Below are 461373 nucleotides of genomic sequence, written 5' to 3' on the forward strand. Positions count from 1 at the left end.
TTGCATCGCTCAGTAGATATCGGGCGCAGGCTAAGTAGGAGAGATCAGTGCTGGCTTTACGAGTGAAAAGTGGGTAACCACCTTCGCCGTTTTCCTGTCCCCACTTAAGCTCGCTGTCCCAATAGGCGCCTTTAACTAGGCGTACTGGGATCTCATCGCCTTGATCTTTAGATAGGCGAGTTAACCAACACAGCACTGGCAGCGCACGTTTTGAGTATGCCTGAACAACAATGCCAAGCACACCCCAGCCTTTTGCTGCTTGTGAGTTATATAGCTTCTGGAACAGCTTTAGAGATAGCTCAAGTCTATCCATCTCTTCAGCGTCGATAGAGATCCCAACATTGACACTACGGGCCTGCTGGATCAGTTTAACTAGCGTGTCGTATAGCTCAGTTAACGTTCTATCCTCATTGGCGACTTCATAACGTGGGTGAAGCGCTGAGAGCTTAATTGAGATCGTTGGACGAGGGGCTTCAGACTCATCATAGCTCTGCTCACCTAATGAGGCGATAGCGCTAGAGTAATCTTTAAAATACTGCTCGGCGTCTTTTTTCGTCAGTGCTGCTTCACCCAGCATGTCATAGCTGTGGGTATAGCCAAGCTTTCGCTTATCGACACTGTTTTTAAGTGCCTCTTTAACTGTGCGTCCGAGTACAAACTGCTTACCCATTATCTTCATCGCCGCAAGCATTGCTTGGCGGATAACAGGTTCGCCCATGCGATTAACAAGTTTGTTGAGCAAGCTGCTTGGCTTACCGTCAACATTGTGATCGAGTTTAACGATCTTTCCTGTGAGCATTAGCCCCCAAGTCGATGCGTTAACCAAAAGTGAATCACTCTTGCTGATATGAGCGTCCCATTTCGCACCAGATAGTTTGTCTTCTATCAGTGCATCGGCGGTGGCCGAGTCTGGAATACGTAGGAGTGCTTCTGCAAGACACATCAGGATAATACCCTCCTGCGTCTCTAAGCTATATTGTTGCAAGAAGGCATCAATACCGACCATCAGGCCTTTTTTATCGTATTGACGCACCTTTTTAACCATATCGTGGGCGCGATCAGTGACGCGCTTAATCTCCTCATCACTTGATGGTACAAGTTTGATGAGTTCAGAAAGATACTGCTCTTCATCGACAATATAGTTATTGGTGATGGCTTTAAAAAGCTCATCGAGGCTTGTTGAGTCATAGTGACCCATCAGAACTTCACTCGCTTTGAACATAGTTATCACTTCCATCTGAACCATAAAAGGGACAGTTTGCTTGAACAAGTACCTTAATCATTGCTCTTTTAAAATGAGAGGCCAATTAAGGGTATATAAGATGCATGTAATTTTTGTATACAATCTGGCATCTTTCCGCGGGATAATATCATCAAAATGTGACGAGGGACACTCTTGTGTGCGTTGGTGTGATCTTTGTTTGATCTTGTAGTGGGCAATGGCGTGCAAAGTCACGCTCTATAGGGCTTTGCTAATTTAGAAACAAAAAGCCAGCATTTTAAATGCTGGCTTTTTGTTGTGTTATTTAGGAGGTTACTTGCTGTTTACCAGTTACTTCTCTTTTTGCGTCTTGGTCTAGGTAGGTAGACTAAGATGATGCCCATAAGCAAACCGGCTGCGGCAATGATGCCACCCTCTTGCCACATCTGAAAACGCTCATTTTTCTGTATGTTGGCCAGCTCGCGAGTCGCTCTGTCGCGCTCAGTACTGGCTTGCTCGAGTGATTCCTCTGCACGAGCGAGCTGTGCCTTAACTTGACGAAGCTCTTGCACATTGCTGTCACTGGAGTTGACGACCTGTTCTAGCTCAGCTTTCGTTTTGGTGAGTTCTGCTTGTACTTCTGGTAACTGAACTCGTAAGCTTTTTTGAGCACTGATCATCTTAGTCTCAACCCAACCTTCACGGCCTTTGTGATCGATGATTTTAGAGTAGTTTCCCTGCTTCTCACCTAATACTGTGATCTCTTGCCCTGCTTCGACACTGCCTAAGATACGGAACTGCGTACCGGGACCACCATGTAGAAAGAGGTAAACTTCATCTGAGATATAACGGGTTTGGCCTGCAGCCAAAAGGCTTGGGGAGAGTAACATCAGTCCCACTAGAGCAAGGATTCTTAACACTATAAATACTCGTTAAAAAAATATAGCCACATGCTAGGGATTTGCTCGGCTTTTTGCAAGAGTTACTAACAAGAGTCGTCGTAATTGTTTTGTCGGTGGTTTGAGAAGGGGAGGATTATGCTTATTGAAAGTAAACAAAAAAGGGAAACCATCGCTTCCCTTTTAATTATTATCTCATCAACGTAAGCGCTGGCTTAGTTGAAGATTCCCTTAATCATGAAGAAGAACATGATTGAGAGACCTGCACCAGCAGGCAGAGTCACGACCCAAGAAACGACGATGTTTCTGACCACACCGATATTAATCGCTGCAATACCACGAGCCATACCTACACCTAATACAGCACCAACTAGTGTCTGTGTTGTTGAGATTGGCAGACCCGTTCCCGATGCAATCACAACGGTAGAGGCTGCTGCAAGCTCAGCGGCAAAGCCACGGCTAGGCGTCAGGTGAGTGATGTTCTTACCAATGGTTTGCATTACGCGCTTACCAAAGATGGCAAGACCCATAACGATACCAACAGCACCTAAAGGTAGGATCCACCAAACAAGCGGCGCTTTACTGCTGATCTCACCACCACTATGAACGACTGAAACAACCGCTGCTAGTGGACCAATCGCGTTAGCAACGTCGTTTGAACCGTGTGCGAATGCCATACAACAAGCTGTTAAAACCATTAAGATAGCGAAAACTTTCTCAACATTATCAAACTGGTTTTGACGACCCGCACCTGGATTCATCTTAAGACGTTTAATAGCGAAAATACCAATAAAGCCAACGATAAGCGCAATGACAGCCGCTAAGCCGTAGGCTTCTGCTGTACTGAAGTGCAGACCGATATGCTTAAGGCCTTTAGTGATTGTCACAAGTGACATCATAAAACCAGCTAGCGCCATATAGAAAGGCACGTAACGCTTAGCATTTTCAAGTGGATTATCGGTATCGAAGATAAGCTTCTGCACACTTTGGAATATCATAAAGGCGATAAAGCCTGATATTGCGGGTGTGACAACCCAAGAGCCAACAATACCACCGACTTTGCCCCACTCAACGGCCTCAGTACCCACACCGACGGCTGCGAAGCCTACGATAGCACCGATAATCGAATGAGTGGTAGAGACTGGCCAGCCAAGTGCTGAGGCGACAATCAACCAGATACCAGCAGCTAATAATGCTGAAATCATGCCGTAAACCAGTAGTTCTGGTGAATCAACAAAATATGCTGAATCGATGATCCCTTTACGGATCGTACTGGTGACTTCACCACCGGCAAGATATGCGCCAGCAAATTCAAAAATCATCGCGATGATGATCGCTTGTTTAATCGTAATAGCGTTAGAACCTACAGAGGTTCCCATTGCATTGGCTACGTCGTTTGCGCCAATACCCCATGCCATTAAAAAACCAAATGCAGCCGCAATTGCAATAAGCATTGGGCCATTGGTGACTAATACATCAACCATGTTGTAACCTTGATAACTTTGTTGTTAGACGCGAGCTAGCATTAGCTCTAAGCGGGAACCGACACGTTCAGCAAGATCTGCTAAATCACCAACCCACTCAATTATCTTATAAAGGAACATAACGTCGATCGGGTTCAAATCGTTTTCGATAGCGAACAGCTGACGACGAATACTGATTTGAAGATCATCCGTATCTTCTTCGATTTTATCGAGTTCGACAATCATTTTAGCGACCAAATCAACTTCACGACCACGGAAACCTGTTTCTAGCAGATCATCGAGTTCGTTAATTGCTTGTTTTGCTTGAGTTACTGCATCTAAGCAGCGCTGCAAGTACGCTTTAAATGGTTCTTGAATTGCTTCTGGGATCAGAAGCTCACGGCCGAGGATACGACCTGAAATGTCTTTCGCTTTATTAGCGATCTTATCTTGCTGGGTAAGTAGCTCCAGTAAGTCGGTTCGTTCGACAGGCATAAACAGGCCGCCGGGAAGAGTGAGACGTATTTCACGTTTTAGTGAATCCGCTTCCCTTTCCGTGACATTGATCTGCTGTCGTATTTCAGCAGCACCACTCCAGTCACCTGAAGCGGTAGCATCAAAAAATGGCACTAGAATCGATGCGCATTGGTGTACTTTATCTATATGCTCTTGTAGAGGCTTGATTGGCGATTTTGCAAACACGCCCAAAATAGAGTTTACTGGCATTGCCGTGTACCTATTTAGGTTATTCCACTGTTGGAAAAAGCGGGCGCATGTTAACCCAAGCGACCGCGTATTGAAACTGTGTTTTTTAAATTAAAACTAACAGTTTTTATTCTAAAGAGTTATATCTGAACTGCAAGCCGCAATCCTACGGTGAGTTTGTGACAGTATTATTACACTAAATGGATTCAATGAATTATTAATTAATTTTTAATGAATCTTTCATTACATCGATTAGGTACAACTCTGGTATTGTGCTTAACAATAGATAATAGAGCGAGCAATTGTCCGATGGACGCTGAGATAGAACTAAAATTATTTTTTCAATTAGAACAACAAGAAGCGTTAATTCAGTTACTCGATAATCTTCCTCATTCTGAGCCGCAATGGTGTCGAAACCTCACGAATGCCTACTTTGAAACTCCTGATTTACAGCTTAGACGTTGGGATATGGGATTACGAGTCAGAGGTTGTGATGGTGCGTTAGAACAGACGATAAAAACAGCAGGCAGTGTTATTGGTGGCATCCATTCCCGCCCAGAATTCAATGTTGATATCGATCAAAACTTTCCGATCCTTTCTCTTTTTCCTGAAAAAATATGGCCCGACAAGTCGATAATTTCATCAGTGCAATCTAAATTAACCTGCTTGTTTCATACTGATTTCACAAGGCGAACTTGGCATATTTATGTCGATAATAGCCTTATTGAGGTGGCACTGGATGTTGGGCAGATAGCTGTCGATGTGGCTGGTGAACAGCGAGTTGAACCCATTTGTGAGCTTGAGTTTGAGCTGATGGCTGGTGAAGCTCAAGCTTTGATAAAACTTGGCCGTCAGGTAGCTCAATCTCTGCCTGTTAGACTGGGTAAGGCGAGTAAAGCACAAAGAGGCTACCGCTTAGCTGCGCAGGCAAGCCCCCTTAGTTTAGAGGTGTTGGAGTTTATCACCCTCAAGCCTGAACAAGATCTTAAACAAACCTTGATTGATCTGTTGAGCACAGGCCTTGAGCGTTGGCAGTTACTGGAGGCGATGATATTAGAGTCTGACTCGGCGCTGGATAAGCAACTCCCTACACTCTGTTATCGCCTGCGAGCCTGCATAAGGCTACTGCGCTGTACTTTAGCTCAGTTTGAGCTGCTTAGTGCTGAGCTTACGAGTAAGTTTGACTGCATTGAGGCGCATCTGGAGTTTGTTGAGTCTAGTTTGAGCTGTGTCGAGATCTTAAAAGAGAGGAGCCTATTAATTTCCAAACTGCCTCAATCTAAAACATTAACAGAGCTGGTATCGATGCAACTCTTGCTGCTAAGTATTCCTCAGCGTGTGGGGAAGATGTTAGATGATCTCTGTTATGGCGGTTTGCAACTATCATTGGTTGAGCTTCTGTTTGCGTTTAAATCAGGTCAACAAACGCTGGATAGTGAGAGCTCTTTACAGGCATTTGCAGACAAGATGCAGGAAGCATCTTGGTTAAGAATTGTGAACTTGATGCCATCGGAGATGGATTTGAGTAGTACTGATTACCAAGATTTTGCCCGAGCGCTGGATGAGAGTGTGTTTGTTGGCGTTGCCTATGGTGGACTCTATTCGGCAAAGTCGAGGGATCTATTTCGATTACCCTGGCAAGATCTTGTTCTCGGGATCCGGACATTAGCCGCTTATCGCAAGTTAGCGGAGCTTAGCCAAGAAAATGGCATTGATATCTCACCATGGCTAACTAACAAAGAGGATAGCTTGCTGTTTGCTATGGAGCACTCTAGACGAACAGCGTTAAAAAATGAGCCCTATTGGCGCTAATCAACTAAAAGCTAAACGATAGGGCTTCTTTATCGTTTAGCTTGATTTACCAGAGCTACTTCGCTCCTGTTTGAGTTCTTGTTGTAGCTCATCTATCTGCTTGAGCAACATCCCTTGATTGGCCTCCATTCTCTCTAAAGCATCATGGAGTTCAGTGCGGATCTCTTTGCTCTGAGCTTCAATCTTTTCCGACTCATCGGGGGCGATAAAGAGCGAAGCCATGTAACCTGAGATCACACCGAAGAAGCTGACCCCACAGATGATCACAATGCCGCCAATTACATGTCCAGCCGTGGTCACTGGATAGTAATCACCGTATCCCACGGTAGATATGGTGACTAATGCCCACCAAATGGCGTTCTCAGCCGTTTGTATATTGGCATCAGGGACGCCACTCTCTACGATCAAAATCAAGACTGATGAGAAGGTTAATATGGTCACCATGGCAACGAGTAGGCTGGCTAGGGTCGCTTGTCTGCGCTGTTTAACCATAGGCACGATAAAGGACTGTGCCATGCGAATAAGGCGTATTACACGTAAGATCTGAAATAGCCTCGCAAACCTAAGTGGTTCAATGACCGGAATGCTGGCAACAAAGTCTATCCAGTTATGTTTAATATAATAGACTTTGTCATCGGCTCGGGCTAAGCCATAAAAGAAGTAAGTGAGGAAGATAATACAGATGCTGAAGTCAACGGCGGTGAGTAAGCGTTTTGTTTCTGGTTCTAACTTTGCAAAGCTCAGTACCAGCACCACGATGACAGAAAGGAGTGAAAGCGCCATCATGGCAAGCTGAAAAGGGGTCAGCTCCTCTTCTGTTTGGGGTAACCATTTTTTTCTTTCTGCCATGTTAACGTCCGCTTGTTTTATCTAGAATCATACCTTTAACTAGAGTCTACTTGTTTTCATCTCCAAAGTGGATCAAGTCATCCAAAACTCGCTTTTTAATTTCGAGTTGGTCTTGTGGGGATAGCTGATACTTTTCGGCCAGTTGTACATAATCTTCTGGACTGAGAGAGACGGTGAGTCTGGGACGTTTAGGACGCTTGGTGACTGATAGCCCGAGTATGGTGCGGATCTGATCTGAGGGACTAACACCTGAATCCAGTGCAGCTTTACGGATCGAATATTGGAACTGCTCATCAAGATCGAATGCTACTTGTGTAGCTTTAGCTGCTTTTTGGTTTTGTAACCATTGTTCTGGTAGAGGATGTTTCGGTTTAGTCATTCCGGTTACCTTTTTATTACTCTAATCTTGAAACTGAGGTTCCTAGGACCTAGGTTCTAGGAACACCAAAGTTTACTTTCCTGGCCAGTAGTCTCTGATATCAGAAAGAGAGCGGTAGAGGGTTAACATGACATCTGTTTCGCCACCCTCATAGACCTCAACGTCAATGGCAAACTTCTCCTCATCATCGAGTAGAAAGTAGGACTCAAAAGCATCGCCTCTGGCACCATTGTCATCTTGAGGTGGCTTTTTACCGCGGTAATCGGCTCGGTGGAAATAACCAAACTGGGCAAAATTAACCTGGTGATACTCTTTGCCTAACCAGTTTTCAAATTCGTTGGATAGCTCATTTGGCAAGGGTTGAGTGGTGAGCATGGCTTGCTCATCCTCTTCAAAAATAGCGCTAAACTGATCCAGATCGAAAATCTGTTCAACTTGACTACGGTTGACCTTAATAGAGAAAGCCAGATAGGTCTCGTCATCTTCATCAAGGGAGAGGAAAATAGTCTCCTGTCCATGACCTTTGAGTACCCACTCCGCTTTTTGACTGCGCTCAAACTCATAAGTGTTGACGGACTCGACCCTTAATTGTTGACCGCGAAGTTGAGCCGGCAGGGCAAAACTGTCATCGAGAGAGATCATATCTCCCTTCATCAGTTGAGAGGGGTGAGTGAGCTGACGTGCTGGCTCCTCTTTTTTACCGAATAGGCCTTTTAAAAATCCCATCATCGACTCCTTACAAAAAGAGCGCTTTTCTTAAAAATTAAGAAAAGCGCTTCATCTTTAGCTTGTATATTGGCAATAGAGGTAAGCCTTAAGCTTCTCTCTATCCTTAAGCTTTATATTTACTTACGCGCTTTTAGGCGATCGAGTACCGCGTTTGCGTTAGACTTCTGCTCACCAATACCAGCCTGAGCCAATTTATCATGTAGTGACTTGTCACTGTTTTCATCGGCAAGTTGCTCTGCGGCAACAAGGCGGTCATCAAACTGCTGCTGACGAGCCTTGATACGCTCCAGCGAATCTTTTGCGTTTAATAGCTTTGAGCTGCTGCCTGCAAAAGAGTCTGTGATGCTAGCAGTGGCTTTTTGAACACTTTCAGTGGTCTTAACCATGCTTAGCTGACGCTGGTAATCGGTCAGTTGACGCTCAGTTTTACGCACGAGCTCTTTAAGACGAGTCGCGTGAGCGGTAAAGTTAGCGTTTGCACTTTGCTGCTCAGCAAGCTCTTGGTCTAGTTGAGAGATCTTCTCTGCAACTTCCATTGCTAGTGCTTCATTCTCTTTCTCAAGAGCTTGAGTTGCATAACCTTCATGTTCGCTGATTGAACGCTTTAGGCGATCAACTTCACGGCTGGCTTGCATCTCTTTTGCCATGACGTCAGTTAGCTCACGCTTAGCTTTAGTTAAGTGGTTCTCTGCATCACGGATCTCCTGTTCGAAGATACGGGTTGAGTTAGCGTCAACTATGCTTTGGCCAACTTCAGTAGCACCACCACGGAAAGCAGTTATAATCTTGTTTAGTATGCCCATAATTGGCTCCTTATTGATAGTCGCGGCTGGTTGAGCCATGACTTAAAAATTCTGATAGTAAATTGTTTACTTACTTTAAGAAGTCGGCCATCTCATCGATGACTTCCAGACAGTTGTCGGAAAGAACTGAAAGCTCAAGTTCTATCTCCTGCATCTCTGACTGAACGGAAAGCGCGCCATAAACCACATATTTATCATCAATCTTTGCAAAAGATGACAGTGGCATAGGAATGTTGAGCTCTAGCATGGTCTCAAACATCTCTAGACGACGTTCCTGATTAACTTCATCTTCACCCCAAAGGTAACTGATGCAGAGAACTTGGTTTTCTGTCACCGATACGAATACAGGGATCTCTTCACGTCCAACGATATTGACTTGCAATACCTCGACCTCGCCATTGATTGGGTAGCAGTCAAACTGCAATCCAGTATGGCTCTTGTCACAAAGATCATTTAGGTGGTTGGCAATAGTGTGAATGTTCATATTTGTCCTTATGACATATTATGTCTGCGATTAAAGATAGCACTACGACATAATATGTCAAGCGCTATTTTTCAGAAAAATGATTCGTCCTGAATCCTGTTAATTTAACTCTTCATTCTATGTGAGATCAGAATAGTGTAACTCCCTGATTCTCAGACCAAGCTTGTTGGTGGTACTGGTATAACTGGGTGGAGCCAATTCGATTCGCTTCTATATTCTCTAACTCTTGATAGAAGTTGGCTGGGAACTCAAAAGACCCTTTTATCAGACCTGGGGTTAACCAGTCATCCTCAACTGATAGTTGGGTTATTTCGTTCAACCTTGCTCTAGCATTTTTACCAGATGCGGTGGCGATGCTCCAGCCCCACTCTCCAAAACTGGGGACGTTGTGATGATATTGATTCACATCGAAACCCGCTAGTGCTAAGGTTTTTCCAATTGAAATAAATGCCTTAGGTGCATGGTAAGGAGAGGTTGACTGTACGGTTAGAGCACCATCTGCACTCAAGAGTTCCTTTAATTTTTTATAAAAGAGATCTGAATATAGCTTGTTTAGATCAGGATGACTCGGGTCAGGCAGATCGACAATGATGGCATCAAACTTCTCACCTTTTCTAAGGAGTTTATCCACCCCATTAAAAGCATCATCGACAATCACATTGACTCTAGGATCGTTAAGGGCATCACCATTTAATCTCAGTAATGTGTCACTCAAACGCGCTGGCATATCGGCCTCATGGGAGGTGAAAAGCGCCAGCAGATCTTTGTCGAGATCCATTAAAGTTACAGAGTCAGGTTGCCACTTAAGCACCTGTTTTAGCCCTAGTCCGTCTCCGCCGCCAATGATCAATACCTTATTGTGACGAGCGCTGGCTTCCATGGTTGGGTGAACCAAAAAGGCGTGATAAATATGCTCATCTTCACTGGAGAACTGCAGGCGGCCATTAATATAGAGAGAATAAACAGGAGGGATACCGCTGCCTCTTAAACGTTCGGTGAACGTGAGTTGCTGAAAACGGGTCGATTTGGCGTAGATAACATTGTCTTTATAGAGCAAGTTATTGAAATTTTGCTCCCAGCTGGGTCCGTGCCAAGCCAGTAGTAGCAGTATACCTGAGGCGATAAAATGCCCCACAAGCAAGATTTTTACGAATCGAATTCGATCCCAGAAACGCCAGATAAAAATAAAGCCAGCTAGCAAGTTAAAGCTAGCGGTTAATGCCGCTGCCAACTGAATATCGATGGCAAGCATAAAGCTGACCCAGATAGCTGCCCCTATACCTGCACCTACATAGTCGGCGCCATATATGGTGCCCGCATTGTGCATCAGGTGCTCATCGCACAGGGATTGGCGAACACGAGCAATGAGAGGGATCTCCATGCCGATCATCAAACCCAATATTACGCCCCATACATAGGGAAGGTACTCACTGAGCTTTTGCAGTACACCAATAAAACCCCCTTCAGGTAGAAGATCTGGAGGCAGGCCCAAAGTGCTGGCGATGATAAGAGGAAGCTGTTGGCCGAAACCGATAATTGCGGCGGTGATCAAGATGGCCAGTGATCCACACAGGGCGACACTGAGCTCAAGTACTGCAAAACCTGTATAGGCGCAGCGAATCTTACGGGCAGCAAAAGCCCCAATCCCCATGGAGACGATCATCAAGCCTATCATGGTGTAGATGGCGGCTTCTAGTGCGCCGAGAATGCGCCCTGCATAATGGGAGAGTAGATACTCATAGATTAAGCCACACCCAGCCAGAACCGCCATAATGCCAAGTAGCAGCGTATCGTCAAACCAACTTAATTTTCTCTCTTTGGGGTTTCCAGCCAGTGCTGGTTCAGTTACTTCACTCACTGAGTACTCACGTTTCGCTATTTGCAGATAGTAAAATGGGCGACTACCCCCAAATTATGGATAGTCGCCCAAGGTGTTCAATCTTATTTGATTAAGCCATTAAACTGGTGAGGATCAAGGCGATGGCGACACTCAGTGCAAGCTCAACGGTCGCAACACCTATGTTGTGTTGCTTCTCGACCTCTTCAGCAAGGTTAATATTTACCATGACCAGTTTTTTCACTAACTTAATTAGCAGTGTCAGTGCGATAAGCATGATCACTGAGAAGACCATCCAGCCAGCGATGTTCGCTAGGTAGGCTTGGGGGCTATAGATAATGAAGTGGCTGGCGGCATTAAAGCTCAATGCCATGGCAAGCATGTACCCGCTGTGGCGGATTGCAACGGCTTTATGACCTTGCACTAAGGCTTCTTGCATAGAGGCGTTTTGATTACGTTTGGCATAGCGGTGCTCACGAAAACGTGTAAGCAGGACTAACATCAGCTGAGAGATTGCGAAGGCACTGAAGATAGCGATAAAGGTGTCTAAGGTAAGATCTTCAGCCCATAACAGCACCGAACGTATGATAATCGCGGTAGCAATGGCGGCACTGGCATCAACGATGGCAACGGAGATATTTCCTTTGAGGATCAGCTCGCTTTTGTTGAACTCATTTAGGGCTATTTTATCGTGAAGATAGCGGCCTAGCTTAATTAAGATAAGGCCAAATAAACCATAGGCGGTCATGCCAACGGCTTCCACTAGATAGGAGTGGGCTGCTTCGCCAGTGATAGCGCCAGTTAACACAATACCTAAACCGGCGATGGCACCAGCAGTGCTTATGCCGAATGCAAAGTTATCTTTTTCTGAGAGCTCAACCCGGCTATCGACTTTAATTGTCCAGCCCTGCAGGTAACGCATAAAGGTTAAAAGAATTATCGCTATAGTCAGATCAATGGCGAGAATGATAACCAGATCTTGTGTGATACCGAAGTCTTGAAATAATGTCATGTGGGTTCCTTACCTATTTTCCTCGGCGTACACCGCGAGTAGTGCGACTGTTAGAATTGCGGAAGTTACTGTTCTTAGAGTAGTTAGAACGGAACTTACTGCCACTTTTGCTACTGCTACCTGTTGAGCTAGCCTTAGGTGTACTTGTGCTTTGACGGGACAAACTTGTTGAGCCTGAACGCGATTTTGCGTAGGGGCTGTCAAATTTCTTCCCTTGGGAACTGAACTGTTTCTTGGTGCGCTCAAAGGTTTTGTTCTGTGCCCTAGCTTGCTTTGGTGAGGTGTAGCGGTAACGCCCTACATCATTGTAGTAGCTATAGTTTCTTCGGCTTGACCAACGATCGTAACCGATAGGCCCACGCATCACATTCGAGAACATGGAATACATGCCATACCAAGCCCAAAAAGACATACCATTAGAGCCAGTTTGCCAGCTGCCGTAACCTGGATTACCTACAAGTTGGCTGCCTGCACCAAAATCTTCCGCACCGTTGGCAAGTGCCGCAGCTTCACGGCTAATTGAGTTCACTCTTGCTAATGCGCCGTTAGACATATCGGCTACGACGTTAAGAGGATCTGACAGCATATCGTTAAAGAGGCTAGGATCGGCAGCCTGATAGATATTTTCAGCTTCAGCTAGCTGCTGATCGAGATCGACGAAGTTTTTGGCATCACCAAGCTCTTGATAGCGGCGGACCAAAGAGGTAAACATGGGTCCTTGCTGTGTCGCGTCTTTAGCGAGCTCATTAAAGAGGGGAGCCATATCCGGTTGCTGTTTCGCTAAAATACCACTGTACTGTTTAAGTAAAGTGGCGTTACGAATCTGGCCGTTATCGAGCATCTGCCCGAGGGAATCGATTCTCTGGCCTGCTAATTGCTGATATTTAGCAATTTGATCAGGCCTGTCATCGCCGCAACCGACTAAGGTCATTAGCAATGTTAGGGTGAGAACACGTATTAGCATCGCTGCCATGTTTTCTCCATTTTGATAGGGTAGAGGTTAATTATAAATATCTATTTTTAGCTATCTATTTCATAACTTAATATATCTAGATTTAAGTTATAGTAACCTCTAGATTGAATTAAAAAGTACTCTTTTTTTATTTAACTTGTGTCATAGGGCCTTTAGACCCATTTAACGTCACATTTCTGTTACCACAAAGACATATTATGTCCTAAATGATAATAAGTCGATTGTCATAATTGTTAGGGATTATTATTGCCATGGAAAACATCAGTAACAAGCCACTGTCTGCCATTATTTCTGAAGTTGCAGATCGTTACTGGCAACGCATTAACGACGTTTTCCCTGAACTTGCCAATGAGTTGACCAAGGAGCAGGGGGAGGAGCTTTATCGCATAATGGGTTTGAGTGATTTTATTGCCGATCAGTTATGCCGTCACCCTCAGTGGATACTCTCCCTTTTCAATGGTGAGCTCAATAACCTTTCACGTTCAGAGTTTGATAAAGATCTCCACGGCTTGTTAAGTGAGTGCCAGAGTGAAGATGAAGCTAACCGAGTTTTAAGATGCTATCGAAATAAGCAGATGGTGCGCCTAGCTTGGCGGGACTTTTTAGGTTATGCCTCATTAGAAAATTCATTACTGGATCTGTCTGCGCTAGCGGAAGCTCTGATTATCTCAGCCCGTGACTGGCTCTATATTCAGGCTTGTAAGCAGTATGGCACCCCAATGGACAGTGAGGGAAACCCTCAGCCTCTTATTATTCTAGGTATGGGGAAATTGGGAGGAAGGGAGCTGAACTTCTCCTCTGATATCGATCTTATCTTCACTTTTCCTGAGCATGGTGAGACTCAAGGGGGCCGAAGAGCGATTGAGAATCAGCAGTTCTTTATCCGTATGGGACAGCGTTTAGTTAATATGCTGCATCAAGTGACTGTGGACGGATTTGTCTACCGTGTTGATATGCGATTGCGCCCTTATGGTGAGAGTGGTCCCTTAGTTGTTAGCTTTAGTGGCCTTGAAGATTACTACCAAGAGCAAGGTAGAGATTGGGAGCGTTATGCCATGGTGAAAGCCAGAGCACTAGGGCCTTGGACCGCTTTCTCTGATGAGCTCCACTCTATGCTCAGGCCATTTGTCTATCGCCGCTATATCGATTTTTCGGCTATCGAGTCTCTGCGTAAGATGAAGCAGCTCATTACCCAAGAGGTGAGACGTCGCCAGCTCACCGATAACATTAAGTTGGGCGCGGGCGGGATCCGAGAAGTTGAGTTTGTGGTGCAAAGTTTTCAGCTTATTCGTGGAGGGCGTGAGCCTTCGTTGAGACAGCAGAGCTTGTTTGCTGCAATTGATACTTTATATCAGTTAGGCCAGTTAGAGTATTTGGCCGTTGATGAGCTTAAGCAGAGTTATTTGCTGCTGAGACGGGTTGAAAATCTGCTTCAGGGGATAGGGGATCAACAAACACAAACCTTGCCTGATAGTGGCTTGAACTGGTATCGATTATGCCACTGTATGGGCATGGCTTCTGAAGCTGAGTTGCGCACCCATATTGAATCGGCCATGAGTAAGATCCATCGTCACTTTATTGAGACTGTGGGTGGACGAACTCAAGACGAAGGAGCCGATCTTTGGACTCAGCAGTTGTGGATCGCCTATGAAGATGATGATGCGCAAACCTTGATTAAAGAGCAGATGATTGACGACCCAGAATTGTGGCCACAGCTCAAATCTTGGCGTGAGACGGTTGCTAATCGCAGTATCGGTCCAAGGGGCAGAGACACGCTGGACAAGCTGATGCCTTGGCTATTGAGAGAGTTTACTAATTTACCGACGCCCTCAGATGCACTCAACTCTGTTTCAAAAGTGATCGATCAGATCTTAACTCGTACGACCTACCTTGAGTTGCTCTATGAAAACCCTGGAGCGCGCCAACAGCTGGTGAGCCTGTGTTGTGCCAGTCCTTGGATTGCGGCTCAACTGGCTAAATTTCCCATGTTGCTCGATGAGCTTATCGATCCCACCCAGCTTTATGACACCACCTCTTTAGATGACTATGGCAGTGAGCTTAGGCAGTACCTTTTACGAGTGCCTGAGGAGGATATGGAACAGCAGATGGAAGCTTTGCGTCAATTTAAGCTGTCTCAGCAGTTAAAAATTGCCGCCGCAGATGTGACTGGTGTACTACCTGTGAGTCAGGTCAGCGATCATCTTACTCTTTTATCTGAGGCCATTATCGAACAGGTAGTGATGCAAGCTTGGCAACAGGTTACTGCCCGCCACGGTGTTCCCGCTTATTTAGAGGAGGGAGTCACCGGCTTCGCTGTGATTGGTTATGGTAAGGCGGGAGGGATAGAGCTGGGGTATGGCTCAGATCTCGATCTGGTTTTCCTGCATAGTTTTTCTCGGGAAAAATATCCAGATCAAGGGGAAACAGATGGTGATCGCCCCATTGAGGTTGGGCACTTCTATCTTAAATTGGCTCAGCGGATTCTTCATTTATTCTCAACTCGGACCACGTCGGGTGAGCTCTATGAGGTGGATATGCGACTAAGACCATCGGGGGCCTCAGGCTTATTGGTCAGTGAGATTGAGTACTTTGGTGAGTATCAACGTGAAGAGGCGTGGACATGGGAGCACCAGGCTCTGGTTCGTGCTCGCTTTATGTTTGGTAGTAATGGATTATCTAGCCGTTTTAGTGAGTTGAGATCTGAAGTGTTACAGCTTGCAAGAGATGGGTCTGACTTAGCTAAAGCAGTAAGGGATATGCGTACTAAGATGCGTGATCACCTGCTGAAAGTAAAAACTGGCCATTTTGATCTAAAACAGAGCGCTGGCGGGATAGCCGATATTGAGTTTATTGCTCAGTATCTGGTACTGGCCAATGCCAATCAACATAATGAGCTTTCATTTTGGTCAGATAACATTCGTATCTTTACTGGGTTAGGCGAGCTGGGAATATTGGCCCATGCAGATGTTGAGTCTCTCATACAAGCATACCTATTTCTTCGTGATGAGAGCCATAGGCAGACATTGCAACAAAAGCCCGGTGAGCTACCTTTAGACTTGGTTGCTGAACATGCTAATCGTGTAATGGATATCTATCAGAGGATCTTAGTAGATTAGAATTGTCACTCTTTTTTAGCTCAAGGAGGAGCAGAGTCATTTTGCCGCTTTACCCCTAAGTTTTAAGTATAACGCTTCGCATTATGCGGCATATTTTTGTCTTTTATATGAGGAACCCTCTTAAGGCATTGAAACTAATGTGGGTGTACTGGTTGGCTCGACTATTGCTGTGTACTTAGTACGTCAGCTTAGTTCTTGGAGTCGCCCATGAAACCCATTACAAATCGTTCTCAATGTGGAGCAATGGCTCCTGATTATCTGACCTTCAGTGTTATCTCTTTGCCTAAAAAGAGAGTTAAAGCTCCCTATTGCCTCCTTAAACCAGTGAAAGAGAAAACGGTTTTTCCCCTTTTTTGGTTGTGCCTATTGGCTTGTCTATTGTTGTGTAACACTGTGATGGCGGCCGATGTCAGTCGGGAGATTAGGGACTACTACCTTCAACAGATACTTGAGGGCAGTGATCATACTCAAGATGACGGCGCTACTCACTTAGGACTGGAGTTTCGAATTAAGGGGGAGGGAGATAAGTTTGAGATCGGTTACACCAGTCGCTCAAATTGGCAATTGGGGTTTGAACAGATCGCACTTGGCAGAGATAACTTTTTATTCTCTGAGCTGCCAGTGTTAGCGCTTAATGAGTGGAAAAGCTTAGCTCAGGAAGTTGGGGAGTATGAAGGTTGGGGAGCCAAATTGGGTTATCGTTATGAGCTAACTCCTCGATTATCAAGCTCCATCCATTTGGGAGGGTTTAATTGGAAGCAATACTCCCATGATAATCTGAATCAGTGGTATGGAGAGCAAAGCGGGATATCTCCCTATGGGGGAGTTGGTTTGGAGTACACGTTAAATGCTAATGCCAGCTTTCGATTCAATTGGCAGCACTTCGAGTTGAATAGTGACTGTTTTGATGATTTTGCTATCAGGCTCGATTATCGATTTTAGTGAAATATTTAATACTGATACGAATTGTTGCAGTTATTCATCAAGTTCAGATTTTACTGTATGACGTTTTGAATTATATTCCTATCAATGCCTCATGTTCTGTTAGGAAGCCTAAATGGCGATTGGAAATATTGCTGCATCGACCTCGATCAATGATCTAAGTCACCAAACACAACCTCAGCATCAAACTAAAGACCTTGTCTCTTCTAATATGGCAGAGGTGCCCTTAGCTAAAGTGAAGTTATCCCCTGCTGCACTTAGTTTAAGTGAGAGAGAGCAAAAGTTAGCTAATAATACTCAAAATAGCACTCAAGTTAGTACTCAAGTTGAGGCAAAAGAGGATGAAGCCAGCGGCGGAGTAAAGTCTTTTGCCTATGGTGCATTAGGTATGGATCATCCCGATAAGGTGGATCAAGCGGAGGATGACTCCTACACGGCAGGCCAGTTTCTAAAAGCGGCTGCGACAGTGGGCAGTGTTATAGCGCTGTTTGTTTAATCTACTATCTAGCTAATCTCTGTTTTTTTACCTGTTATTTATCTCGACTCCAGCGTGAAAGTAGTTATTTAAACTTTTACGGCTTATCATCAAAACTTCATTTGTTAATAATAAGTTTTTGAAAACTTGTCATGGAGTCATTATGAATGGAATCAAACTTTTTATCGCGTTTATCTTAAGTGGTCTCTGCGGTGCTTTTCTTTTCAGTTTAACTCTAGTGTCTGGTAACAGTAGCGTTAAGAGTTATTCAGATAAGGAGCTTAGAGTTACAAGGTCTGAATCCATAGAAAAAGATGCAGAATCTTTGGCTGAGCTTAACAGGAACCTTAGGGAAGAGGGAGAGATAGATAAAGCGAATATTGCAACTCTTGAATCTCGATTGGAGCAGATGACGGATGAGATAGATAGACTTAATGCACTTGTAGAGTCAAAGTCTGTAACCATAGAGGAGCTGACAGCCGAGTTGGAAGCTGGTTTGACTGAATATGCACAATCTCTCATAGAGAAGCAGTTGGAAGATAAAATACAGAATGAACTCGCACAGCACTCTGGTGTGGCTTCATCCAAAGGCATTAAAAGGTTAATTAATGCAGAACGTAGAGATGAACAGTGGGCCTATGATGTCGAGACTCGGCTTGCTGATTTTGTTCAGATGTCGGAAGCCAGTGGTGAACTCATTGTCAAAGGTGTGAATTGTCGAAGTCAAAGCTGTGAGTTTAGTTTTACTCATGATGACTCATTTGTTGGCTGGGATCAGTTTAGAGATGAACTTTATGCTCAGGAGTGGTGGCCATTTAATAATACGCATATATTCATAACGCAAAATGGTATAGAGGTATTGGCGACACAAACAGTCAAGCAGCAATAAAGTGGTGGATTTTTTTACTTATAAACTTAATAGATCACTCAATAAAGTTTGAAAATGAGCAGATAAGTTGAATGTCTAGATTTGCTTATCCCTTTGGTGACTCAATCTTAGCTGTTTTATCTTTATTAAACCTGTGTCAGTGATGCTCCTCTTAATGGACAGGGTTAAAGATATAGTGACTGAGACCGTTAAGGTCACAAAAATCGCCACCAGAATAATCAGCTGATATTTCACTGCTAACATGGGATCGCTTCCCCCTAAAATTTGTCCTGTCATCATACCCGGTAGGGTCACCAACCCCATACTGGTCATCGAGGCCAGTATAGGAGCCAAGGATTGAGATAGTGCAGATTGCAGAAAGGGGAAGGCCCCTTGGTAAGGTGTGCCTCCTAAAGCAAGTATCCCCTCATACTCCATCTTCTTCTCGTCAAGAGCATTAAATAAGCGTTGTAGGGCAACAATATTGCCGCTTAAGCAGTTACCTAACAACATACCTGCCAGTGGAATTAAGTATTGGGCACTATAGAGAGGTTGTGGTTTTAACAGTAGTAAAAGCAAGATCAGCATAAGAGGGGCGACCCCTATGACAAGACCTGTCAGCACAGGTAGATAAAGCGCTCGTTTGGGAAGTTTAGCCCCGGTGATAATAGCGCTGGCGCCGATAAGCACCATAATACTCAACCATAAACTATTGATGAATAGGCTGTTTAGAGAGAAAAGGAACTCTAGGTAGAGACCGACAAGGATAAGTTGAACCGTCATGCGGATCACGGCTATGGATATCTCCCGCCCTAGCTTTAGTTGCAGTTTAAGATTTATCGCTAGAGGGATAAGTAGCACTGACATAAAAGCAGTGAGTTGCCACCAGCCAATATCTATGCTCGATTCCATTGTTTTGGCTCTTAATTATGAGCTGAAAGATGAAGTGATTTTATGTGTGATCGTAAGAGAGGTCAAAGTGCTATCTACAACTTAGTTGCAGATAGCTGTCACAAGGCTTGGAATAGACTTTTTTAAACTGGAGTTAAGTTTGAAATTGTGCCACTTGTGATTGCAGGCGAACACTTATCTCTGCTAGTTCTTGACCCGCTTGAGCGGTTTGAGTCGCTCCGGTTGAGAGTTCGATAGACATATTGTGTATCTTATCTATATTGCGGTTTACCTCTTCTGAAACTGCACATTGCTCCTCTGAGGCCGAGGCGATTTGCGCGCTCATCTGATTGATGTTATCCATTGCTTGTGCAATTAAGCTAAGAGAATCCCCTGAGTGACTTGCCAAATCAACGGCTACTTTTGACTGTGCCTGACTTTGATCCATAACTGAAACGGCTTTGCTGGTACCAGACTGTAATTTACCAATTATCTCATTTATCTCTTCGGTAGATTGCTGGGTCCGAGTGGCAAGGGTTCTCACTTCATCGGCAACCACTGCAAAACCGCGTCCCTGTTCACCTGCACGGGCTGCCTCTATGGCTGCATTGAGTGCCAATAGGTTAGTTTGTTCGGCTATTCCCCTTATTACTTCTAACATCGAGGTGATGGCACTGCTTTGACTCTCTACTTCTCCGATAGCATGAGCCGATCCCTCTAATTGCTCGGCAAGTTCATTGATCTGCTCTATCACCTGCTCCACAACTTTTGTGCCTTTTACCGTTTGTTCTGAGACTTGAGTTGCGGAGTCGGCTGTTTGAGCTATGTTGTTGGCGACATCTCGGCTGGTGGTTGTTAGCTCATTCATGGCAGTGGCTACCTGAGCAGTCTCATCACGTTGTGCCTCTATCGTGGAGCTAGTTTGCGCCGTGACCACAGAGACCTCTTCGGCAGCGGTTGATAGTTGTACTGTCATCTCGGCGATGTCGGAGAAGAGAGTTAATAGCTTCTGTCTCATATCGTTCATGGCAGTTAAAAGCTCACCTATCTCATCTTTACTAGTCACTTCAATTTTTTGGCTTAGATCCCCTGATGCTGTGGTAATCGCAGCGCGGAGCCCATTAATAATGGTAGTGGTGGTGAACCAGCTGGTGATGATACCAAACAGAACACTAACTGCGGCTATGATGGTGAGCATAAAGATAGCATTGTGCTCGTAATTCTCTGCGTGCTTGGCACTGGTTTCTGTAAACTGACTGATTTCACTAAGTAGGATTTTAAGCTCGTTGTCTAATTTCTCTTCCTCAAGTGCTACTTGCTCTGCAAGGACCTCAGCCGCATGTCTCTGGCCTTGATTGAGTAAATCAAAGACTTCATGGGCGTGCTTAACAAAGCTTTTATGCTCGACATCTATTTTTTTAAGTCCAAGATTTAGAGATTCAAACTCAGCTAAGCTTGCTCCGGTAGCATTAATCATGGCATTTTTGCTCATGCTCTTGGCTAATGAGATTTCACTCTCTATCTCTTCATTTCCATGGTCAAACTGCTTGATTGCTTTTTGTAATTTGGCCGCAGCACTCTCCTCAAGTTGTAAAATACTGCCGTAATGCATGGCACGTTCAAACTGTATTGCTTGCTCAAGCTGGTGGGTGGTAATGGCCGCAAGCTTTTCAGTAAGAGGAATATCCTGCTCGGCAATGGCCTCAAGCTCAATACCAATTTTATTCATGGAGTAGATAGCGAACCCTGAGCTGAAAATGAGTAGGAATAACAGAAAACCAGCACTTCCTATTAATTTAGCCTTGAGTGAAAATTTATTCATCAATATTTCCTTATCTAGGTATGCTCTACTAACCACAAGGTGGTGAGACGGTTGAGTGTCTATCTTGTGCTTTTAACTTAGGTATTAAAGAGTGTATAAATAAGAATAACTTCTATTTACCCATTGTCCAGCAGATGTAATAGATAAGCATATGCGGAGAAAAGTTTTTACAGTAGTGCTTTTATCTCTTTATTAACCATGTATTTAGTAAGGTTAACGTTTAGGTCTCGGCGAGGAAAATAGAGGGTAAGAATGCCCTCTATGTGTAATCGGTTACTGCTCTATTCTCAGTGGTTCGTTGCCCGTTTGCTCTTTTAAATCTGTAGTGCTTTCTCGTGCTTGCAGACTTGGAGTTAATCCCATATTAGGTCTGGCGATGTCTCCTTGAGAGTAGTCACAGACGCCATCTGGGAAAATAGTTTCTAACTGCTTCTGGTAGGGCGACATAGAGACTGAGCCGTAAACCCCCTGTTTTATCGCTTGTGAGATTGAGATCTGTCCACATTTGAAGATACTGCCAGCCCAAGGACCACCAGCTTGCACTCGAATATTGCTGTAGATAGGGTAAACCTGACTGCAGGGGCCTGTAGGGCGGTTGTTCCATTCGCCATCCCAAACACTCTCCCCCTCATACAATACCTCTCCTTTGTTATTTAAGCAGGTATCACGCAGGGACTCAGGTTTAGCATTTACCGGATCTTTGTCATCTGAGTCGATGATGGTCATAAGCCAACGATCTAAATAGTCGACGCCTTCATCTATGGGAGTGTGCTCTTTGTGAGAAACCCAGATCACTTGGTTATCATTATGACCTTGATAATCTTGTATCCTCAAACGGCTCTCAAAGGAGGCTGAGGTATGGTGCATATTAAGGTCGTCCTCTAGGTAGTGACGGATCTCTAAAATAGGTAACTCAGCTTTACCGATAAACACTTGTCCATAGCGGTAACCGTTCACGATAGCCTTTGGATCGGCAGGTTTTCTTTTAGCCGTGTGGGGAGAGGGTTCTGTGATATTGTTTCGGCTCCAAAGGCTTAGCCAGAGTGGAAACCTCATGCCAAAAGGAGTGATAGCACTCTCTTTTTTCATCTTATTTTGTGGCACCCAAGAACCGATATATTGGTTAAGCTTGATAAACTCTTCGATGCTGATCTCACCCTTTCTTAAGGCGACCAGTCCATATTGCACCCCTTCATTGCCCCAAGTAGTGCGGGCAAAACCATGTTTATCGGTGCCATATATTTGAGCTAAGTCTTGCCAGTAGGTCCAGTTTACCTGCTCTTTTACCTCGTCAGAAAAGTAAGGTTTTACAAAGCCCTGTTTAGGGTTGTAGAAGAAGGTTGCTGCGATAAACCAGGAGTAAACACATTCGCTACTGCCATTTGGCATCGATGGCCAAGCACCAGCTATCATCTGATTGAGAGGGACCAAAAAGGTATAGGGATGGTCGAAATCATTGATGCCATTCATCCCCTCTATCTTCTCCCTCTGTTCCCAGTCCCGCCATTTCTCGTTACTGTTATCTGTGACATTAAAGTAGTGTTGGAGAAGGTCACAATCGAGTAGAAATATTGATTGTGACACCATGTCAGGGTAGCTATAGATAGGCATTAAGCCGTCGAGAATACCTGTGCTGTTTTGCGCGATTAGATATTGTGCCAGTGCACCACCAGAGCCACCAATGCCTAAGGTATAGAGGGGATCACCATAGAGTGAGGTAAACTGCTTCTTTACTCGTCTGGCAGTGTCCTCAGCAAGTAACATATTGTAGCTGTAACTGGTGTTGTTACCGCTAGAGCCAATGACGGCATAGCCTTGCCTTAACAGAGAGTGGCGACGGTTGATAAACCTATGAGCCCCCATTCGCCCCTGACGAAATCCGATACTGGCACCACCTTTAAATTGGTAGATTAGTTTTTGATTCCAATAATCCTTAGCCATTCTGTCCCCTATGCTGTTTTGGGGCACTAGCATCATCATGTAGTAGATGTAGCGGTTGATACTGCCTCTCTCAAGGCGAAAAATCTCCGGTACTTCAACCCCATTGATATTGGTTGTGGCTATTAGCTCTCTCGCTGGTGGATTGTTGATATCATAATCTTGAATGATATCTGTGCCAGTTTTTGCGTAGAAGTAATCGATCCGTGATGTGATTAAGCAATCTTTACTGAAGCCAATAGGCTGATTATTATCATCATAGATGGTGACACCATCCCCATTCTGGTTATCGACAATGGGTTGACCTAAACCCGCATCTATCGTCATGCAGTAAAAGGGGTATTGGCGTTCGCCAGCATATAAAGCATCAACGGGGCCTATACCTCCTAAAGGGATCGGGAAAGAGAAACTCTCCTCAGGCCTTGGTGTTAAGCTGATATGTTTCTCTACTGCTAGAATAGGCTTTTCACTGCCCATGGGGGCTATGCCTTTGACCTGGCGACGCACAAGAGGATCTGGCTCACATGCGGTTAGTAGTGTGCAGAATAACAAAAGAGATGTGAGGCTTTGTTTGATCATTTTTACCCTCCTAAAGCGTATTCCCCATCTATTAAGTTTTGTTCGATTCAGTGAAAATGCAAATGTTTTCGAACTGAAAAAAGCGACCTTGGCTTGTACTGCTGAAGTGCTATTTTTTTGGGGTATTTAATTGATTTATATCTGGTTTTATTTGTGAGGGTAGATAGGGATAGTTGATGTGGACTCTGGGTGGTTAAGAGAAATATTCCCTAAATTACAGGGTTTTAAAACTTAAATACTCAAGTGATTGCATCTCTGTTAAGCGGCTATAAGTTCGTCTAAATTCAAAGCTGAGTGCTCCACCAATATAGAGCTCCTCAAGTGCCACTGAGGCGCTAAGGTAGAGCGCGACTCCTTGATCGTAAAGCTCATCGACTAGGCTGATAAATCGCCTTGCAGGATCGTCGTTTACCGCATAATTGAGTTGCCTCTCACCCGTTTGAGTAGCTTGGCAACCATCCTCTGTGCCACGGGCACGGATCCAGCCTCTGGGTTCACCGCCAAGGGGGGGAATATCACTAAGCAGGATAACCTCAAAGCGGCTAGCTAGCTCGATATAATCTAGCTGTGAGCGTGGGCCATTACACAGGGCGTCAAAATCGAGCCAAGCCTGTTTTTGGTTGGCTTTAATAACCTCAATGGGCCTGCCTAAGATCATTAGTGGTTGCTTACTGCTAACAGAGTCTGAGCTTAATTGTTCGAACAGAGTGGAGAAATCTGACTTGGGTTCGAGAAAATAGGTTTGATGGTAGTTCAGATGCCTAAGTCGGTGATCATGCTCTCCATTAAGGTGTATCTCTTGAGTATGCTGCGCTAGCAATCTGATGGTGGGCTCAAATCTCTGTCTCTGTAGGCCATTTTCATACAGGCGTGCAATGGGGATATTTGAGGTTGCAACAAGTAGCACATCGAGCTCAAAAAGGGCGCTAAAGAGGGTACCTAAGATCATGGCATCACCAATATCTGAAACAAAAAACTCATCAAAGCAGATAAGCCTAGTTTCAGAGGCGATACGCTTAGCGATTCGCTTTAAGGGGTCTGTGTTGCCGGATTCCCGTATCATCTCCTTATGTATACGGGCCATAAAGCGGTGAAAGTGCAGCCTAAGAGGAGGCTGATCTAACAGTTCTACAGCTGCGTCACAGAAAAGGTCCATCAACATGGTTTTGCCGCGACCTACATCGCCCCAAAGATAGAGCCCCAAAGTTTTTTGAGAAGAGGGGACTTTAAGGGCTTGATAAAGAAGTTCTAGCTGAGTAACGCTATGACGCTGAACAGGATCATCGGCAAAGTCTGATTGAGTGAGCTTGTATTGATAGCGCTCAAGTGGCGAGAGACTCATGACCGAAAATAGACCTTGTTTGTTAGCATTAAGTGACAGTATACGCTATTTATTGTCAGAGTTTTCATCGGGTTCACTGCTGGAAAAGCAGCGCTTTATCCTGTAGCTTGTGTCTGATTATTGTGCAAAATTACTAAGGAAAGTTATTTTGATTAGATTAATGCTTATTTTACTACTCGTTACTTTTTCAACCATGAGTCTGGCTGTTGAGCCTAGGAATGTTGTTTTTGGCTTGTTGCTAGTCAGTGATAATGCTGCAGATAACAAATTAGCAGCGAAAGATCTGTACCATCTTCCTCCTGAAAGTCCAGAGCTTCTCGATCTTGCTGCATGGGTATTAATTAATAGTGAACTTGAAAATAACGGCGAGCAGGAGGATACATTAGCTTGGCTAGCAAAAGCCCTTGGAGCTTCTAAACAGGTAAGGTACAGGGAGTTGTTACTCGAGTTGCAAAGTAAAACAAGCTCTAAAAAGTTGAGACGTTATATTAAAGATGCGCTAAAAGAGATCGGTGATGGTCAGGGAGAGGCGGTTGATCTTACCGATTTTGATGCCGAACAAGTGAAAAAGGAGCTCACGGAGTTAGCGGCTAACGCTCAAGTTTCAAAAAAAGAGTTTTTACAGTTGAGCGTCGGGGCAAGCTTAGAGGATGTACTTACAGAGCTGGGCCAGCCTAACAGTGTTGGCCAATATGTACGCACTAGTTTTAGGCCGTTTCTTGGTAATGTTAGACTGCAAAACCTGCGAATTAGCTACCTCAACGCTGGTTCAATGGAGTTTAGTTTAGACAAGAATGTTTGGGTGCTTAAAAATGCTTATACCCAATCAGAAATCGATACTACAGATGTCGACCCCACTGAACTAGCTCTGGTGTCTCAACTGCTGAGCAGTGACTATAACTTGGTTCGTAAAAGTGCCCGTGAAGCGATAGCAACCAAACTGAGCAATACAGCGGCATTAGATCAAGTTGCACAGAGGATTTGGGAACTTAAAGATATCGAAGATAAAGGGATGGGGGATGCCATGGCTTGGTTATGTAAAGTTTTGGCTTCCAGTGGTAATGGTCGCTACCACGATGTGCTCAATAAAATATATGAACAAGCTGGCAATAAAAAAATTGCCAAATATGCTAAATCCTCAAAGAGAAAGCTTTCAAGAACAGAGCCTAGCTTCCAGGTGCAATAGCCTATTTACCAAGTACCTGTTGCTCAAAGTTTTATTGCTCAAGAACTATTGTCTAAGAGCTTAGGGAGAGGTTAACTTTCGGTTAGCCTCTCCCTTAATTTAGCTTATTGCTGATCGGATCTCAGTACCAATTCAACACGCCGATTAAGTTTTTGGCCCGCTTCATTGCTGTTGTTGGCAACGGGGGAGTATTCGCCCACTCCCTTACCCGTTAGCTGATCTTTAGGGATTTGATGTGCAGTTGTAAGCTGCTTTACAACCGCTTTTGCTCGTTTATCTGACAATAGCTGGTTGTAGCTCTGTTTACCTTGATCATCTGTGTGTCCGATAACATAAAAACGCTGTTTAGGGTGAGATTTAAGGTAACTTGCCACCACTTTTACAACAGCTTTGGCTTCGGGAAGCATCTTATCGCTGTCAAACTCAAACAGTAACCCATCGAGCGCTACATGGCCTGTTTCGGCCATTTTGTCTGTCAGGCCTTCAAGATCAATGGCGACTCTATCATCGATAAGTTGCGTTTCTTCAATCAGTTTTATCTCGCCCCATAATCCATCTTCAAAGCCGATGATATAAGTCATTGCATAAACATTACCCTGTGGACGTTCTAGTCTATAAAGGCTATAAAATTGACTCTCGTCCCTGCCGATATGCGCTAATGTTTTTATATTTTGATAAACCTTACTTTTTCCGCCACACTCCTTTCCTTGGCAGTTAAATAGTGGGGTAAAACCTAGTTGAGTTAGGGCTACTTTATAGTTTGCATTAACCTCATATTCTGAGTAGTTACGGGGGAGATCATAACTAATATCGGTGATTCGGCCCTCAAGGGTTTTAACTTGGTGCTTTTTCTTATTAATGCCTGTGATGACTTTGGTTTGGCCAAAGTCATACTGCTCATAATCCGTAATATAGGCACCAGGTAGACGCTTAATCATCGGATGGTCTTTACTGTTACGCTCATCTTTATTGGACCTGTCTTTAAATTGGGTTTGAGCTATTTCACTACCAAGATATGCTTGGTTAACTTCAATCAGATCCAGTGGCTCTGGGATGACTTCAACGGTATCGAGTTGCAAGCTCGTCCCCTTGTGCCAACTGGCGGCATAGAGTGATAGATACAACTGTTTTTTATCTAAGGTTAACTTAGCTGTGAGTAGGGCTGGCTGATTTTTAGGAATGGTATTCAGTGGGCGGATCTGTTTTTGTAATTTATCTTTCTTTCCACACTCCTTCCCTGTGCATTCAAAGAGCAGTGTACCGTCTAGTTTGATTATTTGAGTTTTATAGTTATTGACCACGTGAATTGGCTCAAAGCTAACAGGTAGTTCATAGGAGATACGAGAGAGCTTGCCGCTAACTTGCTCTGTCAAATACTTGCTCTTATCAAGGCCTGTGAGAAGTGGATAATGACTAAAGTGTCGATTAGCTTTTTCATCCACTTTTGCTTCAGCTAAAGGCTTGAAAAGTTGTGTTTCAGCTAAGGCTTGATAGCTGAAGATGACACTTGCTGCCAGTAGTAGGTTAAAACCAACACGTAACATAGGGTGAGACTCCACAAAAAGGGGGCTTTTTGCCCCCGTTAAAAATTTAATCATTAGCGACTAGGTAGCAGTGAGATAATATGTGCATAGATTCTCTGACTGAAACTCTCCTCTTCAGCATCATAGGTGAGTTGAAGGTAATCGTTCATATCATCGAAACTGTTCGCTGGGTTAATTTCGATCTCAATGATTTTATCGCCTTCAATCAGGTAATCATCCGGTAAGATGATGGCGTCTAACTCCTGAGGAACATCGACTTCAAGAATATGTATCACTGATAGGTCATTCGGGCTGGTTTGCAGTGACCACTCGAAGGTGCTTAAGTTGCCTAGTGTGAGTTCAACAGATAACCGTTGATTTTCCTCATCAATAACCACCTCATCAGGATAGAAAGCAGGCCAGAAAAGACGGGCGATATCGGCTGTTGTTAACTGCTCTGGGTCATTATGGATTGGCATATCCCAAGTTAGAAAGTCAGTTTCAACACGGCACATCACATCTTGTGTTTGTTCGATATGGTAACGATAGATATATTCCGGCCAAACAAGTTGATCTAGTTTTAATTCCTCAGGCGTTGCACTGATAATCGCTTGCCACTGTTCACTGTCTCTGTGATGTTTTTCAATACTAAAGTGTATCGGCACATTTGTACCGTCATAATGGGTAGTGAGCGTATTATTGTTAAACGCCAAAGCGTTGGGTTGGTAACCTTGATCATTCCGGTTGCCATTAATCCATTTTTCAAGTTGACCATTCCAGCACTCAAGTGGTGTTTCTTGTACACTGCTTGAGTCGGCAATGCTGGCTGTTATTTGATTATCATTGATAAAGCCCAAAAGGGTCAGATCTGGATTGCCATAGTCCAGTGAGAAGAAACTGTTAAGGTGGACGGGGGCTAAGGTAAATTTGTTTGGCGTTAAATCATCGTTCATTATATTGGTTTGAAGTACCTGCCAGTCCACTTCAGACATGATTTTTTCATCGAATGGTGTATCGATATAGCCCTGTGCTATCAAGGTATTATTGACTAAAAAGCGCACATCGATAGGATCGCTATTGAGGTAGCTTTCAAGAGAGAGGCCACTCTCCTCAGATAAGGCGATAAGCCCCGCTTTACTGCTTGAAAATAGCTCATCAATCCCCAGAATAGCAGTCAGATTATCGTTGATAAGTGCGGTGAGGTGAGAGTGTAACCTTTGGGTATCAACAAACTCTATAGCCTCGCTTTGCTCAGCTGAGACTTGATAAACATTACTACCAGAGTGGGGGTAAAGGGAGTCAAGGATCAGTGCTAGTTCCTGCTTTTTTAGCAAAATCTCGCTGCTCGATAGTGCCTGTTCAAGCATCATCTCATAGCGTTGGAATTCGATATGAGTTAACGCGTTAATTGCACCACTGTGATCTTGGAGTGAGAATAACTGACCTATGCCATTACCGATAACGGCATTTAGTCTTTGATGCTGCGTGTTATCATCGTCTGTGTTAGAACTTGAGAGGTTAAGCGCGTTAGCTTTGAACTGGCTTGCTAGTGGAGCTGGAGTAGCTAGTGTTGAGGTTTGTGTATCTGTCCAGTTAGCAATTAGGTAGTACTGTGGATTTTCAGTGTTGCTGTTCCAGTTTATCTGATAACTGCCGTCAGTTTCACTGCTTGATTGGGGCTCTGTTTCATCACAGCGCTTGTTCATATCTAAATCAACGCAGATATCAGCTCCTGCTACAGCGCCTAAATAGGCGATAGTACCTTCTATCTTATGTTCAAACTCAGTAGGCGTCGGCGCTGGTGGTGGAACGACTGGAGGTTCAACCTCTTCAGCGGGAGAGTCAGAGCCTCCACATCCACTTAGCAACAGGGATGAGAGCAGGAGAAGCTCAATTTTATGTTTGAACATATCTGTTTCCTTACAAATATAAGACCAAAAGTACGATCGCATCATTATCCTAAATTTTTACAGGTGAACTATTCCCCGAAAGTATGTATTCAAGACTAAAGTGCGACTATCAGTTGTTGGCCTGCTCATTTTGTTACGGCTTAGCACAGTCGGTTATAACCATGACAGTCTTTGCACCTGAGTCTACCTGCTCCATAGCATTAACTTGCTCAGTGGAGCTCATGTCTTTATATAAAACGGCAACATTGGAATGGCTAAATAGCGGTGTTAACTCGCTGCAGTTTTCAGGTTTATTGATTGAGAGGGGGTTGGCGCGAGTCTGCGCTAGCTTGCTCCAATCTTGAGTATCAATTTGATTAAGGTTGATTGAACCGCTAAACGAGGAGAGATCGCCAAACTCTTTTAGTTTTATGTCGCTTAGATAGAGCGTCTCAAGGGAGTCTAGTTTAGCAAGAGGTGCAAGGGACTCTATCGTTCCCCCTTTTAAGCTGATCATAGTTAATTGTTTGAAATTAATTAGGTCGTTAAGTTTAGTACTCGTCTCTCTGGGGAGTTCACAGCTTAACAGCTCCATTTGATGAGCCTGAGTAAACTGCGATATTTGCGCTGATTGTTCGATACAAGCTGCGATGTTTTTATCACTGAACTGTATCTTGGCTATGGATAAAACGGGGTTACGTTTGATGGTTATATTGAGCTGTGCAATATCATCTAGTGTCTCGACTCTTCCTGTTATGCTTGCACTGTAGAGTTGTTCATTATTTCCTGCGACGTTGGGGGGGAGCTGTAAATTTAGCGCTTGATCTATTTTTAGTCCATTGGAAAGTGTCAGGTGGCTAAGCTGAGAGAGTTTGTCGAAGTGGAGGTAAGTTAACTGATTAACGTTAACCATCTCACCAGCCATAAACTCATAGGTTGAGATGATCTCTGATTGATGCTTTAGCTCTGTCTGAATAAGATTATCGTCGACAAAAAATTCATCGTCTATTTCGTTATTGGGCGTAGCACCGTGTTGAATCGCCAGTTCTGTTAACTGAGTTTCCAGCGTATTGAACTGTTCACTGAGGGGAGCCACTGCCTCTGTGATGTAGCAGAGCTTAAACATCTCAAATAGATTTACCGTCATTGCAACTCGGGTTTGCTCGACATTGATCTCCATTAGCGCCGCAAAAGCACTCTCTTCATCTGGGGTTGAGGCCAGTGTCTGAATATTATCGACATAGTGTTGAAGCTCTATGAGTGTCAGCTCAAAGGTGTCAATCTGCTCGGGTTGATAACAGCTTGAGTCTTGACTGATGGAGTAGACAAAGGTTCGGTAGTAGCTCAAGTAGGCTTCGGTGAGCTGTAGCATCTGGGTTGCGTCTTGCTCAAGCTGCTTGATTAGATCGCTTTGTAGCACTGCAATCGCACTCTTGGTTTCCGCTAACATCTGGTTTAAACGTTCTAAATGGCCACCGTGTTGTCTATTGAGTTTACGTGCTTGTGTGAGTATCTCCTGAGTATCGTTCTGGAAGCTTTCTATTGCGCTTTGAGTCTCGTTTAGCTGAGCCGTGTGTTGAGTATTTGCGTAGGCGCTGAGGTGAATGAACAGGAGAAGATAGCTTAGCAGTAGAGGCAAACTTAATGACGTTTTCACTGATACTCTCCGTTATGTTCTCTACTTTTATACCCAAACAACTTCAAGATACAGGATTCAGCATGTCGAGAAGTGACAGAGTTCAAGGTCGTTAATTGCTCCTGCATTAACGACATTCCCGCCATCCATGGCGGTCTTCATGAAATAGTAGGAATAGTTATTCTCGGCTCTGGCATCCTCGGTAACTGCTCCTGCGTTACTCTATCTCCTGAATCCATTTAGTCGTGCTTCGCCCTACCTTCTGCATCTGACTTCCATGGAAAGGAAGAAATGTCTTATTTTGTATGGAACAAAATAGACCATGCAGTCGTAATTCAATATTTCATAACACAGAAAAATGTTGCGTCTCGCCATGCCCTTCGGGAGCTCTGAAACGAGCATCTTGAGGTCGCTTGGGTATACTTTAATCGCCTTCGAGCTTATCGTAATTTCAGGGTGTGAGGCACTATTCTTAGGTATGTATTTTTGTGAGGTTTTTTGCTTTCGGGTATACCCTCTCGTGTTATGTTAGAAAGGGCTTACCACAAAAGTGTGCAAGCTTTTGCCCGAGTCGATTCATATCAGCTTGGCTACCAAAATTAAACCTAAACGGCTTATCGTTATGGTTAGAGACGATGAGGAGGTTATAACGGTTAACTCGGGTTGGATCTGAGCTTAGGTTAAATGCTTTGATATCGGTTATTGAAATGACCTGTTTGGCGATAGGGTAGAGGGAGCTCACGTGGGTTGCGATCACTTGCTTGCTGAGATCTATCTCTACAGTGACTTTGGCAAAAAGTAGGTGCCAACTTAGTAGTGCGCCAATAGCCCAATAAAGAATCACAATCTCATCATGACGTCCAAGCCCTAAGCCGAGAATAAAGGTTATTAAGGCAAAGATAATTCCAATCACTTTACGGCTGATTGAGTTAAACCTTCTGTTTTTGATTGTGGCTCTGTCTGATGATATCTCTTTAAACAACATGGCTAACTTCCAAATAGCTTTAATACAAAGCCAAGAGTAATAAAAACAGGAAGTGGGAGCAGAAGCTTAAGCCAAGCTGTTGAGTTCCATAGTGGCTCAATGGGTTTGCTTGGTGCTTGGGCGTCGCTAGATATCTTGAGCTCACCCAGTGGCACTATCTCTGGGTACTGGCTAACTTGTTCAAAAGCGGGCAATTGAAAATGGCTTGAAATAAAGCGTAATGCTTGCTCTGTCTCAGCTAAATCGCCGATAACAAAGTGTTGTCCCTCTATGATGATCTGGTAGCTACTCTCCTTGTGTACGGAGGGACTAAGGGTGATTTCAGTCTTGGCTAAGGATTTGCTTTTCCACTGCTTTAATTTAATGCCAAATGTACGAAGCTCTAGATAAGCTTGAGTGTTGAGAGTATCTAACACTAGCTGATGTTTCGTTACCAGAAGAGTGATAACAGTCAAGGTGAACAGCAGGCTAGCGGATATAAAGAGGTTCTGCTCTGTACCATCTAGCCTTACTGCCATGAACAGTGAGCTGACAAGAGGGATGGTTAAGATAAAACCAAAAGCACGTATGAAAAGTAGGGTTTTAGTAGCTAGAGGCAGTCTATCGGGCAGATATTTATCATTGAAATGAATTTTGGCATTTTTTGATAGTGCAGAATAATTCAAGTAAAGCGCTCTCCTATTAAACCTGCTGAAGCCTAAAGGTTAAGGCAGTGAAGATAAAAACCAACCTTTCGGAGTTTTAATAAATTTACAGCTCATGGTTGAGCGGTAATTTTCACTGAGAATGAATAAGCCTACTTTTGCTTGTTGTTGTGCATGGTACTTTTCCTGTTTGATTTTTGATGGTGTTTGGTAGGTGACTTTTTGAGGCTCAATGCTGATTATTTTCTTCTTCACGAACCAACGCTCATGGGCTCTTTCCAACACTTTCATTGAACGCTTTTTCTCATGCTCTGACGGGGTTACTGGCATCTGAGCAATAAAAGTGGCGAGATCTTTTTTCTCTATAAAGTCAAATGTGTCTAAACAGCGTTGAGTTAATACCTGCTCCAGATTTTCTGAGGCCTCAGCTATGCTGGTACCTAACAAAAATAGCGGTATCAAAGCGAGATAACGTAACATTATTATTCCTTTTATAATGGGGGAGCGTGAAGCCCCCCATCTTATTCACTAACTACTCATGCTGTAAAGCGTTCAGTGGATTAACCTTATTGGTGACTTTTTGTTTTGTTGGGCCGACTTCAACTTGGAAAGTTTTAACACTGTCCTTGAGTAGATCGCGTCCCTCTAAGGCATCACCTGCCACCGAGATAACATTACCTTCAAACTGAATGTAATAGGTGCCAATTTCATCTTCAGCACGAATACCAACTAGCTTAACGTTATGTGAACCAGCATTTAATGGGATAGATATTGGCCCCACTTTCCGTTGTGGGCTTGAGCCATCTGTAATGACCTTATCATCTACAACTAACTTGAAGATATCATCATTAAAGTTACCATTGTCCCCAAAAGTCACATCTAAAATAAAGGGGATAGTAAATACTAGTCCGTTGCTGACTTCACTATTAACCTCTACCGTGACCTCTCCAGTAATAACGTTATTAGGTACTGTAACTGTTAGTTTTCCAGCCTCTGACTTTCTGACACTGGCAATGACCCTTTGACCATCTTTGCCTGCAAAGGTGACTCGGTTTTTCGATTTTAGTGGGCTAAAACCTATGCCTTCGATAATCACTGTATCGCCTGGTTGTCCAGAGTCAGCTTTAAGACGAGCGATCTCTAACCCATCTCCAATTTGAATTTTTACTGGAGAGTTCGCCTCTTCGCCCCTATGTTCGACGCGAACTGCGATTGGACCGACAGCATTTTCAAGTAACGTTCCTGGTACTGTGATATCTAATAAGGTTCCCTCTAGAGAGACGTTATCGTGTTCTCTTTCAACTTCTTGAGTCGATGCCCCCTCATCCTTTAGGAATGTGATAGGTTCTTCATCGAACCAATACCAGCGCTCATTAATTCCAAAGCCCGTACCTATAATGGATAAAGGTTTATCGACCGCTTCAGCTTTCATGATGCTAGGTTCAATATCTACAATGGTTAATCCCCACGTGACAGTAAAATCTGATTTTACTGGAACAAAGGCCATATCCTTAATTGTTTTAACTTGATCAATTAAGATGTCGGCAACTTGCGCACCGGTAATAATGGCTTCTACTTGGCCAACAAATGGAGTCCATTTTCTTAATGCTGCTCCCGCTGCCATCACGGCAATATCTTGAGGACTAACGCCTAACTCCTGCAGTACAGCTTTGGTGATGGGCCCAAGCTTTCCTGCGTTGGCAGGGTCGGCTAGAAGCTCAACTTCATTTTTATAAAACTCAATGGCTACCTGTTTTACAAACTCTTCAATATCTTCATTGGTAATATTCTCATCATTATATAGCTTCTCTGCTTCCTCCATGAGTTTGGGGGAGTACTGAATGATTAGCTTAGTGATAACAACAGGATCGAAACCTGTCGGTTCATAGCCTATTCCCGTTAGGATGAGGTCAAAAAACTTAAGTAAAATACCATCTATGATGGTTCTTATTGCTATGCTCTGCCGAGCTTGAATGATCGCTCGGTCATAGTCACTACTTGGTACATAGCTAAAAGGAGATGGGCCTAAAGGTGTGCCGACGCCGGGGGCGATGACTTGATATAAGCAGTTTTGGTAAGGACACTCGTTATAGTATTGATCTTTAGACCAAAACTCTAAACCTAGGAAGGTACCAGATTGTGGGCCTAAGATATTACCATCCCAGCCGTTTTTGATATGTTTCCTCAGAGGAGAGTCGAGTTGATCGGGATCGTACTCCCCATTTTCACCTAAGGGGATGATCATGGTGCTTAGGTATAGTTTGGTTCTGTTTTGTAGCTCGACACAACCATCATAACTTAACTTACTTTTTTGCTCGTCACTGATATCACTGTTATCTGGACAGCTTGGATCTGATGGTAGCCAATTATCAAGAAAGTTTGTTGCTTCAAGGGAGTAGTCAAAGTGATCTGTGCCGTAATTGACTATGGTTGGCTTAATACTGCCAGTGCTTTTCTGCTGACTTTGAGCTTGATAACTCAAAGGCTGACTCGCTTTTCCTGAGCTTTGTTGTACAGATTGCTTGCTATTGTATCTGTCAAAAATAGCATTACTGTTACTAATAAGTAGAGTCGTGGTCTCACTGCTTAGCTTATCTAATGCTGTTGGTGACAGCTCAAGTTGGTCACTTAAGTGGGCAGTTACCTCAGTAAATTCTGAATAACTTGATATCTCGGTCTTAAAGCTACTGAGTTGCTCATTGGGGATCTTATTGATCCCGATGAAATCTAAAATATACCTAAAACTAGTGCTGGTAATATCCAGTGAAAAGCTATCCTCTTCAGGTAACATATAGCCACTAAGATAGATTTTTCCGTCATTTTCATCTTGGGTTTCAAAGTAACTGGTGACAGGAGTCAGGCGGTTTTTGAACTGTTCAACACTAACTGCATTAGAGGCATCAAGCTCATATTGAGAACCTAGTAGGGTCTCAATTTTTAGTTCGCCAGCATCAACTGTTCCAACTTCAACTAACTGTAGATCAATCTGTTGGGTGATATAGTAGCTAACAGCGTTGCTTTGACCGATAGCGTTATTGATTTGCAGCTCTCCATCAGAGAGTGATGCTGGCGTTTTGACAGTCAGGGTTGAGCCAGTATTACTAATAATCTCTAATGGTGTGCCATTGGCTGTGATGGTCATATCATCTGAAAAATCAGCCCCGAGAAGTTGAGTCTGACTCTCCTCTTCTAGAAGTAGTGCGCCCGATGAACTGATGATTGGCGTCCCTTTTGGATGAAGAGTCACATTTCTAGTGTTGGTTTTATTTATCCCGTCAGAGATAAAAATACTATCTGTGCCTGCTGGAATATTGGCTTTAGCGATGCCGCTAGAGACAGAGATAGGAAGGTTAATAGGAGCTTGCCCTTTGCGTTTAAAGATCAGGTAATGCTGCTCAGCACTTAGAGGCTCATCAATGCTGACTTGTACCAGATCATCTTCACGAAGAAAGTTCACCGATATATTGTTGTGTGTGACGTAGGGAGCACCAATCAGTTTGCTTTGATCTTCCGCGATATCGATAAGTCTTTGCTGGTCGTGTATATCGAGTAATCCATCGTTATCATCATCGAGATCTAAATAGTTGGGAGTGGTATCTAAGTCGGTATCTAAAGGTTGGCTGGCATCGTCCCCATACTCCTGAAGGTCAAGTATGCTATTGCCATCTGAATCGTCGTCGAGAAAATTACCTATGCCATCATTATCACGATCATCAGCGCCTTCGCTCTTGTCTGATAATCCGTCGTCATCACTATCGGAATCGAGCCAGTTTGGTAATTCATCGTTATCAGGATTAAAACTAATTTGATCGGAATAGAATGGGTAAAGGAACTCCTCTGTATCGGCAATGGTATCCCCGTCGGTATCGTGGGTTAAGTTGCTTATCGCTAGAGCGGCTTCTTTGATATCATCTATGGCGTCTCCATCTTGATCGATAAAGATCTCCACATGGTAGGTAAAGCTCTCCTTGCCATCAAAGTTGATGTCATTAACACCTATATGATGCAGACCTGAATCTAATATCTCTACGTTAATCGCAAGGGTTTTTAAAGAAGGCTCAATATCGATGACACCGAAGTTTAATGCATCACCATTCTTATCAGAAAAATAGATGTTAGGTTTAAAATCAGGGTCTTGATATTTTAGCGTTAGTGTATAGAAATCACCCTCTTCGGCGTTAAACGAGAAGAGATCGCCATTATCTGATTTTTGTGAAATTGCACCACTCACTGCAAAAGGTGGTGCTAACTCAGTTTCCGTGGCAATAGAGGGGTTATCATTGGGCTCTAACTCAGTGATCAGTGCCATTGATTGCTTATCAAGGTTGAACGGATAAGCATCAAACTCATCTAATACCCCGTCACTATCTTCATCTTTGTTTTCCCAAGTCCCCACTAAATCAACTGGATCGGTTGGATCTGGGGTGGGGTCAGGAGTTGGATCGGGCGTGGGATCTGGGGTTGTTGGTGGCGTTGGATCTGGATTTTCTGGGCCTTCACCCTCTTCGAGATCTCCATTACAGCCAGCGATCCCCATGGTGGCGCTGAGTAATGCAGCCAACCAAAGCTTTTGAGTTAGCTTAAGAGTCTTGTATTTCATTCTTCATACTTCCCTATGTCAATTCCTGTCTTTCTGCCGCTTTAAGCTTATTGAGCTCATTGCTGCTTTTATTTGTTTACATTCGAAATGGTGTTTGCATCCGCATTAAGCCTTGCGAAGTGAGTGCTAAATATATGTCTCCGGTGGCCGCGCCAAGTGCGTTACAAGCCAATTGATCTTGAGTTGGCCTGACAAGCCAAGGGTTGGTGACAATCTCATTGATCACACGGTTGGCAAACGGGACGATTAATCTTTGGCACCAACGGATCTCTATCTGCAATAAGTTGGCATCTTGAATATTTAATCTGCGGTTATGGCTCCCACTTCCAACGTTTTCTGACCTTGTGTTTCGGTACATTAAGTTGTTGTTGGGGATCTCGTAAATAAAGCCACGAGGCGTTCGACTTCGGACTCTGAATTTGGTGAAAGTTCGGTTATCAGGGTTGAGAATACGTATCTGGCTCTGTAGCTGAGTGGCTATTGTGGATCTCACTACGGCAGTCACTGTATCTGTGGCTGCAGTGCCTTGGGCAAACAGAGGCATCATGCCTTGAGCAAGCCCCTTACGTATCTCTGCGACACTGCCATGATGCAAAGTACCGGCCCTTACCGCTTGAACTGTGGCGGCATCCAGTGTGCTTTTACTCGTGTAGATAAACCCCCACTGGACTATCATCATCATGGTGACGAGAATAATCGGCATTAGGAAAGGCAGAGTGGCGTGGAACTCAAACATACTCTGCCCCTTCTGCCATATGTGAGAGTTCTGGCTATTCATCGTGAAGCCTGCTCACTTGGCAAAACAGGTGCATGAGATTCACTCTGTATACTATTTAAAGCATGAAGTAGGGCTTTAATCTGTCTACCAACGGGGGTATTGGGGTTACCTTGTCGAGAGGCGGATGACAGTACTTGTGTCGACTGTTTTATTCTTACCAGACTCATGTTGTACCAAGCCTTTTGATTGGAGGGGTCAAGCTCTAAACAGCGCATGTAAGCGGAAACCGCAGCATCTTGTCGACCGGTTCTGGTATAGATGTTGCCAAGTCTGAACCAACCCGGCGCATAATTAGGGACACTGGTTAATACTTGTAGGTATAAACTTTCAGCTTGATCGAGTCGCGCCATCTTATAGGCTTGTTCGGCCTCAGATTGCAGAACCATTATTTGTTGATTCCCCTTTGGCTCTTTCTCTTGAGTAGAGGAGGCACAGCCAAATAGATGCATTAGACTTAGTATTAACAAAGCCTTAAAAATTAATCTTGCCATACAATGGTATCTCCCTGTTTTATATTCTTATTTTCACTATTACCAGCTGAGAGCTCTAATACTTGAGTCGCGCCACGGCATGCGCTACTACGCCAAGGCGCTAGGTTTGAAGTGATCTTAAGCACCTTATTTTTACTATTGAGGTAAACAATATCTAAGGGATAGCGCATCCCCATGGTGTGTACTGAATTACAGGGAGAGATAAGCATTCCCTGCTCAGTTGTCAGCTGTTTTCTACCCAGTAAACCACGCAGTCTTAGCCAAGGAGTGTTAGCAAGGTAGATATGTTCGATACGACTTCCCTTAGGGGTTGAAAGCTGTGTTTTTTTCATTTTATAGCTCATACATAAACTTCATTGCGATGGGGAAAGCCAAAATCATGAATGTCACCGGAAAGATAAATACGATGAGGGGAAAAACCAGTTTAACTGGCGCTTCTAGGGCTTTCTTTTCGGCACGTTGAAATCGTTCAATACGGCGCTGATCCGATTGAACTCTTAAGGTTTGGCCTAGACTGGCACCTGTTTTTTCTGCCTGAGCAAGTGCACTGACTAAGCTATTTATCTCGGTGATCTGTACTCGCTCTGCCATATTTCTAAATGATTGAGCACGGGACATACCAGCGCGCATATCTCGGATCACTTTTTCAAACTCGATCCTCAATGGGCCTGATGGACCACGCTCAACGGCTTGGCTGATTGCGCCTGTCATATTCAATCCCGCTTCAATAGACATGGTTAAATAATCGAGGTACACAGGTAGCGATTTTACGATGAGTGCTTGACGCTTTTTTCGCAGATCATTGAGGGTGATAACTGGCAAAATATAGCCAAATAATCCAGCTAAGATCAGATACTTGATACTGATATCGTCGAGTAGGAGACCGCAAATAGTTGCTAAACCTACAGCAAAAAGAGTACTGAGGATCCTGATCGCAAAATACTGTTCTGCGGTCATCATGTAGGAGACGCCGGAGATCTGCAGTTTCTTGGATATTCTCTCTAGATAATCAACACTTAAGTTTTCACTGACGTAAAACGCGAATAAGCGAACCAGTGGCCAGATGAGCTTTAAGCCCGGTGAAAGCGGATCCATAAATTCGCGATTGGCCTGTGGCACTTTGCGATAGATACGTATACTGCTTATCGTCAGGAAGATAAATGCTATGGTGAAAACAGTAACAATTAAATTAACCATGCAGCCTCCTAAACATCAATTGCAACGATTTTACGAATGGAGAGATAACCACTTGTCAGCATGATGAAGATCAGTGCCATCAAGGCCCAGCCCATAGGTTCGGTGAGGATCCTACCCATGGATTTAGGCTCCATATGGTAGAGTACAAAGCCGATAAAGAGTGGCAGCATGGTCATCACTATGCCCTGCATCTTTCCCTGTGAGGTGAGGGCATCTATCTTGCCCTCCATCTCTATCTTTCTTCTTAGGGTTGAGGAGAGTCTGAATAACACCTCGGCTAGGTTTCCACCTACCTCCCGTGAGATCTGCATACCTGCGGTGACGAGTTGAAACTCATCTTCTGGGATACGTTTATACATATTGTCGAGGGCGGTATTAAATTCGACCCCCAATCTCTGCTCCCTTTGAAATAGCTGAAACTCCTGCTTGATAGGAGCCTGCATCTCTTCAGACATAAATTCGATAGCTGTACTGACATTGGCACCAGATTGCATAGAGGAGGCGATCATGTTGAGGGCATCTGGAAGCTGATGGACAAATTTACGTCGGCGGCGTTTATGCAGGAATTTGTATGCAAACCTAGGAATGAAAGCCAGTACAATACTGATAATGATCCCCAAAGCCCAAGATCCTAAAAATATTCTGACAATAAAAGGAACCGAGAACAGGGTGATCATGTTGAGCATGAATAGCTGCTTAGGTTCGATAAAAAGGAACATATCGAACAGGTTCGTTTTTGCCGATGAAGTGAAGGTCTCCTGATACTTCTGGGCAAACTTTGCAGAAAGGTGTTTAAGGGACCACACCAAAATTGCTACGGCAAAAAAAGCAAATATTGCGGAGAATACGGCACTAGTCATCTCTTTTATCCTTATCGAAGATATCCAGTCTCACTTTTACACCTTGCTTGCGTAGCTGCTCATAAAACTCAGGCATAGTGCCTGTGGCAGTGTAGTAACCTTGGACCTTTCCTTCGCTATTGAAGCCAGTTTGTTCAAATTTAAAGATCTCTGACAGTTGGACAATCGAGCCCTCTAAACCTGTGATTTCACAGATGCTGGTGATCCGTCGGGAACCATCAGAAAAGCGTGACTGCTGCACTATGATATTGACGGCTGAGGTTATCTGTTCGCGAATAGCGGAGACGGGCAGATCCATCCCTGCCATCATCACCATCACCTCCAGACGTGAGATACAGTCCCGTGGTGAGTTAGAGTGTGCGGTTGTTAGCGAGCCGTCGTGACCTGTATTCATCGCCTGCAACATATCTAAAGCTTCACCGCCACGACACTCACCAATGACCACACGGTCTGGGCGCATCCTGAGGCAGTTTTTGACTAAATCTCTAATCTCAATGGCGCCTTTCCCCTCTTGGTTTGGTGGACGGGCTTCCAGTGAAACTAAGTTGGGCTGGTAGAGCTGAAGCTCAGCGGCATCCTCAACGGTGACGATACGTTCATTGTCGGGGATAAAGTTTGAGAGCACATTAAGCAGGGTTGTTTTACCTGAGCCTGTACCGCCAGAGATGATGATGTTCTTTTTCTGATTCACGGCAGTTTCAAGAAACCCTGCCATGGCTTGATTCATAGAGCCAAATTTGACTAAGTCATCGCAGCTTAGCCTTTGCTGCATAAATTTCCGGATAGTAATGCAGGGGCCTTTAAGGGCAAGGGGAGGAATAACCGCATTTACTCGAGAGCCATCTTTTAATCGCGCATCGACCATAGGAGAGCTCTCATCGATACGTCTGCCGATTGGGGTGACGATACGCTCAATTGCGCCTAAGACAGCTTGATCATCTGAAAAAGCGATATCTGAGAGGTAGAGATTACCGGCTTTCTCATAGAAGATCTGATCATGACTATTGACCATTATCTCTGTAACGTCGGGGTCGTCTATCAAGCCTTCTAGTGGGCCAAGTCCAATGGTTTCATCCAACACCTCCTTGGTGAGGGACTCGACCTCAATATCTTTTGGTAGATTAATACTGGTGATGATCTGATTGATAAGTGATTCACTCTGGGCTCTTAGCTCCACATCACTCATCTCGTTGACATTGACGCGCCTTAAGTCCATCAACTTAAGCAGTTCTGAGTGCACCTTTCTGCGCCATTCGTTTCGAGTTGCGATCTGCTTAAGCTGCTTATCGCTGAGAACTGGCTTCTCCTCCTGTTCCGGAGCATTATCAGCCTCTTTTGTTGGAGGAAGCTCCTCAGTTACTTCTTTGGTGACCTTGGTTTCAGCCTGCTCATATTGAGGCGCATCTTGGTATTGGGGATCTGTGCTGTGAACGCGAATCTGATAATCACCTACTTGGATCTTATCTGTCATAGAGAGCGGGCCATATTGGTCCCGCTTCTCATCATTGACTTTTAATCCGGTGCGGCTTTTATTATCGCGGATATAAATTCCATCATCACTCTGGGTTAAAATTGCGTGATGTTTGGATACTTTAAAGCCTCTTAATACGATAAGTTGCTCTGGATCTTTGCCAATTTTGCAGTGGGAGTGAATACACTGGAACTCACCCACCTTGGTGCCTTTAGTCGTGCTTACGATGACATTAAACATGTTGCACTCCTAATCCAGAATATAAAAAGCTTCAAGCTTATTGGTTTCTTCAGCCATCTCTAACCCGCGCTCTAGCTGCTTATCGTGGCTCTCCTCACCTGGGTATACGACAGTTGGGGTGACAAAGATAACCAGCTCACTCTTGTTATCCTTAAAGTCTCTGGACTTAAACAGTTCACCTAAAATGGGGATATCACCTAGCAGAGGGAACTTGTTGACGATTTTTGACATCTCACTGTTAACTAATCCCGAGATAACGATGGTTTCATTATTCTTAACGTTGATGACAGACTCAGTGCGCCTAGTGAGCATACCTGGGATACCGTCGACAGCGACTGAAGGGTCGATAGAGCTAACTTCGGCCATCACTCTACTGACAATATTGAGATCGTCATCGACTACAGGCTCGATATCGAGCTTGATGCCGTACTCTTTGTACTCAACATCAACTGCGCCAAGGCCGCTGACACTGCGAATAGGGAATTCACCACCGGCGAGAAAGTTAGCCGATTCACCACTGCGAGTGGTGAGGTTGGGTTCAGCCAGCATGCGGGCATCGCCCTTTTCTGATAGCAGCTGTATCTGCGAGCCTATGCCGGTCACTATGCCGAAATAGTTCCACCCTCGGGTATCTAAGACGCCAATGCTATCGGTGATTGCACTCGTTATTGTTTCTGAATACTGCCCCGGTGAGGATACGCTGAAGATGGGATTAGCGGAGAAAGCTTTAGCCGCGCCATATGCAGGCCCAGCCATGGATGATTCCCATTTGATACCTATGTTATTCAGGGTTGATTTATTAAACTCAACAATCTTAACCTGCATCTTAATCATGGGAGCCATAGTCTTGGCAAACTTAAGGTATTTGATTAAGGAGACCACATTTGGGTCGGCTTCTATTATTGTCTCTAACTGCTCCTTTTGGGAGAGGTCTGCCTCACCTTGAACTATGATCAAGCCATCATTTTCTGTGACCTTAATCGAAGGGAAAGCCGCCAACATCTTTTTTATGGTATCAGTGGTTTTCAGTGAGTTATCTGGCGTGACAGAGATGCTCAGCTTGATCAGCTTGCCATCTTTTTGCCACAGCTGTACGTCGGTATTTCCCGGAGACTCAGCGATCAGTAAAACACCTTTATCATCGATAACTTTAGCACTGAGTACTTTGCCGTTACCCACTACAATTCGTTCAACATTTTTGGCGTTATAAAGTTCTACAGCCCCCATGTAGAGCTTAAGTGGGGTGTTATTATGTGCGTAGCTAACAAGCGGGATGAAGATACATGCCCAAATAATTGCGATTAACTTTCTTGAGTTCATAGTGCTGTCTTATTCTTATATTGGCTAAGTTGTTCAAGTACTGATTCTGGAAGTGGGTAGGCTTGTACTGTGGTTTTCATACCACTGCCACCAACAATCATCTCGACCTCCTGATTTAAAAGATCATCAGCTTGTCCGAAAAGTTGTTGTTCATGAAGTGAGATAAAATCGAGAGCCAGACTTTCAGTCTGATTGCGTAAAAAGGTCACGAATTTGCCTTTCTCTTTCGCAAGAGTGACTCTAGCTGCATCGTGAACAGATAAAGCCAGTGTGACTGTGTTATAGGCGTTTGGATTGTCGTATAGGGTGTCAGCTAGTTCAGGATTAACATCAACACTTTGTCTTCCTGTGGCTAGAACTGTGACATTCTCAAGAAGCAGTTGAAGTTTTTTGCGTTCAATGTCGCCAGATTCCTCGTCAAATGAGAGCAGTAGATCGATATGATCCGATGGTACTAACATGCCTGCTGTTGAGTTGAGTTCATCAATATTGATGGTTACCGCTCGTTGGCCCTCTTTTAAAATATCTGAAAACTGCTCGGCTTTATGCCCAGGCAAGTAGGTGCCCATTAATGGGCGGCCAGGAGACATAGGCTCAAGCAACATCTGACCGACTATCTGATTAAAATCTTTAGGGTGAATGGCATCTAAAGGTAGGGTGTCCGCTTGGATCTTTCTAACAGACATATTGGCTTCTGAGATAATGTCGCCTTTTCTTAGCTCCTGTGTCGCAACGACAACTTGGGCCATCTTTATATTATCTTTTGATAGCTCTGCGATGAGCTCTTGCTCTTTCGTGATGAAGTAATTTTTGGTCGCCCAAGCTGCAATACTACCTAACACTATGGCTATGATGAGTAGTACCCAGTTGAAGTCGAATGATTTGATCTGCATGTTTTAACCTAAATTAGTTGGGTAAGACTGAAAGAGACTTGCTGTACGCAAAGGCGGTATACCACTCTCGTAAAGTTTCGATACAGAGGTCCATAACGTCGCTATTATTATCTATTGGTGTTAACAGGGCGGCGACTAACGCCGCACATACAACTAAGTACTCGACACTAGCTTGGCCTCTTATTTTTGATGTTTTAGGCATCCTTAAAGTCCTTCCTTGACCTGATTTGCAACAATGTATATGACTGATTTTTTTGTGTTAAAGCTGATATCTACTAGGTTAGAGCCTTGGCTCATCTGTAAGGCTGCTTTTCCCGATTGAGTGTCCAAAATGGCTGAGTTTTCAACCCACCCCCTTTGTTGAAAATGTCGCCTATAGAAGTGATAACTAGAGGCTAGGCTGTTAGGGGTTGACAGTATTAATGTGCGGCCCTGTTTGAATATATCGTTGGATTTGATATCTGAAATTAGTGTTGATCCATTTGGCTTAGGGAACTGGACCTGATTATTCTTCTCAAGCTGACGGTCTGTGACATTTTTGGTGACTCCCACATAGGTAATAACGCGGTCATACTCTTGATGAATACGTGCCGTCAGCAAGAAGGGAGGCTGCATGCTGTTAATTACATAGTCGCCGTTGAACATCTGGGCATCGAAGCGCTCACTCTTCTCCTCCCACTGCTTTTTAAAAAAACTGGCGATCATCATCTGGCTCTGCTCATCTTCCATCACCCAAGTTTTCATCGGGTAACCGTGATAGAGCATGGAGTCTGCAACCACCTGAACCTCGGCAGTATCGGGGAACTCAACTTCCGGCCAGTCGTCGGCGAACAGATATGGAGAGGTAAGAAGAAGTACTAATGCCAAATATTTTTTCATCTGTTAACCTCCACAGTTAGCCGTACCATAGGTACATAGTCGGTTAGCAGGAAGCACATCGGGGCTCACATGACCCAGTTTGAGACTACTTGGGCGAAGATCTTTACCGAAAGGGAGAATGCCCATTAAGCGCTGAGCTGTACGTATTACGCCATTGTCCATCACGTTAGTCAGTACCAGTTTTCGGGTTCGATTTTTCACATGATAGGGACCCGCTGCATTCCAGCCCGATGCGAGCAGGGCGCTTTGACTGTTAAAGTTCAGGTCTAACTCGTCAAAGGGTTCTATATAGAAGTTCTCAACTTGAGTACTAACGTTAGTGCGATAAAACTGATCTCTCTCTAATGAGAACCCCATAAAAGAGATAACGCCTAATGCTGTACTGGTGGCACCGTTTAAGACCCCAGGGAGCCGACTTCCATTGCTACTTCGAGTAAACCGGTCGAGCTCATCACTATTATTTGGGTTGTCTTGATTAGATTTAACTAAAGGTTGTAAATCCTGCGCAGCTCCCTGCTGCACCTGATGCTCAACTAAAGGGTGAACATGTTCGCTCCAGTCCCATTGTTCATTAGTAGAGCTAGCAATCTGGTTGCCATCTTGTTGGTAAAAGCGCCAAGGGATCTGCCTAGCAAGGTCGGCTTCGCTTTTTCTGGCCAGATAGATACCACTTCTGCGTGGTAGTTGGCTGGGTTGACGGTTTTTCCACACCGTTCTTTCCCATGCACTGTAGTGAGATGCCTGCTCAGCTCTATGTTGAATGCCTGTGAGCTTGGACATAAAGGGTAATAAGATAAGTAGAGGCACGATGACGTAGCTTAATCCAACTACTGACTCTACCATTGCTTGCCCCCGCTGCTTTGTATTAAACCTATTCATTACAAAAACCTAGTTATTGCTAAGACGGCACTGCGTTCAGTGTTTGTAGAATCGGATAGCCGGGTTTGCCAGTAAGGATTGTAGAGATTGCCATACTCATGGCGGCCATCGGCTCGACTCCAAGATGAGGTCCGGGCCATCAAGTCGTGTGGTCGTGAGTAGTAGACCTGCGCTGCAGAAAGGGCGGTCATTCTGTCACCTAGCATCTCCTCATTGGTGGCGGGGTTTGTGTGCTCTTCACCTGCCGTCACAGTGCTTGTTGTGCGCACACTGTTTTGAGGCTTGGAAACAACAACGGCGATATTCCGTCCGCTACTTCTGTTATTTCCTCTCTCAGATAGGCCATAGAAAGGTTGGATACCACTGTACCAGCCACGGGTTTCCTGATCGTAACCTGCATACCTTGCCGCGGTTCCATTGGTACGCCGGCTTGACCCCCAGTAATTTCTATTCCCTATTCTTCGGATATCGGCTCTGTTATCTGAGCGCGTGCCTCCCCAACCTAATGGGGTCTCTCTATAACCTCTCCAGCGACAACCTGACCAGCTACAGCGAAACTTTGAGAGGTGAAAACTGATGGTATCCATTGAGGTCCAAGTTTCCGCTTTGCTACTGTCTCTATCATTGTTTGAGATCAGCTCACTGCCGCCTGTTTTATAGGTTCTCCAACGGATTGGGAAAAAACTAAGCGACCAAGGAAACCCCAATTTATAGCTGCGTTTTTTCGCGAAGGGATCACGAGAGTTCATGGTTACCGTGATGAAATCTTTAAATTGCTTCGACTTGTTTCTGTGGGAGCCACGGGTATGGCGTTTTTGGAAATCAATCCAATGATCTTTTATATCCCCTAACATTTGAGGATTCTGAAGAAGATCTAATCTAGCATTGGGGTCATTTGCCTTTACTATCTTTCCAGCGGTATTAAATGAGCTAAGAAGTCCTGCATAGTGGATGATCTGCTGAGAGGTTGTGAGGGCATATAACATGGCGTTTTCAGCATAAATTAGTGCTTCGAAAACAGGTTGAGCGACTGTGTTAATCGCACCGACAGCACTTTTAATCCCAGAAAGTGCTTGTCCTAGATAGGGAACCCAGCAGAGGAAATTACAGGCATTTTCGGCAAATTTGTCGGTCATATTAAACCAAGACGAGAGTCCAACCATCTGGGCGACTGCAACCTGATTGGCAACAGATGCTCTGTTGGTGTATGCCTTAAAATTAAAGTCGCGGGCGGCGATGGTTGCCACACTGTAGGCGGTATTATCTGCTGTATTTTGTAACTTAGTGCCGTTTAAATTTAGCTGTGATGCATTAAAACTAAAAAGCACTACCATAAGTGCAAAAGACATAAGAATTAAGGACAGAACCATCGCCTGTCCCTTGTGTCGTGTCAGCATACGTCCATGCTCCATTGCTGGTTTTGTGCGATATCTACAATTCAGGTAAATATGATGAGGTTTAATGTTTTAGCTTTAGATTTCCGATACTCAATCGACACCTGTACCGCCACCTCCACCGCTTGCCCCATTGGCACCTTCGTTATAGTTACCTAAGTTGTAATCTTGATCGGCAACACCTGTTGCACTCGCTGAGGATTGCTGGGCTGCAGTGATTTGACCTTGGGAGTCTTGACCTGATACCTCAGAGGAGAGTCCGGAGACTTGATTGCGTACGGTCTGGCCAAAGAAGCTATATACGCCGATGGCTGACACAGCAATAAGCGCAACTATGATGATATATTCAGTCATTCCCTGACCGAGACTTTTAAATTTGGTCATAGGTTAAATTCCTTTTTACTAACGAGTAATATCATGAGTTAGCAGAGGGAGGGGGCTTCTGCTAACTCATCTCAGTTAGTTGCCTTGATCTGCACCTTCATTGTAATTGCCGAGGTTGTAATCTTCATCGGCATTAGTTGTTGCATCAGCAGCGGAGCCTTGAGCAGCAGTGATTTGAGCATTTGCATTTTGACCAGACATTTCAGACGATAGGCCTGCAACTTGATTTCGGATTGTTTGACCAAAAAAGCTGTATACGCCAATTGCAGAAACGGCAATCAGGGCTACAATGATAATATATTCAGTCATGCCTTGACCGCGTTGTTTGTTTTTTAACATTCCTTCTCTCCTTGAGAATATAATAATACAGTTATCCGTATATTATACTGAATGAAATGAGTCTCAATTATTAGAAAGGATAATATTAACATCGTGTATACATTCTTTCGGATAGGTTTTAATTAATCTCCATTCCTTGGTTATAGGCTAGTAATAAATGACTACGGTTTCTTATGTTGGTCTTTTTGTAAATATTTTGCATATGCATTTTTATTGTGTTAATCGAAACATTTAATTGATGGGCGACCTGCTCATTACTAAAACCATTGCAAACTAGGGATAATACCTCTTTCTCTTTTTTAGTTGTTGAGGTGATTAATAAGACCTGTCCTTCTGACAGAGTTTGTTTTTGATAGTTTAAAATGAATTTAGAGAGAGCTTCATTGCTAAAGTAAAGGTTACCTTTAAGGATCTTAGATATTGTTTCCAATAAAAGGTGAGCTGGAGCATCAGATGAGACAGATGCTCTAAAGCCAAGTTTTATAAGGGAAACTTCATCATCAATTGATAGCTTGTTACAGATGGCAATATGAAAACCATCGGAAAGCAGGCTCTTTTCAATATTTTGAATATCATTAGAAACAGAGCTCATAAAGTGCAATAAGATTTTTTGCTTCTCTTGGCAATTACTCCATGCGTTCACAAGATTCTTACTTTGATTTACTTTTAGGTTTAAAAAACCTGCCGTACTTTTCAATAAAAGTAAGTTGTTTTCTGTGAGTTTTGGAGTAAAAATTTCGCCATCAAACATCTCATTTCCTTATGACATCTAACTGATGTACCGCTGTAGTTACTAGTTCCTTGGTATTAGAAATATATTTTTCTATACCGCGAGAAGCTACTTTTTTCAGTTATTAGTGATTGTATATAAGTGTGTAACAATCGCAACAGTTAGTTAACCTGTGGTTGATCATTAGAGGAGGTGAAGTCTCTTTTTTGAGAAGAGAGGCCTTGGTTTATCATTGCTTTAGCTTGGAATTGGAGAGAAACATGACGTCATATTCAATTTCGATATTTACGTTTGGTATGGGTCGATGTTTATAAAAATGGAAATATAACCTGCTATATTCCCATAGTTATTTTATGGTTTTATTTGATTAATTGTCCACTCGGGTAACTTGTCTTCTAGGTCCTTAATTATAAGATCGACATCCCCACGTATTAATATAGTTGGAGGGGTAGAGAAAATAGTTTGAGCCATATTCTGCACAGTTTTGGCGCTGAGTTGATTTACTGTTTTCTCTTGTGATAAATCAGTGTTCTGTCTTCCCTGAGAAAGCTGTTTTATATAGCGAGAAAATGCTGCATTGATGGATTGTGATGCCAAAAGATATTTGCTCTTTTCATGTATCTTAAGAGCGGATAGTTCAGCGGCTTTTAGCTCTGACTCACTGGCGAGCGCTAAGTGATCGAGAATACCTGAGATAAAGGCGCCAGTATGTTGTCTTTGCGTGCTGCCATAAAATTTAAGCGTACGCGCTTGAGGGTTATCGAAACACCTACCATATATGCCATAGGTAAGGCCTCGCTTCTCCCTTAAATCATAATAGAGCCTGCCGGAAAAGCTCCGCCCTAGCCAGCTTGCCAACAGTTGGCAGCTAAGGGGATCGCTCTCATCTAGAGAGGGAGTGGTGTTCGTTAACTCATCATCGACTATGGGTAAACGATACCCCACTCTCACTTGAGTTTGGATGGCACCAGGAGCATCTATGATGTAGAGCTGCTTTTGCGGGTTTTGAGTAAAGACCTCCTGTAGCGGTTTGCGATAGGCGAGGTCGGCACTGACCTTCCGCTCTTTATTAACGCTGGTGGTCGGTAGGTTCAGAGTTAGCATCTTAGCTAATTCGGCCACCATGTCGTTTGTATTTGATGAAACAAGTAGATGCCAGCTGGAGCCTGCTAATAGCGCTTGTTGCTGCTCAATTAGCTCTTTTGGGCTGAGCTCATTTTGAAGGGCAGCATTATGTAAATTTAGATTATAGGGGTGGTGCTGGCCGAGTATTTTTTTTGCCCATACCTTGTCTATCTCACCGCCACTATAGGCATTGATATGTTTATTGAGTTTTAATTGCCGACGAACGGTATCGAGATCGATTGAATCGAAGGCGTCCGTTTGCCAGCTGCCCATCAATAGTGTCAGGGCCTGAACTGCTTCTATTTCTGGGCAGGCCAGTTGTAAGGCGATGCTGTGCATGCCAGCTTGCACTCGAAAGCTCTCGATACAGGAGAGTTTTGATGTCGCAGCTAGGGTGTAAGCTCTCTGATAGAGGGCGCTGCTGATCAGATCAATATTGTTAAATGGGTGCTTGGGATTAACAAGTACCAAACTGAGGTAGGTTAATTTTGATCGACTCGGCGGGTACTGATGTAGGGCGACACTCTTAGTGAGCTCATTCACCTTCCATACGTTATCATCTATCTGACCTAAGTTGACTTGGGGGGCACCATTAAGCCCTTTGAAATCAGATATAACAGGCTCTTTGGTGTCAGTGAATACTAACTTGGTCTGTTGGCAAGCTGACAGGCTAATTGTTAACAGTAAGCTGCAGATGAGTGCATTGGCCTTGGACAATATCAAAGTGCTTTGCTTCATAAAACACTCTCCTCAAGACTGTTACTCACGCTTTCTGGTAAAAACTCAAGCAGGGCTTTTGTCCATCTTATATACCAAGGAGGCAGAAGATCGAGTCTGACGTAACCTTGGTTAAAGTAAGTGTTTGCCACTGCTTGTATCTGCTCATTTGTGACTGCATTAATTCGCTCCCATGGGCCTGTTAATGGAACTAGTTTATCCCTTGCTTGGGTGGCAGAAAGATGACGGGCGAGTCTAGATGGTTGATCAAGTCGTCGAAGGCTTTGGTTAAGCCAGTTGGCTTTTAGCTGTTCAAGTGATGCGCTATCTATGCCCTGTTTGGCAATATTACTGATCATCTGCTGCACATTTTTTGTTAGTTGATCGAGCGAAGCTCTGGCTCTGGGAACCACCACTAGATTGCTCACCCCCATTAGCTCCATAGAGAGAGGAATAGAGTATGTGAGTAGTTGCTCTGGATCTGTCAGGCCGCTTTGTTTAATTAAGCTGGCGCGATTTTGAAACAGGTAAGCCTCCAGTAGTGTAACTGCTTCTGCGTCTTTGTCTTGTTGCCCTACAGTGTGCCAAGCGAGTAAAAGGGCGGGCCAAGGACCACGATCGTCGATGATCTCACCGTGGACGTATCGGTTTTCAAGTTTTATTGCAGCTTGTGAGTCTGCTGCTGTTTTTTCTGGGGGCTGGGAGAGAGGCTGCCACTGCCCAAATGCACTGTCTATCCAGCTATTTGTCTCCTGCGTGTAACCGCCGACTATGCTTATCTGCGCGGCATCGGGGCGGTAATGATGTTGATGAAAAAGAGTGAGCTGCTTGACCGTTGCCTTGCTTACATCCTCTTTACTGCCGATAACCGAATGGCCATAAGGTGTTCCCTTAGCCTGTGTCAGTAGAAACTCCATAGCATCACGCACATAAGCTTGATTATCTATGGTGGTCGCCATCTCCTCCAATACTGTAGCCTGCTGATTTTTAACGGTTTCAGGTGTCAGGTTTGGGCGAATAAAACGGTCGGCTTCGAGCCAAAGAGCAAGCTCCAAGGCTTCCGATGGGAGGGTGAGATAGTAGTTAGTAAAATCGAAGAAGGTTGAGGCGTTAAACTGCCCACTGAGGGCGCTCATGGTCTGAGCATAGCTGTCGCCGGGAGCATTTTCACTGCCCTTAAAGAGCATATGTTCAAACAGGTGAGCGTAGCCAGTTTGTCCAACTATCTCATCTCTGGATCCGATACTAAATTGGGTGGCAATGGAAACACTGCGACTAGATGGGATAGGCAGTAGCCTAAGCTGGAGACCGTTATCCAGTTCTCGGTAGGAGATAGTCTGCTCTAGGGAATAAAGAGGAGCTGCCATCTGCGCTAACTCGTGTCCATGGCTCTGGTTTGAGAGCAGTGCAGTTAAGCCAAATAGGAGGTACTTGTTCAGGGGAAGACTCCATCGCCATAGGTTATTCATATTTATATCAGCTTTACCGAAATAAGTACCAGATATTTAATGTAATTGCTTATATCCTCCCCCCAATTAGCTCTTTATCTCCAGTCGTTTCGCTAGTCTGTGTAGGTTGCCTGGGTCTACTTTCAGTGCACGAGCGGTTGCCGCCCACTGCCCATTGTGACCATTTAAAGTATGCAGAATAAAGTTGGCCTGAAACTCATCGGTGGCACGCTTTAAGCTAGTGGCTTCGCCTGTCTCATCTGGGCTAAATTTGTTGTTTTTGCCGAGTAAACTAGGGGGCTGAGGCAATGAGTTGGACTCGACAATATCAAAATGTTGTGGATGGATCTTTGTTAGGCCATCGCTGGTTTGTGCTTTGGCTAAAACGGCGGCGCGGTGCAGCGCATGTTCCAACTCCCGCACATTTCCCGGCCATTGGTACTGCTTAAGCAAGTGCAGACTGGCGGGGGTTAAGGTTAAACTTGTTATCCCTAGTTTTTGCCTACAACGCTCGACAAAATAACCACTTAAAAGAGAGATATCCTCGCCTCTGTCACGTAGCGCAGGCACCAGAAGAGGGAATACGCTGAGCCTATGGTAGAGATCAGCGCGAAAGTTTCCGGCTAAGATCTCCTGTTTTAGATCCTTGTTGGTTGCGGCGATAATTCTAACATCGACTTTACGACTGCGATCGTCGCCAATTTTTTGCAGATCGCCATATTGAAGCACCCTCAGCAGCTTTGCCTGTAGATTAAGTGGCAGCTCGCCTATCTCATCAAGAAATAGCGTGCCCTTATCTGCCAGTTCGAACTTACCGCTTCGATGGCTGATGGCCCCTGTGAATGCCCCTTTAACATGGCCAAAGAGTTCGCTTTCGGCAATCGACTCAGGTAGTGCTGCGCAGTTTAGGTAGACGAGGGATGACTTTTTACGCTCAGAACCTAAGTGAACGGCTTTAGCGACCAGCTCCTTTCCTGTCCCTGTTTCACCTAAGATGAGTACATTGAGATCGGTAGAGGCGACGACATTAATCTCATGGGTGAGAGCCTGCATATTGGCTGACTGGCCTATCATCTCTACATCGTCTGTCATGCTGACATTCATCACACTGTCTGAGTTTTGTGATTCCAGAGCTAGCTTCTCTAGCTTATCTATCATCAAGGCATTATTGAGTGATACCGAAGCGATTGCGCTTAGGTTGCGTAGTTCGCTATTGGTGAAGCGGTCAAACTGTTGAGGATCGAACCCGTCGATGGTGATGGCACCGATTAGTCGCTCATTGGCATATAAGGGGAGACCGATGCAAGCGTGTACTTTGAGTTCATCTCCTTGATTTGGGATCAAACCATCATAGGGATCGGGTAGCTCACTATCCGATGGAAACCTCACTATATCTCCAGCTCGTGCGATCGCTTCAAGCCTTGGATGCTCCTCGACTAAAAATCGTCTGCCTAATACATCTTCATTGAGGCCATTGATGGCAAGCGGGGTAAACTGCTGTCCCTGAAAGGCGAGGAGGGCGGCTGCATCACAGTTAAGGTTTTGCCTAATAATATCGAGAAGACGAGAGAAACGATCTCGATTTGATAAGCCTGAGGTGATATCCAGCGCGATTCGAGTTAACTCTGTTTGACTCAATGTCATCTTAGATCCCTGGGCATGCATGTCTGCTCTCCGGCTGATTGGTTTGAATATGACCATAGGTATAGTATGTCATTTTGACAATCATTGTGATGAGTTTTGACAAGGGTTAATCGGATGAAGGATTTTTGATTGAAGCTGCTTAAGGAGTCTAGTCCCTTAAGCAGCGAGTGATGTTAAAGGTTGGCCGATAGCCCCTCGGGATTTTGAGCCAGCTTGCGCTTACCTAATGCTTTCTTGATGATATCGAATAGGAAGTAGCCGAGCAGTATGCCGCCGATCCCAAACAGAATGTCACCAAACATACGCATCCAGACGAGTGTTTCAACCAGTGGGCTGTGGATCACTTCAGGGGAGCGAGCAAACCAATATCCATGCTCCAGTACAGCGAAGAACTGCACTATGCCGACCGGCAGTAGTGACATCACTATCATGGCTGCAAGTCCAATATTCAGTGTCCAGAACGCGCCTTTAAGCAGCTTCTCATTCCACTGCATCTGGCCTGATAAGCCTCTTAAGCAGAAGAGCATCAATCCGATACCCAACATGCCATAGACTCCCATAAAGGCACCGTGGGCATGAGTGGCTGTGGTGTTGAGCCCTTGGATAAAGTAGAGGGCAATGGGGGGATTAATTAAGAAGCCTAAGATCCCTGCGCCAACTAAATTCCAGAACGCGGTGGCCACAAAGAACATAATGGCCCACTTGTAGCGGCTCATCCAAGGCGCTGCTTTACGAAGGCGATAACTCTCCACCGCTTCGAAACCGATAATGGCCAGTGGAACCACTTCTAGCGCTGAGAATATGGCGCCCCAAGCGATAACAGAGGTGGGTGTACCGGTAAAGTAGAGGTGATGCAGGGTGCCAATTAAACCGCCTGTGAGGAAGATAACTGTCGCAAACAGGACGGCGGCATTAGCACTGCGGGTGCGGATAAGGCCGAGACGGACTAACATCAAAGCGATAACTGAGGTGGCGAAGGTCTCGAAGAAGCCCTCAACCCACAGATGTACCACCCACCAACGCCAGTACTCGGCAATGGCTAAGTTAGTGTGTTTGCCCATAAACAAGCCTGCTCCATAAAAGAGACCGATGGCAACACATGAGGCGTAGAGTACCCAGATCACTGGGCGCATCTCCCCCTCTGTTTTTAGGGCGGGTCGTATAGCGGCGGTAACAAGAGCCAGCCAGATAAGCAGTCCAGCTAATAGCATGATCTGCCAGACACGGCCTAGGTCAATATACTCATAACCTTGATGGCCGAAGAGGAAGTTCATATCCAGACTGAAATACTGCTGAACACCTATCCACTCACCTGCCATTGAGCCTAGTACCACAACAAGAAGCGCTACCCAGAGGATATTAACCCCTAAACGCTGAAATTTAGGTTCATGACCTGAGAGCGCTGGGGCGATATAGAGCCCAGTGCCGAGCCAAGCCGTGGCTATCCAGAAAACTGCGAGCTGGGTATGCCAAGTTCGTGTGACTGAGTAGGGGAGGATCTCAGCTAAGGGGAAGCCGTAAAACTCTTGCCCCTCTACGGCATAGTGAGCTGTGATCCCACCTAAAACAATCTGGAGTAAAAACAGCCCAATTGCGGTGACAAAGTATTTCCCTACCGCTTTTTGTGAAGGGGTTGGTTTGTTGAAAAAGAGTGGATCTTGCTCTGCTGGAGTTGGCAGAGGCTCATGCTTGCCACTGGCGTGATGCCAAACAAGAGCTCCGATGCCAGCAATTAAGGTGATAATGCTTAAAATAGACCAGACAATATTATCTGATGTCGGTAGGTTGCCTATTTGTGGATCATAAGGCCAGTTGTTGGTGTAGGTATAGCTTTGATCTGGACGCTCTGTTACTGCGGCCCAAGCTCCCCAAAAGAGAAAAGCATTAAGCTGCTCACGGCGCTTTAATTCGGGAATCGTTCCCTCTTTCATCGCATACTGTTCCCGTAAACTTGAGAGCTCAGGATCACTGCCGAAAAGAGACAAATAGTGAGCAGATACCTGTTTTATCGCTTGGATACGGGTTTGAGATAAGCTAATTGAGGTATAGCCATCGCTGGTTTCAACCACACTGTTATGGCGCATATCCTCTCTGAGGAGTTGCTCTAAGCCTGCCTTTGTTTCACTGTTTAGCGATGAGAAGCTTTGCTGATAGCGGTTATTTGCTGTGATATCTAGCCAAGCCTGTGCTTCCTTATGCAGCCAGTCGGCGGTCCAGTCGGGGGCGACATAGGCTCCATGACCCCAGATAGAACCGAGTTGGTGGCCTCCCATTGAGCGCCAAACAAGTTGACCTTGCTCTATGTCATCTTGGGTAAAAACAACCTCTGCGTTTGTGCCTGTAAACGCATTGGGGATAGGAGGTTTCTCACGGTATATCTCACTTCCTATACTCAAAAGTACAGTGAAGGATGCAATTAGCACAACAATGAGTGCTATTGCGGTCAATTTTTGCTTACTCATATTACCTCTTAGCCCAGTTCTCTATTTTGGTGATAATGAGTAATTACATTTATTGTGCCATTTATTAAGCTGTTGAATTTAAGTGTTTTGTTTTATTTGTGTGCATTTATAATGTGTCATTATGACTATGATTTTTATTGTAAAAATGACAGTTAGTGTCTAAATGACAGCTACCACTTTGAATATCAATATGACTGATAAGGGTATAAATGTGGGGTTGGTAATAAAACTGCATTAAATCCTGAGTAAAATTTAGTTAAGTGTCAGGTTTTTCTATATTAACCTTAGCTATTAATGACTTTGTTGTTTTATTTACCATTTGATTATTAATACATTTATTTTAATTTGTTGGTCTTGTGTTTGTATTTTAGTGTTTTCGTTAAGATTGACTAATTTTAATCTAATTGTCCACTCAAGGAGGGCTGATTAATGTATAATGCTTCGCGGTATCACAAAGCGTTTTAGGAGTACCCTGTCGGCTTTGGACACTGAGGATTAACAGATTTAGGGAGTTCATTATGAATGCAGAAACAATTAACCATCTCTTTTTGATCGGCGCATTCTTAGTTGCGGTGAGTGTACTGTTAAGTGCAGTTTCATCACGAGTCGGCATTCCTATTCTATTGGTGTTTCTTGGTGTAGGTATTCTTGCGGGGGAAGATGGCCCCGGTGGCATCCATTTCAATGATTACTCAGTCGCTTATCTGGTCAGTAATTTAGCCTTAGCGGTTATCTTGCTCGACGGCGGTATGCGCACCCGAGTGTCCAGTTTTCGTGTGGCGCTTTGGCCCGCACTCTCACTTGCTACCTTTGGGGTGGCGATTACAACAGGCTTAACTGGCTTAATGGCCGCTTGGCTGTTCGACTTGAACCTGCTTCAAGGTCTTCTCATTGGCGCTATTGTTGGTTCGACTGACGCCGCAGCGGTTTTCTCCCTGTTAAAAGGTAAGCGTTTAAACGAACGTGTTGGCGCGACACTTGAAATTGAGTCAGGCAGTAACGATCCTATGGCGGTCTTTCTCACTGTGACCTTGATTGCCATATTGGCCAGCGTGGGAGACGGGTTATCAGTCAGCTTTATGGCTATGAGCTTTATCAAGCAGTTCGGCATCGGCGCACTGATGGGAGCGGGAGGAGGTTGGCTGTTATGGCAGCTGATTAACCGTACTCAGCTAGCCGATGGCTTGTACCCTATTTTGGCCCTTAGTGGTGGTTTGATTGTCTTTGCCACATCAAACTATTTAGGCGGCAGTGGGATCTTATCTGTCTACCTTGTGGGGCTGCTTTTAGGAAACAAAGCCACCCGTGGTCGTCATGCAATATTAAATGTGCTCGATGGCATGACCTGGTTGAGCCAAATCGGCATGTTCCTCGTGCTGGGCTTGCTGTTAACACCGTCTGAGTTAACCAATGTGGCGATCCCCGCATTGGCCTTGGCTTTTGGTATGATCTTGTTTGCTAGACCTATCTCTGTGTGGCTAAGTCTGCTGCCCTTTAAGAGCTTTAGTGCAAAAGATCGCTGGTTTATCTCTTGGGTCGGTTTACGTGGGGCGGTGCCGATCATTCTGGCTGTGTTCCCTATGATGGCAGGTTTACCCAATGCCCAACTCTATTTCAATGTGGCCTTCTTTGTGGTTTTAGTCTCTTTGCTGGTTCAAGGTTGTTCGCTGGGCAGGGCGGCAAGACTAGCAAAGGTCGACCTGCCTCCTGTGCCTAGCCCGATCTCGCGTGCTGGATTGGAGATCTACCCTAAGAGTGAGTGGGAGCTGTTTGTTTATCACCTCAGCGAAAACAAATGGTGTGTCGGTGAGCCATTAAGAAAGCTCAATATGCCCAAAGGAACCCATATTGCCGCGCTATATCGTGGTAATGAGATGCTGCACCCATCAGGAAGCACCATATTAAGCACCGGAGATATACTCTGTGTGCTCGGTCATGAGGATGATCTCGATGCATTAGGCACGCTATTTAGTGAACCGCCAGTGACAAAAGCCTTGCCTCGATTTTTTGGTGACTTCTTCCTGAGTGTTGACATTGAGCTGTCGGCCCTTGCACCTATGTATGGACTCAAGCTGGATGAGAAAGTGGCCAAGATGTCAGTGGGTGAGCTCATCAATGAGCACTTGGTTGGCGAGCATGTGTTAGGGGATCAATTTGAGTGGCAATCTCTGCACTGGATCATCTGTGAGCTGGAGCAGGGCGAGGTGACCAAAGTGGGAATACGGCTCCCCTCAGAGATCACGACATAAATCCTATTCGCTAAATAGAGCTATTAAAACAGTCCCTAAGTAGAACACTTTACTGATATTTATTGGTATAACGTGTTGAGCTTGCTATCTTATGTCTATATCTCACGTTTTGGAAAAATGATGGATAGCGGAATTGTTACCCCTAAATATGTTAGTGATTTTAGCTGTATAGGTCCAGATTGCGAAGACAGCTGCTGTATCGGTTGGAATATCTATATTGATAAGCAGAGCTATAAAAAGACCATGGCTCATCGTGAGTTAAAGCCTTTGGCTAAAACTGCCATGAAAAAGATTAAAAAAAGTGATGAGCAGTGGGCCATAATTCGCTCAGACGCCCAAGGCGCCTGCCCCTTTTTAGATAGCAATCGTCTCTGTAAAATTCACGCTTTGGCGGGGGAGCAAACCCTCAGCGAAACCTGTAAAACCTATCCTAGAACCAGTTTAGTGAGAGAGGGCGATAAGTACCGCTCTCTCTCATTGTCATGCCCGGAAGCGGCGAGATTAATCCTCTTCAGCCCAGATGCCTTTATCTTTGAGCGCAAAGAGAGCGGCGCTAATATCATGTCAGAGTCAAGCCCACTTTGGGTGGCGAAAACCTACGATAACAGCATAGATCTGCTGCTCAATGAAAAGCTTAATTGGCAAGAGGCGTTACTCGCCATCGGCTTTTTAGTTAATACCGCCGATAAGGTGTGGGCCAACGAAGTGGGTGCTGAGCAGATAGATGTTCGTCTTGAACAGCTCATTCAGATGGCCGAAAAGGGGATGTTGCAGGAGCAGTATCAAACTCTGGCTTACGCCGATGAGCATCAAGTTCAAGCGTTTGCGAGTATTCATGGCATGTTTATCGACGAACACCCAAGGCGTGACGGTGTTAGGTTTAAAACGGTCAATGATGCCATCAGTACCCTGTTAAATGATGATAGAACCGTTGATGTCGACAAGATTAACCACGCGTGGAATACCATTGCATCTCCCGCACTGGAGGAGCATGGTGATATCTTTAAGCGTTATATTCTCTACTACATCTATCATGAATACTTCCCCATCACCTTAGGTGAGGCGCCCCAGTCAGCCTTTAGGTTGTTAGTACTCGATTGCTTTATGCTGCGCTGTTATTTAGCTGTGATAGCCCATAAAAATAATGGCTTGTCTGAGAGTGACGTGATCTTATGTTTTCAGGTATATCATGTGGTACGCCAGCATAAATCGACCTTTGTTAAAGGGGCGACAGCCATGATGGAGAAGTTTAATTTCTCCAATATTGCAGGGATTATAAGCCTTTTGAAAACAGGCTCTTAGAACTTGTCGGATAACAAGTTTCAAATATCTTTTTAAGTTGGGTTCATTGGGCGGTTTTTGTGTTTGATGGTTTGTAGGTAACCATGGCTTCAATCCAGTTAATTGCTTGGCAGCAGGTTTGGTGTAAAGACTTCAGGAAGTGTATAGATTAGCCTTACTTTATAAGCCTGAGTTGGAATCTGTTTAGTTTACTTCAGACCATTGCTACTATTTAATCAATAGCCTGCGGCTCGCGGAATGTGTGAACACTTCTGTGACTCGCCGCAAGCACAATCCCTGTGGGCTCTGCCGTGACATCCTTGTCACGGAAGGTCACAGCCGCATTCACACCTGGGTGTTGATTTCTTCGATTTAGCTAATGAGCTATGACCTCTTTGTCATTGGCGCTATAGTCTGTTGTTAAATGGATAATGCACCAACCTCTTTTAATAAAAAACTAGCATTTTCTTTTTTATCACTATTTTCTGCATAATCGAAGGCTGTTGACCCCTTAATATCTTTAGCCTTTATATCCGCCTGATTATTAATAAGTAAATTTAGCATATCAATATCTGAGTGTTGAGCTGCATGCATTAAAGGTGTTCTCCCCCATTGTTCTATTCCAGAACAACTCCATTTGTCTTCTTTTTCTTCTTGTTGGTAAGTGTGATTTACATTTGCCCCATAACTTAAGAGTAACTTAACTGAATCATGTTGATTAAATTGTATTGCATAGAACAAAGCTGTTTTCCCAAATTCATTTTGATGATCGATTGGGAAGTCTGAATCTAAAAGTGCTTTAACATTTAAAGGTTCTTTAATAGAGCTAGAAATAATAGATTCCGACCTTTTTGAAGGTGTTTTAGTCGCTATTGTTGAAGCTAACTTTTCAATAATTTTTGTTGGGGCTTGATGAGTTAAAAGGCGACGAAGGGAGTTGAGTTTTTGCGGTTCTGAAGAGCTCGATATTGAAGATAAAAAGTTAGTAAAATTGCCCTTAATAGCTTCTTCGGTGAAGGGAATCAGAGGTTCTGGTGTCCAATTATAAAAATAACTCCCAAAACCATAATTAGAAATACTCTGTAGGGCTATATCAGTGTATTTCTTAGCAACATCACGAGTAACATGGTGATTTTTAATATACCACTCTTCTAATTTAGGTTTTGCAGCCTCAACTTCTTTGATATAGGCGGTATAAATCTCTCTGTTGTATAAGCTTTGATAGCTCCATTCTTTAGAATATTCTATGCCGTGGGTTTTGCCATTCTTTTTAAAGCTAGAACCTTGTGGAAAATAACCAAGTTTTGCTAATGAAAAGTGGTAATAACGCCTTTGAGCATAAATAATTGTGCCAGTGCAATACTGAGGTAACCAGCTAGGTGATCTGATACTACCCGCTTGTGCTATGACTTTCTGCAGAAAACCTAACTGGTTTAAGCTTTTAGGGCAATAGTAATCTACTTCGTTCGGTGACCCTCTTCCCGAGCCAAGATCATTTAATTTAAAAACAAGTTCAGGGGAGGTCTCCATTTCCTCACAAGTAACCTTATTATCGGCCAAGGGGTCTTCATTGCTTAAAGAGTGACCAGAAAAAAATATCAAAAAAGTAATTATAAATCGCATTTGTTCAAATCCATTTAACATTTTATAGTGCGTATGCACGCATACTTAGAAGATGTATATGCATATTCAATAAACTTATTATCTAAGCCGATTCTTGGTAAAGCTATTGATTTATAAGTACTCTATCAGGCGGGAACAGGAAAAACGAGCAAACCTAATCGAAAATGTCGTAGAGGGGACCAGAACTCCTCTTAAACTTAATGGTTTTAGCTAGATTTTCTCTCTGATTGCTTCTCTTTGCTGTTGTTCTCTTAGTTTCTCTCCGTGTTCCTCTGTGTGCTCTGTGGTGAATCGCTTCTGTCTTGAAAAGGGGGCGAAAAAGAGGCATAGCAAATTCGCTAATGATTGAATTGGAAAGATAGCCTTTTGAAAATCAGCTAGTGCAGGTAGCACTTTTGGAGGGGAGGCCGGAAGTTTCAAAGGCTTAAATCTAGCTATTTACGCCATAGTCTTTTGGTATTCGAAAGATCAAACATTATCTAATCGCCATTTAGCTGCTGCTAACTCAGATTTCGTGAATAATGTGGCGTATTTCGGGGTTACCATTATACCTTCAACAGTTAGATGAAGCTTACCTAGTTTTTTAAGTTGCTTAAAACCTGACTGAAAATCACCAGAAATAACGAAAGACTTAGCGACATCTACCGGATGACTAATCGCTATCATTTCTTCAAATCTTGTAGGTCGATAGCCTAGTTCGTAGCATTGCCCAATAGCAACTCTAATTTCTGCACAAAATTCATCCTTGATGTTCAACTTAATTCTCCTTTTGTATAACTATTTGTATTGTGCGCATGCACGTATACTTGGAATAACTATTGATTCATAAGCACTATATCAGGGGCGATCAGAAAAAACGAGCACACAGTCGGAAGTGTTGTAAGGGAACTTGAGCTCTTTTCAAATTCAATGACTTTAGTTAGCTTTTCTCTCTGGTTGCTTCTCTGTTGTTGCTCTTTTAGTTCCTCTCTGTGTTCCTCCGTGTTCCTCTGTGATCCAACAACGTCCCTGTTTAACGGCCAGTTCGGCTCCTGCCTCCCGCTCATTAGCACATGGCTTTGCCATAATCGCCGTGGTGAATCGCTTCTATCTTGAAAATACTTGTCCTTGTTTATTTTCCTGTTAGTTTTGAGGAGTTTTTAACATGGCCACGCCTAACCAAGAAAACCATATGATTTGGCCTAAGCCAAATATTTCTGTCAGTATTTCAGCTGGATAGATAGTAAGAATACCAACAGAGCCAATAAATAATCCTAAATAGTGTAAGAGTTTAGGCAGCTCATTAATTTTTAAGCCAGCGATACTCAATAACAGGACCCATAAGCCTCCGACAACCTCGTTACCTCCGCCTAAACCTTCGACGATAGTGTTGACTACGACCAAAAGAGTCTTTGCTTGTTCTATGTTGCTAGTAGATAGATCGATTACAGCTGCTAGTCCTATATTTGCAATCATTCCACTTGCTATGACGAGCCCAACCCAAATGATACCGAAGACAGAAGCCAGTTGTGATAAAGCTGGGGCTTTGGTTTTCATTCGTTGATGGAGCGCTAAAACTAATATCGCTAAAAAAAGGCCGAAGACGACATACATAGTTAAATTAACTATCGATAAAATCAGCTGATTATTCGTTAGAAAAATAAACTTTTGTGCGTCACCCGCACTGCTAGGGTAATCCCAAAATGCTCCAAAAAAAACAAACGCTGCTATATAAATAGCGGCTTCAAAAAGTGCGGCAATGCCCCCTATTTTTTGTAGATTATTCACGGCTCTATCCTGGGAAAAGAAAAATTAAACTTAACACAGAAGAACCTTGTTAAGGATCTCTATATGTAACAAAAGCTAACGTCTTAGTTCAACAGTATTTTAGGCTTAATGGTTTTAGCTGGCTCTTCTCTCTGGTTACTTCTCTTTGCGGCAGTTCTTTTAGCTCCTCTGCGTGTTCCTCTGTGGTGAGAAACCTTTTGTCTTTAACTCTAAATAATTATGAAGGGGCTGCCTTTAACAGGCTGCCTTTAACAGCCGACCCAGACCTAATAAGCCAAATTAGAAAATGTCACTTACCTTCATTTGAAGGCAAGAATTAATCACATTTTCTTAAGATAAACATCTGGTAGCCGAACTGGCCAAGGTAGTTACGATAGATGTCGATCTCTTTGCTGATATTTTGCAGTGCTTGAGAGCCTTGCATCTCGCTCTTTAACTCTTCGGTGCGTGATATCAATGGTTCATAGTAGTTCTGCCAAGCTTGGTGACTGAGTGTAAAGTGCTCCAGTACTTCATAACCTGCCGCTTCTATCTGTTTGAGACGGGTCGCCACAGTTTGGATATCTGGGTATTCACCTTTCCAAAACTCAACTGCTGTGTCATCTGGTGTATCTGATAACCAAACGAGATCGCTTAACATCAAAATTCCATTTTTAGCCAGTAGCGGCCTCCACTGCGACAGTGCTTGTGGCACGCCCATGATGTAAGCGCTGCCCTCGGCCCACATCAGATCGAAACTGCCATTATCAAAAGGCAGTTCTGTCATGCTGGCACAAACAGTCTTCAGCCTAGCTCCCAAGCCTTCTGCTTTAAAGCGTTCGTTGACGCTTTCAAGTGCCGACTGCTCGTTATCAACGCTTGTAATAGAGGCCGTGGTATTTTTCGCTAGTAATCTGGTTGATAACCCTTTACCGCAACCTATCTCAAGGATCGTTTTTGGCTGTTTGGGTAGAAGTGATATCGCTTTTAGCGTTTCACTTTCACTACCTGGCGCCCAACGCTCAAGTGATTCAAAGACCTTCATAAAGTCAGCCATATATTGATCGTGTTCATTCATATCTTTTGATAACCATTTTAATCGCAGGGCTTCTTTTTCACTGAAACCTTGCTTCATTAACCAATCTAAGTGTGCATCCGGCGCTAATGTATCTAGGCTCTCATGCCATGTTTTTAACCCGCCTTCGCCCAGCATTGCGGCGAGAAGCTGTCGTGATTGCTGCTTTTGAGAAATCTCTTCATCCAGAGTTTGTAGGCGGTTTTGTAGAAGCTTGCGATCGACTTTAGCTTCCAAACAGGCCTTACACTCTTTAAGCGTTAAGCCTCCCGCCTGCAGTTTCTGAATTAAACGAATACGCTGGAGATCTTTGTCACTGTAGCTCCTATATCCGTTACTTAGCCTTTGGCCTTTTATCAGTTGCAGCTTCTCATAGTAGAGTAGGGCGGTACGTGATAAGCCCACTTCTATAGCAAGTTCAGTGATTCGATACACGGTTTAACCCCACTGCATTATTTGAATATGAGTACTTTAAACTATGAAGCTATAGACAGGTCAATCAAATTTTTACCAAAGAGTTCATAAATAGTACGAAGGGAAGCGTAGATACTCATGAAGGTATGATCTTCAAAACCTATTCAATACACACTTAGCTAAAAGCTCTAACCACGGAGTACACAGAGACCACGGAGAGGAGCGAAAGCCAAATCGAAGAGGTACTCTTGTTTCAAATCAGAGGCGCTTGCGGCGTCTCGTAGAACTTTCTCAAAATAAAGAGTGCACATACGTCGCTGGTAAGCGTAGATCCCCATGAATGATTGACCTTCAATATCCTATCCAATACAAACTTAGCTAAAAGCTTTTAACCACGGAGTACACAGAGACCACGGAGAGGAGCGAAAGCCAAATCGAAGAGGTACTCTTGTTTCAAATCAGAGGCGCTTGCGGCGTCTCGTAGAACTTTCTCAAAATAAAGAGTGCACATACGTCGCTGGTAAGCGTAGATCCCCATGAATGATTGACCTTCAACAGCCTATCCAATACACACTTAGCTAAAAGCTCTAACCACGGAGTACACAGAGACCACGGAGAGGAGCGAAAGCCAAATCGAAGAGATACTTTTGTTTCAAATCAGAGGTGCTTGCGGCGTCTCGTAGAACTTTCTCAAAATAAAGAGTGCACATACGTCGCTGGTAAGCGTAGATCCCCATGAATGATTGACCTTCAACAGCCTATCCAATACACACTTAGCTAAAAGCTCTAACCACGGAGTACACAGAGACCACGGAGAGGAGCGAAAGCCAAATCGAAGAGATACTCTTGTTTCAAATCAGAGGTGTAGATGCGGCTGCGAGCTTCCAAAACAGGGTGAGGTTTCACGGAGTGAAACTCTTCGAGCGAGAGATAGGGATATCGAACTGGCTGTTTAACAGGGAAGTTATTGGTTTTGGTAGAGCCCACAGGGATTGTGCTTGCGGCGTCTCGCAGAACTTTCTCAAAATAAAGAGTGCACATAGCTCGCTGGAGGCGATAGATACCAATGAAGGTTCGATTTAGAGCCACCCTCCAAACGCCAAACCTAGCCAAAAGTTAAAATTCAAATTAAGAAAATGTCATCAGCCTTCATTCGAAGGCTGGCTAACTTGAGTGGTAAAGAGAGTAAACTGTGGCGACTCACCAGTTAATAAACCGATGGGTCACTCTCATTAGGCCGTGTCTTAAATCGTCTGTGCAACCACATATATTGGGCGCGGTTTTTATTGATGATCTGCTCGATAATGCCATTACCGCGTTTAGCATCTTCCACCTCATCTTTAGTGGGGAAGCTATCCAGTGGCGCCATGATCTCAATGGTATAACCCTTATCATCGGTATTTCGCTCGACGCTAAAGGGGAGCACTTTGGCTTTGCCTAAACGAGCCAAGGTGGTTGCGCCTGTGATGGTGGCAGCATCGGGCATGGCGAAAAAGGGGATAAAGGTGGCACTTGAGCGGCCAAAATCTTGATCGGCTGTGTACCAGATAACATCTGGGCTACGTAGGCAGCGAACCATCTGGCGAATATCTCGCTTAGGCACCAATGCCTTGTTGGACCTTAGACGGCCTTTGACCTGAAGGTACTCCATCACTGGGTTGTTATGGGGGCGATAAACTCCAACTCCTGGTTGGAACTGCCCAAAAATTCTTGCGCCCATCTCTAAAGGTAAACAGTGTACGGCGAAAAGGATCACGCCATTGCCATCCTTGAGTGTTTGCTCAACATGCTCTTGACCTTTTATGGTCATATGGCGCTGAATTTTGTCATCTGACCACCACCAAGCGTTGATGGTATCAAAGATAGCTTTACCTGTTTCCTCGAAGTTTTTGTTCAGCAATACCTCCTGCTCTGCCTGTGGCATATCGGGGAAGCAGAGCTCAAGATTACGCTTGGCGGTATGAACACGGCTGCCGAGCAGCTTTTTTGCTAAACGTCCAAGCCCTGCCCCGATTTTCATCTGAGCCGATAATGGCAGCAGTTGGGTTAAGCGCATTAAGCCGACACCAAGCCAGAGTAGCCAAAATTTTGGATGAAAGAGATGATTTGAAAATTGCGCTTTTTCTACCACGATAAACTCGAAAGATTATGAACCTGAGGCGGTATTCTAACGCAATTTAGTTATAAATGGCTGGAAAAAGCTGGAAAATTACTGGTGTTCTTCGCTCCTATTAAGCACAAAATTAGGTACAATCAGTGATTAATTTTGAAAACAGATATGAGCGTTATGAAGGTTTCTCTGCCAGCATTTGAAAAAGCTAAGGTTTTAGTCGTCGGTGATGTCATGTTAGATCGCTACTGGACGGGCCCAACTGGTCGTATTTCACCGGAAGCCCCTGTACCTGTAGTGCAGATCAAACAGATCGAAGACAGACCCGGTGGTGCGGCAAACGTAGCCTTGAACGTGGCCACGTTAGGTGGACAAGTTTGTCTGGCTGGTATTGTCGGCAAAGATGAAACCGCTGAGGCGCTAACTCAAGGGATCCAGGCGTTAGGTGTTGAGCCTAAATGGCACTGTGTCGAAGATAAGCCTACCATCACTAAGCTTAGGGTGATGTCCAGAAACCAGCAGCTCATTCGTCTGGATTTTGAGGAGGCTTACCCTGTTGAGGAGAGTGTCTCTCTGTTTCAAAAGTCTGAAGCCCTGCTAGACAATGTTGGCGTGGTGGTATTATCTGATTACGCCAAAGGTGCGGTGACTGACCCCCAAGCGTTTATCAAGCTTGCAAAATCTAAAGGGGTCAAAGTGCTTGTAGACCCTAAAGGAAGTGACTTTTCCCGCTACCGTGGCGCCTCTTTGTTAACCCCAAATATGAGCGAGTTTGAAGGGGTGGTTGGCGCCGTTAGTTCAGAAGCGGATCTGGTGGCTAAGGCGCAAACCTTGCTAGCGAATTTTGAGATTGAAGCGATTTTGGTCACCCGCTCTGAAAAGGGGATGACCCTGATCACTTCTGAAGGACCTGAGCTGCATATTCCAACGGTTGCCCGTGAGGTGTATGACGTGACAGGCGCCGGTGATACGGTGATTTCGGCCTTAGCGACAGCTTTGGCTGCTGGCAGTGAGCTGCCTCAGGCTTGTGCCATTGCCAATACCGCTGCGGGTATTGTTGTGGCCAAGCTAGGCACATCAACAGTGAGCCGTATTGAGTTAATTGAGGCGCTCTCTTTGAATCAGGGCGAGTCAGGCTTTGGCTCTGTCAGTGAAGATCAACTCGTTTACGCATTAGAGCAAGCTAAGCTTCGAGGCGAGCGTGTGGTGATGACCAATGGCTGCTTCGATATTTTACATGCAGGCCATGTGAGTTACTTGAAGCAAGCTAAGGCCTTGGGTGATCGCTTGATTGTTGCTGTGAATGATGATGAATCGGTTAGGCGTTTGAAGGGTGATGGTCGCCCTGTGAATCAGGTTGATCGTCGCATGTCTGTGTTAGCTGGATTGGCTTCGGTGGATTGGGTGGTTCCTTTCACTGAGGATACCCCGCAGCGGATCATCTCTAGATTACTTCCCGATATGTTGGTTAAGGGCGGTGATTATAAGATTGAGGAGATCGCCGGCGGTGAAGAGGTGATTGCATCTGGCGGTACTGTGATGGTGCTGGGATTTGAAGATGGGATCTCGACGACTAAAATTATCGAAAATATCATGGCGAATCAGTGATCTGGACAGCGCTTGCGCTAACTACAGGCCTTTACCTTACTCAGGTTAATGATAAGCAGGTTCTCCTGTGTGAAACTGAGTTGCTCCAGCCCTGCTTGCAAGAGTTATCCCCTAATGCTCGCAGGCAGCTGCCTGCCATTGCCGCCGACGTTAACACGCTTTTAGGTGTGCGTGGCGCCATGGTGTTGCCCCTGCAAGATACCGACACTGCAGGGGTAATTTTACTGGATCGGGAGCAGTTACCCTATTCACTCTCTATCGAGCTTTCAGGCTCACTCCACTCTTTTACGTTAGCCCAGCAGTTGAAGGTGACCCTTTTGCATGAAATCGGTCATCTTGAGGCAATAGCACTTCTGGAGTCGGGGGCAATAGATGCGCTCTCTCCCTATCGACATGAATGGATTGCAGATTGCTATCTCATCTGGCGTCTTGCCAAAGAGGATAAGGGGCTAGGTTTAGCTTGGCAGCAGTATCATAGACGAAATGTAAATATGATGCAGAATGTTGAGAATATTAGCCACTGGACCGTGCCTATCATGGCTCAGGTTTTTAACCGTTATGATGTTGAGCAGCTGGTTAAATTTGATAGTTTCAATGAGTTTATGCAAGATGCTCTGCCTAGACTCTCAGAGGAGAGTCAAGACAGTCTAGATGAGTTCGCTAGTCTATTTCATCGTACGTTTAGTACCCAAGTGATGCACTTTTTACCTGATTATATGTTTTGGCGTAAACCTGTTTTAGGCCAATTACTGGAGCCGACACTGGTTACATTATTAGGTGAGCATGCCGCCCGAGAGTGGATGAAAAACCAAAAGTTACCCTCCAAAATGAGTCTTCAGCGGTTTTAAACTGAACCTTAGCTGAACACTTTTTCATTAGTCTATGGATCGGAGAAGTTACTAAAGAAATCCCTAAATTGGTTTGATAGCATCGGTGATGACTATTTAAAGCAATAATGATATTGAGTAGGGGGATGTTAAGGTGGCTAAGCGTTCGAAAGCGGAAACAGAGCAAACGATCAATCTAATTATGGATGAGGCGCTTAAACAGCTTCTGTCTTTAGGCTACGACTCCATGTCCTACACTACCTTGTCGACAGCAACCGGAATAAGTCGCACTGGGATAAGTCATCACTTCCCTCATAAGGCTAATTTCCTGATACGTTTAGATCCGCAAATTAGCAGACTTTTTCTGGAGGAGTTGGATTTTAGCAACTTGGGTACACTCGAAGAGTCATGGATTGAGTCGATAAAACACCCCACAGGACGCATGGTACTTAAACTGTTTTTCAGTCTGTGTGGCGATCACTGTGAAGATGTGATTCAGTTTAGGGCGATCCATTTAGCTAGAGAGAGGGCTTATGAGATGTTTGGTCTAGAGGGGGAGAAGTTAGTTACCGGATTAATCGGGAGAAGTGCCGTGATGCTTATGTCGCAATCGACACACATTAAAGTGCCTCAATTACAGGCCAATGAGTTGAAAACGCGAAACCGTGGGAACACAGAAAGTCGTTTAGCGATTCTCTCTGAGTATTAAAGTGGGGTTAAAGTTGATATCTCCCTCACTATCGATTGTTACTAGCTTATCATCTTGTCTAGCAACCGCTGTTTTTTCATGGCTAGACTGCCTGACAAAAAGTAGCTGATAACCTAGCTTTGCTAGCGTGTAGAATGCAAATCTTTGAGCCGTAGAAAGTCGGTGCCAGTGTTGATCTATATTAGGCTGTTCAAGCCTTCTGTCATCGAAACTTTCGGTTGAATTAATAGCGGCAACTTGCATCGTTAAACCCCTGCTAAATAATTTTGCAAAACTTGCTTTTGTTGCACTATATAAGCAGATGTTTATCTATCATGCAAGAGTTCGCCTAATAAATAACCGTTCGACTGATACTTATCGAAAAATAATGCCAGCTATTCCTTTCTATTTTCCTCATACATACTCCTCTGTTTAGTATATGTTTACTCCTCTTTTTACCCTTGGGCGCTGGCGAGATTATCTATGGTCGGGTATCATCCTCACAGCATAAAATATCATCAACAGATGGAATAACCTTGACTTTAAGGCCCAGCATAAAAAGGAGTAATGCAAAATATGGAGATCCAGTCTCAACCCCAAGCAAGTAGCGAACCCGTTAAACGCTTCCCTCAATTGGATAATCAAGAGCTGATTAAGTCGAGCTTTTGGATAAGCCAAGTTTTTATGATTATTGCTACTGTGACGGGGGTTTTCCTTGCCGCGCAGGAGGGACTTTCACAGGCAATAACTTTTGATACATTAACCAATAAGCAGAATAACTATTATCTGCGTCATGCGCTTTATGATGAGGTCAGCGATAACGTTCAACTGCTTAATGAATATAGGGAGAATATTGTTGGTAAACCCACTTCGACAATAAAGAACTTTCACCCAAATATGGCGACATTTGTCTGGGAAAATATGCGTTACTCTCAATACACATTAGAGACGCCTTCTGCGATTTTATCAGAAACTCGACGTTTCTATATGCAAGCTGAAGATATAGTGAATAAAATTGAGACCCGAGTGTATGGAGCTCAATACGGTGGTGGCTTATTGAAGGAGTTAACCGAGAAGGTATCGACTCAAACATTGCCAGCGTTAAAAGCTAATTACACAGAACTTGCTAACGAGTTAAAACGTAACGACATCATAGTCGAGTAAAAGGAATTGAATATGATTATGAGCTGTCCTGGCTGCAACAGCAGCAATATGAAGGTTTATGACTTCCACGGTGAGGAGGTAGATAGCTGCCAAAGTTGCGGTGGGCTTTGGTTTGAGAACGGCGAGCTTAATGCTGCACTTTCGAGCGCGGATAATGGCGATAGCTGTGTGCGAGTTGAGGAGAGTCTAGGCGAGCATTTGGGGGATTCTAAACGTCACTGTCACCACTGTGATGTGGGGATGCAACATTATCACTTGATGCAGGGCTATCAAATTGAGGTTGATGTTTGCCATAGCTGTAGTGGCTTATGGATTGATGAAGATGAGAGAGTCAAAGTTGTACAGTCTCCTTTAGTGAAGAGTCTGCTTGCTGATTTAGATGCAAAAATTAGCGCAAAAACCTGGTTCTTTCAGTTTTTATCCCAGATGCCAGTCGAGTTTAACTTAAAGCCTAAATCTCGCCCGGTTGTCACTTATCTCTTGCTGGCGTTGAATATTCTAATTTTTCTTGCATACGGTTTCGACATGTCGACTACCGATACTGTATTTGAAAACTTTGCCATGCGATCAAACGAGGTATTAGCGGGGCATCAGCCTTGGACTTTGGTGAGCCATATGTTCCTCCATGGTGACTTTATGCACCTAGTGGGCAATATGTACTTTCTCTATGTTGTTGGAGATAACTTAGAAGACGCTTTAGGGCGAGTGAAGTTTCTAGGTGTTTATCTTATTTGTGGCTTTGCCGCAGCGGCAGCACAGATAGCATCAGATCCGGGTTCTGGCATCTATATGGTCGGCGCCAGTGGTGCCATTGCAGGGCTGTTTGGTATGTACCTACTTTGGTTCCGCCATGCGAGTTTGACCTTTATGTTTGTGGTCTATCAGAAGAAATTAAGCCCAATGGCGTTTTTTGCTATCTGGCTAGGTTTCAATATTTTTGGCTTATTGATGGCGGGTCAAGGGGTGGCTTACTGGGCTCATATTGGTGGCTTTGTTGCTGGTTTAATTATCGGCGCGGCATTAAAAGATCGGGTGATGGAGTCTAACCCTATCCTTGCCATGCTGAATGAGCCTGAGGTGAAGGTAGCACGTTAATTTTTACGCTTGTACTGTAAACGTATTTAAAAAAGGCTGCAGTTGCAGCCTTTTTATTGCTTATTTTATGGTGCTTGGCATGGCTAAAAATGCCACTGGAGATAGACGCTTTGATAATTACTGCCACCGCCTATTCTGCCAAAGGCTGAGCTTTTCTCATAGATCCCAGATCTATGGTGAATGCTGTACCCAAGCCAGAGGTTACGCATATCATGGCGATTGAAGATATCCCCGAGATTGACGTCTAGAGAGAAGTCTAAATAGTTAAGTAACTTAGAGGGTTTATAGCCTTTCTCTTCTAGTTCAGTCCCTTCGATATGGCTCACCGAGCTGATATAAGATAGCCCCTCCGCAACGCCTAAGCGCCACTTTGGACCAAACTCAAAGGTGTAGAAGGCTTTTATCGCAATGACAGCCTCTGCAAGATCGCCCTGTACCTCTGAATCGTGGTGCCATACTGCGCCTGGAGTAAAATAGAGCTCGATAGGCAAGGTAAATAGGGTGTCGGTTAAACGGGTACCGTAAAAGAGTGAGGTGAGCTGATTATTATAGGGATCGGTTCTGGCACTTCCTGTCATGATCTCGTTGAGGTTTGAGGGGGTTGCCCAGCCGTGTGCCAAGCGAAGAAATTCACTGTCATCATCAGTCTCTGGTGAGCTTGATCTGACTGCCATCGACTCTCTGCTCTTTGCATCTGGGTAGAAAGCAAAGCCAAAATAGGACTCATACTGGTATTGGGTGTCCATGCTGGGTAGATGAGCGACCTCGTCTTCCAGTCGCCCCACACCAAACTGCCCTAATAGATAGAGATTACTGACGAGATGATAGCGCGCTTTAATGCCAGCATTAAACTCAACGCCAGCACCAACTTCATATTGATCTAAACCATAATAGTACTCATTGAAGTCGGCACTTTTCCAATGAAATTCAGCATAGGGATTGAGGTATAAGCCGCCTTTCTCCCAGTGGTATTGAGTACGGGTATAGCCGTAGCTGCGCTTGTTTGAATCAGATAAGAAAGCGGCGTCAGCCTCCCAAGGACCTTGTTGGAAGCGATACTGCAGGCCAAAGTCGAAAGCCTGTGATTGGCTTTCATTTTGTAACTCTTTAGGGATGTCGACAAACCTGAAACGGGTATAGGCATTGACCTGATGTTGCTCGTTTTTCCATAAATGGAGCCCAGCTTCCATACCATCGATAAAGAGATAGTCATTTCTGTACTTGAGCATAGGTAGTATGTCGTAGACCTCGTCATCCTCTGTTGCAAAAGGAATATCACCTCGTCTCATCCCCATGCCTAGACCCCAAATATCAGCTTGATATTGAGTTTCATAGATGACCTCATGTTGCGGCTCGCTATGAACACCATCTTGGACTTGTGAAGCTGTAGAGAGCTGAGTGAATGTTAGTGCAGCAAGGCCGGCTATGATGCCAATAGGGTTATTCATAGATCTCTTTGTGTTAGGTCAACTTGAAAGCATTATAGAGTGAAACGACTAAGTTAAAAATAAATTTATCAGGAGATAAACATCTTAACGATAAGTAGTTAACCTAAATGATTCCAAGTGTTTACATCAATCCATGCCTCTCTTTTGAATCTGTCTCTTTGGTGATGTTATATGCCGCTTAACGGTTAGTTGGTAGAGGTCTGCTCTTCCTTTTTTTGTTTATTTGGTGCGATTACCTATTGGCCCTGTTTGCTTTTTAAACGTTGGGACAACCTTGTATATTCCAAAAAGGTATTAAAAATCAGATTTTATTCTTTTTTGCTTTTCCTTATAGGGGCTAAGCTAACTGACATTACACTGATATAGGGCTGTTCCCATGTTGTTAAAAGAGCTTTCATCGTTCGCATCTCCTCTGTCTCAGGGGCAGGTAGAAAAGTTAAAGCAGCTCACTTCTGAGCTGAGTGCCGTTCAACTGGCTTGGGTGAGTGGTTACCTATCTGCAACGGCAGAGCAAGGTACCAGTCAGGCGAATGTTGAAGCTGAGCCAGCACAAACTGTCACCATTTTGTATGGCAGTCAAACCGGGAACGGTAGAGGCGTAGCTAGTGAGTTAGCGGCTAAAGCCAAGGCCCAGGGTTACGCGGTTAACCTTGCCTCTATGGGGGATTACAAGGTTCGTCAGCTTAAGCAGGAGACCCTACTGCTAGCGGTTGTCAGTACCCACGGTGAAGGTGAAGCGCCCGATGATGCGTTAGAGTTACATAAATTCCTAGCGTCTAAGCGAGCGCCCAAGCTAGATAATTTGCACTATTCAGTGTTGGCATTAGGGGATTCAAGTTATGAATTTTTCTGCCAAACAGGTAAAGATTTTGATGAGAGATTAACTGCTCTTGGCGCTAAAGCGATTCAACCACTTGTTGAGTGTGATGTTGATTATGAAGAAGCTGCGCAGCAGTGGCAGTCAGATCTTCTTGAGTCGATTAAACCATTGATTCAAACCTCAAGTGCCAGTGTTGTTTCCATCGGCTCATCGACAAATACAGGTGAGAGCCAGTTTACTAAGCAAAACCCTTTTGCTGCAGAGTTGCTTGTTAGCCAGAAGCTAACAGGTCGCGACTCTGATCGTGATGTGCGCCATGTTGAGATTGATTTGGGCGAGTCTGAACTTAGTTACCAAGCCGGTGATGCCTTAGGCGTTTGGTTTAGTAACAGTGAGGTGTTGGTTGAGGAGATCTTAACTCAGTTATCCCTTGATGGTGCTACTGAGGTGACGGTTGCAAAAGAGAGTTTGTCACTGAAGCAGGCGCTAATTGAGAAGAAGGAGCTGACGCAACTTTACCCTGGACTTGTGAAGGGCTGGGCGGAGTTAAGTGGCGATGAGATCTTGCTTAAGCTTGTTGAAGATAGGGAGCTGACACGTCAGTTTGTGCTTAATCATCAGCTTATCGACTTAGCGACAAAATATCAGGTAACGGTTACTCCTGTGCAGTTAATTGAGTTACTGCGCCCTATTACTCCACGTCTGTACTCCATTGCATCGAGTCAGTCAGAGGTTGAGTCAGAAGTTCACCTTACCGTTGCTCTTGTTGAAGATGAGCGCGATGGCGGAACTCGATTTGGTGGTGCATCCCAATTTTTGGCACAAGCTGAAGAGGGGGCGGAAGTTAAGGTTTATGTTGAGCCTAACAGCCACTTTAGATTGCCTGAAAACCCAGATACCCCTGTGATCATGGTGGGACCTGGAACGGGCGTGGCACCATTTCGTGCCTTTATGCAGGAGAGGGCAGCTCAAGGAGTTGAAAGTGACAGCTGGTTGTTTTTCGGTAACCCACATTTTGAGCAAGACTTCCTCTATCAAACTGAGTGGCAGCAGTATCTAAAAGATGGTTCGTTAACCCGTATCGATCTGGCTTTCTCCCGCGACCAAGCTCATAAGATCTACGTTCAAGATCGCATTGCCGAGCAGGGCGAAGAGGTGTGGAAGTGGCTAGAGGCTGGTGCTCATCTCTATATCTGTGGTGACGCAGAGCGTATGGCTAAAGATGTTCATCAAGCATTGCTGGATGTGGTGGTTAAATTTGGCGGTAAAACAGCCGAAGAGGCAGAGGCCTTTTTAGAGCAGTTACGCAGCGATAAGCGCTACCAGAAAGATGTCTACTAAGACTAATTAGATGGTTAGGTTTTAGTAAAAATTGATAAAGATGCAGCGCCATGATGCGCTGCACAGTAAAGAATTGAGTGAGGCTGCGGCTATGTCAGATGGTAAGAGTGTAGAGAAAGAAGAAGCGTTATCTGTAAATGAACACCTGAAAACAGACAGTGATTTTCTGCGTGGAACGATTCAAGAGGGGCTAGATACCGCGGTAACTGGCTCGTTTAGCGAAGGAGACCAGCAACTGATTAAGTTTCATGGTTTCTATCAACAAGACGATCGTGATCTGCGTAATGAGCGTAAAGAGCAGAAGCTTGAGCCTCTCTACAGCTTCATGTTGCGTGCACGTGTTGCTGGCGGTGTTTGTAGCCCTGAGCAGTGGCTGGGTGTTGATGAGATCTCATCAACATTGACCAGCTCAAACAGTATTCGTTTAACTACACGCCAGACATTTCAATATCACGGGATCTCTAAGCGTAATTTGAGAACGCTGATACAGGGGCTCGATAGTAAGGCGCTTGATTCTATCGCTGCCTGTGGTGACGTTAACCGTAATGTAATGTGTAATCCAAATCCTGTTGAGTCGCGTCTCCATGAGCAAGCATATTACTGGGCGAAACAGCTATCTGATCAGTACCTTCCTCGCACTAAAGCCTATGCGGAGATCTGGTTAGGTGATGATAAGGTTGCGACCAGTGAAGGGGATGATGTTGAGCCTGTATATGGTAAAACCTATCTGCCGCGTAAATTTAAGATGGCCGTTGCCGTGCCGCCAGATAACGATGTTGACGTTTACACCAATGACTTAGGTTTTGTTGCCGTTGCCGAAGAGGGTGAGTTGGTTGGTTTTAACTTAGTTGCCGGTGGTGGTATGGGCTCGACCCACGGTGAAGTACAAACTTTTCCCCGTCTAGCCGATGATTTTGGCTTTATTAAGGCTGAAGATACGCTGAAATTTGCCGAGGCTGTTTTGAAGGTGCAGCGTGACTGGGGTAACCGCTCTAATCGTAAACTTTCAAGGCTTAAATACACCATAGTTAAATATGGTTATGAAGCATTTAAAGCAGAAGTTGAGAAACGCGCTGGGGTGAAGTTTGAGCCTAAGCGTGATGTGGTGATCGGTGATCGCGGCGATCGCTATGGCTGGATAAAAGGGGTGGACAATAAGTGGCACCTGACCCTGTTTATTGAGGGCGGTCGAATTAAAGATCTGCCAGGTCAACCGCTGCAAACTGGATTAAGGGAGATTGCTAAAATCCATAAAGGCGATTTCCGTATGACCTCGAATCAAAACTTTATCATCGCCAGTGTGGCAGAGGAGGATAAAGCAGAGATCGAAGCCTTGGCGAGAAGTCATGGGTTGATGGGGAAGTTGATAACTGAAACCCGTGGTCGCTCTATCGCTTGTGTTGCCCTACCAACCTGCGCCCTTGCTATGGCTGAAGCCGAGCGTTATTTCCCAGACTTCCTCAGTAAGGTTGAGTCTCTGCAGGAGAAGCATGGCTTCCTTGACCAAGGAATTGTGATTCGTATGACAGGTTGTCCAAATGGTTGTGCGCGTCCTTTTGCTGCCGAGATTGGCTTAGTGGGTAAGGCGCCAGGTCGTTACAACTTGTACCTAGGTGCAAGCTTTGAAGGAACACGTTTAAACAAGTTATACCGTGAAAATATTCAAGAAGCTGAAATTTTATCTGAACTTGATAGCTTGTTTGCCCGCTATGTGGCTGAGCGAGAAGAGGGTGAGACTTTTGGTAACTTCACGGTACGCATTGGTGCAGTGAGTGCGGTAATCGATGCCGCTAAGGATTTCCATGAGCAGCACAATCATGCCTGAATCAAGCAGTATTGATTCCATCGTTTCAAGTGATGAGATATTAGCCCTCCTCAGTGCTCCTGAAGTGGAGCAAAAAGGCGAGCTTGAGCGGATCAATCAGTTTTTGGCTGAGCTTACTCCAGCTCAGCGTATCGCTTGGGCGCTTCAATATCTGCCGGGAAACCATGCGCTTTCCTCAAGCTTCGGTATTCAGGGCGCGGTAATGTTGCATCTGGTGAGCAGCCAAAAAGCGGATATTCCTGTGATATTAACCGATACTGGTTATCTTTTTCCTGAAACATACCGCTTTATTGATGAGTTAACAGAGCGTCTTAGCCTGAACCTTAAGATCTACTCGTCTAAGTATACACCTGCGTGGCAGGAAGCCAGATTTGGCCAGTTGTGGGAAAAAGGCTTAGATGGATTAGATCAATATAACCGTATGAATAAGGTTGAGCCTATGCAGCGGGCACTGACGGATAATGAAGTCGGCACTTGGTTTGCAGGTTTGCGTCGCTCACAATCGAGCACTCGTGAGGCACTGCCTATCTTAGCTATCCACGGTACACGATTTAAGATTTTGCCCATTTTGGAGTGGAGTAATAAAGAGGTTCATGAGTACCTGACAGAGCACGATCTTCCCTACCACCCACTATGGGATCAAGGTTATGTTTCTGTTGGTGATACGCATTCGAGCAAGCCGTTAGAGTTAGGAATGAGTGAAGAGGATACTCGTTTCAATGGTCTGAAACGTGAGTGTGGTCTCCACTTTGATATCTAGGTTTACCTGTATGACGACAAGATGAAAATGTGGATAACTGGTCAGATCTGACAGTGCTGTCATTGTCTGAACTGATATGGGCTTGATGAATAAATCGTAAACTTTAGACTTAAATTTACAAATATTTATACATTTTTACCCACAAAGTTATGCACATCTATTTTTGTGGTCTATAGTAGTTAGTTCCCGTAGATGGTTTTAGAATGCTGTTCTGTTTAGGGTCTCGGTGAGACCCACTACTGACAAGACCTTCCCGGTATCAATTGGCTCGATTTTGGCCTCTCTCTTTCATTAAATACGTTGTGAAAGAGTTTGAGACTGCCGATGGGTATCCTTGCTAGTAGATGCAGAGCCGTCAGCAAATATAGCCATGCTTATCGTATCGATAGGCTGAGTTTGATTGGCTTGTTAGCGCCTGCTTAATCAAAAGCTCGAACTCCTGAATAGTCCGAAGTGGCTATTCAGGGGCTACTTATTCTCCCCTTTATCTAAAAATACGTTGCTAATACGGCATCCAGCTACAGTATATTTCCTCTTTCTCCTTTTAATCGCCTGATATTGTATATTTCCTATTTCTCCCTTTTAATCGCTTGATATAGTATATTGAGCGGCTAATGTCTTTAGGAAAAAGCTAAAATCTACATAGATTTTAGCTATCAAAATTTAAATGGAGTTTGTTGGATGAAGAAAGTATTAATTGCTGCGGCTGTGGTCGCTGCTGGCGCTGCGGGTTATTGGGTGAGTCAAGATAAGGGAGCAAGTGGTGAGGCCGATCTTATTCTCGCTTCAGTGCCGTCCGATACGCCGCTTTTTTCCGCTCAATTGACCCCTTTTCCCATCAAGTCATATATCAACTCGGTTTCTCAAAATTATCAAGCGTACGGCGATGATATGTTTGCCGAGCTAGAAGAGTCTGAAGATACCAGGGCTAAATTTATGCTCAGTCTGACTCAAACCTATATGGAGAGTTTAGAGAGCGGCGAGAAGTTTGTTTCGACCTTTGGTTTGCCTGAAAAGATGCGTAGCTACTTTTACACCTTAGGTCTTCTGCCTGTTATTAAGTTAGAAATGGAAGAGCCAAAAGCTGTTTGGGCCGTGCTTGATAAAGCTGAAAAAGAGAGTGGCTTTACCCATGAAAAGAAAACGGTAAAAGGGGTTGAGTATCGCTCTTACTCCATGACCGATGTGGGTGAGACTGAGACGATAGACCTGTTGTTCGCCATTGCTGACGGCATCTTAACCGTGACATTTGATAGCTCCTTTAGCCAGCCAGAGACTCTAGAGACCGCACTTGGTCTTGCACCTGTGGCTAACTCCCTTGCTGACTCAGGAATTTTGAACGATATCATGAAAACCCATGGGTTTAGTGGTGACGGTATTGGATACCTTAATCATCAAGAGATTGTTCGTGCGATAACGACCAAAGATGGTAACCAGTTAGCGAGACAACTGACGGCATTTGCAGAGCAAGAGGGGGAGGATCCTTTTGCTATTGTTCGCTCTAACGAGTGTCATACTGAGCTATCAAGTATCGCTGCAAATTGGCCTCGTACTGTGTTTGGCGTCAATAACCTCTCTATTAGCGATACTAAAAGTCATATGGAGTTAGAGACAATAGTTGAGAGCAAAAACAAACTAGTGTTGGATGCGCTTTCATCGATGAGAGGTTTTATTCCTGATTATGTTAGTCAATCAAATAGTTCCGTTTTCTCTATGGGACTAGGTATAGACCTCAATGAATTAGTTCCCTCGTTGACATCCATCTGGGACGATATGCTAACTCCTCAATACCAGTGTCAGGTACTACAGGAGATGCAGGGCGAGATGTCAGGTCAAAGTCCGGCAATGCTAGGCATGTTCACGGGAATGGCCAATGGTGTGAAAGGTATTGCGGCTTCAGTTATCGATTATAAGTTTAGTGATGATCAAGATAATCCTGCACTTGAAAGTGTGGATGCGATCATCAGTTTATCCGCTGATAACCCAAGTATGCTGTTTAATATGGTGAAGCCTTTCGCCCCAGAACTTGCTGATATTGAGTTGAAAGATAATGGCGAGCCTGTCGATCTCTCCTATCTGCTTCCTCTTCCGCCTGAGTTTGGTGTTAAGCCTAAGATGGCAGTAAAAGGTAACCACTTAGTTATTTTTAGTGGAGAAGAGGGAGAGGCTAAGGCTGAAGAGCTTGCTGCTGAAACATTGAAGAGTAATGGCCTTTACACTGCAACTGTGGACTATGGCAAGATGATCACGCCTTTGGTTGCACTTGCAGAGCTAAGTGGAGAGCCGATGCCTGAAGAGTTAGCAATGATGAAAGATTATAATATGCAGCTAAAAATGTCGTTGGATATTAACCAACAGGGTATCGTTTTCGATTCCGTGGTGGATAATAAAGCGACCCCTGCTGGTCAATAATACTAAATTTGATAGTTGAGCCAGCTAAGCTGGCTCTTTTTTTTTAAGGGGCTGTTAAGTTATGCTAATAGCGGGTATGTTTTTAAAAGCCAATGAAGTGCGTATAGTGACGCTAGCGGGTTCTCGAGTGAGCCATCAACTGGTTGCACCTAAGGTTAATAAATTCACATTAGTGAAAAACCCAAGTCAGAGTGAAGTTGCTCAGTTCGGCGAAGCCATTGTTGCATACTGTGATGATCACAAGGTTGAGTTGATCGTATTAAACCGAAGAGCTACGTCGGGCCAAGGTGCTGGTGGCGCGGGAACCTTCTTAATGGAGGGGGTTATCTTAGCATTGGCAAGGATAAATGTTGAACTGGTACACCCTGCAACCGTTAGGGCAACAGATAAGAGAAACGCTGAGTTTAAAGATTTAAAGCCTAAAACGGTCGATCTTGGCAAAGCTTATGACTTAGCATTTGAATTTCTTACTTAATAATATGAGCTTATTGAAGTTTTCTTTTAGAGAAACGCCCAGTTTGTTCAGTTTAGGATCATTTTTATTTGATGATTGCAGGGTTTAATATTCCATCTATGCCTTAAGTAAGGTATAAGGGCGCTATGAAAATTCCGAAACGTATCCAGCCTCTCGTTGATGAAGGCTTAGTAGATGAAGTCCTTCGTCCATTGATGAGTGGCAAAGAAGCCGATGTCTTCGTTGTCCGCAGCGGTGGCGATGTTCGTTGTGCAAAAATTTATAAAGAAGCCGAAAAGCGTAGCTTTAAGCAGGCGGTTCAATATCGTGAAGGGCGTAAGAGTCGTAACAGTCGTCGCTCTCGTGCGATGGAGAAAGGCTCTAAATTTGGTCGCAGTGAGCAGGAATCTGCTTGGCAAAATGCTGAAGTGGATGCCCTCTATCGTTTAGCTCATGCCGGTGTTCGTGTTCCACAGCCTTACGGTTGTTTCGACGGTGTGCTCTTAATGGAGCTTATTACCGACGATGAAGGATTTGTGGCGCCACGTTTAAATGATGTCAGTTTGTCATCAGAGCAGGCGCTTGAGCAACACAAGGCTGTGATGAAAGATGTGCAGCGCATGTTATGTGCAGGCCTCATTCATGGCGACCTTTCAGAGTTTAATGTTCTGTTAGACAGCTCAGGGCCTGTGATTATCGACCTTCCCCAAGCGGTTGATGCGGCGGCCAATAACAACGCTAAGCGTATGTTAGAGCGTGATGTAAACAACATGACTCAGTACTATGGGCAATTTGCACCTGAGCTTTTGGGCAGTAAATACGCCAAAGAGATGTGGGCACTTTTTGAGTCTGGAAAGCTAACGCCTGATGTTGAGCTAACGGGTAAATTCAAAGAGAGCACTAAGGCTGCTGATGTGGACTCTGTACTTGCAGAGATTGAAGCGGCCTTTGATGAGGAGCAGGAACGTAAAGAGCGTATCCGTGAGGCTGCTGAAGGCTAAATTTAACAGGTTCTAGCTCCAAAGAGCTAGAACCTCATATCTAGCCGTTAGTCTGTGGCTAACTGCTTTTCTCTATCCCTAACTCTTTGAGGGTTGCCGCAATATCCTCTGCTGCCGTTTCGGCATTGATATCTTCATCTATCTTTAAAATCTTACCATCTTTGCCTATGTAAAAAGTGACTCTGCTTGCTACTCGAACAAAGTTGAGTACATCATAAGCTTTGGCTGTCTCTTTGGTTGGATCGCTTAACATGGGGAAGTCAGCTTTCTGTTTCTCAGCAAAATCTTGGTTGTCCTCTAAGTCATCGACACTTGCCATCATATATACCGCATTATATTCACGGATCAGGTGGCCCTTCTGCACTAGAGAGCGACACTCAAGGGTGCAGCCATGGGTATTTGCCATTGGATACCAGGCAAGCACCAATGTTTGTTTACCTAGGTAGTCGCTGAGTTGATAGAAGTGACCATTGGTGGATTGAAGCTTAAAGTTTGGCGCCATATCACCCACTTTTAGATCGCTCGCTATGGCACTTAATGGACTGGTAAATATTAAGACTAATATTAATTTTAGAAAAACTTTCATGTTAACTAGGCCTGTCAGTTTTAGTGGAATGTGATTAGATTAGCATATTTACCTCTTAAGGGATTACACCCCCAAGGGTAAGTTGTAAGTGAGGCTCTCCCTCTACCAGTGTGCTGAGCTGTTCACCGGATTCAATGGTAAGTTGCTGTTGAAGTGTTTTTATCGGATCAAACTGTTTAATGATTATTTCGCTATGAATCTGGATCAGTGTCTCTGAGATAACACTAGGGGTGAGTGTTATTGTAACTTGCTCATTGTCGAGTAGAAGAGCGGAGTCTGACAAACTTGATTTAGCCGCTTCGATTAAGCATTTGCCATCGAGCTCTAGCTTTATGGTCAACTCAAGTTTGAGCTTGTTATCTAGCTCAAATTGGTCGGCTTGTTTTCGGTATTGTGCGTTAAGGTAAAATCCGCCTATTGGGCTGCTCATTGAGATATTCCATTATGCTTAATTGGCTACTTTATATTGAAACAGCAATATCTGTTTTTACTAATATGTTCACCAGCTTACTATGCATTTTTGCTGTTTTCTAGTTCAATAAGAAAGTTTGCATAATTTATCCAGTCTATCACTAATGCTTTAATCAGCATCTGCGTACCGGGATCTGTCTGAGGGTTTAGCTCTCTTATTTTTAGTTGTTCAACCACACGCCTAACATCTAGTGGTTCTAAGTCTACCCTGAAGTTGTCTTTTGGGCTTGGGTTGTTATCCACTTGAGGATTGAGTGGTGCAAACATCTGATTCTGAACAAGGAGTGCTAACTTAGGGTTAGTATCTCTCAAAATAGCGACTGTCATGCGCAGTGCGCCGCGGTTAAAGGTATCGGCTTTGAGTATAAACTTTTCCTTTTTTGCCATGGTGAATGTTGCTCCTGATGATGGACGCGTATATACCCAAACAACTTCAAGATGCAGGATTCAGCATGTCGAGAAGTGACAGAGTTCAAGGCATGAAATAGTAGGACTAGTTATTCTAATTCAATATTTCATAACACAGAAAAATGTTGCTTCTCGCCATGCCCTTCGGGAGCTCCCGTAGAATCGCTGCACTGTGTTAGTGATATCAACAAGGGAATAACCATTATCCTCAATCACTGCCTTGTTCAGCTATCCTACGGGGGCTCTGAAACGAGCATCTTGAGGTAGCTTGGGTATATCTAATTGTTTTATGCCTATTGGTATATTTAGTGTAACTCAATTGCTTATGGCTGTGACAAAACTCTTAGGTGTTTGCTGTGTATTTTCTGGCGAAGCTTGGTTGTTAAGCTGAGTCACTAAGCTTTGCCAGTGAAGCGGTTCACTGTCGGTAAAGGTGATGTCTGGCTCAGTGCCAACTCCGGAGATTAAAGCACCTTGGAGGTTATAGTGAAGGCTGCTGGTTAGCGCGATATTGAGCTTACTGTTAGGCAGTGTAAAGCGGTAATGCTTACCCAGATCTCCTGATGTTTTTTCACCTATTAGTGTCACTCTAGGCCAGGCTTTTGTGAGGTAGGCTATCCATTCACACTCCTGTCTGCACTGAGGGCCGATAATCAATGCGAGTCTGTTTGAGCGTTGAGCTTCACGTGCTTGTGGACGACTTTTTCTGGCATAGAGTTGGCTAAAATTATCTGAATCTTGAGTTTCAAGTTTCACTTTTATCTCTGACAGTTGTACCTGTTCGAAGAAGTTTAACTCATTGAAAGGGTGAAGATAGTCTGCTCTTAAGTAATCACTCTTAAAGTTAGAAGCACGGCGATATCGAGCTAAGGTAAAAACTGGGTTCGCAGACTCTGGGAGAGAAGGGGAGAACTCATTTGTCAGTAAGCTTAATAGCTTATCACTGTATCCTTTGGCTTGCCTAAGATCCACCACTGTAAGCGGGTTTTCGAATGCTGTTTCTAGTTGAGAAAATAGCTTCCTGTTTGTGCTGAGTTTGTCTAGGTCTGTAATCTTAATCGGATTGGTGTCTTTATCTTGGCTTTCAATGACAAGCTCTTTATAGGGGGGCTTGGTTTGGGAGTGAACGGTCAAGGTTAGCTCTTTTTTTGACTCTTCATCATTGGTGACGGTGAGAGAGACTGTGTCGCCTAGAGGTAAGCCCATCTCAGCCCTTAAAAGATCTAAACGTGAAAGCCATGTTAAGGTGAGTGCCAGATCTTCTTGCTGAGAGCTGGAGATAAATTTTCTGGCTGTTTTGAGCCAATAAGTTAGAGCAACACCATCAATATGGCTGATAAAGGGATGCTCAAGGTCGAGAGGCGTTTCGGAGTCATCTAGTGCAAGCCAAAGTTGTCCCATGGGCTTTAATGAAAAAGGCAGTTGGCCTGTGGAGTAAGTGCTTGAAGAGAGCTTGATACCTGGGTCATTGAGTTGAGCAAGCAGCTTTGCTATTTCTGCGTGAAATCGACTTGAATCTATGCCTAGTGAGTAGAGGTAGCGAAGAGAGTCAACTCGATTTTCAATACTCTGCAGAAGTAGTGGGTCAAGGGCTGAAAAAGTCGAATGCTGGCTGACCTCTGCCACTAAGGTGTCGAGATCTTGTTGCATCTGCTGGGGATTTAGACTCATTTTTGTTGTGTTATCAATCACCAAAAAACGAGAGAGCTGCAGGATACTGAGCAGCAAGCAGATGCCAAATACATTCACTACATCTTTAAAGCTAAAGTTCATATCACTCCTTGATATGTCAGTCGTTAATGGCCAACGACACTGGTACCTAAAGCCACATCAGGATGCCCGTTTTAGAGCCCCGTATAATAGCTTAGCAAGGCAGTGATTGAGGATAATACTCATTCCCTTATTGATACTTGCCCACTCAATACACTATAGCTTATCTAACCTTGCTTGAATTTATAATATCCTCCATCGTGCTCTTTATGTCTATATTTATGCCTAACGATATTAGACATAGAGCATAAGGTGTTGTGGCTGGAAGATATTTACAGAATGTCGTTGATTGATACGCCTATCCCTATACGCTGAGTATGGGAGTTGTAGTCAATTAAACTCTCTCCGTAGCCATTAAAGTACTGAGTGTAGATCCGCAGCTGTCCTATGATGGGGTAGCTCCAAGTGGCTTCAATAGCCCCATAATTTGGGTTGGAGAAGTTGTTTCTAATCATCATGGTAAATCTATGTTCGTCGATACCATAGATACCTGTGAGCTCAAAATTACCCATATAATCTGTGATATCTGGGTTGTCATCACCCTCAGGGGAGGTGGGAGTCTCTTTTTCATCTTCAGGGATACGCCACCAAACTTTGGCACCAAGAGCAAAGGGACCGCTATCAAATACCATAGTGCCGTAAATTCTATTCCAGCTACGAGAAAAGCTGCCCGATTTTCCATTTGATTTGTGAACCGCTCCAACTCCCCAGAATGAGTTCCGCAGTGGACCGACTTGCCAGTCATTGTTGAACATCATAAATATCTCTGGCTCATGGTTAGTTTCACGAAACGGTGATGAGATATCCTTGTTGTAGACCTGCCAGTAGGATTGGTTTGTGTAGGCGACGAAGAGATGACCATTATCTCCGAAGACGTTATACATTAAGGGAAATTTAAAGCTTATCTGAAATTTTGCTTCCATATTATCCAGGTCGAAGGGGTGCTCTTTGGCTTCCTCCTCGAAAGGGGCCATGTTGGGGCTGGTGTTATAGGTTGCTGGCAAAATGTAGTTAACGTTATGGGGAGTCATCACGAAAGGAAGCTCCGAGGTTGCCAGTTCATCATGCACACGTTCATCAACTAATGAGTTATTGTGTTCTCTTTCAATGGTCTTTGTGTTGTCCTCTTTAGCCGTTGCTACAGTCTTTTCTTCATGATGGGTCTCATGGTTTTTCAGATCGTGGGCATACACAGATGACGAGATAAAAAATGTGGGAAGCAGAGCTAAGAGTGAGAGCGATAGATGTATTGTGCTTTGGCTTTTCATAAGTCATCCATGAAAAATTGAGGTGATCTTTTATAAAGGGAATGTTACCTCGCAAAAATGCTTTTTAACAGTGGGATAGACAATCATCTTGCAACTTAGCAACATGTTGAACTATAGCCATAGGCTTAAATTGACTGGGATAAAGCTCAGTAGTCACCACTTAAATAACTAAATGGAATAACAGTTAATAAATAACTATTTATTAAGTTATAAGTGGCGGGGTATATTTCATACTACAGAGTCGTGTGTGGGGCAGTGAGATGGATGTAGTAACGTTACCCGGTCAAAGAGCTGGTGGAAAAGTATGGTTAGTCGGAGCAGGGCCCGGTGATGTCGAGCTGTTAACGCTTAAGGCATATCGGATCTTAAAGAGTGCCGATGTGGTACTTTTTGATGCGCTCGTCAGTGATGAAATCATGAGTCTTGTCCCACAAGATGCTGAAAAAATTGCGGTGGGAAAGCGTGCGGGTAAACATAGCGCGGCTCAAGATGAGATCAATCAGCTGTTGGTCACTAAAGGCTTTACACGTAAAAATGTGGTGCGTTTAAAGGGAGGCGACCCCTTTATTTTTGGCCGTGGTGGTGAAGAACTACAGAGCTTGGTTGAAGCAGGTCTTGAGTTCGAAGTGGTTCCTGGAATCACTGCAGCGAGTGGTACATCTGCCTATGCTGGGATCCCGCTAACTCACAGAGATTATGCTCAAGGTGTCTCTTTTATTACTGGACACTGTCAGTTAGAGAGCCGACCTATGGATTGGAAGGGTTATGCTAATCCAAATAATACCTTGGTCATCTATATGGGCATTCTTAATGCGGGACTAATCAAGTCTGGATTAATGGAAGCGGGTCGTAACGCCAATACTCCCGTCGCTATTGTCTCTAAGGCTACAACTGCCCAGCAAAAACGTTTTATCGGCACATTAGGCGAGTTGGACCTGTTAGCCTCTGATCCAGAGCTTAAGATGCCCGCTTTGATGATCATCGGCGAAGTCGTTGAACTGGCTGACACTCTTAACTGGTTTGAGCCAAAAACGGAGAGCGAACCGTTAGCCATTGGCGTTGAACTTAAAGATAGGCGTTAATCTTAGCTTAGCTACTCAATCTTAAAATCCTTGGCAAACAGAGTGCGGACTGTCTTAGCGTATTCAGGATCTGGCTTGGGCTGAATGAGCTGAGTCAGCTCGTCACCTATCGGTGTTAAGCGGTAGTAGTTAAATAGCAGATGGCCGCTTTTAGGTGTCAGCTTCATGGTCTCTGAAAGCAGAGTAAAGTTGATGGGATTCTTACTATTTAGCAAGCCAGTCTCAAACTCTCCGCGATGGAGGACCCCTGCATCAACTAAGGTCAAAATGTTGGAGTAGGGCAGACCAAAATTAGATAAACCAATATTGATTGGCGCAGATTTACGAAATATCTGACCAAACCCTCCTGTATAGCGGTAACCATAGATCAGCTTTAATCTTGCTTCACCATTCACTTTTATCGCCATTCCCAAGGCTTTTTCTAATATCTGTGCCTCTTTGTGGGTCAGCTGCTTTAGTGTCGAGAGAGTACGTAGGCTAAAGTTACCAGGGTTGGTGATCTCATTGGCTAAGATGCGCCCCCATAACTCCTGCATTTTACGGTTATGGATCTGCTCTGCAAGCTGAAAAAATTGATGGGCCCAATCAGGGTCTAGATCAACTCCTGTGACATCTGATGGCGCATGGGTTAAGGCGATAGCGTAGATGGTCTCAAGGTTTGTTTGGTACTGGCTAAGCTGTTTACGCTGCCTGTGCTCCCCTCGCTCAGCAATAGATGCACTGCCTGGTCGATAATCATCTTCACTACTTAAGCCTAATTGTCGACCCAATAGGAGTGCTTTTTTACGGGCCGACACATCGGATTGAGCCGACTTTGTCTCGGTTACTTTTACTAATTCCGCCATACTCTTTACTCTAGCCTAATACTGTTATTGATATTAGCTTAGTCTGCTTACAGGATAGATATTTTATCTCTATTATTGTTATATCAATCACTCAGAGTCGATCGCTTTTTATGCTAATGGGAATTAGCCCCCAATTTACCTCATTTCCTTGAGCCGGTATCTCAGGTATGTTTCTTGCCAGAATTAATGAACAGAGGGCGAAGCCCGCACCGATATAAAATACAGCCTGAGGTGAGTGTAGCCAAAGTAGACCAAGAGCTGCAGGTATAACGACTGCTGCGATATGGTTGATGGTAAAGCTAACGGACATGGTTGCGGCGATATCTTTGTTATCTGCAATCTTCTGAAAGTAGGTTTTGATGGCGATAGCCATAGCAAAAAGCAGATGATCAATGACATAGAGAGCAGCCGCCATCTCTGATCTCTCTACAAGTGCGTAGCTGACAAATATGAGAATTAAGCCTATGTACTCAATCGTCAGTGCATTTCTCTCCCCTATACGCCCGATAAATCGACCGATTGCTGGGGCAAACAGCAAGTTGACTACATAGTTAATCAGGAATAAAGCGGTAATTTCAGAGACGCTGTATCCGAACTTTTCCACCATCATAAATCCGGCAAAAACCATGAATATTTGCCGTCTAGCGCCAGAGAAAAAGGTCAAAAGATAGTAGAGCCAGTAACGTTTTCTTAAGATCACCTTTTTATGCTGAACCTCTCCCACTTCAAACTTGGGGAAGTAGAGGGTAATCGTGATCACCATTAACAGTCCTAAGCACCCGATGATGGCATACATCCAGATATAGTCGAGTTTTAACCAGGTCATAATTAACCAGATGCTGGCATAACCTGATAGAGCTGCGGCCGAACGCCAAGCCAGTGCTTTACCTAAGAAGGCGGCTGTCTCTTTTTTCTCTACCCATTGTAAGGTCAAGGATTGATTGATGGTTTCGAAATAGTGGAACCCGATAGACATGAGTACAGTGGTTAAGTAGAGACCAAGGACATCGGGGTATAGACCTGTGATAGCCACCCCAACACACAGTATTGCCAGTGATAACAGGGCAAAGGATTGTTCTCTAATTAAGATGAGAATAAAGATGGCGGTAAATGCCAGAAAGCCTGGTACTTCACGCAGACTTTGCAACATGCCAATTTCGGCACCACTGAATTGAGCCCTTTCGATAACAAAGTTATTGAGCAATACCTGCCATACCGAGAATACCAACGACATGATAAAGGTCATCCAGAGAAGCAGTTTTTGTGGGCTTTTACTCATTGTTATCCATTTTATGAAAGTGGCGGCTAATTTAGCGATTGTATCACTAGTTTATCTGGATTTTCTTCATGCAATACACCTGTAACTCGTTTGTAATTTTCTTATAAAGATAAATGTAAATTTTAATGAAAACGATTCGCATTTAATGTAATTTGTTTCGCAAATTCAGGGGGAGCTGTTAATTCAGTACGGAAAAAATTTAATGAAGACCAAACTCAGTTTATTGGCTATATGTGTTGCAGGCTTTAATAGTCACTATGCTTTTGCTGCGCCGGATCCGGTGAAACTACAACAAGCTATTGCGAAGCAGGAGCTTGAGCTCAAACAGTTAAAAAAAGATTTAGCTGAACTTGCAGCTCAACAAAACGTACAGCGTGAAGAGCAAAAAAAACAAGCTAAAGTGATAGAAGTCGCTAAGCAGGAAGCGACTGAAAGCAAATTCAGTAAGTTCAGCTTTAAATCCTACGGTAGCGTTAATTACACCAGCGATGAATATTATCAGAATGTTCAGGACACCACTCCAGAGCGACGTGGTCGTTTCGATCTTGAACGTATCGTCACCGAATTTGGTTACCAGTTTAACGACGAATGGGACATGGAAGTTGAGATCGAATATGAGCATGGTGGTACAGGTGCAGCTCTTGAGTACGACGGATTCGATGAGTTTGGTGAGTTTGAATCTGAGATAGAGGCGGGTGGCGAAGTGATGATTGAGAAGGCTCAACTTCGCTATCGTCCAAGCGATGCTTTTGGGGTTAAGTTCGGTAATATTCATCTGCCTATCGGGCTCTCTAGTATCTTGCATAAACCAGATCAGTATTTGACTGTGCTGCGGCATAGAAGTGAAGCTGCTGTCTTGCCTGCAGTTTGGAATGAAACAGGTGTTGGCGTTTTTGGTGAAGTGGCTAATTTCCATTACCAGGCACAAGTTGTCAGCGGGCTAAACTCTGAGTATTTCAGAACTTATGACTGGGTGGCCTCTGGTCACCAGAAGCGGTTTGAGCACGTTAATGCCGACGATCTCGCGTATGCTGTGCGTCTTGATTACGGCAGCTTTAAAGAGGGAAGTGCGATAGGTGTCGCTTACTATTATGGTAACACCTCCGGAAACCGCCATAAGAGTAATAAGGTGAGTGGCGATGGTACTGTGAGCATTCTTGCGCTTTCTGGTGCTTATGTACAAGGTCCCTGGATTCTCCGTGGTCAATATCTAAATGGCACACTAAGTGACTCTGATGCCATTACTCAGGCAAATAAAACTACACCAGGTTTGAAGCCAGGTAACTTTGCTCAACTAGGCTCTAAATCTGAGGCTTTCTTTGTTGAAGCAGGCTTTGACCTAACCGATTTCACCTCCATCCCTTTAACCGTTTTTGCCAATATAGATTACTCAAATCCTCTAGCCGAAGTTGAAACGGGTACAGCGACTAAACGCTATGAAAACACCTGGACTAGTGTGGGAGTTAACTACTTCCCTATTCCTGAGATAGTCATTAAGGCTGAAGCTGGCAGACAGCAAGTGGCTGTGGCAGCGATACCTGACACTAACTTCTTCGCCCTAGGCGTGGGTTACCAATTCTCTCTATAGCAAGTCGACTTTTATTCACACGATGTTGATGGCTCCCATAAATAGCGGAGTTAGCTAACGCGTGTGGGATCTCGGCAACCAGAGTCGGGATTGCAGCATACAATTTTTGAATTTATACGGAGCTTTACATGAAACAACTTAAGTACTCAGCCATTGCCATTGCGCTTATTTCAACTTTAGCCGCGTGCGGTGGCTCGGGCAGCGATGACACAACTCCAACGCCAGTGGATGATAAGTTTGAGTTTGCGGCAACTGAGATGATCACCAATTTAACTGATGATGTCATTGTTAGTGGTTATGCATCTTTGGCGACTAAGGGTGAGGAGATGTTACTTGCCACGCAAACTTTGGTGTCGAATAAGACTCAGGCTAACTTACTTGCCGCACAGGAAGCGTGGAAAGCGGCGCGCCTGCCATGGGAGCAAGGTGAGTCACATATCTTTGGTCCAGTCGATTCGTTGGGTATTGATCCACATTTAGATAGCTGGCCACTCAACACTACTGATTTAACCACTGTACTTGCCAGTAACGCAGGTTTCGATGCTGAGACTATTAAAGGCTGGAACGATGATGTTCAAGGCTTCCATACAATGGAGTACCTACTATTTGGTGATGGTGTCGCAGATAACGAGAAAGCGATAGCTGAGCTAACTCAAGCGGAGAGTGAGTACCTGATGGGACTTGCAGAGGTCTTTCGTGATTACACTAAGACACTCGATGATGCTTGGCAAGTAAGCCATGACGGCAGCGGTAAAGCTTATGGTGAGTTAGTAAAAACGCCTGGCAGTGAAGGCAATACTTTCTACAGTTCTCAGGTCGGTGTGATTGAGGAGCTTATCAACGGCATGATCGGCATTGTCGATGAGGTGGGTAATGGAAAAATTGCCGATCCTTTCGGTACATCTGCAGCCACCGCCGACACCTCTAAAGTGGAGTCTCAGTATTCATGGAACTCTCTAACCGACTTTAGCGACAACATCATAGGTGTTCGTAATGTGTATCAAGGAGAGCTAACAGGCGCTGCTGATAAACAAGGGATCATCGATTTCGTTAAAGCTGCTGATGAAGTCTTAGCCCTGCGTGTAGGGAGTGAAATTGATGACGCCATTATTAAGATTAAGGCTATCTCAGGCTCGAATAACATGCCGTTTCGCCAGGCTATCTCAGATGCTGAGGGCCGCGTACGAGTGCAAACTGCAGTCGATGCCTTAACTAAGCTGCAGACAAGCCTTGAATCAGATGTACTTCCACTGCTGAGTAAGTGGAAAGTTTAAGCCTTAAGTTGAGGTTTAAATTTGATGGAGGCTGAGGATAGCCTCCATTTATTTGACTTAAAAACCATACAAAAAGAAAGGATTAGCTCAGGATAGAGCTGAGCTTTCGCTTTAAACCGTCGTGTGAGATGACAATGATAATGACCAATATAGATAAAATAAGCCTTAGGTTCTCTCCTAAGCCATTGAGCTTAACATTCGCTCTGTGTATAGGATTAACTGCTTGTGGTGGCTCAGGTGATGAAGTGGTGGAGCCTAAACCTGATGAGAAAGTGTATCCCGCTTATACCGACATAAAAGCGAGTGGCGGTGAGACAACTACATTCGATGCCTCTCAGTCTGGTCATGGCTTCTCGACTCCCGCACCTAATCTGGCAGATACAGAGCTTGAGCATCACTTAGAAGGCGATCTGAGTTTCGAAACAGCCTTTACCACTGCGCCTAATAGTGAGCACCCTGAGCTCGATGGTTTGGGCCCTGTATTTAATAATGCCGACTGTAACTCCTGTCATCAACGAGACGGTCGTAACTCAACTCCCATTGTACCAGCTGGTAAAACACGAATTAAGTTAGGCTCTGAAGCTGGACTGTTTCTGCGTATCAGCAAGGCAGCCGATGAGGTGTGCAGTGTTGGCACTGCGGCTAATGATTACTGCGCGCCAATTCCAGTTCCTAATTTTGGTGGTCAGTTATTCCATCGTGGTGTGTTAAAGGCACGTCCCGACTGGGAAGAAAACCTCTTCGGTGGTCAAGCTGATGTGTATCTCTCCTTTGAAACTAAAGAGGTTACCTACCCAGATGGCAGTGTCACTGTTTTGAAGAAGCCCCTATTTGCCGTTGAAAATCCCTATGATGCACCTGGTGAAACGGTTAACAGTGCTAACGTGACCTCAGATCTGCTTCAGGATGATGTCTTAATGGGCTGGCGCAATGGTATGCCTGTTTTTGGTCTAGGTCTGCTTGAGGCTATTCCTGAAGCGGATATTTTGGCATTAGTAGATGCTGATGATGCAAACGGTGACACTATCTCAGGTAGAGCTAACTTTGTGTTTGATGCGGTAAAAGCTAAAGCGGGTAACACTAACCCTGTGTCACTAGGACGTTTTGGCTGGAAGGCAAATACCCCAAGTGTCAGAGTGCAATCCTTGGGGGCGTTACGTGGAGATATTGGGATCACAAATCCGCTGTTCCCGGATGAGAGTATTGCGGGCACGGCGCTGCATGATAGTTACTTAACCCGCACTGGCTTTGTCGACACAGGCAGTGATGAAAATGGCGCACCAGAAGCAAGCGCTGAATTCAGTGACTCGGTGGTTTTTTACGCAGAGACACTCGCTGTTCCTGCTAGGCGAAATGTAGAGAGTCCAGATGTTCGTGAAGGTGCACGTCTATTTGAGCAGCTTAACTGTACAGGCTGTCATAAGGCGAGTTTTGTGACTCAATCATCTGGCGATATTGGTGGGGCACCTATGAGCGATGCCCTTAAGGGGCAAACTATCTATCCATTTACCGATATGCTGCTTCATGACATGGGTGAAGAGTTAGCCGATGGTCGTCCTGACTTCCTTGCTGATGGGAGTGAGTGGCGAACGCGTCCTCTTTGGGGAATAGGTTTAACTCAAACAGTGAACCCACAAGCTGGCTTTTTACATGATGGCCGGGCGGCAACAGTAGAGGAGGCGATTCTCTGGCATGGTGGAGAGGCGCAAAAGAGTCGTGATGAGTTTATGGCGTTAACCTTGGATGAGCGTAAGCAAGTTATCGCATTTTTGATGTCACTTTAAATTGAAACCCACATCTAAGTCTTAATCGTGAAAATGGCCACTCAGCTCAATTGAGTGGCCATTTTCTTTTTACTAAAGAAATTGTGATATAGGTAAGAGTAAGCCCTGTTTAGGAAATACTGCCCGTGATCTGTTTCAAGTAAATCTATGGATATATACCTTATTATAGGTAGGAGCATAGAAACATTTATTTGAGGTTCCGGTGAGTAATATTCTAATTATCTATTCGAGTGTGCATGGCCAGACCCGTAAGATCTGCGCTTATCTAGAGGATAAGTTTGTCGCCTTAGGTGATAAGGTCACCATGAGCAGTTTAGATCAGGTTCCCGATCTTAATGACTTCGATAAAGTGGTACTCGGAGCGAGCATTCGCCATGGAAAACATAATCCAAATGTTTACGATTTTATTTCCCAAAACCGCGGGATATTAGAGAAGAAAACCTCTAGTTTTTTCTCGGTCAACTTAGTGGCTCGAAAGCCCGCCAAAAATACTCCGCAAACAAACCCTTATATGTTGGCATTTATTGAGAAAAGTGAATGGAAACCGAATTTGCTACAGGTGTTTGCTGGTAGCTTAAATTATCAAGGCTACGGCATTGTCGATCGCAATATCATTCGCTTTATCATGTGGATGACTAAGGGCCCAACAGATGCCCAGACCAATATTGAATATACCGATTGGGCTAAAGTCGACCTTTTTTCCAGCGAGTTTCACGCCCTGTAGTCGGAGTTAGAAGAGATGGTGAGTATTTTTGCTAGGGTTCGTCACATTATTACGCGACTGAGTGCGTACCAACACCTGCTGCTTATTCTGCTCTCACTTTATCTGATCTTGACCAGCGGTTGGCTTATGATGGGGCGTAGCCTAAGGGCGAGTGCATCATTGTGGGATATGACCCACGTATACTTGGGGTTGTTTGCAACCTTGATTGCTTGTCTATTTCTCATATCAAATAGTACCGGTGGAAAATGGCGGCAGTATTTTCCTTGGCTGATAGGGGACGCGGGGCAGTTGCTTAGGGATCTTAAAGGACTGCTTAAAGGGAAGCTTCCTACAAGTGGTGGCCGCGGTCTCTTCAGTTGGGTTGAAGGGATAGGCATGTTGTTACTGGTAGCTGTCGGCATAACTGGTACCATGTGGTTTATCATGCAGGGTAGCAGTGATGCCCTAGTATGGCGCAGTTATCATATATTACTGGCCAAAGGCTTTATCGGTTTTATCTTGGTACATATCCTGTTTGCGTGTCTGCATCTATTAGATTTCGTTAGGAATTGATCTACACTCTGGTAATAATACACTTTAACAGAGGTGTTTTTTGCGGCCCAGAGTGCTCCACCTGATCGATGACTGTAAACTTGGAGGAGTCAATTTGGCTCTAAAGAGTTTGTGCGAGTCAAGATTGGCGGAGGATTTTGAGTTTTCCATTACTCATATTGATCTTGCAACCCACCGCATTAAGCGATTTGAGGCCGATATTATTGTGCTTCATACCTCATCTTCATGGAGAAAACTGCCAGGGTTTATCTCACTTTGCTTCAAAAACCGAGGCACACCTTTACTGCTTCAAGAGCACCATTATTGCGAAGGGTTTGTCGCCCATGAGTTGCCTAATAAGTGGCGTTTCTTTCTAATGCTTAAGCTGAGTTACACTCTGATGGACAGAGTGTTGGCCGTCTCTGTCGCCCAGGCTAAATGGTTACTTGATAATCGCTTGGTTAACGCAGATAAGCTGGTGGTACTCAAGCAGGCAAGACCCGTTAATACCTTACTCTCTTTGCCTGAAAAGGCGCTCTCGTTTCCTATTCAACTAGCAGCCTATGGTCGGTTTCATAAGCAGAAAGGGTTTGATCTCTTGCTTAAGGCGATGGAGAAGCTCCCCTCTGAAAAAGTGGAGTTAAGGCTCGCTGGAAGCGGTGAGATGTCACCACTTTTAGATTCGATGGCCGCGACTCTGGAAAACGTTACCTTGATTGGAGAGATTGAAGATGTCCCCCTATTTTTATCCTCCTGTGATGCAGTGGTTATCCCATCTCGTTGGGAGCCTTTTGGCTTGATATGCCAGGAGTCGATTGCAGCGGGAAAAATGATTGTGACAACCTCAGTAGATGGCTTATCGGAGCAGTTGGCAGAACTGTTAGCGACAAGAGGTGACGAGGAGCTATCTGTGCTGCTGACGGAGCAGAGCGTTAATGGTCTGGTTGATGCGCTGGAGTGCTTAATTTCTCAAGCTGAGCATAAGTTAGCGGTCGAGAAGGTGAGGTGTTTATCAAACTTAACCTATGAAGATAGATGTATAGCAGCAAAGTGTTGGCCAACACTCGTTGAAACTTGGAGAGAGCTACTTTTCTCTGAACAGCATAGAGCAAAAAGGCTCCAGTAGGAGCCTTATATACCCAATCGGATTTAAGACTTGTGGTCTAATGCCAAGTAGTTGATGAGATCAATCAGTTGCCCTAAAGAGCGGATCTCACCCATGTTGATGGCGTACTTATCGTTGACGATAAACGCTGGAACACTCTGAACGCGGAACTCTCTTTGTTGAACACGCCAAAGTGCTAGCTTGCTATCGACAACTTTGCTGTCTGCTAGCTCGTCATACTTTTTACCGTCGATACCATGTGCTGCGAAGACCTTTTTGATGTCATCACGGTTGTTTAATTCAGGCTTATCATGGGCGCTGTGATCATGGGCGTGGTCATGACTACCAGCCTCTTCTTCCCCTTGAATAGCGGCAAACATAGCGAGAGTTAGTTTATCTTTTTGACTTGCATCTAATGCTTGGATCACCCCAAGAGAGCGCATCACTTCGGTACCAATTTCACTGTTCATGAAATCAACATGCTTACTATCAAACTTGACCTTCTTATTTAGGTTAGCTTTGATGTCGCCTAGGTATTGAGTTTCCATGTTGTAACAGTTGTGGCAGTAAAATGAGTAGAACTCAGTCAATTTAGGTTGAGTGCTTGCTGCCTTGTTAGAGACCTGGGTAAAGTGCTTACCTTCAACAAACTGTGAGGCAAAGCTGCTCAATGGTGCTATGGCTAATGTTAGCGCTAATGCGATATGTTTAATCAATCTACTGTCCTCAAAATGATCGGAGTCGAGTTAAGGTTAAAATAGCTCGATAATCCGTTTAATTCAGCATAAAAGCTAAAGATTAATTATGACTGAATTTCACTGTGGAAACAGACTAGGGAGTGTGACTTAGGTTGAAGTTTGAGGCAATATTCGCCCAAATCATTTCAAAGGACTACAAATTCTCACGTAGAGTTTGCCAAGCCTCACACACTTTTCGAAATTGGACCGTGTTACCGTCAGGGCGGTCTGGATGCCACTGTAGTGCTAGTTTTCTCCAGCGACGGCGTACCTCTCTGTTTGTTGCATCATGATTGAGCTCAAAAACTTTGAGTGCTTGATCTTTATGCATCAGATTAGGATTAGTGCCAATGTACTCCTCGTAACGACTCCAGAATGACTCAAGCATCTCTCGGATGATATTGGGGCAAGTATCGTAGTTAACCCAGTTCAGATAATACTCCCTTAGTGCATCATCTTCTCGCAGGCTTGATTCAAGGTTAGTGGGGATAATGTTGAATATTTGAATCTCCATAGCTTTAACTTGCAGCCAATGCTCAGGCAGAAGAATATCTTGCAACTGAAAAAGGGCGTTCATTAGTAGAAAATTTCTTTTAAACAAGGCTTTATCCTGATCGTCGTCGAGGTCTTGCATCAAGCCTTTTGCCTGTAACTCAGTCGCTAATAGGTGTACCTTCCAACTGTGATTTGAGTTTTGTAGCAGACTAAAGAGAGGCCAGATAAGTGGATTATCTCCTTTTATATTTGTGACTCCCGCTTCAGGTTCGCAGGTGATAAGTGGCGATGTTTGTGCTGACCCCTTGGCAAATAGCATAGATTACATCCATCCTGAATTGGCTACTGCTCTTTAGCTTCAGAGCTTATTAAAATAGAACCCATTACAGTGACTATGACACAAGAGATCTGGAACGCAAGCTGACCTATAGATGAAAGCTGTCTTAGTGTGCGCTTGCTGCTGAGTCTTCCTTCGGAGAATAGTTGATTTTTACTAATCAGTAGCTAGTCTCAATGAAGGTGCACACTTTTTGTGTAAGTGTATATTTTTGTAAATTGAAGAGGTTAGATTTTTGCCTTTTATAGTCTCACTCTCTGTAAGGAAGATAGCTCTGTCTATTGATGCAATATCTCGGATGATATTGCATTTCCCTGTCGATGACACTTTGAAGAATGTACCAAGGTTAATGATAATTTTTCAACTTATTCATAGGCTAACAACGGCTATGATGCTTCTTTTTTTCTCTTCTAAATTATCCCGAGTAATAGTAAATGATGCCTGTTTATAAGGCTTTTTCTCGTCGATTTATTATCTTATCTATGCTGCTGGGATTATTACTGTCAGGGTTTTTTGGTGCCATGCTCTATCAAAAAGAGCTAGCAATTATAGAGACAGACTTTAAAAGAGATGTAGACGATAAAGCGATGGCGCTGGAGCGAGAGTTGCTGGCCAATTTGGAGGTGCTTTTTGCTATTAAAAGTTTATTTAACAGCTCTGAAGAGGTGACAGCCAACGAATTTGAAAATTTAGCCAGTGACTTTTTGGCTAGGCATCATGATATACAGGCTCTGGAGTGGGCGCCGAAGGTAACAGGTGATAATAGGGAGGCGTTTGAAGCAGCTCGAAGAGAGATCTATCCGGATTTTGAATTTACTGAGCGCGCATCTCAAGGGAGTATGACTAAAGCGGGTATACGTGATGTGTACTTCCCTGTTTATTTTGTCGAGCCGCTTAAGGGCAATGAGGTTGCATTTGGCTTTGATCTGGCATCGAATGAGAGTCGTCTTAGTATGATAAATAGAGCAATTGATAGAGATCTTACGCTTGCGACTAAAAGCATTACTTTAGTTCAGGAGGTGTTTGACCAAAAAGGCTTCCTTATTGTTATGCCTGTGTATGAAGGTGAGCCGAGTACTGTGAGTAAACGTCAGGAGAAGTTACAAGGCATCGTTCTAGGCGTTTACCGGATTGCCGATATTTTTGAATCGGCTGTGAAGCATACTGGTGCTACCGGGATTAGATTATTGTTGAAAGACAATACAGGCGCCGATGCAGAAGAGCTTTATGCTAACTATTCGAGCGATAAAGTGTTGGGAAGTCTACAAAAAAGTTTTAGCTATAGCAGATCGCTTAAACGAATAGGTGGTCGGCAATGGACCTTGATTGCAACCCCAAGCCAAGGATATATTGCTGAGCGCCAAAGTTTATTGCCTTTTTTCGTGTGTGCGTTTGGCTCTATTTTTGTTTTAGTCGGTGGTGGGTATATCTTTCTGGCTACTGAGCACTCCACTATGATTCGCGAAGAAGCTGTAGAGAGAAATAGAGAGTTAGATGAAGCTAAATTAGCGTTGGAGGAACTCTCTTTTACGGACGGTCTGACTGGAATTGCCAATCGGCAATGCTTTGATATTCGCTTCGAAGAGGAGTGGTTAAGGGCGTTACGGGATGGAACTTCACTGTCGCTAATCATGGTGGATCTGGATAATTTTAGGCTTTTCAATAACACCTATGGCTATATCGGTGGGGATCAGTGTTTACGTGATATTGCCAATAAACTCGCGCTGACCACGAACCGAACCACAGACTTGGTGGCACGCTACGATGCTGATCAATTTGTTATCTTGCTGCCCAATACCGATGAACCTGTGCTTTTGGCTGATAAGTGCCGCATCAATATTGAAAAGCTTCATATCCCTTATCAAGCCTCTTCGGTTTCAGATTATATGACTGTCAGTGTAGGGGTTGCGAGTATGATCCCGACTAAACATAGGTCACAGGCTGATTTTATGGCCAATGTTAAGGAGTTGCTGGCTCAAGCTAAAGAGCTAGGTAAAAATCGTGTGGGTATCGCCCGCGATATTTTAGCGGCGAATAGAGGAGATATACTTAAATTTCAATACTCTCAGGGTCGTTCAACTGAGTGATACTTTAGCGCTCATATGGAACATTTTACTGACATTCCATTCTAGTTATGATTAAATTTCAGCAACAAGCTGTCACACCTAACTCTATTTTCTTATGACTAATTGGTTCAAAAAATGGAATTGAGTAAAACAATCACCTCTAGCATTACTCTTATCTTAAGGGGCAACTTGCTCATCTTTATAAAGATAGTTAAGTCTTACCTATGAACTTTCTCTCTAAATATATCCTGCTGATCGCAGCTTGCTTTGTTGGAATTGGCTTCTCTGCTTATATGGGATTTAGTCTATATGAGAAGGAGAGCAAGGTGATTGAGCAGGACTTTAGAAAGGATGTCGATGATAAAGCCGCTGCATTAGAAAGAGAGATCTTGCTTAATATTGAGGTGCTCTACGCAATTAAAGGTTTGTTTGATAGTTCAAGTGAGGTCACCTCTCAAGAGTTTAGTCGTATTGCCCGTAGTTTTTTAGTGCGTCACCACGATATCCAAGCGTTAGAGTGGGTGCCTAAAGTGACCTCTGATCAAAGAGAGGCTTTTGAAGCCGCTCAACGTAGGGAGAGTCCTGGATTTGAGATCATTGAATCAGAAGTCGAAGGTATGATCTCTGCAAGCCAAAGAGAGAGTTATTTCCCTGTCTCCTATGTGGCACCTTTTATCGGTAATGAGCAGATCTTGGGCTACGATCTCGCTTCAAACGAGGAGAGGTTATGGATAATGGAGAGGGCGACCGATCTCGATAAGCCTCTGTCTACCTCAGGTGTTAGTTTAAGCTCTTACCAATCAAAACAGCGTGGTTTTATTATCTTTTTACCCACTTACCATGGTGAGCCAAGCACTCTGTTTAAACGTCGGGAGCAGCTAAGGGGGTTCGTTGTTGGTGTGTACCGCATCGATGATATGTTTGGCAGTGCAATTAAGCGTACCTCGGTTCAAGGCCTCTACTTCTCCTTAGAGGATAACACCTATGAAACTGTCTCTAACCTCTATTCAAACTTTCCTGAAGGTGGAACGACATTACTGTCACAAACGGCGTTTATCTATAAGAAATCGTTAACGGCATTCAGTGGGCGACAGTGGTCTATCACCGCGGTGCCCAGTGCAGGTTACGTGGCAGAGAGACGAGGCCGTCTACCCTATATTATTGCTATATTAGGCAGTTTATTAGTTCTGTTGGGTGCGCTCTATATTTATGCCTTGATGAGACGTTCTGCACTGATTGAGAGGGAAGTTAAGCAGAGAACTCATGATCTCAATGAGGCTAAGCAGAAGCTTGAAGCCCTGTCTCAAACCGATAGTCTAACGAAAATCTCCAATCGCCGCTGTTTTGATGAGAGCCTACAAGCATGTTGGCAACACGCTATTCGTGAGAAATCGAGCATAGGTTTAATCATGATAGATATTGATCATTTTAAGTTGTACAACGATACCTATGGTCATCTTGCGGGCGATCAATGTTTACGAGAGGTTGCGAGTGCCCTTAATCAGACACTGAATCGAAAAACGGATCTTGTGGCTCGCTACGGTGGCGAGGAGTTTGTGGTGCTATTGCCCCATACTCGAGATTGCATCTCTCCGGCTAAACGATGCCAAATTAACATTGAGCAACTGGCTCTGCCCCATGAGAGCTCACCCACCAGTGAGTATGTCACTGTGAGTGTGGGCGTCACAAGTATCTGCCCAGATAAGTGCTCTGATATGCAAGCTTTTACAGCTGAGGCAGATAGAGCTCTTTATCAGGCTAAAAAGTCTGGCCGTAATCGAGTTCAAGTGTTTGAACACGAGCGCACAGAGCAGGCAGTCGCTGTTGTTAACCAAGCTTAATTTACACTTGGGATTAGCTTATCTTGCTTTAAAATACGCTTCTCTACTTGGCCTGAAATAAGGAACATCAATAGGTATCCTGTCCCTAGCGCTAAGATCACCGCGACAACATTATCTGTTATCTGACTATAGATATAGTAGCTGGCTATTAATGCCACGATTCCACTTCCTCGTATCAGCAAGCTTTGGGTAAATAAACCATGGGCTTTAATAAAGGCTAACTGATATGCATTGAGCATCATAAATAGAAAGAACATCGAGAAATGCATCAATACTGGTGCCGATTTAGCATACTGCTCAGGAAAGACTAAGGCGACGATTTCATGACTAAACAGCAGCATTGAGATAAAAAAGAGGCTACTGATGATAAGTGACATCTTATATACCCAGTGTTTGATCTGTTTAATTTGTTGCCAATCTTGATTGCGCACACAAACAGCCAGCTCTGGAAATACAAATCGATAGATGGGAAAGACAAACAGTAAGGTTAGATAAGCGATTATGGGCCTGACAACCACTTGAAAGTCGCCTAGTTCATCGATACTGAAATGACCAATTGTAAGTAAGACAGTGATGTAGATCATTAAAATACTAGCCCCCGCCTCTAAAGAGGCTGTAAAGCTCTTCTTCATAAAGTTACGTAGGTTGGTGTCCATATTTACGGGCCCGATAGGCGTTGTTGCTATCTGTTTACGTCGATTGAAGAACATATAAACCGCGACAGTGGTTGAAGAGAGCATCAGGCTGAAAAAGAGTGATGATATTGGCGTCTGCTCTAGTAAGTAGAAACAGGTAAGGAACGTTAATATCTGTCCTAAAGGCTCAAGCCAAGTTACCCTGTTTGAGATCTCATACAGGCGGTACATGGCTATCTGATTGGTAAAATAGACCTTAAACCCCATTCCCAGAATGATGCCGACTAGGTGGAAATATTCCACATCGATATGGAGCTGATGTTTAATGTAGGGGAGCACAATTCCCCAAGTGAGCAGTACCACGGCAATCAAGCTATACCTAAATAGGTTAGTGATATCTTTATCGTTTTGAGTTTGTGAGTAACTCACTACCATAGAGGAGCGAAAGCCTGTCATTAAAATGAGTGACAGTGAGATGATATCGACAACCGTGTGATAAAGCGCAAGATCCTCTTTAGCCATCCACTGTGCTAACCAAACCTTGAAGCCAAAACCCAATGTAATACTTACAAGTGTTGCCCAGATCCCGGCAATAAAGGCCTGTTTTACACGTTCAATAGAGGTGACTTGCATAATATTCCAATAGCTGAAAAAGTAGGAGTAACACATCTGGTATAAAGGTTGGCAATATTACCGTGCAAAGCAGATATTCTATAGATTCAGAAGGTAAAGATGTGACTGATGTTCTCTCTTTACACTTTTAGGCTAGAGTGATGGGGTTGAGTGTAAAACTCCTCCTATGATCTGACTTCATTTGGTTATATTTGAAGCCTGCAATTGGTATATACTTAAATTATAACTTTCAGCTAGTTACTATTACCTATAAAAGGTTCCAAGCTTGCATAATCATTTGAAACAAGAGTCAGACACTGTTGAGTTGATTAAAGTCGCAACTTTTAACCTGTTCAACTTTATCGAGCCTCCTAGCGCTTATTACGATTTTGAAAATATCTATACTCAGGAGCAGTGGCAAAAAAAGCTAGCTTGGATAACTAGCTACCTTAATGAACACCAGCCTGATGTGATAGGTTTTCAAGAGGTCTTTAGTCCAGATGCTTTAGCAACTTTGACCCAAGCTTGTGGTTTAGATTATTTTGCTGTGCTCGATGAACCTGATGTGTTTGATGACTTTATCTACAGTAAACCTGTGGTTGCTATCGCCTCTCGCTATCCGATTATTGATGTTCACAGTGTTGAAGCTGATAGCCAGCTAGCCGAAATGGTTGGAATGCCTGCTAACTTTTCCTTCAGTCGTAAACCATTACGGGCAACGGTGTCGATTCCTAAGCTAGGCCCTTGCGATTGTTACGTGGTGCATTTTAAATCTAAACGCCCTCTTTTTGATGCTCAAACTGAATATCTTTCAGGTAAATCTCAAGTTAAATTGAAAACTGGTCAGCTACTGGCTGTCGAAGCTTTGGCGCAATGGGGAGCGAGTATTGTGCGAGGGTCTGAAGCTGCGCTGCTGCGTCATGCTATGGTAGAGAGGCGTGTTCAGACACAATACCCCATGATGTTGATGGGAGATTTTAATGATGGCTTAGAAGGTGGAGTGCTCGCATCATTAACATCGGTTGATACTCGTATTAAACCAGATAATGTTTTTGGTGATGTCACAGAGGAGCTGCAGGAGTATCAGCTTCAGGATTCATATGAGTTATATCAAAAAAGCCAATACAGTCTTAGTTCACAACAGCGTCCTGCCACCTATTACTATTTAGCCGCGGGCTCAGTGTTAGATTACATTCTGCTCTCGTGTGAGTTTGATGCTAAACACAGCCGGAGTCTGGCTGAGGTTGGTCGCTATGAAACCTACGACCGTCACCTTATTAATCCTAGCTTTGATCGGGATAGCCAAAGTACAGATCATGCTCCTGTGATGATAACCCTCTCCATTCGCCATTAGGCTCCTTAACCCAATTAAGAGTCGATATTATGCTTGATGCGATCTGTACCTTAGATAAATCCCAAGATGAACCCTATTCAGTCTTTAAGTTTCAGAAGCTAAGTCGTGATGAGATTGAAGAGTATCGTCAATTTTTACTCTGTCCTGTTTGTCGTCAAAAAGCCTTTTATCGTAAAGCGTCTAAAGACGGTAAGGCTGCTTGTTTTGGTTCTCGTTATCATAAACTCGATTGCAGTGAGTTTAAGCCGTCACAAGCTAAGTTAAGAGAGGAGCAAGATGCCCTTGAAGTTAATCAGCAGCTGGTGAATAGCGATGCCTTGGTCATCGACTTCTCAAAACCAGCAACGGTTAAAACTGCTGGGGATAAGCAGAGAGCTAAATCAAAGAAGGCCTCCAGCTCGAAGAGCACCCCCCCAGAAAAATTAGCTTGTGATGTAGATGAAGTGGCTGGCTCAGAACTGAGTGAGGGAGACCCTGTAATCCCCCAAAAGCGGGTAGCCACTCAAGGCTTAGAGAAGCTGCTCAACAGTCTGTTGCGTGGAAGCGACCTTGCCGATTCAGATTTATGGGTTTATACCGACGAAAAGTATCGCTGGCGAGCCAAGAACCTGTTTGTGAACTTTGCCGATGCAGAGCCGACAGAGAATGGAGCGCCGAGAATGTATTGGGGAACCATATCTCATAGCGATAAGAGCATGACGTGGCTTAACCCTGCTGATTGTCAGGATGTAGGTATACCGATAGATGAGTTTCAAAAGGCACTTTTTCATCAGTTTGCAATAAAGGAGCGTCGCGACATTGAGGGGGCTGGAATTATCATGTTTGGGAAGTGTTTCTGGAATAAAGGTAAGACACGTAAAATTATTCAACTTTGGGGCAAGGATACCAAGCGCATGTTTATCTCTAAGTCCGAAGACTAGTTTCAATAGCTAGTTTCAATAGCTAGTTTCAAGAGCCAGTTCCAAGCACTGATCCCAAGAGCTAAGCTAGTTCAGTGATAGAAGGTCAGTAGCAAAATGACAATAGATTTGAAAATGGATTGCAAAGTGAAAAGGAGATTTAGCGCTATAGAGGTCGTGCTAAGCCTAAGTGAACCATAAAATAGCGATAAGCATTGGCTTACTTGTTTTAATAACACCTTGGTTTAATTGATTCTCTACAAGAACCTCATACACTTTCACAAAACTTCTGAAGGGCTTGGCATGACAAATGCTTTTATTATGGTTAAGCACAGCCATTCGCATTAAGAGATTATTAAATGTGATGCATAATCAGAGGAAAGTCCTATGCCATATAGAACAAGAGATATCACCCCAAAATATGTTAATTTTACTGTTAACCAAGGCCTCTACCAAAGCTCAAGTAGCTATCGTTGTCGAGTCGATTTTGTCGTCAAGCTGCTGGGCAGTGAAACTATGGCCTCAAATGGCTTAGAGACAGATGGATTTACTGATGTGATCAATGAAGAGAAGGACTTTATTCTTGGCTACAATTAAAAGGTTATCCCCCTGTTGGTTAATTGACATAAGCTTGGTTTTGTTGGTATATCAGGCCAAGCTTAGTCACAAGGTTTTATTTACTGAATTCAGATTTCTCCCCTTCTCTTGAAAACCTATGTTACCTTCTACTTCTGTTTAAAATTAGCTATTAGTTCAATTCGTTAGCATTTTATACCGATTGGTATTAGCTAGTCTTAAATTTAACGCAGAGCAGTATGCTTTTATCATTTTAATCTAATCACTGAATTTTTATGGGCGGAGATGGTGTCGAATAAAGTTAACTATATTTTCTTGAGTGTAGGTTTAGTGGCATTTTTAGGTGTGTTGGGTAGCGTGCTCTATCTAAGTTTGAATAGCCGAGATGATAGCGCAGATCTACAACCTGTTGTCATGGGACTTTGGGTTAAAATGCCTGGTTTTTGCGAAGGTAAAGTGACTGAGGTAGAGAAGATGGAGCTATTAACTGCTAGCTCTCTTAGGATTGATGGACAGTTGATTACCATTTCAGGTTTTAATTTAAGCCAGACTTCACCCTTAAAGGTGCAATGTGAAACTTTAGGTGAGGGAAGCATGTATGCGCAAACTTCATTTCTAGGTAATCGATTCTCTCGTTTCTATATCGGTAATATCGGCGAGTATACCGTGTTAAAAGAGGTTACTCCTGGGGGAGCATTTTGGTTCAAACATGATCAAGTATTAGCGCAAAAACTGCAAACGATGAAAGGAGTGCCTAATATAAACCGAATTTAATCCTTCTTGTGTTGTTCTATCTTCTATTATGTGACAAATAAAAGTCACTTTTTTCTAGGTCATTTTTTTCCTCGACTACACTTGATTATGTATGATCTTTTTATATGGATAATAAGATGATAATGAAGGTGTTGTTAGTTTTCTCTATTCTCTTATCCTTGATATTTATTGGGATAGGAGTTGACCAGTATATTGAGTCTAAAGCTGTTTTAGAACAGCAGTCTACTCCAGTTAAAATAGCTGTATCTACTACCCCCTTAAGTGCCCCTTTTATCATTGCAGAGAAGTTATCTCTGTTTGAGAAATACAATGTTCTAGTCAACCTCTACCCCACAAGAGGAGGGCATCAGTGTTTTAAGATGTTGATGAATGGTGATGTGGATTTAGCAACCAGCTCTGAATCTGTGGTGATGTTTAATAGTTTCCTGCGCAGCGATTTTTCTGTGTTGGCTAGTTTTGCTGAATCTGATAATGATCTAAAGGTGCTCTCCTTAGAAAGTAGTTCAATATCAGAACCCCATCTACTCAAAGGGAAAAGTGTTGGCATGGTTAAGTCCAGTGCCAGTGAGTATTTTATCTATGCTTATATGATTATTACTGGCAATAATACGGTGGATTTTAACCATGTTTATATGGAGCCTAAGGATTTAGGTCCTGCATTGCTATCGGGAGAAGTTGATGCGATCTCTGTTTGGGAGCCATTTGGTTATCAGTTAAACAAGGAATATGGAGAGCAGATCAGGCAGTTTAATACCAAGGGGACTCATAATCTTTCTTTTAATTTAATAGCAAAAAAATCACTATTTGCTAATAGCTTAAAACAATATGTGAATGTGCTTGCTGCTATATCGGAAGCTGAAACTTTTATCACAAGTTACCCCGATGAAACTAAGGTGATGGTTAGCGATTACTTGAAGATACCTATGTCTGAGCTGGAGTGGGGCTGGGATGATTATATTTTTCGTCTCTCTTTAAGTAATGTTTTGCTCTCAAATTTACAGACTCAGGCGAGATGGGCGATTGCAAGCGGCGCGGTTAATAAGCAGGGGATGCCTGATTTTAGGTTACTCATCGATAGCCAAGCATTGGATATTCTTGAGCATGCTGATAAGGCTTTGTAGGTAAAAGATGAAAGTCACTAAGCGGTTAAAAATTTTACTGATTCTTGGGTTAATGCTAACCGGAGGAATACTTTTTTCGTTAGTGAGCCTAAATGACAATCAGGTGAGAACCAATCAGGAGCTACACCAAGTTATTGAGATTGAGCTTAAGATAAATGAACTTGGGACTCGGTTATGGCTACTCTTTCAATATAATGATCAAGATGCGTTAATACAGACACGATATGCTCATCAGGACTTAAAAGAGCTGCTTGAGCAGGAGCAGTTTAATAATGAAAGCAAGAACAGCATCATTGCCAACTTAATCAGGATGAACCTGAATATAGGCTCATTAATAGAGCTTTCACAAAAAGATATAGAGTCTAAGTTTCAACCTAGTATAACCACATCAGCGGGCATGCTATCTGCAAGATATAATATGACGCTGCAATCGATGAATGAAGATCTGACCAAGCTACAAAAGCTCGCCATGAGAGATGCGGAGCTCTCTCAACGTAAAATTCTTTATGCTGTGGTGATATTCCTGACCTTAGGTTCAGTTCTCGTATTGATATTAATCATAATGACACTGAGGACTTTTAAGGCAAATCTTAATGTACTGACCTTAGGCATCAAAGATCTGGAGAAGGGCAATTTAGGAAGTCGGCTTTTAGTCAGTGATACCGACGAACTGTCAGAACTTGCTGAGCAGTTTAATCTGATGAAACACTCTTTAGAGACGACTACAATTAAAAAAGAGCAGCTACAGGAGGAGGTAGACAGACAGACGGAAGAGTTGCAGAAGCAGCGGGCGGATTTTCAGCTCCTTGCGAATTATGACAGTTTAACTCAGCTCTATAGTCGCAGCGCTTTTGAATCTCAGATGAAGACTGCTATTGCCCGTTGTGGCCGTACTAAGCTTAATGGTGCGCTTCTTTTTATCGATCTGGACAGGTTCAAACCTATTAATGACAACTATGGCCATTCTGTGGGGGATATTGTCTTAATGCATGTATCTAAGATGCTTACTCAAGCTGTGCGGACATCGGACATTATTGCCAGAATTGGAGGGGATGAGTTTGTGATCTGGTTGGAGCCTATTGAGAATGCGCGCCAAGTGACTAAAGTGATAGAGAAGTTGCACTTAAGTTTATCAACTCCCTTTAAGTATGGGGATATTAGTGTGAGTGTAAGTGCGAGTATTGGAGTTAGTTTTTATCCTTTGGATGCAACTGATCTTAGTGGCTTACTGAGAGTTGCAGATGACAATATGTATAAAGCTAAAGCGACTCCTGATACGTATTATTACTTTACGCCAGAGGCAAATAGGCGATTTTCAATTACTAAGTTAGCTTAGTGTTTTATCTTGAGTGTTAGCTGATTGAGTTCAGTGATGAGCTGACAAGTTCAGCTGACGATTAGTGAATATATTGGATTGGGAGGATAGGAAGAGCTAATAAAAACAGCTGCCAAGAAAAAGGGGCATCGCCCTTTAGCATATGCCCCTTCTGTTTACGTTTGTACGAACCTTTGCCTTTTTTCGGCTTTTCCACCCGCATCTTAAATAATTCACTGGTTACAATGGCTTTTAAGGCGTTATCTTTGATTTTTCCTCGTCCGCTATCGTGTTCGATACTCGGCACTTGTTTAGGTCGTTTTGGCATGACTCCTCCTGTTTAAATCTCTTTGGCGACGAAACTATAATCACCCAATGAGAATAAGTAAACCTCCTCTTTATTAATAGCGCTGCTCTCTTTTAACACTTCATAATCGAGCTCCTCCCTACGCTAATCAATCTGGTAGGATTGACAACTCTACTGCGTACTCATTTTCTGAAATATTATCGACATGGTTTCGCGCTCTTAAAGGAACGCTTTAACAATAAATACAGTTGGCTCTTAAGATTTTTAAACTGATATTGAGTCTAACTTTAGCTCTTTGGGCTATTTTCCTTACTTTTTATAATGGTTTACTTCAGATAAAAATATTAACTAATTGTTTATCTTTCTTTGTTTTTTGGTATAAATGTAGTCGATTCCACTAAAGGATTGCCGGGGTTCATGTTAGGGAAACTTCTTATTTCATCTTTCTAAGGGTTAAATAATGCTCAAACTACAAATAAAACAAAAAATGACCTTAGGCTTATTAATTCCATTAGCTCTTTTAACCTGTATTAGTTTTCTTGCTGTCAACATGATGGGGAAGATTGAGGATGGCGTTGTCAGTATCTATTACGACAGAGTCGTTCCCCTTGAGGAGCTGAAAGTAATTGGTGATGACTATGCTGTGTATGTTATCGATGCGATAAATAAAGCCAATGCTGGCGCCTTTACTGCCGAGGAGGCAACTAGCGCTTTAGATAAGGCCAATAAGAGCATTAAAGAGAAGTGGCAAGCATTTATGTCAACTAACCATACCGAGGAGGAGGCTCGATTAAGCCGAGAGGCTAATCAACTCTTCTTGGCTGCAGACAGCGCCATTTCAAAACTTATGGATAAGCTTAACCAAACTCAAGGAAAGGTAGTTGGGGAGTTGAATGATGAAATCTTGCCTCTTTATGAGGTTATCGATCCAGTAAGCAGTAAGATTGGAGAGTTGGTTACTTTGCAATTAAGAGTCGCAGAAGAGGAGAAAAATAAAGTCAGTGATATCTATTCCTCATCGGTCACTGTGTTTATTATTCTGACAATTATTGCTGTTATCGCCAGTATTCTTATCGGCCTTTGGGTAAACAGAGCTGTTATGCTCCCCATCAATGATATCGTCAGTAAGTTGAGTACGATTCAGAAAGAGTCTGATCTTACGGTTACTTTTAATACATTTAATGATGACGAATTAGGGCAGATCTCCTCCAATCTAACTTTAGTGATTAATCATCTACGTGGCATTTTAGACTCCATCTATCAGGCATCGAATACTGTAGGAGATTCAACGGTTAAATTAAGTGAGTTCACCCGTAAAACCAGTGAGCGAATGTATGATCAGCAGTCGGAAACAGAGCAGACTGCAACTGCCATGAATCAGATGGTCGCAACGGTTAATGAGGTTGCGCTAAACACCACTGCAGCGGCTGTCTCAGCTAAAGATGCCGACACCAATGCAGCAAACGGTAATGAGATTGTTCAGCAGTCAATCACCAGCATGTCGATGCTATCTGAACAGATAACGCAAACTGCTAGCGTTATCACTAAACTCTCCGATGAGAGTCAAAGTATTGGAAGTGTCTTAGATGTGATTAAGGGAATTGCAGAGCAGACTAACCTGTTGGCACTGAATGCGGCGATTGAGGCTGCTAGGGCTGGAGAGCAGGGAAGAGGGTTTGCGGTGGTTGCCGATGAGGTGAGAACTTTAGCGCAAAGGACTCAGGAGTCTACTCAAGAGATTGAAACCATGATTGAACGCCTGCAGAAAGGGGTACAGGAAGCGGTAGCTTCTATGGAGGTTGGGATTAAGCAAGTTGATGATGCAAATAATAAGGCCAATATGGCTGGCCAAGCACTTAAGGATATCGTGTTGTCTGTAGATAATATCAGTCACATGAATACTCAAATAGCTACGGCAGCCGAGGAGCAAAGTAGTGTGGCAGAGAGTATTAATCAGAGCATTATCACCATCAGTGATATTGCTATGGAGTCCACCCAGGCCTCTCATGAACTGTCGAGTTCAGTCGAGGAGCTGACCACTTTGTCTGAGGATATGCGTTCTCAAGTTGGTCAGTTTAAGTTATAGGCTTCAGATAAGCGCTCGCCCTCATCATTTTTTCTGGTGGTGGGAGCGCTGAAATATCCTACGAATTTAATTCGCGCTAAACACCTCTTTTTCAGCCTGCTTGATTATTTTTTCAAGCTCACCATTTAGCTTCATCTGTTTGATTACACTATCCACTTCATCAACGAGTTGTGAGTGTTCTTGATGAACATAGTGATAGAGGCTGAGCTCATCTAGCGGTTCGCTTAAGCTTATGATATCGGTATAACCTCGGGCCTTAATCGCCAATAGGCCATCTATTGTGTTCGTGAGTGCGACTTGGACTCGACCTAACTCGAGTAGATCCATCATGGCGACTGTGGAGTCAACATCGTGAACGAATGGCATCCCTTGGGTGATATTATTGGTGTGTTTGACTCCGCGGACTTTGACAAGCTTATAGTGCTGAAGATCTTCCTTACGGTTGATTACAACGCCACTGCTTTTTTTATAAAAGGCCATGGTTTGTAGGGAATAATATGGGGTTGGAATACGTAAAGTATTTGGATGTTCCATGCCGTAAGTGAAGATACGCATAATCTCGCCATCCTTTTCTCCTACAGAGACGGTTGTTGACGCTCTCTTTCCTGGAAGAGGAGTGATGGTGATGCTATGACCCAGTTTTTTGTAAAAGTGTGGTAATACTTTTCGCCCCACCTCCTGCTCTATTAAGTTCTCTATTGAGACGAAGTGATACTCTTTAGCAAGGCTATCCCATGTAGAAAGTATTAATAGTATTGATAAAATGAGTCTCCCTTTCATTTTAAATCCCCATTATAGTGATTAGCGTATGGCTGTTGTATGACCTCTCTTTGATTAACCTACCCTATTAAGACCTACGTTGACGATATTTCTCTTTATTTTTTCGACCTATTTTATAGAGAAGTCCCCGTATTGCTTGGCGAAAGCGAGGAGAAAGATAGCCTAGGGTGGCAAGTTTACCGCTGAACCAAGGCATTGCAATTTCGGCATCTTGACTCTGTGAAAGTCTGATGACTGCATCTGCAACTTGTTCAGGCGTACTCATAGGTTGTGAGTAGACGATATCTTCAACTTCATCTATCTCATCCATAATAAAGCTGGTATCAATAGGCCCTGGAGATACCACTGCCACGTTAATTGAACTCTCTTTTAGCTCGTCGTGTAGGGCGTAAGTGAAGGCGCGTAATCCTGATTTAGTGCTGCTATATGTTGCTGCACCTTGAAGTGGTGCGCGGCCTGCTAAGGAGCCCACCATAACAATTGCGTTACAACAACCTTCTGCTGGGGAGGGCATATGGGGCAGCACAAGAGAGCTTAAGTAGAGAGGAGATTTTAGATTGAGATCGATCATGGCGGCTATCTGCTCAGGTGTGCGCTCAGCAAATGCGCCTCTATGATGCAAGCCTGCGTTATTGATTAGCACGTTAATTTGGCCAAACTTGGCTAGTGTTTGATCCACTAATGTCTGGCATGCCTGTAGATCGGCAATATCTGCTGTTAAGGTCAATATTTGGGCATTGGGGTATTGCACTAAGTCACTCTCTAAGGCTTGCAATGCAGCTAAACCTCTTGCAACAAGCACCAGTCTGACACCTGCAGGGTAGGCCTTAGCAAACCCATGAGCACAAGCGGCCCCTACACCTTTAGACGCCCCGGTAATGAGTATCGTGGGGAGAGGTTCTACTGCTTTATCTGTGTGAAGCTCATGACTCATCTATCTGCCTTAAATTTTTGGTTAGCTTTTGGCCACTATAACGTTTTTTCACTAGAGTTGGGTATTACAGGCTTCGAACTGGGTTTGGCAAAGCTGTAAAAAGGCGTCTGCTTGTGGTGATAGGTGACGCTCTATGGAGCGGAAGATCCCTATCTCTCGTTCAATAAAAGGTCGTTTTAAGGGGATCCAAACTAAGTTTTTGTTTTCTATGGGGAAGGCTAGTTTGGGGAGGGTGGTAACACCCACACCTAATTCGAGGACTGAAAATAGTGAAGTGATATTTTCAACGTCGTAGTTTGCTTGTTCGGCTAATACTGCAGCTGGTGTGGTGGCAAGCAGTCGACAGGTGCCATTTTTGATAAAAGGAAATGGAATGATATCGGTCCAATCGACCCCCTGATGCTTGCTGGCAAGTGGATGATCTTTTTGGCAAACGAGGCCTAGAGGGTCGGTAAACAGAGGTGAAAACTCAATTCGATGATCGCTAGCATGTAGGCAGTTTCCCAGTGCCAGATCAACCTCTCCGGCGAGCAACCTTTTTTCAATGCCTACCGCATTATCATCGATTAGCGATACTTGAACTTCCGGGTGATTATTGCAAAAAGCCGCCAACACCTTTGGTAGCAGTTTGGCTGCAACAGAGGGGACAGAGGCAATTTTTAAACGGCCAAACTCCCCTTTAGCCGCGGCTCTAAGGTCACTATCCAATGATTGGTATAGGTTTAAAAATTGATTAACCATAGGCAAACAGACTTCGCCATAGGGAGTTAGTTGCGCCTTATGACCCGTATCAAACAGGGCTTGTCCCAGTATCTTTTCTAACTCTTTTACTGAGGTAGACAGAGCCGCCTGAGAGCGATTTGCCGTATCCGATGCCGCCCTAAATCCCCCTTTTTCCGCCACGAGAGAGAAATACCTTAACTGCTGCAATTTAATATCCATAACGCCTTATTTGCCTTTATTTTTCTAATTAGTGTTGCTGGAACGGTTGATATTGGTGATAAAAAAAACTTATCAATCGTAAAAAATAAAGCGTTCGATTGATGACTTATTCTTGCGCATACTTTAGCCATTACGCAATAACAATTGTCAATAAAGGTTAAGTATGACTTCAAGGTTAATCAAACAAGCCGTGAAAACAGAGCTATTTGCATCTAAGGCTCCACTAGAGTGGGCGGTGGTTAATAACGGCACTCTCTATACGGCTCAGATCCCTATCAACGCATCTGGTGAGGTGGTTGCTGGTGGCATTAATGCCCAGTCAAAACAGGTGATGGATAACTTAATGCATACCTTAGAGGCGGCCGGTGTTAATTCCGACGCGGTACTGCAAGTGCTTATCTACGTCACTGATCGTAGCTATTTAGCCGAATTTAATAAGGTATACAGTCAATATTTTACCGCGCCTTTTCCCAATCGAGCCGCAATGGTTATTGCCGGATTGGCAAGAGAGGAGATGTTGGTCGAGCTCGTCGTTTATGCGGCAGTAAATTAATCAATCACCTAAAAATCAAATTAAAACAATGGGATTTCATATGACATTTTCTGCAGAAAAATCACTTTATATTAACGGTGAATGGCACACAGGTATTGGGACAAAAGCCAATATCAACCCCTCAGATATTTCTGAAAGCTTAGGTGAATTCTCACAGGCCAGTAAGCAGCAAGTTGTTGATGCTATTGAAGCGGCAAGAGGCGCACAACCTCAATGGGAACATACACCACTAGAGAAGAAACAGAGTGTTTTGCAAGCCATTGGCGATGAGTTGATTGCCCGTTGTGATGAACTAGGAAAGCTACTTGCCAGTGAAGAGGGTAAGCCTTTTGCAGAGGGAAGAGGAGAGATCTACCGTGCAGGACAGTTCTTCCAGTATTTTGCCGCCGAGGTGTTAAGGCAGATGGGTGACCTTGCTCAATCTGTGCGCCCAGGTGTCTCTGTTGAGGTTACGCGTGAAGCCTTAGGTGTGGTCGCAGTGATCTCTCCTTGGAATTTCCCAACGGCGACAGCGGCTTGGAAAATTGCTCCTGCATTGGCATTTGGCAATAGCGTTATCTGGAAACCTGCAAACCTAACGCCAGCAAGCGCCGTGGCACTGACTGAGATAATCCACAGACAGGGTCTACCTGCAGGGACGTTCAACTTAGTGCTAGGCAGTGGCGCTGAGGTGGGCAATACCTTGATCCACTCCCCAGATATCGATGGAGTTAGTTTTACTGGCTCAGTTGAAACAGGCCGTAAAGTGGCAACAGCGACAGCGGCTAACTTTGTGCGTTGTCAACTTGAGATGGGCAGTAAGAATGCACTTGTTATTGCCGATGACGCGGATATCGATATTGCAGTAGAGGCCACCATTATGGGCTCATTCTCAGGTGCAGGACAAAAGTGTACCGCCTCTTCGAGATTAGTGGTCTTTGATAGTGTCCATGATGCTTATGTCGACGCCCTGATAAAAAGGATGTCAGGGCTCAAGGTTGGTCATGCACTATCTGAAGGCGTGTTCATGGGGCCTGTTGTTGATAAAAATCAGTTGGATGCCAATTTTGACTGGCTGGAAAAGGCCAAGGCGGAAGGAGCATCAGTAGGATTTGGCGGTGAAAAGCTGACCCTAGAGCATGATGGTTACTATATGTCGCCAACCCTATTATTAGAGACTGATAACAGCTGGTCGGTGAATCAGGAGGAGGTGTTTGCTCCTATGGCTGGGATCATCAAGGTAAAAGATCTGGATGAAGCGATTGCCACGGTTAACGATACACGATTTGGTTTAACCGGTGGGATCATTACTCAAAGCTTACGTAATAGCGCTGTGTTTAAGCAGCAGGCTCAGACAGGTTGTGTGATGGTGAACTTACCGACAGCGGGTACCGATTACCATGTGCCTTTTGGTGGTCGTAAAGAGTCAAGTTTCGGTCCAAGGGAGCAGGGGCAATACGCCAAAGAGTTCTATACCGTGATCAAAACCACTTATCAGCGTCCCTACTAAGGAGATTCTATGTATCAGGATCAAATTATTATCGACGGCCTGCAGTATTGCAACTGGACCCGGGATTACTTTATCACCTTGAGAGAGAGCGGTATCACCGCTGTCCATGTGACCTTGGCCTACCACGAAGATGCCCGTCAAACCTTGACACAATTTGGACAATGGAACCGTTTGTTTGAGCAAAATAACGACCTGATCATGCCAGTCAATGGAGTGGAAGATATTGCGAGTGCAAAAGCATCTGGCCGTGTGGGGATCTTATTTGGAGCGCAAAACTGCTCACCCATCGATGATGAAATTGACCTGATTGAGGTGATGCGTAAGCAGGGCTTACTGATTATGCAGCTGACCTATAACAATCAAAGCTTACTGGCGACTGGGTGTTATGAAAGTGTCGATTCGGGTGTGACTCGCTTTGGTAAGCAGGTCATTAAAGAGATGAACCGAGTCGGCATGATCATCGATATGTCCCATAGTGCTGAGCGCTCAACATTGGAGACGATAGAGCTATCAGAGCGCCCTATCTGTATCAGCCACGCCAATCCAAGCTTTGCACATGATGCCCTGCGCAATAAATCCAACGAGGTGTTAACGGCATTGGGAGACTCTGGAGGGTTATTGGGATTTAGTTTGTACCCATTCCACCTGCCAAATGGAAGCCAATGTCAGCTGAACGATTTTTGCGAAATGGTGGCTAAAACTGCTGATTTAATTGGGGTTGACCGTTTGGCCATTGGCAGTGATCTGTGTTTGAACCAGCCTCAGTCGGTGCTGGAGTGGATGCGAAATGGACGCTGGTCTAAGTCAATGGATTATGGCGAAGGGTCCTCTTCAAACTCAGGTTGGCCAGCGGCTTTACCTTGGTTTGATGCTCAAAACGGGATGAAAAATATCTATAACGGCTTACTTGAACATGGTTTTAACCAAGAGGAAACCAACCAAATTATTGGGGGAAATTGGTTTAATTTCTTGGAGTTAAGTTTAAAAAAATAACAAAACCGAATGATGTCAACATCATTCATATTATTTAAGAGCGTGTGGTTATTAGTTCCTCTAATTAGCAGAATAAAATATAGGAGCTGATATGTGCAAAAAAAGCAGTCAAATGCTGGGGGACACTCAATGTCTAATATAACCGATAGCACAATGATGACGGATAAACCTGGATCCGTTTTAGAGAAATTAGGAGTCGATAATCCAGCTTTTTGGATGAGCGGTGGCTTTATCAGCCTGTTCGTTCTCTTAGCCCTTTTTGATAACCAACTTCTGTCAGAGATAGTTAACGCTGGTTTCGCCTGGTCAGTGAACTATTTTGGCCCATTTTGGCAAATTTTGATGTTAATGACCTTTGTGATTGCCATTGCATTGGCCTCTGCGAAAACGGGTAATGTTCGTTTAGGTAATCTGGATAAACCAGAAATTGATGGCTTCAAATGGATGGCGATCATCTTATGTACCTTATTAGCCGGTGGTGGCGTATTTTGGGCTGCAGCCGAGCCTATTGCACACTTTGTTTCTCCTCCACCACTCTATGGGGCTCAAGAGGATAAGATGCAGGGGGCATTTAATGCCTTGTCTCAATCTTTTATGCACTGGGGTTTTTTAGCCTGGGCGATTTTAGGTAGCTTAACCTCGATTGTCTTGATGCACCTTCATTACGATAAGGGCTTACCGCTGCAACCTCGAACCTTGCTTTACCCCATTTTAGGTGAGCGGGCATTGAAAGGCGCGACAGGAGCTTTGATTGATGCATGTTGTATCATTGCTGTGGCAGCTGGAACTATTGGCCCTATTGGATTTTTAGGCTTGCAGCTTAGTTTCGCGCTAAATGCCCTTTTTGGTATTCCCGATGGCTTTACCACACAACTTATTATTGTGATGTTGGCGATCGTTATCTATACCATCTCTGCCTTGAGTGGAGTCAACCGCGGGATCCAGATCCTTAGCCGTTATAACGTCATTTTAGCGGTTGGTTTGATTATCTATATTCTACTATTTGGTCCAACAAATTTTATCGTCAATAGCTACCTGCAAGGGGTTGGGACTATGATCGATAACTTTATCCCTATGGCGACCTATCGAGGTGATGAGGGCTGGTTAAGCTGGTGGACAGTATTCTTCTGGGGCTGGTTTATTGGTTATGGTCCTATGATGGCGATCTTTCTTGCCAAGATCTCTCGAGGTTACACCATTAGAAAGGTCGTTTTCTCAATCTGTATTATCGCACCACTGATCACCTGCTTCTGGTTTACTGTGGTTGGCGGCTCTGGCCTAGCATTTGAGATAGCCAATCCTGGTTCTGTCAGTAAGGCATTTGAAGGTTTTAATCTACCTGGTGCTTTATTAGCGGTCACTAATCAATTACCTTTCCCTATGGTGATCTCGATTCTATTCTTAATTCTGACCACCATTTTTATTGTCACAACCGGTGACTCAATGACTTACACCATTAGTGTTGTGATCAGTGGTTCAACAGAACCAAACGCTGTGATTAGGATTTTTTGGGGAATTATGATGGGTATTACCGCCATTATATTGATCTCACTAGGCTCTGGAGGGGTGACGGCATTGCAATCCTTTATCGTTATTACCGCGGTTCCTGTGTCGTTGATCCTCTTACCTTCCCTATGGAATGGGCCACAAATCGCCATGAAGATGGCAAAGGCTCAAGGTCTATAAACCGATAAGGTGCAGTGAGTTTACTGCACCATTTCCAGTTGAAAGGGGGAGTTATGTGTCGTGAGAGTGTAGAGGGAATGGTGTTGAATATGCCTGAAAGAGATGAGTTTCAATCAGATAGCTCCATGCGAGATCCAGCCATAGTGATGGATCCAATAAGATTAGGTGCGATGCACCAAACTCGTCTTAGTTTTGTAAGAAGCCTATTAAGGCGTATGTACCACAATAAGTGGCAGCTTGACCTTGCTCAATGGGAGATCTGTTCTAAAGGTTTTGGTGTGGTGATATATAAGCTAACGACACCGAATCAAGACTACCATCTGGTGATTTTTTCTAATGAGATCGATGATGAAGATCGCATCGACAGAGTTATCGCTGAAAAGTGGGATATTACTTTCGCTTTAGTTATTGGTGAGATAGACAAGAAGTTGCTGACACAACTGCAAAATAATGTGCCACTGCAGGAGGCGGGGCGAAACTCGACCCAAGTGATTGTATTGGCGCGTGCCAATAAAAGTGTGCGCGTATTTGAACACCTAGTCGATGCATTAGCGGCGGGCGAGCAACCAGAGCGTGAAATACTGGCTCAAGTTGGCTATATCTTAAGAACGACTGCTGTTTACGGTAACGGCAAGTTTGGTATTGCTGATTTCGAGATATTACAAAATAATCCAGACTTTAACCTCTCCTTTAGCGCGCAGATGTGTGCCGTTTATATTCTGAGGCAGTTTAGTCTCGACTGGGTTCACTATTTAGCGAAACAGCAAGGTGGCGAGCAAGCGGTGGAGCTTGATAAAGGTCTGCAACGCTACCTTGGTGTGGGAAATGCCACAGGTTTAGGCATGGCTCCCTATCTTATTAACCACCCTAGAGTTGTCGACCAATGGCTCTCTCAACGTGAGAAAGCGGTTGCGGTAGTCAGTGAGCAAGATATCGCTCAGGCAGATATCAAGTTATTGACGGAGTTACTTAACAGGGCGCGAACACACCTGCAGCAGGTGGTTACCATAGATGAATATCAACAGAGGTTGAATCATCAAGCTGTATTGGATCTCTATGAGATTATTAAGTTTATTGGCTATGCAAAGCATCAGAACCTGACGTGGCAAAGACAGATTGAATATAACCAGAGATTTAGTCTTGAATCCCAAGAGGTATTTCTAGCGTGTTTACTTGAATGCTACCCGCAGATTGTTGATCCCTTAGAGCAGGAGATGAACGCAGATGAGGTGCTGGCTATTCCGAGAGGAACCTCTATCCATCATATGCTTGAAGTGCTTAAGACGCGTTATCGGTGGGCTGTTGACATAGATTTCAGTCAAGAGGAGAACCAATATTGGTTCTGGTACCGTTCTGAAGATAAAGAGGAGCCCCGTTTAGGTGTCAGAGGGATTGAACCTGGCGATGACAAAGAGCTATCACTGGATATGGCCAGACAAGTCAATCAACTCTATCAAACCTTGGTTGCTGAGCCTGATAACAGAAGTTTGGCCGAGTTTCTGCTGGCATCGCCTCAATATGCAAGTATTGCACGAAGAGTCTGGTCTCTTGGTCATTGTCATATGGGTGACATTCAGATGAATGTGCTGGCCAAGCAAGCTCTCCCCATGAACCTGTTACGTTGCAAGTTAGCGGTATTTGGCGCGACAAAGTTTGATCCAAGATCCGATCGTTGGGTAAGAGTGACGCTATTTCAAGGAGCACCATTAATGGATGAGCTTCACCCAGATGAGTGGTTATTTCCAATTCTTCCTGAAATATCAAAAACGTAATTAAGTACTGTGGAGCAAGAAGTATGATTTTAGTCTCTCATAATGAGTTAGTGGGCGTAACCACTAAAGCCTTTCAAGGATTGAGATTACCTTATGGGGAAGCTGATCTTATTGCCAATATGGTTGCAGATTTAGAGATGGTTGGCTTACATGGTATTAAGCATTTTATTAATGCGCTTAATTATCTTGGAAATAAAAATAATAAGCCTTGTCATATCACTTTTGAATCGTCTGTTGAAATTAATATAGATCTAAATGATGAAAGTATTTTGTGTCATATTCCGACAATTCTTGGATATATCTCTGATAAGTTGATGGATGAAAATAGAGTTAAGTTAAATATTAATAATTGTTGTAATCGATGGTTAGCTTTTGGTGAACTCTGTAAGCTTTCAAAAAATGGTATTTCCATTAATGCTTGTTGGGATGATTTTTTTGAACCTATTGGTATTAAATATCTACTTAATTCCGGTGATGAACTGCCAGAAATATATATTAAAAGAGTAGAGGGGGAGAATAGTGAGTTGTCGAACGATAATAAGCGGAGGCTTACTATTGAGTTTAGTAATACACATTTTAAGCTGCCTAATTCAGATGAATATCAACAGCATCTATCATCGAGTCGCTTAAAGAGGTACCAAGAGGAGTCTTGGACCAAAGGGATCTCTGTACAGGTGAGTGATTGGGAAAAGCTGAAACAATCGTCACAAGCTATTTTAGTACCTTGCAAGAGTTAGTCTATTTTTAGCCTTATAATAAATATCAATAATTAAATAATGATAAGTTTTATTTATTAATTAATAAAAATTAACCGTTGGTAATATATTGGGGTGAATGTAAACATTTACATTGTCAGCTCGAATGATTTTTGTTGAATCTTAATTGTAGGTTTTCAATATCTGTTGGGAACTATCTGGTTAGTTGTGACTTCGAACATTAAATAGCATTCATACAGTTGGAATTTAAATCTATCAAATATTTTAATAAAGGTTTAGAAACTACTATGAAATATAATAACACTATAAGTTTAATTGCGATTTCAATTGTTTTATTCACCTCTAATAGCTCTGCTGGTGAGCTGTTTGATTGGTATGGGACGATTAGAGCACAAGTGCAAGATACTAATAATGGTGAACTAGAGTATAAGGATAACTATTCTCGCTTGGGGGCTGCGGGAGGTGCGGAGATTTTAGATGGCATAAAAGCCACTTACAACGTTGAGTTTAGATTGTTCACCAGTGACGGTTCTTTTGCTGGCAGCGATTCACGTGCTCGACTCGCTAACATTGGCTTAGAGAGCGAGTATGGCTCTCTACTCATAGGTAAGCAGTATTCTCCACAGTGGAATTACACCAACAATGCCATTGATATCTTTGCCGATGTTGACCAGTCTGCTGGTTGTACTAATGAGGCATCAGGGGTTATTTGTCACACTAGTCGTTATGGCTTATTTGGTTACGATCAAGCTGGGAATGGTCACTATGTTGAGGTGTTAAGGCCTGACAGGGCGGTCACCTATACCACGCCAGATCTTAATGGCTTTCAAGCTTCTGCGATGGCGATACTCAATGATGGTGATGTGAAAGCTAGTGCTGATGGCTCTGATAGTGAAACCTTAGTGGGCTATAACATAGCGGCAAAGTATAAGTGGCAAGATTTTACACTTTCTGCTGCGCGGTTTGAGGTTAGCTCGTTTGTTGAAGAAGCCAGTATTGATTCAGTTCAGCTGGTATATAACCATGACAAATTAAGTATCGCAGCTCATTATCAGATGTCAGAGGATCTCAGGTTTTATGAGGGATTACCCGCAGCTGGTGAGATGGTTGAAGAGCAGGTTTATGAGATCTACGCTGGATATAAGTTTAGCGAAGTGCAGATACAAGCCGCGTATTCAATTGTTGATATGACCTCTCCAAGTAATGTGAATGTCGATACTGACCATCTACTTATTGATGTTATCTATCCCCATAAATATGGTCGTTTTTATGCTGAATACAGCATTTGGGGGGATGAGGCCGAAGAGTTCTTCATTGCAGCTGATACTGTGATATTGGGTGTGCAGTTTGACTTCTAATTCATAACTACTCATTCACGGTTATTTTGTTCACGGCTATCTAAAGAGTAAAGCGTATCTATTTTAATGAGTTAGAACCTTGGCAGTTCGAAGGTGCCCGAGATGGTTTATGGGCACCTTTTCTTACTCTATTAAATTGATTGAAACGATTGCTTAGGTTGCTTATGTATCTTCTCACTTCTGGATGCAAGAAGTGAGAAGATACTCCATAGAAGGTTAGCCACTGCGCAAAGGATCAAAGGAGGAGTCCAACTACCTGAATATTCATGTATTGCGCCCATAATGATAGGACCTGTTGCAGCCAATAAATAACCTAGACACTGAGCCATGCCCGATAGCGTAGCTGCTTGGTGTATATCTGTAGTGCGTAAACTTATAAAAGCCAATGCAAGTATAAACCCACCCCCAGCACCAAAACCAAATAGCATGGCCCACAATATCGCAAGAGAAGGGGCTAAGATAAGCCCAATCACCGCGATCATACCTAAAAGGGTTAAACCTAAACTCAGCAGGCGTTTATCCTGAATCCTAGAGATAATAGGAATCAATACAATTGCTGGGACTGCTGTAAATAGCTGCAGTAAACCATGGATAACGCCAGCCTGCTCATGGCTGTAGCCCGTGTCGACTAAGATGGTGGGAAACCAGCTAATGAAGATATACATCAGAAATGAGTTAAGGGCTAAGAATAGTGTGATATGCCAAGCACTGGGAGAGCGCCATAGATAGCTGTGGCTATCTAGCTTACTGGTATTTTCTGCTGCAGGAGTGTGATTACGCATCTGAGGTAGCCAGATGAGAATCGCAATGATGGGGAAGAGTATGATACTCCCTAGGGAGAAAGCCCAGGTTGGGATCAGTTTTATGCTTAGGCTTTCGGCAACATGGGTCAAAGGGATCGCTAAACTGGCACTCAGAGCCGAGCCCACTCCCATCATTAGTACGTAGATTGAGGTGATAGTTGTGACTCTATTTGGAAAGTCTCGCTTCATTAAACTCGGAAGCAGTACATTGGCGATAGCAATCCCTGCTCCTATGATTAAGGTGCCGGTAAACAGGGAGATTGAAGAGCCTTGCGAGCGAATTGTGATGCCAGTTAACAGTAAAAATAATGAGATCATTAGGGCGTGTTCTAGCCCTTTCTTTTGCGCTAGTTTTGATGCAAGCGGAGAGAAAAATGCGAAAGCTAACAGGGGAAGCGTGGTTAACATACCTGCTTGCGTTGCTGATAAGTGAAGTTGCTCTCTGATGAGGTCGAGTAGAGGCCCTACACCTGTGATTGGGCTACGTAGGCTAATTGCGATTAATAGCACTCCAAGCAGTAGGTAAGCGGTACTGGTGAGCCGAGAGGTTTGAACTTGTGTCACTAAGGAGGTCCTAATATGGATGTTGGTGATTTAGTTATATTAAATGCTAACTCGATTACTTAATTGAGATATAGTGACTTCATATATCGAAAAACGGTCAATTCATGTCAGATAAATCCCCTAACTTTCCAGCTTTTGATTCTGATAGCTATCCGCAAAAAGTGGTCTCGTTGAGAGCCACTGGAGGAGATCATGAAGCGGAGACGCCATTTCATCAGCATCACAAGTGTCAGCTAGTACTGGCTTTGAATGGCTATGTGAAGTGTAAAATTGCTGATGCCATCTGGATGGTGCCAGCGTATTGTGCTGCGTGGATCCCAAGTCAAGTACCACACAGTAATCGTATCTCTAGTAATGCTGATGTGCGTATGTTGTTTGTCGACCCTGAGATAAGCGGAATGCCCGATAGAAGCTGTACTCTGTCGATATCTCCACTGCTGAGGGAGCTCATTGTCCATTTAACGGAACAGGATCAACACTATCTTGATGGGAGTGCCACAGCCAGATTAGTTGAGGTGTTAATAGAGCAGTTGCGAGATATGCCCACTGAACATTTCGATTTTCCAACACCCATTGAGTCTAGACTCAGTGCTATAGCTTCTCAACTCATGACGACACCGGATGACAGACGTAGTGTCGGTGAGTGGGCTAGGCAATATGCCATGAGTGAACGTACTTTGGCCAGGTTGACTAAGCAGGAAACGGGGCTGACATTTGGCCGTTGGAGAGGCCAGCTACATATTGTATTGGCATTACAGAAGCTTGCTTTAGGTGAATCGGTGCAGCGGATCGCGGAGGATTTAGGTTATGAGTCTGTAAGTGCCTTTATCACCTTTTTCAAAAAAACATTAGATAAGCCACCAAAACAATATATGAAGCTAAAAAACTGATGCTCCCATAACTGGGCGAGTTAATTTACTCGGTTAGATTTCCCGCTCCTATAAAGCGGGAGTATAGATTACAGTAGATTAGGAGGTTTCGGGAACCTTATCTTCTTTAGTGGAAATCTCCCTGTTAATTTAGAGCTGGCTTTATGAGATGCTTCATGAGCTTTCTCTTTATTAAGGTATCTGTCATAAAAGTGCAGTAGCTCATCTAACCCAACAGGCTGAGAATAGAGGTAACCTTGATGCAGATATACACCACGTTCACTGAGATAGTCAGCTTGAATTTGAGTTTCTACCCCCTCTGCTATCATCTCCATTTTTGACTCATGGCCAAAGGCAATAATAGATTTCAATACACCAGCTTTTAAATCGTCAGTACCAATGGTATCGATAAACATCTTATCTATCTTAATACAGTTAAATCCTAGTTTTTGCAGGTAACTGAACCCGCCAAATCCCGTCCCGAAATCATCAAGCTTAAAACCTTGGCATTGAAAAACAAGCCGCTCTATCTCAATGATGGCTTTGTCAAAATTCTCTATCGGTTTACGCTCTGTTAATTCAAAACATAACCTTTGAGTATCACAGCTTTCATTTCTATCAAGCCATTGACTCAGTAGCCCCTTTTCAAGGTGCTCGGCAACAATATTGACACTGATCCAGCCAAGTAGTTTGGGAATGTCTCGCTTGACCTGTGCTAGGGTTGATTCTGTAATGGGAATAATCAGCCCCGAATCCTCTGCGTAGGGGATAAATTGATTCGGCAACACCAAGTTACCATCACTTCTGCGCCAGCGAACCAGCATCTCCTGTCCCACAATTTGGTGGCTACGGGTGTCAATGATTGGCTGATAGAAAGGGGTAAACTCGCTGTTTTTTAACCCGTTGACTAGCATACTTTCCAAAGACACACGGCGCTGTTGCCATTGCCAGTAAAAGATAGCACCTAGAGATGACAGCACTAAGCTTAGGCAGACCAAGTTAAGCCAGATCTTGTCATAGAAGAGCTGATACATGGCATCGCCACTGTTCAATGTTTGAGTCAGATCCAGAGCGGGAATATAGTGACTAACACTCCTGCTATTTTTAGTGTTTGACACGGTTTGCTTACCCCGTGAAACGACAGGCAATCCATGGTATTGGATATCGACCTGATAGCAGTTAGGGCAGAGATCGGTGAGAAAGCTGTTGAATACCGTTCTATTAGTGATGGCAATTAAACTGTGGTTCCCCACTGGGAACTCAAAAATAAAATCTCGCAGAAAGGGGTTTTGATCCGCAGAGATACTAACCTCGATGTTAGATTGTGGGTACTTCTTGGTATTTTGAGCCATATGGTAGTAAGGCGAAGAGAGGTTTGAGCACTTCTCACCACTTGCTAGCTCCATTTGAACTAGGCGCACCATCTCAGGGCTAAACTCAGCGCTTTTTAATAGGGCAATATCGGCTTCATTACAGCTCCATGATAGCTGAGAGAAGCTCTCTTTCCCCTCGTCAGTTGCCAAGATAGTGGTCTGCTTAATCAGAGATTGTGCAAGAAAATCTAGATCTTCTTGCAGTTTGGATTCAAGCTCATATTGTGCTAATTGCGGATGAATTAATACCGCCAAGAGTAACGGAATAATAAAGATAAGCAGGGTATGAAACCAAGGTGCTTTGCACCAAGATGTTTGATGTGTGGTTTGCTTAGTTAGCAAGGTGGTATTCTCAAAGGGGACGTTGTCGCAAACGTGAAATATATCGGTCTAACGGTTCTGTATTCTGTATAGATTACGAACGGTTAAGGGGGCGCATTATCCACCTAATTGCGTTAGCTACTGTGAGCTAAAGCACAAATCATAAAAGCTTAATCTAAATAGTGGTAAAGTATGAGTCGATGGTAAGCTGGTGACAGGCTTTGTTTTTTCATTATTAATCACTTTTCTCATTAAGCTGTACTCTTTGAGGCGATCCTCTTTTGCTAGAGGGCTGACGGGATGTCTTTAAACACTGCTATTTTCAGAGGTGAAATTTTTTCTGATTAAATAGGGTCTATACCTAGTGTTGTTGATAGTGAAATGTTCACCTGTCAGCCTATTCCAACCGAGGAGATATTATTATGGCAGTAGAAAGAGCCATCTTAGCTGGTGGGTGCTTTTGGGGAATGCAGGATCTTATTCGTAAGCGTGAAGGTGTTATTGCAACGCGAGTGGGCTATACCGGCGGTGATGTGGTCGATGCCACTTATCGAAATCATGGTACCCACGCTGAAGGGATAGAGATCTTATTCGATAACACTCGGACTAGTTTCAATGAGATCCTCGCTTTTTTCTTTCAAATTCATGATCCGTCTACGCCTAATAGGCAGGGTAATGATAGAGGCTCATCTTATCGCTCAGCGATCTTTTATGATTCAAATGAGCAGAAAGAGCAGGCACAGAAGATGATTGTTCGTATGGATGCATCTGGGATCTGGCCTGGACCTGTTGTGACTGAATTGGTTCCTGCGGGTGATTTTTGGGAGGCGGAGCCTGAGCATCAAGATTATCTAGAGCTGAGGCCGAACGGGTATACCTGTCACTTCCCTAGGCCAGACTGGGTTTTGCCAAGTGAAGAGTGATAGCCGTTAAGGCTTCTCTTTTTACTAAACTTAGGGCCAGTCATATACTGGCCCTTTCTTTTGGCGACTGTTATAAAGTATTGGATAACAGTTATTAAGCAATTGGATATAAAGATGAGCAATAAAGAGATCGATCTGGGATTAACATTCGACAATAGTTATTTCGATAAGCTGGAAGGTTTTTATGTTGCTTGCTCTGGAGCGAAGGCGCCTGATCCTAAGCTAATAAAGCTCAATGGTGCACTGGCTAATAGAGTTGGTTTGACAAATGCCGACCCTACCTCACTTGCTCAGGTGCTATCGGGCACTATTGCACCTTCAGGTTCGTCGCCGTTAGCTCAAGTCTATGCTGGTCATCAGTTTGGCGGGTTTAGCCCGCAACTTGGAGATGGCCGTGCTTTGCTACTGGGTGAAGTGCTTGATAAAGACGGGATTCGTCTGGATATACAGCTTAAGGGGTCTGGCCGAACACCATTTTCACGGGGCGGAGATGGTAAGGCGGTTCTCGGTGCTGTACTGCGCGAATATATCGTCAGTGAGGCGATGTTTGCCCTTGATATCCCAACGACAAGAGCCTTGGCTGTGGTCACCTCTGGTGAGTCTGTGATGCGCAGCCAGTATCTGCCAGGGGCAGTGTTGACTCGGGTGGCATCCAGTCATCTTCGTGTGGGCACATTTCAGTTTTTTGCCTCACGTGGTGAAAATGACAAGGTTAAGCAGTTAGCCGATTATGCCATCGCTCGTCACTATCCTAAGGTAGAGGAGAGTGAGCAGCGCTATTTAGATTTTTTATGTGCAGTTAGAGATAAACAGGCTGAGCTTGTCGCTAAATGGCTACTGGTTGGCTTTATCCACGGTGTGATGAATACCGACAATATGACCATCAGCGGTGAAACCATAGACTATGGCCCCTGTGCTTTTATGGATGACTATGGTTCAGACACTGTATTTAGCTCAATCGATAGAGATGGTCGTTACTCCTATAATAATCAGCCTGTGATGGCTCAGTGGGATCTGGCGCGTTTGGCCGAAACGCTATTGCCGCTTATTCATGATGATCAAGATGAGGCGATTGCGCTTGCCACAACTGCTGTTACTGGTTTTTGGGAGGTGTTCCAGCAACACTGGACGGCTGGCATGAGACGTAAGCTTGGACTATCGGATCAAGAGGAGGGCGATTTTGCACTCGGCGAACAGCTGCTTGAGTCTATGTCCGGCGAAGAGGTTGATTTTACTCAACTGTTCCGTCAGCTTGCGTTAGATCTGCAAAGTGGTAGCCATGAGAGTCAAAAGCTGTTTAATAATGCAGATAAGTTTCTTGTATGGAAAGAGGAGTGGGAGACGCGTTTAGCTAAAGAGTCGTTAACTGTATCGAAGCGTATAGAGATGATGAACAGTGCTAACCCTATCTATATACCTAGAAACCATCAGGTTGAACGTGCTATTGAAGCCGCTGAGATGAGAGGTGATTATCAGCCTTTTGAGCAGCTTCTTGCTGTACTGGCGACGCCTTTTACGCTTCAAAAAGAGGCTCAGGAGTATGCAGAGCCTGCACCTGCTGATTTTGGTCCCTATACAACTTTCTGTGGGACTTAGCGCTTAATCTTGTTGGCGAAAAAGCATTACTGTTTTTTTGATGTGGTGCTTTTTTACTTTTATTTTTGAGTGTATGTAGAAATTTCATCTCCTTATCCGTCTTTAACACAACCAAGTGATTAGCTTGGTACTTGTGTCTTTTATAAAAAATTGTGTCATTAAGGAGATAGCGATGAAGTTTCTAGCATTAATCTACAGCCAGCCTAATAGTGAGCCTGAATATAATACGCCTGAGTGGGATGAGATGCTCAAGGATTACATGGCAATAACTGAAGAGTTTAAACGTGATGGGGTATTTATTGCTGGCGAAGGGCTACAGGATGTGAGTACTGCGACATCGGTTAAAGTTCGCGTTAATCAGGCTGAGTTGCATGATGGTCCTTTTGCTGAAACAAAAGAGCAACTGGGTGGCTTTTATCTGCTGGACTGCAAAGATCTCGATCAGGCTTTGCAGTACGCCGCCAAGATCCCTTCAGCTAAGTGGGGCACCGTTGAAGTACGCCCTGTGGCTGAGTATTAATCGCTCTGTTAACGTAGAAAGGTTGAGCTGATGATTGAGCTTATATCTGAACAACTAGAGAAGTTAGTTCGTGAGGATAGGGGGCGGATCATGGCAACCTTGATGGCTCAATTTGGTGATTTAGACCGTTGTGAGGAGGCATTTCAGGACGCTCAAGCCTTAGCGATGCGGGCATGGTGCAGAGGCATTCCTGATAATGCCAGAGCATGGATCTTAACAACAGCCCGTCGTCGAGCGATTGATGATATTCGCCGAGAGCAGTGCTTTCAACATGTCGTATCAGGCCTTGGTGAAGAACTTAGTAGTGAGCTCAGTTTGCCAACCTCAGAAGAGGAGCTTGATGAGATCTCACTGCCGGATGAGCGTTTAAAGCTCCTGTTGATCTGTTGTCACCCAGCTCTTGAGGAGAAAACCTCAGTGGTGTTATCTCTTCGATTTATTGCCGGTTTAACAACAATTGAGATCGCCCGAGCTTTCCTTGATAAACCAGCAACCATAGGCCAGAGGATCACTCGAGCCAAAAGCAAGATCCGCTTAAGTGGTATTCGGTATGGTTTGCCAACTCATGAGCAACTCGATGGCCGTATCGCAGCGGTCCTTAAGGTTATCTACTTTATTTTCAATGAGGGGTATGCCTGTCAGCAGGGAGATGAACAGTTACGATTAGATCTGTGTGAAGAGGCGCTTTTTTTGGCAGAGTTAGTATCTCAGTTGCAGCCTAACAATGCCGAGGTTCAGGGCTTATTAGCGCTGATGCAGCTCTCCTATGCCAGAAGCACCGCTAGGCAAAGTGCTGAAGGGCTGTTTATTCCGTTAGCACAACAAAACCGTGATTTATGGGATAGAGGGTTGATAGCGAATGCTTGCGAGCGTTTGGAGCGTGCACTGGAGTTGGGTCAGTTAGGTCCATATCAACTTCAGGCAAGCATTGGGGCCATACATTGTGAGGCGAAGGCGTTTAGCTGCACGGACTGGCCGCAAATAGTGATGATGTATCGGCTGCTGTTTAAATGCCAAACCAATGATGTGGTATTGCTTAATCTGTTTGTCGCTGAGTCCTATATTTATGGGGCGGAATATGGCTTACATAAAATTGAGCCCCTATCTCGCTCCTTGTCTGCTTATCAGCCATTTCATGCGGCACGAGCGGAACTCTTATCAAAGCTAACGCGTTTTGATGAGGCTGTGAAAGCGTATGGACAAGCGTCAGCTTTAACCTCTGTAGTCAGTGAAAAGCGATATCTACAGATGCAAAAAGAGCAGGTATTGAGGAGAAAGGAGGAGTCAAAAAAGGATTAGAGGGGCATCTGAGTTTTGATATGGGAGGAGCATGATGGGAAGTGAAAAACTGGGGTTGAGCGGCACCTGTTACTGGTGTACTGAGGCGATATTTCAGTCATTAATTGGAGTTGAAGCCGTTGAGCAAGGGTGGATATCCTCAATTGGCGAGGATGACTGGTTTTCTGAAGGGGTCATTGTCACTTTTAACCCTGAGCTTATCAGTCTAAAAAATCTCATCGACATACATCTGCATACCCATAGTAGTACTAGAAATCATTCGATGAGAGACAGATACCGAAGTGGTGTTTATGCTATTGAACCTCAGCAGCTGACTGAGATAGCAGATGCTTTAATGGTGCTGCAGAGTGAGTTTACTGAAAGGTTAATCACACAAGCTTACCAATTTAACCTGTTTAAGCCATCTGCTGATGAGATGCAAAATTATTATTATAAAGATACAGAGCGTCCATTTTGTCAAAATATAATAACCCCTAAATTAAACAAGTTACTTCATACTCATGGAGATTATATTAATAAAGAGAAGCTTAACCACTCTTTAAAGTAGATTTTTCATATTTCTATATTCAATTGCTAATTTAAACTTGCTTTACTACGCTTTTAACTAGCTTAAATCTGAAGGTTTTAGATTTAATAAACAGTAGCTAACAAGGGAATATTACAAGAATAAGGAATATTGAGCATGTTTATTGATAAGAAGACAAAGTTAACAATTCCATTTGGTATAAATGGTGAGCCATGGATCAGCCAGATCCCTGAGATGGCATTCTCAGTTGAGGGGGAGCTGATGATCACCCCACCTTCAGCCGACCCTGCGGTGATATACCAGATACAAAATAGGGAGTTTATGGGACAGCAGGAGCAGATTAAAGAGTGTTATGTTCAGCTTCCACCTCGTGGTCAACAGGAAAATCAAGTATCCAATCAACAGGTGTTACAGGGCTATCTTCAGCAGCAACAAGATAACTTTTTGGGTTATCAGCTAGTGGTGAATACTGAATATAGCGACCTGTTTCCTGCCATGAATACCATGATTAATAATCTAGGCGACCCCTTTACTAACGGTTATTACACCGTCAATAGCAAGCCTGCTGAACGTGCGGTCTTGGACTTTTATGCTTCTGTATGGCGCGCTAACTGGCCATCACAAAATACAGGAGACCCAGATAGTTACTGGGGTTATGTACTGAGTATGGGGAGCACAGAGGGCAACCTTTACGCTATGTTAAATGCTCGTGATTACCTGTCAGGAAGACGACTGGTTGTTGATCAAAATAATCACCATTTAGTGAAACCAAAACGCAGAAGCAGTAATAAAAACTACTATAAACCCATCGCTTTTTTCTCAGAAGATACCCATTACTCATTAACTAAGGCTATTCATGCCATGAGTATTCCCTCGTTTTATGAGATAGGGAGTGAATTTTACCCCTATGAATGCCCGTTAGGCGGGGACTGGCCTGAGCAGGTTCCCTCTGAACAACCTAGCATTGAAGAAGCAAATCTAGGGAAAATAGGCTCTGGCGCTATTGATATCGAGAAGCTTCGTCTGTTGGTCGAATTTTTTGCTAAAAAAGGCCACCCTATTTTAATTGTCTTAAACTACGGAACGACGTTTAAGGGGGCTTATGATGATATACCTGGGGTGTATCGAGCCTTAAAGGATATCTTCATAAAGTATGATCTGATTAACCGTGAAGTCTGTTTTGGTGATAATCATGATGTTGATGTAAGGCAGGGTTACTGGTTTCATATCGATGGAGCATTGGGTGCATCATTTATGCCTTTTATAAATATGGCGATGAAAACTGGTGAGTTGAATAGAGAAAATTGCAGTGAGTGTTCACTTAAATTTCCTGAATTTGATTTTAGCTTGCCTTATATCAACTCGATTGTGACCAGTGGCCATAAGTTTTTAGGTGCACCAACGCCTTGTGGCATCTACATGAGTAAACATAAGTATTTAGCGACAACCAATCATCCAAGTTATATCGGCGCTGTTGATTCTACTCTAGCAGGTTCAAGAAATGGTTTAGCCTCTTTGACACTATGGTCTTTATTGGGAAAAACCGGCTATAAGGAGCTGCAAGCTAGGGCGATTAAGTCTCTTTCGATGGCATTATCACTCCACGCCAGATTAAAAACTTTGGGGGATATGATCATGGAGCGTGATGGGATTGATATATGGCTACATAGATCGGATTTCTCTTTGAGTATTTTAATGCGTAAAACCAATAAAGATATCACGTTTAAATACTCATTATGTGAGGCTAAAGAGTTGGTGAGTAGAGAGGGGAGAAGTTATAGCAGACAGTACGTTCATCTCTATTGTTTATGGGATAGAAAAGAGTCTGCACTGGATAGCCTCATTGAAGATCTGTCACAGCCCGGTGCATTTGATATGAACTGTGAAACTGAGCTGGATAGCTCGTCGGAGCTATTATCTGCATCTGTTAATTGATAGTGGCTTGTTGTGATGGGGTGGGGCTAAATGAGTACTCCACCCACTCCATTTATACGCAGGCTCACTCTCTTGACTCCTTCCAACATACTTTGTTTCTTCCTTGGGCTTTAGCTTGGTATAGATGCTCATCTACAACTTTCAAAAATGACTCATGATCGGCATCTCTGCTGGGGATCGTTGATGCGCCACCAACGCTGATGGTTAAGTAGTGGGAGATTGATGATGAATCGTGTTCGACCTGTAGGTTTTCGACAGATCTGCAGATATTAGATAATAGGTTACGGGCACTTTCAGCATTCGTGTTTGGCAAAATTATCGCAAACTCCTCTCCACCGTAGCGTGCAATGACATCATGGGGACGTTTCAGCTGTTTTTTGATGTGACTGGCGACAAGGCGGAGGGCATTATCCCCACTTAGATGTCCGTAATCATCATTATAACTTTTGAAAAAGTCGATATCGATCATGGCGATAGATAGTTCAGTGTCGTTTCGATTACAGGCGCTCCACACCTTTCTAATATCTAACTCATAGAATCGGCGGTTATATACTTCAGTTAAGCTGTCAACGAGAGCGAGTTGCTCAAGTAGGTTCTTGTGACGCTGTCCCAGTAGATGATTACGTACCCTAGCTTGCACAATTGGGGGGTGAAAAGGCTTAGTGATATAGTCAACGGCACCAAGATCTAAGCCGATTTTCTCATCTTCAGTTGATATTTTCGAGGAGATGAAGATGACGGGGATGTCCATTGTCGATTCATCGCTTTTCAGGGATTTGATGACTTGATAACCATTGATGCCAGGCATGATCACATCTAACAAGATTAAATCTGGACTATGTTTACAGGCAAGATTAAGACCTTGTACGCCATCTTTAGCTAAAAGAACTTTATATTCAGGCATTAATAGCTCTGATAATAGTGCTCGATTGTCTCTAGCATCGTCAATAATTAAGATTTTATCTAGATCTTCCTTGATAACAAATTGAGGCTCATTGACATCTTTAATACTTAACCCTGTGTTGAGATATTCGTCCATGTGACTTGTTCCTTTATTAACCTATCTGTTGTGCCAATATTTTCAATTTCTTACTGGCACTGAAGTAATCTACGTCTTGAATCTCCAGTAAAATTGATTCAAGTGCGTCATTGTGGTCCTTGGTTGCACTTGTTGCTTTTAGCATATGAATGAGTTTTTCTGCGGCTGCATTATCGTCTTCTAATAGTTCATTTAGTTGATGAATGAGTTGTTTTACTCGTTTACTGTCATCCACGTCTGAACTTGTTATGGTCGAGCTCTCCTCTACTTGTAGCTGCGTTAGCGAAGCTAATGAATGATTGAACTGTGTGAAAAAGAGGGCAAGCTCCTGCTCTATTTTTTCATCCAACTCCTTGTCGACTGGCACAGCTAAATTGTGCATTAGCTTCTCAAGTGTAGATGCTAGTTCAGATAGTGTGGCTTCGCCTAAGCTAGCTGCAGAGGATTTAATGGTGTGGAAGAGTCTATGTAAGTAGGTAAAGTTACCTTGAGACTTCTCCTCTCGGATCTCCTGCTCGATATTGCGGTATTCCTTGTAGAATAAATTAAGCATTCTGAGGTAAAGATCCGCTTTATGATTATGACGTTTTAATCCTATCGATGTATCGAATCCTGGAAGCTCTATTGGGAAAGTATCTTCCTTCTCTGTGGAGGTTGGCTCACTGGTTTTATCCTGCTCGCTGAAGGAGAGGTAGCTATCTGGTTCATCAGCATCGAATTGATTGATGCTTGCGCTTGCATCTATCCAGCGGGTAATTGTGCGGTATAGAAGCTGGTGATCTATGGGTTTATTTAAATGGTCGTTCATGCCTGAATCTAAACTTCTCTTATAATCATCAGGAGACGCATGTGCGGTCATGGCAATGATAGGTAATTGTTTATACTGATTATCTTCCCTAATAATTTGAGTTGCCGTTAAACCATCCATCACTGGCATCTGTACATCCATCAGAACCAAGTCGTAATTGGCTTGTTTAATCATGCGAATTGCTTGCTCTCCGTTGGAGGCGGTGGACACCTTGATTCCTACATCCACAAGGAACTCCCTTGCCACTTCACGATTGAGCGCACTGTCATCAACGACTAAGATGCGGCTGTCACGCAGAACACTGAGATCTAAACTGCCTAATAGGTTGAGCTCTCTGTTGGTGCTTGTGGGGCGAGGTATCTTCTCCTGGAAGAAGATCTCAGCTAGGCTGTCATGGATCCCTGAGGCATCGACAGGCTTTGAGATTATTTTTTTAATATTGGCTTGATGGGCATCGGTCTCTACCCTGTCCACATCGTATGCGGTGACCATTAGCATGGCGACAGGCGGCTTGATATTAATATTGTTTTCAATCTTCTTGGCGGTTTCGACTCCATTGATTGCTGGGATATTCCAATCCAGAAAAACCACATCATAGGGGCTATCACTGCTGGTTGCAGATTCAAGCTCATCAAGTGCGGCGTAACCATCTGCAACCGTTGTCACCTCAATCCCTAAGGAGGAGAGAATATCGGCGAGCACCTCTCTGGCCATGGCATTGTCATCGACCACTAAGGCCTGCATCCCTTTTAATTTATTATATGAAGGCCAGCGCTGACTGTTACTGCCATTATTTGGCTTTATCTTGCAGGTAAAATGAAATTGGCTCCCCTTGTTTATCTCGCTATCGACCCAGATCCTGCCATTCATCAACTCAGTTAATTGGCGACAAATTGCTAGACCCAGTCCTGTTCCACCATATTTTCGGGTGATACTGGAGTCGATTTGAGTAAATGGAGAGAATAGCTGGTTGAGCCTGTGATGATCGATCCCTATTCCTGTATCAATGATGCTAAAGCGAAGAGTGCTCAACTGACCTTGTTGTTCTAGCAGCTTAACGCGAATAACCACTTCACCTTTTTCAGTAAACTTGACTGCATTACTGGCCAAGTTAATGAGGATCTGTCCTAGACGTGTCGGATCGCCTATCCAATGAAATGGCACCTTTTCGTCGACATCGAGAAGGAGTTCAACTCCTTTACTCTGGGCTTTATAGGCGCTGATATTGGTTACTCGGCGCAAGACATCCCTTAAATCGAATTGAAACTCATCGAGTGTGAGCTTATTGGCTTCTATTTTTGAGTAATCTAGAACATCATTAATCGTATTTAGCAATACATCTGAGGAGGAGAGAACTTTCTCCATAAAGTCACGTTGGCGCTTGTCCAAACTGGTTTTTAGCATTAACTGACTTAAGCCAATGATGGCATTCATCGGTGTTCGAACTTCATGGCTCATATGGGCTAGAAAGTTTGACTTTGCCTTGCTGGCGATTTCGGCTCTCTTGTGAGACTCCACCAGCTCTGAAGTACGCTCAGATACTTTTTGCTCAAGAGTGGTACTGTACTCAAAAATTCTACCAGCCATAGACTTAAACACATTGGCCAAGATGCCCATTTCATCTTTTCGATGGCTAGGTAGTTCCAGATCGCCGCGAGCAACGAGTTGGTAATTTGCCTGTCCTATCTCTGCCGATGCTCGGCCGAACATCTTTAGTGGATTGACGACTTTATTTAGCGTGACAAAGTAGAGCATTAACATCTCAACAATCAGAGACAGTAAGCCAATGATGAGTACAAAGTGCGCTGTGGAACGAGCGGCTGTGATCACTAACTTTTTGGGATATACGGTAACTAGAAGCCAATCTGGTCCATTAATCCGAGCGATCGCCATCCAGGCTTGCTCAGTTTCATCAAAATTAATGAGTACGTTTTCATCTGTCTGCTGACTTGCGGTGATTATCTTATTTATCATTGATTTGAGGTGAGGGTCGTTTTGGGTGCTGGTGGGCAGTTCATTCGCGCCACTTTTCATGATCTTTTCATCATTGGGGTGCACGATAATCTGTCCATCGACACTGACCAGAAAGTTGTAGGTGCCTTCTAGCTTGTCATGGATGATCCGGTCAATCACATCGACCAGTAAAATGTCATGTCCAATAGTAATTAGGTGCTGGGAGTTCAGATCGACAGGGGTTTCCAAAGAAACCATCCAATCCTTAGCGGTTTTATCAAAATATAGTCCTGTCCATACTGGGGAGCGTTGGGGATTGTTTTCCTGAGTGGCTATGGTGTACCACTGCTCTTTAGTGATATCTAGTTGGGGTTCTGCGTCCAACCCCCAAGGTAATTCTGGCCAGTAGAGTAGTGCGACATTTTCAGGCATGGCAACATAGAGACTTTCAAAGCGGTTGGTCCAAGCGGGACCATATTGAGCCAATAGATGGTAGGAGATATTGACTTTATTTCTGAAAGTTTGATCCTCAATAGGAGCTTGGCTCCCAATATATCCAGTTAGATTTTTAAGCTGATCACCTTGTGCAGTACTTAATCCATAAAATGCTTCAGCTTGTAATCTAGTGGTGCCATCTTGTTGAGTGATAAAGCGCTGAGTAAATTCGTTGTCAGATACATTTATATTACTGTTAAAAGCGTCGATAAAATTATTTTTAAATACTTGATGGTTTTCAGCTGCGAGCTCGAATATTAAACTTTCTTTATCGCTACGCTCTTTAATATACTTTTCAAGTGTTTCAACAACTTGAGTCTCATATATTGTTGTTATGTGCCAGTAAGTTGCTCCTGCGACTAATATCACGATAAAAGTAAGGCGGATCGCCATCTGTAATAACATTGAGGTTGTCAGACGATCTTTGAATTTTATGGCATCAAAATCGGAAACTAATTCCATTGTTTTCATGCGTCCCTGCATAATTATCCCTTAGTAATATTAACTAACCTTAAATTTGATAAATGTATCTTGTTCTATTTTTCTGTAAGGCAAGTTTAGTTTAAGAGGCTGCTATTTCAAGTAGATATAAATAATTATATCTTTGTTGATAATCGGTTTTGTTCTTTATGCTTAATTTACGTAAGCCGTGATATTGGCCTTATAAAAATCAATTAAAATGAGCTGCTTTATGAGGGGAGAGCGTAAAGAGTGTTAATGCTAAGAGGGGGAATAACGCTTGGGAGAGTGTATTGAGTGATAATATATGGGAGGTACGCTTAGTGGTCCTCCCTTAAGGTTTCATCTGGGTATTAGTCTTTGCGACCAAGTACTTTAACGCCAGCTCTAGAACCGTCTGAATTACCAAAGACCTCTAACTTTTTAACACAGCGCTTATAACCGAATCCGCGCCATTGTGTTTCTTGATCTTTTTTCAGATCGCGATAGAAGCTGATGGTTTTCGTGCTGCCGTTGTTGAAGGTGACAATAATCTTTTCAAGGTTCAGGTTGCGCTCGGCTCTGACCTTTAATGCATCTGCTTTACGGCAGATAAGTAATGGGATTTTTGCGCCGTGATCACCCGCACCCAATAAAATAGTACGACCTAAAGTGATCTGATCATCAGCTTGAGCTAGGCAAGCTGTGACAAGTAAGCTAGTGGTCACTAAAAGCTTAGCTACCAGTTGTTTTATGTTCATAATTAATACTAGTGAGTCAAAAGGGCGGCTACACTAGCCGCAAGCTCAAGACTGCGCTATCAAATGGTAACAATTATTCGATCCAGATATCATTTTATCTCTATTAAGTGCTGTTAAAAGCCGCAATAGCGGCGCTTTATGTGAGTTTTAGCTAAGGATGCAACATATATTCCCGTTCTCTAGCTATGGGTGGCCGGCTTCTAGCTTTCTTGGTGGTTTTGGATACAATAAAGGCAGTATTTATAGAGCTGAGAGTGTCTAAATGAAGCGAGCTAAAATATTGATAATTGATGATGACCCCGTTTGTACTGGGTTATTGCTTGCTGTGTTAGGTGATGATCATCAAGTTTTTACAGCTAACTCTGGTGATGGTGGAATAGATATTATTGATACCCAAACACCTGATCTTATCTTGCTCGATATCACCATGCCCCATGTTAACGGCTATCAAGTGTTAAAACACCTTAAGGCCGATCCCAGTAAAGCTGATATAGCAGTGATAGTGATCAGTAGTTTAGTTGAAACATCTGACAAAGATTTTGCATTAAAGTTAGGTGCTGATGATTATATGACTAAGCCCGTTTTACCTGCCGTTCTGCAAAATAAGGTAGAGATGTTTCTACAAAGATAAACTGTTCCCTCTCTTACTCTTCAGCGCTCCTCAGCCTTTTTCTAAAGGGCTCTTGCTCATCCCACATTAACTAAGATTAAAAGTCGCTGTTAGCTTATGTTGATATAATCGCACTAACGTTACTTCTTAACTTAAAGAGATGAAATCATGCAGTTTAAACGCCTTGTCGTACCCGCTCTATTTACGTTTGGTTTGGGAGGCTGTGGCTATTTTGATGGCGATGAAAAACAGCAGTTAGAGCAAGCTTGGTTAGCCCAAAATGCGCAGTTACAGCAAGTGATTGAACAGATCCGCAGTCAAGGCATTGAAGCGGTAGCAAACGGTGCCGAAGTGGGCAGTGTTGCCGCTTGTGTTGCCAGTAAACTGGAGATGGATCCCCTTGGTGAGCTGGTTAATGTAGAGGGCGCTTTAGTCGAGTCAGCCAAGATTGCAGAGCTTCTTAGTGAACTAGAAGGTTTAATGGAGCAAGATTTTAGTCTAGAAAATATCTCTGGTCTTTTACAAAAAGGTGCCGATGCGGCGGCTTATGCAAAACAGATCATTGCAGCTCAAGGATTAGAGAGAGGGCTGGAACATCTACAGCAGATGGCTGATTCGAGTCGAGAGTTTGCCAGCGAAGATTTAGGTGCTCACTTTCAACAGCTATTGAGTGAGTGTCAGTAATCACTGTGAGTATAGATAAGCTACCGACTCACAGTGGCTTTTGGCAAACTTATTCAAGGGGAAGGAGTGATGCAGAGGTATTCCCTGTTCTTTCTTCAGTGGCAAGGTTACCATAGTGTTAATGACTGAGTTGAGATAGAGGGAAATGGATGGGAGCATTGCTTTGCAATAGGGTGGCGGCGCAGCGCTTTCAGCGAGGGTTATCTGGGCTGAAGGTTTTGCTGATTATTCTGATCACGATTCTCCTCACCATGGGGATAACTATTTTTATTATTCGTACCTATGTTTTTCCCTCTGAATTAACACCTGTAGTGCTAAATGCTAAAGAGGAGTCGAAGTTAGACAAAAAGCTGAGTCAGCTTGGTTGGCAAGCCGATACTAGTTCTACATCGAAAGCGAGTTCGAATGGACAAGGAAGCAAGGAGAGCATTGCTAAGGAGAGAGTATCTGAAGTCGATGAGTTAATGCCTGAGCCATATCGAGAGTTAGATGGTGATCGTCAGGTGACCTTTAGTGAAAAGGAGGTCAACGCCATGATAGGAAATAATCCAGACTTCGCCCGTCGTGTCGCTATTGATTTCTCCGATGAACTTGCCAGCGCTAAGATTTTAGTCCCAATTCCTGAAGATTTCCCCATCATGCCTGGTCAGATACTGAGGGTTAATGCCGGTATCGATATCCACCTCGATGATACACGTCGACCAGTTGTTGCCTTAGTTGGGGTCAGCTTAATGGGTGTCCCTATTCCTAACGCTTGGCTTGGGAATATGAAAAATGTGAATCTAGTGGGGGAGTTCGGTGATAGTGGCTTTTGGAACAGTTTTGCCGACGGCGTGGAAGATCTTCAAGTGCGCGATGGAGAGCTGTATATCAAGCTACGGAAGTAATACCAGTTGATATCATTATAGCGCCCACTTACTATGCAGATCTCAAGCATAAACGCTAAAACAGATAGCAAGATTTATCTGTTTTAGCGGATTCTATATACTCTTATTATCTGTTATCAAGCGCTAAACATTGATACAGAGAGTCTTTTAACACAGCTCTATCATGCTTTAGTTGATGCATGGCCTCGTCATCGATGGGAGCCCCATTGAGTTCAAGTTCCCTGATCTCTTTATCGAGTGCATTGTATTGTTTAACACTATTTGCAAAAGTGTCACTGCTTTGAATAAGTTTCGCAATGGCATCTTTATACTCGGGAAACTCGTGGATAAGAGAGTGATCTTCACCTAACATAAAATCCCCTTAAAACTAGTTAAGAAATAACGAAATTAACCGCACAACCCATGCTAACCCCAAATCCTTTAAGCTTCAAATTTAAACAGATGGGTATAGAGTTATTCTAGTCGCTATATCGTTTTAGGTTTTAAATTTTAGGGGGGTGCATAGATTCAATTTTATTTTCGCCGCATTGATAGGCGTTAGCCATCATAGTAACGGAGCCTGTAAAGCCTAATGGGCGATAGAGGTAGATAGTATCAGCCCCCAATTTTGCGGCTTTTATGCGCATCTCATTGAGTGTTCCCCAGACCATATCTCTATCCGCATGAAGCCAGTAATCGTAAAAGTGTCCTTGAGAACCAATTACAGTACCTTTATGTTCACATTGGCTGATTGTTTCTGGGTCATCCCAAAGTACCTTTACTTGGTTGGAGTGATCGGTTGGAAAGGTAATACAACCGCTTAAACTTATTGAGATGATTAAGCCTGCTGCAATAGAGAGGAGTTTCATGCTGAGTTGAGTCGCTAAAATAAAAAAGTCGCTCATACTAATTTAAAAAGTATTTCTGGGTAAGCTTCTCTCGCAGACTTTGAGAACTAGGCGACATAATCATCAAAAATGGATTAGTAAATTAAGCTATCAGCTATTCTAAAAATAAATTAATCTGCGTTTAATCTTCTTAGTTAATGATTTTATCTTTATGTTTTAAAAGGATTTAATTTCAAGTTGTTTTGGTTTTTTAGATTGTTTGTTGAAAATCAATGGGTTTGATAAACAGTAGGGATTAACACATATTGCGGAAACAAAATATTGGTGGTGTAATCGTGCCACTATTAATTTTGGAGGTAACAAACCTAAATGGACGGCCCTGGTAGTCGACTTTACTTTTTAACTGGTTCCTTGTTCGAGGAGCTACTCCTACTATGTTAGAACTCTTCCTATTACCTGAAACCTGGGTTATTTTTGCTACCTTGTTTGCTTTAGAGGTGGTACTCGGTGTCGATAATGTGGTGTTTATCTCGGTTCTTTGTGAACGCTTACCCAAAGAGCAGAGAAAGCTGGCTCGAAATCTTGGGATCAGCTTAGCCGTTGTTGCCCGTATAGGTTTAGTGTTTTCAATTGCATGGATTATGTCACTAACTAAGCCCCTTATTGGGCTGGGAGAGGTGTCGTTTACCGGCAGTGATCTTATTATGATCTTCGGTGGTTTCTTCCTGTTGGCAAAGAGTTTGAAAGAGCTCTGGTCTTGGTTAACTGAATCGGAAACCAATCATTCGACCTACGCTCGAACTGGACTCATGGTGGTGTTACTGCAGATTGTAGCGGTCGATGCGGTTTTCTCCATGGATTCGGTGATCACTGCGGTGGGACTAACAAGTGAAGTTCCCATTATGGTTGCTGCGATACTGTCATCGGCGGTAGTGATGATTTTAGTGGCGGGCAGAATTAATAATTTGATAACCGATCACCCAGGATTTAAAACCTTAGCACTGCTATTTTTAGTCCTATTGGGTGGTTTATTAATGGCTGAAGGTTTTGATATTCACGTTAATAAAGGCTATGTCTATTTTGCCATGGCATTTGGTTTAATCATTGAACTTTGTCATCTTCAATTAAAGAGAAAACAGCGGTTAACAGTTAAGGGGTTAGCGCCTCAATTGTAATTATCTTCTCTATCTAATTAAATCTCATAAAGAGAACAGAGGCTTATGCAGTGATGCATAAGCCTTTTTATTTATTACTATTAAGGTTAAGTGTAATCGCATGTAATATTAATTGTCGTCTGACAGGGTTAATGTTTTATACCTCTTTATTTATAAGGAATATAAAATGAGTAACTTGTATAGACATCTATCACTGGCTAGCTTGTTGGTATTTAGTAGTTGTTTTTCACTGATTGCTTCGGCTGACACCTGGAACTGCCCAGTAGAAAAGAGTTGGTTGACAGCGCCCTCCTTACCAACAGAAGTTGATAAAAGTAATAAAGATAACACCTCAAACTTCTGTGATTTTTACCGCTTTTCAACCCAAGCTTACCTGTATCTGATGTCACCATCACTAGATAAACCTGGTAAACGAAACTTTCAGGTCAATGCTAATTACCCAGTGCTTGAATATAACGGAGATAATAGCCCTGGCAACTCCTGTGATAAAGAGATCACGGGCCATACACTGCTCACTAGTTTGGAGCAGTCCTCTATCTCAACTGGACAAGCTGGCGGTGATGCCACCATCTATGCTCAAGACGGCAATGTGGCTTACTATGATGTGAGGTTTAATAAAGCGCTCTGTGATCTGACTGGAAGCGCGACTGAGATGCAACAGCAAGGAATATATAATTTTCCGGGAGGAACGACAGAGTTAAAGTTTGCATGGAAAGTGTTGAGTGCCGCTGAAGTGAGATCGGGTCAGTTTGTTACTCAGGAGCAGTTAATCTCAGGAAAGATGAAAACGCTTGGCCTTTTAGGTATGCATATCGCCATTGCAACTGAAGATCACCCTGAGTTTGTCTGGGCAACTTATGAGCATAAGACTAACTCTCCAGATTGTGATGCATCGGCTGCGCAGAAAAAGCAGGCATGGATGTTTGCAGATAACACTTGCACTCAAGACCTACCAGGTTCTGCGGCAAAAGGGGATAAGTGTAACTTTAACCACCCTAAATCTGGGTTAACATCTCCTACTGGTACACCAACCAATATCTGCCGTGTTCATCCATATGGTACCGCTAAAGGTGATCGTGATGCCGCCGAAAACTTAGGTGATATTCTCAGTCAAAATCAAAGCTTACTTAATCAGTTGGCTGACAGTAGCACCCCAAGTGCGATGAAAGTGCTCACTAACTATTTTAATCTTGGAGCCATTTGGGTGAGTGATATTGCTCAAAGCTCTGGTGGTGTTGGAGTACCCAATGAGCGTGGCTCACTACGTCTAGCCAATAGCGTTGCAGAAACTGATTATCAAGATGTTAATCTCAACAGTCAGTTTGCTAGTAACTGTTTTGGTTGCCATAACTATCAGGGAACTGCAGAGACGCAAAAGAATAATATTACCACTCAGGCCCTGAGCCATACTTTTAAAGATATTAAGATTGGTCAAGGTCAACATATCGATGTGACAGCCTCAAGTTATATCGCCAGTAATGAACAAGCCGCTGGGATATGCGGCGTGACAGGTAAAAGCGACAAAGAGCAGGGAACCTGTAAAGGAACGGCCAGTTTCTTAAAATGGGATGGAAATTGGACTAATGTTAATCGGAGTGCGGGCTCTGTATGTGGCTGTGGTCCCGCTAAGTGAGCAATAATGGGAGGTGATACTGATTGGTATTACTTTTAAGCTCTTATTTTTAAATTATCCAGCGCTAATATTCGACAGCGCTGGATTTTTTATGTAAACAGATAGCTAGAGAGTAGTATTTTTATCCCAGAGAGAGGGTATGAAGGACTTTTTAGCTCGAACAGTGAATGAACTTGATTGGAATTCTGGCCCTGAACAGCTGATTTTTATGGGGCTACTCCTGTTATGGCTTTGGCTTATCTGGCCGTCTGATGAGTTTAAGGCACTGCTTACCGATAAGGCTAAACAGACACAGATTTTATTAGCATCGGTTGCTTTAAATGCCCTCTGGTTACTTAATGCCAATGTCACCCAAGGGATACATGTTCATTTTCTTGGTCTTGTGACCTTGATGCTGATGTACGGTTGGCGAATGGCAAGTGTGATATCTATCCTTCCAGTACTCTTCTTTACCATCTTTGTGATTAAAAGCCCGTTTGATTTTGCCATCTATGGCCTACTGGGTATCAACCTACCTCTGTTTCTCTGCTTTATAGTTTATAGCCAAATATTTAAATACTTACCGCATCATCTTTTTGTGTATATCTTTGGTGGAGCGTTTATTAATGCTTTCCTATCTATCGTATTTCATATCCTATTATGGGCAGCTTGGCTTTGGTTGAGCACAGATTATGACTGGGCTTTCTTAAGGGATAACTATTTACTGATTATCCCTCTGCTTGGGTTTCCTGAAGCCCTGCTTAATGGGATGGCCATTACTCTGTTGGTGGTCTATCGTCCGCAGTGGTTATATGATTACTCAGATAGCACCTATCTCAAGTGACTTTCACACGAGTGCTCACTAAAAAAACCATAACTGAAACCAACGGCGTTTAGCCCATGGTTCTTTTGCACTAGATCCGCGTTTGAGTAGTGGATAAATGAGGGGATGGAGGTGCTCCCCTCTGGTTAAGATTATTTAAGTTTATATAGCTCAAAGCGATTGACGCCGCTTTTTATCAAGTGAGAGTGCTGCTTGAAGGTTGAGGATTGCTGGAATTTAGCGATGCCATCAGGGGTATCCCACTCGACAAAAGTTAGCTGACCTGGAGCGATTAAGGGAGAAGCGTGCGCTTCAAAATTTGGATTATTCATCTTGTAGATAAACCGTCCCCCGAGTTCGTTAACAGACTCCTTTATGTTGTCCATATATTGAAGGTAGTCGTTGGGGTTTGTTGGGTTTAGCCAAGCAACAGCTAAGGTATAGTGTTTATCTGGTTTGAAGGTGAGGTGGAGATCGCGCTCTAGCTCCTGAGTATAGATCTTAATTTCATTCCAACCTTGAGGGCGACTCTGTTTCATTGATGGCCAGTCTTGATGTGAAATAAGTTTGTTTTCAGCAGCTTTACTTGGCCAAGAGTAAAAGATTAATCCGTCGGGACTAAAATTGCCTACTAAAGTGTCGTCAATCTGGAGTAGCGCTTCGCGCTTAAGGCCAAAGCTCTCACCAAGGGGCAAGACCTCTTTATAGTATTTTTGCCGCGCTTGCTCACCCGCTTCTCTTCTCTTTGGCATTACGAGGGAAAACAGTTGCCCCTTAGAAAGGTTAATGCTTGTTTCTTTATGTGTAACACCTGTTTGTGGGCTGCTTTTGGGGGAGGAAACATTATTTGTGCAGGCGAGTAACCCAAGGGATAAGGTTAATAGCATTGTATGGGGGATGAGGCTTTTATTATTAATTCTCATGGCGCATTAAAACCTTGCTAGTTGTTGAAGTTATATACAGCCTAACAGGGATTTTTGGTGCGGTATTGGATTTACTTTTCGAGTTAGTGGTGCGAATATGCACCAATGAAAGATTGGGATAACTACCGACTCATACTCGCTTTGCATCGTTCTGGCACCCTACGTGGTGCAGCTGAGCGCTTGAATGTTAATCACTCAACCATCTCCAGACGCTTGGTGTTGATGAATAAGGATGCTGGTGGGGAGCTGTTTGAGAAGACGACATTGGGCTACCGTTCAACTCCTTTAGGGGATGAGCTTATTAGCGCGGCGCTTCAAATCGAAGAGATCACCATCTCAAGCGAGAGACAAAAACGTGCCAGTGCAGAGGATATGTCTGGTGAGATTAACCTATCTGTTCCTCCGCCAATATTCCAATACCTGCTACTCGATGATTTTAAGCGATTTCAACAGCTCTACCCAAAAATACGCTTGAATATTAACGCCTCTTTTGAGCTCTTAAGTTTAGATAACTCCGATGCTGATATTGTAATTCGCGGCACAGATAATCCCCCTCAACACTTGGTTGGTCGCTGTATTGGTACCATTAGGTTGGGCTATTACGCCCAAAAAAACTATTTAACCAATACTCTTGAAAATGAACGTCGCTGGATTGGTCGAGATGCGCAGGAGGAGTCGCCCGAGTGGATAAAAGACTCTCCTTTTCCAACTCTCAAGATAGGTATACGTTCAGATGACATTATGACTCGCCACCTGATGGCTGTTGCTGGGTATGGCCTTACCCGTGGAGCCTGCTTTATGGCTGAACAGGAGCAAGAGTTAGTGCGGCTTTCAGAGCAATACACGGATTACTCTGCTCTTTGGGTGTTAACCCATCCAGATCTGAAAGAGACCCCGCGGATAAGGGTATTAGCTAAGTTCCTTATCGATTGTCTACTTGAGAAAAAAGGGATGATTGAGGGAAACGTGTAAGGCAAAATTTTAAGGTCTAATCCCCCTTAAGTTTGAATACATTATTCATTGCTTATTATTCACGGTTAAAGATGTTACTCTAATTACACTACTTTTATTAGGGTTAAAATTTTTTCGTGGGCGAGGTGGTAGTTAATTATGTTGCTAGGTCTTAGGGTTATTGCTTTTAGTCTTTTTTGTTTATTAGCTTTTGATTTACCTGCAAAAGAGCCTGCTTTACATTCAGTTGAATATGCGCATTCTGACGTATTGCAAAGCCAAGTACCTATTCTTAAATCGAGTGCTGACGCTTGCTCGAATAAGCATGCTGCCCCAAGGGTGATGGTTATAATGCCACTGGATAGAACCAGTACTTTTTGGGAAAACATCGTTAAGCATATGAAGTTAGCAGCAGAGCAGTTAACGATTAACCTAGATGTTCATTATTTAAAGCAATCGGACAGTAGGCGTTTTAATTATTCTGAATATTTAAATCGTGTTTTAGCGAGCAGTGAAAGGCCTGATTATTTAGTGACTCCATTTTTTAAGGGGTTAGAGAAGACGCTACTTGAGCTCACCTCCCAAGAGAAGATATCTCTATTTACCTTTAATGTGCCGCTCTCTGACGAAATGACTGCAACATTGGGCTTTCCAAGAGAGAGGTATCCCTATTGGATAGGGCATATTTCACCGGATGAGGTTGATGCCGGTTATCAGCTAGCCGATCGATTGATTCAGCTGGCCGCAAAAAACAGTACAGATGCCGTTAAGCTCATTGCTGTTAATGGTGATCGTACTGGGGTCGTAGGCCAATTAAGAGAGAAGGGGTTAATGCAGAGACTAGCATTAAGTCCAGATGTGGAGTTATTACAGCTAGTTGATGCTAAGTGGATGCCAGGTAAAGCCCAGTACATGGCGAGCAGGTTGGTAAGGCGTCATCAAGATATTGATCTATTTTGGGCTGCTAGTGACCATATTGCTATGGCTGTAGTAAATGCCTTAGCAGACTATGAAGCAACAATGGATAAGGCTATTGTCGGCAGTATTGATTGGACTAAAGAGATAGGATCATACATAGAGAATAGGAGTGTGGGTGTGAGCTTTGGAGGCCATATCTTCGAGGGCGCGTGGATTTTGCCTTTACTCTATGATCACTATAACCATCAAGACTTTGCTAAGGAGCTGACCTCGGTGATCAGCTATAAAATGCAGGGTATCACAGCTAAAAACAGTGTCTTGTTGAAAGCTAACAATATAAATAAAATCGACTTTAGTTATTTAAGTCAATGCTTTACTGGTAATGGTGGTGTTTATCATTTCTCCCCATTAAAGCAGTTAACTCAGTACGATGTTAAGTGAACCCTTTCATTGCTAACTCTATTCAAACGGCTTTTATTCAGTTCAGTCTAAAAGGATTTAAGGTGAATAGGGCCAGCTTAGTAACTTGGTTTCTCCGCTAACGATATTGTATTGGATTGTAAGGAGCCTATCATCAGGAAAGCCACTGAAACTGCCGTTATAAAAGCCGCCAGTGTAGACAAAGTGGCAGTAGTTATCTTGGGTCTCACCTAGCTGGGGGAGCACACCTGCATTTCGTGACCACTCACTTTTAACATGGCTACTCTGCCATCCGTTACTACCAGAGATAAAGTTTAGCGGCTCCTTATCTTCAACCATATCGTGCCAGATAAGGCTGCAATCACTTTCAAATGCTTCATCTAGGATATCGCCGCCGGCCGGGAATCCAAGTTCGCTGGGCGTACTTTGATAGATAGAGAAAGCTGTGCTTGGCTGTTGATCTATATTCCATTTACTGTGAAATAGGGTTTTGCCAGCAAGGATAGCGCTCATGTGTTGTTTGACCAGCGCAGAGTCGGCCTCTTTATTGAGATTGATAAATTTCGGAAGGGCGATAACGGCTAAGATCCCTAAAATAATAATCACAACCACGAGTTCGATTAAGGTAAAGCCTTTTTGTTTCTTTGAGCTTAAATACATCGAGGTAAAAATTTTCTTCCTATTAAGAGTGTGACTCACTCGCAGTTCTGGTTACGAATTGATACAGGTGAGAGCACATTAAAACACACTTGTTGTCATAAAGACCACGCTAAAGGAGGGGACTAGTCACTTTATGAGCGACTCTGCCAATGCCAACTGGGCGTGGTTAAGATATCTTGTCCGAGAATTTCAGTCTGACCTAACTGCTTATCCAGTTCAATTAAGTTGCAGTGTTCGAACTCATTAAGTGCATTGATAAGCCGATTGGCGTGGGAGACGACCCAGAGCTGACAATGCTCAGAGGCTTTGGCTATAAGACGTGAAAGCGCTGGCAACAGATATGGGTGTAAGCTGGTTTCTGGCTCATTTAAGACCATTAACTCTGGGGGTCTTGGGGTTAGTAGTGCTGCTACCAGCAATAGGTATCTTAAGGTGCCATCGGATAACTCTGCCGCGTTTAATGGCCTGAGTAATCCCTCTTGATGAAATTGAACCGTTAACATGCCATTGGATTCATATCCAATATGAACTCGGGCTCCAGGAAAGGCGTCGCTGACCGCTTCATTGAATCCCTGTTTATCACCTACCTCAAAGATGGTTTGAATCGCTGAAGCTAGATCGCGGCCGTCATGATGCAATACAGGTGTTCGGGTGCCCAGCTGAGCTTTACGTGCAGGGGCATCACTGTCACTACGAAAGTGATCGTAGAAGCGCCAGGCGCGAATACTATCACGCAGTTTTATCACCTCAGGTGTTCGCTCAGGATCTGCAAGCTCAGTAAAGATGCTATCACCGTGCTGCATATGCAGATTTAAGGTTTCCCAGCCAGCTTGCTTATTCTGTTCAGCGCGGCTTTTGACTAAGGGTCCACGCCTTTCAACTAATACCGATGCTGGGCGGTATCGATTGCCGACCCAGATAGCCTCACGTTTCACTTGCGGATCTAAACCAAACAGAGTGGTGGAGTCAGGTTTAGGCAAGCCAAGTTCAATAAGGTAACTGTACTCGTCACTGGCAAACCCCAGTTTTAAGCGCTTAGCGTGTTGGCGAACAGTCGGCTCAATTGGCGTCTCACCACTGCGCATCCCTTTGCTGATGGTCTCAGGCCCAGCCCAGAAACTGGAATCCAGTCCTCCCTCTAAAGCCAGTGCATTGACCACGCCCCCTTGTGCGGTTTGTGCAAGTAATCGAAGGGCTTTATAGAGGTTAGACTTACCGCTGCCATTGGCTCCTGTGACCAGATTGAGCCGCTCCAGTGGAACGCGGATCTCACGTAGGGAGCGGTAATTTTGAATGGCTAGAGTGGTCAGCATAACTCAGTGGCTTCTCGCTGGCAGGTAACTGAGAGCCATAGTGCCAGCTTTTTTCTATATGAGCTATAAAGACCAGTTAAGTGACCAATACCCTATCTGTTATTGAATATGTTTACGGGCAAAGGCCAGACTTTTTTGGTAAAGCTCAACTCGATTATCAGTATTAACAAAGCCATGTCCCTCTTTAGCTTTATAGAGCCATTCATAGCTGATATTACGTTTGTCGAGTGCTTCTTGAAGGTGTAATGCGCTTTGTGGGGGAACCCGTTTGTCTCTGCCCCCAGTGACTATCATTAATGGGGTTTTTAGCTTGTCTATATAAGTCAGAGGTGACTCTTTTCGCCAGTGCTCCTCATTATCACCATACTTTTCCATCGCACCGATTGAGACTGAACTGCCATCCATATAGTCAGCATGTTTCATCTGATAAACCAGATCATAGGCACCATACATAGGGATAGAGCATCTGTAGAGTTCAGGCTCCATGAGCGCGGACATCAATGCAGAGTAGCCACCAAAACTGCCACCAGTGATACAAACTTTATCATCGCTAATGTTTTTTAAACCCAAAGCCCAGCGAGTACCATCGATAATATCATGTTGGATCGTTGTGCTCCGTTCTAAGTAAGTAGACTCTTTGAATCTTTTGCCATATCCACCCGAGCCTCTAAAGTTTATCTGCAGCACGGCAAATCCGTTGTTAGCCCACATTTGAGCGCCACTGTCGTAATGCCACTTATCCATAGGGCCGTAAGGACCACCATGAACATCGACAATGAGAGGGTGGGGTTTATCACTGGGCTTTGGTAAAGTCAGATAGCCATGGATTTTCTGGCCATCACGGGAATCGAAATGGATAAGCTTCCTGTTTTGCATCTGCTCTGGATAGATCCAGGGCTTGGCACTTAATAGGTAGTCTAGTGTCTTCTTTTTCTGGTTGAAGAGGTAGAAGTCACCAGGGTTCCTGTCTGTGATGATTTTTACTATCATCTCCTCATCATGAATACTGTTTGCCCTGATACTGATATCTGCTTGGGGAAAACTTGCTGCTATCTGTTGATGAATGAGTGCAAAAGGTGATTTGTCTAAGTAGTGGTATTTCATGCCGTCCATCATTGTTTCAACGGCAATAATATTTCTGCTATCGGGGGAGCGCACATAGGCGTTGATATCAACAACGGGATGATTGAAGAGCAACTTTACCTTTTTGGTTTCAAAGTTGTATTCATATAAGCCTGATGTCTCACCTTTCACGGCTTTACTCATGTAGAGCAGCTTTCCGTCATTGCTTAGTGATTTATATGAATAGCCTGAAAGAGGGCTATCTTTTGTTATCTCCTGCCAATCACCATTTTTGTAGGTGAAACGTTTAGTTTTTCCTTTTCTATCTTTACCTTTGGCAATAACAGGAATGCCATCACTATTGGTAACGACGCTGATATTACCTAGAGGCGTGGTAGCAATTCGAGTTCTTTTCTGATTGTAGATATTAATCTTATAGAGTTTATCTGGAGCGTCTCTGTCAGTGTTCCACTTTGAAGAACGGATTAGAATATGTTTGTCATCATTGGTGAGCATCTGGACAATATAGCCCCAGGCTCTTTCACCACGTTTAGAGGCTATCTCACCGCGCTTAGAGCTACCCTCACTTTTGCTGAAGCCATATAGCTGAGTGCGTTTACTACCATCAATATTGGCGGCAAATATCTCTCCTTTATAACCTTTTCTTTCATAACCTTGTTTTTTGTAACTTTTGGTATAAACCAAACGTTCATTATTGCCCCAGTAAAAGTCACCAATATATTCATTATGGCCAAAGCCATAGGCGATAAGTCTCTTATTACTCTTACGTTCAACAACAATAAGAGCATTGGTATTCTCTTTTGGTACTGTAGCTGCAAAGTACTTGCCGTTAGGGGAGAGCTTAATGCTAGTGAATTGTGCAGGCTTAGCAAAGTACTCTAGTGGCAGAATCTCTGCAAAGCCTTGAGTGGTGAAAAAACAAAGCAGAAAGATAATTGAACTAATTAATTTTTTCATTTCAACTCGATGCTATTTTAGGCTGTTTATAGATAAAATTAGAGTAACAATATGAGGTGAAACTAACAGTTCAAAAGCTAAAAACGATATTGAAACGAGAATAAATAGATAAAAAGTCTCCTAGCTCAATACCGCTTTTAGCACTCTTTGCCAGTTGCCGCCCATGATTTTGTCTCTGTCACTGCTGCTAAATCCTGTGTCCGCCAAGGCTGTATCGATACGCTCCATACGCTGGATATGGTTGAGTTCTGGGATCACCACATGGACAGGTTCTATCTCGTAACCAAGGACATTTTTAGCACGTAAGCTGTGCCACCAATCTAAGTACTGTTTGACCCCCTCGCTATTATCGTTATTGAGTTTGAGCAGGTTCTTCTGTCCCCGTAACGGATAGTCATTGGCGATGGCGACAGCATCTATGCCGCCAACTTTTGCCACATGCTTTAGATGTGCCATGTAGTGTTCAGTTGTTGGCACCTTGTCGTTGGTCAGCCAAAAACTCATCATAAACACACCGAACAGGCCGCCTGTGTCGCTAATGGCTTTTATCACCTCATCAGGTGAGCAGCGGGCATGATTGACGATGGCGCGAACGGCGCCATGACTTTGTACTATGGGGGCATTTGACAGTTTCGCTGTGTCTAAAGCGGATTGAGGACTCGAGTGGCTGACATCGATTAAGATCTGCTTCTGATTAAGCTTCTCGATTAACGCTTTACCTGCGCTCGTTAGTGGCTTGTTTAACCCTTGATTTACGCCGTCAGATGAAGGTGCGTTATCCAGTGCTCCGCCACTAAATAGGTTGCCATAGTGATGGGTGAGTTGTAGTGCCCGCAGACCCTTATCAAAAAATTCATCAACTTGATTGAGCCCTGACCCTATGCTCTCCTCGACGCAATCGGCCCCCTGAATTTGAAAGAAAACAGCGGTTTTTCCTGTGTGATGCGCTCGGGTAATATCGGCGGCACTCTCTCCTAAGATAAGCTTGTCTGGATTCTGTTTTACCCGAGTGAGCGCCTTATCGATACTCTTCATGCAGGCGTTATAGGTGCGTTTATAGTTGGTGGTGCCGTCGCTTTGCTTTATCGCTTCAATATCAGAGATATCACACAGGTAAGCATCGATTTTAGAGTCGGCTAAATCCGATAGTTCGTCGGGGAGAAAGCATAAACCGTCGACATAGAGGCGTTTAGGCGCTGCGGCAAATGTTGAGAAACTGCCAAGTTGGCTAAGTAGGCCCGTTGCGGCAAGTGCTTTAATCAGTTGGCGTCTATCGAGTGTTGTCTTGATCATTTCATCTCTCTGGCGTCGATTTATTATTCTTATAACTGGTCATATTAACCTATCTAAATAGACTATTCGATACCTTGACTTTGACCTGTCCTTAAGTGAATATCAGTGCGAAATTGAAGAATAAAACCACTAATAATTAAAGGTTTTTATTAAAAGCTATCAGTAATTGCTAATAAGAAAATATCCTACATCTTAAGGGGAAACCTATGTTTAATCGCATGTTTGCACTCACACTGTTGTTTGCTTTTTCGTCAGTTATCAGTGCCGAAAATTACTCTATCGGAACAGGTGGGCAGAGTGGGGTTTACTACCCATTTGGCGGTGCATTAGCTAAGGTTTGGTCTGAGCAGGTGCCCGATGTCAATGTGAAGGCTGAGGTGACCGCGGCGTCGGTAGAGAACACCATTAAGGTGGTACGTGGTGATATGATTGCAGGTATTGCCATGGGCAATGTGGTGTTAGATGCCTATAAGGGGGAGGGGAAGTTTAAGGGTAAGTTACCCGTAAAAACCCTGTTTGCACTGTACCCTAACTTGGTCCATGCCTTAACTCTAGATAAATCTGGCATTACCTCGCTGGCAGATCTTAAAGGTAAGCGTATCTCATTAGGCGCGCCTGCCAGTGGAACAGCGGTAACATCGGCGGCCCTGCTTGAGTCTATCGGTATCGATGTGAAAAAGGACATTGATGCTGTGTACCTTAACTACTCAGAAACCACCAACGCGTTAGCCAATGGCCAGATTGATGCGGGCTTTATCGTTGGCGGTCAAGGTGTTGGCGCCGTCACTCAGATAGCACTAACCCATAAGGTGAATATCCTACCTATCTCTGCAAAGGAGAGTGACGCTTTTATTGAAGCCTTCCCCGCTTATAGCAGTTACACCATTCCAGCTGATACCTACAATCATGTGGCTGCAGTGCCAACATTGAGTGTTTGGAATGTGTTAGTGGTGAATGCCAAGATGAGTGATGAGATGGCCTATAACCTAACGAAATCGGCATTTGAGAATATCGAACAGGTGCGCAAAGTGGTGAAGGCCGCTGAGATGACGACGCCGGCTAACGCCAATCGCCTCGAAGGTGTCCCACTGCATGCGGGTGCGCAAAAGTACTTAGATTCATTATAAAAAAATGAGCAAAGTTGACGTTTAGGCGTCAACTTTGCGCTATTACTCTTCTATTTTTAGCGCTCTCCACTTAGATAAAAACAACAAAAATAACAAAAATAAGAGGATAAAAAGATGGCTCCTCGTTCAGAACTACTTCCTGTGAGAGATCCCGATTTAATGGGGACTAAAGCCCATGTGATCACGCTATTGGGTTATCTTATCTTAATTATGGCGGTGGCACTGTCGGCGTTTCAGATCTGGCAAGGGATCACCTCGACCATCTCTGCAACCTATTTCAGGCCTGTGCATCTAAGCTGGGTGCTGGTGCTTATTTTCCTCCACTACCCTTTAGTTAAACATCAGCAGAGCCGCTTCTATCTCCCAGGCAGAGTGTTAGATGTGGCGCTTTGTGGATTAACCCTGTTTGCTGCCTATCGAATGTCGATATTTGACTATAACGATATCGACCACCTTCTTTATGGCTTAGGGACTGAAGATCTCGTGGCAGGGTGTCTATTACTAGCATTGTTGATGGAGGGCTGTCGCCGCACTGTTGGCTGGGTGATGGTATTGATTGCCGCGATATTTCTCTCCTATAGTGCCTTTGGCGATCTGCTGCCTAGTGGCTTTGCAACTAAGTCCTATTCGCTACAGGAGTTGATCCAGTTCCAGATCTATTCAGCCAATGGCGTATTTGGTTCAGCCTTAGGGATCGCGGCAACGACCGTGTTTATCTTTGTGCTATTCGGCGCCTTTTTAGAGGTGACAGGGGCGGGTAAGTTCTTTATCGATTTAGCGTTTTCCATTGCGGGTAAATATCGCGGCGGGCCGGCTAAAGCGTCAGTGTTAGCCTCGGCTGGGCTTGGCTCTATCTCAGGCTCTGCCATTGCCAATACGGTGACCACAGGCTCTGTGACCATCCCCATGATGAAGACGTTAGGCTATAAACCTGAGCAAGCGGCGGGGATTGAAGCGTCGGCATCGACAGGCGGGCAGATCATGCCGCCTATTATGGGCGCAGGTGCGTTTGTGATGGCGCAGTTTACCGGCGTTCCCTATAGCGAGATCATGCTGGCCTCTATCGCACCAGCGATCCTCTACTTTTTCTGTACCTTACTTTACGTGCACTTGATGGCGTGCAAGTTGAATTTGCAAGCGGTGAGTCGCACCGAAGCCGTTTTGGCTGTGATGAAACAGGGCGCTCACCACTTAATTCCGCTGGCGTTAATCACAACACTATTGATGATGGCCTACTCGCCACTCCTTGTTGGGGTTGCTGGCTGCGCAGCTATCATAGTGACGGCAGCGCTGCGTAAACACAGCCGTATTGGGCTCACTAAGTTTATGCTTGGGATGAAAAATGGCGCGCTGATGGCGCTGCCTATCTCGGTGGCTTGTGGCGCGGCGGGGATTATTGTCGGTGTGGTAGGGCAAACTGGCATAGGTTTGCAGTTCACCCAGTTTGTGATGGAGTTTTCCGGTGGCTACATGCTAGTAGCGCTGGGGCTTATCAGTATTGTGGCGCTGATATTGGGGATGGGATTACCCGTTACCGCGGCCTATATTGTGCTTGCTGTGATGGCGGTGCCCATGCTGGGTGATTTTGGACTGCCGCTATTAACCGCTCATCTTATTGTGTTCTGGCTGTCGCAAACCTCCAATGTCACGCCACCCATTGCCCTTGCGGCATTTGCTGGGGCGGGGGTTGCTAACGCTAACCCGATGAGATCTTCAATAGAAGCGTTCAAACTCGCTGGTGGCCTGTTTATTATCCCCATCATGATGGCTTACACCGACCTGCTTAATCCGGAGGCCAGTGCGTTCGAGTTTGCCTTTGCCATCGCCCAAACAGCAGCAATTATTATCGCGATTGCAGTCTCTATCGAGGGCTACCTGTTGAGGCGTTTATCGAATATTGAGCGAGGCGTGGCCTTTATGACAGTGCCGCTTATTTTGCTTAATCCATTTGGGGCTGGGGCTATTGGAATATTACTGTTAGCGGGTTTGATCGCAGTGCAGTGGAAAGGGAGGTCAAGCTAAGAAGGGCGGGCTTTGCCCTGCTAGGGCGTTCGCAAGCTCACTGCGAGAGCGCTGCGCTTCGATAAATTCAAGAGATAGACGTTGTTGAGCTTCTCCGTGGTCTCCGTGTCCTCTGTGGTGAATCGCCTTTATCTTGTGATGTTTAAGGAAAGAGCAAAAGATGTTCTCACCACGGAGCGCTGCGCTACACGGAGGTAAAGATGGAGGAAGAGATTATGGCTTTTGGTTTTCTCCGTGGCCCTCTGTGTTCTCAGTGGTGAATGGCTTTTATCTTGGAAAGTGTAAAAGGACGGGCTTTGCCCTGCTAGGTTCTAGGGCGCTTCGCTTCGAGTTAAGGAAAGAGCAAAGGAAAGAGCAAAGGCAAGAGCAAAGGCAAGAGCACCTTTTACCACTGAGCGCTGCGCTTCACGGAGGTAAAGATGGAGGAAGAGATTATGGCTTTCAAATTTATGCGGATTAAACATGAGAGCTTTCACTGTGGTTCCCATACCTAATTATGATGTTATCGATTTATTTTTATGGGGTGTATAGATAACACATTGCATCCAGCCAATTATGGCAAGTGAAGTTAGTTAGGAGGAATTTGGATAATGAAGCAAGAGCAAGATTTAACAGAGGCTGAACTCATCAACATAGGTGAAATTCTGGAGCAATATCAGGGGAAGATGTTGAAGGAAATTGAGTCCGTAATAGAAAAGCATGTTCAAGCCGCCAGCTCCGAGCTGGTGAGCACTAACCCAGAACTGGCTAATTACGACTATTTTTCGGCAGTGGTTTTGGGAGAGTTATTCTCTAAACTGCACGGAGGGAACAAAGATACAGCCGAAATAATCATGCACAACCTTCAAGGGCAGGCAGGCTTGAACAATTGATCGTAAATCTGAGAAGGGCGGGCTTCGCCCTGCTAGGGCGGCACTGCGCGCCTGCTAGATCGCTGCGCTGCTAGTAAAAGCTGAGACGAATGTCGCTTGTGACTCATTTGAGTACAGAACGCGTTGCTCACGGAATAGCCTGCGGCTACAGGAACGCTTCGCTGACAGTAAAGCTAAACTGAGTGTTTGCATTGCCGTCATCCCGGGCTTGTTCCGGGATCCATTCTCCTTTGATGTTCTCCGTGGTCTTCGTGTTCTCAGTGGTGAATCGCTTTTATCTTGGTAAGCGAAGAAGAGCGGGCTTCGCTCTGCTAGGGCGGCACTGCGTGCCTGCTAGATTGCTACGCTGCTAGAAGCTTGGATGAATATCGCCTGCTGACGACTCATTTGAGTACAGAACGCGTTGCTCACGGAATAGCCTGCGGCTACAGGAACGCTACGCTGACAGTAAAGCTAAACTGAGTATTTATCATTGCCGTCATCCCGGGCTTGTTCCGGGATCCATTCTCCTTTGATGTTCTCCGTGGTCCTCTGTGTTCTCAGTGGTGAATCGCTTTTATCTTGGTAAGCGAAGAAGAGCGGGCTTCGCTCTGCTAGGGCGGCACTGCGTGCCTGCTAGATCGCTGCGCTGCTAGAAAAAGCTGAGATGAATATCGCCTGCTGACGACTCATTTGAGTACAGAACGCGTTGCTCACGGAATAGCCTGCGGCTACAGGAACGCTGCGCTGACAGTAAAAGCTAAACTGAGTATTTGCATTGCCGTCATCCCGGGTTTGTTCCGTGATCCATTTTCCTTTGATGTTCTCCGTGGTCCTCTGTGTTCTCAGTGGCGAATCGCTTTTATCTTGGTAAGCGAAGAAGGGCGGGCTTCGCAAGCTCACTGCGAGTTAAAAGCCTTAAGAAAAGAGAAATGTCTACGGAACTCCAGGATCCACTACCCCTTGTAAAAAACAAAGATATTTTGACTAGGTAGGAAAATGGAGGCAAATTAAATGGCTGGGGAGATAAAGATATGCTTGTCTGGCTATAATTTGTGTTAAGTTTCTTACTCTGGAAGACTATTACGCATAAAAAGGACCGATTACACACCTGTCGTAGTAGGTACTCAATGTCAAGAATTTCGATTTCTGTTGCTAATCCCGTGAACAATTTAGACGCGACTAAATTCCTCCATAAATTACTTGGAATATCGCTATTTACAGCAAAGACTTGTCTATCCAAAGGCAAAATGGGGTGTTATTCAGTGAAGTGCTTTTTTAAATGATAACAATTATATTACTGAAAAATATTAGAAAAATATTTTTACTTTTTGACATGATGAGTATTGACCTATTGATAGTTGAAATAGACAGTGATATGGATTGGAAATATGCCTTCAACGACTCAAATATAATTTCCAAATCAGTCATGTTGAATATTCTAGATGAGGTAAAGGGACGATACGAATGAGTCGGTTTACATCAATAATTTTGCAGCAGAAGGGTATTACCCTTCAACAATTCTTCGATAGGTTTAATGTCTCTTTTCAGGAAGAGCTACTTGAACTAATTGATACCATCAAACATGTTAACCTCAGGCCAGTCGAAGCACTCTGCATTTATAGTGCTGGAGGGTTTAGGAGTATTGGCTATGCAGTACGTGAAGAAGGTGATGTCGCGGCTACAGAAAGTTTTGATTTAAACTTTTTAGCCGCACTTAAAGGTCACGATGATTTAGAAGCGATGTTTAGCAATTCAGTATCAAGCGAAAGTGATTTATCTTTTCAAATCTGTGCAGATGAATGGCTGCACATTAACAAAATTGATTGTTTCTCCAAAACCAATGCCATAGTCGAGTCAAATCTAGATCAACTTTACGATGCTGGTTATGAGCAAAAGGTTATTCAAACTGAAATCCTAAATACAATCATTACCTCACTCGCTGAATTAACCTCTCAAGGGATGGCATCACCCCCCGAGTTTTCTTCTGACTCATTTTTCAGTGTGCAGTTTTCTGGTGGGGCGAACTCAAACATACTTTTTGAGTCCTCTAAACAGCTAAATAGTTCTCATTGGCATAAGAAAGTCGAACGATTTGTAAAAGAAAACTATTAAATGCTAGCGGTAGGAAGAAGGCTGGGCAGCCATCTCTTTTGTTTTCCTCTCACAAAGCTTGACAGAAAGTTTTCTGAATCAGACGTTGGAGCCAACTTCTCTGATAAGAATCAGGCATTTTGGTACATCGAAAAGATCACATTGTAAGTATCTGATAAAAAGGTTTAAAATTTTTATGGAAGAGGGTTCAAACACATATGCGAAAACCGTGTATAGAGGCAGTCTATGGGAAGAACAATCCCAGTATCATCCACATACATTCTCAGGGATGACTCACTTGCCTCATTGCGACTATCGTAATGTTAATCCTTCAACCTACACTGAAGATATGTATGATGTCATACATAGCAGTGAGGATGACTTAAATAATGAACACTGCTTAGAATCATTTGAATTTAATTCGAGAGTCATCAGGATAGTTACGTTTTCTAGAAGCTTTGCAATACCATTATTATTTTCATTAGGTGGGTTTTGCTTATGTCTATTTGGCGTAATGATGTTTGCGGCCAGATTAGTTCGCCTTTATTTCTCTGATAATTCGATTGAATTAACAATGGAAATCCTGCAGTTTCCGTTGTTAGCAATATTAGGATTGTTTTTATTTTGCATTCAATTCATGCCAGATCCTATTGTAAAAATTTTTTTTGGTGATGTTGTCCCTCATATTCAAGTGAGCCGTCAAACGGGCTTGGTAACGATTTGGCGATATATCCCCATCTTGGGTATTAAACGTAAAACCATTATTAAACCTTTCTCTGAGTTTATTCCCTACCTGCATCACCTTGTCACACCAACAGGAACTGGCGCTGGATGGAATGTCTTTCTCGCCCATAAAGATTCACGACGCATCAGTTTCGGTGCTATAGGAATGGCCAACCCTAAAAGTCGCGGAGATGCCTTGGCATTCTGGGATTTCTTGCAGCGCTACATGGATGTCGAACAACCTTTACCTGATTCTCCTGTCTTCGAGACGGTTAGGCACCTTGACCCCACAACGAAAGCTTACGACGAGATGGTTGGACGCCCAGCCAAGTATTGGAAAAGAATGACAAAAGCACAAATTGACCGACGCTCTAATGAAATGGCTATGTACATCGAGCGCTTAGCAAACGGCGAAGATCTCTCGCCCTTTGAGTTTGATTACGAGGCAATGTTAACGCCTCACGAACAGAAGCAGAGAAAGCGGGCGAAGAAAAACAGCCATGCTGAAGGCGTGTGAATCCTATTATGTGCTTTCCTTTCATTACATAGCCCTGCCAAATGATGAGTGCCAGTGTCGGCAGAATGGATTTCAAATTTGAGTCATGATGTCGTCATATTGGAAGCTGGCAAGTGCTTTGATAGGAATACTGAAAACGAACATGGTGATGCCTCTTTTTGGGTGGTTTGATTAGAAAAGTGTGTTGAATCCCTTAACTAAGGGAACTGCAAAGCTGAATCAACGGTGAAGGCTATTTACAGAGGCCCACGGCCATATCTACATGTGAGCCTGCTGCAGGCAATAATCGCCAATGAAGCATTGGTTAACTAGAGAGTTGTTAACATCTGGGCTGCTTGTAGCAAGGTATCATCCTCTTTGGCGAAGCATAAGCGGATGACTTTATCATTGGGAGCGCTTTGGTAAAACACGCTCAAAGGAATGGCGGCTACGCCCACCTCTTTAATCAGATACTCACAAAATGCCATGTCATCTAGCGGCGAGATCTCTGAATAATCGAGTAGTAAAAAGTAGGTGCCTTCGCTGGGGAGAATAGTAAAGCGGCTTTCTTGTAGGGCACTCACTAGCAGATCTCGCTTGTGCTGATAAAAGGGGGCGAGTGCGGTGATATGTTCACTCTCTTCGGCCAGCATATCGGTTAATGCCAGTTGCGCAGGAGTGAAGCTTGAAAAGGTGACATATTGGTGAATTTTTCTAAACTCTTGCGTCAGTGCCTCGGGCGCGATGCAGTAACCCATCTTCCAACCTGTACAGTGGAAGGTTTTACCAAAGCTGGCGATAACAAAAGCGCGGGAGAAAAGCTCAGGATCGCTTAATACGCTGATATGTGGTGTGCCTTCAAAGGCGATATGCTCGTAGACTTCATCACTTATCAGCAATAATTGGTGTTTGCTCACCAGCTTTTTTAATTCATCAAACTCAGCCTGTTTTAAGGTTTTTGCGCTGGGGTTATGGGGCGTATTAATAATGATCCCGCGGGTTCTATCTGTTATCGCTGCTGCGACGTGCTGCCAGTCGATGGCATAATCAGGAGCCTGCATGGCGATATGTACCGCATGGCCTCCAGCCAATTCAATCGCTGGTTTATAGGAGTCATAAGCTGGGTCGAAGATGATAATCTCATCGCCAGGATGGGTAATGGTTTGTATGGCGACAAACAGTGCTTCAGTCGCACCAGATGTTACTGTAACTGTGTCGAGTGGATTGATATTCGTGCCATATGTTCGCTCTGTGAGAGCGGCTATTTGAGCTTGAAGAGGCGCGATCCCACTTGAGGGCGCATACTGATTAAAGCCTTGATTGCAGTATTTGGCTAAGCCTTGTTTTAACCGTTCTGGAGCGTCAAATTCAGGGAAGCCTTGAGAGAGGTTAATGGCATTGTACTCATTGGCTAGCCCAGTCATAGTGGTAAAAATACTAGTGCCAAGGTGCGGTAATTTACTGCTATGAGTTAAGGTTTTCAATGGACTCTCTCTTGGTAAGTTTTCTCTATGGTAAATGCTCACTATTTAGTGAACTTTTTCATTTTTTCATGGCCTCATCATATTCTAAATTAACATGATTTCATATTAGGTGAAGCTGAGAAGGGCGGTGAAGCTAAGAAGGGCGGGCTTCGCCCTGCTAGGGCGGCACTGCGTGCCTGCTAGAGCGTTCGCAAGCTCACTGCGAGATCGCTTCGCTGCTAGAAAAAGCTGAGATGAATGTCGCTTGCGACTCATTTGAGTACAGAACGCGCTGCTCACGGAATAGCCTGCGGCTACAGGAACGCTTCGCTGACAGTAAAAGCAAACTGAGAGTTTGGCATTGCCGTCATCCCGGGCTTGTTCCGGGATCCATTGTTTGAAGCTGAGAAGGGCTTTGCCCTGCTAGGACGTTTGCAAGCTCACTGCGAGGGCGCTGCGAGTCAAAAACAAAGACTTAAGACAAAAACAAAAGATGTTCTCACCACGGAGCGCTGCGCTACACGGAGGTAAAGCTGGAGGAAGAGATTATGGCTTTTGATTTTCTCCGTGGCCCTCTGTGTCCTCCGTGGTGAATCGCTTTTATTTTGTGGATTTAAAGAAGCGAGAAAATGAGGAGGTAGTAATCTCTACTTTTTGATGGGAAATCGCTGTTAATGACTCTGCTTAGCTCTATTTAAAAGCTCCTAACACCACAAACCCTACCTAAATTGAAACTGATAGCTAGTTTAGGGTTCTCTTAACCTTATGATAATTAAGCTTAATCAGTGAAATTGCTGATAGACATATTGTATACGGAACGATATATTGCCTCACAAATAACAAGGATGAAGCCTAATGCAGGCAGTGCCGATATCGCACCATTAGCAACAGAGCATTAGCAGACACCTACATCAGGGACGATGTATCAATATTATGTGTTAACACCACAGCACCTTGATACCAATCACTACTACCTCCCTTATCAGCTGTACCTTCCTTGTTGTTAGTTTTAAAGCAATAGAGCTAGGTGAACGCTGCGCTCACGGTTAACGGAACGCTTCACTCACAGAATGCTGCGCTTACGGAGCACTGCACTCATGACAAAGCTTCTAGCTCTGGCTGGAATGACTAAAAACTCAGTATTTTAGTCGGTTATATGAAGTCCTAATCTTACGTTGTGGAGATAAAGCGACGAAGTGAGGGGGCATTATCCCATTTGGGATGGTTTTTAAGCTGTTAGGTTTCATTCTGTGTAGTGATACCTGAACCTGAAAATAAATAAGGAGATTGAACTTTGGAAAATAGAATAAGTGTTATCTCAGTTGATAAACTTTTTGGCTTTTTAAACCATAAAGTAGAAATAAAAGAAGAAGGCGTCACATTCATTCATGGACCTAATGGTTGTGGTAAAACAACTTTTCTGAAATTAATAGCAAGTTTTTTTGAGTGGGATATAGCTAATCTAAATGATACTAATTTTGAACAGATGTGTATTGAATTTCAAGATGAAAAGAAAATCACAATAGAGAAAACTATAAAAGTAAAGAAGTTTGAAAATGAAGAAGTAAAAACTCCTAACTTTATTTTTAGACTATTTAAGAATAATGAAAATATTGAACTATACGAGTTTCACCGAAATCCTAAAGAAATTAGAATACCTCCATCACAATTAGATGAATACTTACCATTTCTACATCAGATAGGACCTAGACGGTGGGTCGATGGAAGAACGGATGAGGTTCTTTCATACCATGAGGTAATCGAAAGGTTTTCACATAGACTTCCATTCACTGGCAGAAAGAAGAGGCCAGAATGGCTGCAATCCCTTCAAGAAAATGCCAAGTTACACTTTGTACAAACTCAAAGGTTATTGAAGGTCAATATTGAGAATAGAGCTCACAGAACAGAGAAAAATGTTACCAATGTAATTGAAATTTATTCAGATGAAATAAAAAACAAGATCTCAAGATTATTGGCTGAGTCATCTGCAGTCTCTCAATCAAAAGACAGGTCATTTCCACAAAGGTTGCTCTCTATGTATTCAATAGAAGCGCTCTCAGAAGACAAAATAAGGAAAGATTACGACGAAACTGAAGTCAAAATTGAGAAGTTGATGGAGGCTGGGTTGATTCAACAAGAGAAAAATCTTGCTTTACCTAGCAAGGCTTTTGAAGCAACAGAGAAGAAAGTATTAACACTCTACTTGCAAGATATAAATGAAAAACTAGCTGTTTTTGATGATTTGTTACTGAGGATAGAAACCTTTTTAAGCATAATAACTAAAAAGCTTAGAAATAAGAGTTTCAAAGTGAGTCAGCAGGATGGCTTTTTTATTGAAACAATTCAAGGTGAAAAACAAGTATTGAAACCAACTCAGCTATCTTCAGGCGAGCAACACGAGATTGTTCTGTTTTATGAGTTGATATTTAAAACAAGTGATAACTCTTTTTTCTTAATTGATGAACCTGAAATATCGTTACACATAGATTGGCAAAGACAATTCTTATCTGATATTTCAAAAATAGCTAGCTTAGGGCAGCACTCTTTTTTAGTAGCAACGCACTCACCACAAATTATTGGGACTAGAAGAGATCTTGCTGTTTCACTTGATGGAGGCATTTTGAATGACTAGTTGTTTAAGTCAAAGTGCTGAAGAGATTGTTACAGAAATTTCAATGTCAGAGTCAAAAAATCCTTGGCTAGTTGTTGAGGGAGATTCTGATGGAGTGTTCTTTTCAACTAAAAGACTTCATAAATCACCAAATACAATTGTCGCGCTAGGTTGGGAAAATGTCGTTGGTGTTATATCTCAAGTTATCGAGGAATCAATAACTAAGGCCGTTTTTGGGTTCATTGACCGTGACTATAGAGAGGAGTTAGGTGTTGTTGTTGATGAAAGCTATATTGTTACGACCGATTTTCGTGACTTAGAAATATCTCTTTTTGAATCATCATCTTTACATCGGTTAATTGTTGAATATGGCTCAAAATTCAAGCTTCCTTTAGATTCAAATGAAGAGGTAGATTTAGATGAAATTAAAGTAAAAATTTATTCTATAGCATCTAAAATGGGAAGGTTGAGGTATTTTAGTCTAAAGGAGGGGTATAACTATCCAATAAAAAAATTAGATTTTTCGAAGTTTATTGACCAAAAAACATTAGAGTTAGATGAGAGTAAATTAATAAACCAAATTAATGCTAAAAGTGAAAATAAAATCAACTCTGATTTATTAAATACAATTCTTTCAGCCAAGCTGCCCACGACACTTTGTGATGCTAAAAATATATGCAGTGGGCATGATGTAGTTGAGCTTCTAGGTTTAGCTCTAAAAAAAGTTTGGGGAACGAATAATTCAGGAGAAGTTGCTCGTGAAAAACTTGAATCTTCTTTCAGAATTGGCTATTCAAATGAAGAGTTCTCTCAAACTACTATGTATAAAAAATTAAATGCTTTGTTGAGTTAAGAGAAAGGAATAATATTTAGGTCAGAGTAAATATAACCTCAACAACTTAAAACTTAGCCTAAAGCTACAATAACTCCCCGTTGGAAGTTGCCGAAATACGTGACAAAAATGCCGTATAGCCATAATGGATGATGGCTAAGGCTCGGTGGGACATGGATGTCCCATCTGAGCTGTTAGGCTATTTTTGTTTAAGTATGAGGAATACAACTTCGTCGGGGCGGCAAGGGGAGATGCAAGAGGGGAATTGCTGTTGATCCCCTTATTGCCCTGGTGTGGAATGGAATTCCACGACGTTAGTTGTTAGACGTAGTCTAACAATGAAGATTCAAGCGAAGCTTGATGAATTAAAGAATATTTGAAACTTGTTATTCAACAAGTCAGCGTAAACTAAACAGCAAAAGCCTTTATAGCCTTAGCCAAGGCAAACAACCCATTAGTCCGTGAGGGACTCAGTTGCCCTGTTAGCCCTAACATATCGAAATAACCCTCTATATCAAACCTTGCTATCTCAGCTGTGATAAAGACAGGACAGCCATATCTTTTTTTTGGTTTTTTTATTACGGAGCTTTAATAAGTTATTTTAAAAGGAGATTTATATAGAAAGACAGGACAGCCATATCTTTTTGTCTTCTCGGTGATCCCTTACTAAGCTTTTAGTTATCTTGACTTAGTTTTTTATGGGGGAGTATTTATGACTTTAGCTCGCCGGACATTGATTGATGCAGAAACAACGCCTTTCTACCACGTAATTAATCGTTGTGTGAGAAGGGCTTACCTCTGCGGTAGTGATGAGCTGACAGGTAAGAGTTTTGAACATCGACGTGGCTGGATTGTCGATAAAATCAAGGTTCTTTCTTCCATATTTTGTATTGATGTTTGTGCTTATGCGGTGATGAGTAACCACTATCATCTAGTGTTAAAAATTGACTTGAATGAAGTTAATGCATTAAGTCATCGAGATGTAATTAGTCGCTGGCAGCAGTTGTTTCATGGTCATGAGGTTGCCACTAAATACATGAAAGGTGAGGAACTCATTGAGGGAGAGCAGATACTACTTGATGGACTGATTGCTGAGTGGCAGGAACGTTTAGCTAGTATTAGTTGGTTTATGCGTTGCCTTAATGAGGAGGTTGCACGAAAGGCCAATCGCGAAGATGAGTGTAAAGGTGCTTTCTGGGAGGGACGTTTTAAGTCACAAGCATTACTTGATGAGCAAGCACTTCTTGCATGTATGATGTATGTGGACTTAAACCCCATTAGAGCAGGGATTGCAGACTCGCTACAATCTTCCGATTTCACCTCAATTCAAGAGCGCATTTCTGAGCTAAATACAGCTGAGAATACTCAAGAAAAAGTACTAAAAATAGTAGATAAGAAAACAGTGTTCAAGACTGTTACGCCGTTAAAGCCCCTTGCTGAATTTGATGGAGCTACTCACCAGGTAACTCAACTAGGCATCCCATTTCACTTCTCTGATTACCTACAACTCATTGATTGGACTGGCAGAGCGATTAGGTATGATAAGAAAGGTTCTATTGATTCAAGCCGCCCTAAGTTACTTAGTGAATTAGGCATTTCATCAGCTGCCTGGTTAACCTCAACACGAGAGTTTCGTCGTCAATACAGCGGAGTTAGTGGCCGTTGGGATGCAATGTGTAAATTTAAAAAGAAACATCAGAGTGGGAAATGGTGCAAAGGCAAAGCTTCTAGCCAAGCACTTCATCCATCACCATAAAATGAGGAGAAGCCGAAAAAAGCAAAAGACAGACAAAAGACAGGACAATCACACCTTCTGCCTTTTGAGCTCCTCTCTTTTTCAAAGCAAAAGATGGTTTGCAGAGATAATCACAATACTTTGAGTTCAATGAAGCTTGGTAAATTCCGAGCACTGTTGCAACAGTATGCGTTGATGGCACGGATGCCATCGTCGAGCCCTCAGGGATGAGTTGATGGCGTCCTACTGAGGTAACAGTGCATAAGCCTGCGGCAAGCAATAGATACAAAAACACCTGCTGCCAATAAAGAATCAAAACAGGTATCTCATCTGCCTGCCGACGTAGCTTACCTAAATGGGAAGGGTCAGGTTATTCAGGGTTGAAAAAGACAGAAGAGCCATGCCTTCATTGCTACTTCAAATACCGACTAAGGCTATAAAAAACCACGACCTTAATCCAAACGAAGTTTGGAAAGCACTACCCAAGCCCCAAATCACATTGGGCATAATTGCCCATTTAACCTTCCCAATGACCCAATCAAAAATATTTGAAACTTGTTATTCAACAAGTCAGCGCAAACTAAACAGAAAAAGCCTTTATAGCCTTAGCCAAGGCAAACAAACCATTAGTGCGTGAGGGACTCAGCTGCCCCGTTAGCCCTAACATATCGAAATAACCCTCTATATCAAACCTTGCAATCTCAGCTGAGGTTTTACCCTGACAGGCGGTCAATAACAGGCCAATCAGTCCCTTCACAATGCGTGCATCGCTATCGGCGACAAAGTAGTGTTTATCCTCGATTACACTGTGATAGAGCCAAGCACTGCTCTCGCAGCCTCTGACCTGCGCTGATTCGACCCGAAAGGCCTCATCAAGCTTTGGTAGCGCTTTGCCGAGCAACATGATTTGACGATAGCGCTCCTGCCAGTTACTGGCTTGCTCAAACAACGGCAATATCTCACTGCTGTCGAGCTTAAGGGCTAAAAATGTTTCCTGTGAGGGTTGTGATACTTGACTCATACTCGACCTAATTTGAATGCTTACTCTATTAAAAATAAAACCGCGCTTTTTAGCTTTGTTGTCTTAGCCTTTTCTAGCACCTAGCACCTAGCACCTGCTTTCCCTAGGATCTTCTTTCAAACCTGTGACGGCATAAATGCCGACCTACAAAATCTATTTTTTTCGGCTTAGCCCTTCCTAGTACCTTCTTTTCCTAGGACCTTCTTTACCTAGAACCTAGAACCTAGAACCTAGAACCTTCTTTTACAACAACATCTCTTTCACCGATGCCATCGCTTCGATAAAACGGTCGATATCCTCTTTACTGGTATATACACCGAGTGAGGCGCGACAGCAGCCCTTGAGTCCCAAACTTTGCATTAACGGCATAGCGCAGTGATGGCCGCAGCGAACGGCAATGCCTTGCTGGTCGAGCAGTATTCCCACATCTTGATGATGCTCATCGGCAAGATTAAACGCCACTGCGCCGATATTGCTGGTGTTGGCACCATAGAGTGTGATGTCGCCCAGCTGTTTCAGCTGAGTTTGAAGGTAGCTAAGTAGCTCAGCTTCCTGCTTGGCAATGACCTCTCTTGGGAGTGCACTAAGAAAATCGATAGCGGCGCCTAAGCCTATCACCTCTGCAATAGGCGGCGTGCCCGGTTCGAGCCGGTTTGGCAGCTGGTTAAATTCGGTGGCTTCGAAACTTACGGTCTTTATCATCTCTCCACCTGTCATCAGTGGCATTAAGCTGTCCAGAATATCGAAGCGCCCGTAAAGCACGCCTACGCCTGTGGGGCCATACATTTTATGGCCGGAGAAGACATAAAAATCACAGCCTATTGCTTGGACATCGACATCTAGATGCGCGATAGCTTGAGCGCCATCGACTAAGGTGATGGCGCCAACCTGCTTTGCAAGCGCAACGAGCCGGTTAACGGGATTAAGCGTACCTAAGGCGTTGGATACATGGCTCAGGGCAACAATGAAAGGGTTTTCTTGCAGTAGATGCTCATAGGCGGTCTCATCGAGACGGCACTCACTGTCTAAGGGGATTGGCTTAATGATGGCACCAGTGCGTTTGGCCAGCTCCTGCCAAGGGACGATATTGGCGTGATGGGCTGCGGTGTCGATAAGGATGAGGTCTCCTGATTTTATCTGCCCAGTTAAGCCGTAGGCGACTAAGTTTATCGACTCTGTGGTGCCGTGGGTAAAGATGATCTCTTCACGCTGTTTAGCCTTGATAAAATGGCACACCTTATCGCGCACTGTCTCGTAATTACTGGTTGCGCGGGATGATAGCTGATGCGCTGCACGGTGGACGTTCGCGTTATCGTTTTCATAGTATCGGGCCATGGCGTTGAGCACTTGCTTAGGCTTTTGACTGGTGGCTGCGGTATCTAGGTAGCACAGTGGGTAACCAGCTAAAGTCTGCTCTAAGGTGGGGAATTGAGCGCGCAGGTGGTGAAAATCCATGGTTTGGGTCCGATATTTGGCTGAAAATAGAAAAGGCGATGAGATCATCAAAGATCTTATCGCCTAATGCAAGGAGCTTTTACCCTTAACTTAGAATTGAGTTTATGGGCAGGGCAGGCGGTAAACCTGGGCTAACTCATCGAGTCGCGCCATCAACTCAGGTGAGATGCTGGTGTTGATGCTGTCGATATTCTCCTTGAGCTGTTCAAGGTTGGTGGCCCCTATGATGTTTGAACCCACAAATTTACGAGAATTGACAAAAGCCAATGACATCTGCGCTGGACTGAGCTTGAACTCGCGGGCCAGCTCGACATAGGCTTTGGTGGCATCGAGAGCGACTTGTGAGCCAGTATAACGAGCAAAGCGTTTAAAGAGGGTGAGACGCGCCCCTTCTGGCCATTGGTCATCTAAATACTTACCACTGAGAGCACCGAATGCTAATGGTGAGTAGGCAAGTAGCGGCACCTCTTCACGGTGGCTTATCTCGGCCATTCCCACTTCAAAGCTGCGATTGAGCAAGTTATAGGGATTCTGTACTGAGACTACGCGGGGGAGGTTATGCTTCTCTGCAAGTTGCAGGTATTTCATTAGGCCCCAAGGCGTTTCGTTCGAGACACCGATATAGCGGATCTTGCCCTCTTTTTGCAATGCGGCTAGGGCTTCCAATGTATCTATGATGGGAGTGAGTTTCTCGTTCTCATCAATCTGCTGGTAGGAGAGCTCGCCGAAAAAGTTGGTGTTTCTGTCGGGCCAATGTACCTGATAGAGATCGATGGTATCTATCTGTAAGCGCTCAAGTGAGGAGTCGACCGCTTCATGGAGGTTACGCCAGTCTAGGGCCATATTGGGGCGTATATAGTCACCCTTTCCCCCTGGTGCAGCGACTTTAGTGGCGATGACTAAGTTATCGCGATTGCCTGCTTTTTTGAGGTAGTTACCTAAGATGCGCTCGGTGGCGCCTTGTGTTTCAGCTTTTGGTGGGACTGGATACATCTCGGCAGTATCAATAAAATTGATGCCTTGGCCGATGGCGTAGTCAAGCTGGGAAAATGCTTCTGATTGGGTGTTCTGCTCACCCCAAGTCATGGTGCCTAAACAGAGTTCGCTCACTTCAAGGTTGGAATGTGGTAGTCGACGATATTCCATAAGATCTCCACTGTGTGTTAAGGAATGCCTTTCCTATCTTTGAGGCTAGCAAGCTTTTATAGGAAAAACTAGATTTATTGGGGACCTAGAGCTTATTTAAGTGCTAACAGCATCGGCATTTCGCAGGCATCATGTCCTGTATCACCTAAATGTTGTGAGATGTGCTCAAAACCGAGGGATTCATACAATGAGATAGCTTCAGTAAGGCAGGCGGTGGTTTCAAGGTAACAGGTTTGGTATTTCTGTTCGCAAGCGTAATCCAGCGCCAGATAAGCCATACGCTTTGCAAATCCTTTGCCTCTGAGCTGTTTGCTAAAGTACATCTTCTGCAGTTCACACACTCCCTTTTCGCCACTTAATGGGGCGATACCTACGCCACCGAGCAGTTCACCGTCGAGTTCGATAACCCAGTAACATGCGCCTGTAGCTTGATACTGCTCGCTGGTGTTATCTAAGCTGGGATCGGCGACGCTAAAGCCTTTATCGGCGCTGAGTCCATACTCTGCCGATACCTCTCTTATCAGCTTGGCGATAGCCAGATCATCCTCATGTGTTACCTCTCTGATGGTATAGCCTTGTTGGGCTTGAGTGCGGCTGATGGCTTTATTGTACGTGGCCATGGCTGACTCGATAGTGGTCGCCTCTTCGGTTGAGAGTTGAGATAGGATCTGGTCGAACATGGTGTTTTGTTGTTGATGGAGCTTTTGCAGTAGTTTCTTCCCTTGAGGCGTTAAATGGGCCAGCAGGCTTCGAGTATCTTTAGGGTTACATTGCGTGTAGGCAAACCCTTTTTCTGTGAGATGGGTGACAGCGCGGCTGGCATTGGATTTATCGATATTGAGCCGCTGGGCCAGTTGCTTGATGGACACCGCTTCGTTACTGAGCTCAATGAGTGCATGGGCCTGAACTGGCGAGAGTGGCAGTTCGCCAAAGGCGGAGTTGAGCATGCCTAGTTGTCTGACAATGTGGCGTGAGACTGCTCTTAATCCTGCCCTTGCTCTAACTCTAGGGCAAGGCTCACTATCCAAATCTGTCACACTATTACTAAACGATGTCAATCTTATGCCCTCTGTTAAGGTTTTTGATGCGACTAACATCGATATTCTAAATCGCAAAGTATAACCTAGAGCGGTTTTAGATAAATTGCAAGTGGGGCAGAGGGCACAGAAGCTGTATTAACGCTGGTAAAGCTCCTCATTGAGTAGCGGGGCCATGGTTAAGATTAGGGCTTGGGTGTAGATACTCTCTCTTGTCGCCACGCCTTGAGTTAATAGCCCGATCGCGCCGCCTTTTTGTTTGATATTATCGGTGTTGAACAGCCTGTCCATCACATCGCCTAGCTCCTCACCGTCACTTAATGCTTTATAAACCACTGGCGGCAGTGGGAGTATGGCACTGCGGCCCACTAAACGCTGCTGTTTATCTGAGATCACTATGTAGGCAAACGTGGCTGGACCATAGCTGAAGTTATCGACACCACCCTCGATGGCAATAAACAGATCCGCTTCGCTGGTATCTGGCGCTGACTGGCAATGTTCAACCCTGTTAATTGCTCCTTTAAGGGTTTCATCTGCCGTCATAGGTTGCTCTGCCACACCTGAAGGGGCATGACAGCCAAGGCACTCTATTTCGGTATTAGGAAGCAGTTGATTGAGCGCATGCTGAGCGGCTTGAACTTTTACTGGGTTCTTGGAGCCGATAATGACTCGGATTTTTGCTAATTGGCTAATCTTTGACATCTGTTTTTCGCTTTTTTACTTTTTCACTGCATTTTATTTTAAACAGTGTGGCTCGTTTGCATTTAGGTTGCAATCCAATGAGGAGGGTAGATATAAAAATTATTGATGTTGTGGGGTTAACCATTGTTTACTATGGTTAAATGTTAAATCCCCCTCTGTTTTTCTTCTCTTTTCCTCTCAAAAAGTCGCGCGGCTAAAAAGTGAGTTGTGAATAAATTTAGTGTGTTTTGCCGAAAGAGGCTGGATACACAGTTTAATTGACTGTGACATGGTTCAAGTTTTTGCTTTGGCTTGTAAGTTAATGTCTCGTTAGTGCGTATTTTTGTGACGTTAATCGTTTTGGGCGAAATTACCGCGTGATTTTAAATATCAGCGTTTGGTAATTTATGTGATTATAATGTTGGGCTTTGGTTCGATCTCGTTATTCTCGTGGTGGTTTTATGAAAACTTATTACATAATAACTGAGAGGTGGATCACATTGCTGGCTTGTTCTGAAATTCGATTTCAAAACCCCGCGCTAGATCAACTTTTCAATGTACTAATTCTATATTCTGACCTCGAATTTTGCTCTGACTGCGGGGCTTACCCATAACGACACAGTCAATGCTTATACCTCGAAAACCAAAGGTGTCATTAGCACCTCTAAGGTAACTTTATGCAAGAAGAAGTGATGAATACCCAAGTAGAATCATCTAGCCGTCAAGGTTGGACACGTCAGGATACAACTTGGATGTTAAGTTTATTTGGTACAGCGGTCGGTGCCGGTATTCTTTTCCTACCTATCAACGCAGGGATGGGTGGTTTCTGGCCACTTGTAATGATGGCGATAATTATCGGTCCTATGACCTATTTAGCCCATCGCGGTTTATCTCGATTCGTGTGCTCTTCACAGAAGCAGAGCAGCGATATTACTCACGTGGTTGAGGAGTATTTTGGTGTTGGCGCTGGTAAGGCAATTACATTGCTCTACTTCTTTGCTATCTACCCGATTGTATTGATCTATGGTGTTGGTATCACAAACACTATCGATAGCTTCATTGTTAATCAGCTTGGCATGGCATCGCCACCACGTTGGTTGCTATCTGGTGTACTTATTCTTGCCATGATGTCTGTAATGGTATCGGGTGAGAAGCTAATGTTGAAGGTGACTCAGTTCCTGGTTTACCCGCTTGTGGCTATTTTGGCATTTATGTCTCTATACCTTATTCCAAGCTGGAAGATGGATGCACTGACTCAAATTCCTACAACAGGTGAGTTTTTAGGTACTGTTTGGTTAACCATTCCAGTATTGGTATTTGCTTTTAACCACTCACCAGCGATTTCACAGTTCTCAGTTTCATTGAAGCGTGAGCACGGTGTTAATGCGGCTAAGAAGGCGGATGTTATTCTTCGTAATACATCTATGATGTTAGTTGGTTTTGTTATGCTGTTTGTATTCTCTTGCGTGCTTTCATTAAGCCCAGCGCAACTTGCAGAATCTAAAGCGCAAAACTTGCCAATTCTTTCTTACTTAGCGAACGTACACGCCAGTGGTTTCGTTAGTTACTTTGGTCCTATCATTGCTGTGATTGCCATTGTATCTTCTTTCTTCGGTCACTACTTAGGTGCGACTGAAGGTCTGAAGGGAATTATTACTAAGCAGTTACGTAGCAGCAATAAAGAAGTATCTGACAAGAAAATTAATAAGTTTATTCTTGGCTTTATGTTCTTCACCATTTGGGGGGTTGCGATTATTAACCCAAGCATCTTAGGTATGATTGAAGCGTTAGGTGGTCCAATCATCGCTGCGATTCTTTACCTGATGCCAATGTACGCCGTTTATAAAGTGCCAGCTCTTAAGGCATACCGCGGTCGTATCAGCAACATCTTTGTGATTATTGCCGGCTTGTTAGCGATGACTGCTATCCTGTTCGGTATGATGTCTTAAGCAACACCGTTTTAAGATTGATAAGGGGATCAGCACTGAATTGGTGCTGGTCCTTTCTGCTTTTGAGGTAATTAATATGTTTAGCGCATTTGATATTTTTAAGATAGGTGTGGGTCCATCCAGCTCGCACACTGTCGGGCCGATGAAGGCCGCCAAAGAGTTTGTTGATGAGTTACGTCAACGTGGAGATATGACAAAAGTAACCCGTGTTAGTGTTGATATTTATGGTTCACTTTCACTCACTGGTAAAGGTCACCACACAGATACAGCTATCTTAATGGGATTAGGTGGAAACCTGCCTGAGAGTGTTGATATCGAGGCGATTCCTGAGTTTATCCGTCAGATTGAAACCACTGAAACCTTACCATTAGGAAAAGAGGCCAAAAGTGTTGCGTTTCCTACAGGTTCCGTGACCTTTCATGCTTACGCACTACCGCTACATGAAAACGGTATGTCTATCCATGCTTGGGATGGTGACACTAGCTTATTCTCTAAAACTTACTACTCAACCGGTGGTGGTTTTATTGTTGATGAGGAGCATTTTGGTTTAGAAGCGGCTAATGAGGTGATGGTTCCATATCCGTTTGCCTTTGCTGACGATCTGCTTGCTATCTGCAAAGAGACTGGCATGAGTATCAGTGCTGTTATGTTGGCCAATGAGAAGGCTTTTAATAGCGAAGCGGTGATCTATGAGCGTTTAGGTGCGATCTGGGACACCATGAAGTCAGGTATCGAGAGAGGCTGTCAGACTGAGGGGATCCTTGCCGGTCCACTACGTGTGCCGCGCCGCGCTCCTGCACTGTACCGCCAACTTGTTACTGGTGAGCGTCACTCATCTGATCCTATGGCTATTTTAGACTGGGTCAATATGTTTGCCTTAGCGGTAAGCGAAGAGAATGCTGCTGGCGGACGCGTGGTGACGTCACCAACTAACGGTGCTGCGGGCATTATTCCTGCTGTGATGGCTTATTACGATAAGTTCATTCAGCCAATGACTCAGTCTGAGTACACCCGTTTTTACATGGCAGCGTCTGCGATTGGTAATCTGTATAAGCGCAACGCGTCTATCTCTGGTGCCGAGGTTGGTTGTCAAGGGGAGGTCGGCGTGGCTTGCTCTATGGCGGCAGCTGGTTTAGCCGAGATTATGGGGGCTACACCATCTCAAGTCTGTATTGCGGCTGAGATCGGTATGGAGCATAACTTAGGACTGACTTGTGACCCGGTTGCAGGCCAAGTTCAAGTGCCATGTATCGAGCGTAATGCTATTGCGTCTGTTAAAGCGATTAACTCATCGCGCATGGCGATGCGTCGCAGCAGTGAGCCTACAGTGAGTTTAGATAAAGTTATCGAGACCATGTATGAAACTGGTAAAGATATGCACGTTAAGTACCGTGAAACCAGCCAAGGCGGTTTAGCGATTAAAGTGACCAGTATCTGCGCGTAAAGATAGTTTGGAGGGCGACCTTCGGTCTTTGAGAGCGGCTGAAAGCGCCTTCGAGAGCGTGACTTTGTCACTGCGAGGGCGGCCAGCGGCCTTGGAGAAAAAGCTAAGTCACAAGCGATAAGTTACTGCTTGCTTCTTAGCTTTTTCTCGCCGCGAAGCGCTCTAGCAGGGAACGTGTTCCCGTACTCGTAGTGAGCCTGCGAACGCCCTCGAAGTGTTCGCTCTCGCTATTTCTCTTCATACATCTGGTAGTAGCTTTTTTCCATCCCCAGCGCTGAATAGGTGCTTTGCGCTTTGGCGTTATCTTGCTCTACATAGAGCCTGAAACTTGCAGCGCCCCCATTTTGCTCCGCTATCTGTTTAACCTCGTGATAAAGTTTTGCGTAGATCCCTTGTCTGCGGTTTTGTGGGCGGATATAAACACTCTGGATCCAGTAGTAATCTTTAGCGCGCCAATCGCTCCATTCAAAGGTCACCATTAAGGAGCCAGCGATCTCTCCATCGACTTCGGCTACAAGGTAGAAGCCTTTTTCTGGGTTAGAGAGTAGGGTATTGACTCCTTGGGTGAGGACTGATTCATCTAAGGCAAGATCCTCAGTCTCCTTCGCCATGGCTAAGTTAAATTGAATCAAAGCATTAAGGTCTGATTTCTGGCCTTTTCTAATGTGCATTCTAGACTCCTTTTTTGAGGGTACTCTAGCATGTTACAACTGCCTTTGGCTGAAATATTATTCAAATTAAATATTCGACTAAAGTCTAACTCTGCTAAACTTTTTAATAGTAAAGGTGGAGGTGTCTATGGCGATGACTCATCATAAATTTCGTGTACGTAGATTATCAGCGAGTAAGGCTGTTAGTCAGGAGCCGGCTGAGCAGCATAAGTTGATCCACTTTTTGCTGACACTGGTTACTTTCGGTCTTTGGGGGTTGGTCTGGTGGTGGTTAATTTTAAAATCCGAAGGCAAGGCTGATCAACTTTTTAGGGGCTTTGATGATGCTTATTGGAGCTACTTGATTGAGCGAGAGCAGCCACCAGCAGCACTGCATAAGATGAAGGTTGATGCTGAACTGAAGAGGGGATACTTCGATGCTTAGGCATATACCAATAAAAAACCGCCAAAAGGCGGTTTTTTTATTGGCATAAATCTATTGCCTGCTTAATACGATTTGAGTCTTACCCGCTTCATCTTTTAAGAGTAACTTGCCTTTTGCAAGTACGGCATTGGTGATAGTAGGCATTGAAGACATTACTCTTTGCTCTTGAGCCATAAGTGCATCAACGCAAGCTTTCATGGTGTTACCAGCAGGCATAAGACGCACATTATCTCCATCGATAGAGTAACTTCCGAAGAAATTATTGCAGCTGTTGTTACCAGATAGTTCCCCTCCATCAGCGAAAATAAGCTGGGCTGGGCTATAGTCGATAACAGGTTTGTCGGCAACGACCTCTATGTTCCATGTACCAAGCAGTTCGATATCTTGAGTTTGGGGAGCGCTTGTACTTTGGCAAGCCGTTAAGCTGATTAAGGCTGCGGAGATAATGAGAGATTTAATAGACATGAGAGAGCCCTGAAATAATATAATGGCCATATTGTGACAATTATAATGCAAGATAAACAGTATTAAATCTGTCAAAAAGCGAGAAAGTGGGATGAAAGTGTTAAAAGTTGTTCGCGCTTCCCAGCTTATTTAGATTTAGATTGTCATTTGCTTGTTTTTTCATCGGCTCGAGGCTTATTTGAGTATCTGGGGTGAAGAAGCTTTGACCTGTATTGATGGTCAGTCCTGGGGCTTCTTTTGCTATCTGCTTTTTCAATCTTGAAACTAATGAGTCTAAATTGGCTTTATGGTCGATAAAACAGAGAATAATAAATTGGTTATGGCTGATCCTTGCAGAAACATCAGCATCTCTCATATTGTCATGGATAATGCGGGCTAGAAGTCGTCGTTTTTGAGCTTGAGAATCGCAGGTTAAGGCTGAGCTATTACTCTCCTCAATGTTCTCCTCAATATTTTCTTCAATTAGAATAATTCCTGCATGGGAGCCAAAGCGACGACTTAGGCTTAACTGCCTAGGAGCCATTAAGCTAAACCCATAGGGGTTTAGCATGCAGGTTTGATCATCTTGTACCGAGAGCATCTTAATTTGCTGCATTAAAAATAGGTGCTTTAGCTCAGCTTGAATAAAAGATTTACTGTTTTCAATTAGGGAGGATAGTGGTCCCGTCTGTTTATTCAGATCTGGGTCGCAGATTAGAATAGAGCCAAACAGCTCCCCGTCAGGCCAAAAAATAGGTTGGGTCAGCAGGTGTTTAAATTGATTCAAAGAGGAGGATAGATCTCTGCCGTCTGAGATTGTTGCCGTGTAACCGTTATGCTCCTCTATGATGGACTGTAAACCCGCATCTTCAAAATGGGTGCCACCAATCAACTGATACTTCTTACCTTTACGGGCACAAACAATCTGAAATGAGTTATTGATGAACTGCACAATGAGGCAAGTTTCTGCTTGATAACATTCGCCAAGTAGAGACAGTTGTTGCTGCCATTTAGGCCAGCTAATAGCAGGGTGGTCTTGCTCTCTTAGCCAAAGAAGATGGTGTTGACTTTGGGCTAGCATAATTCATGTCTCACTTAATGTTGGATTTATAGAGTCATTTAAACAGTCGTGTACTTAAATTTAGTACCTTACTATTTGTAATCATACTTGTTTTTTTAGGTTATCTAAATGTAATTATGCTATCAGAGAGAGAATAGAGAGTTTCACTTTTGAGGTTAAAAAGTAGCTGCTAATGGAGACTGAGTTTGAGAGCTCTATGAAAGCGTGTTGCTGGCCTCATCTCTGGTTTCCTGCTCCAATATTGCGAGCTGAGCTTCTTGCTTTTCCTGTTCCGATTTTAACCCTTTTTTAGACTCTTCAATCATGGGGGAGAGCTTTAGTGATGAATCGGGTGTAAAGAAGTTACAGCTAACATCAATTTTGAGGCTTTCATTCTGTTGATAGAGAAGTTTCTCAACACGTTGAGATATATGAAGAAGGTCGCGCTCTGAATCGATAAATACTAGCACCACAAATTGTGACTCATCGTAGTGAGCCGCAATATCTGCTGTGCGTATGGTATCTTGAATTATCTTGCCTAATAATCGGTTGTGATGTTCTTGAATTTGCTTGATTAACGGATCAGGCAGTAATTCAAAGAAAATAATCCCTGCATGAGCACCAAATCGTCTTCCTAGGCTCAATTGTCTGGGTGCCATCATGATAAACCCATACTCATTTAGCATGCCTGTATCCTTGTCTCTCATGGACAGAGACTCAATGCGTTGGGTCTGGCAGTAGAGTGAGAGCTCCTGTTGCAGTAGCACCTGAAATGGTTCAAGCATAAATGCATCCGTTTCGCTTTTAGTTGTTCTGGAGTTTAAAACACAGATACAGCCGAAATGGGTGCCGTCAGGCCACAATATGGGGCGGGTTAACATGCTGTTTGCTTCGTTAAAGTCTTTAGGTAAGTCTTGTGACTTTTGACTGGTTAGATCGATATATAACCCTTCCGGTGGTGTATGGACTAAACGTTGAAAAACAGGGGTCTCTTTTTCGAATAGGGTTCCAGTGGTAAAACACCTAGCTTCACTAATCGAGCTTACTATAATCTCAAACCCTTGACCTGTTTGCTGAATGACAAACACCACATCTGACTCATAGTAGCGATGCATTAATTCACATTGATGCATCCATCGAACTAAGTTTAACTGAGTATTATCACTTTCGAGCAGACTGATACTGGTATCAATATTTTCAGGAAGCATAGTAACCTAGGAAAGACTAATATTATTGACACTAATTGTGGTTGTCATATTGGTTTTTGGCAAATTTTTGCACAATCAAAGCTAATATTTTAGGGGATATTTCAATGGATTTGAGTATGTCTGTATAATACTAACTATCAAAAATATGGATCTGAAACGAGTTTTACAATGAAAACTAGGCTTGCCCTTAGTGGTGATGTTGAGGAGTTAGAAAAGCTTGAGCGACTTTATCAAAATGATGAGCTTGGTGATGCTTCACAAGCTGGTGGCTTTGATGGTCAGGTATTTGGCTCAAAAGATCTTAGGAATTTGATTGAGAAGGGGTGGATTGTTGTCGCCGAAGAGAAGCAAGTTATTCTTGGTTATGTGATTGCCGGCCCTTGGCCACTTTTTGAAACTGGGCCTGTTTACAGGCATATACTAGCGCGTCTACAAAGAGTTGAATTTGGTAGTGCTAAGTTAACTAAAACTAATTCGTGCCAATATGGGCCAATCTGGATCCACCCAGAGTATCGCGGGCAGGGCACTTTTGAACTCTTGGTAAGTACTTTGAAGGAGCATGTCAGAGCTAAATATCCGTTTATGATCACTTTTATCGCCGAAGATAATATGATCTCCTTCTCCGCTCATACGAATAAAGCATCGATGCAGGTGTTGGACTTTTTTACTTTCGATGACAGGGATTACTACCTGTTAGTTTTGCCAACTCAATAACACCCTTGCTAAGGATATCTATGTTATCTAAATCCCTTGCTTCAATCTTTGCTCCCTATTTAGGGCTTAATTTACCTGCTTTTGATAATCTGAAGTTGGTTGTTGCCGTATTAACTGCGCAGGGTGAAGAGTGTCATGGATTGGAGGCTGAACTCTGTTTCGATAATGAGCAGCAAAATGCCTATTTGGTGCGCTGGAAAAAGCACTTTATCTTTTGTGGCCGTACTAACTCCTATGGGAGTTCGATAGATGAAGTACTCAATTTAGATGATATTAATCCTATGTCGATTAAGGTGTTGCAGCCACCAGTCTTGTCTATGCAACAGGTCTCATTTATGTGTATGGAAAATGCCCATTTCGACCACTGTTAGGTATACTCACGTCCGTATGGGCATCACGCGACTTCGGTTAAAAATAGTTTCAACTTACTTTGGCAACTAAGATGGGGAATTAGCATTTTTTGTGAGTACCGCTATTGATTCGATTTCTGCAAGCAATGGTGATTCAGTATTAATACTGGCACCATAGAAACACTAATCTAGCATCAGAGCCTTGGTTTTTATCTTTAAATTTTTTCGAAGCTTCATGCTTCGCCTGGAAAACAACATATGAGTAGTACATCGACACATAAACCTCGGCCTATGGTTGACCTGTTAGTGAGTATCGTCATCCCCGCTTTTATTCTAATGAAGCTAAGTGGTGATGATCAGCTAGGGGCGAGTGGTGGATTAATGTTGGCGTTAAGTTTTCCGCTGGGATGGGGCATATTTGAGCTGATAAAATACAGGAAGTTTAATTTTATCGCCTTACTTGGCTTAGCTAATGTGATGTTAACTGGCGGCATTGGTTTACTGGAGCTTGACCTTAAATGGTTGGCAATTAAAGAAGCCGCGATCCCAGCCGCGATCGGCATTGCAGTGCTTATTTCGACCTTTACTTCTAAGCCACTAATCAAAGCCCTAGTCTTTAATCCAGCGGTGATGGACGTAGATAAGATCATGAAGCGCTTACAACAGAACAATTGTATGGCGGCGTTTGAGCAGCGACTCATGACGGCTACCTATTTGGTTGCAGGCTCGTTTGCGTTCTCCGCCACCATGAATTATGTGTTGGCTAAATGGCTAGTGACCAGCCCAACAGGTACCCCTGAGTTCAATGCAGAGTTGGGTGAATTGACCTTATACAGTTACCTGATGATAGCCTTGCCGTCGATGGTGATGATGATGGGGATTTTTTATTATTTATGGCGCACTATTCGTGATTTAACTGGGCTTAAGTTGGAAGAGGTTTTGGCCAATCAGTAAGGTTGTGTCAGGTTGCGGCTGACGGTTCGCTTTACAGCGGAAAGTAATCAAACTTCGTTTGATAAATCTATCAGGCTGCGCCTGAACTTTAAGTTAGACTGCGTCTAACAACTAACGTCGTGGGATTCCATCCCACACATTGAATCTTACAAGATCAGTTCGCTAAAGCGATCGACATTGAGTGGCTGGCTAAACAAAAAACCTTGATAAAGATGACATTGCTGCTTTTTAAGAAAGGCGAGTTGTACTCTATTTTCTACCCCCTCAGCGACAACGGTTAAACCCAAATGGTGAGCCATCACCATGGTGGTTTCAACAATGGCGGCATCGTAGCCATCATGGGGCAGACCCTGGACAAAGGATTGATCAATTTTAAGTGTGTTGATTGGTAGGTGTTTGAGGTAGGAGAGTGAGGAGTAGCCTGTGCCGAAGTCATCTAGGGCGATGCGAATACCTAGCTCTTGAAGTCTATCCATTTTTTTTATCGTTGAGGGGATATCATGAATGGCGACGCCTTCGGTTAATTCAAGCTCTATCTGTTCCCCGCTTATCTGATGTTTGATTAAACATATCTCAATAAACTCAATAAAGTCAGGGTGTTTAAATTGGTTAGCACTGACATTAATCGATAAACATAACTCATGTTTTCCTGCATTATGCCATACCTTTAGTTGGCGGCAGCTCTCCTCTAAAATCCACTTGCCGACGGGAATAATTAGGCCGTACTCTTCGAGATGAGGGATAAATTCATCGGGGTTGACGATTCCATGTCTAGGGTGTTGCCAGCGAAGCAGTACTTCGGCCTTTAGTATAGTTGTGCCCTCGGCATCGACTTGAGGTTGATAGTAGAGTAGGAACTCTTCATTTGTTATAGCTTGGCTTAGTTCATCTTCTAGTTGGTGACGACGTCGTTCACTTTGCTCTAGCTCCTCATCATAGAAACGGACTTGGTTTTTCCCTGTATTTTTTGAGTGATATAGCGCGGCATCGGCGTATTTAAAGATGTCACTGTGGCTCATGGTGGCGTGATCTAAAGTAACGACACCTATGCTGCTGGTTATCTGAATTTTCAATTTACCAAGCAGTACAGGTTCGCTCAGTTGTACCCGAATCTTCTCGGTTATCTGCACTAGCTTTTGAGTCACTAAAGCGGAGTTTTCTCCTAAGTTTGATAGAAAGAGAATAAATTCATCACCGCCCATTCGTGCAACAAGATCTTCCTCATCCTGGGCATACTCGCTGAGTACATCACTGACCTCACATAGGAGAAGGTCGCCTACCGTATGCCCATAATGATCGTTAACCTGTTTAAAATTATCTAGGTCGATATAGAGTAGGGCTGAGCAGTGCCCGCAGGGTTTTGTCAGCTCTTGAGCTAAGTGCTCCATCAGAAGGCGTCTATTTGCTACTCCAGTTAAGGCATCATGATATGCCATAAAAGTGATCTTATTTTCGGCTACAATCCGTTCAGTGATATCTGTGATTATGCCTGCAAAACCAGCAAACTGACCCGTTTCATCTTTGACCGCCCTGCAGGAGAGCTCAAATATTCGTTTATCATTATCGGCAGTATTAAAGGTTATCTCTTCACTCATCTCGGTTAACTGCTTGGTGAGAAGTGCTTGAAACCCCGCGGTGCATTTTTGAGTGTCTTGAGAGGAGAGGTTTTCAGCAAAATATTTGCCTAAGGAGTTTTCTATGGAGTAACCAGACATACCATGCCATGCCTGATTGAGAAATGTCCACTTGAGTGCTAAGTCGAGATGAAAGACTACATCACGTAGATGTCCCACTAAATCTTCGTAGCGTTTCTCTGATGCTTGCAGATGCTCAATCAACCTGTTTTGTGCCTGCGATAGGAGTTCGCTTGAGCTGGGTCCTTTCAAACCATCAGGCATCTATAGTCCTAAGGATTTTTCAATATCTTTTGATGACATCACGTTAGCGTAAAGAGGCATGATTTCATTGAGGTAGTACTCCTGCTCGAAGGTGGTTCTTGCCACCGTACAGTCGGATATTATGGTAACGCGATAGCCAAGGTCAGCTGCTTCTCGACCCGCAGTATCAATGCACAGAGAGGTGACAGCACCTGCGATAATGACATCTGTTATCTTATTCTCCTGCAACACCTTATGTAGCTCAGTATTGGAGAAACAGCTTAATCCCCGTTTACCCGGTAAGGTGATTATATCGGCTGACATAGACTCTACTTCGTCAATTGTTGCAGCACCTACGGTATTGGATCTGAATGCACCGTTATCTTTGATTATTTTTAAGATACCTATGGGATCGTTGAGTTCGGAATAATCGGGAGTGAATATGATAGGCGTGGCGGCGATGACGGCATCAGTCGGAAGTAAAGTTTTAATTAACTTCAGTGAATTAGATAATATTGTGCCGACTTGATCTGAGTTTTCCAGAGCACTGTGAAGAATACCGTCTTTGGCAAAATAGTCATTTTGATAGCCGATTAAGAGTAGAGCTGTATTTTGAATATTCATGACAATTCCCGCTATTTAACTGAACTTAAGTTTTGTTCATCTGCTTTGCTATTAAACATTACGGTTTACAGGGTCTTTATTAGTATAGTTAACTCTGATTTTTTATTGTTAAAAGGAGGGGCCTAGTAGCACTGTGTTACTTACTTTCGTTAGCAAATAATTAATAACTGAGTAAATATCTGGTTTGGTATGTGATTATAGTTCAGATTGTGGCTTTTTCATTTTTTTGTGCTTTTATTTTGATGTTTTGTGATTTTTTTATCTGGCTTTATGTCTTTTCTGTGAAAGCAATTAGGCAATTGGATTATCGTAATCGACATGGTGATAGGTATAAAAAAACCGCCAGAAGGCGGTTTTTTGTGGGCTAAAGCGTAAGGCTTTAAGCGGCGAAGATTAAAGACCAGCGTCTGCGCGCAGAGCTTCAACTTTGTCAGTCGCTTCCCATGGGAACTCTTCACGACCAAAGTGACCGTAAGCCGCTGTGGACTTGTAGATTGGGCGAGCTAGGTTCAACATCTCTGTTAAGCCATATGGGCGTAGATCGAAGTGGCGACGTACCAGATCAATCAGTAATTCTTCAGCAACTTTAGCAGTACCAAATGTTTCGATACTGATTGACGTTGGCTCCGCCACACCAATCGCGTAAGAGACTTGAAGCTCACAGCGATCAGCTAGACCTGCTGCAACTATGTTCTTAGCCACGTAACGTGCTGCGTATGCCGCACTACGGTCAACTTTTGATGGATCTTTACCAGAGAAAGCACCACCACCGTGACGTGCCATACCGCCGTATGTGTCAACGATGATCTTACGACCCGTTAGACCACAGTCACCTACTGGACCACCGATAACGAAACGGCCAGTTGGGTTGATGAAGTATTTAGTCTCTTTAGATAACCACTTAGCCGGTAATACTGGCTTGATGATTGACTCCATTACACCTTCAATAAGGTCTGCTTGAGTCACATCTTCACTGTGCTGTGTAGAGAGAACAACCGCGTCGATACCGGCAATACTGCCATCACTGTTATAAGCAAAAGTCACCTGACTCTTTGCATCTGGACGTAACCAAGGAAGTGTCTTGTCTTTACGTACTTCAGATTGACGCTTAACCAGCATGTGCGAGTAAGTGATAGGTGCAGGCATGAATACATCGGTTTCATTGTTGGCGTAACCAAACATTAGACCTTGGTCACCAGCGCCTTGCTCTTTAGGATCTGCGCGATCAACACCTTGGTTGATATCAGGAGATTGCTTACCAATAACGTTTAGTATGGCGCAAGAGTCTGCATCAAAGCCCATATCTGAGTGTGTGTAACCAATTTCGCGAACTGTATTACGGGTGATCTCTTCGATATCAACCCAAGCAGATGTTGTGACTTCACCACCTACCATGACCATGCCGGTCTTAACGTAAGTTTCACACGCAACACGAGCTTTTGGATCTTGCTCAAGTATTGCGTCTAATACCGCATCAGAAATCTGATCGGCTATTTTATCTGGATGACCTTCTGATACTGACTCAGAGGTGAACAAGTGCTTTGCCATGGTGGGAAATCTCGTCGTTGAACTATTTGAATGCATACCCAAGCTCTCAAGCCACATACATCGGGGGCGAACAGATCATCTGCTTAGAATAGAACTCAGCATCATGAAGCCGCTTGGGTATAGAAGTATTTACATCTAGACGGCTATAATAATCCATTATTGCCCTCTTATCACCCCCGATGATGAATTATTCCTCGAAATTGTGACATTAAGTCTATTCCCCTATCCGACCTGCTGTTACTTTATCTTTTATTATTATGTGGTTATATATTTTTGTTTTGCTTTCTATCTTTGGAAAAAATTTTGTTGTTAAGTGTAAATGTCGATTGATGGGCCATGAGTTGTTGGCGGCTATTTTGCTGATGAGGCAGTAAAATGCCCATTAGGGCAATAAACATTTGCGTCAAGGTGCTATGTAGGTGAAAATATGGCTCCCAAATTTGCCGTAGAGCATCGATGGTTAAATAAGTGCTGATCGATATAGTGCTCGTTGCTCTAGACCTCAAAAAATCAAGCAGGAGAGAGCATGTCATCTCGTAAAGAACTCGCAAACGCTATCCGTGCGTTAACCATGGATGCCGTTCAAAAAGCCAATTCAGGTCACCCAGGTGCACCAATGGGGATGGCTGACATCGCTGAAGTGCTTTGGAATGATTTCCTTAAGCATAACCCGAATAACCCTGAGTGGGTTGATCGTGACCGTTTTATCCTATCAAACGGCCATGGCTCTATGCTTATCTACTCTTTGCTTCATTTGACTGGCTATGCACTGCCTATCGAAGAGCTTAAAAACTTCCGTCAACTGCACTCAAAAACACCGGGTCACCCTGAATATGGTTACACGCCAGGTGTTGAAACTACGACAGGTCCATTAGGCGCTGGTATCAGTAATGCTGTGGGTATGGCGATTGCTGAAAAGACATTGGCTGCTCAGTTTAACCAGCCTGGCCACGATATCGTTGACCACTTCACATACTGCTTCCTAGGCGATGGTTGTTTGATGGAAGGTATCTCTCATGAAGCATGTTCACTAGCAGGGACCTTAGGTCTTGGTAAGCTAGTGGCGTTCTGGGATGACAACGGTATCTCTATCGATGGCCATGTAGAAGGTTGGTTCACCGACGATACACCTAAGCGTTTCGAATCATACGGCTGGCATGTAATTGCTAACGTTGATGGCCATGATAGCGATGCTATCCGTGCTGCTATCGAAGAAGCTAAGTCTGTGACAGACAAGCCAACAATGATCTGCTGCAAAACCACTATCGGTTTTGGTTCACCAAACAAGTCTGGCAGCCATGATTGTCACGGCGCACCATTAGGTGATGCTGAGATTGCTGCTGCACGTGAATTCCTTGGTTGGAACCACGATGCATTCGAGATCCCAGAAAACGTATACGCAGGTTGGGACGCTAAAGAAGCGGGCCAAGCGAATGAGTCAAACTGGAACGATAAGTTCGCGGCATATGAAGCGGCTTTCCCTGAGCTAGCAGCTGAATATAAGCGTCGTGTGATCACGGGCGAACTACCAGCTGACTTTGAAGAGAAGGCACAGGCTTTCATTCAAGAGTCTCAAGATAAAGCGGAAGGCATTGCTAGCCGTAAAGCATCACAAAATGCGATTGGTGCATTTGGTGCAATTCTACCTGAAATGCTAGGTGGCTCAGCAGACCTTGCTGGTTCTAACCTAACGCTTTGGTCTGGCTCTAAAGGTATTCAAGACGATCCTGCTGGTAACTACATCTACTACGGTGTACGTGAATTCGGCATGAGCGGTATCATGAACGGTGCATCACTTCACGGTGGTTTCATCAATTATGGTGCAACGTTCATGATGTTTATGGAGTACGCACGTAACGCAGTACGTATGTCTGCATTGATGGGTATCCAAAATATCTTCGTTTACACCCATGATTCAATCGGTCAAGGTGAAGATGGTCCAACTCACCAGCCAGTAGAGCAGCTTGCTAACCTACGTATGACACCAAACATGACTGTATGGCGTCCATGTGATGCGGCGGAAACTGCTGTATCTTGGAAGAGTGCAATCGAGCGCCGTACTGCGCCAACTTCGCTTATCTTTAGCCGTCAAGGTTTGAAAGCACAAGCGCGCACCGCTGAGCAGTTAGCAAATGTGGCTAAAGGTGGTTATGTACTGAGTGATTGCGCTGGTACGCCAGAGCTAATCCTTATTGCTACAGGCTCTGAAGTGCAACTGGCTCTTGATTCTGCTGCTGCACTGACAGAGCAAGGTAAGCAGGTTCGCGTTGTCTCTATGCCGTCAACTAACGAGTTCGACAAGCAAGATGCAGCTTATAAAGAGTCTGTACTGCCACGTAGCGTTACTAAGCGCGTTGCAATCGAAGCGGCTCACGTTGATTTCTGGCACAAGTATGTTGGTTTCGACGGCGCGGTTGTTGGTATGACAACCTTCGGCGAATCAGCACCAGGTGGTGATTTGATGAAGCACTTCGGTTTCACTGTTGAAAACGTCGTTGCTACAGTTAACGCTCTTTAAAAAGTCATTGGTTATTCTATCAATGGTTTTGTTTAGCTAGCGCATCAATTGGTTGCTCTATGATGCAAAATAATTGTTTAAGTGTTTTTTGCTTTAAGCATTTATGATACAACGGCTTACCTAATAAGGTAGGCCGTTGTTGTATCAATAAATGAGCTGTTAAAGGGAATAGAAAGCTTAATGATCAGAGTTGCCATCAATGGATATGGCCGTATCGGTCGCTCAATTCTTCGTGCTGTTTACGAAACAGGTAAACGTGCCCAAATTCAGATCGTTGCTATTAACGAGCTTGCCAAACCTGAAGCCATGCTTCATCTCACTCAGTACGATACTACCCATGGTCGCTTTCAATCTCAGGCTGAGTTAGATACTGACGGCAAGAAGCTCTTGATTGGTGATGATGCCATTACCTTACTGCATGAAAGCGATGCCAGTAAGCTTCCTTGGCATGAGATGGATATCGATATTGTCTATGAGGCTACCGGAGTCTTGTCTGACAGGGAAAGCTGTGAAGCTCATATCCAAGCGGGGGCTAAGCAGGTACTGATCAGCCACCCATCCTCCAGTGATGTAGACGCTACCATAGTGTATGGCGTCAATCATCACCTGCTTGAAGCCGACCATACTGTGGTTTCAAATGCTTCCTGTACAACTAACTGTATTGTGCCTGTCATCGAAGTGTTAGATAAACACTTTAAGGTGAAAAGTGGGGCCATTACCACGATACATTCGGCGATGAATGACCAGCAAGTGATTGATGCTTATCATGATGATCTTCGTCGTACCCGAGCCGCTGGCCAATCTATTATTCCGGTGGATACTAAATTAGCGCGGGGGATAGAGCGTATCCTACCTCAGATGAAAGATAAGTTTGAAGCTATCTCTGTGCGCGTGCCGACCATCAATGTGACGGCAATCGATGTCTCTGTGACGATTGACTCAAAAGTTGATATCGCCTTAGTAAATCAAGTGCTTTGTGATGCTTCTAAGGGACTTTATAAAGGTGTTTTAGGGTATACTAACGAGCCATTAGTCTCCTGTGATTTTAATCATGATCCCAGATCTAGCATAGTCGACGGCACCCAGACCCGTGTCAGTGATGGACACCTAGTGAAGCTACTTTTATGGTGTGATAACGAGTGGGGCTTTGCCAACCGTATGTTAGATACTAGCTTAGAGATGATTAGAGCAAGAAGGGCATAATAAGCTCACAAAGCTTCGAGCTAAATTTTTAAACCTGATGGCTTGGTGTTGTGTCCCAGCGTTCAGGTAACCGTTTACTTTATTTTTAACTTTAATTTTAAGCATTTAAGGAAACGTAATATGGCTATTATTAATATGTCAGAGTTGGATCTACAGGGTAAGCGCGTGCTTATTCGTGAAGATCTCAATGTGCCTGTGAGTGAAGGGGTTGTGACCAGTGATGCGCGTCTACGTGCAGCTTTGCCATCCATCAAGCTAGCACTAGAGAAGGGTGCTGCCGTGATGGTGATGTCACATTTAGGGCGTCCAACAGAAGGTGAATTTAACTCTGAGTTTTCACTTCAGCCAGTGGTTGATTACCTGACTAAAGCCCTCTCTTGCCCTGTGCGTTTAGCTAAAGATTACCTCGACGGTGTTGAAGCTAACGTCGGTGAAGTCGTGGTTTTCGAAAACGTCCGTTTTAATGTCGGTGAAAAGAAAAATGATGAAGCGCTAGCGAAGAAATTAGCGGCGCTTTGTGATGTCTATGTGATGGATGCTTTTGGTACGGCTCACCGTGCACAAGCTTCAACCCATGGTGTTGGTTTACATGCGCCTATCGCCTGTGCAGGTCCCCTACTTGCTGGTGAACTTGAGGCTTTAGGTAAGGCGATGGATAACCCTGCACGTCCACTTGTGGCGATTGTGGGTGGCTCAAAAGTATCGACTAAACTGACGGTATTAGAGTCTCTCTCTAAGATTGTTGATCAGCTGGTTGTCGGTGGTGGTATCGCTAACACCTTTATCGCGGCTGCTGGCCACGAAGTGGGTAAGTCACTTTATGAAGCTGACCTAATTGATGAAGCTAAGCGTCTTGCGGCAAACGCCCAGAGCCGCGGTGGTGATATCCCTGTGCCGACTGATGTTGTGGTTGCTGGTGAGTTTAGCCCAACTGCAGCTGCTACCCTTAAAGGGGTGAGTCAGGTGTCTGCTGATGAGATGATTTTTGATATTGGACCTGACAGCAGTGAGGCGCTAGCCGAGATCTTAAAAAATGCAGGTACGATTGTATGGAACGGTCCTGTCGGTGTATTTGAGTTTGATCAGTTCGGTGAAGGCACTAAACGTATCGCGGCGGCCATTGCAGACTCAAGCGCATTTTCTATCGCCGGCGGTGGAGACACTTTAGCGGCAGTGGATAAATATGGTATCGCTGACAAGGTCTCTTATATCTCTACGGGAGGCGGTGCTTTCCTTGAATTTTTAGAAGGTAAGGAACTTCCTGCGGTAGCTATGTTAGAATCTCGCGGAAAATAATGAACATCAGTCGATTTAGCGCCTAATAATTGAAAATATAATGATAAATAGGCGCTAGTGCGACATATAAAAGAAACCGTGTTTCGATTCAGGTGCTTTCATTGTCTATGATTAATGAATGAACTTGAATCGAGACATAAAAATCAATCCAAACGATAGCGACCTCGCTGGTGTGAACCAGCCTATTATTGGAGTAAAAAATGGCTTTAATTTCCCTACGTCAAATGCTTGATCATGCTGCAGAACATGGTTACGGCGTCCCAGCTTTTAACGTGAACAACCTTGAGCAGATGCGTGCGATTATGCAGGCTGCTGAAGCAACTGATAGTCCTGTGATCGTTCAGGCATCAGCTGGTGCACGTAAATATGCACGTCCTCAGTTCCTTAAGTACTTGATGGCCGCAGCACTTGAGCAGTATCCAGATATCCCTGTTTGTATTCATCAAGATCATGGTACCGATCCTGATATCTGTCAGCGCTCTATTCAGCTTGGCATGTCCTCTGTCATGATGGATGGTTCTTTGATGGCCGACGGTAAGACGCCAGCTTCTTATGAGTACAACGTAGATGTCACCCGTAAGACGGTAGCGTTTGCCCACGCTTGTGGTGTGTCTGTTGAAGGTGAGATTGGCTGTCTTGGAAGCCTTGAAACTGGCGAAGCTGGTGAAGAGGATGGTATCGGTGCTGCTGGTATTCTTAGCATGGATCAGATGCTAACAACGCCTGAAGAGGCTGCTCGTTTTGTTGCCGATACCCATGTTGATGCTCTGGCTATCGCAATCGGTACCAGCCACGGCGCGTACAAGTTTAGCCGTAAGCCTACCGGTGACGTGCTACGAATTGACCGTATCAAAGAGATCCACGCGCGTATTCCTAATACTCACCTTGTGATGCACGGTTCATCTTCAGTGCCTCAAGAGTGGTTAGAGGTGATCAATCAGTACGGTGGTGCGATCCCTGAAACTTACGGTGTGCCTCTTGAGGAGATCGTTGAAGGTATCAAACATGGTGTGCGTAAGGTCAATATCGATACCGATCTTCGCCTAGCTTCTACTGGTGCTGTACGTAAGTTCCTAGCTGAAAACCCAACAGAGTTTGATCCACGTAAATTCCTGAAAGCATCTATGGAAGCGATGGCTGATATCTGTACGACTCGTTATGAAGCGTTTGGTTGTGCAGGAATGGGCTCTAAGATTAAGCCTAAGTCGCTGCAAGCTATGTATAAAGCTTATCAATCTGGTGAGCTAGATCCACAGGTTAAGTAAATAGCCGTTTTACTTATTGTTTAAAAATGCCCGCAACCTGCGGGCATTTTTGTATTTATCGCTTTAATTAGCTGTTTTTATGCTTAATCCTTTAAATCACAGTGTCTTCATCTTTTTTTTGTTTATTTATCAGAATTTATTAATCTGTATCACTATTTTCAATTCTGTTTTTTGAGTGTTAAAATTGCGCAAATTTTAAGGGAAATGATCTTTCGGAGTATTATAAAAATGAAGAAACTGCTTATTGCATCAGCTATTTTAATGGCGGCACCTTTTGCTGCTCAAGCCGGTGCTGATTTTGTTGAAGGCGATAAGACCTTTGGTGGTGACGCTGAGCTGGGTGCCACCATCACCACTGGTAATACCGAGACGACCTCATTAAAGGGTCGTTTGGATATGAAGCATGAGTTAGGTAACTGGGAAAACCAATATCTATTGGAAGCCCTTTATAAAGAGGATACAGGCGAAGTAACGGGTAAGCGTTACTATGGTCTATTCCAAGCTGATTATAAGTTTGATGAGGTGAGCTACCTGTTTATCAATGCTAACCACGAGGTTGATCCTTTTACAGGTTTTGATTCTAAATCTACTATCTCTTCAGGTTATGGCCATAAATTTATCGATACAGGTAAAACCCTGTTTAATGTTGAAGTGGGTCCTGGTTACCAGTATAAGCGCTTAGACAATGAGAGCGCTCTAGAAGCGGGTTATGATACGGAAGACAGCTGGGTTGCACACGGCGTGGTGAACTTTGAAACTGAAATTACAGATAGCTCTACGTTTAAGCAGATGTTTGTTGCCGACTATGGCGAGAGCCTAGAGGGACGTTCAGAGACATCAATTACAGCAAGTATTATTGGTGCTCTTGCGATGAAGTTTGCCGTTGTGGTTCGTTACAACAGTGAACCATTGGACAATAAAGAAAGCACTGATACTGAAACCAATATGACGTTACTGTACGCGTTTTAATCTTGACTAAATAGATTTTTATTCCGTCTCAGTATAGGGATGAAAGCATTTTTTATTGGCTTTCATCCCTTTTTAGTTATACATCTCTTGAAAAGACTACTTTTCCATAACAAATCTAACTTATTAACTTAATCTATCTTGTTGATATTTAATAAATATGAGCGCTAAATCACGCTTCTTGCTTCTCGCTGAAAATAACGACTTGTGATCACAGAACAGCATGTTAGGAGAGGCTACAATAATTTGCTATTTAGTTAGTTGAGGCTGATATATGCAGATAGGCTCATGCTGGTTCGATATAAATAGTAAGACATTATCTAATCTCACCAATGATACCAGTTGGAAGATGCCGGCTACCGAATTTTCAGTTCTTGAAGCCCTAGTGCTGCAGCGCGGTCAGGTGTTATCTAGGGAGGAGCTGTTATCGAGTATGCCCGAGGATAAACAAGAGCAAGCTCAATTAATATTGGCTATTGAGCGGGTTAAGTTTTATTTAGGCGTTGAGTACGCTGAGTTATTAGAGACCGTTGATAAGCAGGGTTATCTACTCCATTGTGCTGTTAAATCAAAAGCAAGAAGTACATCATCAGTACCGTTTGGCAGTATTTCGGCTAAAGATTACTTTATTTTTATCGTACTGTTATTGGGCCTACTTTGTTTAATTAACAGCCTGTTTGCTCCGTCTATGAAGATAAACTCTGTCACAGAACAAGTGATCACTAGTCATTCCTCTAAACTCTCCCTTTACCCTGTTTTTAGTTCTGAAAAGCTTAAACGTGAATATCAGCCACAGACTGAGTTTTTGACTCAAAGCCTAAAGGATTGCACTAAGGTGCCTTGGCAAGACCTTTTCCTCTCTGTTTCAACAGAGAATAACTTGATCAGTATGGTGCTAAAAAGGCAGCTTGATGCCGGAGTCGAGATGAAAAACTTAAAAGTAGCGCCTTTAGATGAGGGGTGGCAATTCATCACTCAAGAGTGGTTAATTAAGGTTGGGGTTTGTAGTGAATAAATCTCAGCAGTTTTTTTGTTTTGGCAAAAGAGTATGGTTTCTAGTTTTCGCTCTGCTAGTGATTGTAGGTCTGTGCATAGGGTTGCATTACTTTTTTGTACCTGAAGAAAATGTGTCGTTAAGTTGCCGCGCCGCTCTATATAGTGAAGATATTAACCGAGATCTGGATGTTGGTTTAGAGATTGAGGCGAGGGGAGAGCTGGTTACGCTTCAGTATCGCTTCTTCGAATCAGGATTAGAGAAGAGCTCTATGATTTTAAGTGGTAAGGTGAGTAAGCTTGATCTGAGCTCTATGTCGTTAAAGTTAGAGCTAGATAATGGTCAAGTTGTGTCTAACTTAGCACAAGCTAGGCTCTCTAAACATATGAAGACAATTATCGATGCGAGTCGATTGGCTATTACCAATGGAACGCCTTTATCGCTTGGTATAAATTTGGTTGAATTGGATGAGAAAGATAATTACGCGATTATTCAATTCTTACCAGATGATGGCTTGTGGGGCTGTCATCTTAAGCTGCATAAATTGGCTTTTTAAAGGGGAAAGGAGAGCGGGGCTCTCCTTTATCACAGATCACTGTGGAGGTAAAATTTCTAGCTCGTTTGAACTTAACGCGCCTTTGATCTCAATGGCGACCTTGTATCTTTTTACGACTTCATCAGAGTCCCCTCGGCTCCAGTCAAGATCTGGGGCTTCGAAGGTGTAGCTTCCTTTCGTCTCTAATTCAGTGAGTATCCCTTCACACTCCTTCTCTTGGCTGTTACAGCTATAGCTGTTTGTTAGGTGCCAACGCTGCCATCCCTTAGGGTTATTGATCTTGCTGTTTTGTTCAGGAAAGCCGAAGTAGATGATCTTGTAATCTTTAGCCTGTGTGATCGCTTGTTTCTCATTATCACTTAAATTAAAACTCAGTGCGCCTGATGCTCCTTCAAAGCTTGTAAGTTCAATTTGTATGCTAGTGGCTTTATCTATATCGATTGTTGTGGCAACGGGTGGTGGAGCTATCTCGCCGCCATCATTACTGTCATTGCTATCACTACCGCACGCTGTGGCCAAAAGGGTACAGGCAAGGAGTGAAGTGAGCCGTTTATTGTTCATCATCTACTCCTTTAGTTAAAGTGGCCGGTATGACATGTTGTGCATTCCATGTCGGTCTTGACACTGGCTGCTGAGCTCATGGTATCGCTAACGCCATGACAGCTCTGACAGCTTTGTGCATCACTGGAGGGCTTAGATTCAGGAAGTGCAGCAATATCCTCTCCGTGGTATGCGCGATTGAGTAGTTCCACCAGATGAAAAGCGATAGAAGCGGACAGACGGTAGCAGCGCTCACCTTTCTGACTAAAAGTTTTACCTGAAGCTTTAGACCAGTTACTGATTGAGGAGTGGCATAGAATACTATTTGCCGTAGAGGAGCTGCCTACCAATGCTGTTTTCTCATCTGTTGAGCCGATACCGCTAACAAATTCTGGTGATGAGAAAGGCAGTTCAGTGTTTTCGTAGTAACGGAATGCGGCACCAATAACGGCTGAGTTTTGTTTGTTAATGTCATCAAGAATATTGATCAGCATGCCTGCAGCGTTAAGGTTTCCACATATGGTTCCTTGGCCAACAACACCTGCAAAACCGAAACCTGCTAACGCTGTTGGTATGGTTTTAAACTTGGCAGCATCTGCGCTTGATGAGTTACCTAACATGGTGACAAGGGAGTGGAAAACCTGATGCATACACCCACCACCAGTTTCATAAGCAAGCTTTGCGGTGGCCATGGGATCCAGTGGCACATATTTAAGCTTGTCTCCTAGCTCGAGGTGGAAGTTTCCCTGATCATCTGTTGCAGCAAAGGCTGATGTGCCTACTAAGCTTACTCCCGCTGCAGCAGTACTTATTCCGATTATTCTTGTTAATGCCTGGCGTCTGTTAATTGTCATCACTATCCCTTACTTAGCTTAAGTTGTTGTCATTGCTATCTGGTACACCGAGCAGGTTCTAACTGGCCGGTTTGCTTGGGGTAAGTGTCTAACTTGAATAGCGCAAATAGTGTGATCTTGTATGGATAAATATTGAACTATCACAAGCTCGATGAAGGGTAAGTATTCAGTGGTTAAATCTGAGGGGCGGGGGAGTAAATTAATTCACAAGATCCAAGGTTTAGCTCAAATGGTGAGCTGGATCATGTTATTTATAATCTTCATCTGAATTTATCAAATTTGAAGCTCTCTTAATTGAGGTATTTATATATTTATCAATGTGATCCTCTTCGCAAACTAATAAGCTATTTACACACTTAGTGCAGCTTTTAACATGGGCTTTTAGAGGAGATAACCGCGATCACAGAAATGTTAGTTTAATTTACATATTATCGCTTCGATATTGGTGATGGGGCGTATTATGATTTTGGGTACTTGTCAGTTCGATGCCCACCGGGCTCAACTAAAGAACCTTACTACTGGTGATGAATGGCTGCTACCGAGAGCTGAGCTTCAGGTATTGAAGTTATTGTTAGCCAGTCGAGGCTCAGTAGTAGAGAAGCATAAACTCGGTGCTGCCGATGATGAACATCCTGCTTTGACCGATTCTTCTGTGACACGAGCGGTATTTATGCTGCGCTCATTCCTTGGAGCCGAACATGAACACCTCATCGAAACGGTAAAGGGGCGAGGTTACCGTTTACGTTGTGAAACCCGTCGTAGAAGAGATAAGTGGTTAACGCTAACTTGGGGTAAGCCTTGGCTAGTGCTCGTTATTTTACTGCCTTTTATCGTATTAACTGCGCTCCATTTTAGTGAAAATTATGCCGGTAATGGGCCTACGGCTCCCTTAAAAACTGTGGCACTTTCTCTTCCTTCTGGACAAAAGCTGAGCTTGATTAGTTACAGTAAGTCAAAAACAAATAATGAGTCGTTATTACTCCTCATAGAACAACTTGAAATGGGGTTTAAGCAGTGTATATCAACGAGTTGGCAACAGGTTTACTTATCTCTTTCCCATGATAAACAAGTATTTAATATAACAATGAAGGGAGATAAATTAGGTCAGTCGGTGATCAGAAACTTGAAACTATCTGACTTTAGACAGCAGAAACAGTTTATCTCCCAAACTTGGTTAGATGAGGTCGCGCTTTGTGAATAGAAAACTATTGTGGGGGATCAATGGGTTAATCTTATTCATACTGATAATGAGTGTGACTTTTAGCTACCGTCAGCTTAATCCTTCTCAGGAGTTAATGATGAGTTGTAGCTCTGAGCTTTTCGATCCCAGTAACGAGAGGGAAAGTAAAAGCCGTCATTATCTATTGGTTGATCTGTTCGCTAAAGGAGAGCTAGCACAGTTTAACTATCGCTATTTTAACCATGATGGTAGTTCTGCTGGTAATATCAGAATGAAAGGCAGTGTGGTTGGGGTCGATAATAGTGCGCAGAGATACTCTTTTTCGGTCAAGACCAAGGAGGAGTCTGGATTAGACGGAGATGAGATACCTGAACATATGAGTTATCTCTCCTATGTAAGCTCTTTTAATTTGGATAAAAAGGGGATGCATAATTTAAGTGTTGAGATGTTAGATCTCAATGAGCAGAATGATTATGCGGTGGTGCTTTTTCAACCAAGTAACACAGTTTGCGGTTGCCGTTTGGTTCAATAATCGACTTTTACGCTATAATTAGGAATAAATTAAAAATAACTATCTGATTTAATTTCGTAAATATTTAGGGGCTCAGTGTCTAAAGTTCGCGTTAAGCAGGAAGAATCTCTCTCTATCAAGTTTATCCATCAGATGAAGGTGGGGGATAACCGACGTCTGGATCTTTACTTTTTCCTGCCTAAAGAGATGGGAATAGGCCCTCACAGTTTAAATGAGGAGGAGTATTACCACTCCGCTATCACAGGGCGACGCTCCTATTACTCCACAGGCTTACATCTGCCACTCGTACAAAGTCGATTTGCCAGTCAGAAGAAGCGAACTGTAGAGGAGTTTAGGCTTTATCTTAATCTATTTGCTTATCAATTTGCCGTGGCCATTGAGACTGACAGTAAAGAGCTGAGACAGATTGAGGAGCCTGAGGAGTTCTTTACTGCGTTAAGGGATCTGAGTGAGTTAGTGGCGCAGCTGCTGAAAAAGTTTCGCCGTAATGAGCCAAGCGATCCAAAGAGAAAGCCCTATTTTGAAAACGCTGATAACTACCTCTCCTGGTTTTGCGAGCAACAGCTGTTAAAGCTCTTGTCCAGAGCCCCCAGAGGTAGTGAGTACAGTGAGATGATAGAGACGGTTGTTACTCAATGCCGAGCAGAGCGCCAACACAGAGATGCTAGACGCTATAACTCACAACAAACCCAAGATGATCCTAACCGTATCTCGAATAAAATGTTGCTATTAAGGCGCCTTATTCAGCAAGGGGTTGTGCTGAAAGATGAGCTGAAAACCTTAGGAACTGGCCTGAAGAAGATGACCACTGGCTTTGCTACGGCCATGGTGATGTTAGTGGTTTCCGCCTTAATCATTAAAGCTCAGGGAGTATTTAGTGGGCTTACCATCGCATTAGTGCTCACCCTCGCGGTGATCTATGGCTTTCGCGAGATCTTTAAAGAGGATATCCGTAACGCACTGTGGCGTTTCATTCAGAAGGGGCGACCTAAGTGGAGCCGAATTTTACGGGATACAACCAGCCAAACGGCTATTGCGAAACAGCTGGTATGGCTTGATTTTATGAAGACATCTGAGCTGCCAGATCCCATCACGGATATTCTAAAAAGACGCCACTCCCAGAATAAGCTCGATGCTGAAGTACTGCACTATGGCATACATACTCGGGTCACTCAGAAGGAGTTTTTGACTGGCTATACTTCGATTCAAGAGCAGGTTAACTTTAGCTTAGTGCCTTTCGCCCGTTATCTGGAGCGAGGTAAGGCAAAGATCTATAAAGAGTCAGATGGCAAGATAAGTAATGATTCAGTGGAGCGGCGTTATCAGATCAATATGATCCTCGCCTTAAAAAACGGAAAAGGGGAGACCGAATACGCTAGGTATAAGGTCACCATGAACCGCTCAACGATTATTGATATCAGCCAAAGCGACATCCCTGAGGGGATCCCTTTAATGGAGTAAGGCGTTTCAAAATGCAGCTCTACGAGCTATATTACCCTGGTAAATGCCTGACAGATCATCTGCTCGCCTGTTTGCTTAGCGCGTTTAAGTGCCACCTCTGCATTACTTAGATATTGCTCCAATGATTGGCCGCTTTGGTAGGCGGCAATCCCCATACATATCCCTTCACTTAGCCCAATATCACTTAAGTTACTCATGGATTTTATGGCGAAATGGTGCGCTTTATCGGCATCGGTATCTGGCAAAATGATGATGAGCTTTCCAAGTTGCCAATGGGACATCTGATAACCCGCAGGTAGCTCCCTAAGGATCTTCAACTCGACCTCTTTCTGCCTGTTCTCTAGCTGGCCGATATCACTCATATGGCTGAGCATGCTCTCTGCGGTGATATCCATCAGTATCAAGCTTGAACTCTCTCTCTTATTCGAAGGGAGTGACTTAAAATAGCTCTCTAGATCCCTTAGGTTGACTAAGACTGTGGTTCTATGTGGAACTAGTTCACCGCGATCTGAGCGGGACTCTTTTTGGATAGCTTGTTCAAAGGTACATACGATATATTCAATCTCTCCCGAGGAGTCCAAATGCCCCTTTAAGGTCGCTTGAAGGCAATCGCTGAGCATATGGCTTTGGGTACAGAGTACCTGTCCTTTCCAGCTACCCTGAAGAATTATCTGCTGAAGTATCTGTGACCATTTACTTCCTATATCGGGATTGAGCAGCTCAGTCAGGTTTTTAGTGGGGCTTTGCTGTATTTGCATCTGCTGATCAAAGGCGTGATTCGTGCGGACTAAGTGGCCATCGGCTTGAATTAACGCGGTTGCAACTGAGCTATCATTAAGCATCTGATTGATATACGCATCATTTTTAGCGCTGTAAAGCTCACTGACATCTTCAAATGTGATCAAAAGATAGGCTTTAGTTTTCACTGAGTCATGCTGGGTTTTAATATGAGCAATCAGTTGAGCTTGAGTCTCAGCGCCTGAATCGAACTCACCTTTCCACTCTCCATGTTGTTGAACATGAAGCATGATCTCTGTGTATTCATCATCTTCGAGATGCAATAACCGCTGCAGGCTGCGGTCGAGTAACTCATCTTTGGGTAGTCCCAATTGATCGGCAGCTCGGTTATTGGCTGAGATAACACGGCTATTATCATTGACAATAATGCAACCGACATCACGATGAAATAGGCGGCTTGATAGTTCGATACTGTACATCCGCGATGCTTGCTCAAGGCGATAAAGGTGGCTGAGGAATATGAGTATTGAAGCAAGGATTGTCAGCACTGATGCACCTATTATCAGTAAGCTACGCCACTCGGTGAATTTCGCTGCAATATCATCGTTGCGTACATATGAAACAAGGAAATACTCTCTACGGGTTTCATATTGGGTGGTGAGCTCGACTTTTAGATAGACAAATGTGGCATTGTCTCCATGAAACTGACCAAAGTTGCTGGTTGCCATTTTACGCCAAAGGGCGGGATAGCTCTGTCTTAAACTACCTCCCATAGTATCAGGTATTCGCTGTAGAGAAGGGCTAGACTCGGCTCCTGCGTACAGCAAGCCTTGGGTATCTAACATCAACAGAGGTGACTGGCTGCTTGAGTATGCAGGTTTGATACTCTTTAACATCTGCGCCATGGAGTTGTAGGTTACTAGGTATCCTCTAATGCTTTGATCTGGGTTTTCAAGCCAGGCAAGTTGATACATGTAGGGTTCTAGTTTGCCATTTATCGGGCTAAATTCGAGTGGAGAGGTATAGATCTCATTACCTCCCATATTGCTCGATGATCCAAGCAGCGCTGCAGGTATTGGTTCATGACCAAAGTCATCACTGGTGGCAAATTTAAATTTACCTTGTGGATCGAACAGAGCCATATCAAGCAGTTCAGGAATGTTGTCTCGTATAATGTTCCAGTTTTGTTTGAGCTTCTCCTCTCTCTCCTTGCTGGGAAGATCAAGATAGCGCTTTAGCAGCTCTGATTTGGCGAACATTTGAGTACGAAATTGTTGAAAAGCGACTTTGTCGGCAATGACTGTTCCAACAGCTTGAAGTTCACTGTATCTCTGAGTGGCCCAATCTTCCTGAAGACGACGCTCACCTAGTGTAATAATCACATTGCTTAACAGGGTGACACTTATGATGAGTAAGCAAAGCTGAGCTGCGACGGCTAGCAAACGTTGGTGGGACCAATGGATCCCTTGGGCTGCGATTAGAAGAGGTTGTTTTCGCGTCAGCATCAGAATTTAATAGTCGTTAGTTTTATGGAACAATATATTAGCACAAAACTATCATCCAAACAGTGCCTGTTACACTCTGTCAGATTATTGAAACTTGCTCTTTATTCTGTGAATTTTTGTGACTAATCGCTTTGCTATGGATTATCCAACGATATCGAGTACTCTATGTTTGAAACTTGCTCCACAACTTTCTACAAATGTTTGACAGGCTTGGATATCGACGCCCTCGAGCCCATCGATAGCCGATACTTGAACAGAATTGATATAGTGAGGTGCCAGTAAGATAAACTCTTTTACCGCTTGATAGCTGTTTTTAAGTTTAGGTTGGCAATGAGTTTGGTAAGCTTGCTCCGTGTCGGCATTCAGTGAGATAGATAGCGTGTCTATCCATGGTGCTAACTCTGGTAAAATATTACGCCTATGTACCAGGTTCCCTAAACCATCGGTATTGACTCTTACTCTGCCGCCTTTTTGCTTAATGACTTGAGCTACGGCAAGTAGCGTCGGTAGATTCAGCGTCGGCTCACCATACCCGCAGAACACATATTCATCAAATTGCGCCACATTGCCTAGCTGCTTAATGATCTCTTCAGCCTTTGGCTGATGATCCAGAGCAAGCTGATATTCGTGCACCTGCTTACTACCATTATGTTTAGGGCAAAACCGACAGCGAAGGGTGCAACGACCCGTGATATTAAGGTAACGGCTGTTGCGGATATCGTAGATGAGAGTTGCGTTGCTCATAAGATGGGATCTGGAGTGAGTTTTTGCAATGTTATCTCAAACGACTGAGAGAAAATGTTGTTTAGATCGAAAAAGGGAGGCTTAGCCTCCCTTTTGTCTTCGTAATGTTAAGTCAAATCATCCTGTGCAGACTTAGGCTGCCACCACCAGATATAGAAGCGGCGTAATCCACCACTAAATCGTGTTAACAGCCGCTTAAGATCATCTAACATGATGTAGAGCAGTGGGATCAGAATAAGCGTCACTAAGGTAGAGAAGAGGATACCAAAGGCAAGTGAGGTTGCCATGGGGATCACAATCTTAGCCTGTAGGCTTGTCTCTAAAAGAATAGGAACCAGTCCCACAAAGGTGGTTAATGATGTCAGGATGATTGCCCGAAAGCGGTAACAACCTGAATCTATAGCGGCTTGGGTTATCGATTGACCCTCAGCACGTGCCTTATTGACAAAATCAACCAAGATAAGCGAGTCATTCACCACAACACCTGCTAGTGCAACTATGCCACATAGACTAAGAATATTGAGTGTTAAGCCCAAGAGCAGGTGACCAAAGAGGGCGCCAATGACCCCAAAGGGGATCACCGCCATAATGATCAATGGCTGACTGTATGATTTTAGTGGTATCGCCATTAGTGCATAGATGGCGAATAGCGCGACTAAAAAGCCTAAAACTAAACTAATGAGTGCACTTTGTTCATCGGCACTGCCACCATCTAAGCTTGTCGAAATATGTGGGTATTTCCCCTCCAAGTAGGGGAGAAATTCACTCTGTATCTCAGTGACTACCTTAGAGGGCTCCACCTTCTCTTTGTCAGCATTGGCAATAATAGTGATGGCGCGGCGGCCGTCGACACGAGTGATTGATGAGTAGGAGTCTCCTAGCTCAACCTCTGCAACAGTGGAGAAGGGAACCGAATTTCCTGAGGGAGTACGGATCATCATATTTTCCAGATGACCTATGGTTCGGCGCTGCTCCAAAGGATAGCGCACCATGACTTTGACCTCCTCCTTGTTTCTCAATATTCTCTGAGCTTCGAAGCCGTAAAAACCATAACGAACTTGACTGGCTAGATCCGACAGAGTTAAGCCTTGAGCTTCCGCTTCAGGTTTTATATCAAGGAGGATTTCGTGGCTTCCCGATGAGTTATTATCGGAGATATCATAGATACCCTCATAGGTTTTGAGTTTCTGTTTTAACTCGGCTGAAGCCTGTGCGAGCTGCTCCAAGTTGCCTGAGGAGAGTCTAAATGAGATATCACTGCCTCCGCCACCAGTACTGGCAGCGATACTGAGCTTCTTAACTGAAAGTAATTCAGGCAGCTTGTCACGCCAAGCATTGGAGATAGTGACACCGTCAACCTCACGGTCTTCCCCTTTAGTGAGTTCTGCAAAGATAAAGGCTGAGGTACGAGATCCCATATTGATATAGCTGTGTTTTACCACTGGGTATCCAAACTTCTCCTCCATCTCTTGATCCATGGCATAGAGGGCATCTTCAACTTGTTTGACGACCTGAAGTGTATTCTCCTCTGAGCTACCTGGTTCCATCTCTAGTTGCACCTGCATAAAGTCAGATGGAAGATCGGGGAAGAATACCCAACGTACCGTGCCACTTACGACCAGAGCGATAGAGAGGATAAGTACGCCGATAAACAGGGAGACGACACTGTATCTATTCTTTATACAGCGCTCTAAAAAGTAGCGGTATTTGTGGTGAATAAAGTGTTGAAGCTTACTATTTAGGGCTAGTTTAAAGCGCACAAAGGCGTTGGGGTTTAGGTTTGGTTTTTTCGGCTTCATATGGGCAAGGTGAGCTGGCAGGATCAGCTTGGACTCCACTAACGAGAAAACTAAACAAAGAATGACGATCATGCCAATGGACTTCCAAATTACCCCCTGGGGTCCAGATACCATTAACATGGGAATAAAGGCCGCTATGGTGGTTAGTACGCCAAATGTAGCTGGCATGGCCACCCTTTTTGCTCCCTTGACGACATTATCTAAGGAGTGACCATGTAACTGTGTTTCAGAGTAAGCACTCTCTCCTATGACGATGGCATCGTCGACGACAATACCGAGCACCAGAATAAAGGCAAACAGGGTCAATAGGTTAATTGACATGGAGAAGGGTTCGATAGGCATCAAGAGTGCAGTGCCTAAGAAGCAGACGGGAAGCCCCATCATGACCCAGAAGGCGAGCTTAAGCTCAAGGAAAAGCGCGAGAATAAGAAACACTAATATAGCGCCGTAAAACATGTTAGATAGCATCATGTTTAGGCGGCCTTTGAGGTAGTGCGTCATGTCTCCCCAGGTATCGACCTTGACAGAGGCGGGCAAGGTTTCACTACGTTTAGCAATATAGGTTTTGACCTCCTCTGAAATTTTCAGAGCATTTTGATCATCAATGCTGGTGACTTCGATGATGGCGGCAGGTTTACCGTTAAAACGTGTGTACTCCTGTCGCTCCTCAAAATCATCCTTAATGATGGCGACTTGAGATAGCATGATTCGGCTGCCATCGGCACGAGTGGATACTAAGATGTTAGAAAAGTCTTCGCCAGTATAGGCTTGCCCTTTAGTTCTTAAGAGAATGTCACCATCTTGAGCTCGAATAGCACCGCCTGGAAGATCGATAGAGGAGCTTTGAACCGCCTGTGCGACTTGAGCAAAGCTAAGACCGTACTCTCTGAGTTTATCTTCCGATAGCTCAATGCTCACCTCGTAATCCCTGACTCCTGTCACTTTTGCCCGGGTTACCGAGGGGAGGGAAGTGATATCCTCTCGTATACTTTTAGCTATCTCCTTCATCTCATGCAGGTCGATATCACCATAGACTGAGACCCAGATCACATAGTTTTCTGGCTTCATACGGTAGATATCGGGTTTTTCGATATTATCGGGAAAGGTAGAGATAGCATCGAGCCTGAGTTTGGCTTCATCGAGTATATCTTGTGGGTCATAACCCTCTTGAACCTCAATGGATACTGAGCCTACACCTTCGCTCGCAACAGAGGTGACTTTTTTGATCCCAATAATATCTTGGAGTGACTCCTCTATCTTTATGTTGATCCCCTCTTCAATCTCTTGAGGAGCCGCGCCTGGGTAGGCTACAGAAATCTGCAGGTAGTTCGCCTCAAAAGTGGGCATCACCTCTTTATTGATGACAAATATACTGCTTGCTAGGCCGCCCATAATAAGGAAAAACATCAATAGGTTTGCAGCAACAATATTTTTAGCGAACCAAGCTATGATTCCTTTTTGTGGCTCCATTATTGCTCACCTTTTGCTGCTAAATGTTGCTCTTTATCTTCATCTGTTTGTGGCGACTTGCTGCCACTATTATCCGCTTCACCTAAGATTTTGACTGATTGGCCAGAGCGCATGCTGGAGAGTTTAGTTAAGGAGATACGTTCGCCATCTAAAAGGCTGTCTTTAATGTAGACACTGTCGACATCGGTGCGAACAATATTAACGTCGCGAACCTCAACTATATTATCACTAGAAACTACGGCTACTTGATTATTGCGAACGATATGACGAGGCAGTTTTACAATGCCCTCAACGGTACGCCCTTTAATGATAGCGGTAACAAAACTGCCATATTTAAGTGGTAACTGCCCTTGATGTTTTGATTCTCTTAGGTAGGGATCTTTTATCTCGGCGACCAGATATACCATGCGGTTATCGGCATCAATAACGCCTTCACTGCGGACGATATCTCCTGTCCAGCTTACTTCTTTGCCTACAAGTGATGCACTGAGCGTGACTTGTGTATCAGGTTTATCAACAGACTCTAGGTAAGCAAGATCATTGTTGGCAAGTGGCAGGCGGATCTCAGCAATGCGGGTATCATAAAGCTCACCCAGATTGGTTCCTAGGGTGACATATTGGCCTAGATCGACCATTCTTGTTTTGATGATCCCTTCAAAGGGGGCGCGGATGATCGTTCTCTCTAGGTTTCGCTCGGCGCGGGCCATAGCAGCTTGAGCAAACTTAACATTGGCTTGCTCTTTTTTTAGTTGAGGCAGCCTGAGGCCTAACTCTGGCGGAAGCCCACCATCGTAGCCTTTCCAGTCGTTCTTAGCGACCTCACCACGAGCAATCTCCTCCTCTAATGCGGCCTGTGCTTGGGCAAGGCTAGCCTGAGCTTGACTCAGATCGGCTTCATAATCCGATGGCTCAATCATGGCGAGCTGCTCCCCTTTTTTAACCACTCCACCAGCAACAAAGTTGGGGGAGATACTAAGTAGACGTCCTTTTACCTCAGTGACTAGCTGAGTTTTATTCTTAGGGGTGACAACACCATATGAAGGTAAGTTCAGGGAAACGGTTTGCTGTTCAACTTTTACCACATCCACTATTTGGGCTGGTTTTTCTTCCTCTTTCTGCTCAGGGCTTTCTTTGGTATTAATAAGTAGCCAAGCGGCCATGCCAAAGAAAAAAAGTATGAAGAGAGGGGTTAATCTTCGTATTATTTTTATCATTATTATCCCGCTGTTCCATGCTGACATTCCTATACTTGGTTAAATCTACCAGAGTCTAGAGATGTGACAAAACGGTTTTTGTAAATAAACTGTATCAAATGTAGATTAAATGCTGCTGGAAGAGGGGGTTAATACTGAAGTACTAGGCTAAACAGGTTTTATTGTTTAATTATTGAGCTTTTTGTAGTGTGTTATTCGGCTATGTTGATTGAAGAGGGAGCCGCGATTGCGGCTCCTAAAGTTTACCTAAATGTTAGGTTTATTTCTTTTTCTTCTTTTTATTCTTCTTACTGAAGCTTTTCTCACTAGGCTTAACCTTGTTTTTCCCTGGTGGTTTAGCCTCTTTGTTCTTAGGTCTAAGATCTTTAATGAAGCGACGTTTTAGTGGCTGATCCATATAACGTTCAATCTTACCAACAACACGGATATCATGTGCTTCGACTAGGGAGATTGCCGTTCCCTTTGCACCTGCACGGCCTGTACGACCGATACGGTGAACATAGGTATCGGCAGAGCGTGGCATATCGAAGTTGATCACATGGGTGATATCTTCAACATCGATCCCTCGTGCGGCAACATCGGTGGCAAGCAAGACATTCACTTCACCTTTAGTGAAACGACCCAGTGCTTGGAATCTTTGCTTTTGCTCCATATCACCGCGCATATAGCTGCAAGGTATGCCTACACGCTGCAGCATCCCCTCTAAGCTGGCAACGGCTTCGCGGGTTTTAACGAATACAATGGCTCTTTGGGTCTCTTCTTGCTGAAGTATGCTACACAAGAGTTTAAACTTGTGCTCTTTATCATCGGCAATATGGATCCACTGATGAATTTTCGCTTTCTCACTGCGAGGCGCTTCGGCTTCAACCTTTACCGGATCGGTAAGCAGTTGGTGGGAGAAGCGGCCGACATCGCTGCCCTCTAGTGTGGCAGAAAACAGCATAGTCTGTTTACGGCCAACAGACTCAATGGCAATGGTTTCGACAACGGCTGAGAAACCCATATCTAACATTCTGTCGGCTTCATCGATCACTAAGATCTCCACCTCTTCAGCATTAAAGAGTCCCTTATCTAGGTACTCCATCAGACGGCCTGGGGTTGCCACTAATATATCAACATTCCCTTTTAATGCTTCCTCTTGAGGCGCATAAGGGACACCACCTGTGATGATGACAGTATTAAGGTCTAGCTCATAGGCAAGGTGAGAGGCATATCTGTGGATCTGACTTGCCAGTTCACGGGTAGGCGTGAGAATGACAACACGTGCCTGACCTGAGAATCGACGCGGGAAATCGATAATATGCTGTAGAGCCGGGAGTAGGAAGCTGGCTGTTTTGCCTGTTCCAGTCGGTGCACGCGCAAGAATGTCCCGCTGATCCATGGCCAAGGGGATCGTTTGTTGCTGTATGGTGGTGGGCTTGTGGTGGCCCATGGCTTTTAATGACTCTAATAAAATAGGGTCAAGCAGGAGGTCTTCAAATAGCATGTGCAGCGTCTCAATAAATAATAGCGGCACATTATAAAGGTTAATCGGGCTAACTTAAATCATTAGTATTGAAAATCCCCATTAAAGAAAACAACAAAATGGGGTAAGTGGTCGTTGGCGTCAGAAAATAGCGTTTAAATGATGCTTTTGTTTAGTCACTTTAATACTTGAGATAGAAGCCAGTGATTAGCGCTATCATCTCTGGGGTATAGCTTGCATCAGGCTCTTTGATGCAAAGATTGTTTGTGATCACTGTGTCATCTTCAGCTAACTTAGTTGCCTTGTGCTTAAGGGTGAAAAGATGACGATGAGGTGCCTTAAACCTTGAGTCGCTAATGTTGGTTAGCTGGTTCATCCATAGCTCACTTTTCTCAACCTCTTCAATAAAAGGGGTCATGCTTTGGCTTGGCAAGATCAAACTAGCCGTCCCTGTTGCAGCAAGTAGCTTGGTTATCACTTCAAGAAGAGCGTGGAAAGTTAAGCTGTCAGTATGCCTTGCCTGAGCCCTGAGTCTGTTACTGGATTGTGTTCCTCCTTTGAAGTAGGGAGGGTTACAGATAATGTGATCAAATTGAGCGTTATTACCGTCTGTATGCTGATTACAAAACTCCTGTACGCTGGCATATACCAAATTCAATCTGCTTTGCCATTTAGAGGCGATGAAGTTCTTATTGCAGGCATGAAATGCCGTGTCATCCAGTTCGACAGCAGTGATCTGAGCTTCACTTCGTTGGGCTGCCATCAAACTGAGCAATCCACTCCCTGCGCCTATATCTAACAGATTTTCTGCCTTTGACAGCGGCGCCCAGGCACCGAGCAGTACTCCATCTGTGCTGACGGGCATACCGCAGCCATGATCATCGATATGAAATTGTTTAAAGGTAAAGGCCATTGAGGGGAGTTTGACTAATTTAGGTTGGCGCGAATTGTACGCTAACTAAATGGATATCGCGAATATCAATAGGGGGGAGATAAGCCGGAGTTGAATGAGTGAGCTAGTGTTATGTATTGAATTATTCGCTGTAGAGAACAAAAAAATAGCGGGATAAAATAGCCAAATTTATGTTGGATTTTTGTTTCTTCCGTCTTTTGATAGCGGTTTATGCTTGGGTTAAGTAACGGCTGTTAATCTATGGTTTTTGTTATGTTGCCTTCTTGGTGTTAATTATTGTTGAGGTGATGTGCATCCTTGTCAATATTCAGTGAGTTTGATAATAGTATGCCCCCTCGAGACGTTTTTATACGGTATTTAGGGGCAGGTAAACCAGTTTTAAACAATTTTAGCACTAGTGTTTTATGCTTCTGTTTAATAACTCGCCAAGTATTGGCCGAATTTACCATGGAGCTGTGTAATCTAAAGTTTACACTGAGAATGTATTCGGCGTGATGACTTGAGAATGATAAAAACAAAATAATGATGGGGCGAAAAGTGCAAGATAAACAAATGACTATAGCTGACACCTTGGGCTTGGGTTTTATGACCTTTGCTTTTTTCTTAGGTGCAGGAAACTTAATTTTCCCGCCACTTGCGGGATTTCTCTCTGGTGAGAATATGAACCTAGCTATGCTTGGTTTCCTCATCACTGCGGTGACACTGCCTTTGATCACCTTGATAGCCGTTGCTAAGGCAAACGGCAAGATCATGGGGTTACTTCCGCCGCTGGCTGCAACCGTATTCGCTGTTGCCATCTACATCGTTATTGGTCCAGCTTTCGCTGCGCCTCGTGCTGGTCTCGTTGCCTATGAGATGGGGTTTAAACCTTTCTTAGCCGACAGCAGTGCTACCTTTATGTTGGCGGGAATTACACTTAATATCTCTCAGCTTATCTACTCAGTTATCTTTTTTGGTGGCGCCATGCTGTTGGCACTTTACCCAGGTAAACTGCTAGATAGCGTTGGGAAAATCCTTACGCCAATCATGTTAGCGCTTCTGGTGGCTCTTGCAGCCTCGGTATTTATGACTCCTGGTGCTGAAATTAGCCATGCAGTAGGGGATTATCAGAGTAACCCGTTAACCAAAGGTATCCTTGAGGGATACAATACGATGGATACACTGGCTTCACTCATCTTTGGTATGTTGATTATCGATATTCTACGCCGAAAAGGGGTAAGTGATAGCAAAGCTCAAACTAAATACCTGATTCAAGCTGCCTTTATCGCGGCTGCTGGCTTAGCATTTGTCTACATTTCACTCTTCTATTTAGGGGCAACGGGCGGTGATATTGCTGCTGGCGCCGATAATGGTGGCGTGATTCTTACTAATTATGTGAACCGTGAGTTTGGTGAGTTTGGCAAGATACTCTTAGCGGCTGTGGTGACTCTAGCTTGTTTAACCACAGTGATTGGCTTAGTGACAGCGTGTGCTGAGTTCTTTAATGAGCTCATTCCAAGCCTCTCATACCGTACATTTGTGATTATTATCAGCCTTATCTGTGCAACGGTTGCTAATGTTGGTTTATCTCAGCTGATCAGCATCAGCGTTCCTGTGCTCTATACCATCTATCCAGTTGCTATCGCATTGGTTGCTGTGACTTTCCTGACTGAGAAGTTTTCAATGCCTGAGTTCTCTCACCGTATCGTGTTAAGTGTTGCACTGGTATTTGGTGTGATTGATGGATTGAAAGCGGCTGGTGTTAATATGGATTTATTTAACTTTATGCCATTACACAGTGAGGGGATGGCTTGGTTATTACCTACAGGTTTAACGATAATTGCTTGTTTATTGGTAAAAAAGCCTAAGACTGATCCGTTATTGAACTCCTGATAGCCACTCTTTGTTAGGCATGTAAGTTAAGCTGACATAAAATAGGGCGTAGACATTTAATGTTTACGCCCTATTAATTTCTGCGTTTTTTATGTTGGAGAGATAACTTGAGTCAATCTGATAACAATATCGTGCCAGTTCAGCATAAGAGCGATCCCTTGATTGAACTCTTTCTTGATGACCTCTGGTCCAGCCGTGGGCTAAGTAGTAATACCTTGAGTGCTTATCGTACCGATCTCTGTCATTTTGAGCATTATCTTATCAAGTCTGGGATCGCCTTGTGTGATGCGACGCAGGGAACGATTAGGGATTATCTGGATGTTCGTTTCGAGAAAGGCTTTGCACGCACGAGTAGCGCACGACTTATCAGTAGTCTAAGACGTTTCTATGGCTTCTTAGTGATTCAGAATCGAATCGAGGTAGACCCCACTGCTCAGATTAAATCGCCGCAGCTAGCCCGTAAACTTCCAGACTCTCTGAGTGAAGCGGATGTGGATAGCTTACTGAGCGAGCCCAATCTTGACGACCCAATAGAGTGCCGCGATAAAGCGATGCTTGAGCTTTTGTATGCCACAGGACTTAGGGTTACTGAACTTGTGAGCCTGACCATGGAGCAGATAAGCCTACGCCAGGGAGTAGTTAGAGTGGTTGGTAAAGGGGGCAAGGAGCGACTTGTTCCCTTAGGTGAGATGGCTATCTCAGAGGTAGAGAGTTACTTAGTAGCCGCTAGAGGTGAGCTGCTTAAACAGAAGATGAGTGATGTGCTGTTTCCGTCAAAGCGGGGCAGCATGATGACGCGGCAAACCTTCTGGCATCGAATTAAGCACTATGCATTGAGGGCGGGAATAAGTACTGACCTTTCACCACATACCTTAAGGCATGCGTTTGCGACGCACCTACTCAATCATGGGGCAGATCTGCGAGTGGTGCAGTTACTTTTGGGCCATAGCGATCTCTCTACCACACAGATCTATACCCATGTGGCTAAGGCGAGATTGAGTCAGCTGCATAGCGAACACCACCCAAGAGGTTAGTGCTGCTCTAATACTAATTGGTATATTTTCACGCAATAGGCAGGATTTGATGGATCTAGTTACAGTTAATATTTGCTTTAATCCCACTGAAACTGTAACTTTTCAGGACTAATTAGGGTCTAATCTTTCATGACTCATTAGTTTATCTATTTTTGACCATGTATGACCCAAATAATAACAGGATACCCCATGATTTTTACCCGAGTATGCACCCTGATTTTTGCTGTATTGTTGGCTCAATCTGCGATTGCTGCCCCCAATACACCGACAGACGATAGCAAGGCTTTAAAAGAGAAGCTAGCTGATACGTTAAGTGTAAAAGTTCACTCTCTTCAGGAGTCTCCAATCCCTGGTTTATATGAAGCATTAACCGATCGCGGTGTGCTTTATATCTCCAAAGATGGCTCTAAACTGTTTCACGGTAATCTTTACGATCTCGATAAAGGGATGAAGAACCTGACTGAGGCGGCGATGGCGGGCCCTCGAATTGAGATGATGAAGCCTCTTGAAGATAATATGTTGGTCTACAAGGCTAAAAACGAGAAGCACGTGGTTACAGTGTTCACCGATACCACCTGTGGTTACTGCCGTAAGCTACATAACGAGATGCAGGAGTATAATGATCTAGGTATTACTATTCGTTATCTCGCTTTCCCTCGTCGTGGCATACCTTCGGCAAATGCCGATGAGATGGAATCAATATGGTGTGCTGCCGATCCACTTCAAGCCATGACAGATGCAAAAGGCGGTAAGAGCGTCAAACAGGAGAAGTGCGATGCGAAAATTGCGGAGCAGTACAACCTAGGCCAAAGCTTTGGTGTTAATGGTACCCCTGCAATTGTGCTAGAAGATGGCAGCATGATCCCTGGCTACCAACCACCAGCTGCACTGCTTAAAGTGCTTGAAGCGACTAACTAATCAGTTGCTAGATTAAGCCAGTAGTATCTTAGGTACTACTGGCTTTTTGCTTTAATTCAATCGTATTTTTTAATGTGTCATCACTTAGCTCCTTTGATAAGCTGAGCTTCCCTGTTTTGATGCAAAAGGCTGTAATGAAGTGATCCATAAGATTGTTCGCCGCCCTAGAGTCGATGATACTCACCTTCCCGAAACCCTCTCTCCACTCCTAAAGCAGATATATGCCAGTCGTGGCAGCACGGCGGCAGATTGTGATTTGGCCCTAAAGCGGTTACTTCGCCCCGATACCATGATGGGATTGCCTCGTGCGGCAGAGATCATTGCGGATGCCATTATGGCTCAGCGCTCTATTCTGATCATGGGGGATTTTGATGCCGATGGTGCAACTTCCACTTGTGTGTGTTTACTTGCACTTAAGATGATGGGGGCGACGCGGGTCGACTACCTGATCCCAAATCGATTTGATTTTGGTTACGGCTTAAGTCCCGAGATAGTCGCTGTAGCACAGGATAAGGGCGCCGAGTTACTGATCACCGTCGATAATGGCATCTCCTCAATTGAGGGGGTAGAAGCGGCGAAATCTCTGGGGATGCAAGTGGTTATCACCGACCATCACCTTCCTGGGAAAACCATTCCCAACGCCGATGCTATCGTCAACCCAAACCAAGTCGATTGCAGCTTTGCTAGTAAATCAATTGCAGGGGTTGGGGTTGCCTTCTATCTTATGTCCGCGTTAAGAGCAGAGTTAAGATCGCGTAACTGGTATCAAGAGCAGGGGATCGCTGAGCCAAATTTAGCTCAGTTACTGGATATTGTTGCCTTAGGTACAGTGGCTGATGTGGTTGCATTAGATGGCAATAACCGAATCTTAGTCGAAGCTGGGTTGCAACGGGTTCGCGCAGGAAGGTGTCGACCTGGGATCACGGCATTGTTAGAGGTGGCTAAGCGTAATCCATCTAGAATCGTGGCTTCTGATTTTGGCTTTGCGGTTGGGCCTAGGTTAAATGCGGCGGGCCGACTCGATGAGATGTCATTGGGGGTCGAAACCCTATTATGTGATGACATGATGACTGCCAGACGTATGGCGTCAGAGCTAGATGGCCTGAACGCTGAGCGACGGGATCTTGAAGCTGATATGCAGCAGGAAGCTTTAAAGAGTTTAGAGAAATTAGAGCTTAATGAAGCTGAGCTTCCTTGGGGGATAGCCCTGTTTAAGGAGGATTGGCACCAAGGAGTCATAGGAATTTTAGCCTCGCGCATTAAGGACAGGTATCATCGACCTGTTATTGCGTTTGCCGATGCGGGCAATGGAGAGATAAAGGGCTCTGCACGTTCGATTAAAGGTCTGCATATGCGGGATCTGTTAGAGCTGATTAATAGCAGACACCCTGGGATGATCCTTAAGTTTGGTGGTCATGCCATGGCAGCTGGCCTCTCCCTGTTAGAGAAAGACTTTTATAAGTTTGAACAGGCTTATGATGAAGGGGTAAGAGAGCTGCTAAAGCCTGAGCAGTTAACCGGTGAGATGACCACCGATGGCGAGCTGACACCCGATGAGATGACCTTACCTATGGCTTGGGAGCTAAGGAATGCAGGCCCATGGGGCCAAGAGTTCCCTGAGCCTCTGTTTGATGGTTATTTTAAAGTGGTGCAGCAGCGTATCGTTGGTGAGAAGCACCTCAAGCTTGTACTGGAAACCGAGTGTGGCAAGCTTATGCTTGACGGTATCGCCTTTAACGTCGATATGACCACTTGGCCGGATGCCACCATTGAGCATGCTCGTGTTGTGTATAAGCTCGATGTTAACGAGTTTAGGGGTAATCAAACATTGCAGTTGATGGTAGATCAAATAGAGGCAATGTAGCTTTAGGCTTACCATCATGGGCCTAGTTAAAGCACTAGGCGTATCCCCTCCTTGGCAATATTAAAGCCGCTAGCCTTGACCTGTTTACTCTCTTTACTGTCAGGGTTAATAAGCGGATTGGAGTGGTTGAAGTGAATAAACCATACCTTCTGTTTTTGCTGAGATGAGAGCGCTTGAAATAGCGCCATGCTTTCTGAGACAAAAGGGTGGGGGATTTTGGACATATCGCGGCCCGGTAGCTCGCCATCGGCAAAAAAGGTTGCATCAATCAGTGCATAATCAACGGTATTGATCGCATCTACAATGTTAGTCTCCCATTCAGACCACTTATCGATATCGGGAATAAACAGGGCTGTTTTGCTTGGTCCCTCAATTCGATAGCCGACAGTTTCAGAGTACTCATCACGATGGGGCACAATAAAAGGGGTAACCTTTACCGATCCTAGCTTTTGAGAGTGATTGTTTTTAAGTGGCTGTAATTCAATGTTGTTATATTTAATGAGCTGGTTCCAAGGTCCATTATTTTGTAAAAACTGCCCCATCTTAGGCATCACATAAACGGGTGTATTATCAGCGCCCATCGCTTCACGTCCTAAAAACATCAGTCCAGAGTAGTGGCCGATATGGGCGTGGGTGATAAACACCCCATCTAACTCAAATTGCTCATTAGGTGCTTCTTTTTCCAGTTGATACAACTGTTCTGGAAAATTGGGCGTTGCTTCAAACATATATTTCTTATTGGAGGTGGGATCAATAAGGCCTAGAGAGACCGCACCTCGTCTGAGTGAGAGGTCATTCCACCCCGGCATACAGTGCTCTGCATAACAACCAGTCTGTGGATACCCCGCATCTTGCGCTACCCCAAGAATGTATAGATATGGGCTTTTCTCCTCAGCTTGAAGTGCTGAGCTTATGAACATAAATATAGAGGTTATTATTAGCGCTACACCTTTCAAGCCCATCAATCTAATCCTGTTGTTAATTATTCCCCCAAGCTAACAGTGGTTTGCTTTTGCAGCAAGTTTGATGACTTGCCAGATAGCAAGTTTCAAATATCTTTTGGGTTGGGTTCATTGAGCGGAATTAGTATTTGATGGTTGATTGTCAACCATAGCCACAATTGCAATCTATTGCTTGCAGCATGCCTTATGTGTGAATACTTCTGCGGGACGCCATAAATATGTCCCTATAAGCTCGACGGTGGCATCCTTGCCACCAACGCCCACAGCCGCATTCACACCTGATTGTTAACCTCTTCGATTTGAGATCTAGTGGTTAAACACATTTTTGGACAAAAACTTGCTGACTTGCCTGATAGCAAGTTTCAAATATCTTTTGTATTGGGTTCATTTGGCGGGGTTAGTGTTTGGCAATACTCCGAATACCTTGCCTATATTGATTTCTATTGCTTGCAGCAGGCTTTCGCGCAGATACTTCAGTGAGACGACGCGAGTATATCTGACCTCCAAGGATGGAGGAAATGCAGAAAAAATGTCTGGAACATTTTCTGCCCTGTGGGCTCTGCCGTGACAAACAACATCCATGTTTAACGGCCAGTTCGATATCCCTATCTCTCGCTCAAAGAGTATCACTTTGCGATACCTCGCCTTGTCATCGAAGCTCACTGCCGCATCTACACCTGAGTGTTTATCTCTTCGAATTAGGCTTTGTTGTAACTGATTTTGGACTAAAATAAGCTAGAGTAATCACCCAAGTAAACCTAACATTGATTAGATAAAGTACCTTAGTTCATTCAACATTCCAGTAGTGCTTAAGGGGCTGAGCTCAGTTGACTTCTATATTTAATAACAAGACAATATAGATAACTTTGCTTATTTTACTCTGACCCCAAACGGCTCTCAATTGTGGGCGTCTTAGTTATTTTTATTAATGATAACTTTTGGGTAATACATAATTGAGCTTTTGGTTCTCACTAAAATACCTAACGTATAAGGATAGGCCCGCGCAGCCGCGTCCTTATATGTTAGTTTTATGCATCCACTTTACATAGTTCTTTGTCTGCAAGTATCTCTTCCAGTTCACCAAATACCGTATCAGTGTACTTAGATTCCGACTCAGATGATTTTTCTTTTCCTTTGTTGCCAAACAAAGTATGAAATGCATAATTAACTGGCTCAGTAAGCATTATTTTGTTCACATACTCACTACAAAACCCTGAACTATTATACTGCCTTGCAGGGATCACATAGTTTTTGGCTAAGCTTTGAGCATTAATATCGATGTGGCTATCTAGTGCTAATGACTTGGTTGATAGAAATCTTATACCATCATAGAGGCTATACTCGGTAGAAACGAGCCACTCTAAAAAAAGTTGAGGAAATATATATTCAGGTTTAAATGTTGAATCATTTTTTACTTTGAAAGAACAACATAGAATTGCAGGCCAAATATATAAGTAGTCAACTAGGAGATGTTCGAATGTTTCAACATACTCTGCTGGTAGTGGTTTCGTTTGCTTCTTCAAAAAAGTTATATGGTTCTTTAATCTAGAAGTGATTTCAGAAGGCACCATTGACAGGTCAATAAAACTTAGTTTTGTCAGGTCAAATTTTGATACGAAACATTTATCTATATTGGGTCTATTAAGCTCTTCCCAAGCGCCATAAACTGAATTTGCCATATAAAGACATGGGAAGCCTGAAAGGCTGAACCTATTATTACCAATCAAATGATTTAACTCAAATGGAATGTGAAACAAGTCCTTACGAGAATAATTCGCGTTATAACTATCTTCACCTGTTCTTATTCTATAGCCATGAGATATACTTTCTCTATCAAACCTTGGATCTCCAGGCATATTTCTGAATGTTTTAAAAGCAAAGGTTAACTTGGGAGCTATATTTTTATCAAAAACCTTATAAGCTGAAGACCTCTTACCTTTCAACCCAAGCATTACGACTTCCGAATATTGTTCATAGGAGTTAAGAATATCAGAGACTCTTCCTAGAGGTGCTCCTTTGTGGCCTAAATTCAACCCTTTGTCAGAGATGTATTCTTTAGCATCTTCAAGGGCATTTTTTACAAAAAGATGAAAATCAACACCGTTCCATTCTTTATGGGTAGAAAATACAGGATCTGAAAAATAATCAGCATACCCTTGATACGTTTCTATTTTTTCTTTTAACTCTTCTATCGAGTAAGGTTTTTGCATATTGTACATTTAGAGCCTAAATAATTTAGATATAAAACTAACGCTTTTATAAACGGCACGCAGCTTTTTGTGCGTCCAGTGGAGGCTACGTGTTTTTGTGGCCGTAACAACATTTGATAAACTTGTTAGTGTTGTGCTACGAGAAAGTATACAGGCTTATATCTTGTGCCAAAGAAGCCTGCTGGCAACACATATCGGGTATCTCGAATAAACGCCTCTAAAGTATCCATTGAGTGAACTTCGCTTTTTGAAACAGTAGCAAGAATTTCTTCGTCCGTTAATCGCTTGCCAGCCAATGAATCAATACTCTCTAAATACCCATAAGCGTCATCTATATCGAGCCAAGCAAATTCATTGCATGAAGCAAACTCCCAAAGATTTGTAGCTACAGGGCATCCAGCAATAACAGTTATACCGTGTTCAAGGCCAATTTCTTTATAAACAGATAATTCACCATTTACAGTTACCAGCACCTCATCATTATCAGATATTTTTGGCCTTCTAGGAAAAAGAGCTAGTACATTAAAACCTGAAAATCCATGTGTGGATTTTGCACGATTACCAAATTCTCTTGAAAGCCATGGAAATATTGGCACTACAACTGAGAATTTCTTTTCTAAGAGAGCTTTCATGGCGGGAACCAGTATAAACTCAGCAGAATGCTCACTTATAAAACTTGTTGCCAAAATTCATTCCTTGAACACTAACGGCAGTAACAGCGGGCTGACCATAGGCCAGTCCGGCGAGTGAAATAAGCAGCCTGATTATTTTTGTTAAGGAAATTTACCAAGCCAACTCCTCCTTAATCTTTTCTATCAATACATCATTATCAAAGAAGTTTCTATTAACCATCTGACCTTGTTTATTAGAATGCTCAATGATATCAATTAAGTATTGTCGATATGCTAATAATACGCTCAATGCAGGCTCGAAACATGGGATATTCCCACGCAACTGGTCTAAATCGAAGTGTGCAAAGAACTTATTCCTGATAGTTGTCATTTTATTATGATAACTCTTCCATTCAGCAGCAGATAGTCCATTAGAGCTTAGAATAATTTCTTGTCCAAATTTTGGATAACCAGTTGGTAACTGTAGCTTAGACCAGTGAACTTGTTCTTTTCTGCTTCCAAATATTTGGCACCATTGAATTATTAGTGTTTTGGTAAAACACGCGTTACAAGTTTTATTGAAGTCAGTTTTATCTAGGGTTTGATACTTCCTTGTGTAAAATAATGCACGAAGACACTCGTCAAGGATTATTTGCTGAATACCGATTAGTGTCATTGTATTATGATTCACATCTATCTCCTTAACAGCGTATTAGGCTGAACTCCGAATAAGAACAGTTAGCCGAGTAAATTTTACACTAGAAAAGTAACCTAAAATTCTTGCTTGCTCAATGCGTTATGAAGTATTTCCTGACTCCGCTGATAATAAAAGTCAGAATTTGCATATTTGTGATGTGGTGCGATTTACTCAGAATAAGTCAAAATCGAAGAGATACTCTTGCTTAAAGTCAGCAGGTGTAGGTGCGGCTACGAGTTTTGGCAGCATGGAAGCTGCCGTAAAGCCCACAGGGATGTTCTAGTGGCGTCTCGTAGAAGTATCTACACATAAGCACGCTGCCAGCGATAGATCAGAATGAAGGATCGATTTAGAACCTCCCTCCAAATACCAATTCAGATAGAAGTTAACACATAGAAAATGTAATCAGCCTTCATTCGAAGGCGAAAAAAAGCGACCAGTTTAAAGTGGTCGCTTTATTATTTTTCGAAACTCGAAACTCGAAACTCGAAACTCGAAACTCGAAACTTGAGTCCTGAAACAAGTTCAGGATGGCGAGTTAGCGCTCTCGTTAGAAAGAGGTTCTCTTGTAACGTCGATACTCTGCTGTCCAGAAGTTGTTCTCGATTGATTGTGCGAGTAACTCATCGGTACAGGGGAGAGCGTGTCCCTGTTCGACTGCAACTTTAGCGACGGCAAAAGCGATATGCTTACTGACTTGGTGGATCTCTTCGAGTGGCGGCAGTAGCGGGCCTTCACCATTTAGAGCAAGTGGTGAGCATTCGGCTAAGGCGCGGCTTGATGCCATTAGCATCTCATCACTGACACGTTTTGCACCAGCTGACAGCACACCTAGGCCTATACCTGGGAAGATGTAACTGTTATTACACTGGGCGATTTCGAAGGTCTCGCCATTAAGCGCGACAGGCTCGAACGGGCTACCTGTGGCAACTAAAGCTTGGCCGTTTGTCCAGTGCAGTACATCTTTTGGTGTGGCTTCAACGCGACTTGTTGGATTAGACAGCGGGAAGACAATTGGGCGAGGGCAGTGTTGATGCATCGCTTTGATGATCTCTTCACTAAAGAGTCCTGGCGCGCCAGATACACCGATAAGTACGGTTGGCTTAGCATTGTTCATTACATCGAGTAGGCTGATATTGCCGTTCTCGATTGTCCAGTCTTTAACGGCTTGCGTTTTTTGGGCTAACTTCTCTTGGAAGTTGAGCAGGTTAGGCATGTTGTCTTGCAACAGTCCCCAACGGTCAACCATAAATACTTGGCTGCGTGCCTGAGCTTCATCAATCCCTTCCGATACCATCTGCGCTACAATTGCTTCTGCAATCCCACAGCCAGCAGAGCCTGCACCAAGAAAGGCGATTCGCTGTTCACAAAGTTGGCTTTTTGCGGCTTTACAAGCGGCAAGCAGTGAGCCTACGGTTACAGCGGCGGTGCCCTGAATATCATCGTTAAAGCAGCAGTACTGATCTTTATAGCGCTCAAGCAGTGGCATTGCATTTTTCTGAGCGAAATCTTCAAACTGAATAAGGGCATCAGGCCAGCGACGATTAACCGCCTGCATAAAGGCTTCAACAAACTCTTTATACTCTTCTCCGCCTATACGCTGGTTACGCCAGCCCATATACATAGGATCTTCAAGTAGGTGAGGGTTATCAGTACCCACATCTAAAGTGATAGGGAGTGTGTAAGCTGGACTTATACCGCCACAGCTAGTGTAAAGTGAGAGTTTACCGATTGGGATCCCCATGCCGCCAATGCCTTGATCGCCTAGACCTAAGATCCGCTCACCGTCGGTGACCACAATAATTTTGACCTTCTGACGGGTCGAGTTATTCAGGATATCTTCGATACGGTCTTTATGAGGATATGAGATAAACAAGCCACGGTTACGTCGATAGTTCTTTGAGAAACGCTCACAGGCCATCCCTACGGTTGGCGTGTAGATGATCGGCATCATCTCTGTAATGTGATTTTGAACTAAACGGTAATAGAGGGTCTCGTTGGTATCTTGGATGTTTCTTAGGTAGATATGCCTGTCGAGATCGTTGGTGAAGTTGGTGTATTGATCATAGGCACGGGACGCTTGCTCTTCGATGGTTTCAATGACATGGGGAAGCAGGCCTTCAAGATTGAAAAATACACGCTCTTCATCGGTAAATGCACTGCCCTTGTTAATGAGGGGAGCTTCGAGAATCGCGGGACCAGCGAATGGAAGGTAGAGCGGGCGTTTATGATCGTCCATTGGTGACCTTTATAATGTTTTAGTTTTTTAGGATGCTGTTTGTACTGCAAGATTAGCATGAAATGTGATCTTTGATCTCCTTTCGAAGGTGATTTATTTATGTTTTTTATTCAGCTATCTGTTTTAAACGCCACAATTTATAGAGATAAAAAAACACAGCCTAGGCTGTGTTTTTAAGTATTACTTTATATGTTACTTACCGCGATATTTTAGCGATAACCCCGCAAGGAAGTTACGCAAAACTTGATCGCCACACTCTTTAAAGTGCTTGTGGCCTGGCTTTCTAAATAGCGCACCAAGCTCTGATTTAGACATATTAAACTCAGCTAAAGCTAAGGTGTTAATAATGTCATCTTCGCGCATCTCAAGTGCCACTCTTAACTTTTTAAAGATAAGGTTGTTGTTGATTTGAGAGACTGGTTCAGGGATCTCTGCTCCCTCTCTTAGGCCACGCTTTTCAATGATTAATCCATCTAAGAATAGACACATGGTCTTGTCGTTACATGGTTGGTAGCCCTCTTCTGACTCTTTCTTGAGCATGTCGATCAGAAGTTCTTGAGACACTTCATGCTTTACCTTAGCGAAAATTTTAATCATTTTTGCATTTTGGTAATCAAACACGAAGCGAATACGGCGTAAAATATCATTGTTAATCATAAGTCTTCATTCTTTCTCTACGCGATTGCGCGGCTGCGCAATCATCATTGGCGGCTATTATAGCGAACAATTGACTTTATTCTGGCATTTATTTGATAACTCTATTCAGTATTTGAGTGTTTAAGGTTTCACACTTTACTATTTCTGTTGATAAGGGACTGCCTAATGGCCGCTCTTATTTGATTATGCAGCTCAAAAACTCGGTCAAGATAGTTAAGGTTTAATGAGAGGTTTTCTAGCATCACTAAGCTTAAGTTGTATTGTGGGTAATAGAGTGTCATAGACATATAGCCAGATAAATATCCAGTATGGCTGTATTCCGTGAGGTTATCATCAAAGTTTAAACGCAGACCGTAGCCGTAGTGCATATTTGGCCAGAGAAATGTTATCTCAGTGTGAGGTGTTGTCATTAACTGATAGCTTTTCGGGCTGATCAATTGTCCAGAATGTAGTTTTTGCTGAAAATCTGAGAAAGCCCTTGTGGTTGAGATTATTCCGCCAGCTGGAATTAAAGAGGTGTTGATTGTCAGGTCCGATTGACTTAACCCCTTTGCTGTTTCAGTTAACCCTAGTGAGAGAGTGGGCAGATGTTGGCGGATATTATCGATGCTACCAGTTTTGGCATCTAGGCCACTGAGTTTGTATTTTTTGTTGAACTGAGATATCTGCTCTGAAAAGCTGAGCTTGTTCACTTTTTCCAGCACTTGACCTAAAAGAGTGTAACCTAAGTTTGAGTACTGAAACCGAGTTCCTGGCTCAAATAGGTTGGGTTTTCCTTGGGTATTAATACCAGAAGTGTGAGTGAGTAACTGCGCGATAGTGATCCCCTCATGATAACCCTGTGAGAGGGGTAATTTGTTATCTAATGAATGCTTGGGCTCATCGTCATTGCTGAGATATTGGTTGAGATGACTATCTAAGGTTAATCGACCACTCTCGACAGCCTGCATGATCAGTGTTGCTGTGATCTGCTTAGACAGTGAAGCCAAAACAAAGCTTGAATCTTGTGTGATCCCATCTCCTTTAGAAAGAGAGACAAGCTTTTTGCCCTTTTGCATCAATAAAACAGTTCCACTAAATGGCTGCGGGCTGTCTGTTATCATGGATTCAATAAGCGATTGATAATCTACTTTTTGGGTTACAGTTGGATTGAGCTTTTTGCGTTTGTCAGCATTTTCAACATGAGCAAAAACATGATGGTTTATACAAAACGTCAGTATCATTGAGAGCACAGTGAGTTTAATCGTGTTCATTAAGTCAAATATTCCTATCGGATAAGCTGGGTTATTGAATGATTATCGAATAGATAAACAAGCAGACAAAACTGAGTAAATAAAACATACCTAAGGCAGAGAGGCCTTTCATTTTCTTTCCGTACCTATCTTGCTCAGGCAGTTTATCACTGGTCATCAGCTTGTAATTGAGCCAAGCAAATACAATTGTGGTCATAAATGCCAGTGTCATTACGATCTCAAGTAAAGGCAGTAGGGCACCTTTAAAGAACAATACGATAGCGAGTCCCAAAGCGCTGATCATGAGCATAATTATCGTTAAGCGCCTGTTTGAGTACTGCTGGTTGCGCAGAAGTTGCCAGCTCATGTTTAAGGTTCGACTGTAACCGTCTATAACAGTGACTGTGGTGCTAAAGATACACAGAAGCGCGACAGCACCAATAAGGTAGCGGGTCTGTTCACCAAGCACTTGGCTATATAAGGTGATAAGTTGGCTGGCAAACTTAACCCCAGATGGTGAAAACTGCTCACCACTACCATGCATTACAAGCGAGCCTAAGGCCAAGAAGGTGACGGCTAATAGTGCTGTGATCAGATAGCCAAAGTTAAAATCAAAAATCGCCTGCTCTTTGGATATTAGTTGTGACTTTTGTTTCTCCAGTAACCAGAGTGAGTTCCAAACACTCACCTCAATAGGGGCTGGCATCCAGCCCATCATGGCGACTAAAAAGCCGATATTGGCCCACTGCCAAGGGGATTGAGAGATAAAGTCAGGATTAATCACTGGAGGGATATTAAAAGCCAGGGCGACAGCAGCCAAAGTAGAAACCGTTAACGCTAGCATGATTATCTTGGTCAATTTATCGAGCAGGGTATAGTGGCCTAAGATCAGAATGGTCAAACTGGCAATCAATACGATAAAGGCGAGTAGATCGATAGACAGGGGGATAAATAGCGTCAACATAGCCGCCGTAAGCATAGTGACTCCTGCAGTACTGGCAATAGCAGCGAGTGTATTGAGTCCACTAAAGAGCAGTAAATAACCGCGCCCCTGTTTTAAGTAACCATGAAGCAGGCTCTCTCCAGTTGCGGCAGTATAGCGAGCTCCTGCTGCAAAAAATGGGTATTTAAGTAGATTAACAGCAAGAATAACCCAAGCTAGTTGCCAGCCAAACTCTGCACCTGCTCGCGTTGATGAGACTAAGTGTGACGCGCCAATCGCAGCGGCTGCCATTAATAACCCTGGCCCCAGCGCGGCCAAAAAATATCGAGAACGTGTTAATAGTGATGCATTGAGATTACTGTTTGGACTATACAACTTTTCCATTGGGCCTTTAGGTTCTCTGTCGAGTCAATGGCACAGAATATGACACGCTTCTCATTAAGATTAAAGGGGCTATTTATCTATTTATGAACTCTTTTTTATGTTTCGCAAGATCTTCAATGTATATATTTCTGAAATATCCTGTTTCAAAAATATATAGAGCTATATAGGCAGAAAAGATTAATTCAAAAGTATTAATTTGTCTTTTGAAGTGAGGTTGTATAAATATTCATAGTGTACATCTTAATTAAATTTTACATTTTCTCTCTTTTGATTTATTTGACTTTACTAATTTAGCCATTAGGTTGGGTTTTGTGATCTTTGAGTAATGTGACTGAAATTTGTAGTAGTCAGATCACCATAAATAATAAATCTAAAAATATAAAACTTAAATCAGAGGATGATTATGAAATTACTACAAGCATTGCCAAGTCTATGCGCAGTGGCTGTGTCAGCCGTTTACGCTCCAAATATAATGGCAGCCGATGAAGAAGTTGAACGAATAGAGGTAACAGGTTCACATATTAAACGTACAGATATGGAGGGGCCATCACCGGTTACCTCTATTTCTGAAGAGGATATTAGTAACTCTGGTGCCACGGATTTAATCGGGCTTTTCTCTAAACTTCCTATTTCAGGCCAAGGTACTTTCTCAACACAAGCAAATAGCAGTGATGACACCGCCAATGGTGGCTCAAGTGTTTCATTACGCGGATTAGGCGCTGATTCCACATTGATACTTGTTAATGGAAGACGAGTATCTGTTAGTCCATTTGCAAAAGGGATCGATACCGCTTTTGTTGATATTAATAATATTCCAGTCTCGGCCATTAAACGTGTTGATATTTTAAAAGATGGCGCTTCAGCAACTTATGGTTCTGATGCCATTGCGGGCGTGATTAATATTATTCTAAGGGATGATATTGATGGCGCTGAAATAACCGCAAGAATAGGTGATACCTCTGCAGGAGGTGGTAAAGAGGAGAGTGCGAGTCTAGTTTGGGGAAGCCATACAGAAAAGAGCAGTCACACCTTTATTCTAGATTATTTTAATCGTGAGGAGCTGCTTTATGGAGATCGAGATTACTCCAAATCGGCCAATCAGTCGGCATTAAGGCCAAATGATCCTTTTGCTAAAAGTTTCCGGAGTTCTTCTGGGATACCTGGAACAATTGAATTAGCTGTACGTCCAGAAGATCCAGAAAAAGTTTTTCGTTTACCAGACACCTTTGGGAATGATGTTTGTGCACCTGAAGATATAGACTCTGTGGATAACATATGCCGATATGATTATGCTCCTGTTATGACCATGGTTCCAGAGAATAAGCGTTTTAGCGTTAACTATATGGGTAAATATGATATTACCGATAATGTTAGTGGTTTCCTTGAGTTTAACGGACAAAGCTCAAAAACGACGGTAAAAGGTGCCGGTAGCCCAAGCTTTAATGAGCTGTTTATGTCTGCCGATAATCCAAATCACCCATTTGCTGATATGCCAACCCATGAGTTTTATAATCAAGATTTAACCATGCGCCGACGTATGGTAGATATTGGCAATCGCTTAAAAGAGGTCGAATCTGATTATTATCGTACGGTTATTGGCCTTAATGGCCAGTTTGGTGAGTGGGATTGGGAGACAGCGTTTAGTTATATCAACAGTAAATCGGTGGAGCGCGGTATTGATGGCTTCCCTAACTCTCGTCGCGCCCAGGAAGCGATTGATAACGGCAGTTGGAATCCGTTTGAACCTTCTACAAATACGCAAGAGGCGTTAGATTTTATCGAGACCACTACCAATCGTGTAGGCGAGTCGACCAACCGTTCACTCGATGCAAAATTGTCAGGCCCTCTGCTTGAGATGCCTGCGGGTGAGCTTATGGTGGCGTTTGGTATTGAGTATCGTGAAGAGACTATCAGTGACAATCCCGATGATCAGTTCTTGCGCGGTGAGGTATTTGGAACCGAGGCGACCCAAGCGAATGGAGAGCGTGATAATACCGCGTTTTATGCCGAGTTAGGTGTGCCGGTATTTGAATCACTGGAGCTACAGTTAGCCCTTCGTCATGAGGATTACAGTGACTTTGGTACAACAACCGACCCTAAGGTGTCGTTTCTTTGGTCACCACTGGAAGATCTCTCTTTTAGGGGCTCATGGGGTACGGCATTTAGGGCGCCCTCTTTGGCTCAATTAGGCTTAGGGAGGACGGATGAGTCTCCATCACTTGTTGATACCGTGCGATGTGATGCAGTGGGAAACATTAATAAAGCCTGTGAAGTTCAAGAATATACAGCAGTGTTTGAGGGGAATCCGGACTTAGGACCGGAAGAGTCCACAAGTTATAACTTAGGGGTTATCTATAACATTACCGATAATTTAAATTTCTCATTAGATTATTATAGTTATGATATTGAAAATATTATCGATTCAGATACTCAGTTTGTTTTCAGTAACTTTGGTGATGATCCTAATGTTGTTGAGCGTCTGCCATCAGCGATCCCAAATGATCCTGGTGAGGTGGTGACCATCTATGATTCATTCCAGAATATTGGCGACTTAGTGACCACTGGTTTAGATCTGGATGCCAATTTCCTGCTTGAAACCGGTGCTGGCGAATTTAAGTTTAGCTATGCATTGAACTATATGCTGAAATATGAAGATAAGCGTCCTGACTCGGATGGTGGACAGAGGATCAATATTGTAGAGGGAGATTTTGAGCAGCCTGAAGCACGTTGGACTGCCGGTGTCGATTGGACAATTACTGATTTTAGATCTTACCTAGGTCTAAATTATATTGGTGAGTTTAAGCAGAAAGAAGCGGTCCAAAAAGACGGGATGCCTGATATTGATGCCATGATGACGGTTGATGCATCGGTTAACTACTATGGGTTACCCGATACTGTGCTGACATTGGGGGCGACCAATCTACTTGATGAAGAGCCACCTTTCTCCTATCACGACTTTATGGGGTATGTGACCTCAGTACACAGTGGTCAAGGGAGATTTGTTTATCTACAGGCGAGCTACAGCTTTTAAACGTGTTTAATGTTTAATCTGTAACTAAATACTAAGCGGCCCCACATGGGCCGCTTTTTTTGTTTTAATGGCAACAGGCTTATAGAAAACTAATTGTCGAAGGAGTGAGAATGATTAAGTTATATGGTGTACCTCGTAGCCGTTCACTGCGTGTATCTTGGACGCTTGAGGAGCTGGGGCTGGATTGGCAGTACCATTTTATCAATTTTGCCAAGGGGGATAGCCGTAGTGAATCTTTCCTTGCGGTAAACCCTTGCGGAAAAGTGCCTGCTTTAGTGGATAATGATCTGGTGGTAACAGAGTCTGCAGCAATTGTGCTGCACTTGGCTGAAAAGTATGGTGACAGAAAGCTATTACCAACTCTTGGAAGCGATGCCAGTGCGCTGCATCACCAGTGGGTGAGTTTTATTATCTGTGAGCTTGAACAGCCGCTCTGGACCATAGGTAAACATAAGTTTGCGCTGCCAGAGGAGATACGTCAGCAGAGTATGTTTGCCGTGGCAAAATGGGAGTTTGATAAGGCTGCGGCCATTGCTGAAAACTGGTTACCTGACAGTGACTTCTTATTGGGAGATAAGTTGTCGGCGGCAGATATTTTACTAGGGCATACTCTGTTGTGGGCGACACGTTTTGAGCAGGATATTCCGCCTAAGTTAGCGGCATATCGCGATCGCGTTACAGCGAGACCCACGATGGTCAAAGCCCTCGAAAAAGAGGTCGCAGGGGCTGAGTAACGCTCCTCGCTCATACCTTAATCTATTAGAAACGAAAAAAGCATCGATGAAAGATGCTTTTTTATTTGTCATTTTGGTATCGCTTATATACTTTTCGAAACTCGAAACTCGAAACTCGAAACTCGAAACTCGAAACTCGAAACTCGAAACTAGATCTGAGTCGCAGCCCATTTAGCGCGACTTTCTCGACTCTCTTTTAAGCCCTCTTTTTCGCGGTAAGCTTTATAACTCTCCACCTCTAACGCCACTAGAGTGACATCGACCTCGAGTATCAGTTTACACTCTTTCTTAATGCGCCAAGCTGAGGTGTTATAGAGCTCGGTAAGAGGTAGGGCGCCTAAGAACTCTGGATTATACTGAGCGTATAGTGCCTGAGTTGGGTAGACCACAAAGCTAAGTTGGCGCTTTGGCTCCTTTTTAAAGAGCTCTTCGATACCATCACAGGTGTTAAGCACCTGCATCTCGATGGTCTCATCAATTTCGATAAGCTTTTTCTCTGCTAAACCTGAAACTGGCTTCTCACCTGCTTCCCAAGCGATCACATCCTCTTCGCTTGCTTTGCTCAGTTCTCCAACTTGTGCAGTGGTGAGGCCTAAAGATAAGCGCAGGTATTTAATTTCAATGGCATTTAAGCCCATATTCTTTGACATTGTATTTCCAATATTTAGATTTTTCGCTAGCTTGAAGCGAATAGATAAACTTATCATCTACTAGAACCTAGAACCTAGAACCTAGAACCTAGAACCTAGAACCTAGAACCTAGAACCTAGAACCTAGAACCTAGAACCTAGAACCTAGAACCTAGAACCTAGAACCTAGAACCTAGAACCTGCTGTTTATCTTGCTAAGAAATTAGCTCTTCATCCAGACTTGCTCTACCCATTCCCACAAGGATTCCCAGTACTCACTCTCACTGCCATCTTCGTTCCAAAGCAGCATTTGCCCCTCTTGGTCGATACAATAGAAGCTGTTGCCCTGTTGACAAACGGCGACGTATTCACGAGGCATGCCGATAGACCAGGCATAAGCTGTAACTTCCGGTAGGAAAGTATGGGAGTTAGGATCGCTCACGGTAACAGGCTCTAGGGAGCCATAGATGACATCACTGGCGTAGAGTAGGTACTGCTTTAATTCGCCAGGAAGGGGCATCAAGATCTCCTCCTCGGCCATAACGAGCTGATCAAATGTTGGGAGTTCTAAAGGAATAGGAACGGTTTCACTCATTTCCTGTAGTTGCTCTATGATGTCGTGCATTGTCTCTTCGCTAGTTTAGCTATCAGTAAAGGGGGAGTATATCTTGAATTGGTGAAATTTGTTAGTTGGATAAATGGTCGAAAGCCTGAGGTGCTTTAGGCTTTCGACTAGGGGAGACTAGGCCGCCATTGGGAGCACACCTGCACTGTCGATGCGTTTATAATTCAGCCAAGCTTTATGGTACTGCTTGTGAGAGCTTTGACGCAGCTCGGTGATCCTTGCTGTTTCACTGTTAAATAATGGTCTGTTCTCTACATTTGCTAAGGCTTCAATCTCCTGAATCTCTTCATAGGCCTTATGTTCGGGACCACTTTTTATCTTAGCTATCTCATTGAGGTGGAGCTGAACTTCAACAATCATGCCTGTTTGAGGGAGTTTGATCAGGGTATTGAGATCTCGGTAGCCTGACTCTTTTGGGGAGGAAAAGCGGTTTTTCACTTGTAGTACTTGAGTCTGCTCACTGAGTGTTTGGTATGCTTGCATAAGGTCGTGAATATTATTGGCCAGTATGCTGGCTCTAGCTAAATCGGTGAGCTGACTGGCATCACCATCGAACTTAGTTGTGACCTTATTTAGTGCTCTCTCATAGGTTTTTATTGGGGGAAGGGATGCGTTGAGTGAGCCCTGTTGAGTGATGGTATTGATGATGTGGTTGAGTTCATTCTGTGCTGGTTGGGCTGTCGAATATAAGCTATCAAGATCGCTGCTAGTTTGTCTGGGAGTATGCTGCTGGTGGCTGGAGATTGAATACAGACCAGTGAGGTTTTTTGGCAGTGATTGCCTGACGGCATAGTTATCACTCTTCTCTTTAATCTGGCTTTGGAATTCATGGGTTGCCGCGAAGCCTGTGCGGGTAGAGAGGAGAAGCAGAAAGATGAAAAATGTTCTAAATAACTTGTTCATACTGTTCATAAACATACGATGGACCTCAAAACTCGTTAAGAATGCAAATGGTCATTAACTATTTTATACCCAAGCCACCTCAAGATGCTCGTTTCAGAGCTCCCGTAGGATAGCTGAACAAGGCAGTGATTGAGGATAATGGTTATTCCCTTGTTGATATCACTAACGCAGAGCAGGGATTCTACGGGAACTCCCGAAGGGCAAGGCGAGAGGCAACATTTTTCTGTGTTATGAAATATTGAATTAGAATAACTAGTCCTACTATTTCATGCCTTGAACTCTGTCACTTCTCGACATGCTGAGTCCTGCATCTTGAAGTTGTTTGGGTATATATACCAATCTATAGGTGCCCCCCTTAATCGCGGCTGAACGGATAATTAAAGTTTGTTCATGGAGAGATTACCTTAAGTTACAGGCAAAAAAAGAGCGCCTATAGCGCTCTTTTAAAAGAAAATATCTATTACCAGATCTTGACGCGTTTTTCGGGAGCTATGTACATGGCATCCCCCTCTTTTACATCATAGGTGCTGTAGAACTGAGGCATGTTTGACAGGGCGCCTAGCGAGCGGAACTTAGCGGGTGAATGTGGATCGGTGGCCACACGGTTACGCATAGACTCCTCTTTCATCTTAGCGCGCCAAATTTGTGTGAAGCCGATGAAGAAACGCTCATCACCGGTTAAACCATCGATCACTGGGGCTTCTTTGCCATTGAGTGAGTGCTGGTAAGCTTTATAAGCGATAGTCACACCAGATAGATCACCAATGTTTTCACCTAGCGTGAGTTCGCCATTCACATGCAGGTCATCAAATACCGCATAACCGTTGTACTGCTCAACCAGTGCTTTACCACGAGCGGCAAACTCTGTGAGGTCATTCTCAGTCCACCAATCGCGCATATTACCTTCGCCATCAAACTTAGCACCTTGGTCATCAAACCCATGGCCCATCTCATGTCCAATTACCGCGCCAATGCCACCATAGTTTACCGCATCATCCGCTTCCATATTGAAGAAAGGAGGTTGTAAGATTGCAGCTGGGAACACAATTTCATTCATGGTTGGGTTGTAGTAAGCGTTCACGGTTTGTGGCGTCATATGCCACTCCCACTTACGGATTGGACCCGCTAGTTTTTCAAGCTCTTTTTCATGGCCGAGTTCATTTGCACGGATATTGTTACCGATCAGATCGTCAGCTTTAATGGTCAGTTTGTCATAATCTTCCCATCTGTCTGGATAGCCGATTTTCGGATCGAACTTAGCGAGTTTATCTCTGGCGGCAACTTTAGTATCTGCACTCATCCAAGTCAGACCATCTATGCTCTCACCGTATGCGCCACGAAGGTTTTCAACCAGAGCTTGCATGCGAGTTTTAGCTTCAGGCGTAAAGTGACGTTTAACATAAACCTTGCCTACCACTTCGCCTAATACACTGTTAACAGTGCTTACGCCACGCTTCCAGCGAGGTTGCTGCTCCTCTTGACCATTAAGGGTCTTAGAGAAGAACTCAAAGTTCTCATTATCCAGTTCAGCGGTCATCTCTCCTGCAAAGTGAGTTAGAAGCTGCCATTTCATGTAGGTTTGCCACGCCGCGAGGTCGTTAGCTTTTAACACTTCGTTGAAGCCTTCAATAAAGCTTGGCTGATTGATGATGATATCAGGCTGTTTTGCAACGCCTAATGTAGTTAGGTAACCGTTCCAGTCGATATCAGGAGCCATAGCTGAAAGCTCTTCTATCGTCATCTTGTTATAGGTCTTAGTGCTGTCACGTGTTTCAACAACGTCCCAATGTTTACCAGCGATGGCTGTTTCAAGGGCTAAAATCTGCTCTGCACTGGCTTTAGGCTTGTCAAAACCTGCTAAAGTGAACATCTTCTCGATATGCTCAACATAGGCTTTACGGATATTAACGAAGCGTTCGCCTTCATTGAAGTAGTAATCTTTCTCTGGCAAGCTCAAGCCGTACTGCCAAATATGGGTTGCGTAACGGCTAGAGTCTTTAGCGTCAACACCTATGTAGAAAGCCAGTGGGGTGCCGCCACCAATGATCTGGCTATGAGCGAAGTAGTTAACCAGATCGCCTTTGGTTTTCAGTGCTGCAATCTTATCTAACTCACTCTGGATCGGTTTTGTACCAAGCTTATTCAGTGTCTCTGTGTCCATAAATGAACGGTAAAGGTCGGCTACTTTTTGCTCATCACTACCTGCAACTAGGTTTGGTGTGGCTGCAACCTCTTCGATAATGGCTTTGACATCATCACGAGACTTTTCTCGTAGATCGTAGAAAGCACCTGTGCTGGTTCTGTCACCTGGGATCACAGTGTTTTTAAGCCAAGTCCCATTTACATAGCTGTAGAAGTCATCTTGTGGGCGAATTGATTTGTCGAAATTTTTGAAGTCTATTCCTGAACTTAAGGCTTTTTCAACGGCGACAGCGGTATCTGTTTTAGCGGTTTCTGGAGCCTTTACTTCGGCTTCTTCATTATTGCAGGCAGTGAGGCCCAATATGAGTGAGGCACAAAGTCCCCCGACGAGTGCTTTATTCATTTTTTTTCCTTTTAGTCTGCTGTTTGCCCCTCTAAGAGCATATATGCCTTTGTAGTAGGTAATAATCTCAATTTGGCATAGTGGTACACATGTTAAGGCCATAGAGGGATTGTAAACAAGCTTTTGACCTGTGATGAAGCCGATTGAAGCGGCTTCATATGTAAGAAAAGGTTTCCTTTTTAAAAATACTCACTCACAGAGAGGAAATATTGCGGTATATGTTCTATCAATAGACGTACTTTTTTGGTGGCTGAGAAGTGAATGGGTAGACCGCATAGATACCTCGCTTTTTAGCGACACGGTTGGGCATGGTATCTATTAAATCTCCCTTCATTGGAGCGTGATAGACCAAACACCGAGGAACATGGCGATACCATATCCACCTAACGCTGATTTTTTCAGGGCGGCGTCATTGTCTGATAGGCGTATTGCAAACAGCTATGGTTAAGTAGCCATTAAAATTCAGCTTCGATGCAGAAACTCATAAATTCCTTGGTACTTGGATGATTAAGCTCTAACAGCTCTGCGTGTAGGTGTAATCTATCAGCCTTAGTGCCGTAGAGATCGTCACCGACTATCGGCATATTTAGTCCTTGAGCATGGGCGCTATGAACTCTTAACTGATGAGTACGCCCTGTTTTAGGGTATAAGTGAACCTTAGTTTTGCCATCCTTACGTTCAATTACCTGCCACTTAGTTTCGGCGGGTTTTCCATGATCAAAGCAAACTAATTGTCTTGGCCTGTCATCGAAGTCACCTCTCATCGGTAGGCTAATGCTCCCTTCGTCTTCTCTAAGCTCACCTGTGAGCAATGCGGTATAGCGCTTCTTCACCGTGCGGGCGATAAATTGCGCCTGCAGGCTTTTATTAGCCTCTTTGGTCAGTGCTATTACCATTAATCCAGAGGTCGACATGTCGAGTCGATGAACAATAAGTGGCCCTGTTGCATCTGGAAACTGAGTCTTCATACGAAGATATACTGAGTCTTGAATGCTTTTTCCTGGCACAGAGAGAAATTCAGCAGGCTTATTGATGATAGCCATCTCTTCATCTTGATAGATGATATCTATGGCTTTACCTACAGCAGGATTGTTGAGTAATGGGTTTTTATCCAACTCCATCCCATCGAGCATATGGCCTAAGATAGGTTTACACTTTCCCTGACAAGCACCATAAAAGTTCTTATGTTGTCTTATCTCTGATTTAGGCGAGCTTCCCCACCAAAATTCGGCCATCGCCAGTGGTTTCATGCCCCATTTAAAGGCGTAATGAAGCAGTTTAGGTGCAGCACATTCACCGGAGCCTGCTGGTGGTGTTTGATGTACGGTATCTTTGAAAATGTTGCCTAAGTCTCTATGCTCACCCTTGATATTTAAAAATCGATAATGTTCAAATAGCTTTTTCTGTAGTTTGGCTGATGAGCTTTTACGCTCCTGCTTAAGCTGGTCTATTTCATCGGTTAATTGGTTGAGTTGCTGTTTTGCAGCATCTACTCGCTCATCCCAATAGAGATTTAGGGCTTTAAGCTGGTTTTTATGGTGAACACTCTCTTTAGCTAGCTTGGCTTGAAGTTTGATAAAGTCGGTTTCATTAAGTTCGAGCTCAGCTTTCGTTCTATGGGCTTTGCGTGTTTTTCGCCCCTCAATAATATGTTGTCTTTGTGCTTCAAGCTGCTGTTTACTTGCATCGATTTCATCAGCTAAGAAGTTACTGTATTCACTAATCTTAGGGTTAGTGTTCAGCTTGCTTAATTGTTCACTGAGTTGATTAATACGTGTTTGCTCTGTGAGGAAAAAACCTCCCTCTGTGAGCATGTCAAATACCGGAGGCACGAAGTTGGGCAGTAGGTTTTGGTCGGCAACTTTACCTGAAAATGCTGATAGATAACCGAGTTCTCCTTGAGCATTGTGGACCACTAATACACCGAACATTTTACCGATCGCTCCCTCTTGAACACCTTGGTGACCAAAATTGTGTTGCCACTGAGTTTGGCTGTCGAGATATGCCTGAAGTTCCTTTGCTGCAAGCAAACATAGTGGGTGAGGCTCATAGTAAAATGGATAGGTAAATCGCTCAGGTAGTGCTAATGCTTGAGCTGAACCGGTAAAGAGGGTGAAGCAGTTTTCAGGGGAGTGCATGATATAGTCTTTAGCCATAACAGCGCTAAGCTATATGGACGGTAGTCATTGGTGCGAAAGTTGCGCGATTTTACCCTTTTGCCCCCTAAAATTCAATTTGAGCGGTGTAGACTTTGAGCCTATGTAAAGAGAGCAAGGTTTGAATCATTCTCATTACTTATATTTTAGATATACATATCCAAAAATTAATCTATGTTACCTATAAGTTAACTGGTTATTTTACTTTAAATACAATATCTTGCGCTGTGATTTTTCATTGTGTTTTTTTCTCGTAAAAAAGCTAGATATATCATTGTTCTAGTTAGGGCATTTGGTGTAGATTACGCATCCTTTTTGCTCAGTCTTTGAGCAACCCAAATTGTTGTTTGATTGGTTAGAGATCTATTTGTTGAGCTCTACCATTTTTTGCATTTTTGAATCCTCTATTCATCATTAAGCCTTTAAGTGGCCAAGACCGTTAGAGCGTTCCCTATTGAAGGTATTATCAATGAACATCTTATTTCTTATGTATCCATGGAGCAGTGTTGAGCCTGAAACTGATTCAACATTAAGAATGATCCATGAGTGTGTCGCTAGGGGGCATACCGTTGCGCTTACTACGCCACATAATTTGACCATGAGATCATCTGAAGCAAGTGCCTTTTGCCAAATTTTCAGTAAAGAGGAGCCTGTATCGAACAACATCGTCTCTTTTTATAAAAAGGCTGTGTTTAAAAAGGCTCGTTTGCCATTAGCAGGCTTTGATACGATTATCATGCGTGCGAACCCACCCTTGGATCCAATTGCACTGAACTTCTTAGATTCGGTTCGTGATGATGTGTTTATCATGAATGATATCGATGGTTTACGTATTGCTAATAATAAGCTGTACACCGCCTCATTTGATGATCCAACAAATAAGTTTATTCCTGTAACTCATGTATCTAAAACTCCTGAGTATTTAGAGGAGGTGTTAAGGGAGTCGACAACCGATAAGATGATCATGAAGCCACTTGATGGTTATGGTGGCCAAGGGGTTATCTTAGTGGAGAAGCATGCGCAAAAGAGCTTCCACTCTCTACTTGAGTTTTATATCAACAGTGGCAAAGGCGGCAACTACGTTATCTTGCAAGAGTATGTTGAAGGCGCTGACGCTGGAGATGTGCGTATTTTAATGTTGAATGGTGAGCCTATCGGTGCGATGAAGCGTATTCCAGCTCAAAATGAGGTGCGCTCAAATATCCATGCTGGTGGCAGCGTGGTTAAACATGTTCTAACCAAAAAAGAGAAGGAGTTGTGTAAACACATAGGTCCTAAATTGGTGAGAGATGGGTTGTTTTTTGTTGGTATTGATGTGATCAACGAAAAGTTGATTGAAGTGAATGTGCAAAGTCCAGGCGGGATAATGCGTATAAATAAACTTAATAACGTTAAGCTGCAAAAAAAGGTTATCGACTTCGTAGAGGGTGTGGTGAATGCCAAAGAGGTCTTGAGTCAACGTAAAACTGAATTTAGAAAGGCGATTGAAGATGCTCACGTTATCTGAGAAGGAGTGTATTGCACTCATTAACAGGGGCGAGTGTTTTCAAGCTGAGGTTGAAGATGGCGCTTTCATTGTAAAAATTGATGATTACTCACCTATGGTCTGTACTGCTATTCATAATGGCCACAGATTGCGAGATGATCTTAAAAAATCCTTTTTACTGAGTAAAGAGGAGCGATTTTATGAGGAAGATCCCTATACGGATGAGTTGATCTCCTCATTTCCGATTGTCTTGATTGGTAATGATTCTCGCTTTGAATATGACTTGAATCGGGCTAAAACTTTGTCGACTTACTATAAAACAGCTTGGAATAAGCAGGTTTGGGAAAAGCCGCTGTCGACTAAACAAAGAGCCTTTAGTCATGCTAAGCATGAGTCATTCTACAATGTACTTGAAGCCATCATTGCTCGATTAGAGATGCTATTTAAAAATAGCATCGTCTTTGACATGCACTCTTATAATCATCAAAGGATCGCGAAAGACACGCCAACGTTTAATATTGGTTCAGGTCAGATTGATGTCGAGCGTTGGGGGAGCATCAGTCACTATTTTGAGCGAGAGCTGAATAAGATAGCCCTGCCAAATCTCGATGTGAGGGCGGCCACAGATGAGGTCTTTCAGGGGCGAGGCTACCTTATCGCTCACATTAACGCTCACTTTGACAACACCTTAGTGTTACCGGTTGAGGTTAAAAAAGTCTTTATGGATGAGACGAGTGGGGAGGTTTATCCTCTGGTACTCGAAGAGCTAAAAGCTGGCGTGAAACACGCTATCTCTGAAACAGCGGCTCACTTTATGCGCCGTTTTGGAAAACGCAAAACCGTTAGTAATGCCGAACTACTCTCATCATCTCTGTCACCGGAGCTGGTTGAACTAGACAAGCAGCTCTATGGACTGTGTAGAAGCGTTGAGACACTCAGGTTTATTAATCCAGTAAATATTGCCAGTGAGCGCAAGAATTTTTTTGGTAAAAAAGCCTTAATTACGCCTGATTTTAGTTATAAACAGTTGAATATTAATCCTTACCAATTTAGAGAGCAGTTGTATAAACTCCCTGTCGAACAGGTGATGGACGCTGATATTCAACAACTATATCGCCATGTTATCGATAATATGGCAACTAAAATAGACCTGATATCTTCCATTGGCAGTGATGATTTTGTTTACAACTCGCTGAAATATTATGGTCAGCCTGACAAGAACGATCTGGCTAATGCTGAGTTTATTTTAAGGGCGCCTGAAATCGAAGGCGATGATGAACCCGAACTTCATTCAGCCGATGTAGCAGTTGAGTTATTTAAAGAAAAAGCCAAGGAGTGGGGCCTTAAATGCAAGATTGAGAAGTCATCTCGAATTGTTGCCAAGGCGATGGTCGATAATGATAAAGCCTGCTTATTGATCAATAAAGAGGCCTCATTTACATCCAAGGAGTTAGTTGCATTTGCTTACCACGAGTTAGGTGTGCATATGTTGACAACTGTGAATGCTAAGCGTCAGAAACTGAAAGTATTTTCTCTAGGTTTGAGCGGCAATACCCAGACTCAAGAGGGGCTTGCCATCTACAGCGAATATTGCTCTGGCAATTTAACACTAAGCCGATTGAAAACCTTAGCGCTTAGGGTGGTTGCCGTTAATTTAATGCTGCAGCACAGAGATTTCCCTGTGACTTATCAGGCATTGGTTAAGGATTACGGTGTAAGCTGTGAGCAAGCGTTTACTCTGACAACTCGTGTGTATCGTGGTGGTGGTTTTACTAAAGATTACTTATACCTGAAAGGGTTTAGAGATATCTATACTTTAGGCAAAACGACTAAGCTTGATAATCTATTAGTGGGCAAAACAGGCTTGTTAGACCTGCCTACAGTTAATGAGATGGTGGGGCGAAACTTGTTGGTAAAACCTGTTTCATTGTTTGAGTTGCAATTAAAGCCGCCTCAACCACTCTCGATTATCGATTATCTGGTTTCAGGTATCCGTTAATTAGTCAAAAAACTTATGACAAACCCCTCTCACGTTATGTGAGGGGGCTAATAACAATCAGTATAAGAAGTTGATCTACTCAATTAAGGTTTAACAGCTCTAACGATCGGGTTTTGTAAACTGATCAGTGTTTCGGTTGATTGGATCTCATCGATTGATTGAATGCGGTTGATCAAGACATGCTGTAGCCCATCTATGGATTGGCACATGACTTTAACGAACACACTGTAGTTACCGGTTGTATAGTAAGCTTCGACCACCTCTTCCAAAGCATTGAGCTTAGATATTGCTGCTGGATAATCGCCAGCACTTTTGAGGTTAATACCGATAAAACAGCACACATCATAACCAAGGGCTTTAGGATCTACTGTGATTTGTGCACCTGTGATAATACCAGCCTGCTTCATCTTCTCTACACGGACATGGATTGTTCCCGCACTGACACCAAATCGTTTGGCAAGCTCAGCAAAGGGGGTTCTCGCCTCCTCCATCAGTGCTGATAAAATCTGGTTGTCGAGTTGATCTCTTTGAAATGAGGTATCCATTGTAGGTAGCTTATTAATATGATGAATGCTAACTAATCTACGTCTTTTTGTGTTATATGGCTATTAAAAAGCGATTTTTGTTGTAATTTTATTTAGTTGTAGAGTGAGGTAGAGAGGTTATTTCAATTTTTAGTTCTACTTCACTGCTCTGTCTCAGGCTCTAAAAAGGGCACTTCACAGGTAAAAGTTAACGTTTCTCCTGAGTAAGGCTGTTTGATAGTCAGCTCCTGAGCATGCAATAGTAGTCGGCTAGCCAAAGATTTTGCTAACGGATCTGCATAGAAGTTATCACCAAGTATTGGATGCCCTATAGCAAGCATATGTACCCGTAGCTGGTGTGAACGACCTGTAATGGGGGTTAGCTTGACTAGAGTTGAGCGTTTAGCCCTACTTATCACTTCATAGTGGGTTAGTGATGGCTTACCCACTTTATGATCTACCTTTTGCTTTGGCCGATTTGGCCAATCACAGATAAGGGGAAGCTCGACTTTGCCGCTGTCCGATCTTATATGCCCTGCAACACGCGCGTAGTAGGTTTTCTTCGTTTCTCTCTCTCTAAACTGTCTTTTCAACTCTTTTTCTGCATTTCGTCTTAATGCAAGGACGATAATGCCAGATGTAGCCATATCGAGCCTGTGTACAACTTGAGCATTTGGGTATTCGGCTAAAACCCGGGCATAGATACTGTCTCTATGGGCAGGGTCGCGCCCTGGGACAGAGAGTAGTCCTGACGGTTTGTTAACAACCAAAATGTCTTTGTCTTGGTAGATAATCTCAAGCCATGGGGTTGTTGGAGGGGAGTAGATAAAGTCAGACATAAAAAAACCTAAGTATAAATGCGCTGCAAAGATACCTGTTTGGGGTTAGTTGAGGCAAGTAAAAATAGCGCCAGCTAGCCTCTCTTTTGGCTTTAGTGGGAGGATTTAATGTTAATAGCATTGATTTCATTTGTTTATCTTGGTCTAATTTAAGACTCTTATCTGTACTCTTTAGAATTTCATGTTTTTATTTCTATTTTCAAGCTAATAAAACGGGTTATACATGTTAAAGCGAACTCGGTATCGATTGGCTGATAAGGTAGTCGATCCAGCGCAATGTACCATCTTAAGTGATGGCAACTTACTCAAGGTTGAGCTAAGGGCCATGCAGGTACTACTGTGCCTAATAAACCATGCTGGTGAACCTGTCAGCCGAGATATGCTGCTCGATGAGGTCTGGTCTGGTGGTGAGGTTTCTGATAATGCGATTAATCGTATTATAGGGATACTAAGAAATCAGCTTGGAGACAATGCTAAGTCGCCCGAGTTCATCAAAACCCTGCCTAAGGTGGGCTATGTCTTAATTGCGCCTATTACTCTGGTCAAAGAGGTGACTAAGCATGAGAAGTTTGCGACAGAGGTCATAGCGGGTGCAGAGCTTGAAGTTGAGGAGAGTAAAAGGCTGGTATTTAAGCGAAGCCTGTTTGCGACTCTTTATCAACATGCTGGCAAGATGTCGATTCTAATGGCAGGGCTTCTGTCCCTGCTACTCTTCTCGGTTTATCAAATTAGCCATAACGAGAGCAGTGAAAGTCCCCAATATATTAAAACAGAGCTTAAGCGTTTGACCTATTTAGATGGTCAAGAGTTGTCACCTATGCTCTCGAGTGATGGGAAGTACCTGACTTTCGCCAAGCGAAAACTTGGAGAGAAAAATTGGCGGGTAGGCTTAATGACACTGGGTAACCGTAAAACTTACTTTCTTGATGATCCGTTCGATAGCCAAAGCTACCCTGCTTTTAGCCCAGATGGAAGTAAGATAGCTTACCTTTCATTTAATCGTGGAGGTGGCTGTCAGATCAATGTGGTGGAGGTGAGTGAGGGAGAGTTTGGAGAGATAAGTAAGATAACCGATTGCAAAAGTATCATTCGGAGTACGAGTATTGCCTGGCACCCATCAGGCAAAAGTATCTATTATACCGATGAAGATCATCAAAAAGAGTTCCTTAGTGAGAAGATGATTTTCTCTATCGACATAACAGGGAAGAATAAAAAACAACTAAGTCAACCTTACTCCATTGGTGGGGGAGATTATTCGATTAGTCTCTCTCCAAACGGACGCTATCTTGCCGTAGTCAGGGATGTTCATTGGTATAAAGTTCAGATTATGTTGCTGTCATTGGAGACCGGGAATTGGCAAAAGCTGTTTCCTTTAGAGCTTGCTTTACATTCAGTTGCTTGGAGCGGAGATAGCGAGTCAATTATCTATCGCGGTAAGGGAAATCATTTGATGCGCTATAACATTGAACTAGGGGAACATATTCAAATCACCAACATTCTACAGCCAATTCTCTCACCTATCTCTAATCCTAATGGGGATATTGTTGCTGTATTAGGTAAACTTTTTGATGGTGAAATTAGGAAGTTAAATGATTCTTTTGATGAGCCTCGTGATAGCTCACTGTTCGTGAACAGTAAACCTGTTGACAAACATTATATAACATCTAACGGCAGTGATTCGCGCCCCTCTGTTAGTTTAGATGGTAAAAAATTAGCTTTCGTTTCAACCAGAACGGGTGAGTCGCAAATCTGGTTAAAGTCACAAGATGGAACTGAGAGACAGTTAACATATTTTAAAGATATTAATTTTATAAGGCATATTAGCTTCTCTGGTGATGGCACTAAGATTTTAGGGCGAAACAATCACCAAGCTTTTATCTATGATCTAACGACTAATACTGTACATTTTATCGATATTCAAGGTGAGCATGAACTCTTCAATGTAGCTTGGGGGCCGGATAAAAAAACCATTATAGCGTCATTTGATATTTTAGGGAGATCGTCACTTAGGTTGGTGGATATCAAGTCTGGCCAAATTTCTGATGTTCTGGCTGAAGAGGTTGAGTTTGGTCAGTTTTCAAATACCGGTCAGCTCTATTTTATTAAAAGGGCGAAAGATGGCTTATGGACGATTGAGAACGGCGAAACAAAGCTTATTCATAAAGACTTTAATGTAATGCTAGATATGTCTTGGACTATAGTCGATCAATTTGTTTACAACTTGGCTTACCGAGAGGGACGTATTGATATCGATAGAATTGATCTTAATACAGGAGAGCATGTGATTATGAAATTTGCTGATGCTCCTCTAGCCCAAGCAATTGCTGTTGACAGAGAAGGAAGTATTTACCTTGGAGATTATAACGAGAGCAATACTAACATCATTAAACTTGATTATTAGCGGCTAGAGATAAGTCGTTGAAAGATAAAAGGTCACTTTTTTGTAATGTTTTGATTATGTATTTTTTAGCCTTAAGTTGTAGTTTTCCTTAAGATAGACATTAGTGGTTGTTTAGCCAGCTCGTATGGCTATTAAAAAAGCAAAAAGACTTATTTAGTAAGCTTTAGTAAAGATTTAGTGGTGACTTGAGAGGGCCAGATATGAAAAATGGTAAAATGATGACGTTCTTTAAGGCTGCGCTAATTGGTGCTGTCTGCACATCAGGAATGAGTGTTGCGATTGCACAAAGCGAAGGTGAAATGACTCTTAATGTGGGGCAGAGTATCTTTGAATTAAACAAGGATAAAACCAAGGATAAGGTGGTGATTATACCTACACAAGGGTGCCCTATGGAGCCTTGTCCTGGGGAGCAGATTATCAAGTAAATAACTATAATGGTTAACAAAAAATGGTTGTGTATCAAGAGGTGCACAACCATTTTTTGTTTTTAACTCTAAACAGCTAAACAGCTAAACAGCTAAACAGCTAAACAGCTTCTGCCTCCTTTTCTATCCAACCTTAGCTTAAAATCGTCTGCACCCAATGCTAAATTTAGTCTATCTGCTTTTCTATTTAACTCTTATGTTCGGGACATAAGTTTTTCTACTGTAACTTATTTTATCAAAGCTCACTTATAGACTTAGGTTCTAGTAATGAACGACATTACCCCACCTTGTTACAACAACTAAAGCGACTTTTTAACCGAATGTCTTTATCAATTATGTAGAAATCTATTAAGCTATATAATTTAATTTTTCTTTAAGCTGTTGAGTATTAACGATATCATCTTTTCATCATCTTACTGTTATGACTCAATGTTGTTATCGGATGTAGTTTTGTAGTCAGACAGGTTAACTCGGTAAGTATCAGTCTTTAGGTTTGCTTTTAATCTAAACTTTACCCTGGGTTTCACCACCGGTTCTCTACAACAAAAGGAAGTATGCAGTATTTTTGAGCATCATATATTTCATTGTCTGGTCCACAATTGAGATAACTGGATAGTACAGATAGTTAGGATTGGCGACTTAGATCTTGAGTTAGGTCTAAACAAGTCACTGAACTATAAGTATTAGCGTGATAGCTTTTAGTATTGTTATATTTCTGTAGAGGAAGGTGGTTCATTAATTGTGTACGCCTAATCTGATTACAGATTAACCTGTCTCCCTATTTTCTTTTCAACCGAAAACTGAAGTAAAATTTGTCAATTTAAGATGTACTGCTAGCGTTTATGTTTAATTATGATTGTTAGATTTACTTTTATGTAGTTGAACTTACTTAGTTTTCACTACGGCTAAGCCAAGTTTACATCATAAAGTTGTTAGGAATATTCATCTCCCTTTAGACATAGGGGTGCTTCATTTGAGCACTCCTTTTTTTTGGCTTTTTTATGCCATATCCTCTTATATATCCTTCGACTTGAAAGATTCTCTGCTTAGGTGATTAGTATCAAACCAATTGCTGCTGAGTGAAGGGAAGTCTTGTGACTAGTCTCTGAAACCAAGATAGGTGCTATGAAAAACCGTTACCGTTTACGTGCATCAGTGAGAAGGTCCAAACCACAAATGATAGTGCGATATGGATAAAAGCGTAAACTCCTTGATCTAGCCTCTCCATTCCTTTGGCCTGCCATATAAGCTGACCGTGCAGCAATATTACCAGTGGGAATAAACCGAAGAGGGGATAGAAGGCGATTGAGCTGCTGCCACCGAGTATTAAACGACTGAGAAGGGACCAAAAAACCATAAAAGCGGTGAGAATTGGAGGAGCTGCTTGTCGATATTGTTCTGGATAGGGGAACATATAACTCCTACTTTAGCTTTTTATTATTAGCATATGGTGGTTTAAAGAGGCTTTCTAGCAATAAGTTGTGCTTTATGACTCACGGTTGATGAGTTAAACACCTTTCCCTCAAAGTAATGTAGACAGCTCCAATGATCAAACTCTGATTTGAGCTCATGCTGTTTTAATAGGAAGTTAGGATTTCTGGGGCGACCTATTTCAGCTTGTTTTTCGATAAAGGTTTCATAGATGATAAGCCCTCCGGGTTTAATTGCCGCCTTAATTTGTGGAAAAAGAGGTCTGTGTAGATAATTAAAAACCAGTACTACATCATACTCTTCAACAGGAAGGTTTGGCGCTGTGCCCACCTCTAAATCCCATTCAAGGTAGCGATGACCGTTAGGCCTTTTATCTAGACCTGCTAACGACCTATCGATAAAGGTCACGTTATCGCCGCGTTCTACAAACCAGAGGCCATTTCTACCACTACCACAGGCGAGATCGAGTACTTTCTTATTGTTTTTAAGGTTTAACTCTTCGAAGTCAGTAATTAACTTTGAAACTTCAACCTTTAACTTCTTTTCTTCCATCGATTCTTCGCCCGTGAATAACTGAAAAGTGACGCAAGCCTGCAGGTCCATGAGATACGACTACAGATAGCAGTAGTGTGGTGACCACAAGCTCTGGTTTATATTGCGCTAAGGGAATAAAGAGGAGGAGTAAACCAAGCTTTACCAGTGTGAGCACACCTTTAAGCTGTATTAACCAACGCCAGTCTCTTACAACTTCCCATATCATCATCAACAAGCCAGTTGTCATGGCTATGCACCAGTAGTAGATCCACTTCTCTTGTGGAACACCTAAGAGTATGCCACCACCGGCACCAGTTACTCCGAGAATATGAAGGGCTCTTAGGCTGGTTTTACTTAGCCTTTGCAACCAAAATTGTTTTTCAGAGAGTTTGCTTTTTGCCATGTTCAAAGGATGGTTCGTTAAGTTGCTGCCAGCTTATCAGGAATTTCTATGCTGTGAAGAGTCGCGGGCAAAAATTGTATAGATGGGGGTCTTATCATGGCGTTTTGTATCGTGGAGTTGGTGAATTAAACAGAGGTTTCTATTAGACTCTTAAACCTAAGCAATATAGAGCTAGATATAGGGAAGATAATGAAAATAGGCTTCTTTAGTGCAAAGCACTATGACATGGAACACTTTGACCGTTCCAATAAGACTTTTGGCGCCGAAATTGAGTATTTTGACTATCGCTTATGCATGAAGTCTGTGCGGCTGGCTCATGGGTTTGAGGCCATTTGTGCTTTTGTGAACGACTCTCTATGTGAAGAGGTGTTAGTTGAGCTTGCGAGAAACGGAACTAAGATAATCGCTATGCGTTGTGCAGGGTTTAATAATGTCGACCTTGTCGCTGCTAAACGTTTAGGTCTACGAGTCGTTAATGTGCCGGCATATTCACCTGAGTCTGTTGCAGAGCATACGGTGGCCCTAATGTTGACCCTAAACAGAAAGGTCCATAAAGCCTACCAACGAACTCGTGATGCAAATTTCTCTTTGGAGGGATTAGTAGGTTTCAACATGCATGGCCGTACTGTCGGTGTTATCGGTACGGGAAAAATAGGCGTCGCAACCATCAAAATACTTCAAGGTTTTGGTTGCAAGGTGATTGCTCACGATCCCTATCCAAATCCACAGGTGGTAAACCTTGGAATTGAGTATCAGCCTCTTGATGAGCTCTATTCAGTATCCGATATCATCACTTTGCATTGTCCACTGACTCCAGCGAATCATCACCTTTTAAGTGCTGAAACCTTTGATAAAATGAAGCCTGGGGTGATGGTGATTAATACCAGTCGAGGCGGCTTGTTAAACGCAATGGATGCGATGGAGGCCCTTAAAAAAGGTCAATTGGGCTCATTAGGTTTGGATGTGTATGAAAATGAGAAATCTCTCTTTTTTGAAGACAAGTCGAATGAGATTATTCAAGATGATGTATTCAGGCGGTTATCTGCTTGTCATAACGTTATTTTCACAGGTCATCAAGCATTTTTGACTGCTGAGGCTTTAGAGGCCATAGCGTCAACGAGTTTACTAAATGTGCAGCAACTACTTGAAGGTGTAACTTGCCCTAATGAATTAAAATCATAAGCTTACAAAAAATGAGGAGATTAAAATATCCAAATCCTCTTTTTGTATCAGTTGAGTGATAACAACTGACAAATCAATACCTGGCTGATAGATTAAAGGCTCAATTTCAACCAGAGTTTTAACATTATGATGGTCACCCATGAAGTTCACGATATTCCAACCGCCACTGGAGTGATGCGAACCTATCTTTATCGCCCTGATGAAGAGGGGCCATTCCCTACCATTTTATTTTATTCCGAGATTTTTCAGCAAACAGAACCTATAGCAAGAGCCGCGACAATTATGGCTGGCCATGGTTTTGTGGTGCTAGTTCCTGAAGTATTTCATGAGCTTAACCAAATAGGAACTGTGCTTGCCTATGATGATGCTGGTAAAGATAAAGGCAATGAAGATAAGTTTGCTAAACCTCTAGAGAGCCATGACTCAGATACAGAGGCACTCGTCCAATTTGCCAGAAGTCAGCCTTTTTGTACTAGTCAGGTTGGCAGTATGGGAGTGTGTATTGGTGGTCATTTAGCTTATCGTGCAGCTATTAACCCTGATATATCAGCGGCGTTTTGTTTATACGCAACCGATATCCACTCAAGCACCTTGCCCAGTGAAGAGGGCAATGACTCTCTTTCCAAAACTGCAGATATTCAGGGTGAGCTTGTGATGGTGTGGGGCAAGCAAGATCCCCATGTTTCAACCGAGGGACGTAAACGTGTGTATGAGCAATTAGAGAGTACGCAGAGAAGGTTTACCTGGTTGGAAGTCAATGCGCAACATGCCTTTATGCGCGATGGTGAAAGTCGTTATGATCCTGCTTTAGCCATTCAGATGTACCTACAGGCTGTCGCTTTTTTTCACCGAATCTTACGTTGATCACTGATGAATTGTTGCAGTAAGAGTCATGATATATGACTCTTACTGCAAATTACTTAGCTTTGCTTGCTGTAGTTGGCCAGATCTTCAATGCTAACGCGAGCGATAAATTCATTATCAAGATAGAAATCTACCTGTTCTCCGCTCTTTTTGCCTGACATCAGCTGCTGACTACCGTCATCGAAATTGAGTGTCATGACTAAAGTATCTTCACTGGTCGCTTCCATGGTGGCATTGGTAAGCTTAATCTCTGGTAAAGGTGCTTTTGTAAGCTCTTTATTCAGATGAGGATTAACCTTAAAGATAGCTTCAACTGGCATGTCTACGACTGCCGGTGAACGTTTGGTTATTGGGTTAGTACCAGTCCAAAACTCAATGCTATTGAATATAAAGAGATCTGCTGTAGCTGTTAAGCCATAGACAGGGCTTAATAACATAAATAAGCCTGCGCGACCAAAACGGTTATCAACAACGCTTAAGTTGCCTTTAGTTACCATAGCACTCAGTCCCATCTGTCCCATACAACCTGTGAGCTGGGTACTTAATAGTGTGGCAAGTGTTATAGAGATTAATGTCTTTTTCATGATTATCTTCGTTGGTGGGAAAGCGAGCAGATTGTAATGATTAGATATTTATTGTTGGAGATCCTAATCACAAATCTTGGTTGAGTTTTGGTTGGTAATGCTAGCTAATTCGATCTAGATGTTATCCATCGGGAGCAGTTGTTCTTACTATGATTTAAAGTGTGCATATATTCATCGTTAACCATTTTGTGATTAACCCTCGTATCTTTAGCAATAACAGCTCTTGTATCGGCTGATCAAGATGGTCAGAGGATTTTTGGGTGTGCTATTTTACGGTTTTAGCGCATACTACGCCGCTTATACCAATCAGTATAAAGATTTGATCGCTCAGCGAGAGTTTAGCGGTCCTGAGGCAAGGTCCTTAATTGCTCCTGCATTAATGACATTCACCACATCCATGTGGTTTGCAACGAGTGAAGAGCATAGTTGTTCTACGGTCAAGCTCGTTAACACAGCATCAGAACCGCTAAAACTCGCTTGTAAGGAGTGTTTTTGGCTGCCTACTTCTGCGTTGAATGAACTCATAAGGGAACAACCATTGTGTCATCCATTCGCCTTGAATTAGTTTGCCAAAAGACACTCTGAGTAGATCAACTTCTTATACTGATTGGTATTATTTAAGAGGGGGAGGTATCGATGACAGAACTTGAGACACTATATCAGAGCGAAGATGAGTACGGTCCTCTATTAGTACTGGAAGATAAGCACATGCGTGTGCTCTCATTTGGTGATAATGATGAGCAGAGTAAGCTATTAAAGCTACAACCTTTTCTACCTCAACATACTTATGTACAGGCTATGTTATTGGTTCTGTTATTTATTAAACCTAAGCGGGTAGTCATACTGGGTTTAGGTGGAGGTGGATTGATTCATGCGCTACGTCATTATGATGCAGGAATTAAAATAACTGCGGTAGAGCTAAGAGCTCAAGTGATAGAGATAGCTAAACGTTTTTTTCAACTACCGATAGGCAAAAAGCTGACATTAATCCACCAGGATGCTGCGGAGTTTCTTGAGCAGGCGGAGCATAAAAAGGCCGATGTTATCTTTGCCGATATCTATGGGGCTGATGGTGTAGATGAAAACCAGTTGTCAGATGCTTTCATTAAAAATGCCGCAATGATGATCAAAGCCGATGGTTTTCTGGTCTTAAACTGTTGGAAAGAGCATAGCCAAAATCGAGAGTTGCTGTCGTTACTGCAAACTTACTTTGTTGAGGTTAGGGCATGTTTAACCGGAGGAGGAAACTGGGTGGTGTTTGCCAGTAAAACAAAGCGAGATATCACCAGTAGTGGCATGAAAGCTAAAGCACACAGTTTATCCCTGCAGTTGGATTTTACTTTGAGTCGCTCATTGACTCGCTTTGACCACTGGGTATAAAAGTTTGAAGATAGGCAAACGAGTTTGTCTATCTGACTTAGCTTTTCCTATCTTCAGCTTCCTTGTTCGGATAAATCGATTAGAATAATAGAATTTACCCGTTATATTTAATTTAAGTTCCTCGCTATTATCTTCACATCGAAAACAAACTGATGGTTATACATAACGTCAGGTGAATGAATTAATTAGTAATTTTAACGGAGCTTTAAATGAATCAATCTATCATCAACACTGAAATCAAGCCTTTTTCTGCAACTGCATTCCACAAGGGCGAGTTTGTTCCAGTTTCTGAGCAAGACCTTTTAGGTAAGTGGTCTGTTGTTTTCTTCTACCCTGCTGATTTCACGTTTGTATGTCCAACAGAGCTTGGTGACATGGCTGACCATTATGAGAAGTTACAATCTATGGGTGTTGAAGTTTACTCAGTATCTACTGACACTCACTTCACTCACAAAGCTTGGCATGATGCTTCAGACACCATCAACAAGATCAACTACCCAATGATTGGTGACCCAACTGGTACTATCACACGTAACTTCGGTGTGATGATTGAGGAAGATGGTCTAGCACTACGTGGTACTTTCGTTATTAACCCAGAAGGTGAGATCAAAGTTGCAGAGGTTCATGACCTAGGTATTGGCCGTAGCGCTGCAGAACTTGTTCGTAAAATTCAAGCTGCACAATATGTTGCTGAGCATGACGGTGAAGTTTGTCCAGCTGCATGGCAGCCAGGTGCTGAGACTCTAGCTCCATCACTTGACCTAGTCGGTAAAATTTAATTTAACCTGTTGGTAGCGGCTTCATCTCCGAACTACTAGCCACTGAAGTGAAGGGATAGATTTGCACTTCAGTGACCTTTTTATCTCCAAATGAGCTCAGCTCCCCCTGTAAGTCTGGGCTCATTCTTTCCCCTGTTTTTTCATTGATGCTTACAGAGATAGGTGTCAATTTTAGGAGTTATCATGTTAGATACGAATCTTAAGAATCAACTGAATACCTACCTGCAAAACCTCAAGCGCCCAGTTGAACTTGTCGTGTCTGCAGATTCAAGCCCTAAAGCTCAAGAGCTTAAAGCTTTAGCTCAAGATATTGAAAGTTTGTCACCGTTAGTGAGCATTACTGAAGCAGAAGGTAAGCGTATGCCTTCGATGAAAGTGACGAGTGTTGAGACACAAACTGATATCACTTTTGCGGGCCTACCTATGGGCCACGAATTTACTTCACTTGTACTCGCACTGTTACACACTGGTGGTCATCCATTGAAGCTTGATGATGAGGTGATAGAACAGATTAAGGCATTGCCAGGTGAATATCATTTTGAAACTTATGTTTCTCTTAGTTGCCAAAACTGCCCCGACGTGGTGCAGGCCTTGAATATGATGGCGGCGATCAATCCCAATATAACCAATGTCATGATCGATGGCTCACTGTTTCAAACAGAGGTATTTGAGCGTGATATTTTAGCTGTGCCTTCGGTTTACCTAAATGGCAAGGTGTTTGCTCAAGGTAGAATTAGCCTCACCGAAATTCTGAATAAGCTGGATACTGGTGCAGTAGCTCGTCAAGCAGAAGTGATCGCAGAGAAAGAAGCGTTCGATGTACTTGTCGTTGGTGGTGGTCCCGCTGGTGCTTCAGCTGCTATTTATGCCGCTCGTAAAGGGTTACGTACAGGTATTGTTGCTGACAAGTTTGGTGGCCAAGTGGCTGAAACCGTTGGTATCGAGAATTTTATCTCTGTAAAGGCGACTGAAGGTCCTAAGCTGGTTGCAAATTTGGAAGCCCATGTTCATGAGTATGATGTTGATATCATGGATAATCAAAGAGCCTTATCACTTAAGTCTGGCGAGCTTTTTGAGTTGGAGCTGGAAAGCGGCGCCAAACTAAGAAGTAAAACCGTGCTATTAGCAACAGGCGCTAGATGGCGTGAGATGAACGTCCCCGGTGAGCAAGAGTATCGCGGTAAAGGTGTGGCTTACTGTCCTCACTGTGATGGGCCGCTATTTAAAGGTAAATCCGTAGCTGTCATTGGTGGCGGTAATTCAGGTATCGAAGCGGCAATTGACTTAGCCAACATCGTTGAGCATGTCACCGTATTGGAGTTTGATACCAATTTAAGAGCCGATGAGGTGCTGCAACGTAAAGCTGCTTCTATGGGGAATATCAAGATCATTACCCAAGCGATGACCACAGAAGTGGTTGGTGATGGTAAGCGAGTAAACGGACTTAATTATACCGATAGAGCGACAGGAGAAAGTCATCACCTTGAGCTAGCTGGCATATTTGTCCAGATAGGTTTGATGCCTAACTCAGAGTGGCTAAAAGAGACTATATCGTTAACTGAACGTGGCGAGATAATTGTCGATGGCAAAGGTGAAACATCTCTACCGGGTGTATTTGCAGCAGGTGATGTCACTAACTCTGCCTATAAGCAGATCATTATAGCCATGGGCAGTGGCGCAACTGCATCACTGGGGGCTTTTGATTACCTCATTAGGCATAGCGCACCGGAGCAGTCACAAGCTGCAGCTTAAATTTCACTACCCCAACGTTTTTCATCTTTCAGCCAGTCATCAGACTGGCTGCTTTTTTATAATTATTTGATACTTTTAAACACATTAGCTTTGAAGTTTGTTAGAATTTTCTGCCACAAGTTTTAAGGTGATTAGTATCGGTATCAACGCAAATTTACCCTCATTTGAGCGGCAATTAAAAACAGAGACTCACCTTTATCTGATTAAAGGAGCGATGTGGGCTACTGTTATCTCTCTGTTTATGTTGCTGGCAATCCTGCTCAATATATATCTGCAAAATTCAGATATATCGGTGTTTTACGAAGCCATTCAAATGGTCTCCCCCCTTGTTATGATAACCTTCTCTGGTGCCTTAGCCGCTTATTTCGTCAAGAGAGAGAATATCGCTATTTGGGGCTTGTACAGTTATCTTTTTCTATTGGAGATAGTCTGGGTATACCTTGTTTGGCGCCTATTTCACTTTTCTAGTGATAAACTCCCATCCTATGCTGCACTGGCTGGTGTCGAGTCAATCATTGATATTTTGGTGTTAACCATTGCGATAGCATTTTTCCCAAATAGAAACTTAATGCTGATGGGAGTTCTGCCCTTAATGGTGTTTAGTTGCTACGAAAGAGTCTTGGTGGTGCCTGACCAATATCTGTTTCCGCTCACTAAGTTTTTCTGCTTCTTAGCGATTATAGTCTCTGGGCAGAAAGTGCTTTCATCATGGTTTAATAAAGCGATTCTGCGCAATGTTGAAAAACAGTACCTCTTAGCTCAATTTAGGCGTTTGGCATTAGTTGATAGCCTAACCGATATCAGTAATCGTCGACACTTCGATGAAATTCTTCTGCAGGAGATCCGTGCATCAGAGCGTACTGGTCACCCCTTAGGTTTGGTGTTAATTGATGTGGATTACTTTAAACGTCTCAATGACAGTGCTGGACATCAAAGTGGGGATGAGTGCTTAGTTGAAATTGCAAAAATTTTAACTGTTACTGCAAATCGTCCTCGAGATTTAGCAGCCAGATACGGTGGTGAAGAGTTTGTCCTATTGCTTCCTGAAACTGATATAGCAGGTTGTATTGAAATTGCAGAGGCATTAAAGAGAAAGCTGGCCGTCGCTAAATTGCCACATCCCGATTCCGATATTGGGTCTTTGGTTACTATCTCCCAAGGTGTGACGCTTTGGAAAGAGGGAATGGAGGCGCAGGAGTTATTAGAGTGTGCTGATAGCTTGCTATATCAAGCTAAATCGAGCGGAAGGGATAGGTTTATCGCTGCTTAAAGTAGCGCCCTGGAGAGGGCGCTTTTGATTCAGCTCGTTTAGCTATACTTTGATATTGATATTATGGCCAGCATTACCGCTTGGGGCTGCAGGCTCTGTTGCCTGTATGAGTTGCAGGGCAATCTCACCTTCAGCCTGTTGCTGCTCTTTTGCTAGTTGGGCCACCTTTACTCCAATATTACCATTGCTTAAATTTGGTTCTAAATTTGCGGTTCCAATTGTGATTGCCATTGCGACCTCATTTTAAGTTCAGCACTTAGTGATTAAATATCTATCGGCTCAGATACCATTAACTTTAGTGTAGTTGATGGTATCGAACCGAGTAAAAATTAAGATCTCTTAGCTAACACTTTTCTGGTAATAGTGATGACGATGGTTAAGAGGATGGAGCTCAAAATAAGGCCAATGGCCAGAGCCACATTTTGCAGTGCAGTAGGATCCATCGCTAAAGTACCGCCTAAGCCTATCATCATAATACCTGACATCAACTTAAGGGTTTGTCCCTCTTTCTCTGTCAGCTTACGTTTACCTAAAGTGGCACTAAAGGCGATAACGATAATAGCCAGTGGAATGACATACACTATGTTGTAGAAGGCCAGGTACATATAACGTTCAAGGTCTGGCAGTTCATGCATAGCTAAAACACTGGTGTATATCATGGGGAAGCCTGCAGTACATAAGAGCTCATAAGCGTTTGCAAGAATTGACAGTACTACGGTGCCTGCGATCATTGCTGCCATACTACTTGCACTCGTGAGTTTGCCCATGCGCTTTATCAGCCCTGTACGATTCTCTGCCGACATGGAGAGTGTGACCTCTCCCTTGGTAAAGAAGTAATCTTTAATATTTATTACTCCGGCAATTAAGGCCAAAATACCTGCGCCAAGGATTATCATACCTCCATCACTTCCGGCCCCGAGTAACTCAAAAATATTGAGCCAGGCAATCATAAATAGGAAGTAGATAAAGCCAGAGAAAAAGACAAAGATGCCGCCAACAATCAACATACGTGTTCGGCTTTTCGCATTAACCATAATTGAGAGCAAGAATAGTAGTACGAAGAAGGCGCAGGGGTTGAATGCATCCACACCAGCTAACACAACTGTCAATAACGGCAGAGAGAGCTGCTCTGGTGCAACAACACCTAAAAATGGAAGCTCAACAGGTTGCACTGAGCTGGTATTGGTTTGTTGAGATTCAGTATTTAAGTCACAGGTACCTGCATTGCCATCTTCAGCGGTTCCATCACTGCAGGTGCCAAATAGCGGTTTATCTCCGCCTTGCGCCGAGCTTGCTACAAAGGTGTCATTAGGATCGAGTGTGCCTCCCAAAGATTGATAGCACTGCTTTAGTTGGTTAACTAGGTATTGGCCTGTTACCGCTTCACTGCTGTAACCAATAACGGCGTTCTCGCACATGGCCATGTAAGGGACTGAGCTGGCTTTGGTACCTGTTTGTGATGCAATATCTTGCCATTTTTCCATCGAACCCGGCGCTGAAATCATATGTGAAGACAGCTCAATCCAAGGGTAACGTTCGGGTAAGGAGTCGATAAATGGATGAGCTTCGGCGCAGTGAGGACAGGTTTTAGACCAGAAAAAGTAGAGCTTGACTTTAAGCTCTCCTTTTTCATCTATATAGTGCCAACTTTGTGCGTTTTCTACTGTTGAAGTGGCTGCTGTTGAAGCTAAAGTCATTGGGGCTGAAAATGCCCCGAGGCAGAAAGCAATTAGTAATAAGATAATTCTGGCCATATTCCCCTCCGCGGGGACGCTCCTATTTGGAGCATCTTTGAGATATTCGTTATTAATTACTTTACGTTTATTTATCTGAGCTGATAAATAAAGGTTCTATAATTGCAACCTGAATCTCGAATAACCGGGAAATGTGACGGGTTTATACTCTTAATGTTTCTTTTGATAGGAGTTTATAGCTTAGCTTTACCGTTAACTAGGGTCTCTTTACTCTCTGCAAGTCGAACTGGTGAAGGTGTTTTTTCAAACGGACACCAGCTCACGCTAATATCCCGTCGCTTATCGACGCCAGCGGTTAAGATCCTTGTAACAACGGGAGCGGCAAAATGAGCATCGGTAAGGTAGTTCTTTACTCTGTCGATTCTGCGTTGGGCCAGCCATAAGTTATAGGTTCTTAGCTCATCACTTCTTTGCTTTTCTTGTACTTGAAACTCCAAAAGCAAGTAGCCATCCTCTCCCTTGTGCTCCTCACTAATAGCGTCGAGTTTGGAGGAGTATGCGCTTGGAAAGTAAGAGCTATTTTTCTCGTATGGGATGCTAAACATATGAATGCTGGGGTCGCATTGTGCAGTAGCGCTTCCTGCTGCTAGCAACAGTAAAGTGGTGGTTATCACTCTCATTATGGGCTCCCTGTGAAGTAATGCATGCCTAAATGGTGATTTATCAGTGTAATCTTTGTGGTCCAGGCTCTTTATGCTGCTAATTTAAGCTAATAGAAGGCCAAAATCAATCTGAAAGATGTCGAAACAACGGATTATTGTATCAAATAACTGAGCTTTTTAGTCAGGAGTTTTACCTGTCGATGCTTGCCAGACAAAATTCTTATTTGAAAGTCGATGAGGAGTGGAGCACAATAAGTGCATTGTGCGCAATCAAATGAGCTTCAAGGATATATGTCAATAGATCAAAAGTGCAATCCTCTCTCACTGGACAATCAAGTCTGTTTCTCTCTCTACAGTGCCACTAATGCTATGGTCAGAGCGTATCGACCTCTACTTAATGAACTAGATCTTACCTACCCCCAATATTTGGCTATGTTGGTGCTTTGGGATAATGAGGGGATCAGTGTAAAGACCTTAGGTGAACAACTCCATCTTGACTCTGGTACGTTAACGCCACTGTTGAAACGTTTGGAAACCAAAGGGCTAGTGAGCAGAGGAAGAAGCGAAGTCGACGAAAGGGTGAGAGTACTGCATATCACAGAGAAAGGGCGCGAGTTAAAGCAGTTTGCAGCTAAGGTGCCAGAGAAGATGCGCTGTAAGCTCAATATCAAACCTGAAGTCTTTTCCGAGCTCAAGTCGCTATGCGATCAAGCTTATATGAGTTTGACTCAGGCTGAGAAAGAGTAAGGGATTAGAATGGATAGATTCGATCTCGTTATCATAGGTGGTGGTATCAATGGGGCGGGCATAGCTCAGTGCGCCTCTGCGGCAGGATTTAGCGTACTGCTCCTTGAAAAGGGCGAGATTGCTGAACAAACATCGGCTAATTCGAGTAAGTTAATTCATGGTGGGTTGAGGTATCTTGAGTCTGGTCAGCTCTCTTTGGTTAGAAAGTCTCTCTCTGAACGTCGCGCATTGCTCAAACTGGCCCCCAATTTAGTCAAACCTATCCCTTTTTATATCCCTGTTTATGAAAATAGCCAGCGAAGTCAGTGGGCAATACGCGCAGGGTTGAGTGCCTACGCCCTGCTTAGTGAGTTGGATCCTTTAGGTCAGTTTAAGAGCCTTCCTGCGGTTCAATGGCCGAATATTAAGGGGTTAAAATTACAGGGCTTAGAGGCTGTTTTTCAATACTGGGATGCGCAAACAGATGATAAAGCGCTGACAAAATCTGTGGTGCGAAGTGCTGTAGAGTTAGGGGCTAAAGTATTACAAGGTGCTGAGTGCGATGCACTTGTACATAGACCTGACCATTGTGAAGTGAGTTACCTTTATCAAGATGAGCGCTGCAAAGTAACGGCTTCGTGTGTTGTTAATGCGACAGGCCCTTGGGTCAATAAACTTATTGGATGCGTCACTCCTCCAATGGCAAAAGAGGAGGTTGAGTTGATACAGGGCAGTCACCTTTTACTCGATATTCCCTCACCCGATGGGATCTTGTATCTAGAATCCTGCTTCGATGAAAGAGTCGTATTTGTTATGCCTTGGGAGGGGAAAACCTTGCTGGGAACCACGGAAACGACCCTAGCAAGCTTAGATGAAAAACCTCAACCTACCAGAGAGGAGAGCTATTACTTGTTGGGGATCTACCGCCATTATTTCCCTGAATCTGGCGATATAGAGACGTTAGAGGCCAAGATTTATGACACTTTTTGTGGAGTAAGAGTGCTACCTAAGCAAGCAGGGCAAGCGTTTGAACGCTCTCGAGAGCTTTGGTTACAATCTCGTGAATCACACCCTAGGTTTCTCACTCTTTATGGCGGCAAGCTCACAACATTTCGCTCAACAGCCAAAGAGGTGACCCATTGGCTTCATGAGCGCTTAGGTGAAAGAGTTGAAATTGCAGATATCGACAGGCTGCCTCTTTATTAGCGATGACAATTCATATGAATGTCATATTTCAATGTTATGATCCGCTAAATTTTTATTTAACACCCTTCTGGATTTATGCTACAAATTTTTATTCGTTTTTTCTCATTAGGTTTAATCTCTTTCGGCGGCCCCGCCGCACATATTGGCTACTTTAGGCAGACCTTTGTTCAAGAGCTGGGCTGGTTAGATGATAAGCGCTACGGCAGCTTGGTTGCCTTAAGTCAATTTATGCCGGGTCCGGGGTCAAGCCAAGTGGGCTTTGCTATCGGTTACCATAGAGGTGGCTTATTAGGTGGACTTGCAGCTTTTGTCGGTTTTACGCTTCCCTCCTTTATTTTGCTTTTTCTGTTTGCAGTAACTAGCAGTCAGTTAATGAATTACCCAATAACATTAGGAGTTATCCACGGCCTTAAGCTGCTGGCGGTGGTTGTGGTGGTCGATGCTGTTTGGATCATGTTTAAGCAGTTTTGCCAGCGAAGAATAGCAATTTTGCTTATGCTAACTAGCTTTGCCGTTATCTCACTCTTCCCAGGAATTTGGATACAGTTTGCACTCTTAATGCTTGCTGCTGTTGTTGGGAGGCAGTGGCTGTCGTCAACTGATACCTCAGGCGAGCCCAAACAGAGTATTAAGCTTAACTACCTCTGGTTAAGTCTCTTTGCTCTGCTGTTTATAGGCTCAAGCATAATGCTCTTTGGAGGTCTATCTTCCCAAGAGTCAGGTTTATTAGGTTTATTTAGTCAGTTTTATCAGGTTGGCAGCTTAGTTTTCGGTGGCGGACATGTTGTGTTGCCTCTGCTGCAGTCCAGTGTCGGTGATGCGATAAGCGGCGATCAGTTTTTAACAGGCTATGCTCTAGCTCAAGCAGTCCCCGGTCCTATGTTTGTCTTAGCGGCATACTTAGGTGCTGAAATTTGGGTGGCTCAGCCTCTGCTTGGGGCATTGGTTGCAACGCTGGCTATCTTTCTACCTGGCTTTCTGTTGATGTTAGTGGCACTTAAAAGCTGGCATGCAATGAGTGGCAGACCGAAAATTACTGGGGCGATAGCGGGTGTGAATGCGTGTGTGGTCGGCTTTTTGTTGGCAGCGCTCTATGATCCTATTTTTACCAGTGCGGTCAAAGATAACTTAGATATGGTATTGGTGGTGGTAGGGTTTGGCTTGTTTAAGCTGTTAAAGCCAAATATCTTCTATCTGGTGCTTAGCTTTGCCATTTTAGGAGCTGTAATTAGTTAAGCTGGTTCGGAGTAAGCTGGAAATACCTTTTCCTGCTTACTCCTGTTGATAGGATTAACTCAGCTCTGCTGTTACAGACACTTTTTCAACCTTAACTGCACAGATCTTAAATTCAGGAATTTTGGCGATAGGATCGATTGCGTTAATGGTGAGTTTATTGGCGGCCGCTTCAACGAAGTGGAAGGGGAGAAACAAGACGCCTACTTGAGCACGACGAGTGACAAAAGCGCAGATCTCTATCTCACCTCGGCGACTGGATATCTTCAGCATATCGCCATTGTTTATACCCAGTTTGTCGGCATCGAAGACGGATATCATGACTTTTGGTTTACCAAGTTCATCTAACCCCGGTGTTTTACGAGTCAATGTGCCTGTGTGGAACTGCTCCAGCAGTCGTCCCGTCGATAGGGTAAGTGGGTATTCACTACAAGTGGGTTCGGCAGGTAAGCTGTAACTTACCGGCGTCATCTTTGCCCGACCTCGGGTAAACTTAGTCGTATGTAAAATTGGAGTCCCTGGGTGGTTTTCTGCTGGGCAAGGCCATTGGAGCCCCAGTTTTCCATTTCGAGTACGGCTATCTATCGCTTGCCAGCTAGCCCCTCTGTATTGCGGAGTCACACAGGTGATCTCGTGCCAGATCTGTTTTTCATCTCTATAGTGCCAATCTGCGCCGAGTCGATTGGCGATATCTTGAATTATCTGCCAGTCGAGTCTTGCACTGCCCGGAGCTTTGACCACAGTTTGTAGCTGCTGAATTCGCCGCTCGGTATTGGTAAAGTGACCGCTTTTTTCTGCGAAAGCATTTGCGGGAAGCACGACATCTGCCAGTGCTGCGGTCTCTGTAAGGAATATATCTTGTACAATTAACAGCTCTGCTTTTTTGAGCGCCAGCAGAACATGGGCTTGATCGGGATCGCTCAATACTGGGTTTTCTCCCATTACATAGAGCGCCTTTAATTCCCCATGGGATAAGGCTTGCATCATTTCGGTTGCGGCTAAGCCGATTTGATGGGGCAGATCTTCTATTCCCCAAGCTTCTCGAAAACGAACTTGAACCAAGGGATCGTCAACTTTTTGATAGCCGCTGAAGTAGTTTGGTAGGGCGCCCATGTCGCAAGCTCCTTGGACATTGCTCTGTCCCCGAAGAGGGTTAATACCGCCCCCTTTGATGCCGATATTGCCGCAAAGTAGCTGCAGATTGGCGATGGCTGTAACATTGTTATGACCTGAGGTATGTTGGGTCACGCCCATGGCATAGTAGACGGCAGTTTTAGTTGCTGTACCGATCATGTTTGCCATTTCAGTTATCTGTTTGGCAGGAACGCCAGTTATTAGAGCTGCATTTTCAAGGCGGTAGTCGCTTTTCATCACCTCATCATAGAGTGAACTGTAGTCATCGACCCTAGCTTGAATATAATCGAGATCGTGCCAATCATTTTTGATGATAACTTGCATGATGGCGTTAAGTAGCATCACATCTGTGCCAGGCTTATGGCTGACATAGAGCTTGGCATGATCGGCAATATCGACTTTTTTGGGATCGGCTACAAGTAAGGTTGCGCCATGCTGGCGAATGGCTGATTTTATATGGGATGCGATAATGGGATGCGCGTTACTGGTATCAGATCCTATGATAAAGATAAGATCAGAATCTACAATGCCTGGAATATCATTGGTCATGGCACCGCTTCCAAGGCTCTCTTGTAGCGCTGTGACTGTTGAGGCGTGGCAAAGGCGTGCACAATGATCGATGTTATTTGTGCCAATAACTGCCCTGAATAACTTCTGAAACAGATAGTTATCTTCATTGGTAGCTTTGGCTGAGGCGAGCCCAGCAACGGCATTACCGCCATGGGAGCTGATAATATGCCTAAGTTTAGTGCCGATAAAGTCTAATGCTTCACTCCAAGATACTGGCACAAGTTGTTTATCTTTGCGCAGTAGTGGCTGGGTGAGTCTCTGCTTGCTAGTGATAAAATCGAAACCAAAGCGGCCTTTAACACATAGCATGCCTTGATTGACCACTGAGTCTGGATCGCCACTGACTCGGGTTATCTTGTTATTCTCTCTGTCTACGTGCACATTGAGGCGGCAACCGATACCGCAGTATGTACATATGGTACTGGCTTGTTCACTAGGCTTTGTGCGGCCTTGAGTCTTGTCTCTTGCATCGACAAGGGCGCCAGTTGGGCAGACTTGAATACAGTTACCACATTGCACACAGTTACTGTCTAACATGGTGGCTGCAAACCCCACTCGCGGCGCTCTTCGTACTGAGTTTTTCTCTTGGGTCGGGAGTGCTTGGTAATGCTCCTCTGTGAAGCTGATTGCTTTATGGCCACTTTGTTGCTGACAGATATCGACACATGCACCGCAGCTTATACAGCGGTTTGCGTCGAAGGTGATAAAAGGACTTGAGTTATCGACACTGAACTGTCTGGGAGAGAGGGTGGCATCTTGAGTACAGTTATCAACCTTGTATTCGGTGGCATAATCTCGAAGTTTACAGTCTGTATTTGCCTGGCAGGCACACTCAAGGCATCTTGCAGCCTCTTTCATCGCCTCGCTGGGCTCAAAGCCTAACTCAATCTCATTGAAATTGAGAGCTCTCTCTTTAATGCTAAGCTCAGGCATTTTTGCCTTCAGCTGTTTAGGTGCATTAGGGTAAATATCCCCATTAAGATTTGCGGTTTTTATTGATTTAGTAGAGTTAAATTCATGCTGCACCAGTTCGCAGCTTAAGCCTGAGGTGAGCAGTTTTTCGATCGCTTGTGCGGCTTTTCTTCCATCGGCAACGGCTGCAACAGCAGTAGCAGGACCCGTTCTCGAGTCACCAAGTACAAAGAGTTTATCTATCTTGGTTGATAGGCCTGCAGACATGGTCTGCTCACAACCTTGGAAGGTGTTCCAGCGAGTGAGAGCGAGCTTTCCTGTAGTGAGCTGACTTTGTGGATCCGATAGAAATGCCATATCTGGTGTCTGAGAGACCGCTGGGATCACGGTATCAAATGCTTGAGTGAAAGTTTCACCTGTAGGGATGGGAGCTCTTCGCCCTGAGGGATCTGGCTCGCCTAATCTCATCTTTTCAAGGGTGACACTCATAACACGCCCTTGAGAGTCACTGTGGTTCTCAATTGGGTTAGTTAAGTAGTGAAACTTAATCCCTTCATGTTCAGCTTCCTCTATCTCATACAGCTCTGCTGGCATCTCATCCCGTGTACGGCGGTAGACCAGTGTGACTTCTGCACCTTCACGTTTAGCAGTGCGAGCACAATCGATAGCGGTATTTCCCCCTCCAATTACCATCACTTTTTTACCTGTGATGAGATGTTTATCTGTGCAGTGATCTTTTAGGTAGTCAACGCCTAAATAGCAGCCTGCCAGATCGCTGCCTGGATAATCCATTGCCACGGCTTTTTGAGCGCCTATTGCCAGACAAACCGCATCGAAGTCTTCGACTAGCTGGTTAAGATGTATCTGTTCACCAAGTTTAGTATTGGTCAGGATCTTCAAGCCATTTTGACACAGTTGTTCAATCTCTTTGTCGAGGATCGCCTTAGGAAGTCGATATTCAGGAATACCATAACGAAGCCAACCGCCAGCTTTTGGCATCGCCTCAAAGATAGTGACATCATGGCCTGAGTTTGAGAGATAGTAACCTGTGGTTATCCCTGCAGGTCCGCTGCCAATTATTGCGACCTTTTTACCTGTTGCAGGTAACTTCTCTGGCATGTAGCTGAATTCGTCCTGAATATCGAGATCGGCTGCATGGCGTTTTAGTTGCCTAATGGCAACGGGTTCATCGATTAAGCCACGACGACACTCTGTTTCACAAAAAGCGGGGCAAACTCGTCCTATTGAGAGGGGAAGTGGCAGGGTTTGCTTTATCACTTTTACCGCTTCAGTGTGCTCTCCTTGTGCGATATGAAAGAGGTAAGATTGCACATCGACACCTGCTGGGCAGGCTTGCTGGCAGGGAGCCTGACAGTCGGCGAAATGATCTTTAAGGATCTCATTTAGCGCAGCTTGTCTGAGTAAACTAAGTCGAGTTGATTGAGTGATAACTTCAATTTTCTGGGTGTTATTTGAATAGAGGGATACTAACTGAGTATCACAGGCTTTGACTGTGACTGTATTCGCTTGGTTCTGGTTATCGAAGGTTTGCACTTCCACCTGACACAGATTGCAGTGGCTCTTCTCGTTATTGGGAAAGTTTAGGCCATTATGCTGCTGACAGAGGTTTGGGATAGTGATCCCGGCTTCTTTTGCGATGTGGAACAGAGTTGTTTCTGGATTAGCCGATAGACACTTACCATCTATTGTAAGTTCTTTCATGGGGTTACCTTTATTCATTGGCTTCTATTCGAGTTTTTATAGCGTGTTTTTAGCGACAGGCTCGACTTGCTGAATATGACTTAGGGTTAGTCGATTTCTTGATGGCGAGTATAACTAAGGGGGTTTTAAGAAAGGGGCTAACCTCTCTATTTATAAGATGATTTTGCAGTGGACATCACAAATTGGTGGGGGACTGTGTTGGATATTGGCTTATGGAATATTGAAATTTGAACTTGGCACAGATGTGCTTATTAAAGAATAAGCACATCTGGGAGATACGGATTATCGAGTCATTTTCTTTACAAAAACAACCACGAAGAGCGCTATGGTAAAGCTGCCAGTAAATGCCTCTATTGCGGCGATGACCTTAGATAACCCCACAGGGGTAAAATCTCCATAGCCTAAGGTGGTAAAGGTGACCACTGAGTAATAGATACAGTTAAAAAAAAGATAGAAGTTAGTCTGAAAGTCGTTGCTTACCTGAAATTTATGCAACTGAGAGTCATAGCTTAGACCGGTAAAGAAATAGAGCATGGCACAGACCATGATAAGCCCCATGGAGAAGCCTATCACCCGCATCGGCGCTTCGCCGTAACCACAGAAAACATCGATGACTTTCGAAACCATACGCTTGTAACTGTACAGTGGCATCTGGTGGCGCCGCATAGTAAGCTCTTTACGAATATATTCACCAGACATCGCAAACAAGCCTTCGCGTTCGGCGGCTTTACGCAGATCTCTGTAGATCTCCTCTGCCTGCTCAAAGTAATCGTTGGCAATCTCGCGCTCTCCAACACGATCGGCTTGATGTGCCAATATCTCCTGTTTAATTTTTTTTCCTGTGACTATATTTTCAATCTTGGCACCGTTCCACTTAATACCAAGCAGATTTGAGCCGACCAAATTGGCACAGTGGACATTTGAGTCCCTTAAATCGGCCTTCATTAGGCTGGCATTTTGCAGGTTAAGGTTGAAAAGGTGAGCGCCTTGAAGATCGGCTCGGTATAACTCTGCATGAGTCATATCAAAACCTGTTTTCTGATGGTGGCGTACCAGATCTATTCCCGGAAGTTTGGCGCGCTTTAGTGCTATGCCACGTAACATCCCCCCTTCTCGTGCAAACTTCTCTAACTTCTGCACATCATCAGGTTTGTTTTTGAGGATTTTAGGATCATGCCAATAGCATAAGCCAGATGGCTCCGCCGGCTCAGTGCAGGAGAAACCTTCATCTTCGTGGTAGCAGCAAGTGGGTGTTTTTTCATTCATCCTGAAAGTATAGACATGAGGTTTAAAAATTGTGAATTTTATTACTCCTTGATAAAAGTGGTAAATAACAGAGAGCTTAGATATGACTCTCTTAAGCGAGTGCAAGTAAATATAAGGTTGAAATAACCACAATTCATCACGTTGGGGATCTAGTCGAAGTGCAACAATTGAGTTAAAATAGCGGGTTTGCAGTAGCTGCCTAACCAAATTTAAGTAGAAGAGTCATGTTTGAAGTAAACCCGGTTAAATTTAAAATCAAAGACCTTGCCGATCGCACCCTTCTACTCCGGAGGTATCTTTGACTATGATGCCAAGAAAGAGCGTTTAGAAGAGGTTAGTGCTGAGCTTGAAAGCAGTGAGGTTTGGAACAACCCTGAAAATGCCCAAGCGTTAGGTAAAGAGCGTTCAGCTTTAGAGTTAGTGGTTAAGACTATCGATGATATGGACTCAGGTCTTGAAGATGTCGAAGGGTTAGTCGAGCTAGCGGTCGAAGAGGAAGATGAAGAGACATTTGCTGATGCCAGTAGTGAGCTCGATGCGCTAGAGAAGCGTCTTGAGGAGCTTGAGTTCCGTCGTATGTTCTCTGGCCCTCATGATATCTCTGACTGTTACTTAGATATTCAATCTGGCTCTGGCGGTACTGAAGCACAGGATTGGGCTAATATGGTGCTGCGTATGTTCCTTCGTTGGGGCGAAGCCCATGATTATAAGCCTGAGCTTATTGAAGTGACCGATGGTGATGTGGCCGGTATTAAAGGTGCAACCATTAAGTTTACTGGGGAATATGCTTTTGGCTCGTTGCGTACCGAAACTGGTGTACACCGTTTAGTGCGTAAATCGCCTTTTGACTCTTCAGGAAAGCGTCATACCTCTTTCTGTTCTGTGTTTGTGTATCCAGAGATTGATGATTCGATTGAGATTGATATCAATCCTTCAGATTTGAGGATTGATACTTATCGCGCCTCAGGGGCTGGTGGTCAGCACGTCAACAAAACAGAATCAGCGATCCGTATTACTCACGTGCCAACCAATACCGTTGTACAGTGTCAAAACGATCGCTCACAACATAAAAACCGTGATGCCGCGATGAAGCAGCTTAAAGCAAAACTCTATGAGTTAGAAATGCTTAAGCAAAATGCCGATAAGCAGCAGGCGGAAGATGCCAAGTCAGACATTGGCTGGGGTAGTCAGATCCGTTCATACGTGCTAGATGATGCACGCATTAAAGATCTGCGCACCGGCGTCGAAAGTAGAAATACCCAGAGCGTGCTTGATGGCGATCTGGATAAGTTTATTGAAGCCAGCTTAAAATCTGGTTTGTAAGGCTTTTTAATCATAAAGCCGATTAATTTTAACGTGTGATCCGTAACATTTACGAGAGAAGAAGATGACTGAACAAGTACTACCAGATGAGAACAAGTTAATTGCAGAGCGTCGTGCCAAGCTTGAGCACATTCGCGCTAACTGCCCTGCAAATGGTCACCCAAATAACTTCGATCGTAAACATAAAGCGGCAGATATTCAGGCTGAATTTGGTAACAACACCAAAGAGGAGCTTGAAGGCATGGGGATCCAGCGCAGCATCGCTGGTCGTATCATGGCAAAACGTGGTCCATTTTTGGTGATCCAAGATGTTAGTGGACGTATTCAAGCCTATGCTGGTAAAGATGTTCAAAAAGATCTTAAGGCTACATTCCAGGGCTTAGATATTGGTGACATTATCGGTGTGACGGGTCAACTTCACCTATCTGGTAAAGGCGATCTGTATGTGAACATGGAAGAGTACCAGTTGCTGACTAAAGCACTGCGTCCACTACCTGAGAAGTTCCACGGTTTGACTGACCAGGAGACTCGCTACCGTCAGCGTTATGTTGACTTGATTGTGAATGAAGATTCGCGCAACGCCTTTATTATGCGCTCTAAAGTGGTTTCTGCTATCCGTAACTTTATGGTTAAAAAAGAGTTTATGGAAGTTGAAACCCCTATGATGCACAGCATTCCAGGTGGCGCTTCAGCTCGTCCTTTCGAAACTCACCATAATGCTCTAGATATCGCTATGTATCTGCGTATCGCACCTGAGCTTTACCTGAAGCGTTTGGTTGTAGGTGGTTTTGAGCGTGTGTTCGAGATCAACCGTAACTTCCGTAACGAAGGTCTATCACCGCGTCATAACCCAGAATTCACTATGATGGAATTCTACATGGCTTATGCGGATTTCAATGATCTAATGGATCTGACTGAAGAGATGCTAAGTTCTATCGCCACTGAGCTTTGTGGTTCTCCACAGCTTCCATACGGTGAGCATACTGTTGATTTTGGCGGCCCATACGCGCGTTTGAGCATGTTAGATGCAATCAAGAAGTACAACCCTGATAACGCAACAATTCAGTCTATGACCTATGAAGAGGTTAAAGATGTTGAGTTTATGCGTGATTTGGCTAAGAGCTTAGGCATGACAATCGAGAAGTTCTGGACCTGTGGTCAGTTACTTGAAGAGATCTTCGGTGAAACTGCTGAAACTCAATTGATGCAGCCAACTTTCATTACTGGTTACCCAGCAGATATCTCTCCGCTTGCACGTCGTAATGATGACAATCATTTCATCACAGACCGTTTTGAGTTCTTTATCGGCGGCCGTGAAGTGGCGAATGGTTTCTCTGAGCTTAACGATGCAGAAGATCAAGATAACCGCTTTAAAGCGCAGGTTGATGCGAAAGACGCTGGTGATGATGAAGCTATGTTCTACGATGCAGACTACATTACTGCACTTGAGCACGGACTACCACCAACAGCAGGTCAAGGTATCGGTATCGATCGTCTAGTGATGTTGTTTACTAATACACACACGATCCGTGACGTTATCCTGTTCCCAGCGATGCGCCCACAAGCTTAATCCTTGGCTTTGTATTAACCGAGCATTGAATTTAAAAAACCAGCCAATTGGCTGGTTTTTTTATGGCTTACTTTTCATAGCTAATCCGGTAGATAGCATCCGCTGCATCATCTGATACTAACAAAGAGCCATCAGGCAAAGTGAGCACAGAGACGGGGCGCCCCCAACTCTCCTCTCCCTGTAGCCAGCCAGATGCAAACACCTCTGAGTTAACGACTCTGTCGCCTTCAAGCACCACACGGACGATGCGGTAACCTACCTTTTTACTTCGATTCCAGGAGCCATGTTCGGCGATAAAAATATTGTTTTGGTACTCAGCTGGGAACTGTTTTCCTTGGTAAAACTCCATACCTAAGGCGGCCACATGGGCACCTAGCTTTAGTGCGGGTTTGCGATTGTGTTTGGCTTTCTCTGGGGAGGTAAATTTGGGATCGTGAATATCGTCATTATGGATATAGGGAAAACCAAAAAATTGTCCCTCTTTCGACACATGGTTGAGCTCATCATCGGGAAGGTCATCTCCCATCATATCTCTGCCATTATCGGTAAACCATAAATCCCCTGTTTTAGGATGGAAGTCAAAGCCGACACTGTTTCTGACACCTGTCGCGACAATTTTGCTGTTTTTTGTCACTGTATCTAGTTTTAGGATAGTGGCAAAAGGGAGTTCACTTTCGCACACATTACAGGGAGCACCGACGGGAATATAGAGCTTACCATCGGGACCGAATGCGATAAATTTCCAGCCATGGTGGGATTTATTAGGAAGCTTACCATATACAAGCTCCGGCGTCGGTACGCTAGGTAGTGAGGCCTCTATATTGGAATAGCGCCATATTTTATCGACTTCTGCCACATAGAGGTCACCTTGGTGATAAGCGATACCGGAGGGCATAAAGAGCTTACTTGCGATATCAATAACCTTATCGGCTTTATAATCCCCATCATTGTCTATTAAAGCATAAACCTTTCCCTCCTTACGACTTCCCACAAACAGAGTGCCTTTATCGCCTAAAGCCATCTGACGGGCATTATCAACACCTTTTGCGTAAAGCTCTATCTTAAAATCTGGGGGGAGGGTGATCTTCTCTAAAGGGAGCGAATGGCTGATATTGGAAAAGAGGATAGCGATTGGGATTAATAGTGATCTCATCAAGTTGCACTCCAAGGCCTGATATTAATACTCATTGTTATGAGTTCTCTTAAGCTACTTGAAGCTGAGCTATTGAACAAGCAGGTGGCAGCTTTGAAGTGTCACAGGATTTTTCATTCCGAAGTGGCAAAGCTCTGCTTGATAGCTTAGTCAAGGGGGAAGGAGAGAGGGAGCACATCACCTGCTTGCATCTCATTAATGTCGATATTACCAATGCGAACTCGGACTAACCTTAAGGTTGGAAACCCTGCGGCTGCGGTCATCTTGCGTATTTGTCGGTTTTTCCCTTCGCTTATGGTGATGGATATCCAGCTCATAGGTCCGTGGCGAAGATCTCTCACTTTTCGTCCATTTGCAGGCAAATTGGGCTCTGAGGCTAACTTAAATACCCTGCAAGGTAGAGTGAGATACTTATCTCCTTTGATCCCTATTTCAACACCATTTTGAAGCTGAGTAATGGCATCAGCGGTGATATCGCCATCAAGCTGAACATAATACTCTTTCTCAACTTTTTTACTTCGCACCTGATGGCTGACCATACCGTCGGTGGTAAGTAAGAGTAGCCCTTCTGAGTCATGATCTAGTCTGCCAATAGCCATAGTTCCCTTTGGAAAGTCAGCTAACTCTGCGAGGAGTTTTTTACGCTTTCTGGTTTCCGGAACAAATTGACTGAGAAAACCGTAGGGTTTAAAAATTTTGAAGTGATGATGCTCCTCTTTATTTGAGGAGTTAGCTTGAGTGGCATCGTCAGACATGGCTTAGTGTCATCATTTGGTCAAAGAGATCCGGCATTATACTGCATAAAGTGAACACGATATTATTGGGGGCTATTAAACCTAATAATAAATAAATGACAGCGTTGTCATTTGGCGTTATAGTAATGTTACAAAACACCTAGATTAACCTAAACCTGTTTTTCACTCGTTGAAATTGATAGTAAGGGGTAGGCAATAGTTATACTCAATGTGAGATTGAGCTGACTAATGATAGGTTATTCAATCTTATTGAGCAGAGCTCTAAGTTAAAGCGAGTCTATATAATGCAAATCGTCATCTTAAAAAACAGTGCTGAAGTTGCCGAATATGGCGCGAACATTTTTAAAAAACAGTTGCAGAGCAAACCAGACTCAGTGCTAGGCTTAGCAACGGGGTCGACACCCGTATCTCTTTATCAAGGTTTAATAGAAGCGAATAAGCTTGGTGATATCTCATTTAAGGAGGTCACTAGCTTTAATTTAGATGAATATTTAGGCTTGGCGGGAACGCATCCACAAAGTTATCGCTACTTTATGAATGAGCAGCTTTTCGACCATATCGATATCGATAAAGCCAACACCCATGTCCCCCCTGGAGATGCTGAAAACCCAATCCAAGCTTGTGATGGCTATGAAGAGCAGATCCAAGCTGCTGGTGGTATCGATATTCAACTGCTTGGTATAGGCCGAAATGGTCATATAGGTTTTAATGAGCCGTCATCTGGCTTGATGTCCAGAACACGAGTTAAGACTCTGACTAAAGCGACCATTGAAGACAATGCTCGCTTCTTTAAAGAGGATGAGTACCAGCCACATCTGTCCATTACCATGGGAATAGGCACGATTTTAGATGCTAAGAAAGTGGTTTTATTAGCCACTGGTGAAAATAAAGCGGATGCCATTCTTGCGACAGTTGAAGGGGCGCTTACCGCTTCATGTCCAGCTTCAGCGCTACAACTTCACAAGAATGCAGTGCTTGTGATTGATGAAGCGGCCGCATCTAAACTTTCAGATCGTGATTTCTATAAGCATATTGAAGCTGAAAATCAGAAGTTATTGGCTAGATTAGCTAAAAGTTAATACTTAAATATTTAGCCTACTGCTTAAAAAGGACTGCTGATGCAGTCCTTTTTTTTTGCTAAAACTAGCATTAAATGTTTAGGTAAGTGAAATCTTATCAACTTATGGTGAGCCTTATGCTAAGAAAGATCCTTGGGACTATTGTTTTACTCATTGCAATCCCCTTGATTGCAGCTTTGTTTACTAAGCAAGATTATGAGGTGATAACCTCGGTTAGCATCGATAAGCCAGTGACAGAGATTTTTGATTATATTAAGTACCTTAAAAATCAGGATAACTATAGTGTTTGGGCAAAGTTAGATCCCAATATGACAAAGAGCTTTCGAGGCGTTGATGCCAATGTCGGATTTGTTTCCGCTTGGGAGAGTGCCAATGAGGAGGTTGGCGTCGGTGAGCAGGAGATCATCAGTATTGAGCAGGGCAAGCGAATTGATTATGAGCTACGTTTTATCTCCCCTTTTGAAGCTGTATCACCAGCATTTATGTCCTGTGAGCCTATCACTGAAAAGACGACTAAAGTCACTTGGGGCTTTAAGGGACATATGGATTATCCGATGAACTTGATGTTGGTCTTTATGGATTTTGAAACCATGATAGAGAGAGACCTGTCACAGGGGCTAGCATCGTTAAAAGAGATCATGGAGAAGTAGGATAAATGCTTTAAAACTAGCTGATTAAAGTATTATGCCGGAGACGAATAGCATAAAATGTAAGTTTTGTTGCAGGGTCTTCGATGATTATACTTTTATGAGTATTTATGTAGCGTTTATTATCAATGTTGTTCTTTTTTCTGCTTTTCCATTGCTTCTGTCTACTCTGCAACCAGTTATGCGCCGAATTGGTTTCTACTCATACTTGAGTGTCATTTTGGTGATAGGTGGTGTGTTAGGCAGCCTATATTCGTTTCAACTGGCAGATAATATCTACCTGTCTGGGGGGAATTTAGCCTACGGCTCCTTTATGATGTCGGCGGTTATGCTGTTTATCATGGAACGAAAGGTTCTCATCTTTAACTACCTGATAAAACTTCTTGTTTTTATCAACCTATTTGTGTTTTTTGGCTTTAATTTTATCTTGTACATTTTAGAAAACGCCCTCGTTATAAATCCATTTAATGTTGATGCTAAATTATTTGATACCTCGTTAGGTGTTTTACTCCTTGGTGGTGCTTTGATAGCCACTGAGTTTTTAATTTTGATGCAGATCTTTATTAAAGTTAAGGATAGGATCAGTAATCTTAAGCAGCTGATGATGCTCTACTCTTTCGTGTTTATTTTGGTCATATGTCTTGATGGGGTGTTATTTCCCCTTATTGCGATTGGTGTCTCCCCTGAGTTACTGCCGATAATGATAAGTAACCTGAGCGGTAAGCTTATTTTGGCTCTCTCTTTTAGTGTTCCTTTGTTTGTTTTCTACTGCCTATACCAAAATAAACTGAATCGCTTTGTCGATACGCCAATGGCCTTGAGTACGGTCTTTTTTGAATCTCGAGTTAGACTGACTCTCGAGCTCGATAAGCTGGAGAGGGCTGCAAAACAGCTCATTGATGATAATCAGAAACTGATAAACCTCTCCCATTATGATCACTTAACCGGATTGGCGAACAGGCGTAAGTATGATGATTATGCGAGTGCTTTATACACAAGAGCTGTTGAGTTAGGAGAGCCTGTCACCTTAGTACTTGGGGATATTGATCACTTTAAAAAATATAATGACTTTTACGGCCATCAATCAGGTGATGAGTGTTTGCAAAGGGTTGCTGAATTTTGGAAAGAGATACTCCTAGAGGAGGAGCGCTTAACCGCTAGAATCGGAGGTGAAGAGTTTGCTGTCATAATTGCCAACCGAACTGCAGAGGCAATTTTACCTCAATTAAAGCGAGATATTGCAGGTTTAACGGCACTTGCTATTCCCCATGCCGCTTCTTCCACCGCCTCGATTGTCACTATGAGTATAGGTGTCGCAAGCATGCTACCCAGCAGAGAAGGAGATTTTGAGCTGCTGTTCGAAACGGCTGATAAGGCGCTTTATCAAGCTAAAAACTCAGGACGTAACCAGATCTCAACCTTAAACTGATCCTAGTCCATCTACTGCCTATCAATCATCGCTAATCTGAAAAGCGTTGAATCTATTATTACTATGAACCTAGTACAACTATGAATTCATTACAGCTATGAATATATTGTAAATACAATTGATAATCGTTATCAATTGATCTACTGTCTCGCCACATTTCTCAAGGGGCTCCCTAATACAGGTTAAGAGGCAGAAATATGGACCAGAGTTTTAAATTAAGATATCCCGCATTATTCATCGCACTGAGTGTGTCATTATCAGGTCACGCTTTAGCAGAGCAGGGCGATGAAGCTGAAATGGAGGTGATAACCATCAGTGGTAAAGGGCTTATCTCCTACGTGAGCGCATCGGCATCAAAAACAGATATGCCAATTATAGAAACACCCTCATCTATCTCTGTTCTAACTGAGAAGCGTATTACCGATCTGGGTGCTGAGAATGTGCAAGATGCCATCGGCTATGTGGCGGGAGTATACAACGGTCCCTATGGCGTCGATACCCGTGGTGACTGGGCACAAATTCGTGGCGTGTCTCCACTACAGTATCAAGATGGCCTTCAGATGATGTTCGGTAATTACAATAATGTCCGGACTAACCCCTACATGTTGCAGCAGATTGAGATCTTAAAAGGGCCATCCTCAGTGCTTTATGGCCAAGGTTCAACTGGCGGTATCATCAATATGGTAACTAAACGACCAGAGGCCGAACAGCAAGGCGAGATCTGGGCTCAAGTCGGTAATTATGATCGTAAGCAGCTCGCAGGCGATGTAACGGGCTCACTCAATGATGATGAATCGGTTCAGTATCGATTAACCGGCTTGTACCGCGATAGTGAGACGCAAACGGATTATGTCGATAACAATAGTTACTTTATTGCGCCGGCAATAACTTGGTATGCGACAGATACCACCAAGCTGACACTGCTGGCTAATTTGCAAAAAAATGAGTCTGGCTCCAGCACACAGTTCTTCCCTCACGAAGGAACGATATTGCCAGCACCAAATGGCCAAATATCTAGCTCACGCTTTGTCAGTGAGCCTGGTTGGGATCAATATGATACCGAGCAAAAATCGGTGACTCTTTTGCTAGAGCAGGAACTGAATGACTATCTGTCACTCCACTGGACTAGCCGTTATGTTGACAGCAAAGCGACCTATCGCACCATGTTCGCTTGGCCGCCAAAGTTTCAAGATGATGGTCGCTCAATTTTGCGTAATGTTAGCATGAGTGATTCAAGTGCGCAGGCGCTAACATCTGATTTACGCTTGCAAGCTGAGTTTGATACTGGCTCTGTGGAGCATAATCTGACATTTGGTATCGATTACCAAGATGTCGATACCGACACCGACCGACTCTATATTCCAGGGGCGGGTGGTTTACTCGATCTTTACGATCCGAAATATGGTCTTAATTTAGCTTCACTGCCCACTGGAGCAGATATTCCAGATACGCCGGGTGAAAGCAATAATCAGTTGGGTATTTATCTGCAGGACTCAATTAAGTTTGGTAACTTTATTGTCAGCGGTGCACTTCGCCATGACAGGGTGGAATCGAGAACTACAAAAGATGGTAAGCAAGATCAAAGTGCGACAACGGGTCGTTTAGGTTTGATGTATAGCTTTGATTCAGGTATCGCCCCTTATGTGAGCTACGCCCAATCTTTTCAGCCTATTTATGGTTCAAATCAGGTTGGAACGCCATTTAAGCCCCAAGAAGGCGAGCAGTATGAGCTAGGGATAAAATACCAGCCCTCAGGCTCTGAACATCTATTTACTGCGGCTATTTTTGATATCACAGATAAAAATCGTAAACAGTCTGCGGGTCCTGATTTGACGCTTCAGCTGGGTGAAGTTCAGATCCAGGGGTTGGAGCTTGAAGCCCAACTTGAGTGGGATGAAATAGATGTCTACGCTAGCTATGCCTATACAGACTCAGAGAAGCACACCAATAAAGTGGGTGAAGTCGATGCTAAATTAGCTGCGATGCCGGAGCATATGCTCTCAACTTGGGTGACCTATCGTCCACAATCATTTTGGCATGGGTTTAAGGCGGGTTTGGGCTTTCGATATGTAGGTGAAACCTCAGATGGCAGTGTTGATGTCTTTATGCCCGATGGTACTCAGCTGCATAACGCGTTAAACACAGAGGCTTACCACCTGTTTGATATGATGCTTGGTTATGAGTTTAGCGATTTTGACTTGAGTTTGAATATTGATAACTTGGCTGATGAAACCGTTATTACCAGCTGTTTAGCCCGTGGTGATTGTTTCTACGGACAGCGTAGAACAATCACGGCCAATGTCAGATATAAGTTTTAATTTGATTATCTAAATCTGTTACTAGCCAATTAGAAAGTGGAACCTTAAGGTTCCATTTTTTTATCTGTACTTCTAATTAAACAACAAAGTGTTACTGGTTTTTCTCTGTTTTTTTGTTTAGGTTAAAAATATAATAATAGAGAGCAAGGAGCAGAGATTGCCATGAAAGAGAGTGAAGCACATCATCCCCTAACTGACTTTATCGAGTATGGTGAAGAGGAGATGCTCGCCAGAGCACAGATCCATTATCAAGAGGTTAAACGTCGCCACAGTATTCGTCAGTTTTCTGATAGAGCCGTTCCAGAGGCGATAATTGCCCAGTGTATCCAAACGGCAGCAACAGCTCCAAGTGGTGCCAATCATCAACCATGGCATTTTGTTGCCATAAGTGATCCTAAGGTAAAAGCGCAGATCCGTCATGAAGCCGAAGCTCTAGAGCGCTCTTTTTATGAGGGGCGAGCTGGTGAAGAGTGGCTTGATGCATTAAAGCCTTTGGGAACAGATGCCAATAAGTCGTATCTTGAACGTGCCCCTTGGTTGATTGCTGTTTTCTCACAAAAACGAGGGGGCATGGAAAATGATGAAAGCAAGACCAATTACTATGTCCATGAATCAGTGGGTATCGCAACAGGTTTTCTGCTACAAGCCTTGCACAATGCAGGTCTTGGCACTTTGACACATACGCCTAAGCCTATGTCTTTTTTGAGTAAGGTGTGTGGTCGAGATAACGATGTGGACCGTCCCTATATGTTGATTATCGCAGGTTACCCCGATGAAGGAGCATCCATTCCAGATCATGCCACCAAAAAGAAGTCATTGGATGATATCTGTACCTTTATCTAAGTTGGCTTATTTACGCCCTATATACGGCAGGAGTGAAGAGTGAATAAACAGAATCTGTTTGCATCTTTACCTGCCGATCTGACCCATGAGGTGTTTGAGCAAGTTGGCGGCAGTGACACTGTCTTAATCGAACGAATTGTCTCTAAGGCGCATGTGACCCCAAAAGGGCAGTGGTACGATCAAGACAGAAATGAGTGGGTGATGGTATTAAAAGGTGAGGCTAAACTGCAGTTTGAAGATGTTGAGCCTATTCACCTTAAGGTTGGCGACTATATTGATATACCTGCCCATTGCAAACATAGAGTTAGCTGGACGAGTGAAGAGACAGAAACTTTATGGCTAGCAATACATTACTGAACTTTCTTCAATGAGCCGCCACTGGCTCATTTTAGTTTAAACTGAATTTATATTCGCTAACCCCAATCGCACTCACTTTTTTGCTATAATATCCCACCAAAATTTACACATTAACTTTTTTGAGTGATTTTTATGAGCAAAGCTACCATCTTTACCCCTGACGATGTGTCGCATATATCAAACCGTTTAGAACTGCTTGCCCCAGCAAAAAATGCTGAGTTTGGTATGGAAGCGATTCTGCATGGTGCCGATGCGGTATACATTGGCGGGCCTGAATTTGGTGCACGCGCAACCGCGGGGAACAGTGTTGAGGATATTGCTCGGCTCTGTGCTTTCGCCCATAAATACCATGCTCAGGTTTTTGTCGCTATCAATACCATCTTGATGGATGACGAACTTGCTGGTGCTGAAAAGTTGATCTGGCAAGTGTACGAGGCGGGAGCGGACGCGCTTATTGTCCAAGATATGGGCGTGCTTCAGCTCGACCTTCCTCCTATTGCTCTGCATGCCAGTACTCAGATGGATAACCGCACTGCAGAGAAAGCGGTATTTTTAGAGCAGGTGGGCTTCTCTCAGGTGGTGCTCGCTCGTGAGCTGGGTTTAAGTCAGATCCGTGAAGTGGCAGCGCACACTAAGATGCAGCTTGAGTTCTTTATCCATGGTGCGCTCTGTGTGGCCTATTCAGGTTTGTGTAATTTAAGTCATGCCTTTAGTAATCGCAGTGCTAACCGAGGTGAGTGTTCTCAGATGTGTCGCTTGCCGGGTGAACTTAAGACCCGACAAGGTGAAGTGCTTGCCGAAAATGAGCATCTGTTGTCCCTTAAAGATAATAACCAGACGGACAACCTTGAAGCCTTAATTGATGCGGGGGTTCGCTCATTTAAGATTGAAGGGCGCCTGAAAGATATTAACTATGTGAAAAATGTCACCGCGCATTACCGTCAAGAACTGGATAAGATCATCGCCCGTCGCCCAGAGCTTAAGGCGTCATCCCATGGTCGTTCACTGCACACCTTTACTCCCAATGTTGAGAAGACATTTAACCGTGGCCGTACCGATTACTTTGTGAATGAACGTAGCCAAGGTGTGAGTGATTTCCGCTCTCCTAAATATATTGGTGAAGAGGTTGCGACAGTCAAACGTCTTGGTAAAGACTTTATTGAACTGGAGTCGACGCATACCTTTAATAACGGTGATGGCCTCTGTTATTTTCCTGCCAATTACACTAAAGCCAAACAGTCTGATGACAAGTTACAAGGGTTGCGAGTCAACCGCGCTGAGGGGTTAAAACTGCATGTGTTAACGGTGCCTGGCGATCTTGAAGTGGGCATGACTATCTACCGAAATCGTGACCAAGCCTTTGAGGCAGTACTTGCCAAAGAGTCCTCTAAACGCTCAATTGATGTCGATATCGTGATTGCTGATACCAGTGATGGCATCAAGATGACCATGACCGATCTGTATGGTCATCAAGGTGAGGTGAGCTTAGTCATGGATAAGCAGCCGGCGAACGACCAAGAGTCCGCCAGCGGTAAGTTACGCAAACAGCTGGCAAAACTAGGCAGTACCGATTTTGTGGCCAGAAAGGTAAGTATTGAAACTGAGCTGATCTGGTTTGCACCAGCATCTGTCATCAATGGACTTCGCCGTGATACCGTAGCCGCACTTGAAAAAGCCCGGGTTGATGAGTATCAAAGACCTAAGCCTTGGAAGCATAATCAAGACGCTATGTATCCTACTAAGCATCTGAGTTATCTCGCTAATGTGGCAAATCAAAAATCGAAAGATTTTTATCAGCAGCATGGTGTGATTGAGATTGAAGATACCTATGAGAAGAACGGGATAACAGAGGAGGTGCCCCTAATGGTCACTAAACACTGTTTACGTTTTAACTTTAATCTCTGCCCTAAAGAGGTCCCAGGGATAAAAGCTGAACCTATGGTGCTTGAGATCGGTAAAGATGTATTGAAGTTGGTTTTCGATTGCCCTAAGTGTGAAATGCTAGTGGTAGGTGCCAACCGTCAGGTTAAGAGCGACGGCAGAGAAGTCGTGAACTAGCCTTCGTTAACCCGCTAGGTTAACAGTTATAAATATCTTCAAGAGCGCCGACTATTTACCAGTAGTGGCGCTCTTTTGCTTATAACGTGTTATGTTATTTTTTTAAATAATTAAGGGAAATAGCATGGGATTATTAGATTCGTTAATGGGCAACGCTTCAGAGGTTAATTTAGAGGAGTTAACCGAGGAGCTAAACCCGATAATGGGGGATAACGAGCAGTTACATCTTGCCTATAAAGTCATTCGTGACATGTTTGTATTTACAAATAAGCGATTGATCTTGATTGATAAGCAGGGGATGACGGGCAAGAAGGTGAGTTATCACTCTATACCCTACAAAGCGATCACCCACTTTGAGGTGGAAACTGCTGGCCGCTTCGATATGGATTCAGAACTAAAGCTCTGGATCTCTGGTCAAAAAGAGCCTCTGGTTAAAGAGCTCAAAAAGGGAACTGACGTGGTTGGCATTCAGAAAACCATAGCCAATTTTTCTCTCTAGTTTTCGGTAGAAAACTTTTACTACAGATTTTGGTCACTTGTTGGATAACAAGCTTGATGACTTGCCTGATAGCAAGTTTCAAATATCTTTTTGAGTTAGACTCATTGGGCGGGTTTGGTGTTTGGTTGGTTTGCTGGATACCATGACTTCAATTCAGTTAATTGCTTGCAGCAGGTTGAGCCACATTGTCGGATAACAATGCTTCAAGTCTCTTTTTGATTGGGTTCATTTGGCAGAGTTGGTATTGGGTTTATTTGCTGAGTACCATAGCTAAGTTGGTGTTTATTGCTTGCAGCATGCTGAATGTATGAATACTTCTGCGGGACGCTGTGAAGCCATCCTTGGCCGCTCTGCGGTTTCATCCTTGAAACCGAAGCCCACAGACGCATTCACACCTGACTCAGATTCCTACTTGAGCATCTCTTCAATTTGGGCTAATGAACTACGACCCCTTTATTGTTGATTTTAGATATGGATATCGTTGCAAGTATATCTGACCTCCAAGGTCTTAAGCGTTCCAGACCCTTTAAAGACATTCCCCATATCCCTATGGGTCAGTGGAGGAAATGCAGAAAAAATGTCTGGAACATTCTCTGCCCTGTAGTCTCTACGATGACATCTGATGTGAATGGATTCACAAATGCCGTGGTGACAGGATGTCATAGAACGGCCATGCCACCAACGCCCTCAGCCGCATTCACACCTGATTGTTTATCTCTTCGAATTAGGCTCTTGTTGTGACTAACAATTGGACATAAAAGAGTTCGTGCTTAGGGTTTAAAAATGGGGGATTAGGAAGTGTCTGGTAATCAAATAAAATTTACACTGACTCTGACTAATCCCCACGTATCCTTAAATGTACTAACGGTCATCTTAAGCTGGGCTGACTTTTAAAATGAGGGGAGGGTCGTAGAATGCAAGACATCTCTCTTTTGAAATCCAAATCGATGATTTATTATGAGTGATTTTGTTTAAATTTTTTAGAGGTTTAGAAGGGAAGGTTATTAGTTTTTACTTGTGGTTTTCTTTTTTGAGTATTAAGTTTAGTGTTGAATGTTATTTTTAATGGATTAGAACTATTTAAGGATGAATCATGAATAGAAAAATGATTGCTTTTTCGGGCTTTGCTATTGGTTTTCTTTTATCAACGACGGCTTCTGCGACATCGTTTAGTGAGCAGGATATAATGTTGTATGAGAATGCTGCTGGGCGTGGGAAACTGCAACAGATAAAGGATTTTATTGCTCAAGGCATGCCTGTCGATGCGAAAAGAGAGTACAGTATGTCAGGTGCGACTCCTTTGATGCTGAGCTTAAAATTCTGCAAGCCTGAAATCGTGAGTTTCTTACTCAAGCAAGGTGCTAGCTTAACGATAAAAGATGAAGATGGGGAGACAGCAACTGATTATGCTAAAAAGGCATGTGATGAGGTTAAGTCGCTAATCTTATAATTTTAATATGGTAACTCCTAGTTATGCTAATGGTGCCACTCCTAATACTAAGCTGAATGTAGACAAACTAGAGAATGTAACTAGCCTTCATTCGAAGGCTTGCCAACTTAGCGAGAAACTAGCTATATCGTCATTAAGTGCGATATAGCACTTTAATCACATGCCAACCAAACTTGGTTTTTACTAGATGTGGTGTGATCAGCTCGCCGGTAAAACAGACTTTATCGAAAGCGGGAACCATCTGACCTTTCTTAAATTCGCCTAAACTGCCGCCTTTCTTACCCGATGGACAGGTAGAGTGCTTTTTGGCTAATTGGTCAAATTTTGCACCTTTATTGAGCTTTTGAATTATCTCTTCGGCTAGCTCTTTATGTTTGACCAAAATGTGGAGGGCGGAAGCGGTTCTTGCCATGTTTTAGGCTCTTTATCTGTATGTACGTGGTGTTGATTATACCGAGTATGTTGTCGAGAACCTAAGTTAAACGGGAGTTTTTTGGTCTTGATTATCTTGATGAATGAAAAGTATCAACTTTTCAGCTGACCATACTCAATTGAGTTTGTGCAATCCATGTCCTACATTTATTAGATAGCAATTACTAGATACTCATTATTAGATAGCAATGCCGCCGATCAAACTGATCTCTTTGAGGAGATATCGAGATGCTAAAAGCGACCCGTTTTTCAGGTAGACATTATTTGACGAGATGGACCTCTGTAGCCCATAGGTTATTTAATCCGTCCTCTCTCCTATTTTTCTCTCTATTTTTAAGCACTTTTATTGCCACTGGAGTGTGGGCTCAGGCCTCTGAGGTTGAGTCGAGCCAAGAGGAGATCTTGCTTGGGATGTCCACCGCACTGAGCGGGCCCGCTGAGCAGCTAGGTAAAAATATGTTGTTAGGCGTGAATATGCAGTTTGCAAAGGAGAATAGCCAAGGTGGGATTAACGGACGTCAGCTACGTTTAATTGCAATGGACGATGGTTATGAGCCTAACCGAACCGCGCCAAATATGAGGACCTTGATTGAGCAAGATAAAGTGCTTGCTGTGATCGGTAATGTTGGGACACCCACTGCAATTTCAGCTATCCCCATCGCCAATGAAAAGCAGACTTTACTGTTTGCTCCATTTACAGGCGCTGGTGTATTACGTAAGACACCACCTGATCGCTACATTATAAATTATCGAGCAAGCTATGCAGAAGAGACATCGACTATGGTTGATGCTTTGATTAAACATGCGGGCCTTAAACCTGAAGAGATAGCTTTTTTTACCCAAAGAGATGGCTATGGTGATGCTGGATATATCGGCGGTATCACTGCTTTACTAAAAAATGGTTTGAAGTCTAAGTCTCAGGTTGTTCATGGCCGATATGAGCGAAACACCCTCTCGGTAGATAATGCACTTGCCGATATCATCTTGGCAGAGGTTACCCCAAAAGCGATTATTATGGTTGGTGCATATGCCCCTTGTGCCCGTTTTATTAAACTTGCCAGAGAGTCTGGGGTGAATGCGTTATTTCTGAATGTGTCCTTTGTGGGAAGTGCACCTTTGGCGAAGCAATTAGGGGAGAGTGTAAAAGGGGTGGTTGTGACTCAGGTTGTGCCGCATCCTGAAAACCTTTCATTGCCCGTTGTTAAAGAGTACCAGGATGCATTAACAGCCTTTGCCCCAGATGCGCTACCTTCATTTGGTAGCTTAGAGGGGTATATTGCAGCCAAGATCATGACAAAAGCATTAAAAACGATAAGCGGTAAACCAACGAGAGAGTCGCTTATTGATGCACTGGAGGCCCTAGGTAAGTTTGATGCTGGTGTGGGGAATTCGCTCTACTTTGACGCGAATAGTCACCAAGCAAGCCATATGGTTTGGCCCACCCGTTTAGAGAAAGGCAAGTTTGTCTCTTTTGAATGGTCTGATATCGCCTCTTTTATTGAGCAGTAATAGCGCTGAATTATGACTGAATCATCCATTGAAGCAAAACGTGTAGGAAAGATGCTGTGGGCCATCATCGGCCTGACGGTCGTGATCACTATCGGGGTTAATCTCTCCATGGGCTGGGGGATCACCAATCAGCGAGATCAGTTAGCTGAGTTGGCAAATGAAACGATTAGATTTGCAGAGGATGAGTCAACGGTCCGTTTTGAGCTGGGAAGAGGAAGACTTGAGTTAATTAAGTTACTTAATCTTGATGAAACCGTGGATGAGGATGCGGGTACAGCCTCAATAGTAAACCTTCAGCGTAGTATAGAATCTCTTACGACTCCTCAAATTTTATCTTCATCCGAACATGAAAGTGAGCAGCAACTGTCTCGCTGGGAAGTGTTAAAGAGAAAGGGGCAGGAGTTCAGCCGTTTATTGGTGACAGTTCAGTTGTGGCGAAGTCGTAATGAGTCATTAAACCAGAATATAAGAGATAAAATATCATTAGATAAAGTGCGTAATCGTTTGCAGGATCTTCATGGCTTAATTAACGACTCCGCTGGGCGTGAGAGGATACGTTCTTCACTTCAAATTAGACAATATCAGAAAGCTAAAGCTAGTGCCGCTGATAAGCTTGCCCGTGAGATTGTTGCGACATATTTGGAAAAACTACGTGGAGGCCGAGATAACCTTCAAATTGAGATTGCCAGCATTCAGCAGCTAGTTGAAGTGTTAGATGGCGTTGATCAATATGACCTTTTAGCGGATATCAAGGACAACAAGTTAAAACCAGTGCTTGTACGTCTTCAGCGAGATATGGAGGCGGTATTTTCTAATAGCGATATCAATGGTGAGCTAGAACTGGAAGCGTTAAGAGTCTCCTTGTTTGGTGATAACTATAATATCGATGAGAAGCACCAGACCATCCATGTTAGCCAAGGTGGGTTTTACACTCTGCGCCGCGACTTTCTATCCATGCTGATTGAAAAGGACCTGTTTAAGGAGGAGTTGGAGGCGTTAGTGCTTGATATTGAACAGGAGCTAGGTCGTTTCGTACTTCTTGAGCAGAATAGACAAAAAGTGATGGATCAGCGCTCTACTGATGAGTTAACGGCAACCTGGATCTGGGTATTAGCGTTAAGTTTTATAGGAGGAGTTATTTTTCTGTTTCTTATTCGCAAAGTATTTAGTGCAATTGAGAAGCAGGTTGCTGCTCTTGACCTGTTGAGGGAAAGGGCTGAGAAATCAAGAATGTCTGCAGAAACAGCATTAAATAAACTGGATTTAGCTCAAGAAACTTTAGTTCAATCGGAAAAAATGGCTGCGTTAGGTACTTTAGTTGCTGGTGTTGCCCATGAGGTGAATACGCCCATAGGCATCTGCGTTACGGCCACTTCTACTCTCGTCGAGGAGACTGAAAAGCTTCAGGACGATTATAATAATGAGCGTCTAGAGCATGAGGGGATAGAGAGGTTCTTTGAAATGAGTAAGATGGCTGAAGCATTAATCTCAAGTAACCTCTCCAGAGCTAGGGATTTGATTAAAAGTTTTAAGCAGGTGGCAGTGGGCCAACATGTTGATGATAGAGCAACATTCGAGTTGCTTTCGTTTATTGAAGAGTCAATGTTGAGTATTAAACATGAGCTTAAAATGGGGAAACATAAGCTCAATATTAGTGGTACGGGATCGACCTATGTTCACGTGACACCAAATCATATATGGCAGGTTGCGAGTAACCTGGTACTCAATGCCGTGAGGCATGCTTTCAAAGATAGGACCGAAGGCACTATTAACATTGAAGTTGGCGAGATGGCTGACAGTGTTTTTTTCTCAGTTGAAGATGACGGCCACGGTATGGATGAGGAGACAATGAAAAAGTGTTTCGATCCTTTTTACACCACGGCCAAGCTAACTGGGGGGAGCGGCCTTGGTTTATCAATTGTGCACAGCTTGATCACCGAGGGCTTAGGGGGAAGCATAGATGTGGAGTATAAAAATAGAGAAAAAGGCGTGAAGTTTATTGTGAGCTTCCCAAGTGGTTTAGATGATGAGCAAGTCGCTTCAGTAAAGGAGCAGGACGGGGTAAAGCCTGCACAGGGACTCACTGAGCTCATTGAGCCATTAGAGGAGTAAGCACCACTTAGGATCTCCCCGTTTAAAACAATGAAGGTTTACCAGCCATGGTAAACCTTCATAAGTGTTTAAGGGGCAAAGCATTGGAAGCAGGTTTACTTTAGCTATTAAAATTGCTTCCACCCCTTTTAATCTTGCCTGTAAACGGGTCTACTTTAATGTTTTAACACCATCTGGCGAGCCCACTAACAGCACATCAGCGCCGCGATTTGCAAATAGACCGTTAGTTACAACACCAACTATCTTATTGATCTGCTGCTCAAGCTCTTTTGGATTGACTATCTTCATGTTGTAGACATCCAGAATAATGTTGCCATTATCTGTGATAACGCCTTCACGATAAACGGGATCACCACCGAGTTTAACTAGTTGGCGAGCGACATATGAGCGAGCCATAGGGATAACTTCAACGGGTAGTGGGAATTCACCTAAAACATCAACCTGCTTAGTGTTATCGACAATACAGATAAACTTATCGGCGACTGCAGCGACGATCTTTTCACGAGTTAAAGCGGCTCCGCCACCTTTTATCATATCCATATGAGCGTTGATCTCATCGGCGCCATCAACATAGACAGAAAGCTCATCCACAGAGTTAAGATCAAATACAGGTATCCCAAGGTCTTTCATCTTCTGGGTTGAGGCTTCAGAGCTGGATACTGCTCCCTCAATTTCAGCCTTCATTGTGGCTAAGGCATCGATAAAGTGATTAACAGTAGAGCCGGTGCCCACACCTACGATACTGTCTTTTTCAACGTATTCTAGTGCTGCCCAACCGGCGGCTTTTTTCATCTCATCTTGTGTCATACTGGCTTCCTGTGAGGAGTGCTTCATAAAATTCTGTGCGTATTATACGCTTACATCGATAGGAGTGTCAGTCCTCGGGTCGCACTTTTAGTTATAGGGTTAAACACCAAAATTTTCATTTTTTATTAGCTGTGTGTATCTTATGTTTGATATTACTGGTGGATTAACCTGATTTTCAGAAGAAAGTCGCTGCTATCCGTTTCGCTCTTCTCTTTTTATCTTATTTAGAGAGTTTGTTTAACTTAGGGAGTTATTATGGCTGGAGCTAGCCTACTGACATTGCTAGATGATATTGCGGCTATTTTGGATGATGTTGCTTTAATGAGTAAGGTGGCAGCGAAAAAAACGGCTGGTGTATTAGGTGATGATTTAGCACTTAATGCGCAGCAGGTCTCAGGCGTTAGTGCCGATAGAGAGCTGCCTGTGGTTTGGGCTGTTGCTATAGGTTCATTGAAAAATAAATGTATTTTAGTCCCTGCCGCACTACTTATCAGTGCTTTTATTCCCCAAGCCATCACCCCTTTACTGATGTTTGGCGGCTTGTTTCTCTGTTTTGAAGGGTTTGAGAAGCTCTACCATAGTTATACTCATCATCGAGTAAAGCACAGTGAAGGTGAGGAGGGCGCGGTTAGGTTAGTGGATGATCTGGCCGCTTATGAAAAGGAGAAGATCAAAGGGGCTATCCGAACTGACTTTGTGCTTTCTGCCGAGATTATTGCTATCACTTTAGGCGTGGTTGCTGAGGCGAGTTTTTCAACTCAAGTTGTTACCCTATCTGCGATTGCTTTAATGATGACCATAGGGGTTTATGGTTTAGTGGCGGGAATTGTGAAACTTGATGATCTGGGCCTCTATTTAAATAGGCGAGAAGGCCCAGGACTCTTTACCCGCTTTGGACGTTGGTTTGGTGGTGGACTGGTCAACGCCGCGCCTTATTTGATGAAGGGGCTGACCGTCGTTGGAACTGTAGCCATGTTTATGGTGGGTGGTGGAATACTTACCCATGGACTGCATGTGGTGAGTGAGCATATAACCCATGTGGCAACACTGGTTGGCGAGCTGTCTGTGGTGGGGCCTACACTGTCATTTATCACCCCAAGTCTACTTAACACCCTGTTTGGCATTGTTGCTGGTGCACTAGCTTTGGCGTTAATCTCAATGGTTCAGAAGATTAGAGGTAATACCAATTAGTATAAAGATTTGATCGCTCAGCGAGAGTTTAGCGGGCCTGAGGCAAGATCCTTAATTGCTCCTGCATTAATGACATTCACCACATCCATGTGGCTTGCAACGAGTGTAGAGCATAGTGAAACTAGGGTTAAGCTCCCTCTTGGTTTATAAAAAGTCACAGCATCAGCACCGCTAAAACTCGCCTGTAAGGAGTGTTTTTGGCTGCCTACTTCTGCGTTGAATGAACTCACAAGGGAACAACCATTCCATCATCCATTCGCCTTGAATTAGTTTGCCAAAAGACACTCTGAGTAGATCAACTTCTTATACTGATTGGTATAAGTAGCTTTTTATCCATTTTTGGTTGTCGGGCCAACTGATTCGGCCCGATCACCTTAGGCATTGAGCCGCTGAAATATTTTCACTCCCTTATAGTAACACTTTGTATCCACTATTGTTTCGCTTTCAACTTAACTATAACATCTTGTCAACCTTTGGCAGTCTAGTGTCAGCATTCCTTGAATGTGTGCTTAATAGAGAAGAGATAGCGATGAAGAAGTTAATATTGAGTTTGGTCTTTGGTTCTACCTTAGTGGCGTGCGGTGGTGGAAGTGATTCAGGAGACACTAGCGTGCCACCGAGTCCTGAGCCTGCTCCGGAGTTGGCCGCTGACGTATGTTATCTGATGGATACCAGTATGGGAGAGGTGAAGTTGGCCATCGATCTGACCAATACCCCTGTGACTGGCAATAACTTTAAGCAGTATGTGGACGAAGGCTTCTATGATGGTGTCATCTTTCATCGAGTGATAACTCAATTTATGGCGCAGACTGGGGGTTTTACACCTGGACTCATCTATAAAGAGGGGCGAGATCCCATTACTAACGAATCCGATGTTGGCATAAGCAATGCTCGCGGAACCTTAGCCATGGCACGTACCAGCGCACCTAACTCTGCGACATCACAGTTCTTTATCAACGCTGTCGATAATACATTTTTAGATAAGGAGCATGCGCAAGATGGGGTGGGCTACGCAGTTTTTGGTAAAGTTATTGAAGGTTTAGAGGATGTGATCGATCAGATAGATATCGTTAAAACAGGTGTCGCTAAAGATCCTGATGGGAATAGCTTTAGCGATGTCCCTGTTGAGGATATTGTGATCAATAGTATCTCTGAAACAGCTTGTCCAACACGCTAAGATAGATCTCAAAGCTAGGAGTGAAGCTCCTAGCTTTACTGTTTTTATAGTTATGCTAATTGATATTATTGGCTTTTGAGTAGCTCTGCACAGAGTTTCACAAAATCTGAGGATGTCACAATCCCCTCAATCTTACCTTCAGAGTCGACAACGGGCAGGCAACCTAGTTTATTATCGATAAAATATTCAACTACGATGGCAAGAGGCTCATCTTGAGCTAACCGTTGAAAGTCAGATTCCATCAAGGGCTGGATCCCTTGATTTCGCTCTTTTCTATCTAGCGCATCGGCGCCATATTTGTAGATCATAGACATTACAGTGCTTATCATCTTCTTGTGAGTCAGTATGCCTACAAGTTTGCCATCAGATTCTGAGATCACTGGTAGATGTCGTACACCGCGGTTTTGCATTAGGCTGTGTGCATCTTTTAAATTGGCTTCATCGCTGATACAAACCAGTTGAGTACTCATTATATCCCTGACATTCATTGCACCACTCCTTTTCTCATTAGCTTATTACTTTGATTATATAAGATAAAAAAGATCGCCTGCTGCAAAATTATCCATAACCTTGAGTTTTGTCTCATAAATGTCATAGTAGTGTTGCAAAATAGATACTCGTAAGACCTCTTACCACTACGAGATGATAAAAATAAAGGAATAATAATAATGAACCGGTCTTTTACACGTAGAGATTTTTTAGCCATGTCGGCTAAAGGTGTGGGTGCTGCTGTTGTTTCCTATGGCTTGATGGGTTGTAGTAGCAGTGATGATGACGATGCTAGTGCGATTCAAGCAAGCTTTAGTCATGGTATTGCCAGTGGCGATCCTAGCCATAGCGCTGTGATCTTATGGACTCGTGTCAGTCCAAGCAGCGAAGGTGATGTGAAAGTAAGTTGGGAAGTGGCAACAGATTCAGGCTTTACCGATCTGGTCACTAATGGCGAAATGGTAACAACCGCAGAGCGTGATTATACCGTGAAGGTCGATGCCATCGGCCTAGACTCGGGCACAGCTTATTACTACCGCTTTACCTCAGGTGAGCTCTCCTCTGAAGTGGGCATGACACGCACCTTACCAGAAGGTGCTGTTGACTCCGTTAAATTGGCGGTGATGTCATGTGCTAACTTCCCCGCTGGTTACTTTAATACTTATGAGCTGGCCGCTCAGCAAGATGAGCTGGATGCAGTGATTCATCTTGGTGATTATATCTATGAGTATGCTCGTGGTGAATATGCCAGCGAGAATGCTGCAGAACTTGATAGAGAAGTGTTACCAGAGGGCGAGCTGTTTTTACTCAGTGATTACCGTACCCGTTATGGCCAATATCGCGGTGATGCAAGTTTGCAGAAGCTTCATGCCAAGGTGCCGTTTATCACAGTGTGGGATGATCATGAGGTCGCAAACGATACTTGGTCTGACGGTGCTGAAAACCATAATGAGGGTGAGGGTAGTTTCGATGACAGAAAAGCTGCTGCTCTTCAGGCCTATTTTGAATGGTTACCGATCCGCCCTTGGAGTGAAGGGAACAATGAAGAAATCTACCGCTCATTTAGCTTCGGTGATCTTGTCGACCTGCATATGATGGATACACGCGTCTTAGCGCGTAATAAACCATTGGATTATGCCGATTACATCGATCCAGCAACACAAGGTATAGACAGTGCGAGGTTTATGGCAGATGTGACGAGTACCGAGCGTACCATGCTAGGTCAAGAGCAGCTGCAGTGGCTACAGCAGAGCCTATTAACGGCTACCGGAAAATGGCAGGTGTTAGGGCAGCAGGTATTGATGGGCAGAATGTTGCTTCCGGCAGCAATTGCCACTCAGCAGTTAAGTATCGCCGAGTTTGCTGAGTTGGGAGCGATTGCGCAGATAGCTGCACGGGCTCAGGCCAATGATCCAACTTTAACGGCTAGCGAGTATAGTTTTTTGATCGCGAACCAGCATAGGTTAACGCCTGAGGTGATGACGCAACTGCAATTGCCTAATATTCCTTATAATTTAGATGCTTGGGATGGTTACGCCTATGAGCGTGAAGTTATCTTAGGCACGGCTAAATCAAAAGGGAGTAATCTTGTCGTTATTGCTGGTGATACCCATAATGCCTGGGCAAATGAGCTCAGTGATGCTGGTGGCGATACCGTTGGTGTTGAGTTTGCAACTAGCTCAGTATCCTCACCAGGCTTAGAGTTTTACTTAGGGATCCCTGCCGATCAGCAAGCTGCAACAGAAGCTGGCGTGACTCAGATGGTCGATGGTCTGCAATACACTAACCTGCGCGACCGTGGCTTTATGGTTCTGACTTTCACAGCAGAGCAGGTGCGTAGTGACTGGCACTTTGTTGATACCATCGAATCTACGGAGTTTAGTGAAGATATGGATAAACGTTATAGCGCTGTTAGCCAGCTAGGTTCGGCGAAAATAATGCCTGCGTAACAGACCCCTTCGTTCGCTAAAGCCACCTCAGTTGAGGTGGCTTTTTATCTCATGTAACAACTTTTGACTTTAAATAGAGCATAAAGCCTATTTTTAGTTTAAAATTTCGCTCCAAAATCTGGTAGGTGTCGGTAATTTTGCTCAATTGGGCAGAGTGAGCCGCGTATCTCCATCTTTTGGATGGCGCCTTACCTACCACATTGACCATATTATATAAATAACAAGATGGGGACGGTTCGATGTCTGATAAACGGTTTATTACAGCTCAAGAGTTACTTGAAGATTCTTTTCGCTTAGCGGCGCAGGTGTATGAGAGCGGCTTTCGTCCGCAGTTTATTGTGGGCATTTGGCGCGGTGGTGCGCCAATAGGTATCGCGGTTCAGGAGTATTTCGACTTTAAAGAGGTAGAAACCGATCACATTGCAGTGCGTACCTCCTCATACTACGGCATAGGCACAGATAAGCAGAGTAAACAGATTAAGGTTCATGGTCTGCACTATATCGTCGAGAATGCTAACGCTGATGATGGGCTTTTGATTGTCGATGATGTTTTTGACTCTGGCCGTAGTATCCATGCCCTTATGGAAAACTTAAGTGATTTGATGCGTCTTAACCTACCTAAAGATGTTCGTATCGCTTGCCCTTACTACAAGCCTAAAAATACCGCTGTTCCACTAAAACCTGATTACTTTATCCATGAGTCTGATGAGTGGTTAGTCTTCCCTCACGAGGTGTCGGGTTTGACTCCGCAGGAGTTAGCTGAGGGTAAGGGCGATCTAAAAAATATTAAAGAGCTGTTCGCTTAATCGCAGTCTTCTAATACTGATTGGTATAAAACAAAAAGCCAGCTTAATCGCTGGCTTTTTGTTTTGTTAGAGCTTGTTGATCTGCTCACCGAGCTGGTATGACTTATCAGTCACTATGGTCTCTAAGGTTGCAACTCTTTCCTGAAGTTTTACGAGCTCCGCTTTTAAGGCGTCCACTTCACCTGAGTCCACATCTCCTTTGCGTTTGTTGTATTCCTTATAAGCACTCACCGAAAAAGCGCCGATGATAGCGATAGCTGCAATCTCAAAAGGTCCCATAACCTATACTCCTTACTCTTTTTTATAATTGGGTAATATCAATGCTGTATTAAAATGTATCAAGCTGATCTGTTTAATACAAACCTCATGCCAAAATAAAAAGTGATTTTTATCATCAGGTTAAATTTAGGCTTAGCCTTTTCTCTGTGATTAACACTACTTTATGGTGAGTCTGGCTAATTTCACCATCTTGGTATTAATGAAGTAATCTCTCCTTAATTCTTACGCAGCGAACCTCATCTAGGTAGGCGCTAAGTAGAGCTTCTTGACTGGTTTGCGAGAGCTTTCTCTTTTGCAACGCGGTGAGGGAGAAGTTTGTATACTCCTTTAGGGCTTTTTCGAGGGTTGCTATGCCGCGGTAGCTACATTGAGCCGGAATTAAATGTTTAGCATACAGATCCATAAACTCAGGCGTTTTGCGGCTGTCTAATTCGCTTAATCTAGTCAACCTTAATTCGGCGGTCATCGCACTTAACTCTGCCTGCTCTTTAGGATAAAGATTGGGAATGACCTGCTCTATGATAGCAGGGGAAATTCGCTCATCACTTTGAATTCTAGTCAGCCATCGCCGTTTGATATTGGCTTCTGGACGCGATGCTTGAGCTGCAACAAAGGAGAGTTTACCGCTCTGTGAACTATCATTTTTCTGTTCGGCTAACAGCAGCTTTTTAGCCTTAATATGATCGTAGCGGTTAATCTGTTTGACGATACTCCAGCGCATAGCTTGCGTTAAGGTAAGGCCGTTAATGTGAGTAGAACCTTCTATGAGTTGCTGCAAGTGATCAAGGGATTGAGTGTTGGTCGCAAGTTGAATATAGGCATTAAACCATTGTTTTTGCAGTGCAGGGCTTTGGTTGTAAAACATGGTTTTTCTCAAACTCATCTGAGCCATCCCTTTTAGTGCACTACGGGTATAACTCAGATGCATTGGCTGCATCTGCTCCAGATAGGTTTTACTTTTTATCAGCAGCTCTAATACTTGAGCTAATACTTCTGGATTTTGCTCTTGGGGAAGATTAATAAACACCGCCCCTAAAAATTGATCCAGTGGCAGTTTTCCATCTAATACACTCTCCCACAGGGTTTGCCATAACAATGATTTGAGCAGAGGGTCTTCGAGAGTACTGAGCTCAAGTTTGGCTGTATCCATAGACTTTGGGTCCAGCTCAACTTTCACGTAACCCCAGTCGTGATCATTGGGATAGACGAGATCGGGACAGCGAACCCCAATAAGCCGGTTAATTTGGGTCTTTGCACCTTGATACGTGATGGCGACATCTAGGTTACGGTGTAGTTGGCGTCGTCCCTTAGTATATAAACCTAAAGTGACTCTTTGCGTGTTTAGCTTATTGCTCAGATCCTTGTTCATGTCACTTGCTGAGCTCTGCAGTACAGTAAATGAGGTGATACGCTTATCTGCGCAGCTAAAGTCGACTTTTATGTGAGCTGCCGTAGCTTGAAGCTGTGCTTTATCTTGGGGGGAATTGAGGGGCTTTTCACTTGAGGCTAACTTGTTGATAAAGTCGGCTAGTGTAAGATGCTCGCTTTGTGAGCTCAGAAGATCTGTGAGTGTCTGTCGAAAATGACGGCTTGTGAACTGATACTCAAGCTGTTTGAGTATCGCAGCTCCCTTAAACGGGCTCATGGCTGGCGTTTTTCCTGCCAGAGAGAGGGCATAGAGCTCATCTTGCTCATAGGCGATTTGCTTCTGTTTCAGGTAGAACTGATGCCAAATTGGAGAGTACTCGCCTGCATCAGCTTGCGCCTGTATTGCCATATAACTTGCTAAGCTTTCACGCAGAGAAGAGCGAGCAAGTTCGCCAGCTTCAGATTGCTCAACAACATTTAACTTGTTTAACCACTGCATAGATACTTGATAGTCGATTTGAGAGGTAAGGCTCTGTTGTGCAAACTTATCTTCGTCACTTGGAGTTAAATCTTGCTCATTGAAGCTACCTACCCCAATTTTTGAGGAGATGGTTAAAGAGGAGGGCTTGATTATCAGGTCAAATTTATTATTTGGATAGGGCTGGCCATACTGTTGAGTAAACTTAGCAAGTGCATTGTGGGCGCTGGAAAACCACAGCTCTGAATCGATTGTATCTTTAACCGATTGGCGGGAGATCAACCTAAGTGGGAGCTCTGTTGTGGTGTTGTGCCAGATCTGAAAAGGCCCCGCGTAAAGAGGGAGCTGATAGGGAAGCAGCTCTGGGCTTGCTGGAAACTGCCAGAGATTAAATTCGCCCTTCGAAATCAGCTCTGTCTCGGCTTGAGTCGTTATTACGGTCCAGCTTTTTGGCGCCGTGATATTGAATTGAAAACTAGCTTTATTACCTTGATTGAAAATAGGCAGGAGCTGGCTGACACTCTCCTCATCGAAATTGGAGTAGAGGTAGATATGTTGATCTAGCGGGTCGATAACACGACTCATGCCGCTCTTCTCACTGTCGAGTGCAACGCGATAGTGGATCTCTATGGTGTTACTGCCACTCTCCAATAGTCTTGGACTCAGCGTGAACTGCTCTCCATCATAGTTAGGGTAGATCTTATGGCCATTGATAATGAAGCTGCTGACTTGAGCTTGGCTAAGGGCTAAGGTGAGTGGCTGTTCACTCTCAGTGAGTTTGAAGTTAATTTTACTCACCCCATGAAGTTCTGGTTTATCAATGAGTGAGAGTGATACTTGATAGCTGAGCTCTGAGACTCGTGATTCAATTATTGCTCTTTTGGTCTCTGCTTTTGGGGAGATGGCAACACTAAAAAAGAGGGCGAGAGAGAGTAGAGAGCTAAGGCTGAGGCGCAGCAGATCCAAGGTTAAGGTCCTAATCATTATTATTTGGCTTAGAGTACCCGATTTCGGCAATTGAGACTATGAGTGTGCACTCTTTTCTACATGGGACAGAGTTAACGGTAATGTGATGAAAAAGGGCGTATGATACTGCTCCTTTTTTTACCATAGTGCCTATCTTATGAAACTTTTTTTTGCCTCGGATATTCATGGCTGCTTTGAAAGCGCCCAGAAGATGATTAAGGCGTTTGAACAAAGTGGCGCTCAGCACCTACTGCTACTTGGGGATATTCTCAATCACGGCCCAAGAAATGCCATACCTCAGGGGTATGCTCCCATGAAAGTGGTTGAGTTACTTAATTGTTATGCTGATAAGATTATTGCTGTGCGTGGTAACTGTGATAGTGAAGTGGACCAGATGCTGCTGAGCTTTCCTATGATGGCTGACTATAACTGGGTGTTGCTTGGCGACGGTCGTCGACTCTTTTTAACTCATGGACATCTCTATCGCAGTGATAACTGCCCGCACCTGAGTGCAGGTGACATTATCGCATCGGGGCACACCCACCTACCAGTTGCTGAAAAACAGGGGGAGATAATCCTTTTTAACCCAGGCTCTGTCACAATCCCGAGAGGAGAGAATAAACCTAGCTACGGTTTGTTTGAAGATAATAGACTGAGCGTCATGAACTTTGATGGGGATGAGCTTAGCTTCTACAGTTTAGTTGGTTGATATTTAAAAAAATGCCAACCCAAAGGTTGGCATTTTCAAACTTATCTTAATGTTCTTATTCGCTTATAGACCAAGGAAAGACTTAGATCTTACCTTGCGGATCTCTTTTTCATCAGACCATTCAATTAGACCTGTTTCAAGATCCATCAGACGCATGGTCATCTTGTAGTACACATCTGTGGTGCTGCCATCTTGCTTAACTATGCTAGAAAGGTTGCCGTAGAGCATGTACTGTGCGCCGATTTGACGGCCAAAGTTGATGGCAGTAGAAGGGTCAACCATACCGGCATTATTTTGGTAATCCAGTTGTTTACGTACTGAATCAACTTTAGTCATGTCGATGAAGCGGAACTTACCAGAACGAAGTAGTTTATTGCTGATAGAGTCAGTGACAGACTCTGTATCGATATGCTCAGAGGTCTTGTTCTTAATCTTGTCGACAAAGACGATAGGGCGATCGTTAGCCGTTATTACCATGACTGGTGGGAAGGTCAGCATACTATCAACCATCTTAGATGTGATAGCTTGTAGATCGGTTGAACCAAAGTTTTCATTAACGGTTTCCACTTCTGTGGCATCCCCGTACTGAACTTTAGATTGGCAACCTGCTAGGCCAATCGCTGCTGCTAGCAGAAAAATTAGTTTGAAATGTTTCATAGTGAGTTCCATTAGATGTTGTTTAAATGATTATTGAATAAAAACGGGTGTAATTACCAGTGTCGATTACCCAAACCAGTGTTGTTCTTCCACTTTTTACCTCTACAGAGGCGGGAGAGGAGTTGTCCAATTGGACTGAATACTGGCCTTGATTAACGTAAGTTCGTGCTATTTGAGCCTGCTTAGGCAAGGTTAGCCAGCTACGTCTATCAGCTTGCTCAGTGACGACATTGAATATCTGCATGGCGATGGAGCCGAAATCGGTTTCATTGTTACGCGCCTTAGATTCACTGCGTACACTTCTAGCCATCTCAGCTTTTGCATAGGCCCTCGCTGCTTGACGGACCAAAGCGGCAGGTAGCTCCTCTTTTAGAGCCGTGATGGCTAGCGCATCGATATTAGCGATAGGTGCAGCGGTTAAACGCTTATCTAAGCCTTTGATTTGCCCCTTAGCGACAGGGCGGGAGTTAAATGGGTAGGTCGCCAGAGACGCGGTTTGCCAACTACCATGGACTCGGAAAGGGACTGTTAAGCTCTGTTTTTCGTCAACAAAGCCACGTTCAACCAAGATGATAACCTCTCCCTCACCCTTTTTCGGCTTGGCCGCTTTGCCCCAGCGCTTCTCAAACTCATCGGCTTGAGGCATAGAGAGCTGCTTTGCTAAGCGAACGAGATCTTTTTGCACGTAGGGATTATTGGGAGCGATTTGAGCTGCTTTACGGTAATCGATAAAGGCGTCATTGGGCTCCCCTAATATTTCGTGGAGCACCCCGGTGATGTAATAGCTGTAAGCATTTAAAAATGAGCTGGTGACGCTTCCTGCCGCTTGGCCCAGCTTGTTGACTTCTGCATCAATGGTGCCATTGGCAATCGCTTGAACCGACTCATTGGATTTTTGGTATCTGCGCTGCTCAGAGCTTTGTAAGTTATTGCTGCGCCTAACTTCGACTAACGCTCCCTCTTTATCACCACTTAACAGGTAGTTGAGTGCCTGATACTGATGCAGCATCACTCTTTCATAACCTGGGCCGCGGTAGGGAATGACGTTATCGTTGATAAATAGACTGCTGGCTGTGGCACCTAGATCTGATGCGCTCAGGGTCGCTTTGTCGTCAAACTCAAGGTAAGCAGCAACAGCTTGTTGGTAGTAGGCTTTACTGGCTTCAAAATCCCCAGCGATTTGAGCGACTCTGCCCGCTTCTTGGGCATAGAGCAGGCCATCGGCACCTGAGATATTATCAGCAACCTCATCGGCACCCTTTATCGGATCATTGCTGTTTATCTGCGCTTTTACTGGCGCGATCTGAGAGGGGTAATTAATGAAGATACTGTTAAATGCGCAGCCTGTTAGCGATAAGCTGAGCAGTGGAATAAGTAGCCACTTCTTCATCGTGTCGCCTCAATTTGACTTACCTGCTGCATATATATCCTTTTATATGGACTGTGTTGAACACTATATCCTTTAAACCCAAGCTATCTCAAGGCATTGAAGCTGCACCTTGCCGTGGTTTGGGTATTGTATCCGTATAATAGATTCAAGTTAAAACGCAGCATCTAAACATAATTTAGCTGAATATCTGCTGACTCATTTATCAATTTTGTGAAATTAATTTGAGTCAGCAGTATCTATTTATACTGATTGGTATTAATAGTGTGGCGGTGGTGTCTCTTCAGCTTGAGTCGCCATATTACTCGGTTCTACACTTTGTAATTTGCTGATAAGAACGCGTAGTTGATGCTGCTGCTCTGCAAGTAGGTCATTGAGCTTGATCACTTGTTGATCAAGGACATCGATGGTGCTCTCCTGAAAAGCCAGTTTCATCTCAAGATCTTCGACTCGTTGTGCTAATTGTTCCATTTTTACCTCTAATGGACAGGTACTGGCCAAGTTTCCACAAGGCCGTTACTACTGATACTAATGATCCTATCTGGATCTTTGTTTGCGACAGAGTATACAACGGCTCCCTTAATTTGGGCATGTTTGGTTCGCTGAACTTGCCATTTAGCCAGTTTTTCCCCTGTTTTAACCTGCCACACTATCAACTCTCTTGCAGGAGTGCCTGTAATTAGCTGCCTATCATCGCTGGAGAAGCGCGCCGCCGAGAAGTTCATCTTCCTTCGGTGGATATTTAATTGGCTTATCACCTCACCGGTTGCGTTATCCATAATTTGAGCAACCTTAGTGCTATCACCGATAAAGGCATAGTTGCCACTGGCATTTAATTTAACCTTTATCACCCGGTTATCCAGTTGCCAATCCTGTATTGGTTGTCCACTTGATGGGTTCCAGAGGATGGCGTGCTTATCGTTAGAGCCTGTTAGTGCCAACCCCCCATCGGAGGAGAGGGAGACGCTATTGACCTTCTCGCTGTGTCCTAGAAATTTAATCAGTGTGCGGCTATTGGGTCTAAGAGACATCACGCTGCCATCATTTAAGCCGATAAGTAGCGCCCCATTGTTGGCTACATCGACACTTTGACCGCTAGAGGGGAGTGACCACCAACCCAGAGAGTGGCCATCAGAGATACGCCATAGGCCGACAGAGTCACGGCTGAGTGAAGCTGCATAGGCTTGATTTTCTGAGATAGCAGTATCGAAAACACTGGCGCCAGCTTCACCGTGCCGCCAGGTAAATAGTTGTGTTTGCTTGTGAAGATCCCAAAGTTGTAGCCCGTTATTAGCGGTACTGACTAGCGCGAGATCCCCTTGTGAGGATAGGCTGGCATCATAGCTAGGCTCGAAGATTAACTCTTGAGTATCCAGTGCTTGTGGTTGGCAAGCAGATAGAAGCAAAGTGTAAAAAATAACCAAAAAGATTTTTTTCATGAACTTGCTCCAAAAGTTGTTGTCTCTAGGTCAAGTGAAATTACATTATCATCTGAAAATGAAACTTGAGTAATGTAATTGGAATATCATATTTAACTAGTATAAAGTGGTTCGCCTAATAGAGTAAGGTTATTGTAACTACAAGAAGATGCTGAGGAAGCTTTAATGAAATCAATTTATAAAATCTCACTGGTTGCGTTGGCCGTTATTGGTCTGTCAGCTTGTAATCAAGAACAAAAAACAACTGAAACTGCTGCCAATGTTGAATTGAAAACAGAAGCACAGAAACAAGCCTACAGCGTTGGCGCATCTATTGGTAAGTATATGTCAGGTCACATCAAGGAGCAGGAAGAGTTAGGTTTACCTGTTGACCGTAGTCTTATCATCACAGGTTTTAGCAATGGCTTGAACGACGAGCTTAAGCTAACCGAAGAGGAGATGCAGACTGTACTTCAGACTCTTGATGAGAAGTTAAATGAGAAGCGTCAAGCTCAAGCGACTGCTTTAGCTGAGAAAGCGGCTGCTGATAGCGCTGCATTCCTAGAGACAAATAAAGCCAAAGAGGGTGTTGTCACTACTGAATCTGGCCTTCAGTACGAAGTATTGACTCCAGGTACAGGTGAGAAGCCAAAGGCTGAAGATACTGTTCAGGTACACTATGTTGGTACATTAACTGACGGTACTGAATTTGATAGTTCAGTTGCTCGTGGCGAGCCAGCTAAGTTCCCACTAAATCGTGTTATCCCAGGTTGGACTGAAGGTGTTCAGTTGATGCCAGTTGGTGCTAAGTACAAGTTCGTTATCCCTGCAGAGCTTGCTTATGGCGATCGTGATACAGGTACTATCCCTGCTAACTCAACGCTAGTGTTTGAGGTTGAACTGCTCTCTATTGAAGAAGCACCAGCTCCTACTGCAGAAGCAGCACCAGAAGCTCACGCACACTAATACATCATTTGTGTGAATTTAAAGGACGCTAAGGCGTCCTTTTTTATGTCTGTTCATTAATGGACACTCTAAAGGTCCATGTCAGCAATAATTGGTCTTGTATCTGATTTTAATCCGTTTCTTTTTATTGCTCCTACCTAACCGTGATTCTACTTACCGAGCGACTTACTGAGCTATTTGCTGAACGACTTACTGACGCCGGCTTTTAGTTACCCATCCCACCCGCTATTGAGTTAAAATTAGCTTAGAGATATATAAGGTAAAAAATTTATGGAATATGAATTTCGACGTAATACCTTAACGGGCACTGTGATGGCCAATTTCAGTATGGATCATGAAGCGTTAGGCTTTTGGTTTGCTGAGGAGCTAGGGGAGTGTGCTGAAAAGTATAATGAGATCTGTCAGGTTGCCGCTAAGCTGCAGTCAAATCAGCTAATACACTGGCGTATGGTGGGTAAAGCTCTCTCTTTGGAGCTAGATGCTGAGCAGGCGAGGATCTTTGCTAATGAGCTGGAAAATGGCGAAGAGTTTGAGCTTGAAGATGCCATGTCTCTCTATGATGGTGAGTCAGAAGCCTACTGCGGTCTAGAAGATTTTCAGGCAGCACTTGAAAGCTGGCATGCTTTCTTAACTGAAACTCATTAACTGATTAATAAAATGAAAAAGGCAGCGACTCGCTGCCTTTATACCATGTGCTATGTTTCATTTACTGATTTAGGTAACGAACTGCCATCTCGGTTCTTGATTTGGCATGACCTTTTCTCAATAGATTTTTCACATGCACTTTTACTGTCCCTTCGCTAATGTGCAGTAGCTCAGAGATCATTCTGTTGCTCTTCCCTTCGGCAACCTGTTCTAAGATCTGTAGCTCTCTAGGAGTTAAGTTACTGAGCCAGTCATCCTCATCGGCGGCATCTTTAAGTTCATAAAGATACTCCTCAACAGATTCACTGATCACTCTATGTCCCTGCATGGCATTTTTGAGCTTTTCAAGTAGTAAGTCTGGCTCCGTGTCTTTCAACAGGTAACCATCGGCACCAGCACGAATAATACGAATAACATCTTGTTTGGCATCAGAAACCGTTAAGATCACGATACGTGATGTCACCCCTTCTTGGCGTAATGCATTTAGAGTGTCTAATCCTGTCATCCCTTTCATATTTAGATCTAACAGAATGATATCTGGCTCATTGTCTTCAATGGCTGATAAGGCATCTAGGCCGCTACCTGCTTCACCAAAAAGAGTAAAATCTGAATCTGAAGTAATTAATTGGCAGATCCCACGGCGTAATAGTGGATGATCATCGACAACGAGAACTGAATATGGCTTCCCCATTTTTGTACCGACTCCTTGAGGTGTAAACATCTTAGACTTAATTTATTGAACAGGTTTTTGCTGAGGTGGAAAAGTGAGCGTCACTGTTGTTCCTCCATCAGGGTTACTGCCAAACTCTACTATACCTGATAAGCGGCTCGCACGCTCATGCATAATGCCTATGCCAAAGTGTTGATCGCGCTCTTTGAGTTGTTCTATACCTACGCCATCATCGCTGATAGAGATGGTGACATGGGTATCAGAGCTTTTAAAACATTTGATCTTTATGTGTTGAGCCTGTGCATGCTTTATCGCATTGAGTGTCGCTTCTCGGGTCAACTGTAACACGTGTATATGCTGATGCGCGCCTAATAGTTGCAGCGGTAGCTTGTAGTCCAGTGAGATAGATATTTTTGACTGACTTCTTAGCTGATCTAACATCACCTCAATAGCATGGTTCAGGTTAGGGTCGTTAATGGTGAGCCTAAAGGTAGAAAGAAGCTCTCTTAATTGCACATAGGCGGTGTTTACCCCCTCATTTATCTCTGCAATCTGTCCCTCTACTTGAGGGCTTCTACATGCGGTGTCTAACCCCTTAGAGAGCAGATTTACCTGTATTTTTAAAAATGAGAGAATTTGACCTAGCGAGTCATGTAGCTCTCTGGCAATAACGCCACGCTCCTCCATTAGTGCTAACTGTTGCTTCTGCTCGCCAGCATTAAAGATAACAATAGAGCGGGCCAGCATAATGGCAAAATTATCAAATAAAGGATGATTTGGCGTACTTGAGATCACCTCAAGGTAGCCCAGTTCGTAGTCTTCAAACTTCAATGGGTAGTGAATTTGATTCCCACTTGCCAGCGGCCAGCCATTATCGGCTTCAATCACTTGCTTACTTTCCTGATCTTGTGAAATAACCAGACGTAAGAAGGTATGAGGTTCATGTTTACTGAGCTGGTTTAACGCTTTTTTCAGGGTTTTAATGTCTAAGGTGCCTGAGTGCAACATGACTAGATTGTCGTAAAGTAGCGTTAGTTCATTGTTGGCTCGAGTTAATGCATGAGTCTTCTCCTCTACTTGGGATTCGAGGTTGCGATAAAGGGTAGAGAGCTCCTTTGCGGTGCTGTCGAGTGCATCACTTAATGAGCTGAGTTCGATATACTCAGTTTTAGGCATCCGAACATCAAAGTCCCCTTTAGATATGGTGTTGGCGGACTCCATTAACTGCTTCAATGGCGTAACCACTTTTTTCTTGGTAAAGCGAACGGCTAAAAATGCAATAAATAGCATTAACCCCAACCCAAAAATCTGACTTGTAGCTAGAATTTTTAGCTTAAAGGCTGCATGAAGCTCAGTTTCAAGCACCAGGAGATCTATAGTATCAACAAAGTCTTTAAGCGAGGCGGCATAAAGGCGTGAATTTTCATCTTCAATGTAGGATTTCATCACCTTCCACTTCTGAACCACTAATCGATATTGATCTTCCAACTCTTGGGGACTATACCAGACAACAGAGCGCTTTAGTGCTTCAGAATAAAGGGTATTTTCAAACTCCTTTATCTTACCTTCAGACTCTTCACTCCCTGAATTAGCGTAAAACATTAAACGATAACTTTGCATTCGTAAGGAGCCAGATGCGTTGATGGCGCGAGCATCGCCTAAGCTATAGGTCAGGTTGATAATCGCAAAGGTTGCTAAACCACTGGATAATAAAATTAACGTTAACATTAGACCTAAAATGGTGGATGTTAGACTACCGTTTTTCATTATATAAAAACTCACTAAATTAGAATGATTAAGCTAAAAATTGAAGGTGATTAATTTAGTTAACCCTTTAGTAAGTTAACAAAAATGCAAAAATGTGAGCAACAACACGTTTACATGTTGATCTACCGCAAACTTTATCTCGGATACCTCATAAGGGGTATATTTTTCCTCTAACTAAGAGGCTAACTTTGGCCTTGGAGATGTTGTGGTTATTAAGATTACTATAAAGTAACACGGAGATGAGATGGTGAGAATATTAACTAAAAAATCCTTTGCACTGAGTGCATTGGTCGCAGCAAGCCTAATGGCTTCTGGTGCGATGGCAAGTGATAAAACTGAGCCACGTAATGAGCAATATAAAGATAAGTTCTCTAAGCAATACAATAGCTGGCATGAGACTTCAGAAAGTGTAGAGATCACCGACGCACTTGAGCAAGATCCTAACCTAGTTATTCTTTGGGCCGGTTACGGTTTTGCTAAAGACTATAACAAGGCTCGTGGTCATATGTATGCGGTGACTGATTTACGCAATACACTGCGTACAGGTGCACCTAAGAAAGATACCGATGGGCCTATGCCTATGGCGTGTTGGTCTTGTAAAAGTCCAGATGTACCTCGCATGATCGAAGAGCAAGGTGAAGATGGTTACTTCTCTGGAAAGTGGTACAAAGGCGGAGCAGAGATCGTCAACACTATCGGTTGTAGTGATTGTCACGAAAAAGGTAAGTCTAAGCTACGTATCTCTCGTCCATTCGCAGAGCGCGGCATGGAAGCGATTGGTACACCATTTGATAAAGCATCTCGTAAAGATAAGCAGTCTATGGTGTGTGGCCAGTGTCACGTAGAGTACTACTTCGAGAAGACTGCCGATAAGAAAGGTTTTGTTAAGTTCCCATGGGACAAGGGCACCACTGTTGAAGATATGGAAGCATACTATGATGCTATCGATTTCGCAGACTGGACTCACAAAGTCTCTAAAACACCAATGTTGAAAGCTCAACACCCAGGCTATGAAACTTGGCAGCTAGGTATGCACGGTAAGAACAACGTAAGCTGTACTGACTGTCACATGCCTAAGGTTAAGAACGCTGAAGGTCGTAAGTTCACCGATCATAAAGTGGGTAACCCATTCGATCGTTTCGAAGAGACCTGTGGTAATTGTCATGATCAAAGCAAAGAGTTCATGGTTAACCTAGATAAAGAGCGTAAAGCTAAGGTGAAAGAGATTCAGCTTAGAGCTGAAAACCAGCTAGTTAAGGCACACTTCGAAGCAGGCGCTGCTTGGAAAGCGGGTGCTACCGAAGCTGAAATGAAGCCTATCCTAACCGATATCCGTCATGCTCAATGGCGCTGGGATTATGCAATCGCCTCTCACGGTGTTGCCTCTCACGCTCCTGATGAAGCACTACGTGTACTAGGTACAGCGGTAGATAAAGCGGCTGATGCTCGCGTTAAGCTAGCTCAACTACTTGCTAAGAAAGGTGTACCACAGCCAATCGCTCTTCCAGATATCTCTACTAAAGCGAAAGCACAAGCGGCTCTAGGTATGGATATGAAGAAGATGAATGCTGATAAGGAAGAGTTCAAGAAGACTGTACTTCCTAAGTGGGATGCTGAAGCTAAAAAGCGTGAAGCAACTTACTAAGCGATAAGCTTGAACTTGTACTGTACAAGTTAACAAAACCTGCATAGATAAAGCCCTCTTTTCCCAAAGAGGGCTTTTTTTCATCCTTCGAATGAAGGTTGATTACATTTTGAATTGTGCTAAATAAATCACAAATAACTAAACTCTGGCTTTCAACACTAGAGTTGCTCACAGAATGTGCTGTTCGTTTTTTAAGTTATTGAATATAAGGTGAATAAGAGTTACTTTGTCAATATGAAACAACTTTGCTGTATATTCTTTTTCGGAATTAAGTCTAATATACTGTTAAGCATCAATCATGGAATACGTGCAATTAACTAAAAACACAATTTTACCCGATATTTCAAAACTGGGTCCTTTTCGATGCATTGTTGTCGTAGAGAAAGGTGTTCCTGAGGTGCGACAAAAAGAAGTAAGTGCTTGGCTTGTCGAAAGCGGGTGCCTCTATATGATGGCGTGGGGAATAGAATGCGGATCATGGGACACGTCCGTAGATATAGCAAATCTAGAAAAATTTGATTTCAATGAAATTCCTGAAGAGAACCTTATCATTACAATCTGGCATAACGATGAGCCTTTGTCTGAAGTATTTTGGTATTCAAAACACTGTGCTTTTCATAGCACTGTAGAAATTGAAAATACTGTTTTATTGAATATATCTGCGATTGATAAAAGCAACCAATATTTAAGTGAGTACATAAATGCTTAACAAGTTACTTCAGCTGATGTTTTGGCCTACGCTTCGTTTTGGAGTGGCTTCGCCAAAACTTCACTCCAACCAAAACGCAGCTGAGTAAGGCGTTAGCTTTCAAGGAGTAGGATGCGACTAATAATTTACATTTTTGCTTTGGTTTTCTCTGGTAATTCATTTTCTGCACATATTGAATTATCGAAAGGGGCTGAAAATGATGTTTGTTCCAAACTGTTTTCAATTCGACTAATTAAAGCTACTTCAAGTTTTAGAGAGGCTGCAAAAATACTTGCAAGGAAAGAGGGAATACCAGAGTGGAAACAGCGGAAACTATCTGATGGCTACGACTCATTACTTAACGACATAAATTATGCTGTCTTTGATATAGATAATGATGGTGTAAATGAATATGTGTATTCGCACTTTACTTGGATGAGTGGTCAGCCTGGAGAAGTTTATACTGTGTTTAACACTGACGCTATAAAGTCCAAAAAAGACTTAGAAGCACAAGGGTTTTATAAACAGGCAGGCCTTAATTCAGTTAGTCCAGAATTCAACTATCGAGAATTTGGTGTATGGTTCGCTGAACTAATCCCTTTTAGGCATAAAGGTACATATTATGTTGGTATTAAGGATATCTATTTCGGGAAGGGAGAGTTTATTGATCGAAAGTTCTTTGTTGCTAAATATTCAAATGAAATGATCGTTGGTAATAGCGGTTATAAGACTTCGAATTTGGAAAATATTTGTACATTTGAATATGTAGAAAGCTAATAAGGCAATTATGGGTAGGACGTTAATTTTATTCAAGGATTGAAGCAAAATGAAGAAGTACTTAGCCCCACTTATTTTCTTAATGTTTGTAAATATGGCGTATGGTCAACAGACCTTTATAGGGTGTGATGAATTGTGGCAAACAATGAGTGAGATGGTTCAATGCCAAATGAAGGCGAACCAAGCAAAAGAACAAGAAATATCCGCTTTAATAAATACTATCCAATCTTCATTTAAAGTAAAAAAACGATCTTTATCCGTACTAAAAAGTCAGGAGCACTGGGTAAACTATGTTGAATCTGAGTGTCGTTCAAGAATGATTTCAGGAGCTTTATCTGGTACCTCTAATGCGGCAAGGTATCATATTTGTAGAAATGAGAAACTATCAAGTAGACTTGATGAATTACAAAAATACCATTACTGCGATGACAACGGTTGTCCTGAACGTTATAAGAATAAATAAAATCTAACAAGAGACTATGGCGTCAATAACTAATTTTATGTTTACTATTTAGGGTTCGCATTAGAGGAGATTCAAGTGCCACATTGTGTCATTGAGCATTCAGGGAACATTGAGGGTGATCTCTTGATTGCCAGTGTCTATCAGGGAGCTTTAGCATCAAATTTGTTTGAGGCTGAAGGCAGTGATATCAAAGTTAGAGCCTTGCCATATGCCAATTATCAAACGGGTAATGTGGAGCTAAAGTTTGTACATGTTACGTTAAAAATACTTTCGGGGCGTAACCTAGAGCAAAAATCACGATTAACCGAATTAGTTTTAGCGCAATTAAAAAAGTTGCAAATGACGGATTGCTCAATCTCTGTTGAAGTTGCTGATATAGAACGCGATAGCTACGCCAAGGTCATAGTGTAGGCACCTCTCTAATCATTGAATAACACTTTATAATCCTAAGTCTCACACCTAAGAGATGCTTAAATAGGAATCAGAGTCATGTATGAACGCGGCTGTGGGCTTAGGTTTTAAGGTGAGGTATCGCGAAAAATAAAGGGGCGTAGCGAATTAGCCTTTGGTCGTTATTCTCACTTTTCTTGGTATTTTAATTAGTCATATAACCTTGATTGCTTTGTCTATCGTTGACCTTTATTATCTGTGTCTCTATCGTATTATACTTGTTATCGTATGATCGTTAATTAACTCTTTTAATTATGGAAAATGATGAAAATAATAATATGGATTGCCGTTGCAGCTTTAGTTTCTGGTTGTGCTTTTGTGAACACTATTGACTCTGTTAAGCAAAAAGGAAGTAAGAGTGAAGTTTACACCTCCTCCTCAAGCCAATCGTTAGTTTCCAGCCAAGTCGGAGAGTTTCTTTCGCAATGTTATAAAACTAGCTTGGTGAAGATGGGGGGAACGACTTTAGGTGAGGTTATTCACGTTGACCAATATAAGATTGATGGTGGAACTGAATATGCAGTCAAGAAAATGTTGAATAATGGATATTCTCACCTTTTGATTGTATCGGTTGTCGCAGCCGCTGAGGATGAGAAAACCGAGATAGTAGGTTACGCTAATGACTTTACTCGTGCAGCTTCTTTTGAGCAGTTAGATGTCATTGCTAAAGGCGGAAAGCCTAAGTGTCCATATACGATATAAAACTCTCTCTGGAGGTAGCTTAAGGTCACACTTATAATCGGCTACCTTCAGCATTCAAAACTACTCAATTGTCTTCGATAAAGGGGCCGGAGCTAATAGGGGGCTGATATACTTTTTCTAATCAATTGGGTCTAACTCACTTCTGTTCAAAAATGAGTTACAGCCCAAAACCTCAATCGAAGAGATAAATACTCAGGTGTAGGTACGTCAGTGAGCTTCGATGACATGGCCGTTCTATGTCATCCTGTCACCACGGCATTTGTGAATCCATTCACATCAGATGTCATCGCAGAGACTACAGGGTTGAAAATGTTCCAGACATTTTTCTGCATTTTCTCCATCCCTAGAGGTCAGATATACTTGCAACGATATCCATATCTAAAATCAACAATAAAGGGGTCGTAGTTCATTAGCCCAAATCGAAGAGATGCTCAAGTAGGAATCTGAGTCAGGTGTGAATGCGTCTGTGGGCTTCGGTTTCAAGGATGAAACCGCAGAGCGGCCAAGGATGGCTTCACAGCGTCCCGCAGAAGTATTCATACATTCAGCATGCTGCAAGCAATAGACACCAACTTAGCTATGGTACTTAGCAAACCAACCAAACATCAAATTAGCGAAATGAACCCAATCAAAAAGAGACTTGAAGCATTGTTATCCGACAATGTGGCTCAACCTGCTGCAAGCAATTAGCTGAATTGAAGTCATGGTATCCAGCAAACCAACCAAATACCAAACCAGCCCAATGAATCCAACCTAAAAAGATACTTGAAACTTGCTATCTTGCAAGTCAGCAAACTTGTTATCAGGCAAATAAAACAACCTTTGGCTAGTTACTTTATAAATTTTAGTAACGCTTTAAACCTCTCTCCTACGGCTTCATGTTGAAGCTCAAATAGCAGTGATTCCATATTGCTTATCTGCGCGCCCTTGTGTTGCATCATCTCAATACCTAGTTGCTTATTCGCTGCGGTGCGTGAGGAGATGGCGTCGACGATAAGATGAACATCAAAGTCGTTTTCTAGAAGATCGCTGCAGGTTTGATATACGCACACATGGGACTCTATTCCGACTAGCAGTATCTGTGTACGGTTTAGCGCGGTAAGTTGATCTTTAAACTGCTCAGCTTGCCAGCCACTAAAATGCTGCTTTGCTATGGGAGAGCTTTGCTTTATCAGCTCCTGATAGAGAAGAGGGCTAGTTTGGCCCAGTTTATCGGGTAGTTGCTCTAACCATAATGTTGGAATATCAAATAGGGCGGTGCCCTTGATGAGGTTCAGTAGTGTTTGGTGTAGCTCTGCACTGCTGTCCATCACTTGAGCTAACTTTCCCTGAACGTCGACAACAACCAGTACGCACTCTTGTGGATTCAACATCTTTACACACCTCTGATGATAGTGAGTTTTATTCTACAGCTAATCATCCTATTTCCAATCAGCATTTGGTCTAACTGCTTAATGACATGAGTGCGCTAATTCCGTGCATTGAGTTTTTATGCGCACCTTAATGGTGCGCAATACACTAGGCTGGTTTTAAGGAAGATCGCTAACTCATTAAAAGTTATCAGTTTGTTAACTTGGCCTAATGCTTGAATTAGTCATTAGCAGAAGTGATTAACAATTTAAGTTAGGGAGATTGGTATGAAACTGGTCAGCGCTATCATTAAGCCGTTTAAGTTAGATGATGTCCGTGAAGCGATTGCGGGTGTCGGTATTGAGGGGATGACGGTTACAGAGGTAAAGGGTTTTGGTCGTCAAAAAGGGCACACTGAGCTATATCGTGGCGCAGAGTATCAGGTCGATTTCCTACCAAAAGTTAAACTTGAGATCGCCACGAAAGCGGAGAATCTTGAGTTGCTTATTGAGTCGATTGTGAATGCTTCTAGAACTGGAAAAATTGGTGACGGAAAGATTTTTGTGTCGGATTTAGAACAAGCCATCCGTATTCGTACGGGCGAGCTAGATAACGAAGCACTTTAAGGGGATAGATGATGGACGAGTTAGCGAAATTAGGTGTGACGGTATCTGAATTAAGGTTTGCGTTAGATACCTTCTATTTTTTGATCTCCGGTGCGCTAGTTATGTGGATGGCTGCGGGTTTTGCCATGTTAGAAGCTGGGTTGGTGAGATCGAAAAACACCACAGAGATCTTAACTAAAAACGTATGTTTGTACTCTATCTCCTGTGTGATGTTTCTGATTGTGGGTTACAACATCATGTATGTTGATAACGCTGCGGGTGGCTGGCTGCCCTCTATTAGCACCTTGATAGGTAGCCAAGAAGAGGGGGCTGATCATGCTCTTGAGTCTGATTTCTTTTTCCAGGTTGTCTTTGTTGCAACGGCAATGTCAATTGTATCTGGTGCAGTGGCTGAGCGTATGAAGCTATGGGCCTTCTTAGCGTTTTCAGTGGTGATGACTGGGTTTATCTATCCAGTAGAAGGCTATTGGACATGGGGTGAAGGTTTTCTCTACAAGGCTGGGTTTGTTGATTTTGCTGGTAGCGGTATTGTTCATATGGCCGGTGCGGCGGCAGCGATTGCAGGGGTTCTTTTACTTGGTGCGCGTAAGGGGAAATATGGCCCTAATGGACAAGTTAATCCCATTCCTGGTTCTAACTTGCCTATGGCAACCTTAGGTATGTTTATTTTATGGATGGGATGGTTCGGCTTTAATGGTGGTTCGCAGTTATTAGTTTCAGATGCGGAGAACGCAACTGCCGTGGCTAAAATCTTCCTTAACACTAACTCGGCAGCGGCCTTTGGTGCGGTCTCTGCTTTGGTGGTATGTAGAATGGTGTGGGGCAAGGCGGATCTGACCATGATCTTAAATGGTGCGTTAGCAGGACTTGTTGCTATCACTGCCGATCCTCTTTCCCCCTCTATCGCCTTTGCCGGTGTGATAGGTTTAGTGGCTGGTGGTGTGGTTATTTTCTCTATTGTGGCATTGGATAGACTTAGAATTGATGATCCAGTAGGTGCGATATCTGTACATGGTGTTGCTGGGTTCTTAGGCTTGATGTTAGTGCCGTTATCAAATGCAGATGCTACAGTGTTAGGTCAGCTTTATGGTGCAGGTGTTATCTTTGCTTGGGTATTTAGCGCTTCACTTGCTGTTTGGTATGCCCTGAAGTTGAGCATGGGGATCCGAGTGAGTGAAGAGGAGGAGTATAAAGGAATGGATGCCTCTGACTGTGGTATCGATGCCTATCCTGAGTTTGTCTCGATTAAGAGCGCTCGTTAAGTTTAACACCTCTTTTTAAATGCAAGGTTTCAATGCCAGCCTTCAAGGCTGGCTTTTTTGTTTCTGACTCTGTGAACTCTTTAAAGTGGATGGCTATCAAATTGGGGCTGAATCCACTAAGTTAAGTTTGAGCTCACCATAAAGGAGGCATAGCAATCATATCGGTCATAAAATCTTATCTTATCTCTTACCTTGCACGTGGGATCAGCAGTGAATGCTGGCTAAGCGTTAAGAGGACTCTCCATGAGGTCAAGCGCCGCTTATTGAAGCGAGAGCATAGGTTTGAGATCTTTATTGATATTCAAGACCCATACTCCTATCTGCTCCTACAGGCACTGGTTGAATTTAGAACCCACTACTTTAGCCATCTTAAATCAGTATTTCATTTTTACCCTGTGAATAGCCGTGATATCGAAGCATTCCCTGAGTTAGTGCTTTGGAAGGCTAACGCTTTTGATGATGCCTGCTATTTGGCAGAGCGCTATGGTTTTGATTTTCCTGCAAATGAGCCAATGCGCTCCGATGGTGAGGTAAGGTGCGCGCAGGCCGCACTTTTTAAAGCTGAGAATTCGCTTACCGCCTGCTTGGCTGTGTTTCGTCATTTTTGGCAGGAGGAAGCCGAGCTTGATAGTGGCTCACTCGATTGCTATTCACTGCTTGATGCAAGGCTTAAAACAAATAACCATTATCTTAATCGCCGTGGTCATTACATGGGGGGGATGCTCTATTATGCTGGAGAGTGGTATTGGGGAGTCGATAGGTTAGCGCACCTTGAACGGCGTTTGATTGAGCTTAAAGGTCTTAATATACAAGCATTATTTGATAAAAGTGGTTTAGCATTTAAAGATTTTAAAGAGAGAAAAGCTAAGGTTTGTGAACATCTGTCTCCTCTTACTCTCTACTTTTCTATCCGAAGCCCATATTCTCATCTGGGGTTAGAGCAAGCCGTACGAGTGAGTGAGCACTATGGAGTCAACTTAGTCGTCAAACCTGTGCTTCCTATGGTGATGCGAGGCTTATCTGTCCCCAGTAAGAAGAAACTGTATATATTTCATGATACTAAGCGTGAAGCAATGAAACTAGGCATTCGTTATGGGTTTGTGGCCGATCCTTTAGGAAAAGGCGTCGAGCATTGTTACGCCCTGTTTGATTATGCTTGCAGGCAGGGAAGGGAGGTGGAATACCTTTTAGCTTACTCTAGAGCGGTGAATACACTGGGAGTTAATAGTCAAAGTCTGTCGGGGTTAAAAAAGATAGTGCAGATGGCGGGGCTAGATTGGCAGGAGGCGAAAACAGAGCTTAACAGTGAGGTCTGGCGTGATTGGGCGAAGCTAAATCTAGAGGAGTTGTATGCGCTTGGGCTTTGGGGCGTGCCAAGTTTTAGCTATAAAGAGTGCCAAGTATGGGGGCAAGATCGACTGGTTAGAATTGAAGATGAAATTTTAGAAGATATTAAGCGTGCTGAGCAGACTTGAGCTGTATCTGGTTCGCGTGCGATAATTAATCGTGACTATTGATGGGGGAAGTATGAATATCTGTCGGCGTAAAATCGTGTCTACTCTTGCTCTGTTATTTGTGGCGGGCTTTGCTCACGCAGCGGCTGCTGGTCAAGTTGTGGTACGTAAATCCAGTGAGCCGTTTGATGCTTTTGCGGTCCGAGATCAAGTGTTGCTCGAGCATGAATGGAAGGAGGCTTTAAGGATGCAGCAGCAAATTCAGATCCTGCAAGCTCTGCCTTTAGCCTGTACTCCCTACTCTCGTCCTTATATCTATTATCGATGTAATGGCCTTTTTTATCGACCTTATCAATATAAAAACAAAGAGTTATATATTCAGGTTGATGATGTTATGCCAGCCTCTGAACTGGTAGAGTAATCTCTCTTTCTACTTGTTAACCTTTTGTAACGCATTAGCCTTGTCTGTTTTTTGCTCATTCATGTACACTGAATTTAACCTCTTGCTAGTTTAAAGTTGGTGTCCATGAAATCGTTTAGCTCTAATTTTTGCTGTGTTAAGCCTAGTCTCTACAAATCTAGTCTTCTGTTTATCTGTCTGATTCTTATCTCTCTTCAAGCTTGTACCTCTACCTCTAACACCGCTCATGTTAGCCAAATTGAGCAGTATTTTTATGATGAACATTTTGTTGAGGTGGATGGTCTTCCACAGCCTGATGAGCTCTTTTCGTTACCTGATGATGCGATAAGAGAGCTCAGGACAGAGCTACAGCGGGCCAAATTAACTAAGTCGAATAACATGCTGGCCAATGAATGGTTGGCTGAATATATCAATGCCGAAGAGGGAGCGTTTCAGTATCGAGACAACATGACTCGTGTTGCCAGTGAAACCTTTAGCGAACGGGCGGGAAACTGTTTATCTCTGGTGCTGCTGACATCGGCCTTAGCCCAAGAGTTAGGAGTCGAGGTGGAGTTTCAGGAGATTGAGGTGCCACCTGTGTGGGATAAGCAGGGGGATTTTTATCTGGTGAATGGCCATATTAATTTAAGATTATTGCCATTAAGCCATGGTGATACCGTGCATATGTTAAAGCGGGCTATTCAGGTTGATTTTTTGCCTGAGCGAGCTGTTCGAGGATTCGATAAAAAAAGGATTAACAAAAAGACAGTTACCGCAATGTTTTACAATAATGTCGCCGCTGAATCTCTGGTGATGGGGGACTATGACAAAGCCTATGGCTTTTTAAAGTTAGGCCTGCAAGCGATGCCAAGTTATATGCCCGCGCTGAACACGCTGGCGGTGCTCTATCGCTACAAGGGGCTAAACCAAGAGGCTGAAACACTCTACAAGCTGGCACTGGAGATAGATAACTATGATATGAATGCTCTTTATAACTATGCGGTGATGTTAGGAGCACAAGACAGGCTTGAGGAGTGGGCGGCCGTGCATAAACGATTAGAGTTGGAGCGAATCGATAACCCCTATTATTACTATGATATGGCTCAGCAAGCCTATTTTGATAAGGAGTATCAAGATGCGCTACTTTGGTATAAACGCGCGGTAGCAAAGGCAGATTATCGCCATGAGTTCTATTTCGGTTTATCTAGGGCTTACTGGCAAACAGGTGATGAGCGGCGAGCGCAGGCGAACATGAAGAAGGCTCTTAATCTTTCAAATGATGAGAATAACAAATTAAAGTATCAATCTAAGCTGCACGCGATGAAGAGTCATTAACTCTTATTAGCCAATAGGATAAAAATGCTCCTTAAAATAAGGAGCATTTTTGTTTGTCGTGAACAGTTATATTGATTGGTATTAGTTCAATGTCACTCCATGGGCTTGGTAGCTTAGCCTTGCCATCTGTCCCTGATCTTTAAGGGTTAACCCTTGTAACTTATAGGGAGGCTTTAAACCAGACTGAGCAATGAGCTGTGTGTCTAGTTTTAAGGTGAGTTTAGTCGAGTCAGGCGTTAACCAATCGGCAGATTCAGTTCTTAGGATTGGTTTATCATTACCTTGGGTATCGACCCCAGTCAGAAAGCCTGCAACAGAGAAACGTCCCGCTTTTTTCATCTCTAAACTTACTGTGAGTGAGCTAGGTACTCCTTGCTCCCAACTTGTAGACACCTCTGGCTGAATCTTTGCCGATGGCACAAACTGTTTAAAGGCTTTTTTAACGGTTCTGATCACCTGTTCACCTGCAACATCGGTTTGCACTTCGAGTTGGATCTCACTCAGACCTGAGTTGCTGACAGGCATAGCATCAAGTTCAGGTAGCTTGGCGCTCCACTGGCCATTAACCTGCTCAACTTCTAGTGCTTGATAGTGGCCATTTGCGTGTTTAAGGCTTGCTTTGGGCTTTAACTGAGTTTGATTATTACTTAGCTCAAGTTGAAATGGCATTGAGGTTTGAGCTGAAGAAAGGCTATCTTTGCTAGTGAGTTTTAGTTTGTAAGGGGAGTGTTTCTCTTTCACATTCACCATATAGCTGGCGTCGGGTTCGAGCTTCTCGCTTACTTTCAATCGATATTGGCCTGCGGTTGCATCTGAGGAGAGTATTAAGGCGCTGGAGTCATCTGTTAGACCTGCAGTGGCCAGAGCTTGCGAGTCTGCCAGTGACTTTATGTATGAGCGACTTTGACTCTCTTTAGCTCCCTCTTTGAGCAGCTGAATCGTTTCAGGTTCAATTGCTTTACTATGGGTTAATGTTCCTGAGCTTGTGTCGCCTCTTGGGGAGATACGAATAACACTGGATGCTTGGCTTATTGCTAATTTAACACCGCGATTTAGCTCATCGCCAGTTACCTTAGTCCAATACTCATCACTTTGAACTGAGCGGGCTCTTACAGGTGGCGTGAGCGTAAAGTCTGATGAAACTTTTGTGACAAAGCTAACCGCTTCAGGGCTGCTGTTGATGGGGGGAAGCGTGGGCTCATTGATCTCAGTTGAACTAAAGTCACCTGTTTGAGGTGCTGCAAGGGTGAAGCTTTTTGTTTGCTGTTTAGTCACTTCTGCTTGTGGTTCTTCAGTTTGGGCGTCATCCTGACAGGCGACCAATAAGCTTGCCATGGCTAGGGATGTGGCTAAATGTGTTAACTTTTTCATCTGTGGTCTCCTATATATGATCTCGGATAATGGTGTGCAGATTAAAACAGTCGCGCCGACTCTGTTGGTGACTCAAGGGCTCACTGCCTCTTGTGCGCTGCTTATCTTTGAACCAGACAGTACCTGCTGCGCTTTGAGAGCTACACTCTAAAAATCCATCGGAGCAATCATCTAGCCAGTTTTGAGTGGTTTCTAAAGCCACTTGATATTGATATCCAGCACAGTAGCTATCACCATCCCAAATTGCCGAGTCGACATCAGAGCCAACAACGGCTTCAAAGGGAGCACTTAATGAAGGTCTGCCTTGGGTGCCATTAAGCCAAGTGCTGTTGTAATAGCTCATCCAGCTTACTTGTTGCTGTTTAACAGCGTCACTGCCATATCCTAGTATCCAACCTAAAGTTGTTTCAAATACTGAGCCTTGGTTGACGGCGTCGGCCAGAGGAGTACCGCCGCTAGAGGGGGCGATAGCTACAACTTGGTTAACCGCATTGATAATATTTGGGTAGCGGCTATCCCAGGTTGGATTTGACAGTATCCACCTGACAACATTGCCACCATTAGAGTGGGTAATTAGGGTGAGGTCATCGATATTTTTGCTATCGATAAATTGAGTGAGTTGGGTTGCAAGGCAACCAGAAGCTGCAGCATCCCACATATATTGATCAAAATCGCAGTTAACGACCATGTAGTTATTAGGTTGCGAGATACCTTGACGAATCGTGTTGATAAAGTTTGGATTCCAGTAATCATTAAGTGCATCACTTTGGTCTCCGGTTCCATGTACAAATGCGACTCCACTTGCACTTTGGGCCAATGGGCTGACAGCAAACAGACCCAAGAGTAGTAACTTGTAGTAATGTTTCATTGGCTTTTCTCTTTATTATATTGTTAATCGGGTAAGAGGTCTGACGTCAGACCTCATTGGCCCAACCTAACGGCTAGTTTTTGCGCTATCAAGTAAAATCAGTAGTACATTAGTACCTTTTAAATTAAAGGTTTGAGGCTTGCGTTTGAAATTTTATTCTCTATCTATATTTGATGGTGTCTGTAGGTGATAAATAGAGGGCAGCTCTGTTTTAAATTTTTTTGCCTCGTTTCTTCATTCTTTTGGCTCGAGATAATCATCTTATTTTGGGGTTTTTATGTGTAATTAGTCTGTTTTTGCTATCGTTATTAGCGGTTGGTACTGCTTTTGTTTGGGTGGTGTAGAGCGTTTTTTGAACTATTTGGGGTTGTTTTCTTGTATGGGATAAAAGCTTGATTAATCATCGCTTCGTTAATGGAATTGTCTTTTGATAACTCATTTTGAAAAGTTTTATATATGCGCATTTGAGCTCCTATGTTGGTTAAAAGCTAATATATTATTAAAGTTGTTGTAATGAAAATGCCATGAACTCACCCTTAGTTTAATAATAAAATTGGAAGTGTATATTTTAAGTTGTTGATAATATTTGCTTAAAATCTTTATTGTGTTTATTTGTTATATCCTAATTGCATTATTGATTAATACTGGATAAATTGAACTTAGTAGCATTGCCGAGAGAAATTTGTTTAACAGTAAGCCGGAGTAAGTTGATAACCATGTATTATAAAAATGATGATGTACGAATAAATAAGATCAAAGAGCTATTGCCTCCCATTGCGATTCTGGAACGATTTCCGGCAACCGAGAACGCGTCGGCAACGGTTTTTAATGCACGTGACAATATACATCACATTCTTAGAAAAAATGATGATCGCTTACTGGTCGTTGTCGGCCCTTGTTCGATTCATGACCCAGTGGCGGCACTTGAGTATGGGCGGAAACTGGTCAAGCTTAGAGAGCAGTATAAAGATCAGCTTGAGATAGTGATGCGAGTTTACTTTGAGAAGCCTCGTACAACCGTAGGTTGGAAAGGTTTGATTAACGATCCTGATATGGATAACAGTTTCAAACTCAATGATGGTTTACGAACTGCACGTAAGTTGCTGCTGGATCTGAATGACATGGGGATGCCAACAGCTGGCGAGTTTCTTGATATGATCACCCCTCAATATGTGGCTGATCTTATGTGTTGGGGAGCGATTGGTGCTAGGACAACAGAGTCTCAAGTGCACCGCGAGTTAGCATCGGGTCTATCTAGTCCTGTTGGCTTTAAAAATGGTACTGATGGCACAATTAAAGTTGCTATAGATGCAATTGGAGCTGCCAGTGCACCTCATCACTTTCTTTCTGTGACCAAGTTTGGCCATTCAGCCATTGTTGAGACTAAAGGAAACGCTGATTGCCATATCATTCTTCGTGGTGGCAAAGAGCCTAACTACAGCGCTGAGCATGTGAGTGAAATTAAGCAGCAGCTTGATAAAGCAGGTCTGGATCTCAATATCATGATCGATTTCAGCCATGCTAATAGTGCCAAGCAGTTTAAACGTCAGCTATTGGTGGGCGAAGATGTTGCGGGTCAATTAAGCAAAGGTGACAAAGCCATCTTTGGTGTGATGATTGAAAGTAATCTTATTGAGGGGCGTCAGGATTATATTCCAGGCGAGCCTTTATGTTATGGACAGAGTATTACCGATGCCTGTATCGGATGGAATGATACTGAATCTCTGCTTGAGACACTAAATCAAAGTGTCAAAGTTAGACGCGATAATATATAAGTTAACATAGATGTAAAAAAGGAGGCTAATGCCTCCTTTTTTATTGTCAAACATTGGCTTATAGTAATTAACCTTTGCCCTGTTTAACTATATATTCATTGGCTTTAGCAAGGCTTCCAAATGAAGCAATGAGGTTATTTTGACCTTTTTTCTGGATATCAGTGTCGCCCGATTGGGTCATCATCCATACCCAGGTTTGAATGAGAGGCAATGGGGGATATTGATTTTTTGATGAATCCAGCATGTATGTTTCCTTAAAATAACTGAGTAAGAAATAGTAATTCCTTACCTTGAGCGGCTGTAAGCTTCTGGGTCGAAGAGTATCAAATTCTTTTCATTTGCATAACAGCAATTGGCTCCATTCGAGCCATATTAAAAAATAATCACACGTGTCGACACCTTAGTCTATATTATTTTTTATCTTTGTCAGTCAAAAGTGCTACTTGTATTTTAATTAAACAGGATTAGTAAGATGAAAATTGAATATACTTTAATCTGTCATAATGAGATTTCTTAGATTAATAAACTTATAAATGGAACTTAAATGCGCCCCTCTCTCTATTTCGATGGACCTGTAGATAAACTAAATTGGCATGTGCTTAAACTCCTTTGGCCCTATCTTTTTGAGTATAAAAAGCGGGTTGCTTTGGCACTTTTATGTTTAATTATCGCTAAAGTTGCCAGTGTTTCTTTACCCTTTGTGCTTAAATCTCTAGTTGATACATTGACTGAAGCATCACCTGAGCAGTTGATTAGCGTGCCTATCTCTTTGGTCATCGCTTATGGATCACTGCGCCTATTAAATACCCTTATTTCTGAAGTTAGAGATACCCTTTTTGGCCGAGTGACTGAGCGAGCTATACGTCGTTTAGGCCTGTCTGTTTTTGAGCATCTACATCGATTAGATCTCGAGTTTCACCTAGAGCGTAGGACTGGAGGTCTATCCAGAGACATAGAGCGAGGAACCAGCGGGGTTAACTTTTTGATGCGGTTTATGGTGTTTAATATTGTGCCGACAATATTAGAGATCGCTCTGGTGATAGGTATTCTATTTTACAACTATGGGGTTGCATTTGCGGCGATTACACTAGGAGCCGTTGTGGCCTATGTAGCTTTTTCCGTGTTAGCCACTGAGTGGCGAACAGGCTTTGTGAGGGAAGCGGCAAAAGCCGACTCACATTCAAATTCTCGTGCAATTGACAGCTTACTTAATTATGAGACGGTAAAGTATTTCAATAATGAAACCTATGAAGCTCAAAGGTATGACATGGCACTGGAGGAGTGGGAGCATGCAAAGCGCAAGAATCGCTTATCTCTTTTTGCACTCAATGCGGGTCAAGCGTTTATTATCTCAACGGCAATGACCTTGATGCTCGCCTTAGCAGGCTCTCACGTAGTGAGTGGCGCGATGACGATAGGTGATTTTGTGTTGATAAATGCTTTTATGATGCAGTTATTTATTCCACTTAATTTTTTAGGTTTTGTCTATCGAGAGATCAGAGGGGCATTAGCCAATATTGAGCGTATGTTTGGTTTATTAGACAGAAAGCCTCTGATTGAAGATAAAGAGAATGCAAAAAAGCTGGCGATAGGAGCGGGTGAGTTAACATTTGAGGATGTTAGCTTTAGTTATGACTCTCGTCAGATTTTAACATCAATTAGCTTTTCTATTTTACCGGGTCAGAAAGTGGCTATTGTTGGCGATAGTGGTGCTGGCAAATCAACCATAGTGAAGCTTCTGTTTCGTTTTTATGATGTGGATAGCGGAAGCATCAGTTTAGACGGGGTCAATATTGACTCACTAACTCAGCATGCACTTAGACAATCCATAGCGATAGTGCCCCAAGATACGGTGCTGTTTAATGACTCTTTATTAGAGAATATTCGTTATGGCAGACCGGGTGCTAGTGATGAGGATGTTGCTGAGGTTATTAAGATGGCACACCTTGCTCACTTTGTTAGCTCCTTGCCCGAAGGCTGGGATACCAAAGTGGGAGAGAGAGGGTTAAAGCTTTCCGGCGGCGAGAAACAACGAGTTGCGATTGCAAGAGCGATCTTGAAGGGCTCCCCATTATTGGTGTTTGATGAGGCGACATCATCACTTGATAGTCACTCAGAACAGGCGATATTAACCGCATTGAAAGAGGTGGCTAAGGGGCATACAAGCTTGGTGATTGCCCATAGGTTATCAACAGTGGTTGATGCCGATCAGATTATCGTGTTGAGCCAAGGTCAAATTGTTGAAACAGGCGACCATTCATCCCTATTAAAAAACAATGGTTTATATTCCAAATTGTGGACTATCCAAAATCAGAAATGAGAGTTCAGCATAGGTTCAGCTAAGCAGTTGTATAATAGCCATACTCAAAGATAACAACTTGGTGAGATAATTGATGAAGAATATCCCTTTGCAAGTCAATATTGAAGGTCAGGATAGTACTGTTGATACTGATTGGTTGGCGATAATGGCAACCTTAAAAAAACGTGGGCTGTCACAGAGTGAATTATCGACCATCTATCAGGAGTTATCGGCGGGAATGCGTGTGACAACTCGAGGCTTAACCTTAGCCGAAATCAAACCCAGCATCGCCTTAGATGGGATTATTCGTGAAACTAAGTTTTCAGAGAATGATTATGTGGGCATGATACGCGCGTGAACTTAATCATGGGCTTAACGTTGGTCTTCTAACTTAGCTTAGTCTTCTAGCTAAAAAGATAGAAGGTTTGTGCTGAACCTTATTTGGTCTTCCAGCCTTTGCATGACAGACTGATATTTTTAGGTTCAGTTGGCATAGGTAGTAAGCTGATGATCTCGCCTTGGTGATAGCAAATCGTCTCTCCCTCAATAACCGTAAAGCGTTCACAGCTTTGACAGCTAAGTGATGGCTCCTTAGTTGATGGAACTTGATTTACATATTCTGAACTCAATTCGAACTCCTCATAAATTTGTTAGGTGTATTGGTTTTTACAGGCGCGGATTGTGAAGCATGTCTCAATAAAACACCAGCACTCATTATTGGTAACTCATCCTATTTGAACAATTATACTAATTGCTAATATTCATTTCTAATACTCCACTATTGCTAAGTTATAATATCTGCCTGTTTAATCATCATATTTTGTGTGGATTAAGCCAACCTTGTTTTCAGGAGAGATAGATAAAATGTATATATTGTTGTAGTCAGTTTCAGTTATTTTATCGATCTCAGGTCCGCCTAATGCACTAATAAGCAGTGAAATCGTATTAGAGTGGCCGGCGACGAGCACATTTCCCGTTTCAGCTTTAATAGCTTTAGCTCCCTCTCTTATATGTTTTTCTATTCCCCCATCTAGTTCCATGACTTTTATCGCTATATCTCTACTTTGACTGATGGGCTTTAGTGTCTCTTGAGTGCGCTTAAAGGGAGTGGCGTATAAGGCGCTCAGTGGCATCTCTTTTAGCGCAAGACGTAGTTGATCCGCGCGCTGTTCACCTGCTGGCGTCAAGGCTGGATCTTTTCCTTGATTTTGTCGCTTCTCTGCATGTCTCACTAAGATAACGACCTTACCTTCTGGTTCGATAGCTGAGACTTTAGGTTCTGAGGCAAGAAGAGGCGTGGTAAAAAAGAGTAATAAGATAATGGAGGATAAGAGAAATCTTGGCATATTTAGTCACCTATTTTTTCGAATATAGCAAGATAACAAATTAAATTAATAAAAACTAAAGTTGCACAAAAAATGGTCGATAATGATTGTATAAAGTTATCATTTGAGAGGCTGTTATGGAAATTAAAAACCATGGCGCAGAAGTATCCCAAGCTGCAAAAAGTAATACTCAGACAACCGAGAATCATGGAAAGTCAGTCTCTGAGGTGGCGACAAATAAAACGGCTTATGCCAGTAGTAAACAGTTGATGAATTCAGCCATTATTTCAGCACAACAAGAGGTCAGTTTAAGCTCAAGTAATGAGCCGCTTGTACTGCTATACCGTGCAGCAATCGAAGCGATCAATGAAGAGTTAGCTCCTTCAATGGGTGAGAATGCGCTACAAACAGCCTATGACAATGGGGTTGATACGTCGCCTGAGGCAACCGCTGACAGGATCGTCAGTTTTGCCACCAACTTTTTTAGCTTATACCAAGAGCAAAATTCCAATATGTCGTTCGATGAACAGTTGACCTCATTTATGGAGATCATTGGTGGGGCGATCGATCAAGGCTTTGATGAAGCTAAAGATATTCTAAACGGCTTACAAGTTTTGGAAGGTGATATAGCAGATGGTGTTGATCAGACCTACTCCTTGGTTCAGGATGGGTTGTTAGCATTTAAAGAGAGTTTTAATGACGCGGATGACTCCTTAACGGCCTCTTAGACTATATGACTCTGGTTTTGCATACCAATCGGTATATCGATTGGTATTACCCTCTCTTATATGCTAAATATCAATTAGGAAAACTATAGTTATCGGAGCGATGAATGTGGGTTGATGGCGAAGTTATTGAACGAACGGATTGGTGTGACAATTTATTCTCTTTAAAGATCAAAGCTAGTATCGAACCTTATATCGCAGGTCAGTTTATTAAGTTAAGTCAGATAATTAATGATAAGAGGATCGGCAGAGCTTACTCTATCGTTAATGCCCCTAACTCTGAATATGTTGAAGTGTTGGCTGTGTCGGTACTCGATGGGCTGCTATCTCCAAATCTGCAACAGCTTAAGGTCGGTGACCATATTGAGGTGTCCAGTAAAGCGGCAGGCTTTATGACATTAGATGAGGTGCCACCTCAAGGCCAAGATCTTTGGCTTCTAGCCACAGGTACTGCGGTTGGTCCCTTTATCTCCATTCTTGAAACCGATGAGCCTTGGGCAAGGTTTGATCATATTGTTCTGGTTTATGGTGTGAGAGAAGCGAAAGATCTTGCTTATAAAGAGAAGCTATTAGCACTCGAAAAGCGTTACCCTAACCAATTTAAACTACTCTTTTCTGTCACTCGAGAATCATACCCTAATGCGTTAGAGAGCCGAATATCCACTGCTTTAGCATCGGGTGAAATTGAGCAGCGTCTTGGACTTAGGCTTACCGCTGAAGATTCACAGGTGATGCTTTGTGGTAACCCTGAGATGATTAAGGATGCTAATAATATTTTACTTGAGAAAGGGCTGAGTAAGAATCTACGACGAGCCCCAGGTCAGATCACGATAGAGAAGTATTGGTAGCGCTTATCTTTTGGAGCAAGGGATTGATAAAATGAGACTATTGTATTCAGATGCTTCCCCCTATTCTCGCTGTGTTCGGGTCTTGATCCGTCACCTTGAGATTACTGGCGTTGAGGAGTGTATTGTTGATCCTATGGAAAATAGTGAGCTCTTGCTTGAGTTAAACCCGTTAGGAAAAATTCCCTGTTTGCAGCTCAATGATGGTTCATCCCTCTATGACAGTGAAGTGATTTTACGCTATTTAGATCATGAGTTTGGCGCTAATCGACTATTTGGTGAATATGGTTATAACTGGAAAAATGAGTGTCAGCTGTCATTGATTAATGGCTTATTAGACTCAGCAGTTGCGCTTAGGCAGGAGCAGATGCGAGAGCTAGAGGGAAAGCGTTCGCTTTTTTGGACATCTAGATTCGAGATGGCTCTGCTTCGCGGATTAAAAGAGATAGAGCAATCGGGGGTAATGGTAAGTCCTCAGTTGACGATTCAGCAGATAGGATTAGCCTGTTTACTTGAATATCTCGACTTTAGGCACGCAGATCTTCAATGGAGAAAAGTGGTACCAGCGACAGCAACTTGGTTATCTGGCTTTGAACACCTCTCAATGATGAAAAGTACTAGGCCAATTTAATCTGAGCTATCAGTTTTGAAGCTTACTCCTCTTCATGATCCTCTTTACGGCGACCTCGTGATAATTTTCGGCGATTTTTTTCGCCAAAGGCTCCATATAGTTCCTTAGTTACGCCAAATTCTAATCTTCTATTTTCCTGAGTGCCTCGTCTATCCTCCTTGTGTTGATAGTGGCAGTTGCATTGAGCGATATCACACTCCTTTAGTGGGATATGAGGTGCTTCATGTGAGAGGTAGTAGGTGTTATTAAGCTCTTTTACTGCTTGGCAAGCAGGTTCGCCTTGAATAATGGTGACACAATGATAAGGGTGTTTGGTTGAGCAAAATGGGGTGCTTTTCACCTCGGGAGCCGATTCGGAAATGTGTGTAGGAGCAGCTTTAGCTGCTCTTTTACGTTTTCTATGTGGTTGATGGTAAATATAAAAGCTGACTGCGATTATCAACAGAACAAGGATCCCCCCAAGCATGAGCATATTTTCCTTATATAAGAGTCTCTTATTTTATTGTAGTTCGATAAAATGTATCTGCCTGAATAATGAGGTGAATAAGGATATCTTCTTCGCCAGCTACCCTCTGAGTTTCCCTATAGAAGGGAAAAGTATGTGTATGAGTTAACAATTTCGATAACAAAACTTGCTCATTGACGGCGGATTTATTACCCTAAGTACAATTGATAACTATTATCATCGCCATGTTGGCTTTGGTGTGCTGTATAGGGTATATAGATGAAAATAATAAAAAATCTGGCAGTTCTAGGCTTAGTGTGTTTTGCCTCTGTTGCCAATGCCGCAGATAAATTAACTGTTTACTCCTACCGACAAGCTTTTTTAATCGATCCAATCTTAAATGACTTTACCAAAGAGACGGGGATCGATGTTGATGTGGTCTTTTCCAAAAAAGGGATTGCAGAAAGAATGATGCGTGAAGGGAGACTTTCGCCTGCCGATGTGGTGCTTACATCAGACTTTTATCGCCTAATGGAGTTAGTAGATAAAGAGCTCGTGGTTCCAGCTTCCAGTGAACTGTTAAACAGCAATATTCCAGCTCAGTATCGCTCTCCTGATGAAACCTGGTATGCATTAACAATGCGAGTGCGCAATATCTACTCCTCTAAAGAGCGTCTAGGTAAGCTCAATATTAATTATGAAGATCTGGCAGATCCCAAATACAAAGGAAAAATCTGTACTCGAAGTGGTAAGCACCCTTATAACATCTCTTTGGTTGCTTCTATGATTGCCCATCACGGTGAGGCAGAAACTAAAGCTTGGTTGACTGGATTAAAAGCAAACTTAGCCCGTAAGCCTCAGGGAAATGATCGCGCTCAGGTTAAAGCGGTTAAAGAGGGACTTTGTGATCTAGCCATAGGGAATAGCTATTATCTAGGTAAGATGTTGCAAGATCCTAAACAGGTACCATGGGCTGAAGCGGTCGAGATCAATTTCCCAAATCAAGATAACTCAGGCTCTCATATCAACGTCTCCGGTATGGCGTTGGCTAAGCACTCTCGCAACAAAGATAATGCACTTAAGTTGATGGAATATCTGTCGGGTGATAAAGCGCAGAAAGCTTATGCTGAAGTGAACATGGAGTATCCGGTTAAAGCGGATGTTGAGCCATCTGCTTTGGTTGCATCTTGGGGTGAGTTCACAGCGGATAGTTTACCTATCTATAAGCTTGCCGAATTCCATCATGCTGCGGTTAAGATGCTAGATGAGGTTAAGTTCGACCTATAACTTTTTTTTAGATTAAAATAGCAGGTCTTACTTTGTAGGGCCTGCTATTTTTTTACAATTAATAATCGTTTTTATTTAAGTTTTAATTTAGGTTTGTAGTGGATAATATCCCTATAAGTTCCAGTGGAAATATTGATGATTTTAGGTTTATCCAAACGTTGGTCGCTGACAGGTTATTTTATCGCCTTAGTGATCACGCTTCCACTTGTGGCAATTCTTATTCAGGCGATGCTTCCTGATGAGTCTGTATTTGACCACCTCTTTGATACTGTGCTGCCCACTTACATCAGTAACACTATTTTATTGATGTTTTGGGTCTGTCTAGGCGCAATCCTGATTGCGACACCTGCCGCCTGGCTAGTTGCAAAGTGTCACTTCCCTGGGCGTTCTATATTTCAATGGGCACTATTGTTGCCATTAGCCATGCCGGCATATGTGGTGGCGTATGTGTACACGGATCTGTTGGATTATGCTGGACCTATTCAGTCAGCATTGCGTGGTTTTTTTGGTTGGGGTTCTCCTCAAGACTACTATTTCCCTGAAGTGCGCAGCTTAGGCGGCGCGTCCATGATGCTAGCATTTGTGCTATTTCCCTATATCTACCTGTTGGCAAGAACTGCATTTATGGAGCAATCTTCGAGCCTACAGCATGCAACACGGGTTATGGGGTGTGGTCCTTGGCAGAGTTTCTGGCGTTTTAGTTTACCTATGGCAAGGCCTGCACTCGCTGTTGGGGTTGCTTTAGTTGCTATGGAGACAGCTGCTGATTTCGCCACTGTGAGTTATTTTGCTGTGCCGACATTAACCACGGCAGTGTATGACACTTGGCTGGGTTATGGGAGCTTATCTGCGGCGGCGAAGTTATCGGCAATTATGTTACTTGTTGTTTTCACAATGATAGGTTTTGAGCGGTTTGCTCGAAGAAAACAGCAGTTGTTTCAAAAGCAAAGTGGAGCCGAGCTGTGTGAGCTTTACTCTCTAAAGGGGATTAAATCTCTGCTCGCGACGGGATACTGTACTCTGCTGCTGCTTGTTTCATTCCTACTACCTTTTATTATTTTACTTAACTATGCATGGCAATATTTTGATGAAAGCTGGCATATTGAGTTTTTAGCGTTTAGCTTTAATAGCTTCTATATTGCGGCGATTGTTAGCGTCATCTCAGTAACACTTGGGATATTGCTGATGTTTATCAGCCGCGTTAGCCCAAGAAAAGCGGATCTGCTCCCCTCACGCTTATCCTCAACTGGCTATGCGCTTCCTGGCACCGTCTTGGCTATTGGTATCTTGGTTCCTCTGACTTATCTGGACTTTGCAGTTAATGATCTTTATGAGTATTTAGGTCAACAAGGCCCCGGGCTTATCTTTACCGGCAGTGTCTTTGTACTTATTTTTGCTTTTTGTATTCGTTTTTCAGCCATCGCTATTGGCAGTGTCGAGAACAGCTATAAGCGTATCTCTCCCTCCTTAGACATGGCTGCCATAACCATGGGATTAAAGCCTAGCTTACTACTTTGGCGAGTTCACTTGCCTCTGTTAAGAAAAGGGGTATTCGCAGGTATGTTGCTTGTCTTTATCGAGTGCATGAAGGAGTTGCCTGCAGCCTTGTTGTTACGGCCTGTAGGTTTTGAAAATCTGGCGACTTATGTATTTCAGTTTGTCTCCGATGAACAGTTAGAGCATGGTGCTTTGGCTGCAATCGTGATTGTTTTGGTTGGTTTAGTTCCGCTTATCTATCTGAACCGTTCATTGGAGCAACAGAAGTGATTCAGTGTTGTTTGAAATTTTTTGTATCCCGGAGTAGATCTGTATGTCGACGTTAACCATCAGTGATGTTCATAGTGATTACCAAGGACAACAGGTTCTTAAAGGGTTAGATCTTACCCTTAAAAAGGGTGAGATTGCGGCACTATTAGGCCCTAGTGGTTGTGGTAAAACCACGCTTTTAAGGGCCATCGCAGGGCTGCAAACCATCAGTCAAGGTGAGATATGCATCAATAAGCGAGTGCTCTCTGGACCAAATGTATTTGTACCAAGTGAACAGCGTGGCGTAGGCATGATTTTTCAAGATTACGCCCTATTTCCTCATCTGAATGTGGCTGATAACATACTTTTTGGAGTAAAAGGGGGGACGAAAGATCAGCGTAAGAGACGTCTTAATGAGATGCTCTCATTAGTTAAGCTCGATGGGTTAAGTCAGCGTTTTCCCCATGAGCTTTCTGGTGGCCAGCAGCAGCGAGTATCTATTGCACGAGCATTAGCCTATGAACCTGAGCTTTTACTCCTCGATGAACCCTTTTCAAATATTGATGCCAAGGTACGTGGTGAGATGATGCTGGAGATCCGCGCTATCTTAAAAGAGAGTAATGTCAGTGCGGTGTTTGTGACTCACAGTAAAGATGAAGCTTTTGTGTTTGCAGATAAGCTTGCTCTCTTTAATGGAGGACGAATAGCGCAATATGGTACGGCTGAGGAGCTGTATAGTTCACCTGATGACAGGTATGTTGCTGAGTTTTTGGGGGCAGGTAACTATCTTCAAGCTACAGTTAGCAGCCCCACCAGTGTTGAGACTGCCTTGGGAACTTTTAAAAGTTCCGCTGAGTTGAAGCATGAGCTTAATTATAAGGGGGAGTTGATGTTAAGGCCTCAGCAACTGGAGATTGTAGCTGATGAAGCTGGAACAGGGGTTATCTTAGAGCGTCGTTTTTTAGGGAATACTTGCCATTATAAGGTTAACGTCGCTGAGCAGAGCTATGAGGTGAATAGCCAACTTAGTCAATTAGTTCCGGGTCAACGAGTTAGCCTGACAACCCCTGTTCACTCTTTAGTCATGTTTTGATGATTCATACCCAAGCTACCTCAAGGTGCTCGTTTCAGAGCCCCCGTAGGATAGCTGAACAAGGCAGTGATTGAGGATAATGGTTATTCCCTTGTTGATATCACTAACGCAGTGCAGAGATTCTACGGGAACTCCCGAAGGGCACGGCGAGAAGCAACATTTTTCTGTGTTATGAAATATTGAATTACGACTGCATGGATGCGGAAGGTAGGGCGAAGCAGGATGCCAGAGCCGAGAATAACTAGTCCTACTATTTCATGAAGACCGCCATGGATGGCGAGAATGTCGTTAATGCAGGAGCAATTAACGACCTTGAACTCTGTCACTTCTCGACATGCTGAATCCTGCATCTTGAAGTTGTTTGGGTACAATCCCCACCTCATGATAGCTTGTTATTATTGGAGGGGTTATGAAAATAGAAATAGTAGCTGTCTTTATCGCCTTAGTGACATTTGGGGCTAATGCTGCAGACAGAATAACAGGTAAACCTTTTGCGACTCGTTCTGAGGTCCTAGCCACCAATGGAATGGCTGCTACCAGCCAGCCCCTTGCAACCCAAGTGGCTCTGGATATCCTTAAACAAGGTGGCAGTGCTGTTGATGCTGCTATCGCTGCCAATGCGATGTTGGGCCTGGTAGAACCGACGGGCTCTGGTATCGGTGGCGATCTATTCGCCATTGTATGGAGCGCTAAAGATAAGCGCCTTTATGGTATCAATGGCTCTGGAAAAAGCCCAAAAAGCTTAACTTTAGCTAAATTAAAACAGCTAAATTTAGACTATCTTCCTCCCTATGGGCCTTTGCCTGTTTCAGTTCCTGGTGCAGTGGATGCTTGGTTCGAACTTCATGATAAGTTTGGTAAGCTTAAAATGGCCAGCAACTTAGCCCCTGCAATCGATTATGCTCGCCAAGGCTTCCCTGTTTCAGAGCTTATCGCTTACTACTTAGCACGAAGCGCACCTAAATTATCTCAATATCCTGGTTTTAAAGAGACCTACATGCCTAGTGGCAAGATGCCAAAGAGTGGTGAGATCTTTAAAAATCCAGCGTTAGCGAATACCTATGAAAAAATTGCGTCAGGTGGGAGAGAGGCTTTTTATCAAGGGGTTATTGCTAAGAGCATTGTCAGATATATGAAAGATCAGGGCGGATACCTCTCCTATGAAGATTTAAGTGAGCATAAGAGTGAGTGGGTTGAGCCCGTTTCAGTGAACTACCGCGGCTATGATGTGTGGGAGCTTCCCCCCAATGGACAAGGTATTGCAGCATTACAGATTTTAAAAACCTTAGAGCCATTTAATCTCGAGCAAATGGGGCCGGGGAGCACTGAATATATTCATCATTTTGTTGAGGCTAAAAAGTTGGCCTTTGCCGATAGAGCCAAGTTTTATGCTGATATGGACTTTAACGCTATCCCTGTGGCTGAGCTTATCTCTGAGGAGTATAACTACCAAAGGGCCAAGCTTATTGATGCAAACCAGGCTAAAAGAGTTGTTGATGCAGGCCATCCTGCATTAATGCATGGTGATACCGTGTATCTGACTACCGCAGACCGCGAAGGAAATATGGTGTCGTTAATTCAAAGTAACTTTAGAGGGATGGGGTCGGGAATGACGCCGCCAGATTTAGGCTTTGTATTGCAAGACCGTGGTCAGCTGTTTGATCTTAGCCCTGGACGTTTTAATAGCTACGCTCCAGGTAAGCGCCCATTTCATACCATTATTCCTGCTTTTGTTACTAAAAATGGCAAGCCCTGGTTGAGTTTTGGCGTCATGGGTGGTGCCACTCAACCTCAGATGCATGCACAGATCTTGATTAACTTACTCGACTTTAAGATGAACCTACAGGAAGCGGGAGATGCACCGAGAATTTTGCACTCTGGTTCATCTCAGCCCACAGGGGAGAAGATGTCTGATGGCGGATATATTAGTTTGGAGTCTGGTTTTTCTGTTCAGACGAGAAGAGAGTTAATCAAGAAAGGTCATAGTTTAAAAGATAACTTAGGTGGGTTTGGTGGTTATCAAGCAATAGCGGTTGATCCTGATACTGGCGTTTATCGGGGTGCTTCTGAAAGCCGCAAGGATGGACAAGCTTCGGGGTATTGAACTCTCAAATCTTAGAGTTAGGTGTTAATATAGTTAAAATGTATGCTAGTTTGTTGGTGGGTAGTAATCCTATTAAATGTGCGTTAGTTAATATCATTAATAGCTAAAATTGTAGATAATGCTGCCGATAATAAATTAGTGCTAAAGGGTGATTAAAGAGATGGATAACCAGGTTATGCCTCGTGAACAGTTGGGTGTTTGTGCTGAAGGTAATTTGCACAGCGTGTATTTGATGTTTAATGCTAATGATGGCGTCGAATCTCAGTTACGACCTTGTTTAGCTAACGTAGCTCAGTATGTCTATGAGCTTAGTGATCAATATGCTGATAGCGCATTCAATGGCTTTGTTGCTATCGGTGCTAACTATTGGGATAGCTTATATCCATCAGCCCGCCCAGCGCAGTTGAAGCCGTTTCCTGCGATGAATGCAGATAATCGTGATGCGCCAGCACTTGAGTATGATCTTTTTGTGCATATTCGTTGTGACCGTTTCGATATTCTACACCTGGTTGCTAATGAAGTGTGCCAAATGCTTGAGGGGCTCGTTGAGCTTGTTGATGAAGAGCGTGGCTTCCGCTTCATGGATAATCGCGATCTCACAGGTTTTGTCGATGGCACTGAAAATCCGAAAGGGCGTAATCGCCAAGAGGTTGCATTAGTAGGTAGTGAAGATGAGGCTTTCAAAGCTGGCAGTTATATTCATGTACAGAAATATGCACATAATTTAAGTAAGTGGCATAGGCTCCCGCAAAAGAAGCAGGAGGATATCATTGGCCGTACAAAGCAGGACAATATTGAGTACGCATCTGCCGACAAACCGTTAACAAGCCACATTAAGCGAGTTAATCTCAAAGACGAGCAGGGTAATTCGATGGAGATCTTGAGACAAAGTATGCCTTATGGTTCGGTTAAAGAGCAGGGGCTTATGTTTATCTCAAACTGTGGGAACTCAGTTAACTTTGAAAAGATGCTTGAAAGTATGGTTCAGGGAGATGGGCATGGGCACCATGATCACTTACTTCACTTTACCCAAGCATTAACAGGTTCCTCTTTCTTTGCTCCTTCACTGGATTTTATGGAAAAAGCTGCGGATTAATCCTTTATAGCTACCATAAAAAAACGCACCTTAAAGGTGCGTTTTTTTATGGTATATACTCTACCTTGCTAATTAATTAGTAAAATTAAATAGTGATTTGACAGTAATTAATGTTTTGTCGATCTCTTGGATATTTGATGGCGTAATAAAGATGGTATCGTCGCCAGCAATAGTGCCCAGTATTCCTTCGGGCTTGCCTATCGAATCAAGCAAACGAGCAATAAGCTGTGCAGCACCAGGGCTGGTTCTTACAACTATCATCGCTTGGTTATGATCAACATCTAATACTAAGTTTTTCAGCGGGCTACCAGCGGTAGGCACGCCTAGTTCAGCTGGAAGACAGTACACCATCTCTTGCTTGGCGTTACGTGTACGAACAGCGCCAAACTTACTTAGCATTCTAGATACTTTGGATTGGTTGATATTGTTATAGCCTTCAGCTTGAAGCGCGATAACAATTTCACTTTGGGAGCCAAATCGCTCCTCTTTTAAAATTGCTTTAAAGGTCTTAACGAGTTCGTCTTGAGTTTTTGCTGCCTGCATAATTTTATTATTCTATATTCAAAAAACTGAGGTATTTTGAATATATTAGTCGATTTTGTCAACAAATACCCGACTTTAATGAATAAGAATGCAATTTTGTACAGCAAGGAGGCCTAAAGATCAGCCTAAGTTATATTAGTAATGGCGATATTACGCTGAAAAAGTCACTTCAAGCTTGAAATATGACGTTCTTAGACTATTTATTAATCATAATGACCATAAAAGCCTAACCACGACTAAGGGATAATTGAAATCTCTTTGTGATTCCAGTAATGTTGCCGACATCTTGAATGTAGACCTACATCACAAAACACCTAAGAAAAGACGGAGATAACTATGAAAGTTGCTGTACTTGGTGCCGCAGGTGGTATTGGACAAGCTCTTGCCCTACTACTTAAAACACAATTGCCTGCCGATTCTAAACTATCACTATATGATATTGCTCCTGTAACACCTGGTGTTGCCGTTGACCTTAGTCATATCCCGACAGCTGTAGAAGTTAAAGGTTTTGCAGGCCAAGATCCTTCGCCTGCACTTGAAGGTGCTGATGTTGTTCTTATCTCAGCGGGTGTTGCTCGTAAGCCTGGAATGGATCGCTCAGATCTATTTAACATCAACGCAGGTATCGTTAGAAACCTAGTTGAAAAATGTGCTGCAACTTGCCCTAAAGCACTTATCGGTATTATCACTAACCCAGTAAACACAACAGTTGCTATTGCTGCTGAAGTGTTGAAAGCGGCAGGTGTATACGATAAAAATCGTTTATTTGGTGTGACAACTTTAGATGTGATCCGCTCTGAAACTTTTGTTGCTGAAGCAAAAGGTCTTAACGTTGCCGATGTGAATGTCAATGTTATTGGTGGTCACAGTGGTGTGACGATTCTTCCACTTCTTTCTCAAATTGAAGGCGTGAGCTTTAGTGATGAAGAGGTTGCTGCATTAACAACTCGTATCCAAAATGCTGGTACTGAAGTTGTTGAAGCTAAAGCTGGCGGCGGCAGTGCAACACTTTCAATGGGTCAAGCGGCTTGTCGTTTTGGTCTGTCACTTGTACGTGGTCTTCAAGGCGAAGCCAACGTTGTTGAGTGTGCTTATGTCGATGGTGGCAGTGAGCATGCAGAGTTCTTCGCACAACCAATACTACTTGGTAAAAATGGCGTAGAGAAAGTACTAGCCTATGGTGATGTGAGTGAGTTTGAAGCAAACGCACGCGATGCCATGTTAGATACACTTAATGCTGACATCAAACTAGGTGTTGAGTTCGTTAAGTAATGATTGTCTGAATACATCAGATAATAAAAAAGGAGCCTAACGGCTCCTTTTTTGTACATGGATGTATTTATCCCCGATCGCAGGGATAGCGATTGAGGGGGTTGTACATGGATGTACTTATCCCAGATCGCAGGGATAGCGATTGAAGGGGTTTGTACATGGATGTACTTATCCCAGATCGCAGGGATTAGTTTTGGCAACCTATATTTAATTAATGGTTACGAGCTACCGCTATTTTAGCCAGTGAAATTAAAGCTTGCTTATAGTCACTCTCTGGAAGGATAGAAAGTGCGCCTATGGCCTTTTCAGCTTCCTCCTGAGCACGTTTATAGGTGTATTCAAGCGCGCCACAGTTATCAAGTGCTGCTAAAATGGGGTCGATACTGTCTGTACCATCACCTTTCTCAATTGCTGTGCGAATAAGCGTCTGTTCTGTTTCTGAGCCGTGGGCGATAGCATAGATAAGTGGAAGAGTGGGTTTCCCCTCAGCAAGATCATCACCTATGTTTTTACCTAGCTCTTCAGTATCAGCAGTATAATCAAGTAGATCATCTGTTAATTGGAAAGCGGTGCCTAAGTATTTACCATAGTCAGCTAAAGCGACCTGTATCTCTTTAGGGCTGTCAGCTAACACACCTGCTAAACGGGTTGCAGCTTCGAAAAGCTTGGCCGTTTTACAGTAGATGACGCGCATGTAGCTCTCTTCGGTAGTATTTGGGTCGTTGCAGTTCATTAACTGCAGTACTTCACCTTCGGCGAGCACATTGGTTGCATCGGCAAGCACTTCAAGCACCTCCATGCTACCCAGTTCAGTCATCATCTGGAATGAGCGGGTATAGAGGAAATCTCCGACTAGTACGCTGGCACTGTTACCAAAAAGGGCATTAGCAGTTTCTCTTCCGCGGCGTAACATAGACTCATCAACAACATCATCATGAAGCAGTGAAGCTGTGTGGATAAATTCAATAATGGCGGCAAGCTTCAGGTGAGCTTCACCATTATAGTCAACTGCACGTGCAGCTAAGATAGAGAGTAGGGGGCGCATACGTTTGCCGCCGCCGTTAATAATGTAGAAGCCTAACTGATTTATCAGGGCTACATCAGATTCTAGTTGTTTGTATATTAGCTTGTTGACGTTTTGCATGTCGTTGTCGGCTAACTGACGAATAGCGTTCAAATCCATATATAGGCTCTGGTTGGTGGGGAGTAATAGATATTAGACACCCCATTTATGGCTTAAATGTTATAATGAATGGGATTCTACCTAAAAATATACTCTAAGGCATCATAAGAAGCCGATACTGGGAGTAATTCCGTTCTTTTTTTATTCTTATTGAATTAGGGCTTGTCAGCTTGGTGTTCTTAGCGTAAACTCCGCGACCATTGTCATTAAAGCTTTTATACACCCCTGCCTCAGAGTTGAGCCGGCGTGTTAGAAATATCGGAGTGAAATAGCTATGTACGCTGTTTTTCAAAGTGGTGGTAAGCAACATCGTGTTGCCGAAGGCCATACTGTTCGTTTAGAGAAATTAGAAGTCGCTACAGGCGAAACTGTTGAATTTGACCAAGTTCTTTTGGTTGCAGACGGTGAGACTGTACATGTTGGTGCACCTTTAGTTGAAGGTGGTAAGGTTGTTGCTGAAGTTGTTAGCCACGGCCGTGACGAGAAGGTAACTATTGTTAAGTTCCGTCGTCGTAAGCACCACGACAAGAAAATGGGCCACCGTCAGTGGTTCACCGAAGTTAAAATTACAGCTATCAACGCTTAATTAGGAGATATAACTCATGGCACATAAAAAAGCTGGCGGTTCTACTCGTAACGGCCGCGATTCAGAAAGCAAACGTCTTGGTGTAAAGCGTTTTGGTGGTGAATCAGTTCTTGCTGGTAACATCATCGTTCGTCAACGTGGTACTAAATTCCACGCTGGTGTAAACGTAGGTGTTGGTCGTGACCACACTCTATTCGCTTTGACTGACGGTAAAGTTAAGTTCGAAGTTAAAGGTCCTAATAACCGTAAGTTTATTAGCATCGAAGGCTAATCTTTAGCTAACGCTAAGATTGCTTATTAAAGCCCCGCCTTTGGTGGGGCTTTATTGTTTATGGTAAAAATTTTTTGGCTACATGAATCACAAAGAAGTATAATTCTTTTATTCTGTGGCGCCCGGAGTAGGTATGAAGTTTGTCGATGAAGCTGTGATCAGAGTCGAAGCTGGTGATGGTGGTAGTGGTTGCGTCAGTTTTAGACGTGAGAAATATGTACCCGATGGTGGCCCAGATGGCGGCGACGGTGGTGACGGTGGCAGTGTATATCTGCAAGCCGATGAGAGTTATAACACCCTTATCGACTTTCAATTTGAACGTTTTCATCGTGCAGAGCGTGGCAAAAATGGCCGCGGTCGTGACTGTACTGGACACGGTGGCGAAGATCTAATTCTTACAGTGCCTGTTGGTACCCGTGCTATCGATGAAGAGACGCAAGAGTCTCTAGGTGATTTGACCAAACATGGTCAAAGAATGTTAGTTGCCAAAGGCGGCTTTCACGGATTAGGCAACACGCGCTTTAAGAGCAGTACTAACCGTGCACCTAGACAGAAGACTTTAGGGACACCAGGTGAAGTACGCAGCTTAAAACTTGAGTTAATGCTGCTTGCTGATGTGGGTCTTTTAGGCATGCCTAATGCGGGTAAGTCTACCTTTATTCGTTCTGTTTCAAGAGCCAAGCCAAAGGTTGCCGATTACCCATTTACTACATTAGTGCCTAACCTTGGTGTTGTTAACCCAAGACATGGTCAAAGCTTTGTTATTGCTGATATTCCAGGTCTGATTGAAGGTGCTGCAGATGGTGCAGGACTGGGTGTTCAGTTCCTAAAGCACCTTGAACGTTGTCGCGTATTACTGCATATCTTAGATATCGATCCTATTGATGGCTCTGATCCGGTAGAGTCGGCTCGTGCGATTGTTGCTGAGCTTGAAAAACACTCACCTAAGCTTGCAAGCAAGCCTCGCTGGTTAGTGATTAACAAGACCGATCTTATGCTTGAAGATGAGCTTAAAGAGCGCGTAGAAAATATCGTTAAAGAGCTTGAGTGGGAAGGCGATGTTTACACTATTTCAGCCTATAACCGCGAAGGTACGGAAGCATTAAGTCTTAAGCTTATTGATTTTATTGAGGCTCTACCACCAGAGGAAGAGATAGATAAAGAAGCTGAAGTTGAGTTCAAGTGGGATAACTACCATGAGAATGCAAACGAGTCATTAAATGAAAATTTTGAAGATGATTTTGATGACGATGATGACTTCGACGATGATGATTACGACGTAAAAGTGATCTATCAAAGGTAAGAAACGTCAGTCTTTTCCAGTATTATTGAGATATTTTTTTTGAGACTAGTGTGTACGCCGATACTCAAAATGATATAACTCGGCAAGTTGTCCGAGTGGCTCAACTCCTGTTGGCCTATGGCGCTGAATCAGAGCTTGTCGAAGAGATAAGTCAGCGCCTTGGTCATGCTTTAGGCATAGCCAGCGTAGAGATCTCCATCTCCTCAAACTCCCTTGTGTTAACTAGCTTGGTTCATGGTCGCTGTATTACCACGACACGCAGAACCCGTGAACATGGCATTAATATGACCATTATCTGTGAGTTGCAGCGGATCTGCTTACTCACTGAGAAGGGCTTATATGGCATTAATGAGGTGAGAAAGCGGGTCTCTCGAATTGAACCAAGAACTTACCCTAAGCGATATTTAGTGCCCATGATAGGGCTATCATGTGCCAGTTTTTGTCATCTGTTTGGTGGCGACCTTGCTGCTTGCATGATCACTTTTTTGGCTTCCTCCATTGGCATGTTTGTACGGTTATCAATTGCTAAGCATCACTTTAACCTACTGCTTAATTTTGCAGTGACCGCTTTTGTGACTAGCATGATTGCGCAAGTTGGTTATCAGTTTTCACTGACTGAGACTCCTAAATTACCCATGGCTGCAAGTGTTCTAATGTTAGTGCCAGGCTTTCCGATGATTAACTCTATTTCAGATATGGTGAAAGGGCATCTAAATGTCGGGATCTCCCGCTGGGGACATGCGACGCTACTAACAGTCTCTTCCGTTATCGGGATTACCGTCGCGATGCAATTGGGCGGGCTATTTTTATGATAGAGCTGTTATTAAAGCTGCTCAATGACGCCATCTTTTCAGCTATTCCTGCTGTCGGCTTTGCGATGGTATTTAATGTTCCTAAGCGATTTTTACCTTACTGTGCAGTGGCTGGTGCCTTAGGTCATAGTTGTCGTACCTTGTTGTTACACGTTAACTTACCCATAGAGTGGGCAACTTTTGTCGCTGCCGCCTTGGTTGGGTTGGTGACTATTGGTTTTGCTAAGCGTCATTTAGCACCGCCTTTAATGTATGCCGTTGCTGCAATTATTCCCATGATCCCAGGAACGTATGCATTTAATACTGTCATAGCTTTGGTTCAGCTGACGGCTCAGTCAGAGATAAGTCCTGAACTCACCTCTGCAGTTATTAGTAACGGCTTAAAAACGGTATTTATATTAGGCGCGTTATCTGTGGGGCTGGCGATGCCGAGTCTGCTCTATTTTAGAACTCGACCCGTAATATAACCTCTACAAATTAATTGTCTTACTCTCAACTAAATCAATAAGAAACTCTTGGAGATAGTATGAAAATTGCCTTGATTGCAGCGATGGCTAACAATCGCGTTATAGGAAAAGATAACCAGATGCCTTGGCACCTTCCTGAGGATCTTCGTCATTTTAAAGCGATGACCTTAGGCAAGCCTATTGTCATGGGACGTAAGACATTCGATTCAATTGGTCGACCACTACCTGGACGTCATAATATTGTTATTAGCCGTCAAGAGGGGCTAAAGATTGAAGGAGTAACATGTGTCAGCTCCTTCGATGCTGCTGTAAGCGCTGCTGGTGATATTGAAGAGTTAGTTGTAATAGGTGGTGGACAGCTCTATAGCGCTACGTTAGCGCTGGCGGATAAGTTATACCTCACTGAAATCAACTTAGATGTCGACGGGGATACCCATTTTCCGAGCTGGGATGACGGAAGCTGGCTGTTACTTGATGAAGAAGTTGGCGTAAATGATAAAGGTTTGGAATATCGCTTTATCAATTTGGTGAAAAAATGTTAAATTAAAGTGCTTGCTACATTCCCTGATAGCAAGTGCGGACATCGCCCTACCGGTACTCCGCTTAAAAACATAATAATTAATAAATATTAAAGGAGTACCTGATGCGCCTGTTGCCTATATCGATAGCTGCTATTATTGCAGCCTCAAGCTATACGCTTCCTGCCCATGCCAACAATCAGCTAGCTGCAAATATCTGTAACTATGTTCAGGCTGATGATAAAAATAGACTGCGGAAAAAACTAAAAGAGAACCGCGTCAAACTACGTAATATCTATTCAAGTATCTCATGTAATGGCGATAGCTTACTTCGCACTGCATTTAAAAGTGGCTCAGATAAAGTGGGGACCTTTGTGGCTAAACGCCTTTCAGTCTCAGAACTACAAGCTGCTGAAGCCGATGGTACTAGTATTTCAGCTTGGGCTGATGCTAATGGCCATGGTGCTAGTGCTATTAACTCCGCGATTAAAAATCGTATCTCTGGCGGATAATTAAGTATCTAAGCATCGATTGATATTAAGCGTAAAAAAATACCGGACATCTGTCCGGTATTTTTTTATGTCTTTAGCGGTAGATAAAATTTATACCAATCGGTATAAACCTCTCTTTCTCTATTTAAACTTTAAACTCACCTACAGAAGCTTGTAACTCCTCGGCAAGCTGAGCCACCTGATGACTTGATTGCGCGGTCTGATCGGCTCCTGAGGCCGTCTCTTCAGATATTGCGGCAATATGTTCAAGCATCTCTGACACTTGCTGACTTACCTGGCTTTGCTCTTGCGCTGCGTGAGCAATGTGGGTGCCAGAATCATGGGCATGATGAACAGCTTCACTGATACTTTGCAATGCCATGTTTGCCAGCTCTGTTTTATCGACACATGAGCTTGCTTGGCTGCGGCCTAGTTCCATAACAGATACGGCTTCTTGGGTTCCAGCTTGCAGTACTTGGATCATCTGCTGGATCTCTTGAGTCGAGTCCTGAGTTCTTGAGGCTAGGCTTCGAACCTCATCGGCTACAACGGCAAATCCACGTCCCTGCTCGCCGGCTCTTGCTGCTTCAATTGCGGCGTTTAATGCCAGCAGATTAGTCTGTTCAGCGATGCCGCGAATGGTATCTAGGATTGAACCAATTGAGGCGCTATCAGTATGAACTTTATTGATAACTTGACCTGCTTTCGCAACCTCATCGGCTAAAGCCAATATCGTCTGCTTATTCTCATCGGCAATAGCGCGCATATGTTGCGCTTCTTCATCGGCTTGTTTTATCTGTTGTAGGGCATCATCAGCACTGGTAGTGACCTGTTGAGCACTAGAGTTTAATTGGGTGGTTGCAGTTGCAACTTGGTCAACTTGGCTCTTTTGCTCTTGAATGCTAACAGTGGTTTGGGTTGTGATGGCCGATGTTTCTTCTGCCGCTGCTGCCAGTTGGTTTGAGCGATCTAAGATCCCCTGAATAAGCTCCCGTAAACTATCAACTAGTCGATTACAGTTACGTGAGAGTTCTGCAAACTCATCATGACCTGTATCATCGAGTTTGTGGGTCAAGTTACCCGAGGCTAAGATATTAAGTGCTGTGTTAACTTTATTCAGCGAACGTCTAAGCGGGCTGATAACTGCGTAGCTCACGCCTACGGCTACAAAGATAACAATAACCATTAAGATGATAGTGTTAAAGCTAGCTTGATCGATACCGTCAATGGCTTTGTTACTGATCTGAGCGGAAACGGTCTCGACCTTTTTAATCAGCTCATTCATGGTTACATTGAGGTTTTCAGCATCTTTGTTCACTTTATTTAGCATCTGATCTGCTGATACATTAAAGCTGAGCTGACGCCCCTTCATTGCCTGCATAGAGCCGCTGCCACTTAGCATGCTAAAGACTTTATCGGCTTCGCTGTTAATATCAGCCATCAAGGTTTCATCGACCACACCTTCCCAGTGACGGCTAACGTACTCGAGTTTATTTTTTGCTTCATTGATCAGGTACTCAAGCTCTTTAGAGATGGTGTCAAACTGTGATTGAGACTGACTGTTTACCAGATCATAGTTGGTACTCACGATACCGCTAAGGCTGTTATCTATGTTGCCTGCTGTTGCGGCTATCTCTTGATCTGTCAGGTCTTCACTGGTTTCAAGGTCAATCAGATCAAGAAGTAAAGAAGCTGTATCATCGGCCGCTTCCTCTAAATTCTCTAATTTTATGAGTAATTTTTCTTGTGTGACGAGTGAGTTTTCACGAGTAATAATCATCTTGTTACCTTCGGCAACAAAGTCTTGATAACTGGTTCTAACCGAGGTTATCACATCTGTGAAATTCGCTTGTTCTTGGGAGTTAACAAGCCTAGATAGCGTGTTTAACTCAGTATTAAAGGATTGACTCTGCTTGGTAAATTGAGCTTTTAGTGGGGGAAGTTGCTCAGATTTAGTCGCATGATAGGAAACTAAAATCTGCTTCTCCTGCAAAGAAAGCCCCTGTATCAAACGGCTACTAGACTCTAGGGCTGGTAAGCTAAGCTCTTGTAGAACTTGTGTGCTTGATTTCAGTTCGCTATTGGTGAGCAAAGAGGCGCCACCTAGTGCTATCAAGAGTAAGGTGACGACACTAAATCCGCCAATGACTCTTGTGGCGACATTCATTTTCATAGGGGGCTCCGTTTTAGTATTATTATTTTCCCTAGCTATAAACTATTTTAAATTCAGGGCTTGAACATTATGAACAACTGTTTATCTATCGACCATTGCTCGAGTTAGTTTAACTCTTTTTTAACTTGTTTTGGGTAATTTTTTCATCGGTTTCCAGATGCCAAAGGGTTAAATATTCCCCCCAACAGCAGCCTGTATCTAGGGCTTTTATTCTAGATGAGCTGACTTTGCCCATGACAGCTGCCCAATGACCGAAAACTAATGTGTGTGTTTTGTTAATTTTGCCCTCTAACTCAAACCAGGGAGTGAGATCGGGATCTTTACATTCGGCAGGGGAGAGTTTGCAATCGAAATCTAGGCTATTATCGCTATGCAAAAAACGCATTCGTGTTAGCGCATTGATGCAATATATCTTTCTCTCTAGTTCATCCATGTTGGAATGCCATTGGTTTGAACCTGAGGTGTACATTTTTTCTAGCAGTGCTTCTTGATAGTCGGGCGCCTGTAGTGCCTGAGTTACTCGCTTGCTTTCACCTCTTAAAGTGCTGATGTCCCAATGAGGCGGGACCCCTGCATGAGTCATTACCAAACTATGTTCTGGTAGCTCTTGATGGAGAGGTTGATGTCTAAGCCAGCCGATGAGCGAATCTATGTCAGATGAGGCCAGTAAGGCTTCCAGTTTATCCTTTGGATTGGCTCTTTTAATTTTGCCGTGAACAGCCATTAAATGGAGATCATGATTGCCCAAAGAGACGTTAGCAGCGCCATCGAGTGCTTTAAAGTATTGCAGTGTAGGGAGTGAGCCAGGGCCTCTGGCAACTAGGTCTCCTACTGCCCATAATTGATCTTGTGAGGGATTAAAATCAACCTTAGACAGGAGCAGGGTTAACTCATCGAAACAGCCCTGAATGTCCCCAACAAAATAGTTCGCCATGTATTTTTATCCTTTTAATCAATACTCTAATTCTAACTTCTCGAGAGAATTAAATGAAAGTGGAACAGGGGAAAAAGATAAAAAATGATCTAAGGTTGAGACTTTGATTCATCAAAGTGGTGTTAGTGAAGTAACCCGGGAATTGATAATCGAAAAGGTGGGATCTTAGCTTTAAACATCTCTCCATTTTCTGTGACCATGCCATAGTTGCCTTCCATAACACCAAATGGAGTCTCTAAAACTGTTCCGCTGGTATATTGGTAGGCAGTGTCAGGTTCAATGGTCGGGGTTTCGCCGACTACGCCTGCGCCTTGAACGACACTAAGGTGTTGATTTGAATCTGTGATCGACCAGTAACGAGTTTTGAGCGTGACGGGCTCTTTCCCTAAATTGATAATGGTGATTGTGTATCGAAAAAGGTACCTTTCATCATTGGGGGAGGACTGATCTTCGATATACTCTGTTTTCACGTCAATTTTAATTGATGTTTCAAGCTCAGTCATGGCGTTCCTTTTTTAAAAAAGGAGGGCAAGCCCTCCTCTGTTTTGTGTGATTACTCAACTCTACAAATAGCAGATTATGTTACTGCTTATCAACCACAAAGTTTGCCATAGCAACGTATTGCTCGACAGTTATCTGCTCAGGTCTGAGTGTTGCATCTATTCCTAGTTCTGCAAACTCTTCGTCGGAGATCATATGTTTAAGGTTATTTCGCAGTGTTTTACGGCGCATATTAAATGCCGTGGTTGTTAAGTGTCTAAGTTGATCGACATCTTTACATGGCCATGGCTTCACTTTATAGGGAACCAGTCTGACAACGGCTGAATCTACTTTCGGCGGTGGAGTAAAACTTCCTGGCGGTACTTCAAGCACTGGCATCACTTGGCAGTGATACTGCGCCATGACAGTTAATCGGCCGTAAGCTTTAGTTCCTGGGCTAGCTGAAAGTCTGAGTACTACCTCTTTTTGCAGCATAAAGTGCATATTTTCAATCTGCTCTGCAAACTCGAACAGATGAAACATCAAGGGGGTTGAGATGTTGTAGGGTAAGTTACCAAACACCTTCATCTGACGTCCCTCTTCAACTAGCTGACTAAAGTCAAATTGAAGTGCGTCACCTTGATGGATATCAAGCTTATCTTTTAGGGTTGGGTGTTCTTGAAGGCGTGCAACCAGATCTTTATCCAGCTCGACTACCGTAAGCTTATCGATAGCATTGGCTACCGGCTCAGTTAAGGCGGCCAGACCCGGACCAATCTCTACCATCACATGATCGTTGTCAGGAGAGATAGCCCCAACAATACGGTTGATAACATTGTGATCGGTCAAGAAGTTTTGTCCGAAGCGTTTTCTGGCCGTGTGGCCCAAGTGTACTTTATTACTCATTACTTTTTTTACTACTCAGCTTTTGCTGCCAAATCTATGGCTTTATTTAGTGCGCAGACAAAACTACCTATGTCTGCTTTACCGGTTCCGGCGAGTTCAAGGGCTGTACCGTGATCCACTGAAGTACGGATATAAGGAAGGCCCAATGTGATGTTCACTGAGCTGCCAAATCCTTGAGACTTAAGAACAGGGAGTCCTTGATCATGATACATCGCCAGTATGACATCTGCGTCATTTAAGTACTTGCTTTGGAATATGGTGTCGGCGGGTAGTGGGCCTACTAGGCTTATACCTTCAGCACGCAACTCCTCTAAAGCCGGGATAATGGTGTCTATCTCTTCCCGACCTAAGTGTCCATCTTCGCCTGCATGTGGGTTGAGGCCACATACATATATCTTGGGCTGTTTGATGGCAAATTTTGTGACAAGATCAGTGTGTAAGATCTTGATTATCTGATGCAGGCGATCCCGAGTTATGGCTTTAGATACATAGGCCAAAGGGATATGGGTTGTGACTAATGCAACCTGTAAACCAGGCGCTGCTAGCATCATGACCACATCTTGGCAGTTTGCCTGATTGGCAAAAAACTCAGTATGTCCGCTAAAGGGGATACCAGATTGGTTGATGATCCCTTTATGGACTGGCCCTGTAACTACGGCATCAAACTCACCGTTCATATTCTTTTCGCCAGCATAGCCAAGAGTTTGTACTACATAGGCACTGTTCTGCTCATCCAGTTTGCCGCATTGGGCTTCCGTTTTGAGAGAAAAGGGCGCAAGCGTCAGGGTGCCAGCCTCTTGGGCTTTCGGCTCAAGGCTAGGTTGGTATGGTTTAAGTTGCAGCGGAAGGCCAAGCATTTTAGCTCTGGAAGCTAAAAGTTCAGGATCCGCACAAACAACAAGCTCAGCAGGCCAAGCCTGCTGAGCGAGTTGGATAACTAAATCTGGACCAATCCCAGCGGGTTCGCCTGGGGTGATGGCTATTCGTTTAGTCGTCAATATATTTAGCCTCGATTAAAAAAGGTTCGAACGTAAGTTAACTCTGCAGCTAATAGTAACAGTTTTAGGCGTTACTTGTTTAACCTCGGTTATTGTCTGGTTCGAAAACCTCGATGTAGGCTTCAGATCTCATCTCGTCAAGCCAGTTCTGTAGCTCTTCATTAAACTTACGACGGAAGATGAGCTGATGTGCTCTATTCGTATTAAACTTATCGGTTGCGTCCGTTTTACGGCGCTCTTCAAGTTGCACTATATGCCAACCGTGACTTGAACGGAAGGGCTCACTGATCTCATTAAGCTCAAGTGCATTTAATGTTTGTGCGAATGCAGGAACATAGACGCTTGGGTCTGCCCAGCCTAGTTCCCCACCTTTTGCTCCTGAACCTGGATCTTCAGAGTATTGGCGAGCCAGTGCTGCGAAGTCTGCATCGCCGGTGCGGATCTCTTTAACAAATTTATCTAGCATGGCTTTAGCGCGCTCTTCCGATAGGATAGGTGAGGGCTTGATCAAGATATGTCTTGAACGTACTTCATCTATCTCTTTGGTCTGGAGACCACGGGCGTCTAAGACTTTGATGATGTGGAAACCTGCGCCACTTCTGATAGGGCCTATCACGTCACCTGGTTTGGCATTGCCTAATACTTCAGCAAATAGCGTTGGCATCTCATTGACGTTCATATAATCCCAAACACCACCTTCTAGTGCTTTGGGGCCCGATGATGCTGCAATGGCCGTGCGGCGGAAGTCTGCACCATCTTTAACGCGTTTCAGTACGGTTTCCGCACGTTTACTGGCGCTAGCGAGTTGTTCACTGTTAGGGCTGCTTGGTACCTCGATAAGGATGTGACCAATCTGGAACTCAACTTCTTGAAGGCCTTTCTCCTCAATCATCTTAACTAAGCTGTTGATCTCTTGTGGAGAGACTTGGATACGACGCTGAACTTGAATACGTTGTATCTCACCTAAGGTGATCTCTTCACGTAGTTGTTCACGGTATTGGTTCCAGCTCATCCCCTCTTCGGCAATCTTTAGCTGCATCTGATCAACAGTTAAGTTTTGCTCTTTAGCAATATTGCCTATGGTCTGATCCAGTTGTAGATCGCCAATATGAAGACCAATTCTGTCGGCCATCTGCATCTGCAGACGGGTCATAATTAAGCGCTCAATGACCTGTGTTCTCAGTGCACTATCAGAAGGTAACGCTTGACCTGCTGCTGTTGCATTCGCTTTAACGGTTTTTATCATGCCAGTGATTTCACTCTCTAGCAGAATACCTTCGTTAATCTGTACTGATACACGATCGAGTGGGGCAGTTTGCGCTTGTACTGTGTGGCTCGCAGCCAAAGCAAGAAAAGCAAAAATTAAATGTTTACACGGTTTCATCCACAAAAATCCTTGGCATATTAATGTCAGGTGCAGCGCCAAATGGCGCTGACTTGATTCTATTATCATGGTTGGACTCTAAGACCAACGCATGGTTCATCAAAAATAAACTTATTTCGCCCCAGCGGGAAGAAAGCCCATTGAAATCACTAGTTCTTCAAATAAAGTGGTTTACGGTAATTGAACAAACCATCGTTAAGCATATCTGATACGCCTAACGGACCTGAACCACCGAGTCCTTTTATTACGAAATTCAGATATAGACCGCTTTCAAAGAGTTCGCGGTTATCCTGAACTGGGTTAAAGTCATCTTCGTAATTAGTTTTAATTCGGTAATGATAACTTAAACGTACAGCCCAGCAACAAGATTCGTATTGAAAGCCTGTATAGGTCTCTACACTGCGACTTTCGTTAAGATCATAATACCAGTTACCCACTAAGTACCAATTGTCGTTGATTGGCCAAGCGGCTCGCATACCTGTTTGAGAGATATTGACTGACTCATTGGTATTGGTATTCAACAGATCTGGGACATAGCGATAGCTAAATTGAAGTAATTTGTTGGCACCTGGCCTAAAGTCGAGTGTGACTTCACTCTTCTTATTATCACTTTGCTTAGTATCATACTGAATAGCGCCACTCATATACCAGTCTTTGTATAACTTAGTACTAAGCTCCGCAGCCAATACTGAGTTGGAGGTGTTCTCCTGAGTTAAGTTATTGATGGGATTAATTGGATCGCTAATCCCAACTTTACTGTCTTCTAAGTAATAGATTTGACCTAGGCTAAATCTAAATGTTTCAACGTTATGATCATCGAATAAGCGAGTGGTCAATCCTAAAGTGAACTGGTTAGCATCGGCAATTCTGTCAATACCGGAAAAGCGTCGGTCGCGGAACAGACCAAAGTAGTCTTCCTGTATCTTAGCTGTATCATAGATACCTATGTCATCTTGATCTTCATAGCCTACATAAAGGTATTGGAACTGAGGCTCTAAGGTCTGACGGTAGTTCTCATTAAAATAACTGGTGAAGCGCTCAAAGTTGATCTGACCATGTAGACGTACCTGAGGTAAGGTTCGACTTACGCTGCTGGCCAGCTCTTGATTAGCCTCAAATCCATTATCGTTTTGCCAATAATAGGTTTGAAGCAACTTTACTTCACTGGTTAAAGAACCTGCTGGGCCATGTATTGGGTATGAGACGGTAGGCTCAATGTGTAAACGAGTGGCGGTGGAGTACTCATTATCATCATGTTCAAAATTACTAACTTCACTGAGTAAGGAGAAATCTAAACCGTTCCAAAAGTCTGGGGCGCGGTAATTTAGCCCTACTTGCGGCATTACCTGATAGGGTTTCTCCTCTTCACCCAGCACTTTAATATCTTGTACTCGTGCGGTGAAGTCCCAATTTTGTTCAAAATAACTGATCTCACCAATTCGTGACATCTGGTTATCAGTGGCTCGCTGAACTTCTGATTTAAGATCGTTGAAATAGTTGTTATCTGACACATCGGTGAAGTTGGCTAATACTCGCCAGTTTTCATTAATCGCGCCTCTGTGTTCCCAGTGATAGAGGTAGCGATCTTGTGAGTCCGATAACATATCATCATTGCCGAGATATTCGACATTAATCTGACCCTGTTGAGCATCACCCGCCAAATAGCGAAAATCACTCTTAAGGAATAATCCCCTCGATGACATATAGTGTGGCGTTAGGGTGAGATCGTACTCCGGCGATATATTCCAGTAGTAAGGCGTTGCGACCTCGACACCATTGGTGGTGCTGGTGCTTAAAAGTGGAAAAAGGAAACCTGATTTACGTTTATCGGATACCGGTATTGTCATATAAGGAATATAGAATACGGGGACATCACCGATCCGTAACTTTGCATCCCATAACTCTCCCCACTCCTCAGTGCTATCAATTTTGATCGTTTCAGCTTCAAGTAGCCAGGAGGTATCGCCGGGAGGGCAAGTGGTAAAATTGGTTTTTGTTAGGTGCAGGTTGTTGTCTGGGGTGATCTCTAACTTTTCTGCATCACCATGGATCTGCTGCCCGTGCAGCCAATACTGTGCACCCCAAAGGGATGCACTATTGTTACGCATCTCAGCGACGAGAGAGTCAGCAGTGATGGTGATCATTTGATCTTGGAAGACGAGATTGCCATTGGCATCGAGTCGCTCTTCACCCTGATCTAAAATCGCTTCATCTGCCGCAATATGACGGCCACCTTGGCTAAATGACACATCGCCATTAAACCTAGCTTGCTTGCCCATCTCAGCTTCTGAGCGGTTGGAGATTATCTGGATCTCCTGTAGGGCTATCTCGGTTTCATCACTGTCTGAAATAGCAGGGCGAGGAACTGGAGGCTCGACAATACACTGCATATTTGCATCAGGCGTGGTGGTTTCTTCAGCCAAGACCAATTGGGGAAGTAGGCTTAATGCCAATAAGTAACGGATCTGCATCTTAAGTCGTTTAATATGATTTCTTAGTCTGGACAATAATAAGTGGGGATAAATGTTGCCATTTTAGGCAACTCAGCTAAATATCGACAATGAGCTTATTAGCTGATTCCATTTTGCTTTATAATAAAGCAATTTTTACATAAGAGCCATGAGGTGCCCTTGTCAGATCTTAGATTTCTTGCGTTAAATGCATGGCTAAAGCGAATTTTCAACGCAGATGTTACGCCTACTCTTATCTCTGGGGATGCCAGCTTTAGGCGATATTTTCGTGTCCAGCATAAAGATATATCTTATATTGTGATGGACTCTCCCCCTGAATTGATCAAAGTTCTCCCCTTTGTAAACTTAGCCAACGCTTATTCAGACAAAGGTGTCGATGTTCCACAAGTGATTGAAGTTAATGCTGAAGACGGTTTTTTATTGTTAAGTGACTTGGGCGATATTCAGTTACTGTCGGTATTAAATAGTGACAATGTATACGCTTACTATCGTGATGCCCTAAGACTCTTAGATAAAGTGAGTCTGGTTATCGACAATGGTGAAAGTGGATTGCCTTTATACGATGCCGCTTTTGTTCAACTGGAATTAGATATTTTTTCTGATTGGTTGATAAAACGTCATCTTGTAATAGAACTGGATGAAAAGACTCAAAATATGCTGAAGACAGCATTTTCCTTTTTGATAGAGAATGTAGAAGCTCAGCCTAAAGTTGGTATGCATCGAGATTACCACAGTCGAAATCTGATGCTGCAAAATGAGCAGTTAAAAGTGATCGATTTTCAAGATGCTGTGCTTGGGCCTGTGACTTATGATGCAGTTTCTCTGCTGCGTGACTGCTATGTCCGTTGGCCTGATGCTTTGGTTGAACAGCTAATGACGCAACATTTTGAGCAAGTTAAATCCAGTGGTCAGCTTGATAGGGGCGTGAGCATTGCGACCTATACTCGTTGGTTTGACTTGATGGGGTTGCAGCGACATATCAAGGCCGCTGGTATTTTTTCCCGCCTTAAATATCGAGATGATAAACCTGCTTATATGGCTGATATTCCTCTGACTCTTGAGTATATTAGGGATATCTCAGCTCGTTATCCAGAGCTAGAGATATTTAGTGCTTGGATAGCTGACTCCATTATTCCTGCTGTTGAGGCCAAGTTATGAAGGTGATGATATTAGCCGCCGGTCGTGGGGAGCGACTACGCCCCTTAACGGATAGCTTGCCTAAGCCCTTGGTGTGTGTGGCGGGCAAACCACTTATCGTTTATCACATAGAGCGTCTTGCTAAAGCTGGCTTTAAGGATATTGTGATTAACCATGCTTGGCTAGGTGAGAAGCTGATTGAGAGCTTAGGCGATGGCACTCGTTGGGGCGTGAATATTCAGTATAGTCATGAAGCTACAGCGTTAGAGACTGGTGGTGGAATTAAGAAAGCTTTATCTCTTTTGGGCCACAAACCATTTCTGGTGATTAATGGTGATGTGTTTATAGACTCGCTTCCCGAGCTGGAGGAGGGAGATGCTACCCATATGCTCAATGGAAAGTTGGCTCACCTTTGGTTGGTGGATAACCCTAGTCAGCACCCTAAGGGGGATTTTAGTCTCAAAGCTGGACTAGTAGAGAATAAAGCTATTGGTGATGAGCTGACATTGACCTTTTCGGGGATGGGGATCTATCATCCCTCTCTTTTTGATGGGACATCTGATGCTGGTTTTCCTCTCGCTCCCTTGCTTAGAGAAAAGATGGCGTTAGGACTTATTTCGGGAGAGCATTTCCCCGGTTTTTGGTGTGACGTGGGGACTGTGGCGCGTCTAGATATGTTAGAGAAGCGCCAACGAGATTTAGTCTAATCTCCTTGGTTTAGTCCAGTAATTTTTTCTGGTTTGATTGTCGTTAATTGGTTATTAAAGGTTTTTTGATGCGTATTTGGGGTAAGTTTTTTGGCTTTGCTATCGGGTTTATGTTCGGCCGTATTATCGGCGGGGTTATCGGTCTCTGGTTAGGTCATCTATATGATAAGAAAAGTGCCCAATTGAGTGGGATTATCGGTAGCGGTGCGAATCGTCAGACACTTTTTTTTAAGACAACGTTCTCTGTGATGGGTCATGTTGCTAAAGCTTCTGGACAAGTGACTGAAACCGATATCCGTATTGCAACCATGTTAATGGATCAGATGCAGCTTAAAGGGGAGGCAAGAGCCGAGGCTCAGGCAGCTTTTAAAGAGGGCAAAGAGAGTGACTTTGATGTAAAAGCTTGCTTGAAAACCTTCCGTCTTATCTCTATGGGGCGTAAAGAGTTGCTGCAGATGTTCCTTGAGATCCAGATCCAGACAGCCCTGTCTGATGCCAAGCTTGATCCTAAAGAGCATGAGATCTTGTTGACCATTGCGCAGGAGCTAGGGTTTAGCCGTATTCAACTCGACGAGTTGCTAAAGCGTTGGCAGGCTGAGTTTAATTTTCATCAAGGTGGCAATAATAACCAGACCAGTATTGAAGATGCATACTCTCTGCTTGGGCTAACTGAAGCCTCTTCCGATCAAGAGGTCAAGCGCAGCTATCGCAAGCTGATGAATGAACATCATCCAGATAAGCTCGTGGCTAAAGGTCTGCCTCCAGAGATGATGGAGCTTGCTAAAACTAAGGCGCAAGATATTCAAGCAGCCTATGACAGGGTGAAAACTGATCGGGGTATGCGATAAAGTTAAGCTTGGTTTTGTTATCCTGCTATTTTTATTGAAGAACTCTTTTAAAAGCGTGTATTATTTGGGCATAAGTATATATTCTTTTTCCAGAATTTAGGCCTACTTTGGCTGATGTTCTGATAATGGAGAAGTGACATGCCTGATATAAAAAAAGCAGGGAATATTCCCACCTCTATGTTGGCAGTCGCTTCTCTTCTGCTTTCTGCTCCCTCTTTTGCTGAGGTCTATGTCGCTCCTTTCGGAGGATATAGCTTTGGTGCCAGTGAGTTTAATATCAAGAGCTCAGGGGTCGGTAACCTTGCGAGTGATGAAGAGGGCGAACTCAAGGTCTCTGAGTCGGCGCAATATGGCGTTATGCTAGGTTTTACCACGACAGATCCTGGTGATATCTATCTACTCTACAGCCATCAGTCTACGGAGCTGAGAACTGGTAATAATTTTAGCCCCTCTCCTATCACTGATCTGGATCTAGATTATCTGCATCTGGGTGGCTCTCTCTATTTCCCCAAGGGCGATGTAAAGCCATATGTTACGGCTAGTGTTGGTTTAACTAGTATGCGCCCAAGTGGTGAATACGCCAACGAGACTCGCTTTTCCATGGGGTTTGGCGTTGGAGTTGCGTATCAAGTGGCTCCCTCATTCTCTGTTTTTGCTGATGCCAGAGGTTATGCAACCTTCATCAGTAGTGACTCGACGCTATTTTGCAATGGGGGAGACTGTCTCTGGTCCATCAGCTCTGACATCATGTGGCAGGGGCAGGTCAATTTAGGTTTGAAATTGACGTTTTAGCGTTCAAAAGCATGAGAGATTAACAAGATGAAAATAGTGGTACTCGACGGTCATACCCTTAACCCTGGAGATTTAAGCTGGTGTGGGCTCAGTGAATTGGCTGATGAAGGAGAGTTTATCTGTTATGAGAGGACCGCAGAGTCAGAGCTACTGAGTCGAGCCCAGGATGCAGAGATAATCTTCACCAATAAGACGCCTCTTAATGCTCAGGTGCTTTCTCAACTGCCTAAGCTTACCTATATAGGTGTGTTGGCAACGGGCACCAATGTAGTTGATTTAGTCGCAGCTGCTAGCCATGGCATGGTAGTGACCAATGTTCCCAGTTATGCCCCTGACGCTGTGGCTCAAATGGTATTTGCCCATATTTTTCATCATACACAAGGCGTTGCCTCCCACCATCAAGCGGTTGTTCAAGGGGCATGGAGTCAATGCCCAGATTTTTGTTTTACCCTAAGCCCACTGCAATCTTTGAAGGGAAAAACCATAGGTTTAATGGGCTATGGAGCCATAGGTCAACAGGTGGCCAATATTGCACTGGCCTTCGGGATGAAGGTATTAGTGAATACGAGAACGCCGCTACTCGACTTGCCGACGGGAGCCATCTGGAGTGAATTGAGCGACATGCTACCTCAGGTGGATATACTTTCGCTGCACTGCCCTTTGACGCTGGAAACGGATAAGATAGTTAATCGGGCGCTACTCAAATCGATGCGCAAAACCGCTATTTTAGTCAATACTGCTCGTGGTGGATTAATCGATGAAGTGGCTTTGAGTCAGGCACTAGCCGATGGCGATATCGCCGCTGCTGGATTGGATGTACTCTCAACTGAGCCTCCTTTAGATAACAACCCACTACTGAATGCTATCAATATCAGTATTACTCCTCATAACTCCTGGGCAACGCTGGAAGCAAGGCAAAACCTACTTAATATTGCTGTGAATAATTTGGCTGCCTTTTTGGCTGGTAAAGCAGATAATCAAGTGAATTAGCTTAGTGCGGCACTGCTTGGACTGGGATTGATAACAATGGACTTTCCTAACAAGGGAAAGCCCTTTTTAGTGGAGTAACTTACTCTCACTGGCAGACATCTACAGCTTCTCTAATCTAAGAATAAATATCTGGTATTGATAATGTTTTGTTGCGAGAATGTTTTAGCATTTTCTTCAAAGCTTATTAATAAAAACAAGGATCTATTTATTAGTATAAAGCGATAAATAGATCCTAAGGAGCCAGCTGTGTTTTTAGATTATTTTGCGTTGGGTGTGATTTTCTTTGTCGCCATTTTTCTCTTCTACGGTGTGATTGTTATTCATGATATCCCCTATGAAATCGCTAAGAAGCGGAATCATCCCCAGCAAGATGCGCTGCATGTTGCTGGCTGGGTAAGTTTGTTCACACTTCATGCTATTTGGCCGTTTCTTTGGATCTGGGCCACTTTGTATCGAGAAGATCGTGGTTGGGGATTCAATGCGGTTGTTGAGCGTGAACTTGCCCTTGAAGATGAGGTAAAACAGCTTAATGAAACCGTAGCTAAGCTTGAGCTTAGGTTGCAATCGGTCGAATTGAACGGTCAGCCGACTCAGTCTGAACCGGTTATTAGTGATGTTCAGAGCAGTAATAAGGAGGAGGTGTAATATGGATCTTCTACTCATTCTGACCTACACAGCAATCTGTATTGCCATCTTTAAAATCTTTAAAATCCCGCTAACGAAGTGGACGGTACCAACAGCGATATTAGGTGGTGTTTTTATTGTTGGCGCTTTAATTTTATTGATGAACTATAACCACCCCTATACGCCTTTTGCTAAGGAGTACTTTGTATCTACGCCGATAAACCCTGCGGTTCGAGGTGTTGTTACTTCGGTAGAGGTTGAGCCGAATGTCCCTGTTAAAAAGGGGGATGTGCTATTTCGATTAGATCCCACTCCGTTTGAAGCTATCGTAAAACAGAAGCGTGCAGCTCTAGTATCGGCTGAGCAGGAGGTCCCCCAACTTGAAGCGGCTTGGCAGTCTGCGCTCGCTAATGTTGAACGTGCAGAGGCTGATAGAGACAGAACAAAGTCAGCTTATGACCGCTACGCAAAGGGAAAGAAAAGAGGAGGGGCTAACTCGCCCTTTACAGAGCTTGAGCTAGATAATAAACGTCAACTCTATCTGGCTTCTGAAGCTCAGTTAACAGTAGCGCAAGCGGAAGAGTTAAGAGTGAGGTTGGCTTTTGAGTCCAATGTTGATGGTGTTAACACTAAAGTTGCTGGAATACAGGGTCAACTTGAGAAGGCATTGTTTGATCTGGAGATGACCGTTGTTAGGGCACCAGCGGATGGCATGGTGACTCAAATGGCGTTGCGTCCAGGCATTGTGGCTGTGCCTATGCCACTGCGCTCTTTAATGAGTTTTATTCCCGATGAAGATCGTTATTTTGCGGGTGCTTTTTGGCAAAACTCCTTGCTAAGGTTAAAAGAGGGGGATGAAGCTGAGGTGATACTCGATGGTGCACCAGGAGAGGTCTTTATTGGCAAGGTCGCAAAAATCTTACCAGCAATGGCTGAGGGTGAGATCCAGTCAAGCGGCGCGCTTATCTCATCACGTAACTTGATGCAGCGTGGAAGAGTGATTGTTTTGATTGAGATAGATCATCATGAGATCCGCGATAAATTTCCAGCAGGTGTTTCTGGACAAGCTGCAATCTACACGGATCACTTCTCCCATGTGGCAGTAATGAGAAAAGTGCTGCTTAGAATGCAGGGCTGGCTAAATTACCTGTTCCACTAGTCTGTTTAAGGCCATCAAAAAGGTGGCCTTATCTTTTACAGTTCGTTGTTTTTATAAGGCGTGAAGATGCAAGATATCAGAGATTTAACCTCTGTTTTAAGATCAAATACCCCCATTGTTGTCATTGAAACTTATGAGGAGCACCGCGCCATTGAGTTGCTAAAAAAAGTATCGAGTGTGCTTTATCAGCCACTCTTTAGTTGGAGCATTACTCAAGGGCTAACTCGGGTTGATAGGGCGATGGGTGTGCAGAAGTTTAACTGTGAGCCTGCCGATATCTTAGGTCAGATAAAGTCCACAGATCAGCAGGGGATCTATGTGTTATGTGACTTTCATCCATTTGTAGAGAATGCCCCTAAAAATGTACGTCTGCTTAAAGAGATAGCTCTTGAGTATGAGTCGCTCAAGCATACTCTTGTCTTGGTTAGTCATGCATTTGAGATCCCGCCGGAGATTAAGCGTTACTGTGCTCACTTTAGGTTATCTCTGCCCAATGGAGCACAACTTCAGAACTTGATCTATGAGCAAGTTGATAAGGTTAGGGCTGAAGGTGTAATGCTTGATGTCGATGACTCGGCAGTGCTTAAGCTTGCTGAAAACCTAAAAGGTTTAACCTTTGACGATGCTCGTCGCCTAGCGCACAAAGCCATAGTTGACGATGGTGCTATTACTCACTCAGATATCGATATGGTTAATAAGGGGAAATTTGAACTGCTTGATATGGAAGGTATACTGCAGTTTGAATATGACACCAGTGACTTCTCCCAGGTGGCGGGTTTACATAATTTGAAGCAGTGGTTGAAACACAGAACTCCTTCAACATGCACTCAGAACCTTGAAGACCAACCAAAAGGTATCCTATTACTTGGTGTACAGGGAAGCGGTAAGAGTTTAGCTGCTAAAGCGGTTGCAGGGATGTGGCAGAGACCACTACTGCGACTGGATATGTCGGCGCTCTATAATAAATACATAGGTGAAACAGAGAAGAACTTGCGTCATGCCTTAGAGCTTGCGGATTTAATGTCTCCCTGTGTGCTTTGGATTGATGAGATAGAGAAAGGCTTGGGTGGTGGAAGTAGTGACGATGGTGTATCAACGCGGATTTTAGGCACCATTTTGACTTGGATGGCAGAGCGAAAGTCACAAGTGTTTATGGTGGCGACAGCCAATGATATCTCGGCGCTGCCGCCAGAATTAATGCGTAAGGGACGAATGGATGAGATCTTCTTTGTAGACCTGCCTGATGATGAGATCCGCAAGGCTATCTTTCTTATTCATGCTAAACGTCGTGGTCTGGATCTGAGCAAATTTAATCTGGCTGAGCTTTCCAATGCCAGTCAAGGCTTCTCCGGTGCAGAGATAGAGCAAGCGATAATCTCCGCAATCTATACTGCCAGAGCATCAGAGCTCACACTGGATCAGGGGCTGTTAATCGATGAGCTAATGAAAACAAGGCCGCTCTCGGTGGTGATGCGTGAAAAACTTGATGCACTACGAAAGTGGGCATCAGGTAGAACAGTCAATGCCCATAAGTAGCTGTTAGCATGAATCGAGGAGTTAGCCTATGTTGGCTATCTCCTCTATTTTTAAGGGTTAAATCCCCATGCAGTTAGCATAGTAGGTAACGGTTGCTGGCCAGTCGGAAAACACCCCTTTAACCCCAACATCTTTGGTTAGCATGTCTAATAATTCGAAGGCATCACCTTCATTGTCAATGGCATCAGTGATGCTCTGATAGTACCAACCGCCACCGTTTATCAATAAGCCTGAGCGCTCAAGTGTCCAAGTTATGATATTAAGCTGGGCCATATTTGCTGCTTTGGCGTACTCAGAGGGCACAAGTTTATGTTCATTATCTAGCGTGACTAAGACCCAAAGTGGTGGAGCGATATACTCGACACCTTGGTTTTTTAGCTCATCCATAGAGGGCGACCATGTGTCAGGGTTTTGGGGATCGAAACCGACATCATCGTACCTGTCGTCGAGAAATACAGCTTGATTGGCAAATTCCGGTGAATTGGCTATCCAATATTGAATATCTTCAAGCTCAAAAGATTGAGGAAATACCTGTGATGGGGGAATATCGGCAGCAATGTATTCGTCTAGCATTTTTTGGGCGTACTCCAGTTGAGTGAAGCCATCAAATGGCATCTGAACTTCTGGTGATTTCAGCTCAGGAGTCATCTTAACGCCAGCAGCTTTGAACATCTCTATGCTCTGTGCATGGGTCATTAAGGTGCCATTACCAGAATAGAGATCTGTACGCCAATCTGCTGTGCCTGCCATATACTCCTCTACTGTTGTTGCGTCTGGGTTTGCACCATCCATCTTGCCTTTAAGGGTCTTAAATTGAGCGAGGGTGATATCGCTTGTACAGCATTTGGCACTGGCTTGTACACCATTGGTTGGATCGGCAGGTGTAAAGGGAACTGAGCATTGGCTTGCCAGTTCTGGGATAGATAAGATATTGGTCGTAGTAGCCAGATCGCATTGGGAGTGACGACAGACTAATGCTTTGTCGGCTGTAAAAGTCACGTCACACTCGACAATACCTGCGCCAGAGTCGATAGCTGCTTGGTAGGACTCTTTAGTATGCTCTGCAAATTGCATGGCTGCGCCGCGGTGGCCAATGGAGAAGTCGGTGCGATAAAACGTGTTGCCACTGCATTGTTCAAGAGCGGTTTTAAGTTCACTATCTTGCATCTGGTTTACTAAGAAAAGCGGTCTGGGGCCAAGTTGAGCAGGTACTCTTGGCTCATTTTTACCATTATCGTGACACCCTATGAGCAGGGCGCTGCAAGTGAATGTGATGAGAATGGCGGATAGACGGATCTGTTTGATACGCATGTTGAGGTTTCCATTTAGTGATACTGCAATGGTCTGTTAGACCTTCATTAAGCGGATTAATCTAATGCTATATTGTGGCTGTTTGACGACAGTTTTATGACCTTGCTGTGTTATACGGCAGTTCATATGACTAGGTGGTGATGGGGAGATCTTGAGATCTCCCTTTTTGGTTATGACTTGTAGGTTACTTCTCTGGTGGAAATTGATTGAGGATTTTTCTCACCGTGGCTTGGGTTGCTGCCGCTTTCTGCTCTCCACCGGAATCATAGTCAAAGCTGTCAGTTCCTCGCCAAATTAGTCGATTGGTGAGAGGGTCAAGAATATCAATTTGAATCGTTTGGATCTTGGCTGTGTCGCTGCCAATTGGCACCCCTACGCTTGTGCCGACACTAACTCCGCCGCCACTGCCCCATGTACCCGTTCCAAGTCCAATTGAGAGACCTGAATCTTTGGGCTTATCATCAATTCGGTATCCAAACGTGACATGGAAGTCGGCCTGCTCCTCATCTCGTCTAAACCCTTTATCTAACAGTGTGCCTGTGATTGCGGTTTGTATCCTTGATGCACTGAGCGGATCGTTAGACTCAGCTGGTGCTTGCTCGAAAAAGGTATTGAGTTGGCTAAAGTCATAATCAATATCATAGTCACTCTTTGGTGTGCTGCTACAAGCTGTTAGGAGAAGCGCTGAAAAAAGGAGGCCTGTGAATTTTAAAGGTTTCATCATGGTTTCCTAAACTGGGAGACAGGATACCAATTTGATCTGTTATCTAGTCAGATGCAAGTGTTTTCCTTGCTATTGCAATTAGCCAGCTCAATACAAATCAGTTATGTTTAAGATAATGATTATTGTTAAACATCTTTCATACTTATCAGGAGGCAAACATTTGATGGAACAGTTAGAGTTTTTTGAAATTCAGAGCCCCTGTATCGGTGTATGTCAAACTGACGCTCGAGGTTATTGCAAAGGATGTTTACGTAATCGGGATGAGCGTTTTAATTGGCTGGAGTTTTCAGATGCGAAAAAATACGATGTGATTCGTCTCTGTAAGCAGAGAAAACGTCGTCGCCAACTGGCAATTTTGAAGGCGAGAAAAGCCCAGTTATTGCAGGAACGTGCGGATCTCAATCCTTCTTTTGATTTTGAAGCAAGCGATCCAGAAGAGCCTAGTTTATCGAATGATGACTTTACTCTCGAATAATTTATACTGCTTGGTCTTACTTAGGATTAGGCCAAGTTAGAATAAAACTGGTTTTCTCTTCTGAGCTGATAAGCTCAACCTCTCCTTGATGTCGCTCCATTATCCGCTTAATGATGGCGAGACCTAAACCATGGCCTTTATTGCCATTTTGTACAGACTTACTGCGGTAGAAAGGCTCAAAAATTTTAGCTTGATCTTCCTTTGGGATCCCTGGTCCATCATTGGTGACACTAAGAGTGACAAGCTGTTTATTTTGTTCAATCTTTATATCGATGGCATCTTGGGCAAATCGCTGGGCATTGGTAATGAGGTTCTGTATTGCTCTTTCAATCAGTGAGGGATCGCCCATTATATAGGCTGGTTGCGCTCCCTTATTGAAATGAATTGGTGGTGTACTTTGTGATGAGAGGCGTTTAATTGTTTGCAAAGTCAAAGCCGTGAGATCGCAATGTTCAAGGTTGACCTCTTTTTGTTGAGACTCCAGACTGGCGTAGGTGAGTAGCTCCTGAAGCAGGTTCTCCATCTCTTTTACATCAAGTTTCATCTCTTCGAGAAACTCGGTTCTGCGTTGCTCATCTGAGTCAGGCTGGCAATACTGCGGCATTAAAGCTAAGGCAAATTTGAGTCTAGCAAGAGGGGTGCGGATCTCATGGGATACCGCATTTGATAAGTGCTTTTGACTCTCTATGAGGCTACTTATCTGCTTCGCCATCTCATTAAAGGTTGTGGCTAAGGGGAGAACTTGCGATCTGGGAGATAGCTCTATCTGGGTGTCCCACTTTGCTTGTCCAAACTCCTGAGTCGCATTACGCAGCGTCTTTAAATCTCTTGAGAGTGGCCATACCCAGATAAGGGCTATAAGCCCTAAAGAGAGGTAGAACAAGAGGGTAAAAAGCTTACGTAGTCTAGCTCTGGGATCTATCTCAATTGGGCCTGCGACCAAAATTTGGTTATTAACCTTGATAAAATGTAGCTCGAAATGATCGCTTACTGTGGTAATAAGTACACTGTTGTCGGTCAGGGCGCTATGATCTGACAGAGCTATTTGACTTGAGTCTACAAGTTCAAGGGGGTAGTTCGGGGAGTGATCTATCTGCTTTAAATAATCGAGCCGCTCCTGCTCAGGCAATTTTCCTAGAAGCTGTGCCAGCGCAATGAGCGGTGCATCCATTGCACCGCTATCTTCGACATTGTTCTGCCAAATATTATCGAGTGTCCAGCCAATTCCTAAGATGCTTAAACTGATAAGCAGGTATAGACTGATAAAAAGTCGTTTCAATCGATTATTCCATTAATACGCAGTTAAATTGAGATTCTGAGTTAGGTTGTCCAAGCTTCTGGTGCAAATAGGTAACCTTGGCCCCAAACAGTTTTAATTCTGAACGGGGTTTCTATGTTGTCGCCCAGCTTCTTTCTTAGTCTTGAGACTCTGACATCTATCTTTCTGTCTTTACCATCGAAGTCGATATTCAACAGATATTGGTAGATATATTGCCTGCTTAATACCTGTCCTGCTTGAGATGCCAATAGCCAAAGTAGTTCAAACTCATGACTGGTTAGATCCACTTCAAGGTCGCCAAGTCTAATAGCCTGAGTGTGAGGGTCTATGCTCAGCTTACCGAATGACAAGCAGTGAGATTCAACTTTCGGCGGCTTAGCAGTACGGCGTAAAAGGTTATTAATTCTGGCGATAAGCAGAGCGGGATCGACAGGTTTAACGACATAGTCGTCGGCACCTAGCTCTAAACCTTTGATCTGATCTTCGTTTGAACCTAATGCACTCATCAATAAGATGGGGCCGGCAAAGTAGTCGGGTAATTTCTCACATAATGTGAGTCCATCCATTCCTGGTAGCATAATATCCAGCAGTATAATATCTGGTTTATAGTTAATCAGGCGAGTTAGCACTGTGTCACCGCGACGCTCAACTTCAACGTGCATTCCATGGGACTTTAAATAATCCACAATCAAGTTGGCAAGGCGAATATCGTCCTCTACCAGTAAGACTCTATGGGTCGATTGAGGGTCTGTCATTAGAATAAACTCCAAGGGTTACGGTAGCGTCTTCTCACTTTGGGCTCTGCAGTCTGTGTGACTTTAAGTTTTACCCCAGCGAGGGTTTCATGTGTTTCTTTATCTATCATTACAAATTGAATGTCTTCAGTTGTGCTTACATTCAAACTTAACGAATTTACTTTATCGTCTTCTGAGCACCACTTAGCCATGCCTTCATAATCAGATAAAATGCAGATAGCTCTTGGTTGCTGATTTTGCCACTCAAGAAGTACCTTGAGCTCACAGGTAAGTTGATCACCTGAAGTGATGCAAAACTCCGGTGCAACCATGAGCTTGGCGCCTAACTCATCTGCTTCATCTGCAAATATCTGACTACTGCCCACGATGAAGAGGAGCAGGAGTAAGAGTGTTATGAACTTGGTAATTTGCACCCTTAAAACCTATAACTTGTACCAAGATAAAAAGTACTGGTATGGTCTTGATCTAGTAGCGGACTATTGGCTATTTCATCGGCAATTTGAGTGTATCGGGCTAAAAATATGAGATCCCAGTGCTGAGTCATGACGTAATGGGTAGTCAATTCAATCCCTACATTTAATGCTGATTTAGCTTGGTAAGCTTGATTCCAATAGGGACTCTCACTCTCTCTAACGCCGTAATAGTAATCTACGACCTCTTCACTTTTCCAGTCTAATCTCAGTGCAAATTCGAAGTTCCAATTTTGAACAGGAAAATTATAGAGCCATTTTAATCTGGCTTCGGTGCCCTGGTGCACATTTAGCATATCGTGGGCGACTGATAAGTTGATGATACCCGCTCGAGTATAGATAAATGCATCAAGGCCACCTAAGTAAGTAAACCTACGTTTCTCTAGAGGGCCGACGTCGGGCTCAGGCTCATCACTCATGAGGAGAGTTCGCCCATTTGCTGCGATTGAGTTAGCTTCAAACTTATTGGAGCCAGCTAGAAATATATTCGACGGATCCCAACGTTGAAAGTAAGCGCTGTCGGTACTGAAACTGGTGGAAAGGTTCAGTGTATACCTCTCCTCTTCCACTAAGGTGTACCCTATATTTCCATTATCGAAAAACCAGCTATCACCGTAATAAGCAAAGGTCGGCACTAAATAGATAGGTATGTCAGAGTAATCTTTCAGGGGATTGCTGCGCTCGCCATAACCAAATGCAATACCAAGATCCCATTGACCAACCTCAATGCATTCAAGATCATTTTCACAGGGTACGTCTATATCACCCCAGGAGAGGAAGGGGATAAAAATAGCGCTGAGGAAGAGCAGTTTTAGCCTGTTCATGACACCGTTTATATACTTATTACAGAATTAACATATCAAGTAACAGAGTAACATCATCAAAGAGTGTTAGGCAGAAGTTTTGTGTATTTTGATGCAAAGTGATACATGGGCAAGGTTAGTGCTTTTAAGGTGTTGCCGCTTGGTTGTAATTATGTTTTTGGGTTGATATTTAACCGTGTTGGTTTTTGTCTTTATGTTGTATTTACCGCTTTATCAAGCTTTACTCAATAGATGACCCCATAGGCAAAATCTATGGATGATAAAGAAAAAGACTATTTTTCCTAAAGCTAATTTATGCTTATGGTAACCAATAACGATTGTGAATAATTTTGCCCTAATTAAGGATAACATCATGGCGCGAGTGCATTTTGACTGGACAGACCCTTTACAGCTAAACGCTTTACTCTCTGATGAGGAGAGAATGATACGCGACAGTGTATATGATTATGCTCAGGATAAGCTGATGAGTCGGGTGTTAATGGCTAATCGCGAGGAGCATTTTGATCGGGAGATCATGAATGAGCTTGGTGAGATGGGCCTACTTGGTGCGACCTTGCCTGAAAAATATGGCTGCTCGAATGTCAATTATGTTAGCTATGGGCTAGTAGCGCGTGAAATTGAGCGTGTTGACAGTGGTTATCGTTCAGCCATGAGTGTGCAATCCTCTTTGGTGATGTACCCGATATATGCCTATGGCAGCGAGGAGCAGAGAGTGAAATACCTGCCTAAGTTAGCTACAGGTGAGTGGGTAGGCTGCTTTGGCCTAACAGAGCCTGATGTGGGCTCAGATCCTGGTGGCATGAAGACTCGTGCAGAGCGTATCGATGGAGGCTATAGGCTTAATGGTGCCAAGATGTGGATCACTAACTCACCGATTGCCGATGTGTTTATTGTCTGGGCTAAATTGGAGGGTAAGATCCGCGGCTTCATTCTAGAAAAAGGGATGAAAGGGTTAAGCGCTCCTAAAATTGAGGGTAAGTTTTCACTGCGAGCATCGGTGACCGGTGAGATCGTGATGGATAATGTTGAGGTCCCAGAGTCAGCATTAATGCCCAATGCTGAGGGGTTACAAGGGCCATTTGGCTGTTTAAATAAAGCTAGGTATGGTATTGCCTGGGGAGCACTTGGCGCTGCCGAGTTTTGCTGGCATGGTGCGCGTCAGTATACCTTAGACAGAGTTCAATTTAACCGTCCATTGGCTGCCAATCAGCTTATCCAAAAGAAGCTAGCGGACATGCAAACTGAAATAACGACGGGTCTGTTTGCCTGTTTACAAGCGGGACGGTTAATGGATCAAGAAGCCCTACCTGTTGAAGCTATCTCATTAATTAAAAGAAACTCATGCGGTAAAGCGTTAGATATCGCCCGTATGTCTCGTGATATGCATGGAGGCAACGGTATCTCAGACGAGTTCCATATCATTCGCCATGTGATGAACCTAGAAGCGGTGAATACCTATGAAGGGACTCACGATATTCATGCCCTTATTTTAGGTCGTGCCCAGACAGGGATTCAGGCTTTTAGTTAACGTGAATATTAAGGAGCCTAAGGCTCCTTTTTTGTTTTCAGCCCTAAACCACCTACTTCAGTAGGTGGTTATCATCAATTAGGCTTTGCCTGAATATCTACTCATGTTAATTGAACTCTAACTTTTAGCGAAGTAATAGAGGATAAAAAACATGAGTAGATATGAGAAAGCATCGCATGTGTATTGGCGATGTCAATATCACATAGTTTGGACACCTAAGTATAGGTTTAGGATTTTAAAGAATAAGTTAGGAAAAGATGTTTACCGATGTATTCATGTCTATAGTGAGCAGTTAGGGTGTGTGGTTGTAGAGTTGAATGTACAAATAGACCATGTACATCTGGTTATCAAAGTTCCTCCGAAGCTATCGATTTCAAAGTTGATGGGTGCTTTAAAAGGTAAAATTGCTTTGAAAATGTTTAGCAAGTATCCGTATCTTCGGAAAAATAAGCTATGGGGAAATCACTTTTGGCAAAGAGGTTACTTTGTTGACACAGTGGGGATTAATGAGGAAGTGATTCGAAGATATGTAAGGCATCAAGAAAAGGTTGAAAAACAGGAGCAGCCGCAATTAGATTTGAAGTAGATAACGCCCCCTTTTAGGGGGCTAATACAAAGCCACCTTCTTCAGAAGGTGGATTCTTTACTTGAAATATTGATGATGATTAGCCTCTTGGTTAACTATCTTCGTTGTTAGTCATGGGGTGAATAAGCATTATGGAAGATAGGGCGGTCGCGTTAGATAGAAGTTTTATTGAGCGAGTCAACAAGCAAGATTTTAGTGATATCGGTGAGGGCTGGGATCATCGAAAACTGGGTCTGTCAGATAGTGACTTTATCGGCATGTTTGAGTCTCAACTTAAGAGTCGCTTACTTGATCTCGAGTCTCGTAAGATGCGGGCGAGAAATCAAGGGTTCTATACTATCGGCAGTTCTGGTCATGAGGGTAATGCCGCTTACGGACTCACATTTAGACCGACGGATATGGCTTTTCTGCACTATCGAAGTGGCGCCTTTATGATAGAGCGGAGTCGTCAACTCAGCGGTGAAACGATTCTCTACGATATGTTGCTATCTTTTGCTGCCTCCAGTGACGACCCAACCTCAGGTGGTCGTCATAAGGTGCTCGGAAGCAAACGGCTAAATATTCCACCACAAACATCGACTATTGCCTCCCATTTACCCAAAGCGGTGGGAGCAGCTTTGAGTATTCCTTTGACTCAGAGGTTAGAGCTTGCCTCAGAGATGCCATCAGACAGTGTTGTGCTATGTAATTTTGGTGATGCATCCGCCAATCATGCCAGTGCACAGAGTGCCATTAACTCAGCCTGTTGGGCTGCATATCAGCAGGTTCCACTGCCGCTGGTGTTTATTTGTGAAGATAATGGCATCGGGATCTCCACACGGACTCCTAAAGGTTGGATCGCGGCGAGCTTTAGTCAACGTGCCTCCCTTAAATATTTTTACTGTGACGGTAGGGATATTTTAGATACCTATAAGGTGAGCAGGGAAGCGGCTGATTACGCAAGAGTGCATAGAAAGCCGGTATTTCTTCACGTTAGAACCGTTCGCTTAATGGGCCATGCGGGTAGCGATGCCGAGATAGCCTATATGAAGAAGGAGCACATTTTTGAAAATGAGGCCCAAGACCCGTTAATTGTGACGGCTCAGCAGCTCATAGAAGCCCGTTTGATGAACTCAAAGCAGATTGTTGCCCTCTATGAATCCATGAAGCTGCGCGTTGAAGCGATCGCTAAGATGGCCGTAACTAGACCTAAGTTGCAAACTATTGAGCAGGCGATGGCTTCAATCGTTCCCCAAAAGCGTAATGTTAGCGATAAACCCTGTTTAGATGAGCTCAGTCGAGGAGAGCTGTTTAAAGCGGATAAACTGGCTCTAAGTAAGCCACTGCATATGGGCAAGCTATTGAACTTAGCCCTAACAGAGTTGATGGCGCGCTTAGACAATATTGTGGTCTGTGGTGAAGATGTGGGTAAAAAAGGGGGGGTATATCATGTGACCTCCCGGCTGGTGGAACGCTTTGGGCCTAACCGAGTGATCAATACCTTGCTGGATGAAACCTCTATTTTGGGTTTAGGCATTGGTATGGCTCATAACGGTATCTTGCCTATCCCAGAGATCCAATTTCTTGCTTATGTGCATAACGCCGAAGATCAAATTCGAGGAGAAGCGGCGACACTTCCCTTCTTCTCCGATGGACAGTTTACCAATCCTATGGTGATCCGTATTGCAGGCCTTGGTTATCAAAAGGGGTTTGGTGGCCATTTTCATAACGATAACTCGTTCGCTGTTTTCAGAGATATTCCAGGGTTAATTATCGCCTGCCCATCAAACGGTGCTGATGCGGTAGCCATGTTAAGAGAGAGTGTCAGGCTTGCCCATGAAGAGCAAAGGGTGGTGATTTTTCTCGAGCCTATAGCGCTGTATATGACCAAAGATCTGCATGAAACAGGGGATGGATTATGGGCGAGTGATTATATTCCTGAACAAGACTCAACGCCTCTGGCACTGGGTGATATAACCACAGAGGGGAGGGGCGATGAGCTCTGTATTATCAGCTATGCCAATGGCTACTACTTGAGTCGTCAGGCGCAAAAGGTATTAATGGAAACTGGGTTAAAGGTCAGAGTTATCGATATTCGTTGGCTCGCCCCATTGAATATTGATGGGATAGTCGCGCAAGCGAAAGAGTGCAAACATATTTTAATTGTTGATGAGTGTCGTAAGACTGGTTCTATCAGTGAAGCGTTAATGACTGGTTTTGCTGAGGCGTTAAGAGAGGCTTGTCCGCCAATTGCTAGATTAACCGCTGATGATTGTTTCATTCCACTGGCTGATGCCGCGACGCTACCACTGCCGTCTAAAGAGAGCATCATTGAAGCTGCAATGAACTTGATAGGTAAAGAGCTAAACCAAGCTCTACTAAAAGAGGCGCTGTGAAGATATGAGTGTTGAGACAAGTTTTGATGGAAATAAGAGAGAAAGAGTTGTGGTTATTGCACCAGGAAGAGGTTGCTATAACAAGGAGGAGTTGGGGTATCTTCATTCTCTTCACAGCGACAAACTAGCCTTTATTGAAGGGATCGATGCCTATAGAAAGCCGCTGCAACAAGAGAGCATTTACGCCCTTGATGGACGTGACAAGTATTCGTTTAAACTGCATACGGCAGGTGAAAATGCATCGGCATTAATCTACGCCTGTGCCATGGCCGATTTTATGGATATCGACACCGAGAAGTATGAAATCGTTGCCGTGACAGGAAACTCCATGGGCTGGTACATAGCACTCGCTTGCGTTGGTGCATTAGATAGCGATGGAGCAATTGATGTGATAAATACCATGGGCTCTATGATGCAAGCAGGGCTTATTGGTGGCCAGCTTATCTACCCAGAGATGGATGAGGAGTGGAAACAGGATAAAACCCAAAGGGATTTAATCGACAAAGCAATTGAACAAGTTAATGATGAAGTTGGATGCCAAGTTTATACCTCAATTCTATTGGGGGGTTATCGAGTCTTGGCTGGTAATGAGGCGGGATTAAAACGACTCGAGTCAACTCTTCCTAATATAGATGATCGCTATCCAATGCGACTCTATAATCATGGCGCTTTTCACTCTCCGCTTCTGGGTGATATATCTATGCGTGGTTTGGCATCTCTTGGGGAAATATTATTCAGTAAGCCCTCAGTGCCATTGATTGATGGTGAGGGGGGGATCTGGACTCCTCAAAGTACCGATATTGCAAAATTAAGGAGTTACACTTTAGGGGCGCAGGTGACTCAAACTTATGATTTTACCAAGGCTGTACATGTTGCAGTTAAGGAGTTTGCCCCCGATAAGTTGATTGTACTTGGGCCTGGAAATACCTTAGGTGGCCCTATTGCTCAGTCATTAATTGATATTGATTGGTTTGGCTGGGGGGGGAAGAGTGATTTCTCACTGTCTCAATCTGAGTCACCTAAACTATTGGCCATGGGGAACGAACAGCAGCGCCAACAAGTTGTAACTGGTTAAACATGGGCTTTGAAAACTTGGCTCTGATTATTTTAGCTGGGTCATCAGCTCATGTTGGTTGATGACCTGTAAGGTTTCATGTCCTCTGATTTATCATTTGTCGCTTAGGTTGCTTTTTCGTACCAGATATCCATAACTTTCTTTAAATCTTTTAAAATAATAGGCTTACTTACAAAGTCGTTCATACCCATAGAGTAGCAGCGTTCGGCATCGCCGCTCATCGCTGCACCAGTTATGGCGATAATTGGCACTTTCTTTTTATCACTTTTCTCCTCTAATTCCCTGATTTGCTTTGTCATACTGTAGCCGTCAAGGTTTGGCATATGACAATCGGTTAAAATTAACTTGTAATCCATATTTTTCCAGTTCTCAATACCACCAATGCCATCATCGGCAAGGTCGCATTGATAACCTAACTTACTGAGCTGTTTTACAATTAATTTTTGGTTAAGGGGGTTATCTTCGACAACAAGAATATCAGCCAAGGTGGTGGGTATTTGATTGCTCTTTAAGTCAATTTCGATGTCATCAAAAGTTAACTCATTTAATCCAAGTTCTAGCTCTAAATCTAAATTTAGTTCCTGCTCTTCAATGACAGATTTTACTGACTCAAGGAGTTGAATCTTGGTCATAGGTTCAACTGGAAGTATATGTTTGTGAGGGATGAGTTTGCGAGCCTGAGGAAGTTCACCTCTTGGAATAGCAATCAAGAATTTTCTTGCTTGCTCCTGTTTTTGGTAAAGCTGCTGAAGTAAAGTTTGTGAATTAGACAATGAATCAGGAATAAGCAATAAAAGATCATAGTTGATAAGGGCTATATCTAACTCCTCTATATTAACGGATTTAACGCGGGCTCCTTCACTCTCCAACTGCTTAATGATGGTTTTACCTAATTCTAGATTTTGGCCTTGAGTGATCACTCCTATGTTATAGGTGTTGAGCTTTGGTTGGACTTGTTCAGTCTCTATTAATGAAAAAGGCAGTTCAACAGTGAATGTAGATCCTACCCCCTCTTTACTTGTCAGGGTTATCTTTCCCCCCATCTGTTGAACGAGACTTCTACAGATGGGCAGCCCTAGGCCCGTGCCGCCATATTCTCTGGTTACCGACTTTTGTGCTTGAGTAAATGGTGCGAATAATTTGCTTTGATCTGATTCATTTATCCCAATACCGTTATCTTCGATAGTCAGTTTTATATAGAGAAGCTCTTCACTCTGTTGCGATACTTCACAGTTTAGATTGACTCTTCCCTGTGTGCACTTGAGATCGGTAAACTTGATGGCATTGCTTATTAAATTATATAGAACTCGCCTAGTCTTTTTTTCATCCCCTATAACTTGGCTTGGTACCATTGAGCTCTCTTTAATATTGAGTTGTATCTGTTTTTTCTGTGCGCTAGGTAGGAAGCTTTTGACTAAGCCGTCGATTGTTTCATTAATGGAAAAGGGGCTATGTTCTAGTTGCATTTTACCTGATTCAATCTTATTGATATCCAGAATATCATTGAGAATATTCATGAGATTGGTTGCTGAACTAGTGGCCGTTTCGATTAACTCCATCGATTCAGATGATTGTTTACTTAGACGGAGAAGATCGAGTGAGCCTATTACAGCATTCATTGGAGTACGAAGTTCATGATTCATCATTGAGAGAAACTCACTTTGAGTTTGGCTTGCTTTTTTGGCGAACTCTTTAGCACTTTTAAATTCCAAAGAACGCTGCTTAGCACTCGATTTTAGCTCGAGGTTTGCTTTTTGTAGTGTCAGTAGGCGGGCTTTTTCTAGAGTACAATCTATAAGAGAGCCTGTAATACTAGTGTGATTATTCTGTTTGAGAATGACCTCTCCATTGAGCTTGAACCACTTGTCATCCTCTCCAACTTTCATTTGGATCTCTATATCAAAACTCTCACCAATATCCAGTTTATGATTTTGAAAAGTATCAAGTTTATTTTGCTCTTGTGGTGGCAGCATACTGAGAAAGGAAAACCAGTTGAGTTCGAACTCTAAGCCAAGACCGAGCAGTTGTTTAAAGGTTGAGGAGAAATAACTTTGATTTTGGAGAGGTTCTAATTCCCAAAGACCAATGCTCGCACCCTTAATCGCATGGTTTATACGATCTAGTTTATTGTTTGTTCTATATTTTTTTACACTGCACTCCCGACATCTACTAATAATGAGCCAGTAGTCATCACGGTTAAGAGGGCTTTTATTAATGGAGACATTGACGCAAATGTTCTTACCATTAAGAGATAAGAAGGAGAAAAAATTACATTGGGAGGTAAGCTGTTGTTGAAATTGAGAGTGGCTGTTGTTATCTCTGTCTTTAAAGATTTGAAAGCAGGTATGTGCCAAAGCACCTGATAGCTTGCTATTGGCTATGTCGAACTCATTTTGGAAATTTGAATTGACATATAAGATGCATCCATCTTTATTGCAGACCATGATAGGAAATGGGGTAAGGTTAATCGATGAGTCTTCGTACATATCCTTTTGTACTCCATGAAACAATCCTATTGCTAATCATAGCAGCTGTAGTTTCTTTAGCTTGGTTATTGCATTTTTTGTCCGGTAGTGAACTGGGCTCGGTGGCATTATCGATACATTACAATATGCTAACTAAGTACTTTATTGACGGCTTCAAGGATCTCGTTCTTAGTTGAAGGCTTAAGGATGTAACCTTTTAACCCTTGTTCGGCCCAGGTTTTGATGAGATCTTTATTTTTGTTACCCGTTAACGCAATGACCGGAAGTGATTTATTGCCATTTATCGCCTTTATCTGTTTTGTTGTATTTATCCCGTCTAAGTTAGGCATAAAGAGATCCATTAGAACAAGCGCGTATTGTGTCCTCTTAATTTTTTGTAGTGCATTTAAACCGTCAGCAGCTTCATCAACATCAAAATTTTCCTTTTTTAGTATGTTGACTAGCATATCTCGGTATAGCTGATTGTCCTCAACCACCAGAATTTTTATTCTATCTTTTGCAGATTTTTCATTGGTTAGCGTGCTAGCTGTAGTTGAGAGTGCCTCTAGAATGCTTTGTTGATCAGGTATGGCTGTTTTATTCATCTCAGCGACTCTGTTTTCAAGCTCTTTTATACCAACCTGCTTGACTAGTAGCTGGTTAATCATATTATCTAGACCAGCTTTAATGTTCCCCTCTAATTCGGCTAGAAGAGGTTCAATATGAGTTTCATTTATTTTTTGGAGTAGCTGCTCTGAAACTGAGTTAGCAGGATCTTCTGTGCTTGATGTTGCTAAGCTTTTTTTACAGTCTGCAATAGAGTTAAGCAGTGAGTGCTTGCATGCCCCTCCCTCATCAATAAGGGTTTCCAGATCTTCCTCAAGACTTTCGAGCTGTTCGTCCTGAAATCCTATGTACTGGCTGGTTGCCTGACTAATAAGAAGCCCATTATGAACAATCATTTTAAGGCGGAACTTTTCATATAAGGGCTGGTAGACAAAATAGTTATCAAATAGCCCTTTTATACAACATCGAAATGCAGCACTTGATTCACGGTTTTTACAGAGCAAAATACTATGATGAGGGTAGTCTAGGCTTTGTTCTGTAATAATTTCAGTGTAGAGCTCAATACTTTTTTGGACACTACTTAAGGCGAGTAAGATGACCGATGGACGATACTCTTTTATTTGAGCACCAATGGTCTTGTCCACAAGAAGAGTTCGATACTCATCAACTTGCTCAGCGATAATGCTTGCAGCTCCTAGAATATCGTCTTCATTGTCATAGAGCATTATCACCTTGGGATGGCGGCATGCTGGAGTTGGTTGAGCTGTCATCTATAATGGCTCCATGAACTTGTTTTAATGATGACTTTATTTCTAAAATCAAATGTTTGCATTGTTGTTTGTCTCCAACTTCCCCTGAAACTTCCAGTGCTTTAAGCAGGTGCGATGTCTGCTCTGCGCCAACCGCTGCCGCTGATGTTTTTAAGTAATGAGCCTCCTCTTTTACAGCTGTGAAGGAGTTTTGGTTATACATAAGAATTATCTTTTGTAATGACTCTTTAGCCTGCTTTAGGAAGTCAATTCCAAATTGCCTTATCATCACCGGATCATCACCAATAAGATCTAACATAATATCTTTGTTTAATACTTTCAGATTCGGCTCAATCATTCACATACCACTTTTCAACAACTTTCTTTAAGTCTTCTAAAATTAATGGTTTACTGACGAAGTCGTTCATACCCGTTGATAAGCAGTGCTCTGCGTCTCCAGTCATTGCAGCACCTGTGACTGCCACTATGGGTGTTGCTTGTTTTCCACTTTCTTCCTCTAGTTCTCTGATTTTTTTTGTCATGTCATAACCATCAAGGTTTGGCATATGACAGTCTGTTAAGACTAGTTTGTAATCGGCACTCTTCCAATGTTCTATGCCATCGAGTCCATCATGAGCCAGGTCACAGCTATACCCTAAGGTCGAAAGCTGCTTAAGGATCAATTTCTGATTGAGGGGGTTGTCTTCAACCACTAAGATCCCTGCTTTATCGGGTAGGGGTTGAGTTACTTCCTCAATTGAGAGCTGCTCAAGATCTAAGTCATCTAAGTCATCTAAGTCATCTAAGTCTAAGCATAGTTCATTGTCCATGGATCTATGTATTGAGTTAATAAGTTGTAGTCGAGTCATCGGGTGAAGTGGCAGTATTGCTGTCTGAGGAAGTATTTGGCGCAATGTGCTGATTTCATCTCTACAAGTGGCAACTAGCAGGTGACTACTATCTGAAAGCTTATGTTGAATGTTTTTGAGCTGCGCAAAGTGCTGATGGGAGCTGACAAGGATGAGGAGAGTGTCATACTCTTTGGCCGAAGACAGCTGCTTTTCAGATTCTAGTACCTCTATACGTGCTCCTTCGCTTTCTAGGTGCTGTATGATTAACTCTTGAGTATTGTGAGTCTCATCTATATTTAAAAGTGCAATTTTGGTGCCTTCCAATTGGTATATTGGCTCATCGGTATGCTGCTTAGAACGCCAGAATGGCAGTTCTACTTTGAAAGTAGAGCCTTCATTAGGGCAACTTGTTAGTGCTATCTCCCCTCCCATCAGTTGTGCTAGGTTTCCACAGATGGCTAAACCTAAGCCTGTCCCCCCATATTCTCGTGTCGTTGAACGTTGAGCCTGAATGAAGGGGGTAAATAATTTTTTTTGTGTCTCTTTTTCTATGCCGATACCATTATCTACGATTGAAAATGCAACTTTATAGATAATGCTATTGTGCTCAACAATATTAATGTTTAGCTGTACTTCTCCCTGTTTTTCAGTTGTAGTGGAGGTGAACTTTAATGCGTTTCCTAATAGGTTAAAGATTATCTGGCGTACCTTCACTGCATCGCCCTCTAGATACTTAGGTATTGTGGGATCCTCTGTGACATCTAGCTTTATTCTCTTACCGTTTGCTAGGGGATAATATATTTGGACCACATTATCTATTACCTCAGTAATAGAGAAATCTCGCTGCTCTAACTGCATCTTCCCTGCTTCTATCTTGTTGATATCTAAGATATCATTTAAGATAAATATGAGGTTTTTTGCCGAAGTGGTTGCCGTTTCGATAAGATCTCTTGACTCAGGAGTCTGCTTTGATAGTGAAAGTAGATCTAAAGAGCCCAATACCGCATTCATAGGGGTTCTTAATTCATGGCTCATCATCGAGAGAAAGCTACTCTTTGTTTGATTCGCTTGCTCGGCTCTCTCTTTAGCTTGTTGTAGCTCTAAAGTTCGGGCTTTTACCCTAGCTTCTGCTTGGTCATTGGCTTCTTGTAGTTTGGCTTGAATATTAAAGAATGGTGTCTGGTTGACGCAGACTCCATCGATACGACATATTCTATTTTGATCATCTCTTCCTATCTTAGCTCTAGCATGTACGTAAATAACCTCTCCATCAGGGAGTACAGATCTATATTGTTCATTATAGATCTCACCTGTTACTAAACAGTGTTGTATCGCGTCAATTGCGGGCTCTTTATCGTCTGGATGAAGATGCTGGACCCATCTATCTATATTGCCGATATCTTCTGGCTGTAGAGCAAACATCTTATTAGCTCGGTTGTCCCAACTCCAAATCCATTCATTCTCACTGTTTAGCTCGGCTTGCCAGTTTCCAATATCTCCTGCATCTAGAGCATTATCTCTTGCTTCAATGGCAAGATTTAAAGCTGTAAGCGCTTCTTTTTCTTGAGTTCTGTCAGTTAAGGAGCCTGTTATCGTGCATTGATTCTCTTCATTGAGGAAAACCTCACTCCTTAACTCAAACCAGCGTTCAGTCTCCGCAATCTTAATCTTAAAATCGAAATTACATTGAGTACCTAATGTGAGATTCTCTGAATCAAAGATATTAAAGTGATGCTGATAAGTGTGACTCGTTCTTTCTCTCAACTCATTTAAGGTGAGAGGGTGATCAATAGGTAGACCAATTAACTTTTTTAGCTTAGGTGAGAAGTAGCACTCCTGCGTGTGTGGCGTAAACTCCCAAATGCCAATATCTGCTCCACAAATCGCATGAGATAAGCGATGCAGCTTACTCTCTGCGAACGTAACATTTGTTGACTGTTTTTTATTTTGATTATCCATAACTTAATGTTCGCTATGGGGGGGGATGAGGAAAGTTCGAGCTAAATAACGGTAAGAGTTGGCAAGGTTTGTACCAAACCTAACAGCCTCTACCCTACCATTTGAGTATTGAAAGGAGTCTATAAAAAAGAATGCAGTTGCAGGCATAATCATATTCGACCTATAAAGCTTTATACCATAGATATAAGGATAGCAGGTACGCACTATTTAGCTCTGTTTAGCACATGAGGTTGGGGCTAAAGTGTTGGCTTGATAGCCAAGATGTCACAGTGGAGTTGATCTATGATTTGTTCGCTGGTGTGGCCTTTGAGTTGGCTTAACCAGCCTTGATGTTCACTTGCGCCAACTATTACCATATTGACATGATATTGTTCTGCAATGGTTGGAATAATATGATCAGGGAGTCCCTCTATCAGGTGCAGCTGTTCATCCTCTAGATCGTAGTCTTGAGCTGAGTCTATTAAATCAAGCCAGTGTTGTGCTTTAGTATCTCGATGGTTAACTGTTGAGTTGGAAATGCTTACTTCCATGCTTAAGTTGTTATTGTGAAAGCAGTTAATGAGATGAATGTTATTGTCTAATAAGCTGGCTATCTCCTCACTATCATCAAGCAATTTTTTATTAAAGTTTATGTGTTGTTCGCTGGTATCGTCCGTCTCTATTGCTGTTAAAATATTGCCCTCATGCTGCCACTGTTTATCACCGACTAGCATGACTGAGATCTGTTTCTGTCTCAGCAAGCTCCACTCCTCGGCGAAGAAAAACTCGTGAAAAATGGGGTGGTGATGTTTGTAATTAACGATAACAAGATCGTATTGAGCTTGTTCAACTTCAGCTAATACCTCTGTTGAGACTGAGTTACTCTTTACCTCTTTTATTTCGATCTCTAACCCTAGGTTTTGATATTGGAAAATTAGATCTTCATTTTCGGCTAAGGGCTGCATATCGGTGGAGTTGTTGGTACTTTTCATAAAATTAAATTTGGGTGTCGTTAGCTGTATCAATGTCAGTTTAGATTTTGATTTATCGGCCAGAATTAGTGCCTTAATTAAGGCGTGTTGGGAGGAAAGGTATGGAGAGAATACGCCCAATATATGTTGATATGAACTCATGAAATCAGCCCCATTATTCATAATGTCTTTTTCTACTTTAGTTGACTGGAAGCTAAACAGCTTCCACTACTAAGATTGATTTAAACTAATGCTTAGGCTTGATAGTGCTGAAGGATATAGGGGATACGGTGATGTTGTGGATGGAAAGAGGCCAAATTATGGTCTATTTTAGCCTCTTTGCTCAGCGGTTATTTTAGCTTAGAGTTGATAAATTCGATGACGTTAGTATCCAACAGTTTTTTTGACAGGTAACTGGTTCCACCCGAATGTTTAATTAGGTATCCATTATCACCAACCTTGTGCTCTATCACCTCTTTCCAAGGGATATGTCCTTTCACAAAGTCTGATTGAGTATCTATCCCTAATTCATCAATAGTGAGCTTCACTTCATTGTTCGCCGCTTTACTCATCATCTGACGCCAAAGCCACCAACTTTTTTTGAACCTGACGCTTAGCCCTTCTATTGCACCTAGGCCGACGATAAATAGCGATGCATAGGCGTTGACGCCAGTGAGTAACAGCGCCGTACCTACCAAGAAAAAGCCGATAGTCTTATAGTAGGACTGAAGGGTTCTATCTTCTGTCACTGATGCTTCGAAGCACTCAGTGAAGTAGTTTTTATCTAATATGTATGATGTGGTATAGCGAAATGGAGCATTCATTGGGGTATATATAGTGGAGTTATGGCGCTAGTTTAACCTTTGAAGTATGCAAAGCAACTTTTGTCTTTCTCTGATCTCCATCTACACTGAAACTGTGTCGATTTTTAGTTAAGGCTGTATATGTCGTTTACTCCAAAAGGTTACACTCATTGCGAGTCAACTCAAGTTTATACCTGTGAAAATGTTCCTAAGATCTTGCTAGAACCACACTATACAAAAATGGGAGTGTATGAACAGATCCATGTTTTGTGTGGTGTATTAAAGTATTTGGGGTGTAATAGTCATACTCAAGTTACCGATAAAGAGGTGGTGATTAAAGCGAATGAGACCGCCATGGCGCACCCTAATTACCTTCACAGGTTAGAACCTGCCAGTGATGATCTAAAATTTGAGATCCGCTTCTACTCATTAGAGGAGCGCTCAAATACTGATAAATAGTGCCAGAAGCGAACCGCAGGCTAACGGAATGTTTATAACCAATATGGCTTATGAGCGAAATAGAGATTTTAACTGAAGGCATTTTTCTGTCCGATTTGCCTGATCACTTCCTCCCCAATCTGCTTCCACTTGATGGATCAACATATTGATAACTCGTTCAACCTGTTCGCCGTTACTCAGTACTGTATTTGAAAAATCTTCTGATCCTCTGGTTATTACCTAGAAACCATGATGGAGATCAAAAGGCTTATATTAAATACACTTTTATGTTGTAGGAAGGCATGAGAGCAGCTCATTTAACGAGTAGAGTCGATAATACTTACTGAGTGGTGAATTAAAGTGGAGGTTAAACTTTCGGTTAACAAAGCTTAACATGACATTCACAGGGGGAGTGGTTAGAGTATTCTTAAATTCCAAGGGTAACCCTGTTAGAGAAGTGTTCTTTTAGCTAGACAGTGGTTCTAGTGATGGAGAGTCAGTTTAATTGAGCAAACTGTTCTCAGATCATTGGCACGGGAGGTTAAACGAGGAGAAGATATGTTAATCGGAAGCATAGCTGAACTGTTTTTCTGGTTTTTTTGGGAATTTTTACTCTCATTTATCCTGTATACCACAGGAGCGATAGTACTTAGGCTTATTAGTTTTGGTCGAGTACGTAAGCCACTTTTCATGCCTTCAATCTTTAGCAATGAGAAGCGATTGGCAAAGAATGACTTTTTTTCTGCCTATGTATCAGGTTTCTTTTTCTATCTAATTCTATTGGCATTTATTATTTGGGTTGGATAATGAGCATTATATTGAGAGTATTTGTATAGCGCTTATGATGGCCACTTACTGGCAATAAGCTAAAAAAGAGTTTGAGTTGATCAGATTCAACTCTTTGATTAGCTAATTTAATTATTCATATCGATTTCTTAGTGATGGAGTATCACTTAGGTATTGAACAAACTCCACTTCATAGCCGTTAGGATCAAGGTAGTAGACGTTTTTTCTATATTCATCGACGGCGCCATCCTTATCAAGGTTAAATCCTGCTTCAGCTAATTGAGTCATAACACTATCAATGTCTGATGTGACAAAAGCGAAGTGTGCCAATCCCACTTGATGACCTGTTAAGTCCCGGTTCTCACCTACGCCATCATCATTAAAGGTTAAATACTGATAGTCATCGCCAAAGTGGACCCAGTTTCTCTTTTTGCCGTGCCAGCTTGCTTCTCCTCCACCTCTTACTTTCCAATGGGGAAAGGCTGCTTGGTAAAATTTCAGTGTTTTCTCAATATCTGTGACGACTAAATTTAGATGCTCTAGATGTATCATAACTAACTCCTTTATTTGCTTTATTCTTTATAGCTCTTGTTTATCTTTCTGCACTCTCCAAGGTGGATTGAGTCGATTTTCGCCTGCCCAGTAAAGCTTGATTTTGTTTCCAGAAGGATCATGGAGTACGGCTTCTCGCCATAGGTAACTCTCCATAGTGGGCATCTGATCAAAGTGAAATCCTTTTTCAATCAGTTGAGCTACTAGTTGGTCAAGATTTTGATGCTCAAAGTAGATGACACCGTAATTTCTTTGCTCTTCTGGTTGAAGGGAGAGTGAAAAACTAGCGTGGCCATCACTGCACTCAAACCTGGCATAATGGGGAGTATCCACTATCTGAATAAAACCCATTAGGCGATAAAACTCTGTGGCCTTGTGCATATCGTTGACCGGAAATGTAACTTGATTCATGTTCATCTTTTTCTCCAGTTTTACATTCCGTAGATATACTCTTGCTGTTTAGGATAGGGCTGAGCGCTGTGTCTTGCTCGAATCCCGCTCAGTGCCTCTGCGTATTGATAAAGCATATGTAAACTATATTGAATACGCCCCTCTAGCGCTGATTCTCTCGTGGCTGAGTTAGCGACTTGGTTGCCATTTGCTTCTGGTTTGCCATTAAGCACCTCTTCAACATTTCGTATGATGAGATGATCTGGTAGTGCGACCAATTTGTTATTTTTAAGCGCATTCATTCTCAGCTCTGCGATGGGATAGGCGCCGCTGATCCCACTGACGACTGAGACTAATAATGCTGGTTTGTGGGCTGTGTCCTGATTGTCACACATAAGTAAAAAATTCTTTAGTAGGGGAGAGGCCATGCCACCCCACTCAGGGGTGATCAATATCAGTGCATCGGCGCGTTTTACTTTTTGGCTGATCATTGGCCAGGGACTTCCTTTATCTAATTTACTCTCAGCTTCTCCATCCCAAAAAGGTAACTCATGAGTGCACAGCTCAATATGACTGCTCTGTGAGAACTCCGTTGTTATCTGGGCTAAATAGCTTGCGACTTTGGCACTTTGAGATTGAGTTCTTTGGCTGCCACTGACAATGAGTAAATTCATTTAGTAAACCTTTTTATTTATTTAATGTTTAGTAATGTAATTGCTTTACTAAGTAATGTAAAGGTTAGAACACAAATAAAGTAAATAAAAAAGTTTACTTAATGGCTGGATCGGTAATAATGCTAGGTAAGCAAGGTGAGAGGTATTATGAAAACCAGCGAGAAAATCATTCAACTCCTTAAGACTCAAGGACCGCAAACCGCTAAAGTGTTAGCCACTGAGTTGTCGTTGACGACGATGGGAGTACGTCAGCATATGCAAGTACTTGAAGATGAAGGTGACGTTAGCTTTGAAGATATTAAAGCCAGTCGTGGTCGGCCGACACGAGTCTGGTCACTCACAGCTAAGAGCAATAGTCATTTTACTGATCGGCATGAAGAGTTATCGGTACAGCTAATAGATTCAGTTATTAATGTATTCGGTGATTCTGGGCTCGATAAATTGATCTCCCATAGAGAGGAGACCTCGTTAGCCATGTATCAGGAGAGGTTAAGTGTAGAGAAAACATTGCTAGGTAAACTCAACGCCTTGGTTGAATTGCGTACAGCAGAAGGTTACATGGCAAGCGTTGAGCAAGAAGATGACTTTTACTGGTTATTGGAGAATCACTGTCCTATCTGTGCGGCTGCGAGCAGATGTTTGAATTTTTGTCGCTCAGAGCTGAAGCAATTCCAAACCTTACTGCAAGAGGATGCCTCTGTAAGTCGTGAAGAGCATATTATCGAGGGCGCCCGCCGTTGTGCCTACAAAGTACAACCAATTAAGAAGTAATAATGGAATCAAAACGTGCCCGTTTAGATAGGTTTATTAGTCAACACCTTAAGATTAACCGTAAAAATGTCCGTTTAATGTTGGCTAAAGGTCAAGTGAGAGTGGATGGGGAACTTGCTCGTGATATCGATCTAATCGTGGATGAATTTTCCCATATCTGTGTCAATGATGAAGTGATTCAAGCTAAGCAAGCTAGCTATATTATGCTGCATAAACCTGTTGGTGTTGTGAGTGCGACTGTCGATGATAAACACAAGACAGTGATAGAACTTCTAAAGTGCGATGATAGGAATAGTCTGCATATTGTTGGGAGGTTAGATCTTAATACTTCAGGTTTGTTGCTGTTAACCAATGATGGCCGCTGGTCGAAGCAGTTGATGGATCCAGAGTATAAAGTTGGAAAGCTATATCGTGTAGAGCTGCAAAACCCACTGACTGTTGAGTATATTTCAGCTTTTGCGAAGGGGATGTATTTTGAGTTTGAAGATATAACAACCTTGCCAGCTGAACTTGAAATAGTCGATAGCCACACAGCTCTAGTGACACTGTACGAGGGGCGTTATCATCAGATTAAGCGGATGTTTGGCCGTTTTCGTAATCCCGTTGTTGGTCTGCATAGAATATCTGTTGGTCAGATAGTGTTGGATAAAACGCTGGCATCGGGCCAAAGTCGACCTCTGACTCCTGAGGAAATTAAGCATAAACTAACATAATGTTATTTGTGTGATAAGGGTCTTGTTTGCTTGATAATTGAGACTCTTCTCATGTTGGTTCATATTTTCAACCATTCTTGCTTACCTAAACTCTGATAAGAGTGGGCACTTATGTGATGAATGATTCATTTTTGGTTGTTTTGTGATCTTAAGTGTCCCGTCCTCTCTTGTTTGATCTGTTAAATCTCTTCAACTAGAATGCGCCGCGCACGATTTACACTCAAGCGATTTATCGAATGAAAGGCTGCTTGAGTCAGATAAGATGCTGCGTATATTCCAAATACATTTAATTTGTTATTCCTGTAGGAAAAAAAGATGTCAACTAAGCTAGCTAACCCAGCGCCATTAGGGCTGATGGGTTTCGGTATGACCACCATACTGTTAAATATCCATAATGCGGGTTTTTTCCCGATTGATTCTATGATTTTAGCCATGGGTATATTTTACGGTGGTTTAGGCCAAGTGATCGTTGGCTGTATGTGTTTCAAGCGTGGTGATACATTTGGTACCACAGCTTTCACCTCTTATGGATTATTTTGGTTAACTTTAGTTGGCTTATTGGTTATGCCAAAGATGGGTCTAACCGAAGCAAGCCCTGCAGGCTTTATGGGTTGGTACCTAACTATGTGGGGTATCTTTACTGCATTTATGTTCGTAGGTTCTTTACGTTATCCACGTGCTAAGCAGGTTGTCTTTGGCTCTCTTACCGTTTTATTCTTCCTATTAGCAGCAAGAGATTTCACCGGTAGTGCTCTGATTGGTACTATTGCTGGCTTTGAAGGCATACTCTGTGGTGCAAGTGCTATTTATTTTGCAATGGCACAAGTGTTAAATGCTGAGTATGGCCGTACTATTTTGCCAATTGGTGAGCTTGCTGTAGAAGAGAGCAAAACAGTTCAAATAGAGACTCAATTAAAAGCTGCTTAAGCTAATTGTATTTTGAGTGTTAAACTATTAAAAAAGCTGGCATAAATGCCAGCTTTTTTGTTTTTAAAGATAAGCTTTCTGGTTATTTTGTTTAATAAAAGCTTGGTATTAACGTTTTTGATTATGATTTAATTAAGCTTATCCTGTTATTTGGTGTTGTTTTTTTACTCTTTAGCGGTCAGAATGCCCTTCATTTCCAAAGGATGGGGTTATATATGCTGGGAGTGTGGCAGTCTTCTGAACGTATCTTTTTAATTACAGTAAAAGAGTCTTTTGTTGCTCTGATCCCATTTATTGTTGTTAATTCATCTCTCTCACTGATATTAGCACTCGTTGATGCATGGAAACCCGTGTGGCAACAAAGTGAGAATTATATTTGGTTTAGTCAGTTCAGTGTCAATCTGCATGCTTTTTTCCCATTTTTAGTGCTTTTATCTCTCTCTATTCACTTTGCTAAATACCTTAATTTATCCCCTGTAGTATTAGCCTCTCTCTCAATAGGCACCTTGATCTCTCTTCATGTTCACCCAATTGATACTATTGAAGTCTTTGATCATTTCTCTGAAATGTTAACTGATCCTTGGGCTGTCGTTATTCCCATTTTTATGGCCTATACCTTAAAGAAAGTGACTTTTATTAAATCGCTAAACTTTATTAAAACAAGTAATTTAAATGGCTACTTAAAACTGCACCTGAATCTGTTAGCTCCCATGGTGATCAGCTTTTTGATTGTCACCCTGCTTATTTTGGTTTCATCTTTCTTTTTTGAGTTTGTATTCGACTTTATTGTTTCTCACCTTCAAGAAGCAGGAAACTATGGTTTTGTGTTGTTTAGAGTGGTTACCACTCATCTACTTTGGTGCGTCGGGGTTCATGGTGATATTGCCTTTCACCTATTTATGGGAAGCGACCAAGGACTACAACAGGTTTTTCAAAACTTAACTATCGATCAATTTATGGATATTTTTATTTTGTTTGGTGGAAGCGGGGGGACAATGGCACTCATTATTGCGATATTTATCTCCTCAAAAGATAACGGGTCTTTGAATGTCGCTAAAATAGCACTACCTTTTTCATTTTTTAATATAAATGAAATCTTAATTTACGGCCTCCCTATTACGTTTAATCCTAAACTTATCATCCCATTTGTTTTACTGCCTTGTATGAATATGCTCCTTGGTTATTTTGCTATTTCATGGGGACTACTTACATTTAATGGCCACTCAGTTGCGTGGATCACTCCACCTTTATTAAATGCCTATATTGCTAGTGAAAGTTTCACCGTGGTCGCTTTTCAGGCTGGGCTGATCGGCTTAAATGTGATGCTTTACTTACCATTTGTACGACGTTTTGAAGTGATCAATACGGGCAACAGTATGTTTGAAAATGTTTTAGAACATAAAATACAGCTACAAACAGAATTTGCTCGAATATCTGAACTTAATTATGTCCAGAAACAATCGGAAGAGTTAGCCGCTGATAATAAACTACAGAAAACTATCCAAGAGGTGTTAAGCGGAGAGTTGCTCCTGCATTACCAACCCAAAATTTGTTTAGACACAGATGAGGTTATCGGTTTTGAAGCATTGTTGAGGCTTAGAGTGGACTCAGGGAAAGTTGTTGGCCCTTATTTTATCAAGGAGTTTGATGATGCTGGATTTGCCAACTTAATCGATAACTTTGTGATAAAAACGGTATCTGAAGACCTTTTAAAGTGGCAGGCGGAAGGGTTTAACCCAAAAGTGAGTATTAACTTAAATCCTAATAATATTTTAGAGAAGCAAACACAAAACTTGCTAATCGATATGCTGGGTTCCATGGCTCACAATGTTGAGATCGAACTGCTGGAATCTGCTTTTATGTTAGATCTGAAACGGGTCGAAGAGACTATTGATCTATTAAGCAGCTATGGCTTCTCCTTTGTGTTGGATGATTTTGGTACTGGCTTTTCCAGTCTTAGCTTACTCAGTAAGATTAGAGTCAATGGAGTTAAGTTAGATAGGAGTATTCTCGAGCATACGGTCGATCCTAAGGGGCAAACTCTCTATAAGCACACCTGTATGTTATGTAAAAGTTTAGGTTTTAATCTGATTGCTGAGGGGGTCGAAACCAAAGAGGAGGCCGATTTTGTCAAACAGGCTGGTGTTGATTGCATACAGGGGTGGCTATACGCAAAAGCGATGCCGATGCAGGAAGCTAAAAAGTATGCTCAATCGATAGATAAGCACTAAGTAGATACATCGATTAAGTAAAAAGGGGCGTTATGCCCCTTTTCAATTAACTTAGTTACTTAGTTACTTAGTTACTTAGTTACTTAGTTACTTAGTTACTTAGTTACTTAGTTACTTAGTTACTTAGTTACTTAGCTTCTTTGCAGCTTAAGTAGCCACTTACCATAGAGGTAGATACCTACGGCAGAGATGGTGCCGATCGCAGCGATAATATACCAAGCCATGCCGATATCATGTGTGTTGTAGAGTAGGGTCGTTAGAGACTGAGCTGACTCACCTGTATAGCTGACTAGAGTGGTAAAGGCTTCACCTTGAGGAATTGCATCGATCTCGGATTGATTCATGCCACGCTCAGCTAGCAGTTGAAGAGAGAAGATCTCTTTTGATGCAAACATCTCGTAGAGTTTCGGACCAAAATAGCCCTCTAATGTCCAGCCAATCCCTTGTGGTAGCATGACAAACCCTAGGTACATGGCTTTCTTACCTTCAGGTGCTATGTTACCCATAAATTCATTCTTTTTAGGGCTGATCATCATCTCACCGAACGAGAACATGGCGATGGCCAACACCATCATCCAAGCTGCATTAGTGGCACCAATTAGCACGAAAGCCAAGATACTCATTAGACAGCCACCTAACATGGCTGTGGTTATGCGGTATTTGGCCGTTAGCGCTGCGACCAAGAAACAGCTGGTCATGATCATACCCGCATTGAGGTTGAGCATGCCCTCAGGCATCACCTTAGTTCCCGTATTATCCAGTCCAAGCCAGAACTGTAATATACCGTTTGATGTGCCTTCAGGACCAAATAATGAGGTGACGATTACGCTAGTATCGACCCACTCTGCAATATGGATTGGCAGTACGTCAAACAGAGAGTTAAACAGGAACCAGAAACCAGCAAAAACCAACATGTAATAGATGACGATAGGTTTTTTCAGCTCGTGCCAAGCATCCTTCCAAAGTACTTCTTGATGTAACTCGCCCGCTTTAATCTTACGTTTACGCTCTAAACGCTCCTCTTTTCCAGGCTCCTTATAAGCGAGTAGAAAAAGGAAGTTAAGGGAGATAATCGCGGCGCAGGCGTAAAACACATTGTCCCATGAGAGCTGACGCATATGTACGGCAACAAGCGGACCTAAGAATCCGCCAATATTAACCACTTGATAGAAAATCCCCCAGGCCATGGAGGTGTTTTGTCTGCCTGTAGAGAGAACTAGCGTACCCTGAATCCCAGGTTTAAATATACCTGTACCGGCAGCAAGCAATATGGCGCCAAACAGGAAACCATAGAAGCTAGGGAAGAAGGCCATCATGAGGTAGCCGGCAATCTTGATGATAGTTGAAGCGAAAATGGTCTCTTTATAGCCTACGCGATCTGAAATCCCGCCAGTGAAAACGGGGATAAATGTCTGCATAAATGCCCAGATGGCGATAATGACACCGTAATCGCTAAGGCTGATGCCGAGTCCACCCTCAGAAACAGGGGCTTTTGCATAGAGGCCTGCACTGGCTTTTACTCCGTAATAGGCGATACGCTCAACGAGCTCCATTCCGCCTACAATCCAAAAAATATAACTTAAGCTCGCAATCGAGGCCCACATGCCTAACTGCTTCACTTCCCGCAGATCGTTATCCGCGTAAGCGTCTTTGGAATCGCTCATACCTTTCCTTTAATTATTATTATTTAATGTTATTAGTACTGATTGCTTGTGATTAAATAGGTTAGTTGGATGTGCCATAAGGCTAATCGGCTGTAACCGCACCGATACTCTACCTAATTCAGTTGAAAAACACCAAGCGATTAGTTGAAAGTGAGTTGTGTTCAGCATCGATTATCATAAGCATAGAGAAGGATAAGTAAGGCTAAATAATGGGAGGCGAGTTAATGGAGCAAGTACAAGTGAGGAAAGGGTTTGAGATAAGCTTGCTCAATGAGCAGAGCCTTGAAGCGTTTTTCAATTATTTGGATGAACAGTTATCAGAAAGTGGTCAGGGAGAGGTGCCTTTATTTCAGCCTCTTTCACGAAGTCATACTGGGATGACCGATGAGATGAAACTTAGGTTCTCACAAGGTCTCGTCACCCAGTACAAAGAGCCTGGTTGGCGACAGATATGGGTGGCAAAGGATTGTGATGGCAATATTCGGGGTCATATCGATCTGCGAGGGCATCCTGAGGATCATACCCAACATAGGGCATTGCTGGGGATGGGAGTGCATACTCAAGCTAGGCGGACAGGGTTAGGCAAACGTTTTATTCGAACCGTTGAGCAGTGGGCGATTGATGAGAGTGAACTTGTTTGGCTTGACCTCTGGGTATTGTCTAATAACAAACCCGCTATAGGTCTCTATGAATCGACAGGGTTTAAGAAGTTGGGTGAGGTGGAAGATATGTTCAGAATAGATAATGAGTCTCATCATTTTACCAGAATGGCAAAGAGGTTAAGAGGTTAACAAGAATGAGGGGCATAGCCCCTCATTTTACTCTGTTACTGGCAGTGATTTGTCTAATCTAGCGGCCATACCTGATTGCCATCGACAGGCACAGATTGCAGATCTAACCCTAAGCAGTAGTCACCTGGGTTATAAACATAAACCTGTTTGGCGATCATGCTGAAGTTAAACCCTGCAACTTGATCTTTAGCTGCTTGACTGGTCGCGAGTCCCCACATCTGATAGACCTCACGGTAATCGAGCTGAGTTGAGTAGCTCATTGCCACCATTAAGAAATCATTATTTGAGATCCCTTTTGCAGCATCCAAACTAAATTGACTAAAGCCCAGTTGTGCTCGCTTTTGTAGCCAGAGTGCTTCTGAAGTTTTGGCGCGCTCAAATTCACGTAACAAGATATGCAAACGGGCGAGTAGGTGCCATCCATCCTCCAGCGCCCCATTTTTCTGTGCGGCGACCATCATCTGTAACATAGTCGCCATGCCATTAGACCAGCTGGTGAGTTTAGCCTCTTGCATATAGTTAAACGGGTCGGCTTGTTTCATGCTGGCCTGTAACACCTCAAATTCATCCTTAATAGATAAGCCCTGACATGAGGGAAGTTTACCACTCTCTTTAAAACCACGAGATTTGGTGTAGTAGGAGTATGGGTTGGTCGAGGCGTGTCCCTCATGACCATCAAATCTGAGTTTCCCCTTCTCTAAACCGTGGCCAAGCTCATGAATATCACCGTGTCCTGTTGGGCTGAATGACCAGTTTGCGTCATAGGGATTACCTGAGCAGCCGGCTCCACATGTGGCTTGATCCGCATTCATATGTTTTACCGTATCGAGATTATCAAGCTCCCAACCTTGTGCTATTGCGAAGTCGGTTATCTCGCTAACAGAGTCAATGTAGGGGCCTTTGAAACCCGCTAATAGGTGCGGGTAGTTATGAACATGGGTCATAATGGCTTGCCCCATCTTCTCTGGTGTATCCCAAAGCGGCTCATGGGACATGGTGGTCTTCATCTTATCAAGGCGTGAGTGAACTTCGAAATGTTCAGTGGCAAGCTCCGCCCAGTCAAACTCTGAATCGTTGAGTTGCTGCATAAATTGGGCGCCGTCCATACCGTTACGCCAGTAAGGGTGTAATCCAACACTGCTAAAGGTAAACTGAGTGGCCAAATCGCCTTTATCAAACTTCACCTGCATGGGGCCGCCATAGGGCGAGGTAAACTTTATTGTTTCACCTGGCTTTATCTCCACATGGGTGGATTGCAGGTATTTAGGGCGATTATAGCCATTTGTTGCATACTCATGGGTTGAAGCAGATCTTTGGGTGTTGATAAATACCCAAGTTTTTACATCACTGCTATCGTTTCTTGAGACTGTTACCGTTTGACCTGGCAAGGCATAAACACCTGCAGAGCGAAATCCCTGTTTACTGGTGATGCTGACAGATTTGTCTGTTGGCGTAATATGGGAGAAGTCGGTGCGACTAAAGTTACCTAAGTCAGCAGGAGCTGGATTTATCTCGCGATAGTTGTAGACAGTGTTGTCGGCAAACATAGCTTGAAGATAATCCATTGTATCGCTTGTTGCGACATCCATAGGGTAGCTTAACTGGCTGCGGTAGCTGTCACCAAGTAGGGTGATATATTTGTAGAGTTGGTGACTCTCTTGCTTAAACATATCCAGATGTTGGCTATCGAAGGATTGAAGCTGAGCCCTGATGTTATTGAGTGCGGGTTTGTACAGTTCGTTAAGACTGGCATCACAGCTGGTGGCACAGTTTGCTAAGGTAAAGTCTGGTGATTGCTCCTTTAAAAGGGTTAGCCACAAAGCCTCATCGGTGAGAGATGGTTTAGCGGTGAGCATTGCTTGATAACTTGACCAATCGGCTTTGTCGGGAGAGAAAAAGTTTCCAGGTCCACCAGGGCCTTGCATGGAGAAATCCATCATACCTAGCACTGTTTGGGTCAGTGGTACGCTGTTCCAGCTATGCAGGTGCATATAGAGTAGTGGTGTCTTTTGCTGCTGGGCTGAGGTCAGTAGTGTACTAACATCTCGCTCACTCAGATCGCCATTTGAGCCAGTGATAATCAGATCTGCCTGATTTAGACAGCTCGATTGAGCCGCTTTATCGTCACAGAGAGTGACGTTCCAGTTTGAATATTGAGTCGCAATCCAAGCCGTGATCCGTGAAACTGTGCTGCCGCCCATTAGGAACAGACGCACCTCTTGCGTTTGTGCTTGAGCAAGCTCCTTATCAAGTAACCAAGCAAGTAGCCCTTTGAAGTTCTCTTGATAATCTAGATTGTTCCCTTGCTGCATACTCGAGATAATATCGGTACCAAAGGCGGCGTTTCGTTGACCGTTTTTATCGCTGGCAGCAGCAAAAATTCTTCCACCATTACCTCTAATAAGCTCAAAACTTTTGCTTTGAGGGTAGTAGTGTGCAGCTTGATTGAGACGGATCATCTGCGAATGCTGCCCAGAGTCATATCGGATACTGTTACCTTGATAGATGCTCTGTAAAAAGTGGGCATTATCTTGACGATACAGATCGATAAAATTAAGTGAGCGCTTGATAAGCTGCGATTCGAGTCCTGACACTAGTTTAGGATCGCCAAGCTTGATGGCTGCACTGATCTGATCTTTGAGTGAGATATTGAGCTGATCTTCGCTGCTCTTACCTGCACTGTCAGTGACATTCAGTGCCACCTTAAGCTGAGCATCTTCGATAAGTGAGGATGCATCGATGACGAGATTTGAGCTGGTGTCGCCGCTGAGAGCGACCTGTGGACCGCTGACTATTCGCCATTGGTATTTGGCTTCGCCTTCATTATGCAAGCTGACCTCGGCGGACAGCGTAATAGGAAGATGATTCCAGCTCTCAATATCTTGGCCCAGTTCAACATCGGGGGCTGCTAAAGTAGGGGGAGGAGTGCCGCCACCATTGTTATCACTTGAGTCATTGTCGGCGTCACCGCCTCCACCACATGCCGTTATGCTAATAAATAAACAGGTTGAGAGCAGCTTATGCTTCATCTTAATACTTCCGATGTTTTAATTTTGTTGCATTTTGCACTAAAGATGGTTGCAACGCAAAATATTCTTTAATAACAATAAGTAAGCCAAATAATTGGCAGGGTCATAATGTTGGCGGCAGGAGGGATAACATAAAATTTAATATAAATCTTATGCTTAGTGGTTCAAGGTGTTAATCGATAAAGCGGATAGGGGTTAGCCTGTTTGACACTGGTCTTTAAGCTCACTGGCGAAGACGAAGTTATTCTTTCCTCTCTGTTTTGCTTGATACATAGCCTTATCAGCTTTATTAATCAAAGCTGTGCCGTCAAGCCCGTCATCAGGGGCAACAGCTATACCTAAGCTGAGGCCAATTTGGCAGAACTGCTCCTGAAGTAAGAAGTTAATGGCTAGCGAGTCGATCATCTTGTTTGCGATATGCTCGATGACACTGAGATCGTTAACATAGGGGAGTATGATGACAAACTCATCTCCGCCGACTCTGGCTATAATGTCATCCTCCCTTACTGCCTCGGAGAGCCTTACTGCGACCTCCTTTAAGAGTTGATCTCCAGCTTGATGACCTAAGGTGTCATTGATGCTCTTGAAGTTATCTAGATCGGCAAACATCACCACCAGCTTGTTGCCTTTCTTAAGTCCTGCTTTTAAGTACTCCTTCATCTGTTGACCTGCATACTCGCGGGTTGGTAGACCCGTTAAGGTGTCATGGTGGGCCATATGGTTGAGCTTTTTCTGAAGTTGATCTCGCTCTATAGCATTGTTTTTAAACACTTCCATCGCTTTGGCCATCTTACCCACTTCATCTTTGCGCTCGGAGACTGAGATATTGATATTGAGCTCATTACGAGACAGGCGGGTCATCATATGTGTCATGGCGACGATAGGCAGTGAGATGTCGGCCGCCAACAGATAACCGAGAAAGAAGATAACGATGGCAATAATGACGCCACTTAAGATAAGAAAGTGGCTCATGGTATAGACAGGAGATAAGATCTCATTAGTGTCTATCTCGGCGACAATGGCCCATCTGGTTCCCAGAAAGTCGACAGGTGCAAACGCTGAAAATACAGAGATACCACGGTAATCCTCTATTCGAGCACTGCCGGACTCTCCGGCAAGGGCACGATGAACCGAGGGGGTGTCGACCTGAGTTTGGAGTATACTTCGGCCTTGAAAGAAGCGAGAGTCGCTGCGCATCAAGAGATCTGGGCCCACAAGATAGGTCTCACCGCTCTCTCCCATACCAGCAGTTACCTGCATGACTCGGTTCAGTGGGGCGAGGGGCATCTGAAATGCGATGATGCCGATATAGCGGCGGTTACTATCAAATACCGGTGATGCGATAAAGCTGGCTGGAGCTTGATGACTTGGTTCATAAGGGGAAAAATCTGCAAAAAGGTGCTGACTTATCTTTGGTTGTGCGTTGAGCTCCTTGATTAAGTGACTTAAGTGAGTTTCCCGCCAAGGACCTGTCAGTAGGTTGGTCGCAAAGTCCTCCTCTTTTTTGACACTATAGATAAGATCTCCTTGGGTATTAAACAGAAAGAGATCGTGAAACTCCCGAGTTGAAACTAGGTTTCTAAATGCTGGGTGATACTCGCTATGGTACTTGTCATAGAGCGAAGCGTTATCGGCTCGGTGCAGTGCGCTTTTCTGTTCATTCGAGAAGGGGTTCATGTGAATATAGGTATCTTGAAGTTGCCTCGTTTGCTCGCTCTCCATGGCAAGCCAAGCTTGAGAAAACTCTTTGATAGCTGAGATAACAAGGGGACTTTGAGCGTGGAAGTAGAGGTCTTTTTCGATAACAGAGAAGTAGGTATTTAGCGATGAGGCTCTAGACTCTAACAGCGAGCTCAGTTTGTCTTCTGCCGAGTTAGTCATCTCATTCTTGGCGATGGTAAAGGCGATAAAGGCTGTGATTAATGCTGAAAGCAGCGCAAAACAGATCATAACAACAGGAAATTTATGGGTGATCTTTAAATCTGTGAACATACCTTCTCCTCAAATAAGCACAGTTAATAGAGGTTAACTACATATTGAAAGGGTAAGTAAGTTTAAAGTTTCTTTGACTGAGATCTGCCTGTTATATATCGGCAGTTAATCTTTAACTATAGTCGATATTTTTCAAGTTGACCTAAAAAGTGCAATTTCAGTGAAAATAGTGTCACAGCTCGCTATTTCCACCGAAGTGACAGACACTGAACTGGGCAATTTTTATCTTTTCGGACCAGTAGTTTTTCGGCCAATGTCCCTTAATAAGCAGGGCGTCTATAAAATGTTTAGGGGTGGGCATTTTTTGCCAAACTTGTGGCAAGAATACGCCTCGTTTATTGTCTTCAGTGAGTACGATACCGACTCTGTTTTGTGCTAAGTAATGGTGCAGATCTTCTCTGCAGTTGACCGTTAAAGAGCGTAAAGGCGAGAGTATAGAAAGCTCTATGGTGATCAGCTCTAACAGCTCTGTTGTTAAAGGTGAGAAACGGGGATCATGAAGGGCACTTCGTAGTGTTAATGTGGGGATGGTTTGATGGAGTCTTTGTGGCGTTTCAATATGGCCTATGCAGCCGCGTAACTCTCCTTGCAAAGTTAAGGTGACGAAACAGCCTAAGGTTTTATTTAGTATTGAGCTGGCGCGAAGATCTAACTCATGAACTAAGTCTGTGCTAGCTGCTGGGTTTGTTTGAGGGGCAAAGTGTTGCTGCAAGGTGTCCCTTGAAAGTCTCAGTAACTGAGATTTTTCCTCAAAGGTGAGCTCAATAGAGGGCGAAACTGGCATAGCCTACAACTCGACTTCTGTTACCTGAAGTATCACCTGAGTTTTGATAACTTAATTGATGTGTTTGTAGCTTATGGTACTCAGCTTGTATTGCAATAGCATTAAGTGCTCGACTTCCACAAGCTTGTTCTGGGGTTAATGCGCTATTGTGATTGATTATCTGTCTGCAGGTCTCTCTGTCCAGTTCGGCCGCTTCTTGATAAGAGTGATAGTGACTTAGGTCTGAACTTACAACGATTAAGGTTTCATCTCCTCCCCATACCTGCTCCAGTATTGAGGCCATAGCGTGGGGGGAGATATCTCCTACGAGTATAGGGATCAGTTCAAACTTATCCAAACAGAGCTGTAGAAAGGGGAGTTCAACCTCTAGGCTGTGCTCTTCATTATGGGGAAGATCTGAGATAAGTATCTTACTATGTTCGCTTAATTGACGAAGGGCCACCTTGTCTATTACCTGTTGGCCCAAAGGTGTTTCGAAACTTTCGGAGCTAGGTAAGGCGCAGCCTTTTAGGTGCACTCTGTGGGCAGGTCCCAATAAGACCACGCGCTTTATCTGTTTTCGCCTAGGAGCTAAAAGTGCAAAGGCACTGGCGGCGACTTGACCTGAGTAGATGTAGCCAGCGTGAGGGACTATGATAACTTTAGTTGGTGAGGATTTTAGCTTAGGGTCATTTGTTAGTGAGGCGCAGCGTCCCAGGTAGGTGTTTATCATCTGTTTTAGTGCTGTTGGCTCTGCTGGATAGAAGCGACCAGCGACCGCTGCTTGTCGAGTTAAGCTTGTCATTGGCGCCCCCAACTTATGGTCTTACACTAGGTTTAAAGTATAGTCCTGAGGGGTGATTATATGAAGTTTAGCCCTAAGAAAGATAGCGGTAATAATCATGTTGTCACGCAAAAAAGCGTGGCTCAGGTTCAGTCTGATAGCTCAAGCATCGTCGATACTCGTTACTGGCATGCTCTGGATGATGGACGGATTCAATGCGATCTTTGCCCTCGTCATTGCCAGCTCAGAGAGGGTAAACGTGGTGTCTGTTTTATACGGCAGAATATCGACAGTGAGATAAAGCTCACCAGTTATGGTCGCTCTAGTGGTTTCTGCGTCGACCCCATCGAGAAGAAGCCCCTTAACCACTTCTACCCTGGCAGCTCTGTGCTCTCTTTTGGTACTGCTGGATGTAACTTGTGTTGTAAGTTTTGCCAAAACTGGGATATTAGTAAGTCACGCCACTTTGATACATTAGGCTCGCAAGCATCTCCTGAATTACTGGCCGCTACGGCTAAAAAAATGGGCTGTAAAAGTGTGGCGTTTACCTATAACGATCCAGTCATCTTTCATGAGTATGCTATCGATGTAGCCCAAGCTTGCCATGAGATAGGTATTAACTCAGTTGCGGTTACGGCCGGATATATCTGCCCCGATCCCAGAGTTGAGTTTTTTAACTTTATGGATGCAGCCAATGTTGACCTTAAGGGGTTTACACAAGAGTTTTATCATAAGATCTGTAGTGGCAATCTCAGTGATGTGCTCGACACCTTGCTTTACCTTAAGCATGAAACTCAGGTCTGGTTTGAGATAACCACTTTGCTTATTCCCGATGAAAATGACAGTGTTAGAGAACTAGAGCAGCAAACTCAGTGGATTGTGGACAATCTAGGGCCCAATGTACCACTGCATTTCAGTGCTTTTCATCCAGACTTTCATATGTTGAAAAAAACCAGAACCCCTGTATCGACATTGATGCGCGCCAGAGAGATTGCACTAAAGCAGGGGCTTAATTATGTCTATACCGGTAATGTGCATGACAGCGCTGGTGGCAGCAGTTATTGTCCAAGTTGTCATCAACGGGTCATTGAACGGGATTGGTATAAGTTAGGGGAGTACTGTTTAGATAGCGCTGGCCATTGTCATCATTGTGGTGAGTCCATTTCGGGACGTTTCGATGGGGCACCGGGCCACTTTGGTCATAGAAGGATCCCGATTAGAATTGGCTAAAGGGATGCGCGTAATAAAAAGGCGGCTCAATGGCCGCCTTTTTTGCTCTGTCTTGAACTTAATATTCAAGACTTATAGCGCATTTTAACCTTCCAACTTAGCTAGCTCAGCTTTCTGCTCAGTTAACTTGTCGATATCACGCTGATATTCAGCTTGCTTAGCGCGCTCTTTCTCAATCACGGCTGCTGGCGCTTTAGCCACGAAACCTTGGTTAGAGAGCTTACCTTCGATGCGCTTAAACTCACCAGCAGCCTTCTCGAGCAGCTTGTCGATACGGGCAACCTCTTTAGCCACGTCGATAAGACCTGCCATCGGGATCAGTAGCTCCATATCACCGATCAACTGGGTGGTTGACATAGGTGCGACATCATCTTCAGACATGATAGTGATGGTCTCAAGCTTAGCGAGCGTGGTGAAGAACACCTGATTTGCCTCAAGGCGAGCTTTGTCTTTGTCGCTCACACCACGTAGTAGGGCATTAAGCGGCTTAGATGGCGCTATGTTCAGCTCAGCGCGGATGTTACGTACCGCAGTGATCACTTGCTTCACCCACTCAAGATCTTCCATCGCTTCACTATCAACTTTGTCAGCTTGATATTCAGGGAAACTCGCCAACATCAAGGTATCACCTTCAACACCTGCTAATGGCTGCACACGCTTCCAGATGGTCTCTGTCAGGTAAGGCATCATCGGGTGCATCAGACGTTGCATCTTCTCAAGTACAGTCACTAAGGTGTGGCGTGTACCACGAAGCTGAGCTTCGGTGCCATTTTGCATTACAGGCTTAGTTAGCTCTAAGTACCAGTCACAGAACTGGTTCCAAGTGAACTCATAGATGGTGTTTGCCGCTAGGTCGAAACGGTAGTTCTCCATGTGCTCGTCATAGGCTTTAACGGTTTCATTAAACAAACCGATAATCCAGCGATCTGCAAGAGACAGTTCCATTTCACCGCCATGTTGACCACAATCGAGTGCTTCACCGATAGAGTCCTCTGCTGCATCATCTGCTTGTACTTCAGTATTCATCAGTACGTAGCGTGATGCGTTCCAGATCTTGTTACAGAAGCTGCGGTAACCGTCGAGGCGCTTCATGTCCCAGTTAATGTCACGACCAGTCGATGCCATAGAGGCTAAGGTAAAGCGCAGTGCATCGGTACCGTGAGCTTCGATGCCGTCACTAAACTCTTTGCGTGTGCTCTTTTCAATCTTAGCGGCCAGTTTTGGCTGCATCATGTTACCAGTACGTTTCGTCACTAGTGACTCAAGATCGATACCGTCAATCATATCCAATGGATCGAGTACGTTACCCTTAGACTTCGACATCTTATTACCAGCTTCATCACGGATAAGACCCGTCACGTAAACTGTTTTAAATGGCACTTGAGGCTTGCCGTTTTCATCTTTAATGAAGTGCATGGTCATCATGATCATGCGAGCAACCCAGAAGAAAATAATATCAAAACCTGTTACCAACACATCTGTTGGGTGGAAAGCTTTAAGCTCGGCGGTATCTTTTGGCCAACCTAAGGTCGAGAAGGTCCATAATGCAGAGCTAAACCAGGTATCGAGTACATCGTTGTCTTGGCGAAGCACGATAGAATCGTCAAGTTTGTGCTTAGCACGAACTTCGCTTTCATCACGGCCAACATAGACCTTACCCGCCTCGTCGTACCAAGCTGGGATACGGTGACCCCACCAAAGCTGACGTGAGATACACCAGTCTTGAATATCACGCATCCAAGAGTTGTACATGTTCTCATACTGCTGTGGCACAAACTTGATATCGCCGTTATCCACCGCTTCCATGGCTGTTTTTGCCATAGGAGCAACTGACACATACCACTGATCTGTCAGTAAAGGCTCAATGACCACACCAGAGCGATCGCCATAAGGAACTTTCAATCCGTGGGGATCGATTTTTCCAAGTAAGCCTAAGGTTTCAAATTCGGCAACAATCGCTGTTCGGGCTTTAAAGCGATCAAGACCTGCATAACGCTCAGGAAGCGTGTTATCTAACTCGTTATTTGCTGTGCCATCTGTGTTTACCACTTCGGCGCTTGAACGAATTGCGGCATCGAAGGTTAAGATGTTGTACATAGGTAGCGCATGACGCTTACCCACTTCATAATCGTTAAAATCGTGAGCTGGGGTGATCTTCACACAACCAGTACCGAACTCCATGTCGACATAGTCGTCGGCCACAATCGGGATAAGACGGTTAACGATTGGCAAAAGAATAAACTTGCCAATAAGCGAGGCATAACGCTCATCATCAGGGTGAACCGCCACGGCGCTGTCACCTAACATGGTTTCAGGACGGGTGGTTGCCACTTCAAGGTAATCTTTACCGTCAGCGGTCAATGCGCCATCGGCTAGTGGATAGCGGAAATGCCACATGCTACCTTGCTTCTCTTTGTTCTCAACTTCCAAGTCTGAGATAGCGGTGTGCAGTGTTGGATCCCAGTTTACTAGGCGCTTACCACGGTAGATTAGGTCATCTTCATACAGACGAACAAAGACCTCTTGAACCGCATCAGACATGCCCTCATCCATAGTGAAACGCTCACGATCCCAATCAACCGAAGCGCCAAGACGGCGTAGCTGCTTAGTGATGGTGCCGCCGGACTCATTCTTCCAGTCCCAGATACGGTCAATAAACGCATCGCGACCTAAATCGTGACGATTTAAGCCCTCTTCAGCTGCCACTTTACGCTCAACCAACATCTGAGTTGCGATACCAGCATGGTCGGTACCGACCTGCCAAAGGGTGTTTTTGCCCTTCATACGCTGATAACGGGTCAAAGTATCCATAATGGTGTCTTGGAAAGCATGACCCATATGCAAACTACCCGTCACATTTGGTGGCGGGATCATGATGCAATAGTTGCCCTTAGACTCGTCGCCATGGGGCTTGAAGTAACCTTTCTCTTCCCAGTTTTGGTAAAGAGACTGTTCGATAGACTGCGGATTGTATGTTTTTTCCATGGGAGCGTGTGCTTCTCAAACTAAATTAAGTGGTTGTTTTGCTAAATCCTGAGTGTTTAATGTAACACCCAAGCTTCGATACTGCCTATAGCGCTCGCGGGCGATCGCTTTATGTCCAGTATCGTTGGCAACGAAATCGATAATCTGGCCAAAGTTTACCGCAAATGAGGGTACTTGGTCTGCAAGATTAATCAGAAGGTGGCGATTTTTATTGGGGCCGAGGTTATCAAAACCTATCTCAACCGGAGCTCCGGTTGTCGGTCCTTCCCCTTTTAAGTTATGGGGAACGAAAGAGCGTGGTTCAAACTGCCATAAAAGTTCATCGATGGCGTAAGCCTGTTCTCTATCCTGACAATGAAAATAGACCAACTGCTGCTTGATAAATGCCTGCTGAGCCAGTTCACAAGCCAGATGAAACATCTGCTCCAATGCCGTTCCCGAGCTGCGAGGCTCTGTTGGCATAAGATAAAATAGGGTTTGTGTCATAGTTAGGCTTATTCAGCGGACGAAAGAGGAGATTTTACACTAGATACAGCCAGTGATCAGCCACTTTTTCTGTTCTCTGACTTTCATCTCTATCATCAGGGTTTAGCTTGCCTGACAGCAAGTTTCAAATATCTTTATGTTGGGTTCATTGGGCTGGTTTGATGTTTGGTTGGTTTGCTGGATACCACAGCAGCGAGGTTGTTTATTGCTTGCAGCAGGCCAAATGTGTAAATACTTCTATGACTCGGCGCAAGTATATCCCTATAGCCTCTACGACAGCGTCCATGCTGTCGAAGGTCATAGCCGCGTTCACACTTGATTATTGATCTCTTCGATTGAGGTTTTGGGCTGTAACTCATTTTTGGACAATAATACGTTAGACCTAAAGTTCTGGAAGTGACAATTGCTATTAGAGAAAGTATAGAGTTCTGAAATGCGGTAACGCCGTGTTAAGTAGTGAGTAACGTTATCACCTAACCTAAACCATTACACCGTAAACACAAAACTCAATTGGAACTAAAATGCCAAGCGTTGGGAGCCTGCCTTAAACGCTTTGTATGGATTATAAACCCACCTGATTTTGTTATGTGTTCTTTTTCGTTTGTGTGTTGATCGACGCTTGAACTATATCCATAATTTTGTAAGGTTTGACTTTTATATGAAACAATGAGACTTGAAAATGAGTACCTGCAAGGATTAGGTAATCCTGCATCATTCGTTTTTCTAGGACTTCAATATTAGATACTACATCTGCTAACTCCATTTTGAGTGACGTTAGATACTGAATCTCAAAATGTTCATATACTTCAACAGGAATTGTATCTTTGTGTTTATCAATTACAGTCCCAGTAATATCATGAATTTGTCTCTGATTAGTGAACAATGACTCTGGAATATGCAAGCCCCAGTTTCGATGTTGATTGAAGCTATTTGAAATTTGCGCTTCTTCATTAGTTAGCTGTTCAAAGCTGACATCTAAGCAAGAAGCTCCTTTGACTAGTAATTTGCGAAACTTCCTGTACGAAACAGCACTTTTAGATTCATCACCGAACAAGTTAAATAAATAGTATAGAAGTGCTTTTGACTTATCACTGATGGACTCATATGCGGTTGCCTCCACTACTTCAGCGTCGGGGTCGGACTCTATTAAGTCATTAATTTCTAAAAGGTAACGCTTAAGCCTTGCCTTATACTTCACAGTATCTGCAATTATTTGGGACAAATAATAAATGTAATCCTCTTTTTCTCGAAATTTGTAAACTCTCACTTAATAGTGACCTCTAATACGTATTTGGCATAGAAAACATAACGTCCGACTCACCGATCACATTTTTGTTGGCGACTTTTTGTGCGTGTTTCTGCACAAAAGGTGACAGTGAAAATTTGTCCGGTGCAGTTGCTTGATTAGTGGCTTATCCAATTTGAACCTCTTTAATATCAGGATGCTTCTCAAGCAGCTCTTTAAAGTAGACAAAACAACCATCTGAAGTGCTCATCTTGTTTTTGCCTAAGAGCTTTTCTTTAAAGCTACGATGTTTGTCAACTTGGAATACCCACTCTAGCTCAGCTGTTGGATCATCACCTTGCTCGAAGAAAGCACAAGAACCAATAAGATAATTGTTACCCTCATATTCCAGTTCGCTATACCAGCCCCAATCTTCTGCATCTGGTTCGGAAATGGCCAACTCGTCCGACAGCTCCTTTCGAAGCCACTCCAAAAGCGATAGCCCATAAATAGGATTTATAGGGTTTTTTCTCTCTTTTGAAACATCAAACAGAGATGTCCTGAAATGAATCACTTGGTTCATAATCATCCTTGCCCACTAACATTTGTATAGTGTGCATGTGCGTATACTTGGCAAAACGCGCATGCACATTTAACAAACCTATTCTTTAAGTCTTACTAAAGTAAAGTTATTGATTGATAAGCACTCTACCAGAGTGATGTAGGATAAACGAGTACGAAATTTTAAAAGTGAGCATTGATATTGATGTCTTATCTAAAATGTTCAGTAGCAGTTACTTATCGATTAGCAAAAGTAGGTCAACTGGCTTACTACTCTTCTGTGCCGTTTATCGCCCGTAACACATAACGGGGCAAAAATCAGTTACGAAACCCAACCAAGTAAAGCCAAATCGAAGAGATACTCTTGCTTAAAATCAGGGGGGTGTAGATGCGGCAGTGACCGTCCGTGACATGGACGTCACGGCCGAGACTATAGGGATATACTCGTGTCGTGTCACTGAAGTAGCTGCACATAAGCCTGCGGCAAGCAATAAACAGCAATGAAGGTTAGACCTTCAGACACATTCCCAATACCAATTCAGATAAAAGTTAACACATAGAAAATGTAATCAGCCTTCATTTGAAGGCCCACCTTCTCGCCACCAAACAGATGTTTGGCGTTTTTGTTGTTTGAATTTCACTTCAGTTGTCGATAGTTTATCTATAAATCATGTTTAGCCCGTGATAGCAGTGCTTATACCAAAGCTTTAGGTATTTAAGTTGAGATAGAATATGCGAAATTCAACGCCATACTTAACCTTGCAGTGCAACAAATTATTATGGATGTCTTAGTTATCCTCTCTAAGAGATGGATGGATCGCAGTTCATTATCCTAACCAGAGAGTCTAGGTTAGGCGTTCTAGATGAATCGCCCTGTGCGGAGCCGCATGCAGGGTGGTGTGGGGGCTGGAGGCTAGATACCTCCGGCTACCCGATTAGCTTTCTTTAACTACTAAACTGAAAGCTTTCTACCATTTCTATTCTTTGTTTTAAGCTATCTAGACTAATAGAGTTTCTGAACCCACTAAAACTAGTGGATATTTGAACTATTTTGTCTGAGTAACGCTTTTGCTCTTTACTAGAACTTTCATCATTTTCTATATCTTCATGACGTTTCAAAGAATCCCCAACAGTATTATTATAATCATCGTACTTGGCCCCGATTAAATAGCTTTCTACTAAAGCGCAAGAATGCGAGCCTAGCAATTCTGATAGAGGAATCATGGCGTACAGGTCACTAATTAACTTTTCTGGAGTATCACCCTTATTGATATAGTCATTATAATTATCATAATGGTACTCTTTAGCAATTATTAGAAATGCTAATAATGAAGGGTAAAGATATATGTTTTCAGCTGTTGATTGGATGACCAAATTTATCTTTGCGAAAAGTTGTTCAACTTCACGTAAAGATAATTTTTTAGCATTAGCTAGTAATTTAAAAGTATCTTTTAGGTGATCCTTGTCATATTGAAACTCTTGATATTGCATTCTTTTTTGAAAGAAATCATTAAACCCAAAGTTTATGTAAAGTTGATCAATAAATGCATCTAGGTCACTTTCCGGTAGAGTATATTCAATATCAATAAATCGCCTTAAATAACCTATCGCCTCGAACTTATCGCCATATATGCCTTTTACGCTGTGAGATAACTGAACCTTGTCCATAGCTAAAACGAAAACCAGACCTTCAATATCAAGTAAGTGTTTTATCCTTTCAAGTAATTCAATTGCATAAGTTGGTCTACACCTATCTAATTCATCAATGAAAATGAACAAACGGGTAGATGGGCTTCCTTCATTGCTTAGGACTTTAGATACGCCAGATTTAAATTGGGAAATTGCTTCTTTATTTTTTGTGTATTCTGATAAAAAGTCTTTAGTTAAACCTTCCATCACTTTAGATGACTCATCCTCAATGATTTTTTCAGCATCTAAAATTCCTGCTGTACCTACTTTTATTAATGCAGGTAGTCCTTTCCTTAGAATATGAGAACCTGCTTTTTTTGTAGTTTCCCATGCTTTATTTTTCTCTTCATCACCATTAATTAATGTTTCTATACTTTCGTTTATTTCACCAAGAAAAGCCTGTAAAGGATCACTAGCAAAGTCAGTTTCCCATGCACTAAAATAAATAGAATTATGCTCCTTAATTGCTAACTGAGCATGTAACATTTCTAGAAATGTAGTTTTACCTTGCCCCCAAGGAGCATTTACCGATAAAACGATAGGTGAACTAATGTTCTCTAATAAGGTTGAAAAATTATCAACATGAGGTTGACGGTTCAATCTGTCATTTTTAAAAGGATTTTCTGAATCTACTATGACTTTATGAGATTTAAATTCCATTTTGCACCTAGTGTGATGTGAAAGCTAACGCCCTGTTAACAGGCAAAAAATTGTTGGCTAAAATAGTGACGAAGGAACAAAAGCCAACTGTTTTTTGTCCTTGTTTAACAGCTTGATAATCATTGAGCCTCCTCCCTAGCAAACCGCATTAGCAGTATGCTGAAGGTGACGAAACCAACAGGAGAAAGCTCAATGAGATTTTATAATAACTCACATCCATACTACTGTGGAATTGATTTACATGCGCGCTTACTTTATGTCTGCATTATTGATTCTAAAGGGAAAGTTGCTGTACATAAAAAGATTGATGCAGACAAAGGTGACCTGTTGCGCATACTTGAACCATATATAGGTAATGTCATAGTCGGCGTTGAGTGCATGCACTGCTGGTATTGGGTCTCTGATTGGTGTGCTGAACTTGGCATCGACTTTGTCTTAGGCCATGCCCTGTATATGAAGGCTATTCACGGAGGTAAAACCAAAAACGATAAAATCGACTCCTTTAAAATAGCGTCGCTACTTCGTGGTGGTAACTTCCCAATCGCTTACAACTACCCTAACGAAATGCGTGCTGCCCGCGACCTACTACGTCGCAGAATGAAGATAGTCCGTCACGGTGCCATGCTCAAAGCTCATGTTGTTAATACAAACAGCCAGTACAACTTACCTGCGACAGAGTTAAATCTTAAAAACATTTCCGCAAGACAAAAATTACGTCAACAATATAAAGACCCTATCGTACAGCGAAATATAGACTTAGACATGGCACTTCTCGATTGCTATGCCAAGGAACTCGCTCAGGTTGAATGGTTTATTGAGAAACAAGCCAAAAACCATAATCCCGTTTATCTTGAATTACTTAAAACCGTTCCAGGTATTGGTAAGATTTTATCGCTGACTATCCTTTATGAAATCGGTGATGTCACTCGGTTTGAATCAGTTCAAAAATTTGCCTCATACTCTCGTTTAGTGAAATGCAAAGCTGAGTCAGCTGGTAAAACCTACGGCACCAACGGCAATAAAATCGGTAATGCGCACTTGAAATGGGCGTTCTCTGAAGCGGCAGTGCTTTACCTTCGTGGTAATGATAAAGCGCGTAACTATCTTAACCGATTACAAAAACGGATGAGCAAAGCCAAAGCACTATCTGCGCTAGCTCATAAGCTTGGACGTTGTGTCTACTTCATGCTGAAAAACAAAACGGTGTTTGATGAACAACGATTTTTGAAAGGATAAGTCGCGCAATAAGGTGAGCTGAACGTCTAACTAGATACTCTTAAAAAGAGAAGCGAGCATGACTGTGAATGATGTGGCTAATGAAATAATAATTTCTCACCATCATCACTATGCCAAGTGCGACTTAAGCTACATAGACTTGATTAGACACCTTATTGGCGCGCATTAATTAATACAATCAACAAAGTCGTTTACCCCCTAAATGAGCCTGAAACTAACTGTGCTATAAGCACCTGAGACTTGAATAGTGCCATCTTAGGGTTAACCGATAACTGTCTAGTGCCCCTGATATTCCAAAGGATTGGACTGCGTCAGGCTGCGATAAGATCGTAATAAGAGAGCCTCTATATGTGTTTGCTGTAAACGATGATTTGACAGCGCACCGACATGCGAAGTGGATGAATTTGTTGATTGATTTAAATTTGACTGCACAAGCAGCCAAACTAGTTAAGCTCGCCTATTGACTGGCGGGAGGCTCATATGTGTTATGTAACGGGACCTATTGAGTTAAACCATGATTCAAATAATCTTGGTTAAAATCGGAAAAGGCCTGAAGTGTTCTAACTGTAGGGTGCGGATAAAATACAGGAGTAAGACCATTATCCTTACAAAACTTCAAAACCTCGTGCCCCATAAGTTCAATCGTTTTCTTTTCTTGTTTATCAGAGATATTTGCTCTGCGCCAATGGTTGAAATAAATTCTATCTTCAAAATTCGAAACGGCTTTACCAACGACTCTAGCATATTGAATCGGAGTGACTTCTGTGAAATTTACATGAGGTAACTGATTATCTAGAAATTCGTAGAAATGGATAGGATCAAATCCTCCATGATTACGACAAGCAGCTAGTTGTTCAACTGCATCGCGATGATTGATATAACCGTTTGCATAATCTCCATTTAAAGAGCAAGTAAAACCCAAGTTGTGGTCAACAAATGCAAACAAAAATTTCTTTTGTATTCTTGAGTATGCTGTCTCAATTGCACAATTGTGATATTGAATAGTAAAAAACGCTACATCCACTCCTTGAACAATCATTCTTTGTTCAAAAGCAGAAATATTATTGAAAATCATAGTAAATCCTTTTAACTCATTTGCTTAATTATAAAGTGGGGTGAATCAACTCGATATTCAAGAGGCCTAAATGATTAGTTACATAACATTTGTATATACGGCTTGCGCGTTTTGCCAAGCCATGTTGAGAAAGCGTGCGCAGCAATATGCCTGAAAAGTTAATTAATAACAGCTTATTAAACATTTATGCTTAAGATTGTATCCAATACACATTCGGACAAAACTTAGTCGCACACTTTGTTTGCCTCGTATCTCCTGCAAACCGAGCAAGCGCGTTTTTAGTTACTTGAATTTACATCTATTTTTATTTTCACTCAACAACAAACCGTGAACTGATTGCGCAAAAACTTAGAGATTTACCGCACTAAACCGATACTACTGTATAAAAGTGCAAACATTGGTTAGCTAAAAGGTTGTCGCTAGACGGAACCCATACCTTTCTAACTGATGAGGAAAAGTATTACAAAGAGGTCAGTGCTGCGTAGGACAAATTACTGGAGATAACACATAAAGGGGCAAAAATCAGTTATGAAACCCTACCAAGTAAAGATAAATCGAAGAGACAAATGAACAGGTGTAGGTGCGGCTGCGAGTTTCGGTTTCAAGGATGAAACCGTAAAGCGGCCATGGATGGCTTCACAGCGTCTCGCAGAAGTAACTACACATTCCCCCGCTGGAGGCGATAGGTAACCATTAAGGTACGACCTTCAAACAGACCACCAAATAACAAAACACCAGAATATTAATCAAGAAATGTAATAAGACTTCATTCGAAGGCTAGCTAACTTTGGGGCAAAAATCAGTTACGAATAGCTACTAAGCCAAAATCGAAGAGATAAATTATCAGGTGTAGGTGTGGCTGCGAGTTTCCAAAACAGGGATGTTTTGGTATAGCCCACAGGGCAGAAAATGTTCCAGACATTTTTCTGCATTTCCTACTATCCGTGTAGGTCAGACGTGCTTGTGGCGTCTCGTAGAAGTACCTGCACATAAGCCTGCGGCGGGCAATAGATACCAGTTAAGGTATGACCTTCAATAACCTATCAAATATCAAACTAACCAAATGAAACAAGTAAGCGAATGTGCTTAGTCTTCATTCGAAGGCTAACCAATTTTGTGGCAAAAATCAGCTACGAAACCCTACCAAGTAAAGCCAAATCGAAGAGGAACATTAACAGGTGTAGATACGGCTGCGAGTTTCGGTTTCAAGGATGAAACCGTAAAGCGGCCATGGATGGCTTCACAGCGTCTCGCAGAAGTATCTGCACATACCCTGCTGGAGGCGATAAACAGCAATGAAGGTACGACCTTCAGACACATTCCCAATACCAATTCAGATAAAAGTTAACACATAGAAAATGTAATCAGCCTTCATTTGAAGGCCCACCTTCACGTTTACTTCACGCTTGTAGAGTTACGCTAACCATATTTGATGTCATTGCTAGGTTCTAGCACTTTTCAAAAACACAACTGATCTTATGGTTACTAAAAATTAGTGCTTAGTGATGACGTAAATATTAATTTAATACTGTTTAATGAAATGCTTTTTGATAAAAGGGAGTCATGATATGAGAAAAATCGTATTAATTAGTGCATTGTTATTTGCATCATCAAGCGTATTGGCGGCTCAAAGTCCTGAGACTAAAGGCGGGTTTACTGGCCCTAGCTCAGTGGCGGTAAAAACGGTGGAAGTCGCTTTAGAAGCTAAGGATGACACGCAGGTTCTATTAACTGGTCACATTGTTTCAGGGTTAGGTGGGGAGGAGTACCAATTTAAGGATGATACAGGAACCATTATTATTGAGATTGATAACCGTGATTGGAATGGCATTGAAGTGACGCCTGAAACTAAAATAGTGATCCACGGTGAAGTGGATAGTGGATGGTCATATACCACTATCGATGTTGATACTGTTCAATTAGCTAAATAATTTCGAATGCCACAGTTATTTAAAAAGGTTAGTGATAACTCGCTAACCTTTTTTATTGAGTGTGTTTTCTAGTTTTACATGAGTTAAATCTTACTCAGCATTGATGACGTCAGTATATATCGCCAAACATTTTAGGCCGAAATAACCCAAGTCACTTTTCCTATCACTCTGTTTTGTCTGATGGGCCCCATCTCCTGCATTGAAACACTGTGGCTATTTTCTCCTTTAAACCAGAGGTTGCCGGCGCTGTCGACATTTGAGAGAGTTTTGATCAGCTGCCCCAGCCTTGGATGTTCAAAAAGATAGATGCCACCGGGTTTAAGTTTAGTGCGAAGGGCACCCATGCAGAGGACAAAACTTCCCGCAGGGATGCGAGGTTGCATACTGACTCCTGAAACGCGGCAAATATTGACTCCAAACATAGGTACTCCTTGGTATTCGTTAACTTATAAACTGTCGATGAAGTGTTAGGTCAGTTTTGGATAGACTAAGGTTTCTGATGGTGGATAGGGGCAGGTCGCTTGGTAGGTTTCTAGCCCTTTTGTTTGCCAAAATATATCGGCAAATCGGTTCACTTTTTCCAGTAACGTTAAGCAAGCTTCGCGACTGATATGTTGTTTCGCTTGTGAGGCATTGAGCATGATGCTGTGTGTCAGTTCATGAAGCTCTGGGAAGAGTTCAAGCTGAGGTTGTTTAATGTAGTCTCCCCATATCACATTTATTTCATCTTTGACTTTGCGGCCATGGCTCTCCTTCTCAGCGACAAGTCGTGAGAACTGAGCATGATCATTGGGGCTTGGTTCCGGCTTTGCCGACAGCTCTTCGAGAAGGTCGACCATACGGATCATTGTAAGCACGGCAAGTTGTGCTGTGATTGGATCGTAGATCTTACAGGGGATATCGCAGTGGGCTGACACACGGGTAAAAGGTCTGTTTTTATCACGTAAATTTAATAGTGTATAAAGCATGAGCTATCCCTTGTCTGATTGTGTGCGCTTGCGACGGTATAGATGGACGAGTGCACCTATTGCGATCACTGCAGGTAAGATCCACAGCAGATGGATAAGCGAAGCTGACCAGTGCTGATGATCATGGCCTGGATGGGCCGCAACTAATGGTGAGGTAAGTGCCGCTACCAAGAGGAGCATGCTGCGAGTTGCTATTGTGTTTTTCATTCGGCTTTGACCTTAGTCTGTTTTGATGGATAGGGTGTTATACCCAAACTACCTGAGAATGCTCGTTTCAGAGGCGTTGCGCGAGTTCAATTCTAGACGCATTTGCGTAGGAATGGTTACTCCCTTTTAAGCGAATGCAACAACGAAGTGGGCTTGCGCAAAGCCTTCTACGATGGGTTTTAATGCTCTTTATTCTGCGTTATTGATTTTGCCAAGGGAATAGCCATTACCTACAATCAATGCCTTGCCTAAAGTGCATTAAATTCCCACTGAATCCTGCATTTCCAAGTAGCTTGGGTATAATTTGCATTAGTCTCGTTAAGCTGGAATTTCTGGTCAGTGAAATACCGGTTGCTGGTATTTGAGGTTTACGCCTCCTGAGATCTCAAGCTGCTGTTTTTGATAGAGGTAGAGCTCTTTACAGCTTAAGTTTATGCCGTGGAGGATTGCTGCATAGATAGGCTCGTGATCGGCTTGGGTCATCAACCTGTTCTTGAGTTGATGATAGGGCTGCATAATATGAGAAAGCTGTGCATCGACTCTCCCTAACCTACCGTATAGCTCTGATAAATTATGGTAACTGGCTAACCAAGCCATCAAGATCTGTTCATTGTCACTATAGTTTTTATAGAGATGATCGATACGCTCCATGGCGGTCAAGTATTGGCTTTCTGCACTCTTCCAGTCACCAGCTCTAAAAGATTGGTTCGCTTTGCAGATCAAGTTTCGCCAAGTTTCCATAACGTTTTTCCTCCATCGGTATAAATACAAATGAGAATTAATATCATTTATGATCTTGGGTTGTTTGTAAAGGACTGAGGAAGATTTAGGCTGATATTTACATTTGTGAGTGATGACGACTTAATCTATTGCTCATGGCCTTACTCCTGTGCCACTTAACAGAGCGCCCGTTTTGATCTGCACCTGCTGCTTAAGAGTGGCTATTTTTAAAATAAAAAATAGGAGAGACATTTTTAATCACTAGGACTAATTTAATACTTTAAGTGGTAACGGAAAGTAAAACTCTACAAGCTACTCGAGTTTAATATGCATAAAAGTAGTGAGAAAATATAATCGATATCCATTTAAACTCGGTTCTGTTTGATATTAATGTGACGAATCTAAATTTATTGATATTTAGATTTTGCCTTGTGATTACAGTTGTGGTATTCGGCCTAACTCATTGACTTTTATTGCTTATGTGGTTGGTTGTTGGTCAATATTTATTGGCGTCCACCTGCTAATAATTTATTATATTAACCTATTTAAAGATTTGTAACGCTTGGCTGATATGAGTGTTGCGCCATTGTTTTATTTAATACTTAAATGTGATGGTGAGCTTAATTTTATACCTCTTTGTATAAAATTAATGCTTACTTTCTCGCAGCTATAATATTTTACCTTTGAGGTGTTAGATGCAAAGCTTTCCTAGTGAAGCAAATAAAAGGTTCTCTTGTATCCCATTAATTAATTCATGTATTGATTGGGGAAGATATAGCTTCTCTGGTGAACAGCATCGTTTATTGATTGGGCTAATCCTTGGTGCTTTTGTACTTTATAATTACGAAATTTATGTGGGCTTTATTCTCAATCCACCTGTATTAATACTTATCCCCGTAGTCTTGCTTTGCCTTGTCGGGATAGTGCTTCGGCTCACCTCTGATGTTGTTAAGGAGCGTCTTAGCGAGGTGGAGTGGGAGTATGGTTCCCGCTGGTACTTAGGGGCGTTTTTTCTTGTTCTAATCTGGCAAGCTATTCTATTGCACTTACATGTGGTTGATATGTATTTTAGTTGGGATAATGCTATTGGTAGCTCTTATCGACGAGGAGAGCTATATAGCGCTATTTCAACCACCTTGGCTGTTTTTCTCCTTCATTACTACGCACTTGCTAAACCTGCTGTAACTTCGGGATTCCTTATCTATTTCGCGACAATGAAAAAGGAGGAGATTGGAGTTGAGGTTAAAAGTAGCGATCCAGTAATCGATTGGGCAAAGATGCGCCAAGATAAGATCAATAACTTTACTGGTATGCGCCGCTCTATTGTGACAGGTACAGTGCGTTTCGATAGAACAAAGTATTGTGATAAAGATACCGCTGAGCAGTATGTTTTCGATTTCCTTCAACTTTCTCCTAAGGCAAAGATTGCACACTTTACTATGCCAGAGTCTGAAGAGCTTGGCTTAATTGAGAGCTATATTGTGCATCTAACTCGTGCTGCGCTGGAGTTTGGTTTCAAACCAAGTCAAATATCAATAAGTGGCAACCAATATATTCGTAATAAAGATGCCAGTAATTTATCGCAACAGACCATCGCAGAATTTTTCTCTGACATCGCGAGTGTTGAACAAGAGCGAGCCAACGAGGAGATCGCGAAGGAGCAGAGAGTTCAAGTGCTTGATAGCATGATAGGTCTAAAGCGGGTGAAAGAGGAAGTTAGGCGGCTTAATGCCATGCTCACTTATAACCAGCAGCGCCAGCAAGAGGGATTAGCAGAGCTGGAGCAGGGGGCGTACCACATGGTCTTTACTGGTAACCCTGGTACAGGTAAAACCGTTATTGCTCGCCTGATTGCTGAGATGTTGTTTGATAAGGGAGTATTAAAGAATAAAAAAGTTGTTGAGGTGACCCGTAGCGATTTAGTGGCTCAATATATTGGGCAAACAGCGCCTAAAGTGAGAGCTGTGGTCGATAGTGCCATGGGGGGAGTTCTGTTTATCGATGAAGCCTATAGTTTAGCGAAAGGCGGTGAGAATGATTTTGGCTCCGAGGCGATAGATGAGCTGTTAAAGCTGATGGAAGATAGACGTGGTGACTTTGTTGTTATCACCGCCGGTTATCAAAAAGATATGGATGACTTCCTGCAGGCGAACGAAGGACTCAAGCGCCGTTTTGCCCGCTTTATTCATTTTGATGATTACTCTGATGGTGAGTTGCTGGGTATTTTGTCGCTTATGGCTGGAAAAGCGGGTGACAAATTTGAAGAGGAGTTTAGTCGTGAGTTACCTGAACTGATAAGTCAGTGGCGCGCAGCTTATGGTAAAGGATTCGGTAATGCTGGCTCGGTACGCCAGATGTTGGAAGCTATGCAGAAATCGCGTCCTCTTCGCCTGATAGAGCAAGGTATTGAGATGAAGGGCGATGCATTGGTGATGCTTACCCGTAGTGATTGGGACTCGGCTGTTGAGATGACCAGCTTTGGTTAATCGCTTTTCCTGCGCCTATGGGGGTAACCCTTAGGCGCTATTGCGATTTAGGGAGAGCAGGCTGTTAATGCTAATACTTTTTGTGTTTACTGTTTGTATTACTATACCTGCCTAAATCGCGTGCACTATTTGCTGCTTTCCTGTTTTTTTAAACTTCGCTATCACCTTTTCTTAAAGCGCTCGGGCTAAACCCATAGTGGCGCTTGAATGCTGCACGTAAGGTTCTGGCATCTGCGTATCCTATTCTATCGGCAATATTATCCAGCGTTAGACTTGAATTTTTCACCAGTTGATAAGCTTTAGCTAGCCTCCAACTGCCAAGGTAGGCCATGGGTGAGAGGTCAAGCTCAGCCTTAAATTTACGTTGTAGGCTTGCTCTGGACATACCCGCCTCATTACAGATAGTCGCTAAGGTCCAAGGCTTTTCAGGATTATCATGGAGTAGTTGCAGCACTTTCGCCAGACGTGGGTTGCGCAGTGCGGCTAGAAAACCATGAAGATGCTCATTTTCTGCGATATATCTATGTAATAACTGGAAAAAAAGCACCTCTGTTAAACGATCGATAATCACGCTTCTTTGACTGTTTGTGCGTTGAATTTCACTATCGATCTGTCGAACAGTTGTCCAGATCGGGTTATCGACTTCAATGTGAGTAAAGTGAAAGATGCTTGGAAGCGCATCCAAAATAGGGTGCGAGATAGCTTCATCATACTCAACCATGCCACACATGATACGGTTTGTGATCTCCCCCTCTTGAAACAGCGGGTTACCTAGCTCGCAGGCATCACCAGCTAACTGGCAAGGGACTAATTCGCTGCTTGTTTCATCGGCTATCCAATGCATATCTCCTTTAGGGAGCATGACTATGTCCATCTGCATTATCGGCAGTTGCGCTTCACTTGTGCCTATCACAAAGTCGCCATGAAGCGCGATATGAAATCTAGGGGTGGGCAGGGGAGGAAGTGAGATCCCCCAAGGGGCTGCAAGGTCTGAGTGGAAAAAGATACTGCCACGAAATCTTAAGGTTGCAATGACATCATCGAGAATATCAAAGGTTGAATCTTGTTTTTTGAGCCGATGAGAACCTTCTTTGAGCATGTCAGATACCTGTGTTTTTGATGACTAGTCTATTATCTATACTTGTAACTTATTCATAACAAAGCAAGGGTGAAATGAAAATGAATACAATTAAAATGTTGCTGTTATCGACAATAACTTGCGCACCTCTTCTGTTTACAGGCTCAGTTGAAGCTAAGCAAGCTTATGAGTTTAAGAATGGTGAGTTAACAAGGCCAACGGGCTACCGTGAGTGGGTCTATGTCGGCACGCCTGTGACGCCCAATGATATGAACAATGGCAAGGCGGCTTTTCCTGAGCATCACAATGTCTATATCGATCCTAAAAGCTGGGCGCACTGGAAAAAGACAGGAAAATTTAGAGATGGCACCATTTTAATCAAGGAGCTGGTGAGTGTCGGTTCCAAAGCTGCTGTAAGTGGTCAAGGCTATTTCCAGGGGGAGTTTATAGGTTTAGAAGCGACGATTAAGAGTAAGGCTGATTTTCCTAATGAGCCGGGTAATTGGGCGTATTTTAGTTTTTCTGGCGAAGGCCATAAGACCTTAACTAAGACGGCAAAAGCTTTCCCGTCAGCAGCTTGTAATGGGTGCCACCTTGTTTCTGCGGCCGATGATTTTGTCTTTACACAATACTACCCAGTATTGAGCGCAGGAAAAGGTACTGGTAAAAATGCTACGGGTGGTCATTTAAATGATCTGAAAAACAGTTATGTGGAGCCGGGGGCTAAATAATGAAAGCGACTTGTTTTAACTCTATCTATGCAGCCCTTATTTTAATTGGACTCGCTACTCCTGTTCTCGCACAGGAGATCTTCTCTCCCAGTGTGGACAAGAGTGGAAATATCAGTTTCCCAGCCGATTACCGCAGTACTATGGAGCATTTAGGTTCATGGTTTGTTCCGACGGGGGGAGCCAGTGGTTTTCACCATGTCTATACCGAGATGGAGAGCGTCGAGTACTTCCAAAAAAACGGTGTTTTCCCCGATGGCGCGGTTTTGGTAAAAGAGCTGTTAGTTTCTGAGGCGAATAATTACACCACTGGAGAGGGAGTACACTCAGCTAATGGCGAGTATAAGCAGTGGTTTGTGATGGTAAAAGACAGTCAAAACCGTTTTACCGATAATCCTGTTTGGGGAGATGGTTGGGGTTGGGCCCTATTTAAACCAGGCAATACCAGTAAAAACCTGGCAACCGATTATAAGAAAGACTGCTTAGCCTGCCACGTTCCAGCTAAGGGAACTGATTGGATCTATACCCAAGCTTATCCCGCTTTAAGTGAATAAAGACAAGCGTCTATGTTTTAAGTCGGGCTCGAAAGAGCCCCTCTTATTTAGATAAGAATAACCTAGTGCTTCTGTCCGTTCTATCCAAAAGATAATACCTCTAACAACTTTTATTTTCCTTACATCTATCTGTTTTAGGATCTGCCTCTAAGAATCAATAAGTCAGTGAGTTTATTATCTGGTCAGTTAAATAATAAGCAGATATACTCCGCATCTTCATTTTTGCCAGTCTGGCACAGATAATATTTAACCTTCTGTAAATAAAGAAATTTATATAATTCTAGCTTGGTAAGATAAAAGGCAGTGAGGGATATCATCCCTGATAAGTATGTTTATTGGTTTTTAGTAGGTGCTAAATGAGCTTCTTTGATAATGCTGTGATTATCTTGTTTCTGATCGGAACAAGTTGTTTCTTCTCTATGTCTGAAATTGCCTTGGCTGCGTCACGCAAAATTCGTCTTAGACAGATGGCCAGCGATGGCGATCTTCGAGCTGAAAAAGTCCTGATGTTGCAGGCAAACCCTGGTAACTTTTTTACTGTGGTTCAGATTGGACTCAATGCCGTTGCCATTATGGGCGGGATCGTGGGTGAGTCAGCGTTTACGCCCTATATTCACTCCTTCCTCGCGCCTTGGTTGAGTGAACCTTGGTTGGGTAAGGTGAGCTTTTTCCTCTCTTTCGTCTTAGTGACTAGCTTGTTTATTTTGATGGCCGATCTTATGCCTAAGCGTGTGGCGATGGCGATCCCGGAAAAAGTCGCACTAATATTAGTCGGCCCTTTGCTTGTTAGTATCACTGTCTTTAAGCCACTTGTGTGGTTCTTTAATAGTTTAGCGAGCATGCTATTTCGTCTGTTGCAGATCCAAACCTCTCGTAATGATGAGGTGACCTCAGATGATATCTATGCGGTGATGGACGCAGGGGCAGAAGCCGGCGTACTCGATAAAGATGAGCAGTTGATGATGGAGAAGGTGTTTGAGATGCAAACCATTCCCGTAACGGCAGCCATGACAGCTAGGGAAAGCCTCTCCTATTTTCTGCTTCAAGACAGTGAAGAGGAGATTAAACGTAAGATATCTGAAGATCCCCACTCAAACTTCTTGGTGTGTGATGGTCAATTAGACGTGATTAAAGGCTTTGTGAATGCTAAGAAGCTATTGATATGCGTGATAAACGGCCAGAGTATTAGTTTGAAAAATAATGAGCTGGTTGAGAGCTGCTTTATCATTCCCGATACCTTAAGTTTGTCGGAATCCATGGAGTATTTTAAAAATAGTCGCGCCGACTTTGCGGTGGTGATTAATGAATACTCGCTAGTGGTTGGTATCGTGACGTCTAAAGATCTGCAAGATGCGGTGATGGGAGCTTGGTCTCTGCCTGAGAGTGAGGAGCAGATTATTGCTCGTGATGATAACTCTTGGTTGATGGATGGTGTCACCCCTATTACAGATGTAATGCGTGCACTGGATATCGAGGATTTCCCTCAAGATCATAACTATGAAACTATCGCTGGTTTTATGATGTATATGCTGAGGAAAATACCTAAATGTACTGACTCTGTTACCCATTCAGGCTTTAAGTTTGAAGTGGTGGATGTTGATGCTTACAAGGTGGATCAGCTACTTGTCACACGCCTCAATGCTCACCCCGTTACAGATATTTCACTGATTCCTGAGCCTCAGGCTTAAATCATAAAAAAAGGTGAAGCCGTAGCTTCACCTTTTTTATACAAGATGTAAAAACTGGGACCTATTAGTCACAGTTTTACTTATCTCTAATCGCCTTGCTCAACACCAGCTCGATTGATAAGGAACTGAGTTAATAAAGGTACAGGACGACCTGTTGAGCCTTTATTAGCACCGCTGTTCCAAGCTGTACCTGCAACATCTAAATGTGCCCAGTTGTACTTCTTGGTAAAGCGTGAAAGGAAGCAAGCGGCTGTGATAGAACCAGCGGCGCGGCCACCTAAGTTAGTCATATCTGCAAACGGGCTTTCAAGGTGCTCTTGGTACTCATCCCACAATGGCATGCGCCATGCGCGATCGCCACTCTGCTCACCCGCATTTAGCATCTCATGCGCAAGTGGATTATGACCTGAGAACAGACCTGATGCGTGTTTACCTAGAGCGATAACACAGGCACCCGTTAAGGTTGCCGTATCGATAACTAGCTCAGGATCGAAACGCTCAACATAGGTCAACACATCACACAAAACCAGTCGGCCTTCAGCATCTGTATTTAATACTTCAACAGTTTGACCTGACATAGTGGTGAGGATATCGCCTGGACGGTATGCGTTGCTTGAAGGCATGTTTTCACAACCTGCAAGAATACCAATGACGTTGATAGGCAGCTTCATCTCACACAGGGCTTTCATTGCACCGATAACGCCGGCTGCACCGCCCATGTCGTATTTCATCTCATCCATGGCTTCGCCAGGTTTGAGTGAGATACCACCCGAGTCAAATGTTAGGCCTTTACCAACCAGAACAATCGGCTTTTCAGTACTGTCTACTGCGCCTTTATATTCCATAACGGTCATAACAGATTCGTTATCACTACCACGACCTACAGCAAGGTATGAGTTCATGCCTAGCTTAGCCATCTGCTCTTCGCCCACCGTTGTTACGGTTAGCTCTTCGCAGGTTTCGCTAATTTGACGAGCTTGTGAGGCAAGGTAAGCTGGATTACAGATGTTAGGCGGCATGTTTGCCACATCGCGACAAAGCTGCATACCGGCAGAAACGGCCATACCATGGTCAATAGCGCGCTCACCAACAGTCAGTTCACGACGAGTCGGTACATTGAAAACCAGTTTACGCAGTGGACGACGAGTCTCATCTTTGCTGGTTTTCAGTGCATCGAAACTGTAAAGACTGTTTTGCGTTGTTTCAACCGCCTCACGAACCTTCCAATAAGTATCACGACTTTTAACATGTAACTCGGTAAGGAAACAGACTGCTTCCATAGAACCTGTTTCATTAAGTGTCTTGATGGTTTTAGTGATGATCTGCTTGTATTGACGCTCATCCAACTCGCGCTCTTTACCACAGCCAACGAGTAGAACTCGCTCACTGAGCACGTTTGGTACATGATGCAAAAGCAGCATCTGGCCAGGTTTTCCTTCCAAATCACCGCGGCGAAGTAAGTTGCTGATGTAGCCTTCACTAATTTTATCAAGCTGCTCAGCAATACCTGATAGGCGTCTGGGTTCATATACGCCAACGACTATACAAGCCGAACGTTGTTTCTCCGGACTACCGCTCTTAACGCTAAACTCCATGAGCTCTCCTAGATTCTTAAAGACAAATTTTATTATTTATTAGATAATGTCTGCTTGTGCCCAAAAAGGGCCTAAAATTGGTGCACCAATAGTTTGTTTTTTTAGGTGTTTCCCTGCCATTTTTAGTTTATGGCTGGTCACAAAACTACCAAAAGTAGACAGTCTACATGAAAGTTTGACTGACACCAGCATAATTATAAGTTTAGAGACTGGATCCTGCCTGTGATTGTATTTAGATACCTGATTCGTGAAGTTTTAAAGGCACAAATTGCGGTACTTTTCGTGTTATTAGCTATTTTTATTAGCCAACACTTTGTTCGTGTACTTGCTAATGCGTCGGACGGTGAATTTCCCGCTTCATTAGTGATGACCCTACTTGGACTCAACCTACCTTACCTTGCAGTTCTGGTACTTCCTCTTAGTTTTTTCCTTGGTATTTTAATGGCTCATGGGCGTATGTACGCCGAAAGTGAGATGGTTATATTGCACAGTGTTGGGGTCAGTGAGTGGTATATCACTCGAGTGACACTATTGCTTGCAGTGATCAATATGCTGATCACTGGAGTATTAGCCGTTTACGTGACGCCATGGGCAGAGGAGAGACAGAATCAGGTTTTAGAGCACGCTCAATCTGAAGCGGGTTTAGCTGCGATCACTCAGGGGCGTTTCCAAACCAGCCCCAATGGCAGAGCCGTACTCTTTGTTGAGCGTATCGGTCGTGACAATGAGTTAGATAAAGTGTTTGTTGCCCAGTTGCCCGACCCTGAAGCAGAGCAAGGTCAGAGTAATATCGTACTGGCCCAAGGCGGTAAGGTCATCGAAGATGAAACTGGTGGTCAACGCTTACAACTACGTGATGGTGTGCAGTATCAAGGAACGCCTAAACAGGTCGACTTCCAAGTGATTGAGTTTGGTGGCTATCAGATGCAGATAAAGGAGCAGGAGGTGAACGAGCGCCGCCGTAAACTTTCTGCCTTGCCAATTGAAGAGTTAATGAAGCAGGAGGGGCCAGAGAGCAAGGCTGAGTTCCATTGGCGACTAGCTATCCCTCTATCTATTCCCTTGCTGACTCTCATCGCAGTGCCTATGGCTAGAGTCAATGTTCGTCAGGGTAAATTTGCTAAGATGTTCCCTGCTATTTTGCTCTATCTTGGTTACTTTGGGTTGATGATCGCGGGAAGAAAAGCACTGGAGGACGGTATCATTCCTGGGTATTTAGGCATGTGGTGGATCCACCTCTCGGCACTTATCTTAGGGGGATTACTCTTAGGTAAAGAGCGGCCATCCGGCGTTAAAATCACCGGCTTATTTAAGCGTAAGCAGGTGACATCATGAGAATTTTAGACTTCTATATTGCCCGCACTTTGGTAAGCACTTCGGCGCTTTGTTTGCTTATTTTGACTGGACTGTCGGGCATCATTAAGTGGGTTGATCAGTTAAGAGTAGTAGGCCGTGGCTCCTACACCATGCTAGATGCAGGTATCTATGTACTGTTTTTGATCCCTCGCGATATCGAGATGTTTTTCCCTATGGCAGTGCTATTGGGCGCCTTGATAGGGATGGGGATGTTGGCGTCAAACTCTGAATTAGTGGTGATGCAATCGGCAGGTCTGTCGAGACTGCAAATAACCCTGTCGGCAATGAAAACTGCTGTGCCTTTGATGCTGATTATTATGGCGTTAGGTGAGTGGGGCGCGCCAGCGGCTGAGCAGAAAGCCTATGAACTGCAGGCGACTAAGATATCGGGCGGTAGCTTGATTAAGTCGAGTCGCGGGATCTGGGCTAAAGATGGAGATCTGTTCGTCAATATAGGCGAGGTGGAGGATATCAATAACCTTCGCAATATCACCCTTTATAAGTTTAACAGTGATCTTGCTCTGACCCGTACTATCCATGCTGAACGCGGTGTCTTCTCCAAAGATCATTGGCGTCTGCTGGATGTCAGACAGACAGATCTGACCGATGAGAGGGTGACCTTAACAGATTTGACTCTCTATCGCTGGGAGTCGACCTTAACGCCAGATAAGCTGAGTGTGGTGTCGGTCAAACCTGAGTCTCTGTCGATACAGGGGCTAATAGGGTATTTAGACTATCTTGAGGTGAATAACCAAGACGCTTCACGTTATGAGCTAGCCCTGTGGCGTAAGTTTATGCAGCCAGTTACGGTTGCGGTTATGATGTTGGTGGCACTCTCATTTGTCTTTGGTCCTTTAAGAACTGTGACTATGGGGGCGCGGGTACTTTTAGGGGTCATTGCTGGGTTTAGTTTCTACATCAGTAGCGAGATTTTCGGTCCATTGACCTTAGTTTATGGTCTGCCTGCCTATATTGGCGCCATGATGCCTGCGTTGATATTTGGTGTTGGGGCGATCTACTTTATTAGGAAATAGAATCAGTTTATTAGTTACGGGTTGAGAGTTACGATCTAAGGACTACGAGTTAAGAGCCGTTAAAGTCAAAGTTGCGGAGCATTGAGAGCTTGCCTCAGTGTTAGCCCGCAACTTTCTTGGATGTAGCTTGAACCTGCGACTCGAAGCTTTCTTTAGCTTATCTTGAACTCGTTACTTCTTCTAAACGCCGTGCCAGTTACGCATCTGGTTAGCTTCTTTCGAGAGTTGGACAACCTCTGAGCGTGTCATCATATCCTGTAGGGCTAACTTGTCTCCATTGATCAATATCCACAAGTTACCTATCCCTAGAAGTGACCAAACCAGACGAGCGGCAGCGGTGATCATACTCAGGCTCTGTCCGTTAGGGTGCTGAACCTTAAGTCTCCAAGCTCGCATACCCAAAGTTTGGCCGCCGTAGCTCCAAAAAGAGATATAGAACAGACCAACACAGAGTGCTATCCAAAACTGGTATATCCCTTTATAGAGTGAGTCACCGTTGAGTAGATCTGATACATGCTCATAGTTACCCATTTCGATAAGGCCTGAGGAAGTTAGCCCTGTGAACACGCCGAAACCTATGGCACCGGCAATCATATAGACGGCAACGGCCAGTAATAGATCATAGACAATGGCACCACAGCGGCGAAAGAAGCCTGCGCGGGGGAAGTTTGCATGCTCACTATTGGGCATCGAGCTCTCTTTCATGTTAACTCTCTCTAGGTTATTGAGATCTTATTGCTTGTTAATCAAATAATATAAATTGAGCTTTAGCTCTCTTTAGGGTCATCTTTGATGTAGTAGATGTCACTGAACCCCATCTTGGCAAACTCTTTATCTCTAAAGTCACGGGCTGCCGATTTTCCTTTAGATGTCATAACAACCTGCTGCTCCATCATATGGTAGCTAGTTAGATCTATCCCTTCGGCTGCTGCAACCGCTTCATGGATATTATTAAATTTGTCATAGGCGAAGTTAATCTCTTTTGCCTGTTTATTAAATTTGTAGGTAATTCTACGGGCCATAATTTTCTCAACTAATTATTAAATATGAATCTAAATCTAAACTTAAAATGACCAAGCTAGCTTATCTCCAGCACCATATAACAGGCATCAGGAGTATAACTTTCCAGGCTTTTATCAATCTTTTGACGGATAAAACCTTGTCTAAGCCAGTAACTGTCGGCGCCTTGTACTGCCACCAGTGAGATACTGCTCAGAGCCGCGTCAGCAGCACCTTGTACTAATTTGTCAAACGCTAAGCGTCCTGCGCCTTTTCCCTGTGCCTTAGCAGACAGAGCAATATCATGCAGGTAAAGGGTATTGGGCTGTGCTTTAGCTTGAACTTTTTGCTCAAGTGCTGGTGGTGTGCCTAACTCCCAAGGGTGAGCGAGGCAGTAACCTAAGGTCTGATGGTTATCTTCAATCACAAAACAAGTTTGTGGTGATAATTGCCATTTACTCTGTAGCACCTCCAGAGACTCGGGGACAATACCTGGGTAACACTCCTCTTGGATATCAAGAATGATCTTCCAGTCATCAGATATGATACTTCGTAGTTGCATGAAACCCTCAGGCCTTGTTATCAAGAGACGTATAATACTTTATTTAAGGTACCTTTGCTCTAGGTGACGTTTGAAATATTCGGGATTTAGGGGCTCGCCAGTGGCCTGTTTGACCAGTTCATCGGTCGACAGTAAACAGCCTTTTGACCAGATGTTTTGCTCAAGCCAGTCAAATATAACCTGTATTTTACCTTGGGCCACTAATGCATCGACCGAGCCTAAGCTCTTTTCAATCGCGTAACGAAATTGCGCTGCGTACATAGCCCCTAAGGTGTAACTTGGGAAGTAACCTAACTCTCCTACAGCCCAATGTATATCTTGCATACAGCCATTTTGATAATTCCCACTGGTATCAACACCTAACAGGCTTTGCATATTCTCAGCCCAGAAGTCGGGCAGGTCGGCTACCGCTAAACTGGCATCCACTAAGCCTTTTTCAGCTTCAAATCGCAGTAGAATATGACAAGGATAGGTGACTTCATCTGCATCGACTCGGATAAAGCCTGGCTCGACTCTGGTATAGAGCTTAGTTAAAGCTTGGGTATCGAGCCCCTTGCCTAAATGCTGGGAGATGAGTGGCTCAAGTTGGCTAAGGAATCCTGCTCCACGGCCTAGCTGCATCTCACAGAAGAGGCTTTGGCTTTCATGAATTGCCATAGAACGGTGTCCACCTACAGGCTGACCACGCCACTGTTTAGGCAGACTTTGCTCATATCTGGCATGGCCTGTTTCATGAATAACTCCCATTAACCCTTGGGTAAAATCAGTTTCATCAAAACGCGTAGTTAAGCGAATATCCCCAGGGACACCGCCGCAAAAAGGGTGGCTGCTGGTATCTAAACGACCTTGGTTGAAGTCAAAGCCGAGAAAGTTCATCACGTCTCGCCCTAGCGCTTCCTGTTTTTCGGCTGAGAACGAGGGAATATCGACTTTCAAATCATTTAGCTGATTCGCCTGAACTTGGATGATCATCTGTGGTAGCCAGCTCTTTAAACTGCCGAACACTTTCTCCAAACGACGTGTTGTCATGCCAGGCTCAAATTTGTTTAGGAGAGCGTCATAGGGGCTGATGTTTTGGGCTTGTGCGCGGATGGCCGCTTCCTCTCTGACTAGCGTGATAAGGGCTTCTAGGTTCGGTTTAAACCCCTGCCAATCATTGTTTTTGCGCTGCACACGCCATGCATGTTCACACTGGTAGGCGAGCTGAGTCTTACTTTGTACAAGCGAAGCTGGGACGATATTGGCCTGAAAGTACTGATACTGCATCTCTCGCAGATTGGCTGCTTGCTCCATATTCAGCACTTCATCTGCCGCAAGATTTAGTGTTTCCTCAATAAAGTCGGCGGTTTTTAACTCATGAATATGCCCTGCAAGTTCGGCCATTGCCGCCCCTCTTGCTTCACTGCCACCACTTGGCATCATGGTGGCTTGATCCCAGTCGCCAAGTGCGCTTAAGTGTTCAAAATGTGAGATTTTTTGAAAATGTTGACTGAGCTTGCTGTAGTGAGGATTGCTGTTTGAGTTGGCCATGTGAGCTCTTTATTTGATTGCCTATTTGACTATGGTACTGATTTTTAATCCAAGATCATAATGCAATAGTCCGCTTTTAAATGTGGTTTCTATCCTGTCTCTGTTTTGCTATAGTTTCAAAGTTGAAATGTGAGGGGAAAGTTAATTTTTTCTTTTATTTCAGTAAAATGGAATGTTGTATTGTACATGGAGGCTACTATGGTGGAATTTTTATTCGCCCAAGCTAATTTACCTTTTTCTATCTCACTCTCATTTGTCCTCCTGTTGGGGATATTCGAAGCGCTCTCTTTAGTTCTTGGCTACAGCTTAGTGGGAGCGATGGATGATTGGGCTCCTATCGATCTGGATGTGGACGCCGATGGCTCAGCTTCTGGTTTTACCGGAGTATCCGGTTGGCTGTGTCTTAATCGATTACCCCTGCTTATCTGGTTTGTATTGGTGTTAGTGAGTTTCTCTATCACAGGGTACACAAGCAACTTTCTCTCTCTGTTATTAACTGACCAACCACTTCCTCAAATTATCAGCTTACCTATTGCGCTTATATTGACAGCTTTTTCGTGTAGATATGTTGGGGCGGCAGTTGCTAAGGTATTGCCTAAAAATGAGAGCACAGCTGTCTCTATCGATACGCTATTAGGCAGTATTGGGACTGTGACATTAGGTTGCGCGATTAAAGGCAACCCGAGCGAGGCTTTGGTTAAAGATCAGCACCAACAGAAACACTATGTATTGGTCGAACCTGAAGTGGCGGGAGTGGAGTTTCAAACCGGCACTCAAGTGGTACTGCTAAAGCGTGAGGGCACGGTTTGGTCAGCGGCTAAATTCGATTCTTAATTCAAAACAGTAAAATTTTAAGGGAAATAAAATGGACCAAATTCAAGGTATTGGCTCAACGCTAGGCGGAGGCTTCGTGTTTATTGTTGCCGGCGCAGTGTTGTTGGGCATATTAGTTATCGGGCTTATTTTTGCCAAGCTGTATCGACGTGCTTCGAAAGAGATGGCATTTGTTAGAACTGGTTTTGGCGGTGAGAAAATAGTTAAAGATGGTGGTGCGATAGTACTGCCTGTATTGCATGAAACCATTGCGGTTAACATGAATACCCTGCGTATCGAAGTGGAGAAGATGCAAAAAGATGCATTGATCACTAAAGATAGAATGCGTGTGGATGTGAGAGCTGACTTCTATCTTCGTGTCGCTCCGAGTGCCGAAGGGATCTCCATGGCGGCGCAAACTTTAGGTTCGCGTACCACACGTGTTGAAGAGGTTAAAAAGTTGATGGAGTCTAAGTTTGTTGACGTGCTTCGAGCCGTTGCTGCTGAGATGACCATGACTGAGATGCATGAACAAAGATCTGATTTTGTGCAGAGAGTTCAGAATAATGTGGCTAACGATCTTGAGAAAAACGGTTTGGAGTTAGAGTCTGTCTCACTGACTGGCTTTGATCAGACGGATCTACAGTTCTTTAATGAAAATAATGCTTTTGATGCCGAAGGTCGTGCTCGCTTGGCAAAAATCATCGAAGAGAAGCGCAAAGAGACCAACGACATCGAGCAGGAGAACCGCATTAAGATTGAGATGCGTAATCTAGAAGCTGAAAAAGAGTCATTGGATATTGAACAAGCTGAGCAGGAAGCGAAATTGATCCAGCAGCAGGCACTGGACTTTAAGCGTGCAGAGCAGAAGGCTGAGATTTTAAAGCAGCAGGAGCAGAAAACACGTGAAGAGCGTGAGGCTGAAATTGCGAAAGAACGCGCAATTGAGAGTGCTGAGATTGAGAAAACTAAAGATATCGAAACCCGTGAAATTGAGAAGCGTAAAGCGATTGAGCAGTCTCGTATTCAGCAGCAAAGGGATATCGAAGTTGCCGAACAAGATAAGCAGATCGCAATTGCACAGAAATCGGAAGAGGAGTCAGCGGCTAGGGCTAAGGCTGCTGAAGCTGAGAAGTTAAAGGTTGAGAAGCTCGAAGCCGTTATCACCACCCGTCAAGTTGCTGAGGCAAATCGTAGTAAAGAGATTGAGGTGATTGATGCTCGTAAAGAAGCTGAGCGTGAAGCGGTGGGGATCACGGTTCAGGCGGAAGCTGAGAAGCGTGCAGCCGAAGATAAATCCAGTGCGATATTGATTGAAGCTAAAGCCAGCGCCGATGCGAAAATGCTTAAAGCTGAAGCGGATGAGAAGGTTTATGCGGTTGAGGCAGCCGGTAAGCAAGCGCTTCACGAAGCTGAGAATGTGCTAAGTGATGAGCAGATTGAGTTGCAGAAGTCCTTAGCTGTGCTGGAAGCCCTACCTGAAGTGGTTAAGCAGTCAGTGAAGCCTCTTGAAAATATTGAGGGGATTAAAATACTGCAAGGTTATGGCGCCACGGGAAGCAGCGCTTCGCAATCAGGTGTGATGGCTCAAGCTGGACAAGGCGGTATTGCTGAGCAGGTGACCAGTGCTGCACTTAACTATCGTGCTAATGCGCCAGTGGTTGATGCCATGCTGCGTGAGTTAGGTTTAGTGGATGCAGAAAAGGGCGGGCTTAACGATCTGCTTAGCGGTAACAACTCGCTGGCATCTGATACCCTCTCAATTTTAGACCCTAATAAACTCAAGCTCAATGGTAATGGTCCATTAGTCGATGGTGCTGAGGGAGTTGATGGGCTAGATAAGAAAGAGAACCCAAATCTGAACTAAATCTTAACTTAAGTGGTAGGATTTGAATTTAGCATTCAAGTAGAAAAGCGCCTTAGGGCGCTTTTTTTGTTTAGTGGTAAAGTGATGTCACTTTTTGATGATTAGTCACATCTCTTTTTAATTAAACTGACTTTTCATAGGCGATAGATAACCATTTGATCACTTCATCATCGATATCAGATAACTCGTGTAACTGTATTCTATGGGTGCACATGGTGCCAAATGGACCTGAATTTTCTAGTCGTCCTTGCACTTCAATGTCTTTGAGTTTTAAGCCCAGATCTACTCTAGATTTAGTAGCGGGCTTAATTAATGCGAACTGTTTTGCGCGTATGACACTCACACTGGCTTTTTTAGGGCTAAGGGTGACATCATTACCAAACTTCAATACGACGGATATCAGTTTGTCATAGAGTGGTTTTAGTGTGGCTTTACCATCATATTGTGCCGAAACTAGATCTTCACTCGGTGCATCTTGCTCTTTTGATAAAGTGACTATGGTATTGGCAAAACCATGTGTTACGCCATGTTCCGTCTTCAGAAATTTTACCGCTATTGAGTGCTTTTCTAGTTTCTCTTTTTTGAGTATTTGAAACCATTCCTCCAGTGTTTTCCCTGTTTTTTCTGGCATGTTGTTAATCATTGTTTGCAGGGTTTTGTCCATTTTTCCTACCTTTTTATTAAAGATGAAAGGAACTCATTGGGAGAGTCTAAACCCAAATAGATGAGTTTGCCCGTATCGAGCTTAATCTCTACATTAGGCTGCCCTGACAAGTTAAACCTTTTAATGTGGTGAGCTCTACGTATGGTTTTAGTGTTTAGTTGTACTGAAACAATATCATCAAATGGAATAGTGAGCGGGTTCCATACACCGTACCTCACAATAATACTTGTGGATGTAATGGAGATAGGTCTAATCGAAATCGCTCTATATTCGGCGATGAAGAACACTAAGCCAATTAGCGTCATTATCGAAATAACATTTGCAGAGATTGGCGACCATAGAAAGTGCAGTACTAAGTGCATTATGGGGAGTTCAAACACAATGATAAGGATGAAACCTAATAAGTTGCTCTGAGTACCATCCTTCATATGACAGCTAAAATGTTTCTCTCCATGAAAGTCGTTTCGATTAACTCTTTTTGTAAATAAAGCATAGGTCCATACTCTTGCCTCAAAAGAGAGCAGAGCACTTATGGCGCCTTTACCTAGAATAGACTCAATGGGTTGTGAAATGGCTAAGTCAGGATCTTTGCCTTGGTTTAATTGCGCTTTGATAGCAAAGATAACAGTAAAAATAGTGATGATTTCTAAGGTGACAAACACAGCAATGGCAAGGTAACGCCCAGACTCTAAATAATGCCAAACTAACTTCGAGTTTTCAGGGATCACTAAGCTACCAAGCAGGATAACTAAGCAGCTATAGGCCAAGGCCTTAACGGCAGCCTCCTTCCTATCTTTAATGCAGATAAAGCAGAGGATAGGTAGAAATATTAAACCATCTACCACTAAAAGCCACTCAGGTTTAGTGCTACCAAAATCATTTAATAGCGTTGAGCTCTGGTAATAAAACACCCATGAACAAGCCATGATCAGTAGAGAGATGAAAGGAATATTTCTCTTTGTCAAAATCTTCATCGACTCCTCTTACAGTTTAAATAGTTTATCAAGATTAACACTATACATTGCCAGTGTGGGAATTAGCTGAAATTGGCTTATGTAAAAATTGATTTATTTTGTGTTGAATGTAAATAACATGGAGAAAGGAACTTAATATTGGGTTTAACCAGAGATCACCTCCTTTTTTAGCCCCAATGATTTGATTGATCCTATTTCTTACTTTTATCAGCCATGTAATATGAAAGATAGAAGAGATAACGTGCATAGCCTTTGAGAAAATAAGTAGCTCTTGACTGCCGCTTGCGACAAAGAAAATAATAAGGCTAAAATAGGAGATGAGATGTATCGTGATGGCAGAAATCGAGAACCATTGTGGGATTGGATTTACCACATTTTCATTAACTATTCTTGTGAGAGTGAACAGTTGATAAATGACATAAATGCCAAAAGTAAGTACACAAAACGTAATGGTTTTAGGTATTGAGTTTGAGTGGAATATATTTTTTATGTTTTTCATTTTCTTCCCTGAACAGTTGATAAACATACATCTAGGTAGATTGTTATAATTAAAACCGAAGGCCACACTCTATGGAGTCTACTAGTACCTTTGTTACTCTGAAAAATCACATTGAATTTATTTTATTAAAATTAGCGACCTTGGAGTGAAAACCAAGCTTTTTGCATCTTTTTTAGTAGCTTGTTAAAGCTGTTTTCATCTAAACCTTCATCAGGTGGGTCACCACTATCCTCCTTTATTTTACGTTGCTCTTGCTTCGCTTTTTCCACATTCTTAAATTGAGGCGGTGGAATGGGGAAAAAGGAGATTAAAGGAAATATTGCTAAAAACAGGAAGGCTCCTTTTGACATGCCTCTCCCCCATTTTACCAGTTTAAACATCACTTTAATTAGGGTCAGAAAGAGGATGACGACAACAATATATTGCAGTAACTCATTTATTAAATAGTTAAGTAGATCCATATATTTTGTCATCCAATTTACCTACGTCATTATAATAGATGGGGTGAAGATGCCCTTTTTCAAGTCGCTTATAACTAATTGATTCGTAAAGAGGATTGATTGTTGACTAGCCAGAACGGAAATTTCAGACCTCTATTGGTTAGTTTCTTGGTTTTCGGGAGGGGTAGGGACAGTGCGGGAAGCGCTAAAGTCTATTTTATGAGCCTAGGGCATATCAAAACAACTAAATGTGTTTGGTTTTATTTCATTACTGCTATCAACATTAAACTTCAAAAAGCGACTAGAGCATTCACTGTCTTGCCATGGTTGGCAGCTAGACACTGATACTGTACAACTATTACCAAAACATCCATAAGTTAGCATATTTACTTTATTCATTTTATTAAGCTCGAGTAACGAAGCTACAACAGAACCTACAGTCTTCACAGCTTTTCCTTCACAGGCATAATTATCTGCTGAAATGGGTATGTTTGAGTATTTTAATATTTTTTCGATCAACTCATGGGTATCAGGCCTTTGCTCTGAGTTATCATGAAAATATAAATAAGTACTTGAAGCTCCTAAAGTTATACCAACAATAAAGATTATTAAATATATCAATCTAGTTAACATTGTGAAGGTACTCTCGCCGGCGCATAAGGTTTAAAGCAACCGCGCGTCTTTTCGCGTCGTATTGTCTTTGCTTGGTAAGTGCTTTGTGAGTACATAGGCCAGTAACGGCAGCCATGATAATAAAGCTATGAATAGCCCATAAAGCATGTAATTAGTCTTATTGATATATGGCCACCCAAGCTCCGTACCCCATGGGTATTCACTTAGTATTTCATCGGTGGCGAACAATCCAATATACACACCTTCATAACCAGCTAAGAGTGTAAAAAATACACCTAAAAGTACAAAAGCGAGAATGATGAGCTTATTCATGATGGCCATTGAACGAGCCTGAAGAGTTACTCGTTCTTGATTGATTTTTAATATCATACAATGACTGTATCGAAGTTTCTGTGTCGATTCAATGCTTCACTTGGCATGATTCTTTGATGGGGGCTTGCAAATAAGTCGTATTAGTTATGTGCTTACTTTTTGTAATATGGTTTAAATGATATGCCATATATATCTTCAATTTCTTGTTGGCTTTTCTCTACACAATTAAAAGTTGATACGTAGGCGGCTTCAGTCAGTATTCCATTACGCATATTTTCCTCGAATAAGTATGTAGTGTATCCGGTATAGTCATTAACAGGGGCGTAGAATAGTTGATTGTTAATTTTGATGATATTTTCAGTTTCGTTACCTTTAGTCCCATCGTCGTCACTATAAAAATATGATGTAGTATTGGATTTTAAATTAAACTCAATCCAATTTTCAGGACTCTTTATAGAGCTTTTGTCAAATATAGTAGGATCAACTATTTTGCCGTCATCATTAATTAAAACATCACTAACGACAAGGCAATACATGGTATCAGCGATACTAGGTTGTCCAAATAGTATAAATGTTAATATGACAATATTCTGTATTGTTTTCATAAAAAATTCCTACAAATAAATCTTCGCATAAAGGGCTGAGACTTATTGGCTATACTTGAATTAAGCGCCAGCTAACGAGAAGGCATCCGAACTAACGAAGTGGGGGTTCATGCGTTATCTAGTTGCCACTTGGCACACCCGAAATAGCAATCTGAGCGAAAAAATGAACATTGTCCTCATCATCATTTGACATGAGCTTTAAAACTTTGGCCATAATAAACCCTCTACTTGGTCATATTTCTCAGCAACCTTAAGAAACGGCTCAGCCCAGCCGCTACTTAAGCTGAGCTCTTGTAGAGGTCCTGTCGGTGCAAACATAACACCCACCTCAGCCCTTTCTGGCAAAGCGTATGACTTCGCCATGTTTAGAAATTTAGTAATCTCTTTCGTAGCATCCGCTGCATCTTCCCAGTAAGACCAGAAAAAGTCATTATCTGGGATTTGCACAAGCTCAATTGCAGATTCAAGTACGTGAACCAATGCTTCATAAGGCTCTGATTTATTTATTGATCCGTGAATCAATTCTTTGGTGCGATCTAGTTTCATTGAGACAGTTAACAGCTTATTCAATAGCCGCACGATAACGTTCCGGCCTGCTTTCCTATTTTTGATTAACTTATCACCGCTAATTGACTGGCGTAAATAGATTACTTTTTATAGAGGACAATATAGAGCAGCACAAGTGTTCAGAAGAAAAGGTGTGTGGGGTTTTATGAGGCCTGTATAGCACCTCTGCTGCTCTCAGTACTTTGATATCAATAAGGTTATCAAATCACCTTTGAGTTATTGATGCATCAAGCTTTACTCGAAGTTATCAGGCTCACCATGAAAAGCTTTTATCATGAGCCCAATTGCAGCAACTAAGCAGGGGACAGCGAAAGTGCTTATGGTCACTAAAACCATAACTGGCACACTGTTTATAAACTCCATGGGGGGAACCTTAGTTATTTAATACCAAGGAACACAATCGCACATGGAGCTATTTCGAATTTTGATTTTGTTCACATAAACAGCTACTTAAAATAATGTTAATCTCATAGATCTAAAAGGTTAATCTAAGCCTTCATTCGAAGGCCAATACAGTTCAGGAAGGAGTAATAATGTTAATCCAGTAACAGCGCCAAAGCAGGTTGACGGTTACCTGGGTAAACTTGATAGGCTTTGTGATGTTTAATCAAACTGGCCTTTTTATCTCCTTGGCTAATAAGTAAGCCATGTTTGGCGGCGGCTTGGGCTAGTAACTGCTCATCTGCGCGTACATAAAGGGTGATAGGTTTGACAATTTTCTGCTCTTTAATACGCTGCTGGTACTGCTCGACAGAGATGATTAAACTGCAGCGACCGTCACTGTCGAGTTTTAACTTAGTATCCACTTCGGCATCGAGAATGACTAACCAGTCACTCTCTTCAAGCTCAGTTAACATAGCTTGTAGCGCATCACCTAGTTGGGTCTTGTTTAGTACAGCGCTGTATTGATTATCAATGCGCTTAAATAGCGAAGGGAGCTGAGCACCGGCACCTTTGCTTCTAGCTTCGCGGATCCAGCGAGTGAGATCTTGGGCGACAAGTTTGGCAAAACGGCGCTCTTTTAAGGCTTGAACCATCCAGCTACACAAAAAATGACTTTCAGCAGTTGCGGTATTGATGGCGTTACTACCTGCCGCTCGCTGTTTGAGTGCTGAAAGTCCTGCTTGTACTAGCTCTAAAAGGGCTTGGTTATAGGTTTGCTCTGTCATGGGATCTCTACCCTATGCAATAAAGCGGCGATTATAACCGATAATTTTAGGAATACTATAACCACAACGGGCAACCAGAGCCGATAACTTTAATGTGGGTTACATAGGCACTAAACTTGCCGCCATTTCGATTAATTGAGGTGCAGGTCGCACTCTAAAGTTAGGGTTTACATATTGGAAATGGATAAGCCCAGTACCATCACTGATGTAGATGGCGGGAACGGGTAACACCAAACGCTTGTCACCTTGTGGAGTGACTTTCAGTAGCTCATCAAGCTTTAGCTTTTTCATGTAGCGCTCTGTGGTTTTTTCGCTGGTGTAATAGGCGAGGCCAAAAGCTTGCATGGCGTTAAGATTAGTATCGGAGAGCAAAGTGTAGGAGAGCTTTTGATCTATCATAGAGGCATTAAGCTTCTCAGGGCTGTCGGGGGAGATACCGATAAGCTGGAAGCCCATCTCAATGAGCTTAGGTTCAATCTCTTTTAGCTGTCCCATCTGTGAATTACAAAATGGGCACCAACCACCTCGATAGAAGAAGATAATGCTTGGTTTCCCTTGAGTTAAGCTCAATAAGTCGAGGGTTTCTCCCTTGAGGTTTGCTACTTTGGCCGAAGGTAGCATCTGACCATTCATCAATGGCATCACATTGAGATCATTGCTGGCGATAGGTTTCGCGGTTGCGATGAGGGAGAGACTGGTTAAGCAAAGTAGCAGCACGTTAAGTGTTTTGGTGAACATCTTGGTTTACTTCCTATTGAAATTGTTATGCAGAACAGACCGAGGAAGGGATGATTTTGTTGCAGGCTAGCAGGTACAAAAATGCCGCTCATGGGGAGCGGCATCGATAGTAAAGCGGTTAGGTTAGCTCAAGGGCTTACTTAGATTTCTTAATCTTAGCGTTAGATGAGTTCTTCACCTTAACGCGGCGACCTTGCATATTTCGCTCACCGATCACCTGTTCAGAGACATTGTCCTGACGGTTTTGCTTCTTGGCGAAGCTGCGGCGGGTCTGTAGGTGTTTAATCAGTAGATCACGGCTGCCCACTTCATAACCCGCGATGGTGATACGAGGAAGTTTTTTACCGATAAGTTTTTCGATATCGGCTAAGGTGCGCTCCTCTTCACGGCTCACCAGTGAGATGGCAACCCCTGACTTACCAGCGCGGCCAGTACGACCGATACGGTGTACGTAATCTTCGGCTAGGAAAGGAAGGTCGTAGTTAACAACATACTCTAAGTCTTGAATATCCAGGCCACGAGCAGCAACCTCGGTGGCGACTAGTACGCGCACTTTACCCTCTTTAAACTCGCGCAATGCACGGCGACGGTTACCTTGGGCTTTCTCACCATGGACAACAGATGAGGGGATACCATCAAGGTTTAGCTCTTTAACTAGCTTGTCGGCAGCATCACGGGTTGCGGTAAAGATAAGTACTTGTTTCCAGTTCTTTTTACCGATCAGCTCAGAAACAAGCTCACGCTTACGGCGCTGCTCTACCGGATAGACCACTTGGCTAACGGTATCGGCAGTGGTGTTCTGCTTATCGACGCTGATAAGCTTAGGCTTATCTAAGAAGTCGTTGGCAAGCTTTTTAACCGAAGATGAGAAGGTGGCTGAAAACAGCATTTTTTGGCTGTTTTTATTCACCGCTTGTAATACTTTTTGGATATCGCTGACAAAGCCCATATCTAACATACGGTCGGCTTCATCGAGCACCATAAAGTCGACATTTGATAGGTTAAGGTTACAGGCTTGAATATGCTCAAGTAGACGCCCTGGAGTCGCGACTATGATGTCCACGCCTCGCTTAATCTTTTGCGCCTGAGTCTCCAGCTTTACACCGCCGTAGATGGTCAAAACAGAGACCTGCATATGCTTGCTGTAATCATTGATATTGTCGGCAATCTGACTCGCTAGTTCACGAGTTGGCGTTAATATCAGTGCGCGAGTGTTAGAGCGTTGTGTCTCACTCGGCTTGTCGATCATCTTCTGTAAGATAGGCAACGCGAAAGCGGCGGTTTTACCTGTGCCAGTTTGGGCACTTGCCAGTACATCTTGGCCACGGCGAATCGCCGGGATCGCTTGCTGCTGAACTGGTGTCATTTTCTGATAACCACATTCTGAGATGGCGCGCAAAATCTCGGGAGCAAAACTAAAAGATTCAAATCTCATCTTGGATTTCCTGTAATAAACCAATTCATATGCCAGCGAATTTTGTCTGGACTGAGTAAACAAGGCCATCAAAATGGCGGTGGCGGAGTATAGCAAGTTTGTACAGAGTTTAACAGCAAAGCCTATTGGAGGAGAAACAGATCATTTGTAGGAAAACAGAAGGGGGAAAAGGTTAAATTAATTTAAGAGGATATCAGCTGGAAAGCCTTACGCCAGCATGTTAAGTATGGATTTATAATGCAGTAAAACTCCGGGAGACTGCGTCGTTTCAGCCCCCCGGATTAGCCTTGACTAGATTGCCTTAGTGGCATTTTCCAGCCAAACAAGATCATCACCTTGCATCAAAGGAGATAGCTTACTCCAAACCAACTTATGGTAATCATTAAACCAGCTTATCTCAGCATCGTTTAGTAGGCTCTTATCGATAAGGCGTGCATCCATTGGGATCATGGTCAGGGCGCTAAACTCAAACATCTCACGCTCAATACCCGCCAACGCTTCACAAGGGCGAACGTAAACCAGATTCTCTAGACGTATCCCAAACTCATCGGCGCGGTAGTAGCCAGGCTCATTGGAGAGCACCATGCCTGGGAGCAGGGCAACATCGTTGCTGTTCTTGCCGATACGTTGTGGGCCTTCATGGACATTGAGGAAGTGACCGACACCATGGCCTGTGCCGTGATCATAATCGAAGCCGTGTCGCCATAGATATTGACGGGCAAAAGCATCTAGCTGCTGACCTGAAGTGCCGCGGGGAAAGCGCGCTTGATCGAGCGCAATATGGCCCTTTAAGACTAAGGTGACCATCTTTCTCTGCTCATCTGTGACCTGACCGATGGCGATAGTGCGCGTCACATCAGTCGTGCCATCAAGGTATTGTGCCCCTGAATCCACCAGATAGATGCTGTTGTTGGTCATCAGTGCTGGGGTGCCATTATTGTGGTTGTAGTGACACATGGCTGCGTTGCCACCCACTGCAGAGATGGTATCGAAACTTGGCTCACGGTATTGTGGATCTGCTAAACGATAAGTTTCTAGTTTATCGGCTAGCTGGCCTTCATCATAAAAGTGTCCGGCTGCCACTTCGCTGTCCAGCCAAGCCAGAAAGCGAGAGACCGCGACGCCATCACGGATATGACAAGCTTTCATACCGGCAAGTTCGCTGCTGTTTTTCTGTGCCTTGCTTAATGCGACGGGATCTAATCCTGCCACTAAGGTGGCGCCAGCTTGTTCTGCTGTAAGCTGTGACCAGGCATTGGAAGCGTTAGGATCTGCCAACAGCTTGATGTTAGATAGTTCACTTAGGACTGCTTCAAGCTCATCTTCGGCTCTGAAAGTGACGCCTGTACCAACATGGGCCTCAATACCACTAGGCAGCTTATCGAGCTGAGTGAATAGCACCAGATCGCCGTTTGCATGAAGCAGAGCTGAGCCTAAGATAACCGGTAGGCGAGGCACATCGCTGCCGCGAATATTCAGTAGCCAACAGAAAGAGTCGAGTGAAGTGATAAGCGCCATATCGGCACCTGATTTTGCCACTACTTTTCCTATCTCAAGGCGTTTCTCTTGGCTGGTTTTTCCGGCGCTTTTCGCATCAAATAAGATAGCGGGTGCGCTCGAAGGCGCAGGTCTGTTTTGCCAGTGAAGATCCACAGGGTTTTGCTTAACTGAGATAAGTTGCATATCAGACTTTGTCAGTTCAGCTACGGCTTTTTTCTGCCAGCTTAGAGGGTGTAAGCGTGGATCATATCCGATACGGGCATTGGCGGTTAAGGTGTCGGCTAGCCATTGAATTTGTGGCGTATCGGTTAGGCTTAAGTACTGAAAAAGCTCGCCATCGACCTGAAGTTTAACTTGTACTGTATAGCGGCCATCGATAAATATCGCTGCGCTCTCTTTAAGTACGATAGCCATACCAGCTGAGCCGGTGAACTCACTAACCCACTGTAGACGCTCATTACGCTCTGGCACATATTCACCTAAATATTCATCGGCGCGGGGAATGATAAAGGCGTCGAGGTTATTTTTTGCCATTTCGCTGCGTATTGCATCTAGGCGTGAGGCGATTGTTTGTGTCATAGGAGCTCCGTTTTTTGACGATAAGGTTGGAGTTAAATGCTTACCGATTTTTTGTTATGGAATTATTTGCGGCGATTATCGCAGCTCAATAGGGCCTAGGGAAGTTTCACCTGCATGATTTTTTATAAGGTTAAGCGCGGAGTTGTAAACTTTGAAACACTTTACTTGTTACTTTCCTGTTTAGATCTATTAGATTAAAGCATTCCGCTGAACGAATATTGAATGTAATTGGTATCATAGGAGTGTTTAATGCCATTTAATGTGTGGGTACTGACCTTAGCCCAAGCTTTTGCCATGAGTGCAGCCCCTATGATGATGTTGCTTGGGGGGATCATTGGCATCGAGTTGGCACCCGAGCCTGGTTTGGCGACACTGCCCATCACGGCGATGGTGATAGGAGTTGCTATCTCTGTCCTGCCAGTTACCCAATTGATGCGACGTTTTGGTCGTAAACCTGTCTTTATTTCAGGCTCTATTTTGTCAGCCATAGCCGGACTTGTTGCCGCCTATGGTACCCATGAGAAAAATTTCGTCATTTTCTGCGTCAGCGGTATTCTGCTTGGGGTGAGCGGCGCTATCGTGCAGCAATATCGTTTTGCTGCGATGGAAGCGGTTGAGCCCAATTTGGGGGCTAAAGCCGCATCTAGGGTGCTATTGGGTGGATTAGTTGCCGCCTTTTTAGGACCTGAGCTGGCAGTATTTGGTAGTGAATTAGTTGATATTCCCTATGTAGGCGCTTTTATGTTCCTCACCTTCATCTGTTTACTGGCAGCTTTTACGCTCTCATTTTATCGTGAGCCCAATCGAGCTAATCTGGCTCATCAAGATGTTGATCAAAGTGAGATACGTGCTTTTGGTACCATCTTGAATCAGCCTAAAATCTGGGTTGCTATTGCGGGCGCCATGATAGGCTTTGCCATGATGAGCTTTGTGATGACGGCAACGCCACTGCATATGCATCACAATGAACATTACTCTTTGGCCGACACTAAGTGGGTGATCCAGAGTCATATTATTGCCATGTATCTTCCCTCCCTATTTACTGGGTACTTGGTGGCTAAGTGGGGAGTCACAAGAATGATGTTGATTGGATTAACTGCTTATCTGGTGACCATAGTTATTGCGCTGGCGGGAAGCGAACTGCTTAACTACTGGGTGGCTCTGGTGTTACTCGGCTTGGGTTGGAATCTATTGTTTGTCGGTGGCACTGTGCTTCTGCCTCAGTGTTACCGTGCAGGCGAGGGCTTTAAGGTTCAGGCGTTAAATGACACCTTGGTCTTTGGTGCGCAAGCTTTAGCATCATTAAGTGCTGGCTGGGTAATACATCAGTTAGGTTGGCAGTTACTGCTCAATATCTGTATCCCCTTTATTGCATTGCAACTTCTCCTGATGGCTTGGTGGCGCTTTAGTGAAAACAGTCGAGCCAGCGCTGTCGAATAAGTCTTTACCTCCACTTATCACTGGAGTGCAAATTCAATCAATGCAAATAGTTAGAGATAATGTTTAGTGAAAAGCTATCCCTCTCTTTTGTAAATTTATGGTAGAATTTTGTTTCAAACTGGCGTGTTTCCTCTACCTGTTTTAGGTAGAGTCGTGGAGAGAGTGATGCAAACAGTAACGGTCGATATCGGTGGCAGCAAAGCACTCTTTGAGATGCATTTTGATGGGCGAACCGAGCAGTATAAAATTCCAACCGGCGAACATTTCAATATAGATAGTCTCAACCAACAACTTCAGGAGTTGGAGTCAGATTATGGTTTTAAAGATTACCGTTTAGCCATCGCACTGCCTGGTCTAGTTCAGGATAACCAGCTGCTTTCGAGTAAATCTCTTATCGGGTTAAATGGTCTATCTAAGAGTGATATCAACACTCAAGCTCAAACAGTATTGATCGTCAATGATATTGATGCGGGCATGCAGGCCGTTACTGATAGCAGGCATGATTGTGAACTGCTAGTGATGTGCGGTACTGGGATTGGTATGGCTATCTCAATTAATGGCAAGCTATTTACTGGTGCTCACGGTCTGGCGGGAGAGTTAGGTCACTGCCGAGTAATGACTGAGTCGGGAGAGTTTAGTCTGGAGCAGTTGGCAAGTGGCGGTTCCATTCAAACTCGTGAGATAAAGTCTCAGGCTGATCTATTTCGTGCAGGAAGTTATTTAGGCATGGGGATGGCTTGGGCCGTTAACCTGTTTAACCCTAATCGTATCTGGCTAGCCGGTGGCATGATGAATAATGCCGATTACTATCGAGGTTGCATCTCAGCCCTGAATGAGATGGCGCTAACAGCCCCACTTTCACAAGCTAAAGTTGCAAGGGTCGACGACATGGAGACTATAGTTTGTCGAGGGCTAAAAGTGATGTTAGATAGAAGCTGTAATTAAACCTATCTATGACATTTTCAGACATACCCGCGATATCTTGAGCATAACGATGAACTATTCGCTGACACTTTGTATATTTTATGCTAGAAAGGAGCCTCTCTCATGACTGGACAGTTAATCGGTTTTGACTAACTTGTCGAGCAAGCCTGGAAGCCATAGGGTTTCCTAGTATAAAAAATAGAAAGGGTAAGCAGATGACCTTAGGTGTAGGCGGTTCAACCGCAGAGCAAGAGTTAGCGAAATTAACCGACATGACAGAGGGCACTGGTCCTATTAGTTATGATGAATATAGCCGTCGTATTGAGAAGGCGCAGGCCTTGATGACAGCCGAGGGAATCGAGGCTATCTATGTCAATGCTGGGACTAATCTGTACTACTTTACTGGTACTCGTTGGTACGCGAGCGAGCGTATGGTGGGAGCCATTATTCCGGCAAAGGGTAAACTTGAATATATCGCTCCAGCTTTTGAGCTTGATACCCTTGAAGGCTTTATGGTTGTTAAAGGTAAAGTGAATACTTGGCATGAAGATGAGAGCCCCTATTCACTGTTTGGTGATGCGCTAATACAGATGGGTGTCAACAGTGGCAAGGTAGGCATCGATGAGTCGGCAGCTTTCTTTATCTTTGATGGTGTTCGTCAAGCTCATAATCAATTTGAATATGTGAACGCAAAACCTGTGACTGCAGGCTGTAGAATGATCAAATCTGAGGTTGAACTTAGCCTATTGCAGCGTGCTAAAGATATGACGTTAGAGGTACATAAAGCCGTTGCCCGTATTTTACATGAAGGGATAAGTGTTGGTGAGGTTGAGGCCTTTATTCATGAGGCCCACAAGCGAGTTGGTGCTCCTGCTGGTTCTTACTTCTGCATCGTTCTATTTGGTGAAGACAGTGCTTATCCACACGGGGTTAAGTCGCCTAAAGTACTTGAGTTAAATGATACTGTACTTATCGATACAGGGTGTCAGCTACAAGGCTATAACTCCGATATTACCCGCACCTTTGTTTTTGGCACGCCAAGCGCTCGTCAACGTGAGCTATGGCAATATGAACAGGATGCGCAGTTAGCCGCATTTGATGCCGCTAAAATTGGTTCGACCTGCGCAAGTGTCGACAGAGCAGCCCGTGATGTACTTGAAGCCGCAGGTTTTGGCCCTGGTTATAACCTGCCGGGTCTTCCACACCGAACTGGTCATGGTATCGGCTTAGATATCCATGAATGGCCCTATTTAGTGCTTAACGATCAAACTCCTCTGGCAGCAGGCATGTGTTTCAGTAATGAACCTATGTTGTGTGTTCCTGGAGAGTTTGGTGTTCGTCATGAAGATCATTTCTATATGACAGAGACAGGCCCAGTTTGGTTTACTCAGCCTGCTCATTCCATTGATGATCCTTTTGGTTACGAAGCGTAAAGCGAATATTCTTACCTGCAGATAAGGCATCTAAATCCAGTGGATGCCTTATCTTGTTTCATACCGATAAATTTATACTGATTAGTATTACTCTTTTTCTTCATTAAAATTCACTTTCAGCATTTAATCTTAAAATACGTATTTTTAAGCGATTAAAATCAACAATTTAAAATATGTTAAATTATTGTGTTGCATATGTAGTTAAATTAAGTCTATCCTAAATAACAGATGACAGCGTTGTCATCCAAAGCAGTAACTTGTAAATGTACAAAGGCAAACCAATCGAAAGGTTGGGACGCAAAGCTTCCGGTCTAAGGGGATAGTGTTTGAGAGGGTCGCACTCTTAACGTTATTTTGGTACCTATGATAGCGGGGATGTTACAGGAAGTTTCTTCATGAAGAGCCTAGTAACGATAAGAACCGAAAAGGTCTATGTACTGGGTGTTTATGGTATTAAGAATAGGTTTTCTCCTGTTCATGCTTTGTTTGCCTTATTGAATACTTATAAAAATATAAAGCAATAAGGATACCCTATGTTTAACACTAAACTCTCATCGGCTGCGCTTGTCGTAGCGAGTGTATTTGCCTCGTCGGCATATGCATCAGTACCCGGTAAACCAACGATCGGCTGGGGCGAAACTAACTTTTCTATTATTGAGGTCAATCAAGCAGCTACCGCTTACAATCAACTTGTTACCGTTAAAGATGCCGCAGAAGTATCGGTTAACTGGAACTTGTGGTCAGGGGAGCTGGGCGATACGGCTAAGGTTTTATTTGATGGGGTAGAGGTCTGGTCGGGCAGCTCTACTGCATCAGGTTCTGCCACATTCAATATCAGTCAAGGTGGTCGCTACCAGATGCAGATTGAGCTCTGTAATGCACAGGGTTGTACACTCAGTGATGCTAAAGAGATCATTGTTGCCGATACCGATGGGAGTCATCTTTTACCCCTTGATACTCAACTGGGGGAGAACAATAGACCTTATGTAAACAAGTCTGGCAAAGTGGTCGGCAGTTACTTTGTTGAGTGGGGTGTATATGGCCGTAAATTCCCTGTAGACAAGATGCCAGCGCAAAACCTAACGCATATTTTGTATGGCTTCACCCCTATCTGTGGCGGTGATGGCATCAACGACAGTTTGAAAGAGATTGAGAGGAGCTTCCAAGCGCTACAACGAGCCTGTAGTGGCCGTGAAGATTTCAAAGTGGCGATTCACGACCCATGGGCAGCAGTTCAGATGCCACAAGCAGGTGTCAGTGAATATGCCGACCCATACAAGGGTAACTTTGGCCAGTTGATGGCGTTAAAACAAGCACAACCAGATCTTAAAATCTTACCTTCAGTAGGTGGCTGGACTCTGTCAGATCCTTTCTATTTCCTTGGTGATAAAGTTAAACGTGACCGTTTTGTCGCTTCGGTTAAAGAGTTTTTGCAGACCTGGAAGTTCTTCGATGGTGTCGATATTGATTGGGAATTTCCTGGTGGTAATGGCGCAAATCCGAATTTAGGCGATCCTGTCAATGACGGTGAAACCTATGTGCTCTTGATGAAAGAGCTAAGAGCCATGCTTGATGAGTTGAGTGCCGAAACAGGTAGAACCTATGAGCTTACCTCTGCAATCAGTGCTGGCGCAGAAAAGATAGCTATGGTCGATTATCAGGCCGCTCAGCAATATATGGATAACATCTTCCTGATGAGCTACGACTTCTACGGCGGCTGGTCCAATACCGATCTAAACCATCAGACAGCCCTATATGCGGCTAGTTGGAAACCAGATACTAAGAATACCACTCATATCGGTGTTAATGCACTGCTTGCTCAAGGTGTGACTCCTGAGAAGATTGTCGTTGGCGCAGCTATGTATGGCCGCGGCTGGACAGGTGTGAACGGCTACCAAGATGGCAATCCATTTACTGGCACTGCGACGGGTAAAGTGAAAGGGACTTGGGAAGATGGAGTGGTTGATTATCGTCAGATAGTCAACGAGTACATGTCTGGTGAGTGGCAATATGAGTATGATGAGGTTGCTGAAGCGCCTTACGTCTTTAAGGCTTCGACTGGCGATCTGATCACTTTTGATGATGCTCGCTCCGTTAAAGCTAAGGGACAATATGTTACTGCAAACCAGTTAGGCGGGTTGTTCTCATGGGAGATTGATGCAGATAATGGCGATATTCTCAATGCTATGCATGAAGGTTTAGGTCATGGTGAGGGAACCAATCCACCTGCAAATAAAGCGCCGATTGCTAATGCAGGCAGCTCGCAAAGTGTAACTGGCCCTAGCGATGTTATCCTTGATGGCAGTCTGTCACGAGATCCTGAAGCTAAGGCATTAACCTATGTCTGGTCGCAAACCTCCGGGCCTGCAGTGAGCTTAGTTAATGCTGATATGGCCCAAGCCAGCATTAGCCTTAATGCGACAGATGCAGATGTTGTCTATGGGTTCTCGCTAACGGTGACCGACCCTGAAGGTTTATCGGCTACTGCGGCAACGACTGTTACCAATATGGCACCGCAAGCTAACCGTGCACCAGAGGTGTCACTCGATGCCAATGTTGTGGTTGATTCTGCTCAACAGGTGAGCATAGTTGCAAGTGGCAGTGATGCTGATGGTGATGCGCTTACTTATAGCTGGACAGTGCCTGCTGGCTTAACTGCTACTGGGCAATCTAGTGATACACTAGTTGTGACTGCGCCTGCTGTGATAGAAGATACCACTTATACATTAAGTGTACTGGTATCCGATGGCTCTCTTGACGCGTCGGCTCAAACGGTATTAACCGTGAAAGCGCCAACCAGTGGCGGTTGTGAAACAAGCGATCCTGATGCGGTTAATCACCCAGCTTGGGATAGCACACTTGTTTATAACGGCGGTGATACAGTGAGTCATAACTGTTTAGTCTGGAAGGCTAAATATTGGACTCAAGGTAATGAGCCGACAGTGACAGCTGATCAGTGGACACTTCAAAGTAGTGTTGAGATGGGCTGGAATGCGGGAGTCGCCTATAACGGTGGCGAACAGACAACCCATAATGGACATACTTGGCAAGCCAAGTGGTGGACAAAAGGTGAAGAGCCTGGTGTTGCCTCTGTGTGGAATGATTTAGGGGCGACAGCCAACTAAGTTATCACTTCCATTAAGTAGGGGGATCACTTCCCCCTATTTTCCTTCCTTACTATATACCTAAGCACTCATCTTTCATGGCTAAGCTGTGTTAATTCGCATCTTGTGAGCCGCTTTCGTTGGTTGCAGTGCTTTAAGTGAGTCACCATGAAACATTACCTATCCTTAGCTATTTTAACCACTTTGAGTCCTATAACGCTTTTTGCCGCAGAGCCTGTGCATTTTACTCTGGCAGAGGTTGATGCCAAAGAGTCTGCTTTGACCGACTTTCCCTTGATGAGAGCGGTGAAGTCATCTATCGCGACCAGAGACAATGCTATTGTCGACGCCATTATCCCCTTGAGCCCTAACAATCCGGATAATGTTAAGCGCCTAGAGTCTGTGTTGAGTGAAACACAGTTTGAGTTTCTTTTTCCTGTTCGCGCTGCTGAATATACCTATCAAGGTTTGTTGCAAGCCGCGGCTAAGTTTCCCGCTTTATGTGGTTCATACATAGATAATCGTGATGCCGATGCTATCTGCCGTAAATCCCTAGCTACCATGTTTGCCCATTTTGCACAGGAAACCGGTGCCCATGATAAGTGGATGACTGAGCCACAATGGCGACAGGGCCTTTATTGGGTGCGTGAAGTGGGTTGGGATGAAACCAAGCGCGGTGGTTACAATATGGAGTGCAGCCCTGACACTTGGCAAGGGCAGGTTTGGCCTTGCGGCACCTTTGCTGATGGCAGTTATAAGAGCTATTTTGGACGCGGCGCTAAGCAGCTCTCCTACAACTATAACTATGGGCCTTTCTCTGATGCCATGTTTGGTGATGTCAGTACTTTGCTCAATAACCCTGAAATGGTGGCCGATACCTGGCTGAACCTAGCCAGTGCAGTGTTTTTCTTTACTTACCCCCAACCACCTAAACCTTCAATGTTGCATGTTATCGATGGAACGTGGCAGCCCAATGCACGAGATACACAAAATGGACTCTCAGCTGGATTTGGCGCAACCACCCATATTATTAATGGTGGCATTGAGTGTGGTTCAGGCAGTGAGAAGCCGCAATCGCTGAATCGGATTGAGTATTATCAAGCACATGCGCAATATCTTGGCGTTCCAGTGGAAGCCAGTGAGGTGCTAGGTTGCAAGGATATGAAGCCTTTTGATAACCAAGGGGCAGGTGCCATGTTGATCTATTGGGAGCAAGATTGGTCATATATTGCAGGAAATCCCAATGGTGGCAAAAGCTATGCCTGTAAGTTGGTGGGGTATCAGACTCGTTATAGTGCTTTTAAGCCCGGTGATTATCAGGGCTGTTTGATGCACTTTTTCCCAGAGGTTGTCATCGATGATTCTGGTACGCCAACGGATCCCACAGATCCGGTTAATCAAGCGCCAACAGCTAATATTCAGGGAGTGAGTGAAGCAGAAAGTGGAGCGGTTATCACTCTGTCAGCGTCCCAGTCTAGCGATCCTGAAGGTGGAGTGCTCAATTACCGCTGGAGCTTACCTATTGGTGCAAGTGCCCCCTCTGTTGAGCAAGCATCATTGTTATTAACTTTACCAAGCCCTAGCAGCACAGAAACCATATCAGTCTCTCTTGAGGTGACCGACGATGCGGGGCTAAGCGCGTCGATTAACCATAATGTGCTGGTTACAGTCAGTGGCGGTACGCCCCCTGATGGGGAAGTGCCTTATCAAGCTGGTTATGCTTATGTGGCGGGAGAGCGAGTTTCTCATGCTGGTGGAGTTTATGAATGTAAACCATATCCCTATACAGCTTGGTGCGCTGGCGCATCATGGGCATATGAACCCGGAGTAGGCGTTGCATGGCAAGATGCTTGGATAGCGAGATAGCCTAAGTCTTTATTGTTAAAATTAAAACGCGCCTTAGAGGCGCGTTTTACATCTTGGATAGCGTGGCGTAACCATTAATCGATACTGATCAGTTCAACATCAAAAATTAGCACTGAACCACCGACTATTTTACCTGTGCTGCGATTCCCATAGGCTAAGGTACTTGGGATAAAGAAGCGGACCTTCTCACCTGTTACCATTAACTGAACACCTTCGGTCCAACCTTTGATGACGCGGTTGAGTGGGAATGCGATAGGCTCGCCTCGCTCCACTGAACTGTCAAATACAGTTCCGTCAATTAAGGTGCCGTGGTAATGGACGGTGACTGTGTCGCTGGCTTTAGGATGAACGGTTCCATCCCCTTTCGCTAACACCTTGTATTGAAGTCCTGAAAGGGTTTCAACTACCCCTTCATTGTCTTTGTTTTCAGCTAAGAAGCTTGCGCCAATCTTAATATTTTCCTGGGCAGCTTTTTGGTTGTTCATAGAGGTGAAGAAGTAAAAGATAACGCAGGCGATAACGACAACAGCTAACAGCATTTTCATAATTTATATTCGTTTAAGGGAAATTCGTCAGCCATGATATCGAATAGCTTAACAGGGGTAAATATAGGTTTTGCAATGACTATAGTCCCAAAGCAAGGGGGTTACTGTAATGGAGACGATTAAAGCGCTTGTAGCCAAGTTTGTCCCATACTGGAGGTAAACCAGTATAGGGAAGCACTATTGAGTACGATCATGCACCAGAGTGTGACTCTGAAGCTGACTTTCTGTGATTTATGCCTAAGCCAACTCTGAGCGAGTAGAGCCCCTGGCCAGCCTCCCAGTAGCGCCATTAACTGCAGTGTGCTCTCCTTAGTTCTCCACCTGCCTTTGCGTGCTGCGGATTTATCCAAGGCGTAGGCGATAAAGGTGATGGTACTCATCAAAAGGTAGATAAGAGGAGAAAAGCTGGGCAGCAGGTCGTGATATAGAGCCATCGCAAGGGATGCGGCTAAGGAAAGGATCAGTAAAAGGCTGAACTTACCTTGGCTCGGCGTTTTTCTTAATAAGTGTGCTTTAGCTTTTGCATCGATAATCTTGGCCTGATGAGCCGTTTCGCGCCCTTGCTTATCCTTTGTGAGAGTAAAGGTTACGGTGTCTTGGAGCTGTGGGCGTCTTGGTTGATATTTGAAGGATTTGATATGAACAAAAACCTGAGTTTGCTGACCTAAGGGTTGGATGAAACCAAACCCTTTTACGTCATCCCACTGAACAAGCTTGCCTTTGAATTTCATAGAGAATCTAACTTGGTACTTTAAGTGTTAGCAGTTTATCAGACAGTCCTAGCTTGGAGTATGGTGATGACCCTATTCTTATCGAGATTAATTAGCTTCAAGTTTTCTTGCTCTTTTATTCGCCGTTAATCGTCTACCTGCTATCGCATTTTTACTGAGGAGAAAGAGGTTAGTGGCGCCTGCAATTAGCTCAATAGCCTGTAGAAGGTAAAAATAAACATCAAATTGACCCTCTTGAGCCCAATAATTCAATAGAAGTGCCGCTGGAAGCAGTATCAAGATGCCGTTTGCTGCGGCTATCTTCATTCTAAAAAGTTTCTGTTTAATTATTTTACTCTTGACGCCGTTGGTCAACAGATTGCCTGTTATTCCAGTGAGAGCCATGGCTGGGATCAAGATAAAGAGCCCAGGGAATACTATGTTGCTTTTGACTTGAATAATAAAGGCGTGGGTACCAAAAATTTCACCTATTAAACTGAAGCTGAAGAAGGTGGCGATACAGAGTGTCGCTGTCAGGGCAGCGAGTAGATGAAGTTTGGTTTTCATGTTTATCCCTTTCAATTTCTCGTAGTGTCATTCATTATTCTTATAGTGACAGTATGCTGTCGATATTGTTCATTATATAGACTGATATTATCTTGTCAACTTTGACAGTTTGTTGTCATTTTGCTAGTATATCCCCTCTTCTATGGGGCTGATATGTGGGGGTTAGGATGACTGAACATGAAGGTTTTACTCAGTTGGTTTTGAGCATTTTCAGGTTAAATGGGTTACTCGTCACCGAAGGAGATAATTTGAGTCAGCCAGTAGGACTGACAAGTGCCAGATGGAAGATTTTAGGAGCGGTAGAAAAGTCCCCTCAAACCGTATCGCAAATTGCCAGAACCATGGGGCAGACAAGGCAGAGTGTCCAACGTATCGCCAATGAGTTGGTGAAATTAGAGATTGTCACCTTTGAAAGTAACCCTGAGCATAAGACAGCCAAATTAATCGTTAGAACGGCAAAAGGCGCAGCGCTTTTTGCATTGTTATCTGAGTCACTTATTCCTTGGGGCCATGATGCCGTAGAGGGGATTTCTGAGGAGGAGCTGTTGATTACTTTAAAGGTGATCACCAAATTAATCGGACGCTTTGAAGGGCGATAATATTGGCTTAATACAATGAAATATTCCGGCCCTGCATGACCGGAATATTAATCTAAAAAAACAGTAGGTTACATCTGTTAGTGTTAGTGTTAGTGTTAGTGTTAGTGTTTCGCTGGCTTTTCTGAGATCCACAGTTTTATCTCGCCTTTTACTACCACCACTCCCTCTGAGTCATAGGCCGTGACAGGTACCATAAGATCACCCGGTACCCACTGCTCAGGATTTACCTGGGCAACGCAGCGAATATCACTTCCAGCTTTGGCGGTATAGTCTAAGCTCATTCCTTTAGGTATCCATCTTAAGTGATGGGGAATAGATGCCTCTGCCATCACCCCCATTGCCATCTCTAGCCCATTACAGATGGCGATCACATGGACGGTTTTAATATGGTTGTGAACAGCATGGCGTTTCTTAATTAAACACTCACATCTATGGGGCCTAAGTTCGGTGATAAGAGGTTTAATCGTGCCAAAGTAGGGAGCCATGCGTGCCACCATGATAGAGAAGATCTTATTGCCGAAAGGAAATCGGGTTACTCTGTTATACAGGGCCATCACCTTAGTAGGTTTCTGTGTTGTCATCTCGATATCGCCTGATTTTTATTGTTCTGGTCGGATGAGTTAGGTTATCTGAATAACATGGGATTAACAATATCTCTTTTTGATTGGATAAATATTGAATTTAGCGATCTATTTTTAAAATGAACCAAACTTCATTTTCACTTGTCTATCTTTGAAACGTATAATCCCCTTTTTCGTAATTGCTCATTTTTAAGGATACAAATTGAATTACCTGCTTACCTATTTAAAAGGAATGGCGATGGGAGCTGCAGATGTGGTTCCCGGTGTGTCAGGCGGAACTATCGCTTTTATTACCGGGATTTTAGATACCTTGCTTGAGAGTATTCGAAGGATCAATCCTAAGTTAATCTCTGTGATTAGAGAGCAGGGAGTTAAGCAGGCGTTTGAGTATATTAATGGCCCTTTTCTTGTCTGTGTTTTTGGTGGCATTCTGACAAGTATTTTTTCTCTATCAAAGTTAATTACTTACCTCTTAGAAACTCACCCAATTCCCGTCTGGTCCTTCTTTTTTGGACTGATCCTCATCTCCGTTGTCCATATGTTGAAGCAGGTTAAAGGCTTCTCTTTCATCAGGCTTGTACTGTTTGCTCTAGGTACTGTGTTTGCTTGGGGGATCACCATGTTAAGCCCTATCGCACTTGAAATGACCTATTTGAATATCTTTATTGGTGGCAGTATCGCCATCTGCGCCATGTTGCTTCCTGGTATCTCTGGGAGCTTTATTCTATTACTTTTAGGACTTTACCCTTCAGTACTCGCGGCTGCTAAGAACTTCGATATTACAATTTTAGCCATTTTTGCATCGGGTTGTATCTTTGGTCTGCTCACCTTCAGTCATCTCCTATCGGCTCTGCTTCGTAAGTTCCATGACGGTACTCTTATCTTTTTGACCGGCTTAATGCTTGGCACTTTAGGTAAGATATGGCCATGGAAAGAGGTTCTCACTTGGCGCACAAACTCTTCAGGTCAGCAGGTTCCGCTCTTAGAGCAAAACTTGTCTCCATTACAGTTTGAACAGATCACAGGTCAGCCAGCCCATATCGCCTGGGCTGTGGCTGCATTAATTTGTGGTGTTGCGCTTGTTTGGGGATTGGAGCTATTTGCTGCAAGAAACGGTATGGCTAACGTTAATCAAGATAAAAAAGGGTAAGAAAATGAATCTGAAAAATGTACTCCTGCTCACTACGCTATTGGGTATCTCGGCCTGCGCCACATCTGTTTATGACACTGTAGATATCAATGTTGAACAGGAGCCGCAGCAAGATGTATTGGATTCAAAGGCAGACCCTATGATTGAGCATAATGAGCGACTCATTAAAGAGGGAAGAGAGGATGAGTGGCGAAAAGACGTTAAAGGCTTATCTCACTGATAACAATTTGAATTAACGAAAAAAGGTGGCTTATGCCACCTTATTTATTGATAGCGTTAACCCGCTTGACGACTATTATCTACTTTCTTTTTATCATAGTACTCGAAGGGGAAAACGTTACGAATTCGCTGAGTCACACCGTCGCTGACATTGGCTGATACATGCAATCGAACTGCGCCAGATTTTTCACATCTTACTGAACAGGTCAGCTTTTCAGACTTGGCGATGGCGCGGCACTCTTTTTGAAACTTTTCAGGGATCTTACCTTTATGGGAGATGAGCCGTCCGTCCTTGAAATGCATTTCGAAAATAGTCAGGCCCTTCTTGCCGCTAAATATAAGTTTATAAACAAGAAACAATCCAACAAGAATAAAGATTACTTTTAGTACATCTGGCGTCATATAGGCCTCCTTTTATGTAAAGATACGCTTTGATTTAACATTTTCATAGTAGATTAGATCACGTTTATCTAAGTCTCTTCTATACTCACGGAGCTTAACTGTTAAGGATAACGCTATGTTTGTATCGAATGCTGAGCGCTGGGCTAAATTGTGTCACCAACAGGCCGAGTTAATTGAGAGCTTATCTGAGAGCTTTCCTGAACGACGTGATAATCATATCAATTTAGGATTGAGTTGGCGTCAACTCGAGGAGCGGGTAAGTAAAGGGAGATCACCTAGACTCAATGATATTAAGTAGTGGCAATAGAATTCAATAAAAAACCGCCTGATGGCGGTTTTTTGATCTAATGCTCTGTTATTAGTATTAATTTAGAAAGCGTAGCTGACAGAAGCAAGCACAGTACCTTCGGTATTATACAGATCATCTGTGACCTGATTATCATCACTAATGTCAGTGTCTAGCCAAGCAAGTGATAAACCAATACCAGCAACCTCAGTAGAAACACCGATAGAGTAATCAGCATAGCTATCGAAGCCTTCACCATCATCAATACCATCACCAAAGTTGTAGCCGTAATGGAGATCTAAGCTCCAGTTTTCATAGAATTCGTAGGAGTAGTTAACTTCGGTATAATGCAGATCCAGATCGCTTCCACCGTAATCATTGGTGTACCAATAAGCCAAGCGGAAACCGCTGAAATCAACACCTATGCTGGCCTCTAAGTAATCTAAATCACTGTCACCAGGATAGTTGTAACGATATAGTGTGACATCATAGCTTAAGTCATCATTGAGCTCGCCGTAGTAACCTGCGTAGATATCAAGTTCAATATCTGGTCCATTATAATCAGGTTCATCGAAGTCGACATTACTCGCCCAAGCTCCAAGGAAGAAACCACTGTCGTGGCTCCAATCAACGCCTGCTTGAATGGCAAAGTTACTTGCTGTTTGTGACACACCACGGAAACGATAGTCGTTAGTTAAGCTGACTTCGCCAGATACTTCGGCTGAGGCGATTGGTGAGATTAGCGCTGTGGCCAGAACAAGACCGGTAACTTGGGCAATCCGTTTTTTATTAAATTTTTTATACACGGTAGTTTCTCCATTTTACTTTATTGTATGAACTCCCTGTAACAGGGGTTTTATGGTTACCATACAACAGCATCAATGCTGAGACCTCATGGTGGTTATGAAACTTAAGTTTCAATTCGTTATGTTAGTTATCTATGTTTTTCAATTGTTTAGGGGGGTGCTTCAAACATGACATAGATCTTCTTGCAACTATCTAACACCTCCCAGGTGCCAGAGAATCCAGCTGGGATCACAAAGCGGCTTCCCTCATTCACGGTAATGGTGTTGCCATTCTCGTCGGTTATCACGCTGCTGCCAGCTAAAATCTCGCAGTATTCGCTCTCGGTATAGTTGACCTTCCAGCTGCCTTTTTCACTTTCCCAAACGCCGCAATGAAACTGGTCACAAGGACTTGAAAAGTGATTCTCTACTGCTTGAGCAGGATTACCTGAGATGAGCTTTTCGTCATCTAAATGGTAATGTTCACTCTCTGTCTTGTTGTTTGATATGTCGACAATGCTATTAATATTCAAAATTCTGTTCCTAGATATCTTGGGTTGTAAATGAAATAACAATGCGCAGACTCGCTGCGCATTGGAGATATCTTCTATTTCATTGTCGGCATCACAAACTCAGCTTTTGCCTCACTCGATTTTGGCCAGCGAGCGGTTATCGCCTTACGTTTAGTGTAGAAACGGACGCCGTCTGGTCCATGCATATGTAGTGGACCAAAGAGTGAACGTTTCCAGCCGCCAAAGCTGTGAAATGCCATTGGCACCGGGATAGGAACATTGACTCCCACCATTCCAACTTGGACGTGATGGCAGAAGTGACGAGCGGCTTCACCACTTTGGGTAAAGATAGCGGTGCCATTACCGAACTCATGTGCATTGATAAGCTCAAGGGCTTCGGCGTAATCTTTTACTCGCACGATAGCGAGTACAGGACCGAAGATCTCCTCCTTGTAGATGGTCATATCTGGGGTGACATTGTCAAAGAGGCAACCACCTAAGAAGTAACCCTGCTCATGATCTTCGACACTGAGTGTGCGGCCATCGGCCAATAAACTTGCTCCTTCGGCAACGCCTGTATCCACATAACTGGTGACTTTGGCCAGGTGTTGAGCTGAGATAAGTGGCCCCATATCCATCTCTGGAGTCACTCCGTTACCCACTCTTAAAGCTTGAATTTGAGGCAGCAGTTTCTCGACGAGCGCATCACCAGAATCACCCACTGCAAGTACCACTGAGATCGCCATGCAGCGCTCACCAGCAGAGCCAAATGCCGCGCCCATTAGCGCACCTACTGCTTGATTGATATCTGCATCAGGCATCAGTAACATATGATTTTTTGCACCACCGAGCGCTTGTACGCGCTTGCCATGCTTAGAGGCGGTCTCATAGATATATTCAGCAATCGGTGTTGAGCCGACAAAGCTAACCGCATGAATATCTGGATGGCTCAGTAGGGTATCAACCGCTTCTTTATCGCCATTAACCACGTTAAATACGCCGTCGGGAAGACCCGCTTCGGTGAGCAGCTGAGCCATACGCATCACTGAGCTTGGATCTTTCTCTGAAGGCTTCATGATAAAGGTGTTACCAGCTGCAATGGCGATAGGGAACATCCACATAGGCACCATTACCGGAAAGTTAAACGGGGCAATACCTGCGACCACACCTAGAGATTGATTCACACACCAAGCATCAACGCCGCCGCCAACCTGCTCTGTATGTTCACCTTTTAATAGGTGAGGGATACCACAGGCAAACTCAACCACTTCAAGACCACGGATGATCTCGCCTTTAGCATCATCGAGAACCTTGCCATGTTCGCGGGTAATGAGCTCTGCCAACTCATCCATATTCTGTTCAACCAAGGCCTTAAATTTAAACAAAACCCGTGAACGATTGAGGGGAGAGACTTGTGACCAACTGCTGTGTGCTTTTTTAGCCAGCTCGATAGCACCAGCCACTTCAGCTGCACTGGCCAATGAAACTTTGGCTTTAGGCTCGCCTGTTGCAGGCTCAAAAACTGGGCTAGAGCGTTCACTCTTATCTGTGTGAGCGCCATTAATATAGTGGTTGATCTGTTGCATAACCTTCAATCCTATCGTCTTAATAATCTCATCCCCAAGCTGGTTGGAGATGAGTTAGATTCATTGTGTTTGATTCATTGTGTTTAGTTATTGAGTTAGTTTGCTGCTAACCGTTAATCGACGGCTCTGATCGCATCGCTTAAGGTATTTACTATCTGATCTATCTCCTGCTTATCCACGATAAGGGGAGGCGAGATTGCGATAATATCTGCAGTGGCTCGCACTAGCGTGCCTTTGGCAAAACACTCTTCGAAGATAGCGAAGCCGCGTTTACCCACTCCTTGTGCACTGGGAGAGAACTGAATTCCACCTACTAAGCCTATGTTGCGAATGTCGATGATATTGGGCAGACCTTTAAGGCTATGGATGGCATCTTCAAAGTAGCTTTCAAGCTCTTTTGTGCGCTCAAATAGCTTCTCATTTTCATAGATATTTAAACTGGCGATGGCCGCCGCTGCTGCAACTGGATGACCTGAATAGGTATAGCCATGAAACAGTTCAATACCTGCTGGCCCCTGCATACAAGCATCATAGATGTTGTCGTCAATCAGCACTGCGCCCATGGGAATAGCCCCGTTATTGAGGGCTTTTGCCGCTGTGATCATATCTGGTGTTACTCCCCAGCGTTGACTGGCAAACGCATCACCGACACGGCCAAAGCCTGTGATAACCTCATCAAAAATCAGTAAGATCCCATGTTTCTTAGTGATCTCTCTTAAGCGTTGCAGATAACCTTCAGGAGGTAATATCACGCCCGCTGAGCCGGACATTGGCTCTACGATGACGGCGGCAATATTCTCGGCGCCATGAAGTGCGACAAGTTGCTCAAGAACCTCCGCTTTCTCGGCGCCAGTTTTAGGCATGCCACGGCTAAAGGCGTTATCTTGCATATCTAATGTGTGGGGAAGGTGGTCGACGCCAGGCAGTAGTTGTTGGCTAAAGGTTTTGCGATTGCCACCTATGCCACCGACTGAGATCCCGCCAAAGCCAACGCCATGATAACCAAGCTCGCGGCCGATAAATCGAGTACGAGTCGACTCACCATTGGCTCTGTGATAGTTGATGGCAATCTTAAGAGCACTGTCGACAGACTCTGAACCTGAGTTAGTAAAGAAGACCTTGTTTAGCCCTTCTGGACTAATACTGGCTAAGCGTTCAGCAAGTTCAAATGCAAGGGGGTGTCCCATCTGAAAAGAGGGAGCGTAATCCATTTGGTGGATCTGATGGCTTACGGCTTCAGAGATCTCTTTGCGACCATGGCCAGCGTTGCAACACCAAAGTCCTGCTGTACCATCGAGAACGGGGCGGCCAGACGTGTCCTTGTAATACATACCTTCAGCTTCTGCGAGCATTCTTGGGCTCGCTTTGAACTGTCTATTGGCAGTAAAGGGCATCCAATAGTTTTCAAGTGTTTGAGTTTCACTATGCTTACTTGTCTGAATATCTGTCATATCGTCTTACCCTATCCAGTTTATTTAGTTATTTGTTGTTATTCTGAGCGATTGATATTTGCTATGCTATGTTAGAAATAATGAACATGAAAGCTTTTTGTGCATTTATTTATAGCAAAATACACATTTTTGTAAAATATATTGAAACTAATATTGAAAACTAGCCTGCTTCCAGCGTAATCTTGAAGCCTGTCCACAGCCCGCTGTTGCACTTATCTGTGTTTGGCGAGTGTGAGTGGGAAAAGTATTAATTACCCGTTAAGAGGTCATCATGAGTACACCGACAAATCATCAAGAGTGGCAAACTTTAGCCGAAACCTTACTAGCACAAGGGGTGAAGGCTGATGCCTATATTGAGGGGGAGTATCGCCCCGCTGTATCGGGGGAGAGGTTTGATTGTGTCAGCCCTATCGATGGCCGTGTACTCTGCCAAGTTGCGAGCTGTTCACTTGAAGATGCCAATATTGCGGTAAAGAGTGCGCGTGAGGCATTTGACTCAGGCGTATGGTCTCAATTGCCACCGGTGAAGCGTAAGCAGGTTATGATACGTTTTGCTGAGCTGCTTGAAGCGAATAAAGATGAGCTAGCGCTCCTTGAAACCTTAGATATGGGTAAGCCTATTCGTTACTCTGGCGCAGTCGATGTGATGGGGGCTGCCCGTGCGATTAGCTGGTCCGGCGAGGCGATCGATAAGATATATGATGAGATAGCACCAACGGCCCATAACGAGATCGGCATGATCACCCGCGAGCCTGTGGGTGTGGTTGCGGCTATCGTACCTTGGAACTTTCCTATTTTGATGGCCTGTTGGAAACTAGGTCCTGCGCTGGCTACTGGCAATAGCGTTATTTTGAAACCCTCAGAGAAGTCACCGTTAACCGCGCTCCGCATGGCACAAATTGCACTAGAGGCGGGTATTCCAAAAGGTGTGCTCAACGTCCTCCCAGGGTTTGGACACACAGTAGGTAAAGCACTGGCTCTACATATGGATGTAGATACCATAGTGTTTACAGGCTCAACTAAGATAGCAAAGCAGTTGATGATCTATGCGGGTGAATCAAATATGAAACGGGTGTGGCTAGAGGCGGGGGGTAAGAGTCCTAATATCGTCTTTAATGATGCGCCGGATCTTCAAAAAGCAGCGGAAGCCGCCGCAACGGCTATCGCCTTTAACCAAGGTGAGGTTTGCACCGCTGGCTCCCGTTTGCTGGTGGAGGCGGGCGTTAAGGATGAGTTGCTAAGTTTAATTGCCAAAGAGATGCAAGCTTGGAGACCGGGACATCCACTGGATCCTGACACCACTTGCGGCGCTGTTGTTGATAATCAACAGCTAGATAATGTACTTAAATATATTCGCGCTGGTGTTGCCGAAGGTGCTGAGTTGGTCCATGGTGGCAGCCAAGTGATGGCTGAAACTGGTGGGGCTTATGTTGAGCCGACTATCTTTTCAAATGTGAGCAATGGGATGACGATTGCCAAGGAGGAGATCTTCGGTCCAGTGCTTTCAGTTATCACCTTCGACGGTATGGAGGAGGCGATCAGCATAGGCAATGACAGTATCTATGGTCTTGCGGCTGGCGTATGGACCTCAAATATCAGCAAAGCCCATAAGACGGCAAAAGCGCTGCGCAGCGGTATGGTGTGGATTAATCATTATGACGGCGGCGATATGACAGCACCATTTGGTGGCTATAAACAGTCGGGTAATGGCCGTGATAAGTCACTGCATGCGTTCGATAAGTACACAGAGATTAAGGCAACTTGGATAGCGCTAGATTAGAGGTAAAGTTTCTGAGAACCTAGAACCTAGAACCTACTGTAATTTCAGCTATTAGGTGTACCCATACACAAAAGCCCCGAAGTTATCTTCGGGGCTTTTGTGTATGGGGGACTGCCTTATACCAATCAGTATAAGAAGTTGATCTACTCAGAGTGTCTTTTGGCAAACTAATTCAAGGTGAATGAATGATAGAATGGTTGTTCCCTTGTGAGTTCATTCAACGCAGAAGTAGGCAGCCAAAAACACTCCTTACAGGCGAGTTTTAGCGGTTCTGATACTGCGTTAACGAGCTAAACCGTAGAATCACTATGCTCTTCACTCGTTGCCTTGCCTCAGGACCGCTAAACTCTCGCTGAGCGATCAAATCTTTATACTGATTGGTATTATTTATGCTCTGGATTGAACTTGTCCATGACAACGGCGCAGACAGCATCACCTGTAATGTTCACTGAAGTACGGATCATATCGAAAACCCTGTCCAGTGCGAAGAGTAGTGGTAAACCATCAATAGGAATGCCCGCCGCAAGAAGCACGGCTACCACAAGAAACGAGGGGCCTGGTACTCCAGCTTGTCCTATGGCACCTAAAGTTGAGGTGAAGATGATAGCGGCATAGGCTGTCATCGTCAGATCCACCTGAAACATCTGGGCGAAGAACATAGCCACTAGCCCGTAATAGATGGCATTACCTGTCATATTGATGGTGGCACCTAAGGGCAGAACAAAGGCCGATGTTGCTTTAGAGACATTGAGCTCCTTTTCACAAGTATCCATAGTGATAGGAAGCGTTGCCATGGAGGAGGCGGTAGACATCGCCATCGCCTGAGGCTTTTTCATGGCGGAGATAAACTTAAGCACAGGGACGTCAGATAAAAACTTCACCACTAGTGGGAAGAAGATAAAGGCGTAGATAAGGATAGAGGCGACAAAGACCACAAATAGATTGATCACCACTTCAAGGGCTTGGAAGCCAAATGTACCAACAGAGTGAGCCATTAAGCCAAAGACGCCGATAGGTGCAATCAACATCACTTTATTGATCATCCAAACGAACGCTTCAACGATGGCGTTAAGTGCTTTGACAATCGGCTCTGCACCGTCACCTTTTACCTTGGTCAGTGCGATACCTAAGAAGATACAGAAAACTAAGATCTGCAGGATATTACCTGAGGTCAGTGACTCGAACACATTGGTTGGGATCATGCCAATGATGGTATCCATCGCACCAGGTAGTGCGCCTTGCTCGGCTGTCACTTGGGTGAATGAATCGCCATGGTTACTAAAGTCGACGCCTGAGCCCGGTTTAAAGATACTGCCCATAACAAGGGCTAACGTTACCGCGATAGCAGAGGTGGCGATAAAGAAGCCAAAAGTGCCCATGCCTATTTTGCCTGCCGAAGGGCTATTACCTAAGCTTGCGGCACCTGCAATAATGGATACTGCAACAAGTGGGATCACCAACATCTTGATCAGATTAATAAATAGGTCGCCTAAGGGGCCAAATATGGCGGCACTCTCTCCCATATACAGGCCAACTAAGCCACCTATGATCATGGCGATGATGACTTGTAGGCCTATGTTGCCCATTAATGATTTTGCTCGATTTCCCACTTTTACCTCGGTACTGCAATGTTTGCAATTTGATAGTGGCGGTAAATTAGCATAGCGCACCACTTCACTCTGTGAAATAGCACCTAGTTAGCATGAAAATCGAGATTTATATAGATAAAGTGATATTTAGATGAGAAATGTTTAATTAATAATTAAAATAATGATAAAGCCATAATAAAAAGGCCGATATGCTTGTTGATATCGGCCAATCGTTAATTGTGCTGAAAAATCCTACGGGCTTACTCGCCAAGGTGTTGAGGGGGTTGGCCTACTCTTTAACCAATAAACTGTTTTTTTGAGCAGAAGAGCTCCTATTGGTAGGAGAGTAAGGTATCGAGAACAAGCTCAGCCTGTTTAGGTACGGATGCTTCGAAGCCATAATAGTGACCATATTTAGGTCTTAAGGTATTGGTGATATCTTGACTGGCAGCTTCAAACCACTTGGCGCCAAATACCGCGTGGTTGTTATTCTCCACTGTGGTGAACTCGGCCCAATCAGTCCTGTTCATGGCTCTGTTTGCCGCAAGGTTGAGATCGGTGAGATAGTGCTGCATAAAGTCGAGATCGGCTCGACTGCCTATATTGCCATGTCCACCAGAAAGGTACTGCCACTTTTGAGCCGAGACTTTAGCTAAATTCTGCCTGTAGTAGGTGAAGTTTTCCGAGCCGCCAAATCCTAGCCAAGGCAGTTGATCTGGATTGATAAGATCCGGTGTGTGTATCACCCCTTCATCGACAAGCAGCAGTGCGGCAGAGTCGTCAGTGTGTGCAGCATGTTCAAAGCCGATAAACTTAAGCCGTGTATCTTCAAATTGATAGACACCATCATTGAAATCGACAGTCTTAGTTGGACGAGGAAGTTGGCTATTGAGTCGCTTCATTTTGTCGGCGGTAGCATCACTGGACAAGATGGTGAGATCCACTTTTTGGCGTTTTGCTTCAGCAACAAAAACCTCAGCATCACCAATATGGTCTGCGTGATTATGGGAGTAGACCAAGGTGGTGACAGGTTTATCTGTCACCTGTTTTATGGCCGAAAGCAGGGCTCTTCCTGCGCCATAGGCTAGGGGATCTAATACCATAACACCCTTGTCACCGACAAAGAAAAGGCTGTTATAGAAGTGATTTTGCACCCAGTAAACCCTATCTGTAATGCGCTGAACGAGAGTCTCTCCAGCCATGTTTCGTTCAAACAGCTTATCTATTTTCACATCAGCAGAGATATTTACCTGACTGTTTGGCGCTTGATATTTCGCGCCTACGGTTGAGGTGTAACCGCCATCAGGTTTGAACTTGATATCATGAATGTTATGGGCTGAAGCTCCAGCCGCGAAGAGCTGGGAGGTGATGATTGCAAGTGAGTTTAATGGGTGTTTCATATCTTTACCTTGATTACGTTTTCCCCAGTATGATAAAAACCTAATTAATCCATCAATCTGATAGGTTCGATAGTATATATGGGTGAAACTGATTATTTGGCATTGGATGGCCGCCTATTAAGGCTGTTTTTAACTGTTTTTGATACCGGCTCAGTCTCTGGTGCTGCCGACAAATTAGATCTTAATCAGTCAACGGTAAGTAACGGCTTGGATAGATTGAGACGGATTATCGGTGAGCCCCTGTTCGTTCGCTCTGGGCGCGGGATAATTCCGACTCAGGAAGCGAGTAGACTCGCGCCTTTAGCCAGAGAGTTACTCGCAAAGTTTGAGCAGTTTGTTGAGGCTCAGGAGTATCGTGCTGAAGATGAGAGCAGACCCTTTGTTATTGCTGCTAACGATTATGAGCGAGATATATTGCTACCTCAGTTGTTGGTTAAATTAAGGCTGCTTGCGCCTAATGCGCCCCTTAAGGTATTGACGGCTGGAGCCAAAGAGACGGTATTGGAGCAGCTTAGACAGGGAGAGATAGATCTGGTGCTGTCGCCGAGTATTGAGGCGAATGTGGATGATTTAAAACAGCAGTGGCTATTTTCAGACTGTGATGCGGTTTTTTACGATCCTGAGGTGATAAAGGGGCCGATCGATTTAGCCCAATATGTGGCGCTGCCCCATGCCAGAGTTGTATTCAACTACTCAGGTCGTTCAGAGATAGATGAGGTGCTGACAGGACTTAAACTTGAGCGTGAGATAAAGCTTGAGGTGGCAAACTTCTCAGCACTTTCCTCAATGATGAGAGGGAGTGAGCTTGTCACTACACTTCCCTCTAGAGTCGGTATTTCGCTGCTGGATAAGATGGCTCAACAAACTCCGCCAATCTCATTGAACGACATCAATATCTACCAGTTTTGGCATCAGGCCTACACCCACTCCCCTAGGCACAGGTGGCTAAGAGAGTTAGTCAAAGCGCTTGCCGAAGAGTTACCAATGCTAAACTAGCTCAGAACGATAGGGGATGCTGCGCTGGGCGCCGGGTTTAGTGACGGCTTTGGCTGCAGCTCTATTGGCAAATTTAACGGCCTCGACTATGGATCCACCTTCGCTTAAGGCGATAGTAAGGGCGCCATTAAAGGTATCACCCGCTGCCACCGTATCTACGGCATCAACCGCTGGTGCGGTGATCTGGCCTTTAAACTCATCGCAGCTTAAATAAGCCCCCTGTTGCCCTAAGGTGATAATCACAATACTAGGGCCCAGTTGATGCAGCATCTGGGCGGCAAGCTTTGCTGTGGCGATATCGCTAACCTCTATACCAGTAATCGCCTGAGCTTCGGTTTCGTTAGGGGTGATGATATCAACAGCTCTGAGTATGTCGTGACTCAGTGTAGCGGCGGGAGCGGGATTGAGTATGGTGCGAGTACCATGACTTTTCGCCAGGTTAAGGGCATGGGCCACGCTGGCTGTTGGTGTCTCGAGTTGGATCAGCAGCCAGTTAGCATCGGTTATCAAAGATCTGTGTTTTTCCAACGATTGTGGAGTTAAGCTGGCGTTTGCTCCCAGTGCAACACCGATAGCATTAGCCCCTTTTTCACCGAGAAATATCATGGCGCTGCCTGTTTGCTCTCCCGCAAGCTTACTTATTCCTTGGGGAGAGATGCCATCTTTTATCCAGCTGGCTGACATCTCATCTGCGATGGCATCACAGCCTAAGTGGCAGATAAAATCTATCTGGCTTTGGGCTGTTGCTAATCGGGCACACGCCAATGCTTGATTAGCGCCTTTGCCACCATGCTCAATACGATACTGCTGACTGAGTAAGGTTTGGCCGGGACTTGGCAGGTAGTCAAATGACATTACGTGATCCACATTGGCACTGCCGATGATGACGATTCTACTCATCTGTTTAGCTTCCTTTTAGCGCGAGTAGGTTTCGAGGCTTTGTGCCAAGAGATCAATAAAGCCTGCTCTATCGATATCGAAGAGTACAGTGGCATTGGCTTGGTTGCCCGTCAGCCCATATCGGTCAACGACTGTCATCCCTTGGGTGTGCTCACCTTTGGTCTCTATACCGACCCAAGCTTGTTGTGCGGTAAAAAGTTCAGGTTTGAGTAACCAGGCGATAGTGCAGGGATCATGAAGCGGCGCGCCTGTGAAGCCCCATTTAGGATCTCTGTGGTAGAGAATGAAAAAATCCAGTAGATCGGCGACGCATTGTGCTATTGGATTTTCGATGGCTCGGATCCGAGCGATATCTTCATCCATTACCTGAGCTTGATGGGTGACATCTAGGCCGCACATGGTAATAGGGATCCCCGCTTTAAACACCATATCGGCAGCTTCAGGATCAACAAAAATATTAAACTCAGCCGCTGGAGTCCAGTTACCCACACCCGCAGCGCCGCCCATTAAGACTATCTGCTCTATATTTGAGTGTAGCTCTGGGTGTGTTGCCAATAACAGCGCGATATTTGTCAGTGGCCCGGTAGGCACTAAAGTGACAGGTGCCTGGCTCTGCTTAATTTTTAGTGCCATTAACTCAACAGCCGTCATCGCTTGTGGAGCAAAGCTAGGATCAGGTAGGACTGGGCCGTCTAGCCCGGTTTCTCCATGAACGTTATCGGCAATAATAAGCTCACGAGCCAAAGGTTTTACTGCGCCACCGGCAACAGGAATATCACTGCGGCCCAAGAGTGTGAGAATTCTGAGAGCGTTATTGAGTGTTTTGTCTGGCGTTTGGTTTCCCGCGCTAGTTGTCACGGCAAGTGGTGAAAAAGCGTCGCTGCTTAGGGCAAGAATAATGGCGATAGCATCGTCATGGCCGGGGTCACAATCAAGAATAATTGGGCGTGTCATTGTTAGATTCCATTAACAGGTAGGCTGGCAGATTATCATGAATGTTTCCCCCTGCGAGTATGCCTAATGAGATAAATGTGAGTTCACGCGTTAATGAGTTCGTAGGTTAAGTTATCGGTCTGTGTACTGATTGCAGAAAGTGGGCGCAGATGTTAATCTTTGCCTCCACAAAACTTAAGCTTCGTATAATCCCAATGATATGGTTTGGGAGTTTCTACCAAGAGCCTTAAATTCTTGATTATGAAGTCTGTAGCTTTATATACCCAAACGACCTGAATATGTTCGTTTAAGAGGCCTTGCGCAGTTTTATCGAAGCGCTTTGGCGAAGGAGTGTTGACTCCTTTGTATGATTGCGCCTCTTTGGCATTTTCAGACCGGTACTATCCAATAAAGGTAGAGACTTATGAATTATCAAGCATTACCCAAGATCGATCTACATTGCCACTTAGATGGCAGCGTTCGCCCTCAAACAATTATCGACCTTGCTAATCAGCAAAATGTCACTATCCCAAGTCAGGATATTAATGAGATAAGCTCATTGATGATCGCCCCTGAGACTTGCCAAAACCTTGAAGAGTATCTGATGCGTTTCGAGCTACCTCTCTCTGTGATGCAGACCGAGGAGGGGATTGAGCGGATCTCTTTTGAGTTGTTTGAAGATGCGGCCAAAGAGAATGTGAAATACTTCGAGGTGCGCTTTGGGCCTCAACTTCATCAGTTGCAGGGCCTGAGTTTCGATCAGATCATCAGTAGTGCTGTTAAAGGGATGCAGCGAGCAGAAGCCATGTACGACATTAAAGGCAACTATATACTCTCTATTCTGAGAACTATGGATAAGGGCAACATCAATGATGTTATCGATGCTGGCGCCGCTTACCTCAACAAGGGTGTTGTCGCTTTCGACCTAGCGGGGGCCGAGCTTCCTGGTTTCTGCCATGAGTTTATCCCATATGTGAATTATGCGATTGAAAAAGGTTACCGCATTACTATCCATGCTGGCGAACAAGGTGTGGGTCAGAACGTATTTGATGCTGTATCTTTGCTAGGCGCTGAGCGTGTAGGCCATGGTATCCATATCAAAGGGCATCAAGGTGCCTATGATTTAGTTAAAGAAAAGTCAGTCGCACTGGA

At 43.6% G+C, this 461373-nt stretch carries 408 protein-coding genes, 1 pseudogene and 2 riboswitches (2 of these 411 only partly in view); of the genes and pseudogenes, 194 read left to right on the plus strand and 215 right to left on the minus strand.

Annotated elements, in window-relative coordinates; genetic code table 11:
* The 4 genes from putA to SWOO_RS03670 all read right to left on the minus strand — a co-directional run.
* Positions 1-1237, minus strand: the beginning of a protein-coding gene (putA, locus tag SWOO_RS03655) for a bifunctional proline dehydrogenase/L-glutamate gamma-semialdehyde dehydrogenase PutA (RefSeq protein ID WP_195742850.1). It extends 1958 nt beyond the left edge of the window; only the first 1237 of its 3195 coding nucleotides appear in the window; the start codon lies at positions 1235-1237; its stop codon lies beyond the left edge, outside the window.
* A gap of 308 nt (positions 1238-1545) precedes the next feature.
* Positions 1546-2121, minus strand: coding sequence for a TIGR04211 family SH3 domain-containing protein (locus SWOO_RS03660; protein ID WP_012323357.1), 576 nt, complete (start codon positions 2119-2121; stop codon positions 1546-1548).
* A gap of 194 nt (positions 2122-2315) precedes the next feature.
* The gene (locus SWOO_RS03665) at positions 2316-3584 is read right to left on the minus strand and encodes an inorganic phosphate transporter (protein WP_012323358.1); all 1269 of its coding nucleotides are present in this window, start codon (positions 3582-3584) and stop codon (positions 2316-2318) included.
* 24 nt (positions 3585-3608) lie between these two features.
* Complete coding sequence (locus tag SWOO_RS03670; protein ID WP_012323359.1) at positions 3609-4289, minus strand: TIGR00153 family protein; 681 nt, start codon at positions 4287-4289, stop codon at positions 3609-3611.
* A 288-nt stretch (positions 4290-4577) separates the two neighbouring features.
* Between SWOO_RS03670 and SWOO_RS03675 the strand changes: the two genes are divergently transcribed.
* Positions 4578-6080, plus strand: a complete 1503-nt coding sequence (locus SWOO_RS03675) for a CYTH domain-containing protein (protein ID WP_012323360.1) — start codon at positions 4578-4580, stop codon at positions 6078-6080.
* Between the two features lie 36 nt (positions 6081-6116).
* On the opposite strand, the gene SWOO_RS03680 is transcribed toward SWOO_RS03675, so the two are convergent.
* The 8 genes from SWOO_RS03680 to SWOO_RS03715 all read right to left on the minus strand — a co-directional run bounded on the left by SWOO_RS03680 (position 6117) and on the right by SWOO_RS03715 (position 13146).
* Complete coding sequence (locus SWOO_RS03680) at positions 6117-6929, minus strand: ion transporter (RefSeq protein ID WP_012323361.1); 813 nt, start codon at positions 6927-6929, stop codon at positions 6117-6119.
* A 46-nt stretch (positions 6930-6975) separates the two neighbouring features.
* Positions 6976-7308 (minus strand): hypothetical protein, encoded by a 333-nt coding sequence (locus tag SWOO_RS03685; protein WP_012323362.1) that lies wholly within the window; start codon positions 7306-7308, stop codon positions 6976-6978.
* A gap of 72 nt (positions 7309-7380) precedes the next feature.
* Positions 7381-8034, minus strand: a complete 654-nt coding sequence (locus SWOO_RS03690) for a hypothetical protein (RefSeq protein WP_012323363.1) — start codon at positions 8032-8034, stop codon at positions 7381-7383.
* Positions 8035-8153: 119 nt separating this feature from the next.
* Complete coding sequence (locus SWOO_RS03695) at positions 8154-8840, minus strand: PspA/IM30 family protein (RefSeq protein WP_012323364.1); 687 nt, start codon at positions 8838-8840, stop codon at positions 8154-8156.
* Between the two features lie 70 nt (positions 8841-8910).
* The gene (locus SWOO_RS03700; RefSeq protein WP_012323365.1) at positions 8911-9324 is read right to left on the minus strand and encodes a YjfI family protein; all 414 of its coding nucleotides are present in this window, start codon (positions 9322-9324) and stop codon (positions 8911-8913) included.
* Positions 9325-9451: 127 nt separating this feature from the next.
* Positions 9452-11182, minus strand: coding sequence for a polyamine aminopropyltransferase (locus SWOO_RS03705; protein WP_012323366.1), 1731 nt, complete (start codon positions 11180-11182; stop codon positions 9452-9454).
* 91 nt (positions 11183-11273) lie between these two features.
* On the minus strand, positions 11274-12173 hold the full coding sequence (locus SWOO_RS03710) for a DUF350 domain-containing protein (RefSeq protein WP_012323367.1): 900 nt from the start codon (positions 12171-12173) through the stop codon (positions 11274-11276).
* A 13-nt stretch (positions 12174-12186) separates the two neighbouring features.
* Positions 12187-13146 carry a hypothetical protein gene (locus SWOO_RS03715; RefSeq protein ID WP_012323368.1) on the minus strand — a complete coding sequence of 320 codons (960 nt, stop codon included), beginning with the start codon at positions 13144-13146 and terminating at the stop codon, positions 12187-12189.
* Positions 13147-13397: 251 nt separating this feature from the next.
* On the opposite strand from SWOO_RS03715, the gene glnE reads away from it, so the two are divergent.
* The 4 genes from glnE to SWOO_RS03735 all read left to right on the plus strand — a co-directional run bounded on the left by glnE (position 13398) and on the right by SWOO_RS03735 (position 18568).
* On the plus strand, positions 13398-16262 hold the full coding sequence (glnE, locus tag SWOO_RS03720; protein WP_012323369.1) for a bifunctional [glutamate--ammonia ligase]-adenylyl-L-tyrosine phosphorylase/[glutamate--ammonia-ligase] adenylyltransferase: 2865 nt from the start codon (positions 13398-13400) through the stop codon (positions 16260-16262).
* A gap of 207 nt (positions 16263-16469) precedes the next feature.
* Positions 16470-17204, plus strand: coding sequence for an outer membrane beta-barrel protein (locus SWOO_RS03725; RefSeq protein WP_012323370.1), 735 nt, complete (start codon positions 16470-16472; stop codon positions 17202-17204).
* 115 nt (positions 17205-17319) lie between these two features.
* Positions 17320-17700: a hypothetical protein gene (locus tag SWOO_RS03730; RefSeq protein ID WP_012323371.1), complete on the plus strand. Its 381-nt coding sequence runs from the start codon at positions 17320-17322 to the stop codon at positions 17698-17700.
* A gap of 142 nt (positions 17701-17842) precedes the next feature.
* Positions 17843-18568 (plus strand): hypothetical protein, encoded by a 726-nt coding sequence (locus SWOO_RS03735; protein WP_012323372.1) that lies wholly within the window; start codon positions 17843-17845, stop codon positions 18566-18568.
* Positions 18569-18643: 75 nt separating this feature from the next.
* Here the strand turns inward: SWOO_RS03735 and SWOO_RS03740 are convergent, their stop codons facing one another.
* The 4 genes from SWOO_RS03740 to zapE all read right to left on the minus strand — a co-directional run bounded on the left by SWOO_RS03740 (position 18644) and on the right by zapE (position 25119).
* A complete protein-coding gene (locus SWOO_RS03740; RefSeq protein WP_012323373.1) occupies positions 18644-19459 on the minus strand; it encodes an ABC transporter permease in 816 nt (271 codons plus the stop codon).
* Between the two features lie 133 nt (positions 19460-19592).
* Positions 19593-21260: a methyl-accepting chemotaxis protein gene (locus tag SWOO_RS03745; protein ID WP_012323374.1), complete on the minus strand. Its 1668-nt coding sequence runs from the start codon at positions 21258-21260 to the stop codon at positions 19593-19595.
* A 273-nt stretch (positions 21261-21533) separates the two neighbouring features.
* Positions 21534-23777 carry a DUF6351 family protein gene (locus SWOO_RS03750; RefSeq protein ID WP_012323375.1) on the minus strand — a complete coding sequence of 748 codons (2244 nt, stop codon included), beginning with the start codon at positions 23775-23777 and terminating at the stop codon, positions 21534-21536.
* A 214-nt stretch (positions 23778-23991) separates the two neighbouring features.
* Complete coding sequence (zapE, locus tag SWOO_RS03755; protein ID WP_012323376.1) at positions 23992-25119, minus strand: cell division protein ZapE; 1128 nt, start codon at positions 25117-25119, stop codon at positions 23992-23994.
* Positions 25120-25267: 148 nt separating this feature from the next.
* Here zapE and SWOO_RS03760 point away from each other — a divergent pair, with 148 nt between their 5' ends.
* Positions 25268-26305 (plus strand): hypothetical protein, encoded by a 1038-nt coding sequence (locus SWOO_RS03760; protein WP_195742851.1) that lies wholly within the window; start codon positions 25268-25270, stop codon positions 26303-26305.
* Positions 26306-26409: 104 nt separating this feature from the next.
* On the opposite strand, the gene SWOO_RS03765 is transcribed toward SWOO_RS03760, so the two are convergent.
* From SWOO_RS03765 to SWOO_RS03890, 26 genes are all read right to left on the minus strand, one after another.
* Positions 26410-27849, minus strand: a complete 1440-nt coding sequence (locus SWOO_RS03765; protein ID WP_041417482.1) for an OmpA family protein — start codon at positions 27847-27849, stop codon at positions 26410-26412.
* Positions 27850-27902: 53 nt separating this feature from the next.
* On the minus strand, positions 27903-29738 hold the full coding sequence (locus SWOO_RS03770; RefSeq protein WP_195742852.1) for a hypothetical protein: 1836 nt from the start codon (positions 29736-29738) through the stop codon (positions 27903-27905).
* 133 nt (positions 29739-29871) lie between these two features.
* Entirely contained in the window at positions 29872-31374 is a 1503-nt protein-coding gene (locus SWOO_RS03775) for a hypothetical protein (RefSeq protein ID WP_012323380.1), read from the minus strand.
* A 502-nt stretch (positions 31375-31876) separates the two neighbouring features.
* Complete coding sequence (locus tag SWOO_RS03780) at positions 31877-32338, minus strand: hypothetical protein (protein ID WP_012323381.1); 462 nt, start codon at positions 32336-32338, stop codon at positions 31877-31879.
* A 2-nt stretch (positions 32339-32340) separates the two neighbouring features.
* Positions 32341-33003: a hypothetical protein gene (locus SWOO_RS03785; RefSeq protein WP_012323382.1), complete on the minus strand. Its 663-nt coding sequence runs from the start codon at positions 33001-33003 to the stop codon at positions 32341-32343.
* A 39-nt stretch (positions 33004-33042) separates the two neighbouring features.
* Positions 33043-33462: a hypothetical protein gene (locus tag SWOO_RS03790; protein WP_012323383.1), complete on the minus strand. Its 420-nt coding sequence runs from the start codon at positions 33460-33462 to the stop codon at positions 33043-33045.
* A gap of 52 nt (positions 33463-33514) precedes the next feature.
* Entirely contained in the window at positions 33515-37582 is a 4068-nt protein-coding gene (locus SWOO_RS03795; RefSeq protein WP_012323384.1) for a cell surface receptor IPT/TIG domain-containing protein, read from the minus strand.
* A gap of 76 nt (positions 37583-37658) precedes the next feature.
* Entirely contained in the window at positions 37659-38318 is a 660-nt protein-coding gene (locus SWOO_RS03800; RefSeq protein ID WP_195742853.1) for a pilus assembly protein, read from the minus strand.
* Positions 38319-38356: 38 nt separating this feature from the next.
* Positions 38357-38851, minus strand: coding sequence for a tetratricopeptide repeat protein (locus SWOO_RS03805; protein ID WP_012323386.1), 495 nt, complete (start codon positions 38849-38851; stop codon positions 38357-38359).
* Entirely contained in the window at positions 38839-39183 is a 345-nt protein-coding gene (locus SWOO_RS03810; protein WP_012323387.1) for a DUF192 domain-containing protein, read from the minus strand. The genes SWOO_RS03805 and SWOO_RS03810 overlap by 13 nt, the downstream gene beginning before the upstream one ends.
* Before the next feature lies 1 nt (position 39184).
* A complete protein-coding gene (locus SWOO_RS03815) occupies positions 39185-40048 on the minus strand; it encodes a type II secretion system F family protein (protein ID WP_012323388.1) in 864 nt (287 codons plus the stop codon).
* 8 nt (positions 40049-40056) lie between these two features.
* Positions 40057-40908 (minus strand): type II secretion system F family protein, encoded by an 852-nt coding sequence (locus SWOO_RS03820; protein ID WP_012323389.1) that lies wholly within the window; start codon positions 40906-40908, stop codon positions 40057-40059.
* Positions 40901-42619, minus strand: coding sequence for an ATPase, T2SS/T4P/T4SS family (locus SWOO_RS03825; protein ID WP_012323390.1), 1719 nt, complete (start codon positions 42617-42619; stop codon positions 40901-40903). Before SWOO_RS03825 ends, SWOO_RS03820 begins: the two co-directional genes overlap by 8 nt.
* Before the next feature lie 9 nt (positions 42620-42628).
* A complete protein-coding gene (locus tag SWOO_RS03830) occupies positions 42629-43939 on the minus strand; it encodes a type II and III secretion system protein family protein (protein WP_012323391.1) in 1311 nt (436 codons plus the stop codon).
* Complete coding sequence (gene cpaB, locus SWOO_RS03835) at positions 43936-44832, minus strand: Flp pilus assembly protein CpaB (RefSeq protein ID WP_012323392.1); 897 nt, start codon at positions 44830-44832, stop codon at positions 43936-43938. The genes SWOO_RS03830 and cpaB overlap by 4 nt, the downstream gene beginning before the upstream one ends.
* A gap of 13 nt (positions 44833-44845) precedes the next feature.
* Positions 44846-45034, minus strand: coding sequence for a hypothetical protein (locus tag SWOO_RS03840; RefSeq protein WP_012323393.1), 189 nt, complete (start codon positions 45032-45034; stop codon positions 44846-44848).
* 2 nt (positions 45035-45036) lie between these two features.
* Positions 45037-45711 carry a hypothetical protein gene (locus SWOO_RS03845; RefSeq protein WP_012323394.1) on the minus strand — a complete coding sequence of 225 codons (675 nt, stop codon included), beginning with the start codon at positions 45709-45711 and terminating at the stop codon, positions 45037-45039.
* Positions 45712-45714: 3 nt separating this feature from the next.
* Positions 45715-46590 carry a hypothetical protein gene (locus SWOO_RS03850; protein ID WP_012323395.1) on the minus strand — a complete coding sequence of 292 codons (876 nt, stop codon included), beginning with the start codon at positions 46588-46590 and terminating at the stop codon, positions 45715-45717.
* Positions 46590-47987, minus strand: coding sequence for a Tad domain-containing protein (locus tag SWOO_RS03855; RefSeq protein ID WP_012323396.1), 1398 nt, complete (start codon positions 47985-47987; stop codon positions 46590-46592). Before SWOO_RS03855 ends, SWOO_RS03850 begins: the two co-directional genes overlap by 1 nt.
* 90 nt (positions 47988-48077) lie before the next feature.
* Entirely contained in the window at positions 48078-48368 is a 291-nt protein-coding gene (locus tag SWOO_RS03860) for a Flp family type IVb pilin (RefSeq protein ID WP_012323397.1), read from the minus strand.
* Positions 48369-48443: 75 nt separating this feature from the next.
* Complete coding sequence (locus tag SWOO_RS03865) at positions 48444-48707, minus strand: Flp family type IVb pilin (RefSeq protein ID WP_012323398.1); 264 nt, start codon at positions 48705-48707, stop codon at positions 48444-48446.
* A gap of 118 nt (positions 48708-48825) precedes the next feature.
* Positions 48826-49458, minus strand: a complete 633-nt coding sequence (locus SWOO_RS03870) for a response regulator transcription factor (RefSeq protein ID WP_012323399.1) — start codon at positions 49456-49458, stop codon at positions 48826-48828.
* A gap of 330 nt (positions 49459-49788) precedes the next feature.
* Positions 49789-51300, minus strand: coding sequence for a M16 family metallopeptidase (locus SWOO_RS03875; RefSeq protein ID WP_012323400.1), 1512 nt, complete (start codon positions 51298-51300; stop codon positions 49789-49791).
* Positions 51297-52748, minus strand: coding sequence for a M16 family metallopeptidase (locus SWOO_RS03880; protein ID WP_012323401.1), 1452 nt, complete (start codon positions 52746-52748; stop codon positions 51297-51299). The genes SWOO_RS03875 and SWOO_RS03880 overlap by 4 nt, the downstream gene beginning before the upstream one ends.
* Before the next feature lie 66 nt (positions 52749-52814).
* A complete protein-coding gene (norR, locus tag SWOO_RS03885) occupies positions 52815-54371 on the minus strand; it encodes a nitric oxide reductase transcriptional regulator NorR (RefSeq protein WP_041417942.1) in 1557 nt (518 codons plus the stop codon).
* 173 nt (positions 54372-54544) lie between these two features.
* Positions 54545-56833, minus strand: a complete 2289-nt coding sequence (locus SWOO_RS03890; RefSeq protein ID WP_012323403.1) for a nitric-oxide reductase large subunit — start codon at positions 56831-56833, stop codon at positions 54545-54547.
* A 518-nt stretch (positions 56834-57351) separates the two neighbouring features.
* Between SWOO_RS03890 and SWOO_RS03895 the strand changes: the two genes are divergently transcribed.
* Together SWOO_RS03895 and fliB are read left to right on the plus strand one after the other, a co-directional pair.
* Complete coding sequence (locus SWOO_RS03895; RefSeq protein ID WP_012323404.1) at positions 57352-59082, plus strand: potassium/proton antiporter; 1731 nt, start codon at positions 57352-57354, stop codon at positions 59080-59082.
* A gap of 117 nt (positions 59083-59199) precedes the next feature.
* Complete coding sequence (gene fliB, locus SWOO_RS03900; protein ID WP_012323405.1) at positions 59200-60384, plus strand: flagellin lysine-N-methylase; 1185 nt, start codon at positions 59200-59202, stop codon at positions 60382-60384.
* A 399-nt stretch (positions 60385-60783) separates the two neighbouring features.
* On the opposite strand, the gene SWOO_RS03905 is transcribed toward fliB, so the two are convergent.
* From SWOO_RS03905 to SWOO_RS03935, 6 genes are all read right to left on the minus strand, one after another.
* The gene (locus SWOO_RS03905; protein WP_041417484.1) at positions 60784-61986 is read right to left on the minus strand and encodes an ankyrin repeat domain-containing protein; all 1203 of its coding nucleotides are present in this window, start codon (positions 61984-61986) and stop codon (positions 60784-60786) included.
* Positions 61987-62454: 468 nt separating this feature from the next.
* Complete coding sequence (locus SWOO_RS03910) at positions 62455-62742, minus strand: hypothetical protein (protein WP_012323407.1); 288 nt, start codon at positions 62740-62742, stop codon at positions 62455-62457.
* A 159-nt stretch (positions 62743-62901) separates the two neighbouring features.
* Positions 62902-63051, minus strand: a complete 150-nt coding sequence (locus SWOO_RS25795) for a hypothetical protein (RefSeq protein ID WP_195742854.1) — start codon at positions 63049-63051, stop codon at positions 62902-62904.
* Between the two features lie 57 nt (positions 63052-63108).
* Complete coding sequence (locus SWOO_RS03920; RefSeq protein WP_012323408.1) at positions 63109-63753, minus strand: DUF4386 family protein; 645 nt, start codon at positions 63751-63753, stop codon at positions 63109-63111.
* Between the two features lie 316 nt (positions 63754-64069).
* Positions 64070-65242 (minus strand): MerR family transcriptional regulator, encoded by a 1173-nt coding sequence (locus SWOO_RS03925; protein WP_012323409.1) that lies wholly within the window; start codon positions 65240-65242, stop codon positions 64070-64072.
* Between the two features lie 1186 nt (positions 65243-66428).
* Positions 66429-67352 carry an LpxL/LpxP family Kdo(2)-lipid IV(A) lauroyl/palmitoleoyl acyltransferase gene (locus tag SWOO_RS03935; RefSeq protein ID WP_012323410.1) on the minus strand — a complete coding sequence of 308 codons (924 nt, stop codon included), beginning with the start codon at positions 67350-67352 and terminating at the stop codon, positions 66429-66431.
* Between the two features lie 156 nt (positions 67353-67508).
* On the opposite strand from SWOO_RS03935, the gene hldE reads away from it, so the two are divergent.
* The 3 genes from hldE to SWOO_RS03950 all read left to right on the plus strand — a co-directional run bounded on the left by hldE (position 67509) and on the right by SWOO_RS03950 (position 70475).
* Positions 67509-68939 (plus strand): bifunctional D-glycero-beta-D-manno-heptose-7-phosphate kinase/D-glycero-beta-D-manno-heptose 1-phosphate adenylyltransferase HldE, encoded by a 1431-nt coding sequence (gene hldE / locus SWOO_RS03940; RefSeq protein ID WP_041417487.1) that lies wholly within the window; start codon positions 67509-67511, stop codon positions 68937-68939.
* A complete protein-coding gene (locus SWOO_RS03945) occupies positions 68936-69787 on the plus strand; it encodes a hypothetical protein (protein WP_012323412.1) in 852 nt (283 codons plus the stop codon). Before hldE ends, SWOO_RS03945 begins: the two co-directional genes overlap by 4 nt.
* A gap of 133 nt (positions 69788-69920) precedes the next feature.
* Positions 69921-70475 carry a TetR family transcriptional regulator gene (locus SWOO_RS03950; protein WP_012323413.1) on the plus strand — a complete coding sequence of 185 codons (555 nt, stop codon included), beginning with the start codon at positions 69921-69923 and terminating at the stop codon, positions 70473-70475.
* Here the strand turns inward: SWOO_RS03950 and SWOO_RS03955 are convergent.
* Entirely contained in the window at positions 70452-70718 is a 267-nt protein-coding gene (locus tag SWOO_RS03955) for a hypothetical protein (protein WP_012323414.1), read from the minus strand. The genes SWOO_RS03950 and SWOO_RS03955 overlap by 24 nt on opposite strands.
* A gap of 312 nt (positions 70719-71030) precedes the next feature.
* On the opposite strand from SWOO_RS03955, the gene SWOO_RS03960 reads away from it, so the two are divergent.
* Both SWOO_RS03960 and SWOO_RS03965 read left to right on the plus strand, forming a co-directional pair.
* The gene (locus tag SWOO_RS03960; protein ID WP_012323415.1) at positions 71031-71618 is read left to right on the plus strand and encodes a hypothetical protein; all 588 of its coding nucleotides are present in this window, start codon (positions 71031-71033) and stop codon (positions 71616-71618) included.
* A gap of 12 nt (positions 71619-71630) precedes the next feature.
* On the plus strand, positions 71631-72713 hold the full coding sequence (locus SWOO_RS03965) for a rhomboid family intramembrane serine protease (protein WP_012323416.1): 1083 nt from the start codon (positions 71631-71633) through the stop codon (positions 72711-72713).
* An 83-nt stretch (positions 72714-72796) separates the two neighbouring features.
* On the opposite strand, the gene SWOO_RS03970 is transcribed toward SWOO_RS03965, so the two are convergent.
* Entirely contained in the window at positions 72797-74161 is a 1365-nt protein-coding gene (locus SWOO_RS03970) for a MipA/OmpV family protein (protein ID WP_012323417.1), read from the minus strand.
* Positions 74162-74537: 376 nt separating this feature from the next.
* Here SWOO_RS03970 and SWOO_RS03975 point away from each other — a divergent pair, with 376 nt between their 5' ends.
* The 6 genes from SWOO_RS03975 to SWOO_RS04000 all read left to right on the plus strand — a co-directional run bounded on the left by SWOO_RS03975 (position 74538) and on the right by SWOO_RS04000 (position 82774).
* On the plus strand, positions 74538-76322 hold the full coding sequence (locus SWOO_RS03975) for an assimilatory sulfite reductase (NADPH) flavoprotein subunit (protein WP_012323418.1): 1785 nt from the start codon (positions 74538-74540) through the stop codon (positions 76320-76322).
* Between the two features lie 91 nt (positions 76323-76413).
* Positions 76414-78147 (plus strand): assimilatory sulfite reductase (NADPH) hemoprotein subunit, encoded by a 1734-nt coding sequence (gene cysI, locus SWOO_RS03980; RefSeq protein ID WP_041417944.1) that lies wholly within the window; start codon positions 76414-76416, stop codon positions 78145-78147.
* On the plus strand, positions 78125-78907 hold the full coding sequence (locus SWOO_RS03985; protein ID WP_012323420.1) for a phosphoadenylyl-sulfate reductase: 783 nt from the start codon (positions 78125-78127) through the stop codon (positions 78905-78907). Before cysI ends, SWOO_RS03985 begins: the two co-directional genes overlap by 23 nt.
* Before the next feature lie 681 nt (positions 78908-79588).
* Positions 79589-81319: a hypothetical protein gene (locus SWOO_RS03990; protein ID WP_012323421.1), complete on the plus strand. Its 1731-nt coding sequence runs from the start codon at positions 79589-79591 to the stop codon at positions 81317-81319.
* A gap of 61 nt (positions 81320-81380) precedes the next feature.
* Positions 81381-81794, plus strand: a complete 414-nt coding sequence (locus SWOO_RS03995; protein ID WP_012323422.1) for a DUF3010 family protein — start codon at positions 81381-81383, stop codon at positions 81792-81794.
* Positions 81795-81919: 125 nt separating this feature from the next.
* A complete protein-coding gene (locus SWOO_RS04000; RefSeq protein WP_012323423.1) occupies positions 81920-82774 on the plus strand; it encodes a PA4780 family RIO1-like protein kinase in 855 nt (284 codons plus the stop codon).
* 58 nt (positions 82775-82832) lie between these two features.
* Here the strand turns inward: SWOO_RS04000 and SWOO_RS04005 are convergent, their stop codons facing one another.
* The 5 genes from SWOO_RS04005 to SWOO_RS04025 all read right to left on the minus strand — a co-directional run bounded on the left by SWOO_RS04005 (position 82833) and on the right by SWOO_RS04025 (position 87277).
* On the minus strand, positions 82833-83360 hold the full coding sequence (locus tag SWOO_RS04005; protein ID WP_012323424.1) for a peroxiredoxin family protein: 528 nt from the start codon (positions 83358-83360) through the stop codon (positions 82833-82835).
* A 55-nt stretch (positions 83361-83415) separates the two neighbouring features.
* Positions 83416-83790: a hypothetical protein gene (locus tag SWOO_RS04010; RefSeq protein ID WP_012323425.1), complete on the minus strand. Its 375-nt coding sequence runs from the start codon at positions 83788-83790 to the stop codon at positions 83416-83418.
* Between the two features lie 80 nt (positions 83791-83870).
* Complete coding sequence (locus tag SWOO_RS04015; RefSeq protein WP_012323426.1) at positions 83871-84218, minus strand: hypothetical protein; 348 nt, start codon at positions 84216-84218, stop codon at positions 83871-83873.
* A gap of 336 nt (positions 84219-84554) precedes the next feature.
* Positions 84555-86012: a S41 family peptidase gene (locus SWOO_RS25420; protein WP_012323427.1), complete on the minus strand. Its 1458-nt coding sequence runs from the start codon at positions 86010-86012 to the stop codon at positions 84555-84557.
* 269 nt (positions 86013-86281) lie between these two features.
* Positions 86282-87277, minus strand: coding sequence for a phospholipase A (locus SWOO_RS04025; protein ID WP_012323428.1), 996 nt, complete (start codon positions 87275-87277; stop codon positions 86282-86284).
* A gap of 260 nt (positions 87278-87537) precedes the next feature.
* On the opposite strand from SWOO_RS04025, the gene cobA reads away from it, so the two are divergent.
* Complete coding sequence (gene cobA / locus SWOO_RS04030) at positions 87538-88359, plus strand: uroporphyrinogen-III C-methyltransferase (protein WP_012323429.1); 822 nt, start codon at positions 87538-87540, stop codon at positions 88357-88359.
* An 11-nt stretch (positions 88360-88370) separates the two neighbouring features.
* On the opposite strand, the gene SWOO_RS04035 is transcribed toward cobA, so the two are convergent.
* Entirely contained in the window at positions 88371-89204 is an 834-nt protein-coding gene (locus tag SWOO_RS04035; RefSeq protein ID WP_012323430.1) for a TIGR03899 family protein, read from the minus strand.
* A 91-nt stretch (positions 89205-89295) separates the two neighbouring features.
* On the minus strand, positions 89296-90483 hold the full coding sequence (locus SWOO_RS04040) for an MFS transporter (RefSeq protein WP_012323431.1): 1188 nt from the start codon (positions 90481-90483) through the stop codon (positions 89296-89298).
* Between the two features lie 202 nt (positions 90484-90685).
* Between SWOO_RS04040 and SWOO_RS04045 the strand changes: the two genes are divergently transcribed.
* The 6 genes from SWOO_RS04045 to SWOO_RS04070 all read left to right on the plus strand — a co-directional run bounded on the left by SWOO_RS04045 (position 90686) and on the right by SWOO_RS04070 (position 97510).
* Positions 90686-92071 carry a porin family protein gene (locus tag SWOO_RS04045; protein WP_012323432.1) on the plus strand — a complete coding sequence of 462 codons (1386 nt, stop codon included), beginning with the start codon at positions 90686-90688 and terminating at the stop codon, positions 92069-92071.
* A 128-nt stretch (positions 92072-92199) separates the two neighbouring features.
* Positions 92200-93345: an imelysin family protein gene (locus tag SWOO_RS04050; protein ID WP_012323433.1), complete on the plus strand. Its 1146-nt coding sequence runs from the start codon at positions 92200-92202 to the stop codon at positions 93343-93345.
* Between the two features lie 134 nt (positions 93346-93479).
* Complete coding sequence (locus SWOO_RS04055; RefSeq protein WP_012323434.1) at positions 93480-95129, plus strand: di-heme oxidoredictase family protein; 1650 nt, start codon at positions 93480-93482, stop codon at positions 95127-95129.
* A gap of 202 nt (positions 95130-95331) precedes the next feature.
* On the plus strand, positions 95332-95853 hold the full coding sequence (hemG, locus tag SWOO_RS04060) for a menaquinone-dependent protoporphyrinogen IX dehydrogenase (RefSeq protein WP_012323435.1): 522 nt from the start codon (positions 95332-95334) through the stop codon (positions 95851-95853).
* A gap of 15 nt (positions 95854-95868) precedes the next feature.
* Positions 95869-96405: a cytochrome b/b6 domain-containing protein gene (locus SWOO_RS04065; protein WP_012323436.1), complete on the plus strand. Its 537-nt coding sequence runs from the start codon at positions 95869-95871 to the stop codon at positions 96403-96405.
* Positions 96406-96499: 94 nt separating this feature from the next.
* On the plus strand, positions 96500-97510 hold the full coding sequence (locus tag SWOO_RS04070) for a glycosyltransferase (RefSeq protein WP_049774247.1): 1011 nt from the start codon (positions 96500-96502) through the stop codon (positions 97508-97510).
* A gap of 23 nt (positions 97511-97533) precedes the next feature.
* Here SWOO_RS04070 and SWOO_RS04075 read toward each other — a convergent pair whose 3' ends face one another.
* Together SWOO_RS04075 and SWOO_RS04080 are read right to left on the minus strand one after the other, a co-directional pair.
* On the minus strand, positions 97534-98205 hold the full coding sequence (locus SWOO_RS04075) for a thiol:disulfide interchange protein DsbA/DsbL (RefSeq protein ID WP_012323438.1): 672 nt from the start codon (positions 98203-98205) through the stop codon (positions 97534-97536).
* A gap of 175 nt (positions 98206-98380) precedes the next feature.
* Positions 98381-99040 carry a DNA-J related domain-containing protein gene (locus SWOO_RS04080; protein WP_012323439.1) on the minus strand — a complete coding sequence of 220 codons (660 nt, stop codon included), beginning with the start codon at positions 99038-99040 and terminating at the stop codon, positions 98381-98383.
* 452 nt (positions 99041-99492) lie between these two features.
* Here SWOO_RS04080 and SWOO_RS04085 point away from each other — a divergent pair, with 452 nt between their 5' ends.
* Positions 99493-101145, plus strand: a complete 1653-nt coding sequence (locus SWOO_RS04085; RefSeq protein WP_012323440.1) for a CHASE domain-containing protein — start codon at positions 99493-99495, stop codon at positions 101143-101145.
* 203 nt (positions 101146-101348) lie between these two features.
* Positions 101349-102965, plus strand: a complete 1617-nt coding sequence (locus tag SWOO_RS04090) for a diguanylate cyclase domain-containing protein (protein ID WP_012323441.1) — start codon at positions 101349-101351, stop codon at positions 102963-102965.
* Here SWOO_RS04090 and SWOO_RS04095 read toward each other — a convergent pair.
* The gene (locus SWOO_RS04095) at positions 102962-104233 is read right to left on the minus strand and encodes a lipopolysaccharide biosynthesis protein (RefSeq protein WP_012323442.1); all 1272 of its coding nucleotides are present in this window, start codon (positions 104231-104233) and stop codon (positions 102962-102964) included. The two genes, SWOO_RS04090 and SWOO_RS04095, sit on opposite strands and share 4 nt — an antisense overlap.
* Before the next feature lie 265 nt (positions 104234-104498).
* Here SWOO_RS04095 and SWOO_RS04100 point away from each other — a divergent pair, with 265 nt between their 5' ends.
* The 6 genes from SWOO_RS04100 (at position 104499) to SWOO_RS04125 (ending at position 110272) form a co-directional block, all read left to right on the plus strand.
* A complete protein-coding gene (locus SWOO_RS04100) occupies positions 104499-105566 on the plus strand; it encodes an endonuclease/exonuclease/phosphatase family protein (protein ID WP_012323443.1) in 1068 nt (355 codons plus the stop codon).
* Between the two features lie 29 nt (positions 105567-105595).
* On the plus strand, positions 105596-106486 hold the full coding sequence (locus SWOO_RS04105) for a hypothetical protein (protein ID WP_012323444.1): 891 nt from the start codon (positions 105596-105598) through the stop codon (positions 106484-106486).
* Between the two features lie 366 nt (positions 106487-106852).
* Complete coding sequence (locus SWOO_RS04110) at positions 106853-107062, plus strand: hypothetical protein (protein WP_012323445.1); 210 nt, start codon at positions 106853-106855, stop codon at positions 107060-107062.
* Between the two features lie 264 nt (positions 107063-107326).
* Positions 107327-107815 (plus strand): hypothetical protein, encoded by a 489-nt coding sequence (locus SWOO_RS04115; protein ID WP_012323446.1) that lies wholly within the window; start codon positions 107327-107329, stop codon positions 107813-107815.
* 104 nt (positions 107816-107919) lie between these two features.
* Positions 107920-108936 carry an ABC transporter substrate-binding protein gene (locus SWOO_RS04120; RefSeq protein WP_195742855.1) on the plus strand — a complete coding sequence of 339 codons (1017 nt, stop codon included), beginning with the start codon at positions 107920-107922 and terminating at the stop codon, positions 108934-108936.
* A gap of 7 nt (positions 108937-108943) precedes the next feature.
* Positions 108944-110272 carry a diguanylate cyclase domain-containing protein gene (locus SWOO_RS04125; protein WP_012323448.1) on the plus strand — a complete coding sequence of 443 codons (1329 nt, stop codon included), beginning with the start codon at positions 108944-108946 and terminating at the stop codon, positions 110270-110272.
* Between the two features lie 61 nt (positions 110273-110333).
* Here SWOO_RS04125 and SWOO_RS04130 read toward each other — a convergent pair whose 3' ends face one another.
* Positions 110334-110579, minus strand: a complete 246-nt coding sequence (locus tag SWOO_RS04130; protein ID WP_012323449.1) for a ribosome alternative rescue factor ArfA — start codon at positions 110577-110579, stop codon at positions 110334-110336.
* Between the two features lie 439 nt (positions 110580-111018).
* Between SWOO_RS04130 and SWOO_RS04135 the strand changes: the two genes are divergently transcribed.
* Positions 111019-112644 (plus strand): methyl-accepting chemotaxis protein, encoded by a 1626-nt coding sequence (locus tag SWOO_RS04135; protein ID WP_012323450.1) that lies wholly within the window; start codon positions 111019-111021, stop codon positions 112642-112644.
* Positions 112645-112710: 66 nt separating this feature from the next.
* Here SWOO_RS04135 and SWOO_RS04140 read toward each other — a convergent pair whose 3' ends face one another.
* The 3 genes from SWOO_RS04140 to SWOO_RS04150 form a co-directional block, all read right to left on the minus strand.
* On the minus strand, positions 112711-113424 hold the full coding sequence (locus SWOO_RS04140) for a substrate-binding periplasmic protein (RefSeq protein ID WP_012323451.1): 714 nt from the start codon (positions 113422-113424) through the stop codon (positions 112711-112713).
* A gap of 67 nt (positions 113425-113491) precedes the next feature.
* Positions 113492-114358, minus strand: a complete 867-nt coding sequence (locus tag SWOO_RS04145; RefSeq protein WP_012323452.1) for an SDR family NAD(P)-dependent oxidoreductase — start codon at positions 114356-114358, stop codon at positions 113492-113494.
* A gap of 51 nt (positions 114359-114409) precedes the next feature.
* Positions 114410-115300 (minus strand): LysR family transcriptional regulator, encoded by an 891-nt coding sequence (locus SWOO_RS04150; protein WP_012323453.1) that lies wholly within the window; start codon positions 115298-115300, stop codon positions 114410-114412.
* Positions 115301-115463: 163 nt separating this feature from the next.
* Between SWOO_RS04150 and SWOO_RS04155 the strand changes: the two genes are divergently transcribed.
* The 7 genes from SWOO_RS04155 to SWOO_RS04185 all read left to right on the plus strand — a co-directional run bounded on the left by SWOO_RS04155 (position 115464) and on the right by SWOO_RS04185 (position 123867).
* Entirely contained in the window at positions 115464-115853 is a 390-nt protein-coding gene (locus SWOO_RS04155) for a RidA family protein (RefSeq protein ID WP_012323454.1), read from the plus strand.
* Between the two features lie 40 nt (positions 115854-115893).
* Complete coding sequence (locus SWOO_RS04160) at positions 115894-117342, plus strand: aldehyde dehydrogenase family protein (RefSeq protein ID WP_012323455.1); 1449 nt, start codon at positions 115894-115896, stop codon at positions 117340-117342.
* 9 nt (positions 117343-117351) lie between these two features.
* On the plus strand, positions 117352-118335 hold the full coding sequence (locus SWOO_RS04165) for a membrane dipeptidase (RefSeq protein WP_012323456.1): 984 nt from the start codon (positions 117352-117354) through the stop codon (positions 118333-118335).
* A gap of 129 nt (positions 118336-118464) precedes the next feature.
* Complete coding sequence (locus SWOO_RS04170) at positions 118465-120021, plus strand: BCCT family transporter (RefSeq protein ID WP_041417954.1); 1557 nt, start codon at positions 118465-118467, stop codon at positions 120019-120021.
* A gap of 53 nt (positions 120022-120074) precedes the next feature.
* On the plus strand, positions 120075-121793 hold the full coding sequence (locus SWOO_RS04175; RefSeq protein ID WP_012323458.1) for a hypothetical protein: 1719 nt from the start codon (positions 120075-120077) through the stop codon (positions 121791-121793).
* Between the two features lie 23 nt (positions 121794-121816).
* A complete protein-coding gene (locus tag SWOO_RS04180; protein ID WP_012323459.1) occupies positions 121817-122530 on the plus strand; it encodes a DUF3726 domain-containing protein in 714 nt (237 codons plus the stop codon).
* A 266-nt stretch (positions 122531-122796) separates the two neighbouring features.
* Positions 122797-123867, plus strand: coding sequence for a porin (locus SWOO_RS04185; protein WP_012323460.1), 1071 nt, complete (start codon positions 122797-122799; stop codon positions 123865-123867).
* A 131-nt stretch (positions 123868-123998) separates the two neighbouring features.
* Here SWOO_RS04185 and SWOO_RS04190 read toward each other — a convergent pair whose 3' ends face one another.
* A complete protein-coding gene (locus SWOO_RS04190; protein WP_012323461.1) occupies positions 123999-125234 on the minus strand; it encodes a CynX/NimT family MFS transporter in 1236 nt (411 codons plus the stop codon).
* A gap of 104 nt (positions 125235-125338) precedes the next feature.
* Between SWOO_RS04190 and SWOO_RS04195 the strand changes: the two genes are divergently transcribed.
* Positions 125339-126124, plus strand: a complete 786-nt coding sequence (locus SWOO_RS04195; protein WP_012323462.1) for an AraC family transcriptional regulator — start codon at positions 125339-125341, stop codon at positions 126122-126124.
* Between the two features lie 68 nt (positions 126125-126192).
* Here the strand turns inward: SWOO_RS04195 and SWOO_RS04200 are convergent, their stop codons facing one another.
* Positions 126193-127818 carry an EAL domain-containing protein gene (locus tag SWOO_RS04200; RefSeq protein WP_012323463.1) on the minus strand — a complete coding sequence of 542 codons (1626 nt, stop codon included), beginning with the start codon at positions 127816-127818 and terminating at the stop codon, positions 126193-126195.
* A 401-nt stretch (positions 127819-128219) separates the two neighbouring features.
* Here SWOO_RS04200 and msrA point away from each other — a divergent pair, with 401 nt between their 5' ends.
* The 6 genes from msrA to SWOO_RS04230 all read left to right on the plus strand — a co-directional run bounded on the left by msrA (position 128220) and on the right by SWOO_RS04230 (position 134596).
* Complete coding sequence (gene msrA / locus SWOO_RS04205; protein ID WP_012323464.1) at positions 128220-128720, plus strand: peptide-methionine (S)-S-oxide reductase MsrA; 501 nt, start codon at positions 128220-128222, stop codon at positions 128718-128720.
* 114 nt (positions 128721-128834) lie between these two features.
* The gene (locus tag SWOO_RS04210; RefSeq protein ID WP_012323465.1) at positions 128835-130316 is read left to right on the plus strand and encodes a protein adenylyltransferase SelO; all 1482 of its coding nucleotides are present in this window, start codon (positions 128835-128837) and stop codon (positions 130314-130316) included.
* 172 nt (positions 130317-130488) lie between these two features.
* On the plus strand, positions 130489-130836 hold the full coding sequence (locus SWOO_RS04215) for a YciI family protein (protein WP_012323466.1): 348 nt from the start codon (positions 130489-130491) through the stop codon (positions 130834-130836).
* Positions 130837-130866: 30 nt separating this feature from the next.
* Entirely contained in the window at positions 130867-132135 is a 1269-nt protein-coding gene (locus SWOO_RS04220; RefSeq protein ID WP_012323467.1) for an RNA polymerase sigma factor, read from the plus strand.
* Between the two features lie 31 nt (positions 132136-132166).
* Positions 132167-132682 (plus strand): peptide-methionine (S)-S-oxide reductase, encoded by a 516-nt coding sequence (locus SWOO_RS04225; protein WP_229377297.1) that lies wholly within the window; start codon positions 132167-132169, stop codon positions 132680-132682.
* 135 nt (positions 132683-132817) lie between these two features.
* On the plus strand, positions 132818-134596 hold the full coding sequence (locus SWOO_RS04230; RefSeq protein ID WP_012323469.1) for a pyridoxal-dependent decarboxylase: 1779 nt from the start codon (positions 132818-132820) through the stop codon (positions 134594-134596).
* Between the two features lie 64 nt (positions 134597-134660).
* On the opposite strand, the gene SWOO_RS04235 is transcribed toward SWOO_RS04230, so the two are convergent.
* From SWOO_RS04235 to SWOO_RS04245, 3 genes are all read right to left on the minus strand, one after another.
* Positions 134661-135635: a GGDEF domain-containing response regulator gene (locus SWOO_RS04235; protein ID WP_012323470.1), complete on the minus strand. Its 975-nt coding sequence runs from the start codon at positions 135633-135635 to the stop codon at positions 134661-134663.
* A gap of 16 nt (positions 135636-135651) precedes the next feature.
* Positions 135652-139353 carry a response regulator gene (locus tag SWOO_RS04240; RefSeq protein ID WP_229377302.1) on the minus strand — a complete coding sequence of 1234 codons (3702 nt, stop codon included), beginning with the start codon at positions 139351-139353 and terminating at the stop codon, positions 135652-135654.
* 350 nt (positions 139354-139703) lie between these two features.
* A complete protein-coding gene (locus SWOO_RS04245; RefSeq protein WP_012323472.1) occupies positions 139704-140090 on the minus strand; it encodes a DUF2541 family protein in 387 nt (128 codons plus the stop codon).
* A gap of 262 nt (positions 140091-140352) precedes the next feature.
* Here SWOO_RS04245 and SWOO_RS04250 point away from each other — a divergent pair, with 262 nt between their 5' ends.
* From SWOO_RS04250 to SWOO_RS04260, 3 genes are all read left to right on the plus strand, one after another.
* Positions 140353-140721, plus strand: coding sequence for a response regulator (locus SWOO_RS04250; RefSeq protein WP_012323473.1), 369 nt, complete (start codon positions 140353-140355; stop codon positions 140719-140721).
* Positions 140722-140868: 147 nt separating this feature from the next.
* Entirely contained in the window at positions 140869-141384 is a 516-nt protein-coding gene (locus SWOO_RS04255) for a hypothetical protein (protein WP_012323474.1), read from the plus strand.
* 149 nt (positions 141385-141533) lie between these two features.
* Complete coding sequence (locus tag SWOO_RS04260; RefSeq protein ID WP_012323475.1) at positions 141534-142271, plus strand: hypothetical protein; 738 nt, start codon at positions 141534-141536, stop codon at positions 142269-142271.
* A 106-nt stretch (positions 142272-142377) separates the two neighbouring features.
* Here SWOO_RS04260 and SWOO_RS04265 read toward each other — a convergent pair whose 3' ends face one another.
* Both SWOO_RS04265 and SWOO_RS04270 read right to left on the minus strand, forming a co-directional pair.
* On the minus strand, positions 142378-142623 hold the full coding sequence (locus SWOO_RS04265; protein ID WP_012323476.1) for a YdcH family protein: 246 nt from the start codon (positions 142621-142623) through the stop codon (positions 142378-142380).
* 130 nt (positions 142624-142753) lie between these two features.
* Positions 142754-143155 carry a DUF4156 domain-containing protein gene (locus SWOO_RS04270; RefSeq protein WP_012323477.1) on the minus strand — a complete coding sequence of 134 codons (402 nt, stop codon included), beginning with the start codon at positions 143153-143155 and terminating at the stop codon, positions 142754-142756.
* Positions 143156-143532: 377 nt separating this feature from the next.
* Between SWOO_RS04270 and SWOO_RS04275 the strand changes: the two genes are divergently transcribed.
* The 3 genes from SWOO_RS04275 (at position 143533) to SWOO_RS04285 (ending at position 146729) form a co-directional block, all read left to right on the plus strand.
* On the plus strand, positions 143533-144273 hold the full coding sequence (locus SWOO_RS04275) for a TerC family protein (protein WP_012323478.1): 741 nt from the start codon (positions 143533-143535) through the stop codon (positions 144271-144273).
* A gap of 166 nt (positions 144274-144439) precedes the next feature.
* Positions 144440-145906 carry a hypothetical protein gene (locus SWOO_RS04280; protein ID WP_012323479.1) on the plus strand — a complete coding sequence of 489 codons (1467 nt, stop codon included), beginning with the start codon at positions 144440-144442 and terminating at the stop codon, positions 145904-145906.
* A 139-nt stretch (positions 145907-146045) separates the two neighbouring features.
* Positions 146046-146729, plus strand: coding sequence for an energy-coupling factor ABC transporter permease (locus SWOO_RS04285; RefSeq protein WP_012323480.1), 684 nt, complete (start codon positions 146046-146048; stop codon positions 146727-146729).
* Here the strand turns inward: SWOO_RS04285 and SWOO_RS26495 are convergent.
* Both SWOO_RS26495 and SWOO_RS04290 read right to left on the minus strand, forming a co-directional pair.
* Positions 146717-146836 carry an acyloxyacyl hydrolase gene (locus SWOO_RS26495; RefSeq protein WP_195742911.1) on the minus strand — a complete coding sequence of 40 codons (120 nt, stop codon included), beginning with the start codon at positions 146834-146836 and terminating at the stop codon, positions 146717-146719. The two genes, SWOO_RS04285 and SWOO_RS26495, sit on opposite strands and share 13 nt — an antisense overlap.
* A gap of 24 nt (positions 146837-146860) precedes the next feature.
* Positions 146861-147631, minus strand: coding sequence for a hypothetical protein (locus SWOO_RS04290; protein ID WP_012323481.1), 771 nt, complete (start codon positions 147629-147631; stop codon positions 146861-146863).
* 105 nt (positions 147632-147736) lie between these two features.
* Here SWOO_RS04290 and SWOO_RS04295 point away from each other — a divergent pair, with 105 nt between their 5' ends.
* On the plus strand, positions 147737-148603 hold the full coding sequence (locus SWOO_RS04295; RefSeq protein WP_012323482.1) for a LysR family transcriptional regulator: 867 nt from the start codon (positions 147737-147739) through the stop codon (positions 148601-148603).
* Positions 148604-148933: 330 nt separating this feature from the next.
* A complete protein-coding gene (locus SWOO_RS04300) occupies positions 148934-149941 on the plus strand; it encodes an ABC transporter substrate-binding protein (protein ID WP_195742856.1) in 1008 nt (335 codons plus the stop codon).
* 57 nt (positions 149942-149998) lie between these two features.
* Here SWOO_RS04300 and SWOO_RS26430 read toward each other — a convergent pair whose 3' ends face one another.
* The 4 genes from SWOO_RS26430 to SWOO_RS04320 all read right to left on the minus strand — a co-directional run bounded on the left by SWOO_RS26430 (position 149999) and on the right by SWOO_RS04320 (position 155226).
* Complete coding sequence (locus SWOO_RS26430) at positions 149999-150580, minus strand: type II secretion system protein (protein ID WP_012323484.1); 582 nt, start codon at positions 150578-150580, stop codon at positions 149999-150001.
* 131 nt (positions 150581-150711) lie between these two features.
* On the minus strand, positions 150712-151893 hold the full coding sequence (locus SWOO_RS04310) for an AAA family ATPase (RefSeq protein WP_012323485.1): 1182 nt from the start codon (positions 151891-151893) through the stop codon (positions 150712-150714).
* A gap of 99 nt (positions 151894-151992) precedes the next feature.
* Positions 151993-153933: a S9 family peptidase gene (locus SWOO_RS04315; RefSeq protein WP_012323486.1), complete on the minus strand. Its 1941-nt coding sequence runs from the start codon at positions 153931-153933 to the stop codon at positions 151993-151995.
* A 120-nt stretch (positions 153934-154053) separates the two neighbouring features.
* Positions 154054-155226: a membrane dipeptidase gene (locus tag SWOO_RS04320; protein WP_012323487.1), complete on the minus strand. Its 1173-nt coding sequence runs from the start codon at positions 155224-155226 to the stop codon at positions 154054-154056.
* Between the two features lie 206 nt (positions 155227-155432).
* Between SWOO_RS04320 and SWOO_RS04325 the strand changes: the two genes are divergently transcribed.
* The 6 genes from SWOO_RS04325 to SWOO_RS25430 all read left to right on the plus strand — a co-directional run bounded on the left by SWOO_RS04325 (position 155433) and on the right by SWOO_RS25430 (position 162560).
* On the plus strand, positions 155433-156353 hold the full coding sequence (locus tag SWOO_RS04325; protein ID WP_012323488.1) for a TAXI family TRAP transporter solute-binding subunit: 921 nt from the start codon (positions 155433-155435) through the stop codon (positions 156351-156353).
* Between the two features lie 114 nt (positions 156354-156467).
* A complete protein-coding gene (locus tag SWOO_RS04330; RefSeq protein WP_012323489.1) occupies positions 156468-158375 on the plus strand; it encodes a TRAP transporter permease in 1908 nt (635 codons plus the stop codon).
* A 160-nt stretch (positions 158376-158535) separates the two neighbouring features.
* Positions 158536-158835 (plus strand): hypothetical protein, encoded by a 300-nt coding sequence (locus tag SWOO_RS04335; protein WP_012323490.1) that lies wholly within the window; start codon positions 158536-158538, stop codon positions 158833-158835.
* A gap of 130 nt (positions 158836-158965) precedes the next feature.
* On the plus strand, positions 158966-159247 hold the full coding sequence (locus SWOO_RS04340) for a hypothetical protein (RefSeq protein WP_012323491.1): 282 nt from the start codon (positions 158966-158968) through the stop codon (positions 159245-159247).
* A gap of 1446 nt (positions 159248-160693) precedes the next feature.
* A complete protein-coding gene (locus SWOO_RS04350) occupies positions 160694-161341 on the plus strand; it encodes a hypothetical protein (protein WP_012323492.1) in 648 nt (215 codons plus the stop codon).
* 175 nt (positions 161342-161516) lie between these two features.
* A complete protein-coding gene (locus tag SWOO_RS25430; RefSeq protein ID WP_012323493.1) occupies positions 161517-162560 on the plus strand; it encodes a hypothetical protein in 1044 nt (347 codons plus the stop codon).
* A 308-nt stretch (positions 162561-162868) separates the two neighbouring features.
* On the opposite strand, the gene SWOO_RS04360 is transcribed toward SWOO_RS25430, so the two are convergent.
* Positions 162869-164023: a methionine aminotransferase gene (locus tag SWOO_RS04360; protein ID WP_012323494.1), complete on the minus strand. Its 1155-nt coding sequence runs from the start codon at positions 164021-164023 to the stop codon at positions 162869-162871.
* 1273 nt (positions 164024-165296) lie between these two features.
* Between SWOO_RS04360 and SWOO_RS04365 the strand changes: the two genes are divergently transcribed.
* Together SWOO_RS04365 and SWOO_RS04370 are read left to right on the plus strand one after the other, a co-directional pair.
* Entirely contained in the window at positions 165297-166634 is a 1338-nt protein-coding gene (locus SWOO_RS04365; RefSeq protein WP_012323495.1) for an AAA family ATPase, read from the plus strand.
* The gene (locus SWOO_RS04370; RefSeq protein WP_012323496.1) at positions 166627-167466 is read left to right on the plus strand and encodes a DUF4435 domain-containing protein; all 840 of its coding nucleotides are present in this window, start codon (positions 166627-166629) and stop codon (positions 167464-167466) included. Before SWOO_RS04365 ends, SWOO_RS04370 begins: the two co-directional genes overlap by 8 nt.
* A gap of 387 nt (positions 167467-167853) precedes the next feature.
* Here the strand turns inward: SWOO_RS04370 and SWOO_RS25810 are convergent.
* Positions 167854-167976 (minus strand): annotated as a pseudogene (locus SWOO_RS25810) (SufE family protein); the annotation flags it as partial.
* Positions 167977-168157: 181 nt separating this feature from the next.
* Between SWOO_RS25810 and SWOO_RS04375 the strand changes: the two are divergent.
* A complete protein-coding gene (locus SWOO_RS04375) occupies positions 168158-169201 on the plus strand; it encodes a transposase (protein WP_012323497.1) in 1044 nt (347 codons plus the stop codon).
* On the opposite strand, the gene SWOO_RS25815 is transcribed toward SWOO_RS04375, so the two are convergent.
* From SWOO_RS25815 to yjjX, 6 genes are all read right to left on the minus strand, one after another.
* Positions 169173-169496, minus strand: coding sequence for a hypothetical protein (locus tag SWOO_RS25815; RefSeq protein ID WP_195742857.1), 324 nt, complete (start codon positions 169494-169496; stop codon positions 169173-169175). The two genes, SWOO_RS04375 and SWOO_RS25815, sit on opposite strands and share 29 nt — an antisense overlap.
* Before the next feature lie 264 nt (positions 169497-169760).
* Positions 169761-170201 (minus strand): SufE family protein, encoded by a 441-nt coding sequence (locus SWOO_RS04380; protein ID WP_012323499.1) that lies wholly within the window; start codon positions 170199-170201, stop codon positions 169761-169763.
* 243 nt (positions 170202-170444) lie between these two features.
* Complete coding sequence (locus SWOO_RS04385; protein ID WP_012323500.1) at positions 170445-171656, minus strand: cysteine desulfurase; 1212 nt, start codon at positions 171654-171656, stop codon at positions 170445-170447.
* Between the two features lie 102 nt (positions 171657-171758).
* Positions 171759-172802: an NADP(H)-dependent aldo-keto reductase gene (locus tag SWOO_RS04390; RefSeq protein ID WP_012323501.1), complete on the minus strand. Its 1044-nt coding sequence runs from the start codon at positions 172800-172802 to the stop codon at positions 171759-171761.
* A gap of 92 nt (positions 172803-172894) precedes the next feature.
* Entirely contained in the window at positions 172895-173899 is a 1005-nt protein-coding gene (locus tag SWOO_RS25820; protein WP_012323502.1) for a bifunctional helix-turn-helix transcriptional regulator/GNAT family N-acetyltransferase, read from the minus strand.
* A gap of 78 nt (positions 173900-173977) precedes the next feature.
* A complete protein-coding gene (gene yjjX, locus SWOO_RS04400; protein ID WP_012323503.1) occupies positions 173978-174541 on the minus strand; it encodes an inosine/xanthosine triphosphatase in 564 nt (187 codons plus the stop codon).
* Positions 174542-175197: 656 nt separating this feature from the next.
* On the opposite strand from yjjX, the gene SWOO_RS04405 reads away from it, so the two are divergent.
* The gene (locus SWOO_RS04405) at positions 175198-176469 is read left to right on the plus strand and encodes a serine/threonine transporter (RefSeq protein ID WP_012323504.1); all 1272 of its coding nucleotides are present in this window, start codon (positions 175198-175200) and stop codon (positions 176467-176469) included.
* Positions 176470-176545: 76 nt separating this feature from the next.
* Positions 176546-177913 carry an L-serine ammonia-lyase gene (locus tag SWOO_RS04410; protein WP_012323505.1) on the plus strand — a complete coding sequence of 456 codons (1368 nt, stop codon included), beginning with the start codon at positions 176546-176548 and terminating at the stop codon, positions 177911-177913.
* 227 nt (positions 177914-178140) lie between these two features.
* Here SWOO_RS04410 and SWOO_RS04415 read toward each other — a convergent pair whose 3' ends face one another.
* The gene (locus SWOO_RS04415) at positions 178141-178584 is read right to left on the minus strand and encodes a GNAT family N-acetyltransferase (protein ID WP_012323506.1); all 444 of its coding nucleotides are present in this window, start codon (positions 178582-178584) and stop codon (positions 178141-178143) included.
* A 127-nt stretch (positions 178585-178711) separates the two neighbouring features.
* Between SWOO_RS04415 and SWOO_RS04420 the strand changes: the two genes are divergently transcribed.
* Complete coding sequence (locus SWOO_RS04420) at positions 178712-179008, plus strand: DUF4234 domain-containing protein (protein ID WP_012323507.1); 297 nt, start codon at positions 178712-178714, stop codon at positions 179006-179008.
* A 51-nt stretch (positions 179009-179059) separates the two neighbouring features.
* Here the strand turns inward: SWOO_RS04420 and SWOO_RS04425 are convergent, their stop codons facing one another.
* The 3 genes from SWOO_RS04425 to SWOO_RS04435 form a co-directional block, all read right to left on the minus strand.
* A complete protein-coding gene (locus SWOO_RS04425; RefSeq protein WP_012323508.1) occupies positions 179060-179473 on the minus strand; it encodes an META domain-containing protein in 414 nt (137 codons plus the stop codon).
* 100 nt (positions 179474-179573) lie between these two features.
* Positions 179574-180533 (minus strand): nucleotidyl cyclase domain-containing protein, encoded by a 960-nt coding sequence (locus tag SWOO_RS04430; protein ID WP_012323509.1) that lies wholly within the window; start codon positions 180531-180533, stop codon positions 179574-179576.
* A 194-nt stretch (positions 180534-180727) separates the two neighbouring features.
* Positions 180728-181720 (minus strand): GGDEF domain-containing protein, encoded by a 993-nt coding sequence (locus tag SWOO_RS04435; RefSeq protein WP_012323510.1) that lies wholly within the window; start codon positions 181718-181720, stop codon positions 180728-180730.
* 168 nt (positions 181721-181888) lie between these two features.
* Between SWOO_RS04435 and SWOO_RS04440 the strand changes: the two genes are divergently transcribed.
* From SWOO_RS04440 to SWOO_RS04450, 3 genes are all read left to right on the plus strand, one after another.
* Entirely contained in the window at positions 181889-182434 is a 546-nt protein-coding gene (locus tag SWOO_RS04440) for a GNAT family N-acetyltransferase (protein ID WP_012323511.1), read from the plus strand.
* Between the two features lie 20 nt (positions 182435-182454).
* Complete coding sequence (locus SWOO_RS04445; RefSeq protein ID WP_012323512.1) at positions 182455-182805, plus strand: hypothetical protein; 351 nt, start codon at positions 182455-182457, stop codon at positions 182803-182805.
* 237 nt (positions 182806-183042) lie between these two features.
* Entirely contained in the window at positions 183043-183738 is a 696-nt protein-coding gene (locus SWOO_RS04450) for a VC0807 family protein (RefSeq protein WP_012323513.1), read from the plus strand.
* 146 nt (positions 183739-183884) lie between these two features.
* Here SWOO_RS04450 and SWOO_RS04455 read toward each other — a convergent pair whose 3' ends face one another.
* From SWOO_RS04455 to metK, 3 genes are all read right to left on the minus strand, one after another.
* Positions 183885-185636 (minus strand): sensor domain-containing protein, encoded by a 1752-nt coding sequence (locus SWOO_RS04455; protein ID WP_012323514.1) that lies wholly within the window; start codon positions 185634-185636, stop codon positions 183885-183887.
* Entirely contained in the window at positions 185637-186239 is a 603-nt protein-coding gene (locus tag SWOO_RS04460; protein WP_012323515.1) for a cysteine hydrolase family protein, read from the minus strand.
* A gap of 393 nt (positions 186240-186632) precedes the next feature.
* The gene (metK, locus tag SWOO_RS04465) at positions 186633-187787 is read right to left on the minus strand and encodes a methionine adenosyltransferase (protein ID WP_012323516.1); all 1155 of its coding nucleotides are present in this window, start codon (positions 187785-187787) and stop codon (positions 186633-186635) included.
* 526 nt (positions 187788-188313) lie between these two features.
* Here metK and tkt point away from each other — a divergent pair.
* The 7 genes from tkt to SWOO_RS04500 all read left to right on the plus strand — a co-directional run bounded on the left by tkt (position 188314) and on the right by SWOO_RS04500 (position 196585).
* Positions 188314-190305, plus strand: coding sequence for a transketolase (gene tkt / locus SWOO_RS04470; protein WP_012323517.1), 1992 nt, complete (start codon positions 188314-188316; stop codon positions 190303-190305).
* A gap of 180 nt (positions 190306-190485) precedes the next feature.
* Positions 190486-191508, plus strand: coding sequence for an erythrose-4-phosphate dehydrogenase (epd, locus tag SWOO_RS04475; RefSeq protein WP_012323518.1), 1023 nt, complete (start codon positions 190486-190488; stop codon positions 191506-191508).
* Positions 191509-191628: 120 nt separating this feature from the next.
* Positions 191629-192804, plus strand: a complete 1176-nt coding sequence (locus SWOO_RS04480; protein WP_012323519.1) for a phosphoglycerate kinase — start codon at positions 191629-191631, stop codon at positions 192802-192804.
* 200 nt (positions 192805-193004) lie between these two features.
* Positions 193005-194069, plus strand: coding sequence for a class II fructose-bisphosphate aldolase (gene fba, locus SWOO_RS04485; RefSeq protein WP_012323520.1), 1065 nt, complete (start codon positions 193005-193007; stop codon positions 194067-194069).
* A gap of 228 nt (positions 194070-194297) precedes the next feature.
* Positions 194298-195038, plus strand: a complete 741-nt coding sequence (locus SWOO_RS04490; RefSeq protein ID WP_012323521.1) for a DUF481 domain-containing protein — start codon at positions 194298-194300, stop codon at positions 195036-195038.
* 271 nt (positions 195039-195309) lie between these two features.
* On the plus strand, positions 195310-196050 hold the full coding sequence (locus tag SWOO_RS04495; protein ID WP_012323522.1) for a winged helix-turn-helix domain-containing protein: 741 nt from the start codon (positions 195310-195312) through the stop codon (positions 196048-196050).
* Positions 196043-196585 (plus strand): hypothetical protein, encoded by a 543-nt coding sequence (locus SWOO_RS04500; RefSeq protein WP_012323523.1) that lies wholly within the window; start codon positions 196043-196045, stop codon positions 196583-196585. The genes SWOO_RS04495 and SWOO_RS04500 overlap by 8 nt, the downstream gene beginning before the upstream one ends.
* 36 nt (positions 196586-196621) lie before the next feature.
* Here SWOO_RS04500 and SWOO_RS04505 read toward each other — a convergent pair whose 3' ends face one another.
* The gene (locus SWOO_RS04505; RefSeq protein WP_229377305.1) at positions 196622-197149 is read right to left on the minus strand and encodes a hypothetical protein; all 528 of its coding nucleotides are present in this window, start codon (positions 197147-197149) and stop codon (positions 196622-196624) included.
* Positions 197150-197157: 8 nt separating this feature from the next.
* Positions 197158-197979, minus strand: coding sequence for a cytochrome c3 family protein (locus SWOO_RS04510; protein WP_012323525.1), 822 nt, complete (start codon positions 197977-197979; stop codon positions 197158-197160).
* A gap of 460 nt (positions 197980-198439) precedes the next feature.
* Here SWOO_RS04510 and SWOO_RS04515 point away from each other — a divergent pair, with 460 nt between their 5' ends.
* From SWOO_RS04515 to SWOO_RS04525, 3 genes are all read left to right on the plus strand, one after another.
* Complete coding sequence (locus SWOO_RS04515; RefSeq protein ID WP_012323526.1) at positions 198440-199180, plus strand: winged helix-turn-helix domain-containing protein; 741 nt, start codon at positions 198440-198442, stop codon at positions 199178-199180.
* Positions 199173-199691 carry a hypothetical protein gene (locus tag SWOO_RS04520; protein ID WP_012323527.1) on the plus strand — a complete coding sequence of 173 codons (519 nt, stop codon included), beginning with the start codon at positions 199173-199175 and terminating at the stop codon, positions 199689-199691. Before SWOO_RS04515 ends, SWOO_RS04520 begins: the two co-directional genes overlap by 8 nt.
* Positions 199692-199766: 75 nt before the next feature.
* Entirely contained in the window at positions 199767-201152 is a 1386-nt protein-coding gene (locus SWOO_RS04525; RefSeq protein WP_012323528.1) for a hypothetical protein, read from the plus strand.
* Between the two features lie 26 nt (positions 201153-201178).
* On the opposite strand, the gene SWOO_RS04530 is transcribed toward SWOO_RS04525, so the two are convergent.
* From SWOO_RS04530 to SWOO_RS04555, 6 genes are all read right to left on the minus strand, one after another.
* Positions 201179-203395 carry a PAS domain-containing protein gene (locus SWOO_RS04530; RefSeq protein WP_012323529.1) on the minus strand — a complete coding sequence of 739 codons (2217 nt, stop codon included), beginning with the start codon at positions 203393-203395 and terminating at the stop codon, positions 201179-201181.
* Between the two features lie 141 nt (positions 203396-203536).
* On the minus strand, positions 203537-204139 hold the full coding sequence (locus SWOO_RS04535) for a TatD family nuclease-associated radical SAM protein (RefSeq protein ID WP_012323530.1): 603 nt from the start codon (positions 204137-204139) through the stop codon (positions 203537-203539).
* 107 nt (positions 204140-204246) lie between these two features.
* The gene (locus tag SWOO_RS04540; RefSeq protein WP_012323531.1) at positions 204247-207408 is read right to left on the minus strand and encodes an efflux RND transporter permease subunit; all 3162 of its coding nucleotides are present in this window, start codon (positions 207406-207408) and stop codon (positions 204247-204249) included.
* A complete protein-coding gene (locus SWOO_RS04545) occupies positions 207408-208622 on the minus strand; it encodes an efflux RND transporter periplasmic adaptor subunit (RefSeq protein ID WP_012323532.1) in 1215 nt (404 codons plus the stop codon). Before SWOO_RS04545 ends, SWOO_RS04540 begins: the two co-directional genes overlap by 1 nt.
* 259 nt (positions 208623-208881) lie before the next feature.
* Positions 208882-210108, minus strand: coding sequence for an ATP-dependent RNA helicase SrmB (gene srmB, locus SWOO_RS04550; RefSeq protein ID WP_012323533.1), 1227 nt, complete (start codon positions 210106-210108; stop codon positions 208882-208884).
* Positions 210109-210268: 160 nt separating this feature from the next.
* The gene (locus SWOO_RS04555) at positions 210269-211000 is read right to left on the minus strand and encodes a tRNA1(Val) (adenine(37)-N6)-methyltransferase (RefSeq protein WP_012323534.1); all 732 of its coding nucleotides are present in this window, start codon (positions 210998-211000) and stop codon (positions 210269-210271) included.
* Between the two features lie 525 nt (positions 211001-211525).
* Here SWOO_RS04555 and brnQ point away from each other — a divergent pair.
* The 4 genes from brnQ (at position 211526) to recJ (ending at position 216688) form a co-directional block, all read left to right on the plus strand.
* Complete coding sequence (brnQ, locus tag SWOO_RS04560; RefSeq protein ID WP_041417969.1) at positions 211526-212872, plus strand: branched-chain amino acid transport system II carrier protein; 1347 nt, start codon at positions 211526-211528, stop codon at positions 212870-212872.
* Positions 212873-213003: 131 nt separating this feature from the next.
* A complete protein-coding gene (gene xerD / locus SWOO_RS04565) occupies positions 213004-213906 on the plus strand; it encodes a site-specific tyrosine recombinase XerD (protein WP_041417970.1) in 903 nt (300 codons plus the stop codon).
* A gap of 189 nt (positions 213907-214095) precedes the next feature.
* A complete protein-coding gene (gene dsbC, locus SWOO_RS04570; RefSeq protein WP_012323537.1) occupies positions 214096-214824 on the plus strand; it encodes a bifunctional protein-disulfide isomerase/oxidoreductase DsbC in 729 nt (242 codons plus the stop codon).
* A 139-nt stretch (positions 214825-214963) separates the two neighbouring features.
* Positions 214964-216688, plus strand: coding sequence for a single-stranded-DNA-specific exonuclease RecJ (recJ, locus tag SWOO_RS04575; RefSeq protein WP_012323538.1), 1725 nt, complete (start codon positions 214964-214966; stop codon positions 216686-216688).
* Positions 216689-216714: 26 nt separating this feature from the next.
* On the opposite strand, the gene SWOO_RS04580 is transcribed toward recJ, so the two are convergent.
* From SWOO_RS04580 to SWOO_RS04620, 8 genes are all read right to left on the minus strand, one after another.
* Positions 216715-217608: an MBL fold metallo-hydrolase gene (locus tag SWOO_RS04580; protein ID WP_229377307.1), complete on the minus strand. Its 894-nt coding sequence runs from the start codon at positions 217606-217608 to the stop codon at positions 216715-216717.
* Between the two features lie 1070 nt (positions 217609-218678).
* Positions 218679-219869: an RES domain-containing protein gene (locus SWOO_RS04590; RefSeq protein ID WP_012323540.1), complete on the minus strand. Its 1191-nt coding sequence runs from the start codon at positions 219867-219869 to the stop codon at positions 218679-218681.
* Positions 219870-219985: 116 nt separating this feature from the next.
* Positions 219986-220546: a hypothetical protein gene (locus SWOO_RS04595; protein WP_012323541.1), complete on the minus strand. Its 561-nt coding sequence runs from the start codon at positions 220544-220546 to the stop codon at positions 219986-219988.
* A gap of 97 nt (positions 220547-220643) precedes the next feature.
* The gene (locus SWOO_RS04600; protein WP_012323542.1) at positions 220644-221162 is read right to left on the minus strand and encodes a hypothetical protein; all 519 of its coding nucleotides are present in this window, start codon (positions 221160-221162) and stop codon (positions 220644-220646) included.
* Positions 221163-221718: 556 nt separating this feature from the next.
* Positions 221719-223407, minus strand: coding sequence for an NAD-dependent malic enzyme (locus tag SWOO_RS04605; RefSeq protein ID WP_012323543.1), 1689 nt, complete (start codon positions 223405-223407; stop codon positions 221719-221721).
* Between the two features lie 192 nt (positions 223408-223599).
* A complete protein-coding gene (locus SWOO_RS04610; RefSeq protein ID WP_012323544.1) occupies positions 223600-224064 on the minus strand; it encodes a YehS family protein in 465 nt (154 codons plus the stop codon).
* Between the two features lie 128 nt (positions 224065-224192).
* Positions 224193-225317: a serine hydrolase domain-containing protein gene (locus SWOO_RS04615; protein WP_012323545.1), complete on the minus strand. Its 1125-nt coding sequence runs from the start codon at positions 225315-225317 to the stop codon at positions 224193-224195.
* A gap of 31 nt (positions 225318-225348) precedes the next feature.
* Positions 225349-226530 (minus strand): NRAMP family divalent metal transporter, encoded by a 1182-nt coding sequence (locus SWOO_RS04620; RefSeq protein ID WP_195742913.1) that lies wholly within the window; start codon positions 226528-226530, stop codon positions 225349-225351.
* 496 nt (positions 226531-227026) lie between these two features.
* On the opposite strand from SWOO_RS04620, the gene SWOO_RS04625 reads away from it, so the two are divergent.
* Positions 227027-229654 (plus strand): TonB-dependent receptor plug domain-containing protein, encoded by a 2628-nt coding sequence (locus SWOO_RS04625; RefSeq protein WP_012323547.1) that lies wholly within the window; start codon positions 227027-227029, stop codon positions 229652-229654.
* 110 nt (positions 229655-229764) lie between these two features.
* Positions 229765-230388 carry a glutathione S-transferase family protein gene (locus SWOO_RS04630; protein WP_012323548.1) on the plus strand — a complete coding sequence of 208 codons (624 nt, stop codon included), beginning with the start codon at positions 229765-229767 and terminating at the stop codon, positions 230386-230388.
* Between the two features lie 149 nt (positions 230389-230537).
* Here SWOO_RS04630 and SWOO_RS04635 read toward each other — a convergent pair whose 3' ends face one another.
* The 5 genes from SWOO_RS04635 to SWOO_RS04655 form a co-directional block, all read right to left on the minus strand.
* Complete coding sequence (locus tag SWOO_RS04635; RefSeq protein ID WP_041417493.1) at positions 230538-231038, minus strand: DUF4447 family protein; 501 nt, start codon at positions 231036-231038, stop codon at positions 230538-230540.
* A gap of 202 nt (positions 231039-231240) precedes the next feature.
* Positions 231241-231642 (minus strand): SMI1/KNR4 family protein, encoded by a 402-nt coding sequence (locus SWOO_RS04640; protein ID WP_012323550.1) that lies wholly within the window; start codon positions 231640-231642, stop codon positions 231241-231243.
* Between the two features lie 117 nt (positions 231643-231759).
* Positions 231760-232545, minus strand: coding sequence for a nucleotidyltransferase family protein (locus tag SWOO_RS04645; protein WP_041417972.1), 786 nt, complete (start codon positions 232543-232545; stop codon positions 231760-231762).
* 460 nt (positions 232546-233005) lie between these two features.
* A complete protein-coding gene (locus SWOO_RS04650; RefSeq protein ID WP_012323552.1) occupies positions 233006-235090 on the minus strand; it encodes a M13 family metallopeptidase in 2085 nt (694 codons plus the stop codon).
* A gap of 455 nt (positions 235091-235545) precedes the next feature.
* On the minus strand, positions 235546-237228 hold the full coding sequence (locus SWOO_RS04655) for an RluA family pseudouridine synthase (RefSeq protein ID WP_041417973.1): 1683 nt from the start codon (positions 237226-237228) through the stop codon (positions 235546-235548).
* 487 nt (positions 237229-237715) lie between these two features.
* Here SWOO_RS04655 and gshB point away from each other — a divergent pair, with 487 nt between their 5' ends.
* Both gshB and SWOO_RS04665 read left to right on the plus strand, forming a co-directional pair.
* Positions 237716-238753 carry a glutathione synthase gene (gshB, locus tag SWOO_RS04660; protein ID WP_012323554.1) on the plus strand — a complete coding sequence of 346 codons (1038 nt, stop codon included), beginning with the start codon at positions 237716-237718 and terminating at the stop codon, positions 238751-238753.
* Positions 238737-240731, plus strand: a complete 1995-nt coding sequence (locus SWOO_RS04665) for a flavohemoglobin expression-modulating QEGLA motif protein (RefSeq protein WP_012323555.1) — start codon at positions 238737-238739, stop codon at positions 240729-240731. The genes gshB and SWOO_RS04665 overlap by 17 nt, the downstream gene beginning before the upstream one ends.
* Before the next feature lie 83 nt (positions 240732-240814).
* Here SWOO_RS04665 and asnC read toward each other — a convergent pair whose 3' ends face one another.
* The gene (gene asnC / locus SWOO_RS04670; protein WP_012323556.1) at positions 240815-241276 is read right to left on the minus strand and encodes a transcriptional regulator AsnC; all 462 of its coding nucleotides are present in this window, start codon (positions 241274-241276) and stop codon (positions 240815-240817) included.
* 140 nt (positions 241277-241416) lie between these two features.
* A complete protein-coding gene (rluA, locus tag SWOO_RS04675) occupies positions 241417-242094 on the minus strand; it encodes a bifunctional tRNA pseudouridine(32) synthase/23S rRNA pseudouridine(746) synthase RluA (protein ID WP_012323557.1) in 678 nt (225 codons plus the stop codon).
* Between the two features lie 223 nt (positions 242095-242317).
* Here rluA and SWOO_RS04680 point away from each other — a divergent pair, with 223 nt between their 5' ends.
* Positions 242318-244495, plus strand: coding sequence for a winged helix-turn-helix domain-containing protein (locus SWOO_RS04680; RefSeq protein WP_012323558.1), 2178 nt, complete (start codon positions 242318-242320; stop codon positions 244493-244495).
* Between the two features lie 200 nt (positions 244496-244695).
* On the plus strand, positions 244696-244920 hold the full coding sequence (locus tag SWOO_RS04685; protein ID WP_012323559.1) for a hypothetical protein: 225 nt from the start codon (positions 244696-244698) through the stop codon (positions 244918-244920).
* Between the two features lie 1123 nt (positions 244921-246043).
* Here SWOO_RS04685 and SWOO_RS04690 read toward each other — a convergent pair.
* Genes SWOO_RS04690 through SWOO_RS04700 form a run of 3 tightly spaced genes read right to left on the minus strand, consistent with a single transcriptional unit; the run spans position 246044 to position 247288 of the window.
* The gene (locus SWOO_RS04690; RefSeq protein ID WP_012323560.1) at positions 246044-246334 is read right to left on the minus strand and encodes a hypothetical protein; all 291 of its coding nucleotides are present in this window, start codon (positions 246332-246334) and stop codon (positions 246044-246046) included.
* A gap of 41 nt (positions 246335-246375) precedes the next feature.
* Entirely contained in the window at positions 246376-246903 is a 528-nt protein-coding gene (locus SWOO_RS04695) for a class I SAM-dependent methyltransferase (protein WP_012323561.1), read from the minus strand.
* Complete coding sequence (locus SWOO_RS04700; RefSeq protein ID WP_012323562.1) at positions 246878-247288, minus strand: hypothetical protein; 411 nt, start codon at positions 247286-247288, stop codon at positions 246878-246880. Before SWOO_RS04700 ends, SWOO_RS04695 begins: the two co-directional genes overlap by 26 nt.
* Before the next feature lie 189 nt (positions 247289-247477).
* Here SWOO_RS04700 and SWOO_RS04705 point away from each other — a divergent pair, with 189 nt between their 5' ends.
* Positions 247478-248470 carry a 2-hydroxyacid dehydrogenase gene (locus SWOO_RS04705; protein WP_012323563.1) on the plus strand — a complete coding sequence of 331 codons (993 nt, stop codon included), beginning with the start codon at positions 247478-247480 and terminating at the stop codon, positions 248468-248470.
* Positions 248471-248596: 126 nt separating this feature from the next.
* The gene (locus tag SWOO_RS04710) at positions 248597-249334 is read left to right on the plus strand and encodes a dienelactone hydrolase family protein (protein ID WP_012323564.1); all 738 of its coding nucleotides are present in this window, start codon (positions 248597-248599) and stop codon (positions 249332-249334) included.
* 56 nt (positions 249335-249390) lie between these two features.
* Here SWOO_RS04710 and SWOO_RS04715 read toward each other — a convergent pair whose 3' ends face one another.
* Both SWOO_RS04715 and SWOO_RS04720 read right to left on the minus strand, forming a co-directional pair.
* Positions 249391-249918, minus strand: coding sequence for a DUF3332 domain-containing protein (locus SWOO_RS04715; RefSeq protein ID WP_012323565.1), 528 nt, complete (start codon positions 249916-249918; stop codon positions 249391-249393).
* A 327-nt stretch (positions 249919-250245) separates the two neighbouring features.
* Positions 250246-250443 carry a hypothetical protein gene (locus SWOO_RS04720; RefSeq protein ID WP_041417494.1) on the minus strand — a complete coding sequence of 66 codons (198 nt, stop codon included), beginning with the start codon at positions 250441-250443 and terminating at the stop codon, positions 250246-250248.
* Positions 250444-250554: 111 nt separating this feature from the next.
* Between SWOO_RS04720 and SWOO_RS04725 the strand changes: the two genes are divergently transcribed.
* The 4 genes from SWOO_RS04725 to SWOO_RS04740 all read left to right on the plus strand — a co-directional run bounded on the left by SWOO_RS04725 (position 250555) and on the right by SWOO_RS04740 (position 255099).
* Complete coding sequence (locus SWOO_RS04725; protein WP_012323567.1) at positions 250555-251298, plus strand: spermidine synthase; 744 nt, start codon at positions 250555-250557, stop codon at positions 251296-251298.
* 209 nt (positions 251299-251507) lie between these two features.
* Positions 251508-252077, plus strand: coding sequence for an alkyl hydroperoxide reductase subunit C (gene ahpC / locus SWOO_RS04730; RefSeq protein ID WP_012323568.1), 570 nt, complete (start codon positions 251508-251510; stop codon positions 252075-252077).
* A 183-nt stretch (positions 252078-252260) separates the two neighbouring features.
* The gene (ahpF, locus tag SWOO_RS04735) at positions 252261-253829 is read left to right on the plus strand and encodes an alkyl hydroperoxide reductase subunit F (RefSeq protein ID WP_012323569.1); all 1569 of its coding nucleotides are present in this window, start codon (positions 252261-252263) and stop codon (positions 253827-253829) included.
* A 97-nt stretch (positions 253830-253926) separates the two neighbouring features.
* Entirely contained in the window at positions 253927-255099 is a 1173-nt protein-coding gene (locus SWOO_RS04740; protein ID WP_012323570.1) for a GGDEF domain-containing protein, read from the plus strand.
* A gap of 42 nt (positions 255100-255141) precedes the next feature.
* Here the strand turns inward: SWOO_RS04740 and SWOO_RS04745 are convergent, their stop codons facing one another.
* From SWOO_RS04745 to SWOO_RS04755, 3 genes are all read right to left on the minus strand, one after another.
* Complete coding sequence (locus tag SWOO_RS04745) at positions 255142-255330, minus strand: hypothetical protein (RefSeq protein ID WP_012323571.1); 189 nt, start codon at positions 255328-255330, stop codon at positions 255142-255144.
* Between the two features lie 98 nt (positions 255331-255428).
* A complete protein-coding gene (locus tag SWOO_RS04750; protein WP_012323572.1) occupies positions 255429-256853 on the minus strand; it encodes a cytochrome c biosynthesis protein in 1425 nt (474 codons plus the stop codon).
* A 173-nt stretch (positions 256854-257026) separates the two neighbouring features.
* The gene (locus tag SWOO_RS04755) at positions 257027-257473 is read right to left on the minus strand and encodes an OmpA family protein (RefSeq protein WP_012323573.1); all 447 of its coding nucleotides are present in this window, start codon (positions 257471-257473) and stop codon (positions 257027-257029) included.
* 273 nt (positions 257474-257746) lie between these two features.
* Here SWOO_RS04755 and SWOO_RS04760 point away from each other — a divergent pair, with 273 nt between their 5' ends.
* From SWOO_RS04760 to chrA, 3 genes are all read left to right on the plus strand, one after another.
* Positions 257747-258202 carry a MarR family winged helix-turn-helix transcriptional regulator gene (locus SWOO_RS04760; RefSeq protein WP_041417495.1) on the plus strand — a complete coding sequence of 152 codons (456 nt, stop codon included), beginning with the start codon at positions 257747-257749 and terminating at the stop codon, positions 258200-258202.
* Positions 258203-258211: 9 nt separating this feature from the next.
* Positions 258212-259387 carry an FAD-dependent oxidoreductase gene (locus SWOO_RS04765; RefSeq protein ID WP_012323575.1) on the plus strand — a complete coding sequence of 392 codons (1176 nt, stop codon included), beginning with the start codon at positions 258212-258214 and terminating at the stop codon, positions 259385-259387.
* 75 nt (positions 259388-259462) lie between these two features.
* The gene (gene chrA, locus SWOO_RS04770) at positions 259463-260623 is read left to right on the plus strand and encodes a chromate efflux transporter (RefSeq protein ID WP_012323576.1); all 1161 of its coding nucleotides are present in this window, start codon (positions 259463-259465) and stop codon (positions 260621-260623) included.
* Positions 260624-260677: 54 nt separating this feature from the next.
* Here chrA and fdhF read toward each other — a convergent pair whose 3' ends face one another.
* Together fdhF and SWOO_RS04780 are read right to left on the minus strand one after the other, a co-directional pair.
* The gene (gene fdhF, locus SWOO_RS04775; RefSeq protein ID WP_012323577.1) at positions 260678-264958 is read right to left on the minus strand and encodes a formate dehydrogenase subunit alpha; all 4281 of its coding nucleotides are present in this window, start codon (positions 264956-264958) and stop codon (positions 260678-260680) included.
* A 282-nt stretch (positions 264959-265240) separates the two neighbouring features.
* Positions 265241-266224 (minus strand): ion channel, encoded by a 984-nt coding sequence (locus SWOO_RS04780; protein ID WP_012323578.1) that lies wholly within the window; start codon positions 266222-266224, stop codon positions 265241-265243.
* A gap of 224 nt (positions 266225-266448) precedes the next feature.
* Between SWOO_RS04780 and prfB the strand changes: the two genes are divergently transcribed.
* A protein-coding gene (prfB, locus tag SWOO_RS04785) for a peptide chain release factor 2 (RefSeq protein WP_181950453.1) occupies positions 266449-267547 on the plus strand; the annotation gives its coding sequence in 2 pieces (ribosomal slippage) (positions 266449-266523 and positions 266525-267547; 1098 coding nt in all).
* Between the two features lie 64 nt (positions 267548-267611).
* Positions 267612-269117 carry a lysine--tRNA ligase gene (lysS, locus tag SWOO_RS04790; RefSeq protein WP_012323580.1) on the plus strand — a complete coding sequence of 502 codons (1506 nt, stop codon included), beginning with the start codon at positions 267612-267614 and terminating at the stop codon, positions 269115-269117.
* Positions 269118-269184: 67 nt separating this feature from the next.
* Here lysS and SWOO_RS04795 read toward each other — a convergent pair whose 3' ends face one another.
* Entirely contained in the window at positions 269185-270270 is a 1086-nt protein-coding gene (locus tag SWOO_RS04795; RefSeq protein ID WP_012323581.1) for a PQQ-dependent sugar dehydrogenase, read from the minus strand.
* Between the two features lie 146 nt (positions 270271-270416).
* Complete coding sequence (locus SWOO_RS04800) at positions 270417-271025, minus strand: pseudouridine synthase (RefSeq protein WP_012323582.1); 609 nt, start codon at positions 271023-271025, stop codon at positions 270417-270419.
* 284 nt (positions 271026-271309) lie between these two features.
* Here SWOO_RS04800 and nagB point away from each other — a divergent pair, with 284 nt between their 5' ends.
* From nagB to SWOO_RS04845, 9 genes are all read left to right on the plus strand, one after another.
* Positions 271310-272104 carry a glucosamine-6-phosphate deaminase gene (gene nagB, locus SWOO_RS04805; RefSeq protein ID WP_012323583.1) on the plus strand — a complete coding sequence of 265 codons (795 nt, stop codon included), beginning with the start codon at positions 271310-271312 and terminating at the stop codon, positions 272102-272104.
* Between the two features lie 116 nt (positions 272105-272220).
* Positions 272221-272754: an SRPBCC family protein gene (locus tag SWOO_RS04810; RefSeq protein ID WP_012323584.1), complete on the plus strand. Its 534-nt coding sequence runs from the start codon at positions 272221-272223 to the stop codon at positions 272752-272754.
* Positions 272755-272851: 97 nt separating this feature from the next.
* Positions 272852-274180 (plus strand): diguanylate cyclase, encoded by a 1329-nt coding sequence (locus tag SWOO_RS04815; RefSeq protein ID WP_041417496.1) that lies wholly within the window; start codon positions 272852-272854, stop codon positions 274178-274180.
* A 197-nt stretch (positions 274181-274377) separates the two neighbouring features.
* The gene (locus tag SWOO_RS04820; protein WP_012323586.1) at positions 274378-276498 is read left to right on the plus strand and encodes a TonB-dependent siderophore receptor; all 2121 of its coding nucleotides are present in this window, start codon (positions 274378-274380) and stop codon (positions 276496-276498) included.
* A gap of 162 nt (positions 276499-276660) precedes the next feature.
* A complete protein-coding gene (locus tag SWOO_RS04825; protein ID WP_012323587.1) occupies positions 276661-277341 on the plus strand; it encodes a nitroreductase family protein in 681 nt (226 codons plus the stop codon).
* Positions 277342-277380: 39 nt separating this feature from the next.
* Positions 277381-277698, plus strand: coding sequence for a cupin domain-containing protein (locus tag SWOO_RS04830; protein WP_012323588.1), 318 nt, complete (start codon positions 277381-277383; stop codon positions 277696-277698).
* A gap of 132 nt (positions 277699-277830) precedes the next feature.
* Complete coding sequence (locus SWOO_RS04835) at positions 277831-279756, plus strand: peptidase U32 family protein (protein ID WP_012323589.1); 1926 nt, start codon at positions 277831-277833, stop codon at positions 279754-279756.
* A gap of 124 nt (positions 279757-279880) precedes the next feature.
* Positions 279881-280255 carry a PH domain-containing protein gene (locus SWOO_RS04840; protein WP_012323590.1) on the plus strand — a complete coding sequence of 125 codons (375 nt, stop codon included), beginning with the start codon at positions 279881-279883 and terminating at the stop codon, positions 280253-280255.
* A 1093-nt stretch (positions 280256-281348) separates the two neighbouring features.
* The gene (locus SWOO_RS04845; protein WP_012323591.1) at positions 281349-281705 is read left to right on the plus strand and encodes an ankyrin repeat domain-containing protein; all 357 of its coding nucleotides are present in this window, start codon (positions 281349-281351) and stop codon (positions 281703-281705) included.
* 133 nt (positions 281706-281838) lie between these two features.
* Here the strand turns inward: SWOO_RS04845 and ppiC are convergent, their stop codons facing one another.
* On the minus strand, positions 281839-282117 hold the full coding sequence (gene ppiC, locus SWOO_RS04850) for a peptidylprolyl isomerase PpiC (RefSeq protein ID WP_012323592.1): 279 nt from the start codon (positions 282115-282117) through the stop codon (positions 281839-281841).
* A 248-nt stretch (positions 282118-282365) separates the two neighbouring features.
* On the opposite strand from ppiC, the gene SWOO_RS04855 reads away from it, so the two are divergent.
* Both SWOO_RS04855 and SWOO_RS25435 read left to right on the plus strand, forming a co-directional pair.
* Positions 282366-283646 carry an ABC transporter substrate-binding protein gene (locus SWOO_RS04855; RefSeq protein WP_012323593.1) on the plus strand — a complete coding sequence of 427 codons (1281 nt, stop codon included), beginning with the start codon at positions 282366-282368 and terminating at the stop codon, positions 283644-283646.
* Positions 283647-283658: 12 nt separating this feature from the next.
* Positions 283659-285758 carry a sensor histidine kinase gene (locus SWOO_RS25435; protein ID WP_012323594.1) on the plus strand — a complete coding sequence of 700 codons (2100 nt, stop codon included), beginning with the start codon at positions 283659-283661 and terminating at the stop codon, positions 285756-285758.
* Between the two features lie 150 nt (positions 285759-285908).
* On the opposite strand, the gene rpiA is transcribed toward SWOO_RS25435, so the two are convergent.
* Positions 285909-286565 carry a ribose-5-phosphate isomerase RpiA gene (rpiA, locus tag SWOO_RS04865; protein ID WP_012323595.1) on the minus strand — a complete coding sequence of 219 codons (657 nt, stop codon included), beginning with the start codon at positions 286563-286565 and terminating at the stop codon, positions 285909-285911.
* Positions 286566-286820: 255 nt separating this feature from the next.
* Here rpiA and SWOO_RS04870 point away from each other — a divergent pair, with 255 nt between their 5' ends.
* Positions 286821-287756, plus strand: a complete 936-nt coding sequence (locus tag SWOO_RS04870) for a DUF808 domain-containing protein (protein ID WP_012323596.1) — start codon at positions 286821-286823, stop codon at positions 287754-287756.
* A 529-nt stretch (positions 287757-288285) separates the two neighbouring features.
* A complete protein-coding gene (locus SWOO_RS04880) occupies positions 288286-288933 on the plus strand; it encodes a peptidylprolyl isomerase (RefSeq protein WP_012323597.1) in 648 nt (215 codons plus the stop codon).
* Between the two features lie 65 nt (positions 288934-288998).
* On the opposite strand, the gene SWOO_RS04885 is transcribed toward SWOO_RS04880, so the two are convergent.
* A complete protein-coding gene (locus tag SWOO_RS04885; protein WP_012323598.1) occupies positions 288999-289421 on the minus strand; it encodes a CBS domain-containing protein in 423 nt (140 codons plus the stop codon).
* Positions 289422-289601: 180 nt separating this feature from the next.
* Here SWOO_RS04885 and SWOO_RS04890 point away from each other — a divergent pair, with 180 nt between their 5' ends.
* Both SWOO_RS04890 and SWOO_RS04895 read left to right on the plus strand, forming a co-directional pair.
* The gene (locus tag SWOO_RS04890) at positions 289602-291371 is read left to right on the plus strand and encodes an alkaline phosphatase D family protein (RefSeq protein WP_012323599.1); all 1770 of its coding nucleotides are present in this window, start codon (positions 289602-289604) and stop codon (positions 291369-291371) included.
* Between the two features lie 239 nt (positions 291372-291610).
* On the plus strand, positions 291611-292177 hold the full coding sequence (locus tag SWOO_RS04895) for a phosphoribosyltransferase (RefSeq protein ID WP_012323600.1): 567 nt from the start codon (positions 291611-291613) through the stop codon (positions 292175-292177).
* A gap of 66 nt (positions 292178-292243) precedes the next feature.
* Here SWOO_RS04895 and SWOO_RS04900 read toward each other — a convergent pair whose 3' ends face one another.
* Together SWOO_RS04900 and SWOO_RS04905 are read right to left on the minus strand one after the other, a co-directional pair.
* Entirely contained in the window at positions 292244-292456 is a 213-nt protein-coding gene (locus tag SWOO_RS04900) for a hypothetical protein (RefSeq protein WP_012323601.1), read from the minus strand.
* 196 nt (positions 292457-292652) lie between these two features.
* Positions 292653-295286: an ERAP1-like C-terminal domain-containing protein gene (locus tag SWOO_RS04905; protein ID WP_195742858.1), complete on the minus strand. Its 2634-nt coding sequence runs from the start codon at positions 295284-295286 to the stop codon at positions 292653-292655.
* Between the two features lie 139 nt (positions 295287-295425).
* On the opposite strand from SWOO_RS04905, the gene yfcE reads away from it, so the two are divergent.
* Positions 295426-295977 carry a phosphodiesterase gene (gene yfcE, locus SWOO_RS04910; RefSeq protein WP_012323603.1) on the plus strand — a complete coding sequence of 184 codons (552 nt, stop codon included), beginning with the start codon at positions 295426-295428 and terminating at the stop codon, positions 295975-295977.
* 63 nt (positions 295978-296040) lie between these two features.
* Here the strand turns inward: yfcE and lpoB are convergent, their stop codons facing one another.
* The 4 genes from lpoB to SWOO_RS04930 all read right to left on the minus strand — a co-directional run bounded on the left by lpoB (position 296041) and on the right by SWOO_RS04930 (position 299460).
* Positions 296041-296634: a penicillin-binding protein activator LpoB gene (gene lpoB / locus SWOO_RS04915; protein ID WP_012323604.1), complete on the minus strand. Its 594-nt coding sequence runs from the start codon at positions 296632-296634 to the stop codon at positions 296041-296043.
* Positions 296635-296656: 22 nt separating this feature from the next.
* On the minus strand, positions 296657-298024 hold the full coding sequence (locus SWOO_RS04920) for a COG3014 family protein (RefSeq protein ID WP_012323605.1): 1368 nt from the start codon (positions 298022-298024) through the stop codon (positions 296657-296659).
* A gap of 255 nt (positions 298025-298279) precedes the next feature.
* Entirely contained in the window at positions 298280-298492 is a 213-nt protein-coding gene (locus SWOO_RS04925) for a SlyX family protein (protein ID WP_012323606.1), read from the minus strand.
* Between the two features lie 8 nt (positions 298493-298500).
* Complete coding sequence (locus SWOO_RS04930; RefSeq protein ID WP_012323607.1) at positions 298501-299460, minus strand: WD40 repeat domain-containing protein; 960 nt, start codon at positions 299458-299460, stop codon at positions 298501-298503.
* A 165-nt stretch (positions 299461-299625) separates the two neighbouring features.
* Here SWOO_RS04930 and fkpA point away from each other — a divergent pair, with 165 nt between their 5' ends.
* Both fkpA and SWOO_RS04940 read left to right on the plus strand, forming a co-directional pair.
* Positions 299626-300405 carry an FKBP-type peptidyl-prolyl cis-trans isomerase gene (gene fkpA / locus SWOO_RS04935; protein ID WP_012323608.1) on the plus strand — a complete coding sequence of 260 codons (780 nt, stop codon included), beginning with the start codon at positions 299626-299628 and terminating at the stop codon, positions 300403-300405.
* A 270-nt stretch (positions 300406-300675) separates the two neighbouring features.
* Positions 300676-301050 (plus strand): YacL family protein, encoded by a 375-nt coding sequence (locus SWOO_RS04940; RefSeq protein ID WP_012323609.1) that lies wholly within the window; start codon positions 300676-300678, stop codon positions 301048-301050.
* A 61-nt stretch (positions 301051-301111) separates the two neighbouring features.
* Here the strand turns inward: SWOO_RS04940 and SWOO_RS04945 are convergent, their stop codons facing one another.
* Entirely contained in the window at positions 301112-301741 is a 630-nt protein-coding gene (locus tag SWOO_RS04945) for a response regulator (protein ID WP_012323610.1), read from the minus strand.
* A gap of 42 nt (positions 301742-301783) precedes the next feature.
* Complete coding sequence (gene narQ, locus SWOO_RS04950) at positions 301784-303487, minus strand: nitrate/nitrite two-component system sensor histidine kinase NarQ (RefSeq protein ID WP_012323611.1); 1704 nt, start codon at positions 303485-303487, stop codon at positions 301784-301786.
* Positions 303488-303731: 244 nt separating this feature from the next.
* Between narQ and nrfA the strand changes: the two genes are divergently transcribed.
* The 6 genes from nrfA to SWOO_RS04980 all read left to right on the plus strand — a co-directional run bounded on the left by nrfA (position 303732) and on the right by SWOO_RS04980 (position 308212).
* Positions 303732-305132: an ammonia-forming nitrite reductase cytochrome c552 subunit gene (nrfA, locus tag SWOO_RS04955; RefSeq protein WP_012323612.1), complete on the plus strand. Its 1401-nt coding sequence runs from the start codon at positions 303732-303734 to the stop codon at positions 305130-305132.
* A 298-nt stretch (positions 305133-305430) separates the two neighbouring features.
* Positions 305431-305841, plus strand: coding sequence for a DUF7684 family protein (locus SWOO_RS04960; RefSeq protein WP_012323613.1), 411 nt, complete (start codon positions 305431-305433; stop codon positions 305839-305841).
* A gap of 111 nt (positions 305842-305952) precedes the next feature.
* Positions 305953-306597 (plus strand): hypothetical protein, encoded by a 645-nt coding sequence (locus SWOO_RS04965; protein WP_012323614.1) that lies wholly within the window; start codon positions 305953-305955, stop codon positions 306595-306597.
* Between the two features lie 49 nt (positions 306598-306646).
* Positions 306647-307060, plus strand: coding sequence for a lysozyme inhibitor LprI family protein (locus SWOO_RS04970; RefSeq protein WP_012323615.1), 414 nt, complete (start codon positions 306647-306649; stop codon positions 307058-307060).
* Positions 307061-307135: 75 nt separating this feature from the next.
* Complete coding sequence (locus SWOO_RS04975; RefSeq protein ID WP_012323616.1) at positions 307136-307471, plus strand: 5-carboxymethyl-2-hydroxymuconate Delta-isomerase; 336 nt, start codon at positions 307136-307138, stop codon at positions 307469-307471.
* A 300-nt stretch (positions 307472-307771) separates the two neighbouring features.
* On the plus strand, positions 307772-308212 hold the full coding sequence (locus tag SWOO_RS04980; RefSeq protein ID WP_012323617.1) for a hypothetical protein: 441 nt from the start codon (positions 307772-307774) through the stop codon (positions 308210-308212).
* 830 nt (positions 308213-309042) lie between these two features.
* Here SWOO_RS04980 and SWOO_RS04985 read toward each other — a convergent pair.
* Positions 309043-309585 carry an isochorismatase family protein gene (locus SWOO_RS04985; RefSeq protein WP_012323618.1) on the minus strand — a complete coding sequence of 181 codons (543 nt, stop codon included), beginning with the start codon at positions 309583-309585 and terminating at the stop codon, positions 309043-309045.
* Between the two features lie 264 nt (positions 309586-309849).
* Here SWOO_RS04985 and SWOO_RS04990 point away from each other — a divergent pair, with 264 nt between their 5' ends.
* The 5 genes from SWOO_RS04990 (at position 309850) to SWOO_RS05010 (ending at position 314639) form a co-directional block, all read left to right on the plus strand.
* Positions 309850-310188: a P-II family nitrogen regulator gene (locus SWOO_RS04990; protein ID WP_012323619.1), complete on the plus strand. Its 339-nt coding sequence runs from the start codon at positions 309850-309852 to the stop codon at positions 310186-310188.
* A gap of 11 nt (positions 310189-310199) precedes the next feature.
* Positions 310200-311450, plus strand: coding sequence for an ammonium transporter (locus SWOO_RS04995; RefSeq protein WP_041417500.1), 1251 nt, complete (start codon positions 310200-310202; stop codon positions 311448-311450).
* Between the two features lie 263 nt (positions 311451-311713).
* Positions 311714-312925 (plus strand): DsbA family protein, encoded by a 1212-nt coding sequence (locus SWOO_RS05000; protein ID WP_049774252.1) that lies wholly within the window; start codon positions 311714-311716, stop codon positions 312923-312925.
* 52 nt (positions 312926-312977) lie between these two features.
* Positions 312978-313325: a hypothetical protein gene (locus SWOO_RS05005; protein ID WP_012323622.1), complete on the plus strand. Its 348-nt coding sequence runs from the start codon at positions 312978-312980 to the stop codon at positions 313323-313325.
* A gap of 105 nt (positions 313326-313430) precedes the next feature.
* Positions 313431-314639 (plus strand): tetratricopeptide repeat protein, encoded by a 1209-nt coding sequence (locus SWOO_RS05010; protein ID WP_012323623.1) that lies wholly within the window; start codon positions 313431-313433, stop codon positions 314637-314639.
* Between the two features lie 81 nt (positions 314640-314720).
* On the opposite strand, the gene SWOO_RS05015 is transcribed toward SWOO_RS05010, so the two are convergent.
* Positions 314721-316010 carry a DUF4785 domain-containing protein gene (locus tag SWOO_RS05015; protein ID WP_012323624.1) on the minus strand — a complete coding sequence of 430 codons (1290 nt, stop codon included), beginning with the start codon at positions 316008-316010 and terminating at the stop codon, positions 314721-314723.
* A 10-nt stretch (positions 316011-316020) separates the two neighbouring features.
* Positions 316021-316878, minus strand: coding sequence for a lipase family protein (locus SWOO_RS05020; protein WP_012323625.1), 858 nt, complete (start codon positions 316876-316878; stop codon positions 316021-316023).
* A 716-nt stretch (positions 316879-317594) separates the two neighbouring features.
* Between SWOO_RS05020 and aroG the strand changes: the two genes are divergently transcribed.
* Positions 317595-318653: a 3-deoxy-7-phosphoheptulonate synthase AroG gene (gene aroG / locus SWOO_RS05025; protein WP_012323626.1), complete on the plus strand. Its 1059-nt coding sequence runs from the start codon at positions 317595-317597 to the stop codon at positions 318651-318653.
* A 67-nt stretch (positions 318654-318720) separates the two neighbouring features.
* Here aroG and SWOO_RS25825 read toward each other — a convergent pair whose 3' ends face one another.
* Positions 318721-318897, minus strand: a complete 177-nt coding sequence (locus tag SWOO_RS25825) for a hypothetical protein (protein ID WP_012323627.1) — start codon at positions 318895-318897, stop codon at positions 318721-318723.
* Between the two features lie 300 nt (positions 318898-319197).
* Between SWOO_RS25825 and SWOO_RS05030 the strand changes: the two genes are divergently transcribed.
* Together SWOO_RS05030 and SWOO_RS05035 are read left to right on the plus strand one after the other, a co-directional pair.
* Positions 319198-320973 carry an ABCB family ABC transporter ATP-binding protein/permease gene (locus SWOO_RS05030; protein ID WP_012323628.1) on the plus strand — a complete coding sequence of 592 codons (1776 nt, stop codon included), beginning with the start codon at positions 319198-319200 and terminating at the stop codon, positions 320971-320973.
* A gap of 73 nt (positions 320974-321046) precedes the next feature.
* Positions 321047-321310 (plus strand): hypothetical protein, encoded by a 264-nt coding sequence (locus SWOO_RS05035; RefSeq protein ID WP_012323629.1) that lies wholly within the window; start codon positions 321047-321049, stop codon positions 321308-321310.
* A gap of 79 nt (positions 321311-321389) precedes the next feature.
* Here the strand turns inward: SWOO_RS05035 and SWOO_RS05040 are convergent, their stop codons facing one another.
* Positions 321390-321581, minus strand: coding sequence for a hypothetical protein (locus SWOO_RS05040; protein ID WP_012323630.1), 192 nt, complete (start codon positions 321579-321581; stop codon positions 321390-321392).
* A 177-nt stretch (positions 321582-321758) separates the two neighbouring features.
* Positions 321759-322298, minus strand: a complete 540-nt coding sequence (locus tag SWOO_RS05045) for a phosphoglycerate mutase family protein (RefSeq protein WP_012323631.1) — start codon at positions 322296-322298, stop codon at positions 321759-321761.
* Between the two features lie 116 nt (positions 322299-322414).
* Between SWOO_RS05045 and SWOO_RS05050 the strand changes: the two genes are divergently transcribed.
* The 3 genes from SWOO_RS05050 to SWOO_RS05060 all read left to right on the plus strand — a co-directional run bounded on the left by SWOO_RS05050 (position 322415) and on the right by SWOO_RS05060 (position 324478).
* Positions 322415-323005: a DUF5610 domain-containing protein gene (locus tag SWOO_RS05050; RefSeq protein ID WP_012323632.1), complete on the plus strand. Its 591-nt coding sequence runs from the start codon at positions 322415-322417 to the stop codon at positions 323003-323005.
* Positions 323006-323109: 104 nt separating this feature from the next.
* Positions 323110-323850 carry a ferredoxin--NADP reductase gene (locus SWOO_RS05055; RefSeq protein ID WP_012323633.1) on the plus strand — a complete coding sequence of 247 codons (741 nt, stop codon included), beginning with the start codon at positions 323110-323112 and terminating at the stop codon, positions 323848-323850.
* A 31-nt stretch (positions 323851-323881) separates the two neighbouring features.
* The gene (locus SWOO_RS05060; RefSeq protein ID WP_012323634.1) at positions 323882-324478 is read left to right on the plus strand and encodes a glutathione S-transferase N-terminal domain-containing protein; all 597 of its coding nucleotides are present in this window, start codon (positions 323882-323884) and stop codon (positions 324476-324478) included.
* A 22-nt stretch (positions 324479-324500) separates the two neighbouring features.
* Here SWOO_RS05060 and SWOO_RS05065 read toward each other — a convergent pair whose 3' ends face one another.
* A complete protein-coding gene (locus SWOO_RS05065; RefSeq protein ID WP_195742859.1) occupies positions 324501-324818 on the minus strand; it encodes a hypothetical protein in 318 nt (105 codons plus the stop codon).
* A 384-nt stretch (positions 324819-325202) separates the two neighbouring features.
* Between SWOO_RS05065 and SWOO_RS05070 the strand changes: the two genes are divergently transcribed.
* The 5 genes from SWOO_RS05070 to SWOO_RS05090 all read left to right on the plus strand — a co-directional run bounded on the left by SWOO_RS05070 (position 325203) and on the right by SWOO_RS05090 (position 332249).
* On the plus strand, positions 325203-326210 hold the full coding sequence (locus tag SWOO_RS05070; protein ID WP_012323636.1) for a Fe(3+) ABC transporter substrate-binding protein: 1008 nt from the start codon (positions 325203-325205) through the stop codon (positions 326208-326210).
* A 135-nt stretch (positions 326211-326345) separates the two neighbouring features.
* Positions 326346-327977 (plus strand): ABC transporter permease, encoded by a 1632-nt coding sequence (locus SWOO_RS05075; protein WP_012323637.1) that lies wholly within the window; start codon positions 326346-326348, stop codon positions 327975-327977.
* Between the two features lie 43 nt (positions 327978-328020).
* Positions 328021-329049 carry an ABC transporter ATP-binding protein gene (locus SWOO_RS05080; RefSeq protein ID WP_012323638.1) on the plus strand — a complete coding sequence of 343 codons (1029 nt, stop codon included), beginning with the start codon at positions 328021-328023 and terminating at the stop codon, positions 329047-329049.
* A gap of 409 nt (positions 329050-329458) precedes the next feature.
* Positions 329459-331153: a gamma-glutamyltransferase gene (gene ggt, locus SWOO_RS05085; protein WP_012323639.1), complete on the plus strand. Its 1695-nt coding sequence runs from the start codon at positions 329459-329461 to the stop codon at positions 331151-331153.
* Positions 331154-331313: 160 nt separating this feature from the next.
* Positions 331314-332249, plus strand: a complete 936-nt coding sequence (locus SWOO_RS05090; RefSeq protein ID WP_012323640.1) for a Dyp-type peroxidase — start codon at positions 331314-331316, stop codon at positions 332247-332249.
* Between the two features lie 72 nt (positions 332250-332321).
* Here SWOO_RS05090 and argR read toward each other — a convergent pair whose 3' ends face one another.
* Complete coding sequence (gene argR / locus SWOO_RS05095; protein WP_012323641.1) at positions 332322-332792, minus strand: transcriptional regulator ArgR; 471 nt, start codon at positions 332790-332792, stop codon at positions 332322-332324.
* A 336-nt stretch (positions 332793-333128) separates the two neighbouring features.
* Here argR and mdh point away from each other — a divergent pair, with 336 nt between their 5' ends.
* Positions 333129-334064: a malate dehydrogenase gene (gene mdh, locus SWOO_RS05100; protein ID WP_012323642.1), complete on the plus strand. Its 936-nt coding sequence runs from the start codon at positions 333129-333131 to the stop codon at positions 334062-334064.
* A 211-nt stretch (positions 334065-334275) separates the two neighbouring features.
* On the opposite strand, the gene ispB is transcribed toward mdh, so the two are convergent.
* On the minus strand, positions 334276-335247 hold the full coding sequence (ispB, locus tag SWOO_RS05105; RefSeq protein WP_012323643.1) for an octaprenyl diphosphate synthase: 972 nt from the start codon (positions 335245-335247) through the stop codon (positions 334276-334278).
* Between the two features lie 274 nt (positions 335248-335521).
* Between ispB and rplU the strand changes: the two genes are divergently transcribed.
* The 7 genes from rplU (at position 335522) to SWOO_RS05140 (ending at position 339716) form a co-directional block, all read left to right on the plus strand.
* Positions 335522-335833 (plus strand): 50S ribosomal protein L21, encoded by a 312-nt coding sequence (gene rplU / locus SWOO_RS05110; protein ID WP_012323644.1) that lies wholly within the window; start codon positions 335522-335524, stop codon positions 335831-335833.
* Between the two features lie 16 nt (positions 335834-335849).
* Positions 335850-336104, plus strand: a complete 255-nt coding sequence (gene rpmA / locus SWOO_RS05115) for a 50S ribosomal protein L27 (RefSeq protein ID WP_012323645.1) — start codon at positions 335850-335852, stop codon at positions 336102-336104.
* Between the two features lie 133 nt (positions 336105-336237).
* Entirely contained in the window at positions 336238-337407 is a 1170-nt protein-coding gene (gene cgtA / locus SWOO_RS05120) for an Obg family GTPase CgtA (RefSeq protein WP_012323646.1), read from the plus strand.
* Positions 337408-337457: 50 nt separating this feature from the next.
* Positions 337458-338219: a threonine/serine exporter family protein gene (locus SWOO_RS05125; protein WP_012323647.1), complete on the plus strand. Its 762-nt coding sequence runs from the start codon at positions 337458-337460 to the stop codon at positions 338217-338219.
* Positions 338216-338686 carry a threonine/serine exporter family protein gene (locus tag SWOO_RS05130; protein WP_012323648.1) on the plus strand — a complete coding sequence of 157 codons (471 nt, stop codon included), beginning with the start codon at positions 338216-338218 and terminating at the stop codon, positions 338684-338686. Before SWOO_RS05125 ends, SWOO_RS05130 begins: the two co-directional genes overlap by 4 nt.
* Before the next feature lie 59 nt (positions 338687-338745).
* The gene (gene folA / locus SWOO_RS05135; protein ID WP_012323649.1) at positions 338746-339228 is read left to right on the plus strand and encodes a type 3 dihydrofolate reductase; all 483 of its coding nucleotides are present in this window, start codon (positions 338746-338748) and stop codon (positions 339226-339228) included.
* Between the two features lie 101 nt (positions 339229-339329).
* Positions 339330-339716 carry a DUF3718 domain-containing protein gene (locus SWOO_RS05140; RefSeq protein ID WP_012323650.1) on the plus strand — a complete coding sequence of 129 codons (387 nt, stop codon included), beginning with the start codon at positions 339330-339332 and terminating at the stop codon, positions 339714-339716.
* A 124-nt stretch (positions 339717-339840) separates the two neighbouring features.
* Here the strand turns inward: SWOO_RS05140 and SWOO_RS05145 are convergent, their stop codons facing one another.
* The 7 genes from SWOO_RS05145 to lptD form a co-directional block, all read right to left on the minus strand.
* Positions 339841-341868: a methyl-accepting chemotaxis protein gene (locus tag SWOO_RS05145; protein WP_012323651.1), complete on the minus strand. Its 2028-nt coding sequence runs from the start codon at positions 341866-341868 to the stop codon at positions 339841-339843.
* A gap of 109 nt (positions 341869-341977) precedes the next feature.
* A complete protein-coding gene (locus SWOO_RS05150) occupies positions 341978-342802 on the minus strand; it encodes a symmetrical bis(5'-nucleosyl)-tetraphosphatase (protein ID WP_012323652.1) in 825 nt (274 codons plus the stop codon).
* A gap of 122 nt (positions 342803-342924) precedes the next feature.
* Positions 342925-343305 (minus strand): Co2+/Mg2+ efflux protein ApaG, encoded by a 381-nt coding sequence (gene apaG, locus SWOO_RS05155; protein WP_012323653.1) that lies wholly within the window; start codon positions 343303-343305, stop codon positions 342925-342927.
* 79 nt (positions 343306-343384) lie between these two features.
* Positions 343385-344188 carry a 16S rRNA (adenine(1518)-N(6)/adenine(1519)-N(6))-dimethyltransferase RsmA gene (rsmA, locus tag SWOO_RS05160; RefSeq protein ID WP_012323654.1) on the minus strand — a complete coding sequence of 268 codons (804 nt, stop codon included), beginning with the start codon at positions 344186-344188 and terminating at the stop codon, positions 343385-343387.
* 11 nt (positions 344189-344199) lie between these two features.
* Entirely contained in the window at positions 344200-345186 is a 987-nt protein-coding gene (gene pdxA / locus SWOO_RS05165; protein ID WP_012323655.1) for a 4-hydroxythreonine-4-phosphate dehydrogenase PdxA, read from the minus strand.
* Between the two features lie 79 nt (positions 345187-345265).
* Complete coding sequence (surA, locus tag SWOO_RS05170; RefSeq protein WP_012323656.1) at positions 345266-346570, minus strand: peptidylprolyl isomerase SurA; 1305 nt, start codon at positions 346568-346570, stop codon at positions 345266-345268.
* Between the two features lie 149 nt (positions 346571-346719).
* On the minus strand, positions 346720-349041 hold the full coding sequence (lptD, locus tag SWOO_RS05175; protein ID WP_012323657.1) for an LPS assembly protein LptD: 2322 nt from the start codon (positions 349039-349041) through the stop codon (positions 346720-346722).
* Between the two features lie 153 nt (positions 349042-349194).
* Here lptD and SWOO_RS05180 point away from each other — a divergent pair, with 153 nt between their 5' ends.
* From SWOO_RS05180 to SWOO_RS05215, 8 genes are all read left to right on the plus strand, one after another.
* The gene (locus SWOO_RS05180; RefSeq protein ID WP_012323658.1) at positions 349195-350199 is read left to right on the plus strand and encodes an aminoglycoside phosphotransferase family protein; all 1005 of its coding nucleotides are present in this window, start codon (positions 349195-349197) and stop codon (positions 350197-350199) included.
* A complete protein-coding gene (gene murU, locus SWOO_RS05185; protein ID WP_012323659.1) occupies positions 350196-350885 on the plus strand; it encodes an N-acetylmuramate alpha-1-phosphate uridylyltransferase MurU in 690 nt (229 codons plus the stop codon). Before SWOO_RS05180 ends, murU begins: the two co-directional genes overlap by 4 nt.
* A 68-nt stretch (positions 350886-350953) precedes the next feature.
* On the plus strand, positions 350954-351733 hold the full coding sequence (gene djlA / locus SWOO_RS05190; protein WP_012323660.1) for a co-chaperone DjlA: 780 nt from the start codon (positions 350954-350956) through the stop codon (positions 351731-351733).
* Positions 351734-351871: 138 nt separating this feature from the next.
* Positions 351872-352525, plus strand: a complete 654-nt coding sequence (locus tag SWOO_RS05195; protein ID WP_012323661.1) for an outer membrane beta-barrel protein — start codon at positions 351872-351874, stop codon at positions 352523-352525.
* Between the two features lie 27 nt (positions 352526-352552).
* On the plus strand, positions 352553-353515 hold the full coding sequence (locus SWOO_RS05200) for a D-2-hydroxyacid dehydrogenase (RefSeq protein ID WP_012323662.1): 963 nt from the start codon (positions 352553-352555) through the stop codon (positions 353513-353515).
* Between the two features lie 246 nt (positions 353516-353761).
* On the plus strand, positions 353762-354160 hold the full coding sequence (locus tag SWOO_RS05205) for a DUF3302 domain-containing protein (protein ID WP_012323663.1): 399 nt from the start codon (positions 353762-353764) through the stop codon (positions 354158-354160).
* A 1-nt stretch (position 354161) separates the two neighbouring features.
* Complete coding sequence (locus SWOO_RS05210; protein ID WP_012323664.1) at positions 354162-355298, plus strand: HlyD family secretion protein; 1137 nt, start codon at positions 354162-354164, stop codon at positions 355296-355298.
* A gap of 66 nt (positions 355299-355364) precedes the next feature.
* On the plus strand, positions 355365-356834 hold the full coding sequence (locus SWOO_RS05215; protein WP_012323665.1) for an AAA family ATPase: 1470 nt from the start codon (positions 355365-355367) through the stop codon (positions 356832-356834).
* A 57-nt stretch (positions 356835-356891) separates the two neighbouring features.
* Here the strand turns inward: SWOO_RS05215 and SWOO_RS05220 are convergent, their stop codons facing one another.
* Complete coding sequence (locus SWOO_RS05220; protein ID WP_012323666.1) at positions 356892-358145, minus strand: glycerophosphodiester phosphodiesterase family protein; 1254 nt, start codon at positions 358143-358145, stop codon at positions 356892-356894.
* Between the two features lie 184 nt (positions 358146-358329).
* Positions 358330-358869: a DUF4136 domain-containing protein gene (locus tag SWOO_RS05225; RefSeq protein ID WP_012323667.1), complete on the minus strand. Its 540-nt coding sequence runs from the start codon at positions 358867-358869 to the stop codon at positions 358330-358332.
* Positions 358870-359032: 163 nt separating this feature from the next.
* Between SWOO_RS05225 and SWOO_RS05230 the strand changes: the two genes are divergently transcribed.
* Positions 359033-359344: a DUF1289 domain-containing protein gene (locus SWOO_RS05230; RefSeq protein WP_012323668.1), complete on the plus strand. Its 312-nt coding sequence runs from the start codon at positions 359033-359035 to the stop codon at positions 359342-359344.
* A 16-nt stretch (positions 359345-359360) separates the two neighbouring features.
* On the opposite strand, the gene SWOO_RS05235 is transcribed toward SWOO_RS05230, so the two are convergent.
* The 4 genes from SWOO_RS05235 to SWOO_RS05250 are packed head-to-tail and all read right to left on the minus strand — an operon-like array spanning position 359361 to position 362672.
* The gene (locus SWOO_RS05235) at positions 359361-360623 is read right to left on the minus strand and encodes an ATP-binding protein (protein WP_012323669.1); all 1263 of its coding nucleotides are present in this window, start codon (positions 360621-360623) and stop codon (positions 359361-359363) included.
* A 41-nt stretch (positions 360624-360664) separates the two neighbouring features.
* A complete protein-coding gene (locus SWOO_RS05240; RefSeq protein ID WP_012323670.1) occupies positions 360665-361378 on the minus strand; it encodes a response regulator in 714 nt (237 codons plus the stop codon).
* The gene (locus SWOO_RS05245; protein WP_012323671.1) at positions 361378-361791 is read right to left on the minus strand and encodes a DUF3019 domain-containing protein; all 414 of its coding nucleotides are present in this window, start codon (positions 361789-361791) and stop codon (positions 361378-361380) included. The genes SWOO_RS05240 and SWOO_RS05245 overlap by 1 nt, the downstream gene beginning before the upstream one ends.
* Before the next feature lie 2 nt (positions 361792-361793).
* Entirely contained in the window at positions 361794-362672 is an 879-nt protein-coding gene (locus tag SWOO_RS05250; RefSeq protein ID WP_012323672.1) for a MipA/OmpV family protein, read from the minus strand.
* A 352-nt stretch (positions 362673-363024) separates the two neighbouring features.
* Here SWOO_RS05250 and SWOO_RS05255 point away from each other — a divergent pair, with 352 nt between their 5' ends.
* The 4 genes from SWOO_RS05255 (at position 363025) to SWOO_RS05270 (ending at position 368236) form a co-directional block, all read left to right on the plus strand.
* Complete coding sequence (locus SWOO_RS05255) at positions 363025-364200, plus strand: acyl-CoA dehydrogenase (protein ID WP_012323673.1); 1176 nt, start codon at positions 363025-363027, stop codon at positions 364198-364200.
* A 151-nt stretch (positions 364201-364351) separates the two neighbouring features.
* A complete protein-coding gene (gene tnpA / locus SWOO_RS05260; protein WP_012323117.1) occupies positions 364352-364786 on the plus strand; it encodes an IS200/IS605-like element ISShwo2 family transposase in 435 nt (144 codons plus the stop codon).
* Positions 364787-364917: 131 nt separating this feature from the next.
* On the plus strand, positions 364918-367161 hold the full coding sequence (locus SWOO_RS05265; RefSeq protein ID WP_012323674.1) for a dehydrogenase E1 component subunit alpha/beta: 2244 nt from the start codon (positions 364918-364920) through the stop codon (positions 367159-367161).
* 4 nt (positions 367162-367165) lie between these two features.
* Positions 367166-368236 (plus strand): ACP S-malonyltransferase, encoded by a 1071-nt coding sequence (locus SWOO_RS05270; RefSeq protein WP_012323675.1) that lies wholly within the window; start codon positions 367166-367168, stop codon positions 368234-368236.
* A gap of 104 nt (positions 368237-368340) precedes the next feature.
* Here the strand turns inward: SWOO_RS05270 and SWOO_RS05275 are convergent, their stop codons facing one another.
* From SWOO_RS05275 to SWOO_RS05300, 6 genes are all read right to left on the minus strand, one after another.
* Positions 368341-370722 carry an ATP-binding protein gene (locus tag SWOO_RS05275; protein ID WP_012323676.1) on the minus strand — a complete coding sequence of 794 codons (2382 nt, stop codon included), beginning with the start codon at positions 370720-370722 and terminating at the stop codon, positions 368341-368343.
* Positions 370723-370850: 128 nt separating this feature from the next.
* A complete protein-coding gene (locus SWOO_RS05280) occupies positions 370851-372038 on the minus strand; it encodes a response regulator (protein WP_041417507.1) in 1188 nt (395 codons plus the stop codon).
* Entirely contained in the window at positions 371983-372375 is a 393-nt protein-coding gene (locus tag SWOO_RS05285; protein ID WP_012323678.1) for an Hpt domain-containing protein, read from the minus strand. The genes SWOO_RS05280 and SWOO_RS05285 overlap by 56 nt, the downstream gene beginning before the upstream one ends.
* Positions 372368-374827, minus strand: coding sequence for a PAS domain-containing hybrid sensor histidine kinase/response regulator (locus SWOO_RS05290; RefSeq protein ID WP_012323679.1), 2460 nt, complete (start codon positions 374825-374827; stop codon positions 372368-372370). The genes SWOO_RS05285 and SWOO_RS05290 overlap by 8 nt, the downstream gene beginning before the upstream one ends.
* 236 nt (positions 374828-375063) lie before the next feature.
* On the minus strand, positions 375064-375939 hold the full coding sequence (locus SWOO_RS05295) for a universal stress protein (RefSeq protein WP_195742860.1): 876 nt from the start codon (positions 375937-375939) through the stop codon (positions 375064-375066).
* 188 nt (positions 375940-376127) lie between these two features.
* The gene (locus SWOO_RS05300) at positions 376128-376601 is read right to left on the minus strand and encodes a hypothetical protein (protein ID WP_012323681.1); all 474 of its coding nucleotides are present in this window, start codon (positions 376599-376601) and stop codon (positions 376128-376130) included.
* A gap of 120 nt (positions 376602-376721) precedes the next feature.
* Between SWOO_RS05300 and SWOO_RS05305 the strand changes: the two genes are divergently transcribed.
* A complete protein-coding gene (locus tag SWOO_RS05305) occupies positions 376722-377039 on the plus strand; it encodes a DUF1971 domain-containing protein (RefSeq protein ID WP_012323682.1) in 318 nt (105 codons plus the stop codon).
* A gap of 537 nt (positions 377040-377576) precedes the next feature.
* Positions 377577-377825 carry a hypothetical protein gene (locus SWOO_RS05310; RefSeq protein ID WP_012323683.1) on the plus strand — a complete coding sequence of 83 codons (249 nt, stop codon included), beginning with the start codon at positions 377577-377579 and terminating at the stop codon, positions 377823-377825.
* Between the two features lie 111 nt (positions 377826-377936).
* On the opposite strand, the gene SWOO_RS05315 is transcribed toward SWOO_RS05310, so the two are convergent.
* From SWOO_RS05315 to SWOO_RS05325, 3 genes are read right to left on the minus strand one after another with little or no spacing between them, the layout of a single operon-like run.
* Positions 377937-378356, minus strand: a complete 420-nt coding sequence (locus SWOO_RS05315; RefSeq protein ID WP_012323684.1) for a VOC family protein — start codon at positions 378354-378356, stop codon at positions 377937-377939.
* Between the two features lie 27 nt (positions 378357-378383).
* Complete coding sequence (locus tag SWOO_RS05320) at positions 378384-378773, minus strand: VOC family protein (RefSeq protein WP_012323685.1); 390 nt, start codon at positions 378771-378773, stop codon at positions 378384-378386.
* Between the two features lie 14 nt (positions 378774-378787).
* Positions 378788-379420: an NAD(P)H-dependent oxidoreductase gene (locus tag SWOO_RS05325; RefSeq protein ID WP_012323686.1), complete on the minus strand. Its 633-nt coding sequence runs from the start codon at positions 379418-379420 to the stop codon at positions 378788-378790.
* A gap of 147 nt (positions 379421-379567) precedes the next feature.
* Between SWOO_RS05325 and SWOO_RS05330 the strand changes: the two genes are divergently transcribed.
* From SWOO_RS05330 to SWOO_RS05345, 4 genes are all read left to right on the plus strand, one after another.
* Positions 379568-380191 (plus strand): helix-turn-helix transcriptional regulator, encoded by a 624-nt coding sequence (locus SWOO_RS05330; protein WP_012323687.1) that lies wholly within the window; start codon positions 379568-379570, stop codon positions 380189-380191.
* 2 nt (positions 380192-380193) lie between these two features.
* Entirely contained in the window at positions 380194-380904 is a 711-nt protein-coding gene (locus tag SWOO_RS05335) for a pseudouridine synthase (RefSeq protein WP_012323688.1), read from the plus strand.
* A gap of 315 nt (positions 380905-381219) precedes the next feature.
* Positions 381220-381831 (plus strand): acetate uptake transporter, encoded by a 612-nt coding sequence (locus tag SWOO_RS05340; RefSeq protein WP_012323689.1) that lies wholly within the window; start codon positions 381220-381222, stop codon positions 381829-381831.
* Positions 381832-382046: 215 nt separating this feature from the next.
* The gene (locus tag SWOO_RS05345; RefSeq protein ID WP_012323690.1) at positions 382047-384062 is read left to right on the plus strand and encodes an EAL domain-containing protein; all 2016 of its coding nucleotides are present in this window, start codon (positions 382047-382049) and stop codon (positions 384060-384062) included.
* A gap of 131 nt (positions 384063-384193) precedes the next feature.
* Here SWOO_RS05345 and SWOO_RS05350 read toward each other — a convergent pair whose 3' ends face one another.
* Positions 384194-385726, minus strand: a complete 1533-nt coding sequence (locus tag SWOO_RS05350; protein ID WP_012323691.1) for an MFS transporter — start codon at positions 385724-385726, stop codon at positions 384194-384196.
* 224 nt (positions 385727-385950) lie between these two features.
* Between SWOO_RS05350 and SWOO_RS05355 the strand changes: the two genes are divergently transcribed.
* Complete coding sequence (locus tag SWOO_RS05355; protein ID WP_012323692.1) at positions 385951-386517, plus strand: GNAT family N-acetyltransferase; 567 nt, start codon at positions 385951-385953, stop codon at positions 386515-386517.
* 53 nt (positions 386518-386570) lie between these two features.
* Here SWOO_RS05355 and SWOO_RS05360 read toward each other — a convergent pair whose 3' ends face one another.
* The 4 genes from SWOO_RS05360 to amrB all read right to left on the minus strand — a co-directional run bounded on the left by SWOO_RS05360 (position 386571) and on the right by amrB (position 393106).
* The gene (locus tag SWOO_RS05360; protein WP_012323693.1) at positions 386571-389546 is read right to left on the minus strand and encodes an ImpA family metalloprotease; all 2976 of its coding nucleotides are present in this window, start codon (positions 389544-389546) and stop codon (positions 386571-386573) included.
* A 195-nt stretch (positions 389547-389741) separates the two neighbouring features.
* Positions 389742-391538: a sensor domain-containing diguanylate cyclase gene (locus SWOO_RS05365; RefSeq protein ID WP_012323694.1), complete on the minus strand. Its 1797-nt coding sequence runs from the start codon at positions 391536-391538 to the stop codon at positions 389742-389744.
* 172 nt (positions 391539-391710) lie between these two features.
* Entirely contained in the window at positions 391711-392322 is a 612-nt protein-coding gene (gene amrA / locus SWOO_RS05370) for an AmmeMemoRadiSam system protein A (protein WP_012323695.1), read from the minus strand.
* Complete coding sequence (gene amrB / locus SWOO_RS05375) at positions 392300-393106, minus strand: AmmeMemoRadiSam system protein B (RefSeq protein ID WP_012323696.1); 807 nt, start codon at positions 393104-393106, stop codon at positions 392300-392302. Before amrB ends, amrA begins: the two co-directional genes overlap by 23 nt.
* A gap of 60 nt (positions 393107-393166) precedes the next feature.
* Here amrB and amrS point away from each other — a divergent pair, with 60 nt between their 5' ends.
* Entirely contained in the window at positions 393167-394315 is a 1149-nt protein-coding gene (amrS, locus tag SWOO_RS05380) for an AmmeMemoRadiSam system radical SAM enzyme (protein WP_012323697.1), read from the plus strand.
* 84 nt (positions 394316-394399) lie between these two features.
* Here the strand turns inward: amrS and SWOO_RS05385 are convergent, their stop codons facing one another.
* From SWOO_RS05385 to SWOO_RS05405, 5 genes are all read right to left on the minus strand, one after another.
* Entirely contained in the window at positions 394400-397300 is a 2901-nt protein-coding gene (locus SWOO_RS05385; RefSeq protein ID WP_012323698.1) for a valine--tRNA ligase, read from the minus strand.
* A 15-nt stretch (positions 397301-397315) separates the two neighbouring features.
* A complete protein-coding gene (locus tag SWOO_RS05390) occupies positions 397316-397786 on the minus strand; it encodes a DNA polymerase III subunit chi (protein ID WP_012323699.1) in 471 nt (156 codons plus the stop codon).
* Positions 397787-398369: 583 nt separating this feature from the next.
* Positions 398370-399008, minus strand: a complete 639-nt coding sequence (locus SWOO_RS05395) for a leukocidin/hemolysin toxin family protein (RefSeq protein WP_229377308.1) — start codon at positions 399006-399008, stop codon at positions 398370-398372.
* A gap of 190 nt (positions 399009-399198) precedes the next feature.
* A complete protein-coding gene (locus SWOO_RS05400) occupies positions 399199-399594 on the minus strand; it encodes a hypothetical protein (RefSeq protein ID WP_012323701.1) in 396 nt (131 codons plus the stop codon).
* A 923-nt stretch (positions 399595-400517) separates the two neighbouring features.
* Positions 400518-401921 carry a KAP family P-loop NTPase fold protein gene (locus SWOO_RS05405; RefSeq protein WP_012323702.1) on the minus strand — a complete coding sequence of 468 codons (1404 nt, stop codon included), beginning with the start codon at positions 401919-401921 and terminating at the stop codon, positions 400518-400520.
* 192 nt (positions 401922-402113) lie between these two features.
* Between SWOO_RS05405 and SWOO_RS05410 the strand changes: the two genes are divergently transcribed.
* Complete coding sequence (locus tag SWOO_RS05410; RefSeq protein WP_012323703.1) at positions 402114-403157, plus strand: IS110-like element ISShwo5 family transposase; 1044 nt, start codon at positions 402114-402116, stop codon at positions 403155-403157.
* A 499-nt stretch (positions 403158-403656) separates the two neighbouring features.
* On the opposite strand, the gene SWOO_RS05415 is transcribed toward SWOO_RS05410, so the two are convergent.
* A complete protein-coding gene (locus SWOO_RS05415; RefSeq protein ID WP_012323704.1) occupies positions 403657-404232 on the minus strand; it encodes a hypothetical protein in 576 nt (191 codons plus the stop codon).
* Between the two features lie 1568 nt (positions 404233-405800).
* Between SWOO_RS05415 and SWOO_RS05420 the strand changes: the two genes are divergently transcribed.
* On the plus strand, positions 405801-406163 hold the full coding sequence (locus SWOO_RS05420) for a YgiW/YdeI family stress tolerance OB fold protein (RefSeq protein ID WP_012323705.1): 363 nt from the start codon (positions 405801-405803) through the stop codon (positions 406161-406163).
* Positions 406164-406294: 131 nt separating this feature from the next.
* On the opposite strand, the gene SWOO_RS05425 is transcribed toward SWOO_RS05420, so the two are convergent.
* The 4 genes from SWOO_RS05425 to SWOO_RS05440 form a co-directional block, all read right to left on the minus strand.
* Positions 406295-406585, minus strand: coding sequence for a S24 family peptidase (locus SWOO_RS05425; protein ID WP_012323706.1), 291 nt, complete (start codon positions 406583-406585; stop codon positions 406295-406297).
* A gap of 45 nt (positions 406586-406630) precedes the next feature.
* Positions 406631-407131 carry a superoxide dismutase, Ni gene (sodN, locus tag SWOO_RS05430; RefSeq protein WP_012323707.1) on the minus strand — a complete coding sequence of 167 codons (501 nt, stop codon included), beginning with the start codon at positions 407129-407131 and terminating at the stop codon, positions 406631-406633.
* Positions 407132-407134: 3 nt separating this feature from the next.
* Positions 407135-407338, minus strand: a complete 204-nt coding sequence (locus tag SWOO_RS05435; protein WP_012323708.1) for a hypothetical protein — start codon at positions 407336-407338, stop codon at positions 407135-407137.
* Between the two features lie 336 nt (positions 407339-407674).
* Positions 407675-408079 (minus strand): hypothetical protein, encoded by a 405-nt coding sequence (locus tag SWOO_RS05440; protein WP_012323709.1) that lies wholly within the window; start codon positions 408077-408079, stop codon positions 407675-407677.
* Between the two features lie 674 nt (positions 408080-408753).
* Here SWOO_RS05440 and SWOO_RS25440 point away from each other — a divergent pair.
* The gene (locus tag SWOO_RS25440; RefSeq protein WP_012323710.1) at positions 408754-410544 is read left to right on the plus strand and encodes an AAA family ATPase; all 1791 of its coding nucleotides are present in this window, start codon (positions 408754-408756) and stop codon (positions 410542-410544) included.
* Positions 410545-410692: 148 nt separating this feature from the next.
* Here the strand turns inward: SWOO_RS25440 and SWOO_RS05450 are convergent, their stop codons facing one another.
* Positions 410693-411643, minus strand: a complete 951-nt coding sequence (locus SWOO_RS05450; protein ID WP_012323711.1) for an AraC family transcriptional regulator — start codon at positions 411641-411643, stop codon at positions 410693-410695.
* Between the two features lie 80 nt (positions 411644-411723).
* On the opposite strand from SWOO_RS05450, the gene SWOO_RS05455 reads away from it, so the two are divergent.
* The 3 genes from SWOO_RS05455 (at position 411724) to SWOO_RS05465 (ending at position 414592) form a co-directional block, all read left to right on the plus strand.
* Positions 411724-412353 carry a cytochrome P460 family protein gene (locus tag SWOO_RS05455; RefSeq protein WP_012323712.1) on the plus strand — a complete coding sequence of 210 codons (630 nt, stop codon included), beginning with the start codon at positions 411724-411726 and terminating at the stop codon, positions 412351-412353.
* The gene (locus tag SWOO_RS05460; protein ID WP_012323713.1) at positions 412353-412904 is read left to right on the plus strand and encodes a cytochrome P460 family protein; all 552 of its coding nucleotides are present in this window, start codon (positions 412353-412355) and stop codon (positions 412902-412904) included. The genes SWOO_RS05455 and SWOO_RS05460 overlap by 1 nt, the downstream gene beginning before the upstream one ends.
* 356 nt (positions 412905-413260) lie before the next feature.
* Positions 413261-414592: a hemolysin family protein gene (locus SWOO_RS05465; protein WP_012323714.1), complete on the plus strand. Its 1332-nt coding sequence runs from the start codon at positions 413261-413263 to the stop codon at positions 414590-414592.
* An 86-nt stretch (positions 414593-414678) separates the two neighbouring features.
* Here the strand turns inward: SWOO_RS05465 and pepA are convergent, their stop codons facing one another.
* The gene (gene pepA, locus SWOO_RS05470) at positions 414679-416187 is read right to left on the minus strand and encodes a leucyl aminopeptidase (protein ID WP_012323715.1); all 1509 of its coding nucleotides are present in this window, start codon (positions 416185-416187) and stop codon (positions 414679-414681) included.
* Between the two features lie 222 nt (positions 416188-416409).
* Between pepA and lptF the strand changes: the two genes are divergently transcribed.
* Both lptF and lptG read left to right on the plus strand, forming a co-directional pair.
* Complete coding sequence (gene lptF / locus SWOO_RS05475) at positions 416410-417522, plus strand: LPS export ABC transporter permease LptF (RefSeq protein ID WP_012323716.1); 1113 nt, start codon at positions 416410-416412, stop codon at positions 417520-417522.
* Positions 417519-418577 carry an LPS export ABC transporter permease LptG gene (gene lptG / locus SWOO_RS05480; protein ID WP_012323717.1) on the plus strand — a complete coding sequence of 353 codons (1059 nt, stop codon included), beginning with the start codon at positions 417519-417521 and terminating at the stop codon, positions 418575-418577. The genes lptF and lptG overlap by 4 nt, the downstream gene beginning before the upstream one ends.
* 180 nt (positions 418578-418757) lie before the next feature.
* Here the strand turns inward: lptG and SWOO_RS05485 are convergent, their stop codons facing one another.
* The 4 genes from SWOO_RS05485 to SWOO_RS05500 all read right to left on the minus strand — a co-directional run bounded on the left by SWOO_RS05485 (position 418758) and on the right by SWOO_RS05500 (position 421668).
* Complete coding sequence (locus tag SWOO_RS05485; RefSeq protein WP_157582155.1) at positions 418758-419267, minus strand: RDD family protein; 510 nt, start codon at positions 419265-419267, stop codon at positions 418758-418760.
* A gap of 77 nt (positions 419268-419344) precedes the next feature.
* A complete protein-coding gene (locus tag SWOO_RS05490) occupies positions 419345-419599 on the minus strand; it encodes a DUF2960 domain-containing protein (RefSeq protein ID WP_012323719.1) in 255 nt (84 codons plus the stop codon).
* Between the two features lie 56 nt (positions 419600-419655).
* The gene (locus SWOO_RS05495; RefSeq protein ID WP_012323720.1) at positions 419656-420138 is read right to left on the minus strand and encodes a GNAT family N-acetyltransferase; all 483 of its coding nucleotides are present in this window, start codon (positions 420136-420138) and stop codon (positions 419656-419658) included.
* Positions 420139-420177: 39 nt separating this feature from the next.
* Positions 420178-421668 (minus strand): carboxypeptidase M32, encoded by a 1491-nt coding sequence (locus SWOO_RS05500; protein ID WP_012323721.1) that lies wholly within the window; start codon positions 421666-421668, stop codon positions 420178-420180.
* Between the two features lie 198 nt (positions 421669-421866).
* Here SWOO_RS05500 and SWOO_RS05505 point away from each other — a divergent pair, with 198 nt between their 5' ends.
* Both SWOO_RS05505 and SWOO_RS05510 read left to right on the plus strand, forming a co-directional pair.
* A complete protein-coding gene (locus SWOO_RS05505; RefSeq protein WP_012323722.1) occupies positions 421867-422502 on the plus strand; it encodes a YqiJ family protein in 636 nt (211 codons plus the stop codon).
* A 31-nt stretch (positions 422503-422533) separates the two neighbouring features.
* A complete protein-coding gene (locus SWOO_RS05510) occupies positions 422534-424348 on the plus strand; it encodes a flotillin family protein (protein WP_012323723.1) in 1815 nt (604 codons plus the stop codon).
* 121 nt (positions 424349-424469) lie between these two features.
* Here the strand turns inward: SWOO_RS05510 and SWOO_RS05515 are convergent, their stop codons facing one another.
* From SWOO_RS05515 to SWOO_RS05570, 12 genes are all read right to left on the minus strand, one after another.
* Positions 424470-425012, minus strand: coding sequence for a DUF4287 domain-containing protein (locus SWOO_RS05515; protein WP_012323724.1), 543 nt, complete (start codon positions 425010-425012; stop codon positions 424470-424472).
* Between the two features lie 5 nt (positions 425013-425017).
* The gene (locus SWOO_RS05520) at positions 425018-425986 is read right to left on the minus strand and encodes a PH domain-containing protein (RefSeq protein ID WP_012323725.1); all 969 of its coding nucleotides are present in this window, start codon (positions 425984-425986) and stop codon (positions 425018-425020) included.
* A 40-nt stretch (positions 425987-426026) separates the two neighbouring features.
* Positions 426027-426485, minus strand: coding sequence for a DUF4234 domain-containing protein (locus SWOO_RS05525; protein WP_229377312.1), 459 nt, complete (start codon positions 426483-426485; stop codon positions 426027-426029).
* A 131-nt stretch (positions 426486-426616) separates the two neighbouring features.
* Positions 426617-426958 (minus strand): hypothetical protein, encoded by a 342-nt coding sequence (locus SWOO_RS25830; protein ID WP_012323727.1) that lies wholly within the window; start codon positions 426956-426958, stop codon positions 426617-426619.
* Positions 426959-427150: 192 nt separating this feature from the next.
* On the minus strand, positions 427151-427558 hold the full coding sequence (locus SWOO_RS05535; protein ID WP_012323728.1) for a hypothetical protein: 408 nt from the start codon (positions 427556-427558) through the stop codon (positions 427151-427153).
* Between the two features lie 30 nt (positions 427559-427588).
* A complete protein-coding gene (locus SWOO_RS05540; protein WP_041417508.1) occupies positions 427589-427879 on the minus strand; it encodes a hypothetical protein in 291 nt (96 codons plus the stop codon).
* Between the two features lie 143 nt (positions 427880-428022).
* Complete coding sequence (locus SWOO_RS05545) at positions 428023-428475, minus strand: hypothetical protein (RefSeq protein WP_012323730.1); 453 nt, start codon at positions 428473-428475, stop codon at positions 428023-428025.
* Positions 428476-428673: 198 nt separating this feature from the next.
* Positions 428674-429021 (minus strand): hypothetical protein, encoded by a 348-nt coding sequence (locus SWOO_RS05550; protein WP_041417993.1) that lies wholly within the window; start codon positions 429019-429021, stop codon positions 428674-428676.
* 557 nt (positions 429022-429578) lie between these two features.
* Entirely contained in the window at positions 429579-430211 is a 633-nt protein-coding gene (locus SWOO_RS05555) for a DUF2913 family protein (RefSeq protein WP_012323732.1), read from the minus strand.
* 99 nt (positions 430212-430310) lie between these two features.
* Positions 430311-430949 (minus strand): peroxiredoxin-like family protein, encoded by a 639-nt coding sequence (locus tag SWOO_RS05560; RefSeq protein WP_012323733.1) that lies wholly within the window; start codon positions 430947-430949, stop codon positions 430311-430313.
* 136 nt (positions 430950-431085) lie between these two features.
* Entirely contained in the window at positions 431086-432384 is a 1299-nt protein-coding gene (locus SWOO_RS05565; protein ID WP_012323734.1) for a DEAD/DEAH box helicase, read from the minus strand.
* Positions 432385-432675: 291 nt separating this feature from the next.
* The gene (locus SWOO_RS05570) at positions 432676-434463 is read right to left on the minus strand and encodes an aminopeptidase P family protein (RefSeq protein ID WP_012323735.1); all 1788 of its coding nucleotides are present in this window, start codon (positions 434461-434463) and stop codon (positions 432676-432678) included.
* A 249-nt stretch (positions 434464-434712) separates the two neighbouring features.
* Between SWOO_RS05570 and SWOO_RS05575 the strand changes: the two genes are divergently transcribed.
* From SWOO_RS05575 to SWOO_RS05595, 5 genes are all read left to right on the plus strand, one after another.
* A complete protein-coding gene (locus tag SWOO_RS05575; RefSeq protein WP_012323736.1) occupies positions 434713-435903 on the plus strand; it encodes an MFS transporter in 1191 nt (396 codons plus the stop codon).
* Positions 435904-436068: 165 nt separating this feature from the next.
* Positions 436069-436848, plus strand: coding sequence for an ROK family protein (locus SWOO_RS05580; protein ID WP_012323737.1), 780 nt, complete (start codon positions 436069-436071; stop codon positions 436846-436848).
* A gap of 194 nt (positions 436849-437042) precedes the next feature.
* On the plus strand, positions 437043-438260 hold the full coding sequence (locus SWOO_RS05585) for a M24 family metallopeptidase (RefSeq protein ID WP_012323738.1): 1218 nt from the start codon (positions 437043-437045) through the stop codon (positions 438258-438260).
* A 262-nt stretch (positions 438261-438522) separates the two neighbouring features.
* Positions 438523-438643: riboswitch (cyclic di-GMP riboswitch) on the plus strand.
* Between the two features lie 150 nt (positions 438644-438793).
* Positions 438794-441385 carry a glycosyl hydrolase family 18 protein gene (locus tag SWOO_RS05590; RefSeq protein ID WP_012323739.1) on the plus strand — a complete coding sequence of 864 codons (2592 nt, stop codon included), beginning with the start codon at positions 438794-438796 and terminating at the stop codon, positions 441383-441385.
* A 147-nt stretch (positions 441386-441532) separates the two neighbouring features.
* Positions 441533-443230 (plus strand): chitinase, encoded by a 1698-nt coding sequence (locus SWOO_RS05595; RefSeq protein ID WP_012323740.1) that lies wholly within the window; start codon positions 441533-441535, stop codon positions 443228-443230.
* 74 nt (positions 443231-443304) lie between these two features.
* Here the strand turns inward: SWOO_RS05595 and SWOO_RS05600 are convergent, their stop codons facing one another.
* The 3 genes from SWOO_RS05600 to SWOO_RS05610 all read right to left on the minus strand — a co-directional run bounded on the left by SWOO_RS05600 (position 443305) and on the right by SWOO_RS05610 (position 445052).
* Positions 443305-443775 carry an FKBP-type peptidyl-prolyl cis-trans isomerase gene (locus tag SWOO_RS05600; RefSeq protein ID WP_012323741.1) on the minus strand — a complete coding sequence of 157 codons (471 nt, stop codon included), beginning with the start codon at positions 443773-443775 and terminating at the stop codon, positions 443305-443307.
* A gap of 119 nt (positions 443776-443894) precedes the next feature.
* The gene (locus tag SWOO_RS05605; RefSeq protein WP_012323742.1) at positions 443895-444506 is read right to left on the minus strand and encodes a DUF1294 domain-containing protein; all 612 of its coding nucleotides are present in this window, start codon (positions 444504-444506) and stop codon (positions 443895-443897) included.
* 87 nt (positions 444507-444593) lie between these two features.
* A complete protein-coding gene (locus SWOO_RS05610) occupies positions 444594-445052 on the minus strand; it encodes a hypothetical protein (RefSeq protein ID WP_012323743.1) in 459 nt (152 codons plus the stop codon).
* A gap of 167 nt (positions 445053-445219) precedes the next feature.
* Between SWOO_RS05610 and SWOO_RS05615 the strand changes: the two genes are divergently transcribed.
* Positions 445220-445651, plus strand: a complete 432-nt coding sequence (locus tag SWOO_RS05615) for a MarR family winged helix-turn-helix transcriptional regulator (RefSeq protein WP_012323744.1) — start codon at positions 445220-445222, stop codon at positions 445649-445651.
* A gap of 101 nt (positions 445652-445752) precedes the next feature.
* Here the strand turns inward: SWOO_RS05615 and SWOO_RS05620 are convergent, their stop codons facing one another.
* Positions 445753-446232 carry a hotdog fold domain-containing protein gene (locus SWOO_RS05620; RefSeq protein ID WP_012323745.1) on the minus strand — a complete coding sequence of 160 codons (480 nt, stop codon included), beginning with the start codon at positions 446230-446232 and terminating at the stop codon, positions 445753-445755.
* Between the two features lie 202 nt (positions 446233-446434).
* Here SWOO_RS05620 and SWOO_RS05625 point away from each other — a divergent pair, with 202 nt between their 5' ends.
* Both SWOO_RS05625 and SWOO_RS05630 read left to right on the plus strand, forming a co-directional pair.
* Positions 446435-447382 (plus strand): DUF368 domain-containing protein, encoded by a 948-nt coding sequence (locus SWOO_RS05625; protein ID WP_012323746.1) that lies wholly within the window; start codon positions 446435-446437, stop codon positions 447380-447382.
* 4 nt (positions 447383-447386) lie between these two features.
* Positions 447387-447602, plus strand: coding sequence for a hypothetical protein (locus SWOO_RS05630; protein ID WP_012323747.1), 216 nt, complete (start codon positions 447387-447389; stop codon positions 447600-447602).
* 56 nt (positions 447603-447658) lie between these two features.
* Here the strand turns inward: SWOO_RS05630 and SWOO_RS05635 are convergent, their stop codons facing one another.
* Positions 447659-448003, minus strand: coding sequence for a DUF3634 family protein (locus tag SWOO_RS05635; RefSeq protein ID WP_012323748.1), 345 nt, complete (start codon positions 448001-448003; stop codon positions 447659-447661).
* 115 nt (positions 448004-448118) lie between these two features.
* Here SWOO_RS05635 and SWOO_RS05640 point away from each other — a divergent pair, with 115 nt between their 5' ends.
* A complete protein-coding gene (locus SWOO_RS05640) occupies positions 448119-448301 on the plus strand; it encodes a hypothetical protein (protein WP_012323749.1) in 183 nt (60 codons plus the stop codon).
* A 71-nt stretch (positions 448302-448372) separates the two neighbouring features.
* On the opposite strand, the gene SWOO_RS05645 is transcribed toward SWOO_RS05640, so the two are convergent.
* The 4 genes from SWOO_RS05645 to SWOO_RS05660 form a co-directional block, all read right to left on the minus strand.
* Positions 448373-449095: a TorF family putative porin gene (locus SWOO_RS05645; RefSeq protein WP_012323750.1), complete on the minus strand. Its 723-nt coding sequence runs from the start codon at positions 449093-449095 to the stop codon at positions 448373-448375.
* Positions 449096-449244: 149 nt separating this feature from the next.
* On the minus strand, positions 449245-449607 hold the full coding sequence (locus SWOO_RS05650; protein WP_012323751.1) for a cupin domain-containing protein: 363 nt from the start codon (positions 449605-449607) through the stop codon (positions 449245-449247).
* Between the two features lie 74 nt (positions 449608-449681).
* On the minus strand, positions 449682-451172 hold the full coding sequence (locus SWOO_RS05655) for a CoA-acylating methylmalonate-semialdehyde dehydrogenase (RefSeq protein WP_012323752.1): 1491 nt from the start codon (positions 451170-451172) through the stop codon (positions 449682-449684).
* 113 nt (positions 451173-451285) lie between these two features.
* On the minus strand, positions 451286-452623 hold the full coding sequence (locus tag SWOO_RS05660; RefSeq protein WP_012323753.1) for an aspartate aminotransferase family protein: 1338 nt from the start codon (positions 452621-452623) through the stop codon (positions 451286-451288).
* A gap of 271 nt (positions 452624-452894) precedes the next feature.
* Here SWOO_RS05660 and SWOO_RS05665 point away from each other — a divergent pair, with 271 nt between their 5' ends.
* A complete protein-coding gene (locus tag SWOO_RS05665; RefSeq protein WP_012323754.1) occupies positions 452895-454403 on the plus strand; it encodes an aldehyde dehydrogenase in 1509 nt (502 codons plus the stop codon).
* A gap of 383 nt (positions 454404-454786) precedes the next feature.
* Here SWOO_RS05665 and SWOO_RS05670 read toward each other — a convergent pair whose 3' ends face one another.
* Together SWOO_RS05670 and SWOO_RS05675 are read right to left on the minus strand one after the other, a co-directional pair.
* Positions 454787-455989 (minus strand): dicarboxylate/amino acid:cation symporter, encoded by a 1203-nt coding sequence (locus SWOO_RS05670; protein ID WP_041417509.1) that lies wholly within the window; start codon positions 455987-455989, stop codon positions 454787-454789.
* Between the two features lie 335 nt (positions 455990-456324).
* Positions 456325-457392, minus strand: a complete 1068-nt coding sequence (locus SWOO_RS05675) for an MBL fold metallo-hydrolase (RefSeq protein WP_012323756.1) — start codon at positions 457390-457392, stop codon at positions 456325-456327.
* 78 nt (positions 457393-457470) lie between these two features.
* On the opposite strand from SWOO_RS05675, the gene SWOO_RS05680 reads away from it, so the two are divergent.
* Positions 457471-458388, plus strand: a complete 918-nt coding sequence (locus SWOO_RS05680) for a LysR family transcriptional regulator (RefSeq protein ID WP_012323757.1) — start codon at positions 457471-457473, stop codon at positions 458386-458388.
* Here the strand turns inward: SWOO_RS05680 and rbsK are convergent.
* Positions 458380-459288 (minus strand): ribokinase, encoded by a 909-nt coding sequence (gene rbsK / locus SWOO_RS05685; RefSeq protein WP_012323758.1) that lies wholly within the window; start codon positions 459286-459288, stop codon positions 458380-458382. The genes SWOO_RS05680 and rbsK overlap by 9 nt on opposite strands.
* Positions 459289-459303: 15 nt before the next feature.
* Positions 459304-460242: a pyrimidine-specific ribonucleoside hydrolase RihA gene (rihA, locus tag SWOO_RS05690; RefSeq protein ID WP_012323759.1), complete on the minus strand. Its 939-nt coding sequence runs from the start codon at positions 460240-460242 to the stop codon at positions 459304-459306.
* Positions 460243-460403: 161 nt separating this feature from the next.
* Positions 460404-460503: riboswitch (purine riboswitch) on the plus strand.
* Positions 460504-460645: 142 nt separating this feature from the next.
* On the opposite strand from rihA, the gene add reads away from it, so the two are divergent.
* Positions 460646-461373 carry the 5' portion of an adenosine deaminase gene (gene add / locus SWOO_RS05695; protein ID WP_012323760.1) on the plus strand. 268 nt of this gene lie beyond the right edge of the window, so the window shows 728 of its 996 coding nt (coding positions 1-728); its start codon is at positions 460646-460648; its stop codon lies off the right edge, out of view.

Source organism: Shewanella woodyi ATCC 51908 (assembly GCF_000019525.1).
GTDB classification, from domain to species: Bacteria; Pseudomonadota; Gammaproteobacteria; order Enterobacterales; family Shewanellaceae; genus Shewanella; species Shewanella woodyi.

Coding starts and splice junctions, on each gene's coding strand:
- SWOO_RS25830 (WP_012323727.1), bottom strand. CDS start 426,958: ATGACAAAATATATGGATCTACTTAACTATTTAATAAATGAGTTACTG.
- SWOO_RS04210 (WP_012323465.1), top strand. CDS start 128,835: ATGAGCAATAAAGAGATCGATCTGGGATTAACATTCGACAATAGTTAT.
- SWOO_RS05320 (WP_012323685.1), bottom strand. CDS start 378,773: ATGAACATGAATCAAGTTACATTTCCGGTCAACGATATGCACAAGGCC.
- surA (WP_012323656.1), bottom strand. CDS start 346,570: ATGAAACCGTGTAAACATTTAATTTTTGCTTTTCTTGCTTTGGCTGCG.
- SWOO_RS04225 (WP_229377297.1), top strand. CDS start 132,167: ATGATGGGAAGTGAAAAACTGGGGTTGAGCGGCACCTGTTACTGGTGT.
- mdh (WP_012323642.1), top strand. CDS start 333,129: ATGAAAGTTGCTGTACTTGGTGCCGCAGGTGGTATTGGACAAGCTCTT.
- SWOO_RS03990 (WP_012323421.1), top strand. CDS start 79,589: ATGAAGAAAGTATTAATTGCTGCGGCTGTGGTCGCTGCTGGCGCTGCG.
- SWOO_RS04175 (WP_012323458.1), top strand. CDS start 120,075: ATGTGTCGTGAGAGTGTAGAGGGAATGGTGTTGAATATGCCTGAAAGA.
- SWOO_RS03815 (WP_012323388.1), bottom strand. CDS start 40,048: ATGGTTAATTTAATTGTTACTGTTTTCACCATAGCATTTATCTTCCTG.
- SWOO_RS04840 (WP_012323590.1), top strand. CDS start 279,881: ATGGGATTATTAGATTCGTTAATGGGCAACGCTTCAGAGGTTAATTTA.
- nrfA (WP_012323612.1), top strand. CDS start 303,732: ATGGTGAGAATATTAACTAAAAAATCCTTTGCACTGAGTGCATTGGTC.
- SWOO_RS04410 (WP_012323505.1), top strand. CDS start 176,546: ATGTTTAGCGCATTTGATATTTTTAAGATAGGTGTGGGTCCATCCAGC.
- SWOO_RS04535 (WP_012323530.1), bottom strand. CDS start 204,139: ATGAGCAACGCAACTCTCATCTACGATATCCGCAACAGCCGTTACCTT.
- SWOO_RS04320 (WP_012323487.1), bottom strand. CDS start 155,226: ATGATCAAGACAACACTCGATAGACGCCAACTGATTAAAGCACTTGCC.
- SWOO_RS04945 (WP_012323610.1), bottom strand. CDS start 301,741: ATGGGGAAGCCATATTCAGTTCTCGTTGTCGATGATCATCCACTATTA.
- SWOO_RS04705 (WP_012323563.1), top strand. CDS start 247,478: ATGAAAATAGGCTTCTTTAGTGCAAAGCACTATGACATGGAACACTTT.
- SWOO_RS04260 (WP_012323475.1), top strand. CDS start 141,534: ATGGGAGCATTGCTTTGCAATAGGGTGGCGGCGCAGCGCTTTCAGCGA.
- SWOO_RS03860 (WP_012323397.1), bottom strand. CDS start 48,368: ATGACCAAATTTAAAAGTCTCGGTCAGGGAATGACTGAATATATCATC.
- SWOO_RS05220 (WP_012323666.1), bottom strand. CDS start 358,145: ATGCGTATCAAACAGATCCGTCTATCCGCCATTCTCATCACATTCACT.
- SWOO_RS03675 (WP_012323360.1), top strand. CDS start 4,578: ATGGACGCTGAGATAGAACTAAAATTATTTTTTCAATTAGAACAACAA.
- SWOO_RS04995 (WP_041417500.1), top strand. CDS start 310,200: ATGGACGAGTTAGCGAAATTAGGTGTGACGGTATCTGAATTAAGGTTT.
- SWOO_RS03855 (WP_012323396.1), bottom strand. CDS start 47,987: ATGCTGACACGACACAAGGGACAGGCGATGGTTCTGTCCTTAATTCTT.
- SWOO_RS04440 (WP_012323511.1), top strand. CDS start 181,889: ATGAAAACTAGGCTTGCCCTTAGTGGTGATGTTGAGGAGTTAGAAAAG.
- SWOO_RS04325 (WP_012323488.1), top strand. CDS start 155,433: ATGTTTAATCGCATGTTTGCACTCACACTGTTGTTTGCTTTTTCGTCA.
- SWOO_RS04625 (WP_012323547.1), top strand. CDS start 227,027: ATGAAATTACTACAAGCATTGCCAAGTCTATGCGCAGTGGCTGTGTCA.
- SWOO_RS04750 (WP_012323572.1), bottom strand. CDS start 256,853: ATGGCCAGAATTATCTTATTACTAATTGCTTTCTGCCTCGGGGCATTT.
- zapE (WP_012323376.1), bottom strand. CDS start 25,119: ATGAGTCTCTCGCCACTTGAGCGCTATCAATACAAGCTCACTCAATCA.
- SWOO_RS05675 (WP_012323756.1), bottom strand. CDS start 457,392: ATGAAACACCCATTAAACTCACTTGCAATCATCACCTCCCAGCTCTTC.
- SWOO_RS05350 (WP_012323691.1), bottom strand. CDS start 385,726: ATGAGCGATTCCAAAGACGCTTACGCGGATAACGATCTGCGGGAAGTG.
- SWOO_RS03995 (WP_012323422.1), top strand. CDS start 81,381: ATGCTAATAGCGGGTATGTTTTTAAAAGCCAATGAAGTGCGTATAGTG.
- SWOO_RS05140 (WP_012323650.1), top strand. CDS start 339,330: ATGCGCCTGTTGCCTATATCGATAGCTGCTATTATTGCAGCCTCAAGC.
- SWOO_RS05525 (WP_229377312.1), bottom strand. CDS start 426,485: ATGAAAAACATAAAAAATATATTCCACTCAAACTCAATACCTAAAACC.
- SWOO_RS05500 (WP_012323721.1), bottom strand. CDS start 421,668: ATGGCCAACTCAAACAGCAATCCTCACTACAGCAAGCTCAGTCAACAT.
- SWOO_RS05340 (WP_012323689.1), top strand. CDS start 381,220: ATGTCAACTAAGCTAGCTAACCCAGCGCCATTAGGGCTGATGGGTTTC.
- SWOO_RS04430 (WP_012323509.1), bottom strand. CDS start 180,533: ATGCTAGCCCAAAGTCAACACCATCTTCTTTGGCTAAGAGAGCAAGAC.
- SWOO_RS03845 (WP_012323394.1), bottom strand. CDS start 45,711: ATGAAAAAATATTTGGCATTAGTACTTCTTCTTACCTCTCCATATCTG.
- SWOO_RS04885 (WP_012323598.1), bottom strand. CDS start 289,421: ATGAATGTCAGGGATATAATGAGTACTCAACTGGTTTGTATCAGCGAT.
- SWOO_RS25420 (WP_012323427.1), bottom strand. CDS start 86,012: ATGAACTTTAGCTTTAAAGATGTAGTGAATGTATTTGGCATCTGCTTG.
- SWOO_RS05640 (WP_012323749.1), top strand. CDS start 448,119: ATGTTTGTATCGAATGCTGAGCGCTGGGCTAAATTGTGTCACCAACAG.
- SWOO_RS05325 (WP_012323686.1), bottom strand. CDS start 379,420: ATGAATTTACTCATTGTCAGTGGCAGCCAAAGAACTCAATCTCAAAGT.
- SWOO_RS04695 (WP_012323561.1), bottom strand. CDS start 246,903: ATGGAAGAAAAGAAGTTAAAGGTTGAAGTTTCAAAGTTAATTACTGAC.
- SWOO_RS05280 (WP_041417507.1), bottom strand. CDS start 372,038: ATGACAGCTCAACCAACTCCAGCATGCCGCCATCCCAAGGTGATAATG.
- SWOO_RS05410 (WP_012323703.1), top strand. CDS start 402,114: ATGAGATTTTATAATAACTCACATCCATACTACTGTGGAATTGATTTA.
- hldE (WP_041417487.1), top strand. CDS start 67,509: ATGAAGGTTTCTCTGCCAGCATTTGAAAAAGCTAAGGTTTTAGTCGTC.
- SWOO_RS05295 (WP_195742860.1), bottom strand. CDS start 375,939: ATGAGTTCATATCAACATATATTGGGCGTATTCTCTCCATACCTTTCC.
- ahpC (WP_012323568.1), top strand. CDS start 251,508: ATGAATCAATCTATCATCAACACTGAAATCAAGCCTTTTTCTGCAACT.
- SWOO_RS05390 (WP_012323699.1), bottom strand. CDS start 397,786: ATGACACAAACCCTATTTTATCTTATGCCAACAGAGCCTCGCAGCTCG.
- SWOO_RS05450 (WP_012323711.1), bottom strand. CDS start 411,643: ATGCTCAAAGAAGGTTCTCATCGGCTCAAAAAACAAGATTCAACCTTT.
- SWOO_RS05565 (WP_012323734.1), bottom strand. CDS start 432,384: ATGAGATTTGAATCTTTTAGTTTTGCTCCCGAGATTTTGCGCGCCATC.
- SWOO_RS05580 (WP_012323737.1), top strand. CDS start 436,069: ATGCAAACAGTAACGGTCGATATCGGTGGCAGCAAAGCACTCTTTGAG.
- SWOO_RS03695 (WP_012323364.1), bottom strand. CDS start 8,840: ATGGGCATACTAAACAAGATTATAACTGCTTTCCGTGGTGGTGCTACT.
- fba (WP_012323520.1), top strand. CDS start 193,005: ATGGCTTTAATTTCCCTACGTCAAATGCTTGATCATGCTGCAGAACAT.
- SWOO_RS04435 (WP_012323510.1), bottom strand. CDS start 181,720: ATGCTTCCTGAAAATATTGATACCAGTATCAGTCTGCTCGAAAGTGAT.
- SWOO_RS04145 (WP_012323452.1), bottom strand. CDS start 114,358: ATGAGTCATGAGCTTCACACAGATAAAGCAGTAGAACCTCTCCCCACG.
- SWOO_RS05595 (WP_012323740.1), top strand. CDS start 441,533: ATGAAACATTACCTATCCTTAGCTATTTTAACCACTTTGAGTCCTATA.
- SWOO_RS04495 (WP_012323522.1), top strand. CDS start 195,310: ATGCAGATAGGCTCATGCTGGTTCGATATAAATAGTAAGACATTATCT.
- cysI (WP_041417944.1), top strand. CDS start 76,414: ATGTCAGATGGTAAGAGTGTAGAGAAAGAAGAAGCGTTATCTGTAAAT.
- SWOO_RS05680 (WP_012323757.1), top strand. CDS start 457,471: ATGGGTGAAACTGATTATTTGGCATTGGATGGCCGCCTATTAAGGCTG.
- SWOO_RS04920 (WP_012323605.1), bottom strand. CDS start 298,024: ATGAAGAAGTGGCTACTTATTCCACTGCTCAGCTTATCGCTAACAGGC.
- SWOO_RS04340 (WP_012323491.1), top strand. CDS start 158,966: ATGAAGCAAGAGCAAGATTTAACAGAGGCTGAACTCATCAACATAGGT.
- SWOO_RS04270 (WP_012323477.1), bottom strand. CDS start 143,155: ATGAGCGACTTTTTTATTTTAGCGACTCAACTCAGCATGAAACTCCTC.
- SWOO_RS05255 (WP_012323673.1), top strand. CDS start 363,025: ATGGCGCGAGTGCATTTTGACTGGACAGACCCTTTACAGCTAAACGCT.
- SWOO_RS04505 (WP_229377305.1), bottom strand. CDS start 197,149: ATGATGAACAATAAACGGCTCACTTCACTCCTTGCCTGTACCCTTTTG.
- SWOO_RS03965 (WP_012323416.1), top strand. CDS start 71,631: ATGATTATGAGCTGTCCTGGCTGCAACAGCAGCAATATGAAGGTTTAT.
- SWOO_RS05270 (WP_012323675.1), top strand. CDS start 367,166: ATGAGTGTTGAGACAAGTTTTGATGGAAATAAGAGAGAAAGAGTTGTG.
- lpoB (WP_012323604.1), bottom strand. CDS start 296,634: ATGAAACATTTCAAACTAATTTTTCTGCTAGCAGCAGCGATTGGCCTA.
- SWOO_RS04940 (WP_012323609.1), top strand. CDS start 300,676: ATGGAATATGAATTTCGACGTAATACCTTAACGGGCACTGTGATGGCC.
- SWOO_RS04610 (WP_012323544.1), bottom strand. CDS start 224,064: ATGATTAACAATGATATTTTACGCCGTATTCGCTTCGTGTTTGATTAC.
- SWOO_RS05670 (WP_041417509.1), bottom strand. CDS start 455,989: ATGGGCAACATAGGCCTACAAGTCATCATCGCCATGATCATAGGTGGC.
- SWOO_RS04290 (WP_012323481.1), bottom strand. CDS start 147,631: ATGAGAATTAATAATAAAAGCCTCATCCCCCATACAATGCTATTAACC.
- SWOO_RS25795 (WP_195742854.1), bottom strand. CDS start 63,051: ATGGCAAAGCCATGTGCTAATGAGCGGGAGGCAGGAGCCGAACTGGCC.
- SWOO_RS05435 (WP_012323708.1), bottom strand. CDS start 407,338: ATGAAAAACACAATAGCAACTCGCAGCATGCTCCTCTTGGTAGCGGCA.
- SWOO_RS05405 (WP_012323702.1), bottom strand. CDS start 401,921: ATGGAATTTAAATCTCATAAAGTCATAGTAGATTCAGAAAATCCTTTT.
- cgtA (WP_012323646.1), top strand. CDS start 336,238: ATGAAGTTTGTCGATGAAGCTGTGATCAGAGTCGAAGCTGGTGATGGT.
- SWOO_RS04515 (WP_012323526.1), top strand. CDS start 198,440: ATGATTTTGGGTACTTGTCAGTTCGATGCCCACCGGGCTCAACTAAAG.
- SWOO_RS04925 (WP_012323606.1), bottom strand. CDS start 298,492: ATGGAACAATTAGCACAACGAGTCGAAGATCTTGAGATGAAACTGGCT.
- SWOO_RS05460 (WP_012323713.1), top strand. CDS start 412,353: ATGAAAGCGACTTGTTTTAACTCTATCTATGCAGCCCTTATTTTAATT.
- SWOO_RS03765 (WP_041417482.1), bottom strand. CDS start 27,849: ATGTTACGTGTTGGTTTTAACCTACTACTGGCAGCAAGTGTCATCTTC.
- SWOO_RS04105 (WP_012323444.1), top strand. CDS start 105,596: ATGCTTGATGCGATCTGTACCTTAGATAAATCCCAAGATGAACCCTAT.
- SWOO_RS04215 (WP_012323466.1), top strand. CDS start 130,489: ATGAAGTTTCTAGCATTAATCTACAGCCAGCCTAATAGTGAGCCTGAA.
- SWOO_RS04285 (WP_012323480.1), top strand. CDS start 146,046: ATGAAGGACTTTTTAGCTCGAACAGTGAATGAACTTGATTGGAATTCT.
- SWOO_RS05225 (WP_012323667.1), bottom strand. CDS start 358,869: ATGATGAAACCTTTAAAATTCACAGGCCTCCTTTTTTCAGCGCTTCTC.
- SWOO_RS04765 (WP_012323575.1), top strand. CDS start 258,212: ATGGATAGATTCGATCTCGTTATCATAGGTGGTGGTATCAATGGGGCG.
- SWOO_RS05090 (WP_012323640.1), top strand. CDS start 331,314: ATGGATAACCAGGTTATGCCTCGTGAACAGTTGGGTGTTTGTGCTGAA.
- SWOO_RS04540 (WP_012323531.1), bottom strand. CDS start 207,408: ATGGAGCCACAAAAAGGAATCATAGCTTGGTTCGCTAAAAATATTGTT.
- SWOO_RS26430 (WP_012323484.1), bottom strand. CDS start 150,580: ATGTATTTAAGCTCAAAGAAACAAAAAGGCTTTACCTTAATCGAACTC.
- SWOO_RS03805 (WP_012323386.1), bottom strand. CDS start 38,851: ATGGCAAGATTAATTTTTAAGGCTTTGTTAATACTAAGTCTAATGCAT.
- rpiA (WP_012323595.1), bottom strand. CDS start 286,565: ATGACACAAGATGAGATGAAAAAAGCCGCCGGTTGGGCAGCACTAGAA.
- SWOO_RS04155 (WP_012323454.1), top strand. CDS start 115,464: ATGACTTCAAGGTTAATCAAACAAGCCGTGAAAACAGAGCTATTTGCA.
- SWOO_RS04985 (WP_012323618.1), bottom strand. CDS start 309,585: ATGTTGAATCCACAAGAGTGCGTACTGGTTGTTGTCGACGTTCAGGGA.
- SWOO_RS05590 (WP_012323739.1), top strand. CDS start 438,794: ATGTTTAACACTAAACTCTCATCGGCTGCGCTTGTCGTAGCGAGTGTA.
- SWOO_RS04725 (WP_012323567.1), top strand. CDS start 250,555: ATGACAGAACTTGAGACACTATATCAGAGCGAAGATGAGTACGGTCCT.
- amrS (WP_012323697.1), top strand. CDS start 393,167: ATGAAGTTTAGCCCTAAGAAAGATAGCGGTAATAATCATGTTGTCACG.
- cobA (WP_012323429.1), top strand. CDS start 87,538: ATGGATGTAGTAACGTTACCCGGTCAAAGAGCTGGTGGAAAAGTATGG.
- SWOO_RS05485 (WP_157582155.1), bottom strand. CDS start 419,267: ATGCCCAATAGTGAGCATGCAAACTTCCCCCGCGCAGGCTTCTTTCGC.
- SWOO_RS04385 (WP_012323500.1), bottom strand. CDS start 171,656: ATGGATTTTCACCACCTGCGCGCTCAATTCCCCACCTTAGAGCAGACT.
- SWOO_RS04010 (WP_012323425.1), bottom strand. CDS start 83,790: ATGAGCAGCCCAATAGGCGGATTTTACCTTAACGCACAATACCGAAAA.
- sodN (WP_012323707.1), bottom strand. CDS start 407,131: ATGCTTTATACACTATTAAATTTACGTGATAAAAACAGACCTTTTACC.
- SWOO_RS04180 (WP_012323459.1), top strand. CDS start 121,817: ATGATTTTAGTCTCTCATAATGAGTTAGTGGGCGTAACCACTAAAGCC.
- SWOO_RS04160 (WP_012323455.1), top strand. CDS start 115,894: ATGACATTTTCTGCAGAAAAATCACTTTATATTAACGGTGAATGGCAC.
- SWOO_RS04295 (WP_012323482.1), top strand. CDS start 147,737: ATGAAAGATTGGGATAACTACCGACTCATACTCGCTTTGCATCGTTCT.
- SWOO_RS04405 (WP_012323504.1), top strand. CDS start 175,198: ATGCAAGAAGAAGTGATGAATACCCAAGTAGAATCATCTAGCCGTCAA.
- SWOO_RS03830 (WP_012323391.1), bottom strand. CDS start 43,939: ATGAACTCAAGAAAGTTAATCGCAATTATTTGGGCATGTATCTTCATC.
- SWOO_RS04040 (WP_012323431.1), bottom strand. CDS start 90,483: ATGAGTAAAAGCCCACAAAAACTGCTTCTCTGGATGACCTTTATCATG.
- SWOO_RS04905 (WP_195742858.1), bottom strand. CDS start 295,286: ATGATTAGGACCTTAACCTTGGATCTGCTGCGCCTCAGCCTTAGCTCT.
- dsbC (WP_012323537.1), top strand. CDS start 214,096: ATGATTTTTACCCGAGTATGCACCCTGATTTTTGCTGTATTGTTGGCT.
- SWOO_RS04820 (WP_012323586.1), top strand. CDS start 274,378: ATGGACCAGAGTTTTAAATTAAGATATCCCGCATTATTCATCGCACTG.
- SWOO_RS05345 (WP_012323690.1), top strand. CDS start 382,047: ATGCTGGGAGTGTGGCAGTCTTCTGAACGTATCTTTTTAATTACAGTA.
- SWOO_RS05305 (WP_012323682.1), top strand. CDS start 376,722: ATGTCGTTTACTCCAAAAGGTTACACTCATTGCGAGTCAACTCAAGTT.
- SWOO_RS04380 (WP_012323499.1), bottom strand. CDS start 170,201: ATGAGTCAAGTATCACAACCCTCACAGGAAACATTTTTAGCCCTTAAG.
- SWOO_RS04630 (WP_012323548.1), top strand. CDS start 229,765: ATGATTAAGTTATATGGTGTACCTCGTAGCCGTTCACTGCGTGTATCT.
- SWOO_RS05310 (WP_012323683.1), top strand. CDS start 377,577: ATGTTAATCGGAAGCATAGCTGAACTGTTTTTCTGGTTTTTTTGGGAA.
- SWOO_RS04635 (WP_041417493.1), bottom strand. CDS start 231,038: ATGTCAAAGAATATGGGCTTAAATGCCATTGAAATTAAATACCTGCGC.
- SWOO_RS05520 (WP_012323725.1), bottom strand. CDS start 425,986: ATGAAGATTTTGACAAAGAGAAATATTCCTTTCATCTCTCTACTGATC.
- SWOO_RS04690 (WP_012323560.1), bottom strand. CDS start 246,334: ATGTTCCCCTATCCAGAACAATATCGACAAGCAGCTCCTCCAATTCTC.
- SWOO_RS04640 (WP_012323550.1), bottom strand. CDS start 231,642: ATGCACGACATCATAGAGCAACTACAGGAAATGAGTGAAACCGTTCCT.
- folA (WP_012323649.1), top strand. CDS start 338,746: ATGAAAATTGCCTTGATTGCAGCGATGGCTAACAATCGCGTTATAGGA.
- amrA (WP_012323695.1), bottom strand. CDS start 392,322: ATGCCAGTTTCGCCCTCTATTGAGCTCACCTTTGAGGAAAAATCTCAG.
- SWOO_RS04090 (WP_012323441.1), top strand. CDS start 101,349: ATGAACTTTCTCTCTAAATATATCCTGCTGATCGCAGCTTGCTTTGTT.
- SWOO_RS04710 (WP_012323564.1), top strand. CDS start 248,597: ATGATGGTCACCCATGAAGTTCACGATATTCCAACCGCCACTGGAGTG.
- SWOO_RS03710 (WP_012323367.1), bottom strand. CDS start 12,173: ATGACATTATTTCAAGACTTCGGTATCACACAAGATCTGGTTATCATT.
- epd (WP_012323518.1), top strand. CDS start 190,486: ATGATCAGAGTTGCCATCAATGGATATGGCCGTATCGGTCGCTCAATT.
- SWOO_RS04045 (WP_012323432.1), top strand. CDS start 90,686: ATGAAGACCAAACTCAGTTTATTGGCTATATGTGTTGCAGGCTTTAAT.
- SWOO_RS04825 (WP_012323587.1), top strand. CDS start 276,661: ATGAAAGAGAGTGAAGCACATCATCCCCTAACTGACTTTATCGAGTAT.
- SWOO_RS03955 (WP_012323414.1), bottom strand. CDS start 70,718: ATGCAAGTTGCCGCTATTAATTCAACCGAAAGTTTCGATGACAGAAGG.
- SWOO_RS04025 (WP_012323428.1), bottom strand. CDS start 87,277: ATGAAAAGCCAAAGCACAATACATCTATCGCTCTCACTCTTAGCTCTG.
- metK (WP_012323516.1), bottom strand. CDS start 187,787: ATGGCAAAGCACTTGTTCACCTCTGAGTCAGTATCAGAAGGTCATCCA.
- SWOO_RS05020 (WP_012323625.1), bottom strand. CDS start 316,878: ATGAAACATTACTACAAGTTACTACTCTTGGGTCTGTTTGCTGTCAGC.
- SWOO_RS04300 (WP_195742856.1), top strand. CDS start 148,934: ATGCCACTGGATAGAACCAGTACTTTTTGGGAAAACATCGTTAAGCAT.
- SWOO_RS04330 (WP_012323489.1), top strand. CDS start 156,468: ATGGCTCCTCGTTCAGAACTACTTCCTGTGAGAGATCCCGATTTAATG.
- SWOO_RS05055 (WP_012323633.1), top strand. CDS start 323,110: ATGTGGGTTGATGGCGAAGTTATTGAACGAACGGATTGGTGTGACAAT.
- SWOO_RS04455 (WP_012323514.1), bottom strand. CDS start 185,636: ATGCCTGATGGTTTGAAAGGACCCAGCTCAAGCGAACTCCTATCGCAG.
- SWOO_RS04375 (WP_012323497.1), top strand. CDS start 168,158: ATGACTTTAGCTCGCCGGACATTGATTGATGCAGAAACAACGCCTTTC.
- SWOO_RS03730 (WP_012323371.1), top strand. CDS start 17,320: ATGGCGATTGGAAATATTGCTGCATCGACCTCGATCAATGATCTAAGT.
- SWOO_RS04095 (WP_012323442.1), bottom strand. CDS start 104,233: ATGCAAGTCACCTCTATTGAACGTGTAAAACAGGCCTTTATTGCCGGG.
- SWOO_RS04870 (WP_012323596.1), top strand. CDS start 286,821: ATGGCTGGAGCTAGCCTACTGACATTGCTAGATGATATTGCGGCTATT.
- chrA (WP_012323576.1), top strand. CDS start 259,463: ATGCTACAAATTTTTATTCGTTTTTTCTCATTAGGTTTAATCTCTTTC.
- tkt (WP_012323517.1), top strand. CDS start 188,314: ATGTCATCTCGTAAAGAACTCGCAAACGCTATCCGTGCGTTAACCATG.
- SWOO_RS04275 (WP_012323478.1), top strand. CDS start 143,533: ATGTTAGAACTCTTCCTATTACCTGAAACCTGGGTTATTTTTGCTACC.
- SWOO_RS03870 (WP_012323399.1), bottom strand. CDS start 49,458: ATGTTTGATGGCGAAATTTTTACTCCAAAACTCACAGAAAACAACTTA.
- SWOO_RS04230 (WP_012323469.1), top strand. CDS start 132,818: ATGTTTATTGATAAGAAGACAAAGTTAACAATTCCATTTGGTATAAAT.
- SWOO_RS03800 (WP_195742853.1), bottom strand. CDS start 38,318: ATGTTTGAGTTCCACGCCACTCTGCCTTTCCTAATGCCGATTATTCTC.
- SWOO_RS04720 (WP_041417494.1), bottom strand. CDS start 250,443: ATGAGTTCATTCAACGCAGAAGTAGGCAGCCAAAAACACTCCTTACAA.
- SWOO_RS03680 (WP_012323361.1), bottom strand. CDS start 6,929: ATGGCAGAAAGAAAAAAATGGTTACCCCAAACAGAAGAGGAGCTGACC.
- SWOO_RS05050 (WP_012323632.1), top strand. CDS start 322,415: ATGGAAATTAAAAACCATGGCGCAGAAGTATCCCAAGCTGCAAAAAGT.
- SWOO_RS05515 (WP_012323724.1), bottom strand. CDS start 425,012: ATGGACAAAACCCTGCAAACAATGATTAACAACATGCCAGAAAAAACA.
- SWOO_RS03865 (WP_012323398.1), bottom strand. CDS start 48,707: ATGTTAAAAAACAAACAACGCGGTCAAGGCATGACTGAATATATTATC.
- srmB (WP_012323533.1), bottom strand. CDS start 210,108: ATGCTATTTGAAGACCTCCTGCTTGACCCTATTTTATTAGAGTCATTA.
- fkpA (WP_012323608.1), top strand. CDS start 299,626: ATGAAATCAATTTATAAAATCTCACTGGTTGCGTTGGCCGTTATTGGT.
- SWOO_RS04715 (WP_012323565.1), bottom strand. CDS start 249,918: ATGAAAAAGACATTAATCTCTATAACACTTGCCACACTATTAAGTACC.
- SWOO_RS04655 (WP_041417973.1), bottom strand. CDS start 237,228: ATGCACTCCCCTGAAAACTGCTTCACCCTCTTTACCGGTTCAGCTCAA.
- SWOO_RS04445 (WP_012323512.1), top strand. CDS start 182,455: ATGTTATCTAAATCCCTTGCTTCAATCTTTGCTCCCTATTTAGGGCTT.
- SWOO_RS04970 (WP_012323615.1), top strand. CDS start 306,647: ATGAAGAAGTACTTAGCCCCACTTATTTTCTTAATGTTTGTAAATATG.
- SWOO_RS04580 (WP_229377307.1), bottom strand. CDS start 217,608: ATGTTCATAAGCTCAGCACTTCAAGCTGAGGAGAAAAGCCCATATCTA.
- SWOO_RS04220 (WP_012323467.1), top strand. CDS start 130,867: ATGATTGAGCTTATATCTGAACAACTAGAGAAGTTAGTTCGTGAGGAT.
- SWOO_RS05060 (WP_012323634.1), top strand. CDS start 323,882: ATGAGACTATTGTATTCAGATGCTTCCCCCTATTCTCGCTGTGTTCGG.
- SWOO_RS05335 (WP_012323688.1), top strand. CDS start 380,194: ATGGAATCAAAACGTGCCCGTTTAGATAGGTTTATTAGTCAACACCTT.
- SWOO_RS05210 (WP_012323664.1), top strand. CDS start 354,162: ATGGATCTTCTACTCATTCTGACCTACACAGCAATCTGTATTGCCATC.
- SWOO_RS03975 (WP_012323418.1), top strand. CDS start 74,538: ATGTTGTTAAAAGAGCTTTCATCGTTCGCATCTCCTCTGTCTCAGGGG.
- SWOO_RS04130 (WP_012323449.1), bottom strand. CDS start 110,579: ATGCCAAAACGACCTAAACAAGTGCCGAGTATCGAACACGATAGCGGA.
- SWOO_RS05030 (WP_012323628.1), top strand. CDS start 319,198: ATGCGCCCCTCTCTCTATTTCGATGGACCTGTAGATAAACTAAATTGG.
- SWOO_RS05615 (WP_012323744.1), top strand. CDS start 445,220: ATGACTGAACATGAAGGTTTTACTCAGTTGGTTTTGAGCATTTTCAGG.
- SWOO_RS05240 (WP_012323670.1), bottom strand. CDS start 361,378: ATGACAGACCCTCAATCGACCCATAGAGTCTTACTGGTAGAGGACGAT.
- SWOO_RS04425 (WP_012323508.1), bottom strand. CDS start 179,473: ATGTCTATTAAATCTCTCATTATCTCCGCAGCCTTAATCAGCTTAACG.
- ahpF (WP_012323569.1), top strand. CDS start 252,261: ATGTTAGATACGAATCTTAAGAATCAACTGAATACCTACCTGCAAAAC.
- ppiC (WP_012323592.1), bottom strand. CDS start 282,117: ATGGCAAGAACCGCTTCCGCCCTCCACATTTTGGTCAAACATAAAGAG.
- ispB (WP_012323643.1), bottom strand. CDS start 335,247: ATGGATTTGAACGCTATTCGTCAGTTAGCCGACAACGACATGCAAAAC.
- SWOO_RS05015 (WP_012323624.1), bottom strand. CDS start 316,010: ATGAAAAAGTTAACACATTTAGCCACATCCCTAGCCATGGCAAGCTTA.
- SWOO_RS04115 (WP_012323446.1), top strand. CDS start 107,327: ATGGTGTCGAATAAAGTTAACTATATTTTCTTGAGTGTAGGTTTAGTG.
- SWOO_RS04795 (WP_012323581.1), bottom strand. CDS start 270,270: ATGAGATCACTATTAATCCCAATCGCTATCCTCTTTTCCAATATCAGC.
- SWOO_RS04335 (WP_012323490.1), top strand. CDS start 158,536: ATGTTCTCACCACGGAGCGCTGCGCTACACGGAGGTAAAGATGGAGGA.
- SWOO_RS03690 (WP_012323363.1), bottom strand. CDS start 8,034: ATGGGATTTTTAAAAGGCCTATTCGGTAAAAAAGAGGAGCCAGCACGT.
- SWOO_RS03810 (WP_012323387.1), bottom strand. CDS start 39,183: ATGAAAAAAACACAGCTTTCAACCCCTAAGGGAAGTCGTATCGAACAT.
- rluA (WP_012323557.1), bottom strand. CDS start 242,094: ATGTCTGACTTTATCTACTCCCCTCCAACAACCCCATGGCTTGAGATT.
- cpaB (WP_012323392.1), bottom strand. CDS start 44,832: ATGCAGATCAAATCATTCGACTTCAACTGGGTACTACTCATCATAGCC.
- SWOO_RS04745 (WP_012323571.1), bottom strand. CDS start 255,330: ATGGCAATCACAATTGGAACCGCAAATTTAGAACCAAATTTAAGCAAT.
- SWOO_RS05440 (WP_012323709.1), bottom strand. CDS start 408,079: ATGGAAACTTGGCGAAACTTGATCTGCAAAGCGAACCAATCTTTTAGA.
- SWOO_RS05585 (WP_012323738.1), top strand. CDS start 437,043: ATGACCTTAGGTGTAGGCGGTTCAACCGCAGAGCAAGAGTTAGCGAAA.
- SWOO_RS03670 (WP_012323359.1), bottom strand. CDS start 4,289: ATGCCAGTAAACTCTATTTTGGGCGTGTTTGCAAAATCGCCAATCAAG.
- SWOO_RS05300 (WP_012323681.1), bottom strand. CDS start 376,601: ATGAATGCTCCATTTCGCTATACCACATCATACATATTAGATAAAAAC.
- SWOO_RS04835 (WP_012323589.1), top strand. CDS start 277,831: ATGAGCAAAGCTACCATCTTTACCCCTGACGATGTGTCGCATATATCA.
- SWOO_RS04810 (WP_012323584.1), top strand. CDS start 272,221: ATGCTAAGAAAGATCCTTGGGACTATTGTTTTACTCATTGCAATCCCC.
- SWOO_RS04965 (WP_012323614.1), top strand. CDS start 305,953: ATGCGACTAATAATTTACATTTTTGCTTTGGTTTTCTCTGGTAATTCA.
- SWOO_RS05285 (WP_012323678.1), bottom strand. CDS start 372,375: ATGATTGAGCCGAATCTGAAAGTATTAAACAAAGATATTATGTTAGAT.
- SWOO_RS04055 (WP_012323434.1), top strand. CDS start 93,480: ATGATAATGACCAATATAGATAAAATAAGCCTTAGGTTCTCTCCTAAG.
- SWOO_RS03880 (WP_012323401.1), bottom strand. CDS start 52,748: ATGAATAACCTATGGCGATGGAGTCTTCCCCTGAACAAGTACCTCCTA.
- SWOO_RS04605 (WP_012323543.1), bottom strand. CDS start 223,407: ATGGACGATCATAAACGCCCGCTCTACCTTCCATTCGCTGGTCCCGCG.
- SWOO_RS05545 (WP_012323730.1), bottom strand. CDS start 428,475: ATGAAAACAATACAGAATATTGTCATATTAACATTTATACTATTTGGA.
- SWOO_RS04050 (WP_012323433.1), top strand. CDS start 92,200: ATGAAACAACTTAAGTACTCAGCCATTGCCATTGCGCTTATTTCAACT.
- SWOO_RS04420 (WP_012323507.1), top strand. CDS start 178,712: ATGGCGATGACTCATCATAAATTTCGTGTACGTAGATTATCAGCGAGT.
- SWOO_RS04620 (WP_195742913.1), bottom strand. CDS start 226,530: ATGGCAGCCGCTGCGATTGGCGCGTCACACTTAGTCTCATCAACGCGA.
- SWOO_RS03685 (WP_012323362.1), bottom strand. CDS start 7,308: ATGACTAAACCGAAACATCCTCTACCAGAACAATGGTTACAAAACCAA.
- fdhF (WP_012323577.1), bottom strand. CDS start 264,958: ATGAAAGAACTTACAATAGATGGTAAGTGTCTATCGGCTAATCCAGAA.
- brnQ (WP_041417969.1), top strand. CDS start 211,526: ATGGGGCGAAAAGTGCAAGATAAACAAATGACTATAGCTGACACCTTG.
- SWOO_RS05005 (WP_012323622.1), top strand. CDS start 312,978: ATGAATATCTGTCGGCGTAAAATCGTGTCTACTCTTGCTCTGTTATTT.
- SWOO_RS03750 (WP_012323375.1), bottom strand. CDS start 23,777: ATGATCAAACAAAGCCTCACATCTCTTTTGTTATTCTGCACACTACTA.
- SWOO_RS05655 (WP_012323752.1), bottom strand. CDS start 451,172: ATGCAACAGATCAACCACTATATTAATGGCGCTCACACAGATAAGAGT.
- SWOO_RS04510 (WP_012323525.1), bottom strand. CDS start 197,979: ATGACAATTAACAGACGCCAGGCATTAACAAGAATAATCGGAATAAGT.
- SWOO_RS03770 (WP_195742852.1), bottom strand. CDS start 29,738: ATGTTCAAACATAAAATTGAGCTTCTCCTGCTCTCATCCCTGTTGCTA.
- SWOO_RS04780 (WP_012323578.1), bottom strand. CDS start 266,224: ATGAATGAAAAAACACCCACTTGCTGCTACCACGAAGATGAAGGTTTC.
- pepA (WP_012323715.1), bottom strand. CDS start 416,187: ATGGAGTTTAGCGTTAAGAGCGGTAGTCCGGAGAAACAACGTTCGGCT.
- SWOO_RS05080 (WP_012323638.1), top strand. CDS start 328,021: ATGTCGACGTTAACCATCAGTGATGTTCATAGTGATTACCAAGGACAA.
- SWOO_RS05455 (WP_012323712.1), top strand. CDS start 411,724: ATGAATACAATTAAAATGTTGCTGTTATCGACAATAACTTGCGCACCT.
- SWOO_RS05570 (WP_012323735.1), bottom strand. CDS start 434,463: ATGACACAAACAATCGCCTCACGCCTAGATGCAATACGCAGCGAAATG.
- yfcE (WP_012323603.1), top strand. CDS start 295,426: ATGAAACTTTTTTTTGCCTCGGATATTCATGGCTGCTTTGAAAGCGCC.
- SWOO_RS04700 (WP_012323562.1), bottom strand. CDS start 247,288: ATGGCAAAAAGCAAACTCTCTGAAAAACAATTTTGGTTGCAAAGGCTA.
- SWOO_RS05265 (WP_012323674.1), top strand. CDS start 364,918: ATGGAAGATAGGGCGGTCGCGTTAGATAGAAGTTTTATTGAGCGAGTC.
- SWOO_RS04960 (WP_012323613.1), top strand. CDS start 305,431: ATGGAATACGTGCAATTAACTAAAAACACAATTTTACCCGATATTTCA.
- SWOO_RS04890 (WP_012323599.1), top strand. CDS start 289,602: ATGAACCGGTCTTTTACACGTAGAGATTTTTTAGCCATGTCGGCTAAA.
- SWOO_RS04350 (WP_012323492.1), top strand. CDS start 160,694: ATGAGTCGGTTTACATCAATAATTTTGCAGCAGAAGGGTATTACCCTT.
- SWOO_RS04000 (WP_012323423.1), top strand. CDS start 81,920: ATGAAAATTCCGAAACGTATCCAGCCTCTCGTTGATGAAGGCTTAGTA.
- SWOO_RS05550 (WP_041417993.1), bottom strand. CDS start 429,021: ATGAAACTAGATCGCACCAAAGAATTGATTCACGGATCAATAAATAAA.
- SWOO_RS04245 (WP_012323472.1), bottom strand. CDS start 140,090: ATGAACATAAAACAACTGGTAGCTAAGCTTTTAGTGACCACTAGCTTA.
- murU (WP_012323659.1), top strand. CDS start 350,196: ATGAAGGTGATGATATTAGCCGCCGGTCGTGGGGAGCGACTACGCCCC.
- lptD (WP_012323657.1), bottom strand. CDS start 349,041: ATGCAGATCCGTTACTTATTGGCATTAAGCCTACTTCCCCAATTGGTC.
- SWOO_RS05540 (WP_041417508.1), bottom strand. CDS start 427,879: ATGGCCATCATGAATAAGCTCATCATTCTCGCTTTTGTACTTTTAGGT.
- narQ (WP_012323611.1), bottom strand. CDS start 303,487: ATGAAAAACGGTAGTCTAACATCCACCATTTTAGGTCTAATGTTAACG.
- SWOO_RS25430 (WP_012323493.1), top strand. CDS start 161,517: ATGGAAGAGGGTTCAAACACATATGCGAAAACCGTGTATAGAGGCAGT.
- SWOO_RS04555 (WP_012323534.1), bottom strand. CDS start 211,000: ATGGCCTTTACCTTTAAACAATTTCATATCGATGATCATGGCTGCGGT.
- SWOO_RS05555 (WP_012323732.1), bottom strand. CDS start 430,211: ATGACAGAGCAAACCTATAACCAAGCCCTTTTAGAGCTAGTACAAGCA.
- SWOO_RS05535 (WP_012323728.1), bottom strand. CDS start 427,558: ATGTTAACTAGATTGATATATTTAATAATCTTTATTGTTGGTATAACT.
- SWOO_RS05575 (WP_012323736.1), top strand. CDS start 434,713: ATGCCATTTAATGTGTGGGTACTGACCTTAGCCCAAGCTTTTGCCATG.
- SWOO_RS25435 (WP_012323594.1), top strand. CDS start 283,659: ATGACTGAATCATCCATTGAAGCAAAACGTGTAGGAAAGATGCTGTGG.
- SWOO_RS04280 (WP_012323479.1), top strand. CDS start 144,440: ATGAGTAACTTGTATAGACATCTATCACTGGCTAGCTTGTTGGTATTT.
- SWOO_RS05275 (WP_012323676.1), bottom strand. CDS start 370,722: ATGTACGAAGACTCATCGATTAACCTTACCCCATTTCCTATCATGGTC.
- SWOO_RS04900 (WP_012323601.1), bottom strand. CDS start 292,456: ATGGGACCTTTTGAGATTGCAGCTATCGCTATCATCGGCGCTTTTTCG.
- SWOO_RS05420 (WP_012323705.1), top strand. CDS start 405,801: ATGAGAAAAATCGTATTAATTAGTGCATTGTTATTTGCATCATCAAGC.
- amrB (WP_012323696.1), bottom strand. CDS start 393,106: ATGACAAGCTTAACTCGACAAGCAGCGGTCGCTGGTCGCTTCTATCCA.
- SWOO_RS05145 (WP_012323651.1), bottom strand. CDS start 341,868: ATGAAAATGAATGTCGCCACAAGAGTCATTGGCGGATTTAGTGTCGTC.
- SWOO_RS05600 (WP_012323741.1), bottom strand. CDS start 443,775: ATGAAAATGCTGTTAGCTGTTGTCGTTATCGCCTGCGTTATCTTTTAC.
- SWOO_RS03825 (WP_012323390.1), bottom strand. CDS start 42,619: ATGTTTAATGTCATCGTAAGCACGACTAAAGGCACCAAGGTGGGTGAG.
- SWOO_RS04895 (WP_012323600.1), top strand. CDS start 291,611: ATGTCTGATAAACGGTTTATTACAGCTCAAGAGTTACTTGAAGATTCT.
- SWOO_RS05665 (WP_012323754.1), top strand. CDS start 452,895: ATGAGTACACCGACAAATCATCAAGAGTGGCAAACTTTAGCCGAAACC.
- SWOO_RS03840 (WP_012323393.1), bottom strand. CDS start 45,034: ATGCCTAAAACATCAAAAATAAGAGGCCAAGCTAGTGTCGAGTACTTA.
- SWOO_RS04685 (WP_012323559.1), top strand. CDS start 244,696: ATGAAAAATGGTAAAATGATGACGTTCTTTAAGGCTGCGCTAATTGGT.
- norR (WP_041417942.1), bottom strand. CDS start 54,371: ATGACATTGAGTCAAACAGAGTTAACTCGAATCGCGCTGGATATCACC.
- SWOO_RS04680 (WP_012323558.1), top strand. CDS start 242,318: ATGTTAAAGCGAACTCGGTATCGATTGGCTGATAAGGTAGTCGATCCA.
- SWOO_RS05620 (WP_012323745.1), bottom strand. CDS start 446,232: ATGACAACACAGAAACCTACTAAGGTGATGGCCCTGTATAACAGAGTA.
- SWOO_RS04880 (WP_012323597.1), top strand. CDS start 288,286: ATGAAGAAGTTAATATTGAGTTTGGTCTTTGGTTCTACCTTAGTGGCG.
- SWOO_RS03895 (WP_012323404.1), top strand. CDS start 57,352: ATGAATGCAGAAACAATTAACCATCTCTTTTTGATCGGCGCATTCTTA.
- SWOO_RS05250 (WP_012323672.1), bottom strand. CDS start 362,672: ATGAACAGGCTAAAACTGCTCTTCCTCAGCGCTATTTTTATCCCCTTC.
- SWOO_RS04035 (WP_012323430.1), bottom strand. CDS start 89,204: ATGGCGGAATTAGTAAAAGTAACCGAGACAAAGTCGGCTCAATCCGAT.
- SWOO_RS03790 (WP_012323383.1), bottom strand. CDS start 33,462: ATGTTACGTTATCTCGCTTTGATACCGCTATTTTTGTTAGGTACCAGC.
- SWOO_RS04140 (WP_012323451.1), bottom strand. CDS start 113,424: ATGAAAGGGAGACTCATTTTATCAATACTATTAATACTTTCTACATGG.
- SWOO_RS05195 (WP_012323661.1), top strand. CDS start 351,872: ATGCCTGATATAAAAAAAGCAGGGAATATTCCCACCTCTATGTTGGCA.
- SWOO_RS04650 (WP_012323552.1), bottom strand. CDS start 235,090: ATGAATAAAGCACTCGTCGGGGGACTTTGTGCCTCACTCATATTGGGC.
- SWOO_RS05490 (WP_012323719.1), bottom strand. CDS start 419,599: ATGGCCCGTAGAATTACCTACAAATTTAATAAACAGGCAAAAGAGATT.
- SWOO_RS05330 (WP_012323687.1), top strand. CDS start 379,568: ATGAAAACCAGCGAGAAAATCATTCAACTCCTTAAGACTCAAGGACCG.
- SWOO_RS04845 (WP_012323591.1), top strand. CDS start 281,349: ATGAATAGAAAAATGATTGCTTTTTCGGGCTTTGCTATTGGTTTTCTT.
- argR (WP_012323641.1), bottom strand. CDS start 332,792: ATGCAGGCAGCAAAAACTCAAGACGAACTCGTTAAGACCTTTAAAGCA.
- SWOO_RS25825 (WP_012323627.1), bottom strand. CDS start 318,897: ATGCTGGATTCATCAAAAAATCAATATCCCCCATTGCCTCTCATTCAA.
- nagB (WP_012323583.1), top strand. CDS start 271,310: ATGCAAATCGTCATCTTAAAAAACAGTGCTGAAGTTGCCGAATATGGC.
- SWOO_RS05010 (WP_012323623.1), top strand. CDS start 313,431: ATGAAATCGTTTAGCTCTAATTTTTGCTGTGTTAAGCCTAGTCTCTAC.
- SWOO_RS03745 (WP_012323374.1), bottom strand. CDS start 21,260: ATGAATAAATTTTCACTCAAGGCTAAATTAATAGGAAGTGCTGGTTTT.
- SWOO_RS05360 (WP_012323693.1), bottom strand. CDS start 389,546: ATGAAGCATAAGCTGCTCTCAACCTGTTTATTTATTAGCATAACGGCA.
- SWOO_RS04615 (WP_012323545.1), bottom strand. CDS start 225,317: ATGAACACGATTAAACTCACTGTGCTCTCAATGATACTGACGTTTTGT.
- SWOO_RS05045 (WP_012323631.1), bottom strand. CDS start 322,298: ATGCCAAGATTTCTCTTATCCTCCATTATCTTATTACTCTTTTTTACC.
- SWOO_RS03665 (WP_012323358.1), bottom strand. CDS start 3,584: ATGGTTGATGTATTAGTCACCAATGGCCCAATGCTTATTGCAATTGCG.
- SWOO_RS04195 (WP_012323462.1), top strand. CDS start 125,339: ATGTCAGATAAATCCCCTAACTTTCCAGCTTTTGATTCTGATAGCTAT.
- yjjX (WP_012323503.1), bottom strand. CDS start 174,541: ATGTCAAAGATTAGCCAATTAGCAAAAATCCGAGTCATTATCGGCTCC.
- SWOO_RS03700 (WP_012323365.1), bottom strand. CDS start 9,324: ATGAACATTCACACTATTGCCAACCACCTAAATGATCTTTGTGACAAG.
- SWOO_RS04310 (WP_012323485.1), bottom strand. CDS start 151,893: ATGCTGACCACTCTAGCCATTCAAAATTACCGCTCCCTACGTGAGATC.
- SWOO_RS04665 (WP_012323555.1), top strand. CDS start 238,737: ATGCTCACGTTATCTGAGAAGGAGTGTATTGCACTCATTAACAGGGGC.
- SWOO_RS03735 (WP_012323372.1), top strand. CDS start 17,843: ATGAATGGAATCAAACTTTTTATCGCGTTTATCTTAAGTGGTCTCTGC.
- SWOO_RS05355 (WP_012323692.1), top strand. CDS start 385,951: ATGGAGCAAGTACAAGTGAGGAAAGGGTTTGAGATAAGCTTGCTCAAT.
- apaG (WP_012323653.1), bottom strand. CDS start 343,305: ATGACTGAGCTTGAAACATCAATTAAAATTGACGTGAAAACAGAGTAT.
- SWOO_RS04855 (WP_012323593.1), top strand. CDS start 282,366: ATGCTAAAAGCGACCCGTTTTTCAGGTAGACATTATTTGACGAGATGG.
- SWOO_RS05610 (WP_012323743.1), bottom strand. CDS start 445,052: ATGAAAACCAAACTTCATCTACTCGCTGCCCTGACAGCGACACTCTGT.
- SWOO_RS25820 (WP_012323502.1), bottom strand. CDS start 173,899: ATGTTAGTCGCATCAAAAACCTTAACAGAGGGCATAAGATTGACATCG.
- SWOO_RS04255 (WP_012323474.1), top strand. CDS start 140,869: ATGCAGTTTAAACGCCTTGTCGTACCCGCTCTATTTACGTTTGGTTTG.
- SWOO_RS04800 (WP_012323582.1), bottom strand. CDS start 271,025: ATGTCTGACGATGCCACTCAAGCTAACTCCTCAAATAAAGAGGAGCAT.
- SWOO_RS05200 (WP_012323662.1), top strand. CDS start 352,553: ATGAAAATAGTGGTACTCGACGGTCATACCCTTAACCCTGGAGATTTA.
- aroG (WP_012323626.1), top strand. CDS start 317,595: ATGTATTATAAAAATGATGATGTACGAATAAATAAGATCAAAGAGCTA.
- SWOO_RS04125 (WP_012323448.1), top strand. CDS start 108,944: ATGAAAGTCACTAAGCGGTTAAAAATTTTACTGATTCTTGGGTTAATG.
- gshB (WP_012323554.1), top strand. CDS start 237,716: ATGAACATCTTATTTCTTATGTATCCATGGAGCAGTGTTGAGCCTGAA.
- SWOO_RS05215 (WP_012323665.1), top strand. CDS start 355,365: ATGCAAGATATCAGAGATTTAACCTCTGTTTTAAGATCAAATACCCCC.
- SWOO_RS03740 (WP_012323373.1), bottom strand. CDS start 19,459: ATGGAATCGAGCATAGATATTGGCTGGTGGCAACTCACTGCTTTTATG.
- SWOO_RS05400 (WP_012323701.1), bottom strand. CDS start 399,594: ATGAACCAAGTGATTCATTTCAGGACATCTCTGTTTGATGTTTCAAAA.
- SWOO_RS04250 (WP_012323473.1), top strand. CDS start 140,353: ATGAAGCGAGCTAAAATATTGATAATTGATGATGACCCCGTTTGTACT.
- SWOO_RS03795 (WP_012323384.1), bottom strand. CDS start 37,582: ATGAAATACAAGACTCTTAAGCTAACTCAAAAGCTTTGGTTGGCTGCA.
- SWOO_RS04390 (WP_012323501.1), bottom strand. CDS start 172,802: ATGGAATATCGTCGACTACCACATTCCAACCTTGAAGTGAGCGAACTC.
- SWOO_RS04065 (WP_012323436.1), top strand. CDS start 95,869: ATGGTGAGTATTTTTGCTAGGGTTCGTCACATTATTACGCGACTGAGT.
- lptG (WP_012323717.1), top strand. CDS start 417,519: ATGAGAATTTTAGACTTCTATATTGCCCGCACTTTGGTAAGCACTTCG.
- SWOO_RS05075 (WP_012323637.1), top strand. CDS start 326,346: ATGATTTTAGGTTTATCCAAACGTTGGTCGCTGACAGGTTATTTTATC.
- fliB (WP_012323405.1), top strand. CDS start 59,200: ATGATGGATAGCGGAATTGTTACCCCTAAATATGTTAGTGATTTTAGC.
- SWOO_RS03850 (WP_012323395.1), bottom strand. CDS start 46,590: ATGAATAGGTTTAATACAAAGCAGCGGGGGCAAGCAATGGTAGAGTCA.
- SWOO_RS04980 (WP_012323617.1), top strand. CDS start 307,772: ATGATGAAAATAATAATATGGATTGCCGTTGCAGCTTTAGTTTCTGGT.
- SWOO_RS05385 (WP_012323698.1), bottom strand. CDS start 397,300: ATGGAAAAAACATACAATCCGCAGTCTATCGAACAGTCTCTTTACCAA.
- SWOO_RS04480 (WP_012323519.1), top strand. CDS start 191,629: ATGGCTATTATTAATATGTCAGAGTTGGATCTACAGGGTAAGCGCGTG.
- ggt (WP_012323639.1), top strand. CDS start 329,459: ATGAAAATAGAAATAGTAGCTGTCTTTATCGCCTTAGTGACATTTGGG.
- SWOO_RS05660 (WP_012323753.1), bottom strand. CDS start 452,623: ATGACAGATATTCAGACAAGTAAGCATAGTGAAACTCAAACACTTGAA.
- SWOO_RS03890 (WP_012323403.1), bottom strand. CDS start 56,833: ATGAGTAAGCAAAAATTGACCGCAATAGCACTCATTGTTGTGCTAATT.
- SWOO_RS04645 (WP_041417972.1), bottom strand. CDS start 232,545: ATGAACAAGTTATTTAGAACATTTTTCATCTTTCTGCTTCTCCTCTCT.
- SWOO_RS04930 (WP_012323607.1), bottom strand. CDS start 299,460: ATGAAAAAAATCTTTTTGGTTATTTTTTACACTTTGCTTCTATCTGCT.
- SWOO_RS04015 (WP_012323426.1), bottom strand. CDS start 84,218: ATGGCAAAAAAGGAAAAGTTTATACTCAAAGCCGATACCTTTAACCGC.
- SWOO_RS03780 (WP_012323381.1), bottom strand. CDS start 32,338: ATGTTGTTTAAAGAGATATCATCAGACAGAGCCACAATCAAAAACAGA.
- rpmA (WP_012323645.1), top strand. CDS start 335,850: ATGGCACATAAAAAAGCTGGCGGTTCTACTCGTAACGGCCGCGATTCA.
- lysS (WP_012323580.1), top strand. CDS start 267,612: ATGACTGAACAAGTACTACCAGATGAGAACAAGTTAATTGCAGAGCGT.
- SWOO_RS04265 (WP_012323476.1), bottom strand. CDS start 142,623: ATGTTAGGTGAAGATCACTCTCTTATCCACGAGTTTCCCGAGTATAAA.
- rsmA (WP_012323654.1), bottom strand. CDS start 344,188: ATGAGTAATAAAGTACACTTGGGCCACACGGCCAGAAAACGCTTCGGA.
- SWOO_RS05630 (WP_012323747.1), top strand. CDS start 447,387: ATGAATCTGAAAAATGTACTCCTGCTCACTACGCTATTGGGTATCTCG.
- SWOO_RS04415 (WP_012323506.1), bottom strand. CDS start 178,584: ATGCACATTAGAAAAGGCCAGAAATCAGACCTTAATGCTTTGATTCAA.
- SWOO_RS04815 (WP_041417496.1), top strand. CDS start 272,852: ATGAGTATTTATGTAGCGTTTATTATCAATGTTGTTCTTTTTTCTGCT.
- SWOO_RS05290 (WP_012323679.1), bottom strand. CDS start 374,827: ATGGATAATCAAAATAAAAAACAGTCAACAAATGTTACGTTCGCAGAG.
- SWOO_RS05495 (WP_012323720.1), bottom strand. CDS start 420,138: ATGCAACTACGAAGTATCATATCTGATGACTGGAAGATCATTCTTGAT.
- SWOO_RS04150 (WP_012323453.1), bottom strand. CDS start 115,300: ATGGATATTAAATTGCAGCAGTTAAGGTATTTCTCTCTCGTGGCGGAA.
- SWOO_RS04120 (WP_195742855.1), top strand. CDS start 107,920: ATGGATAATAAGATGATAATGAAGGTGTTGTTAGTTTTCTCTATTCTC.
- SWOO_RS04080 (WP_012323439.1), bottom strand. CDS start 99,040: ATGCTATTTGCCAAGGGGTCAGCACAAACATCGCCACTTATCACCTGC.
- SWOO_RS03820 (WP_012323389.1), bottom strand. CDS start 40,908: ATGACTAGTGCCGTATTCTCCGCAATATTTGCTTTTTTTGCCGTAGCA.
- SWOO_RS03715 (WP_012323368.1), bottom strand. CDS start 13,146: ATGGCAGCGATGCTAATACGTGTTCTCACCCTAACATTGCTAATGACC.
- SWOO_RS04110 (WP_012323445.1), top strand. CDS start 106,853: ATGCCATATAGAACAAGAGATATCACCCCAAAATATGTTAATTTTACT.
- SWOO_RS05510 (WP_012323723.1), top strand. CDS start 422,534: ATGGACCAAATTCAAGGTATTGGCTCAACGCTAGGCGGAGGCTTCGTG.
- asnC (WP_012323556.1), bottom strand. CDS start 241,276: ATGGATACCTCATTTCAAAGAGATCAACTCGACAACCAGATTTTATCA.
- SWOO_RS04235 (WP_012323470.1), bottom strand. CDS start 135,635: ATGGACGAATATCTCAACACAGGGTTAAGTATTAAAGATGTCAATGAG.
- SWOO_RS03985 (WP_012323420.1), top strand. CDS start 78,125: ATGAGCAGCACAATCATGCCTGAATCAAGCAGTATTGATTCCATCGTT.
- msrA (WP_012323464.1), top strand. CDS start 128,220: ATGGCAGTAGAAAGAGCCATCTTAGCTGGTGGGTGCTTTTGGGGAATG.
- SWOO_RS05035 (WP_012323629.1), top strand. CDS start 321,047: ATGAAGAATATCCCTTTGCAAGTCAATATTGAAGGTCAGGATAGTACT.
- glnE (WP_012323369.1), top strand. CDS start 13,398: ATGGAAAACATCAGTAACAAGCCACTGTCTGCCATTATTTCTGAAGTT.
- tnpA (WP_012323117.1), top strand. CDS start 364,352: ATGAGTAGATATGAGAAAGCATCGCATGTGTATTGGCGATGTCAATAT.
- SWOO_RS04490 (WP_012323521.1), top strand. CDS start 194,298: ATGAAGAAACTGCTTATTGCATCAGCTATTTTAATGGCGGCACCTTTT.
- SWOO_RS04450 (WP_012323513.1), top strand. CDS start 183,043: ATGAGTAGTACATCGACACATAAACCTCGGCCTATGGTTGACCTGTTA.
- SWOO_RS05635 (WP_012323748.1), bottom strand. CDS start 448,003: ATGACGCCAGATGTACTAAAAGTAATCTTTATTCTTGTTGGATTGTTT.
- SWOO_RS03905 (WP_041417484.1), bottom strand. CDS start 61,986: ATGCGATTTATAATTACTTTTTTGATATTTTTTTCTGGTCACTCTTTA.
- SWOO_RS04185 (WP_012323460.1), top strand. CDS start 122,797: ATGAAATATAATAACACTATAAGTTTAATTGCGATTTCAATTGTTTTA.
- SWOO_RS04990 (WP_012323619.1), top strand. CDS start 309,850: ATGAAACTGGTCAGCGCTATCATTAAGCCGTTTAAGTTAGATGATGTC.
- SWOO_RS05465 (WP_012323714.1), top strand. CDS start 413,261: ATGAGCTTCTTTGATAATGCTGTGATTATCTTGTTTCTGATCGGAACA.
- SWOO_RS25440 (WP_012323710.1), top strand. CDS start 408,754: ATGCAAAGCTTTCCTAGTGAAGCAAATAAAAGGTTCTCTTGTATCCCA.
- SWOO_RS03960 (WP_012323415.1), top strand. CDS start 71,031: ATGGAGATCCAGTCTCAACCCCAAGCAAGTAGCGAACCCGTTAAACGC.
- rbsK (WP_012323758.1), bottom strand. CDS start 459,288: ATGAGTAGAATCGTCATCATCGGCAGTGCCAATGTGGATCACGTAATG.
- SWOO_RS05130 (WP_012323648.1), top strand. CDS start 338,216: ATGATAGAGCTGTTATTAAAGCTGCTCAATGACGCCATCTTTTCAGCT.
- SWOO_RS05425 (WP_012323706.1), bottom strand. CDS start 406,585: ATGTTTGGAGTCAATATTTGCCGCGTTTCAGGAGTCAGTATGCAACCT.
- SWOO_RS05415 (WP_012323704.1), bottom strand. CDS start 404,232: ATGATTTTCAATAATATTTCTGCTTTTGAACAAAGAATGATTGTTCAA.
- rplU (WP_012323644.1), top strand. CDS start 335,522: ATGTACGCTGTTTTTCAAAGTGGTGGTAAGCAACATCGTGTTGCCGAA.
- SWOO_RS03875 (WP_012323400.1), bottom strand. CDS start 51,300: ATGAAGCAAAGCACTTTGATATTGTCCAAGGCCAATGCACTCATCTGC.
- SWOO_RS05365 (WP_012323694.1), bottom strand. CDS start 391,538: ATGTTCACAGATTTAAAGATCACCCATAAATTTCCTGTTGTTATGATC.
- SWOO_RS04240 (WP_229377302.1), bottom strand. CDS start 139,353: ATGGAATTAGTTTCCGATTTTGATGCCATAAAATTCAAAGATCGTCTG.
- SWOO_RS05605 (WP_012323742.1), bottom strand. CDS start 444,506: ATGAAATTCAAAGGCAAGCTTGTTCAGTGGGATGACGTAAAAGGGTTT.
- SWOO_RS04315 (WP_012323486.1), bottom strand. CDS start 153,933: ATGAAAAAATTAATTAGTTCAATTATCTTTCTGCTTTGTTTTTTCACC.
- SWOO_RS04590 (WP_012323540.1), bottom strand. CDS start 219,869: ATGTACAATATGCAAAAACCTTACTCGATAGAAGAGTTAAAAGAAAAA.
- rihA (WP_012323759.1), bottom strand. CDS start 460,242: ATGACACGCCCAATTATTCTTGATTGTGACCCCGGCCATGACGATGCT.
- SWOO_RS04530 (WP_012323529.1), bottom strand. CDS start 203,395: ATGCTGACGCGAAAACAACCTCTTCTAATCGCAGCCCAAGGGATCCAT.
- SWOO_RS05505 (WP_012323722.1), top strand. CDS start 421,867: ATGGTGGAATTTTTATTCGCCCAAGCTAATTTACCTTTTTCTATCTCA.
- SWOO_RS05230 (WP_012323668.1), top strand. CDS start 359,033: ATGGAACAGTTAGAGTTTTTTGAAATTCAGAGCCCCTGTATCGGTGTA.
- SWOO_RS04755 (WP_012323573.1), bottom strand. CDS start 257,473: ATGAGAGTGATAACCACCACTTTACTGTTGCTAGCAGCAGGAAGCGCT.
- SWOO_RS05560 (WP_012323733.1), bottom strand. CDS start 430,949: ATGTTCACCAAAACACTTAACGTGCTGCTACTTTGCTTAACCAGTCTC.
- SWOO_RS04545 (WP_012323532.1), bottom strand. CDS start 208,622: ATGATAAAAATAATACGAAGATTAACCCCTCTCTTCATACTTTTTTTC.
- SWOO_RS04135 (WP_012323450.1), top strand. CDS start 111,019: ATGCTCAAACTACAAATAAAACAAAAAATGACCTTAGGCTTATTAATT.
- SWOO_RS04165 (WP_012323456.1), top strand. CDS start 117,352: ATGTATCAGGATCAAATTATTATCGACGGCCTGCAGTATTGCAACTGG.
- SWOO_RS05070 (WP_012323636.1), top strand. CDS start 325,203: ATGAAAATAATAAAAAATCTGGCAGTTCTAGGCTTAGTGTGTTTTGCC.
- SWOO_RS04460 (WP_012323515.1), bottom strand. CDS start 186,239: ATGAATATTCAAAATACAGCTCTACTCTTAATCGGCTATCAAAATGAC.
- SWOO_RS04085 (WP_012323440.1), top strand. CDS start 99,493: ATGATGCCTGTTTATAAGGCTTTTTCTCGTCGATTTATTATCTTATCT.
- SWOO_RS04005 (WP_012323424.1), bottom strand. CDS start 83,360: ATGAAAGTTTTTCTAAAATTAATATTAGTCTTAATATTTACCAGTCCA.
- SWOO_RS04170 (WP_041417954.1), top strand. CDS start 118,465: ATGTCTAATATAACCGATAGCACAATGATGACGGATAAACCTGGATCC.
- SWOO_RS04370 (WP_012323496.1), top strand. CDS start 166,627: ATGACTAGTTGTTTAAGTCAAAGTGCTGAAGAGATTGTTACAGAAATT.
- SWOO_RS05315 (WP_012323684.1), bottom strand. CDS start 378,356: ATGATACATCTAGAGCATCTAAATTTAGTCGTCACAGATATTGAGAAA.
- djlA (WP_012323660.1), top strand. CDS start 350,954: ATGCGTATTTGGGGTAAGTTTTTTGGCTTTGCTATCGGGTTTATGTTC.
- SWOO_RS03970 (WP_012323417.1), bottom strand. CDS start 74,161: ATGAATAACCCTATTGGCATCATAGCCGGCCTTGCTGCACTAACATTC.
- SWOO_RS04760 (WP_041417495.1), top strand. CDS start 257,747: ATGTCAATAGATCAAAAGTGCAATCCTCTCTCACTGGACAATCAAGTC.
- SWOO_RS03725 (WP_012323370.1), top strand. CDS start 16,470: ATGAAACCCATTACAAATCGTTCTCAATGTGGAGCAATGGCTCCTGAT.
- SWOO_RS05150 (WP_012323652.1), bottom strand. CDS start 342,802: ATGGCGAACTATTTTGTTGGGGACATTCAGGGCTGTTTCGATGAGTTA.